Annotated in this window: 394 protein-coding genes, 3 rRNA genes, 9 pseudogenes and 3 riboswitches (2 of these 409 cut by a window edge); of the genes and pseudogenes, 214 read left to right on the forward strand and 192 right to left on the reverse strand. The window is 71.0% G+C overall.

Annotated elements, in window-relative coordinates:
• Positions 1–1,198 carry the 3' portion of a hypothetical protein gene (locus OG410_RS06570; RefSeq protein WP_329298257.1) on the forward strand. Its footprint begins 617 nt before the window's first position, so 1,198 of the gene's 1,815 nt are visible here — the last part of the coding sequence; its start codon lies off the left edge, out of view; the stop codon is at positions 1,196–1,198.
• 15 nt (positions 1,199–1,213) lie between these two features.
• Here the strand turns inward: OG410_RS06570 and OG410_RS06575 are convergent, their stop codons facing one another.
• Complete coding sequence (locus tag OG410_RS06575; RefSeq protein WP_329298258.1) at positions 1,214–2,518, reverse strand: DUF6986 family protein; 1,305 nt, start codon at positions 2,516–2,518, stop codon at positions 1,214–1,216.
• A 243-nt stretch (positions 2,519–2,761) separates the two neighbouring features.
• Between OG410_RS06575 and OG410_RS06580 the strand changes: the two genes are divergently transcribed.
• Complete coding sequence (locus OG410_RS06580) at positions 2,762–3,655, forward strand: endonuclease/exonuclease/phosphatase family protein (protein ID WP_329298259.1); 894 nt, start codon at positions 2,762–2,764, stop codon at positions 3,653–3,655.
• A gap of 85 nt (positions 3,656–3,740) precedes the next feature.
• Here the strand turns inward: OG410_RS06580 and OG410_RS06585 are convergent, their stop codons facing one another.
• From OG410_RS06585 to OG410_RS06600, 4 genes are all read right to left on the reverse strand, one after another.
• Positions 3,741–4,703: an electron transfer flavoprotein subunit alpha/FixB family protein gene (locus tag OG410_RS06585; protein WP_329298260.1), complete on the reverse strand. Its 963-nt coding sequence runs from the start codon at positions 4,701–4,703 to the stop codon at positions 3,741–3,743.
• Positions 4,704–4,799: 96 nt separating this feature from the next.
• Positions 4,800–5,585: an electron transfer flavoprotein subunit beta/FixA family protein gene (locus tag OG410_RS06590; RefSeq protein WP_329298261.1), complete on the reverse strand. Its 786-nt coding sequence runs from the start codon at positions 5,583–5,585 to the stop codon at positions 4,800–4,802.
• Positions 5,586–5,814: 229 nt separating this feature from the next.
• Positions 5,815–6,324, reverse strand: coding sequence for a flavin reductase family protein (locus tag OG410_RS06595; protein ID WP_329298262.1), 510 nt, complete (start codon positions 6,322–6,324; stop codon positions 5,815–5,817).
• A gap of 242 nt (positions 6,325–6,566) precedes the next feature.
• Positions 6,567–6,980: a TlpA family protein disulfide reductase gene (locus OG410_RS06600; protein ID WP_329298263.1), complete on the reverse strand. Its 414-nt coding sequence runs from the start codon at positions 6,978–6,980 to the stop codon at positions 6,567–6,569.
• A gap of 75 nt (positions 6,981–7,055) precedes the next feature.
• On the opposite strand from OG410_RS06600, the gene OG410_RS06605 reads away from it, so the two are divergent.
• Together OG410_RS06605 and OG410_RS06610 are read left to right on the forward strand one after the other, a co-directional pair.
• Complete coding sequence (locus tag OG410_RS06605) at positions 7,056–7,472, forward strand: DUF4395 domain-containing protein (protein WP_329298264.1); 417 nt, start codon at positions 7,056–7,058, stop codon at positions 7,470–7,472.
• Positions 7,473–7,657: 185 nt separating this feature from the next.
• Complete coding sequence (locus OG410_RS06610) at positions 7,658–8,386, forward strand: lysophospholipid acyltransferase family protein (RefSeq protein ID WP_329298265.1); 729 nt, start codon at positions 7,658–7,660, stop codon at positions 8,384–8,386.
• 37 nt (positions 8,387–8,423) lie between these two features.
• Here the strand turns inward: OG410_RS06610 and OG410_RS06615 are convergent, their stop codons facing one another.
• The 4 genes from OG410_RS06615 to OG410_RS06630 form a co-directional block, all read right to left on the reverse strand.
• Positions 8,424–8,996, reverse strand: coding sequence for a transglutaminase domain-containing protein (locus OG410_RS06615; protein WP_329298266.1), 573 nt, complete (start codon positions 8,994–8,996; stop codon positions 8,424–8,426).
• 94 nt (positions 8,997–9,090) lie between these two features.
• Positions 9,091–10,164 carry a threonine aldolase family protein gene (locus OG410_RS06620; protein ID WP_329298267.1) on the reverse strand — a complete coding sequence of 358 codons (1,074 nt, stop codon included), beginning with the start codon at positions 10,162–10,164 and terminating at the stop codon, positions 9,091–9,093.
• A complete protein-coding gene (locus tag OG410_RS06625; RefSeq protein ID WP_329298268.1) occupies positions 10,161–10,916 on the reverse strand; it encodes an SDR family NAD(P)-dependent oxidoreductase in 756 nt (251 codons plus the stop codon). The genes OG410_RS06620 and OG410_RS06625 overlap by 4 nt, the downstream gene beginning before the upstream one ends.
• 41 nt (positions 10,917–10,957) lie before the next feature.
• Positions 10,958–12,355 carry a DUF6421 family protein gene (locus OG410_RS06630; protein ID WP_329298269.1) on the reverse strand — a complete coding sequence of 466 codons (1,398 nt, stop codon included), beginning with the start codon at positions 12,353–12,355 and terminating at the stop codon, positions 10,958–10,960.
• A 446-nt stretch (positions 12,356–12,801) separates the two neighbouring features.
• Here OG410_RS06630 and OG410_RS06635 point away from each other — a divergent pair, with 446 nt between their 5' ends.
• Positions 12,802–13,485, forward strand: a complete 684-nt coding sequence (locus OG410_RS06635) for a glycerophosphodiester phosphodiesterase (RefSeq protein ID WP_329298270.1) — start codon at positions 12,802–12,804, stop codon at positions 13,483–13,485.
• Between the two features lie 119 nt (positions 13,486–13,604).
• Here the strand turns inward: OG410_RS06635 and OG410_RS06640 are convergent, their stop codons facing one another.
• Complete coding sequence (locus tag OG410_RS06640; RefSeq protein WP_329298271.1) at positions 13,605–14,147, reverse strand: GNAT family N-acetyltransferase; 543 nt, start codon at positions 14,145–14,147, stop codon at positions 13,605–13,607.
• Between the two features lie 154 nt (positions 14,148–14,301).
• On the opposite strand from OG410_RS06640, the gene OG410_RS06645 reads away from it, so the two are divergent.
• The 3 genes from OG410_RS06645 (at position 14,302) to OG410_RS06655 (ending at position 16,302) form a co-directional block, all read left to right on the forward strand.
• On the forward strand, positions 14,302–14,688 hold the full coding sequence (locus tag OG410_RS06645; RefSeq protein WP_329298272.1) for a VOC family protein: 387 nt from the start codon (positions 14,302–14,304) through the stop codon (positions 14,686–14,688).
• 197 nt (positions 14,689–14,885) lie between these two features.
• Positions 14,886–15,653 (forward strand): VOC family protein, encoded by a 768-nt coding sequence (locus tag OG410_RS06650; RefSeq protein WP_329298273.1) that lies wholly within the window; start codon positions 14,886–14,888, stop codon positions 15,651–15,653.
• A 256-nt stretch (positions 15,654–15,909) separates the two neighbouring features.
• Positions 15,910–16,302 carry a VOC family protein gene (locus tag OG410_RS06655; protein ID WP_329298274.1) on the forward strand — a complete coding sequence of 131 codons (393 nt, stop codon included), beginning with the start codon at positions 15,910–15,912 and terminating at the stop codon, positions 16,300–16,302.
• Between the two features lie 166 nt (positions 16,303–16,468).
• Here the strand turns inward: OG410_RS06655 and OG410_RS06660 are convergent, their stop codons facing one another.
• Positions 16,469–17,074: a MarR family winged helix-turn-helix transcriptional regulator gene (locus tag OG410_RS06660; RefSeq protein ID WP_329298275.1), complete on the reverse strand. Its 606-nt coding sequence runs from the start codon at positions 17,072–17,074 to the stop codon at positions 16,469–16,471.
• The gene (locus tag OG410_RS06665) at positions 17,071–18,714 is read right to left on the reverse strand and encodes an FUSC family protein (protein WP_329298276.1); all 1,644 of its coding nucleotides are present in this window, start codon (positions 18,712–18,714) and stop codon (positions 17,071–17,073) included. The genes OG410_RS06660 and OG410_RS06665 overlap by 4 nt, the downstream gene beginning before the upstream one ends.
• 233 nt (positions 18,715–18,947) lie before the next feature.
• Here OG410_RS06665 and OG410_RS06670 point away from each other — a divergent pair, with 233 nt between their 5' ends.
• From OG410_RS06670 to OG410_RS06690, 5 genes are all read left to right on the forward strand, one after another.
• A complete protein-coding gene (locus OG410_RS06670; RefSeq protein ID WP_329298277.1) occupies positions 18,948–19,496 on the forward strand; it encodes a DUF5134 domain-containing protein in 549 nt (182 codons plus the stop codon).
• 172 nt (positions 19,497–19,668) lie between these two features.
• Positions 19,669–20,604 carry a M56 family metallopeptidase gene (locus tag OG410_RS06675; protein WP_329298278.1) on the forward strand — a complete coding sequence of 312 codons (936 nt, stop codon included), beginning with the start codon at positions 19,669–19,671 and terminating at the stop codon, positions 20,602–20,604.
• A gap of 122 nt (positions 20,605–20,726) precedes the next feature.
• Entirely contained in the window at positions 20,727–21,431 is a 705-nt protein-coding gene (locus tag OG410_RS06680) for an HAD family hydrolase (protein ID WP_329298279.1), read from the forward strand.
• A gap of 177 nt (positions 21,432–21,608) precedes the next feature.
• Complete coding sequence (locus tag OG410_RS06685; protein ID WP_329298280.1) at positions 21,609–21,845, forward strand: hypothetical protein; 237 nt, start codon at positions 21,609–21,611, stop codon at positions 21,843–21,845.
• Between the two features lie 181 nt (positions 21,846–22,026).
• Positions 22,027–22,812: a TetR/AcrR family transcriptional regulator gene (locus tag OG410_RS06690; protein ID WP_329298281.1), complete on the forward strand. Its 786-nt coding sequence runs from the start codon at positions 22,027–22,029 to the stop codon at positions 22,810–22,812.
• On the opposite strand, the gene OG410_RS06695 is transcribed toward OG410_RS06690, so the two are convergent.
• Complete coding sequence (locus OG410_RS06695) at positions 22,797–23,267, reverse strand: DUF6214 family protein (RefSeq protein WP_329304044.1); 471 nt, start codon at positions 23,265–23,267, stop codon at positions 22,797–22,799. The two genes, OG410_RS06690 and OG410_RS06695, sit on opposite strands and share 16 nt — an antisense overlap.
• 214 nt (positions 23,268–23,481) lie before the next feature.
• Between OG410_RS06695 and OG410_RS06700 the strand changes: the two genes are divergently transcribed.
• On the forward strand, positions 23,482–24,831 hold the full coding sequence (locus OG410_RS06700) for an FAD-dependent oxidoreductase (RefSeq protein WP_329298282.1): 1,350 nt from the start codon (positions 23,482–23,484) through the stop codon (positions 24,829–24,831).
• A 305-nt stretch (positions 24,832–25,136) separates the two neighbouring features.
• Here the strand turns inward: OG410_RS06700 and helR are convergent, their stop codons facing one another.
• Both helR and OG410_RS06710 read right to left on the reverse strand, forming a co-directional pair.
• Positions 25,137–27,284 (reverse strand): RNA polymerase recycling motor ATPase HelR, encoded by a 2,148-nt coding sequence (gene helR / locus OG410_RS06705; RefSeq protein WP_329298283.1) that lies wholly within the window; start codon positions 27,282–27,284, stop codon positions 25,137–25,139.
• A 191-nt stretch (positions 27,285–27,475) separates the two neighbouring features.
• A complete protein-coding gene (locus tag OG410_RS06710; protein ID WP_329298284.1) occupies positions 27,476–27,832 on the reverse strand; it encodes an ArsR/SmtB family transcription factor in 357 nt (118 codons plus the stop codon).
• A gap of 171 nt (positions 27,833–28,003) precedes the next feature.
• Between OG410_RS06710 and OG410_RS06715 the strand changes: the two genes are divergently transcribed.
• The gene (locus tag OG410_RS06715; RefSeq protein ID WP_329298285.1) at positions 28,004–29,083 is read left to right on the forward strand and encodes an NADH:flavin oxidoreductase/NADH oxidase; all 1,080 of its coding nucleotides are present in this window, start codon (positions 28,004–28,006) and stop codon (positions 29,081–29,083) included.
• 132 nt (positions 29,084–29,215) lie between these two features.
• Here the strand turns inward: OG410_RS06715 and OG410_RS06720 are convergent, their stop codons facing one another.
• Both OG410_RS06720 and OG410_RS06725 read right to left on the reverse strand, forming a co-directional pair.
• Positions 29,216–29,878 carry a sigma-70 family RNA polymerase sigma factor gene (locus OG410_RS06720; RefSeq protein WP_329298286.1) on the reverse strand — a complete coding sequence of 221 codons (663 nt, stop codon included), beginning with the start codon at positions 29,876–29,878 and terminating at the stop codon, positions 29,216–29,218.
• 132 nt (positions 29,879–30,010) lie between these two features.
• Positions 30,011–30,772: a hypothetical protein gene (locus OG410_RS06725; protein WP_329298287.1), complete on the reverse strand. Its 762-nt coding sequence runs from the start codon at positions 30,770–30,772 to the stop codon at positions 30,011–30,013.
• A 206-nt stretch (positions 30,773–30,978) separates the two neighbouring features.
• Here OG410_RS06725 and OG410_RS06730 point away from each other — a divergent pair, with 206 nt between their 5' ends.
• From OG410_RS06730 to OG410_RS06740, 3 genes are all read left to right on the forward strand, one after another.
• Positions 30,979–31,329 carry a hypothetical protein gene (locus tag OG410_RS06730; RefSeq protein ID WP_329298288.1) on the forward strand — a complete coding sequence of 117 codons (351 nt, stop codon included), beginning with the start codon at positions 30,979–30,981 and terminating at the stop codon, positions 31,327–31,329.
• Between the two features lie 478 nt (positions 31,330–31,807).
• Complete coding sequence (locus tag OG410_RS06735) at positions 31,808–33,676, forward strand: phosphatidylglycerol lysyltransferase domain-containing protein (protein WP_443063721.1); 1,869 nt, start codon at positions 31,808–31,810, stop codon at positions 33,674–33,676.
• A gap of 262 nt (positions 33,677–33,938) precedes the next feature.
• Entirely contained in the window at positions 33,939–36,029 is a 2,091-nt protein-coding gene (locus tag OG410_RS06740) for a HEAT repeat domain-containing protein (protein WP_329298289.1), read from the forward strand.
• 258 nt (positions 36,030–36,287) lie between these two features.
• Here OG410_RS06740 and OG410_RS06745 read toward each other — a convergent pair whose 3' ends face one another.
• On the reverse strand, positions 36,288–36,866 hold the full coding sequence (locus tag OG410_RS06745; protein WP_329298290.1) for an Rv1733c family protein: 579 nt from the start codon (positions 36,864–36,866) through the stop codon (positions 36,288–36,290).
• Between the two features lie 305 nt (positions 36,867–37,171).
• On the opposite strand from OG410_RS06745, the gene OG410_RS06750 reads away from it, so the two are divergent.
• Positions 37,172–38,257: a WD40/YVTN/BNR-like repeat-containing protein gene (locus OG410_RS06750; RefSeq protein ID WP_329298291.1), complete on the forward strand. Its 1,086-nt coding sequence runs from the start codon at positions 37,172–37,174 to the stop codon at positions 38,255–38,257.
• A 275-nt stretch (positions 38,258–38,532) separates the two neighbouring features.
• On the opposite strand, the gene OG410_RS06755 is transcribed toward OG410_RS06750, so the two are convergent.
• A complete protein-coding gene (locus OG410_RS06755; RefSeq protein WP_329298292.1) occupies positions 38,533–39,861 on the reverse strand; it encodes a Rieske 2Fe-2S domain-containing protein in 1,329 nt (442 codons plus the stop codon).
• A gap of 699 nt (positions 39,862–40,560) precedes the next feature.
• On the opposite strand from OG410_RS06755, the gene OG410_RS06760 reads away from it, so the two are divergent.
• The 12 genes from OG410_RS06760 (at position 40,561) to OG410_RS06815 (ending at position 52,833) form a co-directional block, all read left to right on the forward strand.
• Positions 40,561–41,409 carry an MmyB family transcriptional regulator gene (locus OG410_RS06760; RefSeq protein WP_329298293.1) on the forward strand — a complete coding sequence of 283 codons (849 nt, stop codon included), beginning with the start codon at positions 40,561–40,563 and terminating at the stop codon, positions 41,407–41,409.
• Between the two features lie 346 nt (positions 41,410–41,755).
• Positions 41,756–43,003: an ATP-grasp domain-containing protein gene (locus OG410_RS06765; RefSeq protein ID WP_329298294.1), complete on the forward strand. Its 1,248-nt coding sequence runs from the start codon at positions 41,756–41,758 to the stop codon at positions 43,001–43,003.
• 85 nt (positions 43,004–43,088) lie between these two features.
• Positions 43,089–44,351 (forward strand): ATP-grasp domain-containing protein, encoded by a 1,263-nt coding sequence (locus OG410_RS06770; RefSeq protein ID WP_329298295.1) that lies wholly within the window; start codon positions 43,089–43,091, stop codon positions 44,349–44,351.
• A 75-nt stretch (positions 44,352–44,426) separates the two neighbouring features.
• Positions 44,427–45,086, forward strand: coding sequence for a 7-cyano-7-deazaguanine synthase (locus tag OG410_RS06775; protein WP_328674275.1), 660 nt, complete (start codon positions 44,427–44,429; stop codon positions 45,084–45,086).
• Entirely contained in the window at positions 45,083–45,448 is a 366-nt protein-coding gene (locus tag OG410_RS06780; protein ID WP_329298296.1) for a 6-pyruvoyl trahydropterin synthase family protein, read from the forward strand. The genes OG410_RS06775 and OG410_RS06780 overlap by 4 nt, the downstream gene beginning before the upstream one ends.
• 76 nt (positions 45,449–45,524) lie before the next feature.
• Complete coding sequence (locus OG410_RS06785; protein ID WP_329298297.1) at positions 45,525–46,223, forward strand: 7-carboxy-7-deazaguanine synthase QueE; 699 nt, start codon at positions 45,525–45,527, stop codon at positions 46,221–46,223.
• A 14-nt stretch (positions 46,224–46,237) separates the two neighbouring features.
• Positions 46,238–46,831 (forward strand): GTP cyclohydrolase I, encoded by a 594-nt coding sequence (folE, locus tag OG410_RS06790; RefSeq protein WP_329298298.1) that lies wholly within the window; start codon positions 46,238–46,240, stop codon positions 46,829–46,831.
• Between the two features lie 108 nt (positions 46,832–46,939).
• Positions 46,940–47,956 carry an isopenicillin N synthase family dioxygenase gene (locus OG410_RS06795; protein ID WP_329298299.1) on the forward strand — a complete coding sequence of 339 codons (1,017 nt, stop codon included), beginning with the start codon at positions 46,940–46,942 and terminating at the stop codon, positions 47,954–47,956.
• Positions 47,957–48,006: 50 nt separating this feature from the next.
• On the forward strand, positions 48,007–49,260 hold the full coding sequence (locus OG410_RS06800; RefSeq protein WP_329298300.1) for an ATP-grasp domain-containing protein: 1,254 nt from the start codon (positions 48,007–48,009) through the stop codon (positions 49,258–49,260).
• Between the two features lie 68 nt (positions 49,261–49,328).
• Entirely contained in the window at positions 49,329–50,102 is a 774-nt protein-coding gene (locus OG410_RS06805; RefSeq protein WP_328455198.1) for a HalD/BesD family halogenase, read from the forward strand.
• A gap of 126 nt (positions 50,103–50,228) precedes the next feature.
• Positions 50,229–51,554, forward strand: a complete 1,326-nt coding sequence (locus tag OG410_RS06810) for a cation:proton antiporter (protein WP_328455196.1) — start codon at positions 50,229–50,231, stop codon at positions 51,552–51,554.
• Between the two features lie 58 nt (positions 51,555–51,612).
• The gene (locus OG410_RS06815; protein ID WP_329298301.1) at positions 51,613–52,833 is read left to right on the forward strand and encodes an MFS transporter; all 1,221 of its coding nucleotides are present in this window, start codon (positions 51,613–51,615) and stop codon (positions 52,831–52,833) included.
• Between the two features lie 252 nt (positions 52,834–53,085).
• On the opposite strand, the gene OG410_RS06820 is transcribed toward OG410_RS06815, so the two are convergent.
• Positions 53,086–53,682 (reverse strand): uracil-DNA glycosylase, encoded by a 597-nt coding sequence (locus tag OG410_RS06820; protein ID WP_329298302.1) that lies wholly within the window; start codon positions 53,680–53,682, stop codon positions 53,086–53,088.
• A gap of 34 nt (positions 53,683–53,716) precedes the next feature.
• Between OG410_RS06820 and OG410_RS06825 the strand changes: the two are divergent.
• The 4 genes and pseudogenes from OG410_RS06825 to OG410_RS06840 form a co-directional block, all read left to right on the forward strand.
• A pseudogene (locus tag OG410_RS06825) lies at positions 53,717–54,061 on the forward strand (WD40/YVTN/BNR-like repeat-containing protein); the annotation flags it as partial.
• 145 nt (positions 54,062–54,206) lie between these two features.
• On the forward strand, positions 54,207–54,884 hold the full coding sequence (locus tag OG410_RS06830; protein WP_328455188.1) for a uracil-DNA glycosylase: 678 nt from the start codon (positions 54,207–54,209) through the stop codon (positions 54,882–54,884).
• Between the two features lie 50 nt (positions 54,885–54,934).
• Positions 54,935–55,978 carry an N-acetylglucosamine kinase gene (locus OG410_RS06835; RefSeq protein ID WP_329304046.1) on the forward strand — a complete coding sequence of 348 codons (1,044 nt, stop codon included), beginning with the start codon at positions 54,935–54,937 and terminating at the stop codon, positions 55,976–55,978.
• A 129-nt stretch (positions 55,979–56,107) separates the two neighbouring features.
• Positions 56,108–57,028, forward strand: coding sequence for a sirohydrochlorin chelatase (locus OG410_RS06840; protein ID WP_328665316.1), 921 nt, complete (start codon positions 56,108–56,110; stop codon positions 57,026–57,028).
• Positions 57,029–57,203: 175 nt separating this feature from the next.
• Here OG410_RS06840 and OG410_RS06845 read toward each other — a convergent pair whose 3' ends face one another.
• Complete coding sequence (locus OG410_RS06845; protein WP_329304047.1) at positions 57,204–58,250, reverse strand: lactonase family protein; 1,047 nt, start codon at positions 58,248–58,250, stop codon at positions 57,204–57,206.
• A 327-nt stretch (positions 58,251–58,577) separates the two neighbouring features.
• A complete protein-coding gene (locus OG410_RS06850) occupies positions 58,578–60,077 on the reverse strand; it encodes an FUSC family protein (RefSeq protein ID WP_329298303.1) in 1,500 nt (499 codons plus the stop codon).
• Between the two features lie 241 nt (positions 60,078–60,318).
• Between OG410_RS06850 and OG410_RS06855 the strand changes: the two genes are divergently transcribed.
• The 3 genes and pseudogenes from OG410_RS06855 to OG410_RS06865 all read left to right on the forward strand — a co-directional run bounded on the left by OG410_RS06855 (position 60,319) and on the right by OG410_RS06865 (position 62,060).
• Positions 60,319–60,795: an Lrp/AsnC family transcriptional regulator gene (locus OG410_RS06855; protein WP_328455179.1), complete on the forward strand. Its 477-nt coding sequence runs from the start codon at positions 60,319–60,321 to the stop codon at positions 60,793–60,795.
• Between the two features lie 160 nt (positions 60,796–60,955).
• A pseudogene (locus tag OG410_RS06860) lies at positions 60,956–61,087 on the forward strand (HAD family phosphatase); the annotation flags it as partial.
• Positions 61,088–61,421: 334 nt separating this feature from the next.
• Positions 61,422–62,060 (forward strand): TetR/AcrR family transcriptional regulator, encoded by a 639-nt coding sequence (locus OG410_RS06865; RefSeq protein WP_329298304.1) that lies wholly within the window; start codon positions 61,422–61,424, stop codon positions 62,058–62,060.
• Positions 62,061–62,160: 100 nt separating this feature from the next.
• On the opposite strand, the gene OG410_RS06870 is transcribed toward OG410_RS06865, so the two are convergent.
• Together OG410_RS06870 and OG410_RS06875 are read right to left on the reverse strand one after the other, a co-directional pair.
• Complete coding sequence (locus tag OG410_RS06870; RefSeq protein ID WP_329298305.1) at positions 62,161–62,790, reverse strand: dihydrofolate reductase family protein; 630 nt, start codon at positions 62,788–62,790, stop codon at positions 62,161–62,163.
• Between the two features lie 114 nt (positions 62,791–62,904).
• Positions 62,905–63,969 carry an NAD(+)/NADH kinase gene (locus OG410_RS06875; protein ID WP_329304048.1) on the reverse strand — a complete coding sequence of 355 codons (1,065 nt, stop codon included), beginning with the start codon at positions 63,967–63,969 and terminating at the stop codon, positions 62,905–62,907.
• A gap of 621 nt (positions 63,970–64,590) precedes the next feature.
• Here OG410_RS06875 and OG410_RS06880 point away from each other — a divergent pair.
• The 5 genes from OG410_RS06880 to OG410_RS06900 all read left to right on the forward strand — a co-directional run bounded on the left by OG410_RS06880 (position 64,591) and on the right by OG410_RS06900 (position 76,758).
• Positions 64,591–65,271, forward strand: coding sequence for a class I SAM-dependent DNA methyltransferase (locus OG410_RS06880; RefSeq protein WP_329298306.1), 681 nt, complete (start codon positions 64,591–64,593; stop codon positions 65,269–65,271).
• Positions 65,272–65,325: 54 nt separating this feature from the next.
• On the forward strand, positions 65,326–67,107 hold the full coding sequence (locus OG410_RS06885; RefSeq protein ID WP_443063722.1) for a SpoIIE family protein phosphatase: 1,782 nt from the start codon (positions 65,326–65,328) through the stop codon (positions 67,105–67,107).
• Between the two features lie 469 nt (positions 67,108–67,576).
• A complete protein-coding gene (locus OG410_RS06890) occupies positions 67,577–69,178 on the forward strand; it encodes a multicopper oxidase family protein (RefSeq protein ID WP_329298307.1) in 1,602 nt (533 codons plus the stop codon).
• Positions 69,179–69,427: 249 nt separating this feature from the next.
• Positions 69,428–75,322, forward strand: a complete 5,895-nt coding sequence (locus tag OG410_RS06895; protein WP_329298308.1) for a hypothetical protein — start codon at positions 69,428–69,430, stop codon at positions 75,320–75,322.
• Positions 75,319–76,758: a hypothetical protein gene (locus OG410_RS06900; RefSeq protein ID WP_329298309.1), complete on the forward strand. Its 1,440-nt coding sequence runs from the start codon at positions 75,319–75,321 to the stop codon at positions 76,756–76,758. Before OG410_RS06895 ends, OG410_RS06900 begins: the two co-directional genes overlap by 4 nt.
• A gap of 67 nt (positions 76,759–76,825) precedes the next feature.
• On the opposite strand, the gene OG410_RS06905 is transcribed toward OG410_RS06900, so the two are convergent.
• Positions 76,826–77,248, reverse strand: coding sequence for a secondary thiamine-phosphate synthase enzyme YjbQ (locus OG410_RS06905; protein WP_326789272.1), 423 nt, complete (start codon positions 77,246–77,248; stop codon positions 76,826–76,828).
• A 191-nt stretch (positions 77,249–77,439) separates the two neighbouring features.
• On the opposite strand from OG410_RS06905, the gene OG410_RS06910 reads away from it, so the two are divergent.
• Positions 77,440–78,528 (forward strand): NAD(P)-binding domain-containing protein, encoded by a 1,089-nt coding sequence (locus OG410_RS06910; protein WP_329298310.1) that lies wholly within the window; start codon positions 77,440–77,442, stop codon positions 78,526–78,528.
• A gap of 219 nt (positions 78,529–78,747) precedes the next feature.
• Here OG410_RS06910 and mltG read toward each other — a convergent pair.
• Together mltG and OG410_RS06920 are read right to left on the reverse strand one after the other, a co-directional pair.
• Positions 78,748–79,581: pseudogene (mltG, locus tag OG410_RS06915) on the reverse strand (endolytic transglycosylase MltG); the annotation flags it as partial.
• Between the two features lie 44 nt (positions 79,582–79,625).
• Positions 79,626–81,425, reverse strand: coding sequence for an ABC transporter ATP-binding protein (locus tag OG410_RS06920; RefSeq protein WP_329298311.1), 1,800 nt, complete (start codon positions 81,423–81,425; stop codon positions 79,626–79,628).
• Positions 81,426–81,539: 114 nt separating this feature from the next.
• On the opposite strand from OG410_RS06920, the gene OG410_RS06925 reads away from it, so the two are divergent.
• Both OG410_RS06925 and OG410_RS06930 read left to right on the forward strand, forming a co-directional pair.
• Positions 81,540–82,004, forward strand: a complete 465-nt coding sequence (locus OG410_RS06925) for a MarR family winged helix-turn-helix transcriptional regulator (protein WP_328665336.1) — start codon at positions 81,540–81,542, stop codon at positions 82,002–82,004.
• Between the two features lie 207 nt (positions 82,005–82,211).
• The gene (locus OG410_RS06930; RefSeq protein ID WP_329298312.1) at positions 82,212–85,157 is read left to right on the forward strand and encodes an FAD-binding and (Fe-S)-binding domain-containing protein; all 2,946 of its coding nucleotides are present in this window, start codon (positions 82,212–82,214) and stop codon (positions 85,155–85,157) included.
• An 82-nt stretch (positions 85,158–85,239) separates the two neighbouring features.
• Here the strand turns inward: OG410_RS06930 and OG410_RS06935 are convergent, their stop codons facing one another.
• Both OG410_RS06935 and OG410_RS06940 read right to left on the reverse strand, forming a co-directional pair.
• The gene (locus OG410_RS06935; RefSeq protein ID WP_329298313.1) at positions 85,240–86,889 is read right to left on the reverse strand and encodes a peptide-N4-asparagine amidase; all 1,650 of its coding nucleotides are present in this window, start codon (positions 86,887–86,889) and stop codon (positions 85,240–85,242) included.
• Between the two features lie 102 nt (positions 86,890–86,991).
• The gene (locus tag OG410_RS06940; protein WP_329298314.1) at positions 86,992–87,741 is read right to left on the reverse strand and encodes a L,D-transpeptidase family protein; all 750 of its coding nucleotides are present in this window, start codon (positions 87,739–87,741) and stop codon (positions 86,992–86,994) included.
• Positions 87,742–87,960: 219 nt separating this feature from the next.
• Here OG410_RS06940 and OG410_RS06945 point away from each other — a divergent pair, with 219 nt between their 5' ends.
• From OG410_RS06945 to OG410_RS06960, 4 genes are all read left to right on the forward strand, one after another.
• Positions 87,961–89,829, forward strand: coding sequence for an ABC transporter ATP-binding protein (locus OG410_RS06945; RefSeq protein WP_329298315.1), 1,869 nt, complete (start codon positions 87,961–87,963; stop codon positions 89,827–89,829).
• Positions 89,826–91,844, forward strand: a complete 2,019-nt coding sequence (locus OG410_RS06950) for an ABC transporter ATP-binding protein (protein WP_329298316.1) — start codon at positions 89,826–89,828, stop codon at positions 91,842–91,844. Before OG410_RS06945 ends, OG410_RS06950 begins: the two co-directional genes overlap by 4 nt.
• A 528-nt stretch (positions 91,845–92,372) precedes the next feature.
• Positions 92,373–92,843, forward strand: coding sequence for a DUF5709 domain-containing protein (locus tag OG410_RS06955; protein WP_326789264.1), 471 nt, complete (start codon positions 92,373–92,375; stop codon positions 92,841–92,843).
• 36 nt (positions 92,844–92,879) lie between these two features.
• Positions 92,880–93,155, forward strand: a complete 276-nt coding sequence (locus OG410_RS06960; protein ID WP_328665352.1) for a type B 50S ribosomal protein L31 — start codon at positions 92,880–92,882, stop codon at positions 93,153–93,155.
• An 89-nt stretch (positions 93,156–93,244) separates the two neighbouring features.
• Here OG410_RS06960 and OG410_RS06965 read toward each other — a convergent pair whose 3' ends face one another.
• The gene (locus tag OG410_RS06965; RefSeq protein WP_329298317.1) at positions 93,245–94,039 is read right to left on the reverse strand and encodes a metal-dependent hydrolase; all 795 of its coding nucleotides are present in this window, start codon (positions 94,037–94,039) and stop codon (positions 93,245–93,247) included.
• 145 nt (positions 94,040–94,184) lie between these two features.
• Between OG410_RS06965 and OG410_RS06970 the strand changes: the two genes are divergently transcribed.
• Complete coding sequence (locus tag OG410_RS06970; RefSeq protein ID WP_329298318.1) at positions 94,185–96,698, forward strand: DEAD/DEAH box helicase; 2,514 nt, start codon at positions 94,185–94,187, stop codon at positions 96,696–96,698.
• 19 nt (positions 96,699–96,717) lie between these two features.
• Positions 96,718–97,584 (forward strand): acyl-CoA thioesterase, encoded by an 867-nt coding sequence (locus OG410_RS06975; RefSeq protein WP_329298319.1) that lies wholly within the window; start codon positions 96,718–96,720, stop codon positions 97,582–97,584.
• On the opposite strand, the gene OG410_RS06980 is transcribed toward OG410_RS06975, so the two are convergent.
• The 7 genes from OG410_RS06980 to OG410_RS07010 all read right to left on the reverse strand — a co-directional run bounded on the left by OG410_RS06980 (position 97,521) and on the right by OG410_RS07010 (position 104,397).
• The gene (locus OG410_RS06980) at positions 97,521–98,582 is read right to left on the reverse strand and encodes a DUF6397 family protein (RefSeq protein ID WP_329298320.1); all 1,062 of its coding nucleotides are present in this window, start codon (positions 98,580–98,582) and stop codon (positions 97,521–97,523) included. The genes OG410_RS06975 and OG410_RS06980 overlap by 64 nt on opposite strands.
• Positions 98,583–98,709: 127 nt before the next feature.
• Positions 98,710–99,123 carry a roadblock/LC7 domain-containing protein gene (locus OG410_RS06985; protein WP_329298321.1) on the reverse strand — a complete coding sequence of 138 codons (414 nt, stop codon included), beginning with the start codon at positions 99,121–99,123 and terminating at the stop codon, positions 98,710–98,712.
• Between the two features lie 224 nt (positions 99,124–99,347).
• Positions 99,348–99,953: a GTP-binding protein gene (locus OG410_RS06990; RefSeq protein ID WP_329298322.1), complete on the reverse strand. Its 606-nt coding sequence runs from the start codon at positions 99,951–99,953 to the stop codon at positions 99,348–99,350.
• A gap of 194 nt (positions 99,954–100,147) precedes the next feature.
• Complete coding sequence (locus tag OG410_RS06995; protein ID WP_326789256.1) at positions 100,148–100,561, reverse strand: DUF742 domain-containing protein; 414 nt, start codon at positions 100,559–100,561, stop codon at positions 100,148–100,150.
• Positions 100,562–100,580: 19 nt separating this feature from the next.
• Positions 100,581–101,018, reverse strand: coding sequence for a roadblock/LC7 domain-containing protein (locus OG410_RS07000; RefSeq protein ID WP_329298323.1), 438 nt, complete (start codon positions 101,016–101,018; stop codon positions 100,581–100,583).
• Positions 101,015–103,561, reverse strand: a complete 2,547-nt coding sequence (locus tag OG410_RS07005; protein WP_329298324.1) for a sensor histidine kinase — start codon at positions 103,559–103,561, stop codon at positions 101,015–101,017. Before OG410_RS07005 ends, OG410_RS07000 begins: the two co-directional genes overlap by 4 nt.
• Before the next feature lie 62 nt (positions 103,562–103,623).
• Positions 103,624–104,397, reverse strand: coding sequence for an MHYT domain-containing protein (locus OG410_RS07010; protein ID WP_329298325.1), 774 nt, complete (start codon positions 104,395–104,397; stop codon positions 103,624–103,626).
• A gap of 143 nt (positions 104,398–104,540) precedes the next feature.
• Between OG410_RS07010 and OG410_RS07015 the strand changes: the two genes are divergently transcribed.
• Positions 104,541–105,149 carry a class I SAM-dependent methyltransferase gene (locus OG410_RS07015; protein ID WP_329298326.1) on the forward strand — a complete coding sequence of 203 codons (609 nt, stop codon included), beginning with the start codon at positions 104,541–104,543 and terminating at the stop codon, positions 105,147–105,149.
• 71 nt (positions 105,150–105,220) lie between these two features.
• On the opposite strand, the gene OG410_RS07020 is transcribed toward OG410_RS07015, so the two are convergent.
• The gene (locus tag OG410_RS07020) at positions 105,221–105,979 is read right to left on the reverse strand and encodes an alpha/beta fold hydrolase (RefSeq protein WP_329298327.1); all 759 of its coding nucleotides are present in this window, start codon (positions 105,977–105,979) and stop codon (positions 105,221–105,223) included.
• Positions 105,980–106,089: 110 nt separating this feature from the next.
• Between OG410_RS07020 and OG410_RS07025 the strand changes: the two genes are divergently transcribed.
• From OG410_RS07025 to OG410_RS07035, 3 genes are all read left to right on the forward strand, one after another.
• The gene (locus OG410_RS07025) at positions 106,090–106,623 is read left to right on the forward strand and encodes a PadR family transcriptional regulator (protein WP_329298328.1); all 534 of its coding nucleotides are present in this window, start codon (positions 106,090–106,092) and stop codon (positions 106,621–106,623) included.
• A gap of 109 nt (positions 106,624–106,732) precedes the next feature.
• Positions 106,733–107,050 carry a hypothetical protein gene (locus tag OG410_RS07030; protein ID WP_329304050.1) on the forward strand — a complete coding sequence of 106 codons (318 nt, stop codon included), beginning with the start codon at positions 106,733–106,735 and terminating at the stop codon, positions 107,048–107,050.
• A gap of 133 nt (positions 107,051–107,183) precedes the next feature.
• A complete protein-coding gene (locus tag OG410_RS07035) occupies positions 107,184–108,050 on the forward strand; it encodes a hypothetical protein (protein WP_329298329.1) in 867 nt (288 codons plus the stop codon).
• Positions 108,051–108,188: 138 nt separating this feature from the next.
• On the opposite strand, the gene OG410_RS07040 is transcribed toward OG410_RS07035, so the two are convergent.
• On the reverse strand, positions 108,189–108,371 hold the full coding sequence (locus OG410_RS07040) for a hypothetical protein (protein WP_261703155.1): 183 nt from the start codon (positions 108,369–108,371) through the stop codon (positions 108,189–108,191).
• A 305-nt stretch (positions 108,372–108,676) separates the two neighbouring features.
• On the opposite strand from OG410_RS07040, the gene OG410_RS07045 reads away from it, so the two are divergent.
• Complete coding sequence (locus tag OG410_RS07045; RefSeq protein WP_329298330.1) at positions 108,677–110,020, forward strand: esterase-like activity of phytase family protein; 1,344 nt, start codon at positions 108,677–108,679, stop codon at positions 110,018–110,020.
• 62 nt (positions 110,021–110,082) lie between these two features.
• Here OG410_RS07045 and OG410_RS07050 read toward each other — a convergent pair whose 3' ends face one another.
• Entirely contained in the window at positions 110,083–110,514 is a 432-nt protein-coding gene (locus tag OG410_RS07050; RefSeq protein ID WP_329298331.1) for a hypothetical protein, read from the reverse strand.
• Positions 110,515–111,255: 741 nt separating this feature from the next.
• Positions 111,256–112,422 carry a xylose isomerase gene (gene xylA / locus OG410_RS07055; protein WP_329298332.1) on the reverse strand — a complete coding sequence of 389 codons (1,167 nt, stop codon included), beginning with the start codon at positions 112,420–112,422 and terminating at the stop codon, positions 111,256–111,258.
• A 217-nt stretch (positions 112,423–112,639) separates the two neighbouring features.
• Between xylA and xylB the strand changes: the two genes are divergently transcribed.
• The 7 genes from xylB (at position 112,640) to adh (ending at position 122,342) form a co-directional block, all read left to right on the forward strand.
• A complete protein-coding gene (gene xylB / locus OG410_RS07060) occupies positions 112,640–114,085 on the forward strand; it encodes a xylulokinase (RefSeq protein ID WP_329298333.1) in 1,446 nt (481 codons plus the stop codon).
• Between the two features lie 166 nt (positions 114,086–114,251).
• The gene (locus OG410_RS07065; RefSeq protein ID WP_329298334.1) at positions 114,252–115,460 is read left to right on the forward strand and encodes an ROK family transcriptional regulator; all 1,209 of its coding nucleotides are present in this window, start codon (positions 114,252–114,254) and stop codon (positions 115,458–115,460) included.
• Between the two features lie 327 nt (positions 115,461–115,787).
• Positions 115,788–117,272, forward strand: a complete 1,485-nt coding sequence (locus OG410_RS07070; RefSeq protein ID WP_329298335.1) for an APC family permease — start codon at positions 115,788–115,790, stop codon at positions 117,270–117,272.
• Positions 117,269–118,282, forward strand: coding sequence for an acetamidase/formamidase family protein (locus tag OG410_RS07075; protein WP_329298336.1), 1,014 nt, complete (start codon positions 117,269–117,271; stop codon positions 118,280–118,282). The genes OG410_RS07070 and OG410_RS07075 overlap by 4 nt, the downstream gene beginning before the upstream one ends.
• Positions 118,283–118,400: 118 nt before the next feature.
• Positions 118,401–119,000 carry an N-acetylmuramoyl-L-alanine amidase gene (locus OG410_RS07080; protein ID WP_329298337.1) on the forward strand — a complete coding sequence of 200 codons (600 nt, stop codon included), beginning with the start codon at positions 118,401–118,403 and terminating at the stop codon, positions 118,998–119,000.
• A gap of 98 nt (positions 119,001–119,098) precedes the next feature.
• Complete coding sequence (locus OG410_RS07085) at positions 119,099–120,436, forward strand: GAF domain-containing protein (protein WP_329298338.1); 1,338 nt, start codon at positions 119,099–119,101, stop codon at positions 120,434–120,436.
• A 382-nt stretch (positions 120,437–120,818) separates the two neighbouring features.
• Entirely contained in the window at positions 120,819–122,342 is a 1,524-nt protein-coding gene (adh, locus tag OG410_RS07090; protein WP_326789238.1) for an aldehyde dehydrogenase, read from the forward strand.
• A 216-nt stretch (positions 122,343–122,558) separates the two neighbouring features.
• Here the strand turns inward: adh and OG410_RS07095 are convergent.
• The 5 genes and pseudogenes from OG410_RS07095 to OG410_RS42545 all read right to left on the reverse strand — a co-directional run.
• Positions 122,559–123,424: pseudogene (locus OG410_RS07095) on the reverse strand (transposase); the annotation flags it as partial.
• A 90-nt stretch (positions 123,425–123,514) separates the two neighbouring features.
• Entirely contained in the window at positions 123,515–124,069 is a 555-nt protein-coding gene (locus OG410_RS07100; RefSeq protein WP_329298339.1) for a transposase, read from the reverse strand.
• Positions 124,066–124,548 (reverse strand): helix-turn-helix domain-containing protein, encoded by a 483-nt coding sequence (locus OG410_RS07105; protein ID WP_329298340.1) that lies wholly within the window; start codon positions 124,546–124,548, stop codon positions 124,066–124,068. Before OG410_RS07105 ends, OG410_RS07100 begins: the two co-directional genes overlap by 4 nt.
• A gap of 287 nt (positions 124,549–124,835) precedes the next feature.
• Positions 124,836–126,329, reverse strand: coding sequence for a peptidoglycan-binding protein (locus tag OG410_RS07110; protein WP_329298341.1), 1,494 nt, complete (start codon positions 126,327–126,329; stop codon positions 124,836–124,838).
• Between the two features lie 866 nt (positions 126,330–127,195).
• Positions 127,196–127,510 carry a transposase gene (locus OG410_RS42545; protein ID WP_443063877.1) on the reverse strand — a complete coding sequence of 105 codons (315 nt, stop codon included), beginning with the start codon at positions 127,508–127,510 and terminating at the stop codon, positions 127,196–127,198.
• Between OG410_RS42545 and OG410_RS07120 the strand changes: the two are divergent.
• A pseudogene (locus OG410_RS07120) lies at positions 127,507–127,737 on the forward strand (DALR anticodon-binding domain-containing protein); the annotation flags it as partial. The gene OG410_RS42545 and the pseudogene OG410_RS07120 sit on opposite strands and share 4 nt — an antisense overlap.
• 55 nt (positions 127,738–127,792) lie before the next feature.
• Here OG410_RS07120 and OG410_RS07125 read toward each other — a convergent pair.
• The gene (locus tag OG410_RS07125; RefSeq protein WP_329298342.1) at positions 127,793–128,242 is read right to left on the reverse strand and encodes a peptidoglycan-binding domain-containing protein; all 450 of its coding nucleotides are present in this window, start codon (positions 128,240–128,242) and stop codon (positions 127,793–127,795) included.
• A 241-nt stretch (positions 128,243–128,483) separates the two neighbouring features.
• On the opposite strand from OG410_RS07125, the gene OG410_RS07130 reads away from it, so the two are divergent.
• Positions 128,484–129,311 (forward strand): peptidoglycan-binding protein, encoded by an 828-nt coding sequence (locus tag OG410_RS07130; protein WP_329298343.1) that lies wholly within the window; start codon positions 128,484–128,486, stop codon positions 129,309–129,311.
• Positions 129,308–130,300, forward strand: a complete 993-nt coding sequence (locus OG410_RS07135) for a helix-turn-helix domain-containing protein (RefSeq protein ID WP_329298344.1) — start codon at positions 129,308–129,310, stop codon at positions 130,298–130,300. Before OG410_RS07130 ends, OG410_RS07135 begins: the two co-directional genes overlap by 4 nt.
• A gap of 396 nt (positions 130,301–130,696) precedes the next feature.
• On the opposite strand, the gene OG410_RS07140 is transcribed toward OG410_RS07135, so the two are convergent.
• Complete coding sequence (locus OG410_RS07140; protein ID WP_329298345.1) at positions 130,697–131,545, reverse strand: helix-turn-helix domain-containing protein; 849 nt, start codon at positions 131,543–131,545, stop codon at positions 130,697–130,699.
• 155 nt (positions 131,546–131,700) lie between these two features.
• Between OG410_RS07140 and OG410_RS07145 the strand changes: the two genes are divergently transcribed.
• Positions 131,701–132,306: an NADPH-dependent FMN reductase gene (locus OG410_RS07145; RefSeq protein ID WP_329298346.1), complete on the forward strand. Its 606-nt coding sequence runs from the start codon at positions 131,701–131,703 to the stop codon at positions 132,304–132,306.
• A gap of 489 nt (positions 132,307–132,795) precedes the next feature.
• Entirely contained in the window at positions 132,796–133,545 is a 750-nt protein-coding gene (locus OG410_RS07150) for a transposase family protein (protein ID WP_329298347.1), read from the forward strand.
• A gap of 312 nt (positions 133,546–133,857) precedes the next feature.
• Here OG410_RS07150 and OG410_RS07155 read toward each other — a convergent pair whose 3' ends face one another.
• Entirely contained in the window at positions 133,858–134,259 is a 402-nt protein-coding gene (locus OG410_RS07155) for a hypothetical protein (protein WP_329298348.1), read from the reverse strand.
• A 110-nt stretch (positions 134,260–134,369) separates the two neighbouring features.
• Here OG410_RS07155 and OG410_RS07160 point away from each other — a divergent pair.
• Positions 134,370–134,852, forward strand: a pseudogene (locus OG410_RS07160) (sugar phosphate nucleotidyltransferase); the annotation flags it as partial.
• Here the strand turns inward: OG410_RS07160 and OG410_RS07165 are convergent.
• Positions 134,838–135,080, reverse strand: a pseudogene (locus OG410_RS07165) (hypothetical protein); the annotation flags it as partial. The pseudogenes OG410_RS07160 and OG410_RS07165 sit on opposite strands and share 15 nt — an antisense overlap.
• 105 nt (positions 135,081–135,185) lie before the next feature.
• A complete protein-coding gene (locus tag OG410_RS07170) occupies positions 135,186–136,622 on the reverse strand; it encodes an MFS transporter (RefSeq protein WP_329298349.1) in 1,437 nt (478 codons plus the stop codon).
• A 249-nt stretch (positions 136,623–136,871) separates the two neighbouring features.
• Here OG410_RS07170 and OG410_RS07175 point away from each other — a divergent pair.
• The 6 genes and pseudogenes from OG410_RS07175 to OG410_RS07200 all read left to right on the forward strand — a co-directional run bounded on the left by OG410_RS07175 (position 136,872) and on the right by OG410_RS07200 (position 151,943).
• A pseudogene (locus tag OG410_RS07175) lies at positions 136,872–137,749 on the forward strand (helix-turn-helix transcriptional regulator).
• A gap of 540 nt (positions 137,750–138,289) precedes the next feature.
• Positions 138,290–141,238 carry a helix-turn-helix transcriptional regulator gene (locus OG410_RS07180; RefSeq protein ID WP_329298350.1) on the forward strand — a complete coding sequence of 983 codons (2,949 nt, stop codon included), beginning with the start codon at positions 138,290–138,292 and terminating at the stop codon, positions 141,236–141,238.
• Between the two features lie 454 nt (positions 141,239–141,692).
• Positions 141,693–145,364, forward strand: a complete 3,672-nt coding sequence (locus OG410_RS07185; RefSeq protein WP_329298351.1) for a S8 family peptidase — start codon at positions 141,693–141,695, stop codon at positions 145,362–145,364.
• Complete coding sequence (locus tag OG410_RS07190; protein ID WP_329298352.1) at positions 145,364–146,011, forward strand: hypothetical protein; 648 nt, start codon at positions 145,364–145,366, stop codon at positions 146,009–146,011. The genes OG410_RS07185 and OG410_RS07190 overlap by 1 nt, the downstream gene beginning before the upstream one ends.
• Before the next feature lie 745 nt (positions 146,012–146,756).
• The gene (locus OG410_RS07195) at positions 146,757–150,452 is read left to right on the forward strand and encodes a S8 family serine peptidase (protein ID WP_329298353.1); all 3,696 of its coding nucleotides are present in this window, start codon (positions 146,757–146,759) and stop codon (positions 150,450–150,452) included.
• Positions 150,453–150,722: 270 nt separating this feature from the next.
• Complete coding sequence (locus OG410_RS07200; RefSeq protein ID WP_329298354.1) at positions 150,723–151,943, forward strand: metallophosphoesterase; 1,221 nt, start codon at positions 150,723–150,725, stop codon at positions 151,941–151,943.
• Between the two features lie 20 nt (positions 151,944–151,963).
• On the opposite strand, the gene OG410_RS07205 is transcribed toward OG410_RS07200, so the two are convergent.
• Together OG410_RS07205 and OG410_RS07210 are read right to left on the reverse strand one after the other, a co-directional pair.
• Complete coding sequence (locus tag OG410_RS07205; RefSeq protein ID WP_329298355.1) at positions 151,964–152,710, reverse strand: TetR/AcrR family transcriptional regulator; 747 nt, start codon at positions 152,708–152,710, stop codon at positions 151,964–151,966.
• A 107-nt stretch (positions 152,711–152,817) separates the two neighbouring features.
• Positions 152,818–153,516 (reverse strand): hypothetical protein, encoded by a 699-nt coding sequence (locus OG410_RS07210; RefSeq protein ID WP_329298356.1) that lies wholly within the window; start codon positions 153,514–153,516, stop codon positions 152,818–152,820.
• An 817-nt stretch (positions 153,517–154,333) separates the two neighbouring features.
• Between OG410_RS07210 and OG410_RS07215 the strand changes: the two genes are divergently transcribed.
• Positions 154,334–155,416 carry a GNAT family N-acetyltransferase gene (locus OG410_RS07215; RefSeq protein ID WP_329298357.1) on the forward strand — a complete coding sequence of 361 codons (1,083 nt, stop codon included), beginning with the start codon at positions 154,334–154,336 and terminating at the stop codon, positions 155,414–155,416.
• Between the two features lie 16 nt (positions 155,417–155,432).
• On the opposite strand, the gene OG410_RS07220 is transcribed toward OG410_RS07215, so the two are convergent.
• Positions 155,433–156,152 (reverse strand): alkaline phosphatase family protein, encoded by a 720-nt coding sequence (locus OG410_RS07220; protein ID WP_329298358.1) that lies wholly within the window; start codon positions 156,150–156,152, stop codon positions 155,433–155,435.
• Between the two features lie 492 nt (positions 156,153–156,644).
• Here OG410_RS07220 and OG410_RS07225 point away from each other — a divergent pair, with 492 nt between their 5' ends.
• The 7 genes from OG410_RS07225 to OG410_RS07255 all read left to right on the forward strand — a co-directional run bounded on the left by OG410_RS07225 (position 156,645) and on the right by OG410_RS07255 (position 164,332).
• The gene (locus OG410_RS07225) at positions 156,645–158,477 is read left to right on the forward strand and encodes a glycosyltransferase (RefSeq protein ID WP_329298359.1); all 1,833 of its coding nucleotides are present in this window, start codon (positions 156,645–156,647) and stop codon (positions 158,475–158,477) included.
• The gene (locus OG410_RS07230) at positions 158,474–158,902 is read left to right on the forward strand and encodes a hypothetical protein (protein ID WP_329298360.1); all 429 of its coding nucleotides are present in this window, start codon (positions 158,474–158,476) and stop codon (positions 158,900–158,902) included. Before OG410_RS07225 ends, OG410_RS07230 begins: the two co-directional genes overlap by 4 nt.
• Positions 158,903–159,126: 224 nt before the next feature.
• Entirely contained in the window at positions 159,127–159,888 is a 762-nt protein-coding gene (locus OG410_RS07235) for a glycosyltransferase family 2 protein (protein WP_329298361.1), read from the forward strand.
• Positions 159,885–161,159, forward strand: a complete 1,275-nt coding sequence (locus OG410_RS07240; RefSeq protein WP_329298362.1) for a glycosyltransferase — start codon at positions 159,885–159,887, stop codon at positions 161,157–161,159. Before OG410_RS07235 ends, OG410_RS07240 begins: the two co-directional genes overlap by 4 nt.
• A gap of 61 nt (positions 161,160–161,220) precedes the next feature.
• Positions 161,221–162,516 (forward strand): lipopolysaccharide biosynthesis protein, encoded by a 1,296-nt coding sequence (locus OG410_RS07245; RefSeq protein WP_329298363.1) that lies wholly within the window; start codon positions 161,221–161,223, stop codon positions 162,514–162,516.
• A complete protein-coding gene (locus tag OG410_RS07250) occupies positions 162,513–163,520 on the forward strand; it encodes a glycosyltransferase family 2 protein (RefSeq protein ID WP_329298364.1) in 1,008 nt (335 codons plus the stop codon). Before OG410_RS07245 ends, OG410_RS07250 begins: the two co-directional genes overlap by 4 nt.
• Complete coding sequence (locus tag OG410_RS07255; protein WP_329298365.1) at positions 163,517–164,332, forward strand: polysaccharide deacetylase family protein; 816 nt, start codon at positions 163,517–163,519, stop codon at positions 164,330–164,332. Before OG410_RS07250 ends, OG410_RS07255 begins: the two co-directional genes overlap by 4 nt.
• Before the next feature lie 48 nt (positions 164,333–164,380).
• On the opposite strand, the gene OG410_RS07260 is transcribed toward OG410_RS07255, so the two are convergent.
• The 3 genes from OG410_RS07260 to OG410_RS07270 are packed head-to-tail and all read right to left on the reverse strand — an operon-like array spanning position 164,381 to position 167,577.
• Entirely contained in the window at positions 164,381–165,199 is an 819-nt protein-coding gene (locus tag OG410_RS07260; protein WP_329298366.1) for a glycoside hydrolase family 16 protein, read from the reverse strand.
• Positions 165,196–166,485: an FAD-dependent oxidoreductase gene (locus OG410_RS07265; RefSeq protein ID WP_329298367.1), complete on the reverse strand. Its 1,290-nt coding sequence runs from the start codon at positions 166,483–166,485 to the stop codon at positions 165,196–165,198. The genes OG410_RS07260 and OG410_RS07265 overlap by 4 nt, the downstream gene beginning before the upstream one ends.
• Positions 166,486–166,521: 36 nt before the next feature.
• Complete coding sequence (locus OG410_RS07270; protein WP_329298368.1) at positions 166,522–167,577, reverse strand: phosphotransferase family protein; 1,056 nt, start codon at positions 167,575–167,577, stop codon at positions 166,522–166,524.
• A 140-nt stretch (positions 167,578–167,717) separates the two neighbouring features.
• Between OG410_RS07270 and OG410_RS07275 the strand changes: the two genes are divergently transcribed.
• Positions 167,718–168,950 carry a carboxylate--amine ligase gene (locus OG410_RS07275; protein ID WP_329298369.1) on the forward strand — a complete coding sequence of 411 codons (1,233 nt, stop codon included), beginning with the start codon at positions 167,718–167,720 and terminating at the stop codon, positions 168,948–168,950.
• A gap of 205 nt (positions 168,951–169,155) precedes the next feature.
• Positions 169,156–170,133: a UDP-glucuronic acid decarboxylase family protein gene (locus OG410_RS07280; RefSeq protein ID WP_329298370.1), complete on the forward strand. Its 978-nt coding sequence runs from the start codon at positions 169,156–169,158 to the stop codon at positions 170,131–170,133.
• Between the two features lie 117 nt (positions 170,134–170,250).
• Here OG410_RS07280 and OG410_RS07285 read toward each other — a convergent pair whose 3' ends face one another.
• Positions 170,251–171,537: a glycoside hydrolase family 16 protein gene (locus tag OG410_RS07285; RefSeq protein ID WP_329298371.1), complete on the reverse strand. Its 1,287-nt coding sequence runs from the start codon at positions 171,535–171,537 to the stop codon at positions 170,251–170,253.
• A 656-nt stretch (positions 171,538–172,193) separates the two neighbouring features.
• On the opposite strand from OG410_RS07285, the gene OG410_RS07290 reads away from it, so the two are divergent.
• Together OG410_RS07290 and OG410_RS07295 are read left to right on the forward strand one after the other, a co-directional pair.
• Positions 172,194–173,135, forward strand: coding sequence for an oxygenase MpaB family protein (locus OG410_RS07290; protein WP_329298372.1), 942 nt, complete (start codon positions 172,194–172,196; stop codon positions 173,133–173,135).
• The gene (locus tag OG410_RS07295; RefSeq protein WP_329298373.1) at positions 173,132–174,637 is read left to right on the forward strand and encodes an aldehyde dehydrogenase family protein; all 1,506 of its coding nucleotides are present in this window, start codon (positions 173,132–173,134) and stop codon (positions 174,635–174,637) included. The genes OG410_RS07290 and OG410_RS07295 overlap by 4 nt, the downstream gene beginning before the upstream one ends.
• 124 nt (positions 174,638–174,761) lie before the next feature.
• Here the strand turns inward: OG410_RS07295 and OG410_RS07300 are convergent, their stop codons facing one another.
• Both OG410_RS07300 and OG410_RS07305 read right to left on the reverse strand, forming a co-directional pair.
• Positions 174,762–175,388 (reverse strand): TetR/AcrR family transcriptional regulator, encoded by a 627-nt coding sequence (locus OG410_RS07300; protein WP_329298374.1) that lies wholly within the window; start codon positions 175,386–175,388, stop codon positions 174,762–174,764.
• A gap of 185 nt (positions 175,389–175,573) precedes the next feature.
• Positions 175,574–177,406, reverse strand: a complete 1,833-nt coding sequence (locus OG410_RS07305; RefSeq protein WP_329298375.1) for an AMP-dependent synthetase/ligase — start codon at positions 177,404–177,406, stop codon at positions 175,574–175,576.
• A 296-nt stretch (positions 177,407–177,702) separates the two neighbouring features.
• Here OG410_RS07305 and OG410_RS07310 point away from each other — a divergent pair, with 296 nt between their 5' ends.
• From OG410_RS07310 to OG410_RS07325, 4 genes are all read left to right on the forward strand, one after another.
• Positions 177,703–178,419 (forward strand): TetR/AcrR family transcriptional regulator, encoded by a 717-nt coding sequence (locus tag OG410_RS07310; RefSeq protein WP_329298376.1) that lies wholly within the window; start codon positions 177,703–177,705, stop codon positions 178,417–178,419.
• A gap of 70 nt (positions 178,420–178,489) precedes the next feature.
• Complete coding sequence (locus OG410_RS07315; RefSeq protein ID WP_329298377.1) at positions 178,490–179,011, forward strand: DUF4334 domain-containing protein; 522 nt, start codon at positions 178,490–178,492, stop codon at positions 179,009–179,011.
• Positions 179,008–180,099, forward strand: coding sequence for an NAD(P)-dependent alcohol dehydrogenase (locus OG410_RS07320; protein WP_329298378.1), 1,092 nt, complete (start codon positions 179,008–179,010; stop codon positions 180,097–180,099). Before OG410_RS07315 ends, OG410_RS07320 begins: the two co-directional genes overlap by 4 nt.
• Before the next feature lie 114 nt (positions 180,100–180,213).
• On the forward strand, positions 180,214–181,410 hold the full coding sequence (locus tag OG410_RS07325; protein ID WP_329298379.1) for a TetR/AcrR family transcriptional regulator: 1,197 nt from the start codon (positions 180,214–180,216) through the stop codon (positions 181,408–181,410).
• A 166-nt stretch (positions 181,411–181,576) separates the two neighbouring features.
• On the opposite strand, the gene OG410_RS07330 is transcribed toward OG410_RS07325, so the two are convergent.
• Positions 181,577–182,776 carry an oxygenase MpaB family protein gene (locus tag OG410_RS07330; protein WP_329298380.1) on the reverse strand — a complete coding sequence of 400 codons (1,200 nt, stop codon included), beginning with the start codon at positions 182,774–182,776 and terminating at the stop codon, positions 181,577–181,579.
• Positions 182,777–183,035: 259 nt separating this feature from the next.
• Between OG410_RS07330 and OG410_RS07335 the strand changes: the two genes are divergently transcribed.
• Positions 183,036–185,033, forward strand: coding sequence for an SMI1/KNR4 family protein (locus tag OG410_RS07335; RefSeq protein ID WP_329298381.1), 1,998 nt, complete (start codon positions 183,036–183,038; stop codon positions 185,031–185,033).
• 252 nt (positions 185,034–185,285) lie between these two features.
• On the opposite strand, the gene OG410_RS07340 is transcribed toward OG410_RS07335, so the two are convergent.
• Positions 185,286–186,992: a subtype B tannase gene (locus OG410_RS07340; RefSeq protein ID WP_329298382.1), complete on the reverse strand. Its 1,707-nt coding sequence runs from the start codon at positions 186,990–186,992 to the stop codon at positions 185,286–185,288.
• A 339-nt stretch (positions 186,993–187,331) separates the two neighbouring features.
• Between OG410_RS07340 and OG410_RS07345 the strand changes: the two genes are divergently transcribed.
• From OG410_RS07345 to OG410_RS42550, 8 genes are all read left to right on the forward strand, one after another.
• The gene (locus OG410_RS07345) at positions 187,332–188,414 is read left to right on the forward strand and encodes a hydrogenase expression protein HypE (RefSeq protein WP_326789186.1); all 1,083 of its coding nucleotides are present in this window, start codon (positions 187,332–187,334) and stop codon (positions 188,412–188,414) included.
• Between the two features lie 50 nt (positions 188,415–188,464).
• Positions 188,465–190,246, forward strand: coding sequence for a nickel-dependent hydrogenase large subunit (locus tag OG410_RS07350; protein ID WP_329298383.1), 1,782 nt, complete (start codon positions 188,465–188,467; stop codon positions 190,244–190,246).
• A gap of 73 nt (positions 190,247–190,319) precedes the next feature.
• Positions 190,320–191,231 carry a NifU family protein gene (locus tag OG410_RS07355; RefSeq protein WP_329298384.1) on the forward strand — a complete coding sequence of 304 codons (912 nt, stop codon included), beginning with the start codon at positions 190,320–190,322 and terminating at the stop codon, positions 191,229–191,231.
• The gene (locus OG410_RS07360; RefSeq protein WP_329298385.1) at positions 191,228–191,857 is read left to right on the forward strand and encodes a DUF5947 family protein; all 630 of its coding nucleotides are present in this window, start codon (positions 191,228–191,230) and stop codon (positions 191,855–191,857) included. Before OG410_RS07355 ends, OG410_RS07360 begins: the two co-directional genes overlap by 4 nt.
• The gene (locus tag OG410_RS07365) at positions 191,854–192,498 is read left to right on the forward strand and encodes a DUF6084 family protein (RefSeq protein ID WP_329298386.1); all 645 of its coding nucleotides are present in this window, start codon (positions 191,854–191,856) and stop codon (positions 192,496–192,498) included. The genes OG410_RS07360 and OG410_RS07365 overlap by 4 nt, the downstream gene beginning before the upstream one ends.
• Position 192,499: 1 nt before the next feature.
• Entirely contained in the window at positions 192,500–193,951 is a 1,452-nt protein-coding gene (locus tag OG410_RS07370) for a hypothetical protein (protein WP_329298387.1), read from the forward strand.
• Positions 193,948–194,508 carry a hydrogenase maturation protease gene (locus OG410_RS07375; RefSeq protein ID WP_329298388.1) on the forward strand — a complete coding sequence of 187 codons (561 nt, stop codon included), beginning with the start codon at positions 193,948–193,950 and terminating at the stop codon, positions 194,506–194,508. The genes OG410_RS07370 and OG410_RS07375 overlap by 4 nt, the downstream gene beginning before the upstream one ends.
• Positions 194,509–194,525: 17 nt before the next feature.
• Positions 194,526–194,630 carry a DUF6893 family small protein gene (locus OG410_RS42550; RefSeq protein ID WP_376453418.1) on the forward strand — a complete coding sequence of 35 codons (105 nt, stop codon included), beginning with the start codon at positions 194,526–194,528 and terminating at the stop codon, positions 194,628–194,630.
• Here OG410_RS42550 and OG410_RS07380 read toward each other — a convergent pair.
• Positions 194,606–195,061, reverse strand: coding sequence for a helix-turn-helix transcriptional regulator (locus OG410_RS07380; RefSeq protein WP_329298389.1), 456 nt, complete (start codon positions 195,059–195,061; stop codon positions 194,606–194,608). The two genes, OG410_RS42550 and OG410_RS07380, sit on opposite strands and share 25 nt — an antisense overlap.
• An 88-nt stretch (positions 195,062–195,149) precedes the next feature.
• Here OG410_RS07380 and OG410_RS07385 point away from each other — a divergent pair, with 88 nt between their 5' ends.
• From OG410_RS07385 to OG410_RS07420, 8 genes are all read left to right on the forward strand, one after another.
• A complete protein-coding gene (locus OG410_RS07385; RefSeq protein ID WP_329298390.1) occupies positions 195,150–195,629 on the forward strand; it encodes a hydrogenase maturation nickel metallochaperone HypA/HybF in 480 nt (159 codons plus the stop codon).
• On the forward strand, positions 195,613–196,434 hold the full coding sequence (hypB, locus tag OG410_RS07390; protein WP_329298391.1) for a hydrogenase nickel incorporation protein HypB: 822 nt from the start codon (positions 195,613–195,615) through the stop codon (positions 196,432–196,434). The genes OG410_RS07385 and hypB overlap by 17 nt, the downstream gene beginning before the upstream one ends.
• A complete protein-coding gene (gene hypF / locus OG410_RS07395; protein WP_329298392.1) occupies positions 196,431–198,791 on the forward strand; it encodes a carbamoyltransferase HypF in 2,361 nt (786 codons plus the stop codon). Before hypB ends, hypF begins: the two co-directional genes overlap by 4 nt.
• Before the next feature lie 36 nt (positions 198,792–198,827).
• On the forward strand, positions 198,828–199,166 hold the full coding sequence (locus OG410_RS07400; RefSeq protein WP_103550655.1) for a HypC/HybG/HupF family hydrogenase formation chaperone: 339 nt from the start codon (positions 198,828–198,830) through the stop codon (positions 199,164–199,166).
• Positions 199,163–200,281 carry a hydrogenase formation protein HypD gene (gene hypD, locus OG410_RS07405; RefSeq protein ID WP_329298393.1) on the forward strand — a complete coding sequence of 373 codons (1,119 nt, stop codon included), beginning with the start codon at positions 199,163–199,165 and terminating at the stop codon, positions 200,279–200,281. Before OG410_RS07400 ends, hypD begins: the two co-directional genes overlap by 4 nt.
• A 73-nt stretch (positions 200,282–200,354) precedes the next feature.
• The gene (gene hypE, locus OG410_RS07410; protein ID WP_443063878.1) at positions 200,355–201,344 is read left to right on the forward strand and encodes a hydrogenase expression/formation protein HypE; all 990 of its coding nucleotides are present in this window, start codon (positions 200,355–200,357) and stop codon (positions 201,342–201,344) included.
• Between the two features lie 198 nt (positions 201,345–201,542).
• Positions 201,543–201,899, forward strand: coding sequence for a DUF779 domain-containing protein (locus OG410_RS07415; RefSeq protein WP_329298395.1), 357 nt, complete (start codon positions 201,543–201,545; stop codon positions 201,897–201,899).
• 75 nt (positions 201,900–201,974) lie between these two features.
• Positions 201,975–203,204 (forward strand): phosphodiester glycosidase family protein, encoded by a 1,230-nt coding sequence (locus OG410_RS07420; RefSeq protein ID WP_329298396.1) that lies wholly within the window; start codon positions 201,975–201,977, stop codon positions 203,202–203,204.
• Positions 203,205–203,216: 12 nt separating this feature from the next.
• Here OG410_RS07420 and OG410_RS07425 read toward each other — a convergent pair whose 3' ends face one another.
• The 6 genes from OG410_RS07425 to OG410_RS07450 form a co-directional block, all read right to left on the reverse strand.
• On the reverse strand, positions 203,217–203,411 hold the full coding sequence (locus OG410_RS07425) for a hypothetical protein (protein WP_326789170.1): 195 nt from the start codon (positions 203,409–203,411) through the stop codon (positions 203,217–203,219).
• A 104-nt stretch (positions 203,412–203,515) separates the two neighbouring features.
• Positions 203,516–204,379 (reverse strand): phosphatidylinositol-specific phospholipase C/glycerophosphodiester phosphodiesterase family protein, encoded by an 864-nt coding sequence (locus tag OG410_RS07430; RefSeq protein WP_329298397.1) that lies wholly within the window; start codon positions 204,377–204,379, stop codon positions 203,516–203,518.
• 223 nt (positions 204,380–204,602) lie between these two features.
• Positions 204,603–205,709, reverse strand: a complete 1,107-nt coding sequence (locus OG410_RS07435) for an acyl-CoA dehydrogenase family protein (protein WP_329298398.1) — start codon at positions 205,707–205,709, stop codon at positions 204,603–204,605.
• Positions 205,706–206,908: an acyl-CoA dehydrogenase family protein gene (locus OG410_RS07440; protein WP_329298399.1), complete on the reverse strand. Its 1,203-nt coding sequence runs from the start codon at positions 206,906–206,908 to the stop codon at positions 205,706–205,708. Before OG410_RS07440 ends, OG410_RS07435 begins: the two co-directional genes overlap by 4 nt.
• Positions 206,905–207,882, reverse strand: coding sequence for an NADPH:quinone oxidoreductase family protein (locus OG410_RS07445; protein ID WP_329298400.1), 978 nt, complete (start codon positions 207,880–207,882; stop codon positions 206,905–206,907). The genes OG410_RS07440 and OG410_RS07445 overlap by 4 nt, the downstream gene beginning before the upstream one ends.
• A gap of 138 nt (positions 207,883–208,020) precedes the next feature.
• On the reverse strand, positions 208,021–208,665 hold the full coding sequence (locus OG410_RS07450; protein WP_329298401.1) for a helix-turn-helix domain-containing protein: 645 nt from the start codon (positions 208,663–208,665) through the stop codon (positions 208,021–208,023).
• A gap of 77 nt (positions 208,666–208,742) precedes the next feature.
• Here OG410_RS07450 and OG410_RS07455 point away from each other — a divergent pair, with 77 nt between their 5' ends.
• From OG410_RS07455 to OG410_RS07475, 5 genes are all read left to right on the forward strand, one after another.
• Positions 208,743–209,711: an NAD(P)/FAD-dependent oxidoreductase gene (locus OG410_RS07455; RefSeq protein WP_329298402.1), complete on the forward strand. Its 969-nt coding sequence runs from the start codon at positions 208,743–208,745 to the stop codon at positions 209,709–209,711.
• 73 nt (positions 209,712–209,784) lie between these two features.
• Positions 209,785–211,323, forward strand: coding sequence for an ATP-dependent DNA ligase (locus tag OG410_RS07460; RefSeq protein ID WP_329298403.1), 1,539 nt, complete (start codon positions 209,785–209,787; stop codon positions 211,321–211,323).
• A complete protein-coding gene (locus OG410_RS07465; RefSeq protein ID WP_329298404.1) occupies positions 211,320–211,796 on the forward strand; it encodes an NUDIX domain-containing protein in 477 nt (158 codons plus the stop codon). The genes OG410_RS07460 and OG410_RS07465 overlap by 4 nt, the downstream gene beginning before the upstream one ends.
• Positions 211,797–211,906: 110 nt before the next feature.
• Positions 211,907–213,298, forward strand: coding sequence for an NADP-dependent succinic semialdehyde dehydrogenase (locus OG410_RS07470; protein WP_329298405.1), 1,392 nt, complete (start codon positions 211,907–211,909; stop codon positions 213,296–213,298).
• 25 nt (positions 213,299–213,323) lie between these two features.
• Positions 213,324–213,563: a DUF6213 family protein gene (locus tag OG410_RS07475; RefSeq protein WP_326789160.1), complete on the forward strand. Its 240-nt coding sequence runs from the start codon at positions 213,324–213,326 to the stop codon at positions 213,561–213,563.
• A 161-nt stretch (positions 213,564–213,724) separates the two neighbouring features.
• Here OG410_RS07475 and OG410_RS07480 read toward each other — a convergent pair whose 3' ends face one another.
• Together OG410_RS07480 and OG410_RS07485 are read right to left on the reverse strand one after the other, a co-directional pair.
• Positions 213,725–214,402, reverse strand: coding sequence for a transcriptional regulator (locus OG410_RS07480; RefSeq protein ID WP_329298406.1), 678 nt, complete (start codon positions 214,400–214,402; stop codon positions 213,725–213,727).
• A 221-nt stretch (positions 214,403–214,623) separates the two neighbouring features.
• On the reverse strand, positions 214,624–215,853 hold the full coding sequence (locus OG410_RS07485; protein ID WP_329298407.1) for an acyl-CoA dehydrogenase family protein: 1,230 nt from the start codon (positions 215,851–215,853) through the stop codon (positions 214,624–214,626).
• A gap of 169 nt (positions 215,854–216,022) precedes the next feature.
• On the opposite strand from OG410_RS07485, the gene OG410_RS07490 reads away from it, so the two are divergent.
• Positions 216,023–216,667: a TetR family transcriptional regulator gene (locus tag OG410_RS07490; RefSeq protein ID WP_326789157.1), complete on the forward strand. Its 645-nt coding sequence runs from the start codon at positions 216,023–216,025 to the stop codon at positions 216,665–216,667.
• A 75-nt stretch (positions 216,668–216,742) separates the two neighbouring features.
• Here the strand turns inward: OG410_RS07490 and def are convergent, their stop codons facing one another.
• On the reverse strand, positions 216,743–217,282 hold the full coding sequence (def, locus tag OG410_RS07495) for a peptide deformylase (RefSeq protein WP_329298408.1): 540 nt from the start codon (positions 217,280–217,282) through the stop codon (positions 216,743–216,745).
• 153 nt (positions 217,283–217,435) lie between these two features.
• Between def and OG410_RS07500 the strand changes: the two genes are divergently transcribed.
• The 5 genes from OG410_RS07500 (at position 217,436) to OG410_RS07520 (ending at position 222,106) form a co-directional block, all read left to right on the forward strand.
• Complete coding sequence (locus tag OG410_RS07500) at positions 217,436–218,674, forward strand: MurT ligase domain-containing protein (protein WP_326789155.1); 1,239 nt, start codon at positions 217,436–217,438, stop codon at positions 218,672–218,674.
• 19 nt (positions 218,675–218,693) lie between these two features.
• Positions 218,694–219,422, forward strand: a complete 729-nt coding sequence (locus tag OG410_RS07505; protein WP_328454997.1) for a type 1 glutamine amidotransferase — start codon at positions 218,694–218,696, stop codon at positions 219,420–219,422.
• Between the two features lie 273 nt (positions 219,423–219,695).
• Complete coding sequence (locus tag OG410_RS07510) at positions 219,696–220,721, forward strand: 6-phosphofructokinase (protein ID WP_329298409.1); 1,026 nt, start codon at positions 219,696–219,698, stop codon at positions 220,719–220,721.
• Between the two features lie 150 nt (positions 220,722–220,871).
• Positions 220,872–221,825, forward strand: a complete 954-nt coding sequence (locus OG410_RS07515) for a cytochrome c oxidase assembly protein (protein WP_329298410.1) — start codon at positions 220,872–220,874, stop codon at positions 221,823–221,825.
• A 122-nt stretch (positions 221,826–221,947) separates the two neighbouring features.
• Positions 221,948–222,106, forward strand: coding sequence for a hypothetical protein (locus OG410_RS07520; protein ID WP_329298411.1), 159 nt, complete (start codon positions 221,948–221,950; stop codon positions 222,104–222,106).
• A gap of 89 nt (positions 222,107–222,195) precedes the next feature.
• Here the strand turns inward: OG410_RS07520 and OG410_RS07525 are convergent, their stop codons facing one another.
• The 4 genes from OG410_RS07525 to OG410_RS07540 all read right to left on the reverse strand — a co-directional run bounded on the left by OG410_RS07525 (position 222,196) and on the right by OG410_RS07540 (position 226,479).
• A complete protein-coding gene (locus OG410_RS07525; RefSeq protein WP_329298412.1) occupies positions 222,196–223,401 on the reverse strand; it encodes a sensor histidine kinase in 1,206 nt (401 codons plus the stop codon).
• Between the two features lie 166 nt (positions 223,402–223,567).
• On the reverse strand, positions 223,568–225,349 hold the full coding sequence (locus tag OG410_RS07530) for a sodium/solute symporter (RefSeq protein ID WP_329298413.1): 1,782 nt from the start codon (positions 225,347–225,349) through the stop codon (positions 223,568–223,570).
• A gap of 3 nt (positions 225,350–225,352) precedes the next feature.
• Positions 225,353–225,712, reverse strand: a complete 360-nt coding sequence (locus OG410_RS07535) for a hypothetical protein (RefSeq protein ID WP_329298414.1) — start codon at positions 225,710–225,712, stop codon at positions 225,353–225,355.
• A gap of 11 nt (positions 225,713–225,723) precedes the next feature.
• On the reverse strand, positions 225,724–226,479 hold the full coding sequence (locus OG410_RS07540) for a LytR/AlgR family response regulator transcription factor (protein WP_326789147.1): 756 nt from the start codon (positions 226,477–226,479) through the stop codon (positions 225,724–225,726).
• A gap of 98 nt (positions 226,480–226,577) precedes the next feature.
• Between OG410_RS07540 and OG410_RS07545 the strand changes: the two genes are divergently transcribed.
• From OG410_RS07545 to OG410_RS07565, 5 genes are all read left to right on the forward strand, one after another.
• Positions 226,578–227,081: an Lrp/AsnC family transcriptional regulator gene (locus tag OG410_RS07545; protein WP_329298415.1), complete on the forward strand. Its 504-nt coding sequence runs from the start codon at positions 226,578–226,580 to the stop codon at positions 227,079–227,081.
• A gap of 125 nt (positions 227,082–227,206) precedes the next feature.
• Positions 227,207–228,019: a dimethylargininase gene (gene ddaH, locus OG410_RS07550; protein ID WP_329298416.1), complete on the forward strand. Its 813-nt coding sequence runs from the start codon at positions 227,207–227,209 to the stop codon at positions 228,017–228,019.
• A complete protein-coding gene (gene rocD / locus OG410_RS07555; protein WP_329298417.1) occupies positions 228,016–229,266 on the forward strand; it encodes an ornithine--oxo-acid transaminase in 1,251 nt (416 codons plus the stop codon). Before ddaH ends, rocD begins: the two co-directional genes overlap by 4 nt.
• 99 nt (positions 229,267–229,365) lie before the next feature.
• Entirely contained in the window at positions 229,366–230,091 is a 726-nt protein-coding gene (locus OG410_RS07560) for a lysophospholipid acyltransferase family protein (RefSeq protein WP_329298418.1), read from the forward strand.
• Positions 230,092–230,146: 55 nt separating this feature from the next.
• Complete coding sequence (locus OG410_RS07565) at positions 230,147–231,160, forward strand: NAD-dependent epimerase/dehydratase family protein (RefSeq protein WP_329304051.1); 1,014 nt, start codon at positions 230,147–230,149, stop codon at positions 231,158–231,160.
• Positions 231,161–231,229: 69 nt separating this feature from the next.
• Here the strand turns inward: OG410_RS07565 and OG410_RS07570 are convergent, their stop codons facing one another.
• From OG410_RS07570 to OG410_RS07605, 8 genes are all read right to left on the reverse strand, one after another.
• The gene (locus OG410_RS07570) at positions 231,230–232,840 is read right to left on the reverse strand and encodes an alpha/beta hydrolase (RefSeq protein WP_329298419.1); all 1,611 of its coding nucleotides are present in this window, start codon (positions 232,838–232,840) and stop codon (positions 231,230–231,232) included.
• A gap of 168 nt (positions 232,841–233,008) precedes the next feature.
• The gene (locus OG410_RS07575; RefSeq protein ID WP_329298420.1) at positions 233,009–233,767 is read right to left on the reverse strand and encodes an urease accessory protein UreD; all 759 of its coding nucleotides are present in this window, start codon (positions 233,765–233,767) and stop codon (positions 233,009–233,011) included.
• On the reverse strand, positions 233,764–234,441 hold the full coding sequence (gene ureG / locus OG410_RS07580; RefSeq protein WP_329298421.1) for an urease accessory protein UreG: 678 nt from the start codon (positions 234,439–234,441) through the stop codon (positions 233,764–233,766). Before ureG ends, OG410_RS07575 begins: the two co-directional genes overlap by 4 nt.
• 312 nt (positions 234,442–234,753) lie before the next feature.
• A complete protein-coding gene (locus OG410_RS07585; RefSeq protein ID WP_329298422.1) occupies positions 234,754–235,428 on the reverse strand; it encodes an urease accessory protein UreF in 675 nt (224 codons plus the stop codon).
• Positions 235,428–237,149, reverse strand: coding sequence for an urease subunit alpha (locus OG410_RS07590; RefSeq protein ID WP_329298423.1), 1,722 nt, complete (start codon positions 237,147–237,149; stop codon positions 235,428–235,430). The genes OG410_RS07585 and OG410_RS07590 overlap by 1 nt, the downstream gene beginning before the upstream one ends.
• A complete protein-coding gene (locus OG410_RS07595; RefSeq protein ID WP_329298424.1) occupies positions 237,142–237,453 on the reverse strand; it encodes an urease subunit beta in 312 nt (103 codons plus the stop codon). The genes OG410_RS07590 and OG410_RS07595 overlap by 8 nt, the downstream gene beginning before the upstream one ends.
• Positions 237,454–237,468: 15 nt before the next feature.
• Positions 237,469–237,771 carry an urease subunit gamma gene (locus OG410_RS07600; RefSeq protein WP_326789136.1) on the reverse strand — a complete coding sequence of 101 codons (303 nt, stop codon included), beginning with the start codon at positions 237,769–237,771 and terminating at the stop codon, positions 237,469–237,471.
• 422 nt (positions 237,772–238,193) lie between these two features.
• Positions 238,194–238,472 (reverse strand): type II toxin-antitoxin system Phd/YefM family antitoxin, encoded by a 279-nt coding sequence (locus OG410_RS07605; RefSeq protein WP_329298425.1) that lies wholly within the window; start codon positions 238,470–238,472, stop codon positions 238,194–238,196.
• A gap of 186 nt (positions 238,473–238,658) precedes the next feature.
• Between OG410_RS07605 and OG410_RS07610 the strand changes: the two genes are divergently transcribed.
• The 3 genes from OG410_RS07610 to OG410_RS07620 all read left to right on the forward strand — a co-directional run bounded on the left by OG410_RS07610 (position 238,659) and on the right by OG410_RS07620 (position 240,616).
• Entirely contained in the window at positions 238,659–239,294 is a 636-nt protein-coding gene (locus OG410_RS07610) for an ATP-dependent Clp protease proteolytic subunit (RefSeq protein WP_329298426.1), read from the forward strand.
• A 7-nt stretch (positions 239,295–239,301) separates the two neighbouring features.
• Positions 239,302–239,607, forward strand: coding sequence for a hypothetical protein (locus OG410_RS07615; RefSeq protein ID WP_326789133.1), 306 nt, complete (start codon positions 239,302–239,304; stop codon positions 239,605–239,607).
• Positions 239,608–239,974: 367 nt separating this feature from the next.
• A riboswitch (cyclic di-AMP (ydaO/yuaA leader) is annotated at positions 239,975–240,139 on the forward strand.
• Between the two features lie 3 nt (positions 240,140–240,142).
• Complete coding sequence (locus OG410_RS07620) at positions 240,143–240,616, forward strand: C40 family peptidase (protein ID WP_329298427.1); 474 nt, start codon at positions 240,143–240,145, stop codon at positions 240,614–240,616.
• A 70-nt stretch (positions 240,617–240,686) separates the two neighbouring features.
• Here OG410_RS07620 and OG410_RS07625 read toward each other — a convergent pair whose 3' ends face one another.
• Complete coding sequence (locus OG410_RS07625; RefSeq protein ID WP_329298428.1) at positions 240,687–241,328, reverse strand: LysE family translocator; 642 nt, start codon at positions 241,326–241,328, stop codon at positions 240,687–240,689.
• 109 nt (positions 241,329–241,437) lie between these two features.
• Here OG410_RS07625 and OG410_RS07630 point away from each other — a divergent pair, with 109 nt between their 5' ends.
• Complete coding sequence (locus OG410_RS07630; protein ID WP_329298429.1) at positions 241,438–242,400, forward strand: LysR family transcriptional regulator; 963 nt, start codon at positions 241,438–241,440, stop codon at positions 242,398–242,400.
• Between the two features lie 50 nt (positions 242,401–242,450).
• On the opposite strand, the gene OG410_RS07635 is transcribed toward OG410_RS07630, so the two are convergent.
• Entirely contained in the window at positions 242,451–242,909 is a 459-nt protein-coding gene (locus OG410_RS07635) for an ATP-binding protein (RefSeq protein WP_326789129.1), read from the reverse strand.
• 212 nt (positions 242,910–243,121) lie between these two features.
• On the opposite strand from OG410_RS07635, the gene OG410_RS07640 reads away from it, so the two are divergent.
• Together OG410_RS07640 and OG410_RS07645 are read left to right on the forward strand one after the other, a co-directional pair.
• The gene (locus OG410_RS07640; RefSeq protein WP_329298430.1) at positions 243,122–243,979 is read left to right on the forward strand and encodes a helix-turn-helix domain-containing protein; all 858 of its coding nucleotides are present in this window, start codon (positions 243,122–243,124) and stop codon (positions 243,977–243,979) included.
• An 11-nt stretch (positions 243,980–243,990) separates the two neighbouring features.
• Entirely contained in the window at positions 243,991–244,215 is a 225-nt protein-coding gene (locus OG410_RS07645) for a DUF397 domain-containing protein (RefSeq protein ID WP_329298431.1), read from the forward strand.
• 66 nt (positions 244,216–244,281) lie between these two features.
• Here the strand turns inward: OG410_RS07645 and OG410_RS07650 are convergent, their stop codons facing one another.
• Positions 244,282–245,406, reverse strand: coding sequence for an 8-amino-7-oxononanoate synthase (locus tag OG410_RS07650; RefSeq protein WP_329298432.1), 1,125 nt, complete (start codon positions 245,404–245,406; stop codon positions 244,282–244,284).
• Between the two features lie 170 nt (positions 245,407–245,576).
• Here OG410_RS07650 and bioB point away from each other — a divergent pair, with 170 nt between their 5' ends.
• The 4 genes from bioB (at position 245,577) to OG410_RS07670 (ending at position 249,832) form a co-directional block, all read left to right on the forward strand.
• Positions 245,577–246,824 (forward strand): biotin synthase BioB, encoded by a 1,248-nt coding sequence (bioB, locus tag OG410_RS07655; protein WP_329298433.1) that lies wholly within the window; start codon positions 245,577–245,579, stop codon positions 246,822–246,824.
• Entirely contained in the window at positions 246,817–248,097 is a 1,281-nt protein-coding gene (locus OG410_RS07660) for an adenosylmethionine--8-amino-7-oxononanoate transaminase (protein ID WP_329298434.1), read from the forward strand. The genes bioB and OG410_RS07660 overlap by 8 nt, the downstream gene beginning before the upstream one ends.
• Before the next feature lies 1 nt (position 248,098).
• Positions 248,099–248,815: a dethiobiotin synthase gene (gene bioD / locus OG410_RS07665; RefSeq protein WP_329298435.1), complete on the forward strand. Its 717-nt coding sequence runs from the start codon at positions 248,099–248,101 to the stop codon at positions 248,813–248,815.
• Positions 248,816–249,142: 327 nt separating this feature from the next.
• Entirely contained in the window at positions 249,143–249,832 is a 690-nt protein-coding gene (locus OG410_RS07670; RefSeq protein ID WP_329298436.1) for a class I SAM-dependent methyltransferase, read from the forward strand.
• A 33-nt stretch (positions 249,833–249,865) separates the two neighbouring features.
• Here OG410_RS07670 and OG410_RS07675 read toward each other — a convergent pair whose 3' ends face one another.
• Both OG410_RS07675 and OG410_RS07680 read right to left on the reverse strand, forming a co-directional pair.
• Positions 249,866–250,240 (reverse strand): fic family toxin-antitoxin system, toxin component, encoded by a 375-nt coding sequence (locus OG410_RS07675; protein WP_329298437.1) that lies wholly within the window; start codon positions 250,238–250,240, stop codon positions 249,866–249,868.
• A 4-nt stretch (positions 250,241–250,244) separates the two neighbouring features.
• Positions 250,245–250,484 (reverse strand): toxin-antitoxin system HicB family antitoxin, encoded by a 240-nt coding sequence (locus OG410_RS07680; protein ID WP_326789120.1) that lies wholly within the window; start codon positions 250,482–250,484, stop codon positions 250,245–250,247.
• A 287-nt stretch (positions 250,485–250,771) separates the two neighbouring features.
• Between OG410_RS07680 and OG410_RS07685 the strand changes: the two genes are divergently transcribed.
• From OG410_RS07685 to OG410_RS07715, 7 genes are all read left to right on the forward strand, one after another.
• The gene (locus OG410_RS07685) at positions 250,772–251,728 is read left to right on the forward strand and encodes an ABC transporter ATP-binding protein (protein WP_329298438.1); all 957 of its coding nucleotides are present in this window, start codon (positions 250,772–250,774) and stop codon (positions 251,726–251,728) included.
• Between the two features lie 7 nt (positions 251,729–251,735).
• Positions 251,736–254,303 (forward strand): ABC transporter permease, encoded by a 2,568-nt coding sequence (locus OG410_RS07690; protein WP_329298439.1) that lies wholly within the window; start codon positions 251,736–251,738, stop codon positions 254,301–254,303.
• 141 nt (positions 254,304–254,444) lie between these two features.
• Complete coding sequence (locus OG410_RS07695) at positions 254,445–255,362, forward strand: LLM class F420-dependent oxidoreductase (protein ID WP_329298440.1); 918 nt, start codon at positions 254,445–254,447, stop codon at positions 255,360–255,362.
• A gap of 57 nt (positions 255,363–255,419) precedes the next feature.
• Positions 255,420–255,845, forward strand: coding sequence for a GNAT family N-acetyltransferase (locus OG410_RS07700; RefSeq protein ID WP_329298441.1), 426 nt, complete (start codon positions 255,420–255,422; stop codon positions 255,843–255,845).
• 279 nt (positions 255,846–256,124) lie between these two features.
• Positions 256,125–257,450: a hemolysin family protein gene (locus OG410_RS07705; protein WP_329298442.1), complete on the forward strand. Its 1,326-nt coding sequence runs from the start codon at positions 256,125–256,127 to the stop codon at positions 257,448–257,450.
• Positions 257,447–258,460: a hemolysin family protein gene (locus tag OG410_RS07710; RefSeq protein ID WP_329298443.1), complete on the forward strand. Its 1,014-nt coding sequence runs from the start codon at positions 257,447–257,449 to the stop codon at positions 258,458–258,460. The genes OG410_RS07705 and OG410_RS07710 overlap by 4 nt, the downstream gene beginning before the upstream one ends.
• Before the next feature lie 135 nt (positions 258,461–258,595).
• Positions 258,596–259,393: an SGNH/GDSL hydrolase family protein gene (locus OG410_RS07715; RefSeq protein WP_329298444.1), complete on the forward strand. Its 798-nt coding sequence runs from the start codon at positions 258,596–258,598 to the stop codon at positions 259,391–259,393.
• Positions 259,394–260,153: 760 nt separating this feature from the next.
• Here the strand turns inward: OG410_RS07715 and OG410_RS07720 are convergent.
• Positions 260,154–261,407, reverse strand: coding sequence for a BN159_2729 family protein (locus OG410_RS07720; RefSeq protein ID WP_329298445.1), 1,254 nt, complete (start codon positions 261,405–261,407; stop codon positions 260,154–260,156).
• Positions 261,404–261,985 carry an RNA polymerase sigma factor gene (locus tag OG410_RS07725; RefSeq protein WP_326789111.1) on the reverse strand — a complete coding sequence of 194 codons (582 nt, stop codon included), beginning with the start codon at positions 261,983–261,985 and terminating at the stop codon, positions 261,404–261,406. The genes OG410_RS07720 and OG410_RS07725 overlap by 4 nt, the downstream gene beginning before the upstream one ends.
• Positions 261,986–263,091: 1,106 nt before the next feature.
• Between OG410_RS07725 and OG410_RS07730 the strand changes: the two genes are divergently transcribed.
• From OG410_RS07730 to OG410_RS07740, 3 genes are all read left to right on the forward strand, one after another.
• Positions 263,092–263,463, forward strand: coding sequence for a hypothetical protein (locus OG410_RS07730; protein WP_329298446.1), 372 nt, complete (start codon positions 263,092–263,094; stop codon positions 263,461–263,463).
• Positions 263,464–263,747: 284 nt separating this feature from the next.
• Positions 263,748–265,190 (forward strand): adenylosuccinate lyase, encoded by a 1,443-nt coding sequence (purB, locus tag OG410_RS07735; RefSeq protein ID WP_329298447.1) that lies wholly within the window; start codon positions 263,748–263,750, stop codon positions 265,188–265,190.
• Between the two features lie 149 nt (positions 265,191–265,339).
• Positions 265,340–266,155 (forward strand): nucleotidyltransferase domain-containing protein, encoded by an 816-nt coding sequence (locus tag OG410_RS07740; RefSeq protein ID WP_329298448.1) that lies wholly within the window; start codon positions 265,340–265,342, stop codon positions 266,153–266,155.
• Positions 266,156–266,509: 354 nt separating this feature from the next.
• Here the strand turns inward: OG410_RS07740 and OG410_RS07745 are convergent, their stop codons facing one another.
• Together OG410_RS07745 and OG410_RS07750 are read right to left on the reverse strand one after the other, a co-directional pair.
• Positions 266,510–267,235 carry an ABC transporter permease subunit gene (locus OG410_RS07745; RefSeq protein ID WP_329298449.1) on the reverse strand — a complete coding sequence of 242 codons (726 nt, stop codon included), beginning with the start codon at positions 267,233–267,235 and terminating at the stop codon, positions 266,510–266,512.
• A gap of 2 nt (positions 267,236–267,237) precedes the next feature.
• Positions 267,238–268,167 carry an ABC transporter ATP-binding protein gene (locus OG410_RS07750; RefSeq protein WP_329298450.1) on the reverse strand — a complete coding sequence of 310 codons (930 nt, stop codon included), beginning with the start codon at positions 268,165–268,167 and terminating at the stop codon, positions 267,238–267,240.
• 108 nt (positions 268,168–268,275) lie between these two features.
• Between OG410_RS07750 and OG410_RS07755 the strand changes: the two genes are divergently transcribed.
• The 3 genes from OG410_RS07755 to OG410_RS07765 all read left to right on the forward strand — a co-directional run bounded on the left by OG410_RS07755 (position 268,276) and on the right by OG410_RS07765 (position 271,372).
• Positions 268,276–269,439, forward strand: coding sequence for a sensor histidine kinase (locus OG410_RS07755; RefSeq protein WP_329298451.1), 1,164 nt, complete (start codon positions 268,276–268,278; stop codon positions 269,437–269,439).
• Between the two features lie 14 nt (positions 269,440–269,453).
• Entirely contained in the window at positions 269,454–270,116 is a 663-nt protein-coding gene (locus OG410_RS07760; protein WP_329298452.1) for a response regulator transcription factor, read from the forward strand.
• A 98-nt stretch (positions 270,117–270,214) separates the two neighbouring features.
• On the forward strand, positions 270,215–271,372 hold the full coding sequence (locus tag OG410_RS07765) for an ROK family transcriptional regulator (RefSeq protein WP_329298453.1): 1,158 nt from the start codon (positions 270,215–270,217) through the stop codon (positions 271,370–271,372).
• Between the two features lie 186 nt (positions 271,373–271,558).
• Here the strand turns inward: OG410_RS07765 and OG410_RS07770 are convergent, their stop codons facing one another.
• Positions 271,559–272,320: a GntR family transcriptional regulator gene (locus OG410_RS07770; protein ID WP_329298454.1), complete on the reverse strand. Its 762-nt coding sequence runs from the start codon at positions 272,318–272,320 to the stop codon at positions 271,559–271,561.
• 270 nt (positions 272,321–272,590) lie between these two features.
• Positions 272,591–273,475: an RNA polymerase sigma-70 factor gene (locus tag OG410_RS07775; protein ID WP_329298455.1), complete on the reverse strand. Its 885-nt coding sequence runs from the start codon at positions 273,473–273,475 to the stop codon at positions 272,591–272,593.
• Positions 273,476–273,586: 111 nt separating this feature from the next.
• On the opposite strand from OG410_RS07775, the gene OG410_RS07780 reads away from it, so the two are divergent.
• From OG410_RS07780 to OG410_RS07790, 3 genes are all read left to right on the forward strand, one after another.
• On the forward strand, positions 273,587–274,240 hold the full coding sequence (locus OG410_RS07780) for an NADPH-dependent F420 reductase (RefSeq protein WP_329298456.1): 654 nt from the start codon (positions 273,587–273,589) through the stop codon (positions 274,238–274,240).
• Between the two features lie 163 nt (positions 274,241–274,403).
• Positions 274,404–275,234, forward strand: coding sequence for an alpha/beta fold hydrolase (locus tag OG410_RS07785; RefSeq protein WP_329298457.1), 831 nt, complete (start codon positions 274,404–274,406; stop codon positions 275,232–275,234).
• 137 nt (positions 275,235–275,371) lie between these two features.
• Positions 275,372–276,778, forward strand: a complete 1,407-nt coding sequence (locus OG410_RS07790) for an NF041680 family putative transposase (protein ID WP_329298458.1) — start codon at positions 275,372–275,374, stop codon at positions 276,776–276,778.
• Between the two features lie 54 nt (positions 276,779–276,832).
• Here the strand turns inward: OG410_RS07790 and OG410_RS07795 are convergent, their stop codons facing one another.
• From OG410_RS07795 to OG410_RS07805, 3 genes are all read right to left on the reverse strand, one after another.
• Positions 276,833–277,792 (reverse strand): C45 family peptidase, encoded by a 960-nt coding sequence (locus OG410_RS07795; protein ID WP_326783080.1) that lies wholly within the window; start codon positions 277,790–277,792, stop codon positions 276,833–276,835.
• 21 nt (positions 277,793–277,813) lie between these two features.
• A protein-coding gene (locus OG410_RS07800; protein WP_442813922.1) for an IS5 family transposase occupies positions 277,814–278,670 on the reverse strand; the annotation gives its coding sequence in 2 pieces (ribosomal slippage) (positions 277,814–278,295 and positions 278,295–278,670; 858 coding nt in all).
• A 24-nt stretch (positions 278,671–278,694) separates the two neighbouring features.
• The gene (locus tag OG410_RS07805) at positions 278,695–279,711 is read right to left on the reverse strand and encodes a DMT family transporter (RefSeq protein WP_329298460.1); all 1,017 of its coding nucleotides are present in this window, start codon (positions 279,709–279,711) and stop codon (positions 278,695–278,697) included.
• 47 nt (positions 279,712–279,758) lie between these two features.
• Here OG410_RS07805 and pdxR point away from each other — a divergent pair, with 47 nt between their 5' ends.
• From pdxR to OG410_RS07830, 5 genes are all read left to right on the forward strand, one after another.
• Complete coding sequence (gene pdxR, locus OG410_RS07810; RefSeq protein ID WP_329298461.1) at positions 279,759–281,243, forward strand: MocR-like pyridoxine biosynthesis transcription factor PdxR; 1,485 nt, start codon at positions 279,759–279,761, stop codon at positions 281,241–281,243.
• Positions 281,244–281,430: 187 nt separating this feature from the next.
• The gene (locus OG410_RS07815) at positions 281,431–283,026 is read left to right on the forward strand and encodes an alkaline phosphatase D family protein (protein ID WP_329298462.1); all 1,596 of its coding nucleotides are present in this window, start codon (positions 281,431–281,433) and stop codon (positions 283,024–283,026) included.
• 81 nt (positions 283,027–283,107) lie between these two features.
• On the forward strand, positions 283,108–284,682 hold the full coding sequence (locus OG410_RS07820) for an SWIM zinc finger family protein (RefSeq protein ID WP_329298463.1): 1,575 nt from the start codon (positions 283,108–283,110) through the stop codon (positions 284,680–284,682).
• A complete protein-coding gene (locus tag OG410_RS07825; RefSeq protein ID WP_329298464.1) occupies positions 284,679–287,330 on the forward strand; it encodes a DUF7824 domain-containing protein in 2,652 nt (883 codons plus the stop codon). Before OG410_RS07820 ends, OG410_RS07825 begins: the two co-directional genes overlap by 4 nt.
• A 219-nt stretch (positions 287,331–287,549) precedes the next feature.
• The gene (locus OG410_RS07830) at positions 287,550–289,031 is read left to right on the forward strand and encodes a GNAT family N-acetyltransferase (RefSeq protein WP_329298465.1); all 1,482 of its coding nucleotides are present in this window, start codon (positions 287,550–287,552) and stop codon (positions 289,029–289,031) included.
• A gap of 102 nt (positions 289,032–289,133) precedes the next feature.
• On the opposite strand, the gene OG410_RS07835 is transcribed toward OG410_RS07830, so the two are convergent.
• Positions 289,134–290,345: a trans-sulfuration enzyme family protein gene (locus OG410_RS07835; protein ID WP_443063723.1), complete on the reverse strand. Its 1,212-nt coding sequence runs from the start codon at positions 290,343–290,345 to the stop codon at positions 289,134–289,136.
• 60 nt (positions 290,346–290,405) lie between these two features.
• Between OG410_RS07835 and OG410_RS07840 the strand changes: the two genes are divergently transcribed.
• Together OG410_RS07840 and OG410_RS07845 are read left to right on the forward strand one after the other, a co-directional pair.
• Positions 290,406–290,912, forward strand: coding sequence for an Lrp/AsnC family transcriptional regulator (locus tag OG410_RS07840; protein WP_326789089.1), 507 nt, complete (start codon positions 290,406–290,408; stop codon positions 290,910–290,912).
• A gap of 62 nt (positions 290,913–290,974) precedes the next feature.
• Positions 290,975–292,666: a DUF885 domain-containing protein gene (locus tag OG410_RS07845; RefSeq protein ID WP_329298467.1), complete on the forward strand. Its 1,692-nt coding sequence runs from the start codon at positions 290,975–290,977 to the stop codon at positions 292,664–292,666.
• A gap of 162 nt (positions 292,667–292,828) precedes the next feature.
• Here OG410_RS07845 and OG410_RS07850 read toward each other — a convergent pair whose 3' ends face one another.
• Together OG410_RS07850 and OG410_RS07855 are read right to left on the reverse strand one after the other, a co-directional pair.
• Positions 292,829–293,344: an immunity 21 family protein gene (locus tag OG410_RS07850; RefSeq protein WP_329298468.1), complete on the reverse strand. Its 516-nt coding sequence runs from the start codon at positions 293,342–293,344 to the stop codon at positions 292,829–292,831.
• A gap of 117 nt (positions 293,345–293,461) precedes the next feature.
• Positions 293,462–293,905 (reverse strand): rhodanese-like domain-containing protein, encoded by a 444-nt coding sequence (locus tag OG410_RS07855; RefSeq protein ID WP_329304052.1) that lies wholly within the window; start codon positions 293,903–293,905, stop codon positions 293,462–293,464.
• Positions 293,906–294,263: 358 nt separating this feature from the next.
• On the opposite strand from OG410_RS07855, the gene OG410_RS07860 reads away from it, so the two are divergent.
• Positions 294,264–294,710, forward strand: coding sequence for an Lrp/AsnC family transcriptional regulator (locus tag OG410_RS07860; protein ID WP_329298469.1), 447 nt, complete (start codon positions 294,264–294,266; stop codon positions 294,708–294,710).
• A 136-nt stretch (positions 294,711–294,846) separates the two neighbouring features.
• Here OG410_RS07860 and OG410_RS07865 read toward each other — a convergent pair whose 3' ends face one another.
• The 5 genes from OG410_RS07865 to OG410_RS07885 form a co-directional block, all read right to left on the reverse strand.
• Complete coding sequence (locus OG410_RS07865; RefSeq protein WP_329298470.1) at positions 294,847–297,843, reverse strand: SMC family ATPase; 2,997 nt, start codon at positions 297,841–297,843, stop codon at positions 294,847–294,849.
• Between the two features lie 55 nt (positions 297,844–297,898).
• Entirely contained in the window at positions 297,899–299,062 is a 1,164-nt protein-coding gene (locus OG410_RS07870; RefSeq protein ID WP_329298471.1) for an exonuclease SbcCD subunit D, read from the reverse strand.
• A gap of 108 nt (positions 299,063–299,170) precedes the next feature.
• Complete coding sequence (locus OG410_RS07875; protein ID WP_329298472.1) at positions 299,171–299,797, reverse strand: YigZ family protein; 627 nt, start codon at positions 299,795–299,797, stop codon at positions 299,171–299,173.
• 342 nt (positions 299,798–300,139) lie between these two features.
• Positions 300,140–300,682: a SixA phosphatase family protein gene (locus OG410_RS07880; protein WP_329298473.1), complete on the reverse strand. Its 543-nt coding sequence runs from the start codon at positions 300,680–300,682 to the stop codon at positions 300,140–300,142.
• Positions 300,679–301,473, reverse strand: a complete 795-nt coding sequence (locus OG410_RS07885; protein WP_329298474.1) for a hypothetical protein — start codon at positions 301,471–301,473, stop codon at positions 300,679–300,681. Before OG410_RS07885 ends, OG410_RS07880 begins: the two co-directional genes overlap by 4 nt.
• A 334-nt stretch (positions 301,474–301,807) precedes the next feature.
• Here OG410_RS07885 and OG410_RS07890 point away from each other — a divergent pair, with 334 nt between their 5' ends.
• The 5 genes from OG410_RS07890 (at position 301,808) to ppk2 (ending at position 306,911) form a co-directional block, all read left to right on the forward strand.
• Positions 301,808–303,613 carry a TIGR03767 family metallophosphoesterase gene (locus tag OG410_RS07890; RefSeq protein WP_329298475.1) on the forward strand — a complete coding sequence of 602 codons (1,806 nt, stop codon included), beginning with the start codon at positions 301,808–301,810 and terminating at the stop codon, positions 303,611–303,613.
• Positions 303,614–303,761: 148 nt separating this feature from the next.
• The gene (locus OG410_RS07895; protein WP_329298476.1) at positions 303,762–304,643 is read left to right on the forward strand and encodes an alpha/beta fold hydrolase; all 882 of its coding nucleotides are present in this window, start codon (positions 303,762–303,764) and stop codon (positions 304,641–304,643) included.
• 22 nt (positions 304,644–304,665) lie between these two features.
• On the forward strand, positions 304,666–305,073 hold the full coding sequence (locus OG410_RS07900; RefSeq protein ID WP_329298477.1) for a CoA-binding protein: 408 nt from the start codon (positions 304,666–304,668) through the stop codon (positions 305,071–305,073).
• A gap of 97 nt (positions 305,074–305,170) precedes the next feature.
• Entirely contained in the window at positions 305,171–305,611 is a 441-nt protein-coding gene (locus tag OG410_RS07905) for a GNAT family N-acetyltransferase (RefSeq protein ID WP_329298478.1), read from the forward strand.
• 373 nt (positions 305,612–305,984) lie between these two features.
• Positions 305,985–306,911: a polyphosphate kinase 2 gene (gene ppk2, locus OG410_RS07910; protein ID WP_329298479.1), complete on the forward strand. Its 927-nt coding sequence runs from the start codon at positions 305,985–305,987 to the stop codon at positions 306,909–306,911.
• A gap of 37 nt (positions 306,912–306,948) precedes the next feature.
• Here the strand turns inward: ppk2 and OG410_RS07915 are convergent, their stop codons facing one another.
• A complete protein-coding gene (locus OG410_RS07915; RefSeq protein WP_326789076.1) occupies positions 306,949–307,308 on the reverse strand; it encodes an ArsR/SmtB family transcription factor in 360 nt (119 codons plus the stop codon).
• 61 nt (positions 307,309–307,369) lie between these two features.
• Between OG410_RS07915 and OG410_RS07920 the strand changes: the two genes are divergently transcribed.
• A complete protein-coding gene (locus tag OG410_RS07920) occupies positions 307,370–308,650 on the forward strand; it encodes a cation diffusion facilitator family transporter (RefSeq protein ID WP_329298480.1) in 1,281 nt (426 codons plus the stop codon).
• Between the two features lie 46 nt (positions 308,651–308,696).
• On the opposite strand, the gene OG410_RS07925 is transcribed toward OG410_RS07920, so the two are convergent.
• Both OG410_RS07925 and OG410_RS07930 read right to left on the reverse strand, forming a co-directional pair.
• Positions 308,697–309,257, reverse strand: a complete 561-nt coding sequence (locus OG410_RS07925; protein WP_329298481.1) for a YbaK/EbsC family protein — start codon at positions 309,255–309,257, stop codon at positions 308,697–308,699.
• Between the two features lie 167 nt (positions 309,258–309,424).
• Positions 309,425–309,997: a helix-turn-helix domain-containing protein gene (locus OG410_RS07930; RefSeq protein WP_329298482.1), complete on the reverse strand. Its 573-nt coding sequence runs from the start codon at positions 309,995–309,997 to the stop codon at positions 309,425–309,427.
• Positions 309,998–310,089: 92 nt separating this feature from the next.
• Between OG410_RS07930 and OG410_RS07935 the strand changes: the two genes are divergently transcribed.
• Positions 310,090–310,947: a DMT family transporter gene (locus OG410_RS07935; RefSeq protein ID WP_329298483.1), complete on the forward strand. Its 858-nt coding sequence runs from the start codon at positions 310,090–310,092 to the stop codon at positions 310,945–310,947.
• A gap of 84 nt (positions 310,948–311,031) precedes the next feature.
• Here OG410_RS07935 and OG410_RS07940 read toward each other — a convergent pair whose 3' ends face one another.
• Positions 311,032–311,850 carry an acyltransferase gene (locus OG410_RS07940; protein ID WP_443063724.1) on the reverse strand — a complete coding sequence of 273 codons (819 nt, stop codon included), beginning with the start codon at positions 311,848–311,850 and terminating at the stop codon, positions 311,032–311,034.
• A 142-nt stretch (positions 311,851–311,992) separates the two neighbouring features.
• Between OG410_RS07940 and OG410_RS07945 the strand changes: the two genes are divergently transcribed.
• Complete coding sequence (locus tag OG410_RS07945; protein WP_328454854.1) at positions 311,993–312,523, forward strand: gamma carbonic anhydrase family protein; 531 nt, start codon at positions 311,993–311,995, stop codon at positions 312,521–312,523.
• A gap of 73 nt (positions 312,524–312,596) precedes the next feature.
• Here the strand turns inward: OG410_RS07945 and OG410_RS07950 are convergent, their stop codons facing one another.
• The 3 genes from OG410_RS07950 to OG410_RS07960 all read right to left on the reverse strand — a co-directional run bounded on the left by OG410_RS07950 (position 312,597) and on the right by OG410_RS07960 (position 316,406).
• Positions 312,597–313,247 (reverse strand): DedA family protein, encoded by a 651-nt coding sequence (locus OG410_RS07950; protein WP_329298485.1) that lies wholly within the window; start codon positions 313,245–313,247, stop codon positions 312,597–312,599.
• A 141-nt stretch (positions 313,248–313,388) separates the two neighbouring features.
• Positions 313,389–314,438: an NAD-dependent epimerase/dehydratase family protein gene (locus OG410_RS07955; RefSeq protein WP_329298486.1), complete on the reverse strand. Its 1,050-nt coding sequence runs from the start codon at positions 314,436–314,438 to the stop codon at positions 313,389–313,391.
• Positions 314,439–314,543: 105 nt separating this feature from the next.
• The gene (locus tag OG410_RS07960) at positions 314,544–316,406 is read right to left on the reverse strand and encodes a LamG-like jellyroll fold domain-containing protein (RefSeq protein WP_329298487.1); all 1,863 of its coding nucleotides are present in this window, start codon (positions 316,404–316,406) and stop codon (positions 314,544–314,546) included.
• Positions 316,407–316,646: 240 nt separating this feature from the next.
• On the opposite strand from OG410_RS07960, the gene OG410_RS07965 reads away from it, so the two are divergent.
• The gene (locus tag OG410_RS07965) at positions 316,647–317,051 is read left to right on the forward strand and encodes a PaaI family thioesterase (RefSeq protein ID WP_329298488.1); all 405 of its coding nucleotides are present in this window, start codon (positions 316,647–316,649) and stop codon (positions 317,049–317,051) included.
• Between the two features lie 56 nt (positions 317,052–317,107).
• Here OG410_RS07965 and OG410_RS07970 read toward each other — a convergent pair whose 3' ends face one another.
• Positions 317,108–317,467: a hypothetical protein gene (locus tag OG410_RS07970; protein WP_329298489.1), complete on the reverse strand. Its 360-nt coding sequence runs from the start codon at positions 317,465–317,467 to the stop codon at positions 317,108–317,110.
• 244 nt (positions 317,468–317,711) lie between these two features.
• A complete protein-coding gene (locus OG410_RS07975) occupies positions 317,712–318,149 on the reverse strand; it encodes a DUF4442 domain-containing protein (protein ID WP_329304053.1) in 438 nt (145 codons plus the stop codon).
• Positions 318,150–318,366: 217 nt separating this feature from the next.
• Between OG410_RS07975 and OG410_RS07980 the strand changes: the two genes are divergently transcribed.
• The 3 genes from OG410_RS07980 (at position 318,367) to OG410_RS07990 (ending at position 322,171) form a co-directional block, all read left to right on the forward strand.
• The gene (locus OG410_RS07980) at positions 318,367–319,449 is read left to right on the forward strand and encodes a hypothetical protein (RefSeq protein ID WP_329298490.1); all 1,083 of its coding nucleotides are present in this window, start codon (positions 318,367–318,369) and stop codon (positions 319,447–319,449) included.
• Between the two features lie 114 nt (positions 319,450–319,563).
• Positions 319,564–320,598 (forward strand): hypothetical protein, encoded by a 1,035-nt coding sequence (locus OG410_RS07985; RefSeq protein WP_329298491.1) that lies wholly within the window; start codon positions 319,564–319,566, stop codon positions 320,596–320,598.
• A gap of 250 nt (positions 320,599–320,848) precedes the next feature.
• Complete coding sequence (locus tag OG410_RS07990; protein ID WP_329298492.1) at positions 320,849–322,171, forward strand: MFS transporter; 1,323 nt, start codon at positions 320,849–320,851, stop codon at positions 322,169–322,171.
• On the opposite strand, the gene OG410_RS07995 is transcribed toward OG410_RS07990, so the two are convergent.
• The 3 genes from OG410_RS07995 to OG410_RS08005 form a co-directional block, all read right to left on the reverse strand.
• Complete coding sequence (locus tag OG410_RS07995; RefSeq protein ID WP_329298493.1) at positions 322,133–322,978, reverse strand: spermidine synthase; 846 nt, start codon at positions 322,976–322,978, stop codon at positions 322,133–322,135. The genes OG410_RS07990 and OG410_RS07995 overlap by 39 nt on opposite strands.
• A 111-nt stretch (positions 322,979–323,089) precedes the next feature.
• The gene (gene tuf, locus OG410_RS08000) at positions 323,090–324,259 is read right to left on the reverse strand and encodes an elongation factor Tu (RefSeq protein ID WP_329298494.1); all 1,170 of its coding nucleotides are present in this window, start codon (positions 324,257–324,259) and stop codon (positions 323,090–323,092) included.
• A gap of 318 nt (positions 324,260–324,577) precedes the next feature.
• Positions 324,578–325,312: a DNA alkylation repair protein gene (locus tag OG410_RS08005; RefSeq protein ID WP_329298495.1), complete on the reverse strand. Its 735-nt coding sequence runs from the start codon at positions 325,310–325,312 to the stop codon at positions 324,578–324,580.
• A gap of 50 nt (positions 325,313–325,362) precedes the next feature.
• Here OG410_RS08005 and OG410_RS08010 point away from each other — a divergent pair, with 50 nt between their 5' ends.
• Positions 325,363–326,181, forward strand: a complete 819-nt coding sequence (locus OG410_RS08010; protein ID WP_329298496.1) for a TVP38/TMEM64 family protein — start codon at positions 325,363–325,365, stop codon at positions 326,179–326,181.
• 39 nt (positions 326,182–326,220) lie between these two features.
• On the opposite strand, the gene OG410_RS08015 is transcribed toward OG410_RS08010, so the two are convergent.
• Complete coding sequence (locus tag OG410_RS08015; protein ID WP_326789058.1) at positions 326,221–327,396, reverse strand: thiolase family protein; 1,176 nt, start codon at positions 327,394–327,396, stop codon at positions 326,221–326,223.
• 159 nt (positions 327,397–327,555) lie between these two features.
• Between OG410_RS08015 and OG410_RS08020 the strand changes: the two genes are divergently transcribed.
• The 6 genes from OG410_RS08020 (at position 327,556) to lnt (ending at position 332,721) form a co-directional block, all read left to right on the forward strand.
• Complete coding sequence (locus tag OG410_RS08020) at positions 327,556–328,017, forward strand: winged helix-turn-helix transcriptional regulator (RefSeq protein WP_329298497.1); 462 nt, start codon at positions 327,556–327,558, stop codon at positions 328,015–328,017.
• Positions 328,018–328,156: 139 nt separating this feature from the next.
• Positions 328,157–329,032: an undecaprenyl-diphosphate phosphatase gene (locus tag OG410_RS08025; RefSeq protein WP_329298498.1), complete on the forward strand. Its 876-nt coding sequence runs from the start codon at positions 328,157–328,159 to the stop codon at positions 329,030–329,032.
• Between the two features lie 43 nt (positions 329,033–329,075).
• Positions 329,076–329,477, forward strand: coding sequence for an NUDIX hydrolase (locus tag OG410_RS08030; RefSeq protein ID WP_329298499.1), 402 nt, complete (start codon positions 329,076–329,078; stop codon positions 329,475–329,477).
• A 568-nt stretch (positions 329,478–330,045) separates the two neighbouring features.
• Complete coding sequence (locus tag OG410_RS08035) at positions 330,046–330,225, forward strand: hypothetical protein (RefSeq protein WP_151470596.1); 180 nt, start codon at positions 330,046–330,048, stop codon at positions 330,223–330,225.
• 221 nt (positions 330,226–330,446) lie between these two features.
• The gene (locus OG410_RS08040; protein WP_329298500.1) at positions 330,447–330,932 is read left to right on the forward strand and encodes a nuclear transport factor 2 family protein; all 486 of its coding nucleotides are present in this window, start codon (positions 330,447–330,449) and stop codon (positions 330,930–330,932) included.
• A gap of 202 nt (positions 330,933–331,134) precedes the next feature.
• Complete coding sequence (gene lnt / locus OG410_RS08045; protein ID WP_329298501.1) at positions 331,135–332,721, forward strand: apolipoprotein N-acyltransferase; 1,587 nt, start codon at positions 331,135–331,137, stop codon at positions 332,719–332,721.
• On the opposite strand, the gene OG410_RS08050 is transcribed toward lnt, so the two are convergent.
• The 9 genes and pseudogenes from OG410_RS08050 to OG410_RS08090 all read right to left on the reverse strand — a co-directional run bounded on the left by OG410_RS08050 (position 332,639) and on the right by OG410_RS08090 (position 341,988).
• The gene (locus OG410_RS08050; protein WP_329298502.1) at positions 332,639–333,550 is read right to left on the reverse strand and encodes a Gfo/Idh/MocA family protein; all 912 of its coding nucleotides are present in this window, start codon (positions 333,548–333,550) and stop codon (positions 332,639–332,641) included. The genes lnt and OG410_RS08050 overlap by 83 nt on opposite strands.
• Before the next feature lie 843 nt (positions 333,551–334,393).
• Positions 334,394–334,951, reverse strand: coding sequence for a hypothetical protein (locus OG410_RS08055; protein ID WP_328674290.1), 558 nt, complete (start codon positions 334,949–334,951; stop codon positions 334,394–334,396).
• Positions 334,952–335,074: 123 nt separating this feature from the next.
• Positions 335,075–335,758 (reverse strand): uracil-DNA glycosylase, encoded by a 684-nt coding sequence (locus OG410_RS08060; RefSeq protein ID WP_329298503.1) that lies wholly within the window; start codon positions 335,756–335,758, stop codon positions 335,075–335,077.
• Positions 335,759–335,933: 175 nt separating this feature from the next.
• Positions 335,934–336,377 (reverse strand): annotated as a pseudogene (locus tag OG410_RS08065) (ABC transporter substrate-binding protein); the annotation flags it as partial.
• Between the two features lie 107 nt (positions 336,378–336,484).
• Positions 336,485–338,758: an eCIS core domain-containing protein gene (locus tag OG410_RS08070; protein WP_329298504.1), complete on the reverse strand. Its 2,274-nt coding sequence runs from the start codon at positions 338,756–338,758 to the stop codon at positions 336,485–336,487.
• A gap of 322 nt (positions 338,759–339,080) precedes the next feature.
• Positions 339,081–339,842, reverse strand: a complete 762-nt coding sequence (locus OG410_RS08075; RefSeq protein WP_326789049.1) for an SDR family oxidoreductase — start codon at positions 339,840–339,842, stop codon at positions 339,081–339,083.
• Between the two features lie 17 nt (positions 339,843–339,859).
• Positions 339,860–340,621, reverse strand: coding sequence for a 3-oxoacyl-ACP reductase FabG (gene fabG / locus OG410_RS08080; RefSeq protein ID WP_151470604.1), 762 nt, complete (start codon positions 340,619–340,621; stop codon positions 339,860–339,862).
• A 204-nt stretch (positions 340,622–340,825) separates the two neighbouring features.
• On the reverse strand, positions 340,826–341,209 hold the full coding sequence (locus tag OG410_RS08085) for a DUF3037 domain-containing protein (RefSeq protein WP_328454816.1): 384 nt from the start codon (positions 341,207–341,209) through the stop codon (positions 340,826–340,828).
• On the reverse strand, positions 341,206–341,988 hold the full coding sequence (locus OG410_RS08090) for a HipA family kinase (RefSeq protein ID WP_329298505.1): 783 nt from the start codon (positions 341,986–341,988) through the stop codon (positions 341,206–341,208). The genes OG410_RS08085 and OG410_RS08090 overlap by 4 nt, the downstream gene beginning before the upstream one ends.
• A 231-nt stretch (positions 341,989–342,219) precedes the next feature.
• On the opposite strand from OG410_RS08090, the gene OG410_RS08095 reads away from it, so the two are divergent.
• Positions 342,220–342,669: a Rieske (2Fe-2S) protein gene (locus OG410_RS08095; protein WP_329298506.1), complete on the forward strand. Its 450-nt coding sequence runs from the start codon at positions 342,220–342,222 to the stop codon at positions 342,667–342,669.
• 40 nt (positions 342,670–342,709) lie between these two features.
• Here OG410_RS08095 and OG410_RS08100 read toward each other — a convergent pair whose 3' ends face one another.
• Positions 342,710–343,345 (reverse strand): cysteine hydrolase, encoded by a 636-nt coding sequence (locus tag OG410_RS08100; RefSeq protein ID WP_329298507.1) that lies wholly within the window; start codon positions 343,343–343,345, stop codon positions 342,710–342,712.
• 183 nt (positions 343,346–343,528) lie between these two features.
• Here OG410_RS08100 and OG410_RS08105 point away from each other — a divergent pair, with 183 nt between their 5' ends.
• A complete protein-coding gene (locus OG410_RS08105; RefSeq protein ID WP_328454784.1) occupies positions 343,529–343,996 on the forward strand; it encodes a pyridoxamine 5'-phosphate oxidase family protein in 468 nt (155 codons plus the stop codon).
• A 220-nt stretch (positions 343,997–344,216) separates the two neighbouring features.
• On the opposite strand, the gene OG410_RS08110 is transcribed toward OG410_RS08105, so the two are convergent.
• On the reverse strand, positions 344,217–345,119 hold the full coding sequence (locus OG410_RS08110) for a LysR family transcriptional regulator (protein ID WP_329298508.1): 903 nt from the start codon (positions 345,117–345,119) through the stop codon (positions 344,217–344,219).
• Positions 345,120–345,194: 75 nt separating this feature from the next.
• Here OG410_RS08110 and OG410_RS08115 point away from each other — a divergent pair, with 75 nt between their 5' ends.
• A complete protein-coding gene (locus tag OG410_RS08115) occupies positions 345,195–346,130 on the forward strand; it encodes a DMT family transporter (RefSeq protein WP_326789042.1) in 936 nt (311 codons plus the stop codon).
• Positions 346,131–346,192: 62 nt separating this feature from the next.
• On the opposite strand, the gene OG410_RS08120 is transcribed toward OG410_RS08115, so the two are convergent.
• The gene (locus OG410_RS08120) at positions 346,193–347,524 is read right to left on the reverse strand and encodes an aminotransferase class I/II-fold pyridoxal phosphate-dependent enzyme (protein WP_329298509.1); all 1,332 of its coding nucleotides are present in this window, start codon (positions 347,522–347,524) and stop codon (positions 346,193–346,195) included.
• Positions 347,525–347,559: 35 nt separating this feature from the next.
• On the opposite strand from OG410_RS08120, the gene OG410_RS08125 reads away from it, so the two are divergent.
• Positions 347,560–348,252 carry a pyridoxamine 5'-phosphate oxidase family protein gene (locus OG410_RS08125; protein WP_443063725.1) on the forward strand — a complete coding sequence of 231 codons (693 nt, stop codon included), beginning with the start codon at positions 347,560–347,562 and terminating at the stop codon, positions 348,250–348,252.
• A 115-nt stretch (positions 348,253–348,367) separates the two neighbouring features.
• Here OG410_RS08125 and OG410_RS08130 read toward each other — a convergent pair whose 3' ends face one another.
• From OG410_RS08130 to OG410_RS08140, 3 genes are all read right to left on the reverse strand, one after another.
• Positions 348,368–349,366 carry a DMT family transporter gene (locus OG410_RS08130; protein WP_329298511.1) on the reverse strand — a complete coding sequence of 333 codons (999 nt, stop codon included), beginning with the start codon at positions 349,364–349,366 and terminating at the stop codon, positions 348,368–348,370.
• A 202-nt stretch (positions 349,367–349,568) separates the two neighbouring features.
• Complete coding sequence (locus OG410_RS08135) at positions 349,569–350,579, reverse strand: EamA family transporter (protein WP_329298512.1); 1,011 nt, start codon at positions 350,577–350,579, stop codon at positions 349,569–349,571.
• Between the two features lie 292 nt (positions 350,580–350,871).
• Positions 350,872–351,477 carry a Clp protease N-terminal domain-containing protein gene (locus OG410_RS08140; protein WP_329298513.1) on the reverse strand — a complete coding sequence of 202 codons (606 nt, stop codon included), beginning with the start codon at positions 351,475–351,477 and terminating at the stop codon, positions 350,872–350,874.
• A gap of 312 nt (positions 351,478–351,789) precedes the next feature.
• Here OG410_RS08140 and OG410_RS08145 point away from each other — a divergent pair, with 312 nt between their 5' ends.
• Entirely contained in the window at positions 351,790–352,218 is a 429-nt protein-coding gene (locus OG410_RS08145) for a type II toxin-antitoxin system Rv0910 family toxin (protein ID WP_329298514.1), read from the forward strand.
• Positions 352,219–352,326: 108 nt separating this feature from the next.
• Here OG410_RS08145 and OG410_RS08150 read toward each other — a convergent pair whose 3' ends face one another.
• Positions 352,327–352,998 carry a PadR family transcriptional regulator gene (locus OG410_RS08150; RefSeq protein ID WP_326789035.1) on the reverse strand — a complete coding sequence of 224 codons (672 nt, stop codon included), beginning with the start codon at positions 352,996–352,998 and terminating at the stop codon, positions 352,327–352,329.
• Between the two features lie 250 nt (positions 352,999–353,248).
• On the opposite strand from OG410_RS08150, the gene OG410_RS08155 reads away from it, so the two are divergent.
• On the forward strand, positions 353,249–354,058 hold the full coding sequence (locus OG410_RS08155) for a PhzF family phenazine biosynthesis protein (RefSeq protein ID WP_329304054.1): 810 nt from the start codon (positions 353,249–353,251) through the stop codon (positions 354,056–354,058).
• A gap of 174 nt (positions 354,059–354,232) precedes the next feature.
• On the opposite strand, the gene OG410_RS08160 is transcribed toward OG410_RS08155, so the two are convergent.
• Positions 354,233–355,033 (reverse strand): CPBP family intramembrane glutamic endopeptidase, encoded by an 801-nt coding sequence (locus OG410_RS08160; protein WP_326789033.1) that lies wholly within the window; start codon positions 355,031–355,033, stop codon positions 354,233–354,235.
• A 184-nt stretch (positions 355,034–355,217) separates the two neighbouring features.
• Here OG410_RS08160 and OG410_RS08165 point away from each other — a divergent pair, with 184 nt between their 5' ends.
• The gene (locus OG410_RS08165) at positions 355,218–356,987 is read left to right on the forward strand and encodes a VWA domain-containing protein (protein ID WP_329298515.1); all 1,770 of its coding nucleotides are present in this window, start codon (positions 355,218–355,220) and stop codon (positions 356,985–356,987) included.
• Between the two features lie 235 nt (positions 356,988–357,222).
• On the opposite strand, the gene OG410_RS08170 is transcribed toward OG410_RS08165, so the two are convergent.
• Positions 357,223–358,740 carry a glutamate--cysteine ligase gene (locus OG410_RS08170; protein ID WP_328454749.1) on the reverse strand — a complete coding sequence of 506 codons (1,518 nt, stop codon included), beginning with the start codon at positions 358,738–358,740 and terminating at the stop codon, positions 357,223–357,225.
• Between the two features lie 540 nt (positions 358,741–359,280).
• Between OG410_RS08170 and OG410_RS08175 the strand changes: the two genes are divergently transcribed.
• Both OG410_RS08175 and OG410_RS08180 read left to right on the forward strand, forming a co-directional pair.
• Entirely contained in the window at positions 359,281–359,865 is a 585-nt protein-coding gene (locus OG410_RS08175) for a hypothetical protein (RefSeq protein ID WP_328665779.1), read from the forward strand.
• A 415-nt stretch (positions 359,866–360,280) separates the two neighbouring features.
• The gene (locus tag OG410_RS08180) at positions 360,281–360,487 is read left to right on the forward strand and encodes a DUF5999 family protein (protein ID WP_261704097.1); all 207 of its coding nucleotides are present in this window, start codon (positions 360,281–360,283) and stop codon (positions 360,485–360,487) included.
• Between the two features lie 136 nt (positions 360,488–360,623).
• On the opposite strand, the gene gcvP is transcribed toward OG410_RS08180, so the two are convergent.
• Positions 360,624–363,509: an aminomethyl-transferring glycine dehydrogenase gene (gcvP, locus tag OG410_RS08185; RefSeq protein ID WP_329298516.1), complete on the reverse strand. Its 2,886-nt coding sequence runs from the start codon at positions 363,507–363,509 to the stop codon at positions 360,624–360,626.
• Between the two features lie 178 nt (positions 363,510–363,687).
• Positions 363,688–363,782: riboswitch (glycine riboswitch) on the reverse strand.
• A gap of 114 nt (positions 363,783–363,896) precedes the next feature.
• On the opposite strand from gcvP, the gene OG410_RS08190 reads away from it, so the two are divergent.
• A complete protein-coding gene (locus tag OG410_RS08190) occupies positions 363,897–364,265 on the forward strand; it encodes a PRC-barrel domain-containing protein (protein WP_326789027.1) in 369 nt (122 codons plus the stop codon).
• On the opposite strand, the gene OG410_RS08195 is transcribed toward OG410_RS08190, so the two are convergent.
• The 13 genes from OG410_RS08195 to OG410_RS08255 form a co-directional block, all read right to left on the reverse strand.
• Positions 364,190–365,698, reverse strand: coding sequence for a DNA polymerase IV (locus OG410_RS08195; RefSeq protein ID WP_329298517.1), 1,509 nt, complete (start codon positions 365,696–365,698; stop codon positions 364,190–364,192). The two genes, OG410_RS08190 and OG410_RS08195, sit on opposite strands and share 76 nt — an antisense overlap.
• Positions 365,699–365,766: 68 nt before the next feature.
• Positions 365,767–366,441 (reverse strand): MerR family transcriptional regulator, encoded by a 675-nt coding sequence (locus OG410_RS08200; protein ID WP_326789025.1) that lies wholly within the window; start codon positions 366,439–366,441, stop codon positions 365,767–365,769.
• A 217-nt stretch (positions 366,442–366,658) separates the two neighbouring features.
• Complete coding sequence (locus OG410_RS08205; RefSeq protein ID WP_006123076.1) at positions 366,659–367,132, reverse strand: bifunctional nuclease family protein; 474 nt, start codon at positions 367,130–367,132, stop codon at positions 366,659–366,661.
• Positions 367,133–367,218: 86 nt separating this feature from the next.
• Positions 367,219–367,974, reverse strand: a complete 756-nt coding sequence (gene ftsR, locus OG410_RS08210; protein ID WP_329298518.1) for a transcriptional regulator FtsR — start codon at positions 367,972–367,974, stop codon at positions 367,219–367,221.
• 42 nt (positions 367,975–368,016) lie between these two features.
• Complete coding sequence (locus OG410_RS08215) at positions 368,017–368,973, reverse strand: FHA domain-containing protein (RefSeq protein WP_329298519.1); 957 nt, start codon at positions 368,971–368,973, stop codon at positions 368,017–368,019.
• Between the two features lie 61 nt (positions 368,974–369,034).
• Complete coding sequence (locus OG410_RS08220; protein WP_329298520.1) at positions 369,035–369,889, reverse strand: DUF881 domain-containing protein; 855 nt, start codon at positions 369,887–369,889, stop codon at positions 369,035–369,037.
• A 5-nt stretch (positions 369,890–369,894) separates the two neighbouring features.
• Positions 369,895–370,227, reverse strand: a complete 333-nt coding sequence (locus OG410_RS08225) for a small basic family protein (RefSeq protein ID WP_003988855.1) — start codon at positions 370,225–370,227, stop codon at positions 369,895–369,897.
• Positions 370,224–371,129 carry a DUF881 domain-containing protein gene (locus OG410_RS08230; protein ID WP_329298521.1) on the reverse strand — a complete coding sequence of 302 codons (906 nt, stop codon included), beginning with the start codon at positions 371,127–371,129 and terminating at the stop codon, positions 370,224–370,226. The genes OG410_RS08225 and OG410_RS08230 overlap by 4 nt, the downstream gene beginning before the upstream one ends.
• Positions 371,130–371,227: 98 nt before the next feature.
• Complete coding sequence (locus tag OG410_RS08235) at positions 371,228–373,723, reverse strand: mannose-1-phosphate guanyltransferase (RefSeq protein ID WP_328666704.1); 2,496 nt, start codon at positions 373,721–373,723, stop codon at positions 371,228–371,230.
• A gap of 115 nt (positions 373,724–373,838) precedes the next feature.
• Positions 373,839–374,447, reverse strand: coding sequence for a CDP-alcohol phosphatidyltransferase family protein (locus OG410_RS08240; protein ID WP_328454731.1), 609 nt, complete (start codon positions 374,445–374,447; stop codon positions 373,839–373,841).
• 173 nt (positions 374,448–374,620) lie between these two features.
• Positions 374,621–374,737, reverse strand: a 5S ribosomal RNA gene (gene rrf, locus OG410_RS08245).
• Positions 374,738–374,826: 89 nt separating this feature from the next.
• Positions 374,827–377,946, reverse strand: a 23S ribosomal RNA gene (locus tag OG410_RS08250).
• 313 nt (positions 377,947–378,259) lie between these two features.
• A 16S ribosomal RNA gene (locus OG410_RS08255) occupies positions 378,260–379,785 on the reverse strand.
• Together the 16S, 23S and 5S rRNA genes form the textbook arrangement of a ribosomal RNA operon.
• Positions 379,786–380,455: 670 nt before the next feature.
• Between OG410_RS08255 and OG410_RS08260 the strand changes: the two genes are divergently transcribed.
• Positions 380,456–380,905 carry a PTS sugar transporter subunit IIA gene (locus tag OG410_RS08260; protein WP_326789018.1) on the forward strand — a complete coding sequence of 150 codons (450 nt, stop codon included), beginning with the start codon at positions 380,456–380,458 and terminating at the stop codon, positions 380,903–380,905.
• Between the two features lie 77 nt (positions 380,906–380,982).
• Positions 380,983–382,653 carry a phosphoenolpyruvate--protein phosphotransferase gene (ptsP, locus tag OG410_RS08265; RefSeq protein WP_329298522.1) on the forward strand — a complete coding sequence of 557 codons (1,671 nt, stop codon included), beginning with the start codon at positions 380,983–380,985 and terminating at the stop codon, positions 382,651–382,653.
• A 77-nt stretch (positions 382,654–382,730) separates the two neighbouring features.
• Here ptsP and OG410_RS08270 read toward each other — a convergent pair whose 3' ends face one another.
• The gene (locus OG410_RS08270) at positions 382,731–383,624 is read right to left on the reverse strand and encodes a hypothetical protein (RefSeq protein ID WP_329298523.1); all 894 of its coding nucleotides are present in this window, start codon (positions 383,622–383,624) and stop codon (positions 382,731–382,733) included.
• 25 nt (positions 383,625–383,649) lie between these two features.
• Complete coding sequence (locus OG410_RS08275; protein ID WP_329298524.1) at positions 383,650–384,858, reverse strand: MFS transporter; 1,209 nt, start codon at positions 384,856–384,858, stop codon at positions 383,650–383,652.
• A gap of 111 nt (positions 384,859–384,969) precedes the next feature.
• On the opposite strand from OG410_RS08275, the gene OG410_RS08280 reads away from it, so the two are divergent.
• Complete coding sequence (locus tag OG410_RS08280; protein WP_329298525.1) at positions 384,970–386,289, forward strand: aminotransferase class I/II-fold pyridoxal phosphate-dependent enzyme; 1,320 nt, start codon at positions 384,970–384,972, stop codon at positions 386,287–386,289.
• Here OG410_RS08280 and OG410_RS08285 read toward each other — a convergent pair whose 3' ends face one another.
• Positions 386,290–388,257, reverse strand: a complete 1,968-nt coding sequence (locus OG410_RS08285; RefSeq protein ID WP_329298526.1) for an acetoacetate--CoA ligase — start codon at positions 388,255–388,257, stop codon at positions 386,290–386,292.
• 213 nt (positions 388,258–388,470) lie between these two features.
• Here OG410_RS08285 and OG410_RS08290 point away from each other — a divergent pair, with 213 nt between their 5' ends.
• Entirely contained in the window at positions 388,471–390,846 is a 2,376-nt protein-coding gene (locus OG410_RS08290; protein ID WP_329298527.1) for a glycoside hydrolase family 31 protein, read from the forward strand.
• Between the two features lie 3 nt (positions 390,847–390,849).
• On the opposite strand, the gene OG410_RS08295 is transcribed toward OG410_RS08290, so the two are convergent.
• On the reverse strand, positions 390,850–391,386 hold the full coding sequence (locus tag OG410_RS08295) for an NUDIX domain-containing protein (RefSeq protein ID WP_329298528.1): 537 nt from the start codon (positions 391,384–391,386) through the stop codon (positions 390,850–390,852).
• A 242-nt stretch (positions 391,387–391,628) separates the two neighbouring features.
• On the opposite strand from OG410_RS08295, the gene OG410_RS08300 reads away from it, so the two are divergent.
• From OG410_RS08300 to glpK, 5 genes are all read left to right on the forward strand, one after another.
• Positions 391,629–392,075, forward strand: coding sequence for a Zn-ribbon domain-containing OB-fold protein (locus OG410_RS08300; protein WP_329298529.1), 447 nt, complete (start codon positions 391,629–391,631; stop codon positions 392,073–392,075).
• Positions 392,076–392,103: 28 nt separating this feature from the next.
• Positions 392,104–393,294, forward strand: a complete 1,191-nt coding sequence (locus OG410_RS08305) for a lipid-transfer protein (protein WP_329298530.1) — start codon at positions 392,104–392,106, stop codon at positions 393,292–393,294.
• 256 nt (positions 393,295–393,550) lie between these two features.
• Positions 393,551–395,194: a GGDEF domain-containing protein gene (locus OG410_RS08310; RefSeq protein WP_329298531.1), complete on the forward strand. Its 1,644-nt coding sequence runs from the start codon at positions 393,551–393,553 to the stop codon at positions 395,192–395,194.
• A 505-nt stretch (positions 395,195–395,699) separates the two neighbouring features.
• Positions 395,700–396,440 carry an MIP/aquaporin family protein gene (locus OG410_RS08315; RefSeq protein ID WP_329298532.1) on the forward strand — a complete coding sequence of 247 codons (741 nt, stop codon included), beginning with the start codon at positions 395,700–395,702 and terminating at the stop codon, positions 396,438–396,440.
• Positions 396,441–396,515: 75 nt separating this feature from the next.
• Complete coding sequence (gene glpK / locus OG410_RS08320) at positions 396,516–398,036, forward strand: glycerol kinase GlpK (RefSeq protein WP_329298533.1); 1,521 nt, start codon at positions 396,516–396,518, stop codon at positions 398,034–398,036.
• Positions 398,037–398,164: 128 nt separating this feature from the next.
• Here the strand turns inward: glpK and OG410_RS08325 are convergent, their stop codons facing one another.
• The 5 genes from OG410_RS08325 to OG410_RS08345 are packed head-to-tail and all read right to left on the reverse strand — an operon-like array spanning position 398,165 to position 406,228.
• Complete coding sequence (locus OG410_RS08325) at positions 398,165–398,770, reverse strand: GTP-binding protein (RefSeq protein WP_329298534.1); 606 nt, start codon at positions 398,768–398,770, stop codon at positions 398,165–398,167.
• Positions 398,751–402,392, reverse strand: coding sequence for a hydantoinase B/oxoprolinase family protein (locus OG410_RS08330; protein ID WP_329298535.1), 3,642 nt, complete (start codon positions 402,390–402,392; stop codon positions 398,751–398,753). The genes OG410_RS08325 and OG410_RS08330 overlap by 20 nt, the downstream gene beginning before the upstream one ends.
• A 24-nt stretch (positions 402,393–402,416) precedes the next feature.
• Complete coding sequence (locus tag OG410_RS08335) at positions 402,417–402,812, reverse strand: DUF742 domain-containing protein (protein WP_328666732.1); 396 nt, start codon at positions 402,810–402,812, stop codon at positions 402,417–402,419.
• A gap of 9 nt (positions 402,813–402,821) precedes the next feature.
• The gene (locus OG410_RS08340) at positions 402,822–403,262 is read right to left on the reverse strand and encodes a roadblock/LC7 domain-containing protein (RefSeq protein ID WP_329298536.1); all 441 of its coding nucleotides are present in this window, start codon (positions 403,260–403,262) and stop codon (positions 402,822–402,824) included.
• Positions 403,259–406,228: a sensor histidine kinase gene (locus OG410_RS08345; RefSeq protein ID WP_329304055.1), complete on the reverse strand. Its 2,970-nt coding sequence runs from the start codon at positions 406,226–406,228 to the stop codon at positions 403,259–403,261. Before OG410_RS08345 ends, OG410_RS08340 begins: the two co-directional genes overlap by 4 nt.
• 424 nt (positions 406,229–406,652) lie before the next feature.
• On the opposite strand from OG410_RS08345, the gene OG410_RS08350 reads away from it, so the two are divergent.
• The gene (locus OG410_RS08350; RefSeq protein ID WP_443063879.1) at positions 406,653–407,288 is read left to right on the forward strand and encodes a hypothetical protein; all 636 of its coding nucleotides are present in this window, start codon (positions 406,653–406,655) and stop codon (positions 407,286–407,288) included.
• 227 nt (positions 407,289–407,515) lie between these two features.
• Here the strand turns inward: OG410_RS08350 and OG410_RS08355 are convergent, their stop codons facing one another.
• From OG410_RS08355 to OG410_RS08370, 4 genes are all read right to left on the reverse strand, one after another.
• A complete protein-coding gene (locus OG410_RS08355) occupies positions 407,516–412,150 on the reverse strand; it encodes a hypothetical protein (RefSeq protein WP_329298538.1) in 4,635 nt (1,544 codons plus the stop codon).
• Between the two features lie 68 nt (positions 412,151–412,218).
• Positions 412,219–413,097, reverse strand: coding sequence for a hypothetical protein (locus tag OG410_RS08360; RefSeq protein WP_328666740.1), 879 nt, complete (start codon positions 413,095–413,097; stop codon positions 412,219–412,221).
• A gap of 184 nt (positions 413,098–413,281) precedes the next feature.
• Complete coding sequence (locus OG410_RS08365) at positions 413,282–414,799, reverse strand: hypothetical protein (protein ID WP_329298539.1); 1,518 nt, start codon at positions 414,797–414,799, stop codon at positions 413,282–413,284.
• A gap of 209 nt (positions 414,800–415,008) precedes the next feature.
• Entirely contained in the window at positions 415,009–415,713 is a 705-nt protein-coding gene (locus tag OG410_RS08370) for a GntR family transcriptional regulator (RefSeq protein WP_329298540.1), read from the reverse strand.
• 181 nt (positions 415,714–415,894) lie between these two features.
• Here OG410_RS08370 and OG410_RS08375 point away from each other — a divergent pair, with 181 nt between their 5' ends.
• The 5 genes from OG410_RS08375 to OG410_RS08395 all read left to right on the forward strand — a co-directional run bounded on the left by OG410_RS08375 (position 415,895) and on the right by OG410_RS08395 (position 420,417).
• Positions 415,895–417,214, forward strand: a complete 1,320-nt coding sequence (locus tag OG410_RS08375; RefSeq protein ID WP_329298541.1) for an MFS transporter — start codon at positions 415,895–415,897, stop codon at positions 417,212–417,214.
• 29 nt (positions 417,215–417,243) lie between these two features.
• Entirely contained in the window at positions 417,244–418,065 is an 822-nt protein-coding gene (locus tag OG410_RS08380) for a putative hydro-lyase (protein ID WP_329304056.1), read from the forward strand.
• A gap of 29 nt (positions 418,066–418,094) precedes the next feature.
• Positions 418,095–418,853: a LamB/YcsF family protein gene (locus OG410_RS08385; RefSeq protein ID WP_329298542.1), complete on the forward strand. Its 759-nt coding sequence runs from the start codon at positions 418,095–418,097 to the stop codon at positions 418,851–418,853.
• A 65-nt stretch (positions 418,854–418,918) separates the two neighbouring features.
• Positions 418,919–419,536 carry a 5-oxoprolinase subunit B family protein gene (locus tag OG410_RS08390; RefSeq protein ID WP_329304057.1) on the forward strand — a complete coding sequence of 206 codons (618 nt, stop codon included), beginning with the start codon at positions 418,919–418,921 and terminating at the stop codon, positions 419,534–419,536.
• Complete coding sequence (locus OG410_RS08395) at positions 419,533–420,417, forward strand: biotin-dependent carboxyltransferase family protein (protein WP_329298543.1); 885 nt, start codon at positions 419,533–419,535, stop codon at positions 420,415–420,417. Before OG410_RS08390 ends, OG410_RS08395 begins: the two co-directional genes overlap by 4 nt.
• Before the next feature lie 124 nt (positions 420,418–420,541).
• Here the strand turns inward: OG410_RS08395 and OG410_RS08400 are convergent, their stop codons facing one another.
• The 5 genes from OG410_RS08400 to OG410_RS08420 form a co-directional block, all read right to left on the reverse strand.
• A complete protein-coding gene (locus OG410_RS08400; protein ID WP_329298544.1) occupies positions 420,542–421,396 on the reverse strand; it encodes an SGNH/GDSL hydrolase family protein in 855 nt (284 codons plus the stop codon).
• On the reverse strand, positions 421,393–422,547 hold the full coding sequence (locus OG410_RS08405; protein WP_329298545.1) for a glycosyltransferase: 1,155 nt from the start codon (positions 422,545–422,547) through the stop codon (positions 421,393–421,395). Before OG410_RS08405 ends, OG410_RS08400 begins: the two co-directional genes overlap by 4 nt.
• Complete coding sequence (locus tag OG410_RS08410; protein ID WP_329298546.1) at positions 422,544–423,707, reverse strand: glycosyltransferase family 4 protein; 1,164 nt, start codon at positions 423,705–423,707, stop codon at positions 422,544–422,546. Before OG410_RS08410 ends, OG410_RS08405 begins: the two co-directional genes overlap by 4 nt.
• A 139-nt stretch (positions 423,708–423,846) precedes the next feature.
• Complete coding sequence (locus OG410_RS08415) at positions 423,847–425,271, reverse strand: HEAT repeat domain-containing protein (protein ID WP_329298547.1); 1,425 nt, start codon at positions 425,269–425,271, stop codon at positions 423,847–423,849.
• A gap of 300 nt (positions 425,272–425,571) precedes the next feature.
• Positions 425,572–425,964: an ankyrin repeat domain-containing protein gene (locus tag OG410_RS08420; RefSeq protein ID WP_329298548.1), complete on the reverse strand. Its 393-nt coding sequence runs from the start codon at positions 425,962–425,964 to the stop codon at positions 425,572–425,574.
• Between the two features lie 260 nt (positions 425,965–426,224).
• On the opposite strand from OG410_RS08420, the gene OG410_RS08425 reads away from it, so the two are divergent.
• Positions 426,225–426,419: a hypothetical protein gene (locus tag OG410_RS08425; RefSeq protein ID WP_103549671.1), complete on the forward strand. Its 195-nt coding sequence runs from the start codon at positions 426,225–426,227 to the stop codon at positions 426,417–426,419.
• A gap of 38 nt (positions 426,420–426,457) precedes the next feature.
• The gene (locus OG410_RS08430; RefSeq protein WP_329298549.1) at positions 426,458–428,035 is read left to right on the forward strand and encodes a hypothetical protein; all 1,578 of its coding nucleotides are present in this window, start codon (positions 426,458–426,460) and stop codon (positions 428,033–428,035) included.
• A gap of 245 nt (positions 428,036–428,280) precedes the next feature.
• Here OG410_RS08430 and OG410_RS08435 read toward each other — a convergent pair whose 3' ends face one another.
• On the reverse strand, positions 428,281–429,780 hold the full coding sequence (locus tag OG410_RS08435) for an SCO1417 family MocR-like transcription factor (RefSeq protein WP_329298550.1): 1,500 nt from the start codon (positions 429,778–429,780) through the stop codon (positions 428,281–428,283).
• Between the two features lie 98 nt (positions 429,781–429,878).
• On the opposite strand from OG410_RS08435, the gene yczE reads away from it, so the two are divergent.
• From yczE to OG410_RS08455, 4 genes are all read left to right on the forward strand, one after another.
• Positions 429,879–430,565, forward strand: a complete 687-nt coding sequence (yczE, locus tag OG410_RS08440) for a membrane protein YczE (RefSeq protein ID WP_443063726.1) — start codon at positions 429,879–429,881, stop codon at positions 430,563–430,565.
• Positions 430,562–431,329 (forward strand): glycerophosphodiester phosphodiesterase, encoded by a 768-nt coding sequence (locus OG410_RS08445; protein ID WP_328454671.1) that lies wholly within the window; start codon positions 430,562–430,564, stop codon positions 431,327–431,329. The genes yczE and OG410_RS08445 overlap by 4 nt, the downstream gene beginning before the upstream one ends.
• A gap of 41 nt (positions 431,330–431,370) precedes the next feature.
• A complete protein-coding gene (locus OG410_RS08450) occupies positions 431,371–432,720 on the forward strand; it encodes an MFS transporter (protein ID WP_329298552.1) in 1,350 nt (449 codons plus the stop codon).
• A gap of 256 nt (positions 432,721–432,976) precedes the next feature.
• Positions 432,977–433,351 (forward strand): RNA polymerase-binding protein RbpA, encoded by a 375-nt coding sequence (locus OG410_RS08455; protein WP_081223278.1) that lies wholly within the window; start codon positions 432,977–432,979, stop codon positions 433,349–433,351.
• A 221-nt stretch (positions 433,352–433,572) separates the two neighbouring features.
• On the opposite strand, the gene fxsA is transcribed toward OG410_RS08455, so the two are convergent.
• From fxsA to OG410_RS08475, 4 genes are all read right to left on the reverse strand, one after another.
• Positions 433,573–434,142, reverse strand: coding sequence for an FxsA family membrane protein (gene fxsA / locus OG410_RS08460; protein WP_329298553.1), 570 nt, complete (start codon positions 434,140–434,142; stop codon positions 433,573–433,575).
• Positions 434,143–434,345: 203 nt separating this feature from the next.
• Positions 434,346–435,140, reverse strand: a complete 795-nt coding sequence (locus OG410_RS08465) for a polyprenol monophosphomannose synthase (protein ID WP_329298554.1) — start codon at positions 435,138–435,140, stop codon at positions 434,346–434,348.
• 539 nt (positions 435,141–435,679) lie between these two features.
• Positions 435,680–437,296 carry an amidohydrolase gene (locus OG410_RS08470; protein WP_329298555.1) on the reverse strand — a complete coding sequence of 539 codons (1,617 nt, stop codon included), beginning with the start codon at positions 437,294–437,296 and terminating at the stop codon, positions 435,680–435,682.
• A gap of 126 nt (positions 437,297–437,422) precedes the next feature.
• Complete coding sequence (locus tag OG410_RS08475) at positions 437,423–437,863, reverse strand: Lrp/AsnC family transcriptional regulator (protein WP_037621061.1); 441 nt, start codon at positions 437,861–437,863, stop codon at positions 437,423–437,425.
• A 270-nt stretch (positions 437,864–438,133) separates the two neighbouring features.
• On the opposite strand from OG410_RS08475, the gene OG410_RS08480 reads away from it, so the two are divergent.
• Entirely contained in the window at positions 438,134–438,568 is a 435-nt protein-coding gene (locus tag OG410_RS08480; RefSeq protein WP_329298556.1) for a hypothetical protein, read from the forward strand.
• Positions 438,569–438,921: 353 nt separating this feature from the next.
• Entirely contained in the window at positions 438,922–439,323 is a 402-nt protein-coding gene (locus OG410_RS42555) for a hypothetical protein (RefSeq protein ID WP_443063727.1), read from the forward strand.
• On the opposite strand, the gene OG410_RS08490 is transcribed toward OG410_RS42555, so the two are convergent.
• From OG410_RS08490 to OG410_RS08515, 6 genes are all read right to left on the reverse strand, one after another.
• A complete protein-coding gene (locus OG410_RS08490) occupies positions 439,286–440,458 on the reverse strand; it encodes an acyl-CoA dehydrogenase family protein (RefSeq protein ID WP_329298557.1) in 1,173 nt (390 codons plus the stop codon). The two genes, OG410_RS42555 and OG410_RS08490, sit on opposite strands and share 38 nt — an antisense overlap.
• Before the next feature lie 248 nt (positions 440,459–440,706).
• Positions 440,707–441,366, reverse strand: coding sequence for a TetR/AcrR family transcriptional regulator (locus tag OG410_RS08495; RefSeq protein ID WP_329298558.1), 660 nt, complete (start codon positions 441,364–441,366; stop codon positions 440,707–440,709).
• A gap of 135 nt (positions 441,367–441,501) precedes the next feature.
• Positions 441,502–441,648: an SCO1431 family membrane protein gene (locus OG410_RS08500; RefSeq protein ID WP_326788976.1), complete on the reverse strand. Its 147-nt coding sequence runs from the start codon at positions 441,646–441,648 to the stop codon at positions 441,502–441,504.
• Between the two features lie 318 nt (positions 441,649–441,966).
• Complete coding sequence (locus tag OG410_RS08505) at positions 441,967–443,319, reverse strand: peptidase C39 family protein (RefSeq protein ID WP_329298559.1); 1,353 nt, start codon at positions 443,317–443,319, stop codon at positions 441,967–441,969.
• Between the two features lie 200 nt (positions 443,320–443,519).
• The gene (locus OG410_RS08510; RefSeq protein WP_443063728.1) at positions 443,520–445,061 is read right to left on the reverse strand and encodes an amino acid permease; all 1,542 of its coding nucleotides are present in this window, start codon (positions 445,059–445,061) and stop codon (positions 443,520–443,522) included.
• Positions 445,062–445,111: 50 nt separating this feature from the next.
• Positions 445,112–446,068, reverse strand: coding sequence for a hypothetical protein (locus tag OG410_RS08515; protein WP_329298561.1), 957 nt, complete (start codon positions 446,066–446,068; stop codon positions 445,112–445,114).
• Positions 446,069–446,297: 229 nt separating this feature from the next.
• Between OG410_RS08515 and OG410_RS08520 the strand changes: the two genes are divergently transcribed.
• Both OG410_RS08520 and OG410_RS08525 read left to right on the forward strand, forming a co-directional pair.
• On the forward strand, positions 446,298–446,951 hold the full coding sequence (locus OG410_RS08520) for a uridine kinase family protein (RefSeq protein WP_329298562.1): 654 nt from the start codon (positions 446,298–446,300) through the stop codon (positions 446,949–446,951).
• A gap of 466 nt (positions 446,952–447,417) precedes the next feature.
• Positions 447,418–449,283, forward strand: a complete 1,866-nt coding sequence (locus OG410_RS08525) for an AAA family ATPase (RefSeq protein ID WP_328666806.1) — start codon at positions 447,418–447,420, stop codon at positions 449,281–449,283.
• 77 nt (positions 449,284–449,360) lie between these two features.
• Here the strand turns inward: OG410_RS08525 and OG410_RS08530 are convergent, their stop codons facing one another.
• The 10 genes from OG410_RS08530 to OG410_RS08575 form a co-directional block, all read right to left on the reverse strand.
• Positions 449,361–450,446, reverse strand: coding sequence for a hemolysin family protein (locus OG410_RS08530; protein ID WP_329298563.1), 1,086 nt, complete (start codon positions 450,444–450,446; stop codon positions 449,361–449,363).
• Positions 450,443–451,774 (reverse strand): hemolysin family protein, encoded by a 1,332-nt coding sequence (locus OG410_RS08535; RefSeq protein WP_329298564.1) that lies wholly within the window; start codon positions 451,772–451,774, stop codon positions 450,443–450,445. Before OG410_RS08535 ends, OG410_RS08530 begins: the two co-directional genes overlap by 4 nt.
• Before the next feature lie 198 nt (positions 451,775–451,972).
• Positions 451,973–452,440 (reverse strand): PH domain-containing protein, encoded by a 468-nt coding sequence (locus OG410_RS08540; RefSeq protein WP_329298565.1) that lies wholly within the window; start codon positions 452,438–452,440, stop codon positions 451,973–451,975.
• A gap of 14 nt (positions 452,441–452,454) precedes the next feature.
• On the reverse strand, positions 452,455–453,312 hold the full coding sequence (hisG, locus tag OG410_RS08545) for an ATP phosphoribosyltransferase (protein WP_329298566.1): 858 nt from the start codon (positions 453,310–453,312) through the stop codon (positions 452,455–452,457).
• An 81-nt stretch (positions 453,313–453,393) separates the two neighbouring features.
• Complete coding sequence (locus tag OG410_RS08550; protein WP_015661856.1) at positions 453,394–453,666, reverse strand: phosphoribosyl-ATP diphosphatase; 273 nt, start codon at positions 453,664–453,666, stop codon at positions 453,394–453,396.
• A gap of 34 nt (positions 453,667–453,700) precedes the next feature.
• On the reverse strand, positions 453,701–454,186 hold the full coding sequence (ribH, locus tag OG410_RS08555; RefSeq protein ID WP_151468514.1) for a 6,7-dimethyl-8-ribityllumazine synthase: 486 nt from the start codon (positions 454,184–454,186) through the stop codon (positions 453,701–453,703).
• A gap of 140 nt (positions 454,187–454,326) precedes the next feature.
• Positions 454,327–455,664, reverse strand: coding sequence for a bifunctional 3,4-dihydroxy-2-butanone-4-phosphate synthase/GTP cyclohydrolase II (locus OG410_RS08560; RefSeq protein WP_329298567.1), 1,338 nt, complete (start codon positions 455,662–455,664; stop codon positions 454,327–454,329).
• Entirely contained in the window at positions 455,661–456,296 is a 636-nt protein-coding gene (locus OG410_RS08565; RefSeq protein ID WP_329298568.1) for a nicotinamide mononucleotide transporter family protein, read from the reverse strand. Before OG410_RS08565 ends, OG410_RS08560 begins: the two co-directional genes overlap by 4 nt.
• A complete protein-coding gene (locus OG410_RS08570) occupies positions 456,293–456,928 on the reverse strand; it encodes a riboflavin synthase (protein WP_328666828.1) in 636 nt (211 codons plus the stop codon). Before OG410_RS08570 ends, OG410_RS08565 begins: the two co-directional genes overlap by 4 nt.
• A 154-nt stretch (positions 456,929–457,082) precedes the next feature.
• A riboswitch (FMN riboswitch) is annotated at positions 457,083–457,213 on the reverse strand.
• A 314-nt stretch (positions 457,214–457,527) separates the two neighbouring features.
• On the reverse strand, positions 457,528–458,760 hold the full coding sequence (locus OG410_RS08575) for an ROK family transcriptional regulator (protein ID WP_329298569.1): 1,233 nt from the start codon (positions 458,758–458,760) through the stop codon (positions 457,528–457,530).
• A 138-nt stretch (positions 458,761–458,898) separates the two neighbouring features.
• On the opposite strand from OG410_RS08575, the gene OG410_RS08580 reads away from it, so the two are divergent.
• Complete coding sequence (locus tag OG410_RS08580; RefSeq protein WP_329298570.1) at positions 458,899–460,110, forward strand: MFS transporter; 1,212 nt, start codon at positions 458,899–458,901, stop codon at positions 460,108–460,110.
• Here the strand turns inward: OG410_RS08580 and OG410_RS08585 are convergent.
• Together OG410_RS08585 and OG410_RS08590 are read right to left on the reverse strand one after the other, a co-directional pair.
• A complete protein-coding gene (locus tag OG410_RS08585; protein WP_326788961.1) occupies positions 460,070–460,528 on the reverse strand; it encodes an acyl-CoA thioesterase in 459 nt (152 codons plus the stop codon). The genes OG410_RS08580 and OG410_RS08585 overlap by 41 nt on opposite strands.
• A 104-nt stretch (positions 460,529–460,632) precedes the next feature.
• Positions 460,633–461,373: the 3' portion of an alginate lyase family protein gene (locus OG410_RS08590; protein ID WP_329298571.1), read on the reverse strand. It continues 636 nt past the right edge of the window; 741 of the gene's 1,377 nt are visible here — the last part of the coding sequence; the start codon falls outside the window, past its right edge; the stop codon is at positions 460,633–460,635.

Below are 461,373 nucleotides of genomic sequence, written 5' to 3' on the forward strand. Positions count from 1 at the left end.
CGTGCATCGATACGGCGTCATCCACGACGGAACGGGAGCGCCTCGGCCCCACCTCGGGGAACGTCGGCTCCTCACCGACCTCCTGTCCGAATCCGCCCAGTTGAGGGAGTGGTTCGGTGAGACACCTGAGGACTTCAGCACGCGGGCTCGGGGCAACGAGCAGCTCTGTGAGAAGGGCACACGCCTGTTCGCCGACGAGGACCGGGTGACAGACTCCGGCCTGCGCCAATACGTCGCCGCCGAGGCGTCGCGCACCGTGTACGACGACATCCACCCGGCCAACTCCCTGCCCACCGGCGCCTTCCACACCGGGCGCACGCCCGATTCCTTCGACCAGCGTGGCGCCGGCGTGGTCCGCTTATCGAGCGCGGTCTCTGCCGCCCTGGGAGACCCCCAGTTCGCCATCGTCCAGAACGCCCAGATTCCCGAGGCTCGCCATGAGCGGCTCGGCGCGCTCGCCACCGTGATCGTGGCTTCCGACATACCGGCGCAGGAGGAGGGGCGGGTCGAAGTCGATCATTCGCTGCGCGTCGGCGTTGGCCTCGAACCGGGCGAGGCGGTCACCGTGCGTGCCGCCCGTCTACCCCGAACCCGCCGGAGGTGGCAGGAGACGTTCTTCGGCCACGTCAACTACGTCACCTGCCGTGTGCAGGACGGTGACCGGGCCAGTGCCGAACAGGAGGTGTGTCTCCTGGACACACTGACCCTCGAACTCCTTGGTGTATCAAGCGGGGACGAAGTCGTGTTGGAGGGCTTTCCCGGCGCGGACGGCGTCGTGCCGGTTCTCCAGCTCAAGGCCATCCGTACCAGCGAGGAAGTACAGGAGCGCCGCAAGGAGTTGCACGGTGGCGACATGACAAGCCGGTATCCGAGCTCGCTCGACGCCCTGGGCACCTTTCCGGATCTCCCTTGGGTGTTTCTCGACCGCAGGCTGTGGTCGGGGCTCGGGCTGGACGGTCAGTGGCTGGCGACCGTGCGGATCCGGTGCAGTCGCTCCTACCAGCTGAAGAAGGAGCTCCGGGAAATGGTGTTCCTCCTGGGCATCGCCTTCATCGGCGTCGTGACAGTGCTCAACAGTGTGGTCTGGCAGGCCACCAGTCTCGCTGTCCTGGTTCTCCTCGTGGGCTTCGTGGTGAACGTACGCCTGCGCAGCCGACTCAATCAGCGCGCCAAGCGCGTCAGGTCCCGCCGGACATAAGCCCCTCGGCGCCCCTCATTGCCCGGAGGCCGTCAGGTCCCCCCGCCGCGGCCGAGCGAACCCCTCCAGTTCGTGTCGGGTCAGGCCCGACTCGCGGGTCACCTCCGTCGGCGTCAGGGCGCCGCAGTCCAGGCCGCGGAGGAGGTAGCCGCTGAGGGCCTTGGCCGTGGCGGGTTCGTCCATGACGTCGCCGGAGGCGTGGCCCGCGTAGCGGGAGAGGCGGGCGGCGGCCTGTTCGAAGCCCTCGCGGTAGAAGGCGAAGACGGCCGCGTAGCGGGTCGGGATGTGGGCGGGGTGCATGTCCCAGCCCTGGTAGTAGGCGCGGGCCAGGGCGCGGCGGGTGAGGCCGTAGTGCAGGCGCCAGGCGTCGTGGACCTTCTCGGTGGGGCCGACGGGCAGGACGTTGGTGGAGCCGTCCGAGAGACGTACGCCGGTGCCGGCGGCCGCGACCTGCATGATCGCCTTGGCGTGATCGGCGGCCGGGTGGTCGCTCGACTGGTAGGCGGCGGAGACGCCGAGGCAGGCACTGTAGTCGAAGGTGCCGTAGTGCAGTCCGGTGGCGCGGCCCTCGGCGGCCTGGATCATGCGGGCGACGGTGGCCGTGCCGTCCGTGGCGAGGATGGCCTGGCTGGTCTCGATCTGGATCTCGAAGCCGATCCGGCCGGATGCCAGGCCGCGGGCCTTCTCGAACTCCTCCAGGAGCCTGACCATCGCGGTGACCTGCCGCGCGTACGTCACCTTGGGCAGGGTGAGGACGAGACCCTCGGGCAGGCCGCCCGCCTCCATCAGGCCCGTCAGGAAGATGTCGAGGGTACGGATGCCCCGGTCGCGGACCGGCGCCTCCATGCATTTCATGCGGATGCCCATGTACGGGGCCGCGGTGCCGTTCTCGTAGGCCTCGGCGATCAGCCGGGCCGCGCGGGCCGCCGTCGCGTCCTCCTCGGTGTCCGGGCGCGGGCCGTAGCCGTCCTCGAAGTCGACGCGCAGGTCCTCGACGGGTTCGCGCTCCAGCTTGGCGCGTACGCGGTCGTAGACGGGCCCTGCGATTTCGTCGCCGAGGCCGAGGACGGCGGCGAAGGACGCGGCGTCGGGGGCGTGTTCGTCGAGAGCGGCGAGGGCGCGGTCGCCCCAGGCTCGGACGGTGTCGGCGGCGAACGCGTCTCCGGGGACGTACACGGTATGGACGGGCTGGCGGGTGCCGGGGTCTCCTGGATAGCGGCGCTCCAGCTCGGCGTCGACGGCGGCGAGGGAGGCGCCGACCGCTTCGGTGACGGCGCCCGGGAGGCTCGTAGCCACCTTCTCCTGCTGACCCTGGCCCATCCGGCACCCTCCTGTTTTCCGCAGTACGGAATCAACAATCCGTTGAATGAAGCTATCCGGCGGGCTTCCCGCGGGTCAACACCTTCTTGGACCGCGGGACACGCCGCGGCCCCGCCGCGTTCACTCCCGCCCCGGGTGACCGGGACAGAATCCCGTCCCGGTCACCCGGGACAGACGTTCCCGGTTCCTTCTTCCCCTCCCGTGGTGCGCGCCCCGTCCTGACTCGCGAGCGAAGGAGCACACGTGCCCGACTCCAGGAGACCGACCAGACGCGCGGGGCTCAGAAACGCGGTGGCCGCCGCGGTCGCCCTGCCCCTCCTCACCACCGCGCGGGCCTCCGCCACCCGACGCCCCCGCCCCCGTCTCGACGTCATGACCTACAACCTGCGCTTCGCGAGCGCCGTGGAGCCCAACAGCTGGGCGGTGCGCCGTCCGGTGATGCGTGAGCTGCTGCACCGTACGCGGCCTCACGTCATCGGCACCCAGGAAGGCCTCTACCAGCAGCTGCTCGACATCGAGGCCGACCTCGCGCCGCACTACGAGTGGATCGGCACCGGCAGGGAGGGCGGCAGCGGCGACGAGTCCGTGGCGCTCTTCTACGACACCCGGCGTCTGGCCCCGCTGAAGCACGACACGTTCTGGCTCTCCGGCACCCCCCGGGTGATCGGCTCGAACACCTGGGGCGCCGCGCTCCCCCGCATCGCCACCTGGGTGCGCTTCCGCGATCTGGCGGACGGCGGACGGCAGTTCCACGTCCTCAACACCCATCTGGACCACGCGAGCCAGTACGCGCGTGCACGGGCCGCCGCCCTCGTCGCCGAACGGATCGCGGAGTTCGATCCGTCCCTGCCGTGCCTGGTCACCGGCGACTTCAACGCGCCGGCGCACCGGAACGAGGTCTACGACATCCTGCTGGGCGCCGGACTCACCGACACCTGGGACACGGCCGCCTCGCGGAGCAGGCTCTACGCGACCTTCCACGGCTACGCGCCGCTGACGCCGGACGGCGACCGCATCGACTGGATCCTCGCGGGCCCCGGCGTCGAGGTGCACCGGGCGTCGATCGACACCTTCTCGCTGCACGGCCGGTTCCCGAGCGACCATCTGCCGGTGCGGGCCTCGCTGACCCTGGGATGAAGGGGGCCGGTGACGGGATGCTTTTTGGATGCGCGAAGGCCCCCGCGACCGGTGCGGTCGCGGGGGCCTTCGAGCGCTGCGGGGATCAGCCCTTGCGGGTGTTGATCTCCTCGGTGAGCTGCGGCACGACGTCGAAGAGGTCGCCGACCACTCCGTAGTCGACCAGGTCGAAGATCGGCGCCTCGGCGTCCTTGTTGATCGCCACGATCGTCTTCGAGGTCTGCATGCCGGCGCGGTGCTGGATGGCGCCGGAGATGCCGGAGGCGATGTAGAGCTGCGGCGAGACGGACTTGCCGGTCTGGCCCACCTGGTTGGTGTGCGGGTACCAGCCGGCGTCGACCGCGGCACGCGAGGCACCCACGGCGGCACCGAGCGAGTCGGCGAGGTTCTCGATGATCGAGAAGTTCTCGGCGCCGTTGACGCCACGGCCGCCGGAGACGACGATCGCGGCCTCGGTCAGCTCGGGGCGGCCGGTCGAGGCGCGCGGCGTGCGGGCGGTGACCTTGGTGCCGGTGGCCTTGTCGGAGAAGGTGACCGTGAGGGCCTCGACGGCGCCGGCGGCCGGGGCGGCCTCCACGGCGGCCGAGTTCGGCTTGACCGTGATGACCGGGGTGCCCTTGGAGACACGGGACTTGGTGGTGAAGGAGGCGGCGAACGCGGACTGCGTGGCGACCGGGCCCTCGTCACCGGCCTCCAGGTCGGTGGCGTCGGTGATGATGCCCGAGCCGATACGGACCGCGAGGCGGGCCGCGATCTCCTTGCCCTCGGCGGAGGACGGGACGAGCACGGCGGCCGGGGAGACGGCGTCGTACGCGGCCTGCAGCGCGTCCACCTTCGGCACGACGAGGTAGTCGGCGTACTCGGCGGCGTCGTGCGTGAGGACCTTCACCGCGCCGTGCTCGGCGAGCGCGGCGGCGGTGTTCTCGGCGCCGGGGCCGAGAGCGACGGCGACGGGCTCGCCGATACGGCGGGCCAGCGTCAGCAGTTCGAGGGTGGGCTTGCGGACGGCACCGTCCACGTGGTCGACGTAGACAAGAACTTCAGCCATGGGAATGCTCCTGCGGATTGCGAAGTCTGAGGGCGGTAAGCGGGGTGGACCTTGGCCGCAGCGACGGTCCGGGGGCGCGCCCCGGACCCGCGGCGACTAGATGAACTTCTGGCCCGCGAGGAACTCGGCGAGCTGCTTGCCGCCCTCGCCCTCGTCCTTGACGATCGTGCCTGCGGTGCGCGCCGGACGCTCGGTCGCGGAGTCGACCTTGGTCCAGGCGCCCTCGAGGCCGACCTCGTCCGCCTCGATCTCCAGGTCCTCGAGGTCCCAGGACTGAACCGGCTTCTTCTTGGCGGCCATGATGCCCTTGAAGGACGGGTAACGCGCCTCGCCCGACTGGTCGGTCACCGACACGACCGCGGGCAGGGAGGCCTCCAGCTGCTCGGAGGCGGTGTCGCCGTCACGGCGGCCCTTGACCACGCCGTCCTCGACCGAGACCTCGGAGAGCAGCGTGACCTGCGGGACACCCAGGCGCTCGGCCAGCAGCGCCGGGACGATGCCCGCGGTGCCGTCCGTGGACGCCATGCCCGAGATGACCAGGTCGAAGCCGGCCTTCTCGATCGCCTTGGCCAGCACCAGCGAGGTGCCCACCGCGTCGGTGCCGTGCAGGTCGTCGTCCTCGACGTGGATGGCCTTGTCGGCACCCATGGACAGCGCCTTGCGCAGCGCGTCCTTCGCGTCCTCGGGGCCGACGGTCAGCACGGTGATCTCTGCGTCGTCCGCGTCACCGGCGATCTGCAGCGCCTGCTCGACGGCGTACTCGTCGAGCTCGGACAGCAGGCCGTCCACGTCGTCACGGTCGACGGTCAGGTCATCGGCGAAGTGCCGGTCGCCAGTGGCGTCGGGCACGTACTTCACAGTGACAACGATCCTCAAGCTCACGCCGGCTCTCCTACTGCATCGTCATTTCTGGGCTGCCTTCTTTCAGGCAGCATAGGCGCCTGAAGCGGCCGATCCCGGTCGGGGCGGCCCGCGCTCCGAACGAAATATTACTCACCAGTACACCCATTGGGCGCACACTAAGCAAGCGCTTTGGACTGTGACCTTCGCAACGCTGTGTAACCAGCGAGTAGAACCGGCGAGTAGCAAACCCGCCGCCCGGCCGGCGGGTTCAGTCGCGCAGGCCGTTGAACCGGCCCTGGTGGTACAGGAGAGGGCCGCCCGCGCCCGAGTGATCGCCCAGCACGACCTCCGCCAGGACGATGCGATGGTCGCCCGCCGGCACCCGGGCCACGACACGGCACACCAGCCAGGCGAGGACGTCGTCGAGCACCGGAACTTCCTCGGGCCCCTTACGCCAACGGGTGGGCGCGCCGAACCGGTCGGCGCCACTGCGGGCGAAGGTGGCGGCCAGCTCCCGCTGGTGTTCGCCGAGCACATGCACGCCGACATGGCCGGCCTCGGATATCGCGGGCCAGCTGGAGGCGCCGGTGCCGATGCCGAACGAGACGACCGGGGGCTCGGCCGAGACCGAGGTGAGCGAGGTGGCGGTGAAACCGACGGGACCGCGGTCACCCGAGGCGGTGATCACGGCCACACCGGCCGCGTGCCTCCGGAACACGGAGCGCAGCAGATCCGGTGAGGCGGGCCGTGGGGTACCGAGGCCGGGCATGGCCGTCATGGAGCTGTCCTTCTGCGAGAGCCGACGTGAGGTTCCCGCCGCTCGGGCGGAACCGGGGGCGGGAGACGGTCCTTGACCGGTCAACAGCCCGGACCGCGCGCGCCGGCGGCGCGGGACGGGTCCATGCGGGCGAACTCGAGAAGAAGGCTGTGCGGCGACATACGGTCAGGCTGACGAGAGGCGGCGGGCGCAGTCAAGGGCGTACGGGCATGTGGGAGATGGCTCACCATGATCGCCGCCGGTCAGACGGCCTCGCCGAGCGCCGCGATGACGTCCGCCTTGCGCGGCTGCCCCGTCGCCCGCCGCACGATCCGCCCGCCGGCGTCGAGCACGAGCACGGTGGGCGTCTTGAGGATGCCGAGATCGCGTACGAGGTCCAGGTGGTCCTCGGCGTCGATCTCCACGTGCGACACGCCGGGGACCATGCCGGACACCTCGCCCAGTACCCGCCGGGTGGCCCGGCAGGGGGCACAGAAGGCGCTGGAGAACTGCACGAGCGTGGCCCGTTCCCCGAGCGCCTGACCCAGCTCCGCCGCGCCGAGCCGCTTTCCGCCGTCGCGCCCGCTCACCCGCACCCTCCCGCTCCGCCACCGGTGCAGCACTCCGTAGACGCTCGCCGCCGCGAGCACCGCCACGCACACCACAAGTCCGTTCATCCCTTGAACAAGCATTCACGAGACCGCAAAGATTCCCGGAGTCACCCGGCGCCCCGGGTGCGGAATGCTTGATTCATGGACATCGACACCAGAGGACCGCGGTTCGGCGCGGCGCTCACCACCGTCGTGCTGGCGGTCACGCTGATCACGGGGAGCGTCTGGCTGCTGGCGTGGCAGACACTCGCCTTCGCCCTGGGCACCGCGGGCGGTGTGACCCGCTCGCCGTACGGCTGGGCCTTCAGGAAGGCCGTACGGCCGCGGCTCGGCCCGCCGACGGATTTCGAGCCGCCGGAGCCCCCGCGGTTCGCGCAGGCGGTCGGGCTCGCCTTCGCGGTGGTGGGCCTGATCGGCTGGACCGTGGGGCCCGCGTGGCTGGGCTCGGCGGCAACCGCGTGCGCCCTCGGCGCGGCGTTTCTCAATGCCGCGTTCGGGTACTGCCTCGGGTGTGAGATGTACCTGGTCGTACGACGCGTGACGGTTCGACCAAAGTAAAGGTGAATTAAAACCCCGAGGTGGATCAAGGGGCGACGTGACGAGGATCTCGCCGTTCCATGGCACCAGGGCTGGCCACCCGTCCGTTCTTCGGGCACGATCTGCGCATTGCCGTAAACCTACGGCAGCGTAACTTTCCCGCCGGGAGACCCCTTCCCAGGCAGAGAGAAGGGTCCACCCCGTCCATGGCAGAGCTTGTCTACCGCCCCGTCGTCGGCCTCGCCCAAACGCTCTTCAAGGCGTGGGACCTCAAGATCGACTGCAAGGGATCGGAGAACATTCCGCGCTCGGGCGGCGCCGTGCTGGTCAGTAACCACATCAGCTATCTGGACTTCATCTTCGACGGCCTGGCCGCTCTGCCGCAGAAGCGCCTGGTGCGTTTCATGGCGAAGGAGTCGGTCTTCCGGCACAAGATCTCCGGTCCGCTGATGCGGGGCATGAAGCACATCCCCGTGGACCGCCAGCAGGGCGAGACGGCGTACCAGCACGCGCTGGAGTCGTTGCGTTCCGGTGAGATCGTCGGCGTCTTCCCCGAAGCGACCATCTCGCAGTCGTTCACCCTGAAGAGCTTCAAGTCCGGCGCCGCGCGCATGGCCCAGGAGGCCGGCGTCCCCCTCATCCCCGTGGCCCTGTGGGGCACGCAGCGGCTGTGGACCAAGGGCCACCCGCGCAACTTCAAGCGCAGCCACACCCCGATCACCATCCGGGTCGGCGAGCCGGTGGAGGCCCCGAAGGACCAGTACGCGGGCGCCATCACCCGGCGGCTGCGCGAGCGGGTCCAGGAACTGCTCGAATCGGCCCAGCGCGCCTATCCCGTACGCCCCAAGGGGCCGGACGACACATGGTGGATGCCCGCCCACCTCGGCGGTACCGCGCCGACCCCGGAAGAGGTGCGCGCGGCCGAGGCCCGCTGACCCCTCCCCCTCACCGCGAGGGACGCTTCCCCCCGCCTCACAGCGCGAGGGGAAGTGTCCGCAGCAGTGCCTCCCGGCCCGGGGCGGCCTTCATGGCGCCGACCACGGCCGGGTGAGGTGCGGCATACAGCTCCGGATAGTCCAGCTCGCCGTTGTCCGGGTCGGGCGTGAAGGCGAGCCGTTCGCCGTGGAGCGAGAACCGGGCGTCCACACCGGGCTTGTTGCCCCGGGGGTCCTGCCGGTGCCAGGCGCCGTCGAGACGTACGGCGACGAGACCGTGCAGCACCTCGAACTTCTGGTAGCAGAACGCGGTGGGAATGTCCTCGGCCCGCAGCAGCGCGGCCAGCGCGTGCGCCTTGGCGTGACAGATGCCCGTACGCCGCTCCAGGACGTCGGAGGCGCGCCAGGTGACCCGCGGATCGCCGGAATCGGCCGAGTGCGGGATGGTGTCCCGCACGAATGCGAACGCCGATCGCGCATAGGCATACGAGTCCACGGATCCTCTGGCGAGTCGTGCGGCTGTCTCGCGGACGAGGGGATGACCGTGGTCGACTACCTCGTCGGCGGCCAGATAGGCGGACAGGTCGCTAGTTCTCTGGATCAGCTCCATACCCGTAGAGCATAGGAATGCGGCCACCCGAAAGCAATAACTTTTCGGATGGCCGCATATCTATGCATGCCGTGCGGTCCTTCTGCTGGTCCTGCTACCGCTGAGCCATCTCTTCCTTGAGCGCCGCCACGAAACCGTCGACGTCGTCCTCGGTCGTGTCGAAGGCGCACATCCAGCGGACGTCGCCCGCGCTCTCGTCCCAGAAGTAGAAGCGGTAGCGCTTCTGCAGCCGCTCGCTCACGTCGTGCGGGAGCCGGGCGAAGACCGCGTTGGCCTGGACCGGGTAGAGGATCTCCACTCCGTGCACGGCGCGGACGCCCTCGGCGAGGCGCTGGGCCATCTCGTTGGCGTGCCGGGCGTTGCGCAGCCACAGGTCCTTGGCCAGCAGCGCCTCCAACTGCACCGATACGAAGCGCATCTTCGAGGCGAGCTGCATGGACAGCTTGCGCAGGTGCTTCATGTGGCTGACGGCGTCCTGGTTGAGGACGACGACCGCCTCGCCGAACAGCGCGCCGTTCTTGGTGCCGCCCAGCGACAGGATGTCGACGCCGACCGCGTTGGTGAACGTCCGCATCGGGACGTCCAGGGATGCGGCGGCGTTGGATATCCGGGACCCGTCCAGGTGCACCTTCATGCCGTGCGCGTGGGCGTGGTCGCAGATCGCGCGGATCTCGCCGGGCGTGTACAGCGTGCCCAGTTCGGTGCTCTGGGTGATCGAGACGACCTGCGGCATCGCACGGTGCTCGTCGTCCCAGCCGAACGCCTGCCTGTCGATCAGTTCGGGCGTGAGCTTGCCGTCGGGCGTGGGCACCGTGAGCAGCTTGAGGCCGCCCATGCGCTCGGGGGCACCGCCCTCGTCGACGTTGATGTGCGCGCTCTCGGCGCAGATCACCGCGCCCCAGCGGTCGGTGACCGCCTGGAGCGCGACGACGTTCGCGCCGGTGCCGTTGAAGACCGGGAAGGCCTCCGCTCCGGCACCGAAGTGACTGCGGATGATCCCCTGGAGGTTCTCCGTGTACGCGTCCTCTCCGTACGCGACCTGGTGCCCGCCGTTGGCCAGAGCCAGGGCGGCGAGCACCTCGGGGTGGGTCCCCGCGTAGTTGTCGCTGGCGAAACCGCGGACGGCCGGGTCGTGATGACGGCGGGCGTCGGTCTTCGGAGGGTTCACGGCTTCTCGGTCAGCCACAGGCGCTTTCCGTTCACTTCGGCGGCGGGCCGGTCCCAGACGCCGACGATGGCCTCGGCGAGTTCCGTGACGTCCGTGAAGCCCGCGAACTTCGCGTTCGGCCGCTCGGCGCGCATCGCGTCGTGCACCAACGCCTTCACCACCAGGATGGCAGCGGCGGATGTCGCGCCCTCCGCGCCCTCGGCGATGCCGGCCTTGCGGAAGTAGTCCCCCATGGCCAGGGTCCACGCCTCGGCGGCGGCCTTGGCCGCGGAGTAGGCGGCGTTGCCCGCGGTGGGGTTGCTCGCGCCGGCGGCGCTGATCAGCACGTACCGGCCGCGGTCGCTGGCCTGCAGCGCCTCGTGGAAGGCGAGCGTGGTGTGCTGCACCGTGCGGATCAGCAGGAGTTCGAGCAGGTCCCAGTCGTCGAGAACCGTCTTGGTGAAGGTCTCGCTGCCGCGCCAGCCGCCGACGAGGTGGACGAGCCCGTCCACCCGGCCGAAGTCCTTCTGGATGCGCCCGGCCCAGTCGCGGGTCGACTGGAGGTCCAGCAGATCGACGGTGTCACCGACGACGGTGGAGCCGCCGTGCGCGTAACGGGCCGCGTCCACGGCCTCCGCCAGCCGCTCCGGGTCGTTGTCCGCGCCGATCACGGTCGCGCCCGCCTCGGCGAGCCTGAGCAGTGCCGCACGGCCGGCGGGTCCACCCGCACCCGCCACCGCGATCACCGCACCGCTGAGAGCCCCGTTCCCCATGGTCTTCGCCTCCTGAGCAATGTTCTCGCTACCGCGGTCGGTCACGCGGCGACCCGCTCGGAGCCGGCCGCGGTGATGCCCTTGGTGGAGGCGATCACGTTCTTCAGCTTCTTGGAGAGCGCCTCATAGAACATGCTCAGGGGAAACTCGTCCGGAAGCACGTCGTCCACGAGCTTGCGCGGCGGCTGCGACAGGTCGAGCGCGTCCGGGCCCTTGGCCCAGCGGGAGCCCGGGTGCGGGGCGAGGTAGGTGGAGACCAGCTCGTAGGCCTTGAACCAGTGGACGAGCTTGGGGCGGTCGATGCCGGCCCGGTAGAGGTCCTCGATCTCGGAGCACAGCTGGTTGGTGACCTGCGGGGCGCGCTGCCAGTCGATGTGCAGCTTGTTGTCGGTCCAGCGGACGACGTCGTGCTTGTGCAGGTAGGCGAAGAGGAGCTGGCCGCCGAGACCGTCGTAGTTGCGGACACGGTCGCCGGAGACGGGGAAGCGGAACATCCGGTCGAAGAGCACCGCGTACTGCACGTCGCGGCCATGCTCGTTGCCCTCGGACTCCAGCTTCACGGCCTCCTTGAAGGCGGTGAGGTCACAGCGCAGCTCCTCCAGGCCGTACATCCAGAACGGCTGGCGCTGCTTGATCATGAAGGGGTCGAACGGCAGGTCGCCGTGGCTGTGGGTGCGGTCGTGGACCATGTCCCAGAGCACGAAGGCCTTCTCGCAGCGCTCCTGGTCGTGGACCATGGCGGCGATGTCCTCGGGCAGTTCGAGGCCCAGGGTGTCCACGGCGGCGTCGGTGACGGCGCGGAAGCGGGCGGCCTCGCGGTCGCAGAAGATCCCGCCCCAGGTGAAGCGCTCGGGTGCCTCGCGCACGGCGATCGTCTCGGGGAAGAGGACGGCGGAGTTGGTGTCGTACCCCGCGGTGAAGTCCTCGAAGGTGATGCCGCAGAACAGCGGGTTGTCGTAGCGGGTGCGCTCCAGCTCGGAGAGCCATTCGGGCCACACCATGCGCAGCACGACCGCTTCGAGGTTGCGGTCCGGGTTGCCGTTCTGGGTGTACATCGCGAAGACGACCAGGTGCTGGAGGCCGTCCTCACGGTTCGCGGCGGGCTGGAAGGCCAGCAGCGAGTCGAGGAAGTCGGGCACCTGGAAGCCGCTGTCGGCCCAGCGGCGCAGGTCCTTCACGAGCGCCTCGTGGTAGGCGACGTCGTGGGGCAGCAGCGGGGAGAGCTCGTCTATCGCCTCCGTCGCACGGCGCACGACGGCTTCGACGTCGGCGGCGGCGGGGGCGCCCTCCGCCTCGAAGTCGATGGAGCCGTCCTTGGACTGCCAGGGCCGGATCTGCTCCACGGCAGCCTTGAGCACGGGCCATGCCGGGTGCTCCACCACCCTGGCCACGGGAGGAACCCGCTCCTCCGAACCCACCTGCACAAGAACTTCCGTCATGTCCCATCCTCCACAGGAAAACCTCGCGTATGGACACCGTATGTATGCGAGGTTCCGTTACGCAAGTGGGAACCCGGGAGATTATCCTGCGCACCCCCCACCTTCACCGCTCTTTTTCCTGTTCGACACCGTCGATGCGGGACATGCGCCCCAGCGTCCCGTCGGCCGACGGCTGTCGCCGCCCGCTCCTCCGGCTTCCCTCACCCTGGCGGCGCACGCGTGGCCCCGTCACGAAGGGGACCGCGGGGTCCCTTCGCGCGTCCGCACCCCGGGTGCGGCGCCCGGGAGTGGCACTCGCGCCGCGCCGTGTGAATCCGACACTCCCATTGGACGGCGTAGGAACGGGTACACAGCACAGCCAGGCCATTAGGCTGCGGCCTGGCGCGTGGCCGCCCCGCCGGAACCACGCGCGCGCCGAGCCGCCGTCGACGGAAGCGAGTCGAATCTTGAACTTCCTCACCATCGGTCATCGCGGAGTGATGGGTGTCGAGCCCGAGAACACCCTCCGCTCCTTCATCGCCGCCCAGAACGCGGGCCTCGACCTCATCGAACTCGATCTGCATCTGAGCAAGGACGGCGCCCTCGTCGTCATGCACGACGCCGACGTGGACCGTACGACCGACGGCTCGGGGCCGATCGCGGACAAGACGCTCGCGGAGCTGCGCGCGCTGGACGCGGGACACGGCGAGCGCGTCCCCGTCTTCGAGGAGGTCCTGGAGGCGGTCAGGACGCCGTTGCAGGCCGAGATCAAGGACGTGGCGGCGGCCAGGGCGCTGGCCGAGGTGATACACCGCAAGGATTTGGTCGGGCGGGTCGAGGTGTCGTCCTTCCACGACGAGGCGATCGCCGAGACCGCCCGGCTGGTGCCGGGGGTCCGTACCGCGCTGATCGCCAGCCGCTACGGCACCGACGTGGTGGACCGCGCCGTCGAGGCCGGCGCCGCGACCGTCTGCCTCAACATCCGCAGGCTGAGCCTGGAGGTCGTCGAGCACGCCCGCAAGGCCGACCTGAAGATCATCGGCTGGGTGGTGAACACCCAGGACCAGCTCCGGCTGGTACGCGCTCTGGAGCTGGACGGCGCCACGACCGACTACCCCGAGATCAAGCGCACAGGCCGCTTCACGGCGTAGCCGGACGAAGCGCGCCGCGGCGTCCGCGGCGACACGCACGGGCCGTTCGGCGAGGACGCGCCGAGCGGCCCGGCCGACGGCGGTGCGGCCTCGTCGAACGGCCCGCGCCCGGACAGGTCCTAGACGAGCGGCTTGACCAGCAGTTCGAAGCGCAGGTCGTCGCGCTGGGGAACACCGAAGCGCTCGTCGCCGTACGGGAAGGGCGTCATCTGTCCCGTACGGCCGTAACCGCGCCGCTCGTACCAGGCGATGAGGTCCTCGCGTACGGAGATCACGGTCATGTGCATCTCCGTGGCGCCCCACACCTCGCGGACGGTCCGCTCCGCCTCGGCGATGATCACCTTGCCGAGCCCGCCGCCCTGGAGCGCGGGACTGACCGCGAACATGCCGAAGTACGCGTGGTCGCCGCGGTGCTCCAGCTGGCAGCAGGCGACGAGCGCGCTGTCCCGCTCCACGGTCAGGAGCCGGCTGTCGGGTGCCTCGACGACGGCGCGGATCCCCTCGGCGTCGGTCCGCTGGCCTGCCAGGATGTCCGCTTCCGTGGTCCAGCCGACCCGACTGGAGTCCCCTCGGTACGCCGATTGGATCAGCGCGACCAGGGCGTCCACATCGCTGTCGACAGCATCTCGGAAGGTCAGTCCGGTGGCGGTGGCGGTTTCCATGGCGGCGGTTCTCCGATCGGTGGTGCGGCGGGGCACGCCCGAGCGTAACGCGCCCCCCAGGACCGTCCGGCCGGCCGGTCGCGGGGATGCCGTCGTGCCCCGGACGGCACCACCGCGATGTGCGCACCCCACACAGGCCGTAGGCTCCGGGCGCATGGTGCATGTACTGAGCAGCCGGACTCTTCTGCGTCCGACCGACCCGGAACGCTCGCGCGTCTTCTACGGTGAACAGCTCGGCCTCGCCGTCTACCGCGAGTTCGGTACGGGACCCGAGCGCGGGACCGTGTACTTCCTCGGCGGTGGCTTCCTGGAGGTCGCCGGACGCTCCGGGACACCGCCCTCCCCGGCGCTGAAGCTGTGGCTCCAGGTCGCGGACATGGCGGCGGCCCACGAGGAGCTGACGGCCGCCGGTGTCGAGGCGCTGCGCGGGCCGGTGCGGGAGCCGTGGGGGCTGATCGAGATGTGGATCGCGGACCCGGACGGGACCGAGATCGTGATCGTCGAGATCCCGGCCGATCATCCGCTGCGCTACCGGCCTTGAGTCCCCGGCCCGCCGAACGATCCGCCGGACCCGTGGATCGTCCCGCACCACCGGTGTACGGGCCAGGGGTGCCTGGCACGTGCCCGGCACACGAAAACGGCCACCGGCCCGTCGCGGCATCCGGAACCGGCGTCCGGATGGCCGGTGCCGCACCGCAGGCTTAGCGTGCTGAGGGGGCCCGCTGCGGAAGGAACGTCATGAAGCTCGACAGGCCGGTGCCCGGCGGACCCTGCTGGACGGAGCTCGGTACCGACGACCTGGAGGGCGCCAAGCGCTTCTACGCCGACCTGTTCGGCTGGCGCCCGGAGACGGACCCGCGTCAGGAGGCGGGCGGGTACACCGTCGCGTACCTGGGGGACGCGGCCGTCGCGGCGGTCACCCCGATCTACCAGGAGTCGCAGCCCGTCGCCTGGAACGTGTCGTTCGCCGTCACCGACGTGGACGCGACCGCGGCGGCCGTGCAGGCCGCCGGCGGAACCCTCGCCCTGGCCCCGATGGACGTGCTGGACATGGGCCGTTTCGCGGTCGCCTTCGACCCGGGCGGCGCCGTGTTCCAGATGTGGCAGGCGCGGGCCTTCCCCGGTGCGGGGCTGTTCAACGCGCCCGGCGCGCTCGGCTGGGTGGAACTCCTGACCCGGGCCCCGGACCGGGTGACCGAGTTCTACACGACGGTGTTCGGCTGGACCGTGAAGCCCTCGGAGCACTACCCGCAGTGGGGCGTCGACGGCGCCGACTTCGGCGGCATGGTCACGATGGACGAGAACTTCGCGCACGAGGTTCCCTCGCACTGGCTGCCCTACTTCGCCGTCGAGGACGTGGACGAAACGGCGAACGCCGTCCTCATGGCGGACGGCCACCTGCTGATGGAGCCCGTCTCCCAGCCGGGAGGCCACCGCCGCCTGGCCGTCGCCCGGGACAGACAGGGCGCGGCCTTCGGCATCTACGCGGAGGGCGCGAAGCACTGAACCTCCGCCACCTTGAAGTCGCAGGTCAAAGGACTGTGTGACCGGTACTCGGGTGCTCGGGTGCTCGCACTGGTCGTGCGCGGCAGTCTGCGGAGCAGATCGTTCGACGGAGCCGGACCCGCCTCCCGCGGGCCGCAGCCCTCGGCTTGACAGGCAAGTGAATACTTGCCTGTTCTGTGGTCGTGACAGCCCCGTTGCGGCAGAGAGCGGAGCGCCGGCCCACACCCGACCCGTCCGGACCGGAGAAGAGCACTCCATGAAGATCCATCTGACCAGCGTCTTCGTCGACGACCAGGCCAAGGCCGAGCACTTCTACACCGAGATCCTCGGCTTCGTGAAGAAGCACGACGTCCCGCTGGGCGAGCAGCACCGATGGCTGACCGTCGTCTCGCCCGACGAGCCCGGCGGCACCGAACTCCTCCTGGAGCCCGTCGGCCACCCGGCCGTCAAGCCCTACCGCGACGCGCTCGTCAAGGACGGCATCCCGCTCGCCCAGTTCGCCGTCGACGACGTAGAGGCGGAGTACGAGCGACTGCGCGCCCTCGGCGTTCGCTTCACCCAGGAGCCCCTGGCGATGGGCCCTGTCACCACCGCCGTCTTCGACGACACCTGCGGCAACCTGATCCAGATCGCGACACAGCCTCGGTAGGCGTATGCCTCGCGCGGGGGCCGACCGTCACGGACTCCAGGACCCTCGTCCTGGAGTCCGTCAGCAGCGTGAGTACACAGCACCGGTCACACCAGCCCTTCGGCCTGCGTCTCCAGCCGGCGGGGCTCACTGACCCCTGCCTGACCGACGGCCCCTCCGGTCGGCGTCAGGCGCGCGGCAGTCTCAGCCGGCCCTCCAACTGCCCGAGCAACTCTCCCAGGAGGCGCGCGAGTTCACGCTGGCGTTCCCGCTCGATGCCGGACAGGACCACGGTCTCGTAGGCGAGTTGGTCGGGAAGGACGGAGTCGACCAGGTCCCGTCCGGCATCGGTCAGCCGGACGTGTGCGACACGGCGGTCACGGGTGTCGCCGCGCCGCTCGACGAGGCCGCGTTCGGTCAGCTGCTTGAGCCGCTTGGTGACGGCGGCACCCGAGGAGAAGGTCTCGCGGGCGATGTCGCTGGGGGTCAGCTCGTGCCCGGTGCGGCGCAGCGTCCCGAGCACGTCGAACTCGGGGCGGGTGAGCCCGGCCCGGCGCAGCGGCGCGTCCTCGGCCTGCTGGAGCAGCGCGGCACAGCGGTTGACCCGCCCGATCACCTCCATGGGCCCGGTGTCGAGATCGGGCCGCACGTTCTCCCACTGACGAACGACGGCCGCCACCGTGTCGGCCACCACCTTGTCGCCGGGCGCCGGCGTCGGATCGTCGTCCGGCGTCGGATCGTCGTCCGGCGTCGGGTCGCCGTCCGCCGCTCTCCGCCCGTCCGCTGTCGTCATGCCTGTGCGCCCTCCCGGCAGTGCAGTCCCTGGCGTCGTACCGTCGCGGCGAGCGTACGGTGTCCGGCCTGTTCGGCCCGCATCACCCGCTCCTCCGGCAGGGCGCGCCTCCGCCATTCGCCCGACGCGGTGTCCACGGCGGAGCGCAGGTGCACGACGGCGGCGGACAGACCGCGGCGGGCCGACTCCAGGGCGCCGGGCTCGGGCCGCTCCTCGGCGAGCAGTCCGGCGGCGTGTTCCTGGGCCCGCCCCACTGCGGCGAGCGCCTCTTCGATACGGTCGCCGGCCCGCCTGTTGGTCACGGCGACGGCCGCGAGGAAGCCGACCAGCGCTCCCACGAGGGTGTCCAGGACCCGGTCGGTCATCAGCTCCCCGGGCCGCTGGGCGTGCGCGAACTCGGTGATCAGCAGGGCCATGGGGGTGACACAGACGCTGCCGAGCCAGTAGTTGCGGCCGATCAGTGCCTCGGCGCCGAAGTTCAGGGCGAGGCAGCACAGCACGAGGGCCGCCCGCCCGGCGTGGGCGAGCGGGAGGAGAACGGCGAAGGCCGCGACCCCGAGGAGGTTGCCGGTCACGCGCTGGACGCCGCGGCTCCAGGTCAGGGTGACGTTGGCCTGGTAGAGGGAGGCGGCGGTGACCAGGGCCCAGTAGGGGCGGCCGACGCCGAGCGCGAGCGAGGCGTATCCGGCGAGGGCGCAGCCGAGCGCGGTGCGCAGGGCGATGGGGGCGAGCGGGCCGAGTCGGGCGAGCAGGGGCGGTTCCCCGAAGGCGAGGGCGGCCTCGACGCCGAGGAGTTCGTCCGCGGCGTCGCCGAGTCCGTCGGGGCGCGGGACGGGTCCGGTGCCGGACAGTTCGCGGGCCCAGCCACGCAACCGTTCGGGGTCCGTGTCGGCGGGTGCGGCGAGCGCGACCTCGGCCCGTACGACGAGCCGTTCGAGGGCGCGTCGGGGCGCGGAGCGGGCTCCCGTGGACAGCAGCGACTGCCAGGCGGTGTGCACGGCGGCGGCCGCGGCGGCGCGGGCACGGGCGTCGTCCGGGGCCCCGACGGACACGGCGGCGGCGTTCAGCGCGTGCGCGGTGGCACGCCGTTCCGGGCCGTGCGGGCGTACGAGCCCGGGGGCCATGCCGACGATCCAGGCCCAGGCTCCCGCCGCCGCGCCCAGCGCGAGGTGGCCCGGCACCTGTCCGAGGCTCTGCGGTGCGAACAGGGACGCCGAGGAGATGAAGGCGAGGACGACATGCCCCGGCGGGCCGATGCGCGTGGCGTCGCACAGGGCCTTCTGAGCGGCGGCCAGCAGCGCGCCGACGGTGACCAGCGCGACGGCGTTCGTGGTGAGCGAGGCCGCAACGAGCGCGACGCCGAGTCCGCCGAGCATTCCGGCGACCACCCAGGCGAGGACTCGGGCCCGTGCGGCGTACGGGCGGCTGTGGGCGTAGAGCGCGCAGAGGGACCCGGCCATGGTGTACATCGCCAGGTCCAGCCGGCCGAGCGCCAGCAGCGTCAGATTCGGCGGGGCGACCGCGACGACGACGCTCAGGGCGGGCTTGAACCAGATGTCGGAGGGCCTGCCGAGGCGCAGCACGCCCGCCAGCGGAAGCCGCCGGGCGCGCGAGGGACGGAGAGGGGTCGCACTGCTCATGACGATAACCTTAGCAGGTGTTTTATCTGTAAAATAGTTTCTCGAAGCGGCTCCCGCCTGCGGTGCACTCCCGCATGCTCCCCCGTGTACAACCCTGCGCTCGTATGCGCACCGGCTGCCCGGGGCATGCCCTGACCGACCGTCCGATGTCCGGCACCGCTGCCCGGCACTCTCCGCCCGGCATCGCGTGTCCCGCGTCGCGCGTCCGACATCGTCTTGCGGGGAGGTACGCGGTGCACGGACCGGCTTCACCCGGCTGGCTGCTCGTCGCGCTGTGCGCGGCGACGGGGGCCTACTGCCTGCTGCGCATGCGCAGCCCCGTCGAGGAACAACGCCGCACCGCGGGCGGCGAGGCGCTCATGGGGTTCGGCATGGCCGCGATGGCCGTACCGGCGGCCGCGGTGACGCCGCCGCGCTGGGCCTGGCTCGCCTGCGCGGCCGTCTTCGGCGTCGCCGCGCTGCGCGCGCTGTGGACGGCCCGCGGCGGCGGACACCATCTGCACCATCTGATGGGCACCCTCGCGATGGTCTACATGGCCGCGGTGATGACCACCGCCCCGGCCCACCACGTCCACGGCGGCACCGGTGCCCCCGCCCTCACCGGCGTGCTCCTGCTGTACTTCACCGGCTACGTGCTCCGCTCGGGCATCCGTCTTCTGCCGACGGCCGTCGCGTCGGGCCCGACGGCACGCGTCGTCGGCTGGGGCGACCGCCCCGAACTCTCCCAGGCCTGCCGCCTGTCGATGGGGATCGCGATGCTGGCGATGCTGGTCACGCTCTGACGTCGGTCACGCTCCGGCTTCCGGAGGCCCGGGGCCGCGCCCCTGACGCGCGGTCGCACGCCGGGGCCGGGGGTGCCCGGGAGGGAGTCCGGGCACGGTACGAACCCGTGGCGTACGTCACTTGGGGTCGTTGGCCGTATCCAGCGGCGGGCCCCGCTCATAGGCTTCGGCCATGATGGTCCCCGCGGCACTGTTGCTGCTCGGCGCCCTTGCCTCCGTGGTCGCTCCGCGACTGCTCGCACGGGCCGACTGGCCGGACCGGGAACCCGTGGTCGCCCTGTGGGTGTGGCAGTGCGTGGTGGCGGCCGTACTGCTGTGCTGCGTCCTGTCGATGACGCTGAGCGCGTCCGCCGCCTGGGTGGCCGTGCGCGGTCATGTCTTCGGCGGCGCACCGGCGTCGGTCGTCGACGCCTACGCGCCGAGTGCCGGCGGCCCCTGGGCCGCCGCCACGGCCGTGGCACTCGCGTGCGGCGGCGCCTGGACCGCGGCGATGCTGGCGCGCGAGATCGTACGGGCGCGGCTGCGCCGTCGGCAGAGCCGGTCCGAACTCCTGGTGCGGGCCCCGCTGTTGCCCGGTGAGGAATCCGGCGAAGATCGTCTGGTGGTACTGGAGGGAGAGCGCCCCGACGCCTGGTGGCTGCCCGGCACGGCTCCCCAACTGGTCATCACCACCGCCGCGTTGCGCCGCCTCAAGGGACGTCAGCTCGATGCCGTACTGGCCCATGAGCAGGGACACGCGCGGGCCCGGCACGACTGGCTGCTGCACTGTTCGGCCGCGCTGGCCAACGGGTTCCCGCAGGTTCCCGTCTTCGCCGCGTTCCGCGACGAGATGCACCGGCTGGTCGAACTCGCCGCCGACGACGTGGCGTCGCGTCGCTTCGGCCGGCTCACGATCGCTCTCGCCCTGGTCGAACTCAACGAGGACCGGGGCGTGTTCGGACCCGGACAGGCCCCGGGCGCCCATGTCCCCCAGCGCGTGGACCGCCTCCTCACCCCCCGGGACCGGCTCACGACGGCCCGTCGGCTGCAACTGACGGCGGCGGCCGCGCTGGTACCGGTGGTCCCGGTACTCGTGGCGTTCGTACCGGGCCTGCGGGCACTGGGTTAGGCCGGCCCCGTCAGTCCCGCCGGGTTCGTCGGCCCGGTCGGCGGCACCTCGGACTCCCGTGCGGGGTTCGCGGGACCGGGGCTCCTTGACCACCGCGGGATACCCCGCGAAAGATCTCCCGCATGACCTTCAACGGTGTGCTCTTCGACTTCTCCGGGACCCTCTTCCGCGTCGAGGACACGGAATCATGGCTGCGCGCGGTGCTCGCGGAGACCGGTCACCCGCTCCCGGAGCCGGAGTTGACCGAGAAGGCGCGCGCCTTGGAGGCGGCGGGCGCGCTCGCGGGCGGAGCCCGTCCGGCGCGGCCGGTGCCGGATCACCTCGTCGCCCTGTGGGAGAACCGCGACCGCGGTGCCGAGCAGCACAGAGCGGCGTTCACCGGTCTGTCCCGGCAGGTGGCGCTGCCCGATCCCGCTCTGCACGACGCGCTGTACGAGCGCCAGATGCGGCCCGCCGCCTGGAAGCCCTATCCCGACGCCGCCGAGGTGCTCGGCGCGCTGCGCGAGCGGGGTCTCGCCGTCGGGGTGGTCAGCAACATCGGCTGGGACCTGCGGCCCGTCTTCCGTGAACACGGCCTCGACCCGTTCGTCGGAACCTATGTCCTGTCGTACGAGCACGGCGTCCAGAAACCGGATCCGCGGCTCTTCGCGACCGCCTGCGCCGAACTCGGCATCGCCCCGGAGAACACCCTGATGGTCGGCGACGACCGCACGGCGGACGGCGGTGCGGCGGCCCTGGGCTGCGCCTTGTATTTCGTCGACCACCTGCCGGCGACGGACCGCCCGGACGGACTGCGGCCGGTGCTCGACCTGGTGGACACGGACTGACGTGCCGGCGCCACGGGCTCCGGACACCCGCGGGCCCAGGCACACTTCGTCAGGCCGGCGGCTTCTGGCCCCAGGCGGGCCGATGTGGTCAAGTTTTGGCCAACACAGGCCAAACGCCTCGCAATTCGGGATCCATGGCTAAGTTGGCGCCTCCGTCATACAGTCCCGAGGTCCGTAATGAAGACAGCGCTCTGGATCCTCCTCGCCGGCTTCCTCACCTGTGTCACCGCCGCCGGTCTCCTCAACACGGTTCGCAGCGACGACAGGGAGACCCTCGTCGGCAATGTGCTGCTGAGCCTGTCGGTCGGCTGGTACATGGTCACCAACTGGCGACGCGCCTACCGCTCCGCGCACCGGCGCCCGCATCCGGGCGTCATGACCGAGACGCCCGAGACGGGGAACCACGGCCCATGAAGTCCGCGGACTGCCGCGGAGCGAACAGCACTCCACCGGCGCCCGCTGCCGCTCGTCCGACCTGAGGCGATCCCCCGCGTCGCCCCAGGTCGGCGGCAGCCCGGAACCGACCCGCGAAGGGCCTGGATCCGAATGCGTTGAGTATAGTTGGCTGGCAGCCAGTCAACGCAGGAGTTACAGCATGTCCCCGCGAAGCGCCTCGGTCAATGAAGAGTTGCGGCGGCGTTCCCGGGAACGTCTGCTGCAAGCCGCGGTCGAGCTGGTGAGCGAGCGTGGTTACGACGCCACGACGCTCGGGGACATCGCGGATCGCGCGGGATCGGCGCGCGGACTCGTCTCGTACTACTTCCCCGGCAAACGCCAGCTCCTCCAGTCCGCGGTGCACCGGCTGATGCATCGCACCCTGGAGGAAGCCCTCGAACGCGAACCGCGCAGCGAGGACGGCCGGGAGCGGATGGCGCGGGTCATCGACGCGATCCTGCGCCTGGCCCGGGATCAGCCGGTGCTGATGCGGCAGCACATGGCCGGTCTGCTCCAGGCCGAGGGTTTCGTCCAGTGCCCCGAACAGGTGCGGCTCTCCGAGCTGCTCGGGGACACCGTGGCACGCTACGGGTCGCAGCAGGTCTCGGCCGACTACCCGATGCTGCGCGCCCTGCTCATGGGCGCGGTCTACGCGGCGCTGGTGCCGGGTGTGCCGATGAAGGTCCCGGTGCTGAGGGCCGAACTCTTCAAGCGCTACCGGCTGGACTGGGAGATGGGGGTGCCGCCGGACGCCGAGGCGTCGGACGGCCCCCGCGAGACGGATCTGTCCCGCTTCTTCGCGACCGATCCGGAGCCCGAGGCCGGTCCGTCCAGGCAGCCGGGCCGCGGGGACGCCGAGCGCGGTGTGCCGCCGGGTCCGGACACCGGGCTCGCGCGAGGGAAGCACGAGCGGGCGTCCGGCCCCGGGGGTCAGCGGCGGGCGTGACGAGGCGTCAGGAACCCCGCGTCCCGCGCCCCGGCGATCAGCCTCAGGGACTTGCGGCGGCTGTGGCCGGTGGCGTCCATGACGGCGAGCACCGGGTCCGCGCCCTCCTTCTGCGCCGCCCGGTACTCCTCCGCGACCAGCAGCCTGCCCTCGGCGCCGCGCGGCCAGGTGGGGCGGGCGCGCCGAGCCTGACTCTCCCGGTCCTGGTCGCGGCCGGAGCCGAGGCGGCTGCCGCACGCCTCGGACAGCGGCTCCTCGATCCACTCGGCGACCACGGCGAGGTCGTCCAGCGAGAGGGGCGGCTCGGCCCGTACGTCCTCGATCGACAGTGCCTCCTCCGACAGCACGGCGAGCAGATCGACCCGGGCACCGTCGGTGAAGGCCAGCCGGACGTTGAACCAGGACATGACGCCCGACGTGGACTCCCGCACTTCCCAGGCGGGCCACACGGACACGTCGCCGTCCGCGCGGCAGCGGTCGGACAGATTGAGGAACGATGCGTCTGGCACAAACGGAACGTAACCGCATCATCACATCCCCCAGGAACGGACACGCGCGCGACCGGCACGCTCCGCACCCTGTCAGCGGAGCACCGGGTGGTGCGATCCTGGGAGCACCAGCGATGTCCTGTCAGCGATCTTCCTGATCCCTCGGGTAAGGAGTTCCGCAGTGCTGCGTGTCGCCGTCGTCGGTTCGGGGCCCAGTGGGGTCTACAGCGCACAGGGGCTTGTCCAGCGGAGCGGACCTCCCGACGTCCGCGTCGATGTCCTGGACCGGTTGCCCTGCCCGTACGGGCTGGTGCGCTACGGCGTGGCACCCGACCACGAGAAGATCAAGTCGCTCCAGAACAATCTGCGGACCGTCCTGGAGGACGAGCGGGTGCGCTTCCTCGGCGGCGTCGAGGTGGGACCCGGCGGAGTGCCGGTGGCGCGGCTGCGGGAGCTGTACCACGCGGTCGTGTACTGCGTCGGCGCCTCCACCGACCGGCATCTCGGCGTGCCCGGCGAGGAGCTGCCCGGCAGCTGGTCGGCGACCGAGTTCGTCTCCTGGTACAGCGCGCACCCCGACGCCGCGGCGGACGCTTTCGTGGCCGGTGCGCGCTCGGCCGTCGTCATCGGTGTCGGGAACGTCGCCGTCGACGTGACCCGGATCCTCGCCCGCACCGCGCCCGAGCTGAGCCCCACCGACATACCGCAGGCGGCGCTCGGCGCGCTGGCCGCCAGCGAGGTCACCGAGATCAGCATGGTCGGGCGGCGCGGACCGTCGCAGGCCCGCTTCACCACGAAGGAACTGCGCGAGCTCGGCGGCCTGCCGGAGGCGGACATCAGCGTGGACGAGGCGGAGCTGGCGCTCGATCCGGCCTACCTCGATCCGTCGGGGCTGCCCGCCGCGCAGCGCCGCAACGTGGAGGTCCTCCGAGGCTGGGCGGCGGCAGCGCCGCAGGGCAGGCCGCGTCTCATCCGCCCGCGGTTCTTCCTGCGGCCCGTCGAACTCCTTCCCGACGGCGGCCGGGTGGGCGCGGTGCGTTTCGAGCGGACGGTGCCTGACGGGGCGGGCGGGGTGACGGGGACCGGCCGGTTCGAGGAGATCGAGGCCCAGCTGGTGCTGCGTTCGGTGGGTTATCGCGGGGTGCCGCTGGACGGACTGCCGTTCGACGCCGACCGTGGCACGGTCCCGCAGCGGGCGGGACGGGTCCTGCGGGACGGCGTCGTCTCGCCGGGCGAGTATGTGGCGGGCTGGATCAAGCGGGGCCCGACCGGTGTCATCGGGACCAATCGCCCGTGCGCGAAGGAGACGGTGACCTCCCTGCTGGAGGACGCCCCCGGCCTCGTGAGGCGAGAGGCCGCCGATGATCCGCTCGCGGCGCTGCGGGCCGAGGGGATACGGCCGGTCGAATGGGCCGGATGGCAGGCGATCGAGCGAGCCGAGGCGGAGCTGGGAGCACGGCTGGGCCGCGAGGTGGTCAAGCTCCCCGACTGGGACGCGCTCTGGACGGCGGCACGAACGGCCGGGTTCTGACGCGGCACGGGCCGGCGACTCCCGGCGGCTCGCCGTGCGGCCGACTCCCGACAGCAGCGTGGACGGCCGGTTCCCGACGACCGCGCGGACGGCGCGGCGCCTCACGACCGCGGACGCACGCGTCTTCACGAGGGCACGAACGGCCGGGTTCTGACGCCGCCACGAACGGCTGGGTGCCGGCCGCCGTCGCGGGGGCGTGTCGCGCCCCGGGCGGCGGGCGGGTACCGCGGGGCACGGCCGCAGCGCACCTCGCGCCTCCAGCGCCCGCGCCGGCCCGAGGCGCGTCGGCACCGTGTCCGCCGGCCTCAGGTACTCGTGAGGATGACGAGTCGCTGCGTCGCCCGGGTCATCGCGACATAGCGGTCTACCGTGCCTTCCACGCCCGTGCCGAACTTCTCCGGGTCGACGAGGACGACCAGATCGAATTCGAGCCCCTTCGACAACTCCGGTGTCAGCGAACGGATCCGGGAGGTCGCCCGGAACGTGGGATCACCGATGACGCAGGCGATCCCCTCGGCGTGTTCGAGCAGCCAGGTGTCGAGCACCGACTCCAGGTCCGCGACCGAGCCGTGGACCACGGGGATGCCGGAACTGCGCACGGAGGTGGGCACGTTGGCGTCCGGCAGCGCGGCCCGGATGACGGACTCGGCCTCCGTCATGACCTCTTCCGGCGTCCGGTAGTTGATGGTCAGCGAGGCCACGTCGATCCGGTCGAGTCCGACCCGCCCGAGCCGTTCCTGCCAGGACTCGGCGAAACCGTGCCTGGCCTGGGCGCGGTCCCCGACGATGGTGAAACTCCGGGAAGGGCAGCGCAGGAGCAGCATCTGCCATTCCGCGTCGGTCAGTTCCTGGGCCTCGTCGACGACGATGTGCGCGAACGGCCCGGCGAGCAGGTCCGGTTCGGCGACGGGCAGTCCGCCCTCTTCGATCAGACTGTCCCTCAGGTCCTGTCCGCGCAGCATCGTCACCGCGCCCTCGCCGTCGTCGTCGGCCGCGAGCACGTTGTCGATGACGCCTGCCATGCGCTCGCGTTCCGCGGCCACGGAGACCTCGTGGCGGCGCCTTCGCAGGGACGTCTCCGGGTCGCCGAGCCGCTGTCGTGCCGCGTCCAGGACGGGCAGGTCGGACACCGTCCACGCCTGGGCGTCCGGGCGCTGGAGTCTGCGGACGTCGTCGGGGCCGAGCCACGGGGCGCACAACCGCAGGTAGGCGGGTACGGACCACAGGTCTGCGACGAGGTCGGCCGCGTCGAGCAGCGGCCACGCGCGGTCGAGGGTGCCGACGAGCTCCTGGTCGTGCAGCAGCGACCTGCGCAGCAGTTCGGGCGGGACGCCGTCGTCGTGCTTGTCCGTCAGGATCGCGAGCAGCGCCTCCCGGACCTGGTCGCGCGCCTCGTTGTGCGGAGTGCCCGGTTCCGCCGCCTGGAACGCCTCGGCCCAGTCGTCGGCACTCAGCAGGACGTCGGCCCACGGGGTCGTGACCGTCATCCCCCGGGCAGGCGGCTCCTCGTAGAACCTGACGGCCGTCTCGATCGCCTTCACCATGTCCGCGGACGACTTCAGGAGGGCCACGTCCGGGTCGGGCTCGACCGTCGCCCCGGGCCCCTCGGCGACGAGGTCGCGCAGTGTGCAGGTCTGTACGCCCTCTTCGCCGAGGCTGGGCAGGACGTCGGCGACGTAGGCCAGATAGGGCTGGTGCGGACCGACGAACAGCACGCCGCCGCGCCGGTGGCCGAGCCGGGGGTCGGAGTAGAGGAGGTAGGCGGAACGGTGCAGCGCGACGACCGTCTTGCCCGTGCCGGGACCGCCGTCGACGACGAGAGCGCCGCGCGATCCCGCGCGGATGACGGCGTCCTGGTCGGATTGGATGGTGGCGAGCACGTCCCTCATCCGCGCCGACCGGCTGCCGCCGAGGCCGGCGATGAAGGCGGACTGGTCGTCGAGCGCGGCGTGCCGCTCCAGTCCGTCGGCGGTGAACACCTCGTCCCAGTAGTCACTGATCCGGCCGCCGGTCCAGCGATACCTGCGGCGGCTCGCCAGACCCATCGGACGGGCGTGGGTCGCGGCGAAGAACGGCTCGGCGGCGGGAGAGCGCCAGTCGGTGAGCAGCCGGCGGCCCTCGCTGTCGGTGAGGCCGAGGCGTCCGATGTACACGGGTCCGGAGCCGTCCTCGGCGACGATGTGTCCGAGGCACAGGTCGAGTCCGAAGCGGCGCAGGGCGCGGAGCCGGCCGGTCAGCCGGTGGATCTCCAGGTCTCGTTCCATCGCCTCGCGGCCGAGGCCGCCGGGCGCCCTGCGCTCGGCGTCGAGGCGGTCGGACAGTTCAGCGATCGCGCGTTCGAGGCTTTCCGCGACGGCCGCGAAGTGCCGCGCGTCCCCGGCGATCAGTGCCGGGTCCGCCTTGGCGGAGAGCCGGCCGGGAAGGCGGAACGCGCTGGTGGTCAGAGGGCTCATGTCAACTTTCCGCAGGTTCTGGCTTCGGCCAGTGATTCTGCGGGACCACCGGGGCCTTGCCGCAAGCCCCCCGGTGCGCTATAAGTTGAGAGTGGCAAGGGATGACTTTCCCCCTTGCCTTTTCTTCTGCCCGGAACCCGGAGGCGTCGGAAGCGGCGCCGCGAGGCATCGGAAGAGGGCTCCGTGAGGCGTCACTGCGCCGGGCGCGAGGCCTGTCGTGCGGCGGCCTCCAGGACACGGCCGAGGAGTCCGGGGAAGAGTGCGTCGAGGTCGTCCGTCCTCAGGCCGTTGAGCTTCGCCGTCCCGCGGTAGACCTGACGGACGACCCCGCTCTCACGGAGCACCCGGAAGTGGTGCGTCGTCGTGGACTTGGTGACCGGCAGGACGAAGTCCGAGCAGGAGAGTTCACTGCCTACGGCGGCGAGCTCACGGACGATCTGGAGCCGCATGGGGTCGGACAGCGCGTGCAGCACCGACTCCAGCCGGATCTCCTCACGCGCGGGATGCGGCAGATCACGGCCACTCGGGGTGGTGGCGGCGGTCGTCACGGCAGCTCCACTTCGTCCGGGACCTCGGCCTTCGCCCCGTCACCTTCGGCATCGTCCGGCGGCTTCACCCGACACCGTCATTGTACGAGAGACGTCGTAGTTTGACACTCACCGTACTACGAGGCTTATCGTACGACGCATACACCGGTCCCGCCACGAATGGAGTCGGTCGTGAGCGCTCTCTTCGAGCCCTGCGTCCTGCGCGAAGTCACCATCCCCAACCGGGTGTGGATGCCCCCGATGTGCCAGTACTCGGCCGCTCCCGAGGGCCCCTCGGCGGGCGCCCCGCACGACTGGCACTTCGCCCACTACGCGGCCCGCGCCACGGGAGGGACGGGACTGGTCATCGTCGAGGCGACCGCCGTCTCGCCCGAGGGTCGGATCTCCCCGTACGACCTGGGCATCTGGAACGACACCCAGGTCGAGGCCTTCCGTCGCATCACGCGTTTCCTCTCCGCGCAGGGAACGGTGCCGGCCGTGCAGCTCGGCCACGGTGGGCGCAAGGCCTCGACCGACCGCCCCTGGAAGGGCGGCGCCCCCGTCGGCCCGGACGCCCACGGCTGGCGGGCGCTGGCCCCGAGCGCGGTCGCGTTCGACGAGAAGCACCCGGTTCCCGACGAGCTGACGGTCGACGGGATCCGGGAGATCGTGGGCCAGTTCGCCGACGCGGCGCGCCGCGCCCTGGCGGCCGGCTTCGAGATCGTCGAGATCCACGGCGCCCACGGCTACCTCATCAACGAGTTCCTCTCCCCTCACTCCAACCACCGCACCGACGCGTACGGCGGCTCGCACGAGAACCGCACCCGGTTCGCCCTCGAAGTCGTCGACGCCGTACGGGAGATCTGGCCGCAGGACAAGCCGCTCTTCTTCCGCATCTCCGCGACCGACTGGCTGGAGGACGCGGGCTGGAGCGTGGACGACACCGTCCGCTTCGCCGCCGAGCTGCACGAGCACGGCGTGGACCTGCTCGACGTCTCCACGGGCGGTAACGCCTCCGGCGTGCGCATTCCCGTCGGACCCGGCTACCAAGTCCCGTTCGCCGCACGGGTGAAGAGGGAGACCCCGCTGGCCGTCGCCGCCGTCGGTCTCATCACCGGGGTGGAGCAGGCCGAGAAGATCGTCGCCAACGGGGAGGCCGACGCGGTGCTGCTGGGAAGGGAGTTGCTGCGCAACCCGTCCTTCGCCCGGCTCGCGGCACGCGAACTCGATGCCGAGGTCCACGTGCCCGATCAGTACCACCGGTCCGTGTAGGCGCCGGCCGGCGCGGAGACGGCGGAGCGGGGGCCGGCGCGGAGACGACGGAGCGAGGGCCGGCCTTCGGTGAGGGTGGTCGACGTGCCGTGCCACCATCCGTACCGAAGGCCGGACCCCTGCCCCGCCCGGTCAGGCGGCGCTCGGCGCGGCCCTGTCGGCCGTCACCTCGGCCGTCACCTCGGCCTCCGCTTCGGCGAGCAGCGCGATCAGGGTCGCGCGGGCACGTGCCACGCGGGAGCGGACCGTTCCGACAGGACAGCCGCTGACCAGAGCGGCGTCCGCGTAGGGCAGACCCATCATCTGGGTGAGGACGAACGCCTCGCGCCGCTCGCCCGGAAGCGCGGCCAGGAGTTCGAGCAGGGCGACGCCGTCGTCGAAGCCGGGCAGGCCGGTCGGCTGCGCGTGTTCCACCGCGGTCTGCCAGTCCGCGGTGCCTGTCGACCGTGGCCGGACGGCGGCGTACCGCAGGCTGTCGATCACCGCCCGGCGGGCGATGGACAGCAGCCAGGTCCGCGCCGACGAGCGCCCCTCGAACCGGTGCAGACTGCCCAGCGCCCGCAGGAACGTGTCCTGGGCGAGGTCCTCGGCGGCCTGTGGATCGGCGGACAGATGGGCGACATAGCGCACGACATCGCGGTGCAGCGCGCGGACGAAGCGCTCGACGGCGGCCGGATCACCGGCGCGGGCGGCCAGTGCCCAGGCGGTCGCCGACTCGTCGGCCGACACCGCTCGGCCGTCTTCGTTCCACCTCTCGTGTCCGGGGCGGGAAACAGGCAGGGCAGGAGTGATCACCAGGTGTCCTTCTCGGGTCATCCGTGATCCGGACGGGCGCGAGGCCCATGGGTCCGGTGGTGGGGTGCGGCCGTACAGGAGGTACGACCGGTGCCCGAAGCACACAGGTGGCGCTTCGGGGAGCGGGCTGTCTCAGGCGACAGCGGTCCCCACGGGCGGACCCCGGGAAGTGATCGCGTGAACGAGAAGGAGAAGGCGCGGGGCGCGGTCCGACGAGCGTCGGCGCACCCGGAGCGTCGGCCTGTACGGCGGCAGCGGAAGGGCGAGCAACAGCCGCAGGGGCGCGGCCAGTCGGCCGGCCACCGCCCGCAGGACACGGAACGCGGCGCGCTCACCGTGCCCGAGCCAGAGGCCGCACAGCAGCGCCGCGAGCAGGTGGGCGGCGAACATGCCGTACGACGAGGGCGAGCCCGCGTCGGCTCCCCAGGGGAACAGATGCACCATGGCCCCTGAACCCATGGTCCCGGAATCCATGGTCAGGGAACCCATGGAGCCCATGCCCATGGACCCGATATCCATGACATCCATAGAACTCATGCCCATCGAGCCCATGGCGTCCATCGACATGCCGTCCATGACGCCCCTGCCGGACTGAGCCGGTCCGGCACCCGAGCCCGTACCCGCGTCCGCGGCGAACGCGAGGGACTGGGCCATCGAGAACGCGCTGTGGAGGGCGCCCTGGGCGAGCACCACGACGGACACGACGAACGGAAGCCCGCGCTCACGGCCGGCCAGGCACCAGCCCGCTCCGGCCGTCCCCGTTCCCGCGCCCGCCAGCGCCCACCAGGCCACCGGGGAGCCGGACATCATCACGTGACCGAGGGCGGCGAGCACCACACAGACGGCCGCGAACATCACGGCCCGCAGCATGCGCGTACACCACCCGGCAGTCATGACGGCCTCATCCTCGCATCCGGGGCCCGGACGTCATGAACAGGTACGGAAATCCGCGGACGCGGGGCGGGTGGCGCACCCGTGATCCGGATCACGCGGTCCGGGCACCACCGCCCGGCATGGCGGCCGTCGTCCGGGGTAGTCACGGCAGCACCGTGGATGCACGGCCAGGACAGCGAGACCCTACGTACTGTAGGGTCCCGGCGGTGAGCGTCGTACGGCAGGGGGAGCCCGTGAAGGATCGCGACACCGGGCGCGCGGCACGCGGGCCGGCGTCCGTACTGGCACTGCTCGTACCGAGCCTCGGGATCGCCGCGCTGGGCGTCTACCACCTGTGCGGCTTCGACGTACACGCCCTGCACGGCCGCCCGCACCTCGGCGACGGACTGACCATGGCCGGGGTGATCACGGCCCTGGTCTCGGCGGGCGCGGCGCTCGGTGACCTCCTGTGGCGGGCGACCACGCGCGACCGTCCGCGCTGCGACGACGGAAAGCCGCGTCCGGGCGGACCGTTCGGGACTTCCGGCGGCGACCAGGGCGTCTCGCACCGCCCCTGAGGGATCCGCGACGGGCGCCGTCGAGAGGGACGAGCGACATGGAGACACCCGGCCCACCCCTGCCCACACCAGCTCACCCCCGCCGGCACCAGCCCTCCTCTGCCGAACCAACTCTCCCCGCCAAGACCGGTTCCCCCTGCCGAGACCGGTTCTCCCCCGCCGACACCGGCTCGGCCGTGGCCAAGACCGAGCCGCGGCCCGCCGGTTCCGTTCCGCGCCCACAGCCGGAGTCCGCCGCACCGCGTCCACGGCCGGAGTCCACCGCTCCGCGTCCATGGCCGGACCCCGCCCGCCGTCGGCGCCGAACGACGTCCGTCGGGCCGGCCCGACACGGACCCGCTCCCCGCATTCTCAACACCTCCTTACCTCTTCACCCCGCCTCTGACTGGCCATAACCTCCCCCTTCCCTACAAGATGTAGTGTTCCGGCCTCTGTCCCCACCGGTTCTCCCGGCCTCTCCCCAAGGTGATGCTCCACGGTGTCCGTACAACAGTCAGTGCTCATCCCGGAACAGCGGAACGCGAACCCGCGCCGCGGGGCCAGGTCCGCACGAGCAGGGGACGGAATCCGGCCACGAGCCGCCGCGTTCACGGTCTGGTATCTGCGGCTGCTCGCCGTCCTCAACATCGTCGCCGTGATCTCGCTGCCCTTCCGCGAAGAGGTGCACGAACACAACGGAGGCGAGTTCTTCACGCCCTATCTGGCCACCGCCGGGCTGATCTCGGCGGCGCTGGCCCTGTTTCTCGCACTCGTGATGCGGCGCCGCAAACGAGCCGCCTGGATCTTCAACCTGCTGTTCGCCGGACCGCTCCTGGCGCTCTACACCGCGGCGCTGACCCAGGAGCGCTACCGGCAGCACGTCTTCAACTGGATCTCGGCCCTGCTCACCGCTCTGTTCGTCCTCGCCCTCCTGCTGGGGCGCAAGGAGTTCCAGGCCGTCGGGGACCGCTCGAATCCCCGTCTCGCGCTGGCCGTCGGCGCGGGCGGTCTGCTCGTCAGCGCCACCCTCGGCACCCTGCTCGTCAGCGCCACCAACCGCGTCACGGGAACACCGCTGAGCGACCGGATCGCGTACACCCTGCTGCGTGGCATCAGCGTCGGCCCGCTCGCCGACCGGTTCGACAGCGTCGTCGCCCCCCGCTGGGTCGACATACTCGTCAACGCCTTGGTGGCCGCCACGTTCCTGCTGGTGCTCTACGCGTGCTTCCGTTCGCCGCGCGGTCTCGAACTCCTCGGCGAGGAGGACGAGACCAGGCTGCGAGCCCTGCTGGCCCGGCACGGGGAACGCGACTCGCTCGGCTACTTCGCACTGCGCCGTGACAAGGCCGTCATCTGGTCCCCGAGCGGCAAGGCGGCCATCGCGTACGGCGTCGGCGGCGGCGTGACCCTCGCCTCCGGCGACCCCATCGGCGACCCGGAAGCCTGGCCCGGCGCGATCGAGGCGTGGCTGCGGGAGGCACGGCGGCACGCGTGGACACCCGCCGTGATGGGCGCCGGCGAGGAGGCCGGGACCGTCTACGCCCGGCACGGCCTGGACGCCCTGGAGCTCGGCGACGAAGCCATCGTGGACCGGTCCGACTTCACTCTGGAGGGGCGCGCCATGCGGGGCGTCCGACAGGCGCACAAGCGGATCCGGCGCGCCGGTTACACGGTCCGCGTACGACGGCACGAGGACATCCCCGAAGCCGAGATGGCCGCGGCGACCGACAAGGCGGACCAGTGGCGCGACGGAGCTACCGAACGCGGCTTCTCCATGGCGCTCGGCCGATTGGGAGACCCCGCCGACGGACGGTGCCTGATGCTGGAGTGCCACGACAACGAAGGCGAGCCCCGGGCCGTGCTGAGCTTCGTGCCGTGGGGTGAGCGGGGACTCTCACTGGACCTGATGCGCCGCGACCGGAACTCCGACAACGGGCTCATGGAGTTCATGGTGATCGAACTGCTGCTGCGCGCCGAGGAGTTCGGCGTCGAGCGGATCTCCCTGAACTTCGCGATGTTCCGGTCCGTCTTCGAACGCGGTACCCGGCTGGGCGCGGGACCCGTGCTGCGGCTGTGGTGTTCGGTGCTGACGTTCCTCTCGCGCTGGTGGCAGCTCGAATCGCTCTACCGGGCCAACGCCAAGTACCGGCCGGTCTGGGAACCTCGCTATCTCCTGTTCGAGAAGAGCGCGGACCTTCCCCGTATCGGCATCGCAGCGGCCCGCGCGGAGGGCTTCCTCACCCCGCCGGCCATGCCCCGGTTCGCCTCCCGGCGACCGGCGCACCCGGACCGGCGGTCCCCCGAACCGCCCCCGGCGGCGTCCTCGGCCGACTCCGGTCGTCCCCTGTCGTCCGCGCCGCGCGACTAGACATTCGGCGCGAGCGGCCGCCGCGTTCCGTCGACACGCACGCCGGGCACCCAGGAGGGTGCCCGGCGGCGCTGTCTCACGACTCGCACCTCCCCCGGCCGGGTCCTCCCGTCGGCGGCGTCGCTGCGGCCGACCGTCGGGAAACGGCCGTTCGCTCCGTAGTTGGCCGGACCGACGCCGTCGACGGGACGGCTCCCGGGCGTCACTGTCAGTGCCGTGGTGCACACTCACGATCAATGGCCGTACGCCTGGGGAGGACACCGTGTTCAGGGGGATCGACGAGGTCGACTGGGCCTCGATGGAGCATGCCTACGGAAGCGCCGCGGACGTGCCGGAGCTGCTGCGGGCACTCGCCTCGCCGCTCCCCCAGGACCGGGAGACCGCGCTCGACGGGATGTACGGAGCCGTGCACCACCAGGGCGATGTGTACGACTCGACGCTCGCGTCCGTCCCCTTCCTCTTCGCGCTCGCCGGACACCCCGGACTTCCCGACCGGGGCGGAATCGTGGAACTGCTCGCCAGCATCGGGGGATCGGAGGACGGGGAGATCCTCGGGGACGGCTTCGGGGACGGCGAGGACGGGGCCGGAGGCGGACAGGGCGCGGAGGACCCCGAGGACGACAACTACGCGATGGCGCACGCCGCGGTCCGGGCGGGTGCCGCGGTCTTCCTCGGCCTCGTCACGGACGCGGACCCGGAGGTGCGCCGCGCCGCGTCGTCGGCGCTCGTACGCTTCCACGACGAACCGCCGCACGTCCTGGCCCTGTTGAGCGAGCGGCTGCGGGACGAACAGGAGGACGGTGTCCGGCTGGCACTGGTCGAGAGCCTGGGGCTCCTCGCCCGGCTGCACGGCGGTTGCACGGCCGCTGCGGTGGACTGTCTGGTGTCGCTGTGCGGCTCGCCGCACGATCCGGGACTGCGGCTCGCGGCGCTCGGACAGCTCGCCTCGTGCGCCCCCGAACGGCTGCCCGCCGACCTCGTACCCACCGTCGTCGCACTGCTCCACACCAGGTCACAGGGGATCCGGCCGTCCACAGAGCCCGTCCGGACGTCCACCGACACCCTCATCGGCAGTCTGCGCCGTATGCGCCCCGCGGACGAGGAGGGCGCTCAACTCCTCCGGACGCTCCACAAGGCGCTCGGCGCCCGCACCACGGACCGGATCGCCCTCCTCGAGGGACAGTTGAGCAGCCGGACCACGGCCGACCGGTGCAATGCCGTGTGGATGTCGGCGGGCCTGTTCCGTGAATGGCGGGCCTCTTACGAGGAACCGGTCGCGCTGATCGGTGAGCAACTCGGCTCCGACGAGGAGCGGTTGCGCTGCGCCGCGGTGTCCGTCCTGGAGTTCCTGTTCACTCTGGCGGCTCCGGCGGCCGACCGGCTCGCCGCCCTCGTGGAGTCGGGCACGGACTCCCGGGGGCGAAGCACGGCGACCCTGGACCGCCCCCTCAAAACCCTCGCCCGCTGCGGGGACGCGCGGGCGGTGCCGGCCCTCGCCGAGGTGCTGCGCCACCCGGTCGTGCCGAACGAGACAGGTGACACGGTCGGACATCTGGGCCCGGTGGCGGCGCCCCTGGCTCCGCTGCTGCGCGAGCGGCTGGCCGAGGTCCCGCTCGACTCCCCGGACACCTACGACCGAGCCGCGCCGCTGCTCCGCGGACTCGGCACACTGCGGTACGCCGCGGCCGTACCGGAAGTGCTGCGGCTGCTGAACGGCACACCGCGCGAACTGCGGCTCCGGGACGCTCTGGTGAAGGCGCTGGCCAGGACGCTCGGCGCTTTCGGTCCGCGGGCGCGTGAGGCCGTACCGTCGCTGCGGGACCTGCTGACGGGCGAGAACGCCGTGGCGGCGGCCGACGCGCTGCGGTCCGTGGAGGGGGACGTGGAGGCCGTCCTTCCGGTGCTGCTCGGGGCGCTGGCCCCGGAGGGGGCCCCGGGAAGCCGCCGGGCGGCGGCCGAGGCCCTCAGCCGTAGGGGGGCGGCGGCCCAGGCTCTCGGTCGTATGGGGGCGGCGGCCGCGCCCGCGCTCCCCGGACTGCGCCGCCTGACGGACTCCGCCGGAGTGTGGGAGCGGACGGCCGCCGCCTGCGCCCTGTGGGACATCGCCGGAGATCCGGAACCGGTCCTGCCGGTGTTCCGTGAAGCCTGGCGGCAGAACCCGTACACCCGGGGCACCATCGCCGCGTGCCTCGTCCGGATGGGCGTCGCGGGCGCACCCGTCCACGACCTTGTCCGTACGGAACTGGCCTCGCCCCGGCGGCACCGGGCCCGCTCCGGCGGTCACGGCAGCCACGACGTGCTCGATGACGAACTGCTCCTGCGGGCCTGCCGGACGGCGCTGGAGGCCTCGTGACGAGACCGCGGACCCGGGGATCCGCAGACCCGGGATCCGCGGGGTGGTGCCGGCACGGGGTACCGAGGGTGAGGAGGCCGAATCCGGGGATCCGCAGCAGCGGAGCCGGCACAGCCTGCCGAGGGCGACGAAGCCGCAGCCCGGATGCCTGCGGCAGAGTGGCGGGGTCGCGCGCGGGGGCGCTCGGACCGCGGTCGCGGCCGAGGGGCACGGGGTGCCGGGGTGTGACGCGGGCGAGCGGCCCGAGCCTGCGCCCGCTCAGCTCGTCATCCGGCCCCACAGCGGTCCGATCCGGTCCCACTCCTCGTCCCATCGGTCCATGCGCCGGCGTTCCAGCCGGCCGCGGAGAAGACGGCCGACGGCGAAGGGGACGCCCGCCACGCCCGCGCCCGCGAAGATGCCGATCAGCCAGGCCCGCAGCCGGGCCACCTCCACCGTGGTGGGCTGGTTGACGAGACGCCCGTCGGGATCGGTCCACACCAGGACCGGGGTGTCCGCCGAGGTGCCCGCCGCGACCCGTACCTGGCCGGAGCGAAGGGTGCCGTCCGGCGCCGTCCAGCGGACCTTCGTCCACACGACGCGACCGGTGAGCCCGTTCGTGCCCGCGTCCGGCGCGTCCTCGACGAGCTGAGCGGTGACGGTGCGCGACTCCGCACGATCCCGCGCGAGACTGTTCTCCACGGCGTCGACGGTCACCAGGCCCGAGACCACACCGCCGAGCACCGTGAACACCCCGGCGGCGAGCATGATCCAGGCCTCCAGGACATCGCTTCGCCGCCGCAGCGGGTTGCGCCGCCACCGCCACAGCCAGACCTTCGGACCACGGAACGCCGCCATCAAGGGCATCCTCCTCACGACCGCACGGACACGCCACATCCCCCTCCCTTACGCGCGCACTCCGCGCGATGCTCACTCCCCGTGCCCGCCGGCTCGTCGGGCACGGGGCCGGCGGGCAACGGCACGGCGTGCCGGCGGCCGCGGGACTCTCCCGCGAGCGGCCCAAAGAGCGGCACAGCGCGCCCTCGCCGCCCACCGACACGGCACGTCCGACCTGCGCAAACGCCAGGCCCAGGGGTGACTGTCAGTGCCGGGGTGCAGACTGGCCGGTAGCGTAGACAACGACGTCGCGGAGGTGGCCGGCCATGGCCGACGTACTGCTCACGGTAGGCACCCGCAAGGGGCTCTTCATCGGGCGACGGCGCGGCGGCGCCTGGGAGTTCGACGAGAGTCCGTACTTCAACGCGCAGGCCGTGTACTCGGTCGCGATCGACTCGCGCGGCGAGAGGCCGCGGCTGCTGGCCGGCGGGGACAGCGCCCACTGGGGCCCGTCCGTGTTCCACTCCGACGACCTGGGCCGTACGTGGACCGAACCCGGGCGCCCCGCGGTCAAGTTCCCCAAGGAGACGGGCGCCTCGCTGGAACGGGTGTGGCAGCTGCATCCGGCGGCCGCCGAACCGGGCGTCGTGTACGCGGGGACGGAACCGGCCGCGTTGTACCGCTCGGAGGACCGGGGCGAGTCCTTCGAACTCGTCCGCCCCCTGTGGGAACACCCCACCCGCTCGAAGTGGGTCCCCGGAGGCGGCGGCGAGGGGCTGCACACCATCCTCACCGACGAACGCGACCCGCGGGCCGTGACGGTCGCCGTGTCCACGGCCGGGGTCTTCCGCACCGCCGACGGCGGTGCGAGCTGGGAGCCCGCCAACTCCGGTGTCTCCGCCGTGTTCCTGCCGGATCCGAACCCCGAGTTCGGCCAGTGCGTGCACAAGGTCGCGCGCGACGCCGCGAACCCGGACCGGCTCTATCTGCAGAACCACTGGGGGGTGTACCGCAGCGACGACGGGGCCGGGCAGTGGACCGACATCGGCGCGGACCTGCCGTCCACCTTCGGGTTCGCGGTGGCGGCGCATCCGCACCGCGGGGACACGGCCTACGTCTTCCCGATCAACGCCGACGCAGACCGGGTTCCGGCCGACCGGCGGTGCCGGGTCTTCCGGACGGACGACGCCGGCAGGACCTGGGAACCGCTGACCGCGGGACTCCCCTCCGAGGACCACTACGGCACGGTGCTGCGCGACGCGCTGTGCACGGACGACGCGGACCCGGCGGGCGTGTACTTCGGCAACCGCAACGGCGAGGTGTACGCGTCCGCGGACGACGGCGACAGCTGGCAGCAGCTCGCCTCACATCTCCCGGACGTCCTGTGCGTCCGCGCGGCGGTCATGGCCTGAGACCCGGGAGGCTCCGGCGGCCCACCGCGACGGGCGCCTGCCGGGGTGCCCGGTGCCGAGGGTGCCCGGTGCCGAGGGTGCCCGGTGCCGAGGGTGCCGGCCCGGCTCACCGGAGAGTCGGGACCTCCCGACGTCCGACGGCTGGATGGCTTCACAGGCGTCGAGCGCGCTCTCCGCACTCGATCGGGTGCGGAGAGCGACCGACGACCGTCCAAGCACCGGAGGCCCCGGCCTCCCCTGTGAGGCCAGGCCGGGAACACTCCGCGTGGCTGCTGTCAATCGGCATCGGCCGTCTGCGTCCGAGCGACGCCGGCGATCTCGTCGTACTCCTTCTGCAGGTGATCCGGACGCCCCGCCTGGACCGTCAGGAATCCGCCGATCCCGAACAGGCCGCTGTTCTTCCGGGCCGCGAGCTTCTCCTCGAAGACCGGGCGCGGCATCCCTTTGGTGTAGAGGGACTTGCCCATGAGCGGAAGCGGGATCCTCACATTGGCTTCGGGTTCACGCACCGTGCCCGGCGGGTCCTCGCCCTTCTCGACCTGTTGCATCGCCTCGAAATACCTGCGCCGCAACAGGGTGATGCCCTTGTCGCTGCGCCCCAGACTCTCCGTGGTCCGGTCCGCGACGACCCCTTGGCCGACCCATGCGGCGAAGTCCTGGTTCCCGGTGTGCGAGGTGAGGATCTCGCCGGTCACCGGGTCGGTGAGCGGGCCGTACCAGAACGGAATGCTGTCCTGCTCCTGCTTCCCGGCGGGCACGTCGTCCGGCAGCACCGAGTACTGCCACGTGATGTTGAACGTGCGCCGGTCGTCCATCGGGACGCGGAACTCGATCGTGTTTCCTGAGGCGAGCGTGTAGGGCCAGAGGCAGAGGATGCCACCCTCGGTCACATCGTTCGTGCCCGCGTACGTTCCCTTGGGCGGAACGACGGGAGTCTCCACGACCCGGCCGTTGACGAAGCCGTGCTCGAACTCCAGGAAGTCGATGGACAAGTGACTGGGCACGTACTCGGGGTCATCCGGGTTGCTTCGTACGGCGTTGCCGTTCAGGTGCAGCCACTCGAAGTGCACGGGGTCCATGCCGTTCTCATGGCACTGGAACCAGTTGCAGGGGAGCTCGGTCATGATGATCTCGACGAAGCCGTGACCCCAGCTGAAAGGCTCGAAGTCGGGCAGCAGCGGCGCCTGGTCCGGACCCATGTAGGCCCAGATCAGACCGCCGAGTGTGGCCGTGGGGTAGGCGGTGACGCCGGCCTTGTCGCGGAACCCTCCTGACGGGCCCGCCTCTTCGAACGGCTGGCTGGCGCACCGTCCTTCCGAGTCGAACGCCCAGCCGTGGTACGGGCACCTCATGACGTCGCCGTCGACCCATCCGACACTCAGGTCGGTGCCCCGGTGGGGGCAGTGGCGGGCGATCAGACCGTGGCTTCCGTCCGGCTTGCGGAACAGCACGAGGTCTTCGCCGAGCAGCTTGACGGGTTTGACTCTTCGCCGGCTCAGTTCCAGGATCGGCGCGACCGGATGCCAGTACCGGCGCAGCAGTTCGCCCATCGGCGTACCGGGCCCCACTTCCGACAGGATCTGGTTCTTCTCGGCTGAGAGCATGTTGGTCCCTTCACCTTGCGGAATGCGGTCGTACGGGAACTCCGGACAGTCCATTGCGCGAATGGACTGTCACACCGAGGAATGTCGTGCCGTCACCACTGCGCCCAGGACGCCGTTCCCGCACCACGTCCGGCAGGAGACACCCGGCCGTGGATGACACCCCCGCCGTCGAGGCGTCCCCCGTTGGGGCGGCCGGCTCCGGAGCCCACGGAATCAGGGTCACGCTCGCGATCCCGGACACAGCCATCATGCTGCGACCGGCACCGCTTTATCCACCCACAGCTTTTTGACCCAAGAACGGCATGCCTTATTGAACTTGCGCTGGTGAGCGGGCATTTGCCGTGGAGCGGGCCAGGAGACGCGTAGGGGCCCGTCCTGGCCACCGACCACGGAAGGCCGGTCATACACGTACACGCAAAGCGAACCTCAAGTCTCCCTCAAGTGATCACATTGTGAGATCGTTCCGTCGCAAGATGACCACGAACTGGCACCACCATGACTACGCCAACACAGGGGCATGACACCCCCTGCGGATATCACCAACGGCACCGGACCACGCCTGACCAGCCGTTCCACCAGCCGTTCCACCAGCCGAGATGGACCTGGACGCCGCACCTCGACGTCCCAGGTCCGAACCATGCACCGAGCACCACCGCACACCACGACTCACGGGGGTCGGTAACACATGTGGAACTTACGATGAACGCGAAAGCACTGCGGGTGCTCCTGACAAAACGACGAGCCTCGGTGGCACCGGAAGCCCACGGGCTCAGGCGCCCCAGCGGCAAGGGCCGGCGCGCGGCCGGACTCGCCCAGCATCAAGTCGATCTCCTGCTCAACCGCGGCCCGGGAACCTACCAGCGCCTTGAGTCGGGGAAGTACAGGAACCCTCCCGTCGACCTGCTGCACGACCTCGCTCGCCTCTTGGGCCTCTCCGAGCTGGAATGGATCACGCTGTGCCGTTACGCCGGCATCGGCGATCCACCCTGTCCTCTCACTCCACAGTCCGGCGAACAGGTTCCCCACCTCTGGAACGACGCCGTCAAGGGCATCTCCCACGCGGCATGCGTCATGAGCGCCTCGTGGAACATCCTTGCCCACAACCAGCCGTTCGAAGACATCTTCCCTCCCGGGAAATGCCCCACGAACACGATGCAGTGGATGCTGTTCGACGGCCGGCATCTGCTCTCCAACTGGACCACCGCCTGGGCGCCACACCTCCTGTCCCTTCTGCGCGCCGACCTGGCCGCCCGCCCCGAGGACGAGGTTCTGCGCCGGCTCGAATCGGCCGTCATCGCGGACCCCACCGCTGGGCAGCTCTACGAATCGGCCGGCGTGGTCGTCCACCCCTATGAGGTGGAGCGCCCCCTGCTGCATGCCCGGCTCGGCCCGGGTTCGATCAACATGTGCGTGGCACAGCCCCTGTCGTCCCCCGGAGCACGTCTGTGCATCCTCATCTTCACGCCCGTCGACCACTCCCCCGGCCCGGCTCCCAGAAGCCAGGAGTCGGCCATCTCCCTCATTGAGCAGGTGAAGGTACCCGCCTGAGAACGGCGGACGACTTCGGCCAGGCGCGGCCATACGGTTCTCCCACCACCCGGGAACCGTATCGTCGCGCCTCCTTCTCATTCCTCCGTGAGGCAGCGAATAACCCAGCTGTCTTTTGGGAGTAAAAGACGGCAGTGGATAACACCGCACCAGCCACGTGATGATTACCGGGGTGAGCACGCCGTGCAGTCCCCGACTGGTCGGTGGTCCACCGTACGTCCTGCCGCAGTCGGTTCCGACGCAACGGCACCTCCATCGAACGGGAGTTGCGGCCACCCCTCTGTATCGGCAGCCCCGATGCAGTCCACCTATCGCCGCCGGCGTTTCCCTAACGGAGGGCTTACTGATGCGAACTTCCGCTGTCAAGAGCGTGCTGTTTGTCGGAGGGAAGCGGACCGAGGCACTCGAGGCAGCCCGGAACTCCGGTCTGCAGGTCATCTACGTGGGCCCCAAGACCGACATGACCGCACGGCATCACGAACTGGTCGACGCGGCGTTCCTCTTCCCTGAGTTCTCTCCCGAACTCGCCCTGCGTGCCGCCATCGCGCTGCGGGAACTCATTCCGTTCGACATCGCGTACACCGCCGGCGACCTGTACCTGGAGACGGCCGCACGGATCAATCATGAACTCGGCCTGAAATCGAATCCGCTGCGCACGGTCTCCGCCGTCAACGACAAGGCTCTTATGCGGGACATCCTGCGCGACACGGGCGTGCACCAGGTTGCGTCCGCGAAAATCCGCAATCGGCTCGACCTTGAGGAATTCGTCACGTCGAACGGCTTCCCGCTCATCCTCAAGCCCACTCGGGGCAGCGCGAGCGAAGACGTCCGCATCATCTCCGACGCCACCGAACTCGCCGACGTGGCCGCCGGGCTGGAGTCCGCCGGGAACGCTTCCTCCGACAGTGCGGCGCGCTGGGTGGCCGAGGAGTTCCTGGAAGGACGGGAATTCAGCGTCGAGACACACAGTGCCGCCGGTGAGCACCAGATCCTCGCCGTCACCGAGAAGTTCAAGACCGAGAGCTTCGTCGAGATCGGCCACGTGGTGCCTGCGCGGATCACCGCCGAGGAACACACCATGCTCACCGACGAGACGAAGGCCGTCCTGACCGCCCTCGGCGTGGAGGAAGGGCCGGCCCACACCGAACTGATCCTCACGGCCAAAGGCCCCGGCCTCGTCGAGACACACACCCGTCCCGGGGGCGACGCGATCGTGGAACTGATCCGGATCGTGGCGGGATACGACATCCACGAGATGACCTTCTCCTGGCTGTCCGGAGAGCGCGCGGACGTGTCGCACAAGCCGCTGGCCGGGGGTGCGGCCATCTGGTTCCTCACGGCCGAGCAGGGCCGGGTGACGGCCGCCGGGGGCGAGGCGGAGGCCCGGACGTCCGAGGGAGTTCAGTTCGCCTCGCTCTCGGCGGCCGTGGGTGACGTGATCTCCGAGGTCCGCAGCTCCGCCGACCGGCACGGCGAAGCGCTCGCTGTCGGCGAGGACGCGGACAGCGCGCTGCGGAACGCACGGGAAGCCGTGGCCCGGTTCCTGGTCGAGGTCGAGCCGCTCAACCCCGCGGGAGACCCGGTTCAGGGCTGACACCAGGAGTGTCGGCCGGCCCCGCCCGAGTCCCGGCCGGCCTCATGACGTCCCTCCGACAGAAGAACCAAGGAAACGAGCAGACATGACGACGAACCCCACACCCGCCGGCGCGCCGACGCCCGAGAAGCCGCTCCTGCTCCTGGTGGGCAGCGGAGGCCGGACATGGCGCGAGTACGTGCTGCGGGCCATCGTGACCAAGTACCGGCTGCACCTCCTGTGCCCCGCGCCGCCCTCCTGGGAGAAGCCGTACATCGACGGGTACACCGTGGTCGACACGCTGGACGCCCCGGCGATGGCCGACATCGCCCGCGCGCGCACCGAGAGCTTCGCCGGCGTGCTGACCTATGAGGAAACGCGCGTCGAGTCCGCCGCCGAGCTGGCCACCGCGCTGGGGCTGCGGACCAGTCCGCGAGCGGCCGTGAACGCCTGCCGCGACAAGTACCTCGGCCGCCAGGCCCTCAAGGAGAGGGGCGTGCCGCAGGCCGAGTCCATCGCCGTCACCGATCTGGCGCAGGCCCAGGAAGCCGCCGAGCGGATCGGCTACCCCGTGGTGGTCAAGCCCCGTGCGCTCTCGGCCAGTTGCGGAGTGACCTTCGTGCCCGGGCCGCAGCAGCTGGAGGAGGCCTACCGGGAGGCGGGCAGGATCTGGTTCGACGAGGTACCTCGCTCCGAAGCGCCCATCCTCGTCGAGGAGTTCCTCGACGGGCCGGAGATCAGCGTGGAGGCCCTCTGCCGCGACGGGCAGGTCACCGCTCTGTTCGTGGCGCGCAAGGAGCTCGGCTACGCCCCCGGCTTCGAGGAGGTCGGCCACACCGTCCGGGCGGACGACCCGCTCCTGCACGACGAGACGCTGCTCAAGGTCCTTCAGGACGCCCACACCGCGGTGGGCCTCACCGACACCGTGACCCACACCGAGCTCCGGCTGACCGCGGCCGGACCGAAGGTCGTGGAGATCAATGCCCGGATCGGCGGCGACCGGATCCCCTACCTGGGCGGACTCGTCACCGGGATGGAGATCGGGCTGGTGGCCGCGGACCTCGCCGCCGACGTGGTGCCGGACATCCCGCGGACCACCGGCTCGGCGACGGCCGGCGTCCGCTTCCTCTACCCGGAGCGGGACCTGAAGCTCGAGTCCATCGAGATCGACGAGGCCAAGCTGCCCGCGTCGATCCATGAAGTGACGCCCCTGGCGGACCCGGGCAGGGAGCTCTGGCTCCCGCCCGTGGACAACGCGCGCTCGCGCTACGCCCTGGTCATCGCCGTTGCCGAGACCGAGAAGGACTGCGCTGCCGCCCTGGACGAGGCGGCCGCGGCGGTGACGGCCACGGGCGTCCCGCTCTCCTGACACCAGAGAGCAGCAGTTCTCACCACCCACCATCGAATCCTGGGGGAAAGCACAGTGCCGAGAATCATCGCCATCGTGTCCGGTGGCATGGATTCCGTGACCATGGCTCACCAGCTCAAGGAGCAGGGCAACGATGTCCACCTGCTGTCGGTCGACTACGGCCAGCGCCACCGCAAGGAGCACGACTTCGCCGCGGCTGCGGCCGAGCGGCTCGGAGCGGCGCACCAGATCGCGGACCTGAGCGCCGTTGGGGCCATGTTCCGCGGCTCCTCGCTCACCGACCCCACGGTCGATGTGCCCGAGCAGACCTGGGACGGGTACGGCGAGAGCCCCAACATCGTGCCGAACCGCAACGCGCTGCTGCTCGCCGTCGCCTTCGCGATCGCGGTCGTGGAGAAGGCCGAAGCGGTGGCGATCGGCATCATGGCCGGCGACGCCACGTCGGTCCCCGACAGCACCCCCGCCTTCCTCGACTCCTTCATCGCCATGGAGCGACTCGCGACCAAGGGGTACGCACATCCCGAACTCGACCTGCTCGCTCCGCTGGCGGGGCTGCAGAAGAGCGATGTCGTCCTGCTCGGCGAACAGCTCCGCGTCCCGTGGACCCGGACGTGGACGTGTCTGCGCGGCGAAGAGGCGCACTGCGGCCGCTGCGCGGCCTGCTGGGAGCGCCAGGAAGCCTTCACCGACGCCGGAGTCGACGACCCGACCACCTACCAAGGGAACAGAGGATGACTCTCCGTATCACCAAGCAGTTCGCCTTCTCGGCCAGCCACCAGCTGGACGGCCTGCCCGACGGACACCAGTGCGGTCGCCTGCACGGCCACAACTACCAGGTGGAGATCGAGCTGAGCGCCCAGCGGGACCAGCTCACTGCACCCGGATTCGTGCGCGACTACGGCGATCTGTCCGGATTCAAAGGGTGGATGGACGAATTCCTCGACCACCGGCACCTGAACGACGTGGTGAAGGAACAGAATCCGTCGGCCGAGAATCTCGCCGTGTGGATCTACGAGCAGTGGTACACGGTCTATCCGGAACTCACAGCCGTACGCGTCTCCGAGACGCCGAAGACCTGGGCCGAATACCGTCCCTGATTCTCCATCGCGCACGTCACCTGCAACAGAATTCAGTGAAGGGGGTGGTGCCTTGTGGAACCGGAGCTTGTAGTCAATGAGATCTTCGGCCCCACCTAGCGCCTTTCAAGGCGAAGGGCGCTCGATCGGCCGTCGATGTGCATTTGTGCGACTGGGCGGCTGCAATCTCTCCTGCCGGTGGTGCGACACTCCGTACACCTGGGACTGGACAGGATCCAGTGACACGGGAATCAAGTTCGACCCCAAGAAAGAACTCCACCGGATGCCGGTCGGCACGGTCGCGGAGAAACTGCTCGCCTACGGTGTCGAGCTGGTCGTCATTTCCGGCGGAGAGCCTCTCAACCAGCAGAATCGACTCGTTCCGCTCGTCGATGAACTGATGCGGCACGGCGTCGAGATCGAGATCGAGACCAATGGCACGCGGGTTCCCGACGAGCGTCTGATCGAAGCCGGCGTACGTTTCAACGTCTCCCCGAAGCTTTCGCACGCGGGAGATCCTGTCGAACAGCGCATCGTTCCCGATGCCCTGCGGAGCCTGGCCCGGCTTCCCTCCAGCACATTCAAGTTCGTCTGCCGGGAATTGGCCGACCTCGACGAAGTGGCCGAAGTGGCGGACGCGTTCGGCATCACCTCGGTCTGGATCATGCCGGAGGGGCAGACCGGCGAAGAGGTAAACGGCCACATGCAAAAGCTGGTGTCCACCGTCATCGACCGTGGCTGGAACACCACAACCAGGCTGCACACTCTGGTCTGGGGACAGAAGAGGGGTGTCTGAGGGTGCTCGACAAGATGATCGAGGATGAAATCCTTACCGTCCGTCCCGGTATCGCCGAAGAGGCCGTGCCGGATCCGCTCGAGGGCCTGGCCCGGGCACTTCTCACGGAGATAGGTGAAGACCCGGACCGCGAGGGTCTCCGGGACACGCCGGCACGCTACGCGCGTTGGTGGCGCGAGTTCACCAACTACGACCCCGGCACCATCGACACGCTCTTCGAGACGACGTCCTCGGGGCAGATGGTGGTGGTCTCGGACATCAAGGTGTGGTCGCTGTGCGAGCACCACCTGCTGCCCTTCAACTGCTCGCTGACCATTGCCTATCGCTCCGCCAAACAGCTGCTCGGGCTGTCGAAGTTCGCCCGGATCGCTCATCAGCACGCCCACCGGCTGCAGGTCCAGGAGCGTCTGGTGTCGGGCATCGCGGAAGACGTCATGCGCATCACCGAAGCACCGGACGTCGCCGTCATCGGCCAGGGCGAGCACCTGTGCATGACCATGCGTGGGATCAAGACCGTCGGCCTGATGACCTCCACCTCGTTCCACGGGGTGTTCGCCGAGGACAGCTCCGCCCGGTCCGAGCTGCTGTCCCTCGCGCGCGGGGTCTGAAGTCCCGGCAGTGATCGGGCCGCCGTGGGATTCCCGGGCCCGGTCGGTTCCCGCGGACGGCCTGCGCAACGTCAGTTCGTCGTCGCGTCAAGAGAGTGGAACACCTTCATGTCAGACACGTTTCCTGTGATCGACCTCCGGGACGCCGAACGCGGCCCTGAGGCACGGGCCGAGTTCCTGGACCGTCTACGACGGGCCGTCCACGACATCGGCTTCTTCCAGCTGGTCGGGCACGGCGTGACCGGTGCGGCCGAACTGCTGGACCTGTCCCGGGAGTTCTTCGCGCTGCCGGATCAGGAGCGCCGCGAGCTGGACATCCTCAACTCCCCTCATTTCCGCGGCTACTCCGAGCTCGGCCGGGAACGGACACGCGGTGTGCCCGATCAGCGCCAACAGCTCGACATCGGGCCCGAACGGCCCGGCGGACGCCCGGCCCCGGGTGAGCCGGCGTATCGCTGGCTGGTCGGCCCCAACCAGTGGCCGGCCGGCCTGCCGGGCCTGCGGCCCGCCGTCATCGACTGGATGGACCAGCTGACGGGCGTCTCCCACCGACTGCTCAACCTCATTCTCGAGTCGCTGGAGACGTCTGCGGACTTCCTGGACACGGTCGTCGATCCCGATCCACAGGTCCACTTCAAGCTGCTGCACTACCCGGGTCCCGCCGAGTCGGTGGACATCGACCCCTCGGACCAGGGAGCGGGCATCCACAAGGATCTCGGGCTGCTCACCCTGCTGGTCCAGGACGATGTGGGCGGGCTCCAAGTGGCCGTCGAGGACGACCACTTCGTGGACGTGCCGGTGGTCCCGGACGCGTTCGTGGTGAACCTCGGCGAACTCCTCGAGGTCGCCACGCGCGGCTATCTCAGGGCCACCGTCCACCGGGTCGTCCGCCCGGCGCCGGGGGTCGACCGGTACTCCATGCCGTTCTTCTACAGCCCTCGCCTCGAAGCGTCGATGCGGCCGCTCCCGAGCCGCCACGTCAGCGAGGCGGGCGGTGTGGTCGTCGACCCGGACAATCCGCTGTTCGCCTGCTACGGCGACAACGTGATGAAGGGCCTGACCCGGGGGTTCCCGGAACTGATCGCCCGCCACCACCCCGAGCTGCTGACCGCGGCCGGCCAGTGAGGGTCGGACGGACCACGCCCCGGCAGCACTCTCCCGAAGGAGCAAAGCAGTTGAGCAACCGCAAGCCGGCCGTTCTCCTGGTCGACCCTGTGTCGGTCGGAGCGGGCTACAAGCAGGCGGTCCGGGACATGGACATGGACGTCGTGTCCCTCTTCACCAACGAACCGGCGGACCTGAGGGCGACCTGGCCGGACCACGCCAAGGGCGACGACGCCTCCCTGTACGCCACCGAGGCGGCCGAGGTCCTGACCGCTCTCACGGGGCTCGACCAGGAGATCAAGGCCGTCGTCCCGGGCTCGGAGTCCGGGGTGCACCTCGCGGGTGTCATCGCGCACGAACTGGGCCTGCCCTGCAATGACGTCGAGCTGTCACGGGCCAGGCACGACAAGGCCCTCATGCGCGACCACGCCGCCTCGCAAGGGCTCCGTATCCCGGCCTACCGCCTGGTGCGCGACCCCTCCGAGGTCCACGAGGCCGCCGAGAGCATCGGCTACCCGGTCATCGTCAAGCAGCGCGAGGGCGCCGGCTCCATCGGCGCCACGCTGGTGCCCGACACCGCGAGCGCCGAGAACTTCGAAGTCGTCGACAGGACCAACTACTTCGGCTGGACGGTCGACGCCTGGCTGGTCGAGGAGTACATCCGGGGACGCGAGTTCGCGGTCAACGCCTTCAGCAGCGACGGCGACCACCGGGTGATCGACATGTGGGAGTACCGCAGGCCCGACGACCGGGACTACGACTTCCCGCTGTGGGACAACGTCCAGGCCGTGCCGGACGATCCCGACTGGGCGAGGATCGAGGAGTACGTCGTCCGGGTACTCACCGCGTTCGGGGTGCACCGCGGTCCCAGCCACACCGAGGTGAAGGTCAACGCGGACGGCGTCTTCCTGATGGAGGTGGCCGCCCGGCTCCCCGGCGGCCCCGCCACCGACCAGTGGTCGGAGTTCACGGACATCCGTCCGTTCCACGACACCCTGGAGTGCTACCTCGGGCGGCGACCCGCCGTCATGGACAAGCCGGTCAACAGCCGCGCCATGTTCGGGGCGATCGCCATCCACAACGAGGTCGGCCCCGGCACCCTCGTGGCCATGCACGGCCTGGAGCAGGTCAAAAACCACCCCGGTGTCGACAAGGTCCTGGTCTCCTACCAGCCGGGCGATCATGTGCCGCTCACCCGCGACATCCTGTCGATCCCGCTGGGCGCCTGGGTCTCCGGCCCGGACCAGGAATCGGTCGTACGGGTGCTCGCGGAGATCAGGGCCATGGTCGACCTGGAGATCACGCCGGACACGCCGGCCGTCTGACTGCGTCCGCCCCGTTCCCGGGCGGTTCTCGCGATCCCATCCCATCAGCACAGGAAGAAGGACTCAGCATGGACATCAGCAAGATCGACGAGACACTCGGCAAGTTCCTGGCCGAGAACTACACCCCTGAGCGCATCGAGCAGCTGGCGGACCGGTTCCACCACAAGGGAGTGGTGAAGTTCGACAAGGACGCGCGGCTCGTGCCCGAGGAGATAATGACCGCCGTCCGCGCGGAGGCCGACCAGCTGATCGGCGAGCACAAGGAGCGCCGGGACCTGCTGCTGCGCACCACGGGCAACACCCCGCGCAAGATGAGTGTGGTCAAGAGCGAGGACATCGAGCAGAGCGAGCTCATCCGCACCATCGCCACGTCGGAGTCGTTCCTCGGCTTCCTCGGGCGCGTGGCCCGTGAGCCCGTCATTCCCCAGGTCTCCGAGGACGAGCGCTACCTGATCACCCACCAGGAGTTCAAGGCGGACACCCACGGATGGCACTGGGGCGACTACAGCTTCGCCCTCATCTGGGCCCTGCGGATGCCTCCCATCTCGTGCGGCGGCATGCTCCAGGCCGTCCCGCACACCCACTGGGACAAGACCGACCCCCGTATCAACGAGACCCTCTGCGAGCGTCGGATCGACACGCACGGCCTCGTCACCGGGGACCTCTACCTCCAGCGCACCGACACCACGCTGCACCGGACCGTTCCGCTGACCGAGGACGGCGCGGCCCGCACCATCCTCAACATGACCTGGGCCGGCGAGCGTGACCTCGACAAGCCGCTGATCGGCAACGACCGCTGGTGGGAGGACCCGGAGGCGAAGGCCGCGCAGTCGATGATGTAAGGCCGGCTGCCGACCTGGAGGTGCGGATGCGGCGCCGCGGCGCGGCGCCGCTCCCGAAGGGCCAGGCCGCGCGCAGGAACGCGCGCCCGGCCCTCTTCATCTGAATTCGGACGGGACCTGTCTGACGTGTCCAGTAGCCAGATCACAGCTTTCTTCCTCGACGTCGCACTGATCGCCGGGTTGGCATGGGTAGGTGGCACCGTGGCGCGACGGTGCGGCCAGCCCGCCGTCATCGGTGAGATCGTGGCCGGAATCCTCCTCGGGCCCACGCTGCTGCACGCGTCGTTCACCGAGGCCCTCTTCCCGATGGAGGTACGGAGCGAGCTCAGCGCCCTCGCCGACATCGGTCTCGCCCTGTTCATGTTCGCGCTCGGTACGGAGTTCGAGTGGTCCGCCAAACGCTCGGTCCGGCGTACCTCGTTCGCCATCGCCGTCAGCGCGATGGCGGTCCCGTTCACGGTGGGAGCGGGTCTCGCCCTGTGGTGGGGGCCGGGCGAATCCTCGGCGAGCAGGTTGCCACAGGTCATGTTCATGGGAATCGCGTTGTCGGTGACCGCGTTTCCCGTCCTCGCCCGAATCGTCGAGGACCGTGGCCTCTCCCGAACGCCGCTGGGGCAGTTGGGGGTGGCCAGCGCCGCGCTCTGCGACATCTTCGCGTGGGTGCTGCTGGGCGCGGTCATGCTGCTCTGCGGCAGCGGCGCACCCTGGCGCCTCCTCTGCTTCGTCCCGTACCTGATCCTGATGATCGGCGTCGTACGGCCGGCCCTCCGTGCGCTCATGCGCAGGGCGAGCGGCGAGGCCGATCTGGTCGTCACGTTCGTGGGAGTGCTCGCGTCCTGTGCCGCCACCGAGTGGATGGGGCTGCACTTCATCTTCGGCGCCTTCGTCTTCGGCATCGTGCGGACCAGCGCCCGGCGCGGGCTGCCGGAAAAGGTGGATGTCCGGCTGCGGCAGCGCCTGGGGTCGCTGAGCAGCCGGCTCTTCATGCCGGTCTATTTCGTGGTGGCCGGCTGGAACGTGGACCTGTCCAGCCTGGGTCCGTCCCAACTCCTCGACCTCTCTGTGCTGTTGGCCGCCGCCGTGGCCGCCAAGTTCCTCGCCGCGGCCGGGGCCGCCCGGCTCTGCGGGATGACGCCGAGGGACTCGGCGGCGATCGGTGCCCTGATGAACACGCGCGGGCTGACCGAGCTGATCGTGCTGACCGCGGGCCGCGAGATGGGGTTGCTGGACGGCACCCGCTACACGCTGCTCGTGGCCATGGCCGTGCTCACTACAATGTCCACCGGCCCGGTCCTGAAACGACTGCTGCCTCCCGGCGACCGGCCCGGACCGGACGCCGCACCTGCCCCGCTGTCCCCGGACTCGGAGCATGCCGGACGGTCTCGGGGCGTCGGGGAACCGGCACACGACGTACCGCGCGAACCCACCGCGCGTGACGCCCGAGAGCCGTAACGCCCCACCGGCCCCGCCGTCGGATGCCCGCCGCACCACAGAGCAAGGAGCCCAGAGGATGTCTGCCGAGCCCGAAGTCTTACGGGAGACGACCCCGCGCGGTCCGCTGCACAGTTACCGGGAACTGAGGAAGGTGCCCGGGTTCTGGCGGATCGTGGCGGTCGGCATGGCGTCGAAACTGCCGAACAGCATGGTCGAGTTGAGCCTGCTGCTGATGGTGGGCCGGGCGTACTCGTACACGACAGCCGGCCTTGCCGTGGCCTGCCTCGCGGTCGGCACGTGTGTGACGTCCCCGCTGCGCGGCCGGCTCATCGACCGGCACTCCCCCCGCGTGGTGCTGCTCGGCTGTCTCGCCGGCTACGGGGTGGCGACCGGCCTGCTGATCCTGGTGGTGTCCGACCACGGGCCCACCGCCTGGGTCCTCGTGACATCGGCGGCCCTCGGGGCGACGGCGCCACCGATCGCCGTCCTGATGCGGACCGTCTGGTACAACGCCGCCGACCAGGCCATGCTCAACACCGCGATGGCCCTCGACTCGGCGATGATGGGCACCGCGCTGGTCACCGGCCCCGTGCTGGCCGGCTGGCTCAGCCTGTCGTTCTCGGGTGCCGCGCCGCTGGTGGTCATCGTGGTGCTGACCACCGTGGTGGTGTGCCTCCTGCTCGACACTCCGGCCTCACCGCAGTCGGACAGGCGACGGCACTGGCTGGGACCGCTGACCTCCGCGCCCCTGCGGCGCCTGCTGATCGCCGACGGGCTCTTCGTCCTGGCCGTGACCGCGACCGACGTGATACTGCCGATCTACGCCAAGGAGTACGACGCCGCGGTGTTCACCGGGGTATACATCGGGGCCCTGTCCGTCGGCAGCGTGCTGGGCAGCCTCGCCCTGGGCGCCATGCCCAACCTCCTGGCCCGCGGCCCCAAGCTCTCGGTGCTGCTCTGTGTCTTCGCGGCGGGAGTCGGCACACTGGCGCTGGCCACCCGGCTCTCCCCGCTGGCGGTCCTCTTCCTCTGTCCGGTGGCGGGACTGGTCATCGGTTCTGTCTTCGGCACGCTGCGTACGGTGGGAGGGGACCTCGCGAGGAAGGGCGAGATCACCGAGACGATGTCCTGGCTCACCAGCCTGGACATGGCGGGCGGCGCTGTGGGAGCGGCGGTCTTCGCGCACCTCGCCGTGGTCCAGGGGAGCAGGACGGCAATCGTCCTGGTGCCGTTGGTGATCCTCCTGAGCGCCGTGGTGGGCTGGACCGCGCGGACCCCGGCGGTCAAGCAGGCATGATCCTCCGGCCGCCGCCCCGTGAACCCGCCCTCACCGCAGATGAGTTCGCGTTCGCGCGGTCGGTGGCCTCCAAGTCGGCGGCCGACGGTGGCCGACGCTGGATCCACCGCGGGCTGTGCCCCGTCCGACGGCCCTTCCGGGGCTTGGCCGGCGACGGCTCCCGCTCGACCGGCGTCGAGGCAGGCGCCCGGCGCGAGCCGGGCGCCCCGGGCAGGAGACCCCTGCCCTCCGAGCCGTACCGCGCCCCGTGCCCTAAGGCAGTCGCCAGTCCACCGGCTCGGCTCCCTGCCGCAGCAGCAGGTCGTTGGCCCGGCTGAAGGGACGCGAACCGAAGAAGCCCCGGTCCGCCGACATCGGAGACGGATGCGCGGACTCGATCGCCGGAAGATCCCCCGGCAGCGGCCGCAGGTTGCGCGCGTCACGCCCCCACAGGATGGATACCAGGGGCTTGCCTCGCGCGGCCAACGCCCGTATCGCCTGCTCCGTGACCTCTTCCCAGCCCTTGCCCCGGTGCGCGGCGGGCTTGCGCGGAGCCGTCGTCAACGCCCTGTTGAGCAAGAGCACACCCTGCTGCGTCCACGGCGTCAGATCGCCGTTCGACGGCCTGGGCAGCCCGAGGTCGGAGTGCATCTCCCGGAAGATGTTCTCCGGACTTCCCGGCAGCGGACGCACTTCGGGCGAGACCGCGAAACTCAGTCCGATGGCCATCCCCGACGTGGGGTAGGGGTCCTGACCGACGATCAGGACCCGGACGTCATCGAAGGGCTGCTGAAAGACCCGAAGGACATTCGCCCCCGACGGAAGACAGGTCCGGCCCGCCGCTATCTCGGACCGGAGGAAGTCCCCCATGGCCGCGATGCGTTCGGTCGCAGGGTCAAGAGCCTTCGGGTTCGCGGTGGCGGCGCATCCGCACCGCGGCGACACGGCCTACGTCTTCCCGATCAACGCCGACGCGGACCGGGTCCCGGCCGACCGGCGGTGCCGCGTCTTCCGGACGGACGACGCCGGCAGGACCTGGGAACCGCTGACCGCGGGACTCCCCTCCGAGGACCACTACGGCACGGTGCTGCGCGACGCGCTGTGCACGGACGACGCGGACCCGGCGGGCGTGTACTTCGGCAACCGCAACGGCGAGGTGTACGCGTCCGCGGACGACGGCGACAGCTGGCAGCAGCTCGCCTCACATCTCCCGGACGTCCTGTGCATCCGCGCGACGGTCATGGCCTGAGCGGTCGCCCGGGGACTCCAACGGCGCTCGGCTGCAGGCGTCTTGTGCCAGGGAACGACCGATTCGGCGACGAATCGGTCATCCCCGGACGCGGGACGGCCACCGGTTTGATCTCCGCCATGTGTACGGCAGTAGGGTGACGCCCGTGGCACCACGACCGTTGCATGAGATCGTCGAACCGGGCTGGGCGAAAGCCCTCGAACCCGTCGCCGGAAGGATCGCCGAGATGGGCGACTTCCTGCGCGCGGAGATCGCCGCGGGACGCACCTACGTACCGTCCGGGGCGAACGTCCTCCGGGCCTTCCAGCAGCCCTTCGACGAGGTACGCGTCCTCATCGTCGGGCAGGACCCCTACCCGACCCCGGGACACGCGGTCGGCCTGTCCTTCTCGGTGGCCCCGGACGTCCGTCCGCTGCCGCCCAGCCTGATCAACATCTTCACCGAGCTGAAGAACGACCTCGGGGCGCCCCAGCCGTCCACCGGTGACCTCACCCCCTGGACGAAGCAGGGCGTGCTGTTGCTCAACAAGACGCTCACCACGGCACCCCGAAGGTCCGCCGCGCACCAGGGCAAGGGCTGGGAGGACGTCACGGAACAGGCGATACGGGCACTGGCCGCCCGCGGCCGGCCGCTGGTGTCGATCCTGTGGGGCCGCCCCGCGCGCAATCTGCGCCCCCTGCTCGGCAGTCTTCCGGCGGTCGAGTCCGCGCACCCCTCCCCAAGATCGGCCGACGGCGGCTTCTTCGGTTCGCGCCCTTTCAGCCGCGCCAACGACCTGCTGGCGCGGCAAGGAGCGGAGCCGGTGGACTGGCGCCTGCCGTGACACCCGACGGCGTACACGGCGGGCGGCGGGGCGGGCCGAGCCCTGCCGTGGTGCTGGCCGTGGACTCCGGAGGCTCGGGACTGCGCGTGGCTCTCGCCGCGCACGCGGTGCCGGGCGATGACCGCTCTCCCCTACGCCGAGGAGCCCCGGCGCACCCTCATCCGGCCCGGCTCGGCGCCCCGCTGACCTCGAAGGAACCGGTCCGTACCGGGCCGCGCGGGATCTCGGCCGGGCATCTGCTGGAACAACTGCTGCCGATGGCACGGCGGTTGATGGCCGAAGCGGGCGCCGAACGGCTCGGGGCCGTCGCCGTCGGCGCGGCCGGCCTGGCCACGCTCGGCGACGAACTGCGGGACGAGCTCCCGGCCGCCCTGGCCCGTGAACTGGGCGTACGGCGGCTCGCGCTGGCCGCCGACGCCGTGACCGCGTACACGGGCGCCCTGGGCGCCCGGGCGGGTGCCGTGATCGCGGCGGGCACCGGCATGATCGCGGTCGGCACCGATCTCACGTCGTGGCGCAGGGCCGACGGGTGGGGACATCTGCTCGGCGACTGCGGCGGCGGCGCGTGGATCGGCCGCGCGGGCCTGGAGGCGGCCCTGCGCGCCTTCGACGGCCGCCCGGGCGGCTCGGCCCCGCTGCTGGCACGGGCGGAGGAGATGTTCGGGCCGATGCCGGAACTGCCCGGCCTGCTGTATCCGCGCGCCGACCGGGCCGCCGTGCTCGCCTCCTTCGCCCCCGAGGTGGCCGGCCTCTGCGGGTGCGATCCCGTGTCCTCGCGCATCCTGCAGACCGCCGCACGGCACATGGCCGAGTCGGCCGCCGCGGTATGCCCCACCGACGGTGAGCCCCACCTCGCGCTCACCGGGGGCGTGTTCAACGTGGGCGCCGCGATCCTCGGACCCCTGACCCAGGAGTTGGGCGAGCGGCTGCCGCACGCCTGGCGCGTGCCGGCCCTGGGCGACCCGCTCGACGGCGCGCTGCGGATCGCGGCCGACCTGGCGGACGGCCGGCTCGCACTGCCCCCGGACGACCGGATGTTGTCCGTGGTGGCCGAAAAGCCGTACGGGGAAATCTATGGCCGGAATTCTCCGTAGGGCCGACAAGTCGTCGACTACCGATCACTTCTGACTCGTACGTAACTCATCAGACAAAAGCGGACGGATACCGCTCACCTGCACCCTCCCCGAACAGGGGAACCCGAGAAACCAGTAACATGCGGCGCCATGAGCTCCCCCACTGGGCCCGCGTCCGGCCTGCCAGTACGAATGCCGCGACCCCGCCAAGCCGGGCGGCACCGCCGTCCGGAACCCCTGGCGGCTCCTGAGGGCGCGCCCGCGCTCGTCCTCGCGGTGCCGGGCACCCCCAGCGCCGCCACGCGCAGCCTCGCCGAGGAGGTCGTGAGCATCGCCCGCTCCGAGCTCCCCGGCCTCGATGCCCGCATCGGTTACCTGGACGGGAACGACGAGTTCCCCACGCTGCAGTCCGTGCTGACCCACGCCGCCGAGGAGCGCACCGCGCGCTTCGAGCAGGCCCGCGCCGCCGGTTCCGACGTCTCCGCGCCCGACGGCCCTGTCGGCATCGTGGTGCCGCTGCTCGCCGGTCCTGACGGCGCCCTGCTGCGCCGGATCCGCCAGGCGGTCATGGAAAGCCGTGTCGCGGCCGAACTGACCGATGTCCTCGGTCCGCACCCGCTGCTCGCCGAGGCACTGCACGTGCGCCTCTCCGAGGCCGGTCTGGCCCGCGCCGACCGCGCCCGGCTGTTCACCGTGGCGACCGCCGCGGACGGCATCGTGCTCGCCACCGTCGGCGGCGAGGACGCGGTGCAGGCGGCCGGGATCACCGGCATGCTGCTCGCCGCGCGGCTCGCCGTGCCGGTCATGGCGGCGGCGCTCGACGAAGAGGGTTCCATCGCGGCCATCGCCGAGCAGCTGCGTGGCTCCGGTTCGCAGCAGCTCGCGCTCGCCCCGTACCTGATCGGTCCGGAGCTCGACGCGGGTCTGCTCGACGCGGCCGCCAAGGAGGCCGGCTGCAGCGCCGCCGAGGCCCTCGGCCCGTACCCGGCGATCGGCAAGCTCGCGCTCTCCCAGTACACGTCGGCGCTGGGCATCGCGCCGCCGCAGACCCAGGGAGCGCCGGCCTTCTAGTCGGCCGCCGCACACCCGCACCACCCGTACCGCCCGCACATCGAAAGGGCCCGCTCCTGAACCAGGAGGGGCCCTTTCCCGTTGGCGCGGGGCGCACCCGGCAGAGTCCTCGGGTGTACCCGGCCGCCCCAGGCACGCGCCCCAGGGGTACCCGGGCCGGCCGTACCCGGCCTGGTCAGCCGAAGATCACACAGGACGCGGCGGGGGCCCGGACTGAGCCGCCGCGGCGCGGAACGCCGGTGTCCGGTTCGACGGTGAACCAGGTCACGTCACCGGAGCGCTCGTTGGCCGCATAGAGGAAGCACCCCGAGGCGTCGAGAGCCAGCGCACGGGGCCAGACGCCGCCGCAGGGCACCTCGGCGACGAGCGTGAGCCCCTCGCCCCCCGCGTCGACCTCGAGCACGGAGACACTGTCCTGCCCGCGGACGGCGGCCCAGACGAAGCGGCCGTCGGGCGAGACGACGATGCCCGAGGGGTACGCGTCGCCGTCCGGGACACCGGAGAGGAGCGGCGTCTCGCCGACGGGTCGCAGCGAGCCCTCCGCGGCGTCCCAGCGGCAGACGGTGACGGTCGGAGCGAGTTCGTTGAGGACGTACGCGTGCTCGCCCCGCGGGTGGAAAGCGAGGTGGCGCGGCCCGGAGCCGGGGCGCAGGGCGATCTCGCGGTGCAGGGTGAGCGTTCCGCCGTCGAGGGCGCACACCCGGACCGAGTCCGTGCCGAGGTCCACGCTGACCGCCCAGCGACCGGTGGGGTCGGGCTGCACGTGGTGGGCGTGCGGTCCCCGCTGCCGCTGTGTGTGCGGACCGGAACCGGTGTGCCGCAGCACGCTGGAAGCGGTGGGCGCCAGTCCGCCGCCGGGGCGGACGGGTACCGCGCTGACGCTGCCCGAGCCGTAGTCCGCGGTCAGGACGTGTCCGTCGAAGACACTGAGGTGGGTGGGGCCGCTGCCGCCGGTCCGGGTCGGCGGACCGGTCAGTTCCGGCTTGTCGCCGTGCGCCCGGAAGGCGGCCACCGCGCCCTCGGCGGTCTCGCTGACCGCGTACAGGACGTCGTGCGCGGGCGCGAACGCGAGATACGAAGGATCGGGTACGTCGTCGACGGCGCTCAGCACGGTCAGTGCCCCGGTGTCCGGGTCCACGGCCGCCGTGAGGACACCGAGGCCTCCCGCCGCCGTGAACGACCCGATGAACGCCCGCTGTCGCCGTCTGCCGCCGTACGCCACTTCTGTCCCCTCTCGGTCCCGCGTCGTCGGGGCGACGGTAGCAGTCACGACGCTGCGGTCTAGACCAAAGCGGTCCGGCCGGCCGACAGGGACACGAGGGTGCGTGGAGCCCGCCAGGCGGCCACCACGAGCGTCATCGGCGCCGTGTCGGAGGCTGGCGCCGGAGACCTCCGCGAGGCCGCCCAGCGGGCACCCACGCCCTCTCTGTGGATCTTGAGAGCGCCTGTGGCCGGCGGGGCTTCACCGCATCGGTGTCCACCGAGGAAAAAACGGCCCCCTGGGGCGCCGGAGCGCATCCCAGGGGGCCGAAGGAAGAGCCCGACGGCGTCAGGCGCCGACGAGCCGCGAGCCGCGTCGCGGTCCGCGCAGCGGTGTCGCCATCGCGACGAGCGCCCGCTCCAGTCCATGCAGGTGCACGAGCGCCTGCTCGGCACCGGGGTGGTGGCCGGGGGCGCCGTGGTGGGTCGCCGAAGCGCCCCCCGGCACGGCGCCGACCAGGGACTCCATCGCGGTCTCGACCCGTCGGCAGGCCGCCGTGAGGCGGACGTCGTGCGAGGCGTCCGGGTCGGCGGCGACAGCGGCGAGACCTCGCACCTCGCGGGCGCAGTCGTCCAGCAGGGCGAGGATCGCGCGGGCCCGCTCCTTGCGCTGCCGCATCGGGTTGAGCGGATGCACCAGGGGCGCGAGAGCCATCCGTACACGCCCCAGGAGTGCTTCGAGCTCCCCCGCGAGCGGCGCGGGGTCGGCCTGGGCGTCACCCGCGAGCCGCCGGGCGGCCGCCGAGGTACAGCCGTGCACGGCACGCAGGGCGCGCTCGATCCAGCGGTCGGTGACCGTGTGCGTGGTGATCGGCAGCACGAGCGCCACCGCGAGAGCGGCACCGAGCGCGCCGACACCGGTCTCGGCGAGCCGGAGGCCCAGGAGTCCCGGATGCAGGACGCCGAGCAGCCCGTAGAGCAGGCCCGCCATGACGGTCACGAAGAACATCATCCAGCTGTACGAGGGCGTGGCCGTGTAGAAGATCCCGAAGACGCTCACCGCGACGAGGGCGGCCGTGGGCGCGGGCGCGCCGTGCAGCGGTACGGCGACCAGGAGCCCGGCCCCGATTCCGACGAACGTGCCGACCACGCGCCGGAAGCCGCGGACCAGCGTCTCGCCGCGCGAGGCCGTGTTGACGAAGATCCACCACGCGGTGCCGACGGCCCAGTACCAGCGGTCGTGCGAGAGGAGCTGGCCCGCGGCGAGCGCGAAGGCGCAGGCCGCGGTCGCCTGGAAGGCCTGCCGGGTGGCGGGGCGCGCCAGCCCCCGCCCCTCCAACGGCAGCGGCGCGGCCGGCAGGGGGCTGCGCCGCTCGATGCACCAGGCGCCGAACCGCACGGCCGAGGACGCCGCGAGCGACAGGGCGACGGCGGCGTACAGCTGCGGGAGCTGGCCGGGCACGGCGTGCAGGAACTGGGTCGTGAAGAACATCATGAACGCGAAGATGCCGAGCGCGTGCCCGCGCGGGCCGAAGCGGCGGGCGTACACCCCGGCGAAGACCACGGCGAGCCAGATCGTGTCCCGCAGCATCGGCGCCCCGTGCAGGGAGGTCGCCACCGCGAGGACCGGGAAACCGGCCACGGGGAGCAGCGCGGTGGTGCCGGCCTGGCCGCGCACGGTCGGGTCGCCGACCGTGAACATCGCGAGGAGCGCCGCGAGCCCGCCGGCGATCGAGGCGGGGAGCGAGAGTCCGGCCGACTGGCACAGCGTGACCGCAAGGCCGATGCCGAGCACCGCCCGGATCGAGACCCGCAGCCGGAAAAGTCCCGGATCCGGCGCCATGAACATCTTCTTCACCTTCGGCGTCCCGCCCCCACTTCGCAGTTCAACACAGGTTTCGGCATGCGCGGCGCACATGCGAAAGGCGCCGCGGGTCCGGTACGGCGTCCTTGCCGTCCGGCGCTGCGCAGCGCCATCGATACGGACAAGGTACGCGGCAGCCCGGAACTGGCTCAACCGGCTCGGTTTCGACTGAGCCATTGGTACAGTCGAAGGAGAACATTGTCGGCCGCGAGGAGGCCAACGGACCATGCCCGTGGACGAGCTCGACACCCGCATCCTGCGGCTGCTCCTGGAGCAGCCGCGCACCAGCGTCCGTGAATACGCCCGCGTCCTCGGTGTCGCCCGCGGCACGCTCCAGGCCCGCCTCGACCGGCTGGAGCGGGACGGGGTGATCACCGGGACCGGCCCCTCGCTGTCCCCCGCGGCCCTCGGCCATCCCGTGCTCGCGTTCGTGCACATCGAGGTCACGCAGGGCCATCTGGACGACGTGGGCGACGCGCTCGCCGCCGTACCGGAGATCATCGAGGCGTTCTCGATCACCGGCGGCGGCGATCTGATCACCCGGGTCGCGGCGCGCGACAACGCCCACCTGGAGGATGTGATCCAGGCCCTGATCAGCCTGCCCGGCGTGGTCCGCACCCGGACCGAGGTGGCACTGCGGGAACGGGTCCCGCACCGGCTGCTGCCGCTGGTGGAGTCGATCGGCCGGGCGGCACAGGGCTGACCCCGCCGCGGCTGGATCACTCCCGGGTCTCGCTGCGGGCGGACAGCTCCCGGTCATCATCGCGGGCGGATCACCGGCGTGATCACTCCGGCACCTCACCGCGGGCCGATCACGCCCGTGCGTCACCGCGGTGGGATCGCTCCCGGGCATCCTTGGCCTCATGAGCACCCTCGACGGCACTCCGGTCATCTTCGATCTTGACGGAACGCTCGTGGACAGCGAGCCGAACTACTTCGAAGCCGGGCGCCGGACCCTCGCCGGGCAGGGCGTCACCGACTTCGCACGGGCCGATCTGCTCGTGCGCGGCGGCCAGGCCGAGTTCACGGCGCGGGCCGCGTACGACTGGCCGGCGAGCGGGGCCTCGCGTTCCTGAACCGGAACCCGTCGTCGGTCATTTCGGAAGTCTCCGGCCGGAATTCCGCCGGGTGCGCCAGAATGCCGGTCGGCGAGAGGTTCCGGACACCGCGCGGAGCGGTTCGGCCACCGCGGGAGCGGGCCGGCCGCTTCGGCAGCGCTGTGCACACGGTTGTCCGCGATCGCCCGCTTTGCGCCGGCCGTCCCGTCGCCGAGGGCGGTCCGGCCGTGTCACCGGGAGAGATCCGGCCGTCGTTCCGGAAGGAGTAGGCGTGCACCCCGACAAGGACGCACCCGCGGGCTCGGGGGCGCCGGCGGATCAGGACGGACCGCTGCGTTCGGACGCGCGACGCAATCGCGAGCGCATCCTGGCCGTCGCCCTGGCGGAGCTGACCCGCTCCGCCGACACCCCGCTGAGCGCGATAGCCAGGAAGGCGGGAGTCGGTCAGGGGACCTTCTACCGCAACTTCCACCATCGCGAGGCCCTCATCCTGGAGATCCACCGCCACGAGGTGCGGCAGGTGACCGACGCGGCGGCGCATCTGCTCGCCACCCGACCGCCGGATCGGGCACTGCGGGAGTGGACGGACCGTCTCGCACGGTTCGCCATGGCCAAGGCGGGCCTGGCCGAAGCGCTGCGGACGACCACCGGCACACCTCGGGGCGTCCTCACGAGGCTCGACCACAAGCCCCTGAGCTCGGCCGTGGCACTCCTGCTGCGGACCAACGAGGAAGCGGGCACCATCCGGCCCGGCGTGACCGCCGACGACTTCCTGCTCGCCGTCGCCGGACTCTGGCAGCTCGACCGCCACGGGGACTGGCAGGCGCACGCCCGCCGGCTGCTGGACCTGGTGACGGACGGCCTGCGCGTCGGCGCGCCAGGACCGGGCAGGTCCGCGCGGAAGGACTGAGCCCGCCGCTCGCCCACGGAGGCCCGCCGTACCGCCCGTCACCGCACCCGGGCCTGGCCCTGACCTGGCCCTGGCCGGGCCTGGAAGGCGACCAGGTCAGTCAGCGGCGGACCAGCCGGACGTGCGTCGCGGCCGGCGATCCGACCAGCTCGGCCACCCGGTAGCCGTCGATCGCGTCCCCGAGGTTGTCGAGCAGGCGCTCTCCCCGGCCCAGGAGCCGCGGGACGACGGCCAGGTGCATTTCGTCGAGGAGTCCCGCGCGCAGGTACTGCTGGACGGTGCCGGGTCCGCCGCCGATCCGGACGTCCTTGCCCGCCGCCGCCTCGAAGGCACGGGCGAGAACCGTCTCCACCGGTTCGTCGGTGAAGTGGAAGGTCGTTCCGCCCTCCATGACGACCGAGGGCCGCAGGTGGTGCGTGTGCACGAACACGTCATTGTGGTATGGAGGGTTGGGTCCCCACCAGCCCGTCCACGACTCATTCTCCCACGGTCCGCGCCGAGGCCCGAACATATTGCGGCCCATGATGGTGGCGCCGATGTTCTCCTCGCTGCGCTCCACGAACTCGACGTCGATTCCTCCCTTGCCGTCGGCCAGGTCGCGCATCGCGGCGAACATCCACTCGTGCATGCCCTCGAAGCCCTCGCCGAGCGGATGCTCAAGACACTGGCGGGGTCCGGCGGCGTAACCGTCCACCGAGACCGTGATGTTGTGTACGCGCAGCTTGGGCATGACCATGCTCCTTGGGTCCGTGGTTTCCCGCTCTCACCCGTACGTCGAACGGCGCGCCCCTGGATCGACAGCTCCCCGGAAAGTCCCCAGCCCGTGCGCGACGCACCCCCTCCGTCAGCGAGCCGCCGAGGGGGGCGGCAGGCGCAGTTCGGCGAGGTCCGGGGGGATGGGGGTGTCGGGGCGGAAGAACGGGGCGGCTTCGCCGTCGGCGGCCGTGGCCGGTGCGTCGGTGAGGCGGAAGCGGTCGCGCAGCCGGCCGTAGAAGTCGGTGGGGTGCAGGCGGATCAGACGGACCCGCTGCGGAGCCCGGAAGACCCCGATCCAGTCGCCTGGGTCGAGCACCCCGCGCAACTGGCCGTCGATGCTGACGGCCGCCTGGCCCGAGTGGGGCAGCACCCGCAGGGCGACGGGTTCGTCCGGCGCGGCGACGACGCTGCGGTTGAAGGTCATGTGGGGCGCGATGGGAGTGAAGACGACCGCGTCCATGTGCGGGGAGAGCACGGGACCGCCGGCGGCGAAACTGTAGGCGGTCGATCCCGTGGGGGTGGCGACGGCGAAGGCGTCCGCCGAGTAGGAGGCCAGCCGCCGCCCGGCGAGGTAGACGCCGACGCTGACCTGACGGTCCCGGGCCAGCTTCTCCAGGACGACGTCGTTCAGGGCCGCGACGTCCAGTGCCACCCCCCAGCCGTCACCCTCCGTCGTGTCGGCTCTGACCTGCGGCGGCGGCAGGGCGGGCCCCCGCCCGTAGCAGAGCACGGCCTCCATCGATCCGGGGATCTCCAGGACCCGGGAGGCACGCAGGGTCAGCGTCATCCGTTCCTCGACGATGGCCTTCCCCTCATGGACCGCCTGCAGCGCCCGCGTGACGTCGGCCGCCGGCACCTCGGTGAGGAACCCGACCTTGCCGAGGTCGACGCCCAGCACGTTCGCACCGCTCTTGACGGCGATCCGGGCGCCGCGCAGGAAGGTGCCGTCGCCACCGAGCGTGACGACGAGGTCCGGGTTGCCGGCCGCCTCCGCTTCCTCGCGTCCGCCACGACGCCGCTGGTCCTTGGCCCAGACGTCGATCTCGGTGCACCGGATTCCTCGGGCGTCGCACCAGTCGTGCACGGCGCGGGCGGCATCGCGGGCCGCCGCCCGCCCCTGGTGGACGACCAGGCCGACACGGTGCACGGACACAGCGACCTCCAGGTCCACGGGGGGCATGACTCGATCCTTCCACGAATACGACATTTCGGTACGGACAGACGGACAGACAGCGGGCAGACGGACCGTCCGGCCGCACCTGGCGCCTCCGCGGAGTCGTCGAACCGAGGGGAGCCGCCGTGCGGGCGCCACTTCGCGGGCGGAGGGGCGAGGGGACACCGATCCCCGCCACCCTGGCCACGGCCGCACGATCCGGCGCCGAAGAACGGGACGTGCGAATGCCCCAGAGCCTCAACTCCGCTCATGAAGCGCCGACTTCGCCATGTCGCCCACCTACAGGCAGAAGTTGGCGCCGGAAGCCGCATCAGGTCACCCGTTTCCTCCGGACGGATTCCAGCCGTATCGACGTCATCGGGTGCGGCGACTCGCTTCCGTTCGCGGCGCGTTCGGGTGCTGTCAGCGGCGGAGCAGAGGGCAAGGGAACGGTTCCGCGGGCCGAACATTTTTGGACACTTAGGCATCCCGCCGAACACTGAACGACTATCGTCTCGAATTGACGTCTCCTGAGCGACCGACATGGCTCGGAGATCCCGTCATGGCCGTTTTCATCCGCATCACGGACCACTTCGACAGCCCCCATGAAAGGTTCCTTTCGTGATCAACAGCAATCCCGGGACTGATTACGAGAGCATCCTGCTCGACCGCGAAGGCCAGGCCGAAGCGTTCGACGCCATCGGTGACCGCTACGACGAGGCCTTTCCGCACAAGGAAGGCCAGGTCACCGCGGGCGAGTGGCTGATCGGGTCACTGAGCGAGGGAGCGCGGGTCCTGGATCTCGGCTGCGGCACGGGCGTACCGACCGCGCGCCAACTGACGGACGCCGGGTTCGAGGTCGTGGGGGTCGACCTCTCCGGCAACATGGTGAAGCTCGCGAGCGCCTACGTCCCCGACGCGACGTTCCATCAGCTGGACCTGGCCGACCTGCGCCCGGGCGGACCGCGCGACCTCGGCCGCTTCGACGCCGTCGCCGCCTTCTTCTCGCTGCTGATGCTGCCGCGCGCGGAGATTCCCCTCGCTCTGCAGACCGTCCGTCATCTACTGGTGCCCGGCGGCCGGTTCGTCCTGTCCATGGTCGAGGCCGATGTGGACGACTTCGCGATCCCGTTCCTCGGGAACACGATCAGGGTCTCCGGCTATCTGCGGGAGGACCTGCACAGGGTCATCGAGGAGGCGGGCTTCGAGATCGTCAAGGAGACCTCGTACACGTACGCCCCCGCGGTGACCGATGTCCCGCCCGAGGAACAGGTCTTCCTGTGCTGCCGACGGTGTGACTGAGGAGGCGGAGTCCGAGCCGCGGACCCGCGCCACCCACCGGACGGGACAGAACGCGTGACCGAGCATCACACCCACCACGAGGGCACCGCCCCGGCACAGAGCCTGCTCCCACCTGCCGTGGCGGCGGACGGCGGCCCGCCGCAGACCGACCGCCTCCGGTATCTCGACGTGGCGACGCGGCGGATCGCCCGCGGGATGGACCTCGACGAGACGCTGCGGGAACTGCGGCAGGCGGCCGTACCGGCGTTCGCGGACGCGGTCTTCATCCACCTCGACGATCCGCTGCCGGTGGGCAGGGAGCGGTCGACGGCACCCGTCGTACTCCGCCTTCACAGCTCCGAACGGGCGCTGCCGGCGCCGCCGCACGCCGACGCAGCCCCGCACGCCGGTTCGGCCCCGCCTCCACCGCCGTTCCCCGAGGTCGCCGAGCGCGTGGATCCGGTCGGCGCCGGCCGGCTCGCGGAGCTGCTGCGGGACGGGCGTCCCGCGTTCGGTGACGCGCCGGGCAACGCGCCCGCCGTCGCCGAACTGCTCGCCGCGGGGACCGACCCACGGTGCACCCTGCCGCCGGGTCACCGTCTGATCATCGCGCCGCTGCACGGCAGCCATCACGTCATGGGCACGGTCGTCCTGTTCCGGGGCTCCGAACGCCCGGACTTCACCAGCGACGATCTGCTCGTCGCCTCACAGCTGGCCACGCACACCGCACTCGGGGTCCAGAAGGCGGTGATGTACGGCCACGAGGCCGCCGTGGCGGACACGCTCCAGCACACCATGCTCCCGTCGTCGCTGCCCGAGCCCACCGGGATCCGGCTGGCCAGCCGCTACCTGCCCGCCTCGAAGACCGCCCAGGTCGGCGGCGACTGGTACGACGCGATCCCGCTTCCCGGCAACCGCGTCGCGCTGATCGTCGGCGACGTCATGGGCCACTCCATGACCTCCGCCGCGATCATGGGCCAGCTGCGCACCATCGTGCAGACCCTGGCCGGTCTCGATCTGCCGCCCGACGAGGTCCTGCACCATCTCGACGAGCAGGCCCAACGGCTGGGCAGCGACCACATCGCGACCTGCCTCTACGCGATCTACGACCCGATCTCGCACCGCCTGCTGATGGCGAACGCCGGCCACCCGCCCGCGGTACTGCTCCACGAGGACGGCCGGGCCGAGGTGCTGGGCGTTCCGCCCGGTGCCCCGATCGGCGTCGGCGGTGTCGTCTTCGAGTCGGTGGAGATGGCCGCACCCACCGGGGCGACCCTGGTGCTGTACACCGACGGGCTCGTCGAGTCCCGCGACACGGACATCGGAAGCGGCGTCGAGGCACTGCGGATCCGTCTCCAGAGCACCGCCCAGGGACTCGCCTCACTGGAAGTGCTCTGCGACCACGTGCTGGGAACCCTCGGCCCTGGGTCCCGCGACGACGACATCGCCCTGCTCGCCGCCCGGTTCGACGGCTTCCCGCCGGACAGCGTCGGTTACTGGTACCTGGCTCCCCACCCGATGACCGCGGGCCAGGCACGCCGACTGACCCGCAGGGCCCTGCGCCGCTGGGGTCTCGAGTCCCTGGTCGACCCGACGGAACTCATGGTCAGCGAGATCGTGACGAACGCCGTGCGGTTCGCCTCGCGGCCCCTCTCGCTACGGCTGCTGCGCACCGACGTACTCCGCTGCGAGGTGACCGACGACTCGCCCCAGGTGCCCAGGATGCGGCAGGCCGGCCTCGGGGACGAGAGCGGTCGCGGCCTGTTCCTGGTCAATCAACTCGCCCTGCGCTGGGGCGCGACACGCCTGAGCAGCGGCAAGGTCGTCTGGTTCGAGCAGAAGATCCCGGCGAAGTAGCGGCCGCTCCGGTCCCATTCGGCCGATTCCTGATCGGCGGTTCCGCGGCGCGCATACCCGGCCAGGGTATCGTGGCGATCCTAGGGCCTGCCGTTCGGATCATGCCGCGGGACGCGGGGCCTGATCCCAACCACAGGCCCTAGCTCGCAGGAAGTGCGGACGCCCCTGATGACGGTACGAAGGTTGCCCCGGGCCAGGTTCGACGGCGCCGCCCGCCGGGTTCGCGGCCTGGTCGTCACACCGTGCCCCGTGGCCGCCGTACCGCTCCGTCACGACATCCCCGGCACGACCGCCGGCGCGATGCGGCCGGCTCCACCGCACGCCCTGCCGGGATCGGTCGCCCGGCCCGCCGTTCCTCTCCCCGTCGCGCACATAGGCCACGTCCCCACGGCTCTCCGCGTCGCCTGACGCCGTCCAGCCGTGCGGACCGTCCCGAAACGCCTGTCGCGCATCGAGAAGAGGACTCTTCGTGAACAGCATCAACCGTCGCACCGTCCTCGCGGGCCTGGGAGCGGCAGGTACCGGCCTGCTCGCCGCCTGCGGCAGGGACGTCCCCGACACGCCCTCCCTCCTCAGCCCCACCGGATCCCAGGTCGCCCGCGTGGAGAGGAAGCGCGGCGCCACCGGCAGGGTCGTGAGCCTCAACGTGACCGCCGCGCCCGCCACGCTCGACCTGGGCGGCGGCGTGCTGGCCAAGTCCTGGGCCTTCAGCGGCCAGGTTCCCGGCAAGGAGATCCGCATCTCCGCCGGCGACACGCTCTCCGCCGAGCTGTCCAACCAGCTGCCCGGTGCCACCACGACATCCCTCCACTGGCACGGCATCTCGCTGCGCAGCGACATGGACGGCGTTCCGCCGGTCACACAGGACCCGGTGCGGGCGGGCTCCAACTTCACGTACCGCTTCGTCGCCGACAAGCCCGGCACGTACTTCTTCCACCCGCACGTGGGTGTCCAGGTCGACCGCGCCCTGTACGCGCCGCTGATCATCGAGGACCCCAAGGAGCCGCTGTCGTACGACGACGAGTGGGTCGTCGTCCTCGACGACTGGCTCGACGGCGTGACCGGGACGCCCGACGACGTCTTCACCGAGCTCAGCCATCACATGCCCGGCATGGACATGAACAGCACGGGATCGAGCCGGACGACGTCCTCTCGGTCCCCGTCCCCGTCCATGCCGATGTCCGTGTCCGCCCCCGGGTCCCCGTCCGCGTCCTCCGGCGACAACCCGTCGACACGCTTCAGGCTCAGCGGCGCCGCCAGTCCGCTGCTCGGCCGTGACGCGGGGGACGTGAGCTACCCGTACCACCTGATCAACGGACGCGTGCCGACCGACCCGGCCGTCTACAACGGCACGCCCGGCAGGCGGGTCCGCCTCAGGCTCGTCAACGCGGGCGCGGACACCGCGTACCGTGTGGCGCTCGGCGGCCACAAACTGACCGTCACCCACACCGACGGCTTCCCCATCGTGCACGAGGAGGTCGACACCCTGCTGGTCGCCATGGGCGAGCGGTACGACGTGCTGGTCACCCTCGACGACGGCGTCTTCCCGCTCGTCGCACTCGCCGAGGGCAAGGACGTCACCGGCATGGCCCTCGTGCGGACCGGATCGGGAGGCCTGCCGGATCCGGCCGTGCGACCGAAGGAACTGGACGGCCGCACGGTCACCGCCGGGCAGCTGCGCGCGAGCGACGGCGTACGACTCGAGACGAAGGATCCCGACCAGGTTCTGCGCGTCAAGCTCACCGGCAGCATGGGCACGTACGACTGGGCCATCAACGGCAAGCGGTTCGACATGGCCGACCCGACCTCGAACCCGCTGCTGGTCCAGGAGGGCCAGCGGGTCCGGCTCGACTTCGTCAACGCCACCAGCATGTGGCACCCGATGCACCTGCACGGCCACACGTACCAGCTCGGTGATACCGGACCGCGCAAGGACACGACCATCGTGCTGCCGAGGTCGAAGGTGTCCGTCCTCTTCGACGCCGACAACCCCGGACAGTGGATGCTGCACTGCCACAACGCCTACCACAGCGAGGCCGGGATGATGGCGCTCGTGGCCTACGGAGCCTGAATCCACGGAGCGTTGGCATGTGGTCGTGGCCGGGACGCAACGCCGACGCACTCGCTCTCCTGGTCCCACGGGTCACCGGGCACGCCCCGGTGACCCGTACACCGCGGCTCCGGCAACAGGCCGCCCAGCCGTCAGGCGAAGGCGGCAGGCGAAGGCGGCAGGCGAAGGCGAATTTCGCGGTCTCCAACAAAGCGGCCGGATCCTGTCGAAATCGCCTGCGGCCGCGGACGTTTCTGGCAAGATCCGTCCATGCAGACCAAGGGGGACGGACTTCGCGCCTGGGTGACCGGACTGGACGACCGCACCCTCCGCGAACTGCTCATGATTCCGGGCATGTTGGCGCACATTCCAGGGATCGCGACCGCCTTGAACAGGCAGCCGCCGCGTCTGAGGCGCCGCGAGATCCTGGCCGCTCGTACCTGGCTCAGCCGCACCGGCGCAGCCGGCCTCGCGGCGATCGTGCAACACGCGACGGACTGGACGCTGTTCCGCATGGAGCGGTGTTACGGACATCCGGCGGAAGAGCTGTCGGCACCCGCCACGGAGCATCTGCGAGAGGTGCTGCGAGAGGTCGAATCCGTGCTCGCGCAGATAACCCTGTACGGCCTCTCCGACAGTCCCGTCGCCGACGGCGGCTCGGTCGGGGACCACTGGGACGACCTGTGGGCGGCCGCGTCGACCGCCGGGGCACCTTGCAGGTGCGAGCGGGGCGATGGAACGTGCCGCCCGGCTGCCCGGACCGAGGACGGATCCGGCGCCGCCGAGGAAACCACCGAGCCGGATGCCACACCCGCAGGAAGGGGCGAGTCGTTGACCCTGGAGATCACCGCCGAGCAACTGCTCGCGTCGCGCCAGGTGCTGAGCGAGCGGTCCGCGGAACTGGGCCGGGTGCTGGAGGAGACACTGCGGCAGGTCCGGGCGGGACGGGACGTTCCCGGCCTGCCGGCCGTGCAGTTGGAGGAATGGCGGCAGGTTCGGTCCAGGATCACGGACAGGCTCGCTGTCAACGGCCGGGAGTGGTCCGGGGAAGCGGGTTTCGCCGAACTCGACGAGATCGTGCAGGAGTTGCGGGACGTCGCGGCAGAGCGTGCCAAGGAACTGCGCGGGCTGAACGAGGACCGCGAGGACCTGCTCGTCCTGCTGGAGAGGACCGCGTCCGACGCACCGCACCGCGTACCGCTGCAACAGTCGCTGACCGCGCTGGAGACGTGCATCAGCGAACTGACTGCGGCAGGGGCCCATGACGCCCTTCCCCCGGACCTCGCTCTGCCCGCCGCGATACCCGAACAGGCAGGGGCCATCGATCCGGGCGAGGGACCCCGGCCGGCGACGGAACCGACTGCGGATCCCACAGCGGAGCGGGACCACACTCCTGACGTGTTCCCGGAGCCCACGGTCGAGAGCACCCCGATCGTGTTGCCGACCGACCCCTCGGACCCGGACCCGGACCCGGACCCGGATGCGAACGCGGACTTGCAGTCGCAGTCGCAGCCGGACTCGCAGCCGGAGCCCGAAGCGGTCCCGGATGCGGTGCCGGCCGCCGCCCGATCGCCGCAGGCCGACCCGGCCACTGCATCCGCGCCGGTGCAGCCCGCGGAGGAATCCGTCCCCGCTCCGGAGGTGAAGGCCGATTCCGCGTCCGAGGCGGCGAACGTCCCCGAGCCGGTTGTCACGAACCGAACCAGCCCGCTCGCGGCAGGGGCGCAGGCCCCGCTGCCGGACCGGACCGACCCCGAAGCCTCCGGCGCTCCGGCGGCCGCGGACGACCACGGCCTCGATCCGGCGGCCACGGCAAAGTCGTCCTTCCTGCCCTGGAAGCCGCTGACGACGCCCGGCGACGGCGAAGCCGCGGTCGTCCGGCTGATCGGCGAGGGCCGTTTCCAGGAGGCCTACTGGACGACACTGGGCTCGGCCGAGCTCCCGCACCGCACCGCCTGCCTCGCCTTCGCCGAGGCCGCCTTCGCCTGTGGTGACGAGGGAGAGGCCGTGGCCGTGATGACCGGCTTCGACCCGGAGATCCGTCTGCTCCAGGCCGACCGGCCCGCTCTGGTGCTCGCCGCCGTGGCCTCGCTGCGGGCCGGTCTGCTGGCCGGCTGGCCCAACGACCTCCTGATCCAGACGGACCTCGCTTCCACCGTGCCCGGGAACTGGGGCAAGCTCCTCGAGCGGGCCGTCCACGCACTGCGCCGCTACCACCGCCTCGACCTGACCGCGACCCGCCTGACCATCGACAACATGGCGGGACTCACCGCGGACCAACTCGCCTCCGAGGCCGCCGCGCTGCGCGACGCGCTGCGACGCCAGCGCATCGGCTACACCCGCGCGACCCAGGTCAGAACCCGGCTGATCGGCTCGGACCAGCCCTTGGGGAAGGCCCTGGACGGAGTCAGCGACTGGGCGAACGGCACTGCCGGAGCGGCCGCCCTCGACCAGATCTGGGAGCTCTTCCGCAAGCGCGGCTCCGCGGAACGCATGATCGAGGAGGCCGACGCCGAGATCCGCACGCCCAAGCAGGCCAAGGAACCGATCGAGGCCGCCGCCAAACGGGCTCTCCTGCGCAGCATCGAGCAGGTGTCCGACCTGTTGTCCCGCGCCCGGGCGCTGGCCGCCCCCGCCGTCGACGAACGGGCGGACAGCACGACCGGCCTCCGCCACGCCTTGGACCAGGTACGTCACGAAGCGCCCCCGCCGGGCGTCGAAGGGGCGGCTCTGCTGCGGCTGCGCACCTGGCTGCTCGAGGGCGACCGGTCACCCGGCACCGCGGTCCCCGCACGTGACCCCGACACCGTGCGGGTGACGGACCAGCCTCGGACGGAGGCCCTCCTCGCGGCGCCGGAACTCCCGCGGTCGGCCGAAGGGGCTCCCCTGCCCGACGAGGAGGGTTTCGGGAAGGCGATGCTCACGCTCCTGGAGCCGGTCGACGTGCGCGCGGTCCTGCGGAACTACCTCGAGCGGGGCGACCTGCATCTCGCCGACGCCCTGGTCTCGTCGCTGGAACAGGACCTCGTCCCCGCCGTCCCGGAGGGCCTCGAGGCCGTTCCTCGCGACTGGCGGCAGTTGCGCGACCCCGAGTGGACGCGCTGGAGCGCCGTTCACCGCAAGGCGCACGCCACAGCGAGCGCGCTCCTGGCCGAACTGCGCACCCAGCAGCTCGACATGCAGACGGAGCGAGAACTCGTCGGTCGCCTCGAAGAACTGCGCCGGCCCGCCCCCGAGGGCTCGTTCGGCCGCGCCTGCGTCGGCATCAGTGTCCTCGAGGGCGAGATGCGGGCGATGGTCCAGCAGTACGTGGAGCGCCTCCGCGAAAGCCTCACGGCGTTGAACCCTCCGGCCGAGGAACTGCAGCGCCTCACCTCGCGGCTCAACGCCGGGGACACGGTCACCGCCGAGGAGTGCCTGGCGCTGCTGCGCGAGGGCAAACCCCTCCCCGACTGGAGCACCACGGACTCGGGGGCGGAGCTGGAACGCTTCACCGCCGGCATCGAGCTGACCGTGGGGCGCAAAGCCGGCGCCCAGGGCTACTCCGCCCGGCCCTGGGCCGACCACTACCTGGACGGGGAGCCCCTCACCGAGGGCGCCAAGAGCGGACTGGACTCGTGGGAAGCGCTGTGCCGCCCCGCCACCCGGGGCTCGGAGTGGCAGCGTCACATCCCGTCGGTCCTTCGCGTGCTCGGGCTGGAATGCCCCCAGACGCCTGTCCGGGACCAGCGGCACGAGGTGCGCGGTGTTCTGCGGCTCAGCGCCCGGGCGCGGGCGAGCGAAACGGCTCCCGGTTACGTGGCCGCCCTGGGGTCGGCCGCATCCTCGTACACGATCCTCGTGGTCTCCGACGAACAGCGCGGCCGCAGCCCGTTGGAACTGCTGGACAGCAGTGACTCCGGGGCTTGCCTGATCCTCTACCTGTATCCGCTCGGGCTGAACGGGCGCCGGGAGATGGCGGCACGCGCGCGCACCGCCTCCTCCCAGCAGGCGCTCGTGGTGGATCCCGCCGTGTTCGGCTGGGTCGCTGCGCGCTCCCCGAGATCCTTCAGGGCCACTCAGCGGGTGACCCTGCCCTGGACGGCGTACAACCCGTACACGCCCTTCGTGGCCGGGCTCGTCCCGCCGGAGATCTTCTACGGCCGGCAGGAGGAGATCGCCGCCGTCACCGACCCGCTCGGCGCTCTGTTCCTCTACGGCGGACGCCAGTTGGGCAAGTCCGCTCTCCTGCGCAAGGTGCAGGCGTCGTTTCCCGGCACCCCCGGCCACAAGGCCATCTACGTCGACCTCAAAGCGCGCGGAGTGGGTGAGGCCGAGCCGGCGGAACGCATCTGGGCCGTGCTCGAGGACGAGTTGAAGCGCGTGGGCGTGCTGAGCGAGTCCGCGGATTCCGGCCACACCCCGGACGCGATGCTCGACAGGGTGGAGCGGTGGCTGGAGGAGAGCCACGACAGGCGGGTGCTGGTGCTCGCCGACGAGGCCGACGCCTTCCTGACCGCGGACTCCAAGGCCGTACGGGGGAAGGGCGGGGACGCCACCTTCTCCAACGTGCTCCGGCTCAAGGGGCTGATGGACCGCACCGACCGTCGCTTCAAGATCGTCTTTGCGGGGCTGCACCAAGTCCAACGCTTCAGCCATCTCTCCAATGTGCCCCTGACTCACGGTGGCCCGGATGTACTGATCAGTACACTGAAACCGGCCGAGGCACAGCGCTTGGTCGTCGAGCCGATGGCGGCCTTCGGGTACCGCTTCGAACGGCCCGAGCTGGTCTGGCGGGTACTCGCGGCGACGAACTACCAGGCCTGCCTGGTCCAGATCTTCTGCGAACGGCTCGTCGCCACCCTCCGCGGGAAGTCCCCGGCCTCGGCGAAGTGGCCGATCACGGTCACGGACGAGGACGTCCGGTCCGTGACCGGATCCGCGCAGGTCCACCGGCACATCGCCGAACGGCTGCGCATCACCATCAACCTCGAGGACCGCTACCGGGTCCTCGCCCTGGTGATCGCGCTGCGCAGTCAGGAGGACCGCTATCGCGGTGGCTACGACGCCGACGAACTGCTGCGGGCGGCCAAGGAGCGCTGGCGGGAGGGGTTCAGTTCGCTCACCGCGAGCGATGTACGGATCTACCTGGACGAGATGGTCGGCCTGGGCCTGCTCATCCAGCTGGCCGACGCGCGTCTGTACGCCGTCCGCAGCCCGAATGTCGTCAGCATGCTGGGGACCAGAGAGGACCTCGAACTCGAGTTGCGGCAAACCGAGTTCGACCTCCCTTACGACTACAACCCGCGCTTCTCGAGGCGCTTCGTCGGGCCGGACCGCGAGGGCATCGCCCGCTACAGCCCCCTGACGGAGCATCAGCTTCACCAGGTGACGGCTCCGGGGGTGGCCGCGGTGTGCCTGACCCGGGCCCACGGTCCCGCACTCGTGAAGGGCGCGGTGAAGTCGTACTCCACCGCGCGCGGACTGGAGTTCCGGGAGGCGGCGCCCGGAGCCGCGCCCCAGTCCCTGACGAAGGACGCGGAGGGACGACCGTTCCTGATCCTGGCCGACGTCCGGGGGCGCGGGGCCGCCGAGGCCGCCGACTGGGCACAGGCCCTGCACGCCCACACCTCCTTGCCGGAGGGGGGAGTGCCTCATCGGACAGCCGTCCTGCTGGTGGACCCGGCCGAGCTCGGCGAGAAGGACGACCTCATCACCTGTGTGGTACGTCCCGAACGCTGGACCGCGGACAGTCTCCGCGCCTGGCCCGAGTGTCCGTTCGACACCCCGGACAAACGGCGGCGGGTCATCGAACTCACCGGTGGCTGGCCCCACCTGCTGGAACGGACCGTGCACCGCATCACCCGGGAGGGCTCCACGCTGGAAGCGGCCTTGGAGGACGCCCGGTACTTCATCGGACAGCGTGCCTTCGCCCGTGGGCACCTGGAGCGGGTCGGAATCGACACCGGTCTGACAGAGGTGCTGACCGAGTGGAGCCAGTACGTGGAACCGGGCGAAGGATGCGCCTATGCCGACATCGCGGCGGTCACCGGGATGCGGATCGAGGAGGTCGGATCGCTCGTCAGCCGGCTGCTCGAACACGGCGTGCTGGACGACGGCCCGGAGGGCTGCTCGCTGGACAGGATCACTTTCCGGGCACTCCAGGTCCTGTCGGAGTCGTCGTGACTCTCGTGTCGCACGCTCCCTCCGGGAACCTGGTGACCACCCTGCCCGGAGTGCGGTTGTGGATGCGACGGCTGCTGGGCGACCTCCGGTCGGGAAGGAGCTGCCTCTGCCTGTTCCCCCAGACCCAGCCGACGGGTGTACCGGTCGTCGCCGAAGTCCTGCTGGACGAACTACTCCACGAGCTGGCGGACTTCGTCCTCGTCCCCGGACCCGGCGACGGGGTGGCGCCCGGCGGCCCCGGCCCGGCCCCACCGCCTCCCGTGCTCGCGGACCCCTGGGGCGGGATGGACCCGATCCTGGACTACGACGACGGGCTGTCCGCCTTCTCGGCCGTGGCGACGAAGAACTCGACGGTCGCACGAGCTCGCTCGGCCTCGGCACGGGACAGCCTGCGGGAGGAACCCGGCCTCCACACCCTGGGGGACCGGATCGTCAAAGAGCTCGGCGACTCGGCCTCCGGCACGGGCCCGGAGCACACGGGAATCGACGGACTCCTCGAACGCCTCACCACCGCTCCGGGCCGCCCCGACGGAACCCGGGTGATCGTGGTGCGTGGTTGGCAGGAACCGGCTCCGACCGCGGCGACCGACCTGCTGCGGCGGCTGTCCGCCACGGTCAAGGCGGCCGGCCTGCCTCCGGGAAGCCGCCCGCGGTTGCTGGTGCTGGCCACGTCGCACGGGCTGCCCGTGGAACTGCCGGAGCAGATAGCACGCGAGGACATCGGCGTGCACTGGTGGTGGGGTGCCCTCGGCCGGCTGGACACCGCCACAGTGGTCGCCATGGCCCGGCCCCGCCTGTCCGGTCCGGCCGCCCGGCACCAACTCCTCGAAGCGGTGGCGCAGGCCACCGTGGTCGAGGTGTGCGGGCCTTTCCTCGATCTGGCCGAGCGGCTGGCGGTGGAGTGGGACGGACTCCCTGACAGCCTTCCCACACAGTTGCTGCGGCTCACGGCCGGACCGGCACCTGACCGGGTCCCCGTACCCGGCCCTCGGAGTACGGAGCCGACCACAGCCCTGCTCCATCCGAACGCCGCCCTGCGCCCCGAATGGAACCTGGGCACGCTCGACAGGTGGGACGGGCGGCTGCGCCGCCGTCCCGACGGCGGGAGCGATCACGAGCACAGCGTGCGCACCCGTATCTGGCTGGCGCAGAATCACGCTCTGCTGCCCCTGCTGGACGAGGCCCGTGAGCAGTTCGCCGAGGTGATCGGGAACCGGTCACGCGTCTCCGGGAACGAACTCACCGCTCTCTACGGTCGGCAGGCCGAAATGGAACTCGGCGCGATGTGGCGGGCTCACCTGCAGGGCCACGTGCGGCTCACCCAGCCGGAGGCCGACCGGCTGCGGACCCTGTGGCTGTCCCGCAACAAGCTCGCCCACCGCGACGTACTCGACGACGCAGCCCTGAACGCGCTTGTGCACGTCCTGTGCTCCTGAGGTCGCCGCGACCTGCCGACCTGCCCGGGTGACGAGCGCCGCGACCACAGCCGTCAGGGCCGACCGCTCAGCCCAGGAAACTCAGCCGCACCTGGCGATTCGGGTTGTCCCGGTTCGTGTCCACCAGGCACACCGACTGCCATGTCCCCAGCTCCAGAGCCCCGTCCACCACCGGCAGGGTCGCGTGCGGCGGGACGATGGCGGGGAGGACGTGGTCTCGGCCGTGCCCGGGGCTGCCGTGACGGTGCTGCCAGCGGTCGTCCGCGGGGAGCAGGGAGTGCAGCGCGGTGAGGAGGTCGTCATCACTCCCCGCGCCTGTCTCGATGATGGCGATTCCGGCGGTGGCGTGCGGGACGAAGACGTTCAGGAGGCCGTCACGGCCCGCCGCGACCTCGCGGAGGAAGGCCTCGCAGTCGCGGGTGAGGTCGACGACCGTCTCCGACGAACCGGAGGAGATGTTCAGGACCTGCGTGGTGAAGGCATCGGACATGCCTCAATCCTCTCCCATACGGGGGCTCCCGGCTTGCGGCGACGGCGCTCGGCGTGGGTCGTGGACGACCGACTGCCGACCACCGACCGACCGCCCACGGCACGCGGCACGCGGCACGGTTCGTTCGTCAGGTGGCTCACAGCGAGGTGCCCGACGGGAAGATCCCGGACCCCGGTCCGGTTCGTAGAAGGGTGAACAACACCGGGGTGAGCGCGCGTGAGGTCGAAGTGGTCGTCGTCGGGGCCGGTCAGGCCGGTCTGGCGGCCGCCTACCACCTGCGGCGCACGGGCTTCGAGCCCGAGCGTGACTTCGTCGTGCTCGACCACGCGCCCCACCCGGGCGGAGCCTGGCAGTTCCGCTGGCCGTCGCTGACGTACGGCAAGGTGCACGGGATGCACTCCCTGCCCGGCATGGACCTGACGGACGCGGACCCGGACCGCCCCTCCTCCGAGGTCATCTCGACGTACTTCGCCGCCTACGAGCGGACCTTCGACCTGCGGGTGCAAAGGCCGGTCGACGTCAGGACCGTCAGGGAGGGGACCGGCGGCCGGCTGCTCGTGGAAACCGGCGACCGTACGTGGTCGACGCGGGCGCTGATCAACGCGACGGGTACCTGGGACCGCCCGTTCTGGCCTCGCTATCCGGGCCAGGAGACCTTCCGTGGGCGGCAGTTGCACACAGCGCAGTATCCGGGCCCCGAGTGGTTCGCCGGGCGGCGCGTGGTCGTCGTGGGCGGTGGCGCCTCCGGGACCCAGCATCTGATGGAGATCGCCGCCCACACGGCCGGGACCACCTGGGTCACCCGGCGTCCCCCGGTCTTCCGCGAGGGCCCCTTCACCGAGGAGTTCGGGCGGTCCGCCGTCGCTCTCGTCGAGGAGCGGGTCCGGCAGGGGCTGCCGCCACGGAGCGTGGTCTCGGTCACCGGGCTGCCGCTGAACGAAGCGATCCGCCAGGCACTGGCCGACGGCGTGCTGGACCGGCGGCCGATGTTCGACCGGATCACCCCGGACGGTGTGGAGTGGGCGGACGGTACGCGTGTGGACGCGGACGTGATCCTTTGGGCGACCGGTTTCCGGGCGGCCATCGACCATCTGGCGCCGCTGCGGCTGCGCGAGCGGGGTGGCGGCATCCGGGTCGAGGGAACGCGCGCGGTCGCCGACCCGCGCATCCACCTGGTCGGCTATGGGCCCTCCGCGAGCACCATCGGCGCCAACCGGGCCGGCCGGGCGGCCGTACGGGACATCAGGCGGTTGCTGGCGAACGCGCCGGTCGCCGTGTGATGCCCCGTACGCCTGTCAGTTCGTGGGAATGACCGTGGGAGTCTCCGGGGAGGTGCCCCCGGGTGTGACCTCGGGTGTAACCGTGGGTGTGACCGCGGGAGAAGCCACGGGAGGGGCCGCGGCAGAGGTCTCGGGCGTGACCGCCGGAGAAGCCGGGGACGTGACCGCGGGAGAGACCGCCTGGGGAAGCTTGGGCGAGGCGGGCGCCGTGGGCGATGCGGCCGTGGGGGACGCGCTCTTGTGGTGCAGCCGGTTGAACTCGGCCACGTTGCGCTGGTGTTCCTCGTAGCCGGCCGTGAAACGCGTGTCGCCCGGCTTGACCGTGACGAAGTAGAGCCAGTCGCCCGGCGGCGGGTTGAGCGCGGCGCGCATCGCCTCCTCGCCGGGGTTGGCGATCGGCGTGGGCGGCAGGCCCATGCGCCGATACGAGTTGTACGGGCTGTTGAGCCTGGTGTCGGCCTCGCTGGTGTTCAGCGTGGAACGGTTCAGCGCGTAGTTGATGGTCGAGTCCATCTGCAACGGCATACCGCGCTGCAGGCGGTTGTAGATGACCCTGGCCACCTTGCCCATGTCCGTCGCGGTCGCCGCCTCCGCCTGCACGATGCTCGCGACGGTGACCGCCTGATAGACGTTCGTCGTGTTGCGCTGCGCGCCGGCGGCGATCGGCGCCCCGTTGAACCTCTTGTTCGCGGTGTCGACCATGAACGTCAGCAGGGACTCCGGAGTCGCCTTGTCGCCGATCGGATAGGTCGCCGGGAAGAGATAGCCCTCGGGGTTGCCCCTGGCGTCGTCCGGAAGTTTGAGGTGGGCTTTCGCCAGGGACTTCTTGGTGGTTCCCGCGGGAACCCGGAGGGCCTTGTCGACGGCCGCGTAGACCTGTCCGGAGCGCCAGCCCTCCGGAACGACGAACGACGTCGGGCGGGCGTCGTCTCCCATGCTCAGCAGCGGCACCGCCACGGCGGTGGCCGCCACGACGGCGCCGGTCGCGATGAGGGCGACCCGGCCCCGGCGCGTCAGTCGAATCGTGCTCCGTGGCGGAGTGTTCATCTGCATAACGGGCACGGTAACGCGCTATTGCCAACAAACCCGGCATATCGTCATCTTGTCGGCGCCAGTTGGGCGTCCCGGTGGACGAGAGCGGCATAGCGCCCCTCCCCCGCCAGCAACTCCTCGTGCGTGCCTCGCTCGACCGCGCGGCCCGAGTCGAGGACGACGATCTGGTCGGCGCCGCGGATCGTGGACAGCCGGTGCGCGATGGTGAGCGTGGTGCGGTTGGCCGACAGGGCGTCGATGGCCTCCTGGACGGCATGCTCCGTGCGGGTGTCCAGGGCGCTGGTCGCCTCGTCGAGGATGAGCACGGGCGGATCACGCAGGATCGTGCGGGCGATGGCGAGGCGCTGCTTCTCGCCGCCGGAGAACCGGTGACCGCGTTCACCGACGACCGTGTCGTACCCGTCGGGCAGCGACGCTATGTGGTCGTGGATCTGGGCCGCCCGCGCCGCCGCGTGCAGTTCCTCGTCGGTGGCGTCCGGCTTGGCGAAGCGCAGGTTCTCGGCGATCGAGGCGTGGAAGAGGTACGTCTCCTGGGAGACGACGCCGACCGCGCGCGCGAGGGTGTCGAAGTCGAGGTCCCGGACGTCGACCCCGTCGAGGGTGACCCGCCCGCCCGTGACGTCGTACAGCCGGGGCACCAGATAGCTGAGCGTCGACTTTCCGGAGCCGGTCGGACCGACGACGGCGAGGCTGCCGCCCGCCGGGACGGTGATGTCGATGCCGTCGAGGATCGGGGTGCCCTTGTCGTCGTAGCGGAACTCGACGTCCTCGAAGCGGATCTCGCCCTTGACCTGGTCCAGGTGGACGGGGTTCTCGGGCTCGGTGATGTCGATGGGCAGGTCGAGGTACTCGAAGATGCGCTGGAACAGCGCGAGCGAGGTCTGGATCTGCACACCGGTGGACAGCAGGCTGACCGTAGGCCGGAACAGGCCCTGCTGGAGCGAGACGAAGGCGACGAGCGTGCCGATCGATATCGAGGGGCCGCCGAGCTGGAGGGCGACGCCCGCGGTCCAGTAGATGACGGCGGGCATGGCGGCCATGACGATGCCGATGACGGACATGCGCCAGCGTCCCGCCATGTTCGACCTCACCTCGAGGTCGACTAGGCCCTCGGACTCCTCCGCGAACGACTTCGTCAGCGAGTCGGCCCGGCCCATGGTCCGCCCGAGCAGGATGCCGCTGACGGAGAGCGATTCGGTGACGGTGGCGGCCATCGCCGCCATCTGCTTCTGACGCTGGGTGGTGATCTTCTTGCGTTCGTTGCCGACGCGGCGGCTGATCCACACGAACACCGGCAGCAGGAGCAGGGAGACGAGGGTCAGGCGCCAGTCCAGGGCCACCATCGCGACGATCGTGGCGACCACACTGGTGAGGTTGGAGACCAGCGAGGTGGCGGTGGACGTGACGGTCGCCTGCATGCCGCCGATGTCATTGGCGATGCGGGACTGGACCTCGCCCGTGCGCGTCCTGGTGAAGAAGGCGAGCGACATGCGCTGGAGGCGGCCGTAGACCGCCGTGCGCAGGTCGTGCATCACGCGCTGGCCGACGGTCGTGGAGATCAGCGTCTGCAGGACGCCGAAGACACCGCTCAGGACGGCGCTCGCGATCATGCCGAGCGCGAGCAGGGTCAGCAGACCCGTACGCCCTTGAGGGATCGCGGTGTCCAGGATCGCCTTCAGCAGGAAGGGCGTGGCGACGCCCACGAGGGACGCGGCGCCGACCAGCAGGCCGACGATCGCGAGGCGGCCCCGGTAGGGCCGGAAGAGACTCAGGATGCGGCGCACCTGCCGTGGCTGCTGGCTGTCGGCGGGTGGCGGGCTCCAGGCGGACAGTTCGGGGCGCAATGGACTCCTAGGAAAACGGGACGACAGGGACATCGATGAGGATCCGGCGACTGACGGACCCTAGCTCATTGTTACCTATACTCACAATGAACGGCATCCTGATATTGTTCCCGCATGACCACCCCCGATGCCGACGGCCTGCTCGCCGAGCAGCTGCTGCGTCTGACGCGCCGCGTGCACCGCATCCAGAAGCGCCATCTGGAGCAGCGCGAGCTGGGCATCACCCCCGCCCAGTCCCGGCTCCTGCGTACCCTCGCGCACTACGCCTCGCCTCCCCGTATGGCCGATCTCGCGGAGCGCCTCGAAGTGGTGCCGCGTGCCGTGACCACGCTGGTCGACGGACTGGAGGCGAGCGGCAAGGTGCGCCGGGCACCCGATCCCACCAACCGCCGGGTGATCCGTATCGAGGTCACGGACGAGGGACGCAAGGCGCTGCGCGAGCTGCGCGCCGCGCGCCGCGGCGCCGCGGAGGAGATCCTGGCTCCATTGACGGACGAGCAGCGCGAGGTGCTCGGCGGGTTGCTGGACACGTTGGTGGACGGCATGCCGAGGGTGGAACAGGTGGAACACCGGTGCTGAGCGGACTCGGGACGGCGCGTCGCCGCTGAGGCGGCCCAGTCGGCTCGGGACGGCGCATCACCACTGAGGCGGCCCAGTCGGCTCGGGACGGCGCATCGCCACTCGAGCGGCTCGGCCGGCTCCGGGCGGAGTGGTCGCTTCTGGGCCGGTCGGGCACGGCACACCGCGCCGCCGCCGGTCGGCCGAGCATGTGAGGAGTGGTCCGCGATGCCGCTGCTGGAGCCCGATCCCGACGCCCTGCGCCCCGACGCGCGCTCCGAGGTCCCGGCGGCCGACCGGGTGCCCGGGGACCGGGCCGGCGGGACTCCCGAGCCGCTGCGCGGCGACCTGATCGCCCTGCTCGGCCGCGAGAAGGTGCTGACCGGGATCTCGGACCTCGTGCGCTACGCGTCCGACGCCAGCCCCTACCGCTTCGTACCGCGGGTCGTCGTGGTCCCCGAGGACATCGACGACGTCTCGACGGTGCTCTCGTACGCCCACGGCAAGGGCCGCGAGGTGGTGTTCCGCGCGGCCGGGACCTCGCTCAACGGCCAGGCGCAGGGCGAGGACATCCTCGTCGACGTCCGTCGGCACTGGACGGGCGTCGAGGTCCTCGACGGCGGAGCGCGGGTCCGGATCGCTCCGGGCACGACCATCGCCCGTGTCAACGCCGCGCTCGCCCGGCACGGGCGCGTGCTCGGCCCCGATCCGGCGAGCGCGGTCGCCTGCACGGTCGGCGGCGTGGTCGCGAACAACGCCTCCGGCATGACGGCGGGCACCACCCGCAACTCCTACGTCACCCTCGCCTCGCTCACGTTCGTCCTGCCGTCCGGCACGGTCGTGGACACGGCCGAACCGGACGCCGACGAGCGGCTGGCACGGGCGGAACCGGCCCTGTGCGCCGGACTCATGGAGCTCAAGGCGGAGATCGAGTCGGACGCCGGGCTGGTCGACCGGATCCGCGCCAAGTACACGATCAAGAACACCAACGGCTACCGTCTGGACGCCTTCCTGGACGGCTCGACACCCGTCGGGATCCTGCGCGGTCTGATGGTCGGATCGCAGGGCACCTTCGGCTTCATCTCGGAGGTCGTCTTCGACACCCTGCCGCTGGACCGCCGGGTGTCCGCCGCGCTGCTCTTCTTCGCCTCGCTGCCCGCCGCGGCCGCCGCGGTGCCCCTGTTCACCGCGGCGGGCGCCTCGGCCGTCGAGCTGATGGACGGCAACACCCTGCGTGCCTCGGTGGCCGTCGAGGGGGTGCCCGGGGACTGGGCCGGTCTGCCGGGTCCGACGACCGCTCTGCTCGTCGAGTTCCGCGCCCCGGACGAGGCCACGCAGGAGGCGTACGAGGAGCGGGCCCGCGCGGTACTGGAGGGGATTCCCCTGGTGTCGCCCGTTCCCTCGGTGACGAACGCCCTCACCCGGGACCAGCGGACCGTCGCCGGCTACTGGAAGGCCCGCAAGGCGTTCGTGACGGCGGTCGGCGGAGCGCGTCCCTCCGGTACGACACTGATCACGGAGGACTTCGCGGTACCGCCCGAGCGGCTCGCCGAGGCCTGCGAGGCGCTGCTGGAACTCCAGACCCGGCACGGCTTCGACGCCGCCGTCGCGGGCCATGCCGCCCACGGCAATCTGCATTTCCTGCTGGCCTTCGACGCGTCCAGGCCCGCCGACGTGGAGCGGTACGCCGCGTTCATGGACGCGTTCTGCCGGCTCACGGTGGAACGCTTCGACGGCTCGCTCAAGGCCGAACACGCCACCGGGCGCAACATCGCGCCCTTCCTGGAGCTCGAATGGGGGCCCAGGGCGACGGAGTTGATGTGGCGCACCAAACGGCTGGTCGACCCGGACGCTGTGCTCGCACCGCGCGTCGTGCTCGACCGGGATCCGCGTGCGCACGTACGGGGCCTGAAGACGATCCCGCGTGTCGAGGCGATCGCCGACCCGTGCATCGAGTGCGGCTTCTGCGAACCGACCTGCCCCAGCCAGGACGTGACGACGACACCGCGCCAACGGATCGTGCTGCGCCGCGAGATGATGCGCCAGCCCGAGGGCTCGCCGGTCGAGAACGAGCTCCTGGAGGCGTACGGATACGACGCCGTGGACACCTGCGCGGGCGACTCGACCTGCAGGCTGGCCTGCCCGGTCGGCATCGACACGGGCGCCCTGATGAAGACGTTCCGGCACGCCCGGCACACTCCGCGCGAGGAGAAGGCCGCCGCGCTGGCCGCACGGCACTTCCGTGTGCTCGAAGCCTCCGCGCGGCTGGCCGTCGCCGTCGCGGACCGGATCGGCGACCGGCGGGTGAACACCCTGACGCGGGCGGTCCGCAGGGCCGTACGCCCCGATCTCGTGCCCGAGTGGCTGCCGCGGATGCCCGGAGCCGCCCCCTCCGCCATGCCCCGCACCGCACGCGTGGGGGCCGTCGCCGTCTACTACCCGGCCTGCGTCAACCGCGTCTTCGGCGGTCCGGGGGACATGTCGCTCGCGCGGGCCGTCGTCGCGGTCTCCGCGCGCGCGGGAAAGCCGGTGTGGATTCCGGACGATGTCCGGGGGACGTGCTGCGCGACGATCTGGCACTCCAAGGGGTACGACGCGGGCAACGCCGTGATGGCCAACCGTGTCGTCGAGGCGGCCTGGGGCTGGACCGCCGGCGGCAGACTGCCGCTCGTCGTGGACGCCTCGTCGTGCACGCTCGGTATCGCGCGGGAGGTCGTACCGTATCTGACCCCCGACAACCGGGAGTTGCACGCCGAGCTGCTGGTCGTCGACTCACTGGTCTGGGCTGCGGAGGAACTCCTCCCCCACCTCACCGTGCGTCGCACCCTGGGCTCCGCGGTCCTCCACCCGACCTGCTCCATGCGGCACTTGGGCGACGAGGCGCAACTGCGCGCCGTGGCCGAGGCGTGTGCGGACGAGGTGGTGGTGCCCGACGACGCCGGATGCTGCGCCTTCGCGGGCGACCGCGGCATGCTCCACAGGGAACTCACCGAGTCGGCCACCCGAGAGGAGGCGGCGTTCGTGACCTCCCGCGACTTCGACGCGCATCTGTCGGCCAATCGCATGTGCGAGGTGGGCATGGATCACGCGACGGGACGCGGCTACTACTCCGCGCTCCTGGCGCTGGAGCACGCGACCCGCCCCGGCGTCGGACGGGCCGACCGGTCCCCATGACCCGGCCGGCCCGCGTCCGTTCCTCGTCCTCACCCTGGACGGCCGGACTCGTCGCCCCCGCCGTCGGGCCCGTCGCCCGGGCTCAGCAGCGGGCGCGGTCCTGTGTGAGCGTCCCTTGCACGGTGACCAGGGAGCGGTCGTAACAGCCGGCCGAACCGTGGCGCCTGTAGCGCTCGCTCGTCGTGGCGACCGCGTGACGCTGGTCGCGCGGCACGCCGGCCGTGTACGTGGCGTCACCCGTGTAGGTGTCGTCGAGCCGTGACCACGTGGTGGGCCGGCCGCCCGACTCCTCGGCCACGGAGGCCTGGTCGCCGAGCGTCAGCACGGTCCGCAGCCGGTCGTCCGCGCCGAGGGTCGTCGTGCCGTCCATCGTGTACGCGCGCCGGGTGCGCGTCGTCGTGGCGGGTCCGCGTCCGTCGACGGTCACCACCTCGTCGTCGGACCACGTCGCCTCGAGGCCGTCCGTGTTCTCGCCCTCGGTCCAGCGGTGCGTGGAGTTGTTCGCGAGGGTGCGGCTGACCGTCGTCACCACTCGGCCGTGCGAGGTGTCGAGGTACCCGGCGACCGTCAGCCGATGCCGTCCCGCGGTCTCGACACGGTGCTCCGAACCGGGTGTGTACGTCGAGGAGTCGGTGAGATCGCCCGCCTCGGCCCGCAGGAGCGCACCGCTCACATGGCCGCGCCGGGCGTCCTGCCGGACCAGCACGTTGACGGGCAGGCTCCAGCCCGGCTGCCCCTCGGGAACGCCTACGACGGAGACGTCGATCCGGTGCGGAAGCCCGTCGTTGAGCAGTCCGGCGAACGGGGTCAGGTCGTACTCGATGGGCTTGACGGCGAAGGCGCGGGGCCCCGGAATCACGTACCAGAGGAAGGGATTGGACCAGCCGCCGGTCCACACGGTCGGGAACGGTTCGGCGATACCGGCGAGTCGGCCGTCGACCTCGATCTGCACCTCACGGTAGGGGCCGTTGTCCGCCTTGCAGGAGTACGGTGCCGCGTCCGGGACCGTCAGGTACCAGACCTCCTCACAGCCACCGCCGGACCCGGTCGCGTACACCTCGGCGATCACGCGTTCGCTGTTGCGCGGGGTGGTCAGGGTGCCGTCCTTGAGGGTCAGGACACGGTCAGGAGTCACGGCGGGCCTGCCCGCGTAGAACGTCAGCGTGGCCTTGACGTCGAGAACCCCGGTGTACGTGTCGTCGACGACGTTCCCGATCAGCATCTCGACGTCGTGGCTCCGCCGGAACGTGTCGCTGTAGCGCGTCACATCCGTCTCGACGGACCACTCGATCCCGTCGGGCGACGGCTCCGGGGTGGACGTACGGAGAATCTCGACCCCGCCGACGTGCAGATAGCCGAGACGGTCGAACTGGCGCCCCTTGACCTTGCCTTCGAGCCGGAGCACGACCTCGCTCCAGCGGTCGCCGCAGCCCGACGGCGGGGTGTACGTGCCCTTGTAGGGCGTGAAGTCACGGAACTGCGCCTCGGCGAGCGTCACTTCACAGGACGGCGCGGACGGCCTGGCGACGGGCGGGGCGGCGGTGACGGGGTCGTGCCAGTCGCTGCCGAACTCGGCGGGCACGTCGGACGATCGGGCGACGGGCGCGGTGGAGGCCGCGGACGCACGAGCCGCGACGGACGCGGTGGCCGCCGGAGCCGGGCCCGCCCCGAGGAGGGCGCTCGCCACGAGGATCACTCCGGCAAGCATGGACATGATGACCGGTCTACTCATGTGCGGTGTTCTACGGGGCGGTCGAGCCGGCCGCAATGGCGCACCGACGCCCCCCGGCCACCCGCCCCGGGCTCTTCGGCGCGGCTGGGGCGCGCCGGACCGCTAAGCCTTCAGGTTCGCTTTGTCCCCCATCACCACCACGGGGTGCTCTTCCGGGTCGAGCGTGCGCAGGAGGTACTCCATGCCCTCCTTGGGCAGACTCACGCACGCCGACGTGCCGGTGCCGTGGTCCATGTGCAGCCAGATGCCGCCGCCCTTGTCATCGCCCCAGGGCCGGGTCGGATCGTCCGGAGGATTGCCCTCGACGCGGTTGTAGTCGATGGCGATGACGTAGTCGAAGTCGTGCCAGTAGGACTCGGGCCAGTCGTGGGGAGCCTGGTACGTCCCGGACTGCGTGTACGGCAACCGGGCACCCGGGTCGTCGAGCACGCCACCGGCGTCGCTGAGCGTGAACACACCGACGGGGCTGCGCTTGTCGTCCTCGTGATGGTCGGTGGTCCAGCCCTTCGTCCCGTTGTGCGCAGCCCAGCTACGCGTCTTCTCCCAGGCCGTACCGGACTTCGTGTACAGCACGGCCGTGGAGTCCGCGGAGTCCTTGCCGTCGCCGTACACCGCCAGCACCTGGCCCGAGCCGGAGGGGATCCGCCGCTGGAGCCGGTCGCCCACGTCGGGGATGCGTGTCGGGTCGACCGCGGGCGCACTCGTACGAGCGACCGCACCGGGGGCTCCCGCGCGGCCCTTCGCCCCGCCGCCGCTCCCGCCCTCCACTCCACCGCAGGCCGTGAGAGCGACCGCGACGGCTCCGCAGACCACGGCCGCGAGCCCCGTGCGCATCGCACCGTTCTTTCGCATGCCGTCCATCCTCGCACCACGTATCGGGCGAATCACCCTTCCCTCCCGTTCCGGCCAGTCGCGGCCGCGGCGGTCCGGTTCCTTGCGGCAGGGCGGAAAACCGTTTGCTTTCGACCACGCTCCGACGCGAACCTTTCACGGTTTGCTGTCGGCCCCCGGCCGGACGGCTGCCGACATCCGGAGCACTCTCCATCGCCTGACACGAGCCACTGGGACGTCATGCAGATCCAAGACCTTCCGTATCCCGACCCGGGTGTGCCCGACGTGCGCTCAGGTCCCCGATTCCTGTGGTGGCTCGGGCGGAATCAGCTCGGCGGACAGTTCAAGGCCCTGGCCTGGGGCCTGCTGCACTTCCTGGCCGTCTCCGCACTGCCGTTCTGTGTCGGTCTGGCCGTCCAGTCCGTCGTCGACCACTCCGGCACCCGGCTCGCCCTGACCGGCGCGCTGATGGCGGTGTGCGGCGCCTGCATCGCCCTCGGCGAACTCATGCTCCACCGCACAGCGGTCACCAACTGGATCACCGCGGCCGCGCGCGTCCAGCAACTGCTGGCCCGCAGAACCGCACTGCTGGGCTCCGCGCTCACGCGGCGCGTCGCGGCGGGCGAGGTGGTCGCGGTCTCCACCGGCGACGTCGAGAGGATCGGCTGGTTCGTGGAGGGCGTGTCGCGGTTCTCGGCTGCCGCCGTGACGGTCGTGGTGGTCTGTGTGACCCTGGTCGTCTACCAGCCGGCCCTGGGCGTGATCGTCGCCGTGGGTGTGCCCGTGCTGGCGGTGGCCGTACTGCCGCTGCTGCCCCGCGCCACCCGGCGCGCCGACTTCCAGCGGGAGAAGGCGGGCCGCGCGACCGAACTGGCCTCCGACACCGTGGCGGGCCTGCGGGTACTGCGCGGCATCGGCGGTGAGGAACTCTTCCTCGACCGCTACCGCCGCGCCTCCCAGGAGGTGCGCCGGGCCGCCGTACGCAGCGCGCGCATGTGGTCGGCGATCTCGGCGATCCAGGTGCTGCTGCCCGGTCTGCTGATGATCGCCGTCGTCTGGCGCGGTGTGCAGTTGGCCCGGGACGGCCGGATCGAGGTCGGTGAACTGGTCACCGTGTACAGCGCCGTCATGCTTCTCACGTACCCGTTGCGGCATTTCGAGGAGATCGCGATGGCCTACTCCTTCTCGCGTCCGGCGGCCAAGCGAGCCGCTGGGGTGCTGTCTCTGGAACGGGCCATGGACAGCGGCGGCTCACGCGCCGCCGAGGTGCCGGGCGGCGATCTGTACGACCCGGTGACCGGTCTGCTCGCTCCCGAGGGCCGGTTCACGGCCGTGGTGTGTGGGGACCCGGACGCGGCGGGGCTGCTGGCCGAACGGCTCGGCGGCCACGCCTCCCAGCAAGCTGAGCTGGCTCGCGCCGAGGGCGGGCCGAGGAACACCTCGGTGGTCCTCGGGGGCGTGCCGCTGGACGAGTTGCCCCTGGAGTGCGCCCGCACCGCCGTCCTCGTCCAGGACAAGGATCCGGTGCTGCTGTCGGGCTCCCTGCGCGAGTTGCTCGATGTGCCCGCCTCGGGTCTCGTGAGCGCCGAGGCAGCCCTGTCCGCGGCCCAGTGCGGCGACGTGCTGGACGCGCTCACCCAGGGATCGCTCGACACCGAGGATCCGATGGACGCCCGCGTCACGGAACGCGGCCGCTCCCTGTCCGGGGGCCAGCGCCAGCGGCTCGCACTGGCCCGGTCCCTGATCACGGACCCGGAGGTACTCGTCCTGGACGAGCCGACGTCCGCGGTCGACTCACACACCGAGGCTCGGATCGCCGACGGAGTGCGCTCCCTGCGCGCCGGGCGCACGACCGTGGTCTTCACCTCCTCACCGCTGCTCCTGGACCACGCGGACCGGGTCGTCCTCGTCCACGAGGGCGAGGTCGTCGCGGTCGGCGTGCACCGCGAGCTGGTGCACAGCGAGCCGCGATACCGGGCCGTGGTGACCCGCGAGACCGAGGAAGAGGCCGCCGCGGAAGCCGCGGACCGGACCGCTCTCGGCGCGGTGACCGTGGACGACGAGGCCGTTCTCGACGGCGTACTGGAAGAGATCGAGGAGACCGCATGATCGGCGTGGCGCCACCCGCGTACGACCCGGCCGCCCCGACGGCGGCGAACACGTTGCCCGTCGGCGCGCCCGCGACCGTACGCGCCTACGTGACCGAGCTGTTCCGACGGCACCGCAGGGCCTTCCTGCTCCTGGTCGCCGTCAACACCGTGGCCGTCGTGGCCTCGATGGCCGGGCCCTATCTGCTGGGCTCGGTCGTCGAACGCGTCTCGGACCACGCGGACGACCTCCATCTGGAGGCCACCTCCGCCATCTTCGTCGTCGCGCTCGTCATCCAGGCCGTGTTCGTCCGGCAGGTGCGGCTGCGGGGTGCCATGCTCGGCGAGCGGATGCTGGCAGATCTGCGCGAGGACTTCCTCGTACGGTCGGTCGGTCTGCCGCCCGGCGTCCTGGAACGGGCCGGGACGGGCGACCTGCTGTCCCGTATCACCACCGACATCGACCGGCTCGCCAACGCGATGCGCGAGGCCGTCCCACAGCTGGCCATCGGTGTCGTGTGGGCGGCACTGCTGCTCGGCGGACTCGCCGTGACCGCCCCCGTACTCGCTCCCGCCGTCCTGGTCGCCGTTCCGGTGCTGGTGATGGGCTGCCGCTGGTACTTCAAGCGGGCGCCGGCCGCCTACCGCTCGGAGGCGGCCGGCTACGCCGCCGTCGCCGCGGTCCTCGCCGAGACGGTCGACGCCGGGCGCACCATCGAGGTGCACCGTCTGGACAGGAGCCGCATCGAGCTGTCGGACCGCCGGGTCAGGGAATGGACGGCGTGGGAGCGCTACACGCTCTGGCTGCGGTCGGTTCTCTTCCCGGTCGTCAACATCACGCATGTCACCGTGCTCTGCTCGGTCCTGATGATCGGCGGGTGGCTCGCTCTCCAGGGCTGGATCGGGGTGGGGCAGCTGACGACGGGTGCGCTGATCGCCCAGATGCTCGTCGACCCGGTGGGACTGATCCTGCGCTGGTACGACGAGCTCCAGGTCGCCCAGGTGTCGCTGGCGCGGCTGGTCGGTGTCCGGGACATCGAGCCGGACGCGGGCGACCCGGGCGTGAAGCCGGAGGGACGCGACGTCCACGCGGACCGGGTGCACTTCGGCTACCGCGCGGGCGTGGACGTACTGCGGGAGGTCTCCCTGGCGGTGCCGCCCGGCACCCGGCTCGCTCTGGTCGGCCCGTCCGGCGCGGGGAAGTCCACCCTGGGCAGGCTGCTCGCCGGGATCTACGCGCCCCGGGACGGCCGCATCACCCTCGGCGGCGCCGAGCTGTCCCGGATGCCCGCGGAGGAGGTCCGGGCGCACGTGGCTCTGGTCAACCAGGAGCACCATGTGTTCGTGGGCTCCCTGCGCGACAACCTGCTGCTCGCCGTCCCCCAATCTCGGCAGCATCAGGACGACGAGCAGGAGCACCATCAGGGGCAGGTTCCGGCTGCTGACACTGGCGCCGGTGCTAGTCCTGGCGCTGGTGCTGGTCCTGGTGCCGAGGCTGATGCTGGTGCCGAGGCTGATGCTGGTGCCGAGGCTGGTGCTGGTGCCGAGGCTGGTGCTGGTGCCGAGGCTGGTGCTGGTGCCGAGGCTGGTGCTGGTGCCGAGGCTGCGGGCGATGGCGCCGCCTCCGTCGACGCCCGGCTGTGGGCGGCTCTCGGCGCGGTCGACGCGACCGGCTGGGCGCGGGCGCTGGACGACGGTCTGGACACCGAGGTCGGCTCGGGCGGGTTCGCGCTCACGCCCGCCCAGGCCCAGCAGATCGCGCTGGCCCGGCTGGTGCTGGCCGACCCGCACACCCTGGTCCTGGACGAAGCGACCTCGCTCCTGGACCCGCGGGCGGCCCGCCATCTGGAACGCTCGCTGGCCCGCGTCCTCGACGGCCGCACCGTCGTCGCCATCGCCCACCGCCTCCACACCGCTCACGACGCGGACGTCATCGCCGTGGTCGAGAACGGCCGCATCAGCGAACTCGGCAGCCACGAACAACTGGTCGCGGCGGACGGCGCGTACGCGGCGCTGTGGAGGTCCTGGCACGGGTGAGCGGGGTGCCCGGACGGGGCCACCGGCCCGCGAGCCGGGTCCCGAGCGGGACCATCTGCCCGCGACGCGTGGGGCAGGTGTCGGCCGGATCAGCCAGGGCTGCCGGGACTGCCGGGACTGCCGGGACTGCCGGGGCTGCCGGGGCTGCCAGGGCTGCCTTCGGGGCTGCCAGGCCATGCGACAGGCGTCGCACCGGTCCGTTCCCACGTTCACCGTGTACGGGCCCGCTCCGGCGCGGGTCCCGGCCGTGCCTCCGTTTCCGCCGCTCGCCGGGAACAGGGGCACGACCGTCGCCCGCGCGCCCCGTGAGGGGCCCTGCGAGCGGGCGACGGTCCCTGCGACGCTGCTGGTCGGCCCCTGTGGCGTTGCGCGGTGCCGAAGGGGGGTGGAAGGCTGGACGTGGGCACCCGCTCGGGGGACTCCCGCGAACCAACCGGTCCGCGGGGAGCAACGACTGTGTCCTCGGGTCCGCGCGCCCGCCGTCGAACACGGCGGCTCCGGTCCCGTCCGCACCCCCTGGAGGTACCCGTGGACAGCGCCGACGGATGGGGAGACGACGTCTACCAGCCCGACGGATCCGAGGTACAGGACGACGCGGGGCTGCTCGACGCCGAGGACACACTGGTGACGGACGGCGTGAGTGATCCCCTGGACCGCGGCTGGTCCCCGCCGGAGCGGCCGTGGGCGGTGGAGCACCGTGGGGTGACCGCCTCGGAACGCCGGGCGGGCGAGACCCTGGACGAGCGCCTCGCCGACGAGCTGCCCGACATCGCCGGATCCGACGGAGACGGCATCGGCGACTGCGAGGGCACCGACGGAGAGCCCCTCGACAACGAGGTGGGTGCCCTGCGCTCCGGACGGCTGGTGGCCCCGAACGAAGGCGCGCACGAGGACGAGGAGAGCGGGCTCATCGCCACGGACATCGGCATCGACGGCGCCGCGGCCTCGGCGGAGGAAGCCGCGATGCACATCGTCGACGAGGACGCCGTGTCCGGCTGACCGGCACGCGTCCCGCTTCTCCCCCAAGGAGTCGCCATGCAGCAGGACAAGCAGCCCGACTACCGCCCCGTGGTGTTCCGCGACCGCGTCGCCGGATACGCCTTTCTCACACGCTCCACCGCCACGAGCGACCGGACCATCGACTGGGACGACGGCGAGACCTACCCGGTCGTGGACGTCGAGATCTCCTCGGAGAGTCATCCCTTCTACACGGGCAAGGCCCGCACGGTGGACTCCGAGGGCCGCATCGCCCAGTTCGAGCGGCGTTTCGGAGGCGGGGACCAGGGGTCCGGCACAGGGGACGACGGCTGACCGTGACCGGCGCCCCGCTTCGAGCCATGGGCGCCGGTACGGCCACGAAGGAGTCGCGCGACGGTGGCGCGATCCGGGAGGCTCCGGACTCAGATGTAATTCAGGGCGGCCGCGCAGCCCACGGCACCCAGCACCATGAACACCGGCGTCAGCACCTTGAGCTCGACCCAGCTGCCCGCGCGGAAGCGCATCGCCTTGGGCGGGCCTATCGGGTACCAGCGCTTGCGGCCGACCGGGATGGGCCAAAGGATCGGGCAGCCGGACACCGTCAGCGCGTCCCCGATGTCGTGCACCAGGGCACCGAGAATGATCGGCAGCCCGAGCCAGAGGTACTCCTGGCCCGGCGCCGTGAACAGCCAGTCCGAGCCGTTGCCCGGCTTGTCCAGAGTCTGCGCGAGGATCCACGAGCTCGTCGCGGCGAGCAGCCAGACCAGGACGTTGCTGCTCGAACCGCGGGCGGCCCGCCACAGCAGACCCTCGATGGCGAGCACCATGTGCACGAAGAGGATGCCGAGGACCGCCCAGCGACCGCAGGTGATCGCCAGCACCGCCGTGCCCGATCCGAGCGCCACCGCCCACACCCAGGTGTGCGTCAGCGTGCGGTGACCGCCGCTGCGCCGGGGGTCGCCCGGCTTTCGGGTCCCCTTGTAGGCGGCGTAGGAGAGCTTGTCGACGATCTCGCACAGTCTTCGTGACACCGGTCCGAAGGCATTGGAGATCGTGGCGGCCTTGTGGTCCAGATCCGGGGCGAGAGCGGCGCCCGCGCAGATCAGGGCGCCGACGAGCAGGACCGGCCAGGGCATGGCATGGCCGGCCGCGGCTGCCGCCGCTCCGACGCCGAGCCAGGCCGCGGCCCCCGACAGTGAGTGTGCTGGTCCCATCATGGCCGTTCCCCGCCCCATTCCTCTTGTAACGCTGTCCAGTTGCCCGTGCACGCTGACGCGTCACCGGCGCCACAGCGTAGCGGTCGTGATCTTTGCCCGAACATCCGATTCCCCCATCACGTGCATCGACAGGCAAGATGGGGGCGTGACCCTTATCGATCAGCTGCCGCAGACCGCAGACCCCGACGCCCTCTACGAAGCCTTCGAGTCGTGGGCCGGGGAACGCGGTCTCACCCTCTACCCCCATCAGGAGGAGGCGCTGATCGAGGTTGTCTCGGGTGCGAACGTGATCGTCTCGACGCCCACCGGCTCGGGCAAGAGCATGATCGCCGCGGGCGCGCACTTCGCCGCCCTCGCCCGGGACGAGGTCACCTTCTACACGGCGCCGATCAAGGCGCTCGTCTCGGAGAAGTTCTTCGAGCTCTGCAAGATGTTCGGCACCGAGAACGTCGGCATGCTCACCGGCGACGCCTCCGTGAACGCCGACGCTCCGGTCATCTGCTGCACCGCCGAGGTCCTCGCGTCCATCGCACTGAGGGACGGCAAACACGCCGATGTCGGTCAGGTCGTCATGGACGAGTTCCACTTCTACGCCGAGGGCGACCGGGGCTGGGCCTGGCAGATCCCGATCCTGGAACTTCCGCAGGCGCAGTTCATCCTGATGTCGGCGACCCTCGGCGACGTCTCGATGTTCGAAAAGGACCTCACACGCCGCACCGGCCGGCCCACGACCGTGGTCCGCTCGGCGACCCGGCCCGTCCCGCTCTCCTACGAGTACGTGCTCACTCCGCTGACGGAGACCCTCACCGAGCTGCTCGCCACCAAGCAGGCCCCGGTCTACATCGTGCACTTCACCCAGGCGCAGGCCGTGGAACGGGCGCAGGCGCTGATGAGCATCAATATGTGCACGCGTGAGGAGAAGGACCAGATCGCCAAGCTCATCGGCAACTTCCGGTTCACCACCAAGTTCGGCCAAAACCTCTCCCGCTACGTACGCCACGGCATCGGTGTGCACCACGCCGGCATGCTGCCCAAGTACCGGCGGCTGGTGGAGAAGCTGGCCCAGGCCGGTCTCCTGAAGGTCATCTGCGGCACGGACACGCTCGGTGTCGGCGTCAACGTCCCCATCCGCACGGTGCTGTTCACCGCGCTCACGAAGTACGACGGCACTCGGGTGCGCACGCTGCGCGCCCGCGAGTTCCACCAGATCGCGGGCCGGGCCGGGCGCGCGGGCTTCGACACGGCGGGCTACGTCGTCGCTCAGGCGCCGGAGCACGTCATCGAGAACGAGAAGTCGCTCGCCAAGGCGGGCGACGACCCGAAGAAGCGCCGCAAGGTGGTGCGGAAGAAGGCTCCCGAGGGCTTCGTGGGCTGGACCGACAACACCTTCGAGAAGCTGATCGCCTCCGATCCCGAGCCGCTGACCTCGCGCTTCCGCGTGACGCACACGATGCTGCTCTCGGTGATCGCACGGCCCGGCAACGCCTTCGAGGCGATGCGGCATCTGCTGGAGGACAACCACGAGCCGCGCAAGCAGCAGCTGCGGCACATCCGCCGGGCCATCGCGATCTACCGCTCGCTGCTCGACGGCGGCATCGTGGAGAAGCTCGACGAGCCCGACCCGACGGGCCGCGTCGTGCGGCTCACCGTCGATCTCCAGCAGGACTTCGCGCTGAACCAGCCCCTGTCGACGTTCGCGCTCGCCGCCTTCGACCTGCTGGACCCCGACTCCCCGTCGTACGCCCTGGACATGGTGTCCGTCGTGGAGTCCACGCTGGACGAACCGCGGCAGATCCTCGCGGCCCAGCAGAACAAGGCCCGTGGCGAGGCCGTGGCCGCGATGAAGTCCGACGGCGTCGAGTACGAGGAGCGCATGGAGCGGCTCCAGGACGTGACGTACCCCAAGCCGCTGGAGGAACTGCTCTTCCACGCGTACAACACCTACCGCAAGAGCCATCCGTGGGTCGGCGACCACCCGCTGTCGCCGAAGTCCGTCATCCGTGACATGTACGAACGGGCCATGTCCTTCACGGAGTTCGTCTCCTTCTACGAGCTCGCCCGCACCGAGGGCATCGTCCTGCGCTACCTGGCCAGCGCCTACAAGGCCCTCGAGCACACCATCCCGGACGACCTCAAGTCCGAGGACCTGGAAGACCTGATCGCCTGGCTGGGCGAGATGGTGCGACAGGTCGACTCCAGCCTGCTCGACGAGTGGGAACAGCTCGCCAACCCCGAGGTGATGACGGCCGAGGAGGCTCAGGAGAAGGCCGACCAGGTCAAGCCGGTCACCTCGAACGCCCGAGCCTTCCGTGTCCTCGTCCGCAACGCGATGTTCCGCAGGGTCGAGCTGGCCGCTCTGGACAACGTCGACGAACTCGGCGACATGGACGGCGACTCCGGATGGGACGCCGACGCTTGGGGCGAGGCCATGGACAAGTACTGGGACGAGTACGAGGACCTCGGTACCGGTCCCGACGCCCGTGGCCCCAAGCTGCTCTCGATCGTGGAGGAGCCGCAGAACGGTCTGTGGCGCGTCCGTCAGACCTTCGCGGACCCGAACGGCGACCACGACTGGGGCATCAGCGCGGAGGTCGACCTCACTGCCTCGGACGCCGAGAGCCGTGCCATCGTCAAGGTCACCGACGTCGGACAGCTGTGAGCACAGGAGAATCCCACCGATGACGAACCCAGCCGAGAGGCTCGTCGACCTGCTCGACCTGGAGCAGATCGAGGTCAACATCTTCCGCGGCCTCAGCCCGCAGGAGTCGCTGCAGCGGGTCTTCGGCGGCCAGGTCGCGGGCCAGGCGCTGGTCGCCGCCGGCCGCACCACGGAGGGCGACCGGCCGGTGCACTCGCTGCACGCGTACTTCCTGCGTCCGGGCCGGCCTGGCGTCCCGATCGTGTACCAGGTCGAACGGGTGCGGGACGGACAGTCGTTCACCACACGGCGCGTCACCGCCGTGCAGCAGGGCCGCACGATCTTCAATCTGACCGCCTCCTTTCACAAGCCCGAGGAAGGGAGCTTCGAGCACCAGCTGCCGCCGGCCCGCGAGGTGCCGGATCCCGAGTCCCTGCCGACGGTGACGCAGGAGATCAAGGAACATCTGGGCGCTCTGCCCGAAACGCTGGAACGCATGGCGCGGCGCCAGCCGTTCGACATCCGCTATGTGGACCGGCTGCGCTGGACGCCCGAGGAGACCAAGGACGCCGAGCCGCGCAGCGCCGTATGGATGCGTGCTGTCGGGCCGCTGGGTGACGACCCGCTCGTGCACACCTGTGCTCTCACCTACGCGAGCGACATGACGCTCCTGGACGCCGTCCGGATCCCGGTGGAACCGCTGTGGGGACCGCGCGGTTTCGACATGGCGTCGCTGGACCACGCCATGTGGTTCCATCGGCCGTTCCGCGCGGACGAGTGGTTCCTGTACGACCAGGAGTCACCGATCGCGACGGGCGGCCGTGGTCTGGCCCGCGGGCGCATCTACGACCTCGAAGGACGCCTGCTCGTCTCGGTCGTGCAGGAGGGACTGTTCAGAGCGCTGTAGGCGGACTCGTCCGGGCTCCTTCGGCGCAGCCATGCGAGCAGCCTCCGCGACCGCGCGGACTCCGGCGGCGTGAGCGGGGCCTCCGTGGCGGTGAGGCGCTCTCGCACGGCGCGCGGAGCACCGGCCGGTGAGAGCCGGGCGGCCGCCGGTGGAGCCGCGGTCGGCCGGCTTGGCGACGAGGCGTGCGCCGGGGCCGGTGCCGGGACGGTCGAGGGGGCCGGTGTCGGGCGGGGCACGGGGCGGTCTTTCCTGGCTTCCTGAACGCTCTGCCCCAGGTCGGCCCTCAGCCAGCCGATCTCGTCCGGGTCGTCCGCCGTCGTGATGCGTTCGACGATCAGCGCTCCGGGCGAGTCCGGTGCGGCCTGTGAAACAGGCGCGGGCCGAAGGCGGTTGAGATGGGCGCGCTCGTAGGGATCCTTGACGACCTCGGCCACGTGGACGGGGTCGAGCAAGGACGCCACCACCGCGGCACGGGCCCAGGGATCCTGTGTCTGCCTCAGCAGGAACCCCAGGTGGCGGCCACGCCAGTTGCGGGGACGACGGTCCAGCCCTTCGCTCAGCTGATCCCGAAGGGCTTCCGGTGTCCGGCCGCTCAGGAGCGGCGCGTTGTGCTCGTCGGTCGCGAACTGCCGTAGTTCCTCGGCGAGGTAGAGCCAGGCGACCATCCTGTAGCGGTTGAGGTAGAACTTGACCGGCACCACCAGTCCCAGGCGTGCGAGGCGGGTGAAGCGGGCGTTCGTCACGCCCACGAGGGCGGCGCCCTCCGTGGTGCCGACGGCCTTGACCCGCTCGCGCAGCGCCTCCGGGAACCCGGATTCGGCTCGCACTCGGTCGATCTCCGCGCGTGTGATCCGGCGCCCCCCGCCTCCCTCGTCGGGAACCGAGCGCACACAGCCGAGGTTCAGGGCCAGGTCGAACTCGCCTCGCCTGAGCTCCAGTTCCCGTGCGGCCCGGCTGAGCGAGAGGGTGGCGGACTGTGTGATGGTGGTCCCGGACATGACGGTCTCCCCTGAGGTGTGGGAGGCTCGCGCCGGTGTGCGCTCGCCTCGGGAAAAACCGTATCCGGCTTGTCGGACATCGTGGCGAGCCTGTGGATAACCTCAGCCACAAGACGGTATCTGCAGGTCAAAGGTCCGAAACGGGCTTGCTTTCCGGCTGTCGAGCGTCCACGCGAAGGTGTTCGCCGACGCGGTTCACCAGCAACGTCATCTCGTAGGCGACCTGGCCGATGTCCGCCTCCGCCCCGCTGAGGACGGACAGACAGCTCCCCGTGCCGGCTGCGGTGACGAAGAGCACCGCGTCGTCGAACTCGACCATCGTCTGCCGTACCTGCCCGGCGCCGAAGTGGCGGCCGGAGCCCTTGGCCAGGCTGTGCAGTCCCGACGAGACCGCGGCGAGGTGTTCCGCGTCCTCGCGTCGGAGTCCTGTGCTCGCGCCCGTCACCAGCCCGTCGTTGGACAGCACCAGCGCATGCCGAACGTGCTCGACGCGCTCGGTGAGGTCGTCCAGCAACCAGCCGAGTCCCGTGTTCTGTTCCATGATCCGGTCTCCCCGTGTGGTGTTCCCCCTGGCCGGAGGATTCGACCAGCAAGCCTTCCCCACTGCCGCCGTCCGGGCAAGGCGGATGGGTGGCATGGCAGAGAAGATGGCCGACGAGCAGACGTGAGCGGTGGCGCCGTGGGGCAGCCGCGCGATGGTTCCGCGGGTGGCCCGGCGACGGTGTCGTGGCGCCGGGTGGGGCCGACCCCGGATGGCGGGCAGCCTCAGCTGACGGACTCGAGCAGGCGGGCGGTGTGCACTCTCCCCGCGTATTCGACAAGCCGGATCAGCACCTCCTTCCCGGATTCCCGGTCGCGGGCGTCGCAGAGGACGACCGGCGTACCACGGTCGAGGTCGAGGGCCCGGGAGACGTCCTTGGTGCCGTACGTGCGAGCCTCCGGGAAGCAGTTGACCGCCACCACGAAGGGAATCCGGCGGTGCTCGAAGTAGTCCACCGCCGGGAAACAGTCCTCGAGCCGTCGGGTGTCGGCGAGGACGACAGCACCCAGAGCGCCCGTCGACAGTTCGTCCCACAGGAACCAGAAGCGGTCCTGTCCGGGTGTTCCGAAGAGATAGAGCGAGAGCCCGGACCGGATGGTGATGCGTCCGAAGTCCATGGCCACGGTCGTGGTGATCTTCTGGCCCACGCCCCCGGTGTCGTCGACGGACCGGCCGGCATCGCTCAGCAGTTCCTCGGTACGCAGCGGTCGGATCTCGCTGACCGTGCCCACCAGGGTGGTCTTCCCGACGCCGAAGCCGCCGGCGACCAGTATCTTCAGCGCCATGGCGAACGGGTCGCCGCCCGTGGCGTCGGAGTGCTCGGAGACCATGGATCACTTCTCTCGGGAGTGCCGGCGACCGCCGGCATCGGTGCGTGTGGTACGGGTGAACGAAGCCAGCATCATGACAACTACGGTTCCGTCGGGCGGGCTTGGACCGCACATTGCCCCTTGTGACCGGAACACGTCCGTTCCGTGCCCAGGAGTGAGCACGAAGGGCCTTTGTACCGACCGATGTTCATCGTCTAGAGCGCCCTCAGCCCCTCGATCACTTCGCGGAGGATTCGTTCGTCGGGCAGGTGCGCGGGCGGCACCGGCCGGCTGACGATGACGCAGCCGCGTTCCAGGAGGTCGCCCAGAAGCACCCTGACCACGCCCACGGGAAGACCGGTGCCCGCGGCCAGTTCGGCGACCGACAGGGTCTCTGTACGGCACAGTTCGACCAGGGTCCGGTGCTCCGGGCCGAGCGAGCTGTCCCCATCGGCCCCCGGCGCTGCCCTGTCGAGCGTGACCAGGGCGATCAGATCGAAATGCGTCCCGGCGGGACCGGCTTTGGTGCGCCCGCCCGTCACGGCGTAGGGACGGACGAGTGGGCCCGCCTCCTGGTCGTACCACTGGCTGCCCGGCAATGGCGGGGTGCCCGGTGCGTCCTCGGTCATCTGTACAGGCCGTCCTCGGTCATCCTGCCGCGGGCGGCTGTGCGCCGACCCGGGGCGGGGCGTGGAGATGCTCGCCGACACGCTTGACCAGAAGCGCCATCTCGTACGCCACGAGTCCGATGTCGGCGGTGGCGGTGGTCAGGACGGCGAGGCACGAACCGTCCCCCGCCGCGGCCACGAACAGGAAGCCCTCGTCCATCTCCACCATCGTCTGGCGCACCCCGCCCGCGCCGAAGTGGCGGCCGGCTCCCTTGGCCAGGCTGTGGAATCCGGAGGCGACGGCCGCGAGGTGTTCGGCGTCCTCGCGCCGCAGGGCGGTGGACGCGCCCACAGCCAGTCCGTCGTTCGACAGCACGACGGCGTGCCGTACTTCGGTCACACGCAGCACCATGTCGTCCAGCAGCCAGTCGAGTTCGCCGGACCGATGGGCGCTGCCCGTGCTCGGGTCCTGGATCATGAGGGGTCTCCTTCGCTGCTGTCGCTGCCCGCTTCGGGGCCGGCGGTTGCTCCGACGCCGGGGGCCCGGCCGCCGCCGCGTGCCCATCCGGCCCGGTACGCGGCCATGCGCGCCCGTACGAGTTCGGGTGTGCGCTCGTCGTCCTCCGGGGACACCGGGGGTTCCGTCGGCTCGTCGGAACGCTGTCCGCGCAGTTGGGGGGCGAGGTTCGCCTGGCGCACCCGGCGTGGAAGTGCGCCGGAGTCCACGGAGTCCGCCTCGGGGCGGTGCAGGCGCAGCGGCGCCACTCCCGAAAGCGCGGTCTCCTTCGTAGCGTTCGCCTGGGGCGGAGCTCCCCGTGATCCGTTCGCCGGCTCCTCGGAAGCCCTCGGTCGCGGTGGGACCAGGGCGGGCCGATCGGTGACGGACTGGACGGCGTCGCGCACCGGGGCGACCGGCACGCGCGCGTACTCCCTCTCCGGCGGCCCGTCCGTGTCGTGCTCCTGGAGGGAACGTTCCATCGGGCCGTCCTGCAGCAGTGCCGTGGGCAGCAGCACGACCGCGGTCGTACCCCCGTAGGGCGAGGTCTGCAGGTGCACCTTGATGCCGTGCCGGGCCGAGAGCCGGCTGACCACGAAGAGGCCCAGCCGGTCGCTGTCGTACAGGTCGAGGGCCTCGGACCGCTCGATACGCAGATTGGCCTCGGCGATCCTCTCCTTGCCCATGCCCAGTCCCCGGTCCTCGACCTCGATCGCGTAGCCGTTCGCGACCGGTTCGCCGGTGATCCGCACCCGGGTGTGCGGGGGCGAGAACTGGGCGGCGTTCTCGACGAGTTCCGCCAAGAGATGGGTGAGATCGGCGACCGCTCCGCCGGCCACGGCCGCCTCGGGGAGTTGCCGTACCTCCACGCGCGCGTAGTCCTCGACTTCGGAGACCGCCGCCCGGACCACGTTCGTGAGCGAGACGGGCCTTCGCCACGCCCGTCCGGGCGCGGCTCCGGAAAGGATGATGAGGCTCTCCGCGTGACGGCGCATCCGCGTGGTGAGGTGGTCGAGGCGGAACAGGTCGCTCAGCTCGTCCGGGTCGTCGGACCTGCGCTCCATGGCGTCCAGGAGATTCAGCTGGCGGTGCACGAGTACCTGGCTGCGCCGGGCCAGGTTGACGAAGACTCCGGAGATGCCGCCGGCCAGCTCCGCGCGCTCGACCGCGGCGCGCAGGGCGGCCCGGTGCACGGTGTTGAGCGCTTGGGCGACCTGCCCGGTCTCGTCCTCCGAGGGCCGTCCCGGCGGGGCCTCGTCGTCGACGTCCACCGGCTCTCCCGCGCGCAGCCTGCGCATGGCTTCGGGGAGTTTCCGGCGGGCGACGTCGAGGGCGCCGTCGCGCAGTCCCACGAGTTCGACGACGAGGTCGCGTCCGATGCGTACGGAGATGATCAGCGAGGCGATGACGGCAGCGAGACCGAAGAGGACCGCGGCGCCGGCCGGGGTGAGCAGGGCGTGCCCGAGCGGGTCGGCCGCGTCCGCGGCACGACGGCCCGCGTCGGCCTCGACCATACGCATTCCGTCGCTCACCCGCTCGTGAGCGATGCTCCAGGCGGCCTCCGGCGCGGCATCGAGGGCCTTGGGGCCGGGCCGCGAGAGAAGCACCTTGTCCTCGACGGCGCGCACGTCGTCGTAGGCGCTCCCCTGCACGACGTCGTTCCAGGCGGTTCGTTCGGGCCCGCCGAGGTCCGACGCCGCGGCGTCCGTCAGGGTGCGGCGTGTGTCCACGGCCCCTGTGAACAGCCGTAGCCGTTCCCCGTCGAGGGTTCCGGCGAGCCGGGCCCCGCCGAGCACGGCATCCTCCTGGGCGAGCGCCTCTCGCGCCCGGGAGAATTCGAGGAGGACACGCGCGTCCGTGCGCAGGCCCGTTCCGGAGATGCCGCTGAGCGCTCCGTCGACTCCGAATGCCGTCGAAATGGTCCTGGTGTACTCGCCGTACGCCTCTTCCCATCCGGTACGGCGCTCCAGCACACCGGTACGCAGCGACCGCAGTCGCTCCGTGTCGGCGACGAAAGCGGCGAGGCGCCCGGCGACTCCGGCCGGCAGGTCCGCGCCGTCGGCGACGGTGTTGTGGTCTCCCAGGCGGAGCCTCGCCACGGCGCGGTCGGTGAGTCGTGAGAGATCCTTGAAGTCGCTCGGTGACGACGCGGCGGGGCCGGTCGCGTAGCGGACGGCTTCCGCCCGTTCGGCCTGGAGCGCGGCGACCGCGGCGTCCACGGGGGTGCGCACCATCGAGTCCACACCCTGCGACTGCCGCAGCCGCGCGACGTCCTGCGCCGTGCTCACGGTGGCGTAGGCCCACAGGGCGAGCAAGGAGACGATGGGCACCATCAGCAGGCTGACGATCTTGGCCCGGACGGTACGGGGCCGGACATGCCACCGTCCCGCGCGCGTGAGCGCTTCGGGCGAGGGTCCGGCGAGGAGGTCCCCCTCGTCCGCCGGCGGACCGGCGTGCGCGCGCCGGCCGCGCCGCGGGGGCGGCGGCTGGGCGCCTGCTGTGATGGTCCTGCGGGGTGTACGCATGGCCTCCTCGATCGGAGAGGTTCGGGGCGTGCCGTCCGGGCCGCGCGGCTCCGGTACCGGCGTCAGCGGGCGGTGCCCTCGACCGGGCGCCGGGCCGGCGGGGACGCTTCGGTTCGGCCGGACATCGGGGACAGCGCGACGAAGGCCGCTGTCAGGAAGAGGTAGGAGCCGAGGCCGACGGCGAGGGGGAAGATGAACTGCATCGCCGTGGCACCGGACAGCGGTACGCCGGAGGGGGTGACTCGTACGCTCACGGCCATCATTCCGGTGTAGTGCATGCTGCTCACCGCGCCGCCCATGACGAGGGAGGCGGCGGCGACCGCCGCGGGTGACCTGATGGAGAGCGCGGCCCACAGCGCGGCGGTCGCCGCCACCACGGCGATCACGACGGAGAGGGCGACGAGTGCGGGGTCGTAGCGCACCTGGCCGTGCAGCCGCAGTGCCACCATTCCCAGGTAGTGCATGCTCGCCACTCCGACCCCGGTGGTGAGCCCGCCGAAAACGAGTGCGCGGTGCCGGTCGCGACCGTAGCCGACGGCGAAGAGGCCCGCGCCGACGACGGCCATGGCGACCAGCAGACTGAGGATCGTCAGTGGCACGTTGTAGCGGATCTGCGTGCCCGTGACGCCGAAGCCCAGCATCGCCACGAAGTGCATCGTCCAGATGCCGGTGCCGATCGCGGAAGCACCCGCGAGCAGCCAGTTGCGGCGCGACCTTCCGGTGGCGTCGAGTCCGCGGACCGTGCAGCGCAGGCCCAGTGCGGAGCCTGTGCACGCCATCGCGTACGACAGTACGGGGGTCAGCCAGCCGAAGGCGGCGTGGTCCAGGTGTCCCATGGCTCCGGGACGCTAGTGCGCGCTGGGGCGCACAACAGGGGCGCGTTTCGAAAGCTGTTGCAAAGTGACGAAGGTGCGCGCCCGAGCGATCGCCACAGGCTCGAACATGTGCACCGCGTCGTGCTTCGTGTCGGTGAGAGATCATGCGGCACATGAGCGACGACCACACACACGTCCAGGAGTTCTTCGGCGCACGCGCCGCCCACTGGGACAGCCGTTTCCCCGACGACGGACCCGCCTACGCGGCAGCGGTGGCCCGTATGCGGTTGCGCACAGGCGACCGCGTGCTCGACGCGGGCTGCGGCACCGGGCGCGCCCTGCCCCCGCTGCGAGCGGCCGTCGGCAGCACCGGAGTGGTCGTGGGAGCCGATCTGACCCCGGCCATGCTGGAGGCCGCGGTCCGGGCCGGACGGGACCGCGACGGGAGGCTGCTGCTGGCCGATGTCACCGCGCTGCCGCTGCGCGACGAGTCGCTGGACGCGGTGTTCGCGGCCGGACTCGTCGCGCATCTGCCGAACCCCGCCGAGAACCTGGTGGAGTTGGCCCGGGTGGTGCGGCCCGGCGGCACACTGGCCCTCTTCCACCCCATCGGCCGGGCTGCGCTCGCGGCCCGCCAGGGCCGGCAGATCACTCCGGACGACCTGCGCGCCGAACACAACCTGGGCCCCTTGCTGGCCGCTTCGGGCTGGGACATGACCTCGTACGAGGACGAGGACGTCCGCTTCCTCGCGCTGGCCGCACGTCGGGGATGACCGCCGGCCCTTCGCCGGAGGCCACGGGCCCTCCACCGGGGCCGACCGTGGCCGGATCCGGTGATGAGCCGTCAGGCCATGCCGGCGACGGCCGCGGCGAACGCCTCGGGGTTGTCGAACATGATGTTGTGTCCGGCATCCGGCACGGTCACGACACGCACCCCCGCCGCTTCCAGACCATCGGCACCCGGCAGTTCGCCGCTGAGTTCGCCCTGAAGGAAGACGCGCTCGGCCGTCAGTCCCACGAGCATCTGACGCATCGTCGGGATGCTGCCCTGGGCGAGTCCTGTCGCCGAGCGGTGCAGGGCGCGTGGATCGGCGAGTCGCATGGTCGCGGCCCAGAGGGGGCCGACCTTTTCGAGCACGCGCGCGTGACCGCCGTTGTCGACATAGTCGTCCTCCTCGTAGGAGGCGATGCCACTGCTCCCCGCGGTGACCGGGGGACGCGGATCGAGGTTGGCCTCCACCAGGACGAGACGGGAGACGAGCTCGGGGCGGCGATGGGCGAGCACGACCGCGACGGAGCCGCCCATGCTGTGCGCGACGAGTTCGGCACCGGCGACATGGGCCGCGTCCAGGACTGCCGCCACAGCCGTGGCATGGTCCTCCAGGGTGTAGCCGAAGTCGGCGGGCCGGTCGCTGATGCCGTGGCCGGGCAGGTCGACGAACAAGGTGCGCCGCCCCGCCAGTTCGGGCCGGGCCGCGATGTGGGCGTTGTAGACCGTCGAGGCCGACCCCAGGCCGTGCACGTACACGCGCGCGGGTCCACCGCCCGCCGCCTCCGTCCAGCGGATCATGCTGCCCCTGCCGTCGAACTCCGCCTGCCGCATAGCGCTCTCCCCCTGTCGCAGTTCCTTCGTTTTCCGCAGCCCGAAGAGCATACATCGGTTCCGATGTATTGATGGAGCGATGTACAACGCTGATGCGGCAGAATATGGCCATGCTGGAGCTGGCCATCCTCGGATTCCTGTACGACGCCCCGTTGCACGGCTATGAGCTGCGAAAGCGCATCACCGCGCTGACGGGGCACGTGAAGCCAGTGGCGGAGAGCACGCTGTACCCCGCGATCAAGCGGCTGGAGAACGCGCAACTGCTGGAACGCGCCACACAGCCCGGCTCCGTCGCCGCCCCCCGTCACGTCCTGACGCTCACCGAGGAGGGCCGGCGCGAGCTGCGCCGCAGGCTCGCGGAACCGTCGCGGCGGGACATCACGGACGAGAACCGCTGGTTCGCGGTGCTCGCCTTCCTCAGACATCTGCGGGACCCCGAGGCACAGGCCGCCGTGCTGCGCCGCAGGCTGGCCTTCCTGGAGGAGCCCGCGAGCTTCTTCTACGACGGCGACCGACCATTGCGAGCCGAGGAGCTGGACGACCCTTTCCGGCGCGGCATCCTCACCATCGCGCGGGCCACCAGCCAGGCCGAACTGGCCTGGCTGCGGACCACCCTCGACTCCCTCGACGCGGCCGGCCACTGACACCGGATCCCGGTTCACCGGGCCGCCCCTCTTCTGCCGCCGCAGCTCCATCTCTACGTTGAGTAGCAGCAACCGCACGATCGGCGATCACGCAGGGGACGGTGACCGGATGTCCGGCATATTCGGCAGGCTCCGCTCCATCGGGCGCAGGACCGCGGCCGAGCGGCCCGAGGGGTCCGCGCGGAAGCCGGCCGGGAAAGAGAGAAAGCGCACATACAACCTGTTCGAGGCGGCCGCGGTGTACGTGGCCGCGTGCGCGGAGGACGACCAGGAGCAGATCGACGAGGCAGCCGCATGGGTGTCGCCGGAGGCGCTGTCCTTCGGGGTCAACGAGCTGGCCTGCCGGGCCGTTGTCGCTCTCGCCCGCGAACGCGACGAGTCGCCGCAGGCGGTCGCCCGTGCCCTGCTCGGACTGCCCGCGGCCTGACCGGGCGGGTCCGCGAGGGCGTTTCGCCCCCGTCCAGCCGGATAGCTGCAGCTCCGCATGGGTTTCGGGCCCGTGACAACCGCCTTCCCGTCGCTTAGGGTGCGCCGACAGATGGAGCGATCGGGAGGCTGGAATGGCCGGGACGGACGAAGACGCCGTCGCCACCGGGGACGACGACGCGCTGTATGTGCTGACGGCGGTGTTGCTGACGCCGGCGAAGTTCCCCAGCGTGCTCGGTGACGACTACCCGGAGGCCTGCGCGACGCTCGACCTCGCGCCTCTCGCGGAGGGGTACGGGCTGGTGCTCGGCCAGGACGGGGAGGGCGCGCGCTGGACCGTCGTCATCGACGACGTCTCCCTGGTCGCCGTCGCCATCGCGTCCTGGGACTGCGGGATGGAGCACGAGCTGTCGCCGGACGAGCGGACGGTCGTGGCCGCACTGCCCGGCTGGCCCCTCGATGTCGCCGTCTCGGCTCCCGGGGTGCCGGCTCCGCACGACCCCTCGGCCGAACTCACGGAGCGGCCTCCGCTCAGCCCGCCGGACACCACCTCCTGGGGGCCGGCCCAGCGACGCCTCGGCGCCGACGAGATCGCGCTCCAGTGGGCCATGTGGCGCGACCAGATCGATGACAGCGAGTTCGCGCCCTCGGAGGCCGCCGAGAACGCTTCTGGCGAAGCTCAGGACTCTCAGGGCCGAGACGGGAAGGAGGGCGAGGACGAGAAGCGCGTGAACCGTGCCGGGATCCGCCGCGTTCTCGCCGAGGCCCGCGCGTACGTGGACACACCGCCCCCGCTGGGCCGTGTCCGCTCGTCCTTCGCCACGGGCGACGCCCGTACCCTGCGCGCCGACGGCCCCGGCTGGTCACTGGTCGCCAGGACCGACGACATCGCTTTCGTCCTGCTCGACGAGGAACCCGGCGAGGTTCTGCCCGTCGGACGCGGGCCGGAGCTGCCCGACCTCCTGGAGGCCCTGGACAAGATGGCGGTGCGCCCGAGCTGAGTGGCCGCGTCACACGGAATCCCGGTGACGCGGCCTTGCCCGGTCCCCTGCGTCAGTCGCGTCGGTCCCTCCGGCTCTCACCGGCCACGGTGCGCGGAGGGACCGCCGACGGAAGACCTGGCGCCGGGCGGCCACTCCTCAGCGGCCGAGCTCCTTGCGGGTGGCACGGCGCAGCCTGCGCCGCTGCGAGGGATCCAGCGCCAGATACGCGGCCGCCGGAACTCCCAGCACGATCAGGAAGGCGGCCCACCAGGGCAGCCAGATCAACAGAATCAGGCCGACCGCCACACCTCCTGCGGCGATCTTCGCGTTCTTCGACATGTGTCGCCTCCTCCGCGGCTGCTGCCGCTCTCTGTTCTGAGAACGGGTCCCCGCGTCCCACGGTTCCGGACCGCGACCCTGATACGTCCCTGACGCGTGCCCCCTACTCAACCCTGAGAGGACCCCGGGTGCCCCCCGCACACCGGGGCCATCGGGCCCGGTGCACAGGATCATGACTGGACGCGCGGCGATCGAGGGAGACCCGATCATTGGTTGACGCGCGCCATTCACCCTCACGTCGCAATCCGTTCGGCATCAAGGCCAACTCTGGCCACTGTTAACGAAGTTGTGGCTCAGGAGGCCTGATGTCCCCGCATGTCGTCGGCAAGCACCGCATCCACCGATCCGTCACCCTGGGCGTGCCGCTCGCCGTGCTGGCCGCCTTCGTGATGGCCGGCACCGCGGATGCCACGTCCGGACCGGCGCAGCCGCGCGTGACGCACACCGCGACGCTCGGGAACATCCCGCTCGGCACGTTCAGCAACGCGCTGCTGCCCGGCACCGTGGGCGACGACCGCGGTGTCGACCTCGGCGGCATCGGCAGCGACATCTACCCGGCCGGACGCAAGGGCGAGTTCTGGACGGTCACCGACCGGGGGCCCAACGGCCAGATCAAAGTGGCCGGCACGAAGCGGCGGACGTTCCCTGTTCCGGGCTTCGACCCGGCGATCGTGAAGATCCGGGTGTGCGGTGACACCGTGAAGGTCATCGACTCGATCCCGATCACCACATCGTCGGGGAAGCCGGCCACCGGGCTGTCCAACCAGGCGGGACGCGACGAGGCTCCGTACACCTACGACGCCCAGACCTCCCTTCCGTACAACGCGAACGGCCTGGACACCGAGGGCATCGTGCGGGCGAAGGACGGCTCGTTCTGGCTGGTCGACGAGTACAGCCCGTCGCTGGTGCATGTCTCCGCGCGCGGGAAGGTCCTCTCGCGCTATGTTCCCAAGGGTCTCAAGCTGACCGGCACGGACTACCCGGTCGTGGAGGCGCTGCCGGCCGTGCTGCTCCACCGCAAGACCAACCGCGGTCTCGAAGGGCTCGCCCAGCTCCCCGACGGTGATCTCGTGATGGCACTGCAGAGCCCTCTCTCGCTGCCCGACGCGGCGGCGGGCGAGGCGTCGCTCACGACGAGGCTGCTGCGCTTCTCCCCCAGGAAGCACGCCGTGACCGCCGAGTACGCGTACCACTTCGACCCGGTGAACGTGGTCGACCCGAGCGAGGACGACCCGTCCGAGCTGAAGATCTCCTCCGTGGTGGCCATCGGCGGCGACCGGCTGCTCGTGGAGGAGCGCACCGACAAGGCGGCCCGGCTGCAGTCGGTGCGGCTCACCCGGGACGCGAACATCCTCGGCGGCCCGTACGACAGCGACACCACGTCGCCGTCGCTGGAGCAGCTGGACGACCCGGCGTCGGCCGACGTTCCGATGCCGGCGAAGCGTCTGGTCGCCGACCTGGGGACCGTCGCCGGGGTGCCCGGCAAGATCGAGGGCGTCGCGCGCGTGGACCACGACACCCTCGCCCTCATCAACGACAACGACTTCGGGATGACCGACGGGACGGGCGCCTTCGACGCACAGGGGCGGCTCGTGGACAGCGGTATCGAGACGACCGTCATCTACGTGCGGCTGCCGCGCGGGATCTGATCGCGAAACCCTTCAGGGCGGCACGCGTGCGTGGACGATGGACGGACACGCACGCGTGCCTCTCACTTCAGCGGCCCGGTGAGCTTGTGGGTCCCCTTGCCGGCGCCCGCGGCCAGGCTGCACGCGACTTTGTCGACGCCGGTCTCGTAGCTCCCGGTGTCGGGGTACTGCACGAGTGTCTCGCGCACCGTACCGGCCGCCTGATACGACGCCTTTTGCTCCAAGGGAGCCTTGCACAGCGCGGACGCGGCCTTCTTGAGGGCCGCCTCAGTCGTGTAGGTGCCGTTGAGCTCGGAGACCTTCACGACCTCGGCGTCGTGCGGCTGGGTGCACTCGCGTCTGGCGGCCTGTCCGGGCAGGGCGTCGTCCGTGTCGAAACAATCGCCCTTCCGGAGCAGGTAATAGGGCACCTCGTCGTCCGCGAGGGACGGGAAGAGGGACCGCAGGTCGCTGGGCACCAGCCCGGTGGGCAGGTCCGAGGGAAGCGACGGCACGACACTGGGCAGGCTCGAGGGAAGCGACGGAAATCCGGACGGGAGACTCAGCGAGGGACTGGGAGACCGCTCGGTGCTCTCGGTGGGGGCCTTCTTGCCTTTGCCACCGCCACCCATGGCCGCAACGGCCACGGCCACGATGACACCCACGCCGACGATCACTGCGATGACGAGGAGCAGGCTGTTGCGCCGCCGCCCTCCGCGGTGACCACCGGGCCCGAACGGCGGTCCGGGCGGCGGTCCGGGTGGCGGAGGTGGCGGCCATCCGCCGCCGCTCTGTCCGGGAGGCAGGCCGCCGCCTTGATCCGGCGAACCGTGGTCCCCGGATGGAGGGCCGTAACCCCCCGGAGGAGGGCCGAAGCCACTCGGTGGAGGTCCGTACCCCCCAGAGGACGGAGGGCCATAGCCACCCGACGGCGGAGGACCGTAACCCCCTGATTCCGGAGGACCGTGACCCCCTGATGACGGAGGCCCGTAGCTCCCTGAACGCGGGCCTTGGACATCACTCCCAAAAGGGTCTGTGTCTCGCTGCGATCGTGGAGGCTGAAGCGGTTCGGGCGGCATGGCCATACCACCAAGAGTCGCCTCGAATCCGGTCATCGCGCGACCCCTGTGCGGAAGTTGATACGGACTCATGCCCTGGATCGCATGATTCCGGGAATCTCCACACGAGGACCGGACACTGAGGCGTGCGGGCCGGACCCGCCGGAGGCCGGGTCCGGCCAAACAGGAGCGGTCCGGTCAGCCGCGCGCGCCCAGGAGGTGGTCCATCGCCAGCTGGTCCAGCTGCTCGAAGGCCATGCCGCGCGCGGCCGCGGCCTCGACGTCGAAGTCCTCGAACGCGGCACGGTCGGCGAGCAGCCCCGCGAGGCCGTCCTCGGCGGTCGGCCGCGCCAGCTCGTGCAGACGCGAGGCGCGCAGTGCCGCCTGGACCTCGGGGTCGGCACGGAACGCCGCCGCACGCTCGCGCAGGATCAGGTAGTTGCGCATGCAGCCCGCAGCCGACGCCCACACGCCGTCGAAGTCCTCGGTCCGCGGCGGCTTGAAGTCGAAGTGCTTCGGGCCCGCGTAACCGGCGGTCTCCAAGAGGTCGACCAGCCAGAAGGCGGACCGCAGATCGCCCGCGCCGAACCGCAGGTCCTGGTCGTACTTGATGCCCGACTGACCGTTGAGGTCGATGTGGAACAGCTTGCCCGCCCACAGCGCCTGCGCGATGCCGTGCGGGAAGTTCAGTCCGGCCATCTGCTCGTGGCCGACCTCGGGGTTGACGCCGTACAGCTCCGGACGCTCCAGGCGCTCGATGAAGGCGAGGGCGTGGCCGACGGTGGGGAGCAGGATGTCGCCGCGGGGCTCGTTCGGCTTGGGCTCGATCGCGAACTTCAGGTCGTAACCCTGCGAGGTCACGTACTCACCGAGGAGGTCGAAGGCCTCCTTCATGCGGTCGAGGGCGACCCGTACATCCTTGGCCGCGCCGGACTCGGCTCCCTCCCGGCCGCCCCAGGCGACGTACGTCTCGGCGCCGAGCTCGACCGCCAGATCGATGTTGCGGACGGTCTTGCGCAGCGCGTAGCGGCGCACGTCACGGTCGTTCGAGGTGAACGCGCCGTCCTTGAAGACGGGGTGCGTGAACAGGTTGGTGGTGGCCATCGGCACCTTGAGGCCGGTGGCGTCCAGGGTCTGCCTGAACCGCTTGATGTGCGACTCGCGCTCGGCGTCCGAGGATCCGAAGGGGATCAGGTCGTCGTCGTGGAAGGTCACTCCGTAGGCGCCGAGCTCGGCCAGTCGCTGTACGGACTTGACCGGGTCCAGGGCGCGCCGGGTGGCGTCGCCGAACGGGTCCCGTCCCTGCCAGCCGACGGTCCACAGGCCGAAGGTGAACCTGTCATCGGGGGTGGGCTGGTAGTTCATGCCGCGGCTCCTTGCTAGCTCCGACTATTTCGTCATGGCAGTTTACAAATTAGTATGCGGACGCATCTCTGGGAAGAGACGAAGTAGGAAACCTGGTCACATCGGTCCGGGGACGAACCGCGGGATCCGGGCCGCGGCGGGTCCGGACACCCCCGTGACCAGCACAGATCCCATGACCAGCACAGATCCCGCGGAGCCGCGGAAGAGGGAGAGTCCGATGTCAGCAGCCGAGGGTCCGCTCGTCATCGGGGTGGACTCGTCCACCCAGTCCACCAAGGTCCTGGTCGTCGACGCGTCGACCGGACAGGTGGTGGCGAGCGGCCAGGCGCCGCACACCGTCTCCACCGGGGCGGGCCGCGAGAGCGACCCCCGCCAGTGGTGGGACGCGCTCTGCGAAGCGCTGCGCCAGTGCGGCGACGCTGCCCGTGAAGCGGCGGCCGTGTCGATCGGCGGGCAGCAGCACGGGCTCGTGACGCTCGACGCCCGGGGCGAGCCCGTACGCCCCGCCCTGCTGTGGAACGACGTCCGCTCGGCGCCCCAGGCCCGTCGGCTGGTCGAAGAGCTCGGCGGCCCGAAATCCTGGGCCGAGCGGACCGGCAGCGTGCCGGCCGCGTCCTTCACGGCCACGAAGTGGGCCTGGCTGGCCGAGCACGAGCCCGACTCCGTCCGGGCGACGGCAGCGGTGCGGCTGCCCCACGACTACCTCACCGAACGGCTCACCGGACAGGCCACCACCGACCGTGGCGACGCGTCGGGCACCGGGTGGTGGGCCTCCGGGAGCGAGGCCTACGACGAGGAGGTCCTCGCCCACATCGGGCTCGACCCCGCCCTGCTCCCCCGCGTCGTCCAGCCGGGCGAGGTGGCGGGGACAGTGCATGCCAGGGGAGAACTGCCGTTCTCCAAGGGCACCCTGGTCGCGGCCGGAACCGGGGACAACGCGGCCGCCGCACTCGGCCTCGGGCTGCGCCCCGGCACCCCGGTGGTCAGCCTCGGCACTTCGGGGACCGTGTACGCCGTCTCGACACACCGCCCGGCCGACCCGACCGGCACGGTGGCCGGGTTCGCGGACGCGCGCGGTGACTGGCTCCCGCTGGCCTGCACGCTGAACTGCACGCTGGCCGTCGACCGGTTCGCCGCGCTGCTCGGCCTCGACCGCGAGGCCGTCGAGCCCGGCTCCTCGGTGACGTTTCTCCCGTTCCTGGACGGCGAGCGCACACCGAACCTGCCGCACTCCTCGGGGCTGCTGCACGGACTCAGGCACGACACGACGGGTGGGCAACTGCTCCAAGCCGCGTACGACGGCGCCGTGCACTCCCTGCTGGGCGCCCTCGACCTGGTACTGGACGCGGACGCCGACCGTTCGGCGCCGTTGCTCCTGATCGGCGGCGGGGCACGGGGCAAGGCCTGGCAGCAGACCGTGCGTCGGCTCTCGGGTCGGCCCGTGCAGGTGCCCGAGGCCGGAGAACTGGTCGCACTCGGCGCCGCCGCGCAGGCGGCCGGTCTGCTGACGGGCGAGGACCCGGCGGCGGTGGCCCGGCGCTGGGACACCGCCCGCGGGCCGGTGCTCGATGCCATGGAACGGGACGAGGAGACGCTGGCGCGGATCACCGGGGTACTCTCCGACGCGGCCCCGCTGCTCGAACGGGAGCCGAACAGGTACTGACCAGGACCAGGCGTGCCGCCCCGGCCTGACCGGCTCTCGCGAGTGGCGTCCCCTCGCGCGTGAGCGGTACCGGGGCGGCCCGGTGGCCTCGCTGACGCGGGACCGCCCGGTGGGAACCCGCACCGAGACAGGCCGACGGGACGGCCGGACGAGGATCGACGGAAGCATGACCGCACCGCTGCACGAGGCCCATCCGACCGGTTCCGGCCGACGACTGCCCGACACCCAGCAGGGCATGCGCCGCCGCAACCTCTCGCGCGTCATGCACACCGTCAATGACGAGGGACCGCTGTCGCGCGCCGCCGTCGCCTCCCACATCGGTCTGACCCGGGCGGCCATATCCACCCTGGTGGACGAACTGATCCGCACAGGGCTCCTCGAAGAACTGGGGCCCGAGCGGCCGGGCAGAGTGGGACGTCCGGGCTCGGCGCTCGCCGTCAGCGGGCACGGTCCCGCCGGGATCGGCGCCGAGGTGGGCGTCGACCATCTCGCGGTGTGCGCGGTCGATCTCCGGGGCGCCGTGCGGGCCCGTGCCGTACGGCACGGCACGAACCGCGGCCGGGCGGCCGGGCCGGTGATCCAGGAACTGACGGCGCTGGTACGGCAGGTCGTCGCCGAGGCCGACCGGGAAGGGCTGTGGCCCGCCGGCCTCGCCGTCGCCGTCCCCGGGCTCGTCGCCCGTGACGCCCGGACGGTGGTCCAAGCCCCGAACCTCGACTGGCGCGACACGGACCTCGGTGAGCTGCTGCCCGCCGAGTGGCCCTTGACCGTGGACAACGAAGCGAACTTCGGCGGCCTCGCGGAGCTCTGGCTCGGCGACACGACCCCGCGCGACTTCCTCCACGTGTCGGCGGAGATCGGCATCGGTGCCGCGGTACTCGTGGACGGACAGCTCCTGCGCGGGACCCGTGGTTTCGCGGGCGAGTTGGGGCACGTTCCGGTCCGTCCGGAGGGACCGGAGTGCCCGTGCGGCGGCCGCGGTTGCCTCGAACAGTACGCGGGCGAGGAGGCCGTTCTGCGTGCCGCCGGTCTCGAACCCGGCGAGGACCGGGTCGGGCTGCTGTCCCGGCGTGCCGCCGACGGCGATCCGGACGTGCGCCGTGCCCTGCGCGACGCCGGCACCGCGCTCGGCATCGCTCTGACCGGGGCGGTCAACCTGCTGGACCCGGAGACGGTCGTGCTGGGCGGGGCCCTCGCCGGGCTCGCGCCCTGGCTGCTTCCTTCGCTGGAGGACGAGTTGGCGCGGCGTACGGCGGGTCCCGCCTGTCCCGTGTCAGTATCCCGTCTGGGATCCGAGGGGCCGCTGCTCGGTGCGGCGCATTCGGTGGTGCGCGCGGTCCTCGACGACCCGGCGGCGGTGGCGGGCCGGTCGTAGGCGGAACGCCGACCGGTCGCGGTCGGGACCCCGGCCGGTCGCATTCGGGACCCCGGCCGGCCGTCGGCGAACCCCTACCAGTCGCAAGCGGCACGTCGGCCGACCGTGTACGGGTCCGGAGAGGCGTTGCCCGGAACGGCCGGATGGACACGAAACACCGGCCGGGGGCGTTCCCCCTTGCGGGTGATCGTGTTGTCCACAATCCGCGGGCCGTCCACGGACTCGCGCCCGCCTCTTCCTGCCCAACCGGCAAGCGCCGTACCGTAATTCACGCGAGGCGCAGCCGTCCTGCCGGGGGCTGTGTTCCGGTCGGATCGGGGGGTTCACATGTCGGAGGGGGCAGTTCCGGGTCTGCGGCGTGAGGCGATCGGCCTGCGCGAGGTCCTGTTCCAGAGCATCACGGCGATGGCGCCGGCTGCGGCCGTCGCCGCGTCCATCCCGTCGGGAGCGGCGTTCGCGGGCGGCAGTCTTCCTCTGTCCGTGCTGATCGCCCTGGTGGCGTGTCTGTTCACCGCGTCGTGCGTGGCCGAACTGGCGCGGGAGATGCCCGCCGCGGGGTCGGTGGCCACCTATACCGCTCAGGGACTGCACCCGTCCGCGGGATTCCTCGTGGGCTGGGGCTATGTGTTCGTCGAGGCCCTGGTGCCGCCTCTGCTCCTTCTCCAGCTCGGGTTCACCACCGCGGGCACCCTGCACCAGGAATGGTCCTCGTACCCCGGCGACCTGTGGTGGCCCTGGTCACTCGCGGGCGCGGCGGTCATCGCGTTGACGGGCTATTGGGGAGTGCGCGCCTCGGCCCGCTTCGGCACCGTCCTCGGCGTCTTCGAGGTGCTGGTCTTCCTCGTCTTCGCGGTGTGGCTGATCGTCAAGGCCGGGGGTGACAACACGCTGTCGGTGTTCGGCACGTCCCACACCGCCACGGGCTACGACGGGATCAGCGGCGTGTTCGCGGGATCGGTGTACACCGTGCTGGCCTTCGCCGGGTTCGAGGCGGCTGCCCCGCTCGCGGAGGAGACCAAGGACCCGCGCCGCACGATGCACCGGGCCGTCCTCGGCGCGGCGCTCGCCATCGGTCTCGTCTACGTCCTGACGACGTACGCCATGTCGGTGTACTTCGGCCCCGACCGGTTCGCGGGATTCGGGGCCTCCGGTGCCGCCTCGTGGGAAGGAGTCGCTCGCGCCTCGTTCGGGCTGTTCTGGGTGCTCGTGTTCCTCGCGGTGGTCAACTCGACGATCGCCAACGCCAACGCGTGTGCCACCGTCTCCACGCGAACGGCCTTCGCCTTGGCCCGGATCCGGGTCTTTCCCGCGCTCTTCGCGCGCGTGCACCCCAGACACCGCTCCCCCGCGGCCGGGGTGGCCGTACAGTCCGCCGTGACCGTGGCGGCGATGCTGGGTCTCGGCCTCGCGTACGACCCCGTGACCGCGTTTCTGCTCCTCGCGACCGTGATCGTCACCGTGGTGATCGGCGTGTACATCGTGGTCAATCTCGCCTGTGCGGGCTACTTCCTGCGCCGCAGACGCGAGTTGCTCAAGCCGGTGCGGCACCTGGTGTTCCCGCTGCTCGGCATCATCGCCTTCGTTCCCGCCCTGCTGACGGCCGCGGGTCTGCCGGTCTTCGACTTCGTGACCGAGCTGACCTCGCCCGTGTCCTACGCCGGACCGGTCGTGGGTGTCTGGATGTCGGCCGGTGTCGTGATATTGATCTTCCTGCTGCGCCGCCACCCCGGGCGCATAGCCGAGACCGCCCGTGTCCACCTCGACGAGACCTCGACCCCCGCCCCTTCGCAGAGCGGAGTTGTGCAGTCATGAGCGACCCCCGGATCCTGACCGTGCGCCCCGCGCCGGACGAGTTCGCCTGGACGTTCGGCGGGGCCCCTCCCGTGGCGCGCATCGCACCGGGCACGGTCCTCGATCTCTACACCGAGGACTGCTTCGCGGGGCGGGTGCGCTCCGAGAAGGACTTGGTCTCCGAGGTGTGCGAGTTCCCGTTCCTGAATCCGCAGACGGGTCCTTTCCATGTCGAGGGAGCGGAGCCCGGTGACACGGTCGCGGTCCACTTCGTCTCGATCGAGCCGGCCCGTGACTGGGCGGCGTCGACGACGGTCCCGCTCTTCGGCGCCCTGACCTCCACGCACACCACCGCGTCCCTCCAGCCACCGCTGCCGGAGACCGTGTGGATCTGGCAGCTCGACCGGGAGCGGCGGACCGCGCTGTTCAGCGCGCGGGACAGCGACATCCGGGTCGAACTGCCGATGGATCCGATGCACGGCACCGTGGGTGTGGCGCCCGCGAACCTGGAGGTACGCTCCGCCCTGGTGCCCGACGCGCACGGCGGAAACATGGACACGCCGGAGATGCGGGCCGGAGTGACCTGCTACCTCGGGGTGAACGTCGAAGGCGCCCTGCTCAGTCTGGGCGACGGGCACGCGCGCCAGGGTGAGGGCGAGACCTGTGGAGTCGCGGTCGAATGCGCGATGAACACGGTGGTGATCGTCGAGCTTCTCAAGGGAGTCTCCACCCTCTGGCCACGTATCGAGTCCGACACCCACATCATCTCGACCGGCTCGGCACGCCCGCTGGAGGACGCCTTCCGGATATCCCAGCTCGACCTCGTGCAGTGGCTGGTGCGCGACTACGGGTTCAGCGAATTGGACGCGTACCAGTTCGCGACGCAGACGGTCGAGTCTCCCCTTGCGAACGTCTGCGACACCAACTACACGTGCGTCGCCAAGCTCCGCAAGGAATGGCTGCCCGCGCGTGAGACCCATCGCGGACTGCACGCCCGGCTGCGGGAGACAGCCGCGGCACTCCGGCACTGATCGCGCGGTCCGGAACCTGAACCGGCACTCCGCCTCGTCCGGTATCCGCGCCGACATGCCCGACTCCGGGCCGCGGACTCACGGCCCCGACCCCCCACCGACGAAAGGCCAACTCTCCATGGAACGAGCACGGTCGTTCCCGAGCCGACGGCGGCTGCTCAAGGGCGCGGCCCTCGCGGCCCTCCCCTACGCGTTGCTACCCGATGCCAAGGCGGCCGCGCAGCCGGCGGCCGTCGACTATCCGGGCGCCGACTGGAATCCGGCAACCAGTTCCAACTACACGGAGTCGGACCGCCCCTACAGCTACGAACTCGACTATGTGGTCATCCACGTCACCCAGGCCACGTATGCCACGACCCTGTCCATCTTCCAGAATCCGCAGAAGAAGGTGTCCGCGCACTATCTCGTGCGCTCGGCCGACGGCCATGTCACCCAGTGCGTGAGGGAGCGCGACGTCGCCTGGCACGCGGGCAACTGGGACTACAACACCAGAAGCATCGGTATCGAGCACGAGGGCTGGGTGGACCGGCCCGCCTACTTCACCAACGCGCTCTACGAGGAGTCGGCCAGGCTCACCGCCACGATCTGCGACCAGTACGGGATCCCCAAGGACCGCGCCCACATCCTCGGTCACTACGAGGTACCGGGCACCAATCACACCGATCCCGGACCGAACTGGGACTGGACGCGCTACATCAGGCTCGTCAACTTCGCCTGACCAGGGGCGGCCTCGCGGTGATCCGGACGGACGAGCCGCGAGGCACCGGGCGGAAGGGGGCGTCACACGGGTTGTCCAGGCCCGCACCGGGAGTGACGATGGGACCCAGTCGCATCGCCTTCCGGGAGGCCGAGTTGACCGATCCTTGGGTGGCCCTGGAACCGGGCGCCGATCCCGCCGAGCGGGTTCGGCTGATGCGCCGCGCGTACGAGTCGTTCACCGAGGCCGGCACGGTACCGCGGCCGGTGCGGGCCGTGGTCGCCGAGTCGTGGCGGCGTTCGGCACGGGCGGGCGTCGTTCCGGAGGGCACCGCGAGGGTGGAACTCACGGACGGGGAACTCGGTTCCTACCGGGCGGAGCATCCGCTCGCGCGGGTGATGCCGCTGTTCCGGGAGCTCATGGGGACGTTCGCGGCGGACGGGGAGCATCTGCTGGCGGTATGCGACGCGCAGGGCAGGCTCCTGTGGGTCGAGGGCCATCCTGGGACACGACGGCAGGCCGGACGGATGAACTTCGTGCCGGGCGCGCGGTGGTCGGAGTCGGCGGTCGGAACGAACGCGCCGGGCACTGCGGTCGCCGTCGACCGGCCGGTGCAGGTGTTCGCGGCCGAGCATTTCATCCGGCGCGTGCAACCCTGGACCTGTGCGGCAGCCCCTGTGCACGATCCACGCACCGGACGGGTGCTCGGCGCGGTGGACATCACCGGCGGGGACGGGCTCGCGCATCCGCACAGCCTCGGCTTCGTACAGGCGGTGGCACGAGCCGCCGAGGCTCATCTGGCGCTGCTCGCACCGCCGCAGGCCCTGGCCGACTCCCTCGAACTGACCGCGCTGGGACGCGACGAGGCTCAACTGGTCTCGGACGGGCGGAAGATCAGGCTCAGCCGCAGGCACAGCGAGATCCTGGTGCTGCTGGCCCGGCACCCGGAAGGCATGACGGGCGACGAGTTGCAGTGCGCGCTCTATGAGGACGAGTCGGTGACGCCGGTGACTCTGCGGGCCGAGCTGGCGCGGCTGCGCAGAATCCTCGGTCCCGGGCTGCTGGGCTCACGTCCCTACCGGCTCACCCGGCCGGTCGAGTCCGATGTGGCGGTGGTGGAACGGCGGCTCGGCAGCGGCTCGGTGACGGCGGCCGCGGCGGTGTACGCCGGACCACTGCTGCCGGGCTCGACGGCACCGGCGGTGACCCGGTTGCGGCGACGGCTCACCGACGGGCTGCGCACGGCGATCATCGCCCGGCGGGACCCCGACCTTCTGGCCGACTGGGCCCGTGCGCCCTGGGGCGAGGACGATCTCGACGTCTGGCGGGCACTGTCCGCGCTGCGCCCGGCGGCGGCGGTACACGCGCGGGTGGCGGAGCTGGAGTCCGAGCAGGCCGCACCGGTCGGATGGGCACACTTCGCGCGCGACGGCCGGACGCGACCGCAACCGCGCTGACGGAGCGGGACGGGCCACTTGCGGGGCGGAACGGCATGCCTGGGCTCAAGTCCGACACCGGGCCCAGGGCCGACGCCAGGCCCCGGGCGCGGGGGCCGGGCGCGGGGGCCGGGCCTAAGTTCGGGCTCTGTTCCAGGTCCGGGCCTGCTTCCAAGTCCCAGGTCCGAGTCGGGGGCGGCTCAATTCCGGGCCCGGTTCCAAGTCCAGGGGCCGGGGCCGGGTTCGAGTTCGGGTTCGGGTTCGGTCGCAGGTCCTGGCCTGGTCCCGCTCCTGGTCCTGGTCCTGGTCCTGGTCCGCGCAACGTCCTTGCAACGTCCGGGTTTCTAGCCTCGTGGCGAGAGCTGCCCAACGGCGGGCAGCGCTTCTCCGGGAGGCAACCAGCATGACCCGTTACGCGGCACCCGGCACCGAGGGCGCGATCGTCTCCTACCAGGCGCGGTACGACCACTTCATCGGCGGGGAGTACGTGGCGCCGGCTCGCGGTCAGTACTTCGAGAACCCGAGCCCGTTGAACGGGCAGCCGTTCACCGAGGTCGCGCGAGGCACGGCCGAGGACGTGGAACGCGCACTGGACGCGGCCCACGCGGCGGCGCCCGCGTGGGGGCGCACCTCCGTGACCGCGCGCGCCGACATCCTGCTCAAGATCGCCGACCGGATGGAGGCGAACCTGGAGAAGCTGGCGGTCGCGGAGAGCTGGGAGAACGGCAAGCCGGTCCGCGAGACGCTGGCGGCGGACATCCCGCTCGCCATCGACCACTTCCGCTACTTCGCCGGGGCGATCCGCGCTCAGGAGGGTTCGCTCGGCGAGGTCGACGACGACACCGTCGCGTATCACTTCCACGAACCGCTGGGCGTGGTCGCGCAGATCATCCCGTGGAACTTCCCCATTCTGATGGCGGTCTGGAAGCTCGCTCCGGCACTGGCGGCCGGCAACGCGGTCGTCATCAAGCCGGCCGAGCAGACACCGGCGTCCATCCACTACTGGATGAGCCTGATCGCGGACCTGATCCCGCCGGGTGTGGTGAACATCGTCAACGGCTTCGGCGTGGAGGCGGGCAAGCCCCTGGCGTCCAGCCCGCGGGTGGCGAAGGTCGCGTTCACGGGTGAGACCACCACGGGGCGGCTGATCATGCAGTACGCCTCGGAGAACATCAAGCCGGTCACGCTGGAGCTGGGCGGCAAGTCACCGAACATCTTCTTCGACGACGTGTGGGCGCAGGACGACGACTTCCGCGACAAGGCGCTCGAAGGCTTCACGATGTTCGCGCTCAACCAGGGCGAGGTGTGTACGTGCCCCTCGCGCGCCCTCGTCCAGCGAGGCCACTACCGCGAGTTCATGGAGGCGGCGGTCGCCCGCACCGAGCTCATCAAGCCAGGTAACCCGCTCGACACGGACACGATGATCGGCGCCCAGGCGTCCAACGACCAGCTGGAGAAGATCCTCTCCTACCTGGACATCGGCCGCCAGGAGGGCGCCAAGGTGCTCACCGGCGGTGAACGCATCGAGCACGACGGCGAGTTGAAGGGCGGCTACTACGTCCAGCCGACCATCTTCGAGGGCGACAACCGGATGCGGATCTTCCAGGAGGAGATCTTCGGCCCGGTCGTCTCGGTGACGTCGTTCGACGACTTCGACGACGCCATCAAGATCGCGAACGACACGCTGTACGGGCTCGGCGCCGGCGTGTGGACGCGGGACATCAACACCGCCTACCGGGCGGGCCGTTCCATCCAGGCCGGCCGCGTCTGGACGAACTGCTACCACGCGTACCCGGCACATGCCGCATTCGGTGGCTACAAGCAGTCCGGCATCGGCCGCGAGAACCACAAGATGATGCTTGAGCACTACCAGCAGACGAAGAACCTGCTGGTGAGCTACTCACCGAAGAAGCTGGGGTTCTTCTAGAGACAGAAGAAGGGCGCCTGAACAGGTACTTCACCTGTCAGGTGCCCTTCCTGGCCCACGTCCGGGCCGCGGAGTGAGATACAAGGTTCCTCCCGATATCTCCCACTTCTATCCCCCCTGACCAGCTGTTCCGGGGCATTTCCGGGCCAAGGCGCGGTTCACACGTCCTGCGGTGGGACATCGGGCCCCTCCCACCGTCGCATCGAGTCCTCTATGTTCGACGGTGTTGCGGTCCTTGTGCAGGTCGGGATCATGCCCGACCGGGCGGCCACCGCGCGAGCCTTTCTTCTTGCGGTTGGCTGCCTGGTCGACCTTCTCCGGGATGACACTGCGGATGCGGCGTCGCCGCAGGTAGGCGCGGTTCGCGCGGGAGGAGTACGCCTTGTCGGCGGCGACCGCGCCGGGCCGGGTGCGCGGGCGGCCGACCGGTCCGCGAACCCTGACGCCCTCCAGCACCGGGATGAAGCGGGGGCTGTCGACGGCCTGACCCGGGGTGACGACGAACGACAGCGGCCGGCACCGGCGGTCGGCCGCGAGGTGGGTCTTGGTGGTCAGACCACCGCGCGAGCGACCCAGTTCGGCCGCGCGGAGCCGGGCTTTGTGACGTCGGCGTGTTCGGCGGCGTTCCTCGCGCGCTGCCTGGTCGTCCTCCTCTCCAAGCGGGGCTATCGGGGCGCTTTGCCCCTTTCGAGGAGCCCCTTTTCCTCGGCGACGGCCTTCTCCAGGTCCTTGAGGAGTTCGGGGTCGACCACCATCCCGGCCGCGTGATGATGAGCGCGCGAAACCATGGAATCCACGCTGACCAGGTCGAGATCCGCCTGCCCGCGGGCCGCGGCCTCGGCGATCATCCCGTCCATCAGCATCCGGAAGGTCCCGGCCACCGCCCAGCGCTGGAACGCGCCGTAGACGGTCGACCAGGAGCCGTACTCCTCCGGCACGTCACGCCAGGGGCTCCCGGCCCTGAACCGCCACATCGCACCGTTGAACTGCCGCCGCAGGTCAGGGATCGGGCCACGCTCACCCACCGGCAAGAACGGCTCGACCAACTCCCACTCGGCATCCGAGAGATCACCACGCGCCATCCTCGACAACCACCAGGCCCAGGCTGCCGCACATCGGCAAATCCAGAAACCGATGATCTGAACCTGGAACAGGCCCTAGTGCTGGATTCCTCAAACGGTGTACACGTATCGGCGTCGTAGGGAGCGGGTTGGCGGTGCTGTTCTGCCCCAGATCCATGGGCCGGCATGGGAGTTGAGCTGGTTGGTTGCGAGGGTTGTGGCTTGGGCGATGTCGTCGGGGTTGGCGAAGGAGCGGCCGGCGAGGGCGGCTTTGCGGAAGATGCGCCACCAGCCTTCTTGGAGGTTGAGCCAGCACGCGCCGACGGGGATGAAGGCGTGGTGGATGCGGGGATGGTCCTCGAGCCAGGTCCGGGTGGACAGGCTGTTGTGGCTGGACAGGTTGTCGGTGACGATCCAGATCTCCCCGTCCGGGTTGGCATTTTCGACCTGTTGCAGGAACTGCTGGTAGAAGACGCTGTTGCGGGAGGACGCTGTCATGGTCAGGGCCTGGCCGTCGGCCGGCCGTAGACCGCCGTAGACCCAGGTTTTCTCCGGTCCGCGGCTGTAGTCGAGCTCCGCCTTGATCCGATGCCCGTTGGGTGACCAGGCGGGTGCGGGCGGGAAGGTCCGGGGGATCACCGGCCCCAGCTCGTCGGCGCAGATCACCGTCGCACCGTCGGGCGGGTGGGTGTAGAGGCCGATGATCCTTGTCCTTCTGGGACGAAGTCCGGGTCCTTCGATCGCATCCAGGACCGGGTACGGCGCCAGCGCACGCCCTCGGCGAGCAGGATGCGTCTGACCTGTGAGCGGCCCACCTCGATTCCTTCGGCCTGTGCTGCTGTGGCCAGGGAATCTAGCGTCCACTCGGGCGGTCCTGACTCATCGAAGGCCCACAGTTCCCCGACGGGCTCCCACCGCAGTCGTCCCGGCGGGATGGTCTTGACCAGGGAGATGATCTGGGATCGTTCCTGTTCGGTGATGCGTCGCTTGCGGCCCTGCCCGCCCAGATCATCCAGTCCCTGCAGGCCCAGGCGGTTGAAGCGGTGCAGCCAGCAGCGGACCGTTTTCTGGCTGCAGTCCAGCTCCACGGCGATCGCAGGGACCCGCAGCCCCGACCAGCTCAGCTCGATCATCCGGGCCCGCATCACCACATCCCGAGGAGCCTTCCGTGCCCGCGACAACCTGCGAACGAGAGCCCGCTCGTCCTCGTCACGCCCCGGTCGTGCCCATAAAACCATCGCCCAGCACCCGCCCCCGAGCACCCGCAACTACCCCGCCACCAGCACATATACCCAGTCAAAGAGGAATCCAGCACTAGGCCGTGATCCGTCCGGTCGTGCCGGACGGATCACGGGCCGGCGTCGTGTCGACCGTCTGCCGGTGCCACGGGATCACATGCCCGGAGGAAACGGCGCCTCGGTCCGGTACCCGGTCAGCGGACGCGGATGAAGACCACGTCGTAGGTAGAAGCCGTGGTGCGGTTCTTGATGTAGACACCGTCCGGCCCGTTGCCGTTGGGATCGCTGGTGTTGCCCTCGACGGCGGTGAAGCTGGAGCCGCCGCTCACCGTGCGCACGATGCCGATGTGCTCGTTCCCGCCGGTGAAGTTACTGCCGCCGTCCCAGTCATAGGCCACGATGTCGCCGGGCTGCGGGTCGGTCGTCACCGAGAGGTGCCGCTGGCCGGCCCGTGCCTTGTTGACCCAGCCCGAGACGTAGGTGTCGTTGAAGGTGGTGGCCCCCGTCTGCTTGGCCACCCAGCTCACGAAGGTCGCGCACCAGGCATAGTCGTTGGTGGACTTGGACATGCCCACGGCGGAGCCGTAGCTGTTCGCCCGGGCGCTGCCCTGGAGCGTGCCGACCTCGGCCGCGGCCACGTCGAGCATCTTGCTGTAGCCGCCGCCGGGCGGGGTCGTGGCCGGCGGGGTGACCACCCCGTACAGGGCCGACTTGGTGCCCGGCCCGACCCTGCCGTCGACCGTGAGGCCTTTCTCGGACTGGAAGTCCCGCACCGCAGAGTCGGTCATCGCCCCGAACTCGCCGTCCACGGCGAGGTCGGCGCCATGGTGGTTGAGCAGGCTCTGCAGCTCGGTGACACAGCCGCTCTTCTGACCCTTGACGATCTCGTTCGGGCAGGACGCCGAGGTCAGGTTGATCGGCGACGGGGCGCCGTTGCCGCCGCCACCGCTGATGTTGGCGTACAGGGCGGCCTTGGTGTTCGGGCCGACGTCGCCGTCCGCCTCCAGGCCGTGCGCGGTCTGGAACGCCTGCACGGCCACGAAGGTCTCGGCGCCGAACTGGCCGTCGACGGCCACGTGCTGCCCCTGACCGTTGAGCAGGGCCTGCAGGGTCAGGACGCAACCGCCGCTCTGCTCCTCCGTGATGGTCGCCGGGCAGGCCGCCGAGCGCAGGTCCAGAGCCGTCGACCCGGACTCGTCGGTGTTGTAGAGCTCGGCCTTGGTGCTCGGCCCGACCTGGCCGTCGGCCGTCAGGCCGTGCCCGGACTGGAAGGACTTCACCGCCGCCAGGGTGCCCGGCCCGAACTCACCGTCCGCGTCGACGCTGTAGCCGAAGTGGCGGAGCAGCCGCTGCAGTTCGGTGACGCAGCCGCTCTTGTTGCCCTGGACGACGTTCGCCGGGCACGAGGAGGACAGGAGGTTGATCGGCGCGGGCGCCGAGCCGCCGGTGGCGTAGAGCTTGACCTTGGTGCCGGGGCCCACCCGCCCGTCCACGGCGATGGCGACGGAGGACTGGTACACGCGGACCGCGTACAGGGTGGCGGCACCGAAGCTGCCGTCCACCGTCAGCCCGGCGCCGTGGGCGTTGAGCAGGTTCTGCAGCTCGGTGACGCAGCCGCTCGACTGACCCTGCAGGATCTCGGTGGGACAGGAGGCGGAGGTCAGCTTGATCGCCGCCGGCGCGGCCACCGCCGGACCGGCACCGAGCAGAGTGGCCGTCGAAAGGACCGCCGCAGTAGCGAGGAAAACCCCGATCCTGTGGCGATTCCGGACATGGAATGTACCGGCAGGTGAAACCACTGTGTTTCTCATGGGTACGAAATATCCTCTTCAATGGATCTACGGATTGTCGGTGGCGCCGGATTTGCCGGTCATGGAAGATTTCACACGCCAGCAGACGCCCCCTTCGGGCCGGGGTCGGTAAATCATGGCGAAGTCGGCGTTTCGTTCCGTAGTGGCGCATTTGCGAGCCGACGTCTACCGCGCTCGACAACGGAGTCGAGGCAGTCGAATATCATGATCGAATTTCCATTCCGCGCACGACGGTGACAGCCCGCCCCCATACGCAAAATGCCGTGCGGCATAAATGGCCGAATTTTGCTGTCTTGGAAACAGGAAAATCGGCGGCGGGCCTTGACCCCGGATTTGAACACGTCTATGCGGCTCGGGTCAGGGTAGAAGCTCGAGCGGGCGATGCCCAGGATGTCGCAGAGCCGCTTGCCGCCGAACCAGTGCTAGTGGTCCTCAACGAACTGGCAGCAGTTCACCAGCGCGTCGCCGAGCAGCCGAGGGGGATTTCACCCCTCGGCCCTCACAGAACCTTGCTCAACAGTCTCCCGTTACATGGCTCTTGTCGTCCCGATCATCAAACCAGTACGGCGCTCACTGTTGGGGCAAGGCGCCAGTGCGCGAACATGCGAGGATATCGCCGGGCGATTTCCTGCAGCTTCACAAGTGCCTTCCATTTGGCCGCGAGCCGTTTCCCCACCGTATCCAAGGCGGACCGTCCGGGCCGGTATCCGAACCGGAGTCGAAAGAACGCCCCGGTTTTAATGTCATCCGATTTCGTTTCGACACGTCAGCAGCGATTCACTCTGAACCGTGTCATCACCAGGCCGCGGCGCCACCGCAGGTGTGGAGTGAGCGCCGGACCTGCGTCCGTCGGCGGCCCGGATCCAGTTTCGCAGCGTCTCGGTGTTCACTCCGAGATCAGCGGCGACCGACTTGATCGTCGCTCCAGGACGAGACCGGTACAACGCGACCGCATCCGCTTTGAACTCGGCGGGGTAGTGTGCTTCATCCCCACAGGGACTCCGTTCTCCTGGACCATCAAGATCCAGGTCTCTCCGGTGTCCAAACTCCGGGGTCAGGGCCCACGGTGCACGAGGTCGCCGCGGTGTACGAGCCGCACAAGCCGGCGTCGTACCTGTACCGACCGGCCTCGCACCTGACGACGTTCTACGACCAGTGCCACGTGCTGTCCCCCGACAACACGCCGGAGGCCGTCGAGAACCGCCTGCTCCTGGTCGACCTCACGGCCCGCACACTCCACCAGGGCATGGCACTCCTGGGCATCCGGACGCCCGAGCGTCCCTGAGACGACAGGCTGCGGCCCGTCCGCCCGGAAGGGAGGACGGGCCGCAGCCGCTCAGTCAGCCGCCGTTGGCGAACCGCGCGAACGCGTCCTGGGTCCCGGATCCGGCGATGCCGTCGATGTCGCCGGTGTAGCCCCAGTTGTTCGCCAGTTGGCGCTGAAGCGCCTTGATCGTGTTGGTGCCGACGATGCCGTCGATGTCGCCGGTGTAGCCCCAGTACTGCTTGAGTTCGCGCTGGAACGCCTTCCAGCTGTTGGTGCCGAGCTTTCCGTCGATGTCGTCGGTGTAGCCCCAGTACTGCTTCAGCCAGGTCTGGACCTTCTTGGCCTCCGCGGTGGACAGGCCGAGGTTGGTCGTCGTGGCGGCAGCGGACTGAGAGGTCACCGCCGACTGGGCGGCCGGCGCGGACGCCGCGTAGCTGGTGCCCGCGGCGGCCAGGCTCCCGGCCGCGATGCCGGCGACGGCGGTGAGGCTGACGATGGTCCTGGCCAGGACGTGCGATCGCATGTGTTCCTCTTTCGGATCGTGGGTGAGCACCTGGCCCGACGGAGGAGCAGGTGACGACCAGAGAGTGCGGGGTGGTCGGCGACGGCCGCCACAGCCTCTGCCGAAGTGACGGCCACTTGGGACACATCACCCGCTGACCTGCACGAACGCCCTCCACGGGGACGGTTCGGCGGGACGGCTGTGGCAGACGTCGTACTGCTCATGCAGAATGCGACGGAGCGGGGGGCCGCTGATCATGGTCATGACCGCATCTGGGGGGAACATGCCGCGCCGCAAAGCGCTGTCCACCGAACTGGACCCGCGTGTGAGGCAGTTGGTGACGGAGTTACGCCGGCTGAAGGATCACGGCGAGCTGAGCATGCTCCAACTGGCGGTGAAGACGGGGTACAGCCAGAAGTCGTGGGAGCGGTATCTGGGCGGCAGGTCGCTCCCGCCCCGGGAAGCCGTGGAGGCGCTCGCCCGGATCGGCGGACTCGATCCGGTCCGACTGCTCGCGCTGCGCGAGGTCGCCGCCGACACCTGGAACGGCGGCCGTGCGCTTACGCCGACTCCAGCGCCTTCGCCTTCGCCGGAGGAGCCGGCGCAACCCGGGTTTCCGGTGGTGTCGGACACCTTGGTGACGGAAGCCGGACCCGGGCCTTCCCTCGGTCGTTCGCTGCGCATCGCGCTCGTGGCGGGAGCGGTCGCCCTGGTACTGGCCGTCACCTCGACCGTCCTGCTCGTCCTGCGTCTCAACGCCCACGAGAACGGGCCGTCGGTGACTTCCCCCGTCCCGGCCGCCGCCTCGGCGTCCGCACCGCTCGTGTACACGTGCAGGATCCAGCAGATCGACGGTCTCTGGTACGCGGGCATCAGCCGCACCCGGGACGCCGAACTCGCCTACGGCGGCGCCGGTTCCGACGTGGCCGAGGCGCAGTGCCTGCTGCGCCGGGCGGGCATCTCACCGGGCGGCATCGACGGGATGTTCGGTCCGCTGACACAGCGAGCGGTCAAGGCCATGCAGAAGCGTGCCGGTCTGGACGTGGACGGCATGGTCGGACCGCGCACCTGGCAGGCCCTGCGCGGATGACCAGGCCCGAGCCGTCACCGGAGAGTGCCAGACTGGCCGCCGGACTCAGGGAATTGAAGGACCGCACCGGCCTGAGTCTGGCGGGGCTCGCGGCGAAGACCACGTTCAGCAAGTCGTCCTGGGAGCGTTACCTCAAGGGCAGAACGCTGCCACCGCGCCCGGCGATACAGGAGCTGTGCCGCCTCGCCGGGGAACCGAACGGCCGGTGTCTGGCGCTGTGGGAGATCGCGAGGTCGGAGAACAGCGGGCCGAAGGAGCCGGCACAACCACAGCTCACCGCCCCGCCCCCGACTCCTGGTCCCACCCCTGCGCCCACGCCTACGCCTGAAGCATCCCCGTCCTCCGGCCAACGGGGGGCGACGGCCGCGGCGGTCCTCGCGGCGGTTTCCGCCCTGGTGTTCGGGGCGGTCCTGCTCAGCCTTCTCCTCGTCCCCCACCGGAGCGATCCGGCACGGCCGTCGGCGTCCCCGTCCGCCACCGGCCCGAGCTGCCGGGACACCGACTGCGAGGGCAGAGATCCGGAGGTCACGAAGTGCGGCGCCGCGCCCGAGACCCTGACCGAGCACCTCACCTCCACGGGAGCCTCGGTGCAACTGCGGTACAGCAGGGTGTGCGGGACCAGTTGGGCACGGATGTGGGGTACGCGGATCGGCGACGGGGTCGAACTGCGGGGCCGCGTCGCCCGGGTGAACAACCGTGCCGAGGCGGACACCTACGTCCACACCCCCATGACGGCGACCCGCCCGGGAACCGTAGTCCAGGCCTGCTTCCTGCCCGCGACGGGCGGCGGGAGGGAATGCTTCGAAAGCGAGGTGGACCAGCGTCCGCTGTCAGTGCCTGCCCCTACAGTCACCGATATGGCGACTCTTCCCAATCCGCTGCCCACACCGGCGACCGACCCGAGCGGCCGTTCCCTGGGCCTGCGGCTCCCGCCCGGGAGACTGATCGAGGCCTCGGCGGACGACCCGTCGGACAAGCCCCGGCTGTGACACTCCGGCAAGTCCGCCGCGCCCGGAAACTGGAGCGCTCTGGGCGGACAGGCCGCCCGGGCCGGGCTGCTGCCGGTCCTCGTGGACGTCGGTGGCAGTCAAGGCGGCCCGACGGACCGGGAGTTGCAACCGCAGGAGACGTCCTACCCCGGTGACCACGACGCCGACGAGGTGTTCGCGGAGTTCTGGGAGGAGAACGCGGAGGACGAACTGGGCGAGGGGACCGAGCCCTTCGGACCCGACTGGCCCGGTCTGGCCCCCGCGGCGCCCGCCGGGTTGGACTCGTGCCCGGTCGCCGTACAGGAACCCCCAGCCCACCTCTTCCGAACCGGTCGACGGGCAGTGGGAGACGGGCGATGGGAAATGGCTCGTTGACGCAGGCGTCGACGGTACCGCTCAGACCGCCCGCAGGGCGCCGGGCCGGCGGCCGGTGAGGCGGTCGAGTGCGGCGGCACTCGCGTCGTCGGCCGGCAGGTGGACGACAAGTTGCTGGTCGTCGTCGGCGGGCAGGCCTAGCATTTCATACGCCAGCCGCACCTCCCCCACCTGCGGGTGGACCATGCGCACCACCCCGTTCGCCCGCGGCAGCCCCGGCAGCGCCCGGAGCCGGCCGGCGAACGGTTCCCCGGAGGACACCGCCAACTCGTCCATCAGTGTGCCGACATGGACGTCGGTCTGCCCCGGCCCCTGTTTGAGGGCCGCGACCTGCTCGTCGGCGACCGTGTCCCAGTCCGGGTAGACCGTGCGTGCCCGCGGGTCGGTGAAGACGAAGCGGGCGAGGCTGGGCCGGACGCCGTCCAGCAGGCCAAGTGGTTCGGCCAGCCGCCGGTATCCGTCCGTGCAGGCCAGGATCTCGCTCAGCCGGTTCACCAGCACGGCGGGCGCCGGTTCCAACCGCTCCAGCAGCACCCGCACCGTGGGCCTGACCGCCCTGTTCGGCCCCGCCCCGCCCCGGCAGCTGAAGCCGGGGTCGGCACCCTTGGCGAGCCGGTGCAGATGGACCCGTTCGCCGGGGGTGAGAAGCAGCGCCTCGGCCAGTGCCGCCAGCACCTGCACCGAGGGCCTGCGGTCCCGCCCCTGCTCCAGCCTGGTGACGTACTCGACGCTCACCCCTGCGAGCGTCGCCAGTTCCGCGCGACGCAGTCCCGGCGTACGGCGGCGCGGCCCGGCGGGCAGCCCCACCTCGGCCGGTGTGACGGCTTCCCGGCGCAGCCGCAGGAAGAGGCCGAGCTCGTTGTCGCTCATCCCTCGAACGTAGCACCGGCCGCCCTGGCGGATCGTGGCCCTGCCGCTACCACTCTCCGCCCGGCCTCCCTCGTCCGCCGCCCGTCCGGCAGCGTGGAGCGCACGCCCGCCCCGACCCGGGGCAGCATCAACCCCTCCGTAGGAGAAGCACAACCATGTCCAACGCACGGCTGAATCTCGCAGTGATCGTCGGCAGCGTCCGGGAGGGCCGCTTCGGACCGGTGGTGGCCGACTGGTTCGTCGAACAGGCCAAGCACCACGACGAGTTCACGATCGACCTGATCGATCTGGCGGACGTCGATCTCCCGCTCGCGCTGCCGTCCACACCTCCGGCTCTACAGCCCGATCCACCTCGTCCCGAGGGCATGGCCGAACTGACCCGTCGGCTCGACGCCGCCGACGCGGTCGTCATCGTGACGCCCGACTACAACCGCAGCTTCCCGGCGTCCCTCAAGGCCGCCATCGACTGGCACTACACCCAGTGGAAGGCCAAGCCGATCGGCTTCGTCGGCTACAGCGGCCTCAGCGGCGGTCTGCTGGCGATCGAGCAGCTGCGGCAGGTCTTCAACGAGTTGCACGCCCACACCGTGCGCGACTACGTCGCCTTCCCCAGCTACTACCTCCTCTTCTCCCCCGACGGCACGCTCCGGGACCCGCAGGGCCCCGAGGCCGCCGCCACGGCCATGCTCGACCAGCTGCTCTGGTGGGGCTCGGTCCTCCACGACGCCCGCCGCGACCGCCCACAGATCGCGAACCGGTAGCCCTCCCCGGCCTCGCCCGACAGCCCTCGCCCCGGCCCGGGCCGACCGCGTGTCCGTCCGGGTCCACGGCGATGGACATACCCACGGGCAAGACCGGCGCCGCGCCGGGGAGCGGGTGCGGCGGCGATCCCGGGTCCGGCGGCGTGCCGGGGAACATCTGGCGCGGTCCCGACGTCATCGACGCCAATACATCGACCGGACCGAGCTGCCCCCGGGACATCTCCTCGTCTGTCCTCCGGAGGCAATGAGAGCGATCGAGGCCCGCCTGGCGTCGACGGTGCAGGTCGAGACTCCCCTGCGGGGGAATCGAGTCACCACGCCACTCCGCCCGGAGTCGGCGTCGTTCCAGGCGGGCGCACCTCGTAGAGGAACTGAGCCGTTTCAGAGTGTCCACCGATGAGGTGACGGCGAGGTGGGCCGCAACGCACGAGGCGCCCATGCCGTTGAGGGAGGTGTTCGAAGTCTCAACTCATCAGCGCAGGTGCCTCGTTGGTTCCTCATTCTGCCGCACTCGATCTGCCCCACGCGTTGGTCGAGTGGGTCACCACGCTCATCGTCACCCGCGAGGGTGACCGCCGCTGCAAGCTCCCGCCGCACCAACGTGCGCTCGTCGCTCCGGTGTACCTGCGCAAGCACGCCACCCCGGCCCGGATCGCGGCCGGCTTCGGCATCTCGGTGGGTACCGCCCACGCCTGCACCACCGCCGTGATCAGCCTTCTCGCCGGTCGGGCGCCGGGCCTGCTCAAGTCCCTGCGCGAGCACGAACCGGAGTACGTCCTGATCGACGGAACGCTCGCCGAGTGCGACCGCGTGGGCGACGGCCGGGCCGACTACTCGCACAAGCACCGCCGCCACGGTGTGAACGTGCAAGCCGTGACCGACCCGACCGGGCACGTGCTGTGGATCTCGCCGGCCTTGCCGGGCCGGTGCCACGACCTGACCGCGGCCCGTACTCATCGGATCATCCGGATCTGCGAACGCCAGGGCGTCCCCATCCTTGCCGACCGCGCCTACACGGGCGCCGAACCCTGGGTCACGACCGGGCGCAGACGCCCACCCTGCGGGCAGCCGACCCCGACAGAACGGACGGTCGACCGTGCACCGGCCACGTCCCGAGCGCCCGTCGAACGCGGGATGGCACGACTCAAGTCCTGGCGGATCTTCAGAAGATCGCGATGCAGCCCGAATCGAATGACGTCAATCGCCAAGGCCGTCCTCACCCTGGAGAGGCAGCGCTGAAAACGCTCAGCGACCGACGACGGTCCGCCGGCCGGCTGGTGTGCCGCCGGCGACGACGGCGGCAGGGGCGCTGTCACGGCGTTCGAGGGCCGCCGACACAAAGGCGAGGAGAAGGGCAGCCGAGGCCATCAGGGCGCAAGCTCCGTTACGTCGTCGAGCGGACCTTCGCCCTGCTCCACCGGTTCAGACGCCTCGCCGTCCGCTGGGAACACCGAACCGAACTCCACGACGCCTTCGTCTCATTGGCCTGCGGCCTCATCTGCTGGAGGCGGCTGAAGAAGCACCGATCATGATCGGGTCACGAGCTTCCAGCTACAACTCACACCACTCACCCAGAGAGCCGGCCGCCCGCGTCCGGGTGAAGTCGTGCACCAGGTCCCACGCCCGATCGATATCCAGGACAAAGTCGCCCGTGAACGCGGCGAGGTCGTCCATGATCGGGACTTCGACCTCGGCACCCGAGGGCACGGTGCCGTCTCCTGCGAGCAGAAACATCCGCCCGGTGTCACGCATCAGATGGACGACCGCGTGATCATCTCGGAAGGCCAGGATCAGCACCGGGAACTCCCTGTTCGGCGACCGAACCTCGACGTACCCCTGACCAGGGGAACGCAGGTCGTTGAAGCGGTCTGACAGATCCTTCACCTCTGAACATCTCTCAACCGGATGGAACAGTCCCGATTCCGGCGACGTCGCCGCCCACACCACGCTCATCCAGCCCCTCTTCCCCACACAGGTCATCGCCCACGATCCAGGGCCACGCTCCCACGCTCCACCACGACACGACTACTGGGGCTGGGTCGCATGATCGTGTTACGAGCTTTTTGGAGGATCACTTCGACCGCAGCTTCGAACTCGAGAGCACGCTGAGGGAAAAGGGAGACTCCGCGAAGCTTTCCCGGCTGGAATCCCCCTCCTCGGTCGCGAACATCCGCCATCTGCGGCAGGGCGATCCCCTCGGGTTGGGCCACGCCGTGCTGCGGGCCGCGTCGTACGTCGGCGACGACCCCTTCGCCGTGCTCCTCGGCGACGATCTGATCGGCGTCAGGGACAGCCTGCTGGCGCGCATGGCCGAGGTCCACGAGCGGTACGGCGGCAGTGTCCTGGCCCTCATGGAGGTCGGCCCGGACCAGATCTCCAGGTACGGGTGCGCCGCGGTGACCGCCACCGGCGAGGACGACGTCCTGCAGGTGACCGGCCTGGTCGAGAAGCCCTCCCCGGCTCAGGCACCGAGCGCCCGCGCTGTCTCCCCCGACCGCCACCGGCTCACCTGCGGCCGCCTGCTCCTCGGCCCAGGACAGTGCGGTCAGCACGTCCTCCAACTGTGCCGGATGCCGGTAGCCGGGGGCCAGTCGGTAGCCGGTGCTCACCCCGTGCACCCCGAGGCTCTCGCGAGATCCATGACGGGCCCGTGCCAGTGCTCGACGGACCCGCCCTGCCGGCTGCCCCCGTGTGCCCAGACGAGCCGGCCGTACGCGTGTCCTCCAGGACGGTAGATCCGTACGGGGATGCGGTGGGTCCCCGCGTCGAGCCACCGCGCCTCCCAGTGGGCCTCGTCGGGCCGCCGTACGCCGGGGCCCACGCCGGTGTCCTCGCCGGGCACCGCCGCCGGCTCGCCGCGGGGTTCGTAGCGCCGCGCATCACTGCGCACTCGACCGTGCACCTCGCAGGAACAGGGCGCTGGTGAGGGCGCCGAAGAGCACGAGGGCGGCGTTCACCACGATCGCGGTCTTCAAGCCGCCGAGGATGGCCGACGCACCGGTACCGGTCATCGCGGCTGTGGCAATGGCGCTCATGATCGGCGTGCCCATGGTGATGCCGATCTGCTGGGTCATGGTCGCGAGCCCGGTGGCCAGGCCCTGTTCGTGGTCGGCCAGACCGGATGTCGCGGTGACCATGAAGCCGACGATGACGAGCATGTTGCCGACCCCTCCGACGAAGGTGGAGACGAGCAGCAGCCACATCCAGGAGCGATCGTCGCCGAGGCCGAGGAGAGAGGCCGTGAACACGGTCTGCAGGACGCCGCCGGTGATCAGGGTCTGCTTGGTGCCGATCTTCCCGATGACCTTCGGGGCGAGGGAGCCGCCGACGACCGTTCCCAGGCCCAGTACGCCGAAGGACAGACCGGCGGCCAGCGGGGAGAAGCCGAGGACTTCCTGGAGGTACAGGGTCAGCAGGAAGACCAGGGACGTCTCGGTGAGGAACGCGATCAGACCGGCGACGTTTCCCCAGGCCACCGACCGCTTGCCGAGAACGCTGAGCGGCACCAGCGGCGCGGCCACCTTGCGCTCGACAGCCAGGAACACCACCAGCAGCAGCACGCCGGCACCCAGCGACAACAGTGCGGACGAGGAGCCCCAGCCGTGCTCACCGGCCTGGGTGAGGCCGAAGACGATGGCCAGTAGACCGAGCGTGACACTGACGGCGCCGGGAACGTCCAGCTTCGGGCGCTCGTCGGGCCGGGATTCCTTGATGACCGTCGGGGCGATGACGAGGACGGCGAGGGCGACGGGCACGTTGATGAAGAACGCCCAGCGCCAGGACAGCAGGTCGGTCAGCAGGCCGCCCAGGATCGCTCCGGTGGTGAACCCCGCGGACATCAGCGCCCCATTGAGGCCGAGGGCCTTCTCCCGCAGGGGGCCCTCCGGGAACGAGGTCGTCATGAGGGAGAGTCCGGCGGGGGTCACCGCCGCGGTGGCCAGGCCCTGGAAGACCCGCGCAACGATCAATACCTCCGGATTCTGAGCCAGACCGCCCACCAGTGAGGCCGCGCCCAGCACCACCAGACCGCCGAGGAAGAGCCGCCGTCGGCCGAAGAGGTCCGCGACCCGGCCGAACATCAGTGTGAAGCCCGCCGCGCACAGGGCGAACGCCGTGCCGATCCACTGCAGGTGCGCCAACGAGAAGCCCAGGCCCTTGCCGATCACCGGCAAGGCCACGTTCAGGATGGAGAAGTCCACCGCCAGCATGAACTGGGCCGCGAGCAGCAGCACCAGTACCAGCCGCAGTCGGGGAGTGAGGGCGGCTGGTGCCGTGCCGACGGCCGCGCCGGCCGCCTCCGAATCAGTGACGGACATGAGGTCGAGTCCCTTCTCCTGTGCGCATGCGTCTGTCACGCGCCGCTCAGGGAAGAGGCTCGCTTCGGTTCGGGACCCCAGCCAGAACCCTGTCCCGGGCAGCCGCCGTAAGGGTGGTCATGGCATGACCACCCTTACGGCCCATCGGCAGCGCGATGGACGGGCATGATGGAGAGAGGGGCCCGCGGCCCGCCGGGCATCAGTGCTCGGCGTCCGTGTGGCTGGACGCCCAGGACACCGGAGGCATGGATGGAATCCCCGTCCGAGCTGGGAGAATTCCTCAAGTCCCGACGTGCCGCGCTGCGCCCGGAGGACGTCGGCATCTCACCGCATCCGACCCGCCGCCGGGTCACCGGTCTGCGCCGGGAGGAGCTGGCCATGCTCTCCGGCGTCAGCATCACCCACTACACCCGCCTCGAACAGGGCCGCGCCCTCGGCGCCTCGGACTCCGTGCTCGACGCGATCGCGCGCACCTTGCGCCTCACCGACGACGAAGCCGCGCATCTGAAGGACCTGGCCCGCCCCGCGCCGCGTCCCGCCCCGCTTCGCCCCGTTCGGAGCATGCCAGTACGTCGGCACGGCAGTTGCTCGCGGCCATGTCGGAGGTACCGGCGCTCGTCCTCGACCGCCGCAATGACGTCCTCGCCTGGAACCGTCTCGGCCACGCGCTGCTCGCCAGGCACCTGCCGGTCGCCGGCCCCGATACGCAGGGCGCCCGCCCCAACGTGACGCGGATGCTCTTCCTGGACGAGGACTACCGGGAGCTGTACACGAATTGGAACGAGGAGGCCCAGCTCGCCGTCGCCTCCCTGCGTCTGGCCGCCGGCCGCCACCCCGACGACCGCCGCCTGGCCGAGCTCGTCGGCCAACTCACCGTGCAGTGCGACGAGTTCGCCTCCCGTTGGGCCCGTCACCCGGTGCGCACCTGCACGTCGGGGGTCAAACAACTGCGTCATCCGCTGGTCGGGGCCATGGACCTCAGCTTCGAGAATCTCGTCATCCCCGGCTCGTCCGGCCAGCGGCTGATCGCCTACACGGCCGAGCCCGGATCACCTTCCGAGGCCGCTCTGCGCCTGCTGGGCAGCGTTACCGCACCGGAGACACAGGACGCCGCCGCGACAGCCTGAGACCGAGTGCGCCGATCGGCCGGGAGGGCAGCCCCACCCGGCCGGTGCCGTTTCAGGCGCCGCGCCGCCCAGCCAGAAGGAGCGGGGACAGGTACCCGGAGTCCGCGAGGCGCAGATGCGCGTAGGCCGCCGAAGCCATGGTCATGCCGAGTCCGCCTCAGGCGGTCGGGTAAGTGTTGTTCCCCTGCCCTGCCCTCGCGAGGGGACAACGGCCGGGGATTGACGGCGACGATGAAGTCGCGCCCTGTGGCGTCCGGCAAGGCCGTCGGCTCCACGACGTCGGTTGCGTCGCCCATATCGGCCACGACCGGCGCGTACGGTGAGGAGGTGCGGCCGCGAGCGGCAAGGGTCCGGGACCGGTCCCGGACCAGATTCAGCCTCGCGATCACCCAAGACCGACGCAGGGACGAGATCATGCAGGCCGAGGGCACGTGGAAGGTGGCCTACCCCTCCGCCGCGCCGCCTTGTAACCTCTGATCATCTTGTCCACGGAGGACGACGGTTCGGGCACGCCATCGTCTGTCTCCCACGGTGGGGCGAATGTCTGCCAGCGACTCCGACACACACGACTTACCGGCGATCGCAGCACCCGGCCTGGTCGGACGCGAGCGCGAACTCGCCGCCTTGCGAGCGGCGTTGTCCGACCCGCCGGTGGTCGTGCTGATCGAGGGCGAGGCCGGGATCGGCAAGAGCCGACTGGTCCAGGAGTTACTCGCGGTGCATGCCCCGGCCCGGCAGCGGGTACTGCTGGCGGCTTGTCCGGCTGTTCGGCAGCCCTTCACGCTCGGGCCGGTGGTGGACGCGATCCGACCGGCGACCGAGGACATCGGCGGGCTCGGCCTGAGCGGGCTGGCGGGGGCGCTCAGGCCGCTGTTCCCCGAGTGGGCATCGGCGTTGCCGCCCGCACTCGACCCGGCCGAAGACGCGGCAGCGGCACGACACCGACTGTTCCGGGCCATCGAGGAGGTCCTCGAGCGGCTCGGGATCGGACTGCTCGCGGTCGAGGACGTGCACTGGGCGGACGAGGCCACCCTGGAGTTCCTGCTGTTCCTGGCATCACGTCAGCGACAACGGGTCAGTCTGCTGGTGAGCTACCGCCCGGAGGATGTCGCGCCGGACTCCCTGCTGCTGCGGTTGTCGTCGCGGCAACCGGCGGGCGCGGCGCGGCTGCGGCTGTCGTTGGAGCCGTTGGACGTCCCCGGCACTGCCGCGATGATGACCTCGATGCTGGGTGGAGATCGGGTTTCCGACGCGTGCGCGACCATCCTGCACGACCGGACCGGCGGGCTTCCGCTCGCGGTCGAGGAGTCCGTCCGGCTGATGTGGAACCGCGCCGGCCCTACCCGGCGGGGTGACTCCTGGGTGCGGCAGCGACTGAGTGAGATCGACGTACCGCCGACGGTGCGGGACGTCGTACTGGAACGCAACGCACGGCTCGGCCCGGCGGCGCAGGCGGCGTTGCGCGCGGCCGCCGTACTCACCGACCCCGCCCCCGAGGACGCCGTCGTCGAAGTCATGGATCCGGAGGGCGATCCGGCGAGCAGGCTCGCGGGCCTGGCGGAGGCGGTGGGTTCGGGGCTGCTGAGCGAAGACCCGCGCGGGCTGGTCTCGTTCCGGCACATGCTGGCGTGCCGCGCGGTGTACGAGGCGATTCCCGGGCCGCGGCGGCGGGCGATGCACCTGCGTGCCGCGCACGTCCTCGAAGGCGTCACCCCGTCCCCGGTCGCCCAGCTCGCGCGCCACTTCCGGGAGGGCGGCGACACGACGGCATGGTGCCGGTACACGGAACGGTCCGCCGACCTCGCCCTCGCCTCGGGTGACGACGCGACGGCGGTCGTCCTGCTGCACGATCTGCTCACCGACGCCGATCTGCCGCCCGCCGACGTGGTGCGGCTGACCGGCAAGGTTCCGTTCTGTCTGCTCAGCGGGCACGAACGCTACCGCGAACTGATGGACGCTCTGCGCCTCGTGCTGGACGCCGGGGAGCCGACGCCGGGCGAGGCGGCGGAGATCCGCTTCCATGTCGCCCGGTTGCTGCAGCAGATGGAGGCGTTCGAGCAGTCCCGGATCGAGATGGAACGAGCGTTGCCCGGCCTCGGGCACGACCCGGCAAAGGCAGCCCGCGCCATGGTGTTTCTCGGTCTGCCGTACGGGACGACGACACCGGCGGCCGAACACCTCAGGTGGCTGCGGCGCGTTGCGCAGGTGCCGGACTCGATGGCGCCGGAGGACCGGCTGAGCATCCGGGTCGGACGCGCGAGCGGACTCCTGCTGCTCGGTGAGGAGGAGGGGTGGGCGGAGGCGGCGTTGATCGGCGATGACGCGTCCACCGCCGCGGAGAGGCAGCAGATCACGGTCGGCCGGCTCAACGTCGGGCACATGGCGCTGGTCTGGGGGAGGTATCCGGAGGCGAGGCGGGTGCTCACGGGAGCCGCAGGGCTGGCCGACAGGTATCAGTACCGGAAGCTTCACAGGTTCGCGCAGGTGACGCTGGCCCACCTGGACTGGCTCAGCGGAGACTGGGACGGGCTGGCCGACCGGGCCGGATCGCTGGCCGGTGACGAGGAACTCCTGCAGCCGGTGAGTCGTCTGGAGCCGGCCATGGTCATCGGCTTGCTGTATGCGGCCCGCGGTGACCGGGACAGAGCGGACGACTGCCTGCGGCTCGTCCTTGAACAGGCGGACCGGCATGGTGGTGCGGAGTATTCCGTCGAACCCGCCGGCGCCCTTGCCAGACTCCGGCTCGGCGCCGGGCGGATCGACGACGTGCTGCGACTGACCGACGAACCGATCCGGTTCCTCGAACGCAAGGGCACGTGGATCTGGGCCACCGAACTCGCCCCGGTCCGGGCCGAGGCGCTGCTCATGGCAGGCCGCGTCGACGAGGCCGGCGACCTGGTCGACGCTTTCGCGGCGGGAGTTCGTGATCGTCGCGCACCGGGCCCGCACGCCGCCTTGTCGACCTGCAGGGCGATCCTGGCCCAGCACCAAGGCGATTCCCTCGGCGCCGCCGAACTGTTCGCGCGTGCGGCCGACGCGTGGCAGAGCCTTCCGCGGCCGTACGACGCCCTGCTCAGCCGTGAGCGACAGGCCCGCTGTCTGCTCCGTGCGGACCGGTCCGACGCGGCTCTCTCCGTCCTCGCGGAAACCTTCCAGGGGTTGTCCACCCTCGGCGCTCGTGGCGACGCCGAGCGCGTCATGCGCACACTGCGCGCATCCGGGGTCGGAGTGAAGCGTCCGTCGTGGCACGGTGGACGGCGAAGCTACGGCGATCAGCTGTCCCCCCGGGAGCTCGACGTGGTCCGGCTGCTGGTCGGAGGCCGGACCAACCGGGAGATCGCCGGTGTCCTCATCCTGTCGCCGAAGACGGTCGCACGTCACGTCGAGACAGCGATGCGCAAACTCGAGGTGACGTCCCGGACGGCGCTGGCCGTCAAGGTCGTCGAAACCGGCGTCGTCACCGACACCCCGGTCGGCGACGACCGTTAGGCGGACGCGCGGCAGCAAAGTTGGGTCATCTGCCCAGTCGCCCGGCAGCCGGTGCGGGAACGACACTCGGCCGCGTGGAAACAACACGTTCATCCGTCGCCACTCAGCCCTCTGCGGGTACCGCAGCGCGTGCCGGCCCGTGGCCCGCTCCGCGAACCGTCGCTCGGACCCGCGCCCGCAGGGCTTCTGACGCGCGGTCCGATCCGGCGAGCCATCTGACCTGCCCAACCGGTCTGTTTCCCCACAGTAGTTGGCCTCCCGCGCGAAGCCCGGGGGTGACCGACCGATGGCGGGTCACTGTCGCAGCGGCAGGGCGCGCGGTCCGCCACCCCGGCTCCGGCACAGCGATCGCGCTGGAGAGCAGCACTAGGCACCACCACTTGAGGAGGCGCTTATGCATTCCCCGTCACGTTTACGGCGAACTCGAAAGAACGGCAGCTCAGGAGGCCTCGCGATGAGGCGTTTCGGGCAACGGCTGGCCACCGCGGTCGCCGGCATCACCGTCATCGGGATGGCGATACCGACCACCTCGGCGATTGCCGCCGCCCCGGCTCCCGCACCGTCCACCCCCGCAGCCCTCGACCGGATCCAGTCCGCCTCGGTCGACGGCAACCTTCTCCTCGCTGCCGCCGGAACCCGGGCCGAGCTGTCACTGACGCTGGTGACCGGCGACAAGGTGCGGATCGGTGTCTCCGAGGACGGGAAGCCTGTCGTCCACGAGATCGAGGCGGCGACGCGGCCCGGGAACGAGACGGTGGTCTTCCAGACCGTCACCAGGAACGGTCAGCTCTACGTCGTACCGGACGACGTGTTGTCGCTGCTCCGTGCCGACCTGCTGGACTGGGAGCTCTTCAACGTCGCCAAGCTGGCCGCCTGGGTGGTCAAGGGGACGACCGGTCAGGTCCCGGTGATCGCCACGTACACCGGACAGGCCGGCGCTCGGACGGCGGCTGTGGCCGGCACCACGACCAAGCGCGTCCTGAAGAGCATCAACGGCCGCTCCCTGACCATCAAGGGCAACGGCCAGTGGTGGCGAACGGTACGCGAGAAGAGCACCGGCGGGTCCGCCTCCGCCGCTCGGGCCGCCGGCCCGCTGGCCGGAGTGGAGAAGGTGTGGCTGAACGAGCTGACGACCATTCAGCTCGACACGTCCGTACCGCAGATCGGCGCGCCCGCCGCCTGGAGCCGCGGCTATGACGGTTCCAACGTGAAGGTGGCCGTGCTGGACAGCGGAATCGATGCCACCCACCCCGATCTCACCGGCCGGATCGCCGAGGCGGTCGACTTCACCAACAGCCCGAAGGGCGTGGTGGACGAACACGGACACGGCACCCATGTGGCGTCCACGATCGCCGGCACCGGACAGGCGTCCGACGGGCTGCGTCGCGGTGTGGCGCCCGGTGCGAAACTGCTCATCGGCAGAGTCTGCGGTCCGGACGGCTCGTGCGCCGGCGACGCGGTCATCGCCGGCATGGAGTGGGCCGCCAAGTCCGGTGCCGATGTGGTGAACATGAGCCTCGGTGGCCCAGCCTCCAACGGAACGGACGCGCTGAGCCAGTCGGTGAACCAGCTCAGCCGTGCGTACGGCACCCTGTTCGTCATCGCCGCGGGCAACAACGGCCCGAGCGCCCAGACGGTCGGGTCACCGGGTGCCGCCGACGAGGCGCTGACGGTCGCGGCCGTGGACAAGAGCGACCAGATGGCCTCCTTCTCCAGCCGCGGACCTCGCCTCGGGGACGGCGCGGCCAAGCCGGACATCGCGGCTCCGGGCGTCGCCATCACCGCCGCCCGGGCCAAGGGCACCTCGATGGGCAAGCCCGTGGACGACTACTACACGACCGCCAGCGGCACCTCCATGGCCACCCCCCATATGGCCGGCGCCGCGGCGATCATCGCCCAGCAGCACCCGGACTTCACCGGGCGGCAGATCAAGGCGCTGCTGATGGCCACCGCCAAGGACCTCGGGCACGACCTGTACGCGCAGGGCGCCGGCCGGGTGGACGTGACCCGTGCGATCGACCCGAAGATCATCCCGGACGGGAACCTGGACTTCGGCCGACTCGAGTACCCGCACTCGCCGGTGTCCAGGACGGTCGCCTACAGCAACTGGACCGACGAGCCGATCACGCTGACGCTCTCCCCCTCGGCCTTCTCCTCGGGCAAGCCGGCACCGGCCGGACTGCTCACACTCGGCGCCGACCGGGTGACCGTGCCCGCCAAGGGGTCGGCCGACGTGACGGTGACCCTTGACGGCAGGGCGGTGGAGGGTGCCGGGCAGTACGGCAGATACACAGGCACCCTGACCGCCCAGGACGGCACGGGGGCGACGCTGGGAACGTCGCGGATCTCGGCGGTGGTGGAGCCGGTCCGTCACGACCTGACCATCAAGGTCGTCCCTCCGGCCGGCGCCACCTCTCTCTCGTACGGAAACGCACTGATCGTCCCGGTGGACGAGGACAAGCTGAACCTCTACGAGGACCCGGTGACGGCACCGGGTGGTGAGACGGTCAAGGCCAAGGTCTTCGCCGGCAATGTCGCGGTGGCCCTCACGGTGACGTGGCGGGACGCGGCCGGTGAGATGCACCGGGCGGTGCCGATGGCACCGCAGGTGCAGGTCACCGGGGCGACCTCGGTGGAGCTGGACCTGCGGAAGGCCAAGCCGGTCAGCGTGGACACCACGGAGCCGACGGAGACGTACCGCCAGGTCTTCAAACTCCAGCGGGCCTCCGCGGACGGCAATTGGGGGCTCACCGCACAGCTGGTCAACGACTACGGTCCCGGTGAACCGAACGTGTGGGTGCTGCCGACCGGCAAGGTGAGCGTCGGCACACTCGCCTTCAACAGCCAACATGTCCTGGTACCGCGGTCAGTGACAATGAAGGTCACGGGAGGCGGTGCCTCCTTCGACCTGGAGGCCCGCTACCCGAAGCCGGACACCTCGATCCAGGGCGGAACCCAGCAATGGAAGGAGAACGGGAGGATGGTGAACCGCTTCGTGCGGTTGACGATCCCCCGACTGCCCACCCACGGGAAGAAGCCCGTGGTCTACGCGGGCACCGGCACGGCCGAGGAGCTCGCCGAGATCGACGCGACGGGCGCGCTGGTACTGATGCGGCCGACCGACATCTGCACGAAGACCTGCAACTTCACCGCACTCCGTGAGCGGGTGACGGCGGCTGCCGCGGCGGGTGCGGTCGGGGTGCTCGTGACCGGCGGAACCGATCGGGTCACCTTGGAGTCGTACGGGACGCGGCTCTACAGCTGCGCGAACGGTCCGGACAGCTGCCCGCCGGTCGAGCCGTACGCGGCGCTGCCGATCGTGACCGTACCTCCGGCCGAGGCCGCCACGCTGATCCGTCGCACCGAGGGCGGGGCCGGCCACGGCGTCAAGGTCGAACTCGGCGGCAACAGCGAAGTGTCGAAGAGCTACGCGCTGGCGTTCGGCACCAGCGGTCAGGTCTCCGCCGGTCTTCCGTACCGGGTCCTGCCCAAGGACCTCGTCCGTGTCGACCACCGCATCCACGCCGATCGGCCCGGGGTGACCACCTGGTTCGGCTGGAGCCGGACCACCGAGGCCGGCCCGGTCATAGTGGACATGGACCTGCCCAAGCCGGCCGGCCAACGGCAGATCACCACGTGGGTCGGGCCGCAGGACGACAGCGCGGTCGACACCTTCGAGGTTGCCACCAGGGACTACGTCGCCCCGTCCGTGGCAAGAGCGACGGGCGCAACCGAAGCTCGCGACCTGGCGCTCGACAGGAAGACCACGATCGACTGGAACACGGGGCCCTCCCTGCCCGGCGCCGTGCCCCAGGTCCGCACCAGGTCGGGCTTCACCAACAGCACCGGCCTGCCGTGCGCCGGCTGCCGGGAGGCCGACCGTTTCTGGCCGACCATGTACGTGACCAGCAGCGGAGGCGGTCGCCAGTCCATCATGGGCATCGTCAACGACACCAGCGGCGCAGCCGGGTTCGTCTATGGGCTGCAAGCCTGTACCACCTGTGACAGCAGCCTCTTCACCAAGGCCGGCGACGAAATCGGGCAACGGCTCGTCCCGGTCAAGTTCACCTTCCAGCTCGGCGAGCCCGGCAACGCGCCGGACCTGGTGTCGGGGAGCAAGCGGTGATGAGCGAAGCGAGGAAGGAGACCGGACTGATGAACGCGACCGCGCCGTCGAGGTGGCGCCGGACAGTGAACCTGACGGCACTGGCAGCCGTAGCGGTGCTTGCGGCAACGGGGTGCACGGCCACTGCTGACGTCGTCGCGTACGACCTGCCTGCGCAATCGGCCCGCTACTCGTTCGAGGCGGAGACCAACGGGGTCAAGACCGTGTGGGAGTACACATCCGACCGGCCTACCAAGGCTGACACACCGACGTCGCAGCCGTGCATCGCGGACAGTGTCGTCAAGGATCCTGGTCCGTGCCGTCCGGAACCGTTGATCTTCCTGCGGTACGACCTGGGCCTGGACCTGGACAACACCGCCGAGGCCGGGGGCCTCCACCCCATCACCGTCACCGGCTACTACCAGGACCGGCTCAGCAAGCCACCGATCGTGACCAAGGTGCGGGTCGAGGCCAGCGTCGACGACGGCAAGACCTGGCGGCCGGCAATCACCGGCCAGGCGGTCGGCAGACCGAACACCTTCACCGCACTGGTCAAGCACCCGAAGCGCGACGAGGCTCCCGGAGGAGTCGCGCTGCGGATCACCGCGACCGACAGCGCGGGGGACACCGTCAAACAGACGATTCCCAAGGCGTACCAACTGCGCTGAGGTGAACCGATGAAGCGGTGAACCCAAATGGACGGGCACGGCCGGGGCGAGACGTGAGTGTCGCCCCGGCCGTCTCTCGCGTACTCGGCGAACCCTCCCCGGATGTGGGTGAGATCGACGCTCGCAGACCCGTTGCGGCGCGGGGAATGAGGGTCGTCGAAACCGGCGTCGCCACTGATGACCCGACCGGCGAAGACCGTCGGGCGGGCGCGCGGCAGCAAAGTTGGGTCATCTGCCCCATCGTCCGGTAGCCCGTGCGCGAACAACAATCGATGACATGGAATCGTCACCTCCGCCTGTCGCGGTCCATCTTCCCCTGTCCGTAAGGCTTTTGACGCACGCTCGAATCTGACGGATCTCCCCGACCGTCCCGGCCCCGCTGGTTTCCCTACGAGGCCGGGTTCCGGGACGAACCCCGCAGGCCGACCGGCCGGTGCCGGGGCGCCGCCGCAGCAGCGGAACGCGTCGTTCGCCGCCCGGCGTTGTACCACCGATCGGCCCGAAGCAGCACTGGCCCGCACCCGCCACGTTCGTCGCAGCCACTCCGCGCAACGCGCGACCCCTGCAACCGCGTGGTCTCCGCGCGCGTTCTCCCCTCAGAAAAGGTCATTGCCGCATGAGACAGTCACCACCGGCTGGGGCATCCAGGCTCCCGGTCCACCTGAGCATCCCCATACTCCGGCGCTTACCGCAGCGCTCACATCGGACGCTCACGGCGCTCACGGCGCTGCTGACCGCGGCCTGCGTGGCCGGGGCGCTCGGCACCCCCGCCATCGCCGCCGCCGAGACGCCGGCCGCCCGGGCGACCCAGCCGCAGGAGAACGGCCCGGTCGTCACCGCTCACACAATCACCCTCGTCACAGGCGAGGTGGTGACGTTGGAGCGCCATGCCGACGGCTTACAGGCGGCGACGGTCGCGCCCACTCCCGACGGCACCCCGACGGCGTTCTCCTCCATGAAGGTGGGCGACGAGGTCTATGTCATCCCGGACACGGCACAGCCGTACCTCGCCGCGAACAAGCTCGACCGCGAACTGTTCAACGTCACCAAGCTGGTCGAGTACAGCTACGACGACGCGCACCGCTCCACCCTGCCGCTGATGGCGACCTACGCGGGCACGCCGGGCAAGGCGGGCAAGGCGCTCGAGCAGGCCGCGCCGGCCGGTTCGGTGAAGGACGACGAACTGCCCAGCGCCAACGCGGTGGCACTGCGCGAGAGCAAGAAGAAGGCGGCGACGTTCTGGGAGGCGGTCGACGACGACAGCGCCACCGCGACGAAGGCACCGAAGCTCGCCGACGGCATCAGGAAGCTCTGGCTCGACCGGCCGGTGCGGGTGACGCTGGACCAGAGCGTTCCGCAGATCGGCGCCCCGGAGGCGTGGGCGAAGGGATACGACGGCACCGGCACCAAGGTGGCCGTCCTCGACACCGGTGTCGACCCCGACCACCCCGATCTGGCGGGGCGGGTGAAGGAGACGAAGAACTTCACCGACGACCCCGACGCGGTCGACCACCACGGTCACGGCACGCATGTCGCCTCGACCATCGCCGGCTCGGGTGCCGCGTCGGGCGGCAAGTTCAAGGGTGTGGCGCCGGGCGCCGACCTGTACATCGGCAAGGTCCTCAACAGCGCCGGCAGCGGCCCCGAGTCGGGGGTCATCGCCGGCATGGAGTGGGCGGTGGCCGAGGGCGCGGACGTCATCAGCATGAGCCTCGGCTCGGAGGCCCCCAGTGACGGCACCGACCCGCTGAGCAAGGCCGTCGACCAGCTGACCGCGTCCTCCGGTGCGCTGTTCGTCATCGCGGCCGGCAACACGGGCCCCGGCAAGTCGACCGTGGGCTCGCCCGGTGCCGCCGACGCCGCGCTGACCGTCGGCGCGGTGTCCAAGCAGGACCAGCTGGCGAGCTTCTCCAGCCGCGGCCCGGTCAAGGACACCTTCGCGGTCAAGCCGGAGATCACCGCACCGGGCGTGGACATCGTCGCCGCACGGGCCACGGGCACCTCGATGGGCACCCCCGTCGACGCCGACTACACCTCCGCCAGCGGCACCTCGATGGCCACGCCGCATGTGGCCGGTGCCGCGGCGATCCTCGCCCAGCGCCATCCGGACTGGACCGCCGACCGGCTCAAGCAGGTGCTGGTCGGCACCGCCGAGCAGGGCTCGTACACCGCCTACCAGCAGGGCGGCGGCCGGGTCGACGTGCCCAAGGCGCTCAACGCCACGGTCTACTCGCGCCCCGCCGTCGTCAGCATGGGCAAGTCGTCGGCCGACAGTGCGCCGGTCACCAGGACGATCGGTTACGTGAACACCTCCGCGGCGGACACCACGCTGTCGCTCCGCCTGTTCACCGTCGGAGAGACCGCGCCCCCGGCGGACGGCACGTTCACGCTCGGCGCCACCAGCGTGACGGTCCCGGCGAACTCCACGGCCGACGTGACGGTGACCTACCACCCCGAACTCGGCGCCACGGGCGACTACACCGGCGTCATCACCGCCACCGCGACCGACGGCACCGCTGTCCACACCACCGTCGGGGCGACGAAGGACGTACCCACCGTCGACCTCACCGTCAACACGATCGACCGGCACGGAAACCCGGCGACCGGCGAGCTTGTGGTGTTCGACCTGGACACGGGGGCTTTCCGCCAGGTCTTCCCCCAGGACGGAACCAAGACTGTCGCAGTGCCGCAGGGACGCTACTCCGTCATGGGTGTCGTACACACGAGGGACCAGGCCTCGTCCCAGGTCACGGACTACACCCTCGCCGGTGAGCCCGTGGTGGAACTGAAGGCGGACCGGACGATCACGCTGGACGCCCGGCTGGGCAAGGAGGTCAAGGTCGCGACGCCCAGGGAGTCCGAGTCGAAGAACGGCGTCAAGCTCGGGTACCGCCAACAGCTCCCCGGCAAGCGGGGGATCGACTTCATGAAGGGCGCGTTCAGCCCGCTCTGGGACCACGCCTATGCGGTGCCCACCGAGCCGGTGACGCTCGGCACGTTCGAGTTCCACTTCCAGCAGCGCAGGTACTCGCCGGAAATCCGGGCGGCCTATGCCGGACGCGGAGGCGTGCTCCCGCTGGAGCCAGTGGTGTACGCGGCCCGGCTGTACGGCACCAGCACGCTCCGGGCGGCCGACGCCGGCATGGCACGGCCGGAAGACCTGACCGGCAAGGACCTCCGCGGCAAGCTCGCGGTCGTCACCCGCGATGCCGCCCGCAGATCCATCGACCTGATCACCGCGGTCGCCGACGCCGGCGCGAAGGCAGTGGTCATCGTCAACGACCGGCCCGGCCCCTTCGCCACCATCGTGCCGCGCGCCACCGGCTCCGCCATCCCGGCCTGGTCCCTCACCCAGGACGAGGGCGCGGTGCTCCTCGGCCGGATGGCCGACGGCCCCACCCGGATCGTCCTGCAGGGAATCACCGGCGTTCCCCAGGTGTACAACATCGCGATGATGGTTCCCGGCCGGATTCCGGCCGACCCCGTCGACGCGGTCACCGCGAAGAACTCGGCCGTGCTGAAGTCCGACTACCGCGGCACCAAGGGCACCGTGATCGGCGACGTCGTCTCGGCGATCCGCCCGAACGATTCCCTCGTCACCGACGTCTATGACTCCTTCGACGTGCCGGTGGCCCGGGAGGAGTGGTACTCCACCGGCGGCAAGTGGCCCACGATGAAGGAGATGCGGTGGTGGCACAGGGTCTACCCGGACCGCGCCGACAACTCCCGCAGCGTGAGGGACGTACTCCGCACCTACCAGCCGGGCGAGCAGCACGAGGAGAGCTGGCTGGGCGCCGCGAACGGCCCGGCCGGACCGCAGGCCACCCAGGCGGTCCGTGAGGGTGACAACATCACCCTCACGGTGCCGGAGATGAGTGACAGCCAGGGGCACTTCGGCTTCTTCGAACACGCCGCCGACAAGCGGACGGTGCGGATATACCAGGACGGAAAGCTCCTCAAGGAGACGCCGCGACTCCTGCAGACCACGCTGCCGGTCAGCCCCGACCCGGCGACCTACCGCGTCACCCTCGACACTTCACGTCCGGCGTGGTTCCCGCTGTCCACGCAGACCAGCACCGCCTGGACCTTCAGGTCCACGCGGCCGACGAGCGATACGGAGAACCTCGCGCTGCTCTGGCCCGAGTACGGCCTGGACCTGGACGCGGAGAACACAGCCCGGGCCGGCAGGACGGACCGCTTCGATCTGGCGTTCGCGCTCCAGACCGGCACCGCTCCGGACATCCGCGGGGTCGAGGTCACGATGTCCATCGACGACGGTGACACCTGGCACCCCGCGAAAGTGAAGTGCGAGAAGAGAGACAGCTACACGGTGACCCTGCGCAACCCGGAATCGGGCTATGTATCGCTGCGCGTCAAGGCATGGGACGCCGACGGCAGCCGGATCGAACAGACCCTGATCAGGGCTTACGCCGTGCGCTGACCCTCACGGCAGACACCGGCTTGTCGACCGCACCCGCGGCGCAAGGCTTGCCCTTGTGCCGCGGGTGCCCCCTGTGGCACCCGCAGCCGCCCACGTTCGCCACCGCCGTCGTACGGGGTGCGGGGTGCGGGGTGCGGGTGCAAGCGAGGAGGATCCCTTCGTCCCACGGGGCCGCACCCATGAACGCCCATCCGGTGAACGCCCGTCCGGGCACCCCGAGGACGACCGGATACAGTGCGCGAGACGGCAGCCTGGTCAAGGAGGGGAAGCGTGACCGACATCAGCAACACCCGACCCGCCGACAGTGAAGCGCAAGCGCCGCGGCCGAGCCGACTGCACCGTCTGATGCGCTACATCCCCCTGATCGCCCCCGTCCTGCTCTGGACCGTGCCCTGCTGGGTGCTCCTGTACACCGGCCAGCACTGGTCGCTGCCCGTCACTCTGGTCGGCACCGCCCTGTTCGCCCTGGGCCTCGTCGGGATGCCGCTCGCGATGATGCGCGGCCACGGCCGGCGTCAGCAGGACTGGGCGGCGATCGTCGGTGACAGCTTGCTGGGCGCCAGCTGGGTTCTGTTCACCTGGTCCGTTCTGCTCGGCGTCCTCTTGCGTCTCGCCCTGACCCTGGCCGGCGTCGGCGGGAGTCAGGACCGGGCCCGGATCGTCACGTGGGCCGTCCTCGGCGTAACCGCCGTACTGCTCGCCTGGGGGTACGCCGAGGCCCGCCGCGTGCCGCGTGTGCGCCGACTCGACGTCCAACTCCCTCGGCTGGGTGCCGGGTTGGACGGCCTCCGCGTCGCACTGATCACCGACACCCACTACGGCCCGCTCGATCGCGCCCGCTGGTCGGCACGGGTGTGCGAGACGGTGAACACTCTGGAAGCCGACCTGGTCTGCCACACCGGCGACATCGCGGACGGCACGGCCGAACGCCGCCGCGCCCAGGCCGCCCCGCTCGGTACCGTGCGGGCCACCCGGGCCCGCGTCTACGTCACCGGCAACCACGAATACTACAGCGAGGCCCAGGGCTGGGTCGACCTGATGGACGAGCTGGGCTGGGAGCCGCTGCGCAACCGCCATCTGCTGCTCGAACGCGGAGGCGACACCCTCGTGGTCGCCGGCGTGGACGACGTGACCGCCGAGTCCTCCGGCCTGGCGGGCCACCGCGCCCACCTCACCGGAGCCCTGAACGGCGCCGACCCCGACCTGCCCGTCCTGCTCCTGGCACACCAGCCCAAGTTCGTCGACCGGGCGGCAGCCGAAGGCATCGACCTCCAACTCTCCGGCCACACCCACGGCGGCCAGATCTGGCCCTTCCACCACCTGGTCCGCATCGACCAGCCCGCCGTCGCCGGCCTCAGCCGGCACGGCGCCCGCACCCTCCTCTACACCAGCCGCGGCACCGGCTTCTGGGGCCCACCGTTCCGCGTCTTCGCCCCCAGCGAGATCACCCTGCTCGTGCTCCGCTCCCCGCACCCGCCCACCTCGCCGTAGTACCGGGCGGGACGGCACCCCTACTCCGGGAGGATGAAGCGGTCGAGCAGCGCCTCGAGGCCTGCCGCCAGGCCCCCCGGTCCGCCCCGGTCGGCGAGCGAGGGCGCGATCTGCCGGAGCGTCGGCAACTCCCGCGGCGACAGGTGGTGCAGACCGAGCCGGAAGGCGGGTTCGGATTCGTCCGGGTTGTCGACCATGGGCTGCAGCTCGACGGACACATAACCGAGCAGCCAGGCGGAGTAGGCGCGGAAGACGGCCGCCGTACGGGTCGGGTCGAATCCCGCCGCCCGCAGCAGGGCGAGCACCCGCTCGTACTCCCGCAGCACGGCGCCCGGCCGTCGGGCCAGCGGGACCGCCAGCATGCGCGTGGCGAGCAGGGGAACCGCCTGGGGGTGGGCGAGGCACACCTCGTAGGTCGCCAGTGCGGCCCGGTGCAGTCGGGCACGCCAGTCCGGCTCCTCGGCCGCGGCCTCCGGCACAGCCCCCAGCTTCTCCTCCAACTCGAGGTACAGCGCCTCCACCAGCCCGTCGAGGAGTGCGTCCTTGCCGGCCGCATACCGGTAGAGCGCCATGGCCTCGACGCCGAGTTCGGATCCCAGCCGCCGCATGCTGAGCGCCGACAGGCCCTCCTGGTCGACCAGTTCCAGCGCGGTGGCGAGCACCCGTTCGCGGCTCAGTCGGCCGTAGTGCCCACGGTCGCTGGCGCGGCGCGCCGGCCGTTCCCCCTCGTTCATCGCCTCGTCCTCCACGCCGGGTGACCCTCGCATACGTAGCGAACTCGACCATAAGCCATCGGCTTCGGGTTGATGCGCGAGGCGGACCTGCGGCGGGAGGCGAGAACTGCGCCCCACCTGAACGAAGGGGTCAACAGCTCCTATTCATCCGGCGTTTCCCGGATCACGGCGAGGAGCGCCCGGTCCGTGGGGAGGCCGTCGGCGTCGAAGGCGCGGTGCCGGCCGAGATGTTCGACCCGCCCGCCGCTGCAGTTCTTCCGCAGATACTCCGTGAGCCAGACATCAGGCGTCGGCACCATGCGCGGCAGTCCGAACGATTCGGGCATCTCGTTCTCGCCGCTGTCGAAGAACATCACCTTGCCGGTCCGGGCCCAGAGCCCTCGCAGCAGGTCGGTGGCGGTGTCGAAACCCAGCTCCCGCACCAGGTGATGCCAGAGGGACAGCAGGAGGGTGCAGTCGGTCGCCGGCAGAAGGGCGAGTGTGTCGGGGCGGAACTCGAGGCTCATCACCGCCACGTTGTCCAGCTGGTTCCGTCGCACGGCCGTCGTCGCCGTCCGGACATATTTCGGATCCGACTCCAGGGCGACGGAGGGTATCCCGCGCCGGGCAAGCATGATCGGGAAGTAGCCGACGTTCGCGCCCACGTCCAGCGCGCTCTCGACTCCGAGCCGCTCGACGACCGGTTCCATCGCCGCCCATCGCGACCCGGTACCGACGGATCGTTTGGCCCTGCGCACATGTATGCCCGGGACCGGCTGGTAGATACCGTCGGGCAGCGCGTCGAGTTTGAGGCGGAGCAGATCGATCCCGTCGTCGAGTTTGCGACGAGCGGCGAGCATCAAACGAATCGAGGGGAATCGCTGATGGACACGCACCATGCGCGTGGAGGTCTGAGTTCCGGCCAACTGGTCCACGGATACCTCTATCGACTGGCGATATTCGAGCACTCGCATTGCCGCATCGAATCAATAATACCTTTTACCCCGGTGTTCCACAATTTGGCCCCGCAGAGTCGGACGGTCCCCGAACGTCCCCGGGATGCGGCCTGGTCAGCGGCAGAGCACGCTTGATGGGTGAAGGTTCAGAACGCCTGCCGTTCGCGACGCGTGAGGAACCGGCGCCATGCGCTTTCCGGGCTCCCGAGCCTCGTCTAGCCGGGATTTTCTCGACGTGACGACTCCGGCGCGCCGGGATAATTGGCAGCGCTTGGCCGACCATAGCGACAAAGCACTGATCACCCGGACCCCGGGCCGACTGGACTGCATTTGCGCGACGGATTCCTATGACGACGCCAGCCGCTTTTACGAATTCGGAAATTCCGGCGGGATCGTCCCGACACGCGATTCGAGGGAAGCCGGGCCGGATCCTCGTGGACGGCGCGTACGTGCTGCGGGCCGGGCGCTTCGGCGGTGGGAACGGCTCGGCGCTCACGGCTACCCGTCGTTCGGCTGTCGCAGGGAAGTGCTTCCCCTGACAGCGGGCGATCAGCCGCTGCGGAGTGCGGTGAAGCGACTCATCGGTTTCGAGGACGAGTGACACCCGGTCCCACCGAGATGCCCGGCCCGGACGCCCCGCCTAGCATCGATGGTGGGCACGTGGGTCCTCGGTCCGCGAGCGTCGTCCTCGCGGGGCCCTTGCGCCGGGCGGGAGAGGCCCGTGAACGCACCTGCTGAGCTCCTGATCGGCACTCCGGCCGGGCTCGCGCACATCACCACACCGGCTCCACGTGCCGTCTGGTGGGAGCTGGCGGGCAAGGACCCGGACACCAACCCCAGTCAGACCCCGCTCTGGCTGGACTGCCTGTGCGCCACAGGGCCGTACCGGGACGCGAGCCGCCTCTACGAGTTCGAGCGAGGCCGTAGGCTCGTACTCCCCCTGGTCGCCAGAAGGCACCGCCCGCGGATCCTGGGCACGGAGGAGTCCTGGCCCGCCCAATGGGGCATAGGAGGGCCGGTGTGCCCGGAAAGCGTGAGTCCGGCGGAGGCACGCGCGGTGTTCGCCGACCTCGCGCGGCTGCGCGCGCTCCGGGTCGGCGTGCGGCTGCGGCCGGCGGACCAGGCCGTATGGGCGAGCGCCGCGACCGGCTTCGGCCTCGATCCCCACATGACGCAGATGGTGAACCTCGACGGCGGCTTCGGCACCGTCTGGGAGCAGCGCTTCGGACGTCGTATGCGACGGGAGATCCGCCGGGCCGAGCGCTCGGAGGTCGACGTCGAGGTGGATCGTGGCGGCCGGCTCGTTCCCGCCTTCTACCACCTGTACCGGAAGTCGATCGTGCGCTGGGCCGAACAGCAGCACGAGCCCCTGGCGTTGGCCCGCTGGCGCAGAACGCGGGAGTTCCCCCTGAGCCGGCTGGAAGAGGTGGCTGCCCGGCTCGGCGACAGGTGCGCGATCTGGATGGCCTGGCGCGGCGGTGAGCCCGCCGGGGCGTCCATCGTCCTGCGCCACGGCGGTCACGCCAAGATGTGGCGCAGCGCCATGGACCGGGAACTGGCTCATCCGGTGCGCGCCGTCCCCCTGCTCTACCGGCTGGCGATCGAGGACGCGTGCGAGGCGGGCTGCCGGACGTTCGACATGGGAGAGTCCGTCCCGGGGTCCTCCCTCGCCGAGTTCAAGGCGGGGTTCGGAGCGGAGAGCTTCCCCTCCCCGCGCCTCCTCCGGGAACGGCTTCCCGTCTCGGCGGCCGATCGCCGGCTGCGCACGGCCGTCAAACGCCTGATCCGCTTTCAGGACCCCTGAGGTCTCCTCCCCGTGGTCACCCCACGTCGACGGGTTCCACGTCGTCGCTGTGGTGGAGGGGTTTCAGGCCGTACGCGTCCAGCATCATGCGCAGCAGTCCGAACTGATTGTTCGGCTGGGCATGGTCGCCCGGCCGGACATGCTCACCCACCAGGACGGTGGGGACATGGTTGGGTCCCTTCGCATCGTCCTCGTCCCAGGTGACGACCAGCAGGCTGTTGTGGGTCATCGCCCAGTCCGCGTAGCCGCCGAGATTGTTCCGAAGCCAGGTGTCCGCCCGCCGCACACCGCCGTCGTGCATGTCGTGTTCGAGGTCGGGGACGACGAACGAGACCGTCGGCAGATCCGCGAAGTCGCGAGGGAAGTCGGTCCACGGGCGGTTGACGGACGCGGGAAGGTTGGTGAAGTTCACCCACGGGTTGTGCCGGCGCACGTAGGCGCCGGCGGCGCAGCCGGTGAACCCGACGCGCGGCATGCTCTGCGCGTAGCCCACGAAGGTCAGGCCGGACTGGAGGAGTTGAGTGCCGAGATTCCGCGACGTGAGCCTGTGCGGGCAGGAGTCGTCGTCGACCCTCAGGAAGGAGCCCGCGAAGAGCGCCAGGTAATTGGGCTGACTGGGGTGGGTGAGGGCGTAGAACTCGGTGAGCGAGGCGCCCTGCCGGGCCAGTTGGTTGAGGTACGGGGCCTCCGCGCTTCCGATGACGGCGTCGTACGACTGGTCCTCCTCGATCACCACGACGATGTGGTCCGGCCGGGGAAGCCCGGTTCGAGCCGGTGAATCGTCACAGCCCGCTGTCGTCAGGAGCGTCGCCATCACGGCCGCCCACGCGAGGAGCCGTCTCGCCGGACGGCGTCCCGGCCCCAGTCGTACGCCTCTCACTTGTGGTTTCTCCGCTCTCTGTCCGGGGACCGTTTCGACGCGCGCCGCGCGTGACCGCCGTGAACTGCCACTTGCAGCAATCGGAATTACCGTCACAATCGGTATTGATACCTCTTTCTGGTCGACATCCAGCGCTGATGTGGACCGACCAGCGGGAGTCGACGGCCGTGTCGCCCATGGCCGCCGTGCCGGGGCGGGGGACCGACAGGCCGGATCCGGAAGGTGCCACATGCGTCGAGTCAACGCCCCTGCCGGCCGCGGCGGGAGGACGGCCGGCCCCTTCGAGCAGTCGGCGTTCCGCGTCTTGAGAGCCGTCGTGGGAACACGGGTTCCCCGGGAGACCTCTTCATGGGCAAGCTCCAGACGCTGACAGGCGGGCGCGTGGCGTCCTTCACCAACGCCGTGGCCCGGCGGCCCGGTGCCGCCGCCGGGGAGCGGCGCCCCTCCGACCGGACCACCGCGCTCCAGTGGGCGACACGCCTGATCCTTCCCTCGGCCCTCGCCCTCTGGCTGCTGTCCCTGCGCCACGTGGATCTCGCCGGAATGCGCGACTACGGTCTGCTGCAGGTGCTGCCGGTGCTCTTCTGGGTCGCCGTCGGCCTGCTCACCCTCGGCTTCTGCCTGGCACTGACCGGCCGGCGAACCGGCGGTGGATGGTTCGCGGGATACGTCCTGGGTCTGATCGCGGTCATCCACGCGACCCCCACACTGCTCTACCCGACACTGCGCTACAGCTGGGCGTGGAAACACGTGGCGGTCGTCGACGCGGTGATCCGCCACCACGGCGAGGTACCCAACGCGGACAAGCTCGCCATCTACAACCAGTGGCCCGGATTCTTCGACCTCAACGCGTTCTTCCTGCAGGCCACCGGTCTGCATTCGGCGCTGGGCTACGCGACGTGGACCCCGCCCGTGTTCAACGCCGTGCTGCTCGCTCCTCTGCTGCTGTTCTTCCGGACGGTGACGCGTGACCGCCGGCTGATCTGGGGGGCGGCATGGGTCTACTACTCGTGCTCCTGGGTGGGGCAGGACTACTTCGCCCCCCAGGCCTTCGCGTTCCTGCTCTTCGTGACGATGATCGCCCTGGTCATGGGGCAGTTGCCCACCTCGACGCTGTACCGGACGGGCGACACACGCGCCGGCCGATGGCCCGTCGGCCGCTTCGTGGCGGTCATGGTGATCGCGGCCGTCATCATCTCCTCGCACCCTCTGACACCGTTCATGCTGGTCAGCGCACTGGTGGCGCTGTCGCTCCCGCGGCGCAACCGGCGGGTCGTCCTGCCCGTCCTGGCCGGCACGGTGGTACTGGCCGTGCTCTGGGACGCCACCGTCGCCCGCCCCTACCTCTCGGAAAACCTGAGCGACTTCCTGAACTCCCTGCTGAAACCCGACACCAACGTCGTCTCCGGGCTGGCCGCCCTCGGCGCCGCGGCCCCGGGTCAGATCGTGGTGTCCTGGGTCGACCGGGGCCTGTCCGCCGCGGTCTTCGTTCTGGCGGCCGTCGCCTTCGTGGCCCACCGCTGGGTCCGCCGCACCGGCCTGCCGCTGCTCGTCGTGGCTCCGCTGCCGCTGCTGGCGGCGAACGCCTACGGCGGAGAGATGATCTTTCGCGCCTATCTGTTCGCCCTGCCCGCGGCCTCGCTCCTGATCGCCGTCCTCCTTCTCGAGCGGAGCAGACGTCCGCGCGTTCAGATGCTGGCCGCCTTTCCGCTGATGCTCGCCCTGCTCGGGGGACTCATGTTCGGCTACTACGGCAAGGAGTCGGCGAACTACTTCACGAAGGACGAGGTGGCGGCCGGCCGCTTCGTCGCGGCCACCGCTCCTCCCGGGTCCACCGTCGTCTCCCTGACGTCGGCCGTGCCCGGCCTGTACCTGCGGTACGACGAGAACCCCCAGGTGCAGTTGGACGCGCAGGACATCGACGACCGGCGGCGCCTGGTGAACGATCCGGTGAAGGGCCTGGAGGGATTCATCCAGCGGGCCAGCCCGCAGCAGCCCGCCTACATCATCCTGAGCCGGGCTCAGGCCGCCGACCTCTACCAGAGGGGGATCCTGCCCGGCGGTACCGTGCAGCGCCTGGACTCGGCCCTGTCGAAGACCCCGAGTTACATCCCCGTCTACCGGAGCAAGGACGCGGTGGTCTACCGGTATCAGGGCGCGAGGAACCGAGCCGGGCCGTGACCTCCCTGCGCTGGGGACTCGCGCTGTCCGGCTGGGTGGCCCTGGCCGTGGTCACCTTCCTGCCGGACGCCCTGGTCCTGCGTGCCACGGTGACAACGGCGTTCCTGCTCGTCTGTCCCGGCCTGGCGGCCTCGCGGTGGGCCCGGCCGGGCGTCCGGCGTCTCACGGACCGCACCGCGGTTCTGGAGACGGGCGTCCTGGCCCTGGTGCTCAGCCTGTCGATGGCGGTGCTCGTCGTGGAGCCCCTGTTCCTCGGTGGCGCGTTCACCGTCACCCGGGCGCTGCTCGCACTCGCCGCCGTCACCTCCGTCCTGGCCCTGCCGCCCCGGCCCGGCGGAGCCCGGCGCCAGACGCCGCGGAGCGCCCCGGACCCGGGCCCGCCGACGACCGACAGCGGCCGATCCGGGCCGCCGACCTCCGAGTGAGAAGCCGCGGCGGCCTCGCCGAGGTGCCGCTGACGTCCAGGTGAGGGCTTCGCGGCGGTCCCACCCGCCCGGAACACCCTCTCCGCCGCGGCCTGCCCGGCCGGGGCTGATCCGAGTCGCCCGGAGAACTCCACCGCTCGCTTGACGTCGCTCACAAATCGGGTAAAGGTGTAGATATACGTCGTAAACATATGCCGTATGGGCGCACTCGGAGATGCATGATCATGTACAACGACACGATCACCGGTAACGAGCGTGAAGCCGGGGCACAGGCCACCGTCAGCCTGGTCGTCCCCGCCCTCAACGAGGCGCGCAACATCGCATGGGTCTTCGAACAGATCCCGGCGTGTGTGGACGAGGTCATCCTCGTCGACGGCAACTCCACCGACGCCACCGTCCCGATGGCACAGCACTGCCTGCCGACCGTCCGCAACGTGCGGCAGAACGGCCCCGGCAAGGGAAACGCGCTGCGTACCGGCTTCCTCGAGGCCAAGGGGGACTACGTGGTCATGATGGACGCCGACGGCAGCATGTCACCGGCGGAGATCCCCCACTTCGTGCACTTCCTCGACCACGGCTACGACTTCGTCAAGGGCTCGAGGTTCGTCGCCGGCGGTGGTTCGCTCGACATCACCCCCATCCGCAAGATGGGCAACCGTGTGCTCCTGCTCGCCGCCAACCGGCTGTACGACGCCTGCCTGACCGATCTGTGCTACGGCTACTGCGCCTTCCGGCGCAGCTTCCTCGACCAGCTGGACCTGCACGCCGCCGGCTTCGAGATCGAGGCAGAGATGATCGTGCACGCGCTGCGCTCCGGTCTGCGCATCGCCGAGGTCCCCAGCCTGGAACTGCCCCGGCGCAGCGGCTGCTCGAACCTCCACGCCATATCCGACGGGCGCCGGGTGCTGCGCACCCTGTTCTCGGAACGGCCGGGCGCCCGGTCCCCCGCCGCGCGACCCACGCGACCCGCGCGGAGCACATCGTGAGTTCCGCCCCGGTCCGCTCCCCCCTCGTCCGGCCCCCGATGCCGGTGGTCGACATCGACCTGGCCCGTCCGGCCGAGTTCCGGCTGCCCGGTGACCGGGGACCCGCCCGACCACGAGGACAGGCCCGGGCGCTCGTACGCCTGCACGGCCGTCCCCTGGGCATGGTCAGCGCCGCGGACGCCTCGGGACCCGAGGGCCTGTGGCAGGCGCTGGCCGACACCGCTCACCTGGAACTTGCCGGGCAGCTCGCCCTGCACCGTGCCATGGACCGGACCGGACCCTCGGACGGTGGCGTCCGGCGCCACACAGTCCGGCAGGCACCCGTCATCAGCGTGATCGTGGCCACGCGTGACCGTCCGGAGAAGCTGCGGCACTGCCTGCACTCGCTGCTGCGCTCGGCCTATCCCGAGTTCGAGATCATCGTGGTCGACAACGCCCCCGCGGACGACACGGCCGAAATCCTGGTCCGCTCGGAGTTCACCGGACGGGTCCACTACGTCCGCGAACCCGTCGCCGGGCTGGCCCGCGCCCACAACCTCGGGCTCGGCCGGGCGCGCGGATCGCTCGTCGCCTTCACCGACGACGACACGCTCGTCGACCCCGGATGGCTTTCGGCGGTGGCCGAGACGTTCGCACACGACACACGGATCGGCTGTGTCACCGGGCTGATCGTGCCCGCCGAACTGGAGACCCAGGCCCAGACCGCCCTCGAACATCAGGGCGGATTCGCGAAAGGGTACGCGCCGCGCACCTGGTCCCTGTTCGATCCGCCGGCGGACCCACTGTTCCCGTTCACCGCCGGGCGCTTCGGCTCGGGCGCCAACATGGCGTTCCGTACCACCGCGCTCCGCGCCCTGGGCGGCTTCGACACGGCGACCGGTGCCGGGACCCCCGGCCGGGGCGGTGACGACCTGCTCGCCTTCTTCGAGATCCTGACGGCCGGTCACACACTCGCCTACCAGCCGAACGCCATCGTCTGGCACTGTCATCACCGCACGATGGACGCCGTGGCCGCACAGGCCTTCGGCTACGGCGCCGGCCTCGGCGCCTATCTCACCGGCGCGCTGCTGAGCGACCCGCGCCGGCTGCCCGCCCTGCTACGACGGCTGCCCCGCGGCATCCGCTACGCCATGACCCGATCACGCGACCGCGGCGCCGATCCCGAGGCCGACTGGTCCCGGCACCTGGCGCTTCTCGAAATGCGGGGGATGGTCTACGGCCCCTGCGGCTATCTCCGCGGACGCCTCACCGGCGCCGGCCCCGGAACCTGATGACGAGGTGAGCAGCTTGTACACCCGTCGGGTGACCGAATCGGCAGCAGGAGGCGCCGACATGCGACGACGGCCCCTGGGCATGCTGCGCGCCGGTGTCGCCGCCGCGCTCCCGGGTGAGCCCGTCCTCCGCACGGGACACGTCCTCGCGGTCAGCTCCCTCGTCAACGCGGGCCTCGGCTTCTTCTTCTGGACCTTCGCGACGCACTGGTACGACGAGCGGACCGTGGGCCTGAGCTACTCGGCGCTCTCCGCGTCCCTCCTCCTCACGGGCATCGGGCAGCTCAACCTGAACGACTTCCTCGTGCGGTTCGTGCCGACCGCCGGCCGCCGCACCCGCCGTCTGGTCCTCACCTGCTACGCGGCGAGCACGTCCTTCAGCGTGGTGGTGGCCGTGGTGTTCCTCGCGCTGGTGCCGGTGGTCGAACCGGGGCTCGGCTTCCTGCTGACACCGGTCACCGCGACCTGCTTCGTGGTGGCGACCGCCGGCTACGCCGTCTTCGTCCTGCAGGACGGCGCGCTCACCGCGGTCCGCATGCCGGGCTGGGTCGTGGGCGAGAACCTGATCTTCGCCGTCGCGAAGATGCTGCTGCTCGCTCTGGGCGCCGCTCTGGGCTTCTTCTCCGGGATACTGCTGTCGTGGGCGGGAGCTCTCGTGGTCTCGCTGGTCGTGGCCAACTACATCCTGATGAGCCGAGGCATCCCCCGGCACGAGCGGGCGACGACGACCGCGCCGCCGCCGCCCCGCATGTTCGGGTACGCCGCGGCCGACTGGGCCGGCTCCCTGTTCCGGACCGCCGGCTACACCCTGGTCCCGCTGATCGTGCTGAACACCTGCGGTGCCGAGCAGAGCGCCTACTACTCGGTCGCCTGGGGCGTCGCGTACGTGCCCTACCTGATCGCCCGCAACATGGGAACGTCACTGCTCGCGGAGTCCGTGCGCGGGCCCGGACGACTCGTTGAGCATTCCCTGCGCGTCCTGCGTCACTCGGGTCTGCTGCTGGCCGGCGTCACGGTCGTCCTGGTCGCCGCGGCCCCGCAGATCCTGTCGATCTTCGGTGCCTCGTACGCCGCCGAAGGAACCACGCTGCTGCGGCTGCTGGCCCTGTCCGCGCTGCCGAACCTGCTGCTGAGCGTGGCCATCGACGTGGCCCGCGCGCGGCGGCGTCTGCGCTGGGCGGTGTGGCTGCAGGTGGCGATGTGCGTCCTGGTGCTCGGGCTCACCCGTCTGCTGCTGCCGGAGTTCGGCGTCGTGGGCGCGGGCCTCGCCTGGCTCGTCGCGCAATGCCTGATCGCCACGTTCCTGCTCGTGTCCTGGTCCCGCTGGCTCGTCCCCGTCGCTGAAGGGTCATCATGAACAGCGCACTCTCCGCCGAACGCACCGTCCCCACCCTGTCGGTCGTCATCTGCGCCTACACCCTCGACCGCTGGGAGGATCTGCGGGCCGCGATCGGGTCGGTGCTGGTCCAGGACCCGCCCGCAGACGAGGTCGTGCTGGTGGTCGACCACAACCAGGCCCTCCTGGAGCGCGCCGAACGCGAACTGTCCGGCGTCCATGTCGTGCCCAACCAGCGGCGCCGCGGTCTGTCGGGGGGCCGCAACACCGGAGTGTCGGTGTCGCGGACCGACGTGGTCGCCTTCCTCGACGACGACGCCACCGCGGAACCGGGATGGACGGGCCGTCTGCTGGCGCCCTACGGCGACCCCCGCGTGGTGGGCGTCGGCGGGTTCGTCCGGCCGTGGTGGGCGACGGCGCGCCCCGTGTGGTTCCCCCCTGAATTCGACTGGGTGGTGGGCTGCTCCTACCGGGGACAGCCCCGGCAGGCCGCCCGCGTCCGCAACTTCATCGGCGCCAACATGTCCTTCCGCAGAAGCGAACTGCTCGCCGTCGGCGGCTTTCTCGACGCCCTCGGACGCGTGGGCAGCCGTCCGGCGGCGAGCTGCGACGAGACGGACCTGTGCCTGCGGCTCGCCGCCCGCGACCCGGAGGCCGTCCTGCTGTACGAGCCGGCCGCCGAGATACGGCACCGGGTCCCCGAGTCCCGTACCAGCTGGTCCTACTTCCGCAACCGCTGCTACATCGAAGGACTGTCCAAGGCGCTGGTGGCACAGCGCTGCGGCCGCGGGCCGGCCCTGGCCAACGAGCGCGTGTACGTGCGGTCGACCATCTCGCGGGCCCTCGCCCGCAACGTGACCCGGATCCGGCGACCCGGCTCGCTGCGCACGATCGGGGCGCTGTCCGGGGGTGTGTGCGCGACCGTCGCCGGTTACCTCGTCGGATCGATCCGGCCGTTGGGCTCCCCGGCCCTCTCCCGGCGTCGCCGCGGAGTGGCGACGCCGACGACGACAGCCCCGTCATGAGCGTCGTACCCGTCTTCCTGTATCACTCGGTGTCGGACGACTCACCGCCGTGGCTGGCCCCGTTCACGGTGAGTCCACGCACGTTCGCGGAGCACCTGGACATGATCGCCGACAGCGGACTGCGTGTCGTCCCGTTGCGGCAACTGGTCGCCGCCCTGCTCGGCGGTCCTGCGGTGCCACCTCGGTCCGCGGTGCTGACCTTCGACGACGGATACGCGGACTTCGCCTCCACGGTGGCTCCGCTGCTCGCCGCACGGGGACTTCCCTCGACCCTGTACGTGACCACGGGCGCCCTGGGCGCCGCCGGCCGGCCGTCGGACGGCGGGCCGTTCCCGTCCGTGGCGACGCTCGACTGGACCCAGGTCAGGGAGCTGGACGCGGCCGGGGTCGAGATCGGCGGACACTCCGTGACGCATCCGCAACTGGACACGTTGCCCCGGACATCGGTGCGGGAGGAGGTGACCGGGTGCAAGCGGCGGATCGAGGACACGCTCGGGCACCGTGTCGACGCCTTCGCCTACCCGCACGGCTATTCCAGCCGCGCCGTTCGCGCGCTGGTGCGGGAGGCCGGCTGGACCTCGGCCGCCGCCATCCGCGCGGACTCGGCCTTCAGTTCGGAAGGGGACGATCCGCTGCGGTTCGCCCGGCTCATGGTCCGGGCCGACACCGGCCGCAGCCGCTTCGCACTCTGGACCGGCGGCGAGGGGGCACCCGTGGCACCGTTCGCCGAGGGACTGCGGACCAGGGGCTGGCGTGCCTACCGCCGGGCGAGAGCCATGACGGGGCTGCCCTACCGGGCGATACCCGCCTGACCCGGCGGGAGGCCAAAGACCCCGAACGCGCCGACCGCTGACGGACCGTCAACGCTGCCAGACCCGGACCCAGTCCACGAGCATGCGCGCCGAGTCGGTGCCCGGCGGCGGGGTGTAGGGGAGGCCGACGGCCAGGTTCAGAATGACTTCCATGGGCACGTGGGGAATGCGCTCGGGGGCGGTCACCCGGAACCGTTCGACCCCGTCGACGTACCAGACGAGTCTGTCCTTCTCCCAGAGCAGCCCGAAGAGGTGGTAGCCGTCGGGGAAACCGGACGCGGTGAAGGTCCCCCGTTCCTTCCTCTCGGCGCCCTCGGCGTTCCTCCAGTGCACGAACATCGACAGCCTGCGCGTGGTGCCGAGGAACTCCATGATGTCGACCTCGGGCGGGGTGTAGCGGTTCGCGGGCATCATCCAGAACTCCGGTGCCATCCCGCCCTGTTCCGGGATACGGACCGCCGCCTCGAAGTAGCCGTAGGTGAAGGTCTTCCGGGGCTGGGCGTACCAGTCGTCCCGGCCGGTGGAAATCATGCCGGACACCCAGGGGTAGACCTTTCCGTCGCTGCCGCGGACGGCCCGGCGCTGGGCGGTGAGGGTCAGTTTCCCTCCGCTCACGGTGGCCTGACCGGGCTGGTACCACTCCAGTTCGTTGTTGGTGCTGATGGTGCAGCCGCGCTCGTTCCAGTCGTAGCACGTGGTCCAGCGGCCCTTGTCGAGACGCGATCCGTCGAAGTCGTCGCGGAAGACCAGTCGCCAGTCTCCGGGCACCACGGGCCGGGGGACCGCCGTTCCGGGCGGGGAACCGCAGGCACCGCACGCCACCAGCAACAGCATGAGCACACCGAGCACCGCGCCCCGTGATGTCATGGACGGGCACGGGTCCCGGCCGCGACCGAGCCGGCCAGCCGGCGCGCGGCGAATCCGGTGCCGGCGACGAACCGCAGCACGGGTCCGAAGGTGGGAGCGGCGGCCAGTCCGGTGAAGAACAGCCCGGGCACGGAGGACTCGAACCCGGACGACAGCCGGGGTGCGCCGTGGAACGTCTCGACCTCGCGGCGGAGTTCGGGTGCCAGCAGCCCGAGCCGGTCGACGTCCACCCGGTACCCCGTGGCCAGCAGCAGATGGTCGGCCCGCAAGGTCTCCGTACGTCCGCCGGTGTCCAGGACCCCGACCTCAAGACGCACCCCGCCGTCCTCGGCCCGCGCGGAGCGGACCGTGCGGCCGCACAGCACCGGGATCCGGTCGTCGACGCGGTCTTTCAGCCACCAGCCGCCGGACGGACCGAGCACGTCGTGCAGCAGCCGCAGCCGCAGCCCTTGCGGCAGAAGGCGAATCGCGCGGCCGCCGTGGCTGCACGCCAGCAGCGACCAGCCCGGTCCGAGCGGGGAACCCGGCTTGAGGATCCGTACCGGACGCGGCCGGTCGCAGGGACGGTCGGTGTCGGGCGGGCCGCCGAAGGCGACGGACGCCGCGCGGGCGATCACCGTGGGAAAGGCCCCGGCCTCGTGCAGCAGCGCGGCGCTCTCCAGGGCCGACTGCCCGGCGCCGAGGACAGCGATCCGCTGTCCCGAGAACCGGCCCGGATCACGGTGCCGGCTGGTGTGGGAGACCAGCTCTGCCGGGAGGAGCCCGGCCAGTTCCGCGGGCTCGTGGGCGAACGGGACCAGCCCGGTGGCCATCACCACGTTCTCGGCGAGGAACTCTTCCCCGGAGTCCAGGGTGACGCCGAACAGCCCGTCGACAGGCACGACGGCACGGACCCTGCGGCGCTCCAGTTCCGGCACACGGCGCTCCTGGAACCACCGCCCGTAGGCGATCATCTCCTCGACGGGGATGGGGTACCGGTCGCCGACGGGGCCGCGTCCCCGCGCGGTGCGGAAATCCTCCAGACGGTATCCGGACTCCGGCGCGGAGAGGGAGGAAGCGGCGGGGACGGACTTCAGGAACATGCCTTCGGGCATGTTGGCGTGCCAGCACTCCATGGGTTCACCGAACACCCGCCGCGGTGTCCCCGCCGCGCTCAGCCAGGCGGCCGTGGCGAGCCCGTAGGGGCCCGCCCCGATGACGACCGTGGGCAGCCGCTGCGGCGCGTCATGGATGCCCCTGCGCGCGGCCGCTCTGTGCCGGGCGCCGAACCGGGTGTTCATGGGCATGGTCGCTCCCTCTTGTCTCGGGCGGCGCCGCGGCCGTCACGGCCGCGTACCGGCCCAACGCGCGCATTCGTCGAGCACGGGCGCGACCGTGTGGGTGAGCCACCCGTAGCTGTGGCCGAACCTCGGAGACTTGCAGACGTTGTTCACCACGTGCCACAGCCAGCTCAGCAGGGGAATCGCCACCGGATCGGCGACACCGTCGTCCGGGTCCAGCCCGGCCAGCGCGAGCAGGGCTCGGTCGGCGTCCGGTATCCGGCCGGCGCGCAGCGTCTCGGCGACCAGGACACCCAGCGGGCGGCCGGTGAGGGTGCTGCGCAGGGCCAGGACGAAGGAGTAGGCGTCGATCTCGCACGGCCCGTCGGCACGGCCGCTGCTCCAGTCGAAGACACCGGTCACCTGGAGGGGGACGCGGCCGAGCAGCACGTTGCCGGGGTGATAATCGCCGTGGGTCCAGCCCTCCGTCAGCACGGCACCGGTCAGGGCCGCGTCCAGCCGGTGGCGCAGGGCCTCGAATTCGGCCGCTCGCCGGCCGGACCGGTAACGGGGCATTCCTGCGGACAGAGCCGTCAGCTGCGCTGCGCACCAGTCGGAGGCCCGGTCGGCCGCCTTGCGGGGACGCCCGGTGGCGGACCGTACGCCCGCCAACAGCTGCATGGCGGGCGCCATGGCGGCGTACGGGTCCCCGGAGGCGTCCAGGATCAGCCGCTCCGCCGGGACGCCCGGGAGCGCGGTCTGGGCAAAGGTCCCCCCGGGCCCGGGCGAGCCGACGACCTGAGGCAGGAGAGCGCGCCATGGGGCGAGCCGGCCGTCGGCGGCGAGCTCCCGCAGGACCTCCCACTCCCGCGCCGTGACGGCGGCGGCGGCCTCGTCCCTGGGGTGTTTGATCACCAGGCGCTCCGCGCCGTGCCGCAGCTCGAACACCAGCAGGCCCGCCTTGGGGAGCGAGGGGCGCCGGACCACGGTGATGTCCCTCGGACCGGCGCCTCGTACGAGCCAGTGAGCCCGGAGGCGGTCGTCGAGACCGGCCAGAGCGCGCGGGAAGTAGAGGGGCAGCAAACCGGAGAGCGAGGACATCTTGGCGGGTGTCTTCATACCAGACCTTGCCGGGCTGTCAGCGGCACGACCCCTGCTTGTCGGGGATACTGAATGCGGGCGATTCACCACTGTCGAGTGGATCTGCGAGCTTCGTCCATGTTAGTTCCTTTCAGGAGAAGCGTCCCGGAGTGGTGCGGGTGGTTGTCTTGCTGGACACCGAGGTACCCGTGCTCCTCGCCAGAATCGGCAACTATCCGTTGCACCACGGCAGTCTGGGCGTGGTGCGCACGGTCGGACGGCTGGGCGTCCCGGTCCACGCCGTTGTCGAGGACCGCTTCACCCCGGTCGCCCTCTCGCGCCATCTGACGAGCAGATTCGTGTGGCCGACGACCGGTTGCGAGGAACCGGAGCAACTCGCGGACGGCCTGCTGTCCATGGGCCGGGCGATCGGCGCCCGGTGCGTGGCGGTGCCGACCGACGACGAGGCGGCGATCCTGCTCGCGGAGTACGCGCACCGGCTGAAGGAGTGTTTCCTGATCCCGCCCGTGCCGGCCCACCTGCCGCGCCTGCTGGCCTGCAAGGCGAGCCTGCACCGGATCTGCGCCGAGGCAGGTGTGCCCTCACCGTCGTCAAGGGCACCGGAGAGCCGCGACGAACTGGTCGACGCGGGCCGCGAGCTCGGCTATCCGCTCGTGCTCAAGAACCTGGCGCCGTTCAGCAGACTCCGCACCCCTGCCGTCAGCGGCACCACCACCGTCGTGCCCACCGAACGGGCGCTGCTCGACCGCTTCCCGACGGGCCGGCCACCGCCCGTCCTCGTGCAGGAGTACATCCCCAGACAGCAGGCGGAGGACTGGATCACCCACATGTACTGCGGTGCGGGCGGTGTTCCGCGCGCTCTGTTCACCGGCTTGAAGCTGCGCTCCTGGCCTCCGTACGCGGGGATGACCGCCCGGGCGGTGGGACTGCGCAACTCCGAACTGGCCCGCCTGGCGGAGCGGCTGTGCCGCCGTACCGGTTACAGCGGGCTGGCGGATCTCGACTGGCGTTACGACCGCCGGGACGGACAGTACAAACTCGTCGACTTCAACCCGCGCGTCGGCGCCCAGTTCCGCCTCTTCGAGAACGTCCACGGAGTCGATGTGGTCCGCGCCATGCATCTCGACCTGACCGGCCGGGCCGTGCCGGACGGCGCCCAGGCCGAGGGGCGGGTCTTCGTCGCCGGCCAGCTGGACTTCGCGTCGGCGGTGGCGTGGCTGCGCCATGAGCGCCGGCTGCCGTCCGATCTGCTGCACGTGCGGCCCACCGAGCGGGCCTGGCTCTCCTGGGACGATCCCCTGCCGGCCGCGGCCGAGGCGCTCCGGTTCGCGGGGCTGGTGACCTGGCGCCTGCTGCGGCCGGAGCGCTCCGGCCCTGCCGCGTGCCGCTGACCGGAGATCTCACCGGCACCCCGTCGGCGCCATGGCCGACCGGGGCGTTTCCGTCCGCGACCGGCCGGGCCGTGCGGCCGCCGGGTTCATGGATCCGTCCTCGGCCCGCGTTGACCTCAGCCCGTCCTGGGGCGACCATGTACGTATACGTCGTAAATATACGGACTGGCGGTCCACGGCTCGGCCGAGCGGAAGGACGAATCTCATGCGTGTGGCGGTGTCCGGTGGCAGCGGCTTTCTGGGGTCCCATCTGTGCGAGGAACTGCTCCGCAGGGGTGACACCGTCTACTGCCTGGACAACTTCTCCTCGGGCCGAAAGGCCAACATCGCCCGCCTGCTGGATCGGCCGGGCTTCCACTGCGTGCCGTGCGACGTCACGGAGCGGTTCCGCTTCGCCGGGACCGTCGACGCCGTCGCACACCTCGCGTCTCCCGCCTCCCCGGCCGACTACCACCGCCATCCGCTCGAGACGCTGGCGGTCGGCAGCCGGGGGACGGAGAACATGCTGCGGCTGGCCGAGAACCAGGAAGCGCGCTTCGTCCTGGCGTCCACCAGCGAGGTCTACGGGGATCCGGCGGTGCATCCGCAGGACGAGGACTACTGGGGACACGTCAATCCCATCGGCCCCCGCAGCGTCTACGACGAGGCCAAGCGCTTCGCGGAGGCCCTCTCCATGGCGTACCGGCGCAGCCACGGGGTCGGCGTGGGGATCGTCCGGATCTTCAATACGTACGGCCCTCACATGCGCCCGTACGACGGCCGCGTGATCTCCAGCTTCATCCGGCAGGCACTCGACGAGGAGCCTTTGACGATCTTCGGCGACGGCTCCCAGACGCGGAGTTTCTGCTATGTCGACGACCTGGTCCGCGGCCTGGTGGCCATGCTCGACTCCGCCGAGCCGGGACCGATCAATCTCGGCAATCCGGAGGAGCACACAGTGCGGGAACTGGCGGAACTCGTGACGGGTATCACCGGCTCCAGCGGCGAGCTGCACCACCTTCCGCTGCCTGTCGACGACCCGGTCCGCCGCCGCCCTGTCATCACCAGGGCCCGCGAGGCACTCGGCTGGCAGCCGCGGGTGCCTCTGGAAGACGGGCTTCGGCACACCGTCGACTGGTTCGTGGCGGAGTCGCGGGCCTGCGCGCGACCGCCGGAGCGGGCCGTCGCCGTGGGGCCGTCATGACGTAGGACGGCGCGCCTCGAATGCCGCGCCGTCACAGGGGAGTCGGCTGCCCGGGGGCCGACAGCCCGAAGGGCGCCGGCCGCATGATGCGGCCGGCGCCCTGGCACGTCGGTGGGGTCAGTGCTGCCAGACCCTCACGTAGTCGACCATCATGTCCGCGGGAACCAGGTTGGTTCCGCTGTGACTGGGGTTGATGCCGTTGTTGAGGATCAGATACATCGGGGCCGAGGTGATCCCGGAGGTGATCTGACCGACCTGCTTGCCGTCGTAGTAGTACGTGACGGAACCCTGCTTCCATTCGGCGCCGAACGTGTGCCAGCCGCCGGAGTAGGTACCGGAGGCGCAGCCTCCCGGACCGCCCGCCGTGGAATGGAAGTGATAGCAGGCGGAGCCGCCCAGGCCTTCGAGGACGTCCAGTTCGCCGTCGGTCGGCCAGTTCTGCCCGTCCAGCCAGAAGGAGGGCCAGTTGGCCATCTGCGTCCCGGACGAGGGTGTGTGGATACGGGCCTCGAAAGCGCCGTAAGTGAACTGGGCCTTTCCGTTGCTCGTCACCAGGCCGGAAACGTTGGGATACGTCTTGCCGTCGACGGTGGTCGGCTGCTGGATGAGCTTGAGGTGGAGCGATCCGTCGCCGACCGTGACCTGCGACGGTGAATAGGCGGACCCCTCGGCGGAGTTCACCGGCTTGGTGACACACCCGGAGCAACCGAACCAGTTCGAGTTCCACTTGGAACCGTCGAGGCTGGTGCCGTTGAATTCGTCGCTGAACGCCTGGTGCCAGGTGCCGGGGATACCGACAGGCGCGGTGGGGGTCGTGGACGGCGCGGAGGACGTCGGCGTCGAAGTCGGCGTCGGCGCCGAAGCCGAAGTCGACGGTGGCGTTGCCGTCGGCGTGGGGGACGCGGGCGGTGTGGCCGTGCCCGCGGGAGTCGAGGCTGTCGGTGTCGCGGTGGGCGTCGGTGTCGCCGTCGGCGTCGCGGTGGGCGTCGGCGTCGCGGTGGCACCGGTACCGGATCCGGTGGTGAGGGATTTCACCGGAGAGAGGCTGTGCCAGCGGTCGTGGAACTTGTATGCCACGAAATACGTATAGGTGCCGGCCGGGAATGCGCGGGCGCCCGAGGTGTATGAGGTGGACTGGGTTCCCAGCGTGGTCGCGACGGCTCCGGGGAAGTCGTAGTTGCCACCGTCGGCGGATCGCACGGCGACAGTCAGCGCCTGCAGTTTGATCGTTTTGGCGCTGTGGACGGTAGCAGTGGCTTTGGACTGTCCGTTCGGGGCCGCCGACACGGACAGGGAATCGACCACGACGCCGGGAGTGGCGGCTTCCGCCTGATCGGTTTGCGTAAGGACGCCTCCGGCGAGCGCGGCGGTGGTGACCGCCAGCACACCCAATTTTGTTCGCATGGCGCGAGGACGACGGTGTTTCCGATTATCAGTTGTGCAATTCATTGGCATGTACGCGTGACCTTTCGCCCCCATGCGACAGCTGGACCATTCGTAGAACACGTGAACAATGGCGGACCGAACGGTCATGGACTCTGCGCGAGGCAAACTCGATCCGCAAGTGCCCTGCCGACGTCGAAGCGCGCGCATATCCCCTGGAAATTCTTGTCCCGCAACCGAGTTGGCCACGTCGGGCCGGACCCAGTGACATCCGACACGCATGGGAACAATTCGGTCATATGCATGAAATCGCACGTTACTGGTGGGATCTGACGCCCAGTGAGCGCCTTCCGGAGTCACCATCCCAGGGCGAGGGCGGCCTCGGCGTGTGACGCGCACCCCTCGCGGGACGCCGGAAACACCTGAGCCGTCCCTCGGACGTGCCGCCATCTCCCTTCACCCGCAAGGAAGTTGGCGGCTCGGACCAAGTCGCGACATACCCACGGGGCACCTCGGCCCCTCCGTTACGTCCGGAGTATTGACGCCCGATGAAACAACTCAATAGTTTCAGTATCATCGACTCACCCTGGGGGCACTCGCTACGTCGCCCCGACCCGCACGTCGGCAGTCCGCAGATCAGACCGCTCACGCCGCGATTCCGGCAGGAGGGATCCCCCATGGGCCGCTACAGCCGGCTACGCCGCATACGGCAGATGGATCCGCAGCAGGACTTCGAGCAGATCTACCGGTGGGTCATCCACTACGAGTTCCCCCGCGACTATCTCCACGGGACATCGATCGCGTTCCTGCGCGACTACGGCATCCCGCGCATCTCACAGCTCCTGGACCGGACCCAGGAATTCGAACGCGCCGGTCAGAAGCGGTACGACGACACGGTCCTGATCACGTACGAGATGGTCCGCGAGGGGATGGACTCCGAGCACGGCCGGGCGGCCGCCCGCCATCTGAACCGCATACACGGCCGCTACCGGATCGCCGACGAGGACTTCCTGTACGTCCTGGCCACCACCGTGGTGGGGCCCAAGCGATGGATCGACCGGTTCGGCTGGCGGCGCCTGTCCGAGCAGGAGACCGAGAGTCTGGCGCTGGTGGGCCGGCGGATGGGCGAGATGATGGGCATCTCCGGCGTGCCCGACACCTACGCCGCGTTCGAGCGACTCCACGACGACTACGAGCGGGAGATGTTCGCCTACGACCCCGCCAACCGCAGGGTCGCCGCCGCCACCCTGCGGATCATGGCCTCGTGGTACCCGGCACCGGCACGGCGCCTGGCGTCCCGGGTCGCCCTCGCCGTCCTCGACGAACCGCTGCTCAAGGCACTCGGCTTCCCCCGGGAGCCGCGCCTGATGCGGGCCGCCGTCCACCGCGCGTTCCGTATCCGGGCCGTGCTGATCAGGCTGCTGCCCGGGCGTCCGGAGCGGTTCCCGCGCAAGCCCAAGGCGCGCACCTACCCCTTCGGCTGGACCCTGGACGACCTGGGTCCGCACTGGGCGCACTCCCGTCCGCCGGCCCCGCTCCCGGACGAGGCGCCGCCCGGACAGGCCTCCGCTCCGGCGCAGTCGTCCGCTCCCCCCGCTCCCCGTCAGGAGACCCGATGACCGACACCACTCCGGCCGCCGCACCACGCGCCGCGACCTTCACCACGCACTCCCCCGCGACCGGTGAACCGATCGCCTCGCACCCGGTGAACGGGCCGGAGGAGGTCTCCCGCGCCGTGGCACGGGCCCGGAGCGCCCAGGCCGCCTGGGCGGCGCTGCCCGGGTCCCGGCGCCGTGACCACCTGCTGCGCTGGAAGAAGGCGCTCGCCTCCGACCTGGACGCCGTGGCCCGCGTCATCGCCGAGGAGACCGGCAAGCCGGCCGGCGACGCCGCGCTGGAGGTCGTCCTCACGCTGGAGCACCTGGGCTGGGCCGCCCGCAACGCCGATCGCGTGCTGCGCCGGCGGAAGGTCGGCACCGGGCTGTTCGCCGTCCACCAGCGGGCCTCGCTGGTGCACCGGCCGCTGGGCGTGGTCGGTGTGATCGGCCCCTGGAACTACCCCCTGTACACCCCGATGGGTTCCATCGGTTACGCCCTGGCCGCGGGGAACGCCGTGGTCTTCAAGCCGTCCGAGCTGACCCCCGGCACCGGCGTCCTGCTGGCAGAGCTCTTCGACTCCGCCGTGCCCGGGCATGCGGGGCTGCTCACCACGGTCACCGGCGCGGCCTCCACCGGGGACGCCCTGGCCCGGTCCGGGGTCGACAAGCTGGCGTTCACCGGATCACCGGGGACGGCCCGCAAGGTGATGGCGGTGTGCGCCGAGACGCTGACACCGTTCCTCGCCGAGTGCGGCGGGAAGGACGCGGTGATCGTCACCGCGGACGCGGACCTGGAAGCGGCCGCCGACGCGATCGTGTGGGGAGCGCTGAGCAACGCGGGACAGACCTGCGCGGGGGTGGAGCGCGTCTACGCGGTGCGTGAGATCCACGGGGCGCTGTGCGAGCGGGTGGTCGAGCGGGCCAGGGCACTGCGCCCGGGTGCCGAGGCGGACGCCCCCTACGGCCCGATGACCCTGCCGGGCCAGGTTTCGGTCGTCGAGCGCCATGTGACCGACGCGGTCTCGGCGGGCGCGCGGGCCCTGCTCGGCGGGCCCGAGTCGGTTCGCGCCCCGTATGTCGCGCCGGTCGTGCTGACCGGGGTTCCGGAGGACGCGGCGGCGATGGCGGAGGAGACCTTCGGTCCCGTCGTGTCGATCAACCAGGTGGCCGACGTGGACGAGGCGGTGGAGCGGGCCAACTCCTCGCGCTACGCCCTGGGAGCGGCGGTGTTCTGCCGCAACGGGCGTGCCGGTGCGGCCATCGCGGCGCGGCTGCGCGCGGGGGTGGTGTCCGTGAACTCGGTGCTGGGCTTCGCCGCGGTGCCGGCGCTGCCGTTCGGCGGTTCGCAGGACTCCGGTTTCGGACGGATCCACGGCGAGGAAGGGCTGCGCGCCTTCACCTCCGTGCAGTCGACCACGGTGCAGCGGTTCGCCCCACCGGTCGTGCTGACGTCCTTCACGGTTCCGGCCGCCACGCGGGAGCGCGCGGTGCGGCTGGCCCAGGCACTGCACAAGCGCCGCTGAACGGCCGCTCGCACGCTCCGCCGGACGCCCTACGCGGAAACGCCGGGCGCCGGACGCGGAAACGCCGGACGCCGGAGCATCCGAGCGGCTCGTCCGGCCGGTAAGCCGGTCAGGCCGGGGGCGGTCAGGCGTCCAGCAGCGGGGCCAGATAGCGGCGGGCGAAGGCCCGAGCCTGGTCCTCGTCCTCCATCTCGATACAGCTGGCGGGATTGAGCAGGAAGGACACGGCGACCCGGACCATCAGCTCGGCGACCGGACGCGGGTCGTCCTCGGGACGCCCCTCGACCTGTTGCGCGCGGCGCAGATGGACCGTCAGATACTCGACGGTGGCGGAGAGCGAGGAACTGCCCTGCACCGTCAGATAGGGCAGCACCACCTCGGGTTCGAGGCGCAGCAGGCCGCCGAAGAGCGGATGGGCGCGGGTGTGGCGCAGGGCGACCACGAAGCCCTCGACGACCCGCTCCTTCATGGTCGGCAGCGCCGCCACCGCCGAGTCCAGCCGCTGGAAGAACCGGCTGAGCTCGCGCAGCAGGGTGTCCTCGACCAGCTTGTCCTTGGTCCGGAAGCGCCGGTAGACGGTGACCCGGGAGACGCCGGCCCGCTTGGCCACATCGTCCACGGAGGAGCGGCGCAGCCCCAGGAGGGTGAACTGTTCCAGTGCCGCGTCGAGGATCCGGCGCTCCGTACGGTCCTCCGGCTCCGGCTGGGCGAGGGCCCGGGCGAGCCACGAGTCGTTCGTGTCAGCTCTCATGGTGCTGCACACGATACCGGCAGAGGATTCCCCGAGAGTCTCTGATACGCCCTACATATCTTTGTAACTCACCAGGGACGGGAACGCGGAAGCCGCCCACCCCGAGGCGAGGGTGGGCGGCCGGCCCGGTGTGCGGGAAGCAGTGGGTTGTACGGGGCGGGGGCGCGGAGGGAACGTGGCCGGGATCAGTCCTCATAGAGCCCGGACAGCTCGTCGGCGTACTTGTCCCGGATGACCCGGCGCCGCATCTTGAGTGACGGTGTCAGCTCGCCGGTCGCCGGACCCCACTCCTGCGACAGCAACTCGTAGCGCTTGACCTGCTCGGTGCGGTTGAGGCGGGTGTTGGCGGCGGCCACCGCGCGGTCCACCTCCGCCCGGACGACGGGGTGTTCCGCCAGCCCGGCCGGTCCCCCGTGCGCCTCGACGCCGTTGGCCGCGGCCCAGGCGGGGGCGGCTTCCGCATCGAGCACCAAAAGGGCTACCAGGTAAGAGCGGTTGTCCCCGTGCACCATCGCCTGGCCGATCAGCGGGTGTTCCTTGAGCGCGTTCTCCACCAGGGCCGGCGACACGTTCTTGCCGGTGGAGGTGATGATCATCTCCTTCTTCCGGTCGGTGAGCCAGAGGTAACCGTCCTCGTCGATCCGGCCGATGTCGCCGGTGGCCAGCCAGCCGTCGGCGTCCAGAGCGGCCTGCACCGAGCCGTCCGGCCGGAGGTAGCCGGAGAAGACGGTCGAGCCCCGCACCAGGATCTCGCCGTCCTCGGCGACGCGGATCTCCACGGACTCCACCGGGCGGCCTACGGAGCCGAGCCGGAAGCCGGTCTTCGGGCTGTTGGCGGTGGCCACGCCCGTGGTCTCGGTCAGCCCCCAGGCGTCCATGATCACGATGCCGAAACCGGCCCAGAACCGCACCACGTCCAGCGACATCGGCGCCGAGGCGCTGGCCGACCAGGTCACCCGGTCCAGACCGCCCGCGGCCAGCATGGGCAGCAGCACGTCCTCGCGGGCACGGAGATAACGCTCCTCGAGCCCGGCGGGCGGTGTCTCGCCCCGCTCGCGGTACGCGACGTGCTCGCGGGCGATCTCGAAGGCCCGGTCGATGGCCGCCCGCTGCTCGGCGGGCATCAGCGAGAGGACGGCCCGTACGGCGGCGGACAGTTTCTCCCAGATTCTCGGCACGCCGAAGAACTGCGCGGGGCGCACCGTGCGGACCACCTCGCCGACGCGCGTCGGGTCGGCGCAGAGTCGCACGTGCGAGGCGCGGTGGCAGGGCAGATAGATGCCCAGCATCCGCTCGGCGATGTGGGCGAAGGGCAGATAGCAGATGTGGTCGACGTGCGGGGGCAGTTCCACCACGGCGTCCAGCGCCAGGGCGTTGGACATCACCTGGCGGTGGGTCAGGACGACGCCCTTGGGCTCGCCGGTGGTGCCCGAGGTGTAGACGACGGTCAGCGGGTCCTCGGGGCGGGCGGTGTCCAGTTCCTTGGCGAACTGCTCCGGCACCGGTTCGCGGAGCAGGGCCTCGTACGGGAAGTGGCCGTCCTGTGCGTCCGGCTCGACCACCACCAGACGCTCCAGCGGGGTACCGGCGTCGGCCAGCAACGGCTCCCACACCACCACCTGGGCCGCCCCCTCCACCACGGCGAGGCGGGCCCGGCAGTTGCGGGCGATGTGGGTGATCTGTTCCGGGGCCGCGGTGCCGTAGACACTGACCGGGACCGCGCCGAGGCGGACCAACGCCAGGTCCGACAGCCAGTGTTCGGGCCGGTTGGCCATCATCATCAGCACATGGTCGCCGCGGCCGACGCCCAGAGCCCGGTAGCCGACGGCGAGGCTGCGGGTGTGCTCGTGGATCTCCGCCCAGCTCAGCGTCGTCCACTCACCGTCCGGGGCCGCCGACTGCCAGGACAGACCCGGGAGTCGGGGGTGGTCTCCCGCGTTGCGGACCAGCAGCTGCGGCAGCGTCCGGTCGGCCGGGTCGTCGGGCAGGTCGCCGGTGGTGCGGGGTGCCGATGTCATCGGGGCCTCCTTGCGGGCCGGAAGGGAAACGTCCGGGTTCCTTTCTCGGCACAGGACGAACTCACTGCCATCGATCGGCGACGTACCGATCGTTCGCTAAAGAACGTAGGAGTGCCGAACCGGTCGGTCAACTCCGCGTGCAGCAATAGTTTTTGGGGATCCACACCGGGGAAGGGACATCACGTCGGACGCCGGATGCCCGCTTTTCCTGATCGATCGCTAAGCGGCCGAAAGAACGCGTTCCGAACGCACGGCCGTACGATGTCGCCGATCGCCGCCTGTCCCGAGGAGAGTCGTTGAACACCGCGCCGAGCCAGGACGCCACGCCCCCGGCGGAGCACTGGCGCTCGTACGGACCGCTCGGACTGCACCCGATCCTGACGCACGCCATGGAAGCCTTCAACGAGCACGGCTACCACGGCACTTCGGTCCGCGACATCGCCGGCCGGGTCGGGGTCACCGTGCCCGCGCTGTACTACCACTACGAGAACAAGCAGGCCCTGCTGGCCACGCTGCTGGAGACGTCCATCAAGGACGTCCTGGACCGCTGCCGGGCCGCCGCCGGGGAGGCCGGGGACGATCCGCTGGAGCGGTTCTGCGGCATGGTCGAGTCGATCGTGCTCTATATGGCCCACCGTCGGCAACTGGCGTTCCTGGACACGGAGATCCGCAGCCTGGAGCCCTCGAACCGGGCGCGCTACGTCGCCCTGCGCGACTATCTCGAGCACATGCTGCTGGACACGGTCGAGGCGGGCCGCTCCCAGGGCGTGTTCACCACGCCGATCCCGGCGGACGCGGTCCGTTCGGTGCTCGTCATGTGCCAGGGGGTCGCCAACTGGTTCCGTGACGACGGCCCGCTCACCGCGGAGGAGGTCGCCGAACGCCACGTGCTGCTGAGCCTCGGCACCGTGGGCCACCCCGGCACGGTCACCGGCGACTCACCGCTGCCGTTCCCCCGGCGCTCTTCCGCTGCCCGGACCTCCGTCTCCCGGGGGTCCGCACCGCGCACCTAGGGGTGACGCGACGGGACACCGTCCCGACGTTCCACATCCACGGTGCCCGCACCGACGAGAGGACACCCGCATGGACGTGATCGAGGCCCGCGCCCGGTTCCAGGAGCTCCGGAAGCGGGACGGCACGGTCGAGCCCGCCGAACTCGACGAGATCTGGACGGCGTTGGCCACCGTCCGTCCCGAGGAGATACTCGGCGCGTGGAAGGGCGGCGAGTTCCGCACCGGCCACCCACTCAACGGCGCCTTGGAGAAGGCCGGTTGGTACGGCAAGACGTTCACCTCCGTGCACGACGCCAAACCGCTGATCTGCCGTGACGCCACGGGCGCCCTGTACTCGAACCGCGAGCTCGGCAAGGGCGAGGCCGGCCTGTGGACCGTCGAGTTCCGCGGCGAGGCGACGGCCACGATGATCTACGACGGCCAGCCGGTCCTCGACCACTTCAAGCAGGTGGACGACACCACGCTGATGGGGATCATGAACGTCAAGGGAGTCCCCGCCGAGGGCCCCTTCTTCTACTTCTTCCTCGAGCGCGCCCCCGAGGCGCCGTCCGGGGACCCGCGCGGGGGCCCGGGGGCCGGAGAGGCCTTGTGAGGCGCGTCCGTGCCGCGGTCGCCGAGGCACCGGGCGCCCCGTTCACCGTCCGGGACGCGGAGATCGAGGAACCGCGGCCGTACGAGGTGCTGGTGAGGATGACCGCGGTCGGCGTCTGTCACACCGACCTGGCGATGCGGGACACCTGGCCCCGGCGGCTCACCCCGATGGTCTTCGGCCACGAAGGCGCCGGCCGGGTCGAGGCGGTGGGCGCGGAGGTGACGGGTCTCGCGCCCGGGGACCATGTCTGCCTCACCTTCGCCAGCTGCGGCACCTGCGAGCAGTGCGCGGGAAACCACCCCGCCTACTGCCGCGCGGCGCGGGACCGGAACCTCTCCGGCGGACGCGACGACGGCACCACTCCGCTCTCCCTGGACGGCGCACCCCTGCACGCCGGCTTCTTCGGCCAGTCCAGCTTCGCCACGTACGCCGTGGTCCACGAACGCGGTGTGGTCAAGGTGCCCTCCGGTCTTCCGGCCACGGTCGTCGCGCCGCTGGGATGCAGCGGACAGACGGGTGCGGGCACCGTGCTCAACCGGCTCCGCCCCGGACCGGGTTCCTCCCTGGTCGTGCTCGGCGCGGGCGGGGTCGGCCTGAGCGCGCTGATGGCCGCGGTGGCCGTGGGCTGCGACCCGGTGGTGGCGGTCGACCCGGTCGCCTCCCGCCGTGCCCTGGCCACCCGACTCGGCGCGAAGGCGGCCCTGTCCCCCGGGGACGGTCTGGTGGCGGCGCTGCGCGACCTCACCGGCGGTGGCGCGCACCACGTCGTCGAGACCACCGGCCGTCCGGAGATGGCCCGCCGTGCCGTCGACGCACTGCGCCCTCGTGGCGAACTCGCCCTCCTCGGCCTCGGCGGCGAGGTGACCTTCGACGTCATGGGCCTGCTCGCCAAGGGCGTCCGCGTCCACGGGGTGATCGAGGGGGACTCCGACCCCGGCCGCCTCATTCCCGAACTGGTCGGCCTGCACCGACGGGGCCTCTTCCCGCTCGAACGGCTGGTCACCACGTTCCCGTTCGAGGACATCGGCGCGGCCGTGGCCGCCATGCGGGACGGCAGCGTCGTCAAGCCGGTCCTCACCTTCACCTGACCGGCCGATCCGGCCCGGGGACGCGGTGCCCGACGAGGGGGCCGGGCCGCCCTTCGGGCGACGACGCGAATTGTCAGACAAGCCCTGGTGACGGCGTGTGATTGACTGATCCGCATGGCTCCCGCCTCCCCGTCCGCCCGTTCGGCAGCGACCGCGAGACCGGCCGCGGCGACCCGGCCCCGCAACCGCAAGCAGCTCATCCTCGACGCGGCCGGGCGGGTCTTCAGCGAGCGTGGCTACCACAACGCGTCGATGGAGGAGGTCGCCGCCGGCGTGGGCATCACGGCGGCCGCCCTGTACCGGCACTTCCCCAACAAGTACGCGCTGTTCGCCGCGTGCGCCCACGTCATGGTGGACGGACTGGTCGCCGCGCTCGACGAGGTGCCGGCCGAGGCCTCCTTGACGGAGGTGCTCACCGCCGTCACCCGGATCACCGTCGTTCATCGCGCGTCGGGCGGCGTGTACCGATGGGAGGCCCGGTACCTCGACCGCGAGGACCGCCGACGTCTCGCGGTGAAGTTCGGTCGCCTGGTCGAGCGGGTCGAGGAGGCCGTGCAGCGCGAACACCCGCTGTCCGACCGGCGCCTGCGGGCCATGGCGGCCCTCGGTGCGATCGGATCCATCACGATGCATCACACCTCCATCGCCGGGCGCCGGGCCGAGGACCTGCTGCTGGCGTCCGCGCTGCGCGTGGCCGCGACGGATCCGGCGGCGGGCCCGCCCGGGGCGCGCCCCGTCGAGCTGCCCGCCCGGCCGGTGCCGCGCACGCGACCCGCGGAGATACTCGCGGCCTCCGTCCCGCTGTTCGCCCGGGACGGATTCGCCAACGTCACGAACGGACAGATCGCCGAGGCGGTGGGACTGACCCCGTCGGCGCTCTACCGCCATTACCCCGGCAAGATCGACATTCTGGCGGCCGCCTGCCTCCAGGCGGCCGGACTCCTGGCCCAGGGGGTGGAGCGGAGTCTGCACGAGGTGACCGGCCCGCACGAGGCCGTCGTGGCGCTGGCCTCGACGTATGTGGCCTACAGCTTCGAGTGCACGGAGCTCAACAGCGTCGCCGAGGCGGAGCTCGCCGGCTTGCCGACGGACCTGCGGCGGCCCCTGGTCCTCGCGCAGCGGGAGCACATCGCCGTCTGGGAGCAGCAGTTGCGGCTGGCCCGTCCGGAGCTGGATCCGCGCCAGGCCCGGGTACTGGTGCACGCGGGGTTCGGCGTGGTGGTCGAGGCGGGACGCAGACTGCGGTGGCAGGACAGCCCCGCCCATCGTGAGGCCGTCACCGCTCTGGTCGTGGGGGCCCTGGGCCTCTGAACGGCCTTCGGGGCCCGACAGCGACGAGGCGCGCCGTCGCTGAGAGCCGGCGTGAAGCGCCGGCGCGAAGAACCGGCGTGCGGCACCCCGTGCGAGTGTTCCCCCGATACCCGCCCCTCGGGGCGTCTGCCGCGGGGCGGGTACCGGGCGGGACCCGATCGACGGCTCAGGCCGCCCTGTTCGCGGTGGGGATCGTGATGGGGGTGGTGCTCCCGGAGGCGCCCCTGTTGAGGAACAGCATCGCCAGGGCGCGAATGAACTGGTCGAACACGTAGAAGGTGCCGGGCATGATGGGCGACAGCCCCTCACGGAACAGGACGTACGCCGGCCACGCGGTGCGGATCAGGGCCGCCGACGCGTAGTCGCGCGCCAGTCCCAGCCAGTCGCCGACCTCGTCACTGAGGACGTACCGCACGAACTCGTTCAGGAACCCGCGCGTGACGCCGAGGTCGACCTGCGCGGTCAGACCGAGGAGGTCCTCGGCCAGGGCGATGCCCTCGGTCGTCGGGGTGAGGATCGGGGTGAGCACCTGCGCCGACTGCTTCTCGGCGGCGGCCCATGTCTGGGGGATGTGCTCGTCCGGCACACCGAGCAGATGGACGGCGACCTGCCACGAGTGCAGGAACGCCTCCTGGTCCGCGGCCGGGAACGGGATCTTCCAGTCGAGCAGCTTCCGGTGCACGTAGGTGCCCAGACTGTGGAAGGTGACCAGGATGTCGGCGGCGCTGATCGGAGTGGTCTCGTCGGTGACCGCCCTCCAGTGCGGCGACTGCGGCAGCAGGTGACGCACCGCCGCGTGCACCACGCGTGTCTTGTTGGCGGTGACGACGAACTGTCCCGTCGGCTCGAAGGCTCCCAGCTGGGACAGGTCGTAGCCGAACGTGAACGTCTTGGCGGCGCGGTCCTGCATGTTGGCGCCACCGGCGGACCAGTAGACGCTCTTCGCCTCGCGCGGGATCACGGTGCTCATGATTCCGCTGCCGAGGCCGTACAGCATGAACAGGTACGTGTCCCTGCGCCGGTTGAAGTCGGCGGCACGGGCCAGCTTGGCGTGGTCGGCCCAGGAGGGCAGCACGTTGACCTGCTGAAGGTAGGCCGCGAATTCGGCCGGCACACCGCTGGGCAGCGGGTCGTTGTTGTTCACCCATGACGCCCATGCCGAGTTGATCGTCGGCACGTGCCCGTTGTCGAGCATCGAAGCCATCAGAGGGTCCGCCGCGCTGTCCCAGATCCACTCGGGACCGGTCGCCGCGGCGGCTCCGGTCGCCGAGCCCGTCGACGCCCACGCCTGGGCCGGGCTCACCACGCCCACGAGGCCGAGTGCGACACCGAGCGACAGAGCCTTTCGCCTGCTGAGGTTCTCCATTGACTTACCTGCTTCCCTGAAGGGCCAGACAGTTCCAAATGCCTTGACAGCCTTGCCAGTTGCATGATCAATGCGTGATGAACCATGTCACACAGATGTGATTTTCGATTAACATAGCGAGGTGCGATGCGGTCGGCAATGGTGGTGACCGAAGGCTCGCCGCCGATGTCGGCCCGGGTCCCGCCGGTTCTCCGCGGCCGCTCCCCGCTCGGCCGTGAACGGCGGAGCGTTGTCAGTGGCGGGTGGCAGCATCGTGTCCATGAGCGAATCCACGGCATTCGACTGGCGCCCCTTCCTGCTCAAGTGCAGCGGGGAATGGGCGGATTCCCTGCCCGACGACGAGTCGCGGGGCGAGGACGACGAGGCCGCCCGGCAGGCACGGTGGCTGGGGTTCCCGCCCGCGTCGGAGGAGCGCATCGCCGCCATGGAGGAGCGCCTGGGCCGGCGGATGCCCCCGTCGTACCGGGAGTTCCTCAAGGTCAGCGACGGGTGGCGGCACGCAGGTGGATTCGTATGGCTGCTGGCGGGGACCCAGGACGCGAACTGGCACAACGACGCGTCGGGCCTCGGGGACTCGTTCGAGGAGTATCTGGAGGAGGACGCCGGGCCCGAGGAGCGGCGAGAGGTGGACATCTGGCGGCGCGGGCTGCAGCTCGACGTGGAGTCCGACGCCACCTACGTCCTCATGGATCCCGAGGACGTGGACGAGAACGGCGAGTGGGCCGTGTACACATGGGCGGGCTGGCGGGCCGCGCCACCCGAGCGGCACGCGAACTTCCTGGAGTTCATGCGGGAGATGCACCGCGAGTTCCACAGCCTGCGGGCACGACGGGGCGAGGGCGAGCCGGCGTTCGTCAACGACACGACGTGCGAGCAGGACTCCCGGGTGGAGGAGGCCCGCCGGGAGGCTCTTCTCGGCGGCTGGCAGCGGGCCGTGGAGATGCTGGACGAGGCCAAGGAGTACGGCAGGCCAGGGGCCGCCGGGCTGGGTGACCAGATACGGCGTCTGCTCGGGAAGACCTCCATGGTGTATTTCGAGGACCTGGTGACGGATCCGCGGTACGCGCCCGATCTGCTGCCGCCGCTGGTCGCCGAACACGCGGCGCACTCGAACCACGAAGACTCCACGCTGAAGTTCCACCTTCGGGGCGCCGACGACGACCTGGAGTCCCTTGCCTACGCGACGCTGGAGCAGGTGCGGAACGGCACCTACCGGTACGCTCCGGCCGGGCCGTTCGGGGAGGCCGTCGAGCGGGCGCGGGAGCTGGCGCGCTGGGGAGACGGCGACGAGGCGTGGCGGACGCTGATGAACGCCGTGCCGCTGTGGGAGCCGCTGGGGCCCGACCACCTGGCGCCGCTGGGGTGGGTGGCCGACCCCGTGCTCGGGCCACTGCTGACCCCGGAGCGGGGCCGGGAACTGCTGTCCACGCCGAGGGGCGGGCAGACCGGTGAGGCACCGCGTCCGACACCCGGGCTCGACCCGGGCGGCCTCGCGTGGCTCGCGGAGCCGGACGGGGGCAACAACCGCACGTCGTACCGGTTCGTCCTGGTGGAAGGGGCGGAGCCACAGGAGCTGCCCGGACGCCTGGCGGACGGGGACGGGGACGGAGGCGCGGACGGGAACGGGGACGGCACCGGAGGCGGGGACGGCACCGGGCTGAACGAACCCTTGACCCTCTGGGAGGCGCGCGGCAGAGCGCTGCGGGGCAAGCGGGAGTTCTCCTCCTACGACGACAGGGCCCTCATGGCGGTCGGGCGGGCCGACAGCGGCTGGAGCTTCGCCTTCGACGGAGTTCCGGCCCCGTTCGGCCGGCAGCGCTTCGTCTCCCCCGCCCCGGGCGCCAGTGCGGGCACCCGTGCGGTGGTGGTGTGGAGCGGCCTGAGGACGAGGCACGGCGAGCCGTTCTTCCATCTCTCGGTGGCGCGGGACGGCACCGAGGAATACGCGTTCACGTACGCCGACGGAGAGGTCCGACGGAACGGGGAGATACCGGAGGCGCTCGACCCGGACCGGTTCTTCGGTGCCGTGGAGGACAGTGCCGAGGCGGAACGGCCGCTGCTCGAAGCGGTGGCCGGGGAGTTCGCCGTCCGTCTGCCGCGTCACGCGATCGTGCGAGGGCGGCTGCACACGTTCACCACCCGCTCCTGGACACGGCCTCCGGGGAAGGGAGAGGGCTACATGGTGATCCGGACGCAGCCGATGACCTCAGGCCCGACGAACAGCGAGCGGAGGGAAGCCGACTCGGTGACCGAGTAAGGGGCACGCGGGAGCGACGGGCCGGTGACCGGCCGACGAGCAGCAGGGAGCGGCGGACCCGGGACCGGTCGGCGAGCCGTCGGGAGCGGCGGACCCGGGTCGATCGGCGAGCGGCCGGGCCGACGGCTCCGGCCGGTGCGGGGCCCCGCCCACCAGGACGGGACCCCGCGTTCGGCGATCGCTCACGCGGTGCGGCAGGCGCCGTGGCAGGCGATGCCCGGCACCGCCGGGCGAACCTCGCCTGCCACGGCGTCAGCGTCCGGCGGAGCCGTGGTGAGGAGTGGCGAGCGGGTCTCCGGCCTTCTCGACCACGTCGGCGATCCAGGCCATGGCCTCCGGCACGTCGTAGTTGCCGGCGTGCGGCTGGTTCCAGGCGAGCCGGTAGTCGACGTTCTTGACCTGCTTGTCCGCCTCCAGCGCCCGGTCCAGGTTGATCGAGATGATGAACGCGGTGTCCCGGTCACGCGTGCCGTTGCGCACGTACCAGTTGGGCGCGGTGTCGGCGCTCGTGCCGACGAAGTCCATCGGGTCGATCAGGTGGATCTGGTCGTCGAGGTCCGTGCTCTTCTCCGCGGTGTACTGGTCCCAGGTCAGCCCGGTGTCGTCGAGGCCGCTGCCGTCACCGGCGACGTCGTTGTGGTTCCAGCTCCACTCGGTGTAGTTCATGTACTTCTGGGTGTACGGGCCGAAGAGGTTGGTCTCCGTCCGGCTGGTGGTGTTCCCGTGCACGCCCACGGCGTCGAAGGCGGGCGTCGTCTTCAACGTGGCCTGGGTGGCCACGAACTTCAGGTACTTCGCCATGTCGACCGACAGCACCTTGTCCGCCGCGTTGTCGACGTCGATCCAGTCGTTCACGTACGACTTCGTGGTGGACCCGCCGGGCCCGCCGGAGGTGATGTCGAAGGTGGCCCCGAGCGCGGGCACGGTGTTGGCCGGGCCGGCCTTCATGTAGGTCTCGGCGGAGCGGACGACCTCCTTCTTGATGGTGTCCAGCATGGCGTCGGCGGTGAGCTTGGATCCGTCCGGGTTGCGGAGCCTGAGACTCTTCTCGTACGCCGGGAACTGTGCCGCGATCTCGGCGGCGTCCTCGGGCGTGGCGTTCGAGCCGGTCGCGTCACGGGTGCCGAGGGCGTTGTACAGCCATTCGTAGGCCGCGTCGGCGTTGCCGAGGTCGGTGATCGGGCAGTAGGCGTCGACCGCGAACACGTCGTCGCGCAGGGTGCTGCGGCCCTTGGAGTCGACGCCCGCCGCGCCGATCGCGGCGAGGTAGGAGTCGTACTCGGCGCTGTTGCCGGAGGCGCCCAGGATCGAGGACAGCGCGCCGCCGCCGCTGGTGCCGTTGACGACGATCCGCTCCGCGCTGCCGGGCATGGTGGCGTCGTTGAGGCGGAGGTAGCGGACCGCGGCCTTGGCGTCGACCACCGCGGCGGGGGCCTTGCCCGGCGAGGAGCCGTCGGCGCCGATCAGCCCACGGCTGCGGTTGGCGACGTCCACGAAGACGAAGCCGGCCTTCAGCGCCGCGCCGACGTTGCTCGTCGCGCTGTTGTAGGACGAGCCGTCGGTGACGCTCGCTTTGATGTAACTGGCCATCCAGCCCGCGTTGTTCACCGCGAAGTAGACCGGCGCACGCTGGTCGTCGAAGGCGCTCTCGGGCACGAAGACGTTCATGCTCTGGTAGCCGCAGCGGGTATTGCTGATCGTGGTGGTACCGGACATGCCGGACTGCTGCGCGGCCGCGGCGACCGGGGCGGCGACGTAGCAGAGTTCCTTGTAGGAGCGAACCTTGACCGGTTGGCCGTCGACCGTGACGGTGAGCGTCGTGTAGGCGCCGGCGTCGAAGGCCAGGGCGGCGTCCTCCGGGTCCACGACATGAGCGTGCGACGCGGTACGCCCTTGGGCCGCGACCGCGGACGAGGGCACCGCGAGCGCCGTCAGGGCGAGGGAGCCCGCTATCGCCATGCCCCTCACCCGGCGCCCGCGGCCGGGGGCGCGTCCTGCCCGTTCACCCGCCGGACGGGCGGAGGCTGCTCGATCGGAGGATTCCGAGAGCCACTGCATGGGGTCTCCTCTTGTTGTGTAACGAGTGATCCACTGACACCTCGGGCCCAAGGCGTCACGCACGCTACAAGATTGTTAACAAAATACCCAGCAATTTTGCAAACATTTCGCGCCATCCGGCGGCCAGTGCGGGGCGGCGATAGGGCCCGTTCGCACTTACCGCCGGCGTTCCCGGGCGGTAACCATGGGAGTGGCTGTTTGGCCAGCTATGACCTGAATGAGCTGACTCCAGGAGGGCTCATGGACGCCCCGACCGCGACGACGGCGGGCCCGGCCGCGCAGGACGACGCGCAGGAGGACCCGACCGTCCACATTCTCTGGATCAACGCGGGGCTGAGCTGCGACGGGGATTCGGTCTCGCTGACCGCCGCGACCCAGCCGAGCATCGAGGAACTGGCGCTCGGCGCCCTGCCCGGGCTGCCCAAGGTGGCGGTGCACTGGCCCCTGATCGACTTCGAGTGCGGGCCCGTGGAGGGCGCCGACAATTTCGTGGAATGGTTCTTCAAGGCCGACCGGGGCGAGCTGGAGCCCTTCGTGCTGGTCGTCGAGGGGTCCATTCCGAACGAGCGGGTCAAGCCCGAGGGCTACTGGTGCGGCTTCGGGGACGATCCGGAGACGGGTCAGCCCATCACGACCAGTGAGTGGCTGGACCGGCTCACCCCCAAGGCGCTCGCCGTCGTCGCCATCGGCACCTGTGCGACGTACGGCGGTATCCACGCGATGGCGGGCAACCCGACCGGCGCCATGGGAGTGCCGGACTATCTGGGCTGGGAGTGGAAGTCCAAGGCGGGCATTCCGATCGTCTGCATCCCGGGCTGCCCCGTGCACCCGGACAACGCCTCCGAGACCCTGCTCTATCTGCTCTACCAGGCGGCGGGCGCGGCGCCCATGATCCCGCTGGACGAGGAGCTGCGGCCGACCTGGCTGTTCGGCGCCACGGTGCACGAGGGCTGCGACCGCGCCGGCTACTACGAGCAGGGGCAGTTCGCGAGCGAGTACGGATCGCCGGAGTGCCTGGTCAAGCTCGGCTGCTGGGGCCCGGTGGTCAAGTGCAACGTGCCCAAGCGTGGCTGGATCAACGGCGTGGGCGGCTGCCCGAACGTCGGCGGGATCTGCATCGCCTGCACGATGCCGGGCTTCCCCGACAAGTTCATGCCGTTCATGGACGAGCCGCCGGGCGGCCATGTGTCCGCGACGGCGAGCGGGATCTACGGATCCGTCATCCGACGACTGCGGAACATCACCGCGAAGACCGTCGACAAGGAACCGAAGTGGCGCGGCAGGAGCGAGGAGCTCACGACCGGCTACAAGGCCCCGTGGTGACCACGGTTACCCGCTGAGCAGGACACTCGACAGGAAGGTGGCGCGGCACCATGGCGACGGCGACGAACAAGCCGGCCGGTGACGGCCTCACGGAGATGTCGTGGGACCCGATCACCCGCATCGTGGGCAGTCTCGGCATCCACACCAAGATCGACTTCAAGGCGAAGCGGGTCGCGGAGTGCTACAGCACCTCGTCCGTCTTCCGCGGGTACAGCGTGTTCATGCGCGGCAAGGACCCGCGCGACGCGCACTTCATCACCAGCCGGATCTGCGGAATCTGCGGCGACAACCACGCCACGTGCTCGGTCTACGCCCAGAACATGGCGTACGGCGTGGCACCCCCGCACCTCGGCGAGTGGATCATCAACCTCGGCGAGGCCGCGGAGTACATGTTCGACCACAACATCTTCCAGGAGAACCTGGTGGGTGTGGACTACTGCGAGCGGATGGTCCGCGAGACCAACCCCGGCGTGCTCGAACTCGCCGAGCGCACCGAGGCCCCGCACGCGGCCGACCACGGCTACCGCACCATCGCCGACATCATGCGCTCGCTCAACCCGCTGGAGGGCGAGTTCTACCGTGAGGCGCTTCAAGTCAGCCGCTACACACGGGAGATGTTCTGTCTGATGGAGGGCCGCCATGTGCACCCCTCCACGCTCTACCCGGGCGGTGTCGGCACGGTCGCGACGATCCAGCTCTTCACCGACTACCTGACCCGGCTCACCCGCTACGTGGAGTTCATGAAGCGGGTCGTCCCGCTCCACGACGACCTCTTCGACTTCTTCTACGAGGCGCTGCCCGGGTATGAGGAAGTGGGCAGACGCCGGGTGCTGCTGGGCTGCTGGGGCGCGCTGAACGACCCGGAGTACTGCGACTTCCAGTACGCCAACATGGAGAACTGGGGCCGGCGGATGTTCGTCACCCCCGGTGTCATCGTGGACGGCAAGCTGGTCACCAACAGCCTCGTCGACATCAACCTCGGCATCCGGATCCTGCTCGGCAGCTCGTACTACGAGGACTGGTCGGGCATGGAGAAGTTCGTCGAGCAGGACCCGCTCGGGAACCCCATCGACGAACGGCACCCGTGGAACCAGCACACCATCCCGGCCCCGCAGAAGCGGGACTTCGACGACAAGTACAGCTGGGTCATGTCGCCGCGCTGGTTCGACGGCACCGACCATCTGGCCCTGGACACCGGAGGCGGCCCGATCGCCCGGCTGTGGTCCACGGCCCTGTCCGGACTCGTCGACATCGGCTACATCAAGGCCACCGGGCACAGCGTGCAGATCAACCTGCCGCGCACGATGACCAAGCCGGAGATGGCGCTGGAGTGGAAGATCCCGCAGTGGAGCAACGCCCTCGAACGCAACCGGGCCCGCACCTACTTCCAGGCCTACGCCGCCGCGGCCGCCCTCCACTTCGCCGAGCAGGCGATGGAGGAGGTGCGCGCCGGACGCACCCAGACCTGGGAGAAGTTCGACGTGCCGGACGAATCGATCGGCTGCGGCTTCACCGAGGCGGTCCGGGGTGTGCTCTCCCACCACATGGTGATCAGGGACGGCAAGATCGCCAACTACCACCCGTACCCGCCGACTCCGTGGAACGGCAGCGTGCGCGACTCCTACGGCACACCGGGCCCGTACGAGGACGCGGTGCAGAACACCCCCATCTTCGAGGAGAACCCGCCCGAGAACTTCAAGGGCATCGACATCATGCGGGCCGTCCGCAGCTTCGACCCGTGTCTGCCGTGCGGCGTGCACATGTACGTCGGCGGCGGGAAGACCGTCGAGCAGACGCACATGCCGACGGGGCTGAGCGGACTGGCCGGCTGACCTTCCCGGGATCCGACGTTCATCGCGACCGACCTTCCTCGCGATCGACCTTCCTCAGGAGAGGGGCCTGCCGATGGCCGGACAGGAGACGGGTGAGCGGATAGGCGCACTGCTCGACGAGCTGGCGCGGCAGGCGGGACCGGAGGCGCGCGATGTCGCGGACGAACTGGTGCGCTGCCTCATGGAGTTCTACGGCGAGGGCCTGGCCCGGACCGTACGCCTGCTGCGCTCCGCCCCGAAGGGCGCGGATCCCCTCGCCGTCCTCACCGCCGACGAACTGGTCAGCGATCTGCTGATCCTGCACGATCTGCACCCCGAGGACACCGCGACCCGGGTGGGCCGGGCCCTGGACAAGGTCCGCCCCTACCTCGGCTCACACGCGGGCGACGTCGAGGTGGCCGGGCTCGACATGGAGGCCGCCGACGGCCCGACGCTGCGGCTCAGGCTGCGCGGCAGCTGCGACGGCTGTCCGTCCTCCACCCAGACCGTGCGCTGGACCATCGAGGAGGCGGTCGCCCGGATCGCCCCCGAGGTCGCGCACATCGAGGTCGAGGGCATGGCCGCCGAGAGCCCGCAGCCCGCACTGCTCCAGATCCTGCCGCACCGCCCGGACGACGCTCCGGGCGAGGCGGCGCCGTCCGGGGAACCGGACGAGACGGCGCGCTGGTACGAACTCGGCCCGCACTCGCTGCCGGTGGGCGACGGCGCCACCGGGGTCACCGAGGTCGCGGGCCGCGCGCTGCTGCTGGTCCGTCTGCCCGGCCAGTTGTACGCCTACCGCGACCGCTGCCCCCTGTGCGCCGCGGGCCTCGCGCCCGCGGTCCTGGACGGCGAACTACTGCGCTGCGCGGGCTGCGGCGCCGCGTTCGACGTCCGCCGGGCCGGCCGGGGCGACCGGGGCCACCTGGATCCCGTACCGCTGCTGGAGGAGAACGGGGCGGTGCGGGTGGCACTGCCCGGCGAGCTCCTGGGGGCGGGGCCATGACCGCCGACGTCCTCAGGCAGTTCACCCGCAGGCCGCCGCCCGAGGGCGAGCGCTGCGACCTGTGCGGGGAGCCGCTGCCCGCCGAGCACCGGCATCTCGTCGACACCTCCCGGCGATCCCTCAAGTGCTCCTGCCCGCCCTGCCACCTGCTCTTCACCCGGCCGGGCGCGGGACAGGGCCGCTTCCGGGCGGTCCCGGACCGGTATCTCGCCGATCCCGGGTTCGTCCTGGACGAGGCCGACTGGAACCGGCTCCAGATCCCCGTCGCGCTCGCCTTCTTCTTCCGCAACTCCGAGCTCGGCCGGCTCGCGGCCTTCTATCCGAGCCCGGCGGGCGCCACCGAGAGCGAACTCGATCCGGGGACGTGGGACTCGGTGCTCGGCCGCAGCCGGCTGGCGGAGCTGCTGGAACCCGACGTGGAGGCGCTGCTGCTGCACCGCGGCCGGGACGGCTCGGTGACCTGCACGCTCGTCCCGGTCGACGTCTGCTACGAACTGGTCGGCCGGATGCGGCTGCACTGGAAGGGCTTCGACGGCGGTGCCGAGGCACGCGCGGACATCGCGGAGTTCCTGGAACGGATCACGGCGGCCGCCCGGCCACTGGAGATCTCCGGGGGCGCCCCGTGACCGATCTCCGGTTCACCTGCACCGGCGTGCGCCCCGAACCGTACGGAGCCGGGCCCGCGCTGCTGTTCGGGCTGCGCATCGAGGAGGCGGACCACCGGCCGGTACACGCCGTCGCGCTGCGCTGCCAGATCCGTATCGAGCCCGCCGGACGTTCGTACGAGCCGGAGGAGGTCGGCATGCTGGGCGACCTGTTCGGCGAGCCGAGCCGCTGGAGCAGCACGCTCAAGCCGCTGCAGTTCGCCCACACCTCCATCACGGTCCCGGGGTTCACCGGTTCGACGGAGGTCGATCTCCCGGTGCCCTGCACCTACGACACCGAGGTCGCGTCCGCCTCGTACTTCCGGGCGCTGTCCCGCGGCGAGGTCCCGCTGCTCCTGCTCTTCTCCGGCACGGTGTTCACCGGCCACGACGGCTTCCGGGCCGAGCCCGTGCCCTGGCACAAGGAGACGTCGTACCGGATGCCGGTGGACGTGTGGCGGAACATGATCGAGGAGTACTTCCCCAACTCGGGCTGGCTGCGCGTCCGGCTGGACGTCCTGGACGAGCTGCGCCGCTACCGGTCCGCCCGCGCCCTGCCGTCCTGGGAGCGGGTCTTCGACGAACTCCTCGCCACCGCCGACGCGAAGAAGGGGGCCGACTGAGATGAGCAATCCCCTGGAGGACCGCTTCGAACAGGCCCGTACGGTGGCGGACGCCGTCCTGTTCGAGGGATACGTCCTCTACCCCTACCGCGCCTCCGCCGCGAAGAACCAGCTCCGCTGGCAGTTCGGCGTCCTGGTGCCGCCCGCCTGGACCGCCACGACGGGGGAACACTCCGTCCAGCGCACCGAGTGTCTGCTGGAGCCCCGCAAGGGCGACCGCCTCCACGCCGAACTGCGTTTCCTGCACGTCCGGCGGCGCACGGTCGAACGGCTCGACGCCGACGGCGGATACACGGAGGTTCCGGAACTCGACCTTCCCGACCGGGTGTTGGTGCCCTGGGACGAAGGGCACGAGGAACGCGTCCTGATCCATGAGTCGCTCGATGAACTGACGGGCGATCAGGCGTCGGTCCACGCCGTACGGTTCGACCTCCCCGACGCCGTCGAGTACGAGCCGGTGACCGACGCCGAGGGCCGGGCGCTGGGCCGACTCGTGCGGCGCAGACTGCGGCTGACCGGCGAACTGCGCCCGCGTGTCGAGGAGTTGCCGGGGCCCTACCGGGTGCTGCGGCTCACGGTGAGCGTGCACAACACCACCGTCGTCCCGGAGGACGCCGACGCCGACCGCGAGACCGCCCTCGCCCACAGCCTGATCGGAACCCATCTGCTGTTCGGCGTCCCCGGGGGACGGTTCCTGTCGCTGACGGACCCGCCGGAGTGGGCCCGCCCGGCCGCGGCGAGCTGCCGGAACGACCGCACCTGGCCCGTGCTCGCGGGCCCGCCCGGCACGGACGACGTCATGCTGTCCTCGCCGATCATCCTGGAGGACCATCCCGCCGTCGCAGAGGAGAGCCCGGGGCCCCTCTACGACGCCACCGAGATCGACGAGATCCTCTCGCTGCGCACGGCCGCGCTCACCGACCGGGAGAAGCGGGAGGCCCGCGGCACGGACGCCCGGGCCGCCGGGGTCATCGACCTGGTCGACGACATGCCGGACGCGGTCCGCGAGCGGCTGCACGGGGCGATCCGGGGGCTGCGCGAGATCACCGGCGAGGACGGCGGCGACGAGCCGCTCCCCGCCGCTGCCGGCACCGGCACCGGCACCGGACTGAGTCTGCCTCAGGGATCCGGGCATCCCTGGTGGGACCCGGCGCAGGACGCCGGGGCCGCCGAGGTGCCCGACGCCGTCGTCGTCGACGGCGAGACGGTACGGGCCGGCAGCAGGGTCAGGCTCACCCCCGGCGCCCGGCGCTCCGACGCCCAGGACTCCTTCCTCCGCGGCCGGCGCGCCACCGTCGAGGCCGTGGTCGGTGACCTCGACGGCGAGACGCATCTCGCGGTCGTCGTGGACGACGACCCCGGCACCGACGTGCGCCGGGCCCAAGGCCGCTTCCTCTACTTCAAGCCCGACGAAGTGGCACCGCTGAACGAGCGGGAGGAGGAGGCGACATGACCGGACCCGTCCGCACCGGCGCGTCCCGTCCGGCCGAGGAGGGCGGGACCGGCAGGACTCTCGTCGCCGGGGTCGGCAACGTGTTCCTCCAGGACGACGGCTTCGGGGTGGAGACCGTACGACGGCTCGCCGCCCGCACGCCCGAACTGCCGCCCGGCGTCGAACTGATGGACGCCGGCATCCGCGGGGTGCACCTCGCCTACCGGCTGCTGGAGGGCTACCGGACGCTCGTGCTGGTGGACCTCGTCAGCCGCGAAGGTCCGCCGGGCACGCTCTACACGATCGACGTCGGCCCCGAACCCCCCACGGCACGGTCCGCACCGGGCCCGCTGGACACCCACGCCATGGACCCGGCCAGTGTGCTGGCCCTGCTGCACGATCTGCACGCCGGCGCGGGCGGCACCCTCCCGGAGGAGGTGTACGTCATCGGCTGCGAACCCCGCGACACCGGCGAGGGCATGGGCCTGACTCCCCCGGTGGCCGGTGCCGTGGACGCCGCCGCCGACCTGGTGCTCGACCTGGTACGCCGCGCTCCCTCCGTAGCCCGGAGGAGCTGACACCGATGGAGGCAAGGATGGAATGGCAATGGGTTGGCCTGGCCGCGGGCCTCGTAGTGGCCTACGGAGTCGCGAGGAACCTGTCGGACATCCGCCGCTACTTGCGCATGCGGCGCATGTGATCCGGCGGGTGCCCGTGATCCGGCGGACTCTCGTGATCCGGTGGACGCCCGCCGGTGCGCGGACTCCCGCCGTCGCGGCCCGCGCGGCCACCGACGTCCTCGAGCTGCACGTACCGCTCCAGGAAGAGGTGCAGGGCGCCGTGGAGTTCACCCAGGCGCACGAACCACAGGGCGAGGTTCATGGCGCCCTGCTGGGTGATCGCGTAGACACGGCGCGCGGGGCCGCTCTCCGAGGCGCGCCAGTGCGAGGTGACCTCACCGCTGCTCTCCATGCCCCGCAGCAGCCGGTACACATGCGCCTGGTCCGCGTCGCCGCAGCCGAAAGCGCCCAGGCGCTGCACCAGTTCATAGCCATGACCTTGGCGTTCGGCCAGCAACAGGAGCAGCACCGGGGTGAGCAGAGCGCGTCGCTCGACCTCTTGCCCGGTCATCGTGCTCTCAGGGTAACCAGCCATGCGCGGGCCTCACATCCGGGCGCGACGGCGCCGGGCGACGGGTCGGCGGCGGGAGGTGAGGGCCGTGCATGAGCTGTCGATCGCCGTGGCGGTCGTCGAACAGGTCGAGGAGGCCGTGCGGGAACAGGACCGCGCGGTCGCGTCGCTGACCCTTCGGATCGGCGAGCTGGCGGGGGTGGTGCCCGAGGCGCTGGACTTCTCGTTCGGGCTCGCGACGGAGGGCACCGCGCTGGCGGGGGCACGCCTGCTGATCGAGACTGTCGGGGCACGGGGCCGCTGCGAGGGCTGCGGCCGCGAAACTCCGACCGGGATGCCTCCGGTGCTGTGGTGCGCCGGGTGCGGGACGCCGCTGACCCTGCTCAGCGGCCGGGAGCTGGAGATCGTCCGGGTGACGCTGGCCGACGAGCCCCTGGACGCGCGGAAAACCGTGGACGGGAAGGGTGTCGGGCCCCCGGGCGGGAAGGGCGCGGACGACGGGCCGCGGCCCGCGCCGTCCGGGCTGCCGGTACGCGACGAGGAGGCGAGCCATGTGCCGCACCGTTGACCTGCATCAGGCCGTGCTCGCCAAGAACGACGAGAACGCGCTGGCGCTGAGGGGCTATCTGGGTGACCGCGGCACGGTGGCGGTGAACCTGCTGTCCAGTCCGGGCAGCGGCAAGACGGCCCTGCTCGAACGGTTGCTCGCACGCGCCGTGGCGGGCGGCACCCCCGCCGCCGCCGTCACCGCCGACCTGGCGACCGAGAACGACGCGACCCGGCTGGCCCGCTCCGGCGCGCCGGTTCGGCAGATCCTCACCGACGGCCTGTGCCATCTGGAGGCGGGCATGCTCCAGCGGCGGCTGGAGGGCTGGCTGCCCGAGGGCACCCGGCTGCTGTTCGTCGAGAACGTCGGCAATCTCGTCTGTCCGGCCTCCTACGACCTCGGGGAGACCCTGCGCATCGCGCTCGCCTCGGTGACCGAGGGCGAGGACAAGCCGGTCAAGTACCCGACCGCCTTCGGGCTCGCGCACCTGGTCGTGGTCACCAAGACCGACATCGCGGACGCCGTCGGCTTCGACCGGGAGGCGTTCCTGGGGGGTGTCCGGCAGGTCAACCCCGGGGTGCCGGTCCTGGAGACCTCGGCCCGCACCGGCCAGGGGGTCGACGCCCTGCTCGCCCATGTCCTGCGCTGCGCGGCCGGCGAGGAGGCGCACGTACCGGTCCTGGCCCGGCAGCACGAGCGCTACCTGCACAGCCACGGGAACGGCCACGAACACCCGCGTGCCGACGTCCACCCGCACCCCGGCGCACGACAGGCCGGGGCCGGACCGGGCGGGGAGCAGGAGCGGGCGCGGGGGCAGGAGCGGTGAAGCGGGCCCCGGGGCGCGAGCGCCGGCACATCACCGTCACGGGCGTCGTCCAGGGAGTGGGGTTCCGGCCCTTCGTCTACACCCTCGCGCAGGAACTCGGGCTGACCGGCTGGGTCACCAACAACGCGCGGGGCGTCGAGGCCGAGGTGGAGGGTCCGGCCGCCGACGTGGCCGAGTTCTGCGCGCGGATCGGGACGCGTCCGCCGCCGCTCGCGGTCGTCGAGTCGGTCGAGCACCGGGCCGTGCCCCTGGAGAACGACGGCTCGGTGTTCACCATCCGCCCCTCCTCCGGCGGGCCGGGCCGCACCCTGGTCTCCCCGGACACCGCGACCTGCGACGACTGTCTGCGCGAGCTCGCGGACCCCGCCGACCGGCGGTACCGGCACCCGTTCATCACCTGCACGCACTGCGGTCCGCGGTTCACGATCGTGACCTCGCTGCCGTACGACCGGGCCGGCACCACCATGGCGGGCTTCCCGATGTGCGCGGACTGCGCCCGCGAGTACGCGGACCCGGCCGACCGGCGCTTCCACGCCCAGCCGATCGCCTGCCCGGCCTGCGGTCCCCGGCTCACGCTGCGCACGGGGGCGGACGACCCGGGCGAGCTGCGCGACGGTGAGGCGCTCGCCGAGGCCCGCAGGCTGCTGGCCGAAGGCGCCGTGGTCGCGGTCAAGGGGCTCGGCGGCTACCACCTGGCGTGCGACGCGGGCGATCCGGCGGCCGTGCGCACCCTGCGCAAGCGCAAGAACCGCGGCGGCAAGCCCTTCGCGGTACTGGCGGATTCGCCGGAGACCGTCGAACGGCTGGCCCATGCCGGTCCGGCGGAGCGGGAGCTGCTGCTCGGGCCGCGCAAGCCGGTGGTCCTGCTGCGACGGAGGGCCGGGGCGGGCGAGGAGATCGCGGCGGGGGTCGCGCCGGGCAGCCCCGACCTCGGCTTCATGCTCCCGTACACACCGGTGCACCGGCTGCTGCTCGGTCTGCCCGGTGATCCGCCGGGCCCCACCGTCCTCGTCATGACCAGCGGGAACCGCTCGGGCGAACCCATCGTCACCGACGACGCCGAGGCGCTGACCCGGCTGGCGGGGCTCGCCGACGCCTGGCTCGCGCACGACCGGCCCGTTCACGTGCCCTGCGACGACTCGGTGGTCCGGGTCTGCGCGGGAGCCGAGCTGCCGGTGCGCCGGTCGCGCGGCTACGCCCCCTTCCCGGTCGCGCTGCCGGTGCCGGTGGTCCCGGCGCTGGCCGTGGGCGGCGACCTGAAGAACACCTTCTGCGCCGGGGACGGCCGCTACGCCTGGCTGTCCGCGCACGTCGGGGACATGGACGACCTGGCCACCCTGAACGCCTTCGAGCGGGCCACCGGCCATCTGACCGACCTCACCGCCGTCACTCCGCGCCTGCTCGTCGCCGACCGGCATCCCGGCTACCGCGCCACCCTGTGGGCACGGCGCACCGCGGCGGCCCGCGGACTGACCCTGCGCCAGGTGCAGCACCACCACGCCCATGTCGCCTCGGCGATGGCCGAGCACGGTCTGGACGGTTCGGAGCCGGTGATCGGCGTCGCCTTCGACGGAACCGGCTACGGCGACGACGGTGCCGTGTGGGGCGGTGAGGTGCTGCTCGCCGACTACGACGGATACCGGCGGTTCGCCCATCTGGGCTATGTCCCGCTGCCGGGCGGCGACGCGGCCGTACGCAACCCCTACCGGATGGCGCTGTCGCATCTGCGGGCCGCGGGACTGCCCTGGCGGGACGAGCTGCCGTGTGCGGCGGCGGCCACCCCGGAGGAACGGCGGCTGCTGGAACGGCAGCTGGAACGGGGGTTCAACTGCGTTCCCACGTCCAGCATGGGACGCCTCTTCGACGCGGTGTCCTCCCTCGCGGGCGTCTGCCACCGGGTGGAGTACGAGGCGCAGGCGGCCATGGAGCTGGAGAACGCGGCACTGGCGGACCTGGCGGGGCCGCTCGCCGACGACGAGCGGAACGACGCGTACCGGTTCATGCTGAGAGCGGTCCGTCAGGACCCCGGGGCGCCGCTGATCGCCGACCCGGCGCCGGTCCTGGCCGCCGCCGTGGCGGACATCGGGGCCGGCGTCACGGCCGGGCCGGTGGCCCGTCGGTTCCATCGGGCCGTGACCGGCCTGGTCCTGGAGGTGTGCACGGTGGCACGAGAGAGGACCGGCATCGGCACGGTCGCCCTCAGCGGCGGGGTGTTCTGCAACGCCCTGCTCACCGAGGGCTGCGGCGCCGTCCTGGAACGGGACGGCTTCACCGTACTGAGGCACCACAGGGTTCCCCCCAACGACGGCGGTCTGGCCCTCGGGCAGCTGATCGTCGCCGCCCGAGCACGGGACTAGCGCGACAGGAGCGCTGGAGCGAGGCAGGAGCGAGTCATGTGTCTGGCCGTACCCGGCCGAGTGCTGGAGATCGAGGAACGCGACGCCACACGGATGGCCAAGGTGGACTTCGGCGGTGTCGTCAAGGACGTGTGTCTGGAGTACGTGCCGGACATGAAGGTCGGTGACTACGCCATCGTCCATGTGGGATTCGCGTTGCAGCGACTGGACGAGGAATCGGCGAAGCAGACCCTGGAGCTCTTCGAGAACCTCGGAGTGCTGGAGGAGGAGTTCGGCGACGCCTGGGGCAGGGCCGCCCGGGACGCCGGCGCCGAACGCCCCGCCGGAACCGGACTTCCGCCCCTGGAGGGCGCCGAGAAGGAGGCGCGGTCATGAAGTACCTGGACGAGTTCAGCGACCCGGTTCTCGCCAAACGGCTCTTCGACGACATCAGGGCGGTCACCACCCGGCCCTGGTCCCTCATGGAGGTCTGCGGCGGCCAGACGCACTCGATCATCCGCCACGGCATCGACCAACTCCTCCCTGAGGAGATCGAGTTGATCCACGGGCCGGGCTGCCCGGTCTGTGTGACCCCGCTGGAGATCATCGACAAGGCGCTGGAGATCGCCTCCCGCCCGGACGTGATCTTCTGCTCCTTCGGCGACATGCTGCGCGTGCCCGGCAGCGGACGCGACCTGTTCAAGGTCAAGAGCGAGGGCGCGGACGTACGCGTCGTGTACTCGCCGCTGGACGCGCTGAGGATCGCGCAGGAGAACCCCGACCGTCAGGTCGTGTTCTTCGGCATCGGCTTCGAGACCACGGCGCCGCCCAACGCGATGACCGTCTATCAGGCCAAGAAGCTGGGCATCCCCAACTTCAGCCTGCTGGTCTCGCACGTCAAGGTGCCCCCGGCCATCGACGCGATCATGAACTCGCCCGACTGCCGGGTGCAGGCGTTCCTCGCCGCCGGGCACGTCTGCACGGTGATGGGCATGGGCGAGTATCCCGAACTAGCCGAGCGGCACCGGGTGCCGATCGTGGTGACGGGCTTCGAGCCGCTCGACATCCTGGAGGGCATCCGCCGTGCGGTACGGCAGCTGGAGGCCGGGCAGCACACCGTGGAGAACGCCTATCCGCGCGCGGTGCAGGCCGAGGGAAGCCCCGCGGCCCGCGCCATGCTCTCCGATGTCTTCGAGGTGACCGACCGGGCCTGGCGCGGGATCGGCGTGATTCCGCGGAGCGGCTGGCGGCTGTCGCCCAAGTACCGCGAGTTCGACGCCGAGCACCGCTTCTCGGTGACCGGCATCGAGACCCAGGAGTCGACGGTCTGCCGCAGCGGCGAGGTGCTCCAGGGCCTCATCAAGCCGCACGAGTGCGCCGCGTTCGGCAAGGAGTGCACTCCGCGCAATCCGCTGGGCGCGACGATGGTCTCCAGCGAGGGCGCGTGCGCCGCCTACTACCTCTACCGGCGTCTCGGGACCCCGGACAAGGAGGCGAGCTCCGTTGGCTGACTCCGCATACGCTCCCGTCGACTTCTCCTCCTGGACCTGCCCGGCGCCGCTGCGCGACCACGACAGGATCGTGATGGGGCACGGTGGTGGCGGCACGCTCTCCGCCGAACTGGTGGAGCACCTGTTCGCGCCCGCCTTCGGCAGTGACGTGCTCGCCGAGCTCGGCGACTCCGCGCATCTGCTGCTGGGCGGCGCCCGGCTCGCCTTCTCCACCGACTCCTTCGTCGTACGGCCGCTGTTCTTCCCCGGCGGCAGCATCGGGGACCTCGCCGTCAACGGCACGGTCAACGACCTGGCCATGGCGGGGGCCGTACCGGCCTACCTCTCCTGTGGGTTCATCCTGGAGGAGGGCGTCGAGCTCTCCGTCGTGGGGCGGGTGGCCGAGGCGCTGGGCGAGGCGGCGCGGACGGCCGGGGTGGTGGTCGCGACCGGTGACACCAAGGTCGTCGACGCCGGTCACGGCGACGGCATCTTCATCAACACCGCCGGGATCGGCCTGATCCCGGACGGCGTCGACATCCGCCCGCAGCGCGCGGCCCCCGGTGACGTGGTGCTGGTCAGCGGGCCGATCGGCGTGCACGGGGTGGCGATCATGAGCGTGCGGGAGGGGCTGGAGTTCGGCGTCGAGATCCAGAGCGACACCGCCTCCCTGGCCGGTCTGGTCGCGGACATGCTGGCGGTCTGCCCCGACCTGCATGTGCTGCGCGATCCGACCCGCGGCGGTCTGGCCACCTCGCTGAACGAGATCGCCACGGCGGCGCGGGTCGGCATCACACTGGACGAGCGGTCCCTGCCCGTCCCGGAAACGGTCGCCAACGCCTGCGCCTTCCTCGGTCTGGACCCGCTGTACGTGGCCAACGAGGGTAAGCTGGTGGCGTTCGTGGCGGCCGAGCACGCCGACGCCGTGCTCGCGGCGATGCGTGCCCACCCGCTGGGCAAGGAGTCCGTGGCGATCGGCCACTGTGTCCCCGACCATCCCGGCATGGTGGTCGCGGCCACCGGCCTGGGTGGCACCCGGGTGGTGGACATGCCGCTCGGCGAGCAGCTTCCGCGCATCTGCTGACCCACCGCGTCCGCGCCCACGGCTGACACCTCGTCGGCCGGCACGAGCGCTTCCGAGGCCGGCCCTCGGTGACCTACCCGCGTCATGCGGGCGTCACCGGGGGCCGGTCTCTTGTGCGTCCGGGGCGTGCAACCCTCTCGCAACGTCCGGTCTGGTCGGCTGGTCCGCGACAGCCGTGAGACATGAGGGGGAGAGCCGATGGACGTCGTCCCGCGCGTGGAGCTGACGCCCGTGGCCGCCGAGCTGCTGCGGCGACTGCGCGTCCAGCACGGACCGCTGATGTTCCATCAGTCGGGCGGCTGCTGCGACGGCAGCGCGCCCATGTGCTACCCGGAGGGCGAGTTCCGCACCGGCGGCTCCGACGTCCTGCTGGCCGAGCTGGAGGTCGAGGGCGTCGACGAGCCGGTGACGTTCTGGATCTCGAAGAGCCAGTACGCGCTGTGGAGCCACACGCGCCTGATCGTGGACGTCGTGCCGGGCCGGGGCAGCGGCTTCTCCCTCGAAGCACCCGAAGGAGTGCGTTTTCTGATCCGTTCCCGCGTCGTCGGCGCCTAGCCACCGGCCCGGGTCCCTCTCTCTGGTGCAATTCCCCTGAGTCCTTGCACAGTTGACGAGACATCAGGGGGCACCGTGACGCGTCTTGGCAGACGGTTCAGAACGGCACTGACGGTCTTCACGGCAACCGGAGCACTGGCCGGTGCGGCCCTGACGGGGGCGGCACCGGCCGGCGGCGCTGAGGACGCGACCGACATCGCGCCCGGCGTCGAGTACACGCAGCTGGACATCCCGGCGGCCAAGGGAGTGGCGCACGCACACGTACTGACCGTAGATCTGCGCAATCCCCATGTGCGCGTCGATCTCCTCCACCCCGGCGCCGTGGCGTCCCGGGAGCCCGTGTCCGAGCTGGCCGGCTCCCGGGGCGCGGTCGCCGGGGTCAACGGCGACTTCTTCAACATCACGGAGACCCAGCATCCGGGCGTCGAGGCGACGGGCGCGACCGTGGGTCCGGCGATCGCGAGCGGCCGCGGGCTCAAGGCCGCGGTCCCGGACGGCCAGCGGTTCGGACCCGCGCTGCCGCCCGGCACGACCACCGAGGACGTGTTCGGTGTGGGCGTCGACCGCCGGGCCCGGCTGGACAGCGTGGCCCTCGACGGGTCCGTCCGCAGCCCCGCCGGCACCTGGCCGCTCGGCGGGTTCAACCAGTACGCGCTGCCGGTCGGTTCCGTCGGCGCGTTCACCGCGGACTGGGGCAGTGCCTCGCGGGTGCGAGCGACCTGCGGTACGGACACGGACCGGGCCGCGCCGTGCAGCACCGACACCTACGAGGTGACGGTCAGCCGCGGGCGGGTCGTGTCCGCCGCCGGCACTCCGGGCGGCGGAGCCATCGCACCCGGCACCACCGTGCTGGTCGGCCGCGAGGCGGGCGCCCAGCAGCTGCGGAAGCTGTCCGTGGGCGAGTGGGTCGGGGTACGACACCGGCTGGTGGCGGAGTCCTCCCGGGTGCCGTACCGCTTCGCGGTCGGGGGCTATCCGATGATGACCGGCGGGGTGCCGCTGCCGGGTCTGGACGACAGGACCTCCGCCGTACGGACCGCGGTGGGCTTCTCCGACCACGGGCGCCGGATGCAGCTCCTCGCCCTGGACGGCGCCCCGGAGTTCCGCAGCGGTCTCACCATCGCCGAAGTTACGGCGGCGATGCGGCAGTTGGGGTCGCAGGACGCCTTCAGTCTGGACGGCGGCGGATCCACCACGATGGTCGCCCGGCAGGCGGGGGCGGACACCGTCAGCGTCCTCAACCACCCGAGCGGCGGCGCCGAGCGTCCCGTCCCGAACGGTATCGGGGTGTTCACGCGCCCGTGAAACGGCGGCACGTCATGGCGTCAGACTGCCCACGATGTCCGCGGTCGCGGTGAGACCGCTGTGGATGGTCGGCGCCATGCTCGTGCTGGCCAGCAGGAACCCGAGCAGGGCGCAGATCAGCGCGTGGGACATCTTCAGCCCACCGTTGCGCAGGAAAATCACCGCCAGCACCAGGAGAAACAGCACCGCAGAGATGGAAATGGCCATCGTCAACCTCCTCCGCCACGTCCACTTCGCGGCGTTCGGCCGTAAGTGTGGCGTAGCGGAGGGATCGGCCGGGCGGCTGACGTGTCCCCCGAACGGGTGGTCTTCTACCCTCGGTCGTGGGCGTCCAGGAACTCTTCGAGACCGCCCAGGTCATCGGTGTTGAGGTAGTCGACGTCGGCGGCGAGAAGTTCGCGCCAGAGCGCCTCGCGTGTCGGACCCGCAAGATCGGGGGTGGCCCAGAACCGGACCTTCTGCCGGCGCGCGTGCGCGGCCGCCATGATGCCCCGCAGTTTCTCGCGCTCGGCGGCCGGGAACGGTCCCTCACCCAGCCAGCTGAAGTTGAGTGTCCAGTTGTCGCTGATCAGTGGGACGAAGGAGGCGGGGGCGGCGCTGCCGAGGTCGGCGAGCCGGCCGTCGTAGAAGGCGAGCCGCTCGGTCTGCGCCTCCATGGGCACGCGCGCGGCGCGGTCCCCGGAGATCACGGCCGTGACCGGGCCGCGGTGCACCCGGCCGTGCGTGTACCTCGTGAACAGGTGCCGGTAGCGGCGCAGATGACGGTCGAGTTCGAGGTACGTCGAGGAGCCCTCGGTCTTGATGTCGACGAGCAGCTGCAGCGGCTCGTGGTACCCCCGGTACACCGAGCCGTGGTTGGCCCTGACGCGGGCGGCCAGCGGTTCGAGGTAGAGGGATTCGAGTGTGCGGGTGGGGTCGAGGTCCACCGGGTCGTGGGCGACCAGGAGTTGGCCGCCGACGAGGTAGATGTCGGCCTCGACGCTGCCGAAGCGGTGGTCGAGCGCGTCGAGGAGGGGGCGCGGGTGCTCGTAGTCGTTGTGCGCGTGGGCGCGCCACTGGGGGCGCGTTCGGGGCTTCGCCTCGCCTGCCAGGGCCCGCGACGCGGGCAGGGCGACCGAGCCCGCGAGGGCGGCGCCGAAGGTGGTGAGAGCTCTGCGACGGGTGGTGAGGGCCATGCTCCGCCTCCCTTGAGGGGTGCCGTACGGGACCTCAGGGAGTATGCGGCCGGTGGGGCTCAAGAAACCCTGCCCCCAGGGGAGTTGGCCGGACCGACGCTGCGCGTTCACTTCACCTGATCCGGGCGGGACCGGGCGTTCCCCCCTCCCTTCCTCTCCGCGTGTGTCGTGGGCGCACGAAAAAAGCCCGCCCCGGGTGGGGCGGGCTTCGCTCGGAGCGGTGTCAGGGCGCCTGGAGATCGACCAGTTCGGCCAGCGCCGCCCGATGCGCGCCCGCCGTGCCGTAGGCGATCGAGTCGGCCTTGGCGCGCTTCAGATACAGGTGGGCCGGGTGCTCCCACGTCATGCCGATGCCGCCGTGCAGCTGGAGCGCCTCCTCCGCGGCGTGTACGGCGACGGGTGCCGCGTACGCCTGGGCGACGGCGACGGCCACGTCGCTGTCCGCGCTGCCGGTGGCCAGCGCGTCGGCGGCGTTCCGCGCGGCGGCACGGATGTTGACGACCTCCAGCCATACCTGGGCCAGCCGGTGCTTGAGCGCCTGGAATCCGCCGACCGGCCGGTTGAACTGCTTGCGTTCCTTGAGGTAGCGGACCGTCTCGGTCAACGACCAGTCGGCGAGGCCGAGCTGCTCGGAGGCGAGCAGTCCGGCGCCGGCCCGCAGCGCACGCCGTACGGCCGCGGGCCCGTCCGCGGAGAGCTGCCGCGCGGGCGCGGAGTCGAAGGTGACGCGGGCGAGCGGCCGGGTCTGGTCGAGGCTGACCTGCGGGACGATCGTGACGGCGTCCGCGTCGACGGCGTACAGCCCGCCGTCCTCGGCCGGGACGAGCAGGACATCGGCCGCCGCCGCGTCCGCGATGCCCGTCAGCTCCCCGTGCAGGGAGCCGTTCTCCAGCCGTACGGCTTGGTAGGCGCCGCCCGGTCCGACGTTCAGCGGAACGGCGAGGGCGCCCACCGTCCGGCCGGAGGCGAGCGCGGCGAGCAGTTCGGCCGCGACCGGTCCCTCGCAGGCCAGCAGCGCCTCGGTCGCGACCACGGCGCTCGTCAGGTAGGGCACGGGGGCGACCGCGCGGCCCAACTCCTCCAGGACCACGGCGGCTTCGCGGTGCGTGGCACCCTGGCCGCCCTGCTCCTCGGGCACCAGCAGGCCCGCGAGGCCCATGCTCTCCGCGAGGGCCTTCCACAGCTCGGGGTCGTGCGGAGTGCCGGACTCGCTGCGGGTGATCACGTCCGCCGCGGCGCAGCGGTCGGTGAGGAGGTCGCGGACGGCGGCGCGCAGCGCCTCTTCCTCTTCGGTGTAGAGCAGATCCGGCTCGGTGCTCACCTGGCTCATCGGGCGAGGTCCTTCCATGCGACGTCCTTGTCGGTGCGCGGCTCGGACGGCAGGCCGAGGACGCGTTCGGCGACGATGTTCAGCAGGACCTCGCTGGTCCCGCCCTCGATGCTGTTGCCCTTGGAGCGCAGGTAGCGGTATCCGGCGTCCCGGCCGGTGAAGTCGACCAGTTCGGGCCGGCGCATCGTCCAGTCCTCGTACAACAGGCCTTCCTCGCCGAGGAGTTCGACCTCCAGTCCGCTGATCTCCTGGTTCAGCCGGGCGAAGCCGAGCTTCATGCCGGAGCCCTCGTGGCCCGGCTGGCCCTGCGCGAGCTGCTGGCGCAGCCGTTCGCCGGAGAGCCGGGCGACCTCGGCCTCGACCCACAGCCTCAGCAGCCGCTGGTGCGTGTCGTGGGTGCGCAGTTCGGGCCGCTCGCGCCAGGTCTTGGAGACCGGGCCGATCATGCCGCCCTCGCGCGGGATGCGCATGCCGCCGATGGAGACGCGCTCGTTCATCAGGGTGGTCTGCGCGACCCGCCAGCCGTCGCCGACCTCGCCGAGGCGGTGTGCGTCGGGGATGCGGACGTCGGTGAGGAAGACCTCGTTGAACTCGGCCTCGCCGGTGATCTGGCGCAGCGGCCGCACCTCGACGCCCGGGTCGGTCATGTCGCAGATGAAGTAGGTGATGCCCCGGTGCTTGGGCACGTCCGGGTCGGTGCGGGCGATGAGGATGGCCCAGCGGGCGAGGTGGGCGCTGGACGTCCACACCTTCTGCCCGTTGATCACCCACTCTCCCCCGCTCCCGGCCTCGGCGGTGTCCGAGTGGACGGCGCGGGTGCCGAGCGCGGCGAGGTCCGAGCCCGCGCCGGGCTCGCTGAAGAGCTGGCACCACACCTCCTCGCCGACCCACAGGGGCCGCAGGAAGCGCCGCTTCTGCTCCTCCGTGCCGAAGCCGAGGATGGTCGGGGCGGCCATGCCGAGGCCGATGCCGATCCGTCGGGGGTCGTTGTCGGGTGCGCCCGCGGCCGCCAGTTCGGCGTCCACGACGGCCTGGAGGCGGCGCGGGGCGCCGAGTCCGCCGAGGCCCTCGGGGTAGTGCACCCAGGCGAGCCCGGCGTCGAAGCGGGCCCCCAGGAAGTCGAGCCGGTCCGTCTCCCCGGGCGGGTACGCGGCCAGCAGCTCCTGGGTGCGGCGGCGCAGTTCGGCTGCGTCGGTCATGCGGCGGCTCCGTTCTCCAGTGTGGGCACCACGGCGATCCGTCCGGTGGTGACTCCGTCGGCGACCCGCTGCACGGCGGCGGCGGCCCCGCTCAGCGGCACCCGCTCGCTCACCAGCGGCTTGATCGCGCCCCGTGCGGCCAGTTCGGTGAGCTGCTCGTGGCAGTGCAGGACGAGCTTCGGGTTCTTGGTGTTGTACAGGCCCCAGTGCAGGCCGACGATCGCGTAGTTCTTGACGAGGGCGTGATTCAGCGCGGGGCTCGGGATCGACCCGCTCGCGAACCCGACGACCACGATCCGGCCCTCGAAGGCGACGACCTTGGTGGACTGGGTGTAGGCCTCACCGCCCACGGGGTCGTAGATCACGTCCGCGCCGCGTCCGCCGGTCGCCTCCTTGACGGCGGCGATGACGTCCTCGGCGCGCCGGTCGACGACGACGTCACAGCCCAGCTCGCGTGCCACGGCGGCCTTGTCGGCGCCGCCCACGACACCGATGACCCGCGCGCCCGCCGCCTTTCCGAGCTGCACGGCCGCGCTGCCGACCCCTCCGGCGGCCGCGTGGACGAGCAGCGTCTCGCCGGCCTCCAGGCGGGCCCGGCGGTGCAGGCCGAACCAGCCGGTCTGGTAGCCGATGTGCAGGGCCGCGGCCTCGGCGTCGTCGAGGGCGTCGGGGGCCGGCAGCAGGGCGGCGGCGTCCGCGACCGCGTACTCGGCGAAGCCGCCGTGCGGAAGGGCGGGGTTGGCGATCACCCGGCGGCCGTCCTCGGTCTCGCCGCAGATCTCCACTCCCGGTGTGAACGGCAGCGGGGGCCTGACCTGGTACTGGCCGCGGCACATCAGCGCGTCCGGGAAGTTGATGTTCGCGGCGCGCACCTTGAGCAGGACCTGGCCGTCACCGGGCGTCGGCCGATCCACCTCCAGGAGGCGCATCGCCTCTGCGGGCTCGCCGTTCTGGTGCACTTGCCATGCCTGCATGCGGGCCTCCAGGGGACTGTGTCGGCTGACCGGGGTCCACCGCATACTAAGCGGTCGCTTGCCGCCCTGGGAACAGCGGACGCCCCGCGTCTTCACCGAGCCCGGCGCGGGCGCCCGCTGCCGCGCCGCCACCCGCTCTCACAGCTCCTTGGACCGGGCCTTGGGGCGCGCCCGTACGTGCATCCGTTCCCCCTGCGGGCCGAAGAGGCTCAGGAACTCCGCGGGCCCCTCCCCCGCCGACCCGAACCAGTGCGGCACACGGGTGTCGAACTCCGCCGCCTCCCCGGCCTCCAGCACGACGTCGTGCTCGCCGAGGACCACCCGCAGCCGCCCGGAGAGCACGTACAGCCATTCGTAGCCCTCGTGCGTGCGCGGATCGGGTTCCGTCGTCCGTTTCGGTTCGAGCACCTTGTAGGCCTGGAGTCCGCCGGGCTGGCGGGTCAGCGGCCAGTACGTGCGGCCATGGCGCACGATCGGCTCGGCGCGCACCCGGGGATCGCCGACCGGCGGGGCACCGACCAGTTCGTCCAGCGGGACCTGGTGGGCCCGCGCGATGGGCAGCAACAGCTCCAGACTGGGCTTGCGCAGCCCCGACTCCAGGCGCGAGAGCGTGCTCACCGAGATGCCGGTCGCCTCGGACAGCCCGGCCAGGGTCGCCCCGCGTTCCTTCCTGATCCGGCGCAGCCGCGGACCCACCTCGGCGAGGACCTCATCCGTCGCCGCGTCGCCGGTCACCCCGCGCCCGCCGCCGTCGCTCTCGCCCGCACGGGCCGCTTCACTCATCCCTCTATTGCAGAATCGGCAAAGACGTTTGTCAATCCGGCGGGTTCCGGGCGACCTTCTCCGTGGAGGTGGTCACCATGACCGGGACAAAGACAGGAACATCGGCCGGGACGTACGAGGCGGTCGTCGTGGGCGGCGGCACGGCGGGGCTCTCCGCGGCCCTCGTCCTCGGCCGGGCGCGACGCCGGACGCTCGTCGTCGACGAGGGCGCGCCGCGCAACGCGCCCGCCGCGCACATGCAGGGCTATCTGACCCGCGACGGCATGCCGCCCGCCGAGTTCCTCGCCGAGGGCCGGCGGGAGGTCGAGGGGTACGGCGTGGAGATCGTCCGGGGCCGGGCGGTGGACGTCGTCCGGGACGGCGCCGGCGAGTTCGACGTCACGCTCGGGTCCGGGGACACCGTCCACGCGCGCCGGCTGATCGTCACGACGGGTCTGGCCGACGAGTTGCCGTCGGTGCCCGGCGTCGCCGAACGCTTCGGGCGCGATGTGCTGCACTGCCCGTACTGCCACGGCTGGGAGGTCCGCGACGAGGCCTTCGGCGTGCTCGCCGCGACACCGATGAGCGTGCACCAGGCGCTGATGGTCGGCCAGTGGTCGAACGACGTCACGCTGTTCCTGCACACGGTGGCCGAGGACGAGCTCGCGGACGAGGACCTGCGACGGCTCGCCGCCGCCGGGGTCGCCGTGGTGCCCGGCGAGGTGGCGGAGCTGGTGGTCGCCGGGGACCGGCTGACCGGTGTACGGCTCGCGGACGGGACCACGCACGACCGCTCGGTGCTGTTCGTGGCGCCGCGTCCGGTACCGCGGACCGGCCTGCTCGAACGGCTGGGCGCGGAACTGCGGGAGACGCCGTTCGGCAGCTACCCGGTCGTCGACCCGACCGGGCTCACCAGCGTGCCCGGCGTCTGGGCCGCCGGCAACGCCGCCGGTTTCGCGGAGCAGGTGGTGAACGCGGCGAGCGGCGGATACCGCGCGGCGGCCACGCTCAACGGCGAACTCCTGTTCGCGGACCTCGACGCGGCGATCGTGCGCGGGCAGGGCTGAAACACGTCGGCCGGGGGCGCGGACCGGATCCGGTACGGGTGTGAACCGGGCGCTCGCGTTGCACGATGGCTGCATGCTGCTGAGCAGGCTCGCCCATGTGTCCCACGAGGTCGCCGCCGCCTCGGCGCGGTCCCGGAAGACCGCTCTGCTCGCGGAGCTGTTCCGGGACGCCGAGGCGGACGACGCGCCGATCGTGATCCCGTATCTGGCGGGCCGGCTGCCGCAGGGCCGCCTCGGCGTCGGCTGGAAGGTGCTGAGCAGACGGGTCGCCCCCGCCGCCGAACCCACCCTCACCGTGCGCGAGGTGGACGCCCGTCTCACGGCCCTCGGCGAGGTCTCCGGCACCGGTTCGCAAGCCGAACGGGCCCGCCTGGTGGGCGAGTTGATGGAGGCGGCCACGGAGGAGGAACAGCGCTTCCTGTTCGGGCTGCTCACCGGCGAGATGCGCCAGGGCGCGCTGGACGCGCTCGCGGTGGAGGGGCTCGCGGAGGCGACCGGCGCGCCCGCGGGGGACGTACGACGGGCGGTGATGCTGGCGGGTTCCCTGCGGGCGGTGGCGCGGGCCCTGCTCGCGGACGGTCCGGGGGCGCTGGACGGGTTCCGGCTCACCGTCGGGCGCCCGGTGCTGCCGATGCTGGCTCACTCCGCCTCCTCGGTCTCCGAGGCGGTCGCCAGGCTCGGCGCCTGCGCGGTCGAGGAGAAGCTCGACGGTATCCGGGTGCAACTGCACCGGGACGGCGAGGATGTCCGCGTCTACACCCGCACCCTCGACGACATCACCGACCGGCTGCCCGAACTCACCGCAGCGGCCATGGAGTTGCTGGGCGAGCGGTTCATCCTGGACGGCGAGGTGATCGCGCTGGACGACCGGGGGCGGCCGCGTTCCTTCCAGGAGACGGCCGCGCGGGTGGGGTCCCGCGTGGACGTGCCGGCGGCCGCGCGGACCGTGCCCGTCTCCCCCGTCTTCTTCGACGCCCTGTCCGTGGACGGGCGGGACCTGCTGGATCTGCCGTTCACCGACCGGCACGCGGAACTGGCACGGCTGGTGCCCGAGCCGATGCGGGTCCGGCGGACACTCGTGCCGGGGCCGGGCGATGCCGCACGGGCCGAGACTTTTCTCGCCGACGCGCTGGCCCGGGGGCACGAGGGTGTCGTGGTGAAGGCCCTCGACGCCCCCTACGGCGCGGGCCGGCGCGGTGCCGCCTGGCTCAAGGTCAAACCCGTACACACCCTCGACCTGGTGGTCCTGGCGGCCGAATGGGGTCACGGGCGGCGCACCGGCAAGCTCTCGAACCTGCACCTGGGCGCCCGTACCGCCGACGGCTCGTTCGCGATGCTCGGCAAGACGTTCAAGGGCATGACCGACGCGATGCTCACCTGGCAGACCGACCGGTTCCGGGAGCTGGCCGTCTCGGACGACGGCCACGTGGTGACCGTACGGCCCGACCTCGTCGTCGAGATCGCGTACGACGGGCTGCAGCGGTCCACCCGCTATCCGGCCGGTGTCACCCTCCGCTTCGCCCGGGTCGTGCGCTATCGCGAGGACAAGCCGGCGGCCGAGGCCGACACCGTGGACACCCTGCTGGCCGCCCACCCGGAGGTGACGCCATGAGCGCAGCACAGCACGGACGCAGGAGCGCGGGACTCCTGTTGTTCCGGCACACCGACCACGGCATGGAGGTATTGGTCGGCCATATGGGCGGCCCGTACTTCGCGCGGCGCGACGCCGGGGCCTGGACCCTTCCCAAGGGCGAGTACGAGCCCGACGAGACGGCCTGGGACGCCGCCCGCCGTGAGTTCCGGGAGGAGCTCGGGCTGCCGCCGCCCGACGGCGAGGCGCTCGCGCTCGGCGAGGTCACCCAGACGAACGGCAAGGTGGTCACGGCCTGGGCGATCGAGGCGGATCTCGATCCGGCGGCCGTGGTCCCCGGCACGTTCACGATGGAGTGGCCGCCGAAGTCCGGGCGGCGGCAGGAGTTCCCCGAACTCGACCGGGTGGAGTGGATGACCCCGGAGCGGGCCCGCCCTCTGCTCATCAAGGGGCAGACCGTGTTTCTCGACCGGCTGGCGGAGCACTCGGCCTGAGAGCCGGCGTTCGGCCAGCAGCGTCGGCTCACCTCGGGGGCCCGCCCGCGTTGCGCCGCGCGGCACCGCGCGGGAGGGTCGGGGAACAGCCAGCTTTCAGGAGGTCGGCCATGCCCATCGCGACGGTGAACCCGGCGAACGGCGAGACGCTCAAGACGTACGACGCCCTCGGCGCCGAGGAGATCGAGCGCAGGCTCGCTGCCGCCGAGGCCACGTTCCATACATATCGGACCACCTCGTTCGCCGAGCGGGCGCGGCTCATGCACCGCGCGGCCGATCTCCTGGACGAGGATCTCGAGGACATCGGCCGGGTGATGACCACCGAGATGGGCAAGCCGGTCAAGCAGGCCCGGGCGGAGGCCGCCAAGTGCGCCAAGGCCATGCGCTGGTACGCCGACCACGCCGAGGACCTGCTCGCCGACGAACTGGCCGCCCCCGCCGACGCCGCGGACTCCGGGGCCTCCCGGGTCCTCGCGCGCTACCGGCCGCTCGGCCCCGTGCTCGCCGTGATGCCCTGGAACTTCCCGCTCTGGCAGGTGGTGCGCTTCGCCGCGCCCGCGCTGATGGCGGGCAACGTGGGACTGCTCAAACACGCCTCGAACGTTCCGCAGACGGCCCTGTACCTGGAGGACCTGTTCCGTCGCGCGGGCTTCCCCGAGGGCTGCTTCCAGACGCTGCTGATCGGGTCGGGCGCGGTCGAGGGCGTCCTGCGCGACCCGCGGGTCAAGGCGGCCACCCTCACCGGCAGCGAACCGGCCGGCCGGGCGGTCGCCTCGGTCGCCGGGGACGAGGTGAAGAAGACGGTGCTGGAGCTGGGCGGAAGCGACCCGTACGTCGTGATGCCGTCCGCCGATGTGGAGCGCGCGGCGAAGATCGCCGTGACGGCGCGTGCGCAGAACAACGGGCAGTCGTGCATCGCCGCCAAGCGGTTCATCGTGCACGCCGACGTGTTCGACACCTTCGCGGAGCGGTTCGCGGCGGGTATGCGGGCCCTCAAGGTCGGCGACCCGCTGGAGGAGGACACCGAGATCGGGCCGCTCTCCACCGAACAGGGCCGGGCCGACCTGGAGGAGCTCGTCGACGACGCGGTCGAGAACGGCGCGACGGTGCTGTGCGGTGGCGAACGCCCCGACGGTTTCGGCGGCGGCTGGTACTACGCGCCGACCGTGCTCACCGACATCACGCCCGCGATGCGCATCCACCAGGAGGAGACGTTCGGGCCGGTCGCCACGCTGTACCGGGCCTCCGGTCTGGACGAGGCGGTGGCCCTCGCCAACGACACCCCGTTCGGGCTCAGCTCGAACGTGTGGACGCGTGACGAGGCCGAGGTGGAGCGGTTCGTGCGCGATCTGGAGGCGGGCGGGGTGTTCGTCAACGGGATGACGGCCTCACACCCGGCGTTCCCCTTCGGCGGGGAGAAGCGGTCCGGCTACGGACGCGAACTGTCGGGGCACGGAATCCGCGAGTTCTGCAACATCACCACCGTATGGCACGGAGCGTGAGCGTTCCGCAGCTACGATCCCTCGTGTGAACCGCGAAGTGACCCTCCCCCTGATCGTCGACGACCGCGGCACGTTGCAGGTGGCGGCCGCCGACGTCAGCAAGCTGCTGCGCACGGTGGGCGGCCGGTGGCTGCATCTGGTGGAGGCCGGCCAGGACGGCCTCGACGAGGACACGGTGGCCGCTCTCACGATCGAACTGGCCAAACTGGCCGATCGGATCGACGTGGCCTGCATCGCGCACAGCAGCGGCCCGACCGGCCGCTGAACGGGCCGGTGACGGCACCGGACCGGAATGGCTCGGTGACGGCGCCGGACCGGAATGGAGCGGCGGACGCCGTTCCGCTGCCGAACCCCCGGCCCCCGCCGGAGGCCGGGCGGGACCGGCGAGTGTGCCGCGCCCGGCCCGGCCTCCGGCCGGGGCCGGGTTCAGGCGACCCGCTGGTCCAGTTCCCACAGCGCGTGCCAGAACTTCTCCTCGTAGGCCTGAAGCAGCCGCCCGTGGCGCAGGACGTCGTCCAGCGAGATCCGTTCGGCGTCGAGCCCCGCCTGTACGGCGGCCAGTGCCTTGATCTCCAGGTCGGGCGCGGGCTCGGCGAAGAAGTCGAAGAAGCCGCAGACCTCGTCGTCGAAACCGTAGTGACGGCGCAGTGCCTCGGTGATGGTCTCGCAGTAGCCGCCCCAGGCCGCGATGTTGGCGCCGAGCGCGAGGACCACGTCCGCCGGCTCCCCGTTCAGGGCGAGCCAGGCGACGTACGCGGGATAGGCCTGGCAGTCGGCGAGGGGTTCGTACTCCGCCGCCCGCGCCTCGCCGGCTCCCACCGCGACGGCGAACGCGGCGAGCCGGTCCCCGGCCACCACCTCGCCCTCGGCGAGCGTCTCGAAGAAGGCGGCGCTCTCCGCGTCGGCGGCCGACGAGCGTTGGGCCAGATGAACGAACGCGCGGTGATCCGCGGCGATCACATGACGCTGTTCCAGGGCGAGGGCGGCGAGCGTGCCGAGCTGGGCGGCGCCCCGGGCGATCAACGGCAGCAGCCGGTTGGCATGCGGGTCCGGGGCGAGTTTCCCGGTGACGCCCTCCAGCAGTTCCCTGGCCGTCCGCGTCATCACGCGCTCCTTCGGTCCGGCTGACTCCGAGCCCCCGCGACCAGAGTGCACGGTCACCCCCGGTTCCCCGCGGTCCGACGCGAAATCCCAGGTCCGGTGGGGTGACGGCCGCTGCGTCGGACAACGACGTCCGCGCTGCTCCTCGAAAACCCCGCGGACGCCCGGGGCGCCGGTGATCACCGGCGCCCCGTCATGGGAACGGCCCGGACCGCGCGGAGGTGTCAGCGGATCGGCATCCCGGACAGGGTACGGGCGATCACCAGGCGCTGGATCTCGCTGGTGCCTTCGAAGATCGTGTAGATGGCCGCGTCGCGGTGCATGCGCTCCACCGGGTACTCCCGCGTGTAGCCGTTGCCGCCCAGGATCTGGATCGCCTGGCCCGTGACCTTCTTCGCCGTCTCGCTGGCGAACAGCTTCGACATCGAGCCCTCGGCCGCCGTGAACTGCTTGCCGTTGACCGCCATCCAGGACGCCCGCCAGACCAGCAGCCGCGCCGCGTCGATCGAGGTGCGCATGTCGGCGAGCTGGAAGGCGACGCCCTGGTTGTCGATGATCGGGCGGCCGAACTGCTCACGCGTCTTCGCGTAGTCGAGGGCCACCTCGTACGCGGCCCGCGCGGTGCCCACCGCCATGGCGCCGACGGCCGGACGGGAGGCCTCGAAGGTGGCCATGGCGGCGTTCTTCACGCGCTCGCCGCCCCCGGCCCTGGCGCGCTCACGGGCACGGGCGAGGCGCTCGTCGAGCTTCTCCTTGCCGCCGAGCAGGCAGGAGCCGGGGATACGGACGTTCTCCAGGACGACCTCGGCGGTGTGCGAGGCGCGGATGCCGTGCTTCTTGAACTTCTGGCCCTGGGACAGGCCGGGCGTGTTCGGCGGCACGATGAAGGAGGCGTGCCCCTTGGAGCCGAGCTCGGCGTCGACGACCGCGACGACGACGTGGACGTTGGCGATGCCGCCGTTCGTCGCCCAGGTCTTCGTGCCGTTCAGGACCCACTCGTCCTTGGCCTCGTCGTAGACGGCACGCGTACGCATCGAGGCGACGTCGGAGCCGGCGTCGGGCTCGGAGGAGCAGAAGGCGGCGACCTTGACATCGTTGGCATCACCGTACATCTGGGGGATCCAGGTGCCGATCTGCGCCTCGGTGCCGTTGGCGAGGACGCCCACGGCGGCGAGGCCGGTGCCGACGATGGACAGCGCGATGCCCGCGTCGCCCCAGAACAGCTCCTCCATGGCCATCGGTATGCCGAGGCCGGTGGGGTCGAAGTACTGCTGCGCGTAGAAGTCCAGGGAATAGATGCCGACCTTGGCGGCTTCCTGGATGACCGGCCAGGGAGTCTCTTCGCGCTCGTCCCATTCGGCGGCCGCGGGGCGGATGACATCGGCGGCGAAGCCGTGCAGCCAGTCCCGGACCTCCTTCTGTTCGTCGTTGAGCTCCATGGTGAACTCGGCCATGTCCCCTCCAGCGCTGCACTAAACTGTTACTTGCGGTAACTGGAGTGTGTTACCGGCTAGTAGGAAAAGTCAACTCCCGAACTCGGCTCGGGATCCCGTTCGATACCCATACGACGATCAGTGTTAGTTTGCGCAGGCGTCACCGAATCACCACGGGTGGGGAGAGCACATGGACACCACACAGCGGACCGATCAGCAGAGGTCCGCCGACCGCCGCCGGCGCGAACTGCTGGAAGCCGCCGACAGAGTGGTGCTCCGCGACGGCCCCGGGGCCTCCATGAACGCCATCGCCGCCGAGGCCGGCATCACGAAGCCCATCCTGTACCGCCACTTCGGCGACAAGGGTGGTCTGTACGCGGCACTCGCCAAGCGGCACACCGACGCCCTCCTCGAAGCGCTGCGGGCGGCACTGGACGCCCCCGCCGAACGACGTGAGCGCGTGGAGGCGACGCTCGACACGTACTTGGCCGCCATCGAGGCACGGCCGCAGGTCTACCGCTTCCTGATGCATCCGGCGGAGGGCGGCCAGCCGGGCGACGCCGGGTTCGACGTGGGCAAGTACTCGGCGCCCGTACTGCGCCGCATGGGCGAGGAACTGGCCGAGGTCATCGAGGAGCGGGTGGACCTCGGACCGGGCAGCCAGCAGCTGGCGCGGGTGTGGGGCCACGGCATCGTCGGCATGATGCACGCCGCCGGGGACTGGTGGCTCGGCGAACGGCCGTGCACGCGCGCCGAGTTGGTGCGCAGCCTGGCCGACCTGCTGTGGGGCCGCCTCGCGGCGGCGGGCGACCGCGTCGGCGGCCCGGGTTTCTGACCGGGGCTCATGCGGACATCCCGCCAGAAGGCGTGCCGCCCGCCGTAGGAGACGGCCGGCGGCACCGGACGACCCTCAGCCGCTCCAGGAAGCCCGTGCCACCTTGCGCAGAAGACGCCGCCGTCGCCACCCGGTGAGCCGGTCCGCGTACACCCCGCCGTCGAGGTGGTCGCACTCGTGCTGGAGACACCGCGCGAACCAGCCGGTGCCGTGCACCGTGACCGGCTCACCGGTGACCGTCCGGCCCTCGACGACCGCGTGGTCGAAGCGCTCGGTGCCGGCCTCCAGACCGGGCAGCGAGAGACAGCCCTCCGGTCCGCGCAGGACCACACCGTCCGCCTCGACAAGACGGGGGTTCACCACATGTCCGACATGACGGACATCGCCGTCGTCCGGGCAGTCGTACACGAAGACCCTCAGACCGACGCCGATCTGGTTCGCGGCGAGGCCGACGCCCTCGGCGGCGTACATCGTCGCGAACATGTCCTCGACGAGCTCCGCGAGTTGAGGACCAAAATCTGTGACGTCCTCGCAGGCTGTACGCAGGGCGGGGTCACCTAGCAGGATGAGGGGCCGGACGCGCCCGTGGGTGCCGGGGATGGAACCGTGTCGCATGGCGGCAAGGGTACGGTCCTGACAGGCGCGCGCAGGTCGCGTCGGCACCGAGATGGTGCCGCGATTCGGGCCCGTGAGTGGATCTCGATAGGCTGACCCCCACATGTGCCGGGGGCAGGGGCGCGGCGCGTACGCAAGGAGGATCGAGAAACGATGTCAGGCAACTCGGACCCGCTGTCGCCGCGGGCCAAGCTGGCCGTGACGGCGGGCAAGGCGGCGGCAGCCGTCTCGCGAGCCGCCGGACGCGGCAGCGGATCGGTGATCGGCGGCCGGGTGGCGCTCAAGCTCGACCCCGACCTGCTGGCGAGGCTCGCCACGCACCTGGACGTGATCCTGGTGTCGGCGACCAACGGCAAGACCACGACGACCCGGCTGATCGCGGAGGCGCTGCGCGCCGCGGGCCCGGTCGTTTCCAACGCGCTCGGCGCCAACATGCCCGCGGGCATCACCTCGGCGCTGGCCGGCGGCTCGGACGCCAAGTTCGCGGTCATCGAGGTCGACGAGAAGTACCTCGCCGGTGTGGCACGTGACACCGACCCGAAGTGCATCGCGCTGCTGAACCTGTCGCGCGACCAGCTCGACCGGGCCGCCGAGACCCGGATGATGGCCGAGCACTGGCGTGAGGGACTGGCCGGTTCCAAGGCCGTCGTGATCGCCAACGCGGACGACCCGCTGGTCGTCTGGGCCGCGTCCTCCTCGCCGAACGTCATGTGGGTGGCGGCCGGCCAGATGTGGAAGGAAGACGCCTGGTCCTGCCCCTCGTGCGGCGGTGTGATGCAGCGCCCCGGCGACGACTGGTTCTGCGGCGAGTGCGGCTTCCGCCGTCCCACGCCGACCTGGGCCCTGTCCGGGGACCACGTCCTCGACCCGCACGGCTCCGCGTGGCCGATCCACCTCCAGCTGCCGGGCCGCGCCAACAAGGCGAACGCCGCCTCGTCGGCCGCCGTGGCCGCCGTCTTCGGAGTGCCGCCGCAGGTCGCCCTGGAGCGCATGTACCAGGTGCAGGCGGTGGCCGGACGCTACGACGTGGTCCAGTTCATGGAGCGCGATCTGCGTCTGCTGCTCGCCAAGAACCCCGCGGGCTGGCTGGAGACCTTCTCCCTGATCGACCCGCCGCCGACCCCGGTCATCCTCTCGGTGAACGCGCGCGGCGCCGACGGCACCGACACCTCCTGGCTGTGGGACGTCGACTACACCCGCCTGACCGGACACCCGATCTTCGTTCTCGGCGACCGCAAGCTCGACCTCGCCGTCCGCCTCGAAGTCGCCAACCAGCAGTTCCAGGTCTGCGACACCCTCGACCAGGCCGTGCAGATGGCACCGCCCGGACGGATCGAGGTCATCGCGAACTACACCGCATTCCAGGACTTGAGGCGTCGTGTCGGCAACTGAGCCACGGAGGACGAAGAGAATGACTGACAACAGCCTGCGCCTGGTGTGGATCTACCCAGACCTGCTGAGCACCTACGGCGACCAGGGCAACGCCCTGGTCGTGGAGCGCCGGGCGCGTCAGCGCGGCCTCGACGTGGCCCGTGTCGACGTGCGCAGCGACCAGCCGGTCCCGACCTCCGGTGACATCTACCTCATCGGCGGCGGCGAGGACCGGCCGCAGCGGCTGGCCGCGGAGCGGCTGCGCCGCGACGGCGGTCTGGAGCGCGCGGTCGGCAACGGCGCGATCGTGTTCTCCGTCTGCGCCGGCTACCAGATCCTCGGGCACGAGTTCATCAACGACCTCGGCCAGCGCGAGCCGGGCCTCGGCCTGCTCGATGTGGTCTCGGTGCGCGGTGAGGGCGAGCGGTGCGTCGGCGACGTCCTCGGCGACATCGACCCGCGGCTCGGTCTGCCCCAGCTCACCGGCTTCGAGAACCACCAGGGCGTCACCCACCTCGGGCCCACCGCCCGTGCGTTCGCGAACGTGCGGCTCGGCAAGGGCAACGGCACGGGTGACGGCACCGAGGGCGCGTACAACGACACCGTGTTCGGCACGTACATGCACGGGCCCGTCCTCGCCCGCAACCCGCAGATCGCGGACCTGCTGCTGAAGCTGGCCCTCGACGTCAACGCGCTGCCGCCGACCGACGACCGCTGGTACGAGGCGCTGCGTTCCGAGCGCATCTCGTCCGCCCAGCAGCCCGCGTAGGGCCGGCCCGCCCCGACGGGTGAGAGGAACCGTTTCTCGAGGAGGAACGGTTCCTCTTTGCGTTCCCCGAGAAGAACCGTTTCCGCTCCACCGAACAGGCCCGTCCGGCCCCGCCCGGAGCCCGTCTGAAACCGCATCCGCACAGGTGAGCGGGTGCGTCCAGCAGGCGGACGCACGGTAGGGCGCGGGCCCCTCCCGCCGGTAGGGTGGCGGGAATCCTTGCCGGACAACGTGGTCCGGTCCCCGGACCACGTTGAGAAGGTATTTCGGGCTATGCGCATTGGTGTCCTCACGTCCGGCGGCGACTGCCCCGGCCTGAACGCCGTCATCCGGTCGGTCGTACACCGCGCCGTCGTCGACCACGGCGACGAGGTCATCGGCTTCCGGGACGGCTGGAAGGGTCTCCTGGAGTGCGACTACCTCAAGCTCGACCTCGACGCGGTGAGCGGAATCCTGGCTCGCGGCGGCACCATGCTCGGCTCCTCCCGGGTCCAGCCCGCGCATCTGCGTGACGGCGTGGAGCGGGCCAAGGGGCACGTCGCGGACCTCGGGCTCGACGCGATCATCCCGATCGGCGGCGAGGGCACGCTGAAGGCGGCCCGCCTGCTGTCGGACAGCGGCCTGCCGATCGTCGGCGTGCCGAAGACCATCGACAACGACATCGCGGTCACGGACGTCACCTTCGGCTTCGACACGGCCGTCGGTGTCGCGACCGAGGCCCTCGACCGGCTGAAGACCACCGCGGAGTCCCACCAGCGTGTCCTGATCGTGGAGGTCATGGGCCGCCACACCGGCTGGATCGCGCTGCACTCCGGCATGGCCGCGGGCGCCCACGCCATCGTCGTACCGGAGCGGCCCTTCGACATCGAGGAGCTGGCCGCGCGGGTCGGCGAACGGTTCGAGGCGGGCAAGCGGTTCGCCATCGTCGTCGCCGCCGAGGGCGCCAAGCCCCGCGAGGGCTCGATGGAGTACGACGAGGGCGGCAAGGACGTCTACGGCCACGAGCGCTTCGCGGGCATCGCCCGGCAGCTCTCCATCGAGCTGGAGGAACGGCTCGGCAAGGAGGCCCGCCCGGTCATCCTCGGCCACGTGCAGCGGGGCGGCACCCCGACGGCGTACGACCGCGTGCTCGCGACCCGGTTCGGGTGGCACGCCGTGGAGGCCGTGCACCGGGGCGAGTTCGGGAAGATGACCGCGCTGCGCGGCACCGACATCGTGATGGTGTCGCTCGCCGAGGCGGTCGAGACCCTGAAGACGGTTCCGGACGAGCGCTACGCCGAGGCGGAGTGCGTGCTCTGAGACGTACACGGCAGAACCGCCCCCGGTCGCAGTCGCGGCCGGGGGCGGTTCTACTCTGGTGCGGACAGACAGCGCACAACCTCCCCCAGTGCCTTAAAAGGGCAGGCCTTGAAAGGGCAGGGGAGGCACCCCAGAAACAGGAGCCGGCGGATGGATCACAGCGGGCACGGCATGACCATGGATCTGCCGCCGTTCACGCTGGGGCGGGGGCTCGAGTGGTCCGCGGACCCGTTCTTCCTCGTCGCGTGCCTGCTCGGGCTCGGCCTGTACGGCTGGGGAGCCGTCCGGCTCGCCCGGCGCGGCGACGCCTGGTCGTGGGGCCGTACGGCCTCCTTCGTCATCGGCGTGCTGACCGTGATGCTCGTCATGTGCACCAGGCTGAACGACTACGGCATGGTCATGTTCAGCGTGCACATGGTCCAGCACATGGTGATCAGCATGCTGTCCCCGATCCTGATCCTGCTCGGGGCGCCGGTCACGCTGGCGCTGCGCGCGCTGCCGGTGGCCGCGAAGCGGGGCAGCAAGGGTCCGCGTGAACTGCTGCTGATGTTCCTGCACAGCCGGTACATGCGGGTCGTCACGCACCCGGCGTTCACCATCCCGATGTTCATCGCGAGCCTGTACGCGCTGTACTTCTCCCCCATCTTCGACTTCCTGATGGGCTCCACCGCGGGCCACATCGTGATGATGTGCCACTTCCTCGCCGTCGGGCTGGTCTTCTTCTGGCCGATCATGGGCGTGGACCCCGGCCCGCACCGCCCGGGCTATCTGATGCGGATGCTGGAGCTGTTCGCGGGGATGCCGTTCCACGCGTTCTTCGGCATCGCGCTGATGATGGCCTCGGGCCCGATGGTGGAGTCGTACAAGAATCCGCCGGCCTCCCTCGGCATCGACGCGCTCGCCGACCAGACCGCCGCCGGCGGGATCGCCTGGGCGTTCAGCGAGATCCCCTCCGTCCTCGTCCTGCTCGCGCTGCTCTTCCAGTGGTACAACTCCGAGCAGCGGCAGGCCAAGCGCATGGACCGCGCCGCCGACCGGGACGGCGACAAGGAACTCGAGGCCTACAACGCCTATCTGGCCTCGCTCAACGCACGCAGCCGCTGAATTCCGGCTCCGCCCAGGGGACCGGGAGTCCGCACGGCCCTGGCGAAGCGCGTCCCTCCGGGTGAAAATGGCCCCAAAGGTCACGGCCCGCGCCGCGGACCCGCCTGGAGGAGGGTGCTGCGATGCCCGGTTCGACGAAGACGATGGGGGTGCTCACCGTGGGCGGGCTCGTCGTGGTGACGGCCTACACGGTGGCGCTGGGCAGCAACGGCTGGCTGTGGTTCGGCTGGGTCGTGCTCGGCCTGATCACCCTGGGGATGGTGGCCTCCCGCGGCACCTGACCGCGAGCCCGTCGCACCGGCCGGGCTTCTCCCCGGTCCGCCGGGTCCGTCCGCCGGGTCACCCTTCACCGCCGGGGGCGGTCGGCCCGTCACAGCCGTGGCCGGCCGGCCGCCGAGTGCACGCCGGGCTGGTACTTGGGGAGCCGGGCGGTGATCTTCATTCCCGCTCCCACCGCGGTCTCGATGACCAGGCCGTGATCATCGCCGTACACCTGGCGCAGCCGTTCGTCGACGTTGGAGAGGCCTATCCCACCGGAGGGGCTGGCCTCGCCGGACAGGATGCGGCGCAGCCGTTCGGGGTCCATGCCCACGCCGTTGTCCTCGATGACCACGAGCGCCTCCGCACCGGCGTCCTGCGCCGTGATGCTGATGTGGCTCTTGTCGGTCTTGCCCTCGAGTCCGTGCTTGACGGCGTTCTCCACCAGGGGCTGGAGGCAGAGGAAGGGCAGCGCGACCGGCAGCACCTCGGGTGCGATCTGGAGGGTGACGGACAGCCGCTCGCCGAAGCGGGCCCGGACGAGTGCCAGGTAGTGGTCGATGGCGTGCAGCTCGTCGGCGAGCGTGGTGAAGTCGCCGTGCCTGCGGAACGAGTAGCGGGTGAAGTCGGCGAACTCCAGAAGGAGCTCGCGGGCGCGCTCCGGGTCGGTGCGGACGAACGAGGCGATCACGGCGAGCGAGTTGAAGATGAAGTGCGGGGATATCTGGGCGCGCAGCGCCTTGATCTCCGCCTCGATCAGCCGTGTCCGGGACCGGTCGAGGTCGGCCAGCTCCAGTTGGACGGAGACCCAGCGCGCGACCTCGCCGGCGGCGCGTACGAGGACCGCGGACTCGCGGGGCGCGCAGGCGACGAGTGCTCCGTGCACCCGTTCGTCGACGGTGAGCGGTGCGACGACGGCCCAGCGCAGCGGGCAGTCGGGCTCGTCGCAGGTCAGCCTGAAGGCCTCTCCCCGGCCGGTCTCCAGCGGGCCGCCGAGACGTTCCATGACCTCGGTGCGGTGATGGGCGCCGACGCCGTCCCAGGCGAGTACCGTCTCCTGGTCGGTCAGGCACAGGGCGTCCGTGCCGAGCAGGGTGCGCAGCCGGCGGGCGGACCGGCGGGCCGTCTCCTCGGTGAGTCCGGCACGGAGCGGGGGCGCGGCGAGCGAGGCGGTGTGCAGGGTCTCGAAGGTGGCGTGCTCGACCGGGGTGCCGAGTCCGCCGAGGTTCTCGGGCCGCGCGGTACGCCTGCCGAGCCAGAACCCGGCCGCCAGCAAGGGGAGCACGGCCACACACAGCCCGGCGATGAATCCGCTCACCGGCTCACCGTCCCGTCCACGAACCCGCACCGGCACCGGCACCCGTACCCACGCCTGCACGAAGGCCCGGACGACCACCGGTCCCGTAGCACCCCGAGCCGGGGCCCCTCACCGCTCGGCCCCTCACCGCTCGGCCCCTCACCGCTCGGCCCGTCGGCCGGGGCCCTCATGGTCCGGCCTCCTTCGTGGCCGCCGTCATGCCCGCCGCCGCGCCCGCTGTCCCGCCGACCGCCGCGCGGACCTGGCCGTCAGTGAGTTCCTCCGGGAGGTGGAAGCGGGCGAGGATCGCCGCCGTGCCGGCCGGTACGCGGGCGGCGGTGGCCAGCGAGACCAGCACCATGGTCACGAAGCCGAGCGGCACCGACCAGAGCGCCGGCCAGGCGAGCAGGGCGCGCAGGGAGCCCGTCGTCCCCGGATAGCCGGCCATGGTGGCGCCGACGGCGACGAGGGCCGCGCCGCCGCCGCCGATCATCCCGGCCGCCGCCCCGGGCGGGGTGAGCCGCCGCCACCAGATGCCGAGGACCAGCAGCGGGCAGAAGGAGGACGCGGACACCGCGAACGCGAGCCCCACCGCGTCGGCGACGGGCAGCCCTCCCACCAGCATGCTCGCGGCGAGCGGTACGGCCATCGCCAGGACGGTGCCGAGCCGGAAGTGCCGTACACCTCGGGAGGGCAGGACGTCCTGGGTGAGCACCCCGGCGACCGCCATGGTGAGCCCGGACGCCGTCGAGAGGAACGCGGCGAAGGCACCGCCCGCGACGAGCGCCCCGAGCAGGTCCGCGCCGGCTCCGCCGATCATCCGGTCGGGCAGCAGGAGGACGGCGGCGTCCGCGTCGCCGGTGAGGCTGAGTTCGGGGGCGTACAGCCGGCCCAGCGCCCCGTAGACGGGCGGCAGGAGGTAGAAGGCGCCGATCAGGCCGAGTACGGCGACGGTGGTGCGGCGAGCGGCGACTCCGTGCGGGCTGGTGTAGAAGCGGACGACGACGTGCGGGAGGCCCATCGTGCCGAGGAAGGTGGCGAGGATCAGGCCGTAGGTGGCGTAGAGCGGGCGTTCCTCGCGGCCGGCGGCCGGGGAGGTCGCCAGGGCGTCGTCGCTGCCGCGTTCGGCCGCCGGGACCGGAGTACCCCGGTCGAAGGTCAGCCGGGTGCCGCCGTCGATGCGGTGGGTGCCCCGCGGGAGCCGGACGCGCGTGGCCTCGTACCGCCGGCCGTCGACCGTGCCCGTGGCGGTGACGGTCAGTGGCCGGGTGAGCTTCAGGTCGAGTGTGGAATCGACCTGAACGAGGCCCTGTTCGCGGAAGGCCGGCGGTTCCTCGAAGGCGTCGCGGGGGGCGCCGTGGGACTGCCAGGCGAGGATCAGGAAGAGCGCGGGCACGAGCAGGGCGGTGAGCTTGAGCCAGTACTGGAAGGCCTGGACGAAAGTGATGCTGCGCATGCCGCCCGCGGCGACCGTGGCCACCACGACGACAGCGACCAGCACCCCGCCGAACCAGTCGGGCGCGTCGGTCAGCACGGCCAACGTCAGCCCCGCACCCTGGAGTTGAGGCAGCAGATAGAGCCAGCCGACGCCGACGACGAACGCCCCGGCGAGCCGTCTGACGGCCTGGGAGCCGAGCCGGGCCTCCGCGAAGTCGGGCAGGGTGTAGGCGCCGGAGCGGCGCAGGGGTGCCGCGACGAAGAGGAGCAGCACGAGATAGCCGGCGGTGTAGCCGACCGGGTACCAGAGCATGTCGGGGCCCTGGACGAGCACCAGGCCGGCGATGCCCAGGAAGGAGGCGGCGGAGAGGTATTCGCCGCTGATCGCGGCCGCGTTGAGCCGGGGTCCGACGGTGCGCGAGGCGACGTAGAAGTCGGAGGTGGTCCGGGAGATGCGCAGCCCGAACGCGCCGACCAGGACGGTCGCGAGGACGACGAGGGCGACGGCGGGAACGGAGTAGTTCTCGTTCACGGTTCAGCGGTCCTCGACCAGGCGCACGAGGTCCCTCTCGTTGCGTTCCGCTCGCCGGACGTACCAGCGGGCGAGCAGCACGAGCGGCGGGTAGAGGCAGAAGCCGAGGACGGCCCATTCCAGGGTGGCTCCGTCCGGCATCGCGGCGAAGACCAGCGGCAGTGGTCCGACGAGCAGGACCAGAACCGCGAACGTGACGCATGCGGCCCGGAGTTGACTGCGCATCAGGGAACGCACATAGGTGTGGCCGAGGGTGGTCTGTTCGTCGATCTCGGTCCTCGGCCGGTAGTAGCCGGACGTCCGGCGAGCGCGCCGGGGCGCTCCGGTGACGACCACGCGGCGTTCGGTGGGGTCCTGCGGCACGCTGGTGCTCCTCAGCTCGTGGTCCGGCGCAGCAGCAGATCGCGCAGTTGGCGGGCGTGGCGGCGGCTGACCTGGAGTTCGACGGAGTCGACGAGGACGCTCACCGTGCCCGCGTCCAGGCGGAGTTCGCCGATGTGGCGCAGGGCGACGAGGTGGCGCCGGTGGATGCGGACGAAGCCGCGGGGGCGCCAGCGTTCCTCGAGGGTGGACAGCGGGATGCGGACCAGGTGGCTGCCCTGTGCGGTGTGCAGCCGGGCGTAGTCGCCGTGGGCCTCGACGTGGGTGATGTCCTCGACGGCCACGAAGCGTGTCACTCCGCCGAGTTCGACGGATATGTGGTCGGGGTCGGGCTCGTGGACGGGGATCAGGGGTGCGGTGTCCCGTAGTTGGGCCGCCCTGCGGACCGCCTCGGCGAGCCGTTCGCGGCGTACGGGCTTCAGGACGTAGTCGACGGCCTTGAGTTCGAAGGCCTGCACGGCGAACCCCTCGTGGGCGGTGACGAACACGACGAGCGGCGGCTGGGCGAACCCGCCGAGCAGCCGGGCCAGGTCGAGCCCGTCCAGGCCGGGCATGTGGATGTCGAGGAAGACGACGTCGATCGCCTCGGGGCCGCCGGGGCCCGACTGGAGGGCCCGGTTGATGCGGCGCAGCGCCTCGGTCGCGTCGCTCGCGCCCTCGGCGCTGCCGACCCGGGGATCGGCGTTGAGCAGATACAGCAGCTCTTCGAGGGAGGGTTGTTCGTCGTCGACGGCGAGCGCGCGCAGCATGAGAGTGGAGTGTAGGAGCGATTCGCGTGGCTGGACATGTGCGGGACACGGCCGTCGCCGCCGGCCGGGTGGTGGTCGCCGCTGGATACAGTGCGCCTATGAGCAGCAAGCCCGCGATGTTCGACGAGCTCGACCGCAAGATCGTCACAGCCCTGATGGCCAATGCCCGGACGAGCTTCGCGGAGATCGGCGCGGCGATCGGACTGTCCGCGACGGCGGTCAAGCGCCGTGTCGACCGGCTGCGCGAGACCGGCGTGATCACCGGGTTCACGGCCACGGTGAAGCCCGCGGCGCTCGGCTGGCGCACCGAGGCCTACGTGGAGGTGTACTGCGAGGGCGCGGCCCCGCCCAGGCGGCTGGCGGAGGTGGTGCGCAACCATCCGGAGATCACCGCGGCGATGACGGTGACCGGGGGCGCGGACGCGCTGCTGCATGTACGGGCCGTCGACGTGGAGCACTTCGAGGAGGTGCTGGAGCGCATCCGGGTGGAGCCGTTCATCCGGAAGACGGTCAGCTACATGGTGCTGTCCCATCTGCTGCCCGAGGCCCCGGAGGCCGGGGCGACGCACGCGGCTCCCGATGACGCAGGAAACGTGCGCTGAACCTGCCGATCACGCAGCGGTCCTGCGTATACACGCAGCTCTCGTCGCTTGTCGTGCCTGGCCCTCGCTTCTTACCGTGGAGGCATCCCACCAGCCGACACCGCAGGAAGCGGAGGAACCTCTCTGTGCCCGAAAGCCGTGTGCCGCGCCCCCGGCGCTTCCTCGTCTGCGACCCCAGACACTTCGCCGTGCAGTACGCGATCAACCCATGGATGCGTCCCGACACCCCCGTGGACGCCGATCTCGCGCGAGATCAGTGGCAGGCGCTGATCAGCGCCTATCGCGCGCACGGCCACACCGTCGACTCCGTCGAACCGGTTCCCGGGCTTCCCGACATGGTCTTCGCAGCGAACTGCGCGCTCGTCCTGGGCGGCCGTGTCTTCGGCTCGTCCTTCCACGCACCCGAGCGCCGCCCCGAGTCCACCGCGTACGAGACCTGGTTCAAGACGGCCGGTTTCGACGTCTACCGCCCGGAGTCGGTGTGCGAGGGCGAGGGCGACCTCGTCCCGACGAGCCGCTACATCCTCGCCGGTACGGGATTTCGCACCACGCCCGAGGCCCATCGCGAGGTCCAGGAGTTCTTCGGCGTCCCGGTCATCGGCCTGCGCCTGGTGGATCCGCACTTCTACCACCTGGACACCGCGCTCTTCGTCCTCGACGGCGACAACATCGCGTACTACCCGGAGGCGTTCTCGCCGGGCAGCCGCGAGGTGCTGAGCCGGCTGTTCCCCGACGCGGTGCTCGCCACCCGTGAGGACGCCCTCGCCTTCGGCCTCAACTCCGTCTCGGACGGCCGCCACGTCTTCATCGCGCCGCGCGCCGAGGCCCTCGCCGGCCAGCTCGTCCGCCACGGCTACGTCCCCGTCCCCGTCGACCTGTCGGAGCTCCACAAGGCCGGCGGCGGCATCAAGTGCTGCACACAGGAGATCCGTTCATGACCGCTCCCGCCCGTGCGACCGAGCCCGCCGGCGCAGGCGCCCGCAGCTCCGAGGAACTGATCCGGGCCGAGGGCCCCGTCCTGGCGCACAACTACCACCCGCTGCCCGTGGTCGTCGCGCACGCCGAGGGCACCTGGGTCGAGGATGTGGAGGGGCGGCGCTATCTCGACATGCTGGCGGGCTACTCCGCGCTCAACTTCGGCCACCGCAACCCGGTGCTGATCGAGGCGGCGCACCGCCAGCTCGACCGGCTCACCCTGACCTCACGGGCCTTCCACAACGACCAGTTGGCCGGATTCGCCGAGTCCCTGGCCGCGTTGACGGGCCTGGACATGGTCCTGCCGATGAACACGGGCGCCGAGGCGGTGGAGAGCGCCATCAAGGTGGCCCGCAAGTGGGCGTACGAGGTGAAGGGCGTCGAGCCGGGCCGGGCCACCATCGTGGTGGCGGCCGACAACTTCCACGGCCGTACGACCACGATCGTCAGCTTCTCCACGGACGAGACGGCCCGTACCGGCTTCGGGCCCTTCACGCCCGGCTTCCGGGTCGTGCCGTACAACGACCTGGCCGCGCTCGAAGCGGCGATCGACGAGACGACGGCAGCGGTGCTGCTCGAGCCCATCCAGGGCGAGGCGGGCGTGGTCATCCCGGACGACGGCTATCTCGCCGGCGTCCGCGAGCTCACCCGCCGCACCGGCTGCCTCTTCGTCGCGGACGAGATCCAGTCAGGGCTCGGCCGCACCGGCACCACTCTGGCGGTGGAACACGAGTCGGTCGTCCCCGACCTGCTGCTGCTCGGCAAGGCGCTCGGCGGCGGCATCGTGCCGGTCTCCGCGGTGGTCGGCCGCCGGGACGTGCTGAGTGTGCTGCGTCCGGGTGAGCACGGTTCCACCTTCGGCGGCAATCCGCTGGCCGCGGCGGTCGGTTCGGCGGTCGTGGGCCTGCTGGAGACCGGCGAGTACCAGCGCACGGCGGCCGAGCTGGGCGCCGTGCTGCGGGACGGGCTGACGGCCCTGGTGGGCCGGGGCGTCGAGGGCTTCCGGTCACGGGGGCTGTGGGCGGGCGTCGACATCGATCCCTCCATCGGCACGGGCCGCGAGATCAGCCAGGGCCTGATGAACGAGGGAATTCTGGTCAAGGACACCCACGGTTCGACCATCCGGCTGGCGCCGCCGCTGACCATCACGGCCGCGGAACTCCGGTCGGCTCTCGGGTCTCTCGAGAAAGTTCTGACGCAAGGAGTCTGATACCGGCCAAGAGGCCACAGAGAGTGACACCACGCTGGTTACGCCCGGCGACGGCCGCGCCTACACTGATCGCTCCCGGGGAAAACGAGGAGTGCCCCAGTGTTCTATTACGTGCTCAAGTACGTGCTTCTGGGTCCGTTGCTGCGAGTGGCCTTCCGGCCCCGGATCGAGGGCCTTGAGCACGTACCGTCGTCGGGCCGGGCCATCGTGGCCGGCAATCATCTGTCCTTCGCGGACCACTTCCTGATGCCGGCGATCCTGAAGCGCCGGATCACCTTCCTGGCGAAAGCCGAGTACTTCACCGGACCCGGTATCAAGGGGCGGCTGACGGCGGCGTTCTTCCGCAGCATCGGACAGATTCCGGTGGACCGGTCGGGCAAGGAAGCGGGACAGGCCGCCATCCGCGAGGGCCTCGGCGTGCTGAACAAGGACGAGCTGCTCGGGATCTACCCCGAGGGCACCCGCTCGCACGACGGACGCCTCTACAAGGGCAAGGTGGGTGTCGCGGTGATGGCCCTGCGGGCTCAGGCCCCGGTCGTCCCCTGCGCGATGATCGGCACCTTCGAGGCCCAGCCCCCGGGCAGGAAGCTCCCGCGGATCCACCCCGTGGTGATCCGCTTCGGCAAGCCGCTCGACTTCTCGCGCTACGCCGGGATGGAGGGCGAGAAGGCCATCCTGCGCGCCATCACCGACGAGATCATGTACGCCATCCTGGCGCTCTCCGAGCAGGAGTACGTCGACCGGTACGCGGCCGACGTCAAGGCCGAGGAAGCGGCGGAGAGGGCCGAGGCGAGCCGCAAGTTCCCCCGAATGCCGATGAGTTGACCCGACCGGGAACCTACCTGTACGTCCTGTACGTTTCTTACGTATGAGACGTGCTGTGGTGATCGGAGCGACAGGACAGATCGGACGCGCGGCCGTGACGGCGCTCGCCCGGGACGGCTGGGAGGTGACGGCCGCTTCGCGCGGCGGCCGTCGCGACGACGGCTGGCCCGCCGGGGTGCGCACGGCGGCGCTCGACCGGGAGGACGACACCGCGTTGGCCGCGGCGGTCGGCGACGGCTGCGACGTGCTCGTGGACATCGTCGCGTACGGAGCGGACCACGCACGGCAGTTGACGGAGCTCGCCGGCCGGGTGGGCTCGGCCGTCGTCATCTCCAGTGTGTCGGTGTACGAGGACGACAAGGGGCGCGGTTTCGACACGCAGTCGGAGCCGGACGGCTTCCCCGCGTATCCCGTGCCGATCCCGGAGAACCAGGGGACCGCCCGACCCGGTGAGGCCACGTACAGCACACGCAAGGCGGCCCTGGAGTGTGAACTCCTCGCCGCGGGCGACCGGTTGCCGACGACGCTGTTGCGGGCGGGAGCCGTCCACGGCCCGTACGGCCGCACGCCCCGCGAGCTGTATGCCGTCAAGCGCAATCTGGACGGACGCCGCAGGCGGATCCTCGCGTACGGCGGCGCGAGCCGTTTCCATCCGGTGAGCGTCCACACCCTCGCCGAGCTGATCCGGCTGGCCGCCGCACGACCGGGCTCGCGCGTCCTGAACGCCTGTGACCCCGACGCGCCGACCGTGGCCGAGATCGTCCGGGCGATCGACGTGGTGATGGGCGCCCGGACGGAGGACGTTCTCGTCGACGGGCCTCCCCCGTCCCCGACGGTTGGCGACACTCCCTGGTCGGTCCCCCTGCCCGTGGTCTGCGACATGAGCGCCGCCGAGAGGGAGCTGGGCTACCGCCCCGTGACCCGGTACGCCGACAGGCTCCCGGAGACGGTCGCCTCGATCGAGCGGCACCTCGCGGGGAAGGACTGGCGTGAGGCGTATCCCGCGATGGCCAGGAACTACGGGGACCTCTTCGACTACGCGGCGGAGGACGCCTGGCTCTCCTCCTGAGGCGGCGCCGTCACGGCGTACGCCGGAGGGGGCGGCCGGTCGGACCGGCCGCCCCCTCGTGGGCGAGTACTACGGCTGCGGAGTGGCGTGCGGCGTGCACGTCACGTCGGCGGCGTCCGTCTTGCCGGTGAGCAGGTAGGAGTCCACCCGCCCGTTGATGCACGGGTTGACCAGTCCGGTCACACCGTGCGAGCCCGCGCCCTGCTCGGTGATCAGGCGGGAGCCCTTGAACCGCTTGTGCAGCTCGACGGCACCGACGTACGGGGTGGCGGCGTCATTGGTGGACTGCACGATGAGGACGGCGGGCAGGCCCTTGCCGGTCTTCACCTCCACCGGGGACTGCTGCTTGACCCCCCAGGTGGCGCACGGAAGGTTCATCCATGCGTTGGCCCAGGTCATGAAGGGATATTCGGCGTTGAGCCGCGTGTTGTCCCGGTCCCACTTCTTCCAACTGGTGGGCCACTGCGCGTCGGTGCACTCGACGGCCGTGTACACGGCGTTGCCGTTCTCCGAGGAGATGTTGCCCGCCGTGTCCGTGAGGTCGGGGGACGCGGCGTCGACGAGCGCCTGGGTGTCACCGGCGGCGTACTTGCTGAACACCGAGGCGACCGGCACCCACGAGGAGTCGTAGTACGGAGCGCTCTGGAAGAAGGAGATCAGCTCGGCGGGGCCGACGACTCCGCCCAGCGGGCTCTTCTTCGCGGTGGCGCGCAGCTTCAGCCACTGGTCCTGCACCTTGGCGCGGGTGTCACCGAGGTGGAAGGTGGCGTCGTTCTTGGCGACCCAGTCCTCCCAGTCCTTCCAGCGGCCCTCGAAGGCGATGTCCTGCTCCAGGTTGGCCTGGTACCAGATGTTGTCGCGCGACGGGTTGACGACGCTGTCGACGATCATGCGGCGCACGTGGCCCGGGAACAGCGTGCCGTAGACGGCGCCGAGGTAGGTGCCGTAGGAGACGCCCAGGAAGTTGAGCTTCTTCTCGCCGAGCGCGGCCCGGATGACGTCGAGGTCGCGTGCCGTGTTGGGCGTGGTCATCTGCGCCAGCACGGCCTTGCCGCTGCGCTCGGCGCAGCCGTCGGCGTACTCCGCGGCCAGCTTGCGCTGGGCCCGCTTGTCGGCCTCGGAGTCCGGGACCGGGTCCGCCTTGGGCGCCTTGACGAACTCCTGCGGGTCGATGCAGGAGATGGGCGCCGAGTGGCCGACTCCGCGCGGGTCGAAGCCCACGAAGTCGTACGCCTTGGCGGTGTTCGCCCACAGCGGGGCCTTGGTGGTGACACGGCGCGGGAAGCGCATGCCGGAGCCACCGGGGCCGCCCGGGTTGTAGACGAGCGCGCCCTGGCGCTCCGCCTTGGTACCGGTGTTCCCGATGCGGTCCACGGCCAGTTTGATCTGCTTGCCGTAAGGGTGCGCGTAGTCCAGCGGGACGCTCACCCAGCCGCACTGGATCGGCTTCTCGAAGCCCCAGTCGGCCGGGCAGTCCTGCCAGTCGATCCCGGCCTTGGCGGCCCGCTCGGCGGCGATGGCCGCTCCGCGCTGCTCGCGGTTCTGCCCGTAGCTCCGGCCGTCCCGCGAGTCGGCGGTGGCCGACGGAGCAGCGACGGCTCCGGCTATCAGGGTCGCGGTGACGAGCGCTCCGGCCGAACCGAGCGCTGCCACCCGCTTCGTGGGTCCATTGGACCTCAAGTGTGACCTCCCCGTACATCGTTGCGATGGATACGGGGATCCTTTCTGCTGTGAGGTCCCTGGCAACAGACGTGACCGGTGTTCTTTACCAATCCGATAGCCGGTACGACGTGTTCCGGTGAGCGGTGAACCTGATGTGAAAGGCCATTCCGGGCAACATAGTTGACGTCACATCAGTTCACGCAGCGCTTCGTCCAGCACCCGTCGCAGCAGCAGCGCGTCGGGGGCCAGTGCCGTCACGAGCACGGCGGGTCCGGCGAGCGGGGTGAGCGCGGCGTACTCCCCGAGCGGTCGCGCCGCCGGCGCGGCCCTCTCGAACTCCGGTCGTACGACGACGAGCTGTCCGAGAGCCCGATGCCCGGCGAGGACAGCGGGCCCGTCCCAGCCGCCGGGCGCACCCGGACCGCAGGCCACCTCCTGGTCGAGCAGGGCCCGTCCGTCGCGTCGCACGGTGAGACGGCTGGTGAGCCGCCCGGGTTCCTCACCGACGCGCCCGAGCACCTGTTCCTCCCGGAAGACGAGCCGGGCGCCGGGTTCGAGGTCGACGCGCGAGGCGACGGAGAGATCGCTGCCGCCCGCGGAGATCAGCTGTTCGGGCAGCCAGCACAGTTCACCTCCGTCGGCCACGTTCAGGCGCACGTCGTAGCGGGCCTCCCCTTTTGCCTGGCCGGGCAGCGCGATGGTGGCGGCGGCCGAGCCGACCCGCAGTCGCGCGCCCGGACCGACCCGGGCCTCGACGGCGAGGTGATCCCCGCCGAGCGGTCCGCTCATCGCCCCGACCAGCATCACGCGCGCCTCGGACCCGCCGCTCCGGATCCGGCGCAGGGCGAGCGGCCCCTCTCCGTCCAGCACCGGCAGCGAGGTCCCGCCCCGGCCGTCGTCCCTGGCCTCGATCCGCGCCGTGGCGCGCACTCCCGCCGTCGTCATGCCGTCCACGCCACGAGTCGTTCCCGCACCCAGCCGGCGACCGCCGTGACACCGGCCTCGGTCCGCAACGACTGGAAGACCACGGGCAGTTCGGCCCGCTGCGCCTTGGCGTCGGTGGCCATCCGCCCCAGGTCGGAGCCCACGTACGGCGCCAGGTCGGTCTTGTTCACGACGAGCAGGTCGGCCGTCGTGACACCGGGCCCGCCCTTGCGCGGGATGTCGTCCCCGCCCGCGACGTCGATCACGAAGATCTGCGCGTCGACGAGTCCCCTGGAGAAGGTCGCGGTGAGGTTGTCGCCGCCGGACTCCACGAGGATCAGATCCAGCGGCCCGATCTCGTCCTCCAGGTCCTCCACCGCTTCGAGGTTGGCGGAGATGTCGTCCCGGATCGCGGTGTGCGGGCAGGCGCCCGTCTCGACGGCGGTGATCCTCTCGGGGGGCAGTACCGCCTCCCGCAGCAGGAATTCCGCGTCCTCGCGGGTGTAGATGTCGTTGGTGACGACGGCGAGGGACAGTTCGTCGCGCAGCGCCCGGCAGAGCGCGGCGACGGTGGCGGTCTTCCCGGAGCCGACGGGGCCGCCGAGCCCGATGCGCAGGGCACGGCGCCTTCCGTCGGGTCGTCGGGCGTCGGCACTGACCGCGGACGGCCCGTGGTGAGAGTGGTCGAGATGCACGGTGCGGCTCCAGCTTCGTTCGGCACGTTGGTGTTGGGGTGGGGTGGGGTGGGGTGGGGGTGGCAAACGGAGTCGGTGACACCCCCCGGAGGCCGGGTGCCCGACCGGTCGACGGGCACCGACACCTGCGGGCGGAATACCCCGAGGACGCGGCCCGTCCGACTTCGGGCCGCTGCCGGGCTCCTTGCTCCTTGCTCCTTGCTCCTTGAGCGTGACGTCCCGCGAACGTCCGCAAAGCGAAGCCCCTGGGGAGCCCGGAGCCGGCGGCGGGACGGTCGGCGGGCTCCCGAGGGGCCCGAGAGCCCGCGTCCGCTAGGAGGCGAAGAGCCGCACCGGCCAGGCCGCGTGCGCCTCCGCGCCGATCTCCAGCAGCGGTGCCGACGCCGCGGGAAGCGCCTCGACGCCGTCGTCGAGGACCCGCCGTGCCGCACTCGCCGCCGCGTGGGCGACGACGTCCAGTTCCGGTGCGAGCCGGGCCAGTGCGGCCGTCGCGTCGAACGGGTCGAGGCTCAGCAGCCGCACCGTCGCCGACGCGGGCCCGCTGACGCACTCGTACGCGGAGCAGTACGCGGCGTCCTCGGGCCCCAGTCCGGCGGCCCGCGCGGTCACGCCCAGCACGACCGGCTGATGCGCCCCCTTGGGGAACTCCCGCGCCAGCGCGTCGAGTTCGGCAGAGGGCCAGGTCGCCCTGGCCGCCCGCACGAGCTGCCGTCCCAGCCGCCGCGCGGTGACCCGCAGGGCGAGCGAGGGCGTACGGGCGTCGGCGGCCGCGTCCAGGGCCACCGGATCGACCCCGAGTACGGCCGCCGCGGCCAGCGCGGCCGAGACGAGTCCGCTCGTGTGCAGCCGGCCCCGGCAGAAGTCCTCCAGGTCCGCCGCCCCGGTGATCCGTCCGGCCTTGACGGCCGCCTCGGCCCCGCCGGAGTGCGCGTGCCCTCCGGCGGGAAAGCGGCCGTCGGCCAGGACGAGGAGTGCTGCCCGGGACATCAGAAGAGGAAGTAACGCTGGGCCATGGGCAGTTCGGCGGCGGGAGTCGCCTCGACGAGCTCCCCGTCGATGTGCACGGCGAAGCTGTCGGGGTCGATCCGCACGTCGGGCCGTGCGTCGTTCTCCCGCATGTCGGCCTTGGTCACCGCCCGCGTGGACTCGATGGCGACGAACCGCTTGCCGAGCGAGAGCCGCTCCGGCAGCCCGTCCTCGATGGCCAGCGGTGCCACGAAGTTGAAGGAGTTCGCGGCCGGAGCCCGCCCGATCGCCCCGAACATCGGCCGGGGCAGGACCGGTTGCGGTGTCGGGATGGACGCGTTGGCGTCGCCCATCTGCGCGTACGCGATCATTCCGCCCTTGATGACGAGGTGCGGCTTGACCCCGAAGAACGCGGGCTCCCACAGCACCAGGTCGGCGAGCTTGCCGGTCTCCACCGAGCCGATCTCGCGGGCGAGTCCCTGCGCGAGCGCCGGGTTGATCGTGTATTTGGCGACATAGCGACGTACGCGGTGGTTGTCGGCGCGGCCGTCACCCGCCAGGGAGCCCCGGCGCCGCTTCATCACATGGGCCGTCTGCCAGGTCCGCATGATGACCTCCCCGACGCGGCCCATGGCCTGGGAGTCCGAGGAGATGATCGAGATGGCGCCGAGGTCGTGGAGTATGTCCTCGGCCCCGATGGTGGACGGCCGGATGCGGGACTCGGCGAAGGCCAGGTCCTCGGGCACCGCCGGGTTCAGGTGGTGGCAGACCATCAGCATGTCGAGGTGTTCCTCGGCGGTGTTGACGGTGTAGGGCCGGGTCGGGTTGGTCGAGCTGGGCAGGACGTACGGCTCGGAGACCACGGTCATGATGTCCGGCGCGTGCCCGCCGCCCGCACCCTCCGTGTGGTACGCGTGGATTCCGCGTCCGGCGATGGCGGCGAGGGTGTCGGCGACGAACCCGGACTCGTTCAGTGTGTCGGTGTGGATGGCGACCTGGATGCCGGTGCGGTCGGCGACGGTGAGGGCCGCGTCGATCGCGGCGGGCGTCGAGCCCCAGTCCTCGTGGATCTTCAGGCCGAGGGCGCCGCCCCGGATCTGCGAGAACATCGCCTCGTGCGAGACGGTGTTGCCCTTGCCGAGCAGACCGAAGTTGAGCGGGTACCCCTCCATGGCTTCCAGCATCCGGGCCAGATGCCAGGGTCCGGGGGTGACGGTGGTCGCCTTGGAGCCCTCGGCGGGACCCGTGCCGCCGCCGACGAGCGTCGTGATGCCCGAGGCGAGGGCCTCGTCGGCGATCTGCGGACAGATCAGGTGGACGTGGGCGTCGATGGCGCCCGCGGTCATGATCCGCCCGTTGCCCGCGATGATCTCCGTCTCGGGGCCGATCACCAGGTCGGGATGGACCCCGTCCATGGTGTCCGGGTTGCCGGCCTTGCCTATGCCGGCGATCCGGCCGTCGCGGATGCCGACGTCCGCCTTGACGATCCCCCAGTGGTCGACGATCACGACGCCGGTGACGACGGTGTCCGGGGTGCCGTCCGCACGCGTGGCGCGTGCCTGGCCCATGGATTCGCGGATGACCTTGCCACCGCCGAACACCGCCTCGTCACCGGCGAGACCGGGCCCGCCGCTGCGGTCCTCCTCGATCTCGATCAGCAGGTCGGTGTCGGCGAGACGGATCCGGTCGCCGGTCGTCGGACCGAACAGATCGGCGTACGCGGCACGTGAGAGCTCAGGCATCGAGGGCACCTCCGGTCTCCCCGCGCAGTCCGGGCACCACACGGGCGCCGGCGAGCGGGACGAGTTCGACCTCGACGGGGATCCCGGGCTCGAAGCGCACGGCGGTCCCGGCGGCGACGTTGAGCCGCTTGCCGTGCGCGGCGGCGCGGTCGAAGTCCAGACCGGGATTGGCCTCGGCGAAGTGGTAGTGGGAGCCGACCTGAACGGGGCGGTCGGCGGCGTTGAGAACGGTCAGCCGGGTGGCCTCACGGCCCTCGTTGAACACGACGGGTTCGTCGGCGAAGAGGAACTCTCCGGGAATCACGGCGCTTGCCCTCCGTCAGACGATCGGGTCGTGGACGGTGACCAGCTTGGTTCCGTCCGGGAAGGTCGCCTCGACCTGGACGTCGTGGATCATCTCGGGGATGCCTGTCATGACGTCGTCCCGGGTCAGGATCTTGCGCCCGGAGGACATCAGCTCGGCGACGGTACGGCCGTCACGGGCGCCCTCGAGGATGTGCGACGTGATCAGGGCGACGGCCTCGGGGTGGTTCAGTTTCAGTCCGCGGGCCCGGCGCTTCTCGGCGACATCGGCCGCCACATGGATCAGCAGCCTCTCCTGCTCGTGCGGGGTCAGTTGCACGGCGTCCCACCTCACATCCTCGCTCCGGACCGTGCGGGGCCCGGTGGCCGCAGCCACCAAAACCCCTGGTGGCGTGGATGCGCACGCTAGTTGGCCGGAGTTTCGAGGACGTTAACCAGCCGGTGATCCCTTCCGGGCCGGGCAGGGTGGACCCCTCTGGTCCGCGATGCCGCCCCGCTTGCCCCGTTCCGCCCGACCGGGCCACGGCGGCACCCCTGGACACCGTGAGGCCGTCGGGGGCAGGACCGTATACGGCGTACCGGGCGACTCGCGGGGAGCCTCCCCGCCGACCGGTGACGGCACAGCCGCGGTCGCGTCGGCGGCCCGTGCCCCGACAGGCGGCGTTCGCCCCGTCGCGGCGCCCGGGCACACGCTTCGACGGGCAGGCGTGGCCGACAGGGCCGCCGGGGCCGCCAGGGTCCCTAGGAAGCGCTGGGCCCCCGGTGCTCCGCCGCGATGCCGAACCGCTGGCGCTCGCGGGGCGCCGACGCCACCTCCCGGACGCTGGACAGAGAGCTGATCACCTGGCCGTCCGCGGGCTCCGGGAGTTCTTCGAGGCGCTCCAGGTCGGCGGCCGAGACCAGGGCGACGAGCGGCTTGCCGTGCCGCGTCACGACGACGCGCTCACCGCCGTACACGACGCGGTTGATCAGTTCGGCGAGCTCAGCCCTGGCTTGCGTCACCGGAATCTCGTAGGCCATGACGTCCAGCTTAGACCGGGCCTCCGGCACACCGCGGGGCCCGGGATCCCCCGTCCGGCGGCGTACGGCACCGCTCGGACGGTCCCCGGACAGGGGCAGGGCCGATTTCGCTCTCAGCATGCCCCTCTTCCCCAGAGGCGTACGTCCTGTACATTTTTTACAGACGTCGATCCGAGGAGGCGTGCCATGCACAGCCCGTCCGCCCGCCATGTCCTGCCGGAGTTCACCGAACGCACGAGCTCGGGGCACCGGACCCTGGATCCGTACGCGAAGCTGCTCAGCGAGCGGATCGTGTTCCTCGGGACACCGATCGACGACACGTCGGCGAACGACGTGATGGCGCAGTTCATGTACCTCGAACACCAGGCGCCCGAGCAGGACATCTCGCTGTACATCAACTCCCCGGGCGGCTCCTTCAGCGCGATGACCGCGATCTACGACACGATGCGGTTCGTCACCTGCGACGTGGAGACGGTCTGCCTCGGCCAGGCGGCGTCGGCCGCGGCCGTCCTGCTGGCCGGCGGCGCCCCGGGCAAGCGGCTCGCCCTGCCGGGAGCGCGCGTCCTCCTGCACCAGCCGTCGGTCCCGGAGCCGGTCCAGGGGCAGACGAGCGACCTGGTCATCCAGGCCGGGGAGTTGCTGCGCACCCGCGAGATCCTCGAGGACATGCTCGTACGGCATACGGGGCAGAGCCCGGAGCGGGTCGCCGCGGACATCGAGCGGGACAAGATCTTCGACACTCCGGCGGCGCTGGCCTACGGGCTGATCGACCGGATCGTCCCGAGCCGCAGGGCCTCGCGCGAGACGCCCGGCGCGAGGTGAGCGGCCGATGATCCCGGACCTCCCCCCGCTGCCCGCGCTGACCCGCGCCGAGGCCGAGCTGATCGACCGCTATCTCGACGTGGTCGACCTGATCGGCCGAATCAACCCGTCCCGTCCCGGAGACACCTATCGCGGCCTGAGGGCGGCTCAGGCACTGGTCGGCAAGGCGGCGGCCCTGCGGGACGCTCTCGCGCTGATGCACCAGCGGGGCGAGAGCGAGGTGCACGCCCCGACGCTGGCCCAGGCCCTGCGGGTGCTCGACGGGGAGCGGCGGGCGAACCGGGTCACCGTGCCGCCCGAGTCCGGCAGTTGACGGACCCGCACCAGAAGGCCGGTCGCGCCGTGGCCGCCGACGTCCGGACCACGACTCAAACGGACCGGATGGTGTACCCCCCGTTGGCGTATTCGCCCAACCTTTCTACGACCCCTCCGAGTTGCGCAACACGCGGCATCCGAAGGCCGGATGAGGACCGTCGTCGCAGGTGCGGGCCTCATCGGCGTCCCCAACACGTGCTCGAACGGAGGGGTGTTCACTCGAACGGGTGAGTGGTGAGTAAGCCCACAAAACACCGTTTCCGCTCGGATTTTCCGACTCCCATGGGTCAAGATCCCTTCCGACGACAAGCCCCCGCCACAGCGGCGGGGCGGTCCGGGCGGACGCCGAGTCCTGCCGCCGCCCGGATGCCCGGTCGACAGATGTGGATCGGCAGGAGTGGAGGACCCAGCTAGACGGGCCGCCGGAACAGTTCCGGGCGGTCCTTGGGGTGAAGCCGCAGCTGCGGCCGGGCAACTTCGCCAGCCCGAATCCGACAGGTCATCCTTCACAGGCGGCTGACGAAGGGTTGCGCATGACTGCGCTCAATCGTGTCCCGTCGCTGTGGACCCGGGCCGGTACGGCCTCGGCCCTCACTCTTGCCGCGGTGGGCGGCAGCCTCGTGGTACCCGGCGCCGCGCCGGACGCCGAGGCGGCCACCCTTGCGACGAGGGCACTCCACGTCGCGGCGTCGAAGCACGGCTCCCCCTACCAGTGGGGCGCCACGGGACCTCACCGCTTCGACTGCTCCGGGCTCACGCTCTACTCGTACAAGAAGGCGGGCAAGAAGCTGCCTCGTACGGCCGCGGCCCAGTACAACAAGACGCACCACGTCTCGGCCTCGCGCCGCAAGGCCGGTGACCTCGTGTTCTTCCACTCCGGCCGGAACGTGTACCACGTCGGTATCTACGCCGGGAAGGGGAAGATCTGGCACTCTCCGAAGACCGGGGAAGTCGTGAAGCTCCAGAAGATCTGGACGAGAAGCGTCTGGTACGGCAGGGTCGGCTGACCTTTCGCCCGGGGCGGCGGCACGCGCCGCCGCCCCGGAGCGGGCCCTCCACGGGCCGCCCGACGCCCTCTCAGCTCCTCAGCGGCTCCAGCACCAGGACGACGCCCAGAACGGTGAGAGCGCCGCCGGTGGCCCCCGCCACGGCGCGCGCGGCACGCGGCCCGCGCAGCCACCGTCCGAGCCGGTCGACCAGGAGCGCGACCGCCGGGAACCACACCAGGGCCAGGACGACCACGATCAGCGCGAGCAGCAGCGTCCGCGGCATCACCGCGCTGCCCGCGGGCACGAACTGCGGCAGCAGGCTCAGGAAGGTGACGGGCGCCTTCGGGTTGAGCACGTTGGTGACGAATCCCTGCCGCAGCGGACGCGGGCCCACCCCCTCGGTCACGGCCCCCTCGACCGCCGGTCCGTCAGCCGCCACGCCGCGCGGACGGTACAGCGAGTGGAGTGTGCGCAGGCCCAGGTACAGCACATAGCCGCCGCCGAGCAGCTGGAGCGTCCGGAACAGCGTGGGCACGGCGGTGAGGACCGCGGCGACCCCGGCGACGGCGAGCGCGGTGTGGACGAGCAGGCCGCCCGCGATGCCGAGGGCGCAGGCGACTCCGGCTCGGCGTGAGACGAGGGCGTTGCGTACGACGACGGTGAAGTCCGCGCCCGGCATGGCGACCATCCCCGCGGCGACGCCCGTGAAGGCGATGAGCTGTGCGTCCATGCGTCCAGGCTGCCCGGAGCGGGCCTTCAGCAGGTATGTCGAATATCCTGGGCGGGCCTTAAGCAATCGTTTAGACCGGGCGGGGTGCCACCGGTCCGGGGAGGCCGCGATGTACGACCCGACACGGCTCGCGGCGCTGGTGGCGGTCGCCGAGGCGGGGTCGATCACCCGGGCCGCCGAGCGCCTCGGATACACCCCGCCGGCACTGTCCCAGCAGGTGGCGAAGCTGGAGCGGGAGGCGGGGGCGACGCTGCTCGTGCGCTCCCATCGCGGAACGCGGCTCACCGACGCGGGAGAACTGCTGGTCGTACGAGCCCGCCGGGTCCTCGACGAGATGGAACTGGCCCGGCACGAACTGGCCGGTCTGACGGGACTGTCGGGCGGCACGCTGCGGCTCGGCACCTTCCAGACGGCGGGCACCCATCTGTTGCCGCCGGTGCTCAGCGCCTTCCGCCGGGCCCACCCGGACGTGGCGCTCGCGGTCGCCGACTACGAGCCCCCGCTCGGGATCGCGGCGGTCGCGGCAGGCGAGGTGGACCTGGCCCTCACGCACACCTACCGGCCCGCCGCGCCGGTGCCGGTGCCGTCGTCCGTGGGCGTCGAGCCGCTCCTCGTCGAGGAACTGGTGCTGGTGACCGCTCCCGGCCACCTCCTCGCGGACGGTACGGCACGGCTGCCGCTCACCGAACTCGCCGGGCAGCCGCTGATCAGCATGGCCCCGCACCACCCTTCCCGGCAGGGTGTGGAGGCCGCGCTCGCCCGGGCGGGGGCGACACCGGCGGTGCTCGTCGAAACACCGGTGTACGCCCTGGTGTGCGCGCTGGTCAGTGCCGGGCTCGGGGTCGCGGTCGTGCCCGAGATGGTGGCGGCGACCGCGGCGACGCCGGTGAGCGCCCGGCTGCTGGAGCCGGGAGACCTGCGCCGCACGATCTCGGTCGCCCACCGGGCGGATGTCACGGTCCCCGCGGCCGACGCGTTCCGCGCCCTGCTGCGCGGGGCGTTCGGGCGAGCCGGAAGACACCGGCTCTCCGGCCGTCCGGAGAGCCAGGGACGACGGGACGACATCCTCTAGTACGCCTCCTGGCACGACTCCGTCAGGTCTGCGTCGATCCCGGGGTCCCGCTAGGGCTCTTCCGGCCACCCGGCCGGCACCGGCTGGACGGGGACCGTCCACGGGAGTTCGATGGAGACCGTCTTGCCGCCCTCCCGGGTCGGCACGACGGTGAGCCTGCCGCCGCACTCGGCGGCCAGCCAGCGGATGATCACCATGCCGCGGCCGTTGTCCTGCTGGACGGCCGCGGGGAGCCGCTTCGGAAAGCGCGGATGACTGTCGGTGACACCGATACGCAGACGCTCCTCCCGGTCGAGACGCACGCCGACCGTGAAGGTGGGTGACTGCCCGAACGTGTGCTGGACGGCGTTGGTGGCCAGCTCGGACACGATCAGACGGACGGTCTCGGCGACTTCGCAGTCGCCCGGCAGGCCCCATTCGGACAGCACTTCGGCGACGAATTTACGGGCCACGGAAACCGAGACCGGTTCGCTCGGCAGGGTGACGGATGCTTCCTGATGGTCTGCCATGGCGACGTTCGTCCCTTTCCCACGGGACCGGAGCCCGACACCGAGCGGATGGTTCGAGTACGGTCCCGGACTGGTGCTTGCGCCAGACTGCCATTACCGGGCCGGTCGCGGGTGCGATCCACCGACTAATGCATATATCTGTCGCTCGATGCGGTGAACTCTGCGTCGGCAGAGCATATTCGGGCGACTTGGAAGGAGTAAGGAGAACAGCCATGCAGCACGGTCCCGCGGTGCGCCGCCGCAAGCTCGGTGCCGAACTGCGCGCGCTCCGCGCGGGTACGGGCCTCACGAGCGGTGAGGCGGCCCGCCTGCTCGGCTGGCACCAGTCGAAGGTGAGCCGCATCGAAACCGGTACCAGCGGGGTGAAACCGTCCGATGTGGAGCGCCTGTTGCGCGCGTACGGCGTCGATGATCCCGAACTGCGTGAACTTCTCGTCGTGTTGGCCGGATCCGAGGGCAACGGGCGCCACCACTGGTGGCACGCGTACCGCGGTGTGCTTCCGCCCGCCTACCGCGACTTCATCAGCCTGGAGTCGGGCGCCAGCGCCATGCGCACTCTGGAGACCTCTGTCGTACCCGGACTGCTGCAGACGCCGGAGTACGCCCGCGCGGTCACGCGGGCCGCCGTGGACGGTCTGGAGGAGAGCAAGCTCGACGCCCTGGTCGAGGTGCGCCTGGCCCGGCAGGACGTCCTGCGGTCGAACCCGCCGCTGGAGCTGTCCGCCGTCCTGGACGAGGCGGTGTTGCGGCGGGAGGTCGGCGGCCCCGACGTCATGGCGAGCCAACTGCGGCGGCTGCGGGAGGCCGCCGTCCTGCCCCAAGTACGGCTTCAGGTACTGCCGTTCGCCGCCGGGGCACACATCGGAGTTACCGGGCCTTTCGTTATTTTCTCATTTCCGAACACAACCGATCTGGATGTGGTTGTTCTCGACCACTTGACGAGTAGCCTCTATCTCGAACGGAAAGAAGACCTCCAGGCCTACACCGAGGCCTTCAACGCTCTTCAGTTCCACGCCCTTTCGCCCGAGGACTCGTTGGACTACATCGCCGCGATAGGTGACGGCGCGTAAGGAGGCACGTCATGCCAGCAATGCCTCGGTACGTACCTTCCAGCACTTCACTGCACCCTGTGCGATGGCTGCGCAGCAGCCGCAGTACCGGGATGAACAACTGCGTCGAGACAGCACGCCCGAGCACCGGACCCTGGTCCGGAATGGTCGCGGTGCGCGATTCCAAGAACACGGCGGGACCCGCCCTGCTGTTCACCCCGGACGTCTGGAAGGGGTTCATCACCGGGCTGGACTGACCCCGCACGGTTCACCGCTCCGACAGATCACCGGCCGGCGGATCACCGGCCGATCGCTCCACCGGTTCACCGGTTCCGGCTGATCACGTCCACCGCGTGCTCGATCTGCTCCTCGGTGAGGTCCGCGCGGGCCGTCAGCCGCAGTCGCGAAACACCGTCGGGCACCGACGGGGGACGGAAACAGCCGACAGCGAGGCCCGCCTCGCGGCAGTCGGCCGCCCATCGCACCGCCCGTTCGGGGGACGGTGCCCGCACGGAGACGACCGCGGCGTCCGGTCGCACCGCGGAGAGGCCCTCCGCCGTCAGCCGCGTATGCAGTGCCCTGGCCACCTCGCGCGCCCGCTCCGCCCGCTCCGGTTCACGGCGCAGCAGCCGCAGCGCCGCCAGCGCCGCGCCCGCCGCCGCGGGCGCCAGACCCGTGTCGAAGATGAAGGTGCGCGCCGCGTTGATCAGATGGTCGATGACGGCCGCCGGGCCCAGGACGGCGCCGCCCTGGCTCCCGAGCGACTTGGAGAGCGTGACGGTCACGACGACGTCCGGGTCCCCCGCGAGCCCCGCGGCGTGCGGAGCGCCCCTGCCGCCGTGGCCCAGGACACCGAGCCCGTGCGCGTCGTCGACGATGAGTCCGGCACCGTACTCCCGGCAGGCCAGGGCGAGTTCGGCGAGCGGGGCAGCGTCGCCGTCCACCGAGAAGACCGTGTCGGAGACCGTGACCGCGGGTCCGTCGTGGGTGCCGAGCGCCTTGCGCACGGCGTCGGGGTCCCCGTGGGAGACCACCTGTGTGGTGCCGCGGGCGAGCCGGCAGCCGTCGATCAGTGAGGCGTGGTTGCCGGCGTCGGAGACGACCAGCGAGCCGTGCGGCGCGAGCGCGGTGACGGCGGCGAGGTTGGCCGCGTAGCCCGAGGACAGGACCAGCGCGGACTCGAAGCCGCAGAAGTCGGCCAGTTCGCGTTCCAGCTCGCCGTGGAGTTCGGTGGTGCCGGTGACGAGCCGGGAGCCCGTCGCGCCGCCGCCCCACGTACGCGCGGCACGGGCGGCGCCCTCGGTGACCTCAGGATGGCGAGCGAGCCCGAGGTAGTCGTTGCTCGCGAGGTCGAGGAGCGGCGAGTCCGCGGGACGCGGGCGCAGCGTTCGTACGAGTCCGGCCCTGCGGCGCGCCTCGGCCTGCTCGTCGATCCAGCCGAACGCCATGTGTCCTCCGGGTCTCGCCGCATGCGCGGTGGCGGTGTTTTGTAGGCAGTGCACAGACCCTAGCGGTCGCTCCGCGGGCCCATGATGTGGCAATACCCACACGTCGAACCATCTCTGTTGTGCAAACTCTCCTTGGCCGGAAGCGGTCGCATAGGCCAGGATCGGACCTCATGGACCTGCTGAACACGCTGGTGGACAAGGGGCTTCGGCGCGAGCTGCCGACCCGCGACGAGGCGCTGGCCGTACTGGCCACCTCCGACGACGACGTACTCGACGTGGTGGCCGCGGCCGGCAAGGTGCGCCGTCACTGGTTCGGGCGACGGGTGAAACTGAACTATCTCGTCAACCTGAAGTCGGGCCTGTGCCCGGAGGACTGCTCGTACTGCTCGCAGCGTCTGGGCTCCACGGCCGGCATCCTCAAGTACAGCTGGCTCAAGCCCGACGAGGCCTCCCGTGCCGCGGCGGCCGGGCTGGCCGGTGGCGCCAAGCGGGTCTGCCTGGTGGCCAGCGGGCGCGGCCCTACGGACCGTGACGTGGACCGGGTCTCCGACACGATCAAGGCGATCAAGGACCAGAACGAGAACGTCGAGGTGTGCGCCTGCCTCGGCCTGCTCTCCGACGGCCAGGCCGAGCGGCTGCGCGCGGCGGGCGCGGACGCCTACAACCACAACCTGAACACGTCCGAGGGAACGTACGGGGAGATCACGACCACCCACACGTACGCCGACCGGGTGGACACCGTCCAGAAGGCGCACGCGGCGGGGCTGTCCGCCTGCTCGGGTCTGATCGCGGGCATGGGCGAGTCGGACGAGGACCTCGTCGACGTCGTGTACGCGCTGCGCGAGCTCGACCCCGACTCCGTTCCGGTGAACTTCCTGATCCCGTTCGAGGGAACCCCGCTCGCCAAGGAGTGGAACCTCACCCCGCAGCGCTGTCTGCGGATCCTCGCGATGGTCCGCTTCGTGTGCCCGGACGTCGAGGTCCGGATCGCGGGCGGCCGCGAGGTGCATCTGCGCACGCTCCAGCCGCTGGCCCTGCACCTCGCCAACTCGATCTTCCTCGGTGACTACCTCACCAGCGAGGGCCAGGCGGGCAAGGCCGACCTGGAGATGATCGCGGACGCCGGCTTCGAGGTGGAGAACGCGGGCGAGGTGACGCTGCCGGAGCACCGCGCGCCGTCGGGCGGCGGCTGCGGATCGCACGCGGAAGCCGGGTGCGGATCGCACGACGGCGCCGGGTGCGGATCGCACGCGGAGGCCGGTTGCGGGACCCACGAGGGCGGCGGCGTCTGCGGCTCCGTGCCCGCGGCTCCGGCCGAGGTGCCCGCGGCTGTCGCCGAGGCGCCCGCCGACGCCCGTACGGACCTGGTCTCCGTGCGTCGCCGCGGTGCCGGAACGGACCTCGCGCCCAATGCCTGAGCTGTCCGTGCGGGAACTGCTCGACCTCGACCGGCAGCACGTCTGGCATCCGTACGGGCCCATGCCCGGCCGCCAGGATCCGCTGGTCGTGGAGTCGGCGAGCGGGGTCCGGCTGCGGCTGGCCGACGGCACGGGCGAACTGATCGACGGCATGTCGTCCTGGTGGTCGGCCATCCACGGCTACAACCACCCGGTCCTGAACGACGCGGCACGCGGCCAGCTGGAGCGGATGAGCCATGTCATGTTCGGCGGGCTCACCCACGAGCCCGCCGTCCGGCTGGCGAAGCTGCTGGCCGACATCTCGCCGGAGGGTCTGGAGCACGTCTTCCTCGCCGACTCCGGCTCGGTGGCGGTCGAGGTCGCCGTCAAGATGTGCCTCCAGCACTGGCGCTCGCTCGGCCGTCCGGGCAAGCAGCGGCTGCTGACCTGGCGGGGCGGCTATCACGGGGACACCTGGCAGCCCATGTCGGTGTGCGACCCCGAGGGCGGGATGCACGAGCTGTGGCAGGGCGTGCTCCAGCGCCAGGTCTTCGCCGACGCGCCGCCGGCCGGGTACGAGGAGTCGTACGCGGACCGGCTGCGCGAACTCGTCGGGCGGCACGCCGACGAGCTCGCCGCCGTCATCGTGGAACCGGTGGTGCAGGGCGCGGGCGGGATGCGCTTCCACTCCCCCGCGTATCTGCGGGTGCTGCGCGAGGCCTGCGACGAGCACGACGTCCTGCTGGTGTTCGACGAGATCGCGACGGGTTTCGGCCGTACGGGTGAGCTGTTCGCCGCGGACCACGCGGGGGTGACCCCGGACGTGATGTGTGTCGGCAAGGCGCTGACCGGCGGATATCTGACGATGGCGGCGACGCTGTGCACCTCGCGGGTGGCCGACGGCATCTCGCGCGGTGAGGTCCCGGTGCTCGCGCACGGCCCGACCTTCATGGGCAATCCGCTCGCCGCCGCGGTGGCGTGCGCCTCGATCGACCTGCTGCTGGGCCAGGACTGGCGGACCGAGGTGAAGCGGATCGAGGCCGGTCTGCGGGAGGGCCTCGCGGAGGCCGCCTCGCTGCCGGGCGTCCGGGACGTGCGCGTGCTCGGCGCGATCGGAGTCGTCCAGCTCGACCACGAGGTGGACATGAAGGCGGCGACGGCGGCCGCGGTGCGCGAGGGCGTGTGGCTGCGGCCGTTCCGCGACCTCGTCTACACGATGCCGCCGTACGTCACCGGCGACACGGATCTGGCACGGATCGCCCGCGCGGTGTGCGCGGCGGCGCGGGAGGGCTGAGATGACGGTACTGGTGATCACGGGTACGGGCACGGAGGTGGGCAAGACGGTCGTCACGGCCGCCGTCGCCGCCACGGCTCTCGCGGCCGGGCGGTCCGTGGCCGTCCTGAAGCCCGCGCAAACGGGTGTACGACCGGACGAGCGCGGCGACGCGGACGAGGTGGCCCGGCTCGCCGGTGCCGTCACGACCCTCGAACTGGGCCGCTACCCCGAGCCGTTGGCGCCCGCGACGGCCGCCCGGCGGGCCGGACTGGCGGCCGTGTCCCCGCAGTCGGCGGCGGAGGCCGCGGCGAAGCTCGCCACCGAGCACGACCTGGTGCTGGTCGAGGGCGCGGGCGGTCTGCTCGTCCGGATGGACCACGAGGACGGGACGCTAGCGGACGTGGCCCGGCTGCTGGACGCACCCGTGCTGGTCGTCGCTTCCGCGGGGCTGGGCACGCTCAACACGACGGAACTGACGGCCCGTGAACTGCGGCTGCGGGAGCTGGAGTTCGCGGGGGTCGTGATCGGGAGCTGGCCGGACTCCCCCGATCTGGCGATGCGGTGCAATCTCGCGGACCTCCCGGCCGTGTCCGGGGCGCCCCTGCTGGGCGCGGTCCCGGCGGGCGCGGGTGGCCTCTCGCCCGCGGACTTCCGTGCCGGAGCGCCGAGTTGGCTGGATCACCGGCTGGGCGGACGCTGGAACGCCGGGGTCTTCACGGCGGCGCACACAGCCTGAGCCGCCGCCGCACGTCCCTGTCACCGGCGACAGGTGACCCGTCACCGGTCACCCGTCACCAGCCATCGGCACGTCACCGGTCGCGACACACCACTCGCGGCGGCCCGCGTCGCGCGTCCGTCAGCGGTCACGGGTAACCCGGCGACCGCCGCGTTGTCGCGCGTCGCGCGTCCGTCCGGCAGTCACCGGTGACCGGGCAACCGCCGCGGGTTCGGCCGTGACCGGGTTCCCGGTCGGGTGAACCCGTCTCGTACGCGACGCGCGGCGCGTGCGGTGGACCTCCCGGGGGGACAATCCCGGTGAACCCTGTCTCCCGGGAGGTCCGAAATGCCGTTCAAGCCGCTCCGGCCGGCCGGCCCCGGCAAGGTCTCCGCGCACGCCGTGCACCATCCGGTGTTCGCCCGCTACTACGCCCGCTTCAGCACCGGCGCCGAGACCCGGATGGGGATCGGCCGGCTGCGTGAACGGCTGCTCGCCGGACTGTCCGGGCGGGTGATCGAGATCGGCGCGGGCAACGGCCTGAACTTCGCCCACTATCCCGGCACCGTCTCGGAGGTCGTCGCCATCGAACCCGAGCGGCTGCTGCGGCAGTTGGCGGTGGAGGCGGCTATGCGCTGCGAGGTGCCCGTCGATGTGGCCCCGGGTGCCGCGGAGGCCCTGCCGGTCAAGAGCGAGGCCTACGACGCCGCCGTGCTCTCGCTGGTGCTGTGCAGCGTGCGGGACGTACCGAAGGCGCTCTCCGAGGTGCGGCGGGTACTGCGCCCCGGCGGCACGGTGCGGTTCTTCGAGCACGGCCGGGGCGGCGGACGGGTCATGGGGTCCGTCCAGCGGGGCCTGGACGCCACGGTGTGGCCGCGGCTGTGCGGCGGCTGTCACGTGGCCCGCGAACCGATCGCCGCACTGCGTGAGGCGGGGTTCGAACTGGGCCCGTACCGACGGCTGTTGATGCCGGAGAAGGGGCCACGCCTGCCCACGTCGTACTGCGTCCTGGGCACGGCCCGTCGGCCGCTCGACTGACGAGCGCACCCCCGGCGCCCAGGACACCGGGTGTCACAGACTCCAGCGACGCAGTTCGTCGGCGATCTCGTGCACGGTGGCCTCGCCGCTCTTCACCAGGCGGGCCAGTTCCCGCACCTGTTCGGGCGAGGTGACGACCTTCAGGCCGCTGGCGACGAGATAGGCGTAGGCGACGGCCGAGGCGAACATCGCGTTGGAGCGTTCGAGCGCCGGGACGTGCAGCAGGAGCTGGAGCAGCGCGGCGGCGCGGGCGTGCGGGCTGTCGTAGACGGGAATGCCGAGGATCTCCGCCTCGTGCCGGCTGACCGCGGCGACGAGGGATCCCCAATCGGTGACCTGGGGGTCTCCGGGTGTCTTCTGTTCGGCGATCATGAGGAGCCAGGCAAGATCGACTCTGAGACTGCTCAAGGGATCAACGACGACCTTCGCTGGTGCCTTCGCGGTCCGCGCCGAACTCCTCGACGAAGACGGACTCGTACTGCTTCATGAAATCGGCGGCGGCTTCCACGAAGGTGTGGCCCACTTCCCCGGTGTCCTGCCGGACCAGTTCCTCGATATAGCGGTTCACGCTCATCCCCCGTTCCAGGGCGCGCTCCCGAGCGGCCCTCGCGGTGCCTTCGTCCACCCGGACGTTCAGCTGAGTCTTCGCCATCCTTCGAAGCTAGCGCGATATCGCTAGCACCGGCAAGAGGGCCTGGTCCAGGGTGGAGAGCCAAGGGTGCGCGGCCAGGGTGTGAAGCCGGGTGGAGAACCTCGGTGGACCACGGTGGAGAGCCTCGGTGGAGAGCCTCGGTGGAGATTGCCCCTTACATCGACATCAGGGGCACACCCTGGGACGGAGACGGTGCGGCACCTAGGGGGGATACCGGGTGTGCCTCCGATCACACTACGCTCGGGCCGGACGAGGAGTCCGGACCATCCATCACAGAGGAGGCGGTCTTGTCCACAGCTGCTGCGGAGCAGATTCCGGGCCGCGCGGAGGGGGACGGGATCGCCGCCCGCGCCCGCGGCCTGACCAAGGCGTACGGTTCCGGCGAGACCGCCGTACTGGCCCTCGACTCGGTCGACGTGGACATCGCGCGCGGCCGGTTCACTGCCGTCATGGGCCCCTCGGGCTCCGGGAAGTCCACCCTCATGCACTGTCTGGCGGGCCTGGACACCGTCTCGGCCGGGCAGGTGTGGCTGGGCGACACGGAGATCACCGGGCTGAAGGACCGCGAGCTGACCCGGCTGCGGCGGGACCGGATCGGCTTCATGTTCCAGTCGTTCAACCTGATCCCCACCCTGAACGCGGCCGAGAACATCACGCTGCCCATGGACATCGCGGGCCAGAAGCCCGACCAGAAGTGGCTCGACCAGGTCATCGACACCCTCGGGCTGCGCGACCGGCTGAAGCACCGGCCCGCCCAGCTCTCCGGAGGACAGCAGCAGCGCGTCGCCTGCGCGCGGGCGCTCGCCTCCCGGCCCGAGCTGATCTTCGCCGACGAGCCGACCGGCAACCTGGACTCACGGGCGGGCCTCGAAGTCCTCGGATTCCTGCGCGAGGCCGTGGACGAGCTGGGCCAGACCGTCGTCATGGTCACGCACGACCCCGGCGCCGCCGCCCACTCCGACCTGGTGCTCTTCCTCGCGGACGGGCGGATCGTGGACGAGATGGAGCGGCCCTCGGCAGACGCGGTACTGGAGCGGATGAAGCGTTTCGACACGGTTCGGGTGACCTTCGACGGCGGGCGCGGCGGGCCCGGTGGAACGGCGTCCGAGGGCGACGCGGGTCTTGCGGCCGGCGTCCACGGCGCGGACGACACGGCTCCCGCCGCCGGCGACACGGCCCACGGCAGCCCCGGCGGCACCGCTCCCGGCGGTGGCTCCGGTGACGTAACCCCCGACAAGGACTGAGGCGGTCGTGCTCAAGGCGACACTGCGAAGCTTTCTCGCGCACAAAGGGCGACTGCTGCTCTCGGCCCTGGCCATCGTGCTGTCCGTGGCCTTCGTCGCGGGCAGTCTCATCTTCTCGGACACGGTGACCCGTACGTTCGACCGGCTCTTCGCCTCGACCGCGGCCGATGTGACCGTGGAGCCCAAGAACGACCTGAAGTCCCAACTGCCGACCGGCGCCACCGAGACCGTTCCGGCCTCCCTCGCGGACCGGCTCGCCGGGGTGGACGGAGTCGCCGCCACGCATGTGGACGCGTCGGTGGAGAACGCCCCGGTCGTCGACAGCGCGAACAAGTCGGTCGGACCGACGACCGGCGCCCCCACCATCGTCACCAACTGGGAGATCACCGAACGCAGTCCGGTGAAACTGACCTCCGGGCACGAACCGCACGGCGGCGAAGAGGCACTGCTCGACGCGGACACCGCCGACAAGAAGCACCTCGGCATCGGCGACACCCTCACGGTGCAGGCGCAGCCCGGCTCCTTCGAGGTGCGGATCGTCGGGATCGCCACCTTCACCACCACCAACCCCGGTGCAGCGCTGGTCTTCCTCGACACCCCGACCGCGCAGTCGAAGCTCCTCGGCCGCTCCGACGCCGCCACGAGCATCTCCGTCGACGCCGCGCCGGGTGTCGGCGACGCGGCGCTCAAGCAGCGCGTCTCCGCCGAACTCGGCGGCGGGCCCTACGACGTGAAGACGGCCGAAGAGCAGGCGAAGTCCTCCGCCGAGGCGCTCGGCGGATTCCTCGACGTGATCAAGTACGTGATGCTCGGCTTTGCCGGGATCGCGGTGCTCGTCGGCATATTCCTCATCGTCAACACCTTCTCCATGCTGATCGCCCAGCGCACCCGGGAACTCGGGCTGCTGCGGGCCCTGGGCGCCGACCGGCGTCAGGTCCGCCGGTCGGTGCTCACCGAGGCGCTGCTCCTCGGCCTGGTCGGTTCGACACTCGGCCTCGCGGCCGGGATCGGGCTGGCGGTCGGGCTGATCAAGCTGATGTCCGCCTTCGGCATGAACCTCAAGTCCACGGAGATGGTGATCGGTTGGCCGACCCCCGTGGCGGCGTACGTCGTCGGGGTCGGCGTCACGTACGTCGCGGCCTATCTGCCGGCCAGGCGTGCGGCGGGCGTCTCCCCCATGGCGGCCCTCTCGGACGCCGAAATCGCGGGCGTGGGACGGCCGTTGCGGGTACGGGCCGTGGTGGGCGGCGTCGTCGGCGCGGCCGGGGCCGCGGCCCTCGCGGGATGCGCGGCCTCGTCCACGACCTCGACCGCGGCCTCACTGCTGGGACTCGGTGTCGTCCTGACACTGATCGCCACGGTGATCGCCGGACCACTGCTCGTCCGCCCGGTGATCCGCGTCCTCGGCGGCGCGTTCCCGGCGATCTTCGGCCCGGTGGGCCGGATGAGCCAGCGCAACGCGCTGCGCAATCCACGGCGCACCGGTGCCACCGCCGCCGCCCTGATGGTCGGTCTTGCCCTGGTCGGCGGGATGTCCGTGGCCAGCGCGTCCATGAGCAAGTCCTTCGACCAGCAGATCGACAAAACCCTCGGCGCCGACTTCGTGCTCCAGAACGCCAATTTCGTGCCGTTCTCGCACGAGGTCACGGACAAGGTGCGCGCCACCGACGGGGTCGGACTGGTCGTCAGGCAGCGGTTCACCCCGGTCGCGGTCGAACTGCCCGACGGCAAGCGGGTGGAGACGACCGCCGCGGCCTACGATCCGCGGCTCGACGACGTCGCCCACATCACGTACGCGCGGGGTGACACGGCGGCGGCGCTCGGCGAGGGCCGCATCGCCATGGACGCGAAGTTCGCCGAGGATCACGACGTGCGGGTCGGCAGCACGATTCCCGTCGAGTTCCCCGCAGGGCGCAAGACCGAACTGACGGTGGGCGCGCTGACCGACCAGGCCGGCAGCGGAGGGTTCGGAATGCAGGGCGGACTCTTCTTCGGTTTCGGCACGATCGAGAAGTACGTGCCCGGCGGGCAGGACTCGTCGCTGTACGTGAACGCGGCCCCGGGCACCGCCCCGGACCGGCTGCGCCCCCGCCTGGAGAAGACCCTGGAGCCGTATCCGCAGGTCCAGGTCCGCGACCAGGCCGACTACAAGAAGCTCGTCCACGACCAGATCGCCGTCCTGCTGTACCTCGTGTACGCGCTGCTCGGGCTCGCGATCGTCATCGCCGTGCTCGGCGTGGTCAACACCCTCGCCCTGTCCGTCGTGGAGCGCACCCGTGAGATCGGACTGCTGCGCGCCATCGGTCTCGGCCGGCGCCAACTGCGCCGGATGATCCGTCTGGAGTCCGTGGTGATCGCCGTGTTCGGCGCGATCCTCGGGCTGGCGCTGGGGATCATCTGGGGTGTCTGCGTGCAGCAGGTGCTCGCGCTCCAGGGCATGGAGGCGCTCGCCGTCCCCTGGACGACGATCGTCGCGGTCGTGGTCGGCTCGGCCGTCGTCGGAATCGTCGCGGCGCTGCTTCCGGCCCTGCGCGCGTCGCGCATGAATGTGCTCGCGGCCATCGCCCACGAGTGACCACGGGCTCGCCCCGGTCCACCAGGGCCGGGGCGTTCCCATCGACTCACACTGCCGCCCGGTCCACCAGGGCCCGGGACCTGCCATCGCTTGCCCCGGCCCGCCCGGCCGGGGCAAGTCCCCCCGAGGAAGGGATGGTTCATGTCACGCCCGTTCCGTTTCGGTGTCAGCCTCATCGCCCCGGCGACCGCCGGCGAGTGGGCCGCCAAGTGCCGCCGCGCCGAGGAACTCGGCTATGACGTGATCACCGTGGCGGACCATCTGGGCATGCCCGCCCCCTTCCCCTCGCTGGTCGCCGCCGCGGCAGCGACCCAACGGCCGCGGCTCGGCACGTTCGTGCTCAACGCGGCCTTCTGGAACCCCGCGTTGCTGGCGCGTGAGGTGGCCACCACGGACGCGCTGACGGACGGCCGTCTCGAACTCGGCCTCGGCACCGGATACGTACCGGCCGAACACGAGACGGCGGGTCTGCCCTTCGGCACCCCGCGCGAGCGGGTCGACCATCTCCTGCGCACGGTCGAGGAGTTGGAGCGCCTGCTCGGCCCGGACGGACTCTCCTCCGGCACGCCGTGGCCGGGCGGGAAGGCGCCTGAGCGGCCGAGCGGCGTGCCGCCGCGGGTACCCCTGCTGATCGGGGCCAACGGCGACCGGATGCTCGGCATCGCCGCGGAACACGCGGACATCGCGTCGTTCACGGGAGCGCGCACCCGGGAGAACGGCACGCTGGAACCGCTCACGCCCACCGAGCTCGACCAGCGTGTCGCGCTCTACCGGAAGGCGTCCGCCGCCCGCGAGGAACCCGCCGAGCTCAATCTGCTGATCCAGATCGTCACCGTCACCGACGACCGCGACGCCGCTGTCCGGCCGTGGCTGCCCCGGCTCCCGCAGCTGACCGAGCGGGAGGTGCTGGAGCTGCCCATCGTCCTGATCGGCACTGTGGAACAGCTCGTAGGCCAGGTCCGGGACCTGCGGGAGTGCTACGGATTCTCGTATCTGACGGTGCTGGAGCCGAACCTGGAGGCCTTCGCTCCCGTGGTCCGCGAACTGAGCGGCCGGTGATCGTCCGCATGGCGGAAATGCCGTTCCGGCGCCCGGCGGGCGTGATGGGATCGGATCATGACCGACTTGCGGATACGGGCCGCTCGGCCCGAGGACCTCGACGCCGTGCTCGCCTTCTGGAAGGCGGCCGCCGAGGGCACCAGCATCAGTGACGACCTCAGCGGCACGGAACGGCTCGTCACCCGGGACCCCGGGGCACTCCTGCTCGCGGAGCGCGCCGGGGAGCTCGTGGGCACGGTGATCGCCGGCTTCGACGGCTGGCGCTGCCATCTGTACCGGCTGGCGGTCCATCCCGACCGGCGGCGCCTCGGCATCGGCTCCGCGCTGCTCGCCGCGGCGGAGGAGCGCTTCGTACGGCTCGGGGGGCGGCGCGGGGACGCCATGGTCCTGGAACGGAACGAGACCGCCCACCATGCCTGGCGGGCCGCCGGGTATACGCCGGAGGAACAGTGGCGGCGCTGGGTGAAGCCGCTCACCGACTAGCCACGACCGCCGGCCGCCGACCGGTGGGCGGTTGTCCGCAGGGGCGGTGGTCTCTCCCCCGGGCCCGGCGGGGGCGGCCGGCACCGGCCGCGGCACCATCACCCGGAAAGGTCACTTTGCCGATCCTTTACCCTTGTTGGACCATCGCTCCTCCGACGAAAGGCGTGAGCGTCCATCCATGGGCGAGCCTCCCAGTACCCGCGGCCGTGATACGCACGGCGGCCCGGGACATCGCGCGATCCCCCAGTCCCTGGCCGATCATGGGACGGAGGTGACCCGATGACCGAAGTGTTCCTCCTGCTGGTCGCAGTTCTGCTGTCGCTGGCCTGCGGCGGCTTCGTGGCGGCCGAGTTCTCCCTCACCACCGTCGAGCGCAGCGAGCTGGAACGTGCCGCGGAGCGCGGCGAGCGGGGCGCCTCCGGGGCCCTCAAGGCCGTACGGAACCTCACCTTCCAGCTCTCCGGCGCCCAGCTCGGCATCACCGTGACGAACCTGGTCGTCGGCATGCTCTCCGAGGCGTCGATCGCCAAACTCATCGCGGGCCCCCTGGAATCACTGGGCGTCCCGCCCTCCGCGTCGAACTCGGTGGCACTGGTCATCGGTACGGCGCTCTCGACCCTCTTCCTGATGGTCGTCGGCGAGCTGGTGCCCAAGAACTGGGCGATCTCCTCACCGCTGGCCGTGGCCAAGCGGGTGGCGACGCCGCAGCGCTGGTTCAGCGCGGCGTTCCGCCCGTTCATCGCCCATCTCAACAACACCGCGAACCACGTCGTACGCCGCTTCGGCCTCGAACCCGCCGAGGAGCTGGCCTCCGCCCGCGGGCCCCAGGAGCTGGCGGCGCTCGCCCGGCACTCCGCCAAGGAGGGCGCCCTGGAGGCGGACACCGCCGAGCTGTTCGTGCGCACCCTGAACCTCGCCGACCTGACCGCGGAGAACGTGATGACACCGCGCGTCCAGGTCATCGCGCTGGACGTCCAGGCGACCTGCGAGGACGTGGCGAACGCGACCCGGGCGACCGGCCTGTCCCGGTTCCCGGTCTACCACGGGAGCCTCGACGAGGTCGTCGGCGTCGCACACATCAGGGACGTGCTGACCGTGCACGCCTCCAGCCGGACCCAGACGCCGGTCTCGCAGATCATGCGCGAGCCGCTGCTCGTACCGGAGTCGCTGACCGTCGACAGGCTCCTGGACCGGCTGGCCGGCAAGCGCACGATGGCCGTGGTCATCGATGAATACGGCGGTACGGCCGGCGTCGCCACCCTGGAGGACATCGTGGAGGAGGTCGTCGGCGAGGTACGCGACGAGCACGACCCGCACGAGACGCCCGACCTCGCCCCGGTCGGCACGGACGCCGAGGGCCGGGCACTGTACTCGGCCGACGGATTCGCCCGTACCGACCAGCTCGCCCGGGTCGGACTGCGGGTGCCCGACGGACCGTACGAGACCCTGGCCGGTTTCATCGCGACCGAGCTCGGCCGGATCCCCGCCGAGGGGGACAGAGTCGAGGCCGACGACTGGCGGCTCGATGTCGTGGACGCCTCGGGACGGCGGGCCGCACGGGTGCTGCTGCACGCCCCGCACAACGCCGAGGAGAGCACGCGATGACCGCCGTACAACTGCTGGTCGGACTCGCGACCCTCGTCGTGAACGCCTTCTTCGTCGGCGCCGAGTTCGGCCTGATCTCTGTACGCCGCAGCCAGATCGAACCGCACGCCGAACGGGGCGACCGGCGGGCACGGAGCGTTCTCTGGGGCCTCGAACACGTCTCGGCCCTGCTCGCGACCGCGCAGCTCGGCATCACGCTGTGCACCCTGGTGCTCGGCATCGTGGCCGAGCCCGCCATCGCGCACCTGCTGGAGCCGGTGTTCCACGCGGTGGGCGTCCCCTCCGGCGCGGGCCACGCGGTCTCCTTCGTCATCGCGCTCGCCCTGGCGACGTATCTGCACATGCTGCTCGGCGAGATGGTGCCGAAGAACGTGGCGCTGGCGGAGCCCGTACGCACGGCGCTGGTGCTCGGACCGCCGCTGGTCACGCTCTCCCGCGCGCTGCGCCCGGTGATCTTCGCGGTCAACGCCTTCTCCAACGCCCTGCTGAAGCTACTGCGGGTCGAGACGAAGGACGAGGTCGTGGCGACCTTCTCCGACGACGAACTCGCCCGCCTGGTCAAGGACTCCAGTGCGGCGGGGCTCATCGACCACCGCGCCCAGGAGCGGCTGCGTGACGCCCTGGAACTGGGCCGCCGCCCGGTGCACGACGTCGTGCTCCCGGTGGAACGCGTCGTCTACGCACGCGTCGGCGTCACTCCGGAGGAGCTGGAGCGCTTGTCCGCCGAGTCGGGGTTCTCCCGCTTCCCCGTCGTCGACGAGGGGCGCCGGATCGTCGGTTATCTGCACGTCAAGGACGCGCTGGACGCGGTCCCTCGCGAGGTGCCGTTCCGTGTGGAGGACATGCGGCACATCGCCCGCGTCCGCGAGAGCACCCCTCTGGACGACGTCCTGACCGCGATGCGCCGCAGTCGTACGCATCTCGCGGCGGTCATGGGCAGCGACGGACGGCTCACGGGACTGGTGACGATGGAGGACGTCCTGAGAGAACTGTTCGGACAGCCCGCGTAGGAGAGACGCTCGGGCTCCGGTGCGGGAGAGCGGCAGGAACCCGGGGCCCGCTCGGCGCCGGGGTCACCCTCCCCGCTCCGGTGGGACGGTCCGACCGACCGATGGGTATGTGTTCGGGTTACCATCTTTCTCGCCATGCAGATGAATGCCTCATACACCAGCCTCGTCGCGGTCGGCGACTCCTTCACCGAGGGCATGTCGGACCGGTTGCCCGACGGTTCGTACCGAGGATGGGCCGACCTCCTCGCGGGCCGGATGGCGGCCCGGACGCCCGGTTTCCGCTACGCCAACCTCGCGGTGCGCGGCAAGCTGATCGGGCAGATCGTCGACGAGCAGGTGGACGCGGCCGCCGCCATGCGGCCGGATGTGATCACGCTGGTGGGCGGTCTCAACGACACCCTGCGGCCCAAGGTCGACATGGGACGCGTCCGGGGTCTCCTGGAGGAGGCCGTGGAGCGCCTGGCCCCGGCCTGCGAGCAGCTCGTCCTGATGCGCAGCCCCGGCCGCAACGGTCCGGTCCTCGAACGCTTCCGGCCCCGCATGGAGGAGCTCTTCACCGTCGTCGACGCCCTCGCCGAGCGGCACGGCGCCCTGGTGGTCGACCTCTACGGGGCACCCTCGCTCGCCGACCCCCGCTCCTGGGACGTCGACCGGCTGCACCTGACCGCCGATGGACACCGCCGGGTGGCGGAAGCCGTGTGGCAGACGCTCGGCTACGAAGCCGAGGACCCGGAGTGGCGCGTCCCGTCGGCGCCCACCGCGCCTCCCGGCTGGGCCTCCCGCCGCACCGCCGACGCCCGCTTCGCCCGGCAGCATCTGCTGCCGTGGATCGGGCGACGGCTGACGGGGCGCTCGTCCGGGGACGGACGGCCGGCGAAACGGCCGGAACTGCTGCCCTACGAGGATCACGTCACGGGCGGCCACGGCGGCTGAGTCCGCGATCCACCGAGGTGTCTCCGGACGCCGCGGACCCTGTTCACGTGCCGACGTTCGTTCCCGAGCACGGTGGCCGCAGAGGCTGGCCTCGGGGGCTGGGCGAAGCGTCAGGCGGGCGGCTTCCGCCGTGCCGCTCTCTCGAGTGACACGGCGGCCCATGCTCCGCATAGAGGAGGACGCTACCGGTTCACCCCGCGGGCGCCACAGGGCGCACGGGGGGCGCTCGACAGCGCGGGAGCGCCGTTGGATGCGCCTGGAACTACGGCCGGGCCCGGCGCGTACGCCGGGCCCCGCCGACGGCCCCTCCAGCTTTGCGGAGCATGGAGAGGAGCCGTCTCGCCACCCCGGAGAGGATGGCAAGTAACAGGCCAGCGGGGAGTTCCCGCTGGAATCAGCATCCAAGCACTGAAGCGTGGGCCTGAGAAGTACGCCCCTGAGCACTGCCCGGGGAACTTGCCTGCACCTGTCCATGGGCGTGGCCGGGGCAAAGGCAGGTGCGTACCTTTTGACACCGACACGCCACCAGTGGACCGATCAGGGCTGATGTGCCCCATCAGCACCCTTGCGACGGACTGTCGGCAGGGTGGGAAACCAGCCATACCGAGCAACCTCGCCTACAACAGGCCAAGGTCGCTCTGCGCCAGGTGCAGTACACGGACTGTGAGCATATGTGGACGCGTCGCCCCGGTTCACCTCATGCAGAGGCGCGTGCGTCACGAGTGAGAAACAGTCAGCCGAAGCGGCGCCCCGGCTGCGATCAAGCGCTGTCCCCGGCCATTCCGCCGGAGGGCAGGGGGGTCGCCGCCAGCGGGCCGTGCGCCATGACGATCGAGGCGAGCGGATAGGGGGGACCGTCCGTGCCGCGCAGGACCAGCAGAGGCATCCCCCGCTCGTCCTGGCGCCGGCCGAGCGACAGCCAGATGCGGTCGGCGCGGTCGACCTGCCCCATCCCGAGGTCGTAGATCCGCCCCCAGAGGAAGAAGGGATCGGTGGCCGTGTCGCTCGCCTCCTGGAGGAGTTCGGGGACACCGTGCGCGGTGAGGTGGACGGCGACGCCGTCGAGGGTTCCCGCGGCCACCTGAGCGTGCCCGGCCGTCCTGGTCCGGACGTTGCGGGGAGCCCCGATCGCGTCGAGCCAGTACTCCCAGTCGTCCAGACAGGTGGCCTTGATGGCCACCGTCACCCGCTCGCCGTCCGCCTTGATCTGCATGGCTTCCAGGCGTGCGAGGTGGTCGGACTGAAGGCTCGCGGCGACGGAGACGGCGCGGGCGGAGGCGCTGCCCCATCCGACGGGGCGTGACCGCGCGGCGGCCGGCCTCACCCGGGGAACCTGCCCGTCCACGCGTTGCGGCACCGGCGCCGCCCCGTGCTCCGCCATGGCCCGTCCGGCACCGCGGTCGGCGAGATGCAGGACGATCGCACCCCGCGCGGGCGGCACGAGCGGCAAGGCGATGGAAGCCCGGTCGTGCCGCGGCTCGGGGTCCTCGCCCCCGGGAACCTGCTCCCTGTGGTCCGGAACGGGCGCGGGAGCGCGATCATGCCGTGGCTCGGAGTCCTCGCCCCCGGGAACCTGCTCCCTGTGGTCCGGGCCGGGCGCGTGGGCATGGTCGTGCCGCGCGTCCGGCCCGTGCGCGTGATCGTGATCGTGCCGCGCGTCCGGCCCGTGCGCGTGATCGTGATCGTGATCGTGATCGTGATCGTGATCGTGCCGCGGCTCGACGTCGTCGCCGGGGATCAGTCCCTTGCGGTTCAGCGCGGTGGCGATCCGCATCGCGACCTCGCTCGGGTAACCGCAGTCCTCGACGATCGTGTCGACGGCCGCGTGATAGGCCTCCGGACAGTTCTGCCCGGCCTCGACCTGTGTCCGCAGCCGTTCGAGAACACCTGCCCCGCCCGCTTCCACCAGACGCCCCTGCGCCTCCAGGTCGGCGACGAACTCCCGGGCGAACGCGCTGAGTTGCTCGGCGAGATTGGCCTCGACGGCGGAACGGATCTCGGGCACGGTGGTCATGCCGCCACCCCCAGATACTCACTGCGCAGCTTGGCCAGAGCCCGGAACTGCAGGGTCTTCACCGCACCTTCGGACCGTGACATCTGACGCGCCGTCTCCAGCACCGAGAACTCCATGAGGAACCGGCGCGTGAGGACCTCGCGTTGCGGCGGCCGCAGTTGCTCCAGGGCCCGGCGCAGCAACTCCTCGTCCAGACTGATCAAAACGGTGTCCTCGGTGCTGACCGTGAGATCCTCGTCGAAGCCGAGCATGTCCTCGACGACGAACTCACGGCGCTGAGCACTCTTGCAATGGTCGATGACCTTGTTCCGGGCGATGGTGATCAGCCATCCGACGAAGCCGATGCCGCGGTAGGTGAAAGTCTCGCGTTTCATCCATGCGTTGAGAAAGGTCTCGCCGGTGATGTCCTCGGCGACCTGCCGATTGCGTACACGGCGCTGTACGTAAGCCAGTACCGCGGGGTGATGCAGAGCGTAGAGCTCCCCGAACGCGTCCCGGTCACCCGCGAGCGCTCGGGCGATAAGGGCCGGTTCTCTGGTGTCGAACCGCGGTGTGGCGGCGTTAGCCTCGGCGATCAAGGCCTACTCCGTTCATGAGTGGATGAACTGGTGGTGGGCATGTGCTGCGACGGTCCGCTCCGGCCATGGCCGGGCTCGGGCGCCGGATGACCGGGTCGTCGTGTCCGAAGGTTTCGAGGCGTCCCCCGCAGATGCCTCGCAGCTCCGGAGCCTGGTCGAGCCGATGCCGAGGCGGTGCAATCAGGGTCCCCTCAAAGGGACTTGCATACGTGCGACTAACTCACAGTCATGCAACATATGCAACTTGCGTACACGTGCGCAAGTTGCTTCGCCGGTATCACGGCGAGACTTTTTGGTGGGAACTGGAGTGCGATGCGTCCCCCTTGGCCTGGCATGACACATAAACGCCTACTGACCTGCGAAGATGCACGCATGCAAGTCGCGTGCAACTTGCATACACGCGCGCTACTCTCCGGAACATGCGGAGCATGGAAGAGTCCCCCCACGAGTCCCGCGGTGAGCGACAAGCTCTCGCAAGGAGGGTGGGCGAGTACCTCACAAATGCCGCGACAGCGGCCGGGTACGACGTACGCCCACGAGCCGGTGGCCGGGCTCAGCTGGCCATCGCGATAGGAGTGAGCCTGACGACGATCAGCAGAACACTGGAAGGACGGACCCTCCCCCTTCCCTCGCAACTGACCACATGGGCGTCAGTACTTGGCCTCGACCAGCGAGAGATGTTGGTCAACAGCGGGATGCTTCCCCCGGAACACGGGCCTCAGCCCGCGGTGCGGAGGGTAGCCTCAGTAACACTCACCCCGGAGGAGGCCATGGACGCATGGGGAATCACTGATCTCAGAATCCGCACACTGCTCAGCGGGAACATCGTCCAAGCTATCGAGCTCCAAAAGGATCTCGACGCCGACGACAGCCGGGGGGCCACTGCAAGGGGGTAACGAAACGTGGCGTACAGACTGGCATCCGCGTCCACCGCCAGCTGCACAGCCGGCTGGACATTCGTGGGCGCGGGTGTCTGGCACCATACATGGGAGTTGGCGACAGTCGGGATCGGCCTGTTAACCATGGGCTTGGCCGGAGCACTTGCGGCCGTGCTCCGTCACATGGTGACGCAGGTCGACGCCCGCACACGACATGATCTCAGCGTCATGGCGGAGCACAGACGCCGCCTCGAGCTGGACATGCAGAAGCGCGAGCTGGACCTGGCCCAGCGAGAGAAAGCCATGGCCCGCAGGGCCACCGTCACAGCCATCAGACTCGGCAGCCATGCCAGAGCCCTCGACGAGGCGCGGAACGCGAACACGGCACTCCGCGCCAAGAACTCCCAGCTCATGCAGGAGATCGAGGAAGTCAACGACGAGCGCAACCAACTGATCACGGCAGAGCTCACCTTCGCCCACGACCGGTTCACCTCGAAGACGTACGGGGGTCTGCGCGCTGTTGTCGGCAGCGAGCGGCCCCACCCCGACCCACACGCACAGGCAGGTTACGGAAACCGTCCCCCGCGATCTGGATCCTGAGCACCACCCTGCGAAAACGTTCCACCGAACCGTCCACCCATCCATACGGTGAACAACTCCCTTCCGTTCAAAGGAGTTGAGCGTCAATCCGCCGGATTCACCGGCGGGCGCAGGAGCGACGACGTGGTCTGCGGTGCGCACCGAACGCGACACCTCCGTCCCGTCCCCGCACCTCTCACGCACGCCCCGGTCCGCCGGGGGGTGCCGCTCCGCCGCGACCTGCGCATCCAGGACGCCCCGGACATAACAGGAGCCGCGCCGGACAGCCGGTATGCTCCATTCACGTGACTGCCGCGCCTGCAAAGCCCCGTATCCCCAACGTTCTCGCCGGACGCTACGCCTCCGCCGAGCTCGCCACGCTCTGGTCCCCCGAGCAGAAGGTCAAGCTGGAGCGTCAGCTCTGGCTCGCCGTGCTGCGGGCCCAGAAGGACCTCGGGATCGAGGTGCCGGACGCCGCCGTCGCCGACTACGAGCGCGTCCTCGACCAGGTCGACCTCGCCTCCATCGCCGAGCGCGAGAAGGTCACCCGGCACGACGTGAAGGCGCGGATCGAGGAGTTCAACGACCTCGCCGGCCACGAGCACGTGCACAAGGGCATGACGTCCCGCGACCTCACCGAGAACGTCGAGCAGCTGCAGATCCGGCTCTCCCTGGAGCTGATGCGCGACCGTACGGTGGCGGTCCTCGCCCGGCTGGCCAAGCTCGCCGGCGAGTACGCCGAGCTGGTCATGGCCGGCCGCTCGCACAACGTGGCCGCGCAGGCCACCACCCTGGGCAAGCGCTTCGCGACCGCCGCGGACGAGATGCTCGTCGCATACGGCCGCCTCGAGGAGCTGCTCGGCCGCTACCCGCTGCGCGGCATCAAGGGCCCGGTCGGCACGGCCCAGGACATGCTCGACCTGCTGGGCGGCGACGCGGCCAAGCTCGCGGACCTGGAGCAGCGGATCGCCGGGCACCTCGGCTTCTCGCAGGCCTTCACCTCCGTCGGCCAGGTCTACCCCCGCTCCCTGGACTACGACGTCGTGACCGCCCTGGTGCAGCTCGCGGCCGCCCCGTCCTCGACCGCCAAGACGATCCGGCTCATGGCCGGGCACGAGCTGGTCACCGAGGGCTTCAAGCCCGGCCAGGTCGGCTCCTCGGCGATGCCGCACAAGATGAACACCCGCTCGTGCGAGCGCGTCAACGGTCTGATGGTCATCCTGCGCGGCTACGCGTCGATGACCGGCGAGCTGGCCGGCGACCAGTGGAACGAGGGCGACGTGTCGTGCTCGGTGGTGCGCCGGGTCGCGCTGCCGGACGCGTTCTTCGCGCTGGACGGCCTGCTGGAGACGTTCCTGACCGTCCTCGACGAGTTCGGCGCCTTCCCTGCGGTCGTCGCCCGCGAGCTGGACCGCTACCTGCCGTTCCTCGCGACGACCAAGGTCCTGATGGGTGCGGTGCGCGCCGGTGTCGGCCGTGAGGTCGCCCACGAGGCGATCAAGGAGAACGCCGTCGCCTCCGCCCTGGCCATGCGCGAGCAGGGCACCGAGCGCAACGAGCTGCTCGACAAGCTCGCCGCGGACGAGCGGATCCCGCTGGACCGTGCGCAGCTCGACGAGCTGATGGCCGACAAGCTGTCCTTCACGGGAGCCGCGGCCGACCAGGTGGCCGTCGTCGTCGGCCGCGTCGAGGAGATCGTGAAGCAGCACCCGGAGGCCGCGGGCTACACGCCCGGCGCGATCCTCTGACACACCTCGCTCAAGCGGACCTGGAGGCCGCCCGCGACCGGCCGCTCGTGCCGGACACCCTCGCGGTCGGCCTCTCGGCGTTCTCCGGTGGTGTGCGGCCGCTCTGAAACGGGTCGCGGCCGGAAACGCGCCTCGGCAGAATCCGGGGTATGGAGCGTCTGACGGAGATCGCGAACCTGCTGACCGAGGTCGACGGCGTCGTCGGTGTGTGTCTGGGAGGCAGCCGGGCCAGTGGCACGCACGGCCCCGACTCCGACTTCGATCTGGGCCTCTACTACCGGCCGCCGCTGGACACCGCGGCCCTGCGCCTGCTCGCGGCCCGGCTGACCGGTGGCCCGGTGGACGTCACCGAGCCGGGCGGCTGGGGACCGTGGGTGGACGGCGGCGGCTGGCTGACCGTCGACGGTCACCGGGTCGACTGGATCTACCGTGACCTGGACCGGGTGCGCCGCGTCTGGCGGCAGTGCCTCGCCGGGCGGTTCGAGATCGGTGTCCAGCCAGGACATCCCCTGGGTGTCTACTCCCACACCTACGCCGGTGAGCTGGCCGTCGGACGGATCCTCGCCGACCCCGGCGGTGAGCTGCGGACCCTGCGGGAGCAGACGCGCCGCTACCCCGAGCCGCTGCGCGAAGCACTCATGGACAACGCGCGGTGGGAGGCACCGTTCATCCTTGCGGGCGCCCGCAAGGGAGCTGCTCGCGGAGATGTCTTCTACGTCTCCGGCTGTCTCTTCCGCGCGGTCGGACTTCTCGTTCACGCCCTCCACGCCCAGGCCCGACGTTGGGTGCTCAACGAAAAGGGGGCGGTCCGGGCGGCGGGAGAACTCGCGGTCGCCCCGCGGGAGTTCGCCGGACGGGCTCAGGGACTGTTTTCCGCGCTGGGCACCACCCCGGAGACACTGGCTGCCGCGCTCGACGACGCCGAGGGCCTGGTCGCCGAGGTGTGCGGTCGCCTCGACGGCTGATCGGGTCCCGAACGGGATGGTCTCCGTGTCACCGCATCATGGTGGTCACGCCGGCGCGGTCACCCCCTCACGGCAGGTCTGCCTCCGCGATCACCGAATCAAGGCCGGTTAGTCTCCGCGCTCACCGCATCAAAGCCGACCGGTCTCCGCGCTCACCGCGTCAGGGCGGGTCGGTCTCCGTGATCACCGCCGGCAACCCCGGGACCGCCGTACGACCCGGCGACCGACCCGCCGTGCCCGTGTGAAGTCCTCGGCGCACAGCCGGTCGATCGTGGCGAGATGCTGCGCGATGGTCATGACGTCCAGTAAAGCCGCCGCCACTGACAATGGGTGAGGCTCAGGAAGCCAGTGCGGTCACGCGTCCCTGCGCCGGACGCACCACGCCCCCGCGCCCAGAGCCGCGGCGGTCCACAGCGCGGTCACGGCGAGCCCGCTCCAGGGCCCAAGGGCGCCGTCCCACGACGCGTGCAGGACCGTCTGCCCGGCCTTGTCCGGCAGGAAGTCCGCCACACTCCCCGACGCGCTCCCCACGACGAAGGACACGATCAGGAGGAACGGGATCAGGATGCTCAGCGTGGCGACCCCGCTGCGCAGGACGGCTGCCAGGCCCGCCGCGAACAGGGCCATCAAGGACAGGTAGACGGCGCAGCCGACCACGCCCCGGAGCTCCTCCGTCCAGGTCAGGGCGTCGGCCCGGGAACCGAGCACGGACGTCCCGACGACCAGACCGATCACGCCCGTGACCAGGCCGATCCCCAGAGCCGGTACGCCGATCGCCACCGTCTTGGCCAGGAACCAGCGCCCCCGGACGGGCACCGCGGCCAGCGAGACGCGGAGCGCGCCGCCCTGGTACTCGGCCGAGACCGCCTGGGCTCCGAAGGTGATGGCCGCGATCTGGCCGAAACTGACACCGAAGAAGGTCGAGAAGAGCGGGTCGAACTCCGGGTCGTCGGAGTTGTCGAGTCCGGCGAGCGCCGAGAACGCGACCGTGGCCACGAGGACGGCGAGCAGGCTCCAGAGGAGCGAGCGCAGGGTTCGGATCTTGATCCATTCCGCGCGGAGTACGGGTGCGAAGGACACGGTCAGACCTCCTGAGGCTGTGTCGGGGCGGCGGCGAACTCGGTCTCGGCGGCCGTCAGATCCAGATAGGCCTGCTCCAACGTCCCTTCTTCCGCAGCGAGTTCGAGGATGGAGAGACCCGCGGCCGAGGTGAGGCGCCCGATGTCCTCCAGTCCTGCGTCGAACGCGGTCCAGCGGCCGTCCTCGCCCTCGACGGCCTCGATGCCGCGCTCCGCCAGCAGGCCCCCCAGGGCACGGCTGTCCGTGCTGCGGACCCGGACGCGAGGCCGCACGCGCGCGTCGATGAACGCGCGCATGGGCATGTCGGCCAGGAGTCTGCCGCGGCCGAGGACGACTAGCTGGTCGGCGAAGGAGGCGGTCTCGTTCATGAGGTGGCTGGAGACGAGGACGGTGCGCCCTTCCCTGGCCAGCCGGCGCAGCAGCTCCCGGATCCAGATGATCCCTTCGGGGTCCAGGCCGTTCGACGGTTCGTCCAGGAGCATCACGGGCGGGTCGCCGAGCAGGGCGGCCGCGATGCCCAGACGCTGACGCATGCCCAGGGAGTACGTCTTCACCCGGTGCCGGGCCACCGCGGCGAGCCCCGTCTCCTCCAGCACCTCGTCGACCCGGCGTTCGGGGATGCGGTTGGTCGCGGCGAGGGCCCGCAGGTGGTTCCGGGCGGTCCGCGATCCGTGCGCGGCTCCCGCGTCGAGGAGGGCGCCCACCTTCCGGAGCGGTTCGTCGAGGGTGGCGTACGCGTGGCCCCCGATGGTGGCGGTGCCGGAAGTGGGCCGGTCCAGGCCCAGCACGAGCCGCATGGTGGTGGACTTTCCGGCGCCGTTGGGGCCGAGGAATCCGGTGACACGGCCGGGGAGAACGCTGAAGGTCAGGTGGTCCACGGCACGCTTGCTGCCGTACTCCTTGGTCAGGTCTCGGACGTCGATGCTGGTCATGGGCCCAGCGTGGCGGCCGCGGACCGGCTCCCGCCTCCCCCGCGGGTGGAGATCCTCTCCCCCGCCCGGGGGAGGTCCGTTGTCAGTGCTCGCTGGCAGGATGGCGCAATGGCCCAATTTCTGCGCCCGCTGCTGTGGGGGACGACGTACACGCGTTTGCTGCACTTGTGGGTGCCGATGCTGTTCACCAGTGTGTGGCTGTTCATCGACTTGTCGAAGCCGTGGGTGCCCGCGGTGATGGTGATTCCCCTGGGGCTGATCCCGGCCGTGCGGCGGGGCGAGGGTGTGCAGGCCCGTTTCATGCTGGCGCCGGGTGAGCGGGGCGGTGAGGACACGGCGTTCTCGATCGCTCCTTCCGTCGGGTGGCGGGACCGGTGGCGGACCGTGCTCTGGCTGGAAGCGCGCATCCTGCTGGGCTGGGTGGCTTGCGGTGTCACCGTCTGGCTGCCCGTGTTCGCTGTCGATCTCGGCAGAGCGGCCACCGGTTACCGGCCCACCGACGATCCCGCGGTAATGCTCCTGGACCCGCACTGGAGCTGCGCGCTGCTCATCCCGCTGCCCCTGCTGGCCCTGTACGGCGTGGTGGTCGGCCTCGGTGAGCTGACCACGGCGCTCGCTCGGCGGCTCCTCGGTCCCTCCCCCACCGAGCGGCTCGCCGCGTTGGAGGAGCGGACCGAACAGCTCCTGGAGCGCAATCGCATCGCCCGCGAGCTCCACGACTCCATCGGACACGCGCTGACGGTCGCGGTGGTGCAGGCCGGCGCCGCGCGCGCGGCCGGCGACCCGGAGTTCACCTCCCGTGCCCTGGCCGCCATCGAGGAGACCGGACGGTCCGCCCTGGAGGATCTGGAGCGGGTGCTGGGCGTGCTGCGCGAGGCGCGGCGTCCCGTGAGCAGCCGTCCCACGCTGACCGACGCCGACCGGCTGCTGGAGTCCGCGCGCACCTCGGGGGCCAAGGTGGACGCAGAGGTCTCGGGCCCGTTGGAGACGGTGGCCGGTCCGGTGTCCAGAGAGGGCTACCGCATCCTCCAGGAGTCGCTCACCAATGTGCTCCGCCATGCCGGGAGCGTCCCGGTGCGGGTCCGTATCGAGGTCAGGGACGGCACGCTCTCCCTGGAGGTCCGCAATCCGCTGCCGGACGGCAGAGCCGGTCCCGGGCGGGGCAGCGGTCTGCGCGGCATTCGGGAGCGGGCCGCGCTGCTCGGCGGCAGCGCCCGGACGGGCCCGCACGAGGGTGACTGGCAGGTGCACGCCGAGATTCCGTCGCACTGATCTACGCTGGCCGGATGCCGGTCACCGTTCTGCTCGTCGACGACGAACCCCTCGTACGCGCGGGGCTGCGCGCCGTGCTGGAGGCGCAGCCCGACATCGAGGTCGTCGGTGAGGCCGCCGACGGCGCCGCCGTGATCCCGCTCGTCCGGCAGTTGCGGCCGGACGTGGTCGCCATGGATGTCCGGATGCCGCTGATGGACGGCATCGAGGCCACCCGCGCGGTGCTGCGGACCGTCACCGATCCGCCGAAGATCCTTGTCGTGACGACGTTCGAGAACGACGAGTACGTCTACGAGGCGCTGCGCGCCGGGGCCGACGGCTTCCTCCTGAAGCGGGCGCGGCCGGCCGAGATCGTGCACGCGGTGCGGCTGGTGGCCGAGGGCGAGTCCCTGCTGTTCCCCGCCTCCGTACGGCAGTTGGCGGCCGAGTACGGGGAGACAGGCGGGAATCCGGCGGCGCGGGCGGTCATGGATCGGGCCGCGCTGACCGAGCGCGAGGCGGACGTGCTGCGGCTGATGGCACGGGGCATGTCCAACGCCGAGATCGCCGCGCGGCTGGTCGTCGGCACGGAGACGGTCAAGTCGCACGTCAGCTCCGTACTGACGAAGCTGGGTGCCCGGGACCGTACTCAGGCGGTCATCGCGGCCTACGAGTCGGGGTTCGTGGCGCCGGGCTGACGGCGGCCCGTGCACGGGAAAGGGTCCCCGGCCCTCGCCGGGGTCCCCCGCGACGAGTACGATCCGGCCAACACGCGTACAAGCTGGGAGGACGGACGTTGGGGCGGTTGACCGGCGGGGATCCCTCTCTGCTGCGACGGATCAATTCCGCGGTGGTCCTGCACGCCTTGCGTGCCACGGACTGCGCGACCCTCACCGAGATCACCCGGGTGACCGGATTGTCACGGCCGACGGTCGAAGGGGTCGTCGAGGGGCTGATCGATAACGGGCTCGTCGTCGAGAAGGCGGCCGAGGAGGGTGCCGCACGGCGCCAGGGGCGTCCGGCGCGCAGGTTCCGGTTCCGGGCCGAGGCGGGGCATCTGCTGGGCCTGGAGATCGGACCTCACCGCGTCGCGGCGCTGCTCGCGGACCTGGACGGGCGCGTGATGGGCGCGATGGCCAAGGACGTGGACGAGACGGCGTCCGCCGACGAGCGGCTGGAACGGCTACGGGTGGCGGTCGCCGAGCTGCTGCGCAGGGCGGGTGTCGCCCGCAGTTCTCTGCGCGCGGTGGGTGTGGGAAGCCCAGGCATCGTGGAGGCGGACGGCACCGTGCGCCTGGGCACGGCACTGCCGGAGTGGACGGGCCTGCCGCTGGGCGAGCGGCTGAGCCGCTCCTTCAAATGCCCGGTGCTCGTGGAGAACGACGCCAACGCGGCGGCGGTCGCGGAGCACTGGAAGGGCGCGGCGACCGACTCCGACGACGTCGTGTTCGTCCTGGCGGGGCTGAGTCCGGGTGCCGGCTCGCTGATCGGCGGGCGGCTGCACCGGGGGTTCGGCGGGGCGGCCGGCGAGATCGGAGCGCTGCACCTGCTGGGCCGTGATGTCACCCCCGAGACGCTGCTGTCGACGACGGACGAGCCGTTGCACCCGCTCGACGAGCAGGCCGTCGCCAAGGTGTTCGCTCTGGCCAGGGACGGTGACCAGCGGGCGCGTGCCGCGGTCGACCGCTTCATCCAGCGGCTGGTGCACGACGTGGCGGCCCTGGTCCTCGCCCTCGACCCGGAGCTGGTCGTCATCGGGGGCTGGGCGGCCGGCCTGGACGGCGTACTGGAGCCGCTGCGGAGGGAGTTGGCACGCTACTGCCTGCGTCCGCCGAGGGTGGCCCTCTCGATGCTGGGGGAAGCGGCCGTGGCGACCGGTGCGCTGCGGCTGGCCCTCGACCATGTGGAGGAGCAGTTGTTCGCGGTGGAGGGAACCGTGACCGCGCGCCGCTGAGGCGTGGGTGACGCGACGACGCCGACCGCCGCCCCGGCCACAGCCACAGCCACAGCCACAGCCACAGCCACAGCCACAGCCACAAAACCCGTCGCGCTCCGAAGGGTTCCGGGGTGCGACGGGTGTGGTCGGACGGGTGTGGTCAGGGACGCGGCTCGACGAGGGCGGCGGTCCGGGCCGGACGGCTCAGGAGGCGCGACGCTCCGGGTCGTGGTGGATCTCCACACCGCCGGAGTCACCGAACGTGAGCCGGCAGGTGTCCGCGCGGTACGTGGCGACGGACACCGCCGCGGTGCGCCCCTCGGTGAAGAAACGGGTCGTGACCACGAGAACGGGCGCCCCGGGAAGGCGGTCGAGCTCCTTGGCGTCGTCCGCGCGGGCCGAGCCCAGCTCGACGGCACGGTCCTGGCCTTCCAGTTCCAGCCGCTGGAGCTCGCGCAGCACGGCACGCGCACGGGCGGCACCCGAGGGCGCGTCGATCGCCGACAGGTCCGGCACCGAGGAAGCCGGGATGTACAGAAGTTCGGCGGCGACGGGCTGACCGTGTGTCACCAGGGAACGGCGTACGGTGTGCAGCAACTCGCCGTCGGCGGTCTCCAGGATGCCGGCCACCGGCGCGGGCGGCGCCGCCACGGTGCAGTCCGCGGCGTGCCAGGCGTCACCGACGGCCCCCGGCCACACGTGCTGTTCGGTTCCGACGGCCACGCCCACGCGCGGTGGCGCGACGGTGGTGCCCACGCCGCGACGGCGCTGCAGGCGGCCGTCCAGTTCGAGCTGTTCGAGCGCTTGGCGCAGGGTCGCCCGAGCGACACCGAAGCGGGCCGCCAAATCACGTTCGTTGGGCAGGATCTCGCCCACCGTGAACTCGGAGTCCAGCGCCTCGCTCAGCACGGTCCTCAGGTGCCAGTACTTCGGTTCCGGCACCGATTCCAACTGCGTGGTCCCCACCCTGTCCTCCGCAATCGCCGTGGCCCGGCGGCGTTTTCACGCCCTTGTTTATTAAAGGTTCCTGCACTATCCCTGCGACGATAGAGCCGCCCCCACCCTTGGTCAAGACCAATCCTCGAACCCTTACGGATTGCACAGGCACCCCGCCGCGGAGCGTTCACGGGGTGTTCTCGCCGGGCGACGTTCGCGACACAACGCCGAAAGCCCCCGTACAAAGACGGGGGCTTTCGCTCTTCTGCGGCGCCTCGGACGGAGGCGTCCTCCGGGGCATCAGGCCGCGGGGATCGACATCAGCTTCTCCGGGTTGCGCACGATGTAGACGCACTGGATACGGCCGTCCGCGACGTCCAGTTGGATGATGCTGTCGGGCTTGCCGTCGGACAGCGCGAGCACCGCGAGACCGCCGTTGACCTCGAGGAAGCGCAGCGACAGGCCGGACGCACCCTTCTTGGTGACGCCGACGACGAAGCGGCCGACCTTCTCGGCCGTGTCGAGGATCCGCAGCGGCGCCTGGGCTCGGCCTCCGCTGTCGCCGATGAGCCGCGCCTCCGGTGCCAGCAGGGACACGAGTCCCTCCAGATCGCCCTCGCCCGCCGCGGCGAGGAACCGCTCGGTGAGGTCACGGCGTTCGGCCGGGTCGACCTCGTAGCGCGGCCGCCGTTCCTCCACGTGCTTGCGCGCCCGCCCGGCGAGTTGACGCACCGCAGGCTCGCCCCGGTCGAGGACGGCGGCGATGTCGGCGTACGGATAGCCGAACGCCTCTCTCAGGACGAACACCGCGCGTTCCAGCGGTGACAGGGACTCCAGGACGACGAGGACGGCGAGGGAGACGGAGTCCGCGAGAACGGCCCGCTCGGCGCTGTCGGGCACGGTCTCGCCGAAGTCGGTGACGTACGGTTCCGGGAGCCACGGTCCGACGTAGGCTTCACGGCGCGACCGGACCTGGCGCAGCCGGTCGATGGCGAGCCGGGTCGTGACGCGGACCAGATACCCGCGTGCTTCCCGCACATCCGACCGGCCCTTGCCGGACCAGCGCAGCCACGCCTCCTGGACGACGTCCTCCGCGTCGGCCACTCGGGCGAGCATGCGGTACGCAACACCCATCAGTAAGGGGCGGTGTTCTTCGAAGACATCGGTCGCCGTGTCGCTTGCCACCGGACCATCCCACCCGACACATTCCCCGGTGTCCAGGCGAATCGGCCGCCCCGGAGCACAATGGCCGCGGGCCGCCGGTGGCCGGCGGTCCCGAAAACGGGAGGAACGACGATGCGATACGGGGTACTGGGCACGGGCGACGTGGGGCGCGCCCTTGCCGGCAAGCTGGTCGAACTGGGCCACGAGGTCTCCTTGGGCTCGCGCACCAAGGACAACGCGACGGCCGTCGAGTGGGCCGACGGCGCGGGGCCCACCGCCCATCACGGTACCTTCGCGGACGCCGCGGCGTTCGGCGAGGTGGTCGTGAACGCGGTGGGCGGGCGGATCGCGCTCGCCGTACTGCGGTCGGCAGGGGAGGAACACCTGGACGGCAAAGTGCTGTTGGACGTCTCCAACCCCCTGGCGTTCGAGGACGGCGAGCTACGGCTGTCTCCCGTCGAGTCGGACAGTGTGGGCGAGCAGATCCAGCGCGAGTTCCCGGGGGCCCGGGTGGTGAAGAGTCTCAACACCGTCAACTGCCAAGTGATGGTCGAGCCTTCCAGGGTGCCGGGCGAGCACCAGATCTTCGTCTCCGGTGACGACGAGAGCGCCAAAGAACAGGTGACGGCGCTGCTGGGCGAGTTCGGCTGGCCCGCGCGGCGTGTGTTCGACCTGGGGGGCATCCACACCGCGCGGGTCGTGGAGATGTACGTGCCGCTGTGGGTCAAGCTCATGCAGGGCATCGGGCACGCGGACTTCAACGTGGAGGTGCGCAGAGCGCGTTAGTGCCCCACGGAGGCGTGCGACCGGGGCGGCGGCCGGCGTGTGATGACTGGCGCGTGACGGCCGACGCACGGTTCGTGACGGCTCGGGGCTACCCGTCGGTAGCACTTGCTGACAAGCTGTCTACAAGATGGTTCGTCACAGCGTTCAGACGAGGAGCAGTCCCATGCCCGACACGGTCACCGTCAGCCTCCCCTCACCGCGCGGCCCCAAGGACGTCACCGTGTCCTACGCGCGCGTGGGCACCGGCGAACCGCTGCTCCTGCTGCATGGCATCGGCCACCACCGTCAGGCCTGGGACCCGGTCATCCCCATCCTCGCCGCCGAACGCGACGTGATCGCCGTCGACCTTCCCGGCTTCGGCGCGTCCCCGGCGCTGCCCGAGGGAATGACCCACGACCTGCCGACGGTGGTGCCCCTGCTCGGCGCGCTGTGCGAGGCGCTGGAGATCGAACGGCCGCACGTCGCCGGCAACTCGCTCGGCGGGTTGCTGGCCCTGGAACTGGGGCGCGAGAAGCTCGTACGGTCCGTCACCGCGCTCTCGCCCGCCGGCTTCTGGTCACCGGTGGAACGGCGTTACGCCTTCGGCCTGCTGATCGCCATGCGGCAGGCTGCCCGCCGCACGCCCGTCCCGGTCATCGAGCGGCTCTCCCGCTCGGCGGCCGGGCGGACGGTGCTGACCAGCTCCATCTACGCCCGGCCCGGCCGCCGTTCACCTGAAGCGGTCGTCGCCGAGACCCTCGCCCTGGCCCACGCCGAGGGATTCGACGAAACGTTGCGGGCGGGTACGAACGTCCAGTTCACGGACGACATCCCGACACTCCCCGTCACGGTGGCCTGGGGCACCCGCGACCGGCTGCTGCTCCGCCGCCAGGGTGTCCGGGCCAAGCAGATCATTCCGCGGGCGCGACTGGTGCGGCTGCCCGGCTGCGGCCACGTCCCGATGAACGACGACCCGGCGCTCGTCGCCCGCGTCATCCTCGACGGAAGCCGCTGAGCCGTCCTCGGCGGCAGCGGTCTTAGCTTCGCTTTTATCCGTGTGCTCTGGTCGTGCATGGTTGGTTGCTCGGTAGCCGGGACATGGAACGGCCATCGCGGGACTCTCCAGGTAGGTGAAGACCAGGGGAGGGTGCGATGGCCGTCGCTGTCAGCGTGCTCGGGGCGGGGGCGGGCCGCCAGAGCGGAGCCAGCTTGGCGCGGTTCCGCAGGGGTTGGTACGACTGCCTGGCCCGGCGGGGTGACGCGTTGTTCGAGCTGACGGATGCCCTGCTGGCGGCCGGCCCGGTCATCTCGCTGCCCTACCTGTCACTCGATGGGCTGCACCGCCGCGGCCACGGGAGTACCTATGCGGCCCTGGCTGAAGGCTACGTGGATGCCGAAAAGGTGCGTGAGCTGCTCGCTGCCTCGCTGCCCGGTGCTTCGTGCCCTGTGTTCGCGGTGGACGTGAGCGTGTGGGTCCGCAGCGATGCCGAGTGCTCGCCTGACCGCGGCTACTACTACCACCCCTCCAAGCACTCGGCGGGACAGCCAATCGTTGCCGGCTGGGCCTACTCCTGGCTCGTTGGCCTGGAGCTGACGACGAACTCGTGGACCGCGCCAGTAGATGCCCAGCGGCTGCTGCCGGGGCAGAATCCCAGCACGGTCGCCGCCCTCCAGATCCACGGTCTGCTGCGACGGAGTCCCGAACTTGGCCTCAAGACCCCGCTGTTTGTATTCGACGGCGGCTACGATTCCGTCCGCCTGGCTCTCGAACTCGCCGGAACTGCGGCCCAGATCCTGGTCCGGGTCCGCTCCGACCGGTCGTTCTACGCCGACCCGCCACCCATCAGGGCGACAGGCTCGGGGCGGCCGCGCCGCCACGGCGCGAAGTTCACTTGTCCCGACCCCACCACCTGGCCGGTCCCGGACGCCGTCCACACCTGCGCGGACGAGCAATACGGCGCGGTGAGCGTGCAGATGTGGCACCGCCTGCACGCCAAGACCCAGCAGCACGACGGACACGGCAGCCGAGGCCCTCGCCCCATCGTCCCCGGCACCCTGGTCCGGCTCACCGTCGACCGGCTGCCCGGCCGGAGCCGGGCCCCGAAGACTCTGTGGCTGTGGTGGACAGGCCCCTTTGGCCAGACCCCCGATCCGGACCTGCTCTGGCGGGCCTACACCCGCCGGTTCGACATCGAGCACACCTTCCGGTTCGCCCGCCAGACCCTGAACTGGACTCTGCCCCGGCCCCGCACTCCGGAGCAGGCCGACCGATGGACCTGGCTGGTCATCGCCGCCTACACCCAACTCCGCCTTGCCCGCTCCCTGGTGGCCGACCATCGGCTGCCCTGGGAACAGCCTTTGCCGCAGACCCATCTCACACCCGGCCGCGTCCGCCGACGATTTCGTCACGTCCAGGCAGCAATGGGAACACCGGCCAAGCCGCCACAACCCTGCGGACGCTCCACAGGCCGTCCACAAGGCACCCGACGAGGCCCAGCCACCCGCCACCCCGCAGTCAAAACAGCTGCAAGACCTGCGATCCGACACTCACAGGGATAAAAGCGAAGCTTAGAACCCCTAACGAAATGAGTGCGGGCGACGGTCGGTTATGCGTCAGTGGTCGTTGCTGTCGCCGGACAACCCCAGGGCAACGGTGCGTGCTCCCGGTGTGAAGCCGACGATGGTGTGTTCCCAGTGCTCGCCGGGCCAGTGGTACGTCACGCGCCCCTCGGCGGGGCGGTAGTGGGCGGTATACACAGTGCCCAGCCACTGGTCGTAGCTGCACTGGTACAGCGGTGGTCGCAGCATCGACGGAACATCAACTCCCGCTGCCTGAACGGCGGCCAGTCGTGCTCGTGTCCGGGTGGTTCGTTCCTGCTCGTCAGACACGGGTAGGTGCTGGTGATTGGCGGCGCAGGCGTCGTGGGCCTCGGTCATCGGGATGTCGGGACCCACATAGACCGTCAGGCTCTGGTGCTCGTCGACGAGGGTGACGTTCTGCGGAATCGCGATGGGTATCGTGCGCAGTCTGTCGATGGCCTCGTCAACGGTCCGGCAGGTTTCCAGTAGGTAGCGCAGCACGAGGGGAATGGCGAATCCGGGCCCATGGACGAATCGCCCGCCGAAGGTGAGTGACACTGCGAGTCCGGCGTCGTTCATACCGTCCAGCAGGCCCCATCCTGCTTCCTGCATTCCGATAACTGGGCGGAGGAACTGGGAGGAAACGATGGTGCCTTCGCAGTGATCCGGGGCGAAGTCGTAGTTTCTGAGCAGCGTGCCCTCGTGGCCGATCTGGGTGCAGCCAGAGAAGAACGGACGCACGGTCGCCATGGTGAGAAGCGTCCTGGCCTGTGGAGATTCCAGTTGATCCGCGAGCCGGTCGAGCACGGGGACCAGTTCGGGCATGTGCGTATCGAAGAGTCGTCGGGCCTGCGCTGCGCCCTCGAGGGTGCGGCCCTCCTCGGTCAGCCAGTCCTCTGCCTTCGCCATGGCTGAACAGACATGCGCGGCCCACCGACCGTCTGCGCCGTCACCGATCTCAATGGCATGGAACGTCTTGACGTAGTGGCTCATGAGGTAGGACCCAACTAAATTTCAGGCCCACTTTTCAAGGGCACGCAGGCGTCGCCAGCAGATGAGTGCGCATCCCAGAGTGAGGAACGCTTCGTGGATGTCGTCGCGGATCTCCCAGCGGATCCGCAGGCGGCGGAACCAGTGAAGGTGAGCGAACGCGCGCTCCACGACCCAACGTTGGGCGCCGAGTCCGGAGCCGTGTTCGGTGCCCCGGCGGGCGATCAGCGGTTTCACGCCGAGGCCCCAGACGAGTCGGCGGTACTTGTCGTGGTCGTAGCCGCGGTCACCGAGCACCGCGTCCGGTCGGCGTCGGGGCCGACCACGTTTGCCCCGCACAGGCGGCACGGCCTGGAGTAGTGGGATCAACTGCGTGACGTCGTTGCGGTTGCCGCCGGTCAGGGTGACGGCGAGCGGGATGCCGCTGGCGTCGGTGATGAGGTGGTGTTTGCTGCCCGTCCTGCCCCGGTCGACAGGGCTTCGCCCGGTCTTGGCTCCCCCTTTAACGCCCGAATGTGGGAGCCGTCGACCGCCGCCTGGGAGAAGTCCAGGGCGTTCGCAGCACGGAGTTCGGCGAGAAGGATCTCGTGCAGCCGGGGCCAGACGCCGGCCTCGGTCCACTCAGCCAGGCGGCGCCAGCAGGTCATACCCGAGCCGAAGCCGAGTTCCTGCGGCAAGTGTTCCCAGGCGATCCCGGTGTTCAGCACGAACAGGATGCCCTGGAAAACCAGCCGGTCCGGATGCCGCTTGCGCCCGGGATAGCGAGTGCGGCGCTCTACCTTCGGCAACAGCGGTTCGATCATCGCCCACAGCTCGTCCTCAACATGCCACGGCTTCGGCCGAGCCACCTCACACCCCCGGATCGTCACTTCCGGAGCCATCCAACCACCTCGAAGATCATTCTGTTAGGAGTTCTTACGGCCCTGGTCGGCAGCGGTCGTACGGCCCTGGTCGGTAATGGCCGTACGGCCGTGGGCGACTGCTTCCGATCGGTCATGGGCGGCTGTCGTCGAGCGGCACCTCGCGGCAGCCCGGCGGCCGCGCCCGACGACGAGGCTCAACGCGCCTGATCCGAGGGCGACTCCGGTGCCCACGAGGGCAGATCCCGCGGCCTGCGCGATCCCGTAGGCGCCCGTGCCCACGAGCGGCGCGGTGCAGGCGGCGGAGACCGGGATGAGTCCGGAGAAGAGCGTGGCGCGCTCCGCGCCGATGCGCTGCACGCCCGTGTACCAGCACACGAAGCCGACGACCGTGACGACCGCCGCCTGCCACACCAACGCGGTCGCCTCCGTCGCGTCCGGCACCCGCAGCCATCTGCCGCCGCCGGTGATCACCCCGACCACCGCCGACTCCGCCGCGGCGACACCGCACACGGTGGCCGACAACAGCCGAGGCCCGAGCGGACGCAGGACCGGCACGGCCAGGACGGCGAAGCCGACTTCCCCGGCCAGCGCGCCCAGGGAGTACGTGATCCCGGCCGCGTCCGTGCGGCCCCACCCCTGAACGGCGGACGCGCCGAGAGCGACGAGCAACGCCCCGTACAGGACCCGGCGTTGCGGACGACGCCCCTCCTGAAGCGGTACGAGCACCGCGACGACGACCGGGGCGCAGCCCACGAAGACGCCGGGGACGGCCGGTTCCGCCGTGCGCTCGGCGGCGAGCACGGCGAGGTTGAAGCCGACCATGCCGACGGCCGCGATCAGCGCGAGGCGCCCCCACTGGCGGACCGTGAGCCGCCGCAGCGGGGCGGCTCCGCCCCGGCCGACGAGAGGCAGCAGAAGGACACAGGCGAGGCCGTAGCGCAGGAACTGGCCGCCCGCGTAGGGATAGTGGCCCATGACGCTGTTGGCGGTGAAGGAACCTCCGACGAGGACGCAGGCAAGGGCGGCGAGCAGCGCGCCCCGGGTGGTGGTGGCGTTCATGACTCCGACGCTATGGACGGGCGTGGCCCGGTTTAAGGTCCACTTCCATGACGTCATCGGGGACCAATCGCGGCGGGCCGCCACGTCCCGCTCCGACAGCGGCGGCACCCTCGTGGACGGCCGCGTGGGAGCTGCTCCTGCCGGCCGCGTCGGCGCCGCCCCGCGCGCGTGGCCGCACCCTTCAGGCCGCACTGCGCGAGGCGGTCCGCTCCGGGCGGCTCGCTCCCGGCACCCGGCTTCCGTCCAGTCGCGAGCTGGCCGGTGATCTCGGCGTGTCGCGGGGGCTGGTCACCGAGGCGTACGAGCAGTTGACCGCGGAAGGGTATCTGCGCAGTGACCGCGGCGCCGGTACCTGGGTCGGTGACGCGGTCCGGGCGGTCGGCCCGCGCGCGCGTGACCGTGCCCCGCGGGCGGCCGGGGTGCGGGCCGACTTCGTCGCGGGAACCCCCGACCTGTCTCTCTTTCCGCGCTCCGCGTGGGCCGCGGCGCACCGCGGAGTGCTGGCCGAACTGCCCCACCAGGCACTGGGCTACCCGGATCCGCGTGGTCTGCCGGGACTGCGGACCGCCCTCGCCGAACTCCTCGTACGCCGCCGGGGCGTGGTCGCGGACCCGGAGCGCGTCGTCGTGGTCTCCGGGGTCGCCCAGGCGATGACTCTGCTCGGATTCGTGCTCCACGCGCGCGGGACACCCACCGTGGGCGTCGAGCAGCCGGGCAGTCCGGAGCTGGGCTCGCTGTTCGCCTCGGCCGGCGTCGGCACCGTACGGCTGCCGCTGGACGACGAGGGCCTGGCGGTCGCTCCGCTCCGTGCCTCCGGTGTACGAGCCGTGGTGACGACGCCGGCCCACCAGTTCCCCACGGGGATCGCGTACTCGGCGCGGCGCCGCGCCGAACTCCTCGACTGGGCCCGGTCCGTGGACGGACTGGTGATCGAGGACGACTACGACGGCGATTTCCGCTACGACCGTGCCCCGGTGGGCGCCCTTCAGGGACTCGACCCCGAGCATGTCGGGTACACGGGCTCGGTCAGCAAATCGCTCGCTCCGGGGCTTCGGCTGGGCTGGCTCCTCGTTCCGGCGCGCCATTTCGAGGAGGTCGTCGAGCGCAAACGCACCATGGACCTCGGCAATCCGGTCCTCGATCAGGCGCTCCTGGCCCGTTTCGTGGAGCGCGGCGACTACGACCGTCAGCTGCGCCGCTGCCAGCGCGCCTACCGGGAGCGGCGAGACGTCCTGGTCGCGGCCCTGGAGGAGCATTTTCCGGGCACGGAGGTCTCCGGCATCGCGGCCGGCCTGCACGTCGTCGCCGCGCTCCCCGGCCGGTACGGGCCACAGGACCGCTTCGTCGTACGGGCCGCGGCGGCCGGGGTCGTGGTCCGGCCATCGGCACACTACGGAGCAACGGCCGCGGACGGCGTACGGCTCGTGCTGGGGTACGCCCATCTGCCGCCCGCACGGATACGGGACGGCGTGCGACTGATGGCGGAGGCCGTACGCGGCCGGGGCGCACTCGACGAGTCCTCGGCGCCCTGAAGCACCACACCAGGATCGGGGCGGGCATCTCCGGGCCCCACGCCGTCGACCGGTCCGGCCCCGCAGGATCCGCGTCGATTCCGCACATCCCAGGGCCGGTTGTTCACCCGTGGTTTGCGTGCGCGCTGCGGCGTACCAGTAGTTGTGGCTCTGCACACTGGCCGAATCCGTCCCCGGAGGCGTATCCATGTCGCACCGTCCGCTCAGCTCGATCCCCGGCCGCCGCAGCGTGCTGCGCGGCTCCCTGGCCGCGTCGGCGGCGCTGGCCCTGCCCACCACGATCGGCTCGGCACCGGCACTCGCCCTGTCCGGCCGGCCGAAGGCGGGCTGGGGCATCCAGACCGGCGACGTGACCACCGACTCCGGCCTGGTGTGGGTCCGCTCCGACCGGCCCGCACGGATGATCGTCGAGACCTCGGCGACCGCGTCGTTCCGCGACTCGCGCAGATGGCACGGTCCGCTGCTCGGCGCGGACACGGACTTCACGGGGACCACCCGGCTGCGCGGACTGCCGTCCGGTGAACAGATCCACTACCGCGTCCTGCTCGCCGACCCGGACGACCCCCGGCGCACCGGGGAGCCGGTGAGCGGGACGTTCCGTACGGCTCCGCACAGCCGGCGCGGCGGCGTGCGCTTCCTGTGGTCGGGCGACCTGGCGGGACAGGGCTGGGGCATCAACCCGGACATCGGCGGCTACCGCATCTACGACGCGATGGCCCGGCTCGACCCCGACTTCTTCCTGTGCAGCGGTGACAACATCTACGCGGACGGCCCGATCGCCGCGACGGCCGCCCTCCCCGACGGCAGCACCTGGCGGAACATCACGACCGAGGAGAAGTCCAAGGTCGCCGAGTCGCTGGCGGAGTTCCGCGGCAATTTCCGCTACAACCTGCTCGACGAGAACCTCAAACGGTTCAACGCCCAGGTGCCTTCCGTCATCCAGTGGGACGACCACGAGGTGCGCAACAACTGGTACCCCGGTGAGGTGGTCGCCACCACGGACACGCGCTACACGGAGAAGAGCGTGGACGTCCTGGCGGCCCGAGCCCGGCGCGCGTTCAGCGAGTACTTCCCCGTGTCGACCCTGCGCCCGGGTGACCGGGACGGACGCGTGCACCGGGTCATGCGTCACGGTCCGCTCCTGGACGTGTTCGTCCTCGACATGCGCACCTACCGCAACGCCAACTCGCCGGACAACCAGACGACGGATCCACAGGGCATCCTCGGCGCCGGGCAGTTGGAGTGGCTGAAGCGCGAGCTGTCGCGCTCGCGGGCCGTGTGGAAGGTGATCGCCGCGGACATGCCGCTCGGCCTCGTCGTACCGGACACCACCGAAGGAAAGCCGAACATCGAGGCCGTGGCGCAGGGCGACCCCGGCCTGCCCCTCGGACGGGAACTCCAGCTGGCCGAGCTGCTGCGCTTCATCAAGCACCGTCGGATCACGGGCACCGTGTGGCTGACCGCGGATGTGCACCACACGTCGGCGCAGCACTACCAGCCGTCGCGGGCCGCGTTCACCGACTTCGAGCCGTTCTGGGAGTTCGTCTCCGGTCCCCTGAACGCCGGAGCCTTCCCGGCCAGCGCGCTGGACAACACGTTCGGTCCGGAGCGGGTGTTCGTGAAGGCACCCGTAGCCGCGAACGTCTCGCCCGCCGGCGGTTATCAGTTCTTCGGTGAGGTCGACATCGACGGCGACAGCGGCGAGTTGACGGTGCGGCTGCGGGAGCAGGACGGGACCGTGCTGTTCTCACAGGTGCTCCAGCCGGGGCGCGTGGGCCAGTAGGGGCGGCACCGGTCCGCCTCACCCCGGCCCACACCTCGCAGGTCAGAGGTGATTGTCAGTGGTCGCCTCTACGGTTTTTCCATGACGCGATCGTTGCAGGCCGTGGCCTACACCCGACCCTCCGCTCTGGAGTCCGCGCCCGGCGGGCGGCGGCTGGGACTCGAGACCTCGCGGGGCTCGACGCCCACGGGTTTCGAGGACCATCCCCGGTTCTTCGCGGGCTTTCTGACGTCACCACAGGTGGCCGCCGCGGGGCTGCTGGCGGTGGCCGATGTCGCCGCGGCGCGTTACTACCAGCCTCAGCTGCGCGCGTCCCTCGACCCGGTGGTCACGGGCAACGGTGACCGTCTGCGGTTCGAGTCCTTCTCCGGCTGTGGCGGGGTGTACGCGCGTCTGGACGTGCTGGCACCCGGCCTCGACGGCGACGAGATCGGGCATGGGACGACGAACGTCGACGTCAACAACCCGCTGCGCGAGGCCCTTTCCCGCATCGGCACGGACGATCCACTGCATCTCCGCGTCGGCCCCGACGAAATGGCCGTGACCACGCTGGACGGACCGGTGGTGGAGAAGAAGGTTCCGTTGCCCGACCGCTGGCTGCGCGGATTCGCGGAGGCCCAGGTGACGGCGGCGGGATTCGATCTACGGGCCGAGCTCCCCGCGGCCGAGGCCGTGCGGTTCCTGCGTTCCCTCCCGCGTGGCACGGTACGCGGCCGGTCGGGCGGCGCCCAGTGGGTGGTGCCGGCGGGCCGGGGTCTGCGTCCGACGACCCGGCCGGTTCCGGGAGCCGTGTGTCTGCCCGGGCCCGACCGGCTGATCGCGCTCCAGCGGGTACTGCGCCATGCGACGGCGCTGCGCGTGTACGGCCCACCGGCCACCGGAGACAGCGCCCTGGCCGGTGCCTGGGAAGCGGTCCTGCCCGGAATGCGGCTGACGCTCACGCTGTCGCCCGATGCCTCCCGGGGCTTCTCCGGAGAGGGCGGGGTGCTGGACGCCCTCGCCACCGACGAGGCCGCCGAGGACGCGGAGCTGATCGCGGTGCTCCTGGCGTGGGAGCCGCGCGTCGATGTGGGCGAACTGGCCGCCGCCTCCGGCCTGCCGGCCGAGCGGGTGAGAGCCGCCCTGGTCCGGCTGGGCACATCGGGGCGCGTGGGCTACGACACCGCGGAAGCGGCGTACTTCCACCGGGAACTGCCGTACGACGCGGGGCGGGCCGAGCGGCACAACCCGCGTCTGCGGTCGGCCCACGCCCTGGTCGGCGCGGGCGCGGTCTCCCTGGACGGAGCCATCGGCACGGTGACCGCGGACGACGGACATGTGCACCGCGTCCGCGACGACGCGGGAACGCTGAGCTGTTCCTGCCTGTGGTGGGCGAAGTACCGGGGCGGCCGCGGGCCGTGCAAGCACGCTCTCGCGGTGCGGATGGTTCGGCGGGGCGCTCGGGCCGAGCACAGGAACGGGAGCGCGAACGGGAACGGGAACGGCAACGGCAACGGCAACGGTCAGGCTACGACCGCGACTCCGGCCCTGGCTCAGGTCCCGGCCCTGGCTCAGGTCCCGGCTCCGGCTCCGGCTCCGGCTCCGGCTCCGGCTCCGGCCGTGCAACGACGTGAGGAATTCCTGGAAGTTCGGTTCGACGGGGGCGATGGGCGATGAGTGGCGAGGCACTGCTGAAGGCGGTACGGGCGGGGCGGACGGTCGAGGCCGCCGGACTCCTGGACGGGATGACCGACGGTGAACGCCGGTCCTGTCTGCCCGCGTTGAAGGAACTCCGCAAGGAGTTGCGGTCGGCGCCGTGGAACGCGGCGTCCCGCGTGGCCCATCCCGCGCTGCACGCGGCGGGAGCCGCGTGTCACACGGGCGCCGCCGGTGCGGCGACCTGGATCGCCGGCGTGGACATGCGCTGGTCCCAGGCCTCCCCCGGTGTCCTGCTCCACGTGCTGGGCGATCGCGAGACCGACTGGCTCGCCGATCTGACGCACCGGCTCGCCGCCCGGCCGGCGACGTCCCGGGTCCCGTTCGCCCTGGTGTCGGGCCTGGTGGCCTTGTCCGGCTGCGAGGTCCCGACGACCGACGCCTATGTGCGGGGCTGGTTGGAGCACATCGGTGCTTCATGGCACGGCGGAGGCACGGTGGCGCAGCGACTGCGCAAGGAGCCGCACGTGTCCGTGCTGGTCACCGCGCTCTTCGAGTCGCTGGAGGTCACGAGTCAGATCGCCTGGCTGTTCGGCGACGGACCGGGCAGTTGGTACAGCGCACTCGCCGAGCTGTCCGAGGAGGGCACCCTCGACCGAAAGGTCGTGTTGGACGCCTGCGTCGCGCGGCTCCTGCGCGGTGGCGCCCCGGCCGACCAGCGGGTCTTCCTGCGTCTGCTGTCGTCGCTGGCTCCGACGCGTGACGAGGAACGCGAGCGCTCCGCCGACTGGACGGTGCTCGCCTGCCAGGCCGTGCCGACCGTCGCCGGGTACGCGCAATCGGTGCTCGCCTCTCTCGCGCTGGACGGTGAGTTGACGTCCCGGCAGCTGGCCGAGATGTCCTCGGGGGTGCTCTTCCGTACGGAGAAGAAGCTGGTACGCGCCCAGCTCGTCCTGCTGGGGAAGGTCCTCAAGCGTGATCCGTCCACGGCGGACGTGCTGCTGCCCGCGCTGGCGGAGGCCTACGGGCACGAGGACACGGAGGTGCAGGAGCGTGCGCTCAAGCTGGTGGAGCGCCATGTCACCGCGCTGCCCGATACGAGCGGCGCGCGGGAACGGCTCGGCGAGCTCACCGCCGACCTGAGCCCTGGGCTGCGGCTCCGGGCGCAGCGAGTCCTCGGCATCGAGTCGCCGGACTCCGCTTCGACGGTCCATGAGGAGGTGCTGCCGCCCGTTCCTGAGCGGGCGCGGCTGGCGCCGGCACCGGAATCGGTGACCGAACTGGCCGAGGAGGTCAGCGCGATACTGGCTTCCGGTGGCGGAGTCGCGGCGTTCGAGCGCACTCTGGACGGTCTGGTCCGCCACGCCCACCGTGATCGGGACGCTCTGATGGAGGCCCTCGGCCCCGTGGTCGCGCGCTGCTGGTGGAAGGACCGCGATCCGAGCTACCCGGTCGTGGACCGAAGCTTCCGTGAGTCGGCGCAGGGTCTCGAAGTCGTCCTGGCGGCCCTGTTCGAGGGGGTCGGCATGGAAACGCTCCATGCGGCGGTGCAGCAGGGACCGACGAGCGGGAACTGCCATCACAGCGCGCTCTCCCACGCTCTCGACGCGCGCCTGTGGGAGGCGGGCTACCGCCTTCGCACCGACCCGATGCCGTTCCTGCTGGCCACGCCCACCTGGGACACCGGCCTGTTGGAGCCGGACGAGCTGGTGGAACGCCTCACCGAGTACCGGCGGCTCGACGCCCGGCCGGGCACGGCCGACTTCGCGCAGGCACTTCTGCGCGTACGGCGCGACGACCGTGCGACGGCGGAGGCAGCCGCGGCGCGGGCCCGCGCGCTCGGCAGCCCCGAGGGGTACCGGCTGGCCCAGTGGCTCACCGCCGAGGGGCCGCTGCTCCCGACGAGCCGCCGACGGACCTCGGGCGCCCGCATCCTTCTGGAACTGGGCGAACTGGGCGAGATACAGGGCCTGTTCCCCAAGGAGTTCCGGCCGCTGGGACGCCCCCTCACGGTGTTCAAGGACCACAGGTACTGCCGGCACTGGGGTGTCACGGACCAGCGGTACTGGCCGGCCGTCGTACCGGGACGCCGGGAACTGGTGGCGGCGCGTCTGCTGCGCGACATCAGCACGGCCGCGGTGGAGGACGGCCGCATGGTCGCCGCGATGCTGCCGCTGCTCGCCGAGGCCGACGGCACAGCGGGCGAGGCGCTGCATCTGTGCCTGGCGTACGGGCTCGGGGCCCGGCATCCCGAGGACCGGCTCGCCGCGGTGGACGCCCTGCTGGTCCTCGCCGCCCGGGGACAGCTCGACGCCGGGCGGCTCGGCTCGGACATCGGGGAGCTGGTGCGCAGGGGCGCGCTGAAGAAGTCCCGGCTGGCCGAGTCGATACGCACGGCGGCGGCCACGGGTGCGTACGCCACGGTCTGGTCGGTGCTGCTCGGCCTGCTGCCGGCCCTGCTGGCCGACCTCGCCGCCGACGGGGCGGGCGGCGGCGCGGTGCGGGGGCTCGGTGAACTGCTGGCCATCGCCGCCGACTGCGCCGAGCGATCCGGGGCGAGCGGTGATCTGGCCCATCTCGCCGGTACCGCCGAGCGGCACGGCTCGTCCAAGGTCGTGACCCAGGCCCGACGACTGCGGACCGCGCTGACGCGGGAGGCCGTCGCCTGAGGCGGAAGGCAGCCGCCCGAAACGGGGCCGCCGCACTTGTGACGCAGGACGATCAAGGGTCCGGCGGCCCCGACCAGGTGGGCAGCGAGGTCCTGTGTTCGAGGCAAAAGACCCGTAAAAAGAACTGCAAAAAGGACAGAACTACACTTAACCGATCAGTCACAAGCCGTTCGTGATCACGCAACACCATTCCTTCACAGTGAAGGTATGACTCCAGACATGTCTGATGTGACGCGTGCGAAGCATGGACGGCCCGTTCACCACTGGCGACGGGACCTCGTCGAACTCGCCGCGCTGTTCACGGCCGTGGCGGTCGCGGACGGTGTGGCCAATCTGATCGGGCACGGGCCCGACGGCCCCGCGCTGCTGGTGATATCGGCGGTGCTCCTGGCCGCCACGGCCGGATTCCACACATGGTGGGCACGCCGCCACGGTCATGCCCCGCCGACGAGCGATCCCGGCGCCCGGCCGCCCTCGGAGGGGCGAACGGGCGCGCTTTCCGGGGAGGACGCGGCTGCCTCCGCGCCACTGCCCGCCGTAGAGGCGACCGTGCTGCTGCGGATGCGTACGACGGTCCAGGACGCGCCGGGTTCGCTCGCCGCGCTGTGCACGGCGCTCGCACAGCGCCAGGTCGACATCCTGAGCCTCCAGACGCACCCGCTGGCGGACGGAACGGTCGACGAGTTCCTGCTGCGCGCGCCCGCCGAGCTGGCCACCTCCGAGATCACCCGCAGCGTGGCGCAGGCAGGCGGCACCTCGACGTGGATCGAGCGGGCCGACGCCCACGACCTGGTGGACGCGCCGACCCGGGTGCTCGGTCTGGCCACCCGTACCGCCCTCGACGCCTCCGAACTGCCGCTCGCGCTGAGGCAGTTGCTCGGCCGGTGCACGATCCGTTCACTGCCCGCCACCTCTCCCGTCTCCGGCCGGGCGACACAGGGGGCTCCCGTGGAGGGGGCCCTTGAGGACACGGTGATGCGGCTGCGCGCGCCGGAGGGCGGAGTGATCACGGTGGAGCGGCCGTATCTGCCGTTCACACCGACCGAGTTCGCCCGGGCGCGGGCGCTGGTCGAACTGGACGCGCGGCTCGGCCCCCGCGTTCCGCGCGGGCAGGACATGCTGACGCTGCCCGAGGGCAACGCGATCACGGTGCAGCGCGCGGACGTCTCCGACGTCGAGGCCGCCAAGGAGATGCACGAGCGCTGCTCGCCGCGCACGTTGAGCATGCGGTACCACGGCCCCGTCGGGGACGCGGACCGCTACCTCAACCACCTGCTCAGCCCCAGTTTCGGGCGCACGCTCGCCGTCCGGACGGCGTCCGGCAGGATCGTCGGACTCGGTCATCTCCTCTGGGACGGCGACGAGACGGAGGTCGCCCTGCTCGTCGAGGACGACTGGCAGCGGCGGGGAATCGGCGTCGAACTGCTCGGCCGCCTGGTGGCGATGGCCGTCGAGGCGGGCTGCGCGAGCGTGTACGCCGTCACGCAGGCGTCGAACACCGGCATGGTCGCCGCCATGCGCGGCCTCGGCCTCCCGCTCGACTACCAGATCGAGGAGGGCACCCTGGTCATCACCGCCCGCCTGGACACGACACCGGTGACATCGCCGCAGCCGTACGACCGGCACCACGGTCACAGCCACACTCCGCACGGGACGGGGAAGGAGATCGGCCAGGGGAGCAGGGGGACGGGGCGGGCCTAGCCCGAAAGCCCCGGTCCACACCCACACCCACACCCACACCCACTGCGCGGTGTGCGCCCGGCACCACCGGGCGCACGCCCCGCACCCCGGGCGCTCGCCCCCTCACTCCCCGCCGTGGAACCCCAGTGCGGTGTCCAGGTCGGACCACAGGTCGTCCACGTCCTCCAGGCCCACCGACAGGCGCAGCAGGCGGTCGCTGACGCCCGCGTCCTGGCGGTCCGCCGTGGGGACGATGCGGTGGCTTATGGACGCCGGGTGCTGGATGAGGCTGTCCACGCTGCCGAGGCTCACGGCGGGGGTGATCAGCCGGACCCCGGCGATGACGTCGTGCGGGTCGCCGTGCACCTCGAAGGCGATCATCGCCCCGCCGATCCGCGGGTAGTGGACGCGGGCGACGCGGGGATCGTCGGCGAGCCGGCGGGCGAGTTCCGCGGCGTTCGAGGAGGCGGCCCGGACCCGGACGGGCAGGGTCGACAGGCCGCGCAGCAGCAGGTAGCCGGCCAGCGGATGCAGGACGCCGCCCGTCGCGAACCGCACCTGACGCAGCTTGCGGGCGAAGTCCTCGTCGCACGCGACCACTCCGGCCATGACGTCCCCGTGTCCGCCCAGGTACTTGGTGGCGCTGTGCAGGACCAGTCGCGCGCCGTGCTCGGCGGGGCGTTGCAGCACGGGGGTGGCGAAGGTGTTGTCGGCGAGGAGCGGGACGGACCCGCAGGAGTGGGCCACGGCACGCAGGTCGAGTTCGGCGAGCGTCGGGTTGGCCGGGGACTCGACCATCACGAGGCCCGTGTCGGGCCGCAGCGCGTCGGCGATCCCGGCCGGGTCGACCCAGGTGACCTCGCTGCCGAGCAGCCCGGCGGTCAGGAGGTGGTCGCTGCAGCCGTACAGCGGACGTACGGCGACGACATGGCGCAGGCCCATCGCGTTGCGTACGAGGAGGACGGCGCTCAGCGCGGCCATACCGCTCGCGAAGGCGACCGCGCTCTCGGTGCCTTCGAGGCGCGCGAGGGCGGTCTCGAAGCGGGCCACGGTCGGATTGCCGAGGCGGGCGTAGACCGGCGGTCCCTCGGGTTCGGCGCCGTCGGCCGCGAAGGCGTCGATCCGGGCGGCCTCGCCGCGGCTGTCGTACGAGGGGTAGGTGGTGGACAGGTCGATCGGGGCCGCGTGCAGCCCGAGGGCGGCCAGGTCCTCCCGGCCGGCGTGCACGGCTTCCGTGGCGAGTGCCCGGGTCGGAGCCGTGATGACCTGGCCGCTTCCGCTCAGGTCGTCGTGCGCGCCCTGCGCGCCCTGCGTGTCGTACACAACGGAGTCCATGCGCCGAAGCCTGAACACCGGGCGGGGTTTCGGCGCCGCATCCCGTGTTACGTTCGCGCCATGGCTGATTCCGTCGTACTCGATCCGGTCGATCTTCATCTGTTGCGGCTGTTGCAGAACGACGCACGGACGACCTACCGGGATCTCGCGGCTCAGGTCGGCGTCGCGCCGTCGACCTGCCTCGACCGGGTGACCCGACTGCGCCGGGCGGGAGTGATTCTCGGCCATCAGCTGCGACTGGACCCGGCGAAGCTCGGACGGGGTCTGGAGGCGCTGCTGTCCGTGCAGGTCCGGCCGCACCGCCGGGAACTGGTGGGACCTTTCGTCGACCGCATCCGGGTACTGCCGGAGTCGCGGACCGTCTTCCATCTGACCGGCCCCGACGACTACCTCGTGCATGTCGCGGTCGCGGACATGGCGGATCTGCAGCGACTGGTGCTCGACGAGTTCACCTCGCAGCGTGAGGTGGCGCGGGTCGAGACGCGGTTGATATTCCAGCAGTGGGACTGCGGCCCCTTGCTGCCGCCCGCCGCGCCGGGCCCGTCGTCCCCGGCCAAATCCGGCTGATGCGGTGAAAAGCCCGGTTGGGCGGGCTGACGCGGCGCGGCTGCTCGTACGAGGATGTGCGCATGTCAGAGACGAAGAAGCCGCTGCCCCGTGAGGTCGCCGACGCGTACGTCGACGAGCTCATCGCCCTCGACCCGGTTCTCGGTACCTACCTCGGCGTGAAGGAGAGTCACAGCAGGCTGCCCGACACCTCGCCCGCCGGTCAGGAGGCCGTCGCCGAGCTGGCGCGGGCGACCCTCGCGCGGCTGGACGAGGCGGAGCGGCTGCCGGACGCGGAACGTGACATCGAGCGCCGTTGTGCCCGGCTGCTGCGTGAGCGGCTCACCGCCGCGCTCGCGGTCCACGAGGCCGGCGAGGGCCTGCGGGCGGTGGGCAACCTGCACACACCGGTGCACTCCGTGCGGCAGGTCTTCACCCTGACGCCGACCGAGACCGACGAGGACTGGGCCACGGTCGCCGAGCGGCTGCGTGCGGTACCGGCCGCGCTCGCCGGCTACCGGGAGTCCCTCGCGCTCGGGCTCGACCGCAAGCTGTACGCGGGGCCGCGTCCGACCGCGACGTTCGTCGAACAGCTCACGGAGTGGTCGGACACGGACGGAGAGGGCCGCGGCTGGTTCGAGGACTTCGTCTCGGCGGGCCCCGGCTCCGCGCGCGAGGAGCTGGACGCGGCGGCGCGTACCGCGACGGAGGCCGTGATCGCCCTGCGGGACTGGATGCGTGACGTGTACGCGCCCACGATCGAGGGTGCTCCGGACACCGTGGGCCACGAGCGGTACGCGCGGCTGGCGCGCTACTTCAACGGCACGGATCTCGACCTCGACGAGGCGTACGTGTACGGCTGGGCCGAGTACCACCGTCTGCTGGCCGAGATGAGGACCGAGGCCGAGAAGATCCTCCCCGGAGCGGCGACCCCCTGGGTGGCCCTCGCGCACCTGGACGAGCACGGCCGTCACATCGAGGGCGTCGAGGAGGTGCAGCGGTGGCTCCAGGGGCTGATGGACGAGGCGATCGCGGCCTTGGACGGCACGCACTTCGAACTCGCCGAGCCGGTACGGAAGGTGGAGTCCCGCATCGCCCCGCCCGGCGGTGCGGCGGCCCCGTACTACACCGCCCCGTCGCAGGACTTCTCGCGGCCCGGCCGCACCTGGCTGCCCACGATGGGACAGACCCGCTTCCCCGTCTACGATCTCGTCTCGACCTGGTACCACGAGGGCGTGCCCGGCCATCACCTCCAGCTCGCGCAGTGGGCGTACGTCGTCGACGACCTGTCCCGCTACCAGGCGACCGTCGGCCAGGTCAGCGCCAACTGCGAGGGCTGGGCGCTGTACGCGGAGCGGCTGATGGACGAGCTCGGCTTCCTCACCGATGCGGAACAGCGGCTCGGCTACCTCGACGCGCAGATGATGCGTGCCGCCCGGGTCATCGTCGACATCGGCATGCACCTGGAGCTGGAGATCCCGGCCGACTCGCCCTTCCACCCGGGTGAGCGGTGGACCCCGGAGCTGGCGCAGGAGTTCTTCGGCGCGCACAGCAGCCGGCCGGCCGACTTCGTGGAGAGCGAACTGACCCGCTATCTCACGATGCCCGGCCAGGCCATCGGCTACAAGCTCGGCGAGCGCGCCTGGCTCCTCGGCCGTGAGAACGCGAGGAAGCGCCACGGTGACGCGTTCGACGCCAAGGCCTGGCACATGGCCGCCCTGTCCCAGGGTTCGCTGGGCCTGGACGACCTGGTGGACGAGCTCTCCAGGCTCTGACGGCACCGCGCGGCGGCCGGATCCCGGCCGCCGCGCGCGCATCACCATGGTGCCCCGACATCAGCACGCCCCCGCGCGGGGACGCCTCCGATGCCCGAAGCGTCCCCGCGTCAGGACCTCAGGACCTCAGAGGGCCAGAGTGTCAGGCAAGGACTCAAGGCCTCAGGGCGTCAACCGACGCAGTTGTACGAGGCCCACCCACGTCTCGGGTCCCGGTTCGACGCGCGCCGCGCGGACCCCGTACCGGCCCGGTTCGAGCGCCACCCTGAGGTGATCCGTGCGCCCGGAGGCGGTGCCGGGCCACGCGGCGTCGAAGAGGACGACGGGGCCCGGCACCGTCCACACCACTTCCCGCTCCCACCGTGCCTGCGACAGCGCCGTCGGCACGACGGCGAGCAGTTCGTCCTCGGAATCGGCGGCGCACCAGCGGACGAAGGCGCCGTGCTCGGGAAGATAGGTGGTCGAGGCGGGATCGTCGCCCAGGACGAGGGCTCGGGTGTCGCCCACGGGCAGGAGGCCGACGAATCCGTCGATATCACAGGCCCGGTCGTAGTCGCAGGACATGTCGTCGCCGTCGGCCCCCGCCCAGAACGGGAGCACCGTCTCCGGAATCGCTATGAGCGGCCCGCCGCCCGACTCCACCCACTGGACCGCACCGGGGTCCGCGTATCTTGGCATGCGCAGAAGTTACACGGCACGCCTCCGCCCCCGTATGCCAGGCGGTCCGGGGAAACGGATTCCGGACACCGGCGGCAACACGGCGCCGAGAGCGCCGGTTCGGCCTCCTTCCTCAGGTCAGCAGCCGCAGTCCTCCGCGTCCACGGGCGCCGTCAACGGGTCCGCCGCGGGGCGCTCACGGCCCTGCCAGGTCTCGAACTCGAAGCCCTCGCGCACCCAGTACTCGAAGCCGCCGAGCATCTCCTTGACCTGGAAGCCGAGTTCGGCCAGGGCGAGGGCCGCGCGGGTCGCGCCGTTGCATCCGGGTCCCCAGCAATAGGTGATGACCGGAACCGACTTGTCCAGAAGCCGCTCGGCCTGCTCGGGGATGAGCGCGGTGGGCAGGTGGACCGCGCCGGGAACGTGGCCCTGGTCCCATGAAGCGGCGGAGCGGGAGTCGAGGACGACGAACCCGGGGTCGCCGCCGGCCGCGAGGACCCCTGCCACGTCGGACACGTCCGCGTGGAACGCGAGGCTCGCGCGGAAGTGGGCGGCGGCCGCGGCGGGGGACGCCGGCGGCATCCGCAGAACGGGGTTCGCCGCCGCGGAACCGGCCGTGGAAGCGGTGACCGCGTCCGCCCCGGCCGTGCCCGGCGTGGAGCCGTGCGGTGCGTCGGCCCCCACGGTCGCCTCGGTCGTCGCCGTGGAACCGGTCACCGTGCCGTTCGTGATGCCTTCGGCAGTCGTAGTCATGGCCTGGCCTTTCCTTGAAACGTGGCCCCGCCGGACCGATGCCGCCCTTGCCACCCCGGTGCTTCCTCCGCACCGCATCCCGCGGGACTTCCCGACCAGAAATCTACGTCCGCCGGTGTCCTTCCTGAAGTGACGATCCACGGCAGTGCAGTTGATCCGCCGGGGATTCCCCTGGTATTCATCATGGATGACCGCGTATTCCCCGGACGCCACCGACTGGCGCATCCTCGACGTCCTCCAGCGCGAGGGCCGGGCCAGCTTCGCCGAGCTGGCACGGGCCGTCTCCATGTCCGCGAGCGCGGTCACCGAGCGGGTGCGCCGCCTGGAGGAGGCGGGCGTCATTCAGGGGTACGCGGCCGTCGTCGACCCCGAGAGCCTGGGACTGCCGATCCTGGCCTTCGTCCGGCTCAGATATCCGAACGGCAACTACAAGCCGTTCCACGACCTCGTCGAGGTCACACCCGAGATCCTGGAAGCACACCACGTCACCGGTGACGACTGCTTCGTCATCAAGGTCGCGGCACGGTCGATGGGGCATCTGGAGACGGTGACGGGCAAGATCGGCACGCTCGGGTCGGTGACGACGAGCGTCGTCTACTCCTCACCGCTGCCGCGCCGGCCGCTGGGTCACTGAGACCGCCGCGACGACAGTCGGAACAGCTCGTACAGCCCGTACAGCCCGTTCCCGGCGACGGTCGGCACAAGCCCGTACAGCCAGCCCGTACAGCCCGTTCCCGGCGACGGCCGGGACAGTCCCTTGCCGGCGACGATCACGCACCCCGCTGCCGGACGACCGACCCCGTTCTCCCCTTCACGACCTCCAGCTGAGCGTGGATGCGGCGGCGCAGGTCACCGACGTGGCTGACGATGCCGACGCTGCGGTCGCGTTCCCGCAGCGAGTCGAGGACGTCGAGCACCTCGTCGAGGGTCTGGTCGTCGAGGCTTCCGAAGCCCTCGTCGATGAAGAGCGTGTCCAGCCGCACCCCGCCGGCCTCGTCGGTGACCACATCGGCGAGGCCGAGCGCCAGGGCGAGGGAGGCGAAGAAGGTCTCGCCTCCGGACAGCGTCGCCGTGTCGCGCTCCCGTCCGGTCCAGGCGTCCACGACATGCAGTCCGAGCCCGCTGCGTCCGCGGCCCGCCCGGTCGTCGGAGTGCACCAGGGTGTAGCGCCCCGAGGACATCCGCTGGAGGCGGACCGTGGCGGCGGCGGCGACCTGCTCCAGACGGGCGGCGAGGACGTACGCCTCCAGGCGCATCCTGCGTTCGTTGTCCGCCGAGGTGCCGGCCGCCAGACCGGCGAGGCGGGCCACGCGTTCGTACTCCTCGCGCAGCGGGGCGAGCCGGCGCGCTCCGCCGGTCGCGCGGGTGGAGAGCGCGTTCAGCTCGGTGCAGCGGCGGGCCGCGGCGTCCTGCGCCGACGCCGTGTCCCGCAGCCGTCGGGAGGCGGACTCGGCCGCCCGCTCGACGGCCCGCAGGTCGACGGGAGGGCGCCGCGCCGCGGCCGCGGTGTCCGTCTCGGCGAGTACGGCGCGCACCGCGGACTCCTCCGACTGCCAGGCGTCGAGCTGTCGTTGGAGATCACGGTGGGCCACGTCGTCGAGCATCGCGGCGGCCGCGGCCTGCGGGGTCTCGAAACCGGCGCGGAAGGCAGCGTCGGCGAGACGCGCGTCGGCGTCCTTGAGGCGCCGCGCGATGTCCTCCGCCGCCCGGACGCCGTCCGCGGCCTCGGTGAGCAGCGCGACCTGCCGCTCGAGCTGCGTGGCCCGCGCGGACACACTCGCCGCGGCGCCTCGCGCCTGCTCCAACTCCCCTTCCAGCGAAGCCTTTTCACGGTCGAGGGAATCCCGGTGCGAGGCCCGTGCGGCGACCCGCCGGGCTGCCTCCTGCTGGGTGGTCAGCCGCCGCGCGTGTTCCCGTTCGGCCTGCTCACGGGCCTCGCGCGCGGCATGCAGCCCGGAGGCCACCGTACGGGCCTCGCGGTGCAGCCGCTCCAGCTCCTCGGCCTGTTCTTCGAGTCGGCGGGTCGACGCGTCGCCCGCCTCCGCGGTCGCGGCGGCCAGCGCCTCGCGTACGAGGCCGAGCCGGCGCTCGGCCTCGGCTCGTTTCTCGTCGGCGCCTCGATGGGCGGCGAGAGCCCGTTCCTCCGTCTCACGGTCGACATGGCCGGCGATCTTCCGGGCGGGCGCCGGGTGTTCGGTGGCACCGCAGACGGCGCAGGACTCTCCGTCCACCAGACCGGCGGCGAGTTCGGCGGCGATGCCCTGGAGACGCTGTTCCTTCAGGTCGAGCCAGTGGGCGTGTGCCTCGGTGGCCTGCTCGCGCGCGGCCAGGCTCCGGGCGTGTGCGGTCTCCGTGTCCTGGGCCAGCTCGTCGCGCAGCCGGGCCGCGGCGAGCCGCTTGAAAGCCGGTTCGCGCTGCACGGCGAGCTGCTCGGCGCGCGCCGCGGCCTCCTGCGCGGTGTCGACCCGCGCCTCGACTCCCGCGCGGGTCTCCTCCCAGTCGGCCAGCCAGCTCTCGGCGTCCTGGAGGACGTCCTCGTCGGCGCGTTCCTGACGGTCCAAGGAGGCGCGTTCCGTGCCGAGTTCACCGAGGCGTCGTTCGGCGCGGCGTGCCGATTCCAGGCCGCCCAGTTCCTCGGCTGCCTTGCGCGCGGCGGCCGCGAGACCGGGCGCTCCGGCACCGGCGTACGTCTCCGGCAGGGCGGCTCGCGTGCGGGTCTCCTCGGTGGCCGCGCGCCGGTGCTCGGCTTCGGCGGCGTCGCGCAGTTCGAGTGCGGGAGCCACGGTCTCGGCCTTGCGGGCTCGCTCCATGCGCGTACGGGCGTCCCGGTGGGCGTCGGCGCGCTGCTCCAGCCGTGCGGCCCGTTCCTGCGCCTCGGTGAACCGGCGCTGCAGCCGGTCGACTTCGCGTACGTCGTCGAGCGCGCGGTCGGCCGCGGCCTGCGCCGATTCCGCGGCGTCGCGGGCGCAGTCGGCGACGGTCAGCACCTCGCGAGCCGTGCTGCGGGCCACCGCGGCCCAGGCGAGCACCGAGCCGGCGAGGCCCGGATCGCCGGGCGCGAGGTCGGGCAGCGGCTCCTCGACGATGTGTCCGGCCGCCTGCTGCATCCGGTGCGCGTCGGCCAGCAACGCGGTGTCCCCGGACCGCACTTCGGCCTCGGCGGCGCGCCGCCGCTCGGCGAGGCGCTTTTCGACCTCGGCGAAGCGGTGGGTGTCGAAGAGCCTGCCGAGCAGTTTGCCGCGGGCCTCGGCGTCGGCCCGCAGGAAGCGCGCGAAGTCTCCCTGGGGCAGCAGCACGACCTGGCAGAACTGTTCGCGGCTCATTCCGAGCAGTTGCGTGATCTCCTCGCCGATCTCCTGGTGGGATCGGCTGAGGTCCTTCCAGGAGCTGGCCGCCGAGTCGTATTCGCGCAGCCAGGTCTGGGCCTTGTCGGTCGTCATGCCCTTGCCGCGCAATTTCGGGCGCTCCCAGGGCGGCTGCCGGGTGACTTCGAGCCGGCGTCCGGCGACGCTGAGTTCCAGGCGGATCTCGGTGCGGACGTCGGGTGTCGCGTGGTCGCTGCGCAGTCCGAGGCCCTGACCGCTCTGCCGGGCGCCGGGAACCGCTCCGTACAGCGCGTAGCAGACGGCGTCGAGGACGGAGGTCTTGCCCGCGCCCGTCGGTCCGTGCAGCAGGAAGAGCCCGGCGGCGGACAGCTCGTCGAAGTCGACCCGCTGGGCAGCGCCGAACGGGCCGAAGGCGGTGATGTCCAGGCGGTGCAGCCTCATCGGGTTCCCTCGGTCTCCGGGCGGGTGGCCCCCTGGGTGTGCGGCGGACGTGTTGTCACCGGGCGCTCTCCCGTACGGTCTCGTCGGCCCGGACGGCGTCGAACGCGTCCTGGAGCACGGCCTGTTCCCGGGCGTCGGGACCCACGCCGCGGACATGGGCCACGAAGTCCTCGGCGATCTGTTCCTCGCTGCGGCCCGCGATCCGGCGGGCGTACGAGACGCCCGGCGCCTGCGGGGAGCGTTCCGGGTCGAAGACGAGGCTGAGCGTGTGGGGGAAGCGCCCGGCCAGCCGCGCCATGGGGTCGGAGGGCCGCACCGGGTCGGTGAGGGTCGCCTCGACCCAGGAGCCTGTGTGACCGTCGAGCGCCGGGTCGGCGAGCAGGTCCTCCAGGTGCCCGCGCAGGCGGGCGAGCGGGCGGGGCACCGGGCAGTCGATCCGCTCGGCGGCCAGGGAGCCGTCGGGGCCGAGATCCACGAGCCACATGCTCTTGCGGTGGTCGGCCTCCGAGAAGGAGTACGGCAGCGGGGATCCCGAGTAGCGCACGCGCTCGGCGATGACCTGGCTGCCGTGCAGGTGCCCGAGGGCGGTGTAGTCGACTCCGTCGAAGACTCCGGCGGGCACGGAGGCGACGCCGCCGACGGTGATGTCCCGCTCGCTGTCGCTCACCTCACCGCCGGTGACGAAGGCATGGGCGAGGACGACGGAGCGGGTGCCCGACGCACGGCCGGCGAGGTCGGCGCGCACCCGGTCCATGGCGGCGGCCAGCACGGTCTCGTGACCGGCCTTCTCCACCCCGAACTCGTCCTTCACCAGGGCGGGTTCGAGATAGGGCAGGCCGTAGAAGGCGACATCGCCGTGGGCGTCGGCCAGCACCACCGGTGCCCCGCAGCCCGCGGGGTCGGTGCGCAGATGAACGCCCGCGCGCCCGATGAGTCCGGCGCCGACGCCGAGCCGACGCGCCGAGTCGTGGTTCCCGGAGATCATCACGGTGGGCACGCCGAGGTCGGCCAGGCGGTGCAGGGCGTCGTCGAAGAGCTGGACCGCGGCCAGGGACGGCACGGCACGGTCGTACACGTCTCCCGAGACGACCACCGCGTCGACCTCGCGCTCGCGCGCGGTCGTGACGAGATGGCCGATGAAGCGGGACTGGGCCTCGAGCATGTTCACCCGGTGGAACGCCCGGCCCAGATGCCAGTCGGAAGTGTGCAGGAGCCTCATGATCCCCGAAGGGTAACGGCCGGGTCTGACATCACGGGCGGTTACTCCCGTATCGGCCCACCCCGACCACCCCGGAACACAGCGATCAATCCCGGTTCGCCCGGATTGTCACGCGTCCCCGTAGGCCTCCCCACCCAGCTCGAAGCCGGCCGTCCCCGCGGTCACGTCGGCCAACCAGGCCCGGAAGGACTCCACATCGGCGTCCGGCAGCCCGATCTCGATGGTGACGGCCTCGCCGTAACGCACATCACGTACCTCGCGGCCGGTCGACCGCAGATCGTTCTGCACCTTGCCGGCCCGCTGGTGGTCGACGGTGACCGTGGCCAGCCGGAAGCGCCGCCGGGTGATCGTGCCCACCGCGTCCAGCGCCTCGCCCACCGAGCCGCCGTACGCCCTGATCAGCCCGCCGGCGCCCAGCTTGACCCCGCCGTAGTAGCGGGTGACGACGGCGACGACGTACCGCATGTCTCGGCGCAGCAGCATCTGGAGCATGGGGACGCCCGCGGTGCCGCCCGGTTCGCCGTCGTCGCTCGCCTTCTGCACGGCGCCGTCGGCTCCGATGACGTACGCGAAGCAGTTGTGCGTGGCGTCCGCGTGTTCCTTCCTGACGGCCGCGACGAAGTCCTGGGCCTCCCGCTCGGTGGCGGCCGGGGCGAGGGCGCACAGGAATCGGGAGCGGCTGACCTCGGTCTCGTGCACGCCCGCGTGGGCCACTGTGCGGTACTCGTCCTGCATCACGCCAGCGTATGCGCTGCAAGCGCACGCGGCCGACGGACCGGCCCCCGGCCGACACCCGAACCCACGATCAGGCACCGCACACGCGCGTGGCCGACGAACGGCGGACGGCGCGAGCTCGTCCGCGTCCCGCGGGCGCGCGTGCGTGGCGGATGGTGGACGGGAAACGGCGGACGAAGCGAGCTCGTCCGGGCGAGCGGCGCGGTCACGTCGTCTCCCCGCTCGGCCACCGGTGCGCACCCTCGTCCCGGGTGGCCGCGCGGGCGCGCTGTCACACGCGAGGTACCGCGCCGGGTGACGGCCGGCCCTGCCCGTCGGCCCCGGGCGCACGTCGGCCGAGATTCACTCCTTCTTGCCCCTCGGCACGACGACGTCCGTCAACAGCGCCTCGCCGGGACCGAGTTGGTGCCAGGCGCTGCCGTGCCAGACCAGGACCGCGACGGCGGAGGTCGGGAACTTCGTCCGGACATGGTCCAGCGTGTCGTCGAAGCCGTCCCCCGCCAGTTCGAGAACCAGCTCCTCAAGGCCCGGGTTGTGCCCGACGAGCAGCAAGGTCCGTACATGTTCCGGGACTTCGCTCACGGCTTGCAGCAACTCCGGTATGTCCGCCCCGTACAACCGCTCATCGAACCGTACGGGCGGCGGAGTACCCCACTGTTCGGCCGCCAACTCCCAGGTCTCCCGGGCGCGTACGGCGGTCGAGCACAGCGCGAGGTCCGGCAGCAGATCGGCTCCCGCCATGGCGCGTCCGGCGGCGGGTGCGTCTCGACGGCCGCGCGCCGCGAGCGGCCGTTCGTGGTCGGGCACTCCGTCGGGCCAGGCGGACTTGGCGTGCCGCAGGACGACCAGTCTTCGCCTCGGGCCGGCGGCGGCGCGCGTTTTCACAGCGACGCTCCGATCTCGCGGGTGAGTTCGAGACCGAGCAGCCGGTCGGCGTAGGCGTACGTCTCGAAGCGGGCGCCCTCCGTCACGTCCGACGTCTCGACCCAGCGCAGCACGTCCAGCACGGCGAGGACGTCCAGATCGTCCTCCCAAGCGGCGCGCAACCGCAGGCGTACGTCCTCGGGGACCGGCTTGGAGGGACGGGTGGCCCATCCGGCGACGGCGGAGCGCCAGCGCTTGAGCGTGCTCTCCGCCTCTGCCAGGGCCTCCGCGTCGAGGCGCAGGGGCAGGTCCCGGCGCCGCGCGAGCAGAGCCAGCCGCAGCACGGTGGGATCCCCGGGAAGGGGCGCGGCACCGCTCCCGGTGTCGACGGCCGCCACCTCGACGCGCGGCCCGTCCGTCCCCGCGGCTCCCGGAGCGAGGACGCGCACGGTCCGCGTCGCCGCCGGTCCCGGCTCCGTCTCGCGGTGCTCCTCGAACGGCCGGATTCCCAGTTCGGCGGCGCGCGCCCGAAGTCCGGCCTCGCCCCAGGGGCCTGCCGGGTCCGGTGCGTCGGACGGGTCCGCGGGATGTCCCGCGTCCCGGGTGGCTGCCCCTTCGGGCGCCGAAGTCAGCGTCGCCCAGACGGGGTTGCCGCCGATCTCCAGGGCGCGTACCAGGACATCGGCGACCAGGAGCACCCGTAGACCGGTGAGGTCGAACCCGGGCAGGTGCGCGTGGACGCGGACCAGACCGCGGCGGGCGAGGGCTGCGTCGATGGGTTCGCCCGTGCGGGCGTCGAGGATACGGAGCACGAGGTGAGCCTAGGCGGAGGTACGGCCGGGCGCGGGGAGGTGGGGGCCGTTCCGGACATGCGCCCCGCACTTCAGGATGTCCGCGCGCCTTTCGGAGTCTCCGGGCGCACGCGCCCGGCAGGTGAGGCCCGGCAGGTGAGGCCCGGCGGATGAGCATCGGCGGATGAAGGTCGGCGGATGAGCGTCCGCGGACGCCGGCCCGCCGTGCACCGGGGCCCACCGGCTTCCGCAAGCCATCACGCGGCGTTCACGGCCGCGCCACACGCTGGGCCACCGAGGCCTGAATGAGTGGTTCCGCTCAGTGAGTCGCTCGGAGGCACCGGAGGGCTGCCCCATGACCGGGACCGAACCCACGTCCGTCATCGGCCGTCGTGGTCTTCTGCTCGCCTCGGGCGCCGCCGTGGCGGCGGGCCTGACGGGCACCGCGGGGGCCCTGCTGCCCCGCCAACGGCATCACGCGTCCGAACGGCGGCCCGCCAGGGCCGTACGCACGGATGCGACCCGCACCGCGTCCACCACCCTGGAGACGACCGCCCGTCTCGGCGGCCCCTCCCGCCCCGGCGCCTACCGGCGGCTGGTCTCCGGCCCCGGCTGGCCGACCGTCGTACGCGAGGAACTGGCCGCGGCCCGCACCGGGCGCGAGGACCGGCGCACCCCGCTCGCCTGCTTCGTCCAGTTCACCGATCTGCATCTCGCCGACGTGCAGAACCCGCTGCGCACCGAGTTCCTGCGGGCGCGGTCGGCGACCGCGTGGCGGCCGCAGGAAACACTGACCGTCGCGGGCGCGGTGTCGCTGGTGGAACAGGTCAACGCGCTCCGGGCGGGCCCGCACACCGGGCTGCCGCCCGCGTTCGTGATGACGACCGGCGACAACCTCGACAACAACGCGGCGATCGAGCTGGAGTGGTTCCTCACGCTCATGAGCGGCGGCCGGATCACGCCGAACACGGGTGACCCGACCGCGTACGAAGGCGTCCAGGACTCCGGACTGCCCCTCTTCTGGCACCCCGGCGACGCGACCGTACGCGATCTGGACAAGCGGCGCGGGCTGCCGCTGATCCCCGGCCTCCTCGCCGCCGCGACCCGGCCGGTGACCAGCCCGGGGCTGCGGATCCCCTGGTACTCCACGGCCGGCAACCACGACGCCCTGCCGGGCGGCTGTCTCTCCCCCGCGCTCGGCGACATCGCCGTCGGCTCCCGCAAGCTCCTCTCGGTACCGGACGCGGAGGCGGCCGCCTACGCGAACGCGCTGCGGACCGGCGACGATCCCAAGAGCGCGGTCCTCACCGCCATCCTGCGCCGGCACGCGGCAGAGGCACGGCAGGTGACCCCCGACGAGCGCCGCCGGCTGTGCACCCCGCACGACTACCTGACCGCCCATCTCGACCCCGCGTACACGGGTGCGGGACCGGTCGGGCACGGCTACACGCCGGACCATCTGGACGGGGACCGCCTGTACTACTCCTTCCGGATCGCCGAGAACGTCGTCGGCGTCAGCATCGACACGACGTACCGCAGCGGCCACTACGAGGGCTCACTCGGCACCGACCAGCTCCGCCGGCTGGAGCGGACCCTGACCGCGCACAGTTCGCGGTCCTACGACACCGAGGGCCGGCTCGTCCGCCGTCCCGGCGCCGACGACGCCCACGTCCTGGTGTTCAGCCACCACCACAGTCCGAGCATGACCCGCCGCCCCGACGCCGCCCGCACCGACGAGCCACGTCACGACGGCACCGAGGTCATCGCCCTGCTCTCCCGCTTCCCGAACGTGGTGGCCTGGATCAACGGCCACAGCCACGTCAACCGCGTCACCCCGCACGCGCACCCGGCCCCGGACCGCTCCTTCTGGGAGGTCAACACCGCCTCCCACGTGGACTATCCGCACCACGCCCGGCTGCTCGAACTCGCCGACAACGGGGACGGGACGGTGTCCCTGTTCACCACCCTCGTCGAGTCCGCAGCCCCGCACCGCACCTCCGCCGACTTCTCCGACCTGTCGGCGACCGGTCTCGCCTCGCTGTACCGGGAACTGGCCTACAACGCTCCCGGGCTCGCCGAGGGCATGCGGGCCGGTGTCCAGGAGGGATGGGCGGGCGGCCCGGGCGACCGCAACGCCGAGCTGCTGAAAGTCACCGCGTGACGCGCACCGCGTCTCCGCGGTCGCGGAGCACCGAGGATCGGCAGCCACCAGGCTCGACACCGCGCCGGAGCGGGCACAGGGCGCAGCCTTGACAATCCGCTTCCGCCACCGGGAGGCTGACCGACCAGTCGGTATGAAGGAGTGGGTCGTGAACGGCATTCACATCTCCACCGCCGCCGGTGTGTTCGACGCCGTCGCGGCGGGTCCGCACGACGGTCGCCCGGTACTGCTGCTGCACGGCTTCCCGCAGACGGGTCTGGCCTGGCGGCGGCAGATCGCGGCGCTGGCCGCCGAGGGCTGCCGCGTCGTGGCGCCGGACCAGCGCGGCTACTCCCCCGGGGTCCGCCCGGAACGGGCCGAGGACTATCGCATCGGCGTCCTGGTCGCGGACGTCGTCGCGATCACCGAGGAGCTGGGCTGGCCGACGTTCGACCTGGTCGGTCACGACTGGGGCGGCGCGGTGGCCTGGTGGACCGCCGCCGGCCATCCGGACCGCGTACGCACCCTGACGGTCGTCTCCACCCCGCACCCGGGCGCCCTCGCCGAGGCTCTGCGCTCGGACGACGACCAGCGCGCACGGTCCCAGTACATGAAGGACTGGCGCGAGGCGCCCGCGACCGAGAATCGCCTGCTGGCCGACGACGCGGCGCTCCTTCGGGCGCTCTACGCGGGAAAGGTCCCGCAGGCCAGTGCCGACGCCTACGTTCGCCACCTGTCCCGGCCGGGCGCCCTCACCGCGGCACTGAACTGGTACCGGTCGGGCCGCCCCGACGGCGAGATCGGCTCCGTCGAGGTGCCCACGCTGTACGTCTGGAGCACGGAGGACACCGCGTTCGGCCCGGGCCCCGCACAGGAGACCGGGCGTTGGGTCGACGCGCCGTACCGGTTCGAGGTCCTCCCCGGCCCCAGCCACTGGATCCCGGAAGAGGCACCCGAGACACTGAACCGACTGCTGCTCGACCATCTGCGAGCGGACGGCGGGCGGAATCATCGCGCTCCGCTCACCGTTGACGAGAACGGCAGACACTGACCGATACCCCCGGAGGCCGAGCGTGTACGGCGACTCAGAGACGATCCGCAGGATCCTGACCGAGCAGGGCGACACCTGGGCGATCGTCGGGCTCTCGTCGAACCAGCGCCGCGCGGCCCACGGCGTCGCCGACGTCCTCCAGCGCTACGGCAAGCGGATCGTGCCCGTGCACCCGAAGGCCGAGACCGTCCACGGGGAGCAGGGATACGCCTCTCTCGCGGACATCCCCTTCGAGGTCGATGTCGTCGACGTCTTCGTGAACAGTCACCTCGCCGGGCCGGTCGCGGACGAGGCGGTCGCCATCGGCGCCAAGGCCGTCTGGTTCCAGCTCGACGTGATCGACGAGGCCGCGTACGCGCGGACGCGTGCCGCCGGACTCGACATGGTGATGGACCGCTGCCCGGCCATCGAGATTCCGCGACTGGGCTGACGCGACGGGGCGGGGCGGCCCCGCTTCCGGCGGGTCCCGCCGACGGCTGGGGCCGACGCTGTTGACGGGGGGCGGCCCGCACCGGTTTCCTGCTCCGGTGCCCATTCTTCGTATCGAATCGCCGGACGACGAGGCCCGCCTCGCGGACTGGCAGCACGTCCACAACACGATCGTCCCGCCCGCCTCGATGTCGCTCGCCGAGGTGCGCGAGCGCGTCCGGCGCTACCGCCTGGAGGTCGCCTACCTCGGCGACGTCCTTGTGGGCTGTACGACCGTGCGTCCGCCCACCGGCGACAGCGCGACGGCGACCGTGATCGCGCGGGTGCTGGCCGAGCACCGCGGGCGGGGTCTCGGCGAGCAGCTGTACACACGCGGCCTGGAACAGGCTCGCTCGTCGGGGGCCCGGGTGATCGAGACCGTCGTCCTCGCGGCCAACGAGGACGGACTGCGCTTCGCCCGGCGACACGGTTTCACCGAGATCGAGCGCTACGTCCTCCCCGGCGAGACCGCCGAATGGGTCGACCTGAGACTGGGCTGAGCCCCGGGCGAGCCGGGTTCCGTCCGCGGAGACGAGAGCCGGCACGCCGGTCGTCGTCATCCGTACGGCTTCACGTGGGCCACGTTGCCTGACGCCTCGTCAAACAGCGTGTGACACGCAATGGTTGAGGGTTGTGGGCCCTCGTGCGTGCGGGCATCTCGACTCCGGCTCGCGTCGCCTTCGTCTCCGGTTCTCCCGCCGTACGCCTCCGATTGCTTCCATCGAGGAATGGACCACATCACGTCAGCGCGCTCCCTCGGCGCCGCGCGGTCGTGGTGGTGTACGGGATCCATTCGGCCGTTCCGTCGTTCCGGCGAAACGGCACGAACAAGGTGATCGGCGGACAATCGGAGCACGGGAAGAGGAGGGCCGGATGACGGAACTGCCGACAGGGATGCGGGTGGACTACACCGACCACGACGACCCCGTACTGATCCGGCCGGACGGCAGCCCGGTAAACACCTGGCGGGAGAACTACCCGTACGAGCAGCGCATGGAACGCAAGGAGTACGAGTGGCACAAGCGGCTCCAGCAGATCGAGCTGCTGAAGCTGCAGAGCTGGATCAAGGCGACCGGCCGACGGCTCGTCGTCGTCTTCGAGGGGCGCGACGCGGCGGGCAAGGGCGGCACGATCAAGCGGTTCACCGAGCATCTCAACCCGCGCGGCGCCCGCGTGGTGGCGCTGGAGAAGCCGACCGAGCGGGAGCGCGGGCAGTGGTACTTCCAGCGGTACGTGGAACACCTGCCGACCGCGGGCGAGATCGTGATGTTCGACCGGTCCTGGTACAACCGGGCGGGCGTGGAGCGGGTCATGGGCTTCTGCACCGACGACGAGTACCGGCGGTTCATGCGTCAGGCACCGGCCTTCGAGCGGATGCTGGTCGACGACGGCGTGGACCTGATCAAGTTCTGGTTCTCGGTCTCGCAGAGTGAGCAGCGCACCCGCTTCACGATCCGTCAGGTCGACCCGGTACGGCAGTGGAAACTGAGCCCCATGGACCTGGCCTCACTGGACCTCTGGGACGAATACACGGCGGCCAAGGTCGCGATGTTCCGCGAGACGGACACCACGCAGGCGCCCTGGTCCGTGGTGAAGAGCAACGACAAGAAGCGGGCCCGCGTCGAGGCCATGCGCAGCGTCCTCGCCCGCTTCGCCTACGCCGACAAGGACGAGGAGGTCGTCGGCAGCCCCGACCCGAGCATCGTGGGCGCGGCGGCGAACCTGCTGGAGGAGGGCGAGGACGACGCCACGTCCGCGATCGGCCACGCGGTCACGGGCGACGGCACGCTCACGCGCTGACGGCCGCGCCCCCGTCCGGACACGGCCGGACGCGGCCTCAGTCGTGCGCCGGGCGGTCGGAGAGCCGGTGGTCGGCCAGGCTCAGCGCCTCGTCGACCACCCGGCGCAGATGACCGTCGCCGAGCGAGTAGATCACCCGGCGCCCTTCCTTCCTCGTGTTCACGAGCCCGGCGAGACGGAGCCGGGCCAGGTGCTGGCTGACGGCCGGGCGGGCCGCTCCGCACCTCTCGGTCAGCGTCGTGACATCGGCCTCGCCACCGGTCAGGGCATGCAGCAGCGTGAGCCTGGTGCGGTCGGCGAGGAGGGCGAGAAGTTCGGCCGCGAGCGCGAACTGTTCCTCGCCGGGGGTGCGCGGGTGCGCATCGTGCGCAGGTGATAGGTGCATGCGTGCGCTCATACGCACATAATGGCCTCGTGGACACCAGCGCGTCCACTCCCGCGCACGGAAGGGGACGCACGTGAACGAGCGGCACGGCCACGACCATCACGGGGACGGCGGCCATGACCATCACCACGGGGGCGGTCGCGGCGGCGACCCCGGCGACAGCAACGGCAGTCACGGCGGCGGCAGCCACGGGGGCGAGGGCACCGGCGGGCGGGCACACCGTCACAGCCACCCGCACCCGGACGGGAACGGGCACGCTCACGCTCACGCCGACGAGGACGGCCACGGCCCGGGCCACGCCCATGCGCACCCCCCGGGCCGGCCGCACCCGCGCACGCGCACGCGTCCGGGGGGCCACAGTCACCCGCACGGCCACCGGAGCCGGCTGCGCCATCTCCTCACCCCGCACTCCCACGAAACGGCGGACAAGCTCGACTCCGCGCTGGAGGCGTCGGCCCGGGGCATGCGCGCGCTGTGGGTCTCTCTGGCCGTCCTCGGCACAACGGCCGTGGCGCAGGCGGCCGTTGTCGTACTGTCGGCGTCGGTCGCACTGCTCGGCGACACCGTGCACAACGCGGCCGACGCGCTGACCGCCCTGCCGCTCGGAGTCGCCTTCACTCTGGGCCGCCGCGCTGCGACACGGCGCTTCACCTACGGCTACGGGCGGGCGGAAGACCTGGCGGGCATCGTGATCGTGCTGACGATCGCGGCCTCCGGCGCCTTCGCGGCCTGGGCGGCGGTCGGCCGGCTGCTCGATCCGCAGCCCGTACGGCACCTTCCGGCGGTCGCGCTCGCCGCGCTCATCGGCTTCGCCGGCAACGAGTGGGTCGCCCGGTACCGCATCCGCGTCGGGCGCGAGATCGGCTCGGCCGCTCTGGTCGCGGACGGACTCCACGCCCGTACCGACGGGTTCACCTCACTCGCCGTACTGGTGGGCGCGGGCGGCGCGGCACTCGGGTGGCAACTCGCCGACCCGCTGGTGGGGCTGGCGATCACCGCCGCGATCCTGCTGGTGCTGCGCGATGCCGCCAGGGAGGTCTTCCGGCGCGTGATGGACGCCGTGGAGCCGGAATTGGTGGACCGGGCCGAGGAGGCACTGCGGCGGGTCGACGGCGTACGCGACGTGGGGGAACTGCGGCTGCGCTGGATCGGGCACAGGCTGCGCGCCGAGGTGGCGGTCGTGGTGGACGGCGAGGCGACCGTTCGCCACGCCCACGCCATCGCCGTGGACGCCGAACACGCTCTGCTGCACGCCGTCCCGAGGCTGACCGCCGCCCTGGTCCACGCCGATCCGGCCCCGGCACCCGGCGAGGCGGACCCGCACCGGACGCTGGCGCATCACGCCGCCGCGTGAACGGACAGCGGCTTCCGGCAGGATTCGCCTCACTGGCGGACCTACGTCATCCGGCGATGCCCAGGCCCTCCAGGACCACCGCGTTCGGCAGTTCCGCGAACGCCTTGCCCGGAACCAGGAGTTTGCCGCGCCGGCGGCCGCTGCCCACCAGTACGTACGGCAGCTCGACGACGGCCGAGTCGACCAACACCGGCCAGTCGCCGGGGAGTCCGACGGGGGTGATGCCGCCGTACTCCATGCCGGTCTCGCCGGTCGCGAGGTCCATCGGGGCGAACGAGGCCTTCCGGGCGCCCAGTTGACGGCGTACGACGCCGTTGACGTCGACGCGGGTGGCGGAGAGGACGAGACACGCGGCGAGCGTGGTCTCGCCGCCGCGCTTGCCCGCGACGACCACGCAGTTGGCGGACGTGTCGAGCAGCTCCTTGCCGTAGTGCTCGACGAAGACGGCGGTGTCGGCCCACTCGGGGTCCGTCTCGACGTAGACGATCTGCTCGGCGGGGGTGCCGCCGCGCCACCCGCGCACCGCGTCGGCGACGGGGCGGATGAGGTCGTCCAGGCGGTCGGGAGCCGGGAAGGCTTGGTCGAAGTGTCCGATGGGTGCGCGCATGACGGCACGCTAACAGCCCTGCGGACCCGCCCGGCGGGAAGCCGCCGCGCCCGCCGGGACCGGCCCGTCAGGGGCGGACCGGGCGACGTCGGGACAGGCCCCGTCAGAGGCGGACCGAGCGGCGCCGGGACAGGCCCCGTCAGAGGCGGACCGAGCGGCGCCGGGCCTCAGTGCACGAGCGGGACCGACACGGCCATGACCATCGCGACCGGGACCTCGCCCTTGTTGCCGTACGTGTGCGGGGTGTCGGCCTCGAACGACACGCTCGCCCCCTCGGGGACGCGGTGCTCGACGCCGTCGACGGTGAGGGTCAGGTCGCCCGAGATGACATGCACGAGTTCGACGGTGCCGGAGGGGTGCGGGTCCGAGGGACTGCCCTCGCCCGGCATGAGCCGCCAGTCCCACATCTCCAGCGGGCCGGGCGCCTCGGTGCCGGCCAGCAGCCGGTTGTAGCTGCCCGCTTCGGTGTGCCACAGCCGTACGGCCTGGTCGGCGGGGACGATCCTGACCCGGGGCCCCTGCTCGTAGTCGAGAAGGGTGGTGATGCTGACGCCGAGCGCGTCCCCGATCTTGACGACGGTACCCAGGCTGGGATTGGTCCTGGCCTGCTCGATCTGGATGAGCATGCCACGGCTGACTCCGGCGCGAGCGGCGAGCGCCTCCAGGGTGAAGCCCCGCTCGGTGCGCCAGCGCTTCACATTGCGCGCCAGGGATTGAGTCAGCAGGTCGAGATCCGCCACATTCCGTCCAATATTTTGAATGACAGAGTTCAATCCGGTGAACTATCGTGTGGTGCACCTGATCGTTCACCGAACTGTACTGCGAGGCCCCCGTGACAGCACTCTTCGCCCTGGCCACCAGCCTCCTGTGGGGCCTGGCCGACTTCGGCGGAGGTCTGCTGACCCGGCGCACCCCCGCTCTCACGGTGGTCGTCGTGTCCCAGTCGATCGCCGCGGTGGTCCTCGGCGCGATCGTCCTGGCCACCGGCGGCTGGAGCGCGGCGGGACCGCAGCTGTGGTTCGCGGTCGCCGCGGGCCTGGTGGGCCCGGTCGCGCTGCTCTCCTTCTACAAGGCGCTCGCGCTCGGGCCGATGGGCGTGGTCTCGCCGCTCGGCTCGCTTGCGGTGGCCGTCCCCATCGGCGTCGGCCTGTTCCTCGGGGAGCGTCCCGGACTGACGCAGGTCGCGGGCATCGCGGTCGCCGTCGCGGGGATCGTCCTCGCCGGCGGGCCCCAGCTGCGGGGCGCGCCCGTGCAGCGGCAGGCGATCCTGCTGACCCTGATCGCGGCCGCCGGCTTCGGCACGGTGTTCGCGCTGATCGCGGAAGCCTCGTCGTCGCTCACCGGGCTCTTTCTGGCACTGTTCGTGCAGCGCCTGACGAATGTCGTCACCGGCGGCGCGGCTCTGGCCTTTTCCGTCCGGCGCGGCGCCGCGGCCCTGCCCGAGGGCGGCTTCCCCTGGGCCTCCCTGCCCGCACTCGCCTTCGTGGGCCTGGCCGACGTCGCGGCCAACGGCACGTACTCGGTCGCCGCCCAGCACGGCCCGGTCACCGTGGCCGCCGTCCTCGCCTCGCTCTACCCGGTGGTCACGGCCCTGGCCGCGCGTGGCGTCCTCAGGGAACGGCTGCGAGGGGTGCAGGCCACCGGAGCGGCGCTGGCGCTGGTCGGCACGGTCCTGCTGGCGACCGGCTGAGCCGGCTCCGGCCGTTGGGACGCACCGCCGGGACGCGCCATCGGAACGCACCGCCGGGACCGCGGTCCGTCCGCGGCTCCGCGGTCAGGACTCGGCGCGGACGTCCCCCGACCGCGCGTGTACGTCCTGGGCCGCGTCCCGCGGGTCGAGGTCCAGCTCGGCGAGCCGCGCGACGGTCTCCTCGTCCAGTTCCGCGAGCGCCTGGAGCTGCTCGGGAGTCACGCCGTCGGGGATGGGCACCGGCGGCGGTGTGCGCAGCGGCGGCTGCCATCCGGCGACCGGATCCCACCGCCGGACGACCTTCGCGGGGGCTCCGGCGACGACCGAGTGGTCCGGCACCGATCCGCGTACCACCGCACCCGCGGCGACCACGACGTTCCGGCCGATCCGCGCGCCGGGAAGGATCACCGCGTTGGTCCCGATCCAGCAGCCGGGCCCGATCTCCACGGGCTCCATCCGCGGCCACTGCTTGCCGATGGGCTCGTGCGGATCGTCGTACGAGTGGTTCGTGGACGTGACGTACACGTAGGGCCCGAAGTAGCAGTCGTTGCCGATCGTGACCGTCGTGTCGGCGATGACATGGCTGCCGCGGCCGAGCACCACGCCGTCCCCGATGCGCAGGATCGGGTCGGGACCGAGGTCCAGATCGGGCATCAGGCCCGCGGTCAGCGTGACCTGCTCGGCGACGATGCAGTACGAGCCGAGGTGGATCCAGGGTTCACCGAAGACCGTGCCCAGGGGGAAGGCCAGCCTGGTGTTCTCCCCTATGGCACCGAAGCGGAAGCGGCCCGGCCGCTCGGCCGAGACCGTGCCCGCGCGCCGCACCCAGGCCCAGCCCGCGTGGACGGCCCGCTGCGCGAGGCGTCGCCGCCATGATGAGAACGTGTTCTTGCTCCTGGACACCCGCTCACGGTACTCAGCGCGGGGCATGCGGACGCGGCCGGGCGCCTGTGATCTTCGCCCCACCGGAGGTACCCGGGGGCGATGACATACGGTGCCGGTGTACTCAGAGGGCCGGACCACGAGACGACGAGACGGTGACACGGTGACGACGCATCAGGCGCTGATCAAGGGGATCGGCGGCAAGGATCCGCAGCTGGACGAGGAGGCGTTCGTCTCCCCCACCTCCGTGGTCATCGGAGACGTCACGCTGGGGGCGGGCGCGAGTGTCTGGTACGGCGCGGTGCTGCGCGCCGACTGCGGCCCGATCGTCATCGGCGCCGGCAGCAATGTGCAGGACAACTGCAGTCTGCATGTGGACCCCGGATTCCCCATCACCGTCGGGGAGCGGGTCTCGGTCGGCCACAACGCCGTCCTGCACGGCGCCACCGTGGAGGACGACTGCCTGATCGGCATGGGGGCCACGGTGCTCAACGGGGCCGTGATCGGGGCCGGCTCGCTCGTGGCCGCGCAGGCACTGGTCCCGCAGGGGATGCGGGTCCCGCCGGGCTCACTCGTCGCGGGTGTCCCCGCCAAGGTCAAGCGCCCGCTGACCGACGAGGAACGCGAGGGTCTCTCGCTGAACGGCGTCTTCTACGTGGAACTGGCGAAAGCGCACCGCGAGATCCACGAGTAGATCCCTGCTGCCCCGAGCCGCCCCGCGCCGCGCTTCCGGGCACTCGCACCGCGGGACCGTACGGGCAGCTTCGCTACTCGGCGGCGGGGACGGGCTCCGTCTCCGCCGTGGCGTGCTCCGTCGCGGTCTGCTTGGCCTTGCGGCGGACGATCAGCATCGAGGCGAGCCCGACGAGTACCGCGGCGACCAGGCCGAGGTACGAGAAGCGCTTGAGCCAGGACTCGGCGACGACGCCCACGTAGTAGATGACGGCGGTGGTGCCGCCGGCCCAGATGATGCCGCCGAGGACGTTGGCGATCAGGAACTTCCAGTACGGCATCCGCAGCACACCGGCGAGCGGTCCCGCGAAGATCCGCAGCAGGGCGATGAAGCGGCCGAAGAAGACGGCCCACATGCCCCACTTCTGGAAGGAACGCTCGGCCGTGGCGACATGGGCCTCGCCGAAGTGTCTGGGGAACTTCGCGCCGAGCCAGGCCAGCAGCGGGCGTCCGCCCTTGCGGCCGATGGCGTAGCCGATGGAGTCGCCGACGATCGCCCCGATGCTGGCGCAGGCGCCGAGGATGAACGGGTTGATGCCCTCGTGCTGCGAGGAGAGCAGCGCCGCCGAGACCAGGACGATCTCCCCGGGCAGCGGGATACCCAGGCTCTCCAGGCCGATGACCAGGCCCACGAGCGCGTAGATACTGACCGCAGGCACCGTCTCGAGCCAGTCCTGGACGTGCAACGCCGGTTCCTCCCGTTTCGGTGTACGTGACCCGGGCGACCGCGTTTCGCGTTTCGCGTGATCACCGAGGTGCGCTTCCCCGGAGCGCCCGCCAAAGAGACTACCTGCTCGTCCTGAACAGCGGCCCGGACGTGGGACGCGTCACGTCCGCCGCCTCCAGCTCTCGTAGTGGTCGAGCAGGGTCTCCTCGACAGGTCGGTAGGTGATCCCCAGTTCCCGCACGCTGCGGCTGTTGTCCACGCGGAACCGGATGCCGAGGTGCTTGCGGATGTAGTCCTGGGTCAGTCCGAACGCCGGACCGAGGATGCGGACAGGCCAGTGCGGAAGCGCGGTGCGGGGCAGCCGGAGGGCTCGGGGGTACCGGCCCCGGATGACGCGTGCCATGTCGTGGAAGGACGTCATCGTCTCGGCCGCCACGATGTACCGGCCCTTGGCGCCGTCGTGTTCCGCCGCCGTGATGTGCGCGTCCGCGACCTCGCGGACGTCCGCCGTGGTGAAGCTGAAATCGGGTGCGCCGTAGAAGAACCAGCCCTTGAACAGTTCGTCCAGCAGGAACAGGCTGCCGGATTCCGACGCGGGGGTGAGCGACGGGCCGAGGACCAGACCGGGGTTGACGGACACCAGGCGCCAGCGGTCCTGGGCCGCCTCCGCCTCCCAGGCCGCGCGTTCCGCGAGCGTCTTCGCGTAGTGGTACGGGTTGTTCTCGACCGTGCTGGTGGTGTTGAAGTACTTCTCCGACAGGACACCGCCGTCCATGCTCCGCACGTCGACGTAGTCGCCGAAGATCGCGCCGACGGTGGAGGTGAGGACCAGTTTCCCGACCGTCGGTGTCCGTTCCACCCCGGCCAGCACATTGCGTGTGCCGAGCAGCGCCGGGTCGACCATGTCCCGGCGGCCGTCCTTGATCTTCTCCGGCATCAGGAACGGCGACGCCACGTGGAAGACCACGCCGCAGCCGCTCATCGCCGCGTCGAAGGACCCGTCGGCCAGCAGATCCGCCTCGAACAGCGTGAGCCTGCCGGGAAAGGCCTCCTGCATCTCCCGGAGCGGCGACACCTTCGCCGTGTCGGCGGTCGTTCGTACGGTGGTGTGGACCCGGTAGCCCCGTTCCAGCAGCCGCCGCACCAGATGGCTTCCGACGAAGCCGCTGCCACCGGTCACCAGAACGGCACCCCGCCCGCGTACACCCACGCCCGTACTCCTCGATCCCGGTACCCGACTCTGGCTTTCGGGCGGTGCGCGCGCACCGCCCGAAAGCCAGAGTCGGGCATGGACGGCCGGAAGGGAACAGACGCTCTAGGACAGAGGCTTGAGAAAGTCCCGTACGGGCAGGGCGCGGTCGACGACGCGGGTGTCGCCGATCCAGCCGTAGAAGCCCTGACCGAAGCTCTCGTCGAACTGGGTGGCACCGATGACGAAGGGCTTGCCGAGCGTCGCGATCCCGGTGGACGGCTGTGCGGGGTTGCGGGCGATCTTCGAGCCGTCGACGTAGAGCACGGTACGACGGCCGTCGTTCACGACCGCGACATGGGTCCAGCGGCCCACCGGGAGCGCGTGGCTCCACGAGGTCGGGTCGGCGTCCTGCCGCTCCGGATACACGACGAACTGCAGGAACCGCTCCGGCGACAGATTGAGGCTGCAGGTGGGCTCCAGCGGAGACCAGCCGGTCGTCTTGCCCGCGGCGCCGTTGCGGCCCTCCCAGCTCAGGATGCCCATCCAGGAGTGGTCGCCCTCGAAGGGATCCGGCAGTTTGATGAACGTCTCGATGGTGTAGCCCCGGGTGAACCTCGCACTGTTCAGGGCGGCCCCGGCGCGCGTCGTGAGGATGGCGCCGCGGTCGGGGCTCTTCCCGCCGTCGAAGCGGAGACTGGCGTGGGCGGGCTGGCCCGGATGGTGGTCCGCCGACCAGGTCAGGACGGCCGGGCTACTCGCGTGCAGCCGGCTCACGGTCAGGTCGTTCCCGTGGCCCGTGAGGTCCCGTACGACGGTGCCGTCCTCGACGGGAGCACCCGGCGCCGTCCCGGAGTCGTCGAAGCGCCAGTAGGCCACCGTTCCGTGCGGCATCACCGCGGAGGCGGGGCGCGGCTTCGGCGGGACGACGGGCGCGAAGCCCTCGAAACGCTCGTCGAAGTCGATGCTCAGGCTGAACCGGTCGACAGGGCCGCTCAGTTCGATCGTCTCGGCCTCCAGCGGGGTCCGCTTCTCCGGGTCGCGGGCGAGGAACCACGGCGCGAACGTCTCGACGTCGATGACGCCCCTGGCCAGGTCGAAGGAGTAGGTGCGGATCATCCCGGCGCCGCCGTAGTAGCGGTCCTGGTAGTTGGTGATGTGGACGTGGACATCGTTGTCGTCGTCGTTGGTCAGGACCGTGCGCCCTGGCGGCCAGTAGTGGCCGCCGAGGGCGAGGAAGATCTGGTCGTTGCCCCGGACGAGCCCGTCCCACAGGCGCTTGCCGTTGTCGGAGAGCCGGGCCTTTCCGTCGTCGTCCGACCACGCGATGTCGTGTGTGGTGAGGACGGCGGGAAGCGTCGGATGAGCGTCCAGGACACTCTGGGCCCAGCGCAGCCCCTTGTCCGACACCCGCCAGTCCAGGGCGAGCACCAGCCACTCCCGGCCGGCGGCGCGCAGCACGTGGTAGCTGTTGTAGCCGTCGGGAGAGGCACCGCGGAAGGTGGGCATGGAGGCGTAGCGCTCGGGGCCGAACGCGGCCAGGTAGGCCGTGGCTCCGCGCTGGTCGTCGGTGGACGAGGGAATGTCGTGGTTGCCGGCCAGGACGCTGTAGGGGACCTTGCCGTGGAGGGTGCGGAAGGTGTCGGCGGCGCGTCCGATCTCGTCCTCGGTGCCGTGTTCGGTGACATCGCCGAGGTGCGTCATGAAGGCGATGTTGGCCTCGGCCCGCTCCGCCACGAGGTACCGGAAGGTCTCCCGCAGCGGCTCCGGGTCCGCGCTGTCGGCGTCGAAGAGGTACTGCGTGTCGGGAAGCACGGCCAGCGCGAAGCGCGGGCTCTCGGTGTCGAACCGGCCTCCCCCGCCCGTGGTCGCGGCCCGTGCCGGGGCCGTCGTGAAGGCCGCCGTCGCCGCGCCGGCCGCCGGGACGGCGACCGCCGCGCGCAGCAACGCCCGTCTGTCCGGCCCGTTCTGCTGTCCTGCCGTGCCCATGTGCCCTCCAGGTGAGCGGGATCGGTGTCAGGGGGCACGCTGGTGACCGGCCATGACCGGGCGGTGGCAGCGAGCTGAACGACGCGTTGTGATCGCCGCACGATTGACGTCCGGCACGCCGGGGCGGCGGACGACCGGATCGCGCACACACTCTGCACCGCCGGAACACCCTTTGACAGCAAGGGAGTTGATAGAAAGGATCACCGACTTGCGTCCCGCCGTTCCCACAAGGAGCCCGATGTGACCGTGACCGCCGACGACATCTACGCGATGGCCCCCTACGCCAGGACCCTGGGCGTCCGCTTCACGGCTCTGTCCGCCGAGGGAGTGGACGCCGAACTCGATTTCGTGCCCGAACTGTCCACTGTGGGAGGCGGGTTGCACGGGGGCGCCCTGATGGGCCTGGCCGACGTCGCCTCGGCGGTGTGCGCCGCGCTGAACGGCCCCGCGGGCGCGGTCCCGGCCACCACCACCTCGACCACGCACTTCCTGCGGCCGGTACTCGAGGGAGGCGCGTACGCGAAGGCCCGGGTGCTGCGGGTGGGACGCGACACGGCGGTCGTGGAATGCGACATCGAGGACGACAGGCACCGGCTCTGCACACGAGTCACCCAGACGGTGAGCATACGAGTGCCGCGCGGCTGAACGGGCACCCGACGGTTCAGAACCCTGATCGGCTCACACCGCCGTCTCCGGGTGAGCTACGGCTGGTCGAGTGTGCCCTCGAGCACCTTGTCCTTGTCGAAGTCGCCGTCGTCGTCGAGCCAGCCGAGGTCGCCCATGGCCGCGTTGACGACGAGCACGTCGTAGTCGTCGCCCTTCACGCCGTCACAGGCGGAGGGCTTGCCTCTCCCATCCGCCTGGTACTGAGCGACGAGGGCTCTCTGGCATCCCTTGACGATGTCGTCGTAAGACGGCCGGCTGATCCAGTAAACGCTTCCACCGACGGCGAGGGCACCTGCGACGGCGGCGGCCAGGATCAGGGTGCGGCGCTTCGTCGCGGTCGGCTTCGGTACGACGGGGGGCGGGGTGTCGGGCATCGGTGGCAACTGGTTCGTCATGGCTATCCCCAAGTTGTGCGGATTCGGGATGCTAGCGACGGTGGAGCGGCTCCGGCTGCCGGTTGGCCGGGTTGCACCGAAACGAGGAACGTGCGGATCTCTGCGCACATGACGCCCGGGACGGACGGCCGAGGGCGCGCCGCGATGGGTGCGGGCTCGCAGCCGGTCCGTAAAAGGTCACCCTGGCTGCCCCCTGAGGCTCGTCGTGAACCTCAAGGGAGCCAGGATTTCACAGGCCGCCGAGTCAGCCGTTCGGGCGAAGGGTCCAGACGACCGTCATCTCGCCGGTCACCGCGCCGTCGCCGCGCCGGATGGCGATGGCGACCGGGAACTCGGGGCGCTGGCCGGCGTCGAGCTCGGCGACGACGTCTGCGGCGGGCCGCCCGAGCGTGGCGGTGGCCGTGACGGGGCCCATCGCGAGCTTCTTGTACGCGATCTCGGCGCTGACCGCGAGCGGCACGGCGCGGGAGAGCTGGTCCCCGAAGGCGGCGAGCACGATGGCCCCGCTCGCCGACTCGCCCAGCGTGAACATGGCTCCGGCATGCGGTCCGCCGACATGGTTGTGGAAGTCACCCTGGTCCGGGAGCGCCACAACGGCCTTCTCCGGAGTGGTCTCCACGAACTCGAGGTTCAGGGTCCGGGCCATCGGCACGGTCGCGGCGAGCATCTCGCCGATCGTCATCTGGTCTGCGCTCATACCGCGAGGTTACCCATGAGTAGCAATCCTTGACCAGCCCCTCCGCACGGCATCGAAGCCGGGGCGGCACCGAGAGCCTGAGCCGCACACCGGTCGGCACCGCGGTGGGCACCGTTCTGGGCACTGCGGTGGGCACTCCGGTACAGGCCTGACGAAACGCGGTGACAGAAACGTTTCACAGGCGCCGCTAACGTGACTGCCCATGTGGCCAGGACAGCAGCCGCCCGGAGGCGAGCAGACCCCGCAGGGACAGACCCCACAGGGACAGCACCCGCACGGGCAGAACCCGTACCAGCAGCCGGGGTACCAGCAGCCGAACCCGTACCAGCAGCCCGGATACCAGCAGCCGGGCCCGTACGGACAGCAGCCGGAGCGGCCGCAGCAGCCCGGTGCCTACGGAACGCAACCCGGGCAGCAGCCGTGGGACGCGGCCGCCACCGCGGGCCCACCCGTGCCGCCGCGGGGGAACGGGAACCGGACGAAGGTGATCGCCGTCGTGGCGGCCACCGCCGTGGTCGTGGCCGCCGGGGTGACCGGCGCCGTCCTGCTCGGCGGCGGGAAGGAGGACCGGGCCGGCGACGGCGACAAGGGCGCGGGCTCGAAGCCCCCGGCGAGTGCCCCGAAGAGCCCGGACGCCTCCCCCTCCGACGGCGATCCGCGCGGCGGGGCCGCCGAGCAGCCGACCGTCCCCGGCTGGAAGGTCGTCGTCAACCCCAAGTGGGGCACGGCCTTCGACGTCCCCGCGGACTGGGAGGTGGGCTCACCGGGCACGTCGATCGGGTTCGAGAAGCACGACGCGAAGGCCGACGACAAGCCGCTGATCATGATGTCGGCTCCCGCCTACTTCAAGTCCAAGTGGTGCACCACCGACGGCGACAAGGACGGCCGCACGGAGGACACCGCGCTCGGCGCCGCGGGCACCAAGGGCGCGAGCGGAGCGAAGAGTACCGACGAGGTCGCCGTGAACCAGGTCCCCTGGTGGGTGTTCGGCGGCTACACGCAGCCGGACAAGAAGAGTCTGACCTTCGACAAGAAGACCCGGCCGTACACCACGGACTCGGGCATCACGGGGAGCGTCGCCTGGGCCAGGTCCAAGAACACGCCCCGGAAGGGGAAGTGCGCGAGCGACGGCAAGGCCGTCACGTTCGGATTCAAGAACTCCGCCGGCGACTTCGTGGCGTGGAATCTCTACGGGGCCACGGGCGTCCAGGACGAGATCCCCGACGCGACCGTCTTGAAGATCCTGAGCACCGTCCGCCTGCACGGTGACCCGACGGAGTCCTGACCCGGCATCAGACGCGTGCCGATCCGGGATCAATGGGACAAGTTGCCTGATGGTGCGGTCGTTTCGGGGACCGCCGTGGCACCCGGGTCACAGGCCCCTCTATCGTTACCAGCCATGTGGCCAGGACAGCAGCCGCCCGGGGGCGAGCAGAACCCGCAGGACCAGAACCCGTATCAGCAGCCGGGTTACCAGCAGCCGAATCCGTATCAGCAGCCCGGATACCAGCAGACGGGGTATCCGCAGCCCGGCCCGTACGGACAGCAGCCGGGGCAGCCGCAGTGGGGAGCGCCGTCGGATCCCCTCGGCCCGCCCCAGGTGCCCGGCGGCAACGGCGGTGACGGCAACAAGACGAAGATCACCGCGATCGTCGCGGCCCTTGCCGTCGTGATCGCCGCCGGGGTCACCGGTTTCCTCGTCCTGGGCGGAGACGGCGACTCGGACGACAAGGCCGGCGGGGACACCTCCAAGTCCCCGAAGGCGTCCGCCTCCACGTCGGCGAGCGCGAGCGAGGCCAACCCGCGCGGCGGCGACGGCGAGAAGGCGACGATCGACGGCTGGAAGGTCGTGGTGAACCCGAAGTGGGGCACCGCCTTCGACGTGCCGCCGGAATGGAACATCGGCAGTTCCGGCACCTTCATCGGCTTCGAGGACGACAAGAAGGGCGACGGCTCCGTGCTCATCGGCATGTCCGCGCCCGCGTTCCTCAAGGAGAAGTGGTGCACGTCCGACGCGAACAAGGACGGCCGCACCGAGGACACCTCGCTCGCCGCCGCCGGCACGAAGGGTCAGAGCGGCGCCAAGAACACCGACGACGTGGCGCGCAACGACTCGGCGTGGTGGGTCTTCGGCGGCTACACCGACCAGAAGGACGCTTCGAAGAAGCTGCTGAAGATCGGCAAGCCCGAGGCGTACACCACGGCCTCGGGCATCGAGGGCAGCGTCGCGACAACGTACTCCAAGGGTGTCGCCAAGAAGGGCAAGTGCGACTCCGACGGCAAGGCGACCACCTTCGCCTTCAAGAACTCGGCGGGCGACTTCGTGTCCTGGACCCTCTACGGCGCCAAGGGTGTCTCGGAGGAGATCCCGGACGCGACCGTGAAGAAGATCCTCAGCACCGTACGGCTGCACGGCGAGCCGACGGGTTCCTGAGCCCCCGGCCGAGGCGCGCGACTGCGGGCACAGCCTCCGGTCCCCGGCCGGAACGGAGTCCCGGCTGAGCGGAGCCTGTTCCGCCGCCGCTGCCGTCGGCGCACACGACGGACAGGGGTGCCGGCGCGCGTACGGCCGGGGCCGGGTGGGCCGGTCGGCGTATACGTGCCGGTGCCGGGCGGCGTGAGCGCCCGGAAGGGTGTTCAAAACGGGTTTGGCAAGTCGGGCACCGGGCGGCGATAGTCTCCCGGTGACCTCAGCCGCCGACCTCGCCCGACCCTCCCGCCGCCCCTCCTGGGCGGGCCGGAACTACACCCTCCTGACCGCCGCCGCGGTCGTCACCAACCTGGGCAGCCAGGGCGCGCTGATCGCCGCGGCGTTCGCGGTGCTCGGAGCGGGCGGCGACGGAGGCGACGTCGGCCTGGTGGCCGCGGCGCGCACGCTGCCGCTGGTGCTCTTCCTGCTGATCGGCGGAGCGGTCGCGGACCGGCTGCCGCGGCATCGGGTGATGGTCGCGGCCAACGCCCTCAACTGTGTGTCGCAGGCGGCGTTCGCCGTACTGGTCATCTCCGGCGATGCACGGCTGTGGCAGATGATGCTGCTGTCCGCGCTCGGCGGCACCGGGCAGGCCTTCTTCAACCCGGCCGCCGAGGGCATGCTCATGTCCTCCGTCCGCGGTGAGCAGGCGAGCCGCGCGTTCGCGATGTTCCGGATGGCGATGCAGGGCGCGGGTCTCGGCGGCGCGGCCCTGGGCGGCGCGCTGGTGGCCGTGATCGGACCGGGCTGGGTGCTCGCCGTGGACGCGGTCGCCTTCGCGGTCGCCGGTGCGCTGCGTTGCTTCCTCGACGTGAGCCACATACCGCCGCGTGAACCGGGCGGCGGTCTGCTCGCCGACCTGCGCGACGGCTGGCACGAATTCGTCGGACGGCCCTGGCTGTGGACGATCGTCGCGCAGTTCTCCGTGGTGGTCGCGGTCGTCGGAGCCGCGGACGCGGTCTACGGTCCGCTGGTCGCCCGGGACAGCCTCGGCGGGCCGGGACCCTGGGGTCTGGCGCTCGGCGCGTTCGGCGCCGGGACCGTGGGCGGCGCGCTGCTCATGACCCGCTGGAAGCCCCGTCGCCTGCTGCTCGCGGGCACCTTGTGCGTCTTCCCGCTCGCGGCACCCGCCGCCGCGCTCGCGGTCCCCCTGCCGGTGGGACCGCTGTACGCCGTGATGTTCGTCAGCGGTCTGGCGATCGAGGTCTTCGGTGTGTCGTGGATGACGGCGCTCCACCAGGAGATCCCCGAGGACAAGCTCTCACGGGTCTCGGCGTACGACTGGTTCGGCTCGATCGCGATGGTCCCGCTTGCCACGGCGCTGGCGGGCCCGGCGGAGCAGGCCTTCGGCCGGACGCCCGCGCTGTGGGGCTGCGCGACGCTCGTCGTGGTGGTCACCGCGGCGGTGCTGTGCGTCCCGGACGTCCGGAATCTGACACGGCGCTCCCGGTCGGTGGCGCAGGGCGCCCCCGCCGCGGTGTCCGCCACGGAGCACGCGTCAGCCGATGCTGAAGGACCCGCCGGGCGGCTCGGGTGACGGAACCGCGTCCTCGTCGCGCACCGGAGCGGCCCCACCGATGAAGTCCCGCAGCGCGGGGCCGTGTTCGACGCGGGCCGGAAAGGCGTCGGCGGCGGTACGACGGGCCAGGGCTGCCGTGTCGAGCGGGTGGTGGGAGGCCACGAGCACGGCGTTGCCGAAACGCCGCCCGCGCAGCACACCGGGCTCGGCGATGAGGGCGATCTCCTCGAACACCGTGGAGAACGTGGCGAGCTGGGAGCGCAGAAAGGCGAAGGGCGCCGCGTCCGCGAGGTTGGCGAGGTAGACACCGCCGGGGCGCAGCACGCGCTCGGCGGCGTTCGCGTAGGCGGTGGACGTCAGATGTGCCGGTACGCGCGAGCCGCCGAAGACGTCCGCGATCAGGATGTCCGCGGAGCCGGGGGCGGCGGCCTCGATCCAGGCGCGGGCGTCGGCGTGGTGCAGTGCGATGCCCGTGCCGCCGGGTACCGGCAGACACTCGCCGATCATGGCCAGCAGTCCCTGGTCCGCCTCGATCACGTCCTGGCGTGAACCGGGCCGGGTGGCCGCGACGTAGCGGGGCAGGGTGAGCGCCCCGCCGCCCAGGTGCAGGACGTCCAGAGCGCGTCCCGGTTCCGCCACCGTGTCCAGCACGTGCCCGAGCCGCCGGGTGTACTCGAACTCCAGGTGCGTCGGTTCGTCCAGATCGACGTACGACTGGGGTGCGCCGTCCACGGTCAGCAGCCATGCCCGCTCGCGGTCCACGTCGGGCATCAGCTTGGCGGTCCCGTGCTCCACGGCCCGCATCACGGGTATCGGCTCGTTCACGGGTCCATTGTGCGGTACCGGCAACATCACGAAAGTGCGGCGCCGACGGCGGCACGAACGGGTGCCCGCCCTCTCGGGGCGGGCACCCGCGTCGCCGTACCGGGCCGGGCGTCAGCCGACCGACGTCACCGTCCCGGCGCCGACCGTGCGGCCGCCCTCACGGATCGCGAAGCCGAGGCCCGGCTCCAGCGGCACCTCACGGCCGAGCTCGACGGTCATGACGACGGTGTCGCCGGGCCGGGCGACGGCCTGCTCGCCGAGGTCGACGTCGCCGACCACGTCCGCGGTGCGGATGTAGAACTGCGGCCGGTACCCGGTGGAGACCGCTGTCGTACGGCCGCCCTCGCGCGTCGACAGGACGTAGACCCGCGCCGTGAAGCGACTGCTGGGCACGACGCTGCCGGGCGCGGCGACGATGTGTCCGCGGCGGACCGCGTCGCGGGGCACACCGCGCAGCAGCAGCGCCACGTTGTCGCCGGCCTGCGCCTCCTCCATGGGCTTGCCGAAGGTCTCCAGGCCGGTGACCACCGTGTCGACGCCGGCGCCGAGCACCTCGACGCGGTCGCCGACACGGATCGTGCCGCGCTCCACGGCACCGGTGACGACCGTTCCACGTCCGGTGATGGTGAGCACGTTCTCGACCGGCATCAGGAACGGCGCGTCGAGATAGCGCTCGGGCATGGGCACGTAGGTGTCCACGGCGTCGAGCAGCGCGTCGATCGCGGCCGTCCACCGGGGGTCCCCCTCGAGGGCCTTGAGGCCGGACACCCGTACGACGGGTACCGAGTCGCCCCCGTAGCCCTGCGAGGAGAGCAGCTCGCGGACCTCCAGCTCCACGAGGTCGGTGAGCTCCTCGTCGCCCGCGTCGGCCTTGTTCAGGGCGACGACGATGTGGTCGACACCCACCTGCCGGGCCAGCAGCACGTGTTCGGCGGTCTGGGGCATGATCCCGTCCAGCGCGGACACGACGAGGATCGCCCCGTCGAGCTGGGCCGCGCCGGTGACCATGTTCTTGACGTAGTCGGCGTGACCCGGCATGTCCACGTGCGCGTAGTGCCGGGTGTCGGTCTCGTACTCGACGTGCGCGATGTTGATGGTGATGCCGCGGGCGGCCTCCTCCGGCGCCCGGTCGATGCGGTCGAACGGGACGAAGGTGCCGGAACCCCGCTCGGCGAGGACCTTGGTGATGGCGGCGGTCAGGGTGGTCTTCCCGTGGTCGACGTGACCCATGGTGCCGATGTTCAGATGCGGTTTGGTGCGCACGTAAGCGGTCTTGGGCATGACTGTTCCTCGAAGCCTCTTCGGTGTCAGCGGAGCTGAGTGATGGCCCCGGCGCGTTCCGGCCGGGACGGGGACCCCCAGGAGTTACCGACCCTCCCCCTGCGGGGTCCGCCGGACGATCCGGGAAGGGTCAGCTTCGGGCGCCGTCGACGGCTGCCGTGATGATCTGGACGGCAGCCTTCGGCGCGTCCGCGACTGCGGATGCTGCGAGGAGGAAGGCGTACCGGAACATGAGGAGATCATCTCCGACGTGTCCCGCCGCGTCGAACGATTTTCGGTGCCCCGCGGACCGGTGTGACACGAGGGGCGTCGGCGGTCTCAGGGACCGATGTTCTTGAGCGCCTCACGCACGGACAGCGGCGCGAGTCCCGCCCGCTGCGCGGCGACGAAGTCCCGTACGGCGCCCGGGTCGGTCTTGGCGTATTCGCGCAGACACCATCCGATGGCTTTGCGGATGAAGAAGTCGGGATGGCCGGACTGCCGGACGCAGTACGCGAAGAGCCGCCCGGTGTCGGTGGCCTCCTTGTACCGGAGCTGATGGAGCAGCGCCGTACGGGCGATCCACAGATCGTCGTCCTCGATCCAGGCGTCCATGTCGGTGCGCAGGCGCGGGTCGGCGGCCACCATGCCTCCGACCACGTGCGCGGCGAGCGCGTCGACGGTGTCCCACCAGGAGACGGTGGAGACGAGATGCCTGGCCACCGGCAGGAAGTCCGACGACAGGCGTGTCACATGGCGGCGCAGACAGTCGACGGCGAAGTACTGGTACTCGCGTTCCGGCAGTCGCCAGCAGCGCAGGGCGAGCGCGGCGCAGTCCCGCTCGTCGGGCCGGGCGGTGTCCAGGAGCACGGTGCGGGACAGGGTGCGGCGCTCGGGTGTCGTCAGCCCGAGGAAGGGGGCGATGTCCTTCATGTAGGCGCGCATCGACGCGGCCCGCCGTGGGTCGGCCGCCGCCGGATACACGGTCGTGAGGCGCTCCAGGAGAGTGTCCGCGAGCACGCTGTCCGGCACGTCGAACCGCGCACCCGACGTTCCGGAAGCTGTGACGCCCATGAGACGAACCATACGGCGATCACACACACGCGTCGGCTAGTGTCACCGGAATGCTCGATGCCACCACCCGCTCTGGGGGCACCGCCACGGCCACTCCCCAGGCCGCCGCCACGGAGCTCACCGTCGCCGCCGACCCGGTCGGCGGCCCGGAGATCTCCGTCGCCGCACCCGCGGTCCCGACCGCCGTACGCGCCTACCCTGCCTCCCGCTTCCTGAGAGCGCTGCTCTCGCCGTGGTCGCGGCTCTCGCTGCTGGTCGTGCTGCTCGCGGCGGCGGCGTCGAGTGTGCTTCTCTTCGATCCGCAGCGACTGCTCGCCGACGGCTGGCCGCCCCAGCTCGGCGGCGCCGCGGCGGCCGTCACGTTCACCGTGGCGTACGGGCTGTGCACGGTCGCCTTCGTGCCCCGGCCGCTGCTCAATCTGGCGGCCGGAGCCGTGTTCGGCTCCCAACTGGGGCTGGGAACCGCGATGGCGGGCACGGTGCTCGGCGCGGGGGCCGCTTTCGGGCTCGGCCGGATCCTCGGGCAGGACGCGCTGCGGTCGCTGCTACGGGCCCGCTGGCTGAAGGCGGCGGACGGCCAGCTCAGCCGGCACGGCTTCCGCTCGATGATGGCGGCCCGGCTGTTCCCCGGTGTGCCGTTCTGGGCGGCGAACTACTGCGCGGCCGTGTCCCGCATGGGCTGGCTGCCCTTCCTGGCCGCGACGGCGCTCGGCTCGATCCCGAACACCGCCGCGTACGCCGTCGCCGGCGCCCGCGCGTCGTCACCGACCTCCCCGGCGTTCCTGATCGCGATGGCCTTGATCACGGTCCCGGCCCTGGTCGGAACGGTGGTGGCCTGGCGCAAGCGCCACCACCTGCGCGGCCGCTGAGGCACGCACGGCGCCGGTACGCCGGAACGAGCGCGCCCGCTACGGACGCACGGCTTCCAGGATCATCGCGTTCGCCAGTCCGCCCGCCTCGCACATCGTCTGCAGCGCGTAGCGGGCACCCCGGGCGCGCATCGCGTGGACGAGGGTCGTGGTCAGGCGGGTGCCGCTGGCGCCGAGCGGGTGCCCGATCGCGATCGCTCCGCCGTGCACGTTGACCTTGGACAGGTCGGCACCCGTCTCCTGCTGCCAGGCGAGAACGACGGCGGCGAAAGCCTCGTTCACCTCGAAGAGGTCGATGTCACCGAGGTCGAGACCGGCCTTGCGCAGCACCTTCTCGGTGGCCGGGACGACGCCGGTGAGCATCAGCAGCGGATCGGAACCGGTGACGGCGAAGCTGTGCAGCCGGGCGACGGGCCGCAGGCCGAGGCGGGCGGCGGTCTCGCTCGACGTGATGAGCACGGCGGAGGCGCCGTCGTTGACCGGGCTCGCGTTCCCGGCCGTGACGGACCAGTCGATCTGCGGAAAGCGCTCGGCGAAGCCCGGGTCGTAGTACGCGGGCTTCAGCCCGGCGAGTATCTCGGGGGTGCTGCCGGGGCGGACGCTCTCGTCCCGGACCAGGCCTTCCAGGGGCGCGACCTCCGCGTCGAACAGGCCGCCGTCCCAAGCCTGTGCCGCCTTCAGGTGCGAGCCGATCGCGAAGGCGTCCATCCGTTCGCGGGCGATGCCCCACTTGGCAGCGATGAGCTCGGCACTGATGCCCTGGGGCACCAGGCCCTCGGGGTAGCGCTCCGCGACCCCGGGCCCGAAGGGGTCCGCGCCCGCCGGCACGTTGGACCACATCGGCACACGGCTCATCGATTCCACGCCGCAGGCCACGACCATGTCGTACGCCCCCGACATGACGCCCTGCGCGGCGAAGTGCACCGCCTGCTGCGACGAGCCGCACTGGCGGTCCACGGTGGTCGCGGGGACCGTCTCGGGGAATCCCGCGGAGAGCACGGCGTAGCGGGTGGTGTTCATGGCCTGCTCGCCGACCTGGTCGACGGTGCCGCCGATGACGTCGTCGATCAGCGCCGGGTCGATCCCGGAGCGCTCGACGAGCGCGCGGAGGGTGTGGGCGAGGAGTTCCACCGGGTGGACGTGGGCGAGCGAACCGTTCGGCTTGCCCTTGCCCACGGGGGTGCGTACGGCTTCGACGATCACGGCGTCACGCATCGGATGCCTCTCAGGTCGGTCGGATCTCTGAGGTCGAGGAACCGGCGACCGGGCGGGGCCGGCCACCGAAGCAAGTGAGTTGGATTTCCAAACCCACTAAGTGACCCAAGAGTAACCCAGTGAGTTGGAACATCCAACCCACCTTCGTAGACTGGCGGCATGAAGGACCCCCGCCCCTGCTCGATCGCCGCGACACTCGCCCTCGTCGGGGAGAAGTACTCCCTGCTGGTCCTGCGTGAGGTGTCGCTCGGCGCCACGCGCTTCGACCAGCTGGCACGCAACATCGGCGCTCCTCGCGACGTGCTGACCGCCAGGCTGAAGCGCCTCGTCGACGCCGGGCTGCTGGAGAAGGCGGAGTACAGCGACCGTCCCAAGCGCTACGAGTACCGGCCCACGCCGGCGAGCCTCGAACTGGGACCCGTCCTGCTGATGCTGATGTCCTGGGGGGACCGGTACCTCCAGGAGGGCGGCTTCCGGCCCATGGTGCTGGAGCACACCTGCGGCCACGAACTGGTCCCCCAGGTCGTCTGCCGGGAATGCGGCGAGCAGGTCCGGCACGAGTCACTCACCTCCCACCCCCAAGTCCCGGGCTGGACGGTGACGGGCCCCGTGCCGGAGTAGCCACCGCACCCCGAAACCCCCCATGGCCGGGCTGTCACCGGCGGCGGTTAGGCTTCCCTCAGCGTCCACGATCGCCTTCCACCGTGATCGGGCGTGCCCATCTCCCTTTCCGCGATCAGCACTTGGACCACGTAACTTCATGTCTTGGTTTCAATCCCTCGTCCTCGGGCTCGTCCAAGGGCTGACCGAATTCCTTCCCGTCTCCTCCAGCGCGCATCTGCGGCTGACCGCCGCCTTCGCGGGCTGGGACGACCCCGGTGCGGCGTTCACCGCGATCACGCAGCTCGGCACGGAGGCCGCGGTGCTGATCTACTTCCGCAAGGACGTGGGCAGGATCCTGTCGGCGTGGTTCCGCTCGCTCACCAACAAGGCGATGCGCCGCGACCACGACGCCCAGATGGGGTGGCTGGTGATCGTCGGCTCGATCCCGATCGGGGTGCTCGGGGTCACGCTCAAGGACCAGATCGAGGGGCCGTTCCGCGATCTGCGGGTCACCGCCACCATGCTGATCGTGATGGGCATCGTCATAGGCATCGCCGACCGGCTCGCGGCCCGCGACGAGTCGGGCGGCAGGCACCGGGCGGCCAAGCAGCGCAAGGGACTCGAGGACCTCAGCACCCGGGACGGCCTGCTGTACGGCGTCTGCCAGGCCATGGCCCTGGTCCCCGGCGTCTCCCGGTCCGGCGCGACCATCAGTGGCGGCCTGTTCATGGGTTACAGCCGTGCGGCGGCGGCCCGCTACTCCTTCCTCCTCGCCATGCCGGCCGTCCTCGCCTCCGGAGTCTTCGAACTCAAGGACGCGGCCGCCGAGGGCCATGTCTCCTGGGGGCCCACCGCCTTCGCGACGGTCATCGCCTTCGCGGTCGGATACGCCGTCATCGCGTGGTTCATGAAGTTCATCTCCCACAAGAGCTTCATGCCGTTCGTCTGGTACCGGATCGTCCTCGGCTTCGTCATCATCGGCCTGGTCGGCACCGATGTCCTCAGCCCCCACGCGGCCGAGTCGTCCGGCTGAGCGGAGCGCTGATCGCCGCTCCCCGAGGGAGGTCCGAGGTCGTATGCCCGCTGACGACGCGACGGTCGCCGGTGCGGTGATCGTGCACGCCGGGCGCGTGCTGATGATGCGCCGAAGCGTGCCCGCGGGTTCGGTTCTCTGGACGTTCCCGTCGGGGAAGGTCGAGGCGGACGAGTCTCCGTCGGAAGCCGCGGCCAGAGAGGCCCTGGAGGAGACGGGGGTCACCGTGGAGCCGGGGCCGCTGCTCGGCGAGCGCGTACATCCGGTGACCGGTTGGCGGGTGGTCTACGTCGCCTGCCGTCTGGTGTCCGGTGAAGCGCGGGCGGCCTCTCCGCGGGAGGTGGCGGAGGTCACCTGGGCACGGCTCGGGGACCTTCACCGGCTGGTTCCGGATGGCGTTTTCGAGCCCGTGCGGAAGTACCTCTCCGACGTGCTGCCGCACTGAAACGGCGCTCCAGGTACCCGTCGTGCCGCGGCGACCGGAGCGGTAGGCCGTCTGGCCGAACGCTTCTGCGGTTCGTGTTGCGGCGCTTTAGCGTGGTCTCTCCGACTGGAGGTGGAGCATGCCGAAAGATCCCGCGCTGGGCCGGTTGGGCACAGAAGCGCGCAGTGTGAAGTTCCCGGACGGCAGCCGCGGGGTCATCCTGGTGAGCGCCGGTATTCCTCAGGAAGAGGCGGAGGCGCTCGCGGCGCGAGTCTGGGCGGAACGGGCGGAGACGGGGGGAGACGGGCGGGCCGAACACTTGACACCCTGACAGCCCCCGACAGCGCCCGCCCTGCCCGTCCCGGCCGTCCCGCCCGTCTCGCGTGGATGCCGCCGGCGACGGGCCCGCACGTTCCCCGGCCGTTCGGCCCCCTCCCGGGGAACAGGTACCACCATGACCAACTCAAGCCACTGGCAAAGGAGTTCGGCCAACCAAGAGGCCTCGCGCGTAAACACCGTGACGCAGCACATACGACTTGAGTAGCCGCCCGGTAGCGCAGTGTCAGTCCTTGCGCCTAGGCTGGTCCGCATGTCCCCCGATGTCACTCCGCCTGGTTCCGTGCGGTCTGCCGCCGCGTTGAACGAACAGATCCGCGCCCTGTGGACGCGGACAGGCGGCTCCCTGTCCGCACAGGAGCGGGCGGAGTACGAGCTCTTGATCGTGAAGTGGGCCGAGGCGATACGCGGCGAGATCATCGAAGCGGCGTAGGTCCGTCCGAGCTTCCGCCACGCACAGGCTCACCGCCCGCCGACCCCCGTAACACCGCACGGCCCCCTCCCGAGCCCGGGCGCCGCTTGCCCCACGAGCCCTCCGCGACCGCGTGGGCGACGCCGGACCGGGGCGATCGACGCCGGACCGAACGCCGCCGGACGCGGAATACCCCCGCCCAGCCCCTTGGCGTGGGAAGCGGAGTGGCCAACACTGAGCCGATGACGCAGCGTGTGGAGCTCGCGACCGTGCTGGACCGGTTCTCCGTGGACGAGATCGTCACCGCGTACGCGGTGGCCGTGGACGACGGCGACTGGGAGGGATACCGGGGGCTGTTCGCACCGAAGGGCCGCGCCGACTACCGCTCGGCCGGTGGCATCGAGGGTGACGCGGACGAGGTCGCCGAGTGGCTCGCGCGGAGCCTGGACCTGTTCGCCATGCGCCAGCATCTGATCGTCAACCGGCGGGTCCGGTTCGGCGTCCTGGACCAGGACACCGGCGACACGGCCGAGGTGCGGGCGGACTACATCAATCCGATGCGGTTCGCGGGGCAGGACGGCGACTCGACCGCGCCCGACCTCGTGTGCGGCGGCCGCTACACCTTCGGCCTGCTGCGCACCCACGACGGCTGGCGGCTGCGCCAGGTGGTCGTCCAGGAGAAATGGCGCCGGATGCCCCAGCCTCGGCACACACCCGCGAACACCTGAGTCACCGGCGCTCCGTCCCTGCCCGCGGGTTCCCGCCCGGCCTCCGCGCCCCGGGATGCCCGGCCACCGGCGGGTTTCCGCCCGGCCTCCACGCCCCTGGGGCGCCCGCCCGCCGGCGCGCCCCCTTCTGATCACCACGCCCCCTGTCGTAGATCGCCGCCGACGCGCACACTGGAGACACCTCGGGGCAGGGAGGCGAAGGATGAACAGGCCCGACCGTGCGTTCGGCCCATGGCTGGTCTCCCCCTGGCGGCGCGGTGCCGTCGCCGCGATGGCGGGCGCGCTGCCGATGCTCGCGTTCCCCGCCCCGTCGTGGTGGTGGTTCGCGTACGTGGCTGTGGTGCCCTGGATCCTCCTGGCGCGCTCGGCCCCCACGGGCAGGCGTGCCGCGTACGACGGCTGGTTCGGCGGGTTCGGTTTCATCCTGGCCGTGCATCATTGGCTGCTGCCGAGCCTGCATGTCTTCACGGTGGTCATAGCGGCGCTGCTCGGCGCGCTGTGGGCTCCGTGGGGCTGGCTCGTCCGGCGGTTCCTGGCCGGGGTGCCGTCTCCTGGCCGGGTCGGTGCCGCCCTCCTCGTCCTGCCGTCGGGGTGGCTGATGGTGGAACTCGCCCGCTCCTGGCAAGGTCTGGGCGGTCCCTGGGGTCTGCTCGGATCGAGTCAGTGGCAGGTGGAGCCGGCGCTGCGGCTGGCCTCGGTCGGCGGGGTGTGGCTGCTCAGCTTCCTGGTCGTGGCGGTCAACGTCGCGGTCGCCGTGCTGGTCTCGGTGCGTGAGTCCCGTATGCCCGCGGTGGCCGGACTCGTCGCGACGGCCGCCGCGACCTCGGCGGCCTGGGTGTGGTCGCCGCGCCCGGACGTCGACGGCCGGGTGCGGATCGCGGTCGTACAACCCGGTGTCGTGGACGGGAGCACGAGCGGCGACAAGCGCTTCGCGCGTGAGGAGGCGCTGACCCGTGAACTCGCGGGCCAGGGCGCGGACCTGGTCGTCTGGGGCGAGAGCAGTGTCGGCTTCGACCTGGCCGACCGGCCCGATCTGGCGCTCCGCGTCGCGGCGTTGTCCCGCGAGGTCGGCGCCGACATCCTGGTGAACGTCGACGCGCGCCGCTCCGACCGGCCGGGCATCTACAAGAGCTCGGTCCTGGTGGGGCCGCACGGCGCGACCGGCGACCGCTACGACAAGATGCGGCTGGTCCCGTTCGGCGAGTACGTGCCCGCGCGTTCCCTGCTCGGCTGGGCCACCTCCGTCGGCAAGGCCGCGGGCGAGGACCGCAGGCGGGGCACCGAACAGGTGGTGATGAACGTCGGGCACGGGCTGCGCGTCGGTCCCATGATCTGCTTCGAGTCGGCGTTCCCCGACATGAGCCGCCGCCTCGCCCAGGACGGCGCCGAGGTACTGGTGGCCCAGTCCTCGACGTCGACGTTCCAGCACAGCTGGGCCCCCGGGCAGCATGCCTCGCTCGCCGCGCTGCGTGCCGCCGAGACCGGCCGGACCATGGTGCACGCGACGCTCACCGGCGTCTCCGCCGTCTACGGCCCGGACGGCGAACGCATCGGCTCCTGGCTCGGCACGAACACGAGCGGCGCGACGGTCTACGACGTGCCGCTGGCCCGGGGCGTGACGCCGTACGTCCGGTTCGGCGACTGGCCGGTGCACGGCGCCCTGCTGGTGATGGCGGCACTGTGCGTGGCGGAGGGCGCTCGCACGTTCAGACTGCGGCGGCCCGCTCCTGAATCGCTTGTACCACCCGCTCGCACAACTCGTGAGTCGCCAGCGCGTCCCGGGCGCTGAGCACCTTTCCGGAGCGCACGGCGTCGAGGAACGCGAGGACCGCCTGCTCGATGCCGCGCTGTCGGGCCACCGGCACCCAGTCGCCGCGCCGGCGCACGGTCGGCTGTCCCTTGTGGTCGATCACCTCGGCGAGGTTGACCACCTGCCGCTTGGTGTCCTGGCCCGAGACCTCGAGGATCTCCTCGCTCGATCCGCTCAGCCGGTTCATCACTCCGAGTGCCGTGAAACCGTCCCCGGCGAGCTGGAGCACCACATGGTGCAGCAGCCCGTCCACGGTACGGGCCCGCACCGTCACGTCGTCGACCGGACCCGGCACCAGGAAGCGCAGGGTGTCGACGACGTGGATGAAGTCGTCGAGGACCATGGTGCGCGGCTCCTCGGGCAGCCCCGTGCGGTTCTTCTGCATCAGGATCAGCTCGCGGGGGTGTTCGGCGCACTGCGCGTACGCGGGTGCGTGACGCCGGTTGAAACCGACCGCGAGGCTGACGTTCCGCTCCTCCGCGAGCCGCACGAGCCGCTCCGACTCGCCCAGGTCGTACGCCAGCGGCTTGTCGACGTACGTGGGTACGCCCGCCTCCAGCAGCCGGGTGACGATCTCCGGGTGGGCGGCGGTGGGCGCGTGCACGAACGCCGCGTCGAGGTCCTGGGCCAGCAGCGTCTCCAGGTCGCCGTGGCGCCGGGCCGGTGGCAGGTGCAGGCTGTCGGCGACCCGGTCGAGCGTGGCCGGCGTCCGCGTCTGGAGATGCAGTTCGATCTCGGGCCGCACGCCGAGCACCGGCAGATACGCCTTCTGCGCGATGTCGCCGAGTCCGATGCAGCCGACCTTCACAGGAGTCTCCTTCAGTCGCCGACGCGGGGTCCGTCGGAAGCATACGGCCGCCGCCTCGGCCCCACGGCCGGTGTTCGCGCGGAAGGTCCGCGGCACGGGCGCGGATCGTGTTCAGCGTGTCAGCCCGCCGACGTCCGTGCCCGCCGGAGGGGCGGAAGGATCACCCGTGCGGGGCATCCTGCGCCTCTCCGCTCCCTGGAAGCGGTCCGGAACCAGCAGAGTTGGGCGGGTGCATCGAACGACGACTTCCGCAACGCTTCTGGTCGCCGTGGCAGTCACCGCCCTCACCGGCTGTGTGACCGTCCAGCGGCCGCCCGCCTCCGGACCTCCCGCCGCCCCGGCGGGGCGTACCGCGCCACATCCGGACAGCAAGGGGGGACCCCGGACCGTGCAGGCTCCGGCTCGGGAGGCGCTGCAGCGCGTCGGCCCCTCTCGGGAACCCTCACCCGACGCGGCGGCCCGGCACCGGGTGGCTCCTCCGCCCCGGGCGGTGGCACCCCCGGCGCCTCCGCAGCATGTCCGTCCGGTCCCGCGTCCGGAGCCACGGCAGCCCAGGCACCGTACGGCCGTTCCGCCCGGTGTCCCCGACCTGGGGAAGCATCCGGACGTGTGCGCGCTCGGCAGGAAGTACGGGAATTGGAACGCGGACAGCCCGGAGGCGGTCATCTGCGCGAAGACGTACGGACGATGACGGCGCCGGCGGCACCGGCCCGGGGAATGCGCCGCACCCCGGGACCCACCGAGGCCGGAACCCGGCACCTGAAGATCTGAACACCGCGGCACCACGTCCCGTGGACCGGCGCACCGGCGCTCGGTCCCGGGACATGCCGGGCGGGGCGGGTTTCAGGGCCGCTGTCTCGGTGGCCCCAGGGTCTCACCGCCCGGTCCGTCGAAGCGGCCGGATCCGCCGGCCTCCGCCGCGGTGCCGGTGTCGCGAAGCCGCAGCTCCAGGCGGCCGATCGCCGCGCGTACGCCGTCCCCGTACCGGTCGTCCGCGAGGGCGCCGGCCGCACCGCGGGCCCGGCGCAGATGAGTGCGGGCGGCCTCCGAGCGGCCGAGCTTCGCGTAGTCGGCCGCGAGGTTCAGATGCAACGAGGGGTAGAACGCGCGCACGGCAAGCGACTGGTGGGGCTCGGCGGCGCTGCCCTCGCTCAGTTCCTCGGCCGCCGCCAGGGCCCGCAGGTCCCAGGCGAGTTCGTCGGCGGGGTCGTCCTGGGTGTCGGCCATGTAGTGCGCCAGTGTGCAGCGGTGCAGTGCGTCGCCGCCGTCCCCGATCTCCCCCCACAGATCCAGGAAGCGGCCCCGGGCCTCCTCGCGGTCACCGGCGTGGTGCAGCATGACGGCCTGTCCGATCCGGGTCATCATGGCGTCCGGCGCCGCCTGCTCCTGCTGCTCCGCCACCGCGTCCTCCAGGCTCGTCACTGTCCCTCACGAAGCTAGCCGCAGCCGGTGACAATCCCGCTCAGGCGCCCCCGTACGCCGCTGGGCCAGGCCGGTGACGGGTCCTGGCCAGCGGCTCGGCGGTCAGCCCAGGTCCGGGATGCTCCAGTCGATCGGCTCATGGCCCTGGGCGGCCACGGCCTCGTCGATCTGCGTGAAGGGACGCGAGCCGAAGAACTTCTTCGCGGACAGCGGTGAGGGGTGTGCCCCCTTCACCACCACATGCCGCTCCTCGTCGATCAGCGGGAGTTTCTTCTGCGCGTAGTTGCCCCAGAGGACGAAGACGGCCGGGTCGGGGCGGTCGGCCACCGCGCGGATGACCGCGTCGGTGAACTTCTCCCAGCCCTTGCCCTTGTGCGAGTTCGCCTCGCCGGAGCGGACCGTCAGCACGGCGTTCAGCAGCAGCACGCCCTGTTCGGCCCACGGCATCAGATAGCCGTTGTCCGGGATCGGGGTGCCCAGCTCCTCCTTCATCTCCTTGTAGATGTTCCGCAGCGAGGGCGGGGTCTTGACTCCAGGACGGACGGAGAAGCACAGGCCGTGCCCCTGGCCCTCGCCGTGGTACGGGTCCTGGCCGAGGATCAGCACCTTCACCCGCTCGTACGGAGTGGCGTCGAGCGCGGCGAAGACCTCCTCCCGGGGCGGGTAGACGGGACCCTTCGCGCGCTCCTCCTCGACGAACTCGGTGAGTTCCTTGAAGTAGGGCTGCTGAAGCTCGTCGCCCAGGACTCCGCGCCAGGACTCGGGCAACATGGCGATATCGGTCACGTCAACTTCCTTCGATGTGCGGTGACTTCCAGACCACAGAACCTACCGTCGCCCACTGACAATCGGTCCCGGGCCCGTGCCGAGGGCGAATGACGGGTACGGTATGCCCCCGCACGCACCGCGGGGGCACGCGGGCGGCCCCTCCGTCGCCCCTGCGTCACCCGGTCCCCGGGGGCTACCAGCTGGCCTTGCGGTCCAGCTCCCACATCATCATGATCGTCGAGGGGTCCAGGGCCCGCTCTCCGCCCGAGATCCCCTCGCTCGCGGCCACATACTGCCTGCCCTGCCGCAGGGGCAGCAGCCGGGCGTCGACGACGAGGATCCGCTGGGCCTCCTCGAACTCCTCGACCACCTCCCCGCGACCGCGCACACGGCGCGACTCCGGCAGCAGGACGTCGGTGATCCGCGGGGCCGGGTAGGGCGTCCCCAGGGCGTTCCGCTCCCCCACGAAGGGCGCGATGAAGTTCTCGGCGTCGGGGAAGTCGGGGAACCAGCCGCGCCCGAACACCGGGTACTCGCCGCTGCGGCAGCCCGCTTCGTACGCCTTCCAGGGGCGGCTCCTGAGCATGACGGTGAACAGTCCGGAGCCGTCGAGCTGGCGCTTGAGCTCGCTGAACTCCGCCTGGAGGACGCCGAGGACGATGTGGTCGCCGTCTGCGAGGCCGGGCGGCAGACGTTCAAGAGCGTCAACCGGCCGGGCTGATCCGGCCCCGGAGCCCCGGGCCGTCAGGCTTTGAGGTGGCGCGAAAGCAGAAAGCCTATCTGCCGGGCGAACTGCGGATTGCCCACTGTCGGCGCCTCGATCGCAAGCTGTTGGGCGAACGTCCGGACCGCGGTGGTGTCGATCCGGCCGTTCTGCGCGCCGGCCTGGACCGCGCCCAGCAGCAGCCTGGCGCCCTGGGAGAAGCCGTTCCCCCAAGCTGCCGCATCCCGACCGTCCGGAACAGGCTGCTCTGCCATCGCACGGGTGATTTGCAGCAGTTGAACGAGAGGCCGCAGGAGATCGGCGTTCTGGGTGCTGGCGTGGAAGACCGTCATGGCCTCTTCGTACGCCCCCCGGACGACATCCGGATAGGGCTGTGCCTGGGCGGCCCCGGGGGCGGTCGCCTCGATCGGGCCGAAGGGGGCGTGCACACCGTTGCGTGCGTTCACCGCGCCGGTCAGAGCCTCGTTCGACCACTGGCTCAGCAGACGGACATCCTGACGCAGATTGTCGAAGCTGGTGAGGTTGGGCCCGAAGGTACGCAGCTCCACGGGAAAGACGGGGACGCCCTGTACAAGGTCCGGGCTGTCCAGTTGTGTCATGCCCCCGAATGCCGCCGGGTCGTCCTGCCGCGCATCCCCACCGGTGAGTGCCGAGTGGGCGTAGTTCTGGAGGACCTGGGCCTCGTCAGCGGCCACATTGCCCGCCAGGTCCGTGCCCGACGCCCAGGGGTGGACCTGGAGGTACTCCTCGAAGAAGAGCTCCATGATCTGGCGGGTGTTGGTCGACAGGTAGAGCCTGGCTTCCGCGGAGAGCGTCTGGACAGCGGTGCCCAGGCCGACCCGGGACAGGACGGCGGTCTTGTTCTTGACCTGACCGGCTCCATGGTCCGCGCGGCGCTTGTCGGTCAGGGCGGCGAGCTGCGTGTACATCAGCGCTCCGAACCCGCGAATCTCCTCGGTGTCCTGCTGTGCCTGCGGGTGCCACTTCCTGAAGTCCGCGGCCAGTCGGGTGCCGAACTGGATCGACTGAGCGAGATGTTTGTGGGAGTCGTGCCTGTCCGTCCGGATCTTGCGCCCGCCTCGGGCCTGGTTCTCGGGTTCCGCCTCGTTGAGCGCCTGCGCGAAGAACCCCGCCATTCCATGCAGCGGGACGCCGACGGTCTGGTGGACGAACAGGCCCTGCCCCTTGCCCGGCTGTCCGTTCCGCTCGTCGTGAGCCTTCTCCGGAGCCACCCGGGCCAACTTGTAACCGGGTTGCCCGGGCCCGTATCCCTCCTTCTTCGGGAACAGCTTCTGCATCTTCTTCTCGCTGTCCGGGGACTCGCTCTGGGGCTGGTAGAGACGCCGATGCGCCTCTTCGAGATGGTTCAGCGTCTCCTCGACAGGCGGGAGCCTGTCCGCTTCCCCGGGAAGCACGGCGCTTGGCTTGGACACGAGCTCCGCATTGGAGTACAGACCGCCTTCGGGAGACTTGCGCAGGTCCGACACCAGTTTGATGCCCTGCCTCTCGTGCTCCATCATCATCTGCCCGGAGCTGTTCCCATTACGCACGTCCGACCCGTCGTGGTTCACCACCGGGCGGTCGATTTCGATCTCCAGTCCGATGGCCCGCTGCACAGACGGCGCCTGATCGGCGCCGACGGTCCGGGCCTGACCGCCGCCCTGGGGTTCAAGCCCGGCCGGTGATCCCCCGAGCACCCGCCGGGCGTTGCTCTCGGCCTCCCGTTCGAACCGGTCGGAGGGTTCGCTGACCCGCAGGCCCGATCCGTTGTCCGTGCCGGCGACCGGGCCCTGCCGCTGCTGGATGACGTGGGTCAGCTCGTGCGCGAGGGTGTGCCGGTCACCGCCTCCATCGCCGATGACCACATGGCTGCCGGAGGTGTACGCCCGGGCACCGATCTCGGCGGCCGAGGCCCGGGCGGCTGTGTCGGTGTGCAGGCGCACGTCGGAGAAGTCCGCGCCGAGACGTGCCTCCATGTCGGTACGCGTCGAGTCGTCGAGGGGACGCCCGCCGGTGCGCAGCACGTCGTGGACGGCGGAGCGCTGGACCGCAGGCTGTTCAGCATGCTGGTGGCCGCAGCCCGCGCCGTGCTGATGCTGCTCCTGCGCCCGGGGGTGTCCGGACTGCCGGAGCAACTGGACGACGGCGGCGTTGCCGACGGTGCGTTGCAGGGCAAGGAAGGACATGGCTCCGCCGCTCGCTGCGGACGGGGCGGCGACCGGAGTGCGGGCGGGTGAGCGGTCGGTGTTCCTCTCCCGTCCGTCTGCTGCTTTCGCGGTGTCTCGGGCAGGCATGAGCGACTCTTTCGGTAGGCGAAACAGACCCTCCCCTGCATAGACGATCGGCCAGAGGTGTCACCAGGTTCGGGAGGGCACAGTTGACTGCCTGAAGGGACCGACCCCGTTTGCCCCGCCCGGCTCCTGGCGGCGATCCCGGCCGCCACGAAGGCGCTGCTGCAGCATGTATGTGACTACGTTGTCAGGATCCCGTGAACGCGCCGGTACTCCGGACACCCGGACTCCGCACCGCTCGACGCGGGCCGAGTGTTTGTCAACTTCCAACAAAAGGCCGGTCGGACGTTCCCGTCGCGCGGGAAGCGTCCGACCGGCCCTCGTGTCACTCGACTCCGGCGTTGAGGAACATCCCGCCGTCGACCACGAGCGTCTGGCCGGTGACCCAGTCCGACTGCTGCGAAGTGAGGAACGCGGCCGCCCCTCCGATGTCGGAGGGCACGCCGAGCCGGCCGAGCGGGTAGGCCGCGGCGGCCTCCGCCTCCCGGCCCTCGTAGAGCGCGGCAGCAAACTTCGTCTTCACCACGGCGGGCGCGATCGCGTTGACCCGCACCTTGGGCGCGAACTCGTGCGCGAGCTGCACCGTCAGGTTGATCATCGCCGCCTTGCTGACGCCGTACGCGCCGATGAAGGGCGAGGGCGCGAGACCGGCGACGGAGGCGATGTTGACGATCGCGCCGCCGTTCTCGCTCTGCCAGGCCTTCCAGGTCTGCTGGGCGAAGCCGAGCGCGGAGATGACGTTGGTCTCGAAGACCTTGCGCGCCACGTTGAGGTCCAGCTCGGCGATCGGCCCGAACACCGGGTTCGTACCGGCGTTGTTGACCAGGAAGTCGACGCGCCCGAAGGCCTCCATGGTGCGCTCCACGGCGGCGGCCTGGTGGGCCTCGTCGTGGGCCTTGCCGGCCACACCGATGACGCGGTCGGCGCCGAGCGTCTCGACGGCCTCCTTGAGGGCGTCCTCGTTGCGGCCGGTGATGCAGACACGGTCGCCGCGGGCGACCAGGGCCTCCGCGACGCCGTAGCCGATGCCGCGGCTCGCGCCCGTGATGAGCGCGACCTTGCCCGAGAGTTCGGGGAGCGTGGTCATGTGTGTTTCCCCTGCGTCTAGTTGAGCGGTCCGCCGGCCACGTACAGCACCTGGCCGGAGACGAATCCGGCGGCCTCGCCGGTGAAGAAGGCGATGCTGTTGGCGATGTCGTCGGGGTTGCCGACACGCTGCACGGGGATCTGGGTCGCGGCCGCGGCCTGGAAGTCGTCGAAGTCCATCCCGACGCGGGCGGCGGTGGCGGCGGTCATGTCGGTGACGATGAAGCCGGGTGCCACGGCGTTCGCGGTCACGCCGAACTTGCCGAGCTCGATGGCCAGGGTCTTGGTGAGGCCCTGGAGACCGGCCTTGGCGGTGGAGTAGTTGGCCTGGCCGCGGTTGCCCAGCGCCGACGAGGACGACAGGTTGACGATGCGGCCGAACTTGGCCTCCACCATGTACTTCTGGACGGCCTTCGCCATCAGGAACGCACCGCGCAGGTGCACGTTCATGACGGTGTCCCAGTCGGACGCGCTCATCTTGAACAGCAGGTTGTCACGGAGGACACCCGCGTTGTTCACCAGGATGGTCGGCGCGCCGAGCTCCTCGGCGATCCGCGCGACGGCGGCCTCCACCTGGGCCTCGTCGGAGACGTCACAGCCGACCGCGAGAGCCTTGCCGCCGGCGGCGGTGATCTTCTCGACGGTGTCCTTGCACGCGGCCTCGTCGAGGTCGATCACCGCGACGGCGCGGCCCTCCGCGGCCAGTCGTACGGCGGTCGCGGCACCGATGCCGCGCGCGGCACCGGTGACTACGGCGACGCGCTGCTCAGTGGTGGACATTGCTGGTTCTCCTCGCCCTTGGAAAAGCCGGCCCAAGCCCGGCCAAGCTGTCTCGACAACCTTGCGGCGCCTTCGGTGGTCCCGAAAGACCTGCGGCTCATACGGTACGCCCATCCGGTGAGCGACCGCTTAGTACCTTCAGCAGACGTGACGCTAGAAGCCCTGGCACCCGGTGTCAACGGCGCACCGCGCGCATGTGATCCATTACCTGACCAGGAGCTGGAGCAACCGCTCGGTCTCGGCCTCGGGATCGGCGGTCAGGCCGGTGTGCACGGGGCCCGGCTGGACCACGGTCGAACGCGGCGCGATCAGCCAGCGAAAACGCCGGCCGGCATCGTCGTGCGCCGCTTGACCAGCGGCTTCCCCTCCGGTGCAGACACCTTCGACGGCGCGCAGCGCGGCCCGTACTCCCCGCACGTCCGCGTCCGGGTCGAGCGCGAACAGCTTGTTCTCGTCCAGATGGGTGCGGGCCGCGACGAAGGAGTGGGCGCGGCAGTACACCAGCACGCCCGCGTTGAAGCACTCGCCGCGCTCGACCCGTGGCACCACACGCAGCAGCGCGTACTCGAAGACGTTCCGCTCGTTCACCTGTCCCCCTTCGCGCCGTCGATGCCGTCGACGCCCTTGATCCGTTCGTGGATGACGGCGGCGCGCGCCAGCAGGGGCCGCGCGTAGGCGCGTCGCAGCGCGTCCACCGTGTCGAAGCCCGGCTCGTCGGCCAGCCAGGCCTCGGGGATCTCGGCCGTGACCTCCGCGAGCAGGTCCTCGGTGACCAGCGGGGCCAGTTCGGCGGCGGCCGAGGCGATGTCGGGGCCGAAGGGGGCGAGCGCGTGGTCGGAGATGTCGTACGGCTTGGCGGCGGAGGTCTCGGCGCCGGGCCAGTGGTGGTGCCAGATCATCGTGGCGCCGTGGTCGATGAGCCACAGATCGCCGTGCCACATCAGCAGGTTGGGGTTGCGCCAGGAGCGGTCGACGTTGTTGACGAGGGCGTCGAACCAGACGATCCGGCCGGCTTCCTCGGCGCTCACCTCGAAGGCGAGGGGGTCGAAGCCGATGGCGCGGGGCAGGAAGTCCATCCCGAGGTTCGGCCCCCCGCTCGCCTTCAGCAGGTCCTGGACCTCCTGGTCCGGTTCGCCGAGTCCGAGGACCGGGTCGAGGCCGATCGTCACCAGTCCGGGCACCCGCAGGCCGAGCCGGCGGGCGAGTTCACCGCAGACGACCTCCGCGACGAGCGTCTTGCGCCCCTGTCCGGCGCCGGTGAATTTCATGACGTACGTCCCGAGGTCGTCGGCCTCGACGAGTCCCGGCAGCGAGCCGCCCTCGCGCAACGGCGTGATGTAGCGGGAGGCGTTCACTTCCTTGAGCATCGCCCCAGGTTACTGGGGTGGTCCCGCCCGGGGGACGCGACCCGGTGATGGCGACGGGAGCTGACGGGAGCGGTGCCCCGTGTCCGGGGCGGGGGCGGATCGTGACCACGCACGCCCGGCTGTCGGCGCGCTGTGGATCAGGTCAAGAAGTCGCCATTGCCTGAACAGTACGCACTGGTGGACCGTACCTCTGAGCAGATCCAGATCATGTCCGCTGAAGGGAAAGCCAGCATGACCAGCGAATCGCTTCACTCCGCGCAGACACCGGCCCGGCGCACCGTCGTGGCGGCGGTCGGCGCGGCAGGGCTCGCCGTCGCGCTGACCGCGTGCGGGGCGGACGACAAGGCCTCCGACAACGTGGGCTCCGACAACGGCGCCGCCGGGAACGCGGCCGGTACGGAACTCGCCAAGACCAGCGACATCCCGGAGGGCGGGGGCAAGGTCTTCGCCGACAAGGGGGTCGTGGTGACCCAGCCGACGGCGGGCACGTTCAAGGCCTTCTCGTCCAAGTGCACCCATCAGGGCTGTGCGGTCAAGGGCATCGCGAACGGTGTCATCACCTGCCCCTGCCACAACAGCGAGTTCTCCGCCACCGACGGCAGTGTGAAGAAGGGGCCCGCGACAACCGGACTGGCCGCCACGGCCATCACCGTCGACGGGGACGCCATCAAGCTCGCCTGACCGCCGGCGCCGGCCGCGGGACCAGCGCGCCGCCGGAGCGTCAGCGTCGTCGCTCGAAGCAGGCGAGCACGTCGTCGGTGGTCGTGATGGTGGCGACCAGCGCGAGCGTGTTCCGGACCATCGCGGGGGTGTACTCGGAGGGCACCCCCGCGATGGCGTCCGCGGGAACGACGACGGTGTAGCCGCGGTTCACGGCGTCGAACACGGCGTTGGGAACGGCGATGTTGGCCGAGACTCCGGTCACCACGAGGGTGCGGCAGCCCAGGTTGCGCAGCAGCGGGTCGACGTCGGTGCCCGAGATCGGCGACAGACCGTGCAGCCGGCGTACGACGAAGTCCTCCTCGGCGACCTCGACGGGCGGCGCGATCCGCACGGCCGTCGTGCCGGTCAGCTGCCGCACGGGCAGTCGTTCGGCGGCCCGGAAAAGCCGGGCGTTGCGGTTGGCGCCGCGGCCGTCCGGACGGCGCTCGGCGACCGCGTGGATCACCTGCACCCCGCTCTCGTGCGCGGCGCCCACCAGCCGGGCGATCCGGCCGAGCGCTCCGGACGACCTCGCCTCCTGGGCGAGTTCGGGCAGCGCGCTGTCCGGGCCCACGACGCCCTGCTGGCACTCCACGGTGAGCAGTACCGTGCCGGCGGGGTCGAGGAGTTCACTGAGGTGCTCGAACGACGGCATGGCTCTCCTTGTCGTCGCGGTTCGGGACGGCGGAGCGTAACGACCATTGCGCGAGGACGGAAGACGGCTCATGATTTCCTGACGGAACGTCAGAAAGCTTTACCGGAAGCTTCGGCGGACAGAGCCGGTACACACGACAAGATCGGCAGGACCTGGCCGATCCACAGGACAAGAGAGGACCGTATGACCGTCACGCAGCGCAGGGGCCGGAAGATCATGATGACTCCCGGTGAACTGGACGAGTTTCTCACCACCCAGCGCACCTGCCGTGTCGCCTCCGTGTCGAAGGACGGAGTCCCCCATGTGAGTGCCCTCTGGTTCACCTGGGACGGCACCTCGTTGTGGCTGTACTCGGTGGTGCGCAGCAAGCGCTGGGTGCAGCTGCGGAACGACCCTCGGGTCGCGGTGGTGATCGACTCCGGTGAGGAGTACGGGGAATTGCGGGGTGTCGAGCTGTCCGGCACGGTGGAGTTCGTCGGCGAGTTCCCGCGCACGGGGGAACTGTGCGCCGAACTCGACGTCCCGGAGACGCTGTTCGCCCGCAAGAACTTCGGCCTGGAGGAGATGCCGCACGACGGCCGGCACGCGTGGATGCGACTGACCCCGGCGGCGATCGCCTCGTGGGACTTCCGCAAGCTCCCCCCGCTGTAGCCGGGTCGAACCCCGTACCGCTGCAGCCGGACCGAACCCGCTGTCGACGCAGCCGGGACCGAACCTCCCCCGATGCAGGTCAGGGCCGAACAACCCCACCCACACAGCGGGGGCCGAACAGCCCTGCCCGCGCGGCCCGAGCCGAACAGCCACAACCACAACCGGAGTCGGAGCCGGAGCCGGAGCCGAACCACTTTCGCCTCCCGCTGTTCGCCTCCCGCTACTCGACGGCCGCTCCGGCCCTGCGCAAGGCGTCCACCGCCGCCCTGATCGAGGGCCGGCGGTCGGCGTCGGCCCGCCACACGACGTAGACATGGCGGCGCACACGCTGCCGGACCGGCACCGTGACGACCCCCTCGGGCATCGGACGGCGACCGAGGAGCGGAGCCACGCACACGCCCAGCCCCGCGGCGACGAGTCCGAGTTGGGTGTGCGTCTCCCCGGCGCGGTGTCCGATGCGCGGCTCGACGCCCTGGGAGCGCAGCGTGAACATCAGCCATTCGTGGCAGAACTCGCCCTCCGCCCAGGTGATCCACTCGTCGTCGGCGAAGTCCCCGAGGTCCACCTCGTCGCGGCCGGCGAGCCGATGGCCGGCCGGCATCGCCACATCGGCGGGGTCGTCGAGGATCGACGCCTTCACCAGTCCGTCGGGCAGGGGCATCGGCTTGTTGTACCAGTCGAGCACGACCGCGAGGTCCAGGTCCCCGCGCACCACTCCCGCGACCCCGGCCTCCGGCTCCAGCTCGCTGGAGCGCACCCGCAGTGCCGGGTGCTCGGCACGCAGTTCCGCGAGCGCCGCCGGGAACAGTCCGCGCGCCGCGGTCGGGAACGCGGACAGTCTCAGCTCGCCGGCCACCTGACCGCGCTGTGCCTCCAGGTCGGACTGGGCGAGCTCGACCTGGGACAGGATGCGGGCCGCGTGCTCGGCGAGGAGCCGCCCGGCGTCGGTCAGACGCACTCCCCGGCCGTTCCTGGCGAGCAGCTGCTGTCCCACCTCGCGCTCCAGCTTCGACATCTGCTGGGAGACGGCGGAAGTGGTCACGTGCAGCCCCTCGGCGGCGCCGCTCACCGAGCCGTGCCGGGCGAGGGCGTCGAGGGTGCGCAGTCGCTCCAGATTCAACATGTAAGCAATGCTACGAGATATCGCTTGAGTATTCTCGCTTGTGCTACGAGATTGTTCTGCCTCATTCTTGACCGCATGAGCACCGTCGCCTCTCCCCGCCCCGTCACGCCGAACGGCGTCGCACCCCGCCGCCGCACCGCCCTCGACTGGCGGATCCGCTTCGGCGTCCTGTCGCTGATCTGGGGCTTCAGCTTCCTGCTCATCAAGGTCGGCACCGACGGGTACGCGCCGTTCCAGGTCACCTTGGGCCGGCTGCTGTTCGGAAGCGTGGTGCTCGTGGCGGCGATGGCGGTGAAGCGGGAGCGGCTGCCGCGCGGGGCGCGGACATGGGGGCACCTCGCGGTCGCGGCTCTCCTGCTGAACGCGCTGCCGTTCTCCCTCTTCGCCTACTCCGAGCTGACGATCCCGTCCACGCTCGCGGGCATCTGCAACGCGACGTCGCCGCTGTGGGGCATGGCCCTGTCCCTGGTCGCCCTCTCCGAGGACAGGCCGACCCGGCGCAGAGTGGCCGGTCTCGGCATCGGCTTCCTCGGCGTCCTGACGGTTCTCGGTGTCTGGCAGGGCTTCCACGGCCTGGACGCCACGGGCACGGCGATGGCGCTGCTGGCGTCGCTGAGCTACCCGGTCGGCTGGATATACGTCCGCCGGACCCTCGCGGGCACCGGCCACTCGCATCTGTCGATGACCGGCGCCCAACTGCTCCTGGCCACCGCCCAACTGGCTTTCGTCACCCCGCTGTTCACCACGTTCCCGAGCCAGGTCGCATGGGTGCCGCTGCTCGCGATCGCGGCCCTGGGCGCGCTCGGCACCGGTCTGGCCATGCTCCTCCAGTACGGCATCGTCGCCGAGGTCGGCCCGACGACGGCCCAGATGGTCACGTACTTCATCCCGGTCATCGCCACCGCGGCCGGTGTCGCGATCCTCGGCGAGTCGCTTGCCTGGTCGACGCCGGTCGGCGCGGTGATCGTCCTCGCGGGCGCGGCCCTGACCCAGGCGAAGCCGCGCCACTGACGCCCGCGACACCCGCAGCCCGCACACCCGCCGCCCCGGCCGACGCGGCTCAGGAACACGGCTCAGACGTAACGGCGGGCGGGGGCCGGTCCCACCGCCGACGCGACGGCGTCCGCGAGCGGCCCGGCGTCCTCGGGCCGAAGCGTCGAGACAGTGATCCGGATACCCGGCGGCGAGCTCATCCGGAAGCGGGCGCCGGGAGCGACCGCCCATCCGCTGTGCAGCAGCCGGGAGACGGCCCCGGTCTCGTCCGGAACGGGGATCCAGACGTTCATCCCGCTGCGCCCGCGCGCTTCGACACCGCGTTCCCGCAGAGCGTCGATCAGCATGTCGCGGCGTGCCCCGTAGGCCGCCGCCACGGCCCCCGCCTCGACCGCGCCGGAGGTCCACAGGTGGACCACGGCCTTCTGGAGCAGCCGGCTCACCCAGCCGGGGCCGAGCCGCTGCCGCCCGTGCACACGGTCGACCGTGACGGGGTCCCCGGTGAGTACGGCGAGCCGGAGATCGGGCCCGTACGCCTTGGCGACGGAACGCACGAAAGCCCAGTTGTGTGTGATTCCGGCGAGCGGATGCAATGGCAGGTCGACGATCCGATGGCCGTGGTCGTCCTCGATGAGCAGGGTCCGCGGGTACGCGCGGAGCACCGAGCGCAGGTCACTCGCGCGGGCGGCGGTGACCGCGGCGCCGGTGGGGTTCTGCGCCCGGTCGGTGACGATCAGGGCCCGCGCCCCTGCCGCCAGCGCGCGCCGTACGTCGGCGGGAAGCGGGCCCTCGTCGTCGACACCGACCCCGGCCGTACGCAGCCCCAGCGCGGGTAGCAGGTCGAACAGGCTGCCCCAGCCGGGGTCCTCGACGGCCACGGTGTCGCCGGGCCTGAGATGGGCCATCAGGACACGCTCGATCGCGTCGAGCGATCCGGAGGTGACGACGACGGGCCCCTCGGGCACCCCGTCCGCGGCGAGCCCGGCGCGGGCGAGGCGCTCCAGCTCCGGCTCGACGGCGTCCTGCCCGTACTGCACGGGGTCACGGTCCGACTGCCGGGCCGCCACCGCGAAGGCCTCGGAGAGTGCCGGCAGCAAGGCCGGATCGGGATTGCCCTCGCCCAGGTCCCGCACACCCTCGGGCGCCTCGACGCGCAGGTGTTCCCGGCCCGTGGTGGCCGGCTTCGGGCGCACCCGGCTGCCCCGGCGGCCGTCGGTCTCGATGACCCCGCGTTCACGCAGCGTGCGATAGGCCGCCGCGACCGTATTCGGGTTGACCCCCAGTTCCTCCGCCAGCTCTCTCATGGGCGGCAGGAGTTGCCCCGGCTCCAGCTCCCCCGCTCCGACCGCCCGCTCGACGTCGGCGGCAATCTCTGCTGCGCGACGCCCTTCGATCCGATACTCTCCTAGCACAAAAGAGATTATGCACTAGTGCAATGGAGATGGCAATGTCGGAGACGAGCACCCAGCAGCCGAGGACGACGGCGTCCGTCGCCTACACCCCGACCGACCGCACTGTTCCCACCCGATCCAAGGAACGCGCCTCGTACGACCGGGAACGGGTGCACGCGATACTCGACGAGGGGTACATCTGCCATCTCGGGTTCGTCCGTGACGGCGCGCCCGTCGTCCTGCCCACGCTGTACGCACGGGTCGGCGAGCGGCTCTACGTGCACGGATCGACGGGTTCACGGCCCCTGCGCATGACGAGCCGCACTGATCCCGGACTGGCCGTCTGCCTCACCGTGAGCCATGTCGACGGACTCGTGCTGGCCCGCTCGGCCTTCCATCACTCGCTCAACTACCGCTCCGTGGTCGTGCACGGCATCGCCCACCAGGTGACGGACCCCGAGGAGAAGCGCCTGGCGCTGGACGCGCTGGTCGACCACGCCGTCCCCGGCCGCTCGGCCGACTCCCGTCCCGCCAACGCCAAGGAACTCGCCGCCACGGCCGTGATCAGCCTGGATCTCGACGAGGTCTCCGCCAAGCTGCGCACCGGCGGCCCGAACGACGATCCCGAGGACCTCTCGCTTCCTTACTGGACCGGCGTGGTCCCGCTGGCCAAGGGGTACGGCGTCCCGGTCCCGGCGGACACCCTGGCACCGGGCATCGAACTGCCCGACTACCTGAAGGCCCTGTGAGCGCCGGAGCCGGTCGTCCCTCGGACTGAGACGACCCGCGAGCCCTACGCCTCGAACCGCCACTGCCCTCGCCACCGGCACCGGCCTCCGCCGGAACCGGTGGCGAGGGCCGGGGTCACACGAGAAGCGCCTCCTGGGGCACCGCGAGCCGTTCGGCGCCCGCGGCGCGCGCCTCCGCCACCGCGAGTCCGGCGACCGAGCCGAGCATCAGCAGGGTGCCGATGAGTGTCGCCGGGGTGAGCCGCTCGCCGAGCAGCCCGACGGCGAGCACAGCCGCGCAGACCGGCTCCAGGAGCATGATCACGGACACGGCGGCGGAGCGGACGACGGCTGCGCCCGCGAAGAAGAGCGCGTAGGCCAGGGCCGTGGGGACCGCGGCGATGTAGGCCAGCAGCGCCAGCAGGTGAACAGGCTGGGCGGTGTGCGGGATCAGCCCCTCGGCGAGCCCGAGCGGCAGCAGGCACACGGTCGTGACGGCGAACGCCCACACCGTCGTGCTCGACCCGTCGACGCGGCCGTCGCGCCCCCACCACCGGGTGAGCAGCGTCATCGCGGAGTATCCGGCCGCGGAGAGCACCGCGAGCAGGACACCCCAGGGGCGCACGGTGGCGTCCCCGCCGCCCAGGACCAGCACGCCGAGTCCGCTCAGTGCTCCGACGACGGCGGCGCACCCGCCCCGGCCGAGACGCTCCCCCATGGTCAGCCGGGCGCCGACCGCGATGAGAACGGGCCCCGCGCCCAGGGTGACCACCGTCGCCACCGCCAGGCCCGTCGCCTCGACGGCGGCGAAGTAGGCGGTCTGGAAGAGAGCCAGCCCGAGGCCGGTCAGACCGATGCGCAGCACCTTGGGGCCGCGGAGTTCCCGCCCGGCGGGGCGGGCCCCTCGCCGGTCGGGGAGACGGCGCGGGCGAAGGCCCGGGCCACGGCGCAGGCGTACGGCGAGCAGCAGGGCGAGTCCGCCCGCGCAGCGCCAGAAGGAGAGGGCGACCGGCCCCATGTCACTGGCCCGGTAGACCAGTGACGCGGCGGCGCCCGCGGTGCCCCAGGCGGCACCGGCGACGATCAGATAGAGCAGGCCTCGCCCGACGGGCAGGCCGACAGCGGTGTTCGACACGTGTTCTCTCCGCAGTTCCGCAGAAGTTCGGGAAGGGACCGCGTCGCAGCCCGTGCCACGGGGGCAGGGGCGTACGGAAGGTCCTCGGACTTCTTCTGCGGGCAGCGCCGTTCCGCCCGGCAGGGGGCCGGGCGGTGTTCCGGTACGCCCGCCTCAGGCGGCCGGAGGCGGAAGAACGAGCGTCGCAGGCATGATCAGCACTTTAGACGGCCGTTCCGTTGGCCGACAACTCTCGTCCGGTCTCGCTCGTCCCCCGCGCGACCGGCTCCTGCGAGGACTTCGCCGGTGCCGAGGACTGCGCGATGAACGCGCCGAGCAGGACCACCGCTCCGCCGGCGATCTGGGGCGCCGAGAGGTGTTCACCCAGCAGCACCCACGCCAGGACCGTGGCGATCACCGCTTCGAGACACGCCACCACGCCCGCGACCTGCGGGGAGAGCCTGCGCACGGAGAGGACACCGGTGGCGTAGGCGACGACGGTGGCGACGAGGACGATCCAGCCGAGGAGCAGCGAGGCGGGCACGGACGTCCCGTCCATGTCCGCGCTGCCCCCGAGAACGGACCACCGCATGGTCCAGGGACGCGCGACCGCGGTCAGCACGAGGGTGCCGACGAGGAGCCCGTACGCGATCACGCCCAGCGGGTCAGGTGCCTCGTCGCCCGCGTCGCTGCCCTGGTCGGACAGGACGAAGTAGCCGACCTGGCAGCAGGCGGCGCCCAGCGCGAGCAGCAGTCCGAGGGCATCGAAGCCGAGCCCCGACCACACCTCCACCACGCAGGCGAGTCCGCCGGCCGCGAGGACGACTCCGAGAGCCGCGGCACGTGTGACAGGCCGGCGCTGCACGAAGCGCACCCAGCCGAGAACCAGCGCGGGGGCGAGGTACTCCACGAGGAGGGCGACGCCCACGGGGATACGGGATATCGCGGCGAAATAGCAGGCCTGGACACCGGCCACGCCGAGCAGTCCGAACCCGGCGAGCAGCGCGGGGCGCCGCTTGACCAGCGCCCGGTGCCGCACGGCGAGCGGCAGCATGACGAGGGCGGCACCGGCGACCCTCAGCCACACCACGTGGAGCGGGTCGAGACCTGCCTCGATCAGCGGCTTGGCCGCGACACCCGATCCGCCGAAAGCGACCGCCGACACGAGCGCCAGGCCCAGACCGACGCCTCTTCCGTGGTTGCCCTGACTGCCCTGAGACGTATGCACCGGCACATGATGACAGGCGACGACATGACCGTCACGCCCGAAGACACCTGTCTCAGCGGCTGGACTCCGGAACGGACCCACGACGACCGCCGCGGGCTCGCCCGGTCGGACTTCGCGTCCAGGTTCCGGGCGTCCGGGCTACGCGCGTCCCGGTCACGGGTGTCCAGACCCTCGCGCACCCGCGCCACCCCACCCACGCAGGCAGGCCCACTCCGACGAGCTCACACCGACAGCCCCACCCGAGAGGTCGGCTGCGACAGACCCTTGCCCCGAAAGGCCGTCGGGCTCCGGACGCCCGTCAGCCGGCGCCTTCCCGGCCGACGCGCTCCCCACGTCCGCTCTGGACCCGCCCCCCATGACCGCCCTCGACGCGCTCCACGTATCCGCTCTCGACGCGTTCCAGCAGCCGCGGGACATCGACACCGGCCCGTTCGAGAACCTCGACGGCCCGCGACCGGGGATCGGCGACGAGCGCCGTGAGCAGGTCGAGACCACGGGCCCGCTCGTCGCCCCGCAGCACCGCACGCTCGTACGCCTCCCCCATGGCACCGGCCGCCACCGGGGACCAGTTGTTGCCTCCGGCCGCCACCGGTCCGGCGCCCGAGTTCTCGACGGCGCTCTGCCAGCGGAGTCCGTATCCGATGCTGCGCTGCACGAGGTAGCCGAGCAGCCGGGCGAGCTGCGGCCCGCCCTCGAAGACGGCACATACCTCGGGGTCGCTTTCCAGCAGCGAGTGCAGCAGATGAGCCGTGTCGATCTGCCGGTCCCCGTCACGCAGCGCTCTTCTGCGCGCGCCGGAGACCACCGGGGCCAGCTCTGCGCCTGGTCCAGCCTCGACGCCGACATGCTTCGGTCCGCTCGCGGTGGCGGACTGCTGGGGAATGCGGGGCGGCACAAGCTCCATCCCATCAGTCGCGCCACGCCACGTCATCCGCGGCGGGCAGCATCTTCGGGTCCGGCACAGGGTGGGCATCCCTGCGCCGATTCTCCTCCTTGCGGATGACTTCGCGCCGGTTCCCCCAGGGAGCGCGCGCCGCCTTGCCTCGCGCTTTCCCGGCCGGCACTCCCCGCCCCCAGCCCGGGTGCGGGGCAGAGGTCGGCGCCCTCTCCACATTTCCTGACGGTCCATCAGTATTGAATGTTCCAGGTCCTGGAGCTACGTTCCGCGACACCGTAGCTGCGCCGGGCGCAGCGCCCGACACGAAGGGGTGGTCGCATGGCCGAAGTCAGCGCGGAAGCACGGATCGAGGCGCCCGCCGAGAAGATCTGGTCCCAGCTCACCGACTGGTCCGCCTACGGCGAGTGGAACGCGACGCACACCAACTTCCCCCAGGGCGGCCCGGAAAAGCTCGAGGTGGGCGGCACCTTCGCGGAGAACATGAAGCTCATGGGCTTCCCGGCCGAGGTCACCTGGACCATCGAGGAACTGGAGCCCGGCCGCACCCTGGCCATCCGCGGCAAGGGTCCGATGTCGGTGAACGTCACCACCCGCTACACGCTCACCCCCGACGGCGACGCCACCTCGGTGCGCATCGACGGGGAGTTCACGGGTGCGGCCGTCTCGCTGATGGCCGGCAAGCTCAAGGACTCGGCGACGGCCGCCCTCGACGAGTCGCTGCGCAAACTGGCCGGGCTGGTGACCTGAGTCCCGCATGTCCGCACGACGCCCGAAGCGGTGCCCGGCGCTCCATATACCGACAGGCGCCCCGCGGAAACACTTCCACGGGGCGCCGGCAGGTACCACAGCACGCCGTCAGTCCTCGTCGGCGAGGATCAAGTACAGCTTCTTGCGGGCTTCGTTGATGACCGCCAGCGCCTTGTCGCGCTGGCCCTTGCTGCCGGTCTTCCAGACCTGGCCGAAGGCCTCCATAAGACCGAACCCGGCCTGCCGGATCTCGTGCAGCGTCTCCCAGTCGACCCCGCGCCCGGCCTCTTCCCACGGCGCGTCGGGACCCTCGTCGGCCGCGCTGCGGCCCGACTCGGTGAGCGAGAACAGCTTCTTGCCGCCCTCGGCCTCACTGGTGATCAGGCCCTCGTCCTCCAGCAGCTGAAGGGTCGGGTACACCGAACCCGGGCTGGGCTTCCACGCCCCGCCGCTGCGCTCGGCGATCTCCTGGATCATCTCGTAACCGTGCATGGACCGGTCCTTGAGCAGGGCGAGGATCGACGCGCGTACGTCGCCGCGCCGCGCCCTGCCCCGCGGTCCGCCCCGGCCGCCGCGCCCGCCCCAGGGGCCCGGTCCGAAGCCGGGCCCGCCGAAGCCGAAACCGGGACCACCAGGGCCGCCACCGGGACCACCCGGCCCGAAGGGACCGAAAGCCCCCCGCAGCCCCTCGAAGCCGCCCCGACCCCGATGGCCGGGTCCGCCGTGGTGTCCATGTCCGTGTCCGTGCTCGTATCCGAAGTCTTCTCCACGGGAACGCATCGCAATCACTCCATTCCATCGTTGATCGGTCGCGATGCGTCAACGATATATCGGTACCGTTCGCATGACAACCCCCTTCCGCGTGTTCTCGTCGGGGACCTCGGACGCGCGCTCCGCTCAGACGGAGCAGTTGCCCCGTCCCCAAGCCCTGGTGATGACGGACCCTGAACGCCTGTGCGATAAAGAGCCGGATCCCCCGGATTGGCCTTGGCCAGTGGCCCGCAGCCGCCGCTAGCTTCGGAGTATGAGCATGCGGATTCGTATCGTCGACGCCTTCACCGACCGCCCCTTCGCCGGCAACCCGGCAGGGGTCCTCCTCCTCGACTCCTTCCCCGGCGATGCCTGGCTCCAGAGCGTGGCCACGGAGGTCAACCACGCGGAGACGGCATTCACCCACCGCCTGCCGGAGGGCGGCGAGGCCGACTGGGCGCTGCGCTGGTTCACCCCCGCCACCGAGGTCGCCCTGTGCGGACACGCGACCCTCGCGGCAGCACACGTCCTCACCACCACCGGCGCCCATCAGGGCCCGGTGCGCTTCGCCACGCGCAGCGGTGTCCTCGTCGCCACCCCGGAAACCGACGGCTCGATCACCCTCGACTTTCCGACCGCGCCCCTCACCCCGGTCGAGACCCCCGACGGTGTCGCCGGGGCGCTCGGCGCCGAGCCGCTCCGCACCCTCGACACCGGCCCGAACACCGGTGACCTGCTGGTCGAGGTCGCCGACGAGAAGACGGTCCGCGCCCTCGCCCCGGACCACAAGGCGCTCGCCCGCTACTCCGAGCGCGGCATCATCGCGACCGCCCGCGCCGAAGACCCGTCACGCGGCTACGACTTCGTCTCCCGCTGCTTCTTCCCGAACGTCGGCATCGACGAGGACCCGGTCACCGGCAGCGCCCACACGGCCCTGGCCCCGTTCTGGTCGGATCGCCTCGGCCGCCCCGCCCTCACCGGTCTGCAGGCCTCACCCCGCTCCGGCCTGGTCCGCACCGAAGTGCGCGGCGACCGCACGCTGCTCTCGGGCCACGCGGTCACGGTCATCGAGGGCGACCTGCTCGCCTAGCGAGCCCGCGGGATCCGGCACAACGACCCCCGGGACCCGTACGACAGGCCCCGTACGAGGGCACGACGGCACACGAGAAGGGGCGTACGAGACCGGTCGTACGCTCCTTCCGGAACCGGATCCGCCGCACCCCTTCGGGAACCGGCTCCGCCGCTCGGTCCTCGCGAGCGCGGCTCAAGCCGTCGGGAGCCATCCCACCTTCCCCGCGAGCAGCGCGTACCCGACGAAGGCACCGATGTCGAGCAGCGAGTGCGCGACCACGAGCGGCCCGACCCGGCCCCAACGCCGGTACAGATACACGAAGACCACACCCATCACCATGTTGCCGACGAACCCGCCGATGCCCTGGTAGAGGTGGTACGAACCGCGCAGCACCGCACTCGCCATCAGCGCCGTCCCCGGTGTCCAGCCCAACTGCCCGAGCCGGCGCAGCAGATACCCGACGACGATGACCTCCTCCAGCACAGCGTTCTGCACGGCCGAAAGGATCAGTACGGGGAACTTCCACCAGACGTCCGGCAACGCCTCGGGCACCACCGTGAGGTTGGCGCCGAATGCGCGCGCCGCCAGATAGAAGGCGATTCCCGAGCTGCCGATCACCGCCGCGACCATGGCGCCGCGTCCGAGGTCCGGCCAGGGGCGCGTACGGTCGAAGCCGATCACGCGCATGCCCTGACCCTCGCGCAGCAGCAGGTGCGCGACGAGCGCGACCGGCACCAGGGCGGACGCGATACCGAAGAGCTGCCAGGCCAGGTCGAGCCAGGGCCGGCCCGGCGCCGCCGAAGCGTTGAGCGTGGCCGCCTGATCCTTGAGACCTCCGGGTTTCGTGACCGACCCGACAAAACTGATCAGCGCGGACACTCCGCTCGCACCGAGCGACAGCGCCAGGACGAGCAGCGTCTCGTCCCGGAGAATCCGTCGGGTCAGCCTCTCCCCCGGAAAAGAATCGGCCACCGATCCCGCCTCCACCTGCACTCCCGCCTCCAGTTGGGTATTCCCACCGCATCCCCGTCCTCGCCCCGCTAGGGTCTCGAAAGAAGTTACGAAGATCGTGCGCGACAGGCCGTCGGGGGGCGGGCACCGTACGGGGCGTACGTCCCCTTTCGCCTGTTCTACGGCTGTCTCACGGCTCAGGCTCATCTGGGAGGACCTCACCGTCATGGGACGTCACAGCTTGCCCGACGCTCGACGGGCGGGCTCCGCCGACCCCCGGATCCGCGCCCGCCGCCGCAATACGGCCCTCGCGACAGCACTCGTCCTCACTGTCGTCGGAGGCACGGCCGCCGCGGTCCGCGGGAGCCTGTTCTCCTTCGGAGGCTCCTGCGAGGACGATGTCGTGCACATCGAGGTGGCCGCCTCGCCGGACATCGCGCCCGCGCTACGGGCCGTCGCGAAGGACGCCCGCGAGAAGAACATCACCTCCGACGGCCGCTGTCTCGACGTCGGCGTGACCGCGCGCGAGTCGTACAAGGTCGCCGCCTCGCTCGGGGCGGGCAGGAAGTCCGACGTGCAGGTGTGGGTGCCCGACTCCGACGCATGGGTGGAGCGGGTCGCCGACACCGGCTCGGCCACGCAGGTCACCAGCCTGGGCAACGTCGCCTCCTCGCCCGTCGGCGTCGCTGTCGTCCCGTCGGCCGCCAAGAGGCTGGGCTGGCCCGCGAAGACGTACACCTGGACCGAGCTGGCCGGGGAGACGACCCGGGCCGAGAAGCTCGAACTGGGCGCGGTCGATCCCGCCCGCAGCTCGACGGGACTGCTCGCGCTGGCCAGGATCAGCGCGGCCACCTCCGATGCCAAGGACGGCGACGTCCGGGCGGCCGCCATGGCCAAGGCGCTCTCGCGGCACACGTCCGACAGCGACACCGAACTCCTCGGCACACTGCCGCACGACGGCTCGGCCACCGGGGGGAACAGCGCCGGCCGCAATCAGGCGCTGATCCTCTCCGAGCAGGCGGCGTTCGCGCACAACAGCGCTCCGGACGGCGGCCAGGACCTCGACCTCTTCTACCCCGAGGACGGCTCGCCGCTGCTCAACTACCCGTACACGCTGGTCGACGAGCCGCAACTGAGCACCGACGAGGGCCGTGCGGCCCTGCGGTTCATGACCTTGCTCGGAGAGGCGGGACCCCGGCAGTTCCTGCGGGTGTTCGGGTTCCGCACGGACGCGGAGAGCCCGTCGGCCTCACTCGTCGCCGAGGCCGGCGGAAGGTCCCCGCAGCCGTACACACGGATCCTGGCCGACTCCGCATCGAAAGGCGCGGTCCAGGAGGCCCTCGGCATGTGGACGATCACGGTGGAGAGCGCCCGGATCACCACGGTCGTCGACGCCTCCTCCTCCATGGGCGTGACACTGCCGGGCGACGGCCGGTCCCGTATGGACGTCACGAAGGAGTCCCTGCTCCAGGCCCTCGCCACCTTCACCGCCGAGGACGAGATCGGGCTGTGGAAGTTCTCCACGAAGCTCGACGGCGACAAGGACTACCGCGTGCTGGTGCCGACCGGACGGCTCGGGGACAGCAAGAAGAAGGGCGGCCAGCGCGCGAAGCTGACCGCCGCGTTCAAGTCCCTGAAACCGGTCCCGCACGGAGAGACCGGTCTGTACGACACCACGCTCGCCGCGTACAAGGAGGCGGTCGCCTCCTACGCGAAGGGCCGGTTCAACGCGCTGGTCGTCCTCACCGACGGGGTCAACCGGGACCCCGGCAGCATCTCCCGGTCCGAGCTCGTATCCGAGCTCCAGAAGCTGGCCGACCCGGAGCACCCGGTACCGCTGATCGCCATCGCGGTGGGCCCCGACAGCGACCGGCGGGAGGTCGACCAGATCGCCAGGGCGACCGGCGGCTCCGGCCAGCGGGTCAACGAGCCTTCACAGATCCACGCGGCGATGCTCAAGGCGATCACAGCCGCCGGCGCACGCAACCCCGGCTGACCACGCCCACACGCGCCACCGGGCTGACCACACCCACGCGGGCAGCCCGGACCGACCACGGCCACGAGCACCTGGACACGCGAAACACGCGAACATCCTTCACCGGCCACGACCACCCGCCCCCGCGGGCCACTGTCCCGCCTTCCCCGCCGAACCGTCGTGGACGCGCCTCGACGACAGACCCCGAGGGCGGGTGGCCGGCGCCCGGCCGGACGCACCCGCGCACCGCCGCGCGTCACCCCAGCGGAACCGGCTCCGGCAGTCCCACCGGCCAGGTGTGCACGGGCTCTCCGAGATGCATCAGCTCGCCGTAGCGCCGCGTCGTCGCGGCCAGCGCGGCCTCGCGGCCGAGCCCCTTCTCCAGCGCCCGGTGGAAGGTGGCCGCCTGCCAGGTCGCACCGTTGACGCGCAGTCGGCACCGGTCCTCGATCACGCCCAGATAGAAGTCCCGGTCGGCGGGCTCGACACCCCAGGCGTCCAGGCCGGCGGCGGCCAGCGGCAGCAGTTCGTCACGCACCAGACTCACGGCGTCCACCTGCGTGGTCCCGCCGTAACGGCCACGCCGCGGCCACTCCAGGCGCGCGTCGATGCCGTGCCGGCAGGCCGCGTCGAAGTTGGCGGCGGCCGCCTCGAAGGACAGCCGGGTCCACACCGGACGCTGCTCCTCGGCGAGCGCGCGGACCAGACCGTAGTAGAAGGCCGCGTTGGCGAGGACGTCGGTGACGGTCGGCCCCGCGGGCAGCACCCGGTTCTCGACGCGCAGATGCGGGACGCCGTCGGCGATGCCGTACACGGGCCGGTTCCAGCGGTACACCGTGCCGTTGTGCAGCACCAGTTCGGCGAGCCTGGGCACGCCCCCGGCATCGAGGACACCGAGCGGGTCCTCCTCGTCGCAGATGGGCAGCAGCGGCGGGAAGAACCGCAGGTTCTCCTCGAAGAGCTCGTACGCCGAGGTCACCCACCGTTCGCCGAACCAGGTGCGCGGCCGGACTCCCTGCGCCTGGAGCTCCGGCGGCCGGGTGTCGGTGGACTGCTGGAAGAGCGGGGGCCTCGACTCCCGCCACAGCTCACGCCCGAACAGGAAGGGCGAGTTGGCACCGATCGCGACCTGTGGGGCCGCGACCGCCTGCGCCGCGTTCCACACGTCCGCGAACCGGCCCGGTGTGACCTGGAGGTGCAACTGCACGGAGGTGCAGGCGGCTTCGGGGGCGATGGAGGCCGACCGGCAGACCAGACGCTCCACACCGTCGATGTCGAGTTCGAAATCCTCTCCGCGCGCGGCCACGATCTGATCGTTGAGCAGCGTGTACCGGTCGACGTCCGACAGGTTGGAGGACACCAGATCGTCCTGGCCGAGCGTCGGCAGAATACCGATCATGACGATTCCGGCGTCGACCTCACTGGCTTTCCGGTGGGCGTAGGCGAGCGAGGTACGGATCTCCTCGGCGAGCCGGTCGAATACCCGGCCGCCCAATCGGTGTGGGGCTATGTTGACTTCCAGGTTGAACATGGCGAGTTCTGTCTGGAAGTCGCGGCTCGCAATCCTTTCGAGCACTTGCCCGTTCATCATTCTGGGCATGCCATCGGGGCCCGCGAGATTCAATTCGATCTCCAGGCCCATCAGGTTCTTCGGGCGGTCGAACCGCTTCTCCTCCAGCAGTCGCTCCAGCCCCGCCAGACACTGTCGGAGCTTGTCGCGGTGGCGCTGCCGATCGGACAGGCCGAACGTCCCTGCCACGACCTTCTCCCCCATCGAAGTGTCCCTCCTCGGATGGGCAGGCCGACGTTTCCGGCCCTGGCGTCCCGGGTCACGAGGGATGATGCCCAGGCAACACGATCCATAACGTCCCGCGCGCGCTCTTCGACCGCTAGTCTGGACATCGGCCCCGGGCACATTCACGAGGCATGGAGCATTCAGCAAGTTTGCCGTCCGAAACGATCTCGTGAAAAACACCGACGAGAATCGGCCGACCGCTCGGGCGAAGTATTCCGAGGTCACCGCGATTCGATCGCGCAGAACCGGGATGAATCCCGCATTTCGCCGACCGGATATCGACTTGTTCTTCGAATTCGGGGCGACTAGACGAAACACCGCCTGAACACGCGTCGTATAAACTCCGCTACCGAGGCAGAGAGTTGGCGCTCGCGGTCCTAGGTCCTGTCGTCACGGTGACGGCGGCAGGCGACACCCTGTCGGCAGATCCAGACCCCTCGCCCTCTGACCCGAGAGCTGACAGCGCCGTCCGCCCCCGCCCTCGCGCCACTGTGCCTGTCGAATGAGAGGCGACCCACCATGCCGCTGCACGTACCCCCGGCTCCCGCGCCCGCCCTGCGCACCGTACTCACGGCACTCGGTTCCCCCACCGCTGTCCGCGAAGCCCGTACCCCGTCCCTGCGCCTGGCACAGGGACCCGTCACCCCCGAACTCCCGCTGCCCGTCCACGTCCTGGATCGCATCACTCCCGCGGGCGCCTCCGCCACCCGGCTCGCCGGGTGGCGTTTCCTGATCCGCGCCGGCGATCGCGCGGTGGCCGCCGCCGACACCATGCTGACCCCGGACGGCTGGGCCTTCTCGCGCTTCTTCGAGGGCCCTTACGTCACCGCCACCGAGCTCGCCCTGCGGCAGGCCGAGACCATGCAACAGTCCTACCAAGCACGCTTGTTGTCCGTGCCGGAGCTGTACATGCTGACGCTCTGGCTGCACGGCGACTGCACCGCGGACGGCGCCACCGGCCATCCGGCCGCCACCGACCTCCTGGTCCCGCTCGCACCCGCCCCGCCCGGCATCGCCGCGCACCGACCGTACCTCGTCACCGAACTGCTGCCGGTCCTCACCCACCGGGTCACCCCGGCACCGCTCCTCAGCTCGCCGGCCTGAGTCTCCGACTCGCCGGCCCGAGTCTCCGCCCCTCGCGTCCGTGCCCCGCAGCCGTGCCCCACACGGGTAAACCTGCCGCGGGGCACGGCGCTGTCACGAACCCCGAGAGCGGCTCGCTCGTTAGGGCCGAAGACCGCTCGTACGAGGGGAAACGCGCCGAACGCCCAACCGGACTAGCCCGATCCGGCCCCCTCGAACCACCCGAAAGGACAGCGCAGTTGGGGTGAACCCTCCGCACGGGTGACGCGTCATAAACCTGTGAGAAGCGGTGCCCCCAAATCCCTGCGGATTGGCGCCCGTGGGGCAACACTGGGGTCAGACCACACACCAACGGGGGGCGGCCATGAGTACCTCAAGCCGCAAGACAGCCACCACAGCCAACACTCACATCTCGACCCAGCGAAAGATCCCATCCATGTGCCAGCACCAGCCACCGTGTCCGTCAGCCGAATCAGCCGACCGGGAGTCCGCCCGCCTCGCGGCGCACCACCCGGAGCAGGGATGGAGCCTGCTGTGCAACGGCGTTCTGCTCTTCGAGGACACCGGTGAGCTCCTGCCGGACGGCCAGATCATCGCCCCGCACCGCCCGCTGGGCGGCGCGCCGGTGATGACGGCCGCCTGACCCGCACGACCCCGGGCGGCCGCGCCAGGCCGCCCAGACACACAAGGGGCCGGCCCGGAGACGTACTCTCCGAACCGGCCCCGACGCATGTCCGAGGATGGTCACTCCTCGTAGGCGTCCACGTGCCGAGCGCTGATCAGTCCTCGTAGGCGTCCAGCGGCGGGCAGGAACAGACGAGGTTCCGGTCGCCGTACGCCTGGTCGATGCGGCGCACCGGCGGCCAGTACTTGTCGGCGGCCGAGACACCGGCCGGGAAGACGGCCACCTCGCGGCTGTACGGGTGCTCCCAGTCGCCGCCGAGCGCGGCGGCCGTGTGCGGCGCCCCGCGCAGCGGGTTGTCGTCCACCGACCACTCGCCGCTGCCGACCTTCTCGATCTCCGCGCGGATCGCGATCATCGCGTCGCAGAACCGGTCGAGCTCGCCCAGGTCCTCGGACTCGGTCGGCTCGATCATCAGCGTGCCGGCCACCGGGAACGACATCGTCGGCGCGTGGAAGCCGTAGTCGATCAGGCGCTTGGCGATGTCGTCGACGCTCACGCCGGTCGCCTTGGTGAGCGGGCGCAGGTCGATGATGCACTCGTGGGCGACCAGACCGCCGGGGCCGGTGTACAGCACCGGGTAGTGCGGCTCCAGGCGCTTGGCGATGTAGTTGGCGGAGAGCACGGCCACCTGCGTGGCGCGCTTGAGGCCCTCGCCGCCCATCAGCCGGACGTACGACCAGGAGATGGGCAGGATGCCCGCGGAGCCCCAGGGAGCGGCCGAGATCGGGCCGACACCGGTCTCCGGACCGGCCTCCGGCTGGAGCGGGTGGTTCGGCAGGTACGGCGCCAGGTGCGCGCGCACACCGACCGGGCCGACGCCGGGGCCGCCGCCGCCGTGCGGGATGCAGAAGGTCTTGTGCAGGTTGAGGTGCGAGACGTCGCCGCCGAAGTGACCCGGCTTGGCGAGGCCCACCAGGGCGTTGAGGTTGGCGCCGTCGACGTAGACCTGGCCGCCGGCCTCGTGCACCTGGGCGCAGATGTCGGCGACGTGCTCCTCGAACACACCGTGCGTCGAGGGGTACGTGATCATCAGCACCGACAGCTCGTCGCGGTACTGCTCGATCTTGGCGCGCAGGTCCGCGACGTCGATCTCGCCGTCGTCCGCGGTCTTCACGACGACGACCTTCATGCCGGCCATCACGGCGCTGGCGGCGTTGGTGCCGTGCGCGGAGGACGGGATGAGGCAGACGGTGCGCTGGTCGTCACCGTTGGCGCGGTGGTAGCCGCGGACGGCCAGCAGACCGGCCAGCTCGCCCTGCGAACCGGCGTTGGGCTGGAGCGACACCTTGTCGTAGCCGGTGACCTCGGCGAGCTGGTCCTCCAGCTCGTGGATCAGCGTCAGGTAGCCCTGTGCCTGCTCGGCGGGCACGAAGGGGTGCAGCTGTCCGAACTCGGGCCAGGTGACCGGCTCCATCTCGGTGGTCGCGTTGAGCTTCATGGTGCAGGAGCCCAGCGGGATCATGCCGCGGTCGAGCGCGTAGTCGCGGTCGGAGAGCTTGCGCAGGTAGCGCAGCATCGCCGTCTCGGAGCGGTGGTCGTGGAACACGGGGTGCGTGAGGTACTCGTCGGTGCGCAGCAGCGCGGCCGGCAGGGTGTCCTCGGCGCTCGCGTCCAGCGCCTCGACGTCGCCCTCGACACCGAACGCGGTCCACACGGCGGCGAGCTGCTCGCGCGTGGTCGTCTCGTCGCACGAGATCGACACCTGGTCGGCGTCGACGGGGTGGAGGTTGACGCCGTTGTCGCGGGCGGCGGCCACTATGTCGGCGGCACGGCCCGGGACCCGCACGGTGAGCGTGTCGAAGTACGCGCCGTGCACGACCTCGACGCCGCCGGCGGTGAGACCCGCGGCCAGGACGGTGGCGTAGCGATGGGTACGCCGTGCGATGGTCCGCAGGCCCTCGGGACCGTGGTAGACGGCGTACATGCCGGCCATCACGGCGAGCAGCACCTGGGCGGTGCAGATGTTGCTGGTCGCCTTCTCACGGCGGATGTGCTGCTCACGCGTCTGCAGGGCGAGGCGGTACGCCTTGTTCCCGTCGGCGTCCACGGACACACCGACCAGTCGGCCGGGGAGGCTGCGCGCGAACTTCTCGCGCACCGCCATGTAACCGGCGTGCGGGCCGCCGAAGCCCATCGGCACGCCGAAGCGCTGCGTCGTACCGACCGCGATGTCCGCGTCGAGCTCGCCGGGCGAGGTCAGCAGGGTCAGGGCGAGCAGATCGGCGGCGACGGTGACGACAGCGCCGAGCTCGTGCGCCTGCTCGATGATCGGCTTGATGTCGCGTACGGCACCGGAGGCGCCCGGGTACTGGATCAGCACGCCGTTGATCTCGCGCCCGGCGAGGTCGGCCGGGATGCCGTCGGCGAGGTCGGCGACGACGATCTCGACGCCGGTCGGCTCGGCGCGGGTCTCTATGACGGCGATGGTCTGCGGCAGCGCGTCCGCGTCGACCAGGAAGAGGCCCTTCTTGTTCTTGCCCATCCGGCGGGACAGCGCCATGGCCTCGGCGGCGGCGGTGCCCTCGTCGAGGAGGGAGGCGCCTGAGGTCGGCAGCCCGGTCAGCTCGGCGACGACGGTCTGGAAGTTCAGCAGCGCCTCGAGACGGCCCTGCGAGATCTCCGGCTGGTACGGCGTGTACGCGGTGTACCAGGCCGGGTTCTCCATGACGTTGCGCAGGATCACCGGCGGCGTGAACGTGCCGTAGTAACCGAGGCCGATCATCGAACCGAGCACCTGGTTGCGGTCCGCGAGGGAGCGGAGCTCGGCCAGTACCTCGGCCTCGGTGCGGGCGGCCGGCAGCTTCAGGGCCTCGGCGTTCTTGATCACATCCGGCACCGCGGCGGCCGTCAGCTCGTCGAGCGAGCCGTATCCGACCTGCGCGAGCATCTTGGCCCGGGCTTCGGAGTCGGGCCCGATGTGGCGCTGCTCGAAGGGAATTCCCTGTTCGAGCTCGGAGAGCGGAATGCGAGGGGCGGTCATGGCGGAGGCCTCCTGGTCTGACGCGACCTTCGAGGGGCACCCCGGCACGGGTACCCCGACGGCCTCCCCCTCTGTCATCTCAACCTGAGAGTTTCACCGGATGGTCCCGTGGACGATCCGGCTTTCACCGTCGGTGAGGGCGGAGGCCATCGGCACCCGCCCTGCTTTCCAGAGTGACCTCGTCCGTGCGGTACGTGAGCCTGAGAGATTCCGGGGAGGAGTTGCTCCTTCGGCGCCTCCGCGAAATCCGGAGGACTCTCCCGCACGGGATCAGCAGCCACTTGCCAGCCTACCAGCGAGGACAAGACAGCAGCCTTCGAGTGGCCACCTTCACAAATGTGCTCTTTTGTAGTACTTACGGATGAGTTTGCGACCACTGGAGGGACCGTGCAGACCGACATCGATCCGCGCAACCTGATCGGCCGCAAGGCGTTCGACAGCAACGGCACCAAGATCGGCACGATCGACGAGGTCTACCTCGACGACGCGACCGGTGTCCCGGAGTGGGCGGCCATACGCACCGGGCTGTTCAGCAGGGACGCCTTCGTGCCCCTGGAGCCCAGCGAGATCATCGAGGGGACCCTGCGCATCCCCTTCGACCGGGCCCTGATCAAGGACGCCCCCGACTTCGGCGTCGGGCGGCACCTCTCCCCCGAACAGGAGCTCCAGCTCTACCACCACTACGGACTCGACGTGGCGTCCCCTCCGCCGCCGGACCGGGACTTCGGCCGGCTCGCGGGCTCGGAGGACACCTGATCCCCAGGGCCGGGACCGTGCGTCCCGACCGCTGACACCGACGGCCCGGGGCCGGCCGGCAGCCCGTCGGCGTCCTCGGGTCTTCGCTCCACCAGGGGCAGCGGGTCGGCCGGTTCCAGCTGCGCATCGTCCGTCCGGAAGGTCCGCACCCGGCCGGGCCCGGAGTACGGCGTCTCGAACCGCACCGTGACCCGTCCCAGCCCGCTCCCCTGCACCCAGCCGTGCCCGAACTCGGCATGCCGCACATCGTGTCCGGAGGGCCACCGCCGCTCCGCCGGCGCCGTCTCCCCGTCCGCGACGGCCACCTCGGCCGGTTCGTCCGCCGCGTGCTCCTCGGCCGCCGGTTCCCCCGCGGCCGCGGCCTGCGCCTGCGCGAACAGGTCCTCCTGCGTGTAGTCGGCGAGCCCGGTGACGCCGACCCCCAGCAGACGGACGCCACCGGTCGTGTCCACGCCCTCCAGCAGCCGGGCGGCGGCCTCCCTGACGACTCCGGGGTCGTCCGTGGGCCCCCGCAGCGTCTCGGACCGGGTCAGCGTCGAGAAGTCGTACCGGCGCACCTTCAGCACGATGGTCCGGCCCGACAGTCCGGCCCGGCGCAGCCGCCGCACGCACCGGTCCGCGAGCCGCTGCACCTCCAGCTCCACCCGGACCCGGTCGTGGATGTCCACGTCGTACGTGTCCTCGACCGACACGGACTTGGTCTCCCGCTCGGCCACCACGGGCCGCTCGTCGTGGGCCAGCGCCATCGCGAACAGCGCGTGCCCGTGGGCCTTCCCCAGCAGCCGTACGAGCTCGTCCTCGCCCGCCTCGGCGAGCTCCTCGACGGTGGTGATGCCCGCCCGGCGCAGATGGTCGCCGGTGGCCGGCCCCACGCCCGGCAGCGTCCGCACCGGCATCGGTCCCAGCAGCGCGCGCTCGGTGCCCGGCTCGATCAGGACGAGACCGTCCGGCTTGGCCTGCTCCGAGGCGATCTTCGCCAGCATCTTGGAGGCGGCGAGCCCCACCGACCCCGTGAGCCCCGTGACGGCCCGGATGTCCGCGCGCAGCCTGGCACCGGTCAGCCGCGCCGACGCCTCGTCCCACGCCGTCCCGCCCGCCTCCAGGTCCACGAACGCCTCGTCCAGGCTGAGCGGCTCCACCAGCGGCGACAGGCCCCGCAGCAGCCCCATCACCTGCTCGCTGACCTCTCGGTACAGCCCGAAGCGCGGCACGAGATAGGCGGCGTTCGGTGCCCGTCTGCGGGCCTGGGCCATGGGCATCGCGGAGTTCACCCCGAAGACGCGTGCCTCGTACGAGGCGGTGGCGACCACTCCACGGGGCCCGAGCCCGCCCACCACGACGGCCTTCCCGCGCAGGCTCGGCTTGGATGCCTGCTCCGCCGAGGCGAAGAAGGCATCCATGTCGAGATGCAGGATCGTGGGCGCGGTTCTCACATCTCCGATGCTGCCCTACGCCACTGACAATGCCCCGGCACGCCGGGGCATCACGTCATCGGAGCGGCTCACACCGCGCGGTTGCGCCTGCGCGCCAGTTCGTCGGCGGGATGGTGCGCGAGAAGCGTCTCGCCGGTGTCCACGCGCTCTCCGTGCAACTGGGACAGGGCGCCCTCGACGTCCCGCCACACCACTCCCACGGCGATACCGAAGACGCCCTGGCCGCCCTGAAGCAGGGCGTGGACCTCGTCCGGGGAGGTGCACTCGTAGACCGTCGCGCCGTCGCTCATGAGCGTCATGCGCTCCAGGTCCTGGAAGCCGCGCTCCCTCAGGTGCTGGACCGTGGTGCGGATGTTCTGCAACGACACCCCGGTGTCCAGGAACCGCTTGACGATCTTGAGGACCACCACGTCCCGGAAACTGTAGAGGCGCTGTGTCCCCGACCCGTAGGCGGGACGCACGCTGGGCTCGACCAGTCCGGTCCGCGCCCAGTAGTCGAGCTGCCGGTAGGTGATGCCCGCGGCGGCGCACGCCGTGGGTCCCCGGTAACCGACCTCCTCGGGAACAGTCCCTTCTTCGTCGGACACTGCCGCCGGCCGCACCGGAACGTGATCGGCCGCGCTGCCATGCTGAGGGCGCCCCCTGCTCGAGCCGAGCCGAGAGCTTGGGGGAGGGTACGGGCCGCTCTCTCCCGGACCGTGTCCGGGAGCACCCCCAGCCGTACCGTCGCCGCTGCTTCTCACGCCGACCTCCGTCCTTGACCTGCCTTCTCGACGGTAGGCAGTCACCAGGGGCGCGTCAACGATCGCCACACTCGGCACGCCGAGTGATAATCACCCTAAGAGTGGTTTCCCGTGCCCTACCGCGGGGAAAGGCTAGCCGAATGCTCCCGGCGCGGGCCGCGGCACACCACACTCGCCGCGGGCAAATGCCACCCGGAGAGGCGTCCGCCCGGCCGGATCACTGGCTGTTGGTGCCGAAGTCCTCGGGCGAGATCTGGTCGAGGAACTCGCGGAACTTCTCCACCTCGTCCTCCTGCTCGTCCGGGATCGCGATGCCCGCGTCGTCGAGCACCCCGTCGCTGCCGTAGATGGGCGTTCCGGTGCGCAGCGCGAGCGCTATGGCGTCGGACGGCCGGGCACTCACCTCGACCCCGCTGGCGAAGACGAGCTCGGCGTAGAAGACGCCCTCGCGCAGGTCGGTGATACGTACTTCGGTGAGCTCCTGGCCGACGGCCTCCAGCACGTCCTTGAACAGGTCGTGGGTCAGCGGTCGTGCGGGGGCCATGCCCTGCTGGGCGAAGGCGATCGCCGTCGCCTCCCCCGGTCCGATCCAGATGGGGAGGTAGCGGTCGCCTCCCACTTCACGCAGAAGCACGATCGGTTGGTTGGAGGGCATTTCGACCCGGACACCTACGACATCGAGCTCGTTCACACAGCAACCCTAGGCCGTGCCCGGGACGTTTGGGTAGTCGGGCACAGAACGGGTGGACGATCCGCGGCCCGCGCCGGTGGCACGGATCAGCGCAGACGCACGCCCAGCGCCGTCTGCACGAGCGCCGCGTGCAGCTTCACCGTGAGGCCCGCGAGTTCCTTGGTACGGGCCTCCGCATGGGCCCGCGTCTGCGGATTGCGATGGCGCCGCAGGGGGGCGACCACCTGGTCCACCAGTCCCGCGTCCCGCTCCGCCGCGGCCTTCATCGCCCGCAGATGGCGCGGCTCGATCCCGAAGCGTCCAAGCTCGACGACGAGCGCGGCGACGGTCACCGCCTCCGCGTCGTAGACACCGTCGGGCAACGGACCGATCAGCCCGTACGACTCCCACTCCTGGAGCTGCTGCTCACCGATCTCGGCGGCGGCCAGCAGCTCCTCACGGCCCACCCGGGCCACCGTGGGCTCCTCGGGCTCCCCGTAGAGCTCTCCGGAGGGTTCACCCTCCCCCGCGTCGCGCTGGCGGCCCACGGAGGGCAGACGCACCTGCTCACCGCGCGCCAGGGCGTCCAGATGTTCGCGGATCACCTTCAGTGGGAGGTAGTGGTCACGCTGCATCCTCAGGATGTGGCCGAGACGCTCGACATCGTCCGCGCTGAACTTGCGGTACCCCGAAGGGGTCCGCCGCGGCTCGACGAGCCCCTCCGACTCCAGGAACCTGATCTTGGAGATGGTGACTTCGGGGAACTCGTCGCGCAGCAGGCTCAGCACCGCGCCGATGCTCATCAGCCCACTGTCCGCGGCGGCGGTACCGCTGCCGGCACCGCCGCTCGGTGTTTGAAGCATGGACATTCCCTCGGTGTCCCCCCGGACGGAATTGGGGGAGGGTCAGATGCCCCGCTGGCTCGCGTAGAACACCAGCCGGTACTTGCCGATCTGCACCTCGTCACCGTTCGACAGAGGGACCTGGTCGATCCGCTCCCGGTTGACGTACGTACCGTTCAGGCTGCCGACGTCGGCGACCGTGAACGAGCCGTCCGCGACACGACGGAACTCCACATGACGACGCGAAACCGTCACGTCGTCGAGGAAGATGTCGCTCTGCGGATGACGCCCCGCCGTGGTCAGCTCACCGTCCAGCAGGAAGCGGCTGCCCGAGTTGGGACCACGGCGCACCACCAGGAGCGCCGAGCCGACCGGCAGCGCGTCGACCGCCGCCTGAGCCTCCGGGGAGAGCATCGGCGAGGCGGTCTGGCCCGTCACCTCGGCGTCGTAAGCCTCGATGCCGGAGATGGAGATCGTGGACGTCTGCTCCGACGGACGCTCCGGTCCACCCCGCAGCGGCGCACCGCAGTTGGAACAGAACCGGCTGTTCTCCGCGTTCCGGTTACCGCACCTCGTACACACCTGGGCCGACATGGACGGATCCTCCTGCCGCGGCTGCCCACCAGGGGCATGGGACGCATACGGATCGGAGGCGAACCCTCCACCCGCGCTCGAGGCTGACGGTTCCCCGAAACCTATGCGGCCGGGCTGGCCAGGGTCAACAGACGACGCGCCCTGACCACCGGGACCGGTGACCTGGTCCCGGAACAGCGGGCGGTCGCCGCCCTGGGCTTCCGCGTCTCCCTGGCGCGGTGCGCGGTGACGGGCGGACGCGCTGTCGCCACTGTCCTCTCGCGTGCTCTTGCCGAACAACTTCGCAAACAACTTCACGGGCGATTCCCCTTGACCGAAACAGACCCGCCCGTGGGGCAGGACGAACCCTGATTGAACACACCGGTCGACCCGGACATCCTCACAACGTCCGTATCCACCAGACAGTTTCCACCACGCACCACCCATTCGGTGCGCCGACCCCCCGCAACCTCCTGCCCGCGCCCGACGGCCCCCATCCGACCGCCGTTCACCGGGAGGACGACCGAGCGTAGTCAGGGCGCTCGGCCGGTCGCAAGGCATCTACGATGATCTTCGTGGAACGGTCCACCGTGACGGTGGCCTGCTCCTTCTCCAGTGTCTGCACCACGCCTCCCGGAATGTTCAGCGCCGGCTCCAGGTCCTGCGGCTTGCCGATGACCTTGAAACGATAGGGCTGGGTGATCTTGTTCCCGTCGACCTTCACTCCGCTTCCGGAGTCGGACAGATAGGTACCGGCGACCACACGCACGCCGTTCACCTGGATCGCCTCCGCACCGGCGGCACGCAGCTCCTGGACGGCGTCGAGCAGCATGTCCGCCTTGACCGTCCCCTTCGCGTCGTCGATGGTCAGAGTGATGCCGGGCCCCTGAGCGGCCACGGTGCCCGCCAGAATGCCGAGTTGCTTCTCCTTCTCGACCGTCTGCTTGCGGGCCTCCTCGGCCTGGTCCGAGCTGTTCTCCAGCTCGGTGCGCTGATCCTCGAGACCCTGCTTCTCGTCCTCAAGACGCTGAGTCCGGCTGTCGAGTTCATCGAGAATGCGCACGAGATCTTCCTGACGCGCGCCGCGCAGCGCGCTGTCGCCGTCGCTGTTGGACGCCACCTGGACGGCCAGGCCGAACCCGAGGCCGAACAGCAGCACGGCGACGATGAGTTGGGCACGCGACACCCGCGGCGGCCACAGCCCCTTGACCAGCCTCTGACGGCCGGACAGCGGCGGCACGCCACTCTCCTCGGCCACCTGCGGCTCGGACTCCTCCACGGCCGGGGGGACCTCTTCCGGCAACTCCCTGCGCAGGGGGTTCTCGGGGGTCTCGGGGGTCTCGGCTTCGTTCTCGTTGCTCATCGGCCTCACGCCCGGAACACGTGCCGGCGGATGGCCGCGGCGTTGGAGAAGATCCGGATGCCGAGGACGACCACGACACCCGTGGAAAGCTGGGCGCCCACACCCAACTTGTCACCCAGGAAAACGATCAGCGCGGCGACGACCACGTTCGACAGGAACGAGACCACGAAGACCTTGTCGTCGAAGATGCCGTCGAGCATCGCGCGCAGACCGCCGAACACGGCGTCGAGCGCCGCCACGACGGCGATCGGAAGGTAAGGCTCGACGACCGCCGGAACCTCGGGCCGGACCAACAGTCCAGCCACGACTCCCACGACGAGGCCCAGTACGGCGATCACGGTGTGCCCTTCTCTGTTCTCGGCTCTGCTGTACGTACGATCACACTCGGTGCGGCGGACAACCGGACGTCCCCCTCGACGGAGATACCGGTCCTGATGCCGTAGTTCTCCTGCAGGGCATGCAGATACAGCCCGTCGGCGCTGTTCTGGAACCTGGTGCTGAGCCGCTGGCCGTCCCCCACCGCGAGCACCGTGTACGGCGGCACCAGCGGCTTGTTGTCGACCAGTATCGCGTCACCCGCGGCCCTGATGGCCGACAGAGCGGTCAGCCGCTGTCCATTGACGGAGATGGCCTCGGCACCCGACTCCCACAGGCCGTTGACCACGCGCTGCATGTCACGGTCCCGCACCCGTCCGGTGTCGGAGAATCCCGAGGTCTCCCGCGGGTTGGTGCCGTCACCGCCCGTGCTGGCTTCCTTGGCGTCGTTGACGACGAGCTTCACACCCGGTCCGTGCACATCGGTGGCGCCGGACAGGACGCTCACGAGATCGGCCTGCTCACCGCCGTCCTTCTTCAGCGCCGCACGCTGGCGGGCGCTCACATCGGCGCGCAGGGTGTCGACGCCGCTCTCCAGCTTGTCCGCGGCCGTCGTCTCGCGCTCGATGCGGTCGATGAGCTCCTGGCGCTCCTTGGCGACGACGGGAGCCGCGAGCCGGGCGTTCGCCGCCCCGACGGTGACCACGAGCGCGGCGAGCACCAGACCGGCCGCCAGAGCCAGCTTGGCCCTGACCGTCTTCGGCAGGCCACCGGCGCCCTCGGCCTCCCTGCGGGCCGCCGCTTCGGCGTAGCCCTCGTCGAGGCTGTGGTCCATGACGTTGGTGAGCAGCGACATGGAGGCGTCCGGGCGCGAGGGGCGCGGAGCGCTGCTCCGAACGGGGGGCTGCTGCGGCATGCCGCACATCGTCGCACGTCGCGGGTACTACCTCCGAATGGCCCCACCAACGTGCCGGACAGGCCCCCTTGAGGGCACTTGTCCGACACGTACGGGTGAAGATCGTTTCAGCGGCCGGCGCTGTCCACGACGGCCGCCCACTCGTCGAGCAGAGCCTCCGCGGAGGCGTCGTCCGGCCCCTCCGCCCACAGATGGGTGACGGCCTCGGCGGGGTCCGGCAGCACCATCACCCAGCGCCCGTCCGTCTCCACGACACGGACACCGTCCGTCGTGTCCACGAAGCGGTCTCCCGCCTCCTCCACGACCCGGCGCATCACGAGCCCCTTCACGGCCCACGGAGTCGCGAGATCCCGCTTGAGGACATGCGCCCGCGGAATCCGGGCGTCGATCTGGCTGAGCGTGAGCTGAGTCCGCGCGACCAGACCGATGAGCCGTACGAAGGCGGCCGCGCCGTCGAAGACGCCGCTGAACTCGGGAATGATGAACCCGCCGCGCGCGTCGCCGCCGAAGATCGTCGACTCCTCGCGGCCGACCCGGGTCAGGTCGTCCGGCGACGTGGTCGTCCACTCCACCTGCGTGCCGTGGTACGCCGCCACCTGCTCGGCGATCCGTGTGGTCGTGACGGGCAGCGCCACCCGTCCGCTGCGCCGCTCGGCGGCCACCAGGTCGAGCATCACGAGCAGAGCCCGGTCGTCCTCGACGATCCGCCCCTTCTCGTCGACGAGCGAAAGCCGCTCGCCCACCGGGTCGAAGCGCACACCGAACGCGGCCCGCGCGGAGGCGACGATCTCGCCCAGCCGCACCAGGCCGGCCCGCCGCGTCTCCACCGTCTCGGTCGGCCTCGACTCGTCGAGACCGGGATTGATCACCAGGGAGTCCACACCGAGCTTGCCCAGCAGGCTGGGCAGCACCAGTCCGGCACTGCCGTTGGAGGCGTCGACGACCACTTTCAGCCCGGAATCCGCGATCCCGGTGGTGTCGACGTTGCGCAGCAGCGATCCCGTGTAGGAGTCGAAGACGCTCGCGGGGAAGTGCAGGTCCCCGATCTCGCCGGGGAAGGCGCGCCGGTACTCCTGCCGCGCGAACACCCGGTCCAGCTTCCGCTGACCGCCCTGCGACAGATCGGCACCCTGCCCGTCGAAGAACATGATGTCGACGGAGTCCGGCACTCCTGGCGTCGTCCGGATCATGATTCCGCCGGCACTGCCCCGGGCCGTCTGCTGCCGGGCCACGGGCAGCGGTACGTTCTCCAGGTCGCGTACGTCGATGGCGCTGGCCTGCAACGCGGAGATCACCGCCCGCTTCAGCGCGCGAGCGCCTCGGGAGTGGTCGCGGGCCGTGGTGACGGTGGAGCCCTTCTTGAGGGTCGTCGCGTAGGCACCCGCCAGACGCACGGCCAGCTCCGGGGTGATCTCGACGTTCAGGATCCCGGAGACGCCACGAGCGCCGAAGAGGTGGGCCTGGCCCCGCGACTCCCAGATCACCGAGGTGTTGACGAACGCGCCGGCCTCGATGGTCTTGAACGGATAGACGCGGACGTTGCCCTGAATGATCGATTCTTCACCGACGAGGCACTCGTCGCCGATCACGGCGCCGTCCTCGATGCGGGCGGCCCGCATGATGTCGGTGTTCTTTCCGACCACACAGCCGCGCAGATTGCTGTGCTGCCCGATGTACACGTTGTCGTGCACGACGGCCCGGTGCAGGAACGCGCCGGTCTTGACGACGACGTTGGAGCCGACGACGGTGTGCTCACGGATCTCGGCGTCGGCCTCGACCTTGGCGTAGTCACCGATGTAGAGCGGCCCGCGCAGCACCGCGTCGGGGTGCACCTCCGCACCCTCGGCCACCCAGACGCCCGGGGAGATCTCGAACCCGTCGAGTTCGACGTCGACCTTGCCCTCCAGGACGTCGGCCTGGGCCTTCACATAGCTCTCGTGGGTGCCGACGTCCTCCCAGTAGCCCTCGGCGATATAGCCGTAGACGGGCTTGCCTTCCTTCATCAGCTGGGGGAAGACGTCACCGGACCAGTCGACGGAGACATCGGCCTCGACGTAGTCGAAGACCTCGGGCTCCATGACGTAGATGCCCGTGTTCACGGTGTCCGAGAAGACCTGGCCCCAGGTCGGCTTCTCCAGGAAGCGCTCGACCTTGCCTTCCTCGTCCACGATGGTGATGCCGAATTCCAGCGGATTGGGAACGCGCGTCAGACAGACGGTGACGAGGGCGCCCTTTTCCTTGTGGAAGTTGATGAGTTCGGTGAGATCGAAGTCGGTAAGGGCGTCACCGGAGATGACGAGGAAGGCGTCGTCCTTCAACGCCTCTTCGGCGTTCTTGACGCTGCCGGCAGTACCGAGTGGCTTCTCCTCATTGGCATAGGTGAGCTCCATGCCGAGCTCTTCGCCGTCGCCGAAGTAGTTCTTGACCATTGAGGCCAGGAACTGGACAGTGACGACGGTTTCGTTGAGCCCATGCCTTTTGAGCAGCCTGAGCACGTGCTCCATGATCGGGCGGTTCGCCACGGGCAGGAGCGGCTTGGGCATGCTTGAGGTCATCGGGCGAAGGCGTGTGCCTTCGCCTCCGGCCATCACGACGGCCTTCATGTCGGAAGCGTCCTCCTTGAAGAGACGACGGTACAGCCGACTTCACCCGTCCTGATTGTCCCGCAGATTTCGAGCGGGGGCCATCGGGCACTACTGCCGCCCAATCGGGCCAAGCTCAATCGGCCATGGCGTCCGCTCGGATCAACCGGCGGACCTGTACCACGTAGAGGACTCCTGCCCACCAATAGAGGGTTGTACCCCATCCGGCGAACGCCCATCCGAAAATAGCGCCGAGTGTCGCGATCCAGCCGCTGGCATCACTGAGCAGCAGCAACGGGAAGGCGTACATCAGGTTGAAGGTGGCCGCCTTCCCGAGGAAGTTCACCTGCGGGGGCGGATAGCCGTGGCGCCGGAGGATCCACACCATCACCAGCAGAACCAGCTCGCGTGCGAGAAGAGCGGCCGTGAGCCAGATCGGAAGAATCTCGCGCCAGGTGAGTCCGACAAGCGTCGACAGAATGTAGAGCCGGTCCGCCGCGGGATCCAGCAGCCGGCCGAGGCTGCTGATCTGGTTCCAGCGCCGGGCGAGCTTGCCGTCCAGATAGTCGCTGATACCGCTCAGCATGAGGACGAGCAGCGCCCAACCGTCGCTGTTGGGACCACCGAACTCCGGCCTGAGGATCAACCACAGGAAGAGGGGCACGCCGGCGAGGCGCGCCATGCTGAGGATGTTCGGGATGGTGAGGACCCGGTTCGTCTGAACGCGGGTCTCCTGGACCTCCACCCGGGGGCCTCCTGTGGGAAACGAGCCAACGATGCCCCCTGACCTTACCCGCAGCTCCGGCGCCACAGCGCAGAGGGGGAGGCAAGCGCGGGGACGTCATCGGGGAATACTGCCGGAAAACAAAAAAGCTCCGGCTCTCGGGAAAATTCCCGAGAGCCGGAGCTCTAATTTTAGTTCGGCGGCGTCCTACTCTCCCACAGGGTCCCCCCTGCAGTACCATCGGCGCTGTGAGGCTTAGCTTCCGGGTTCGGAATGTAACCGGGCGTTTCCCTCACGCTATGACCACCGAAACACTATGAAACTGTCAACCGGACCACGCTCTGTGACAAACGTGGGGTTGTTCGTGGTTTCAGAACCAACACAGTGGACGCGAGCAACTGAGGACAAGCCCTCGGCCTATTAGTACCAGTCACCTCCACCCGTTGCCGGGCTTCCAGATCTGGCCTATCAACCCAGTCGTCTACTGGGAGCCTTAACCCCTCGAGGGGGTGGGAATACTCATCTCGAAGCAGGCTTCCCGCTTAGATGCTTTCAGCGGTTATCCCTCCCGAACGTAGCCAACCAGCCATGCCCTTGGCAGGACAACTGGCACACCAGAGGTTCGTCCGTCCCGGTCCTCTCGTACTAGGGACAGCCCTTCTCAATATTCCTACGCGCACAGCGGATAGGGACCGAACTGTCTCACGACGTTCTAAACCCAGCTCGCGTACCGCTTTAATGGGCGAACAGCCCAACCCTTGGGACCGACTCCAGCCCCAGGATGCGACGAGCCGACATCGAGGTGCCAAACCATCCCGTCGATATGGACTCTTGGGGAAGATCAGCCTGTTATCCCCGGGGTACCTTTTATCCGTTGAGCGACGGCGCTTCCACAAGCCACCGCCGGATCACTAGTCCCGACTTTCGTCCCTGCTCGACCCGTCGGTCTCACAGTCAAGCTCCCTTGTGCACTTACACTCAACACCTGATTGCCAACCAGGCTGAGGGAACCTTTGGGCGCCTCCGTTACTCTTTAGGAGGCAACCGCCCCAGTTAAACTACCCATCAGACACTGTCCCTGATCCGGATCACGGACCCAGGTTAGACATCCAGCACGACCAGACTGGTATTTCAACGACGACTCCACCTGAACTGGCGTCCAAGCTTCACAGTCTCCCAGCTATCCTACACAAGCCGAACCGAACACCAATATCAAACTGTAGTAAAGGTCCCGGGGTCTTTCCGTCCTGCTGCGCGAAACGAGCATCTTTACTCGTAGTGCAATTTCACCGGGCCTATGGTTGAGACAGTCGAGAAGTCGTTACGCCATTCGTGCAGGTCGGAACTTACCCGACAAGGAATTTCGCTACCTTAGGATGGTTATAGTTACCACCGCCGTTTACTGGCGCTTAAGTTCTCAGCTTCGCCACCCCGAAGAGTGACTAACCGGTCCCCTTAACGTTCCAGCACCGGGCAGGCGTCAGTCCGTATACATCGCCTTACGGCTTCGCACGGACCTGTGTTTTTAGTAAACAGTCGCTTCTCGCTGGTCTCTGCGGCCACCCCCAGCTCACCGAGTAAATCGGATCACCAGTGATGGCCCCCTTCTCCCGAAGTTACGGGGGCATTTTGCCGAGTTCCTTAACCATAGTTCACCCGAACGCCTCGGTATTCTCTACCTGACCACCTGAGTCGGTTTAGGGTACGGGCCGCCATGAAACTCGCTAGAGGCTTTTCTCGACAGCATAGGATCATCCACTTCACCACAATCGGCTCGGCATCAGGTCTCAGCCTTGATGTGTGACGGATTTGCCTATCACACGGCCTACACCCTTACCCCGGGACAACCACCGCCCGGGATGGACTACCTTCCTGCGTCACCCCATCACTCACCTACTACAGGTCTGGTCCGTCGGCTCCACCACTCCCCTTTGCCCGAAGGCTCCGGGGCGGCTTCACGGACTTAGCATCGCCTGGTTCGATGTTTGACGCTTCACAGCGGGTACCGGAATATCAACCGGTTATCCATCGACTACGCCTGTCGGCCTCGCCTTAGGTCCCGACTTACCCTGGGCAGATCAGCTTGACCCAGGAACCCTTAGTCAATCGGCGCACACGTTTCTCACGTGTGTATCGCTACTCATGCCTGCATTCTCACTCGTGAACCGTCCACCACTGCCTTCCGGCGCGGCTTCACCCGGCACACGACGCTCCCCTACCCATCACAGCGGGCGTTGGCCCTATTGCTGCAATGACACGACTTCGGCGGTACGCTTGAGCCCCGCTACATTGTCGGCGCGGAATCACTAGACCAGTGAGCTATTACGCACTCTTTCAAGGGTGGCTGCTTCTAAGCCAACCTCCTGGTTGTCTGTGCGACTCCACATCCTTTCCCACTTAGCGTACGCTTAGGGGCCTTAGTCGATGCTCTGGGCTGTTTCCCTCTCGACCATGGAGCTTATCCCCCACAGTCTCACTGCCGCGCTCTCACTTACCGGCATTCGGAGTTTGGCTAAGGTCAGTAACCCGGTAGGGCCCATCGCCTATCCAGTGCTCTACCTCCGGCAAGAAACACACGACGCTGCACCTAAATGCATTTCGGGGAGAACCAGCTATCACGGAGTTTGATTGGCCTTTCACCCCTAACCACAGGTCATCCCCCAGGTTTTCAACCCTGGTGGGTTCGGTCCTCCACGACCTCTTACAGCCGCTTCAACCTGCCCATGGCTAGATCACTCCGCTTCGGGTCTTGAGCGCGCTACTGAATCGCCCTATTCGGACTCGCTTTCGCTACGGCTTCCCCACACGGGTTAACCTCGCAACGCACCGCAAACTCGCAGGCTCATTCTTCAAAAGGCACGCAGTCACGAGGCAAGCACAAGTGCTTGCCCGACGCTCCCACGGCTTGTAGGCACACGGTTTCAGGTACTATTTCACTCCGCTCCCGCGGTACTTTTCACCATTCCCTCACGGTACTATCCGCTATCGGTCACCAGGGAATATTTAGGCTTAGCGGGTGGTCCCGCCAGATTCACACGGGATTTCTCGGGCCCCGTGCTACTTGGGTGTCTCTCAAACGAGCCGTTGATGTTTCGACTACGGGGGTCTTACCCTCTACGCCGGACCTTTCGCATGTCCTTCGCCTACATCAACGGTTTCTGACTCGTCTCACAGCCGGCAGACTGTGAAAGAGAGATCCCACAACCCCCCAAGCGCAACCCCTGCCGGGTCTCACACGCTTGAGGTTTGGCCTCATCCGGTTTCGCTCGCCACTACTCCCGGAATCACGGTTGTTTTCTCTTCCTGCGGGTACTGAGATGTTTCACTTCCCCGCGTTCCCTCCACATACCCTATGTGTTCAGGTATGGGTGACAGCCCATGACGACTGCCGGGTTTCCCCATTCGGAAACCCCCGGATCAAAGCCTGGTTGACGGCTCCCCGGGGACTATCGTGGCCTCCCACGTCCTTCATCGGTTCCTGGTGCCAAGGCATCCACCGTGCGCCCTTAAAAACTTGGCCACAGATGCTCGCGTCCACTGTGCAGTTCTCAAACAACGACCAACCACCCGTCACACACCACTTACGCGGTGCTTCACCGGGGCCGACACTGAAGGCAGCCTTTTCGGCCGTACCTTCAGACACCCAACAGCGTGCCCGGCACCCTCGCCACTCATGATCAGCTTTCCACGCTCCGAAGAGCAGTACTTGCAGCCCGAGATGACTGAGAGTGCCGAATAATCAACGTTCCACCCATGAGCAACCACCGTCGGACATCTGCCGACGTAATGGCCCTGGACCACCGGGCAAGCCCGGCGGCCTAGATGCTCCTTAGAAAGGAGGTGATCCAGCCGCACCTTCCGGTACGGCTACCTTGTTACGACTTCGTCCCAATCGCCAGTCCCACCTTCGACAGCTCCCTCCCACAAGGGGTTGGGCCACCGGCTTCGGGTGTTACCGACTTTCGTGACGTGACGGGCGGTGTGTACAAGGCCCGGGAACGTATTCACCGCAGCAATGCTGATCTGCGATTACTAGCAACTCCGACTTCATGGGGTCGAGTTGCAGACCCCAATCCGAACTGAGACAGGCTTTTTGAGATTCGCTCCGCCTCACGGCTTCGCAGCTCTTTGTACCTGCCATTGTAGCACGTGTGCAGCCCAAGACATAAGGGGCATGATGACTTGACGTCGTCCCCACCTTCCTCCGAGTTGACCCCGGCAGTCTCCTGTGAGTCCCCATCACCCCGAAGGGCATGCTGGCAACACAGAACAAGGGTTGCGCTCGTTGCGGGACTTAACCCAACATCTCACGACACGAGCTGACGACAGCCATGCACCACCTGTACACCGACCACAAGGGGGGCACTATCTCTAATGCTTTCCGGTGTATGTCAAGCCTTGGTAAGGTTCTTCGCGTTGCGTCGAATTAAGCCACATGCTCCGCTGCTTGTGCGGGCCCCCGTCAATTCCTTTGAGTTTTAGCCTTGCGGCCGTACTCCCCAGGCGGGGAACTTAATGCGTTAGCTGCGGCACCGACGACGTGGAATGTCGCCAACACCTAGTTCCCACCGTTTACGGCGTGGACTACCAGGGTATCTAATCCTGTTCGCTCCCCACGCTTTCGCTCCTCAGCGTCAGTAATGGCCCAGAGATCCGCCTTCGCCACCGGTGTTCCTCCTGATATCTGCGCATTTCACCGCTACACCAGGAATTCCGATCTCCCCTACCACACTCTAGCTAGCCCGTATCGAATGCAGACCCGGGGTTAAGCCCCGGGCTTTCACACCCGACGTGACAAGCCGCCTACGAGCTCTTTACGCCCAATAATTCCGGACAACGCTTGCGCCCTACGTATTACCGCGGCTGCTGGCACGTAGTTAGCCGGCGCTTCTTCTGCAGGTACCGTCACTTTCGCTTCTTCCCTGCTGAAAGAGGTTTACAACCCGAAGGCCGTCATCCCTCACGCGGCGTCGCTGCATCAGGCTTTCGCCCATTGTGCAATATTCCCCACTGCTGCCTCCCGTAGGAGTCTGGGCCGTGTCTCAGTCCCAGTGTGGCCGGTCGCCCTCTCAGGCCGGCTACCCGTCGTCGCCTTGGTGAGCCACTACCTCACCAACAAGCTGATAGGCCGCGGGCTCATCCTTCACCGCCGGAGCTTTTAACCCCCACCCATGCAGGCAGGAGTGTTATCCGGTATTAGACCCCGTTTCCAGGGCTTGTCCCAGAGTGAAGGGCAGATTGCCCACGTGTTACTCACCCGTTCGCCACTAATCCACCCCGAAGGGCTTCATCGTTCGACTTGCATGTGTTAAGCACGCCGCCAGCGTTCGTCCTGAGCCAGGATCAAACTCTCCGTGAATGTTTACCGGTAATCCGGTGGAACATCACGAGAGCGGAACAACCGGTCGGAATAGGACCGGCGTTCACAGCGTCCTCGCTGATGCGCCTGCCGGAACAATGCCCGACAGGACTTTTTCAAAGGAACCTCGTCCCGACCGAACGGCCGGAGACGGGGTATCAACAAATCTGGCGTTGATTTTTGGCACGCTGTTGAGTTCTCAAGGAACGGACGCTTCCTTTGTACTCACCCTCTCGGGCTTTCCTCCGGGCGCTTCCCTTCGGTCTTGCGTTTCCGACTCTATCAGACCGTTTCCGTATCCGATTTCCTCGGCGCTTTCCAGGTTTCCGCTTTCGCGTTTCCCTTTCCGGCGAGTCCAAACTCTATCAGTCCTTTTCCCTCTCGCTGACCACCGTCCCGCAGACATGCGGAACAGGACCCCGAGATAGGATCTGACAAGTTGGGTGCTGCCGGGCAACGACGCCTTGGTCACGCCGCTCAGCCTCAAGCAGGAGTACGACTCTACATGGGGTGCGGGAGCAGGCGCAAATCGTTTGCCCTGTCCTCTACGGCGCCAACCGGGATCTCTCGCGCGGAACCGGCACTTCATATGACATACCCTGCTCAACAGTGCGCTGTCCGGGACAGGCAGTGACGGCCCGTATAGATCTCCACCCCTCGGAGGCTTCCCATGACCACCGTGACGTCCCCTCTTGCAGGACGCGCCATCGGACTCGCCGCGGTACCGGATCCCGTCTTCTCCGGAGCGATGGTCGGCCCCGGCACGGCGATCGACCCCGTGCGTGAGCCCTCGGAGGCTGTCGCACCCGTGGACGGAGTGATCGTCTCTCTTCACCCGCACGCGTTCGTCGTCGTCGACGGTGAAGGCCACGGCGTGCTCACACACCTGGGTATCGACACCGTGCAGCTCAACGGCGAGGGCTTCGAGCTGCTCGTCAACAAGGGGGACACCGTGACGCGCGGCCAGAGTGTCGTGCGGTGGAACCCCGCCGCCGTCGAGGAGGCCGGCAAGTCCCCGGTGTGTCCGGTCGTGGCCCTCGAAGCCACGGCGGACTCCCTCTCGGACGTCCGTGAGGACGGCGATGTGAAGGCCGGCGACGCGCTCTTCGGCTGGCAGTGACATCGACGCTGTCCTGGACGGCGCTTCGACAACCATCACGGCGGCGGTACACGCCGCACTATTCGGAGACGGGTGAGATGGAGACAACGCTGCGAGGCGTCGGCGTGAGCCACGGTGTGGCCATCGGCGAGGTTCGGCACATGGGAACGGCGGTTCTCGAACCGCCTGCCAAGCAGATCCCCCCGGAGGACGCTGCCCGCGAACAGGCACGCGCCCGCAAGGCTGTGGAGGACGTGGCGGCCGACCTGATTGCGCGCGGCAATCTGGCGGGGGGCGAGGCCCAGGCGGTGCTCGAAGCCCAGGCCATGATGGCCCAGGACCCGGAACTGACGGCTGACGTGAACCGGCGGATCGCCGTCGGCAGCACGGCCGAGCGTGCGGTCTACGACGCGCTCGCCGCCTACCGGGCGCTGCTGGCCGGCGCCGGTGAGTACCTCGCCGGACGCGTCGCCGACCTCGACGACGTGCGGAACCGTATCGTCGCTCGGCTGCTCGGTGTGCCCATGCCGGGCGTCCCGGACAGCGACGAGCCCTACGTTCTTATCGCGCGTGACCTCGCGCCCGCCGACACGGCACTGCTGGACCCGACCCTGGTCCTCGGCTTCGTCACCGAGGAGGGCGGGCCGACCAGCCACAGCGCGATCCTGGCGCGTGCGCTGGGCGTGCCGGCCGTCGTGGCGCTCCCGGGCGCGGGCGAGCTCGCCGAGGGCACGGTGATCGCCGTCGACGGCAGCACGGGTGAGATCTTCGTGGAGCCGAGTGCGGAGAAGAAGGCGGAGTTGGAGGCCGCGGCGGCGCGGCGCAAGGCGGCACTCTCCGCCTCGACGGGCCCCGGCGCGACCTCCGACGGGCACAAGGTGCCGCTGCTGGCCAACGTCGGCGGCCCGGCGGACGTGCCGGCGGCCGTGGAGGCCGGTGCCGAGGGCGTCGGTCTGTTCCGTACCGAATTCCTGTTCCTCGACGACAGCAAGACGGCGCCGTCCGAGGAGAAGCAGGTCGAGTCGTACCGCCAGGTGCTCGAGGCCTTCCCCGAGGGCCGTGTCGTGGTGCGGGTGCTGGACGCGGGCGCGGACAAGCCGCTGGACTTCCTGACGCCGGCCGACGAGCCGAATCCCGCGCTCGGCGTGCGGGGCCTGCGTTCGCTGCTCGACCACCCCGATGTGCTGCGTACGCAGCTCACCGCTCTCGCGAAGGCCTCGGAGGGGCTGCCGGTCTATCTCGAGGTGATGGCTCCGATGGTCGCGGACCGTACGGACGCCAAGGCGTTCGCGGACGCGTGCCGTGCGGCCGGGCTGCGGGCGAAGTTCGGCGCGATGGTGGAGATCCCGTCGGCCGCGCTGCGGGCGCGGTCGATTCTCCAGGAGGTCGAGTTCCTGTCTCTGGGAACCAACGACCTCGCGCAGTACACGTTCGCCGCCGACCGGCAGGTGGGCGCGGTGTCCCGTCTCCAGGACCCGTGGCAGCCGGCGCTGCTCGACCTGGTCGCGCTGTCCGCCGAGGCGGCGAAGGCCGAGGGCAAGAGCTGTGGTGTCTGCGGTGAGGCCGCGTCGGACCCGCTGCTGGCGTGTGTGCTGACCGGTCTGGGCGTCACCTCCCTGTCGATGGGTGCCGCGTCGATTCCCTATGTGCGGGCGACACTGGCGAAGTACACGCTGGCCCAGTGCGAGCGGGCGGCCTCGGCCGCGCGTGCCGCGGACACGGCGGACGAGGCGCGCACCGCGGCGCAGGCGGTGCTGTCGGGCGAGTAGCCGGACGGCGCCTTCGGGCGACAGCGGTTTCGGTACGGAGGGGCGCTCCATCTGCGGATGGGGCGCCCCTTTCGTGCTCAGTGCGTGTGGCCCGTCCCGTTTCCCTCGTCTCCGAGGTCGGGCGGTACGCAATAGTCGACGCCCGATTCCGGGGAGACCAGATCCCCGGAATCGAGGTCGGTGCAGTAGGCGTCGAACACCTCGCCCGCGGTGAGGGGCTCCAGGTCTTCGCCGCGCAGGCGCCATCCGTAGACGCGGTCGGTGGTGTCGGGTGCGGTGGTGCGCATGACGAGTCCGCAGGCGCTCCGGGTGGCGATACCGAGGGCCAGGACGGTGGTGAATTCGAGGGCTTCGGATTCGTCGAGGCATGTCGTGCCCTCGATGCGTCCCTCCGTCCGGAGTACGGCGACGAGCGTGTCGGGGGCGGAGGTGACGCTGCACACGAGGTGGAGTTCTCCTGGTCCTGCGGTGTCCACGACCCGGGTGAGGAGGTGGGCAGCGCGGATGAAGGAGGCTCGGCCGATGTCCTCGCCGCAGGTCGCGCAGGTGCCGATGCGGGCCAGGAGCGTGGTGGCGTACTCCCAGGTGGCCCGTCGGACCGCTTCGTCGACGAGGTCCGGGACCAGTTCGTCGAGGGGCTGGCCGTCGTAGGGGATGGTGGGGCCGGTCGCCGCCAGTTGGGCGGTGAAGCGGGTTCGGCTGACCGGGGTGTCGGGTTCCAGGCCGCTTTCGGCGCAGAATTCGGCGTATTCCTCGGGATCGAAGAGTGCCACTGTGGTGTGGCTGCCCTGGGCGGCGAGCGTCTTGAGCAGGGCTTCGACCTGCTGGAGATAGGTCGTGTGGTCGTCGAAGGCGAAGGTGCGATAGCGCCGCATCGCCCGGAAGTCCTGTTCGTCGGTCAGCAGGCCGATGGTGCCCGCGATTTCGCGGCGCAGGACGCGTCGCATGGTGTGGTGCTGGGTGTGCGCCATTGAATTTCCCCCTGTGCGCAGTCGATCAATGCTCACTCACAGTAACTGGCGGCACTGACAATGCGGGGCGGGTGAGCCGGTCGCGCACCAGGCGGTGCTGGAACATGCAGGTCGTGGCTATGGTCGCGCCGAAGAGAGTCCAGCCGAGGGGGCCGGCCGCGATGGCTGCTGTGACAGCGAGTGGCCCGACGCTGCGCTGTACGGCTTGCGCGAGTCCGTGGACGCCGAGGTAGCTGCCCTGTGCGGTGTCCGGGGCGAGGGCCACGGAGAGTTCCCACGAGACGGTGGCATGGAGCATCTCCGTCACCGTGAAGGTGACGGCCGCCGCGGTGAGGAAGAGGGTCACGGCCACGGTTCCGCCTGTTGCGGAGAGCGCCAGGACGACGCCTCCGAGGGCGGAGAACACGGAGAGCGGGACGAGTAGGGCACGGGCCGCGGCAGTGGTGGCGCCGAGCCGGGCCAGGGGGACCTGGAGGGTCACGACCATCACGTTGTTCAGGACCATCAGCAGGGGTGCGAGGCCGTGAGGAGCCTGTTCGGAGTGGGCGACGCACAGCGGCAGCCCGACTTTGAACACGGCGTCGTCGAGGAAGAGGACGGCCTCCGTGGCGACGTAGGCGAGGTAGGTGCGGTCGCGCCACGGGCCGGCGGGTCGGGTCGCGGGAGCCGGGTCCTTCGATGTGGCGATCGTGCGGGTGGCCGAGGGCGGTTCGCCGCAGCGGGCTGTCGCAAGGGCGACGGCCACGAAGGAGACGGCGTCGCCGGCGAGCAGCCACTGGTACGCGGCGGCGGTGCCGATGGTGAGGGCTCCCGCCGCGGCGAGGCCTCCGATGGCCCAACCGGCGTTGGCGACGGTGCGGTTGAGGGCTTGGTAGCGGACGCGGTCGGGGCCCGAGACGCGGGTGGCGTACAGCTTGGTGAGGACGTTGGCCGCCCGGTCACCGAAGCTGCCCGCGGCGGAGTACGCCAGCAGGAGGGTGTAGTCGTCCGTGGTGAGCAGTGCGAAGGAGGCGAGGGCGCGCAGGAGTTGGAGCGCGATCAGCACGTGGGTCAGGGGCAGTCGGTCGGCGAGGCGCCCGCCCAGGGGCGCGCCGGCGATTCCGACCGCTCCTGCCGCGGCCGCGAGGGTGCCGATCTGTGCGACCGAGAGACCGGCGACGTAGGTGAAGTACAGGACGGAGACGGATGCCCACAGGCCGCTGCCGATGCGGTCGACCAGGGCGATCCAGAGCATTCTTCGGCCGTCGAGGCCTCCTGGAATGCGTGTCGGCCATGCGGCCGCGCGGCGCATCGGGCTCACGACTCCCCCTTGCTCCCCAGTATGTATTGATACATACTTAGTAACGTGGCAACACAATATTCGATCAGTGGTACGACGGCCAAGGGAATTGCCGCGTCCGTGGAACGGGGCGTGACCGAAGGCGCCCTGGAGCCGGGCACGGCGCTGCCCCCGGTGCGCGGCCTGGCCGAACGGCTCGGCGTCAGTCCCGGGACGGTCGCGACGGCGTACAAGGAACTGCGGCAACGGGCGATCGTGGTGACCCGCGGACGTGGTGGGACCGTGGTCGCCGCCGCGCCCGCCGTGGCGTCTCGGCGCCCACCACGCGTGCCGGACGGACTGCGCGACCTTGCGGGCGGGCATCCGGATCCCGCGCTGCTCCCCGTCCTGGTGCCGCCGTCGCGGCTCTCCCCGGGTGCCCGCTCGCATCGCGGCACGCCGCGTCTGGCGCGACTGGAGGAGGCCGTACGCGACTGGCTGGGGCCCGATGGGGTGCCGTCGGAGCATGTGACGTTCGCTCATGGCGCGCTCGACCTGATCGGGCGGTTGCTGTCGGTGGAGCTGCGTCCGGGGGACGCGGTCGCGATGGAGGACCCCGGCTATCACCATCTGCTGGACCTGGTCACGGCGCTGGGACTGCGCACGGTTCCGGTCGCGGTGGACGGCCAGGGCATCCGACCGGATGCCCTGCGGACGGCTCTGCGGACGGGTGTGCGCGCGGTGGTGTGCAGTCCGCGGGCGCAGAATCCCTGCGGCGGCAGCTTCTCGGCGGGACGGCGGGACGCGCTCGTCGACGTGCTCCGGAAGGTGCCCGATGTGCTGGTCGTGGAGAACGATCACGCGTCGTCCCTCGCCGGCGTACCGCTGCGCACACTGACCGCGGGCGGTCTGAACCGCTGGGTCCATGTACGCACGGTGAGCAAGTTCCTGGGAACCGACCTACGGTGGGCGGCCGCGGCATGTGACCCGACGACACTGGCCCGGCACGACGGACGCATGCTGCTGACGTCGGGCTGGGTCAGTCACCTGTTGCAGGAGACGGTGCTCGGACTGATGACGGACGAGAGCACGCGCGCGCTGGTGGGGCGTGCCCGGGAGACGTACACGCTGCGCCGGAACGCGCTGCTCCGTGAGTTCGCGGATCGCGGCACACAGGCCCACGGCGTGAGCGGGCTGAACGTCTGGGTGCCCGTGCGGGACGAGTCGGCGGTGGTGAACGGGCTGCGCTCGTACGGATGGTGGGTCGCGGCGGGCGCGCGTTTCAGGACCTCGGCCGCGCCCGGTGTACGCATCTCGGTGGCGGAACTCTCAGCCGCCGACGCCGTGCGGCTGGCCTCCGACTTCGCCGCCGTGCTCGGCGAGTCGGAGGCCACCTACGGAGGCTGATCAGCCGCGCTCGCGGGCCAGCTTCTCGTAGAAGCGCAGAAGTTCGACGTTGTCCACGGAGCCGACGTTGACGGCCTTCTCCATGGACGCGCCCTGGAGGAGGCGCTTGACCGGGACCTCGATGCGCTTGCCGGTCAGGGTGTGCGGCACTCCGGGTACTTCGATGACCTCGTCGGGAACGTGACGCGGGGAGAGCTGTTCACGGATGGTGCCCTTGATGCGGTTCAGGAGGTCCTCGTCCAGCACGGCTCCGGGTGCGAGATGGACGAACAGCGGCATCCAGTAGCCGCCGTCGGGCTGTTCGACACCGATGACCAGCGACTCCTTGATCTCGGGAAGACGCTCGACGGCCTCGTAGATGTCGGCCGAGCCCATGCGCACGCCCTGGCGGTTGAGCGTGGAATCGGAGCGGCCGTGGATGACGACCGAACCTCGTGAGGTGACGGTGATCCAGTCGCCGTGGCGCCACACTCCGGGGTACGTGTCGAAGTAGCTGTCGTGGTAGCGGCTGCCGTCGGGGTCGTTCCAGAAGCGGATGGGCATCGACGGCATCGGGTTGGTGACGACCAGTTCGCCGACCTCGTCGGTGAGGGGCTTTCCACTGGGGTCCCAGGACTGGAGGTCGGTGCCGAGGCCGGCGGCCTGGAGTTCGCCGATGTACACCGGGAGCGTCGGTACCGCTCCGGCGAAGCAGGAGCACACATCGGTGCCGCCGCTGACGGAGGCGATCCACAGGTCCTCGCGGACCTCGTCGTGCAGCCAGCGGAATCCGTCCGGCGGCAGCGGCGAGCCGGTGGTGGCGACGCACCGCACACGGGCGAGGTCGAAGTCGCGCGAGGGGTGGACCTCCGCCTTGCGGCAGGCCATCACGTACGCGGCGGACGTGCCGAAGAGGGTCGCTCCCGTGCGTTCGGCGATACGCCACTGGGCGCCCGTGTCCGGATAGCCGGGGCTGCCGTCGTACAGCACGATCGTGGTGCCCGTGAGCAGGCCGGAGACGAGGAAGTTCCACATCATCCAGCCGGTGGAGGTGTACCAGAAGAAGCGGTCCTCGGGACCCAGGTCGCAGTGCAGGCCGAGCTGCTTGAGGTGTTCGACGAGGATGCCGCCCTGGGACTGCACGATCGCCTTGGGCAGGCCCGTCGTACCGGAGGAGTAGAGCACCCACAAGGGGTGGTCGAAGGGGACCTGCTCGAAGACGGGCTCCACGTCGGCGGAGGTCAGCGCCGACCACTCGAGGGCGTCCTCGGGCGCCTGCGTGCCCAGGAGCGGGATGTGTACGACGGCGTTCAGGGTGGGCAGTTCACGGCGCAGCTCGGCGACCGTGTCGCGGCGGTCGTGCTCCTTGCCGCCGTAGCGGTAGCCGTCGACGGCGAACAGGACCACGGGTTCGACCTGCTGGAAGCGGTCGAGGACGCTGCGGGCGCCGAAGTCGGGGGCACAGGAGGTCCAGACCCCGCCCACGGCGGCCGTGGCCAGGAGGGCGACCACGGCCTCGGGGATGTTGGGGAGGTAACCGCTGACCCGGTCTCCCGGGCGTACACCGAGGGCGCGCAGTTCGGCGGCCAGGGAGCCGACCTGGCGGCGCAGGTCGGACCACGTCACGGGGACGGACTCGTGGGTCTCGTCGACATACAGGAGGGCTGGTTCGTCCGCGCGGATCTCCGCGGCGCGCAGCGCGTGCTCCGCGTAGTTGAGGGTCCCTCCGGGGAACCACTCGGCACCGGGCATGGCGCGGTCGCCGAGCACGCGCGCGTAGGGGGTTGAAAACCGGACGTCGAACCACTCGGTGACGGCCTTCCAGAACGTGTCCAGCTCGTCGACCGACCAGCGGTGCAGGGCCGCGTAGCCTCCGTCGGCCGGCGCTCCGTGCCGTTCGGCCGCCCAGGCCTGGAACTTCGTGACCTGCGCCTGGGCGATGCCCTCGGCGGAGGGCTGCCAGAGCGGTGAGGGGTTCGTGGTGGACATGGGGCGGCTCCCGGGCTGTACGCGTCGTGTGCGTCGGTCGCGCACGAGCGGGGGTGTGCGCGTCACGCGGCTGACACGGACGATGCCATGTGATCGACTTCTTTACCAGGGCACACCGCACATAGTCGGCGACATGAAGATGTGGCGTGACAACAGGTGAACGGCAGTTGAACGGCTCACTCAACGGGCGACGGTAGTGGCAGGGTGAGCAGCATGGACGGTCGTGACCTGGTGCGTTCGGTGAAAGCGGTCGGCTCGGGGGGTACCACTCAGGGGTTGCTCACAGTACGAGCCGCGTGGCGCAGGAAGCGTGCCGACGCCGCCGGGCTGCCGCAGCGGGGGGCCGAGCGGGCACGGGTACCGGGGCCGGTGCTCGGTGTGGAGCCGGGCCCCGGTGGCGGAGTCGTCCGCTTCACCCGCTCGGAACTGCGGATCACCGTCACGATGGGCGGGGCGGTCTTCTGGGGCTGGGACGCGGTCGCGCCGGAGCCGTCGTACGCCCTCGCGGGCCGCTCCCCCGAACCCGACCCGCGGGCCGTTCTGGAGCCGGACAAGGACGGCGGCTGGCGCGTCGTGGCCGAGCGGGTCACGGTGGCGGTCTCACGGCACGGCGCGGTCCAGGTCCTCACGCCCGGTGGTGTGGTCCTGCGCCGGGATCTGCCGCCCCGGTGGTGGGAACCCGTCGACGGCGGCACCGCCCGCTGGATGCAGCGTTCCGAAGTGGCGGCCGACGCACGGTTCTTCGGTCTGGGCGGCCGGGCCGCGGGGCTCCGGCTGCGCGGGGGGACGTACCGGTTGTGGAACACGGATCCGGGACAGGCCTTCGGGCCGGGCGACGATCCGCTGTACCTCACGATGCCTGTGCAGATGGTCGTGGCAGACGCGGGCACGCATCTCGTGTTCCACGACACGTCCTGGGACGGCACGGTGATCCTGCGCGAGGGCAAGGAAGGCGCCGGTTCGGGGCACGACCGGGCCGGATCGTGCGAGCTGCGCATGGACGGCGGACCGCTGCGCTGCTGGATGATGGTGGGGACTCCCGCGCGCGTGCTGCACTCCTGGGCGTCGCTGACCGGTGCCGCGGCTCTGCCGCCCGCGTGGGCCCTCGGGCACCAGCACGCTCGGTGGGGCTTCGGCAGCGAGCAGGAGGTGCGGAGGATCGTCGCGGGCTACCAGGAGCGGGACCTGCCGCTGGACGCCGTACACCTGGACATCGACCACTACGACGCCCACCAGGTGTTCACCGTCGATCGCGACAGGTTCCCGAAGCTTCCCGTGCTCGCCGAGGAGCTGCGGCGCGACGGGATCCGGCTGGTGTCCGTCATCGACCCGGCCGTCAAGGCGGAGCCGGGCAACGCCGTGTACGACAGCGGCCTCGCCGAGGACGCCTTTGTCCGGGACGCCTCGGGGCGGCTCGTGCGGGGCGTCGTATGGCCCGGGGAGGCCGTCTTCCCGGACTTCACGGACGCGCGGGCGCGCGCGTGGTGGGGCGGTCTCTACGAGGAGCGGCTCGCCCAGGGGTTCGCGGGGTTCTGGCACGACATGAACGAGCCGACGTCGTTCACGGCGTTCGGGGAGCCGACGCTGCCGCGTTCGGCGCGGCACGCCCTGGAGGGCCGCGGGGGTGACCACCGTGAGGCGCACAACGTGTACGCGCTGGGCATGGCCCGGGCCGCCTACGAGGGCCTGCGTGAACTCGCGCCCCAGGAGCGACCGTTCCTGTTCTCGCGTTCCGGCTGGGCCGGACTGCAGCGCTACGCGGGAACGTGGTCCGGGGACGTGGCCACGGGCTGGCCGGGGCTGCGGGCGTCGTTGTCCCTGGTGCTGGGGCTCGGGCTGTGCGGGGTGCCCTACTCGGGCCCCGATGTGGGCGGCTTCGACGGCAGCCCGTCGCCCGAGCTCTACCTGCGGTGGTTCCAGCTCGGGTCGTACCTCCCGCTGTTCCGCACGCACGCGAGCCTGCGGGCCGGGCGCAGGGAGCCCTGGGAGTTCGGTGACGAGGTGCTGGAGCACGCGCGCGTGGCGCTCGTCGAACGGCGGCGGCTGCTCCCGTACTTCATGACGCTGGCGCACATGGCGCGCCGCACGGGCGCTCCCTACGTCCGGCCGTTGTGGTGGGGCAGTCCCGAGGACCGGGCGCTGCGCGACTGCGAGGACGCCTTCCTGCTCGGCGACAGCCTCCTGGTGGCTCCGGTGCTGGCCCCGGGTGCGGTCCGGCGGACGGTGCAGCTGCCGCGCGGGCGCTGGTACGACACGGTCACCGAGGAGGCGTACGAGGGACCCCAGCAGGTGGTGGTCGACGCCCCCTTGTCGCGGATTCCGGTGCTCGCGCGGGCCGGTGCCGTCCTGCCCGTACGCGGTGCCGACGGCGGTCTGGAGCTGGAGGCGTGGGCGCCCCCGCGGGGAAGCGGCGGAAGCGGTCTGCTCGTGCCGGACTCGGGCGACGGGTGGGAGGAACCGGAGGCCCAGCGCCATGTGTCCAGCTGGCAGGAGGACGAGGTGGTGGTGCGACGGGCCGACGGCGCGGGAGGCCTGGGCGAGCCGGCGTACCCCGTACGGGTGCGGGGACTCGGGGGACCCCGTCCCTGACCCTCAGATGTACCGCCCCTCGAACCAGGCACGGGCCGCCAGGGTGTGGAGCGGGAAGGCGAGTTCGGCGGGCCGGCGCAGCAGATGCCAGCCTTCCGTCTCGTCGGTGGCGGCGGACCGCGGAAGTTCGGCGGCGGGGCGTTCCGGGAGGAGCCCGAAAAGCAGCAGATGGCCCGCCGGAGAGCTCATCGCGTCGGCGAGCCGCACTTCCCTGCTCGCCGCGTCGATGCCCGTCTCCTCCTTGAGCTCGCGCACGACGGCCTGCCGCCAGTCCTCCCGGTGGTCGATGAAGCCTCCGGGCAGGGCCACGCCCCCGCGCGCGGGGGCGATGGTCCGGGTGATGACGACCAGGGCGGCACCCCGGTCGTCGTAGACGGGCTGCAGGGCCACCGCGACCGGCAGCGGATTGCGGTAGGCGACCGTGCCGCAGGCGGCGCAGGTGCGGGGCCAGCCGGAGATGCCCTCTCCGTAGGGGGCGCCACAGCTCGAGCAGTGCGAATCGGGCGCGAAGTCGGCAGGCGGGTGCGGGGTTTCGGACACGCCGCGGACTGTAGTCCATCACCGAACCGACGTCTTCGGGTCGGACCCGACGAGGCGCCTGAGGCGGAACGGCTCGGGCGGGGCGGACGAGGCGGCCGAAGGCACATCCCGCGCCGCGGTCCGCCGCGGCTGGTGCTCCGGCGTCCGCGGGCACCCGTCGGTCCGTGCGGACGCCCTGCCCAATCGCCTCCCCTCGTGGCACACTTCTGACGTTCCGTCAGATCGAGTGTCCTGGAGGGACCGTGTCGCGCACACGCACACCCGTCGTCACCGGGTGGTTCACCGGGGAAGGAAACGGCTTCCGCCTGCTCGGCACACGGTGCTCGGTGTGTGCCTCGGTGTTCTTCCCCCGTGAGGACGCCTTCTGCCGCAATCCAGGGTGCACGGGCGGCGAGCTGGCGGAGGTGCCCCTGTCCCCCCGAGGACGCGTCTGGTCCTACACGGACAGCCGGTACCGGCCTCCGTCACCGTATGTCACCGATCCGGAACTCGAATGGGAGCCCTACGCGTTGATCGCCGTGGAACTGGAATCCGAGCGCCTCGTGGTGCTCGGCCAGGCGGTTCCCGGGATCACCGTCGCCGATCTGACGGTGGGCATGGAGGTGGAGGTCGTCCCCGGTGTCCTGCACGAGGACGAGGAGACGACCTGGACGACGTGGCACTGGCGGCCTGCAGAGGTGACGGCATGAACGACTCGGGGCGGACAGAGGTGACGGCGTGACCGGTGATGTGGCGGTGCTGGGTGTGGGGATGCACCCGTGGGGCAAGTGGGGGCGCCGTTTCGTCGAGTACGGAGTCGCCGCGGCGCACGCGGCACTGGCCGACGCGGGGATCGGCTGGCGGGACGTCGACTCGGTCGTGGGCGCGGCCACCGTGCGCGGAGGGTATCCGGGGTATGTGGCGGGGGCGACGTTCGCGAAGGCCCTGGGGTGGCAGGGAGCACGCGTGGCGAGTGTGTACGCGGCCTGCGCCTCCGGGGCGCAGGCGCTCGGCACAGCACGCGCCCAGATACTCTCCGGCCTCGCCGAGGTGGTCCTCGTGGTGGGCGCGGACGCGGCACCCAAGGGGTTCTTCCGCCCCGCCGGCGGGGACCGGCCGGACGATCCGGACTGGCTGCGCTTCCGTGTCCTCGGGGCGACGAATCCGACGTACTTCGGGCTGTACGCGCGACGCCGGATGGCTCTGTACGGCGACACCCCGGAGGATTTCGCCCAGGTGAAGGTGAAGAACGCGGCCCTGGGCGCGCTCAACCCCAACGCCCGCTACCGCAAGCCGGTCACGGCCGAGGAGGTCGCCGCGTCGGCCGTGGTCGCCGATCCACTGCGGCTGCTCGACATCTGCGCGACCTCGGACGGCGGCGCCGCCGTGGTGCTGGCCGGCATGGAGTTCGCACACCGGCACGGGATCGCCGACCCGGTCCGGATCCGCGCGGTGTCGACCGTGTCGCCGCACTACCCGAACACCGTGCTGGATCTGCCGGACATCGCCACGGACTCGGCGGCCACCGTCGAGCCCGCGGCCGGAACCTTCCGGGCGTCCATCGCCCGAGCGGCTTACGAGGAGGCGGGTATCGGCCCCGAGGATCTCTCGTTCGCGGAGGTCTACGACCTGTCGACCGCGCTGGAACTGCAGTGGTACGAAGACCTCGGGCTCTGCGGGGAGGGCGAGGCCGCCAAACTCCTACGGGAAGGCGCCACGGCACTCGGCGGACGCATACCGGTGAACGTCAGCGGCGGACTCGCCTCCTTCGGAGAGGCCGTTCCGGCGCAGGCCATCGCCCAGGTGTGCGAGCTGACCTGGCAGTTGCGCGACGGTGCGGGTGACCGGCAGGTCGCCGGGGCACGGGTGGGGATCACCGCGAACCAGGGGCTGTTCGGCCACGGCTCTTCGGTCGTGGCGGTTCGGTAGCCACGCGGCGGTCCTCATCGGACCGGGGGGATCCGAAGGCCACGGGAGACGCGGCCGGCCCTCGGTCGGCTGCTTCCTGGGACGCCCCGAGCGCCTTGTCCGACACGGGCCGCACCGGGCGCGCGTCACTCCGGGGGAGTCGATGCGCGCGGCGCGCCCGGAGCCTCCTCCACACCTACTGTGACGACCCCGGAATCCTGCGTGAACACCTCGTGAATCGCCCACCGGCGTACGCCGTCGGCGGGACCATGCTGCTGTGCCCTCCTGGACGGATATGGTCCGTTTCGCCTTCCAACCGGTCGTCAATCTGACGACCGGAGGGGTCGCGGCGCTGGAGACGCTCGCCCGTCCGGAGTCCGGCGACATCCTGGCGCGAGCCCGCCGCGAGCCCGAACTGGACGGCCGGCTTGCCGCGTTGGCCATCCGGGCCGCCGCCCGCAGGGAGTCACTGCTCCCCCTGCACGTCAACGTGTTCGCCGGAACACTGGCCGACCTCGGCCGGCTCTCCGCGCTGCGCAACGAGGTACGGCAGGCCGGGCGGCTTCCCTGGGAGATCACCGTCGACATCGTCCCGCCGTACACGCACGTGCCGCAGCACGCCCTGCTGGAGGCGGTGGCCACCGTGCGCAGCGAGGGCTTCCGGATCTGCGCGGACGGGATCGGCGACGGCGACGTACCGCTGCGCCTGCTCACGGATCTCGCCCCGGAGCTGATGAAGCTCGACGTGTCCCTGCTGTCGCGGCCCGCGGCGGTCCGGGCGATGCGGACACTGTGCGAACAGCTCGGCGCGCTGCTGTCCGTCGAAGGCGTAGAGACGGAACTGCAGTGCGCCGCGGCGGTGTCGGCGGGCGCGCAGCTCGCGCAGGGCGATCTGTTCGCCCCGCCCGCCCGGCTGCCCTCGGCGGACGTATACGTTCCGGCGCTGTCGCCCGCCGTCCGCGGCGTACCCCGGTCCGGGCCGTCCGTGGGGCAGTTCGTCCGCCCGGCCGCGCTGCTGCCGGCCACCGCGTCGGCCGGAGAGGTCAGAGCCCTGCTCACCGGGTCGCCCGACGTGTCCGGTGTGCTGCTCGTGGATCCGTCCGGGATACCGGTCCGCTCGGTGCACCGGTCACGCTTCCTGCTGTCGATGTCCGGGCGCTACGGGCACGCCCTGTACGCCGACCGGCCCGCCGCCAAACTGGGTGACGCGCCACGTACGGTCGGCGTCGACGCCACGGCCTGGGAAGTGCTCGACGTCGTCGCGGACGGGGACCGGGACCGTACCTCCGACGATGTCGCGGTCGTCGACCGCTACGGGCGGTGCGTGGGCGTCGTACGCCTCGCGGACCTCGTACGGGCGCTGTCGGAGAGCCGGGTCGAGGAGGCGGCGGGGCTCAACCCGCTGACCCGGCTGCCCGGTTCGGACACGATCACCGGGGAGGTGGACCGGCGGATCGCGGACGGCCGGATGTTCGCACTGAGCTGGCTGGACATCGACCATTTCAAGCAGGTCAACGACGGAGCGGGGTTCGCGGCCGGCGACGAGCTGATCCGGGCGGTGGGCCGGATGCTCCAGCACTCGGCGTCCGAGGCGACGCTGGTCGGCCACATCGGCGGCGACGACTTCCTGGTCCTCGCCGACCCCGACACCCTCGACCCGCTGGCCGCGTCGGTGCTCGACACACCCTGGTCCGCGGGCGGCCGCGCGGTCACGCTGTCGCTGGCCACGGTTCTGTGCGCGCCCGGCAGCGTGATCGACCACCGGCAGGCGGCCACCTCTCTGGCCCCCCTCAAGCAGGCCGCCAAGGCTCTGGACGGGGCGAGCTGGGTGCTGGGGCGGGCGGGGTTGCCCGGGCATGAGATCCGGCGCGGCACCGGGACCGGTCCGACGGAGTCGTACGGTCAGACGCTGACCGGCTGAACCGAACGAGCACCTCGCCCTCCCCGACCGGGCGAACATCCGATCACCTGACGGACCGACTGCCCGATCACTCGACCGCCTGATCATCCGGCACCGCCTGACGAGCGATCACATGACCATCCGACAGTCTGGGCATCTGGCCGTCTGGCCGTCTGGCCGTCTGGCCGGAAATGGTCCACTCGTACGGCGCCGACGCCCTCCGCGGGACGTCCATTTCGCGCCTCCAACCGGTGCGGTCCACAACCTTGACGCCCCCTGGGCGCCGGTGAACACTTCCGGGTGTCGTCGGCATCGCCGCAATCGGGCGCCCTCAGGCACCGCATCGCTCGGGTTCCGGCCCGAGCCCAGGGCCGTTCCCCACAGGCGATTCCACAGCAAATGCACGCTCGTCACGGACGCCGGGCGGGGCGCGGGAACTCCCTGCCTTCGGCTGAAGCAGCCATGGGAACGCACTCTGCACGGTGGCCCGGAGCGAATCGTTCCGGGCGAGAGTCCAGGAGCCGCCATGAGCAACGGAGACATCTTTGTCGGCGAGTTGATCGGCACAGCGATTCTGATTCTCTTCGGCGCGGGTGTGTGCGCCGCCGTCACCCTGAACAGATCGAAGGCCCAGGGAGCGGGCTGGATCGTCATCACCTTCGGCTGGGGCTTCGGCGTCCTGGCCGGTGCCTACACCTCGGCGCCGCTGTCGGGAGGGCAGATCAACCCGGCGGTCACCATCGGGTTCGCGATCGAGGGTTCCACGAAGTGGTCGGACGTGCCCTTCTACATCCTCGGCCAGTTCGCCGGCGCCGTCATCGGCGCGGTCCTGTGCTGGCTGCTCTACCTCGGCCAGTTCAACCTCAACGCCGAGGACGACAAGGCCATCGAGACGCTGGGAATCTTCTCGACGCGTCCCGAGATCGACAATCCGGTACAGAACCTGATCACCGAGATCATCGCCACCGCCGCCCTGATGCTTCCCATCCTCGGACTCGTCGGCGGCGGCAAGCATGTCGCCGGCATCGGCGCCGCGGGTCTGCCGGTCCTGCTCATCTCCTTCCTCGTCGTCGGCATCGGTCTCTCGTTGGGCGGCCCCACCGGGTACGCCATCAACCCGGCCCGCGACCTGGGACCGCGCCTCGCCCACACGCTGCTGCCGATCCCCAACAAGGGCACTTCGGAGTGGAGATATTCCTGGATCCCGGTGGTCGGCCCGATCGCGGGTGCCGCCGTCGGCGCCGGGATCTACAACGTGGCCTTCTGACGTAACGCCACCACCCGAAGTGCGGCCTCCTGACGAGACAGCAGCCTCCTGACGAAGAACACGTAAGGGGACGACATGACGGACACATCCGAGAAGTACGTCGCCGCGATCGACCAGGGCACCACCTCCAGCCGCTGCATCATCTTCGACCACGGCGGCGCGATCGTCGCCGTCGACCAGCGCGAACACCGCCAGATCTTCCCCAAACCGGGCTGGGTGGAGCACGACGCCACCGAGATCTGGTCCAAGGTGCAGGCCGTGGTCGCCGGAGCGCTCGCCAAGGCCGGACTGCGCCCCGGCCGGCTCAGCGCGCTCGGCATCACCAACCAGCGCGAGACGACGGTTCTGTGGGACCGGACCACGGGCAAGCCCGTCCACAACGCCATCGTCTGGCAGGACACCCGCACGTCGGCGCTGTGCAACGAACTGGGCGGCCCGGACGGCCAGGACCGCTTCCGCGAGCAGACCGGACTCCCGCTGGCGAGCTACTTCTCCGGGCCCAAGGCGGCCTGGCTGCTCGACAACGTCCCGGGCCTGCGCGCCCGCGCCGAGCACGGTGAGATCGCCTTCGGCACCATCGACTCGTGGCTCATCTGGAACCTCACCGGCGGCACCGACGGCGGGCGGCACGTCACGGACGTGACCAACGCCGGGCGCACCATGCTGATGAACCTGGACACCCTCCAGTGGGACCCGTCCATCCTCTCCGCGATGAACATCCCGGAGGCGGTGCTTCCCGAGATCAGGTCCTCCGCAGAGGTGTACGGGACCGCCGTGGGCCAACTCGGCGGTGTGCCGGTCGCGTCGGCGCTGGGCGACCAGCAGGCGGCGGTCTTCGGCCAGGCCTGCTACGACGTCGGCACGGCCAAGAACACCTACGGCACGGGCAGCTTCCTGCTGTTGAACACCGGCAACAGGCCCGTTCCGTCGAAGAACGGACTGCTGACCACCATGGGGTACAAGATCGGCACCGAGGCCCCGGTCTACTGCCTCGAAGGGTCGATCGCGATCACGGGCGCCCTGGTCCAGTGGTTCCGGGACCAGTTGGGCATCATCCGTTCCGCCGACGAGATCGAGACACTGGCGGCGAGCGTCGAGGACAACGGCGGCGCGTACATCGTGCCTGCCTTCTCGGGCCTGTTCGCCCCCTACTGGCGCTCGGACGCGCGCGGTGTCGTCACCGGGCTCACGCGGTACGTCACGAAGGCGCACCTCGCACGGGCGGTCCTGGAGGCCACGAGCTGGCAGACGCGTGAGGTCGTGGACGCCATGTACCAGGACTCCGGGGTACGGATCACCACCCTGAAGGTGGACGGCGGCATGACCAGGAACCATCTGCTGATGCAGCATCAGGCGGATGTCCTCGGCGTGCCGGTGATCCGTCCGAAGGTCTCCGAGACGACCAGTCTGGGTGCCGCGTACGCGGCGGGGCTCGCGACCGGGGTGTGGAACGACCTCGACGAACTGAAGTCGCACTGGCAGAAGGACGTCGAATGGACGCCGTCCATGGAGGCATCGGTGCGCGACAGCGAGTACGACAACTGGCGCAAGGCGGTGGAGAAGAGCTTCGGCTGGCACGACGACACCGTCGGGTGACCCCGGCGCCCACGCGCGTGTGCGGCTCGGGTGAGGCACGCGCGCGTACATGACCGCGGCCCGTACCCCGGTCGGCGGGGGTACGGGCCGCACCCACGCGACGTGACGGCCGCGGGGCCGCGCGTGCGTCAGGTCGTGACGGCCTCACGGGCGGCGGCCGCCTGCGCCATGGCGTGCTGGACGACGCGGATGAGAACCTCCTTGACCGACTCGCGGTCCCGCGCGTCGCCCAGGACGACGGGCACATCCGGGTCGAGGTCGAGGGCCTGGCGGACGGCGTCCGCGGGGTAACGGGACGCGTCCTCGAAGCAGTTGACTCCGACCACGAAGGGAATGGAGCGTCGCTCGAAGTAGTCGACCGCGGCGAAACAGTCCTCCAGGCGGCGGGTGTCGGCCAGCACGACGGCGCCCAGGGCACCGGTGGCGAGCTCGTCCCAGAGGAACCAGAAACGGTCCTGTCCGGGGGTCCCGAACAGATAGAGCACCAGGTCCTCGCGGAGCGTGATCCGGCCGAAGTCCATGGCGACGGTCGTGGTGTGCTTGCCCTCCACACCGCTGATGTCGTCGATGGGCCGGCCCGCCTCTGTGAGGACTTCCTCGGTGCGCAGCGGCCTGATCTCGCTGACCGCGCCGACGAGGGTCGTCTTGCCCACGCCGAAGCCGCCCGCGACAAGGATCTTGAGCGTGACGGGCTCGACCGGAGGCTTGCCGCGCTCAGAACGCCCGAAGATCATCGGTCTCTTCTCCTGCTGTGTGGGGGTTGTGCGACGGTGGGCCGTAGCCCCCGCCGCCGGGGGTTTCGATGACGAGTACGTCTCCGGGGCCGACGTCCGCCGTATCGCTTCCGCCGAGTTCCGTGACGGTGCCGTCGGCGCGCTCGACCCGGTTGACGCCGAGAGCACCGGGCCCGCCGCCCGCCATGCCGTACGGCGGCACCCTGCGGTGCTGTGAGAGCGTCGAGACGGTCATCGGCTCCAGGAAACGAATACGTCGTACGGCGCCGTCGCCGCCCCTCCAGTGTCCGGGGCCGCCGCTGCCGTGTCGAATCGCGAACTCGTCGAGCCTGACGGGCAGTCGCCACTCGAGGACCTCGGGGTCGGTGAGCCGCGAGTTGGTCATATGGGTCTGCACGACGGGAGCACCGGGGAAGCCGTCGCCGGCGCCCGAGCCGGAGGCCACGGTCTCGTAGTACTGGTGGCGCTCGTTGCCGAAGGTGACGTTGTTCATGGTGCCGGAGCCCTCGGCCTGCACTCCCAGGGCCGCGTAGAGGGCGCCGGTGATCGCCTGGGACGTCTCCACGTTGCCGGCGACGACGGCGGCCGGGGGCTCGGGGGCGAGCATCGACCCCGGCGGCACCACGATGCGCAGGGGGCGCAGACAGCCGTCGTTGAGCGGGATGTCGTCGTCCACCAGGGTGCGGAAGACGTACAGGACCGCGGCGTTGACGACGGCGAAGGGTGCGTTGAAGTTGGTGGCGAGCTGTGCGGACGTGCCCGTGAAGTCGACGGTGGCCGAGCGTGTCGCGCGGTCCACGGAGACGCGGACCCGGATGACCGCCCCGGAGTCCGTCTCGTAGGCGCACTCTCCGTCCTCGAGCGTGTCGATGACGCGGCGCACCGCTTCCTCCGCGTTGTCCTGGACGTGCCTCATGTACGCCTGGACGACGTCGAGCCCGAAGTCCTCGATCATGCGGCCGACTTCGTCGACGCCCTTCCGGTTGGCGGCGATCTGGGCGCGCAGGTCGGCGAGGTTCGTCTTCGGGTTGCGCGACGGGTGAGGCGGCGCAGTGAGCAGGGCCAGTGTCTCCGCCTCCCGGAACTGTCCGTTCTCGGCGAGCAGCCAGTTGTCGAAGAGGACGCCCTCCTCGTCGATGGTCCGGCTGTTCGCCGGCATGGAGCCCGGGGCGATGCCGCCGATCTCGGCGTGGTGGCCGCGCGAGGCGACGTAGAACAGGATCCGCTCACTCTCCGTGCCGAAGACCGGGGTGATCACGGTGACATCGGGGAGGTGGGTGCCGCCGTGGTAGGGGTCGTTGACGGCGTAGGTGTCGCCGGGCCGCATGGTGTCGCCGCGCCGCCGGACGACCTCCTGCACGCTCGTGCCCATGGAGCCCAGGTGGACCGGGATGTGAGGGGCGTTGGCCACCAGGTTGCCGTCGGGGTCGAACAGGGCGCAGGAGAAGTCCAGGCGCTCCTTGATGTTGACGGACTGGGCGGTCGATTCGAGTCGGGCGCCCATTTGTTCGGCGATGGACATGAAGAGGTTGTTGAAAACCTCGAGCAGAACGGGATCCGCTTGCGTGCCGAGATCGGAACTCTCCGTGACCGTCGCGCGTTCCATGACCAGATGCCCGTCGTCGGTCGTTGCGGCCCGCCAGCCGTCGTCGACGACGGTTGTCGTGCCTGCCTCGGCGATGATCGCGGGTCCGTCCACGGTCTCACCGGGCGGGAGTTCCTCGCGGCGGTGCAGGGGCACTTCGCGCCAGGAGCCGTCGGTGTGGAGTCGGACGGTCGGCGCGGCGGCAGGGCGGGATGCGGATCCGGCTTCGCGCGGTGCGAGGGCGGAGAGGTCGGGGGGTTCGGTGAGACCGGTGGCTTCCACGGAGAGGGCTTCGACGACGACCGGGCGGTCGAGGGTGAAGGAGTAGGTGGCGTGATGACGTTCTTCGAAGGCGTGGGTCATGGTGTCGGGTTCGGTGAGCTCGACGGTCAGTGCCGTGTCCGTGCCGTCATAACGGAGCTGGGCCCGGCGGGTGATCCGGATGCGGTGTTCGGGGACGTCCTCGGCGAGGAGTTCGGCGCGGGTGGCGCTTTCCAGATCGTCGGCGGTTTTGAGGATGCCGGGCATCGAGGACGGTTCGAGGCGTGCTTCGACGGACTGTTCGCGCATGGCCGTGGTGTCGGCGAGTCCGATACCGAGGGCGGACAGGACGCCTGCCATGGGCGGGACCAGGACGGTGCGGATGCCGAGCGAGTCGGCCACCATGCACGCGTGCTGGCCGCCGGCGCCACCGAACGTGGTGAGCGCGTAGCGGGTGACGTCGTGGCCCTTCTGTACGGAGATCCGCTTGACGGCGTTGGCGATGTTGGCCACGGCGATCTGCAGGTAGCCCTCGGCGACCTGCTCGGGGGTGCGGGCGTCGCCGGTCCTGTCGTGGATCTCGCGGGCGAGGGCGGCGAACCGGTCCCGGACGAGAGTGTCGTCGAGGGGCTGGTCCCCGCCGGGGCCGAACACTTTCGGGAAGTGGGCGGGCTGGACGCGGCCGAGGGCGACGTTGGCGTCGGTGACCGTCAGCGGACCGCCGTTGCGGTAGCAGGCGGGTCCGGGGGCGGCTCCGGCCGAGTCGGGGCCTACGCGGTAGCGGGAGCCGTCGAAGTGGAGCACCGATCCGCCGCCCGCGGCGACGGTGTGGATGTCGAGCATGGGGGCGCGCAGCCGGACCCCCGCGATCCGGGTGGTGTAGGTCCGTTCGTAGTCTCCGGCGAAGTGGGAGACGTCCGTGGACGTTCCTCCCATGTCGAAGCCGATGACGCGGTCGTAGCCGGCGAGCTGCGACATCCGGGCCATGCCGACGATGCCGCCCGCGGGGCCCGACAGGATGGCGTCCTTGCCGCGGAACTGTCCGGCCTCGGCGAGGCCTCCGTTGGACTGCATGAACATCAGCCGTACGCCCCGGAGTTCGGCCGCTACCTGCTGGACGTAGCGGCGCAGCACGGGCGACAGGTAGGCGTCGACGACGGCCGTGTCACCGCGCGGCACCAGCTTCATCAGCGGGCTGACCTCGCTGGAGAGGGAGACCTGTGGGAAGCCGACACGTGTCGCCAGCTCGCCCACGGCCTGTTCGTGGGCGGGGTGGAGATGGCTGTGCATGCAGACCACGGCGACCGCGCGGATGCCGTCGTCGTACGCCTCCTGGAGGGATGCGGCGAGGGCGTCCAGATCGGGGGCACGAAGGACGGTGCCGTCGGCGGCGATCCGTTCGTCGACCTCGATCACGCGTTCGTGGAGCAGTTCGGGGAGTTCGATCGCGCGGGCGAAGATGGCCGGGCGGTTCTGGTAGGCGATGCGCAGGGCGTCGCGGAAGCCCCGGGTGGTGACGAGGAGGGTGCGCTCCCCCTTGCGTTCCAGCAGAGCGTTGGTCGCGACGGTGGTGCCCATGCGGACGGCGTCGACCCGGGCGCCCGCGTCGTCCTCTTTGCCGCCGAGGAGTTCACGGACGCCCGCGACGGCCGCGTCGGCGTAGCGGTCCGGATTGTCGGACAGCAGTTTGTGCGTGAGCAGCCGGCCGTCGGGGCATCGCGCGACGATGTCCGTGAAGGTCCCGCCCCGGTCGACCCAGAACTGCCAGCCTGTCACGTCTGTTCCCCGTTTCCGCCGAGCTCAGAGCGCCCGGAGGCCGCTGATCACGTCGCGCAGAATACTCTCGTCCGGCAGTTCGGCAGGGGGAACGGGACGTGTCACATGGACCATTTCGTCATCCACCAGGTCGCCGATCAGGACCCGCACCACTCCGATGGGCAGATCGAGTTCCGCCGCGAGTTCGGCGACCGACTGGGGGACACCACGGCAGAGTTCGACGATGTCCACGTGTTCCGGGGACAGCGTGTGGTCCGCCTCGGGGTCCTCGGCGTGCTGTTCCGTGACCACCAGCGCGATCAGATCGAGGCGGTGCTGGGCCGCGCTGGTGGTGCGGCCGCGGGTCATGGCGTACGGGCGGACCACCGGTCCCGCCTCGTCGTCGAACCAGTGGCGTCTTCCCTGACCGTCTCCGCTCATGTCATCCCACTACCCGCCCGAGGACAGATCGGTGCGCGGGCTGGAGGCCAGATGTACGCCGACTCGCTTGACGAGCAGCGTCATCTCGTACGCGACCTGGCCCACGTCGGAGTCGGCGTCCGAGAGGACGGCGAGGCAGCTGCCGTCGCCGGCGGCCGTGACGAACAGGAAGGCCTCGTCGAGTTCGACGACGGTCTGGCGGACACTGCCCACCTCGAAGTGCCGGCCGACGCCCTTGGCGAGGCTGTGGAAGCCGGAGGCGACGGCGGCCAGGTGTTCGCTGTCCTCCCGGGTGAGGTCCTTCGAGGCCCCGGTGGGAAGGCCGTCGCCGGAGAGCACGATCGCCTTGTTGATACTGGCGACGCGGTCCACCAGTTCGTCGAGCAGCCAGTTCAGTTCACCGGACACATTGCTGGTCGCGGTGGGCCCTGCGGCCTTCGGTGCGGTCATCGACCATCCCCCTTTGTCGTTCCTCGTGCTGAGCCGTCCTGGGCCTGGTCGCCCTCGGCGTTCTCTTCGCGGCCGCGCTGCCAGCCATGCTGGAGCGAGGCCATACGGCTGCGTACTTCTTCGGCGTCCCGTTCGACGGGGTCCGGGCCCGTGCCGTCGCGGCCCTTGCCGCGCTCCGCGAGCCGTGCCGGTCCGTCCTTCAGCTGCGGGGCCAGGTTCGCCTGCCGGACACGCCGGGGAAGCGGGGCTGTACCCGCTTCCGTCTGCCCCGCCGCGGTGTCGCGGCGCAAAGTCGTTTCCTCCGGGCTCGCGGCGGACGCCGTCGTACGAGTGCGCCGGGGCAGAGCCGGGGCGTCGTGGCGGCCGGATGCGTTCGGACGGTCGGTGCCCTCACGGAGACCGGGAGTTCCGGTAGGTTCGGGGGCCTCGTGGAGAGCGGGTCTCCCGGGTGCGCCGATGGCTCCGGGTGTCCCGGGGGCACCGGAGCGTTCACCGCCGCGCCGGACCGAGGCGGCCGATCGCTCGCCGCGCCGCTTGGGCAGTGGCTTCGCGCCTTCGAGTTCGGGCACACGGTGTTCCCGGTGATCCGCGTTCTCGCCCCGTCCGGGGTCCCGCCGCGTTTCGAGGTCCTGGGTCGTGCCCTCGTCCGCCTGGTCGCGCCAGGATCTGGTCGTCGTGACCGGACGGCCGTGGGAGCTGACGAGCTTGGGGGTCCCGCGTCGCGGCAAGGGGACCGGAGCGCCGTCCGGACGGTCGTCGTCCCCCGGGCCGGCGGGCTCGTCGCCGTCGCCGGTCTGCTGGTGCCGCCCTGCGGGAACCCCGGTGATGGAGCGCCGCGGCCGGAACAGTCCTCCGCGTTCGCTGTCGTCGTCGCCGAGTGCGCCGGGGAATCCGGTGAGCGTGTCCAGGTCGACGGGCACGTCCAGCTCGACGGGGCCGTCGAGGACCGAGGCGGGCAGACCGGGCAGCCGCGCCGACGACTCGGTGAGTGCCGCGCCGGCCCGGTCCTGGGTCTTGCGCTCCTTGGCGGGCAGGGTGCGGTCGAGGCGGAATCCGATGCCGTTGGTGTCCGGGACGTCGTCGGTGAGCAGTGCGTCCGGCATGAAGACGACCGCGGTGGTGCCGCCGTACGGGGAAGGCTGGAGCGAGACGCGGACGTTCTGCCGCTGGGCGAGCCTGCTGACCACGAAGAGGCCGAGCCGGTCGGTGTCGGAGAGTTCGAACTCGGGGGTCTCGGCGAGCCGCAGGTTGGCGTCGAGCAGCGCCTCGGCGGTCATGCCGAGGCCGCGGTCGTGGATCTCCAGGGTGAAGCCGTTGGCGACGCGTTCGCCGACGACGTGGACGGCCGTGTGCGGCGGCGAGAACACCGTCGCGTTCTCCAGGAGCTCGGCCACGAGATGGGTGACGTCGGCGACGGTGGGACCCGTGACGGCGACGCGCGGCAGTCGGCGCACCTCGACGCGTTCGTAGTCCTCCACCTCGGCGACGGCGGCGCGGACGATGTCCATGAGCTGGACGGGTTTGCGCCACTGCCGGGACGGCGCCGCGCCGGACAGGATGACGAGTCCCTCGGCATGGCGGCGCATGCGGGTGGTCAGGTGGTCGAGGCGGAACAGGTCGGCGAGTTCGTCGGTGTCCTCGGTCCTGCGTTCCATGGTGTCGAGGAGGGTGAGCTGCTTGTGGAGCAGCACCTGGCTGCGGCGCGCGAGATTGACGAAGACCTCGGAGACACCCTCACGCAGTTCGGACTGTTTGACGGCCGCCTCGACGGCGGCACGCTGAAGGGTGTTGAGGGCCTGGCCGACCTCACCCATCTCGTTCCTGTCGTACTCCAGGCGCGGCACTTCGGTCTCGACGTCGACCTGCTCACCCGCGGAGAGCCGGCGCATGACGCTGGGAAGCCTTACGCCGGACGCCTCGTGGGCTTCCATGCGCAGGCGTCGCAGGTCGCGGATGAGGCTCCGGCCGATGCGGACGGACATGACGAGCGAGATCAGCAGGGCGATCAGTCCGACCACGCCGGCGCCGACGGCCTGGAGGATGACGCCCAGGGCCACGGGCCTGACGCGGTCCCGGTAGTGGTCGCCCGCCCGGTCCTCGAGTTCGCCGAGCTCGGCGAGCACATGCCCGGCCGCGCCGTCCCAGCTCTTCGCCGTGACGCCGCTCGGCGAGCCGTCCGTGGAGGCGGCGACCGTCTGTTCGGCCGCGCGCAGCGGCCCGGTGCCGGCGTTGTCCCAGTAGCGCTCGAAGCGGGCGCGGTCCGCGGCGGGAAGGAGCGGCAGGCTGATGTCGTACAGCAGCGTGCGCTGGGCCACGAGGTCGGAGACTTCGCGGAGTTCGTCCCGGGTGATGTGACCGGCGACCAGTGCGGAGCCGAGAAGGGCGTCCTCACGGGAGAGCAGTTCGCGGGCGCGGGACACATTGACGAGGGCGCGGCTCTCCTTGTCCAGTTCCACGTCGTCGACCACGTGCAGGTTGGCCAGCAGCACGTAGCAGGGATCGATGAGACGGTCGTAGAGGCCGAGTGCCTGGACGCGGTCGAAGGTGCCGTCCTCTATGCCGCTGCGCAGCGAGGAGATCCCGTCGACGGCGTCCAGGAGCGAGGTGAGGCGCTCCGCGGTGCCCCCGCCGAGTTCCTGGCGCACGCTCTTGTCCTTGGCGTTCCTGCGGACCTTCGCCAGGACGCGGTCCGTGGCACCACGGCTGCGCTTGAGCGCCGCGAGCCCGTCGGACGCGCGGGGATCGGCCAAGTAGACGAGTGTCTGACGGCGTTCCCGCTGGAGAACCCTGACGGTGTCCTCGGTCGGGTAGCCGATCTTCTTCACGACTTCGGAAACGCTGAAGAGTTGGCTGGCTTCACGACCCGTGAGCAGGGTGGCGAAAGCCCAGATCGCGGCCAGCGACACCAAGGGCACGAGGAGCAGCGCCACAATCTTCCGGCGGATGGACTTCCCGCGAAAGCGCATGGCCTCCCCCAGCTCGACCCCCTCCAGGCCGGGGGTACACATGTGCGTCAACAAACGGCGTGAGCCTACTACTGACACGGAGCCGACTCGAAAGGCGTCTGGAGCGTGGTTCCGGCTCGACGGGGAACGAGACATGGGGAGTTGTCCGTTCATTGGGGGAGATTGCTCCCCTGGATATGGCAGTTGGGGCCGGATCCCATCGGATCGGGGAACTTTGTCAGTTGGCCGAAATTCTTCGCTCAGCGGGAATCTTCGGGGCAGGTCGTTCGTCTGTCTGTACGGGAATTGGGGGCGGAATCGGCCACAGGTGCCGCATGCCGCGCCCAGTCGGCGTAAAAGGACGCAAGCCGGGCAGTCACTGGGGGGCGGGGGTCGCAAGACACCCGTGCGAGAGGACTGCTGGGCGGTGGGGAGTGACAAGTTGATGGGCACGGCGGAGCGGAGCGGGTCACCCGCTGCTGAGGTTGCGACACGGAAGGCGGCACAACTGGCCACCCGGGTACCGGATGACGGCATTCCGGCGGCGGGGCAAGGCCGTCCGGACGCGCGGTCGGCGGCGGACAGGCCCGGCACGGCGGACCTCCAGGACACCGCCCCCGACAGGGGCGGCCGAGCCGAGGAGAAAGGCGCCGCCACGGACGGATACGAGGACCACGAAGAGCGGGCGTACTACCGGCCGTTGTGGATCGAGGAGCCCGCGCGCAAGCGCCGGTTGCCCGATCCGGTGCGTACGTCCGCCGTGCGTGCGGTGCTCGTCATCGCGGTCACGCTGATACAGGCCGTGGTGGCGTTCCTGTGCACGATGGCGGAGTCCTGGCTGGCGTTCCCGATGGTTCTCAGCAGCGTGGCCAGTACGGTCGTCGCCACCTGGGCCGCCCTTGACGTCTGGGTGACACGGCAGGTGTGGAACCAGCGGAACGGCGTGGTGTCGGTGCCGAGCAGCACGGCGCGGGCGCTGCGGCGCGAGCGCCGCAAGGCCAGGCGTCAGGCACGGATCTCCGCGCGGGCGCAAGAGCGGATACGCAGGCGGGGCGGGGCCGGACAGCTGTCGCACTCGTAGCGGAGCGGCAGCCGCCGACGTCGGTTATCACGACTCAGGCGTGCGGGGAGCGGCCGCCGGACAGTTTCGCTCCGGCGGCCGTGCCGGGAGGAAGCAGCCCGGGTGGACGAGCACACCATGAAGAAGAGTGCGGGGAACCGCGTCGCCGAAGAAGAGTGGGGGACCGCGTCGTCGGCGGTCGGCGGCACGCGATTCCCCCCACCCGTCCCCGTCCCACGGCTCCGTCGCTACGGGGTGACCGGCGCCGGTCGCTTGAACATCCGTGTCGCGGTGATCTCGGTGTGCACGGCTTCCCCGGCGGGGGCCTCGCGCGGCAGTCCCGGCCGCAGATGTTCCTCCACCCTGATGTACTTCAGCCCGGCGCGAAGGTCGGCGTCATTGCGCAACCGGATGACAAGGGGGAACTCGGCGAGCGCGGTCGTGTCGAACAGGCCGGTGGTGTAGAGGAGCTGGACGCCGAGCGCGTCCGAGACTGCCCGCTGGAGCTCCAGCAGATACGTCGCGTTGGCGCGCCCGATGGGGTTGTCGAGGAACAGGGTGCCGGCGTGCCGGTGCTTGTCACGGCCGCGGTCGTTGCTGCGCAGTGCTGCCATCGTGCAGTACAGGGCGATGGCAGCGGTGAGGAGCTGGCCGCCGGAGAACACGTCGCCCATCTGTCCGACGGGGACGCGTTCGGCGCGCAGCACGGCGTCCGGCTTGAGGATCTCGACGGCGACGCCCTTGGACTGGAGCGCGGCGCTGACTCCGCGCAGCAGCAGCGACATGCCGTCGCGCCGCATGTCGGAGTTCTTCTTGACCGCCGCGCGGGTGGCGTCGTCCACGACCTCGCCGAGCCGCTCGGTGAGGGTGGCCTGGTCGGGTTCCTCGAAGCGGATGCGCAGGAACTCCTGTCCGGACCACTCCCCCAGTCCCTCCGGCAGTCTGGACAGCCGCTGGGCGGACCGAAGGGTGGCGAGCGAGGACTCGACGAGTCCGCGCAGCCGGTCCACGATCGAGTCCCGGTTGCGCTCCAGCTGCGCCAGTTCGTCGGTCAGCACACGCAGCCTGGGGGCGAACGCGTCCGCCCACTTCTGTGCGTGCTCGGGCAGGGAGGAGGCGGGCAGCTCGCGGATCTGCTGCCGGGCGGGGGTGCGTACCTGCTCGTAGCGGGTGGCGTTGGCGTGGCGCACGAGGATGTCGCAGGCCTCACGGACGGCGGCCTCGGCCGTGGTCAGGTCGGCGGCGCAGCCGCGCAGCGAGCGGCGGCTCTCGGCGGCGGAGTTCCGTGCCTCGTCGAGCGTGCCCGGATAGGGCTCGGGCTCGTCCTGCTCCTCGTCGACGTGTTCGCGGAGCAGGTCCCTGAGGAGTGCGGCCGTCTCGTCGAAGCCGCCGGCCCCGTCCTCGGCGGACCGGTGGGCGTCGAGGAACTCCGCGTGCGCCTCGCGGGCTTGGTTCAACGCCTCGGTGCGGGAGGCGAGTTCGGTCGTGGCGGTGCGCAGGAGGGCCTGGGCCTGCTCGGCGTCGACCGGAACCAGCTCCTCCGCCAGCTCGGTGTGGACCTCGCCCTCCTCGGGCGCGTGCCGCTCCGCCTCGCCGCGCAGCCGTCCGAGCTGTTCGCTCGCGGTCGACATCCGGGTCTCCAGGAGCTGCACCAGTTCCTCGGCACGTGCCGCGGCGGCCTGGCGGGAGGGGCCGTCCGAGCCGTCCGGTGACTCCAGGAGCTGCCCGGCGCGGGTGCGGACCTTGTTGCTGAGCCGGTTCAGGTCCGCGAGGGCCGCGCTCTCGTCGCTCTCGGCCCGTGCCTGCTCCGCCCGCAGGTCGGCGCCCACGCCGACCTTCTCGTAGAGCTGCGACGCGGCCCGGTAGGCCTCGCGCAGAGCAGGCAGTGAGGCCTTGGCCGCGGCCGTCCCGTCGTGTGTCACCTCGTCGGGGGCCCCGGCGATCTCCGCGCGTTCGGCGCGCAGCGCGCGGGCCGTGCGGCGGGCGTCGTCGGCGGCACGCTGGGTGGCGCGGCGGTCCTCGTCGGCGGCGCGGGCGCGTTCCAGGCATACCTGGGCGCGGGCCTCCGACTCCGCCGCCTCGTCGGCGAGCTCGCGCAGCTGGACCTGCCATCCGGCGCGTTCGCGCAGCCGGAAGGCGAGTCCGGCGAGCGCGTCGGCGGCACGCCGGGCCTTCTGCGCGGTCTCCTGCCGCTCGTCGCGTACGTGGGCCGCTTCGGCCGCCGTCTCGTCGGACTCCGCCCGGACGGTGCGGGCCTCGGCCAGCTCGGCCTCGCTCTCCTCCGCGAACGCGCGCGCGTCGCGGGCGGTCGCGGCCAGCTCGGCGAGCCGGCCGGCGGGGCAGCCCGTGCGCCAGGACGCGAGGCGCGCGGCCAGCTCCCGGTCCTTGCCCAGGCGAGCGGCGAGCGTGCGGATCTCTTCGTCCCGCAGGCCCGTCCGGGCCCGCAGGGCCTGGCGCTCCTCGTCGGCGGCGTGCTCGTCGTGCATGGCCGGGTTCGGCGGTACGAGGAAGACGCCGCCGTCGTCCGCGTCGGCGGCCGGGGTCGGGGCGAGCAGGGCGGCGGCCGTGCCGACGGCGACCGTCGAGCGGGGCAGCAGCGCCGCGTCGCCGAGGACGTCACGGGCCCGCGCATGGGTGTCCGGGTCGGTGATGATCACGCCGTCGACGAGTTCGGGCCGGGCGGCCAGGACGCGCGCGTGGTCGACGGGGTCGACGGCCTGGGCGAGGTAGCGCCACCCGGGCAGCGCGGGGATGCCGTGCTCGCCGAGGTACTCGACGGCGGCGAGGACGTCGGGGCCGGGCGGCAGCAGCCCGCCGTCGCCGAGCGCCCCGAGAATCCGGGCGTCGTCGGCCGCCGCGGTGCGCAGTTCGAAGAGCTGCCGCTCCGCGGAGGCGACCGTCTCGTCGAGAAGCCCGCGGAGTTCGTCGGCGCACCGGTCCAATTCTTCGGCAGCCAGCGGCGGACCGGCCGGTGAGCCGACCGGGCCGTCGGAGTCCGCGTCACGGCGCGGCTGGGGAACGCCGAGGCGGGTGCCGGTGCCCGGCAGGCTGAGCAGCTCCGCGAGCCGTTCCTCCTGGGCCAGGGCCTCGGCCGTGCGCCGCTCCGCTTCGTGCGACCGCTCCGCGGCTGTCGCCGCGTCCGCAGCGCGGGCGGCCGTCAGCTCGGCGCGGGACTCGGCGGACGCCGCTTCCCGCGCATGGTCGGCGGCGCGCCGCGAGGCCTCGCGCGCGGTGTCCCAGGCGGCGACGGCGTTCTTCTCCGCGTCGCTGGCGGCGAGGGCCGCCCTGGCCGGGTCGGCGTCGGGGGCGCTGTCGTCGAGCCAGCCGGCCCGGACCGCCTCGGTGGTCTCCTGCTCGACCTCGGACAGCCGCTGGCGCAGATGCCCGACCTCGCTGCGGGCCCGCTGCGCGGCGGTGGCGGCGGCCGTCGCGTCGGCGTGCGCCGTCTCGCCGGCCTCCTGGAGGCCCGCGGACCGCTCCTCCTCCTCGTTGGCGAGCGCCTCGGCGCCCTCGGCGGCCCGGTGCAGCGCGCGGACGAGATCGACGGCGGCCGTGGCACGGGCCGCGAGCGCGGGAGCTGCGTCCCGTTCGGCCTCGCGGATCGCGTCGGCGACGCGGGTGGAACGGTCGGCGGCGGCACGGTGGCGCAGCACGGCCTCGGCGGCCTGCCAGGCGGCGTGCAGGGTCCGCGCGTCGGCGAGCTCGCGCTTCTGTGCGGCGGCCGACTTCTCCGCGCCGGCGAGGGCCAGCGAGGCGTGACGGTAGGCGAGTTCGGCGGCGATCAGGGCGCTGCGCTCACGGGCACCCTCGGCGTGGGTGACGCCGTACGCGGCGGCGGTCACGCGCTGGGCGAGTTCACCGGCACGCACGCGCTCCCGCACGGCCCGCGCGGACAGCCGGCGTGCCAGGGTCCTGGTCCGCCGCTCGGCGCCGGTGTGGATGTCACGCGCGCGTGCCCGTGACCCGGCGGCGTCGACGATCCGGCCGAGCAGATCCGCGGAACCGGCGGTGAAGTCGCGCTCGGCGATGAGCTCGGCCCTGCGCCCCAGCTTGTTGCCGAAGCCGCCGACGAGGTCGGCGAGCCCGTCGGTGTCGCGGGTGTCGGTGACGGCGCGCAGCAGCAGATCGGTGAAGTCGGAGTCCTTCTTGACCGCGAAGAGGCCGGCGGCCTCGCCCTCGTCGGCGTTCATCTCCCGCTGGTAGCGGAAGAGTTCGGGGTCCAGGCCCAGGTCGCCGAGGTGCTCGTTCCAGCGGTCGTGGATCTCCTCCCAGTGCACCTCCAGGTGCGGGTAGGCCTTGCCGGCCTCGGTGATCGCGTCGCGGAAGCCCTTCATGGTGCGCCGCCGCCCCTGCGCTCCGGAGGCGCCCTCGACGGGCGGCCGTACCGAAGTGGCTTCGGCGACGGGCAGGTTGTCGAGGCTGAGCCCCGGTCCCGGCCGGAACGAGTACCAGGCTTCGGCGAACTTCCGCGGGTCGTTGGAGACCTGCCGCCCCCGCCACTCGCTCGCCTTGCCGACCACCACGCACTCACCGGTCAGCGTGTGCTGCCACTCCAGCGCGACGTGTCCGCAGTCGTCGGCGAGCAGGAACTTGCGCAGCACGCCGGAACTGGCGCCGCCCAGGGTGTTGCGGTGGCCGGGGAGCATGACCGAGAAGATCAGCTTGAGCAGCACCGACTTGCCGCCGCCGTTCTCCAGGAAGAGCACACCGGCCGGCGCGGGCCGGCGCGGCGGGCCGACCGGTTCCTCCGCGAAGAACTCCGCCTGGGTGGGCGCGGGGTCGGGCACGGGCTCGCCGACTCCGCGCAGGTCCAGCACGGTGTCGGCGTAACGCGCGCCGGCGGGCCCGATGGAGTAGAGGCGGACCCGGGACAGCTCGTACATGGCGGCGGACTCTCGTAGTCGAAAGGGGGGTGAGGTCGTAAGGGGGAGCCGGGGAGGGCGGGCGGACGTCAGGAGTGGAACGGAAGTCCGGCTCCGGCCACGAGCTCCAGGTCGTCGGTGTCCTCGGCGGGCAGCAGGCTCGCCGTGCCGTCCGTCACCGGGACGATGCCCAGTTCCAGCAGCTCGGCCATGGCCGCGCTGCCCGCCATGTCGCGGACCTGGAGCTGATAGCGGGCCGTCGTCCGGTAGGTCCCGCCGGATTCGTCGCCGGTGCGCTGGAGGAACCCGGAGTCGGTGAGGAAGGCGACGGCCTTCGCGATGATGCCCGTCGTCGAGCCGGCCAGTCTTCGCGCGTCCTTGGTGGCCCCGGTGGAGCTGCGCCGTGCCCAGATCCGCCAGGCCGCCTCCAGTCCGGGCGCGTCGGTCGCCGGGTCGGTGTTCTCGCCGGTCTCCTCGGCCCGCTCCTCCAGGCGCCTGCAGGCCTGTCGTACGAACGCGTCGACGCCGTTGACCGAGACGCGCCCGATGTATCCGTCGTCGGCGAGGTCCTCGGGGCGTGGGAAGGCCAGGGCGGCCACGGCGAGGTGGGCGAGTCCGTGCAGGAACCGGTCCCCGGAGTCGGTCGAGGCGCGGCGCGCGTAGTCGCCCATGCGGACGGCGAAGACCGAGTCCTCGGCGGCGGTCACCGCCATCCCCGCGCGCGGGGACACCTCGAGGACGACGAGCCCGAGGCCGGCGGCCACCGCGTCGGCGAGCCGCGCGAAGGGCGGGTCCTCGCGGTAGCGGCGCAGCAGCTCGGTGTACTCCTGATCGCGCGCGGGCTGGAGTTTGGGCTGGAGCCCGAAGGCGACGAGCCGCGCCGCGTCGGCGGCGTCGGCAGGGGTGACGGGGGCATTCGCCGGTGCGGCGGTGGCCTCCGGTTCACTCCACTCGACGTGCTCGGTCACGGCTGGGGCTCCTTGGTCGAAAGTACGAGGGTACGTGCGGGGGTACGGGCGGGTGCCCCGTGCGGGGCTCGCGGACCGGAGGCGCCCGGCTCCGCAGGACCGGCGTGCGCCTTCACCGGAGCGGTGCGGCCGGTGGCGGGGTTCCGGGGTGTCCCACGGTGCGCGCGCTCTCGCGGTGGACGGTTCATGCCCGGTCCGCCTTCATCCTGGCCGCGTCGAGCAGCGCCATGCCCACGATCAGATCGGCCCCGCCGAACTCCGGGTCGTCCAGCTCGGTCCCGTCGTCCACGGCGAACAGCAGGCGCTCCTCGCCCTGCCGGTAGGCGGTGCCGACCGGCGGACTCGCGGCGTGCACGGCCAGGAGAGCCACCAGGTAGGGCAGCTCGGGATCGCGACGGCGGGCCTCCGCGAGCAGTCCGGACAGCCGGCGGGGCGCGTCGGGCGGCAGGTTCAGCAGTTCCTTGGCCGAGGCGAGCTGCTCCTCGCTGAAGCGGCTGTCGTCCGGTGTGGCGATCAGGTCGGGCTCGGGCATCTCCGCGCCGAGGTGCTCTCGCTCCAGCGGCGGCGTCAGCAGGATGTCGACGAGATCCGCGACCCGTACGGCGACGGGGGTGCGCAGGCCCGTCCCGCACTTGAAGAAGGCGTCGGTGACGCGTAGAGCCCGCTCCACCGGCAGGGGCAGCACCGGCGCGACGAGATGGCCGTAGAGGTCGATCCCCGAGGTGGTCATGGGGGTGCCGAAGGCCTGCCGGTCCTGCTCGGCGCGGAACAGCGGGCCGGCTTCGAGCAGGCGGGACTGGAGCTGGGTGTGCCGGCGGATGCAGTCCTTGACTATGTCGACGAGCTCGGCCGCGCGCCGCTTCTGCTCGGGGTCCTCGGACTCGTCACGGGCCTTGCGGATGTTGGTGAGGATCGCGTTCTCGTGGCGGTACCGGTCGGCCACGTGGTCCAGGGCCTCGGCGATCATGTCGGGCACGGCCTGGAGCCAGTCGACGGCCCTGACGTTGCGGCGGGTGGCGTCGAGGGCCTTGCGCAGCGTTTCCGCGTACTGCACGGTCCGGTAGCGGGCCTGCTCGGCGGCGAGCTGCGCGTCGGCCAGTCGGCCGCGGCTGATCAGGACCTCCAGCTTGACCTCTGCGGCGATCTGCGCGCTGGTGACATCGGTGTCGAGGGCGCCGACGAGGACGTTGACCGCTTCGTCGGTCGTACGGAGGTAGACGCTGCCCCCGTAGCCCGGCACTTCCTCGATCAGCTTGAAGTCGTAGTCGCGGCGCACATAGGTGCCGTCGGGTGCGAAGGTGCCGTACACGGCCCGGAAGCCCCGGTCGACGCTGCCGACGTTGATCAGGTTCTCCAGGACCCAGCGGGCCACGCGCTCGTGCTCGGCGACCGGTCGCCCGGGAGCCTGGGCGGCGATACGCGGGATGAGCCTGGCCACTATCTGGTCGTGGTCGGCGCCCGTGTCGAAGTCCATGTTGAGTGTGACGAGATCGATGGCGGCGAGGGCGACCTCGGCCATGCCGTACACCGTGTACTCACCCGCGAGATTCGCCTTGCGCATGTCCAGGTCGTGCAGCGGCGCGGTGCAGGCGAGCGCGCGCAGCCGCCGCGCCAGGCCCTCGTCGGCGGCCGGGCCCGGCGCCGGGCGCCGCGCCGCGCTGAACTGGGGCGGAACGCTGTCCGTCGATGCAGGCGAAGTCACGCTGCACAGAGTAGGTCCTCGGTCCGACAACGGTCGAAACGGCGCAGAAGCGACCGCCGTCCCCGCCGGACCACGAACCGGCCGACCCGGTCGCCGTGGGCACGGCCGGACACACGGACAGCCGCCGTGCGTGTCCGGGCCATGGCACCGGCCCCACGTGGCCGACGCCACACACCGGGCCCAGCCGGCAGGCGCGTGGCGCGAGGCCGTCAGCCGGCGCCCTCTCCCCCGTCGGCCACGCGGTGCGCGTACACCTCGACGAGGCCGGCGAGCGAGTCGTCGAGATATGCCGCGAGGAGGCGCTCCGCGCCGTCCCGGTCGCCGGCCCGCAGGGTCTGGAGGATCTCGTGGTTGCGCGCGAGGTAGGGCTCGTGGAGCCGCTGGGGGTCGTCCACGACGTGGAAGGCGAGACGCAGCTCCGCGAAGACGCTGCGCATCACCTCGTCGGTACGGGCGCTGCCGGCGAGCGCGACCAGTTCGCGGTGGAAGTGGATGTTGGCGGTCGCCACTCCTTTCCAGTCACCTTCGCGCGCCGCCCGCTGCCCGGCGGAAACGGCTCCGGCGATCCCCTCCACGGCATAGGGCGGCGCGCCAAGCCCGCGGACCACGGCGCACTCGACGAGGGACCGGGTGCGGTAGATGTCCTCGACGTCCTCGACCGTGAGCACCCGTACGAAGACCCCTCGGTTGAGTTCGTGCACCAGCAGCCGCTCGTGCGTGAGCAGCCGGAACGCCTCGCGCAGCGTGTTGCGGGAGACCCCGAGGGCGCCGCCGATGCTGTCCTCCGACAATCGCGTCCCAGGCGGGAAGAAGCCCTCGGCGATCCGGCTCCTGAGGATGTCCGAGACCCGCTCGGCGGTGCTGGTGCGGCCCAACAGGGCGCGATCGTCGGCCAGTTCCGTCAGCTCTGCCATGCCCGGAATTCAACCGCAGACACGAGAACGAAACAACACGGGTATTGAGGGATCGTTCAACGATCCTCTACCTTGTCGGGCAGGCGCTCTCCGCACCACGACGAACTGCCAAGCGTCCAAAGGCTTCCGCACGGCCCGGCTCAGTCCTCATGCACTCTCCGTCCCTCAATGCGAGGTGCCCATGAGCACGACCCCTCCACCCCAGGCCCTGACCCCCGGCAAGCAACCCGTCACAGGTGAACCCACCGCCCCGGAAGGCGCGTTCGGCTGGCTGCGCGCCCTCGGCCCGCAGGGCCGGCGCGCGTTCGGCGGCGCGTTCGGCGGCTACGGCCTCGACTCGTACGACTACTTCACCCTGCCGCTGAGCATGGTCGCCCTCGCGGCGTACTTCGGCCTCGACAGCGGCCAGACCGGCCTGTTCACCACCGTCACACTGGTCGTGTCCGCGGTCGGCGGTGCCGTCGCGGGTGTGGTCGCGGACCGGATCGGACGCGTCAAAGCGCTGATGATCACGGTGATCACCTACGCGGTGTTCACCGTGGCCTGTGGCTTCGCGCCGAACTACGAGACGCTGCTGGTGTTCCGTGCGCTTCAGGGTCTCGGCTTCGGCGGCGAGTGGGCGGTCGGCGCCGTCCTGGTCGCCGAGTACGCGAGCCCCCGGAACCGCGGGCGTACGCTCGGCGCGGTCCAGAGCGCCTGGGCCGTCGGCTGGGGCCTCGCCGTGGCCGTCTACACGCTGGTCTTCCAGCTTCTCGACGACGACCTCGCCTGGCGCGTGATGTTCTGGACCGGCGCGCTGCCCGCTCTGCTCGTGGTCTGGGTCAGGCGCGAGGTGCGGGACGCGCCCGAGGCGGCCGCGGCGCGCGAGAGGAGCGCCGGCAAGGGGTCGTTCGCCGCGATCTTCAGGCCCGGCACGGCCGAGGTCCCGGGCCTGCTGCGCACCACCTTCTTCGCGGTCCTGCTCTCCACCGGTGTCCAGGGCGGCTACTACACGCTGGCCACCTGGGTGCCCACCTATCTGAAGACGGAGCGTGGACTGTCCGTCGTCGGTACCGGCGGCTATCTGACGCTCCTGATCTCCGGAGCCTTCCTCGGCTACCTCACCGGCGGTCTCCTCACCGACAGACTGGGCCGCAAGCGCAACATCCTGCTCTTCGCGGTCCTCTCCGCGGCCTGCGTCCTCGCCTACGCGAACATCCCGAGCGGCGCCAACACCCTTCTCCTGGTGCTCGGCTTCCCTCTCGGCTTCTGCATGTCGGCGATCTTCAGCGGTTTCGGCTCGTTCCTCAGCGAGCTGTACCCGGTGGCGGTGCGCGGCACGGGACAGGGCTTCGCGTACAACACCGGGCGTGCCGTCGGCGCGGCCTTCCCCACCACGGTCGGTTTCCTGGCCGACAGCTGGGGCGTCGGCGGAGCGCTGGTCTTCGGCGCGATCGGATACGCCCTCGCCGCGCTCGCCCTGACCGGACTCCCCGAGACGCGTGGCAAGGATCTCCTGTGAACGACACCGTCCAGGTCCGCCCGCCCGCCCTGCCCGGGGACGGCTCACCGGGCCCGCTGAAGACCCCCGGCCACGCGCGCGCGTGGACCCCCGGGAGGGCCCGCAGGCGGTTCCGTTCGGGGCTGTCGGTTCCCACCGCCGGGATCGCCGCGGGCCACGCCCAGGCCAACCTCGTGTCGGTGCCCGCCGACTGGGCGTACGAGATGCTGCTGTTCTGCCAGCGCAACCCGAAACCGTGTCCCGTCCTCGACGTCACCGACGCCGGTTCCTGGACCACCGTGCTCGCCCCGGGCGCCGACCTGCGCACCGATCTGCCGGGCTACCGGGTGTGGGAGCACGGCGCGTTGGCGGCCGAGCCCACGGACGTCGTCGACCACTGGCGGTCCGACCTGGTGTCGTTCCTGATCGGGTGCAGCTTCACCTTCGAGTGGGCGCTGAGCTCCGCGGGTGTCCCGCTGCGCCACATCGAGCAGGGCCGCAACGTCTCGATGTACGTGACGACGCGTCAGTGCCGGCCGGCGGGGCGGCTGCGCGGCCCCATGGTCGTGTCGATGCGTCCGGTGCCGCCCGAACACCTGGGCACGGCGATCCGGGAGAGCAGTCTGCTGCCCGCCGTACACGGCAGTCCGGTGCACTGCGGCGACCCCTCGGGGCTGGGCATCGAGGATCTCTCGCGCCCCGACTTCGGCGATCCGGTGGTCGTGGCCCCGGACGACATCCCGGTGTTCTGGGCCTGCGGAGTGACGCCGCAGGCTGCCGTGATGGCATCCCGTCCGCCGTTCGCGATCACCCACGCGCCCGGCCGGATGTTCATCACGGACACCCGTGACGAGCAGTACCGAGTGGCCTGAACGGGCCGGAGGAGGAGGAACGGCAGCCCATGACCCCCATCGATCTCAACGCCGATCTCGGCGAGGGCTTCGGCCGCTGGCGGCTGACCGACGACGAACAGCTGCTGTCCGTCGTGACCAGCGCCAATGTGGCCTGTGGTTTCCACGCCGGGGACGCGGCCACCATGCGGCGGGTGTGCGAGCTGGCGGCGGAGCGGGGGGTACGGATCGGCGCCCAGGTCTCCTACCGTGACCTGGCGGGGTTCGGGCGGCGGGCGATGGACGTGCCGCCCGACGAGCTGGCGGCCGAAGTGGCGTACCAGATCGGCGCCCTGGAGGTCTTCGCGCGCGCGGCGGGTTCGCGGGTGGCGTACGTGAAGCCGCACGGCGCGCTCTACAACCGGGTCGTGCACGACGAGGAGCAGGCGGCGGCGGTCGTCGACGGTGTCCTGCTGGCGGGCGCGGATCTGCCCGTGCTCGGTCTCCCGTCCTCGCGCTTCCTGAAGATCGCCGAGGGGGCCGGGCTGCCCGTCGTCCCGGAGGCGTTCGCGGACCGCGCGTACACGGAGGAGGGCACGCTGGTGCCGCGTACGCAGGAGGGCGCGGTGATCACGGAGGCCGAGGCCGTCGTCGAACGCTCCCTGGGCCTCGCGCGCTCCGGGGTGGTCACCTCCCGTTCCGGGGAGCGCGTGCAGGTCCGCGCGCGCTCCCTGTGCCTGCACGGGGACACACCGGGCGCGGTCGAACTGGCCCGCCGGGTGCGAGCCCGGCTGGAGTCCGCGGGCGTGCTCGTGCGGGCGTTCGCGTGAGCGCCCGGCCCGCCGACGGCGGGAGGGCCCCGGTGCCGCCCGGCGTCGACGTGACAGGCCCCGGCCTGAAGACCCTGCCCGTCGGCGACCGGGCGCTGCTGGTCGAGGTCCCCTCGGGGGAGGCCGCCCAGGCACTGCACGCCGAGCTGCTGCGACGCCGCGCGGACGGCTCGCTGTCCGTACGGGAGATCGTCCCGGCGGCCCGCACGGTGCTCCTGGACGGCCTGGACGACCCCGGCCGGCTCGCGGAGCTGCTGCCCGGCTGGGAGATCCCCCCGCTGACCGCGCGCGCGGACGACACCGTCGAGATCCCGGTACGGTACGACGGTCCCGACCTGGCGGATGTGGCTGCCCTGTGGGGGGTGGCGGTGCGCGAGGTGCCGGAGATCCACGCCGCGGCCGGGTTCCGGGTCGCCTTCTGCGGGTTCGCGCCCGGCTTCGGCTATCTCACCGGACTGCCGGCACGGTACGACGTGCCGCGCCGGGCGACCCCGCGCACGGCGGTGCCCGCGGGCTCCGTGGCGCTGGCGGGCCCGTACACCGGTGTGTACCCGCGCAGTTCGCCGGGTGGCTGGCAGCTCATCGGCACGACGGACGCGTTGTTGTGGGACCACGCGCGCGTACCGGCCGCGCTGCTGGCCCCCGGCGCGCGGGTGCGCTTCGTACCGCAGAGGTGTTCATGAGCGACCGGGCCCTCGCGGTGGTGCGGGCCGGGGCCCTGACCACCGTCCAGGACCAGGGGCGGCCCGGGCACGCCCATCTCGGTGTGCCGTGCTCCGGAGCGCTCGACACGCCCGCGGCGGCGCTGGCCAACCGGCTCGTCGCCAACCCGGCCGAGGCCGCCGTACTGGAGACGACGGTCGACGGCTGTGCCCTGCGCCCCCGTTCGACGGTCACGGTGGCCGTGACCGGAGCACCCTGCCCGGTACGGGTGGACGGCCGCCCGGTCGCCTGGGGGGCTCCTGTCCGGGTGCCCGCGGGGGCGCTCCTGGACGTCGGCTCCGCGCGCGCGGGGCTACGGAGTTATGTGGCCGTGTCCGGCGGCGTGGCGGTCGATCCGGTGCTCGGCAGCCGCTCGACCGACCTGCTCTCGGGGCTCGGCCCGCCACCTCTGACGGACGGCGCGGTGCTTCCCCTGGGCACGCTTCCCCTGGGGAGTCCCGGCGCCCTTCACGCGCGCGTGGACGTCGTCCCGCACCGCGCCCCGCCCGCCGAGCTGGTGCTGCGCGTGACGCTCGGCCCACGCGACGGCTGGTTCACCGGGCCGGCCCTGCGGACGCTCACGACGCGCGTGTACCGGGTCTCGTCGGCGAGCAACCGCATCGGCCTGCGCACGGAGGGGCCCTCGCTGGAGAGGGCCGTCTCCGGCGAACTCCCCAGTGAGGGCCTGGTGCTGGGTGCCGTCCAGGTGCCGCCCGACGGCCGCCCGGTCGTCTTCCTCGCCGACCATCCGACCACCGGGGGCTACCCGGTGATCGCGGTCGTCCGGTCCGCCGATCTCCCGGCGGCCGCTCAGGCGGTCCCGGGAGCCCCGGTGCGGTTCCTGGCCGTTCGCCGTCGCTGAGGCCGCCGCGGGCCGTGCGCCGGCGAAAGGGGCACCGGCCGCTTCCACCGGTGCCCGCCTCGCGGGCCCGCAGGGCCGCGTCCAGCCGTCAGGCCACGTCCGGCCGCCGGACTTCCTCCGCCCGTCAGGCCACGTCCGGCTGTTCCGCCACGGACAGGGCCGCCAGGGCGGACGCGACGGCGTGCGAGGCGCTCAGGTCGAGGCGGGCGCTGGTGCCCCGGGCCCGGTGGCGCACCTCGGACGCGGCGAGGGTGAGCAGCTGGGGCAGCAGGTCCGTGCAGCGCCTGGCCACCCAGCCCGTTCCCGCCGTGGCCAGCCACAGAAGGCTCGCGGCACGGGTCGGCGCGGGGAACTCGGCCTCGGCCAACGGGGTGATCCCGTCGGCGACGCCCTCCTCGGCGAGCAGCTCGTGGAAGCGCAGGGCCAGTTGACGGTGCCCCAGCTCCCCCGGGTGCAGCCGGTCGGCACTCCACACGGCGCGGTCCTTGAGCCAGGCCTCCTCCGCCGCGTGCAGATGCATCGCCCCGTGCCGCTTCGAGAGGGCGTGCACCACCGCGTTGACCGCGTGCTGACGCCGGGCCAGCGGGCGGGCCAGCGCTCCCGGGAGCCCGAGCATCGAGCCGGGGTCCGGGAGGCAGGCCGTCAGCACGATCGCGTTCCGCGCGCGGAACGCCGCGTACACCGTGTCGAGCCGTTCGGCCACCGAGTGGATGTCGAAGGTGTACCGCAGGGTGTCGTTGACGCCGATCACGACGGAGACGATGTCGGGCTCCAGGGCGAGCGCCGCCGGGGTCTGCCGTTCCAGGACGTCCCGTGTCTGCGCCCCGCTGACCGCGAGGTTGGTGAACCGCACGGGCGCGTCCGCCGGGGCGAGCCCCGGAGCGAGCAGTTCGGCCCACCCCCGCCACCCGTCCCCGACGGGGTCGCCCACACCCTCCGTGAGGGAGTCCCCGAGAGCGACGAACCGAACCGGTCTCATGCGACGCCCTCCTGAAGACGCGGCCTGTTCACGGCCACCGCGTCGTGCGCGGCGAGGAAACCCGTCACGGCGGCGTCCCAGCCGAAGCACTCGGCACGCGCGCGTGCGGCCTGCCTGCGCTCGCTCTCGGCGCGGCCGAGCAGCAGCCGTACCGCGTCCGCGAAGGAGTCCCCGCTGTCTCCGGCGGTGGCCCCGGCGGAGCCGACGATCTCCGGCAGGGCGGAGATCGAGCTGGCGACCACGGGGGTGCCGCAGGCCATCGCCTCCAGGGCGGCGAGCCCGAAGGTCTCCGCGGGCCCGGGTGCCAGGCACACGTCCGCCGAGGCCTGGAGCGAGCCGAGCAGGGTGCGGTCGGATACGTGCCCGAGGAAGGTGACGGGCAGCCTCCGATCCCGGGCGCGCTGTTCCAGCCGGGCCCTGAGCGGTCCGTCCCCGGCGACGACGAGCACGGCCCGCTCACCGCGCCGCAGCAGAGCCTCCAGCGCGTCGAGCGCCGTACCGGGCCGCTTCTCCACGGACAGGCGGGAGCACATGACGAGCAGGACCTGGTCCGCGCGCGCGTGCCGGGCACGCAGCACCGGGTCACGCAGCGCGGGGTGCCGGTCCACCAGATCGACGCCCAGGGGTGCTCGTACGACGTTGCGGGCGCCGATCCGCACGAACTCGCGCTCGGCGAACTCCGTGGTGCACACCACGCGCGCATAGGAGTGAGCCGTGCGGACGTTGAGGGCGTCGGCGGTCCGCCGGGCCATCGCCTCGGACAGTCCCCAGGTGCGCAGTACACCGTCGGCGGTCTCGTGGGAGACCATCACGGCGGGCACCCGGGCCCGTCGTGCCCACACTCCGGTCCAGCGCAGGGTGGTCCGGTCGGAGACCTCCAGGCGGTCGGGGGCGAGCGACTCCAGAAGCCGGGCCACCCGCCGCTTGTCCGTGAGGACCCGGTAGCCGCCGGTGCCGGGCAGCAGCGGGCCGGGCAGCGTGATCACCCGTCCCTGCCCGGTGTCGCGGTCACTCGCGCGCTCGCCGGGTATGACGAGGACCGGTTCGTGTCCGGCCGCCCGGTATCCGGCGCCCAGCTCCCGCAGTGCGGTGCGCAGCCCTCCGGAGGAGGGGGCGACGAAGTTGGCGAGCCGTACGATGCGCAGACTCATGCCGCCACCAGCTTCCGTGCGGAGAGCACATCCTCGTAGTGAGCGATGAGCTGATCGCCCACCGCGGCCCAGGTACGGCCCTCGACCATGGCGTGCCCGGCGGCGCCGTAGGCCGCCCGCATCGCGGGATCGGCGACCAGGGTGCGCACCGCGTCCCGTACGGCGTCGGCGTCGCGCGGCGGGACGAGCAGCCCGGTGCGCCCGTGGTCGACCAGGTCGAGCGGTCCGCCGGCGGCGGGCGCGACGACGGGCACTCCGCTGGCCATGGCCTCCTGCACGGTCTGGCAGAAGGTCTCGAAGGGGCCGGTGTGCGCGAAGACGTCCAGCGAGGCGAAGATCCGGGCGAGTTCGTCGCCGGTGCGGCGGCCGAGGAAGACCGCGCCGGGGAGCGCGCCGCGCAAGGTGGCCTCGCTGGGTCCGTCGCCGACCACGACGACGCGGACGCCGTCCATCTCACAGACCCCGGAGAGCAGTTCGACGTGCTTCTCGGGGGCGAGCCGGCCGACGTAGCCGACGATCAGCTCGCCGTTCGGAGCCAGTTCGCGGCGGAGCGCCTCGTCGCGGTGGCCGGGGCGGAAGCGGACCGTGTCGACACCGCGCGCCCAGAGCCGTACCCGGGGCACACCGTGCGTCTCCAGGTCGTGCAGGGCCGCGCTGGACGGGGCGAGCGTCCGGTCGGCCGCGGCGTGCACCGAGCGGATGCGCCGCCACGCGGTGGCCTCGCCCGCGCTGATGTACGTACGGGCGTATCCGGCGAGGTCGGTCTGGTAGACCGCCACGGCGGGGATGCCGAGCCGGGAGGCGGCCGCCATGCCGCGGACGCCGAGGATGAAGGGGCTGGCCAGGTGGACTATGTCGGCGCGGTGTTCGGTGATGGCCGCGGCGACGCGGCGACTGGGGAGGGCTACGCGGACCTGGGGATAGCCCGGTAGCGGAATGGAGGGGACGCGGACGACCGGGCACGGCGCGAGAGCGTCGGGCCCGCTCCGGGTGAATGCGCTTCCCTGTTCGGGGGAGGCCGAGAACTTGGGGGAGGTGGCCGGGGCGACGACCAGGGGAACGTGACCGCGATCGACGAGGTGCCGGGCGGTCTGGAGCGCGCAGTGGGCCACGCCGTTCACATCGGGGGGAAAGGATTCGGTCACGATGACGACTCGCATACGGGTGTTCTCGCCCCGCTGGACGTGGCCGCGTCAACGTGGATCTATGCGAACGATGAACGTCCCGTGAGCGTTGCGCACCGCACCCGTCCAGGTCAGCCCGCGTCCACGAACTACTGACTCCCGGGTCACCGAACGTTCATACGGCCGGCATGTCGGGTCCGATCCGGCTCCGTACCGCTGTCTGGACTTCGGCCTCCTCGGCCGGATCCGCGGCCAGCCTGCGCAACTGATCGACTACGCGCGCGTCACCGGTCTCGGCGTGCCGTGCGGCGATCTCGCGGGTGGTCTCCTCGCAGTCCCAGAGGCACTCGACGGCGAAGCCCGCGGCGAAGGACGGGTCCGTGACGGCGAGGGCACGTGCGGCGCGCTGCCGCAGATGTGACGACGCGGTCTCGCGGTAGATGTGCCGCAGAACAGGGGCGGCGCAGGCGATGCCGAGCCGTCCGGTGCCGTCGACGAGCGTCCACAGGGTCGGCGCGTCGGGGCCCTCGCCCCGTACCGCCTCGCGCAGGGCGGCCAGGACCGGATCGCGGTCCTGTGCGCCGCCCCGGCAGGCGAGTACGCGGCCCGCGGCGGCGCCGAGGGCGTCGGGCCGGTGCGCCCAGCCGCGGGCCCGGTCGACGGCGGCGGCGCTCCGCATCCGTTCGAAGGCGTCGACGGCGGCCTCGGCGACGGGCGTCGACCCGTCCGCGACGGCCGCCTCGATCAGGTCGAGGGCGTCCGGGTCGTTGCCGTCGGCGAGGTAGCGCAGAGCCGTGCAGCGCGCGCCCTCCCCGCCGTGGCGCGCGGCCTCGACGATCTCGGGACGGTCCTCGGGTCCGGCGACGGCGGTCAGGCAGCGGGCGGCGGCGGCGGGGACGTGCAGCGCGGCCCCGCGTTCGATGCCCTGCTGGGCCCACGCGAAGACGGCTTCGACGCTCCACCCGGGGCGGGGCCCCGAGGGTCGCATCTGTCGTTGCCAGCGGTCGAAGGACCCGGCTTCCTGGGCGGCGCGCACACGCGTGGCGATGGACGTACGGGAGTCGTCGGCCCACAGCCGCCACGGCCGTGGCTCGAAGGAGTCGCGTACGACGGCGGCGAGGGCGGCGTCGCCCTCGGGATCGGCCGGGAACCGGGCGAGCACGGGGGCGGCGAGGGCGCGCAGGCCCGCGTCGTCGTCGCGCAGGGCCAGCTCGTCCAGGGCCCAGGCCCAGTTGGAGCCGACCGCGGCGTACCGGCGCAGCAGCGCGAGCGCGTCGCGCCTGCCGTAGGAGGCGAGGTGTCCGAGGACCGCCAGGGCGAGCCCTGTGCGTGACTCGCAGTCGTCGAGGATGTCCTCGGCGTCGAAGAGGTGCCGCTCGATCTCGTCGAGCTCGCCACTCAGATCGAGATAGAGACGGGCGTAGTACAGGGAGCGGTTCTCCACCTGCCAGTCGTGGCGCGGGTCCCTGAGAACGCAGTGGTTCAGTGCCGCGAGCGCTTCGGCCCGCGGTGCGGTGAGTGCGTGCAGCGTGCCGTCGCCGCGGCCCCTCTGGAGAAGGCCGAGCAGGGTTCCGCTGGGCGCTATGACCGGATCGAACATGGGAAACAGCCTCACATCAAGCGTCGACGCAACCGGGATCCTGCATTACCTGGCCGCGTGACAACACGTCGGGGCGCCCGCCGTCTCTTGCTTGCTGTAGACCATCTTCCTCTGCCTCTCGTCGGTGGCCCATGCGGGCCGAGTCACGGCCCGCGCGGTGCGGCAACTTCTGCCCAGCCATCGCGTCCGTGAATCACGTCGTCATGATGACTCGGCGGTTCTTCCTGCCGCGACCGTATTTCCGGCGGCCCCGTTCCGCCTCCCTTTTTTCCTGCGTTTCACCTGGTCAGGGCGTTCGATTCATGACGTGCCGAACAATTCGAGCAGGTCCGTCTTGGCGAACATGCGCGCCGTGTCGACAGCCGACGGGGTGCCCGCGGCCGGGTCGACGCCAGCGGCCAGGAGGACCCGGATGACGGCCTCCTCGCCCTTGAACACGGCCCCGGCGAGGGGGGTTTGGCCGCGGTCGTTGACACGGTCGGCCTCGGCGCCGCGCTCCAGCAGGGCGCGGACCGCGTCGGCGTGCCCGTGGTAGGCGGCGAGCATCACGAGCGAGTCGCCGCGGTCGTTGGTGAGGTCGGCCGGGACACCGGCGTCGACATACGCCACGAGCGCCTCCGTCTCGCCGCGTCGCGCCAGATCGAAGATCTTGGTCGCGAGCTCCACGACCTCGGGGTCGGGGGCTTCGCTCATCTGCCGGACCGCCTCTCACTGCAACCGTTCGGGTGAATCGACAGGGTACTGGCTCCCACGGCACATCACAGGCATCCTCCGCGGCAAAGATCACAAAGTGCACATCGAGCGCAACAGAGCAGCTCAGGCGGCGCAAGGCAGCTCCATCGCTCGGGTGAAATCATCCATTTTTCACCCAGTTGCACCTTTTATCGTATGGATACATGCTGTGATCCTGGAACAACTCATGGTGACCGTCCCCACGAACCAGGAGAGCTCAAATGATTCTGTCCATGTCAGGCGTCGTCCTTCTCGGCATCATCGTCTTCCTCTTCTTCAAGAAGGACGGGCTGAAGGCGTCGCACGCCTTCGTGGCCGCGCTCTTCGGCTTCTACCTCGCCAGCACGGCCATCGCGCCGAGCATCAAGGCCGGCGGGGAGAGCCTGGCGGGCCTCCTCGGCGGGATCAAGTTCTGACGACGTCCCCACCTCGTACGCACCTCCAGGAGACAGCAGTGGCTCGGCGCCCTCTCCCCCGCATCCTCAGCAACGGCACCGCACAGATCGCCAAGAGCCGGGAGCTGGCCCGGACGGCAGCCGACAGCGCCACCGATGTCCTCCATCCGCTGATCACGGTGACCCGTGGACTGCGCCGGCTGGCAGCCGCCGGACGGCGCAAGTGGGCCGCCACACCCAAGGACCGTCGCGGGCCGCTGCTGTTCCTGGTGGCCTCGGTGGTCCTGATCGTGGCCCTGGTGCCGTACGGACCTCTGCTCGCCGTCATCACTTTGATGGCGGCGGCGGCCTGGGCCGGTCGCGAGCGCACCCCACCGCCCGCGACCGGCCCGGACGAGGCGCAGGCCGGACGCCTCCAGTCGCTCTACGAGGCACTCGTCCCGTACTTCTCCACGGCCGACGACCCCGCTCCCCTGTACGCCCACGGCGGCGACTGGGAGAAGGCCTTCGCCTCGTACGACTTCGACGGCGACGGACGGATCTCCCGTCTGCACCTCCACTACCCGGCGTACTTCACGGACGGCGAGCCGGACTCCCGCGCGCGTATCGAACAGCTCCTGCACGCCAAGTCGGGCCGCGGCCGTGAGTACCACTTCGACTGGGACGAGGAGGGCAACGAACTCACCGTCACGGTCCTCGCGCCCCTGCCCACCGACATCGCCGCCCAGCGCTTCGTCACCGCCCCCGGCGAGACGGTCCTCGGATTCACCGATCCGGCCGATGTCCAGCGCACGCTCCCCCTCACCCACGGCGAGGAGCAGCGCGACGTTCCGCCGGTCGTCTGGCGCACGGGCCCCCGCTCCACCGAGCCGCACCTGCTGATCACGGGCGAACCGGGCACCGGAACGACCACCCTCCTGCGCTCCATCGCCCTGCAGTCCCTCCAGTACGGCGATGTCGTCGTCGTCGACGGCGGAGGCACCGGCGAGTACGCGTGCCTGACCGGGCGGGAGGGCGTCCTGGCCGTCGAGTGCTCGACGGGCGGGGCACTCGCCAGCCTGGAGTGGGCGGCGCACGAGACCGAGCGGCGGCTGATCGCCGCGAACCGCGCCCGCCAGGCGGGACATCCCGCCCCCGACAACACCAGGAACCCGCTGTGGATCCTGCTGGACCGACCGAGCGCGCTCGGCCATCTGGCCGCCGCCGACGGGCGCAAGGACCCGCAGTCGCTGCTCCAGGTCCCGCTGCGGCACGGCCGCGCCGCGAACGTCACGGTCGTGGTCGCCGAGCACTTCGAGAACCTCGATTTCCTCAGCGACGCGGTACGCCGGCACACCCGCGCGCGTGTGGTGCTCGGCACCGCCTCGGCCGCTCAGCTGGAAGCGGTCCTGGGCGCGCCCCCGCACACCACCCCGACCCGGGACGTGCCCCCCGGCCGCGGCTACGCGCGCCTGGGCACCGGCCCCGTCCTGCGCCTCCAGGTCCCCGCCACACCGGACCCGTACGACGATGCCACGAGCGAGGCGCAGCGGCGGGCCGTGCTCGCCCTGCTGCCGGAGCGCACGACACCGGCGGACGCGGAAAAAGTGCCCTCCGAGGTCACCGGGGTCGCCGGGGTCGCGGTGGCCGAGGGGTAGGAGTCAGGCACCGACTCCGAGGTCCACGCGTGCGGGCGTGCAGGCGGGGCCGGAAACCCAGGCGGGTCTCCGGCCCCGTCGGCATCTGTTCCTCACCCGAACGTCCCCGGCGTCCGCGCACCCGGATGCCGCCCCGGACTCGGCGCCCGGAACTCGACCTCCCGAACTCGACTCCTGACTCCGCTCCCCGGGTTCCGCTCCCCGGGTTCCGCTCCCCGGGTTCCGCTCCCCGGCCGCCCGTACGGCTACGCCACGAACGTCCGGGGCCCCTCGTCCCCTCCGCTCGCGCCGGTCTCCACCAGCCGGGCCGCCGCCGCCAGCCGCGTCGCCGCCTCGTCCGCGACCGCGCCGCCCACCGTGAACGGCAGCCGCACATATCCCTCGAAGGCGCCGTCCACGCCGAATCGGGGCCCCGAGGGCACCCGCACGCCCACGCGCTCGCCGACCTCGGCCAGCCGCGAACCGGACAGACCGCCCGTACGCACCCACAGGGTGAGACCGCCGCGCGGGACGGTGAACTCCCACCGGGGCAGCTCCCTTCGGAGGGCCGCGACGAGAGCGTCGCGGTTCTCGCGGGCCTGGCCGCGCCGGATGTCGACGGCCTCCTCCCAGCCTCCCGTGCTCAGCAGCCAGTTCACGGCGAGCTGTTCCAGCACGGGAGTGCCGAGGTCGGCGTAGGCGCGGGCGGCGACCAGGCTGCGGATGATGTCGGGCGCGGCCCGCACCCAGCCGATCCGCATGCCCGCCCAGAAGGCCTTGCTGGCCGAACCCACGGTGATCACGGTCGAGCCCGCCGGATCGAAGCCGCACACGGGACGCGGCATCTCCAGATCGTCGTCCAGGTGCAGTTCGCTCATCGTCTCGTCGACGACGAGGACCGTGCCGGCCGAGCGCGCCGCGTCCACGAGCCCGCGTCGCTGGTCCTCGCCGGCGAGCGCGCCGGTGGGGTTGTGGAAGTCGGCGACCACGTACGCGAGCCGGGGCGCGGCGTCGCGCAGGACCTGGCGCCAGCGGTCCATGTCCCAGCCGGCCAGCTCCTCGGCCATCGCGACGGGCACCAGCCGGGCACCGGCCTCCCTCATCAGCTGGAGGATGTTGGCATAGGAGGGGGACTCGACGGCGATGCGTTCGCCGCGGCCCGCGAAGAGATGACAGATCGCGTCGATCGCGCCCATCGCCCCGGTGGTCACCATGATCTGTTCGGGCATGGTGGGGATACCGCGCGCCGTGTACCGCTCGGCGAGCATGGCACGCAGCGCGGGGAGGCCGGCGGGGTAGTCGCCGTGCGTGTGCGCGTACGGGGGCAGTTCCTCCAGGGCGCCCTGGACGGCTCGGGTCAGCCACGGCTCCGGCGCGGGCAGCGCCGCGCAGCCGAGGTCGATCATCGAACCGAGGGTCTCGGGGGGCAGGGGTTCCAGACCGCGCGCGGGCAGCGGATTCCCGGCGGGGACCGCGGTCCAGCTCCCGGCTCCGCGGCGCGACTCGAGGAAGCCCTCCGCGCGCAGCGCCTCGTAGGCCGCGGCGACGGTCGTACGGCTGACGGAAAGGGCCAGTGCCAGTTCCCGCTCGGCGGGCAGCCGCGCGGCGACCGGTACCCGTCCTTCGAGCACCAGCAGCCTGACACCGTCGGCGAGCGCGCGGTACGCGGGCGGACGACGGGTGCCCGGGCCCGCGGGGCGCTCCTGCTGGGAGTTGAGGAGCCGGGCGAGCTGCGCGGCCCCCACCGCCGAAGTCCACTGCGCCATGATTCCAGTCCACCTTCCCCGAATTGGCCATGGTTGAAGCCACTTCTCAAGCCACAGAGTGTCATGCGCCAGGCCACTACCACCACCGGGGGCATCCCTTGTCCACACGCTCCGAGTCCGCACCCGCCGAGACTCCCGGGTCCGGGCGGCTCCCCCGCCGTCTCGTCCAGCTCTACGCCGGGCTCGCCCTGTACGGCGCGAGCGCGGCACTCCTCGTGGAAGCGGGTCTCGGCCTCGAGCCGTGGGGCGTGCTGCACCAGGGCCTCGCCGAGCTGACCGGCCTGACGATCGGTGTCGTGTCGATCATCGTGGGGGCCGCGGTGCTGCTCCTGTGGATCCCGCTGCGCCAGCGGCCCGGCCTCGGCACCGTCTCCAACGTCTTCGTGGTCGGCCTGGCCATGGACGGCACCCTGGCGCTGATCCCGGACGTCCACTCCCTGGCCCTGCGGATTCCGCTGCTGGTGGCGGGCGTTGCGCTGAACGGCGTGGCCACGGGCCTGTACATCTCGGCCAGCTTCGGTCCGGGTCCCCGCGACGGCCTGATGACGGGACTGCACCGGCGTACGGGCCGATCGGTCCGTCTGGTGCGCACGGTGCTCGAAGTGGCCGTCGTGGCGACGGGCTTCGCCCTCGGCGGGACGGTCGGAGTCGGCACGGTGCTCTACGCCGTAGCCATCGGCCCCCTGGCCCAGCTCTTCCTGAAGGTGTTCGCCGCCCGTCCGGCACCGCTCCGCTGCGCCGTTGTCGCCCCAGGTCAACCCGAGCGCGCCATACTGCCCGGGTGAGCACGCGCACTCTTCACCCCTACCTCGACCACCCCGGCCCGATCCCCTTCGCCCACCGCGGCGGATCTGCGGACGGCCTGGAGAACACCCTCACGCAGTTCCGGCGGGCGGTGAACGCCGGATACCGCTATATCGAGACCGACGTGCACGCCACGGCGGACGGCAGGCTGGTCGCCTTCCACGACACGACCCTCGACCGGGTGACCGACGGCGCGGGCCGGATCGCGGACCTCCCCTGGGACGACGTGCGCCAGGCGCGCGTGGCGGGCAAGGAACCGGTCCCCCTCTTCGAGGACCTGCTCGAAGAGTTTCCCGAGACGCGCTGGAACGTCGACGTCAAGGCCGAACCCGCGCTCGTCCCCCTGCTCGACCTGATCGACCGCACCGACGCCTGGGACCGCGTCTGTGTCGGTTCGTTCTCCGAGGCCCGCGTGACCCGTGCCCAGCATCTCGCCGGGCCGCGCCTGGCGACCTCGTTCGGCACCCGGGGAGTACTCAACCTGCGGCTGCGCTCGTGGGGCGTGCCCGCCGCGGTGCGCCGCTCGGCGGTCGCGGCGCAGGTCCCCGAGACACAGTCGGGCGTGCCGGTGGTCGACCGCCGCTTCGTACGGGCGGCCCACGCGCGCGGGCTCCAGGTGCACGTGTGGACCGTGAACGAATCGGAACGCATGCACCGGCTCCTGGACCTGGGAGTCGATGGCATCATGACCGATCACATCGACACACTGCGCAAGGTCCTGGAAGACCGGGGCACCTGGTTCTGAGCCTCCTCGCGCGGTCCGTTCACGGGGAAGCGAGGGCACGGGTGAGCACGGACACCGTGCGGGCGGGGGCGGCCGAGGAGGCCGCGGAGCGCCGGCGAGAACAACGCGGCTGGTACTTCTACGACTGGGCCTGCTCCGTCTACTCGACGAGCGTGCTCACCGTGTTCCTCGGCCCCTATCTGACGGCGGTGGCCAAGCACGCGGCGGACGCGGACGGGTTCGTCCACCCGCTGGGGGTACCGGTCCGCGCCGGCTCCTTCTTCGCGTACGCGGTCTCCGCCTCGGTGATCGTGTCGATCGTCGTGATGCCGATGGCCGGTGCCGCCGCCGACCGCACGGGCCGCAAGAAGCCGCTGCTCGCGGCGGCGGCCTACCTGGGCGCCGGAGCCACCACGGGCATGTTCTTCCTGGACGGCGACCGCTATCTGCTGGGCGGACTGCTGCTGATCGTCGCGAACGCCTCGCTGGCCGTGTCGATGGTGCTGTACAACTCCTACCTCCCGCAGATCGCCCCGCCCGAGGAGCGCGACGCCGTCTCCTCCCGGGGCTGGGCCTTCGGGTACGCGGCGGGCGCCGTGGTCCTGGTGGCGAACCTGGTCCTTTTCACGGCCCATGACAGTTTCGGCGTGTCCGAGTCGACGGCCGTACGCATCTGCCTGGCCTCGGCGGGTGTCTGGTGGGGCGCCTTCACACTCGTCCCGCTGAAGCGGCTGCGCGACCGCCGTACCCCCTCCGCCGGACAGGCGTCCGCACACGGATGGCGGCAGCTGGCCGCCACGGTGCGCGACATGCGCCGCCAGCCCCTCACGCTCTCCTTCCTGCTCGCCTACCTCATCTACAACGACGGCATCCAGACCGTCATCTCGCAGGCCTCGGTCTACGGCTCCGAGGAGCTGGGCCTCAGCCAGTCGACGCTGATCACCGCCGTACTCCTGGTCCAGGTGCTCGCGGTCGGGGGCGCACTGGGCATGGGCCGGCTGGCCCGCACGTACGGCGCCAAACGCACCATCCTCGGCTCACTCGTCGCCTGGACGCTCACCCTCGCCGCCGGGTACTTCCTGCCCGCCGGCGCGCCCGTGTGGTTCTTCGTCCTCGCCTCGGGCATCGGACTGGTCCTGGGCGGCAGCCAGGCGCTGTCGCGCTCCCTGTTCTCGCACCTCGTGCCGAGCGGCAAGGAGGCCGAGTACTTCTCCGCGTACGAGATGAGCGACCGCGGGATGAGCTGGCTCGGCCCGCTGCTGTTCGGACTGACCTACCAGCTGACGGGAAGTTATCGGGACGCGATCATCTCGCTCGTGGTCTTCTTCGTCATCGGCTTCGTCCTGCTCGCGCGGGTACCGGTGCGCCGGGCCGTGCGGGACGCGGGCAATCCCGTACCCGAGAGGATTTAGCGCCGGGGGCCAAAGAGCGGTAGTGTACGCGTTTGGCCTGCCTGCCGTACCGTTACTGCGCGTCAATGATACTGAAGCGTTGGGTGACATCTGATGCCAGATGTGACAAACCGGGCGACGGTGGGTACAACAAGGGGCGGCTACGACGGCGACGCATGACCCATCAACGGGAATCTTTACCGCCGACCGGACGTTGACCGGATGACGACGACAGCGACACCTGTCCTGTGGGCGACAAGCCCGGGAGGCACGATTCATGAGTGAGCGAGCTCTTCGCGGCACACGCCTCGTAGTGACCAGCTATGAGACGGACCGCGGCATCGACCTGGCCCCGCGCCAGGCCGTGGAGTACGCATGCGAGAAGGGGCATCGTTTTGAGATGCCCTTCTCGGTGGAGGCCGAAATTCCGGCGGAGTGGGAGTGCAAGGTCTGCGGGGCCCAGGCACTTCTCGTCGACGGCGACGGCCCTGAGGAAAAGAAGGCGAAGCCCGCGCGCACGCACTGGGACATGCTGATGGAACGGCGCACTCGCGAGGAGCTCGAAGAGGTCCTCGAGGAGCGTCTGGCCGTTCTTCGCTCCGGCGCGATGAACATCGCGGTGCATCCGCGGGACAGCCGCAAGTCCGCCTGACCCCTTCGAGGGTCGAGCGGCATACACCGCACGCCGAGACCGCGAGCACCGTACTTCAGGTACGGGGCTCGCGGTCTCGTGCGTTCCGCCTTCGGCACGGGAAACGGCGCCCCCGAATCCACCGGAAGCCGGAAGTGGGTTCAGGGGCGTCAGGGACGCCGTTTGCCGTAACGCCGCCGGGGCACCGGCGGCGGTACGGCAGGGGGCTGCCGGAGGGGCTGCTAGCGGTTCAGCGGCGGGTAGGTGCCGCCGGGCTCGCGCGGGGCCTCGTCCCTGATGACCTCGCCCTGGACCACCTTGCCGTCGGGGCGATGCATACGAGCCTGCTGGAAGGCGTCGCCGACGGAACCGGGGGCGGCCAGCCGCATCCTGCGCTCGAAAGCGCGCTGTCCGTAGCGGCTGACGCCCTTCTGGACCGGGGGGACCAGCAGCAGCAGGCCGATCGCGTCGGAGATCAGACCCGGGATCATCAGGAGCAGGCCGCCGAGCATCGTCAGGCCGTTGCCCCTGCCGCTGTCGCCGCCCGTCGGCGTGACACCGCCCTGTGCCTGTTGCAGCGTCTGGCTGAGATTGCGGAAGGCCCGGCGGCCGGCCCGCTTGATGACCACGGAGCCGAGGACGAACCCGGCGGCCAGCAGCAGGAACACCGTGAAGCCGCTCGTGGCGCGCGCGACGAGCGTCAGCAGCCAGATCTCCAGCACCAGCCACACCGCGACACCGAGCGGCAGGAACGTGCGCAGCCGCGAGCGCCGCGGGCGGGAGGGGGTGGGGGTCGGAACGCCTGTCGTCATGCTCCCAGTGTGCCTGGGCATGCCTCAGTTCGGGATAAGCGGACGCTCAACCGCGTCGGCGGACGCCTGCGCCCGCCCCGGTGGCACCGCTCACGCCCCCTGACCGTGGCCGGCCGCCGCTCGCCGCGCCCCTCGGCGCGGCTCACGGGCCCGTCGTGTCGCCTGGACGGACCGGTGAGCCCCCGCGCGGTGCCCGGACTGTGTCAGGGCTGCTTGCGGCGGGCGGCGATCCGGCCGACCCGCTCGCTCACACCCCAGGTGGTGACGCGCCACAGCGCCTCCACGAGGATGTCGCGGCTCATCTTGGAGTCGCCCAGTTCACGCTCGACGAAGGTGATCGGGACCTCGACCACGTGGTAGCCCGCCTTCACCGCGCGGCGGGCCAGATCGACCTGGAAGCAGTAGCCCTGGGAGGCGACCTCACCGAGGCCGAGGCCTTCGAGGGTCTCGCGGCGGAAGGCCCGGTAGCCTCCGGTCACGTCCCGGATCGGCACGTCGAGCAGGACACGGGAGTACAGGCTGCCGCCGCGCGAGATGAACTCGCGGGACTTGGGCCAGTTCACCACGCGGCCGCCGGGCACCCAGCGCGAGCCGAGGACGAGGTCGGCGCCCTTGAGCGCAGTCAGCAGGCGGGGAAGTTCCTCCGGCTGGTGCGATCCGTCGGCGTCCATCTCGATGAGTACGCCGTAGCCGTGCTCCAGACCCCAGCGGAATCCCGCGAGGTAGGCGGCACCGAGCCCTTCCTTGCCCTTGCGGTGGAGGACCTGGACGTTCTCGTCGTCGGCGGCCAGCTCGTCGGCGAGCTTGCCCGTGCCGTCGGGGCTGTTGTCGTCCGCCACCAGAACGTGCGCCTCGGGCACGGCGGATCGCACCCGGCCGACGATCTTCTTGATGTTCTCCGCCTCGTTATAGGTCGGAATGATCACCAAGGCCGTGCCGAGCGGACCGAACCGCCTCCCCTGGGCTTCCGCCGCGAGGGTCCCGTCGCCGTCGTTCACTGCTGCCCCTTCGTATCCGTACGCAGGGCTCCACCATAGTGCGCCCAGCCTGCGCCATTGCGTCGCGGCGGCGCTACAGGGGTGTCGATTCGCCAAGAGGCGGGTAAGAGCGGACGCGCCGGAGCGGAAATCGCTCCTTCGGATCGGGGCCCGGCGCCCTTCGGGCCGACCTGGGACCCGCTGGCTGCGGGTCGACCGAAAGCCGTTGTCTACTGAACGTCCGGGCCCCACCCGGGTCGCACCTGCCGACGTGTCGGAACGTTCCCTCGCCTCGCGGCGCCGACGCTGGGCCTGGCTTCCCAGTGGCGGTGCGCCGGTGCGGCGCACCACCCCTGACCCAGCGGCGCCGCGAGGCCGTGCGGAGTTCCCCGGTCGGCCGTCCGGTGGTGGACCCGGCCGAACCTACCCGCCTCCCTCGGCAGGCTGTCAACACTGGCTTGATCTGCGCCTTTTCCGACAAACCCCAGGTCAGCGCCGAGGATGCGCAGGTCGAACGACGGGATGCCGGGCCCTGGAGGAGCACTGCGCACCCGGGGACATCACTCGTTGGGCCGTACGAATACCGTCCGTCCGCCGACCACGGTGCGCAGGCAGACGGGCAGGTCGCCGCCGGGGGTCAGATCCGGGAGTCCCGGTGTGCCCGAGCGAGGGTCGGTGGACCAGCGCGCGACCCGGTCGTCGGGGGCCTGCACCACGAGATGGCCGGTGCGCCACACGGCGTAGTCCGCGGGCGCGCCGGGCACCAGGACCCCCGCGTCGTCGCGTCCGACGGCCCGCCAGCCGCCCCGCGTGTGGGCCGTGAAAGCGGCCCGCACGGACACCCGATGCTCGGGCGTGCGGTGGAAGGCCGCCGCCCGCACGGTGCCCCACGGGTCGAGCGGCGTCACGGGGCTGTCGGACCCGAAGGCCAGCGGCACCCCGGCGCGCAGCAGGGCCGCGAACGGGTTGAGGGTGCGGGCCCGCTCGGCGCCCAGGCGCTGGGCGTACATGCCGTCCTCGCCGCCCCACAGCGCGTCGAAGGCGGGCTGCACGGAGGCGGTGAGGCCGAGTTCGGCGAAGCCCGCGACGGTCTCCGGGGTGAGCATCTCGGCGTGCTCGACGCGGTGCCGGGCGGCGCGCACACGGGCCAGGCCGACCTTCTCGGCGGCGGCGCGGACGCCCTCGGTCACCGAGGCCACCGCGGCGTCCCCGATCGCGTGGAAGCCCGCCTGGAGGCCCGCCTCGGTGCAGGCGACGACATGCGCGGCGACGGCGTCCGCGTCGAGGTGGACGACGCCCGTGTGGTCCGCGTCGAGGTACGGCTCGTGCAGGCAGGCGGTGTGCGAGCCGAGGGAGCCGTCGACGAACAGGTCGCCGGCCGCTCCGAGTGCGCCGAGAGCCCGCGCCTTCTCGACATCGCGGTCGGCCCAGTAGCCGACGACCCTCGGTCCCGGTTCCTCGGCGGCGAGCCGCAGCAGTCCGGTGAAGTCGTCCTCGGAGGAGATCTCGGGGCCCGCGCACTCGTGCACGGAGCCGATGCCGAGCGAGGCGGCGTGGGCGAGCGCGGCGCGCTGGGCCTCGGTGCGCTGCGCGCCGCCGATCGCGCCGAGCGCCGCCGCGCGCACGGCGTGGTGGGCGTCACGGGTCAGGGGGCCGTCGGGCACGTACCCGGCGAGCGCCGTGACGCCGGGGACCAGGTCCAGGAGGGCGGTGGTGGCGACGGCGGAGTGCACGTCGATACGGGAGAGGTACAGCGGACGTCCGCCGGTCGCGGCGTCGAGTTCGGTGCGGGCCGGGGGACGTCCGCCGGGCCAGCGGGCCGCGTCCCAGCCGTGGCCGAGCAGCACGCGGTCGGCCGGACGGGCGGCAGCGAAATCACGGACGAGGGCGAGCGCCGCGTCCAGGGACGGCGCGTCGGACAGGTCGAGGCCGGTGAGGGCCAGTCCGGTGGCGGTGGTGTGCACATGCGCGTCGGTGAACGCCGGGGTCACCAGGGCGCCTTCGAGGTCGACGACCTCGTCGACACCGTCGGCGAAGGCGTCGGCCGCGCCTTCCGAACCGACCCAGGCGACTTGCCCCCGTTCCACGACCATGGCGGTGGCGAAGGGGTCGGCGGGGCTGTGGACTTCTCCACCGCGCAGCAGCACGGTGTCCGACGGGGCGGTGCTCTCACTCATGGGAACAGTCTCGCGCCTGCGGGCGGCCGGTCGTCGCCCGGGTGGGGTCGGCACGGCGTGGCGGGCGGGTGCGCCCGTCCGTCCGGAGGGATCCGCGTGATCGCGCGCCCGGGTCCCGGCTGTCCCTCAGATGCGGGGTGGGCGGGATTCGTACGGCGTCGACAGGACGACGGTGGTACGCGTCGACACACCGGCGAGTGCCCGCAGCCGCCCGAGGAGTTCCTCGAGTTCGTGCGGGGTCGAGACACGCACCTTGAGGATGTAGTTCTCGTCGCCCGCGACACTGTGGCAGGCCTCGATCTCCGGGACGCCCGCGAGGCGTTCGGCGATGTCGTCGGGGGCGCTGGGGTCGAACGGCTTCACCGAGATGAAGGCGGTCAGGGGCAGCCCGACGGCCTCCGGGTCCACGACCGCGGCATAGCCCCGGATGACGCCGCGCTGTTCGAGACGGCGCACCCGCTGATGCACGGCGGACGTGGACAGGCCCGTGGCCTTGCCCAGGTCGGTGTAACTCATCCGCCCGTCTGCGACGAGCAGCTGCACGATCTGTCGGTCCAGCTCCTCCATGGCGCAAGAACCTACAGGGCCGCCGATCCCCCCGGATACCTCAGCGGCGCAGGTCATACCCGCTTTGTGATGTGGACGGGCGTCGCTCGCACGTCATCCGGCCGCCAAGTCCCGCGGGGCGCCGGGCATCTGCGGACGGCATGTGACGAACGACACATGAATGCAACCGCGTCGGCGATGTTCACGTGATTACCTCGGAGACCGGACGGGAAGTGCTTGCTGTGGTCGAGGTCGCAGCGCCTTGTCGGCCCACCCGAGGGGGAGAATCCCATGCAGAGTCTTAAGCGCCCTGGTCGTACCGCACCCAAGCGGCAGCAGGCCGTTCTCGAACCCGAGCCGGAGGGCGTCGAATCCGACGACCTGGACGGTGACGAGTTCGACGCGTACGACACGTTCGAGATGTACCGGGTGATCTGCCCGGACTGCGCGCAGCCCATCGCGCTGCTCGCGGACGAGGAGGTCCTGCCGGAGCACGCCCTGTGCGCCTCCCCGTGGAACCCGTTCGGGCTCACCGTCTGTTCGGGCACGGGCCGTGCGGCCGCCGAGGCGCGGTCCGCGGACGACTCCGCGGAACCCCAGCAGCAGGACACCGCCCTCCTGTTGACGCTCCCTCAGGGCCTGAACTGGCGTACGCAGCCGTTCTCCCACGTGGGCGGTCCGGGCTCGGTCCCCAGGCGGGCCTCCGAGATGCGGCGCGCGGCCTGACCGCTCGGCACGTTCGGCGGGTGTAGCCCGCTTCGTCCCAGAAGCTGCCCTGCACCATGGCCCGCAGGCTGCCGTGGTGCAGGACCAGTGCGTCCGGGTCCGGGGGACGCTCGCCTCGCCGAAGTGCCCCTGGCGGCAGGCGACGTGCGGCATGCCGATCGCCTGCCGCACGTCGCCCGCAAGGACGCGGCCCCCCGGCAGCGGAATTGACGGTTCGTCAGATGCCTGTGTCGGATGCCTGCCAGGGGCCGACGCAGCGCACCTCCGCGGGGCCCTCGCAGGGGTCCCGTCGCGAACACACACCCGATTCCACGTGCGGGTGACCTGTCCGCCTGCCCGCACGTTGCCCCGGCATGAGCCCCACACCTTCCGCCACCGGGCGCCGCCGCCGGATCCTCGTCCCGGCTCCGGCGGAATCGGTTCACTGGGTACCGCCGCCACCGCCACCCCCGCCCGCTCAGGATCCGCCCATCTACCGCGCCCTGATGCGCGCCTGGGCCGATCGCGGCCGCACACTGCCGGGGCACCACGACCCCGAGTGGGTGCGCCTGTCGGCGCCGTCGGTGATGTACGCGTACGGGCAGTTCGGCGCGCTCACGGAACCGCGGGGGGAGGAGCGCTTCACCCCGGGCCGGGACCCGCGCGGCGACGGCCGGCTCGACGCGTCCCGGGATCCGCGGAACGAGTTCGGCATGAGCGCGGAGCCGCGCGGCGACCTCAGCCCGTCCCGGGACCCACGAGGTGCCGTGCGATGACCATGCGCTGGATCTGGTTGGTGCCCTCGACGATCTGAAGCGCCTTCGCCTCGCGCAGGTACCGCTCGGCCGGGAAGTCGGCGGTGTACCCGTACCCGCCCAGGACCTGGACGGCGTCCGTGGTGACCTTCATCGCCCCGTCCGTGCACAGCAGTTTCGCCATGGCCGCCTGCCGGGAGAAGGGCCGGCCCGCGTCGCGCAGCCGGGCGGCGGACAGACAGAGCGCGCGGCCGGCCTCGACCCGGGTGGCCATGTCCGCGAGCAGGAAGCGGAGCCCCTGGAAGTCCGCGATCCGCCTCCCGAACTGGCGTCGGACGGTGGCGTACGCGACCGCCTCGTCCAGCGCGGCCTGGGCCAGACCTGTCGCGCAGGCCGCGATGCCGAGCCGCCCGGAGTCGAGTGCCGACAGGGCGATCGCGAAACCCCGGCCCTCGTCGCCGAGGCGGCGGCCGTCGGCGACCCGCACCCCGTCGAAGTGGACCTGGGCGGTCGGCGAACCCTTCAGGCCCATCTTCCGCTCGGGCGGCGAAGCACTCAGCCCCTCGGCGTCGCCGGGCACCAGGAAGGCCGTGATGCCCCGCGCGCCCTCGCCGCCGGTTCGCGCGAACACCGTGTAGAAGTCGGCCACCCCGCCGTGGGTGGTCCACGCCTTGGTGCCGGTGACGACCCAGTCGTCCCCCTGCCGCACCGCCTTCGTCCGCAGCGCGGCGGCGTCGGAACCCGAGGACGGCCCGGAGAGGCAGTACGCGCCGAGCAGACCACCGCCGAGCATCGCGGGCAGGTGCGCGGCCCGCTGCGCCTCGGTCCCGTGGTTCGCCAGCGCGTGGCAGGCCAGGGTGTGGACGCTGACGCCGAGGCCCACGGTGAGGCGGGCCATGGCGAGTTCCTCGAGAACCTGGAGGTAGACCTCGTACGGCTGGCCGCCGCCGCCGTGGGCGACGTCGTAGGGCAGTCCGAGCAGTCCGGACTCCGAGAGCAGCCCGAAGAGCTCGCGCGGAAAGCGCCCGGCGTCCTCCTCCTCGGCCGCGTCCGGGGCGATCTCGCGGCGCGCCATGTCACGGACGAGCGCGATCAGGTCCCGGGCCTCGTCCGTGGGCAGCTGACGGTCCACCGGCCGCGGGGCGGGATCGGGCACGGCGGCGCTCCTCCCTGGTCGGGCACATCGCCGGCGCTCCTCCAGGAGCGACGGCGCCGGGTCTCACCCGGCCCCGCCGATGCTCCCGGTCCCGGTCGCGGAACCCGGCGAACGGCGGCCGTGGCGCCGGGAGTACGCCCGAAAGGAGGACCATCCGCTCATCCGCTCCGGATGCCGGCCAGTCGCCGAGGAGGCCTGCCGATTGGTCCGAACCATTGACAGGGTGGTCTAGTCCTCATACCGTTCCGTCAGTCGTCCCGCCGGGCGTCGGGCGGGGCCACGTACGTGGGATCGAGTTCTTCGACGGCGCGCATCGCGCCCCCCAGCATCTTCACCAGCAGTTCGCGCATGGTGTCGCGCGGCAGCACCGGATGGCCGATCCAGTCGAGGGTGGCTCCCTCCACGCTGTGCAGCCAGCCGAGCAGGGCTATGCGCGGCAGCGGTCCGACCCTGCCCCTGCCGTACGCCCCCTCCGCGATCGTCGCGACGATCGCCTCGCGCACCCCGTCGCGGATCGCCTGCACCTCGGTGTCGAAGCCCACTCCGCCCGCGATGATCGTGCGGTACGCGGCCTGATTGTGCTCGGCATAGAGGAGATAGCCGTCGATCGTGCGCTGGACCCGCTCCACCGGAGGAAGATCCCGACCGTCGGCGGCCCGGGAGACCAGATCCGCGACCGAGTCCTCGACGATGGCGAGGTAATAGCCGCGCTTGGACTTGAAGTAGTAGTAGATCAGCCCCTTGGCGACATGAGCCTGCCGTGCGATGTCGTCCATCGACAGGGCGTCGTACGACGTGTCGGCGAACAACTTCCGCCCGATGGCGATGAGTTCGGCGCGGCGCGCCAGTGAGCGGTCGGTTCCCCGCGCTCGGGGGCGGCCGATCTCGCGCTGTTGACTATTATTCAATTCCGGCCCTGGTCTCCAACTGCCGACGGAACATCCGCAGTATGGCAGAACCGTGCCGACCGTCATCCGGGGGCGATCGCCGCCCTGGCCGTCATGCGGGGCAGCGCGCCGTGGGCCCCTGGCGCCGGCGCCGCCTCAGAGCAGACCGAGCCGTGTCACCAGCATCGCCACCACCACCACGAAGATCCAGCCCAGGACGTGTTCGAGGATCTTCGGGCCGTTGTCCTCGGGGCCTCCGGTACGGGTACGGAGACGAGGGGCGGTGGCGGAACTCGCGGTCATGGCATCTCGCTGACGTAGTGGTGCGGTGACGTCCCCCGCCTCCCGTCGGCTCCCCACCGACCCGACCACCTTGCCACCGGAGCCGCCGTCACCGGTAGAGACCCAGGTCACCTCCGCCGGCCCGGCGGCTCCCGATCCCGCCGGATTCCACCCGGCGGGCCCGCGTGTGCGTCTCGTCACACGGCGCCCAGGACGGCCGGAAGCCCGCCGTCGGCCAGGCTCCGGCCGGCCCACGGCGGGCTTCGGAACGACTCAGGACCGGCCCATGGACGGGTGTCCGGGCGAGCCCGGACCCGCCCGGCGGGGCCGCGCCTCACATCAGCGGATGCCCACCGCCGCGAGCGCCTTGCGCTGACGCGGCGAGGGATGCGCCGGGAAGTACAGGTAGCAGACCCCGCCGGTACCGGAGACGACCTTCCCGGAGGCGTTGTAGCGCTTGGTCCGCAGCCAGATGTTCTCCCACTCGGAGCGCTTGTAGATCCTGCGCACCGCGTCGTCGCCGGGCGACGCCGGGTCGTTGGCGATCACGTCGCCGTCCGCGGTGAACCCTATGACCGTCATGAGGTGGCCCGAGGTGCCGTAACCCGCGCCCGTCAGCTCGGTCTTGAGGAACGACTGGGACGTTATGGCCGGGATGCCGGCGGCGATCAGCGTCTCCAGGTCGGCGAGCGACCCGAGCCGGGTCACCACGCCCTGGAGGTCCTTGTACGTGGCCGCGTAGGCGGCGTTGAAGGGCCAGTTGCCGCAGCCGGCGTACTGGTAGTCGTAGGTGGAGCGGGCCGCGAGGCACACCTGTGGGTCGGTGTACGACGGGTCGACCCAGGCGAGCTGCTCCGCGGTCGGCCTGCGCCCCCAGTACTCGATGATCATCTGCGAGGAGGTGGGGCTGCACCAGGCCTCGCCGCCGTTGTCGTACTCGGGGTACTGACCGGCGTGGATCTCCTGCGAGTAGCGCGGAACGTTCAGTTCCCGGGCCAGGCCCGGGGCCGAGGCGGGGACGGTGAAGCGGTCCGGGATGTCGGAGCCCATCGCGCCCAGCCGCCACACGGTGGGCGTGATCCTGGTACCCGGGGTGCGGTAGAGGGTCAGGCGCAGCCGGTACGAGACGAGGCGCAGGCCGGAGGCGGCGTCGTCGATGGAGAAGGTGTCCGTCCAGATCGTGCTGCGGCCGTCGGTCTGGTCGTCCACGGAGGTGCGCCTGATGTCCTGGTCACCGGAGGCCCAGCGGCCCATCACGTACCAGGGCGTGTCCGTGCCGTCGGAGTAGGTGCCGGTCAGCTCGACCTGGAGCCAGGTGCCGGCCGGGGTGTGCGCGTTCCAGGAGGAGATGACCTCCGTCGAGGGGACGGCGAGACGGTGGACCGGCGAGGTCCAGGTCGCGTACTCCCAGGTGGCGGTCCTGCCGGTGTGCGGGTCGGTGTAGTCCGTCGTGCCGGCCGGGGCTGCGATCACCAGCCCGGGGCGGACGCCCGGCACGGCCCGCGCGCCGTGCACGCTGCCCGCGCGCCAGTCGCTGTACGAGGTCCAGGCGCGGTTGTCGACAAGACGGCCGGGCGCTCCGGTCCGGCGGGCCGGAGCGGCGGCGGCCGGCGGGCCCACGGCCCCCACCGTCGCCGCGGCCACCGCGGCGGCCAGGACGATTCTGCGGGACGGCTGTTCGGCTCTGCTCATGGGTGGAGAACCCCCAGGTGTCCGGAACGGGCGGGCCCAATGCTCTGTCGTGCGCCAACTATGGACGCCGGAGGGTGACTTCTGCCAGCACTTCGGCCCGTGCCACGCCCACCAATATTGGTCGGGACCACTGGCATGACCTGGGGCGCCTCGGTCCACGGCCCCTCGGCCCGGCGGGTGCCGGGCCGAGGGGCGGGCGGTCAGACGAGGTCCATGGCTGCGACCTCGTCGGGGCGGCCGTAGCTGACGGGGCCCTGGAAGCGGCGGCGCGCCGTGGCGAACCACCACACCGTCGCGACGATCAGCACCACGGCCAGGGCGATCGAGGCGTAGTTGAAGTTGTCCCCGGTGATCGGTGAGACCTGGGGCAGCATGAAGAGCACGCTGCTGGCGAGGATCCAGGTCACGGCCACCCAGCCGACGGGCTTGCTCCAGCGGCCCAGGTTCCAGGGGCCGGGCTGGAACTCGTCGCCGAGCCGCAGCCGCAGGAAGACCGGAACGGCGTAGGCGAGGAAGAGTCCGACGACGTTGACGCTGACGATGGCCGTGAACGCGGTGTGCGACCACCATCCGGGCAGGACGAGGACCAGCGAGCAGGCGACCGCCAGCCATACGGCCTTGACGGGTGTACGGGTGCGCGGCGAGACGGAGTGCCACCAGCGGGAGCCCGGCATCGCGCCGTCCCGGGAGAAGGCGAAGATCTGCCGGGTGTTGCTGGTCAGGTTGGCCAGCCCGCAGAACAGCATGGAGCCGATCACCACGAGCAGGATGACCTTAGCCATGCCCATGCCAAGTCCATCGATGAGGATCTGCACGGGCGGCGCCGACGATCCGGCGACCCGGTCATAATCATGAATGCTGTACACAAGGGCAAGCATCAGGATGAGCCCGGTGATCGCCGAATAGGCGATCGAACGGGTGATCCCCTTTGGCGCGTTGACCGTGGCCCGCACCGTTTCCTCGGACATGTGGAAGCTGCCGTCGAAGCCCGTGAAGGTCCAGCTGGTGACCAGCAGACCGAGCATCCCTCCGTAAATCCCGTTCGTGAAACCGGTGTTGTTCGCGAAATGCGTGACGAACGAGGCCGACTGGTGGTCGTCGGGCATCACGATGAGTGTGCTCACGATCACGACGAGTCCGACGAGCAGCCACCACACGGAGATCCGGTTGAGCACGGCGACGAGCTGGACGGTGTAGGTATTGGCCAAACCCTGGAGCACGATGATCACCGCGGTGATCAGGACCGTCTGCTGGGCGGTCGGCTCGTACGAGTGCCACTGCAGGGCGACGAACGCCTGGATGAAGGTGGCGGCCGCGTATCCGGTGGCGGCCGTGCCTCCCACCTGACCCACGAAATTCAGCCACCCCGTGTACCAGGACCAGGCGCCCTTGTGCCGCTTGGCGAGCTTGCCGGCGGAGAAATAGAGCGCCCCGCTCGTCGGATAGGCGGAGGCGACTTCCGCCATCGCGGCACCGATGAAGAGCACCATCACGGATACGCCGATCCAGCCGAACACGAGAACGCGAGGGCCGCCTGCATTCAATCCGAAACCGAAGGACGAGAAAATACCCGAAATGATGTTGATGATCGTGAAGGATATCGCGAAGTTGTCGAATGCCTGGAATCGACGGGTGAGCTTTCTCGGATATCCCATCGCGTGAAGCGTGGCATCGTCGTCGAAGGCGGCGGAATCATTTCCGACGTCGGTTCTCCGACTTGGGGCCGATATTCGTTCCGACACAACTGACCTTTCTCTCGGGGGTCGATGAGGACGTCGGGGAGGGCCGCCGGTCAGCCGGCCCCCGGCACGGGCAGGCCGCAGGCGCGGCGGGCGCGGGAGAGCTGCTCCTCGGGTTCGCCGAACACGCTCCACGGCATCCGGCAGGCGTACGGCCCCATCGCCATGAGCACCGCGCGGGCCTCGAACTCGCGCTGCGCCATGAAGAGCGCGTGCGCCAGGTACGCCAGATCGAGCACCGGCGTGAAGCGGTATCCGGACGCCTCAGGCAGCCAGTTCTGGTAGATCGCGAGCGCCGTGGAGCGCCACTGCGGCTGCTCCCAGGTGCGGTCGACCAGGAGCTGCGTGGGGTTGTAGCTCTCCACCAGGGCCACCAGCGGCAGCAGCCGAAGGGGCGAGGAGGCGGGGGCACGCTGGCTCAGGAAGGCGGCGACGTCCCAGGCGGCGTTCACGGAACCGCCGTAGCGCGTGAAGAAGAAGGCCAGGAACCGGTGATGGCCTTCACGGTTCCAGGGGTCGAGGCGCAGGACGTGCGAGAACAGGCGCCAGGGGCCGAGAGGCTGGGTCAGCAGCCCCTGCGGGGCCGGATCGCGCAGGTCGTGCAGCCGGGCCATGGACAGCCGGGCGACCCAGGGCGTGGGATCGGCGCGGTCCATCACCGCGGCCCGGTCGCAGGCGGTCAGCGCTATGCGTTCCAGCGCCTCGGCCCGGTCGTCCTTGGCGTCGGCCGCGCGTAACGCCCGCAGCACGGCCACGCGGGCCCACATCAGGGCGGCCTCGGGGGTCTGTTCCTCCGCCAGCCAGCGTTCGGTGAGATCGGAGTCGGCGGCCTCGGAGGCGAGGACCAGGGACCGATGGGCCCGTAATCCGTAGTCGGAGCGGGTCTCCTTCAGAGCTTCGTGGGCCCTCAGATAGCGGCCGGCTCTGACGTCCGTGCAGACGCTCGCGAGTCTGCGGTCGTCGGCCGCCGGATGCCACACATACTGCCCCTCGAATAAGCCCGCGGCCATCTTCCCCAGTCCATCCCCGTACGACGCTTGCGTTCCCCGACAGGAACCCTACTCAGCATCTACGAGTACCGGAACGTCCTATCCGAAATACCTCGTTCCGTGGGGCCGGGAATTTTCGGCGCGGCCCCCGAAGTTCTTGAGGATTGTTCAATGAATGGTTCAATACGACACCATCCTGAACCCATGGATCCGCTGTGGACGGCGCCTCGATAGAATGTTCCACAGGACTGTGCCAACCTCGCACCTCACCCCGGGAAAACCCATTCACGACCTCGCCTCACGGCTGCGCCGGCTGCCGCCCTCCTGCGGGCCCGTCCGCCTCGTCGGCGTGGACGGTCACGCCGGCTCCGGAAAGACCACGTTCGCCGGGAGACTGGCGACGGCACTGGGCGGGGCGCCCGTCCTGCACCTCGACGACATCGCCACCCACGAGGAGCTCTTCGGCTGGACCGAGCGCCTGCTGAGCGGGGTGATCGAGCCGTTCGGGCGCGGCGAGCCAGCACGCTACGCCCCCTACGACTGGACGACCCGGGAGTTCGGACCGGTGTGCGAGCTGCCGGCCGCGCCCGTGGTGCTCCTGGAGGGCGTCGGCGCGGGACGCCGTGCGCTGCGGCCGTGGCTCGCGCGACTGCTGTGGATGGAGTTGCCCCACGAGCAGGCCTGGGCGCGGGGACGGCGACGGGACGGGGAGGCACAGAGCGAGTTCTGGGACGGATGGGTCCGCGCCGAGCGCCGGCACTTCGCCGAGGACCCCACGCGACCGTTCGCGGACCATGTGGTGCGGCAGTGTCCAGAGGGATACGAGGTGCTACGGGGGCCTGCTGGGACGGCTGGACCGGACCAGTTCATCACGCACCGTGATGGACCATCCGCAGCGTGCTGAAGTTGTGAAGACCCACTCCGGAGAAGTTGCCTCAGTGCCCCAACTCTGCTTGACCAGGGGGCCGTACAGGTCTTACGTTCTGAAGCAGCGGCCCTTCGGGAGCCGCCCGCAGTCGCGAAGCCCCCGGTTGTTCCCCCGTGATCGGGGGCTTCGTTCTGCCCACACCCTCTCTTTCCGGACGCCCCACGGCGTGATTCGCTCACCCTGGGTCACCGTTCGCAGTGCGCCCCATATGCTCCCACCTCGTGGAACGGGCTGTGCGGCACCCTTCGGCAGGCCCGTCCACCGCAGGTACGATGCCTCTCGGTGCGACTTTCGGACGGTTGCTGTGCCGCACCGCTTCAACTCCCGTCCGCGGCACAGTCGTTCGACCAGAGCTGCCGACGGGCACCGGCCCGGCGGCAAGGGGATGTCCTGATCCGCGAGGCACTCCCCGACCATCGGGGGCACGGTTTGTGGGGGACGGATGGACTTCGGCACGCAGGGCCCCGAGGCCCCGGCCGACCTCGCCTGGCTGCGGGGTGTGGACGCCTACACGATGGGCGCCTACCCGCAGGCGGAGGAGGAGTTCCGCGCCGCGGTCCGGATGGACCCCGGCATGGCGGACGGCTGGCTCGGACTGCACGCGCTACGGGTGGACACGACGACCGCGCTGCTGCGGATGTTCCGGCACCGGGACCGCTTCGGCGAGCAGCGCTCCCGCCACCGGCGCACCCTCAACTCCTGGTACTGGCTGGGCTGGTGGGTCCAGCCGGTGCTGGAGAGTCCGCGCGACCTGCTGCTCGCGCACGCCTCGCACTGGCTCGACGGGCGTCATGTCCCCGAACTGGACCGGGCGTTGGCCGGGCTGCCGCCGGTCGACGCGGACCACCAGGTGCGGTTCCTGCACGCGTGCCGCGCCTATCTGGTCAAGGACTGGGAACAGCTGGTGCGGCACACCGATCCGCTGATCAACGATGCCATGCTCGGCATCGAGGCCGGACTGTTCGGCGGCATGGCGCGGGTCCGGCTGGAGATGTACGGACAGGCCGAGCCGCTGCTGTCGTCCGCGCTGATGCGCTGCCGCAGCGAACAGCCGCAGCGCAAGGAGCTGCGGTACTGGCTGGCCCGCGCCCACGAGGGCACCGGACGGTCCGCCGCCGCGCTCCCCCTGTACCGGGCGGTGCACCGGGTCGACCCCTCCTTCATGGACACCTCGGCCCGGCTCGCCGCCATCGCCGAGGGGGACGGGTACGACGATGCCGCCGCCGACCTCGCGGCGATCACGCTCGCCGGGATCGGGCAGGACGTGCTGGAGGGCCCGGACGGCATGGACGCGCTGTTCGGCACCGAGGGGCGCGACCTGAGGCTCCCGGACGCCGATCCGTCGCCGCCCGGCGGGCTGCCGGCCCAGACCGACGGCTTCCGGGAGAAGGCCGTGATCCCGGTGCAGCCGATGCCGGCGGGCCCGACCGACCCCGCCCTGCTCGACGAGGCGCTCGCCGAACTGGAGCGCATGGTGGGCCTAGAACCGGTGAAACGTCAGGTCAAGGCGTTGTCGGCGCAGTTGAACATGGCCAGGCTGCGCACCGGGCAGGGTCTGCCGGTGCAGCCGCCGAAACGGCACTTCGTCTTCTCCGGCCCCTCCGGCACCGGCAAGACCACGGTGGCACGCATTCTCGGCCGGGTGTTCTACGCGCTCGGGCTGCTCGGCGGGGACCATCTGGTCGAGGCCCAGCGAGCCGACCTGGTCGGCGAGTACCTCGGCCAGACCGCCGTGAAGGCCAACGAGCTCATCGACTCGGCGATCGGCGGCGTCCTGTTCGTGGACGAGGCGTACTCCCTGTCCAACTCCGGCTACGGCAAGGGCGACGCGTACGGCGACGAGGCCCTCCAGGTGCTGCTGAAGCGGGCCGAGGACAACCGGGACCACCTGGTCGTCATCCTCGCCGGCTACCCCGAGGGCATGGACCGGCTGCTCGCCGCGAACCCCGGCCTGTCCTCGCGCTTCACCAGCCGCGTGGACTTCCCCTCCTACCGCCCGCTCGAACTGACCTCCATCGGCGAGGTGCTGGCCGCCGAGAACGGTGACATCTGGGACGAGGAGGCGCTGGACGAGCTCCGTTCGATCGCCGGGCACGTCGTCGACCAGGGCTGGATCGACGAGCTCGGCAACGGCCGCTTCCTGCGCACCCTGTACGAGAAGAGCTGCGCGTACCGCGATCTGCGGCTGTCGGGATACCCCGGCACACCCTCGCGCGACGACCTGTCGACGCTGCGTCTGCCCGACCTCATGCAGGCCTACGGGGAAGTCCTCTCGGGCCGGGGCCCGCAGGATCCGTCGGCGATGTGAGAAGGCCCCGGTCCCACTGGGGCCGTTCGACCGTCACGGGTCGTACGGCCCCCGGGAACCGGGGCCCACGCTCGCGGTCAGCTCGCCAGCGCCTCCTCGGCCTGGCCGACGCGGGGGTCCGTGACCCGTACCGGCGTGACATCGCGGTGCGCAGGATCCCGTACCTCGCCGACGAGCAGCTCCAGTACGTCCTCAAGGGCCACGAGGCCGAGGACCTTCCCGGAGCCGTCGGCGACCTGGGCCAGATGAGTGGCGGCACGACGCATCACGGTGAGGGCGTCGTCCAGGGGGAGTTCGGAGCGCAGGGTGGCCATCGGCCGCCACACCTGCTGCGGGACCGCACGCTCCGACCCCTCCAGGTCGAGTACGTCCTTCACATGGAGGTAGCAGCCCATGGAGGCGCCGTTCTCCGCGACCACCGGGAACCGGGAGTACCCGGTGCGCGCGGTGAGCGCGACCACCTGGCCCGGGGTGACCGAAGGGTCCACAGTGACCAGCGAGGCGCTGTCGAGCAGGACGTCGGTGACCGGACGGGAACCGAGTTCCAGGGCGTCCTCGAGGCGCTCCTGTTCCTCGGGATCGAGGAGTCCCGCCTGTCCGGAGTCCTCGACGAGCCGGTTGAGCTGCTCGCTCGTGAAGACCGCTTCGACCTCGTCCTTGGGCTCGACCCGGAACAGCCGGAGGATCAGCTGGGCACAGGCGCCGAGGCCCACCGTGACCGGGCGGCACACCCGTGCGAAGGCGACCAGTCCGGGGCTGAGCCACAGGGCCGTCTTCTCGGGCGCGGCCATCGCCAGGTTCTTCGGGACCATCTCGCCGATGACGAGGTGGAAGAACACGACGAAGGCGAGCGCGATCACATAGCCGAGGGGGTGGATCACCCCGTCCGGCAGGTGGACCGCCTCGAACAGCGGCTCCAGCAGACGGGCGATCGTGGGCTCGGCGACCGCGCCGAGCGTCAGCGAGCAGACGGTGATGCCGAACTGCGCCGCCGCCATCATCTGCGGAAGGCGCTCCAGGCCGTACAGGACCTGCCGGGAGCGGGCGGTGCCCAGCGGTTCGATCTGGCTGCGCCGTACGGACACGAGCGCGAACTCGGCACCGACGAAGAAGCCGTTGGCGAGCACCAGCAGACCCGCGAACAGCAGTTGGAGCATGGTCATCGGACGGCCTCCGGAGCGAGCGCGGTGCGCACGAGGCGGACGCGTTCGGCACGGTAGTGCCCGACCTGTCGCACGACGAGGCGCCAGCCCGGGAGCTCGGCCTTGTCACCGGGGGCCGGGATCCTGCCGAGCAGGTCGGCGACGAGGCCCGCCACGGTCTCGTACGGTCCCTCGGGCACGTCGAGGCCTATGCGCTGCAGGATGTCGACCCGGCAACTGCCGTCGGCGTCCCAGGCGGGCCTGCCGTCCTCGGGGGGCGCGGCCGCGAGCTCGGGCGGCTCGCCCTGCTCGTCGTCGTGCTCGTCGCGGACCTCGCCGACGAGTTCCTCGACGATGTCCTCCAGGGTGACCACGCCGGCCGTGCCGCCGTACTCGTCGACGACGACGGCGATCGGCTGTTCACTGCGCAGCCGCTCCAGGAGGGGCTGCACGGGCAGGGTCTCCGGGACGAGCAGGGGGACCTGGGCGATCCGGCCGACGGGTGTGCGGAGCCGGTCGCGCGAGGGGATCGCGAGGGCGTCCTTGAGGTGCACCATGCCGACGATCTCGTCGATCCGCTCCCGGTAGACCGGGAACCGGGAGAGGCCGGTGGCACGGGTGAGGTTGACCACGTCCTCGGCGGTGGCCGACGACTGGAGGGCGCTGACCTTCACCCGCGGCGTCATGACGTGCTGCGCGGTGAGGTCGGCCAGGGACATCGTGCGGACGAAGAGGTCCGCGGTGTCCTGCTCCAGGGCTCCCGCGCGGGCGGAGTGGCGGGCGAGGGAGATGAGTTCGCCCGGGGTGCGGGCGGAGGCCAGCTCCTCGGCGGGTTCCACGCCCAGGGCGCGGACGAGCCGGTTGGCGACCGTGTTCAGCGCGGCGATCACCGGCCGGAAGAGGCTGGAGAAGACGTGCTGCGGGCCGGCCACGAAACGGGCCACCTGGAGCGGCTTGGACACCGCCCAGTTCTTGGGCACGAGTTCCCCGACCACCATCTGCACGGCGGAGGCCAGCAGCATGCCGACCACCACGGCGACGCCGGGCACGGCGCCCTCGGGCAGCCCGATCGCCGTGAACGGGCCGTGCAGGAGCTCGGCGAGCGCCGGTTCGGCGAGCATGCCGACGACGAGCGAGGTGATGGTGATGCCGAGCTGGGTGCCGGAGAGCTGGAAGGACAGCTCCTTGAGCGACTCGACGACCGTGCCGGCACGTCTGTCGCCGTCGGCCGCGGCCTTCTCGGCGTCGGGGCGCTCCACGGTGACGAGGCCGAACTCCGCGGCCACGAAGAAGCCGTTGGCGAGAATCAGCAGGAACGCCGCGCCAAGGAGCAACAGGGGGATGGTCATGCCGCCGCCTCGATATGTCGGAAGGGGGCGGCGCAGGTACTACAGGACGATCCGTCCATCGCTGGAGGGAATCACTCCTCGGGTAGCAGGGGGCCTCTGAGGGCGGGAGCACATCGGAGGCGGAGGCGCGATGAAAAACGCCTCCGCCGACAGATTAATCAAGACATGGGCTCTCAGGGCAGGGTGGAAGGCCGAGAGTCAGCCCTGATGTTCGTCACGGTGCCCGTCGGGCTCCTGGATTCCACGGGCCGAAGCCAGGGCGCGCAGGGCACGGGCGTCCTCGATGGCGCGCTGCCGGGCGATGCCCGGCTGGATGCCGAGCACCGGGAGACTGGTGCCGTCACTGAGGTCGAGGAACACCCAGGGGTCGCCGGGACGCAGGTTGACCTGGACGATCTCCGCCCAGTCGAGGTGCCGGCGGCTCGCGATGTTGACGACCGTGACACCGCTCTCGTCGGCGACGACCTTGGGCCGCGAGAGCAGCAGGAGCACTCCGAAGAGCAGCGCCGCGGTGAAGATGAAGCTGAGCCGCTCCCCCGGGCCGAGTTGCTCCAGAAGCATGGCGACCGTGGTGATGACCACAAGGATCGACGCGCCCGCGGTGAGCAGCACCGCCCGGGTACGGGAGGGACGGAAGGTTATGGGAAGGGTGGGAAGGTCCGACATGTGCGTTGATCCCGTCAGAGCCGGCAGGCGTGGATGGCCGTGGTCAGGATGGCCCGCGCGCCGAGCTCGTACAGGTCGTCCATGATCCGCTGGGCCTCCTTGGAGGGGACCATGGCGCGGACGGCGACCCAGCCCTCGTTGTGCAGCGGCGAGATGGTCGGCGACTCCAGGCCGGGAGTGAGCGCGACGGCCTTCTCCAGGTGCTCGGCGCGGCAGTCGTAGTCCATCATCACGTACGTCCGCGCGACCAGCACGCCCTGGAGGCGGCGCAGGAACTGCTGGACCTTGGGCTCGGCGTCCTCGGTGGGGCCGGCTCCGACACGGCGGATGACGACGGCCTCGGACTTCATGATCGGCTCGCCGAAGATCTCCAGGCCCGCGTTGCGCAGCGAGGTGCCCGTCTCGACGACGTCGGCGATGACCTCGGCGACACCGAGTTCGATGGCGGTCTCGACGGCGCCGTCGAGGTGCACGACGGAGGCGTCGACGCCGTGGTCGGCGAGGTGCCCCGCGACGATGCCCTCGTAGGAGGTGGCGATCGTCATGCCGTTCAGGTCCGCGATGCCCTTGGCGGTGCCCGGCTTGGAGGCGAAGCGGAAGGTGGAGCGGGCGAAGCCGAGCGGGAGGATCACCTCGGCGTTGGCTCCGGAGTCGACCAGCAGGTCGCGGCCGGTGATGCCGATGTCGAGACGGCCGGAGGAGACGTAGATCGCGATGTCGCGGGGGCGGAGGTAGAAGAACTCGACCTCGTTGTTCGGGTCGACGATCCGCAGCTCCTTGGACTCCCGGCGCTGCTGGTAGCCGGCCTCATGCAGCATGTCCGCCGCAGGTCCTGAGAGGGAACCCTTGTTGGGGACGGCGATGCGCAGCATGAGGTCGGCTTCCTTTGCTAGAGATTCTTCGGGTGGTGGGACGGACGGGCGTGCTCGGTGGGGGCGCTGCTGAGTTCGCCCCTAGAGATGCGCGTACACGTCGTCGAGGGAGATCCCGCGCGCGACCATCATCACCTGGACGTGGTAGAGGAGCTGCGAGATCTCCTCGGCGGCGGCGTCCTTGCCCTCGTACTCGGCGGCCATCCAGACCTCTGCGGCCTCTTCGACGACCTTCTTGCCGATGGCATGAACGCCCTTGCCGACGAGTTCGGCGGTGCGCGAAGTGGCGGGATCGCCCGTGGCGGCCTTGTGCTGGAGCTCGGTGAAGAGCTCCTCGAAAGTCTTCTTGGACATGGTGGTCCTCACCCTACGCGCTCGGTGCCGTACCTCAGTGCCAGGGTTCAGATACTGAGCGGAGGGTGGCCGCGGTCGCCACGGCGGCCGTCACCGCCTCGTGGCCCTTGTCCTCGTTGGAGCCCTCGATGCCGGCACGGTCCAGGGCCTGCTCCTCGGTGTCACAGGTCAGCACACCGAAGCCGATGGGGACGCCGGTGTCGATGGATACCTGGGTGAGGCCCTGGGTGACGCCCTGGCACACATACTCGAAGTGGGGCGTTCCGCCGCGGATGACGACGCCGAGCGCCACGATCGCGTCGTAGCCGCGGCCCGCGAGGACCTTGGCCGCGACCGGCAGTTCGAAGCTGCCGGGGACCCGCAACAGGGTCGGCTCGTCGATTCCCAGCTCGCGCAGGGCGCGCAGAGCGCCGTCGACGAGACCGTCCATCACCTTGTCGTGCCACTGCGCCGCGATGACCGCGACCCGCAGGTCGCCGCAGTTGCGTACGGACAGTTCAGGTGCACCCTTGCCGCTCACGTCTCTCCTTCAGTCCCGCTGTGCCGTGTTGCCGATAGTGCTGTGCCGCCGGTGCTGTGCCGCACCGGTTGTGCTGTCGTGCCGATGGTGCCGGTCGTGCCGGTGGTGCCGTGTCCCGCGGTGGCGCCGGGCGTACGGGGTCACTGGCTCCCGCAGGCCGACACGGTGGTCGCGTCGAGCCAGGGGAGGTCGTGGCCCATCCGGTCCCGCTTGGTCCGCAGGTAGCCGAGATTGTGCTCGCCCGCCTGGACGGGCATCGGCTCCCGTCCGCTGACCCGCAGGCCGTACCGGACGAGCGCGTCGGTCTTGTCGGGGTTGTTGGTCATCAGGCGCAGGCTGCGGACGCCGAGGTCCTCCAGGATCCGCGCGCTCGCGCCGTAGTCCCGGGCGTCGGCGGGCAGGCCGAGTTCCAGGTTGGCGTCGAGGGTGTCCCGGCCGCGTTCCTGGAGTTCGTACGCGCGGAGCTTGGACAGCAGCCCGATGCCGCGCCCCTCGTGACCGCGGAGGTAGACGACGATGCCGCGGCCCTCGGTCTGGATGCGCTGCATGGAGGTCTGGAGCTGGGGTCCGCAGTCGCAGCGGTGCGAGTGGAAGACATCGCCGGTGAGGCACTCGGAGTGGACCCGGACCAGGACGTCCTCGCCCTCGCCGATCTCGCCGTGGACGAGGGCGACATGCTCGACGCCGTCGGCGGTGGAGCGGTAGCCGTACGCGGTGAACTCGCCGAAGGCGGTGGGGAGACGGACCTCGGCCTCGCGCCGGACGGTGGGTGCGGCGGGGGCCGCCCCGGTCGCGGCAGCCAGGGTGCTCTCGGCCGAGCGGCGGTAGTCGATCAGGTCCTCGATGGAGATGATCGTCAGGCCGTGCTTGCGGGCGAAGGGGATCAGTTCGGGCAGCCGGAGCATCCGGCCGTCCTCGCCGGCGATCTCGACGATCGCTCCGGCTGGGCGAAGTCCCGCCAGCCGGGCCAGGTCGACGGCGGCCTCGGTGTGGCCGTTGCGGGCCAGCACGCCTCCGGGCCGGGCGCGCAGCGGGAAGACGTGGCCGGGGCGCACGAAGTCCTCGGCCCCCGAGACGCCGTCCGCGAGGAGCCGCAGGGTGGCCGCGCGGTCGGCCGCCGAGATGCCGGTGGTCACCCCGTGGGCGGCGGACGCGTCCACCGACACCGTGAACGCGGTCTTCATCGACTCGGTGTTGTCGTCGACCATCTGCGGAAGGCGCAGCCGGTCGAGTTCGTCGCCCTCCATGGGCGCGCAGATCAGTCCGCGGCACTCGCTCATCATGAAGGCGACGATCTCGGGGGTCGCCATCTCGGCGGCGACGACGAGGTCTCCCTCGTTCTCCCGGTCCTCGTCGTCGACGACCACGATCGGGCGGCCGGCCGCGATGTCGGCGATGGCCTGCTCGACGGGGTCGAGCGCGAAGTCCGAGGCATCCTGATCGTGCCCGGTGCTGTACCAAACCGGCGCCGTTGTCATGCCGGGGCTCCTTCCATGACGGGCTGCCCGGCCTCACGGGAGCGCAGCCACCAGTCGCGCATGCCCCACAGGACGAGCGCGCCGTACAGGACGTAGACGAAACCGGAGAAGGCGTAGCCGTTGGCGAAGTTGAGCGGGACGCCCACGACGTCGACCAGAAGCCAGGCGAACCAGAACTCGACCATGCCGCGGGCCTGCGCGTACATGGCGACGATCGTGCCGACGAAGATGTACGCGTCGGGCCAGGGGTCCCAGGACAGCGTCGGGTAGGCGTGGAACAGGCCGCTGACGGCGAGGGTGCCCACGAGGGCGGCGCCCGCCATGTACGCGCGTTCGCGCCAGGTGGCGAACCGCACGGAGACGCGTCCGTCCTTGCCCTCGCCGCGGTTCCACTGCCACCAGCCCCACAGGGCGACGACGATGACCACGACCTGCTTGCCGGCGCTGCCGGTGAGGTGACCGAAGAAGGCGGCGAAGAGGACGATTCCGGAGAGGAGCTGGACGGGCCAGCTCCACACGGAGCGCCGCCAGCCGAGCGCGAGGGCGATCAGACCGATCACGTTGCCGATCATGTCCGACCACATGATGTGCTGGTCGAGGAGGACGAAGGCCTCGGAGTTCAGCCAGTTCACTGCCCGGCCCCCTGGACGCCGGGCAGACCGGCGGACTGCCCACCGCGTGCGCCCAGCAGCCGCTCGACGTACTTGGCGATCACGTCGACCTCGAGGTTGACCGGGTCACCGGGCTGCTTGTGGCCCAGTGTGGTCAGGTCGAGGGTGGTGGGAATGAGGCTCACGGTGAAGAAGTCGGGGCCGGCGTCGACCACCGTCAGGCTGATGCCGTCGACGGTGATGGAACCCTTCTCGACCACATAGCGCGAAAGGTCGGCGGGCAGCGAGATCTTGACGATCTCCCAGTTCTCGGACGGCTTGCGCTCGATGACCGCGCCGGTGCCGTCGACGTGTCCCTGCACGATGTGGCCGCCGAGGCGCTCGCCCACGGCCATCGGCCGTTCCAGGTTGACGCGGGAGCCGACGGTGAGGGCCCCGAGGCTGGAGCGGTTCAGGGTCTCGGCCATGACGTCGGCGGTGAACTCGTCGCCCTCGTGCTCGACGACGGTGAGACAGACTCCGTTGACGGCGATGGAGTCGCCGTGCTGCGCGCCCTGCGTGACGACGGGGCCACGCAGCCGGAAACGCGAGGCGTCGTCGAGAATCTCGACGGCGGTGACCTCACCCAGCTCTTCGACGATTCCGGTGAACACTTCCCGGGTCCTCCTGCCTCATGGGGCACGGACTCCGGGGCTGTCGATGACGACATAATGAGCGGACCGCGGCACACCGGGAGCGACGCCGGAAGGACACCCGTCCCGTGGGACGAGCGGCGACAAACGGCAGCGCGCACGACATACCCGCCCGCCGCGCACTGCCTCCCATCCGGACTTTAACCGTCGGTCCAGGAATTTCACCTGGTCAACCGGCCGCTGGAAGCGACCGGGTCGCGGACTATAACCGCCGGTTCGGAATTACACCGACCCCGGAGTGCGCTGCTTCTGGTACATGGCCAGTGTGCCACGCCCGATCGTCGGCCAGAGGGCCGTACCTCTGTGGGGTGGCTCACAACCGGTCGGCATGGACTTCCCCGGAACAGCCCCCCGGCCAACTTCCCTGACTCCGGGCGACCTTGGGGCAGGTCACAGGTTCCCCCAGCTGGTCCATACCTATTGACGCTCTGGTCTAGTCCTCTTAGTGTCCTCGATCAAGACTGCGTGATCATTCATTGCCGGTCCCCCCACGATCGACCCGGCGGCGGTGACGAAGGCCCTTGCCCCGCCGCCGGGTCTCCAGCCGGCCCTGGGCCGGCCTACCGCGACGACCGCGGGGCGAACAGCTCGTCCTGGGCGCCGTCGCGTGCGGTCAGGAGGGCGCCGCGCAGCACCGCACCCCCGCCCAGCGGGCTCGCGCGCACCTCGGTCGGGAGCGGCGACATACGGGCGAGCCGCCGCCCGACCCGAGCGGCGAGCGCCGCGCCGCCCGCCTGGCCGACCTCGCCGCCCAGGACCACGCACCCGGGGTCCAGCACGGCACTGACGGAGGCCGCCCCGATGGCCAGGCGGTCGGCGAGGGCGTCGAGGAAGCCGTCGGCGGCCGGTGAGCCGGCAGTCGCCAGCGCCTGCCGCACCAGCGCCGCGGCGTGCGGTTCGTAGCCCTCGGGCCGCGCCGAGACACCGTGCTCCGCCGCGAGCTCCGCGATCGCCGCGGACCCGACCAGCGAGTGGAAGCCGCCCCCGCAGTCGGTCGCCGAGGGGAGACTCGTGGTGCCCGGCACCGGAAGGAACCCGATCTCCCCGGTACCTCCGGAGGCGCCGCGGCGCAGGGCGCCGTCGAGGACGACGGCGGCGCCGGTGCCGTGGCCGATCCACAGCAGGACGAACGTGTCGCGGTCGCGGGCGACTCCTTCGCGCTGTTCGGCGAGGGCCGCGAGGTTGGTCTCGTTCTCGACGAGGACGCGGGCCTCGGGCAGCCGTTCCTGAAGGGCCGCGACCAGCCGCCGGTGCCACGCGGGCAGCCCGGTGGAGTTGCGGAGTTCGCCACTGGCGGGGTCGATCAGGCCGGGCGCCCCGATGCCGACGGTGTGCAGCCTGCCCCACCCCGGGACGAGTTCGCGCGGGGGCGACACCCCGAGGGAGCCGGCCTCCTTCGCCGCCCGCTCGACCAGCGCGACCGCCTGCTCCACCGCCGGCCCGGTCCCGGTGCCCTCGCCGATGGGGACCGACGCCTCGGCCAGGACCCGGCCGACCAGATCGGAGACGACGACCGAGACTCCCTCCGTACGGACGTCCAGCGCGGCCAGATGCGCGCGGTCCGCGACGATCCCGTAGACCCGGGCGTTCGGGCCGCGCCGCTGCTCCCCCGATTCCCCGACGACGGTGACGAGACCGGAGGCGGTGAGGCGTTCGACGAGGTCGGCGACGGTCGGCCGGGACAGGCCGGTGAGCTGCTTCAGCCGCGCTGCCGTCAAAGGGCCTTCCTGCTGCAACAGCCGCAGGGCGAGCCGGTCGTTGATGGCCCGTGCGGTGCTCGGGGATGCGGGCATGGCGGGAATCCTCCCAGATCGGCGAGCCCGCCGGGCCACCGGGCGACCGGGCGGCGAGCGGTCATCTATTTATCAGGCAGGGTTCCTGATAGTTTACGGCGGCACGACGTGGAACCATCACCTGGGGAGGGCCCGAGCATGAGTGGAGTGGTCTACGACCAGCGCGAGGTCAGACGCGCCCGGTACGCCGTGGCGGCCGTGTTCGCCGTGCACGGAGCCGTCACCGGGTCCTTCGCGACCCGCGTGCCCTGGATCCAGGACCACGCGTCGGTCAGCGCGGGGCAGCTCGGTTTCGCGCTCGCCTTCACCGCGCTCGGCGCGTCCTGCTCGATGCCGCTGGCCGGCCGCATCACCCACCGCTTCGGCAGCCGTACGGCGCTGCGCGGACTCATGGCCCTGTGGACGCTGGCCCTGATCCTGCCGTCCCTGGCGCCGAACCTGCCGACCCTGTGCCTCGCGATGTTCGTCTACGGCGCCACGGCGGGGATGGCGGACGTCGCCATGAACGCGCTGGGTGTCGAGGTCGAGAACCGCCTCGACAAGTCGATCATGTCCGGGCTGCACGGCATGTGGAGCGCCGGTGCCCTGGTCGGCGCGGCGGCTGGCACGCTCGCCGCGCATCTGGGCTCGGACGCGCGCCTGCACCACGCCCTGGCCGCGGCGACCCTCACGCTCCTCGGTCTCGTCGCCTGCCGCTGGGTGCTCGATCTTCAGCCCACCGAGGACGAGGAGCCGCCGCCGCGGTTCGCGCTGCCGCCCCGGTCGGCGCTGCTCATCGGCGCGGTCGGCTTCTGCGCGGTCTTCGCGGAGGGCGCGAGCCTGGACTGGTCGGCCGTCTACCTGCGCGACCAGCTGGACAGCTCGGCGGGTCTCGCCGCGGCGTCGACCACCGGTTTCATGCTGACCATGGCGGTGGCCCGACTGGTGGGCGACACGGTGGTGAACCGGTTCGGCGCCGTGCGCACCGTGCGGGCGGGCGGTGTGCTGGCCGTGCTCGGCGGACTGCTGATCGTCGTGGCGGAGCATCCGGCGGTGGCGATGGGCGGCTTCGCGCTCCTCGGCCTCGGCATCGCGGTCGTGGTCCCGCTCTGCTTCGCGGCGGCCGGGCGCAGCGGCCCCAACCCCAGTCAGGCCATCGCGGGCGTCGCGACCATCACGTACACGTCAGGGCTGATCGCGCCGAGCCTGATCGGGTCGGTGGCGCAGGCGACGAGTCTGGTCGTGTCGTTCGGGCTGGTCACGATCCTGGCGTTCGGGCTCACCGTGCTCGCGGGTGTGCTGCGGGCCGGAGACCGCGTCACGTCGAAGGTCAGTCCCCCGAGCGCAGCAGTTCCCGGCCCACGGCCCTGAACCGGTCGCTCCACGGCGTCGGGCGCAGGGTCCCGGCGTCGAGCCGTACGAGCACCCGGGTTCCGTGCGCGTAGGTGACCGCGCCGTCCAGGGAGCAGAAGCGGAAGCCGTACGTCAGTCCGGTGTTACCGAGCCTTTCCAGCCAGAGGTGGACGGCGTACGCGCCGGGGCGGCTGACCGGGGCCTCGTAGGTGATCCGCAGTTCCTTGACCGCGTTGCACGAGTCGCCCGCCGCCTCCCAGTCACCCTCGAAGCCGAAGCCGCGCTCGTTCCACAGCGCGGTCCAGGCGCGTTCGACCATGACCGGGTAGCGGGCGTTGTGCAGCAGTCCGAGCGCGTCGAGGTCGTCGAAGTGGACGGTGACGGGCAGGAGGCGTCCGTACGGGAGGGCAGGGGCGGCGGGGGCTTCGGCGGTCACGGGCGGGGCTCCTGGGGCGTACTGCGGCACGCGGACTGGGCGGGCCTGGCTGAAACGACGCTCCCCATCCTAAGCAAACGCTCAGGAGCCCCGTCCGGGCGGGATCAGCCCGCGATGGAGTCGAGCTGCTCGGCGGCCGGCCGCAGCTCCCACAGATCACCGCCGGGCGGCGCCTCGAGCCCCGCCACGGCGGCCTGCGCGGCCCGGTCCCCCGCGTCCGCCGCCGCGTGCACCACATCGGTCGCCGCGAAGCGGTGGAACTCCAGCTCAGGGTGGCTCCACGGCTCGGCTCCGGTCGCCGCGGGCAGCAGGTAGCCGACCGCTTCGAACAGGCTCTGGCCGTCCGGTCCCCGGTACGCCCACAGGTCCACGCCGACCTTCCGGCCGACGGCGGCGAGCCGGGTGTACGCCACCAGGTCGAAGGTCGAGTAGTGCCAGCTGCGGGTGCGGGCGAGCTCCTGGGGCTGGCTGCCGTCGGCTGCGATCTGCGGGTCGATACGCAGGCCGCGCGCGGCGAGCACGGTCCGCCGGGCGAGGCCCTTGTCGCCGGTCGCGTACGCGAGGGCGGCGAGCTGCATGTCGTAGAAGGTGCCGTGGTTGTTCCGCGCAGCGCCCTCCTCCTTGCCGAAGGCGCTGTCCGTCAGCCAGTCGCGGTAGCCGGTGTTCCAGGCGAGCATCGCGGCCCGGTCGCGCCGGGACCAGCCGGGGGCACCGGTGTCGAGGAGGGCGATCGCGTCGAGGACGCTCGTGTAGGACTGCGAGAAGTCGATGACGCCGATGGCCCGGCCGTCGTACTTGCAGGGGATGAACTGGCCGTGGTCCAAGTTCGGGTTCATCCGTGTGGC

Source organism: Streptomyces sp. NBC_00659 (assembly GCF_036226925.1).
In the GTDB taxonomy this organism is placed as follows: Bacteria; Actinomycetota; Actinomycetes; order Streptomycetales; family Streptomycetaceae; genus Streptomyces.

What these genes read in the sequence shown, in the direction of transcription:
- OG410_RS08275 (WP_329298524.1), bottom strand. Translation starts at nt 384,858, where the DNA reads ATGCTCTGGATCGCCCTGGTCGACCGCATCGGCAGCGGCCTGTGGGCA.
- OG410_RS08335 (WP_328666732.1), bottom strand. Translation starts at nt 402,812, where the DNA reads ATGAGCGGAGACGGTCAGGGAAGACGCCACTGGTTCGACGACGAGGCG.
- OG410_RS07785 (WP_329298457.1), top strand. Translation starts at nt 274,404, where the DNA reads ATGCCCGACACGGTCACCGTCAGCCTCCCCTCACCGCGCGGCCCCAAG.
- OG410_RS08355 (WP_329298538.1), bottom strand. Translation starts at nt 412,150, where the DNA reads ATGTACGAGCTGTCCCGGGTCCGCCTCTACTCCATCGGGCCCGCCGGC.
- OG410_RS06725 (WP_329298287.1), bottom strand. Translation starts at nt 30,772, where the DNA reads ATGACTGCCGGGTGGTGTACGCGCATGCTGCGGGCCGTGATGTTCGCG.
- OG410_RS08580 (WP_329298570.1), top strand. Translation starts at nt 458,899, where the DNA reads ATGAGTGGAGTGGTCTACGACCAGCGCGAGGTCAGACGCGCCCGGTAC.
- OG410_RS07080 (WP_329298337.1), top strand. Translation starts at nt 118,401, where the DNA reads ATGGAACGAGCACGGTCGTTCCCGAGCCGACGGCGGCTGCTCAAGGGC.
- OG410_RS08385 (WP_329298542.1), top strand. Translation starts at nt 418,095, where the DNA reads ATGACCCCCATCGATCTCAACGCCGATCTCGGCGAGGGCTTCGGCCGC.
- OG410_RS07620 (WP_329298427.1), top strand. Translation starts at nt 240,143, where the DNA reads ATGACTGCGCTCAATCGTGTCCCGTCGCTGTGGACCCGGGCCGGTACG.
- OG410_RS06820 (WP_329298302.1), bottom strand. Translation starts at nt 53,682, where the DNA reads ATGGGGGACTTCCTCCGGTCCGAGATAGCGGCGGGCCGGACCTGTCTT.
- OG410_RS06770 (WP_329298295.1), top strand. Translation starts at nt 43,089, where the DNA reads ATGACGACGAACCCCACACCCGCCGGCGCGCCGACGCCCGAGAAGCCG.
- OG410_RS07185 (WP_329298351.1), top strand. Translation starts at nt 141,693, where the DNA reads ATGAGGCGTTTCGGGCAACGGCTGGCCACCGCGGTCGCCGGCATCACC.
- OG410_RS08410 (WP_329298546.1), bottom strand. Translation starts at nt 423,707, where the DNA reads ATGCGAGTCGTCATCGTGACCGAATCCTTTCCCCCCGATGTGAACGGC.
- OG410_RS07605 (WP_329298425.1), bottom strand. Translation starts at nt 238,472, where the DNA reads ATGGCCTACGAGATTCCGGTGACGCAAGCCAGGGCTGAGCTCGCCGAA.
- OG410_RS07815 (WP_329298462.1), top strand. Translation starts at nt 281,431, where the DNA reads ATGTCGCACCGTCCGCTCAGCTCGATCCCCGGCCGCCGCAGCGTGCTG.
- OG410_RS06680 (WP_329298279.1), top strand. Translation starts at nt 20,727, where the DNA reads ATGACCTTCAACGGTGTGCTCTTCGACTTCTCCGGGACCCTCTTCCGC.
- OG410_RS07630 (WP_329298429.1), top strand. Translation starts at nt 241,438, where the DNA reads ATGTACGACCCGACACGGCTCGCGGCGCTGGTGGCGGTCGCCGAGGCG.
- OG410_RS07485 (WP_329298407.1), bottom strand. Translation starts at nt 215,853, where the DNA reads ATGGCCGAGTTCACCATGGAGCTCAACGACGAACAGAAGGAGGTCCGG.
- OG410_RS07635 (WP_326789129.1), bottom strand. Translation starts at nt 242,909, where the DNA reads ATGGCAGACCATCAGGAAGCATCCGTCACCCTGCCGAGCGAACCGGTC.
- OG410_RS07715 (WP_329298444.1), top strand. Translation starts at nt 258,596, where the DNA reads ATGCAGATGAATGCCTCATACACCAGCCTCGTCGCGGTCGGCGACTCC.
- OG410_RS07820 (WP_329298463.1), top strand. Translation starts at nt 283,108, where the DNA reads ATGACGCGATCGTTGCAGGCCGTGGCCTACACCCGACCCTCCGCTCTG.
- OG410_RS07875 (WP_329298472.1), bottom strand. Translation starts at nt 299,797, where the DNA reads ATGCAGGACGAGTACCGCACAGTGGCCCACGCGGGCGTGCACGAGACC.
- OG410_RS08175 (WP_328665779.1), top strand. Translation starts at nt 359,281, where the DNA reads ATGCCGCTGCACGTACCCCCGGCTCCCGCGCCCGCCCTGCGCACCGTA.
- OG410_RS07740 (WP_329298448.1), top strand. Translation starts at nt 265,340, where the DNA reads ATGGAGCGTCTGACGGAGATCGCGAACCTGCTGACCGAGGTCGACGGC.
- OG410_RS07130 (WP_329298343.1), top strand. Translation starts at nt 128,484, where the DNA reads ATGACCGCATCTGGGGGGAACATGCCGCGCCGCAAAGCGCTGTCCACC.
- OG410_RS07245 (WP_329298363.1), top strand. Translation starts at nt 161,221, where the DNA reads ATGCGACGACGGCCCCTGGGCATGCTGCGCGCCGGTGTCGCCGCCGCG.
- OG410_RS06905 (WP_326789272.1), bottom strand. Translation starts at nt 77,248, where the DNA reads ATGTCCGATGCCTTCACCACGCAGGTCCTGAACATCTCCTCCGGTTCG.
- OG410_RS06980 (WP_329298320.1), bottom strand. Translation starts at nt 98,582, where the DNA reads ATGTCCGGGACCACCATCACACAGTCCGCCACCCTCTCGCTCAGCCGG.
- OG410_RS07915 (WP_326789076.1), bottom strand. Translation starts at nt 307,308, where the DNA reads ATGAGCGCACGCATGCACCTATCACCTGCGCACGATGCGCACCCGCGC.
- OG410_RS07645 (WP_329298431.1), top strand. Translation starts at nt 243,991, where the DNA reads ATGCCAGCAATGCCTCGGTACGTACCTTCCAGCACTTCACTGCACCCT.
- OG410_RS07700 (WP_329298441.1), top strand. Translation starts at nt 255,420, where the DNA reads ATGACCGACTTGCGGATACGGGCCGCTCGGCCCGAGGACCTCGACGCC.
- OG410_RS06610 (WP_329298265.1), top strand. Translation starts at nt 7,658, where the DNA reads ATGGCAGAGCTTGTCTACCGCCCCGTCGTCGGCCTCGCCCAAACGCTC.
- OG410_RS06655 (WP_329298274.1), top strand. Translation starts at nt 15,910, where the DNA reads ATGAAGATCCATCTGACCAGCGTCTTCGTCGACGACCAGGCCAAGGCC.
- OG410_RS08505 (WP_329298559.1), bottom strand. Translation starts at nt 443,319, where the DNA reads ATGAGCAGAGCCGAACAGCCGTCCCGCAGAATCGTCCTGGCCGCCGCG.
- OG410_RS08040 (WP_329298500.1), top strand. Translation starts at nt 330,447, where the DNA reads ATGACGCAGCGTGTGGAGCTCGCGACCGTGCTGGACCGGTTCTCCGTG.
- OG410_RS07575 (WP_329298420.1), bottom strand. Translation starts at nt 233,767, where the DNA reads ATGACGACGGCGGGAGTGCGCGCCACGGCGCGGATCGAGGCCAGGGAC.
- OG410_RS07515 (WP_329298410.1), top strand. Translation starts at nt 220,872, where the DNA reads ATGGATCACAGCGGGCACGGCATGACCATGGATCTGCCGCCGTTCACG.
- OG410_RS07025 (WP_329298328.1), top strand. Translation starts at nt 106,090, where the DNA reads ATGCTGGAGCTGGCCATCCTCGGATTCCTGTACGACGCCCCGTTGCAC.
- bioB (WP_329298433.1), top strand. Translation starts at nt 245,577, where the DNA reads ATGGACCTGCTGAACACGCTGGTGGACAAGGGGCTTCGGCGCGAGCTG.
- OG410_RS07045 (WP_329298330.1), top strand. Translation starts at nt 108,677, where the DNA reads ATGTCCCCGCATGTCGTCGGCAAGCACCGCATCCACCGATCCGTCACC.
- OG410_RS08500 (WP_326788976.1), bottom strand. Translation starts at nt 441,648, where the DNA reads ATGACCGCGAGTTCCGCCACCGCCCCTCGTCTCCGTACCCGTACCGGA.
- OG410_RS08180 (WP_261704097.1), top strand. Translation starts at nt 360,281, where the DNA reads ATGTGCCAGCACCAGCCACCGTGTCCGTCAGCCGAATCAGCCGACCGG.
- OG410_RS06930 (WP_329298312.1), top strand. Translation starts at nt 82,212, where the DNA reads ATGCCGCTGCTGGAGCCCGATCCCGACGCCCTGCGCCCCGACGCGCGC.
- OG410_RS08125 (WP_443063725.1), top strand. Translation starts at nt 347,560, where the DNA reads ATGTCGGAGACGAGCACCCAGCAGCCGAGGACGACGGCGTCCGTCGCC.
- OG410_RS07850 (WP_329298468.1), bottom strand. Translation starts at nt 293,344, where the DNA reads ATGCCAAGATACGCGGACCCCGGTGCGGTCCAGTGGGTGGAGTCGGGC.
- OG410_RS07585 (WP_329298422.1), bottom strand. Translation starts at nt 235,428, where the DNA reads ATGTCCCGGGCAGCACTCCTCGTCCTGGCCGACGGCCGCTTTCCCGCC.
- OG410_RS07360 (WP_329298385.1), top strand. Translation starts at nt 191,228, where the DNA reads ATGACCGCCGACGTCCTCAGGCAGTTCACCCGCAGGCCGCCGCCCGAG.
- OG410_RS07375 (WP_329298388.1), top strand. Translation starts at nt 193,948, where the DNA reads ATGACCGGACCCGTCCGCACCGGCGCGTCCCGTCCGGCCGAGGAGGGC.
- OG410_RS07470 (WP_329298405.1), top strand. Translation starts at nt 211,907, where the DNA reads ATGCCCATCGCGACGGTGAACCCGGCGAACGGCGAGACGCTCAAGACG.
- OG410_RS07265 (WP_329298367.1), bottom strand. Translation starts at nt 166,485, where the DNA reads ATGCCCATGAACACCCGGTTCGGCGCCCGGCACAGAGCGGCCGCGCGC.
- OG410_RS08110 (WP_329298508.1), bottom strand. Translation starts at nt 345,119, where the DNA reads ATGTTGAATCTGGAGCGACTGCGCACCCTCGACGCCCTCGCCCGGCAC.
- OG410_RS08095 (WP_329298506.1), top strand. Translation starts at nt 342,220, where the DNA reads ATGACCAGCGAATCGCTTCACTCCGCGCAGACACCGGCCCGGCGCACC.
- OG410_RS07370 (WP_329298387.1), top strand. Translation starts at nt 192,500, where the DNA reads ATGAGCAATCCCCTGGAGGACCGCTTCGAACAGGCCCGTACGGTGGCG.
- OG410_RS07925 (WP_329298481.1), bottom strand. Translation starts at nt 309,257, where the DNA reads ATGCGCGCACCCATCGGACACTTCGACCAAGCCTTCCCGGCTCCCGAC.
- OG410_RS07795 (WP_326783080.1), bottom strand. Translation starts at nt 277,792, where the DNA reads ATGAGCCACTACGTCAAGACGTTCCATGCCATTGAGATCGGTGACGGC.
- OG410_RS07590 (WP_329298423.1), bottom strand. Translation starts at nt 237,149, where the DNA reads ATGCCTGAGCTCTCACGTGCCGCGTACGCCGATCTGTTCGGTCCGACG.
- OG410_RS07855 (WP_329304052.1), bottom strand. Translation starts at nt 293,905, where the DNA reads ATGCCGCCGGCGTCCCCCGCCGCGGCCGCCGCCCACTTCCGCGCGAGC.
- OG410_RS08285 (WP_329298526.1), bottom strand. Translation starts at nt 388,257, where the DNA reads ATGTCCACCACGAACCCCTCACCGCTCTGGCAGCCCTCCGCCGAGGGC.
- OG410_RS07730 (WP_329298446.1), top strand. Translation starts at nt 263,092, where the DNA reads ATGGCGGAGCACAGACGCCGCCTCGAGCTGGACATGCAGAAGCGCGAG.
- OG410_RS08070 (WP_329298504.1), bottom strand. Translation starts at nt 338,758, where the DNA reads ATGCCTGCCCGAGACACCGCGAAAGCAGCAGACGGACGGGAGAGGAAC.
- gcvP (WP_329298516.1), bottom strand. Translation starts at nt 363,509, where the DNA reads ATGACCGCCCCTCGCATTCCGCTCTCCGAGCTCGAACAGGGAATTCCC.
- ftsR (WP_329298518.1), bottom strand. Translation starts at nt 367,974, where the DNA reads ATGCTTCAAACACCGAGCGGCGGTGCCGGCAGCGGTACCGCCGCCGCG.
- OG410_RS07040 (WP_261703155.1), bottom strand. Translation starts at nt 108,371, where the DNA reads ATGTCGAAGAACGCGAAGATCGCCGCAGGAGGTGTGGCGGTCGGCCTG.
- OG410_RS07315 (WP_329298377.1), top strand. Translation starts at nt 178,490, where the DNA reads ATGGACGTGATCGAGGCCCGCGCCCGGTTCCAGGAGCTCCGGAAGCGG.
- OG410_RS08550 (WP_015661856.1), bottom strand. Translation starts at nt 453,666, where the DNA reads ATGTCCAAGAAGACTTTCGAGGAGCTCTTCACCGAGCTCCAGCACAAG.
- OG410_RS07510 (WP_329298409.1), top strand. Translation starts at nt 219,696, where the DNA reads ATGCGCATTGGTGTCCTCACGTCCGGCGGCGACTGCCCCGGCCTGAAC.
- OG410_RS08005 (WP_329298495.1), bottom strand. Translation starts at nt 325,312, where the DNA reads ATGGGCGTCACAGCTTCCGGAACGTCGGGTGCGCGGTTCGACGTGCCG.
- OG410_RS07830 (WP_329298465.1), top strand. Translation starts at nt 287,550, where the DNA reads ATGTCTGATGTGACGCGTGCGAAGCATGGACGGCCCGTTCACCACTGG.
- OG410_RS07290 (WP_329298372.1), top strand. Translation starts at nt 172,194, where the DNA reads ATGGGCCGCTACAGCCGGCTACGCCGCATACGGCAGATGGATCCGCAG.
- OG410_RS08350 (WP_443063879.1), top strand. Translation starts at nt 406,653, where the DNA reads ATGGGCACGGCGGAGCGGAGCGGGTCACCCGCTGCTGAGGTTGCGACA.
- OG410_RS07225 (WP_329298359.1), top strand. Translation starts at nt 156,645, where the DNA reads ATGGGCAAGCTCCAGACGCTGACAGGCGGGCGCGTGGCGTCCTTCACC.
- helR (WP_329298283.1), bottom strand. Translation starts at nt 27,284, where the DNA reads ATGAGCCCTCTGACCACCAGCGCGTTCCGCCTTCCCGGCCGGCTCTCC.
- OG410_RS07540 (WP_326789147.1), bottom strand. Translation starts at nt 226,479, where the DNA reads ATGCTGCGCGCGCTCGCCGTCGACGACGAACAACCCTCCCTCGAAGAG.
- OG410_RS07350 (WP_329298383.1), top strand. Translation starts at nt 188,465, where the DNA reads ATGGCGACGGCGACGAACAAGCCGGCCGGTGACGGCCTCACGGAGATG.
- OG410_RS08370 (WP_329298540.1), bottom strand. Translation starts at nt 415,713, where the DNA reads ATGGCAGAGCTGACGGAACTGGCCGACGATCGCGCCCTGTTGGGCCGC.
- OG410_RS07000 (WP_329298323.1), bottom strand. Translation starts at nt 101,018, where the DNA reads ATGATCCAGGACCCGAGCACGGGCAGCGCCCATCGGTCCGGCGAACTC.
- ppk2 (WP_329298479.1), top strand. Translation starts at nt 305,985, where the DNA reads ATGACGGAACTGCCGACAGGGATGCGGGTGGACTACACCGACCACGAC.
- OG410_RS07860 (WP_329298469.1), top strand. Translation starts at nt 294,264, where the DNA reads ATGACCGCGTATTCCCCGGACGCCACCGACTGGCGCATCCTCGACGTC.
- OG410_RS07445 (WP_329298400.1), bottom strand. Translation starts at nt 207,882, where the DNA reads ATGCAGGCATGGCAAGTGCACCAGAACGGCGAGCCCGCAGAGGCGATG.
- OG410_RS08220 (WP_329298520.1), bottom strand. Translation starts at nt 369,889, where the DNA reads ATGAGCAACGAGAACGAAGCCGAGACCCCCGAGACCCCCGAGAACCCC.
- ptsP (WP_329298522.1), top strand. Translation starts at nt 380,983, where the DNA reads ATGGAGACAACGCTGCGAGGCGTCGGCGTGAGCCACGGTGTGGCCATC.
- OG410_RS06685 (WP_329298280.1), top strand. Translation starts at nt 21,609, where the DNA reads ATGAAGACAGCGCTCTGGATCCTCCTCGCCGGCTTCCTCACCTGTGTC.
- OG410_RS08435 (WP_329298550.1), bottom strand. Translation starts at nt 429,780, where the DNA reads ATGGCGCAGTGGACTTCGGCGGTGGGGGCCGCGCAGCTCGCCCGGCTC.
- OG410_RS08260 (WP_326789018.1), top strand. Translation starts at nt 380,456, where the DNA reads ATGACCACCGTGACGTCCCCTCTTGCAGGACGCGCCATCGGACTCGCC.
- OG410_RS08270 (WP_329298523.1), bottom strand. Translation starts at nt 383,624, where the DNA reads ATGGCGCACACCCAGCACCACACCATGCGACGCGTCCTGCGCCGCGAA.
- OG410_RS06855 (WP_328455179.1), top strand. Translation starts at nt 60,319, where the DNA reads ATGCCCGTGGACGAGCTCGACACCCGCATCCTGCGGCTGCTCCTGGAG.
- OG410_RS07325 (WP_329298379.1), top strand. Translation starts at nt 180,214, where the DNA reads ATGGCTCCCGCCTCCCCGTCCGCCCGTTCGGCAGCGACCGCGAGACCG.
- OG410_RS06690 (WP_329298281.1), top strand. Translation starts at nt 22,027, where the DNA reads ATGTCCCCGCGAAGCGCCTCGGTCAATGAAGAGTTGCGGCGGCGTTCC.
- OG410_RS07845 (WP_329298467.1), top strand. Translation starts at nt 290,975, where the DNA reads ATGTCAGAGACGAAGAAGCCGCTGCCCCGTGAGGTCGCCGACGCGTAC.
- fabG (WP_151470604.1), bottom strand. Translation starts at nt 340,621, where the DNA reads ATGTCCACCACTGAGCAGCGCGTCGCCGTAGTCACCGGTGCCGCGCGC.
- OG410_RS07380 (WP_329298389.1), bottom strand. Translation starts at nt 195,061, where the DNA reads ATGACCGGGCAAGAGGTCGAGCGACGCGCTCTGCTCACCCCGGTGCTG.
- OG410_RS08525 (WP_328666806.1), top strand. Translation starts at nt 447,418, where the DNA reads ATGGACTTCGGCACGCAGGGCCCCGAGGCCCCGGCCGACCTCGCCTGG.
- OG410_RS06660 (WP_329298275.1), bottom strand. Translation starts at nt 17,074, where the DNA reads ATGACGACAGCGGACGGGCGGAGAGCGGCGGACGGCGACCCGACGCCG.
- OG410_RS07355 (WP_329298384.1), top strand. Translation starts at nt 190,320, where the DNA reads ATGGCCGGACAGGAGACGGGTGAGCGGATAGGCGCACTGCTCGACGAG.
- OG410_RS07825 (WP_329298464.1), top strand. Translation starts at nt 284,679, where the DNA reads ATGAGTGGCGAGGCACTGCTGAAGGCGGTACGGGCGGGGCGGACGGTC.
- OG410_RS08480 (WP_329298556.1), top strand. Translation starts at nt 438,134, where the DNA reads ATGCAGAGTCTTAAGCGCCCTGGTCGTACCGCACCCAAGCGGCAGCAG.
- OG410_RS07440 (WP_329298399.1), bottom strand. Translation starts at nt 206,908, where the DNA reads ATGACCGACGCAGCCGAACTGCGCCGCCGCACCCAGGAGCTGCTGGCC.
- OG410_RS08325 (WP_329298534.1), bottom strand. Translation starts at nt 398,770, where the DNA reads ATGATCTTCGGGCGTTCTGAGCGCGGCAAGCCTCCGGTCGAGCCCGTC.
- OG410_RS07975 (WP_329304053.1), bottom strand. Translation starts at nt 318,149, where the DNA reads ATGACGATCGGCGAGATGCTCGCCGCGACCGTGCCGATGGCCCGGACC.
- OG410_RS07180 (WP_329298350.1), top strand. Translation starts at nt 138,290, where the DNA reads ATGTCTGCCAGCGACTCCGACACACACGACTTACCGGCGATCGCAGCA.
- OG410_RS07985 (WP_329298491.1), top strand. Translation starts at nt 319,564, where the DNA reads ATGTGGCCAGGACAGCAGCCGCCCGGGGGCGAGCAGAACCCGCAGGAC.
- OG410_RS07490 (WP_326789157.1), top strand. Translation starts at nt 216,023, where the DNA reads ATGGACACCACACAGCGGACCGATCAGCAGAGGTCCGCCGACCGCCGC.
- OG410_RS08100 (WP_329298507.1), bottom strand. Translation starts at nt 343,345, where the DNA reads ATGCCGTCGTTCGAGCACCTCAGTGAACTCCTCGACCCCGCCGGCACG.
- OG410_RS07335 (WP_329298381.1), top strand. Translation starts at nt 183,036, where the DNA reads ATGAGCGAATCCACGGCATTCGACTGGCGCCCCTTCCTGCTCAAGTGC.
- rocD (WP_329298417.1), top strand. Translation starts at nt 228,016, where the DNA reads ATGACCGCTCCCGCCCGTGCGACCGAGCCCGCCGGCGCAGGCGCCCGC.
- OG410_RS06750 (WP_329298291.1), top strand. Translation starts at nt 37,172, where the DNA reads ATGGCCGACGTACTGCTCACGGTAGGCACCCGCAAGGGGCTCTTCATC.
- OG410_RS06605 (WP_329298264.1), top strand. Translation starts at nt 7,056, where the DNA reads ATGGACATCGACACCAGAGGACCGCGGTTCGGCGCGGCGCTCACCACC.
- adh (WP_326789238.1), top strand. Translation starts at nt 120,819, where the DNA reads ATGACCCGTTACGCGGCACCCGGCACCGAGGGCGCGATCGTCTCCTAC.
- OG410_RS08425 (WP_103549671.1), top strand. Translation starts at nt 426,225, where the DNA reads ATGATTCTGTCCATGTCAGGCGTCGTCCTTCTCGGCATCATCGTCTTC.
- OG410_RS07430 (WP_329298397.1), bottom strand. Translation starts at nt 204,379, where the DNA reads ATGGCCCTCACCACCCGTCGCAGAGCTCTCACCACCTTCGGCGCCGCC.
- OG410_RS07170 (WP_329298349.1), bottom strand. Translation starts at nt 136,622, where the DNA reads ATGTCCGTCACTGATTCGGAGGCGGCCGGCGCGGCCGTCGGCACGGCA.
- OG410_RS06795 (WP_329298299.1), top strand. Translation starts at nt 46,940, where the DNA reads ATGTCAGACACGTTTCCTGTGATCGACCTCCGGGACGCCGAACGCGGC.
- OG410_RS07760 (WP_329298452.1), top strand. Translation starts at nt 269,454, where the DNA reads ATGCCGGTCACCGTTCTGCTCGTCGACGACGAACCCCTCGTACGCGCG.
- OG410_RS07250 (WP_329298364.1), top strand. Translation starts at nt 162,513, where the DNA reads ATGAACAGCGCACTCTCCGCCGAACGCACCGTCCCCACCCTGTCGGTC.
- OG410_RS07980 (WP_329298490.1), top strand. Translation starts at nt 318,367, where the DNA reads ATGTGGCCAGGACAGCAGCCGCCCGGAGGCGAGCAGACCCCGCAGGGA.
- OG410_RS07615 (WP_326789133.1), top strand. Translation starts at nt 239,302, where the DNA reads ATGATCCCGGACCTCCCCCCGCTGCCCGCGCTGACCCGCGCCGAGGCC.
- OG410_RS06575 (WP_329298258.1), bottom strand. Translation starts at nt 2,518, where the DNA reads ATGGGCCAGGGTCAGCAGGAGAAGGTGGCTACGAGCCTCCCGGGCGCC.
- OG410_RS07295 (WP_329298373.1), top strand. Translation starts at nt 173,132, where the DNA reads ATGACCGACACCACTCCGGCCGCCGCACCACGCGCCGCGACCTTCACC.
- OG410_RS07065 (WP_329298334.1), top strand. Translation starts at nt 114,252, where the DNA reads ATGACCGCACCGCTGCACGAGGCCCATCCGACCGGTTCCGGCCGACGA.
- OG410_RS08375 (WP_329298541.1), top strand. Translation starts at nt 415,895, where the DNA reads ATGAGCACGACCCCTCCACCCCAGGCCCTGACCCCCGGCAAGCAACCC.
- OG410_RS07780 (WP_329298456.1), top strand. Translation starts at nt 273,587, where the DNA reads ATGCGATACGGGGTACTGGGCACGGGCGACGTGGGGCGCGCCCTTGCC.
- xylB (WP_329298333.1), top strand. Translation starts at nt 112,640, where the DNA reads ATGTCAGCAGCCGAGGGTCCGCTCGTCATCGGGGTGGACTCGTCCACC.
- def (WP_329298408.1), bottom strand. Translation starts at nt 217,282, where the DNA reads ATGCGACACGGTTCCATCCCCGGCACCCACGGGCGCGTCCGGCCCCTC.
- OG410_RS08395 (WP_329298543.1), top strand. Translation starts at nt 419,533, where the DNA reads ATGAGCGACCGGGCCCTCGCGGTGGTGCGGGCCGGGGCCCTGACCACC.
- OG410_RS07010 (WP_329298325.1), bottom strand. Translation starts at nt 104,397, where the DNA reads ATGGGACACCTGGACCACGCCGCCTTCGGCTGGCTGACCCCCGTACTG.
- OG410_RS07835 (WP_443063723.1), bottom strand. Translation starts at nt 290,345, where the DNA reads ATGGACTCCGTTGTGTACGACACGCAGGGCGCGCAGGGCGCGCACGAC.
- OG410_RS08105 (WP_328454784.1), top strand. Translation starts at nt 343,529, where the DNA reads ATGACCGTCACGCAGCGCAGGGGCCGGAAGATCATGATGACTCCCGGT.
- OG410_RS07610 (WP_329298426.1), top strand. Translation starts at nt 238,659, where the DNA reads ATGCACAGCCCGTCCGCCCGCCATGTCCTGCCGGAGTTCACCGAACGC.
- OG410_RS08145 (WP_329298514.1), top strand. Translation starts at nt 351,790, where the DNA reads ATGGCCGAAGTCAGCGCGGAAGCACGGATCGAGGCGCCCGCCGAGAAG.
- OG410_RS06745 (WP_329298290.1), bottom strand. Translation starts at nt 36,866, where the DNA reads ATGGCGGCGTTCCGTGGTCCGAAGGTCTGGCTGTGGCGGTGGCGGCGC.
- OG410_RS07190 (WP_329298352.1), top strand. Translation starts at nt 145,364, where the DNA reads ATGAGCGAAGCGAGGAAGGAGACCGGACTGATGAACGCGACCGCGCCG.
- hisG (WP_329298566.1), bottom strand. Translation starts at nt 453,312, where the DNA reads ATGCTGCGCATCGCCGTCCCCAACAAGGGTTCCCTCTCAGGACCTGCG.
- OG410_RS06950 (WP_329298316.1), top strand. Translation starts at nt 89,826, where the DNA reads ATGATCGGCGTGGCGCCACCCGCGTACGACCCGGCCGCCCCGACGGCG.
- OG410_RS07435 (WP_329298398.1), bottom strand. Translation starts at nt 205,709, where the DNA reads ATGAGCCAGGTGAGCACCGAGCCGGATCTGCTCTACACCGAAGAGGAA.
- OG410_RS07400 (WP_103550655.1), top strand. Translation starts at nt 198,828, where the DNA reads ATGTGTCTGGCCGTACCCGGCCGAGTGCTGGAGATCGAGGAACGCGAC.
- OG410_RS08405 (WP_329298545.1), bottom strand. Translation starts at nt 422,547, where the DNA reads ATGAGTCTGCGCATCGTACGGCTCGCCAACTTCGTCGCCCCCTCCTCC.
- OG410_RS06615 (WP_329298266.1), bottom strand. Translation starts at nt 8,996, where the DNA reads ATGGAGCTGATCCAGAGAACTAGCGACCTGTCCGCCTATCTGGCCGCC.
- pdxR (WP_329298461.1), top strand. Translation starts at nt 279,759, where the DNA reads ATGACGTCATCGGGGACCAATCGCGGCGGGCCGCCACGTCCCGCTCCG.
- OG410_RS07235 (WP_329298361.1), top strand. Translation starts at nt 159,127, where the DNA reads ATGTACAACGACACGATCACCGGTAACGAGCGTGAAGCCGGGGCACAG.
- OG410_RS07480 (WP_329298406.1), bottom strand. Translation starts at nt 214,402, where the DNA reads ATGACGCGGACGGCCAGGGAACTGCTGGAGGGCGTCACCGGGAAACTC.
- OG410_RS06595 (WP_329298262.1), bottom strand. Translation starts at nt 6,324, where the DNA reads ATGACGGCCATGCCCGGCCTCGGTACCCCACGGCCCGCCTCACCGGAT.
- OG410_RS07660 (WP_329298434.1), top strand. Translation starts at nt 246,817, where the DNA reads ATGCCTGAGCTGTCCGTGCGGGAACTGCTCGACCTCGACCGGCAGCAC.
- OG410_RS08415 (WP_329298547.1), bottom strand. Translation starts at nt 425,271, where the DNA reads ATGTTCGATCCGGTCATAGCGCCCAGCGGAACCCTGCTCGGCCTTCTC.
- OG410_RS07135 (WP_329298344.1), top strand. Translation starts at nt 129,308, where the DNA reads ATGACCAGGCCCGAGCCGTCACCGGAGAGTGCCAGACTGGCCGCCGGA.
- OG410_RS06840 (WP_328665316.1), top strand. Translation starts at nt 56,108, where the DNA reads ATGAGCTCCCCCACTGGGCCCGCGTCCGGCCTGCCAGTACGAATGCCG.
- glpK (WP_329298533.1), top strand. Translation starts at nt 396,516, where the DNA reads ATGACGGACACATCCGAGAAGTACGTCGCCGCGATCGACCAGGGCACC.
- OG410_RS42555 (WP_443063727.1), top strand. Translation starts at nt 438,922, where the DNA reads ATGAGCCCCACACCTTCCGCCACCGGGCGCCGCCGCCGGATCCTCGTC.
- OG410_RS07340 (WP_329298382.1), bottom strand. Translation starts at nt 186,992, where the DNA reads ATGGCGATAGCGGGCTCCCTCGCCCTGACGGCGCTCGCGGTGCCCTCG.
- OG410_RS07705 (WP_329298442.1), top strand. Translation starts at nt 256,125, where the DNA reads ATGACCGAAGTGTTCCTCCTGCTGGTCGCAGTTCTGCTGTCGCTGGCC.
- OG410_RS07625 (WP_329298428.1), bottom strand. Translation starts at nt 241,328, where the DNA reads ATGGACGCACAGCTCATCGCCTTCACGGGCGTCGCCGCGGGGATGGTC.
- OG410_RS06665 (WP_329298276.1), bottom strand. Translation starts at nt 18,714, where the DNA reads ATGAGCAGTGCGACCCCTCTCCGTCCCTCGCGCGCCCGGCGGCTTCCG.
- OG410_RS06755 (WP_329298292.1), bottom strand. Translation starts at nt 39,861, where the DNA reads ATGCTCTCAGCCGAGAAGAACCAGATCCTGTCGGAAGTGGGGCCCGGT.
- OG410_RS07105 (WP_329298340.1), bottom strand. Translation starts at nt 124,548, where the DNA reads ATGCGGGCCCGGATGATCGAGCTGAGCTGGTCGGGGCTGCGGGTCCCT.
- OG410_RS08345 (WP_329304055.1), bottom strand. Translation starts at nt 406,228, where the DNA reads ATGCGCTTTCGCGGGAAGTCCATCCGCCGGAAGATTGTGGCGCTGCTC.
- OG410_RS08215 (WP_329298519.1), bottom strand. Translation starts at nt 368,973, where the DNA reads ATGGGTGGTGCGTGGTGGAAACTGTCTGGTGGATACGGACGTTGTGAG.
- OG410_RS08530 (WP_329298563.1), bottom strand. Translation starts at nt 450,446, where the DNA reads ATGACCATGCTCCAACTGCTGTTCGCGGGTCTGCTGGTGCTCGCCAAC.
- OG410_RS07020 (WP_329298327.1), bottom strand. Translation starts at nt 105,979, where the DNA reads ATGCGGCAGGCGGAGTTCGACGGCAGGGGCAGCATGATCCGCTGGACG.
- OG410_RS06925 (WP_328665336.1), top strand. Translation starts at nt 81,540, where the DNA reads ATGACCACCCCCGATGCCGACGGCCTGCTCGCCGAGCAGCTGCTGCGT.
- tuf (WP_329298494.1), bottom strand. Translation starts at nt 324,259, where the DNA reads ATGCCCAAGACCGCTTACGTGCGCACCAAACCGCATCTGAACATCGGC.
- OG410_RS08515 (WP_329298561.1), bottom strand. Translation starts at nt 446,068, where the DNA reads ATGGCCGCGGGCTTATTCGAGGGGCAGTATGTGTGGCATCCGGCGGCC.
- OG410_RS07710 (WP_329298443.1), top strand. Translation starts at nt 257,447, where the DNA reads ATGACCGCCGTACAACTGCTGGTCGGACTCGCGACCCTCGTCGTGAAC.
- OG410_RS08340 (WP_329298536.1), bottom strand. Translation starts at nt 403,262, where the DNA reads ATGACCGCACCGAAGGCCGCAGGGCCCACCGCGACCAGCAATGTGTCC.
- OG410_RS07285 (WP_329298371.1), bottom strand. Translation starts at nt 171,537, where the DNA reads ATGCGAACAAAATTGGGTGTGCTGGCGGTCACCACCGCCGCGCTCGCC.
- OG410_RS08575 (WP_329298569.1), bottom strand. Translation starts at nt 458,760, where the DNA reads ATGCCCGCATCCCCGAGCACCGCACGGGCCATCAACGACCGGCTCGCC.
- lnt (WP_329298501.1), top strand. Translation starts at nt 331,135, where the DNA reads ATGAACAGGCCCGACCGTGCGTTCGGCCCATGGCTGGTCTCCCCCTGG.
- OG410_RS06630 (WP_329298269.1), bottom strand. Translation starts at nt 12,355, where the DNA reads ATGACGGAAGTTCTTGTGCAGGTGGGTTCGGAGGAGCGGGTTCCTCCC.
- OG410_RS08030 (WP_329298499.1), top strand. Translation starts at nt 329,076, where the DNA reads ATGCCCGCTGACGACGCGACGGTCGCCGGTGCGGTGATCGTGCACGCC.
- OG410_RS06870 (WP_329298305.1), bottom strand. Translation starts at nt 62,790, where the DNA reads ATGCCCAAGCTGCGCGTACACAACATCACGGTCTCGGTGGACGGTTAC.
- OG410_RS08035 (WP_151470596.1), top strand. Translation starts at nt 330,046, where the DNA reads ATGTCCCCCGATGTCACTCCGCCTGGTTCCGTGCGGTCTGCCGCCGCG.
- OG410_RS07805 (WP_329298460.1), bottom strand. Translation starts at nt 279,711, where the DNA reads ATGAACGCCACCACCACCCGGGGCGCGCTGCTCGCCGCCCTTGCCTGC.
- OG410_RS07450 (WP_329298401.1), bottom strand. Translation starts at nt 208,665, where the DNA reads ATGAGTGAAGCGGCCCGTGCGGGCGAGAGCGACGGCGGCGGGCGCGGG.
- OG410_RS07005 (WP_329298324.1), bottom strand. Translation starts at nt 103,561, where the DNA reads ATGCGTACACCCCGCAGGACCATCACAGCAGGCGCCCAGCCGCCGCCC.
- OG410_RS06585 (WP_329298260.1), bottom strand. Translation starts at nt 4,703, where the DNA reads ATGGCTGAAGTTCTTGTCTACGTCGACCACGTGGACGGTGCCGTCCGC.
- OG410_RS08140 (WP_329298513.1), bottom strand. Translation starts at nt 351,477, where the DNA reads ATGGAGCTTGTGCCGCCCCGCATTCCCCAGCAGTCCGCCACCGCGAGC.
- OG410_RS08230 (WP_329298521.1), bottom strand. Translation starts at nt 371,129, where the DNA reads ATGTGCGGCATGCCGCAGCAGCCCCCCGTTCGGAGCAGCGCTCCGCGC.
- OG410_RS07300 (WP_329298374.1), bottom strand. Translation starts at nt 175,388, where the DNA reads ATGAGAGCTGACACGAACGACTCGTGGCTCGCCCGGGCCCTCGCCCAG.
- OG410_RS07720 (WP_329298445.1), bottom strand. Translation starts at nt 261,407, where the DNA reads ATGACCACCGTGCCCGAGATCCGTTCCGCCGTCGAGGCCAATCTCGCC.
- OG410_RS07680 (WP_326789120.1), bottom strand. Translation starts at nt 250,484, where the DNA reads ATGGCGAAGACTCAGCTGAACGTCCGGGTGGACGAAGGCACCGCGAGG.
- xylA (WP_329298332.1), bottom strand. Translation starts at nt 112,422, where the DNA reads ATGAACTACCAGCCCACCCCCGATGACAGGTTCACCTTCGGCCTGTGG.
- OG410_RS07345 (WP_326789186.1), top strand. Translation starts at nt 187,332, where the DNA reads ATGGACGCCCCGACCGCGACGACGGCGGGCCCGGCCGCGCAGGACGAC.
- OG410_RS08315 (WP_329298532.1), top strand. Translation starts at nt 395,700, where the DNA reads ATGAGCAACGGAGACATCTTTGTCGGCGAGTTGATCGGCACAGCGATT.
- OG410_RS08165 (WP_329298515.1), top strand. Translation starts at nt 355,218, where the DNA reads ATGGGACGTCACAGCTTGCCCGACGCTCGACGGGCGGGCTCCGCCGAC.
- OG410_RS06640 (WP_329298271.1), bottom strand. Translation starts at nt 14,147, where the DNA reads ATGGAAACCGCCACCGCCACCGGACTGACCTTCCGAGATGCTGTCGAC.
- OG410_RS08400 (WP_329298544.1), bottom strand. Translation starts at nt 421,396, where the DNA reads ATGAGACCGGTTCGGTTCGTCGCTCTCGGGGACTCCCTCACGGAGGGT.
- OG410_RS07695 (WP_329298440.1), top strand. Translation starts at nt 254,445, where the DNA reads ATGTCACGCCCGTTCCGTTTCGGTGTCAGCCTCATCGCCCCGGCGACC.
- OG410_RS07500 (WP_326789155.1), top strand. Translation starts at nt 217,436, where the DNA reads ATGTCAGGCAACTCGGACCCGCTGTCGCCGCGGGCCAAGCTGGCCGTG.
- OG410_RS08155 (WP_329304054.1), top strand. Translation starts at nt 353,249, where the DNA reads ATGCGGATTCGTATCGTCGACGCCTTCACCGACCGCCCCTTCGCCGGC.
- OG410_RS07840 (WP_326789089.1), top strand. Translation starts at nt 290,406, where the DNA reads ATGGCTGATTCCGTCGTACTCGATCCGGTCGATCTTCATCTGTTGCGG.
- bioD (WP_329298435.1), top strand. Translation starts at nt 248,099, where the DNA reads ATGACGGTACTGGTGATCACGGGTACGGGCACGGAGGTGGGCAAGACG.
- OG410_RS07270 (WP_329298368.1), bottom strand. Translation starts at nt 167,577, where the DNA reads ATGAAGACACCCGCCAAGATGTCCTCGCTCTCCGGTTTGCTGCCCCTC.
- OG410_RS07260 (WP_329298366.1), bottom strand. Translation starts at nt 165,199, where the DNA reads ATGACATCACGGGGCGCGGTGCTCGGTGTGCTCATGCTGTTGCTGGTG.
- OG410_RS08010 (WP_329298496.1), top strand. Translation starts at nt 325,363, where the DNA reads ATGCTCGATGCCACCACCCGCTCTGGGGGCACCGCCACGGCCACTCCC.
- OG410_RS07330 (WP_329298380.1), bottom strand. Translation starts at nt 182,776, where the DNA reads ATGGAGAACCTCAGCAGGCGAAAGGCTCTGTCGCTCGGTGTCGCACTC.
- OG410_RS07280 (WP_329298370.1), top strand. Translation starts at nt 169,156, where the DNA reads ATGCGTGTGGCGGTGTCCGGTGGCAGCGGCTTTCTGGGGTCCCATCTG.
- hypE (WP_443063878.1), top strand. Translation starts at nt 200,355, where the DNA reads ATGGGGCACGGTGGTGGCGGCACGCTCTCCGCCGAACTGGTGGAGCAC.
- OG410_RS07870 (WP_329298471.1), bottom strand. Translation starts at nt 299,062, where the DNA reads ATGAGGCTCCTGCACACTTCCGACTGGCATCTGGGCCGGGCGTTCCAC.
- OG410_RS07465 (WP_329298404.1), top strand. Translation starts at nt 211,320, where the DNA reads ATGAGCGCAGCACAGCACGGACGCAGGAGCGCGGGACTCCTGTTGTTC.
- OG410_RS07155 (WP_329298348.1), bottom strand. Translation starts at nt 134,259, where the DNA reads ATGAGCGTGGTGTGGGCGGCGACGTCGCCGGAATCGGGACTGTTCCAT.
- OG410_RS06850 (WP_329298303.1), bottom strand. Translation starts at nt 60,077, where the DNA reads ATGTTCATGGCGCCGGATCCGGGACTTTTCCGGCTGCGGGTCTCGATC.
- OG410_RS08470 (WP_329298555.1), bottom strand. Translation starts at nt 437,296, where the DNA reads ATGAGTGAGAGCACCGCCCCGTCGGACACCGTGCTGCTGCGCGGTGGA.
- OG410_RS08150 (WP_326789035.1), bottom strand. Translation starts at nt 352,998, where the DNA reads ATGCGTTCCCGTGGAGAAGACTTCGGATACGAGCACGGACACGGACAT.
- OG410_RS07650 (WP_329298432.1), bottom strand. Translation starts at nt 245,406, where the DNA reads ATGGCGTTCGGCTGGATCGACGAGCAGGCCGAGGCGCGCCGCAGGGCC.
- OG410_RS07415 (WP_329298395.1), top strand. Translation starts at nt 201,543, where the DNA reads ATGGACGTCGTCCCGCGCGTGGAGCTGACGCCCGTGGCCGCCGAGCTG.
- OG410_RS07670 (WP_329298436.1), top strand. Translation starts at nt 249,143, where the DNA reads ATGCCGTTCAAGCCGCTCCGGCCGGCCGGCCCCGGCAAGGTCTCCGCG.
- OG410_RS07460 (WP_329298403.1), top strand. Translation starts at nt 209,785, where the DNA reads ATGCTGCTGAGCAGGCTCGCCCATGTGTCCCACGAGGTCGCCGCCGCC.
- OG410_RS06780 (WP_329298296.1), top strand. Translation starts at nt 45,083, where the DNA reads ATGACTCTCCGTATCACCAAGCAGTTCGCCTTCTCGGCCAGCCACCAG.
- OG410_RS08455 (WP_081223278.1), top strand. Translation starts at nt 432,977, where the DNA reads ATGAGTGAGCGAGCTCTTCGCGGCACACGCCTCGTAGTGACCAGCTAT.
- OG410_RS07425 (WP_326789170.1), bottom strand. Translation starts at nt 203,411, where the DNA reads ATGGCCATTTCCATCTCTGCGGTGCTGTTTCTCCTGGTGCTGGCGGTG.
- folE (WP_329298298.1), top strand. Translation starts at nt 46,238, where the DNA reads ATGATCGAGGATGAAATCCTTACCGTCCGTCCCGGTATCGCCGAAGAG.
- OG410_RS06815 (WP_329298301.1), top strand. Translation starts at nt 51,613, where the DNA reads ATGTCTGCCGAGCCCGAAGTCTTACGGGAGACGACCCCGCGCGGTCCG.
- OG410_RS08535 (WP_329298564.1), bottom strand. Translation starts at nt 451,774, where the DNA reads ATGACCATCCCCCTGTTGCTCCTTGGCGCGGCGTTCCTGCTGATTCTC.
- OG410_RS08020 (WP_329298497.1), top strand. Translation starts at nt 327,556, where the DNA reads ATGAAGGACCCCCGCCCCTGCTCGATCGCCGCGACACTCGCCCTCGTC.
- OG410_RS42550 (WP_376453418.1), top strand. Translation starts at nt 194,526, where the DNA reads ATGGAATGGCAATGGGTTGGCCTGGCCGCGGGCCTCGTAGTGGCCTAC.
- OG410_RS06600 (WP_329298263.1), bottom strand. Translation starts at nt 6,980, where the DNA reads ATGAACGGACTTGTGGTGTGCGTGGCGGTGCTCGCGGCGGCGAGCGTC.
- OG410_RS07455 (WP_329298402.1), top strand. Translation starts at nt 208,743, where the DNA reads ATGACCGGGACAAAGACAGGAACATCGGCCGGGACGTACGAGGCGGTC.
- OG410_RS07890 (WP_329298475.1), top strand. Translation starts at nt 301,808, where the DNA reads ATGACCGGGACCGAACCCACGTCCGTCATCGGCCGTCGTGGTCTTCTG.
- OG410_RS07640 (WP_329298430.1), top strand. Translation starts at nt 243,122, where the DNA reads ATGCAGCACGGTCCCGCGGTGCGCCGCCGCAAGCTCGGTGCCGAACTG.
- OG410_RS07030 (WP_329304050.1), top strand. Translation starts at nt 106,733, where the DNA reads ATGTCCGGCATATTCGGCAGGCTCCGCTCCATCGGGCGCAGGACCGCG.
- OG410_RS07140 (WP_329298345.1), bottom strand. Translation starts at nt 131,545, where the DNA reads ATGAGCGACAACGAGCTCGGCCTCTTCCTGCGGCTGCGCCGGGAAGCC.
- hypD (WP_329298393.1), top strand. Translation starts at nt 199,163, where the DNA reads ATGAAGTACCTGGACGAGTTCAGCGACCCGGTTCTCGCCAAACGGCTC.
- OG410_RS06960 (WP_328665352.1), top strand. Translation starts at nt 92,880, where the DNA reads ATGCAGCAGGACAAGCAGCCCGACTACCGCCCCGTGGTGTTCCGCGAC.
- OG410_RS06945 (WP_329298315.1), top strand. Translation starts at nt 87,961, where the DNA reads ATGCAGATCCAAGACCTTCCGTATCCCGACCCGGGTGTGCCCGACGTG.
- OG410_RS07545 (WP_329298415.1), top strand. Translation starts at nt 226,578, where the DNA reads ATGAGCAGCAAGCCCGCGATGTTCGACGAGCTCGACCGCAAGATCGTC.
- OG410_RS06650 (WP_329298273.1), top strand. Translation starts at nt 14,886, where the DNA reads ATGAAGCTCGACAGGCCGGTGCCCGGCGGACCCTGCTGGACGGAGCTC.
- OG410_RS06675 (WP_329298278.1), top strand. Translation starts at nt 19,669, where the DNA reads ATGATGGTCCCCGCGGCACTGTTGCTGCTCGGCGCCCTTGCCTCCGTG.
- OG410_RS07750 (WP_329298450.1), bottom strand. Translation starts at nt 268,167, where the DNA reads ATGACCAGCATCGACGTCCGAGACCTGACCAAGGAGTACGGCAGCAAG.
- OG410_RS08025 (WP_329298498.1), top strand. Translation starts at nt 328,157, where the DNA reads ATGTCTTGGTTTCAATCCCTCGTCCTCGGGCTCGTCCAAGGGCTGACC.
- OG410_RS06995 (WP_326789256.1), bottom strand. Translation starts at nt 100,561, where the DNA reads ATGACCGAGGACGCACCGGGCACCCCGCCATTGCCGGGCAGCCAGTGG.
- OG410_RS08290 (WP_329298527.1), top strand. Translation starts at nt 388,471, where the DNA reads ATGGACGGTCGTGACCTGGTGCGTTCGGTGAAAGCGGTCGGCTCGGGG.
- OG410_RS06645 (WP_329298272.1), top strand. Translation starts at nt 14,302, where the DNA reads ATGGTGCATGTACTGAGCAGCCGGACTCTTCTGCGTCCGACCGACCCG.
- OG410_RS07520 (WP_329298411.1), top strand. Translation starts at nt 221,948, where the DNA reads ATGCCCGGTTCGACGAAGACGATGGGGGTGCTCACCGTGGGCGGGCTC.
- OG410_RS06965 (WP_329298317.1), bottom strand. Translation starts at nt 94,039, where the DNA reads ATGATGGGACCAGCACACTCACTGTCGGGGGCCGCGGCCTGGCTCGGC.
- OG410_RS08420 (WP_329298548.1), bottom strand. Translation starts at nt 425,964, where the DNA reads ATGAGCGAAGCCCCCGACCCCGAGGTCGTGGAGCTCGCGACCAAGATC.
- OG410_RS08075 (WP_326789049.1), bottom strand. Translation starts at nt 339,842, where the DNA reads ATGACCACGCTCCCCGAACTCTCGGGCAAGGTCGCGCTCATCACGGGC.
- OG410_RS08235 (WP_328666704.1), bottom strand. Translation starts at nt 373,723, where the DNA reads ATGAAGGCCGTCGTGATGGCCGGAGGCGAAGGCACACGCCTTCGCCCG.
- hypB (WP_329298391.1), top strand. Translation starts at nt 195,613, where the DNA reads ATGTGCCGCACCGTTGACCTGCATCAGGCCGTGCTCGCCAAGAACGAC.
- OG410_RS07505 (WP_328454997.1), top strand. Translation starts at nt 218,694, where the DNA reads ATGACTGACAACAGCCTGCGCCTGGTGTGGATCTACCCAGACCTGCTG.
- OG410_RS08540 (WP_329298565.1), bottom strand. Translation starts at nt 452,440, where the DNA reads ATGTCGGACCTTCCCACCCTTCCCATAACCTTCCGTCCCTCCCGTACC.
- OG410_RS07035 (WP_329298329.1), top strand. Translation starts at nt 107,184, where the DNA reads ATGGCCGGGACGGACGAAGACGCCGTCGCCACCGGGGACGACGACGCG.
- OG410_RS07255 (WP_329298365.1), top strand. Translation starts at nt 163,517, where the DNA reads ATGAGCGTCGTACCCGTCTTCCTGTATCACTCGGTGTCGGACGACTCA.
- OG410_RS08115 (WP_326789042.1), top strand. Translation starts at nt 345,195, where the DNA reads ATGAGCACCGTCGCCTCTCCCCGCCCCGTCACGCCGAACGGCGTCGCA.
- OG410_RS06760 (WP_329298293.1), top strand. Translation starts at nt 40,561, where the DNA reads ATGAACGCGAAAGCACTGCGGGTGCTCCTGACAAAACGACGAGCCTCG.
- OG410_RS06765 (WP_329298294.1), top strand. Translation starts at nt 41,756, where the DNA reads ATGCGAACTTCCGCTGTCAAGAGCGTGCTGTTTGTCGGAGGGAAGCGG.
- OG410_RS06990 (WP_329298322.1), bottom strand. Translation starts at nt 99,953, where the DNA reads ATGGTCTCCGAGCACTCCGACGCCACGGGCGGCGACCCGTTCGCCATG.
- OG410_RS06985 (WP_329298321.1), bottom strand. Translation starts at nt 99,123, where the DNA reads ATGGAACAGAACACGGGACTCGGCTGGTTGCTGGACGACCTCACCGAG.
- OG410_RS08090 (WP_329298505.1), bottom strand. Translation starts at nt 341,988, where the DNA reads ATGCTCAAGGAAGTGAACGCCTCCCGCTACATCACGCCGTTGCGCGAG.
- OG410_RS07755 (WP_329298451.1), top strand. Translation starts at nt 268,276, where the DNA reads ATGGCCCAATTTCTGCGCCCGCTGCTGTGGGGGACGACGTACACGCGT.
- OG410_RS07145 (WP_329298346.1), top strand. Translation starts at nt 131,701, where the DNA reads ATGTCCAACGCACGGCTGAATCTCGCAGTGATCGTCGGCAGCGTCCGG.
- OG410_RS07205 (WP_329298355.1), bottom strand. Translation starts at nt 152,710, where the DNA reads ATGCGAGGGTCACCCGGCGTGGAGGACGAGGCGATGAACGAGGGGGAA.
- fxsA (WP_329298553.1), bottom strand. Translation starts at nt 434,142, where the DNA reads ATGACGACAGGCGTTCCGACCCCCACCCCCTCCCGCCCGCGGCGCTCG.
- OG410_RS06625 (WP_329298268.1), bottom strand. Translation starts at nt 10,916, where the DNA reads ATGGGGAACGGGGCTCTCAGCGGTGCGGTGATCGCGGTGGCGGGTGCG.
- OG410_RS07070 (WP_329298335.1), top strand. Translation starts at nt 115,788, where the DNA reads ATGTCGGAGGGGGCAGTTCCGGGTCTGCGGCGTGAGGCGATCGGCCTG.
- OG410_RS07865 (WP_329298470.1), bottom strand. Translation starts at nt 297,843, where the DNA reads ATGAGGCTGCACCGCCTGGACATCACCGCCTTCGGCCCGTTCGGCGCT.
- OG410_RS06975 (WP_329298319.1), top strand. Translation starts at nt 96,718, where the DNA reads ATGACGAACCCAGCCGAGAGGCTCGTCGACCTGCTCGACCTGGAGCAG.
- OG410_RS07305 (WP_329298375.1), bottom strand. Translation starts at nt 177,406, where the DNA reads ATGACATCGGCACCCCGCACCACCGGCGACCTGCCCGACGACCCGGCC.
- OG410_RS08170 (WP_328454749.1), bottom strand. Translation starts at nt 358,740, where the DNA reads ATGGGGGAGAAGGTCGTGGCAGGGACGTTCGGCCTGTCCGATCGGCAG.
- OG410_RS06935 (WP_329298313.1), bottom strand. Translation starts at nt 86,889, where the DNA reads ATGAGTAGACCGGTCATCATGTCCATGCTTGCCGGAGTGATCCTCGTG.
- OG410_RS08015 (WP_326789058.1), bottom strand. Translation starts at nt 327,396, where the DNA reads ATGCGTGACGCCGTGATCGTCGAAGCCGTACGCACCCCCGTGGGCAAG.
- OG410_RS07210 (WP_329298356.1), bottom strand. Translation starts at nt 153,516, where the DNA reads ATGCTCGCCGCTCGTCGCAAACTCGACGACGGGATCGATCTGCTCCGC.
- OG410_RS07970 (WP_329298489.1), bottom strand. Translation starts at nt 317,467, where the DNA reads ATGACGAACCAGTTGCCACCGATGCCCGACACCCCGCCCCCCGTCGTA.
- OG410_RS07015 (WP_329298326.1), top strand. Translation starts at nt 104,541, where the DNA reads ATGCGGCACATGAGCGACGACCACACACACGTCCAGGAGTTCTTCGGC.
- OG410_RS08560 (WP_329298567.1), bottom strand. Translation starts at nt 455,664, where the DNA reads ATGACAACGGCGCCGGTTTGGTACAGCACCGGGCACGATCAGGATGCC.
- OG410_RS06805 (WP_328455198.1), top strand. Translation starts at nt 49,329, where the DNA reads ATGGACATCAGCAAGATCGACGAGACACTCGGCAAGTTCCTGGCCGAG.
- OG410_RS06895 (WP_329298308.1), top strand. Translation starts at nt 69,428, where the DNA reads ATGCAGACCAAGGGGGACGGACTTCGCGCCTGGGTGACCGGACTGGAC.
- OG410_RS06785 (WP_329298297.1), top strand. Translation starts at nt 45,525, where the DNA reads ATGAGATCTTCGGCCCCACCTAGCGCCTTTCAAGGCGAAGGGCGCTCG.
- OG410_RS07790 (WP_329298458.1), top strand. Translation starts at nt 275,372, where the DNA reads ATGGCCGTCGCTGTCAGCGTGCTCGGGGCGGGGGCGGGCCGCCAGAGC.
- OG410_RS08475 (WP_037621061.1), bottom strand. Translation starts at nt 437,863, where the DNA reads ATGGAGGAGCTGGACCGACAGATCGTGCAGCTGCTCGTCGCAGACGGG.
- OG410_RS07960 (WP_329298487.1), bottom strand. Translation starts at nt 316,406, where the DNA reads ATGGGCACGGCAGGACAGCAGAACGGGCCGGACAGACGGGCGTTGCTG.
- OG410_RS07085 (WP_329298338.1), top strand. Translation starts at nt 119,099, where the DNA reads ATGGGACCCAGTCGCATCGCCTTCCGGGAGGCCGAGTTGACCGATCCT.
- OG410_RS06940 (WP_329298314.1), bottom strand. Translation starts at nt 87,741, where the DNA reads ATGCGAAAGAACGGTGCGATGCGCACGGGGCTCGCGGCCGTGGTCTGC.
- OG410_RS07075 (WP_329298336.1), top strand. Translation starts at nt 117,269, where the DNA reads ATGAGCGACCCCCGGATCCTGACCGTGCGCCCCGCGCCGGACGAGTTC.
- OG410_RS07125 (WP_329298342.1), bottom strand. Translation starts at nt 128,242, where the DNA reads ATGCGATCGCACGTCCTGGCCAGGACCATCGTCAGCCTCACCGCCGTC.